General features: G+C 68.4%; 393 protein-coding genes and 32 pseudogenes (1 of these 425 only partly in view). 244 read left to right on the top strand and 181 right to left on the bottom strand.

Going from position 1 to position 461,373, the window contains the following annotated elements; translation table 11 throughout:
• From OHO83_RS02115 to OHO83_RS02095, 5 genes are all read left to right on the top strand, one after another.
• Positions 1-171 carry the 3' portion of a M15 family metallopeptidase gene (locus OHO83_RS02115; RefSeq protein ID WP_330278509.1) on the top strand. It extends 537 nt beyond the left edge of the window, so only the last 171 of its 708 coding nucleotides appear in the window; its start codon lies off the left edge, out of view; its stop codon occupies positions 169-171.
• Between the two features lie 23 nt (positions 172-194).
• On the top strand, positions 195-1,274 hold the full coding sequence (locus OHO83_RS02110; RefSeq protein ID WP_405603508.1) for an endonuclease/exonuclease/phosphatase family protein: 1,080 nt from the start codon (positions 195-197) through the stop codon (positions 1,272-1,274).
• A gap of 554 nt (positions 1,275-1,828) precedes the next feature.
• Positions 1,829-2,416, top strand: a complete 588-nt coding sequence (locus OHO83_RS02105; RefSeq protein WP_330278508.1) for a molybdopterin-dependent oxidoreductase — start codon at positions 1,829-1,831, stop codon at positions 2,414-2,416.
• Positions 2,417-2,597: 181 nt separating this feature from the next.
• A complete protein-coding gene (locus OHO83_RS02100; RefSeq protein ID WP_266679517.1) occupies positions 2,598-3,368 on the top strand; it encodes a class I SAM-dependent methyltransferase in 771 nt (256 codons plus the stop codon).
• Between the two features lie 37 nt (positions 3,369-3,405).
• The gene (locus OHO83_RS02095; protein WP_330278507.1) at positions 3,406-3,747 is read left to right on the top strand and encodes a hypothetical protein; all 342 of its coding nucleotides are present in this window, start codon (positions 3,406-3,408) and stop codon (positions 3,745-3,747) included.
• 460 nt (positions 3,748-4,207) lie between these two features.
• Here the strand turns inward: OHO83_RS02095 and OHO83_RS02090 are convergent, their stop codons facing one another.
• The gene (locus tag OHO83_RS02090) at positions 4,208-4,867 is read right to left on the bottom strand and encodes a YceI family protein (protein ID WP_330278506.1); all 660 of its coding nucleotides are present in this window, start codon (positions 4,865-4,867) and stop codon (positions 4,208-4,210) included.
• Positions 4,868-5,420: 553 nt separating this feature from the next.
• On the opposite strand from OHO83_RS02090, the gene OHO83_RS02085 reads away from it, so the two are divergent.
• The 4 genes and pseudogenes from OHO83_RS02085 to OHO83_RS02070 all read left to right on the top strand — a co-directional run bounded on the left by OHO83_RS02085 (position 5,421) and on the right by OHO83_RS02070 (position 9,786).
• Positions 5,421-5,759, top strand: coding sequence for a hypothetical protein (locus tag OHO83_RS02085; protein WP_330278505.1), 339 nt, complete (start codon positions 5,421-5,423; stop codon positions 5,757-5,759).
• Between the two features lie 24 nt (positions 5,760-5,783).
• Positions 5,784-7,886 (top strand): SpoIIE family protein phosphatase, encoded by a 2,103-nt coding sequence (locus tag OHO83_RS02080; RefSeq protein WP_266679525.1) that lies wholly within the window; start codon positions 5,784-5,786, stop codon positions 7,884-7,886.
• Positions 7,880-8,659 (top strand): annotated as a pseudogene (locus OHO83_RS02075) (GntR family transcriptional regulator). The gene OHO83_RS02080 and the pseudogene OHO83_RS02075 overlap by 7 nt, the downstream one beginning before the upstream one ends.
• Positions 8,660-8,664: 5 nt before the next feature.
• Positions 8,665-9,786, top strand: coding sequence for a DmpA family aminopeptidase (locus OHO83_RS02070; RefSeq protein ID WP_266679527.1), 1,122 nt, complete (start codon positions 8,665-8,667; stop codon positions 9,784-9,786).
• 313 nt (positions 9,787-10,099) lie between these two features.
• On the opposite strand, the gene OHO83_RS02065 is transcribed toward OHO83_RS02070, so the two are convergent.
• The gene (locus tag OHO83_RS02065; RefSeq protein ID WP_330278504.1) at positions 10,100-11,149 is read right to left on the bottom strand and encodes a YncE family protein; all 1,050 of its coding nucleotides are present in this window, start codon (positions 11,147-11,149) and stop codon (positions 10,100-10,102) included.
• Positions 11,150-12,241: 1,092 nt separating this feature from the next.
• Here OHO83_RS02065 and OHO83_RS02060 point away from each other — a divergent pair.
• Entirely contained in the window at positions 12,242-12,499 is a 258-nt protein-coding gene (locus tag OHO83_RS02060) for a hypothetical protein (protein WP_330278503.1), read from the top strand.
• Between the two features lie 225 nt (positions 12,500-12,724).
• Positions 12,725-13,327, top strand: coding sequence for a TetR/AcrR family transcriptional regulator (locus OHO83_RS02055; protein ID WP_266680278.1), 603 nt, complete (start codon positions 12,725-12,727; stop codon positions 13,325-13,327).
• Positions 13,328-13,330: 3 nt separating this feature from the next.
• Here the strand turns inward: OHO83_RS02055 and OHO83_RS02050 are convergent, their stop codons facing one another.
• Positions 13,331-14,371, bottom strand: a complete 1,041-nt coding sequence (locus OHO83_RS02050; protein WP_405633989.1) for an SMP-30/gluconolactonase/LRE family protein — start codon at positions 14,369-14,371, stop codon at positions 13,331-13,333.
• Between the two features lie 141 nt (positions 14,372-14,512).
• Positions 14,513-15,574 (bottom strand): SDR family NAD(P)-dependent oxidoreductase, encoded by a 1,062-nt coding sequence (locus OHO83_RS02045; protein WP_266679535.1) that lies wholly within the window; start codon positions 15,572-15,574, stop codon positions 14,513-14,515.
• Between the two features lie 184 nt (positions 15,575-15,758).
• Between OHO83_RS02045 and OHO83_RS02040 the strand changes: the two genes are divergently transcribed.
• The 3 genes from OHO83_RS02040 to OHO83_RS02030 all read left to right on the top strand — a co-directional run bounded on the left by OHO83_RS02040 (position 15,759) and on the right by OHO83_RS02030 (position 22,970).
• Complete coding sequence (locus OHO83_RS02040) at positions 15,759-17,597, top strand: flavin-containing monooxygenase (RefSeq protein ID WP_266679537.1); 1,839 nt, start codon at positions 15,759-15,761, stop codon at positions 17,595-17,597.
• Between the two features lie 217 nt (positions 17,598-17,814).
• Positions 17,815-20,688 carry a family 20 glycosylhydrolase gene (locus tag OHO83_RS02035; protein ID WP_266679538.1) on the top strand — a complete coding sequence of 958 codons (2,874 nt, stop codon included), beginning with the start codon at positions 17,815-17,817 and terminating at the stop codon, positions 20,686-20,688.
• Between the two features lie 47 nt (positions 20,689-20,735).
• Positions 20,736-22,970: a right-handed parallel beta-helix repeat-containing protein gene (locus tag OHO83_RS02030; protein WP_266679539.1), complete on the top strand. Its 2,235-nt coding sequence runs from the start codon at positions 20,736-20,738 to the stop codon at positions 22,968-22,970.
• Positions 22,971-24,163: 1,193 nt separating this feature from the next.
• On the opposite strand, the gene OHO83_RS02025 is transcribed toward OHO83_RS02030, so the two are convergent.
• Entirely contained in the window at positions 24,164-24,685 is a 522-nt protein-coding gene (locus OHO83_RS02025) for a GNAT family N-acetyltransferase (RefSeq protein ID WP_266679541.1), read from the bottom strand.
• Here OHO83_RS02025 and OHO83_RS02020 point away from each other — a divergent pair.
• The 5 genes from OHO83_RS02020 (at position 24,684) to OHO83_RS02000 (ending at position 32,477) form a co-directional block, all read left to right on the top strand.
• The gene (locus OHO83_RS02020; protein WP_266679542.1) at positions 24,684-25,253 is read left to right on the top strand and encodes a helix-turn-helix domain-containing protein; all 570 of its coding nucleotides are present in this window, start codon (positions 24,684-24,686) and stop codon (positions 25,251-25,253) included. The two genes, OHO83_RS02025 and OHO83_RS02020, sit on opposite strands and share 2 nt — an antisense overlap.
• Positions 25,250-26,473 carry an MFS transporter gene (locus OHO83_RS02015; RefSeq protein WP_266679543.1) on the top strand — a complete coding sequence of 408 codons (1,224 nt, stop codon included), beginning with the start codon at positions 25,250-25,252 and terminating at the stop codon, positions 26,471-26,473. The genes OHO83_RS02020 and OHO83_RS02015 overlap by 4 nt, the downstream gene beginning before the upstream one ends.
• Positions 26,474-27,229: 756 nt before the next feature.
• Entirely contained in the window at positions 27,230-28,813 is a 1,584-nt protein-coding gene (locus OHO83_RS02010; RefSeq protein WP_266679544.1) for an FMN-binding glutamate synthase family protein, read from the top strand.
• A gap of 149 nt (positions 28,814-28,962) precedes the next feature.
• Positions 28,963-30,693: a thiamine pyrophosphate-dependent enzyme gene (locus OHO83_RS02005; protein WP_330278502.1), complete on the top strand. Its 1,731-nt coding sequence runs from the start codon at positions 28,963-28,965 to the stop codon at positions 30,691-30,693.
• Positions 30,694-30,956: 263 nt separating this feature from the next.
• On the top strand, positions 30,957-32,477 hold the full coding sequence (locus OHO83_RS02000) for a catalase (protein WP_266679547.1): 1,521 nt from the start codon (positions 30,957-30,959) through the stop codon (positions 32,475-32,477).
• Between the two features lie 299 nt (positions 32,478-32,776).
• Here OHO83_RS02000 and OHO83_RS01995 read toward each other — a convergent pair whose 3' ends face one another.
• Positions 32,777-33,619, bottom strand: a complete 843-nt coding sequence (locus OHO83_RS01995) for a DUF1206 domain-containing protein (RefSeq protein ID WP_266679548.1) — start codon at positions 33,617-33,619, stop codon at positions 32,777-32,779.
• A gap of 305 nt (positions 33,620-33,924) precedes the next feature.
• Between OHO83_RS01995 and OHO83_RS01990 the strand changes: the two genes are divergently transcribed.
• From OHO83_RS01990 to OHO83_RS01975, 4 genes are all read left to right on the top strand, one after another.
• Positions 33,925-34,080 carry a hypothetical protein gene (locus tag OHO83_RS01990; protein ID WP_266679549.1) on the top strand — a complete coding sequence of 52 codons (156 nt, stop codon included), beginning with the start codon at positions 33,925-33,927 and terminating at the stop codon, positions 34,078-34,080.
• Between the two features lie 441 nt (positions 34,081-34,521).
• Positions 34,522-35,124 carry an SGNH/GDSL hydrolase family protein gene (locus OHO83_RS01985; RefSeq protein ID WP_266679550.1) on the top strand — a complete coding sequence of 201 codons (603 nt, stop codon included), beginning with the start codon at positions 34,522-34,524 and terminating at the stop codon, positions 35,122-35,124.
• A gap of 78 nt (positions 35,125-35,202) precedes the next feature.
• Complete coding sequence (locus OHO83_RS01980; protein WP_266679551.1) at positions 35,203-38,328, top strand: glycoside hydrolase family 2 TIM barrel-domain containing protein; 3,126 nt, start codon at positions 35,203-35,205, stop codon at positions 38,326-38,328.
• On the top strand, positions 38,325-40,292 hold the full coding sequence (locus OHO83_RS01975; RefSeq protein ID WP_266679552.1) for an alpha-glucuronidase: 1,968 nt from the start codon (positions 38,325-38,327) through the stop codon (positions 40,290-40,292). The genes OHO83_RS01980 and OHO83_RS01975 overlap by 4 nt, the downstream gene beginning before the upstream one ends.
• On the opposite strand, the gene OHO83_RS01970 is transcribed toward OHO83_RS01975, so the two are convergent.
• From OHO83_RS01970 to OHO83_RS01945, 6 genes are all read right to left on the bottom strand, one after another.
• Positions 40,289-42,337, bottom strand: coding sequence for a beta-galactosidase (locus tag OHO83_RS01970; RefSeq protein ID WP_266679553.1), 2,049 nt, complete (start codon positions 42,335-42,337; stop codon positions 40,289-40,291). The genes OHO83_RS01975 and OHO83_RS01970 overlap by 4 nt on opposite strands.
• Positions 42,334-43,053, bottom strand: a complete 720-nt coding sequence (locus tag OHO83_RS01965) for a hypothetical protein (RefSeq protein ID WP_266679554.1) — start codon at positions 43,051-43,053, stop codon at positions 42,334-42,336. Before OHO83_RS01965 ends, OHO83_RS01970 begins: the two co-directional genes overlap by 4 nt.
• On the bottom strand, positions 43,050-44,552 hold the full coding sequence (locus OHO83_RS01960; RefSeq protein ID WP_266679555.1) for a GH39 family glycosyl hydrolase: 1,503 nt from the start codon (positions 44,550-44,552) through the stop codon (positions 43,050-43,052). The genes OHO83_RS01965 and OHO83_RS01960 overlap by 4 nt, the downstream gene beginning before the upstream one ends.
• Positions 44,549-46,204, bottom strand: coding sequence for an ABC transporter substrate-binding protein (locus OHO83_RS01955; RefSeq protein ID WP_330278501.1), 1,656 nt, complete (start codon positions 46,202-46,204; stop codon positions 44,549-44,551). Before OHO83_RS01955 ends, OHO83_RS01960 begins: the two co-directional genes overlap by 4 nt.
• Positions 46,205-46,268: 64 nt before the next feature.
• Positions 46,269-47,177 carry a carbohydrate ABC transporter permease gene (locus tag OHO83_RS01950; protein WP_405633987.1) on the bottom strand — a complete coding sequence of 303 codons (909 nt, stop codon included), beginning with the start codon at positions 47,175-47,177 and terminating at the stop codon, positions 46,269-46,271.
• Positions 47,174-48,160 (bottom strand): ABC transporter permease, encoded by a 987-nt coding sequence (locus OHO83_RS01945; RefSeq protein ID WP_266679557.1) that lies wholly within the window; start codon positions 48,158-48,160, stop codon positions 47,174-47,176. Before OHO83_RS01945 ends, OHO83_RS01950 begins: the two co-directional genes overlap by 4 nt.
• Positions 48,161-48,334: 174 nt before the next feature.
• Between OHO83_RS01945 and OHO83_RS01940 the strand changes: the two genes are divergently transcribed.
• From OHO83_RS01940 to OHO83_RS01920, 5 genes are all read left to right on the top strand, one after another.
• Positions 48,335-49,333: an acetylxylan esterase gene (locus tag OHO83_RS01940; RefSeq protein WP_330278500.1), complete on the top strand. Its 999-nt coding sequence runs from the start codon at positions 48,335-48,337 to the stop codon at positions 49,331-49,333.
• Positions 49,334-49,466: 133 nt separating this feature from the next.
• Positions 49,467-50,525, top strand: a complete 1,059-nt coding sequence (locus tag OHO83_RS01935; protein ID WP_266679561.1) for a LacI family DNA-binding transcriptional regulator — start codon at positions 49,467-49,469, stop codon at positions 50,523-50,525.
• Between the two features lie 125 nt (positions 50,526-50,650).
• Positions 50,651-50,866 (top strand): hypothetical protein, encoded by a 216-nt coding sequence (locus OHO83_RS01930; RefSeq protein WP_266679563.1) that lies wholly within the window; start codon positions 50,651-50,653, stop codon positions 50,864-50,866.
• Between the two features lie 263 nt (positions 50,867-51,129).
• Positions 51,130-53,358 (top strand): glycoside hydrolase family 3 N-terminal domain-containing protein, encoded by a 2,229-nt coding sequence (locus tag OHO83_RS01925; protein ID WP_266679565.1) that lies wholly within the window; start codon positions 51,130-51,132, stop codon positions 53,356-53,358.
• Positions 53,359-53,420: 62 nt separating this feature from the next.
• Positions 53,421-54,506, top strand: coding sequence for an endo-1,4-beta-xylanase (locus OHO83_RS01920; RefSeq protein ID WP_266679567.1), 1,086 nt, complete (start codon positions 53,421-53,423; stop codon positions 54,504-54,506).
• Between the two features lie 148 nt (positions 54,507-54,654).
• Here the strand turns inward: OHO83_RS01920 and OHO83_RS01915 are convergent, their stop codons facing one another.
• A complete protein-coding gene (locus OHO83_RS01915) occupies positions 54,655-56,526 on the bottom strand; it encodes an alpha-L-fucosidase (protein ID WP_266679569.1) in 1,872 nt (623 codons plus the stop codon).
• Positions 56,527-56,613: 87 nt separating this feature from the next.
• Positions 56,614-58,374, bottom strand: a complete 1,761-nt coding sequence (locus OHO83_RS01910; RefSeq protein ID WP_330278499.1) for a glycoside hydrolase family 36 protein — start codon at positions 58,372-58,374, stop codon at positions 56,614-56,616.
• Between the two features lie 273 nt (positions 58,375-58,647).
• Here OHO83_RS01910 and OHO83_RS01905 point away from each other — a divergent pair, with 273 nt between their 5' ends.
• The 6 genes from OHO83_RS01905 to OHO83_RS01885 all read left to right on the top strand — a co-directional run bounded on the left by OHO83_RS01905 (position 58,648) and on the right by OHO83_RS01885 (position 63,562).
• On the top strand, positions 58,648-59,667 hold the full coding sequence (locus OHO83_RS01905) for a LacI family DNA-binding transcriptional regulator (RefSeq protein WP_266679573.1): 1,020 nt from the start codon (positions 58,648-58,650) through the stop codon (positions 59,665-59,667).
• 319 nt (positions 59,668-59,986) lie between these two features.
• Complete coding sequence (locus OHO83_RS01900) at positions 59,987-60,130, top strand: hypothetical protein (protein ID WP_266679575.1); 144 nt, start codon at positions 59,987-59,989, stop codon at positions 60,128-60,130.
• 29 nt (positions 60,131-60,159) lie between these two features.
• Positions 60,160-60,708: a shikimate kinase gene (locus tag OHO83_RS01895; protein WP_266679577.1), complete on the top strand. Its 549-nt coding sequence runs from the start codon at positions 60,160-60,162 to the stop codon at positions 60,706-60,708.
• A gap of 553 nt (positions 60,709-61,261) precedes the next feature.
• Entirely contained in the window at positions 61,262-62,440 is a 1,179-nt protein-coding gene (locus tag OHO83_RS01890; RefSeq protein WP_266679579.1) for a Cmx/CmrA family chloramphenicol efflux MFS transporter, read from the top strand.
• 3 nt (positions 62,441-62,443) lie between these two features.
• The gene (locus tag OHO83_RS46875; RefSeq protein WP_405633985.1) at positions 62,444-62,551 is read left to right on the top strand and encodes a multicopper oxidase domain-containing protein; all 108 of its coding nucleotides are present in this window, start codon (positions 62,444-62,446) and stop codon (positions 62,549-62,551) included.
• A gap of 246 nt (positions 62,552-62,797) precedes the next feature.
• Positions 62,798-63,562: an alpha/beta fold hydrolase gene (locus OHO83_RS01885; RefSeq protein ID WP_266679580.1), complete on the top strand. Its 765-nt coding sequence runs from the start codon at positions 62,798-62,800 to the stop codon at positions 63,560-63,562.
• 168 nt (positions 63,563-63,730) lie between these two features.
• Here the strand turns inward: OHO83_RS01885 and OHO83_RS01880 are convergent, their stop codons facing one another.
• Positions 63,731-64,327 carry a hypothetical protein gene (locus OHO83_RS01880; RefSeq protein WP_266679582.1) on the bottom strand — a complete coding sequence of 199 codons (597 nt, stop codon included), beginning with the start codon at positions 64,325-64,327 and terminating at the stop codon, positions 63,731-63,733.
• A 745-nt stretch (positions 64,328-65,072) separates the two neighbouring features.
• On the opposite strand from OHO83_RS01880, the gene OHO83_RS01875 reads away from it, so the two are divergent.
• Positions 65,073-65,744, top strand: a complete 672-nt coding sequence (locus tag OHO83_RS01875; protein WP_266680284.1) for a hypothetical protein — start codon at positions 65,073-65,075, stop codon at positions 65,742-65,744.
• Positions 65,745-65,848: 104 nt separating this feature from the next.
• Here the strand turns inward: OHO83_RS01875 and OHO83_RS01870 are convergent, their stop codons facing one another.
• The gene (locus OHO83_RS01870; protein ID WP_266679584.1) at positions 65,849-66,352 is read right to left on the bottom strand and encodes a GNAT family N-acetyltransferase; all 504 of its coding nucleotides are present in this window, start codon (positions 66,350-66,352) and stop codon (positions 65,849-65,851) included.
• A 158-nt stretch (positions 66,353-66,510) separates the two neighbouring features.
• Between OHO83_RS01870 and OHO83_RS01865 the strand changes: the two genes are divergently transcribed.
• The 9 genes from OHO83_RS01865 (at position 66,511) to OHO83_RS01820 (ending at position 80,605) form a co-directional block, all read left to right on the top strand.
• Positions 66,511-67,101 carry a GNAT family N-acetyltransferase gene (locus tag OHO83_RS01865; RefSeq protein WP_266679586.1) on the top strand — a complete coding sequence of 197 codons (591 nt, stop codon included), beginning with the start codon at positions 66,511-66,513 and terminating at the stop codon, positions 67,099-67,101.
• Between the two features lie 665 nt (positions 67,102-67,766).
• Entirely contained in the window at positions 67,767-68,468 is a 702-nt protein-coding gene (locus tag OHO83_RS01860; RefSeq protein WP_266679588.1) for a 2-phosphosulfolactate phosphatase, read from the top strand.
• Positions 68,469-69,550: 1,082 nt separating this feature from the next.
• On the top strand, positions 69,551-71,785 hold the full coding sequence (locus OHO83_RS01850) for a penicillin acylase family protein (protein ID WP_266679590.1): 2,235 nt from the start codon (positions 69,551-69,553) through the stop codon (positions 71,783-71,785).
• 719 nt (positions 71,786-72,504) lie between these two features.
• Positions 72,505-73,710 carry a cytochrome P450 gene (locus tag OHO83_RS01845; protein ID WP_266679592.1) on the top strand — a complete coding sequence of 402 codons (1,206 nt, stop codon included), beginning with the start codon at positions 72,505-72,507 and terminating at the stop codon, positions 73,708-73,710.
• 514 nt (positions 73,711-74,224) lie between these two features.
• Complete coding sequence (locus tag OHO83_RS01840) at positions 74,225-75,292, top strand: type III polyketide synthase (RefSeq protein WP_266679594.1); 1,068 nt, start codon at positions 74,225-74,227, stop codon at positions 75,290-75,292.
• 360 nt (positions 75,293-75,652) lie between these two features.
• On the top strand, positions 75,653-76,102 hold the full coding sequence (locus OHO83_RS01835; RefSeq protein WP_266679596.1) for a hypothetical protein: 450 nt from the start codon (positions 75,653-75,655) through the stop codon (positions 76,100-76,102).
• Between the two features lie 1,052 nt (positions 76,103-77,154).
• Positions 77,155-78,483: a uracil-xanthine permease family protein gene (locus OHO83_RS01830; protein WP_266679598.1), complete on the top strand. Its 1,329-nt coding sequence runs from the start codon at positions 77,155-77,157 to the stop codon at positions 78,481-78,483.
• Complete coding sequence (locus OHO83_RS01825; protein ID WP_266679600.1) at positions 78,480-79,898, top strand: amidohydrolase family protein; 1,419 nt, start codon at positions 78,480-78,482, stop codon at positions 79,896-79,898. The genes OHO83_RS01830 and OHO83_RS01825 overlap by 4 nt, the downstream gene beginning before the upstream one ends.
• A complete protein-coding gene (locus tag OHO83_RS01820; RefSeq protein WP_266679602.1) occupies positions 79,895-80,605 on the top strand; it encodes a sulfite exporter TauE/SafE family protein in 711 nt (236 codons plus the stop codon). Before OHO83_RS01825 ends, OHO83_RS01820 begins: the two co-directional genes overlap by 4 nt.
• 30 nt (positions 80,606-80,635) lie before the next feature.
• On the opposite strand, the gene OHO83_RS01815 is transcribed toward OHO83_RS01820, so the two are convergent.
• On the bottom strand, positions 80,636-81,676 hold the full coding sequence (locus OHO83_RS01815; RefSeq protein ID WP_266679604.1) for a LacI family DNA-binding transcriptional regulator: 1,041 nt from the start codon (positions 81,674-81,676) through the stop codon (positions 80,636-80,638).
• A gap of 307 nt (positions 81,677-81,983) precedes the next feature.
• On the opposite strand from OHO83_RS01815, the gene OHO83_RS01810 reads away from it, so the two are divergent.
• Positions 81,984-82,268: a hypothetical protein gene (locus OHO83_RS01810; RefSeq protein WP_266679605.1), complete on the top strand. Its 285-nt coding sequence runs from the start codon at positions 81,984-81,986 to the stop codon at positions 82,266-82,268.
• Between the two features lie 121 nt (positions 82,269-82,389).
• Here OHO83_RS01810 and OHO83_RS01805 read toward each other — a convergent pair whose 3' ends face one another.
• The gene (locus tag OHO83_RS01805; RefSeq protein ID WP_266679607.1) at positions 82,390-82,863 is read right to left on the bottom strand and encodes an ArsI/CadI family heavy metal resistance metalloenzyme; all 474 of its coding nucleotides are present in this window, start codon (positions 82,861-82,863) and stop codon (positions 82,390-82,392) included.
• Positions 82,864-82,942: 79 nt separating this feature from the next.
• Between OHO83_RS01805 and OHO83_RS01800 the strand changes: the two genes are divergently transcribed.
• The 5 genes from OHO83_RS01800 to OHO83_RS01780 all read left to right on the top strand — a co-directional run bounded on the left by OHO83_RS01800 (position 82,943) and on the right by OHO83_RS01780 (position 87,303).
• Positions 82,943-83,350: an ArsR/SmtB family transcription factor gene (locus OHO83_RS01800; RefSeq protein ID WP_266679609.1), complete on the top strand. Its 408-nt coding sequence runs from the start codon at positions 82,943-82,945 to the stop codon at positions 83,348-83,350.
• Positions 83,351-83,373: 23 nt separating this feature from the next.
• Complete coding sequence (gene arsB / locus OHO83_RS01795) at positions 83,374-84,444, top strand: ACR3 family arsenite efflux transporter (protein WP_266679611.1); 1,071 nt, start codon at positions 83,374-83,376, stop codon at positions 84,442-84,444.
• Positions 84,437-84,856: an arsenate reductase ArsC gene (locus OHO83_RS01790; protein WP_266679613.1), complete on the top strand. Its 420-nt coding sequence runs from the start codon at positions 84,437-84,439 to the stop codon at positions 84,854-84,856. The genes arsB and OHO83_RS01790 overlap by 8 nt, the downstream gene beginning before the upstream one ends.
• Positions 84,853-85,359: a GNAT family N-acetyltransferase gene (locus OHO83_RS01785; RefSeq protein ID WP_266679615.1), complete on the top strand. Its 507-nt coding sequence runs from the start codon at positions 84,853-84,855 to the stop codon at positions 85,357-85,359. Before OHO83_RS01790 ends, OHO83_RS01785 begins: the two co-directional genes overlap by 4 nt.
• Before the next feature lie 315 nt (positions 85,360-85,674).
• A complete protein-coding gene (locus OHO83_RS01780) occupies positions 85,675-87,303 on the top strand; it encodes an alpha/beta hydrolase (RefSeq protein ID WP_266679616.1) in 1,629 nt (542 codons plus the stop codon).
• A gap of 160 nt (positions 87,304-87,463) precedes the next feature.
• Here OHO83_RS01780 and OHO83_RS01775 read toward each other — a convergent pair whose 3' ends face one another.
• Positions 87,464-87,847 (bottom strand): nuclear transport factor 2 family protein, encoded by a 384-nt coding sequence (locus OHO83_RS01775; protein WP_329431709.1) that lies wholly within the window; start codon positions 87,845-87,847, stop codon positions 87,464-87,466.
• A 126-nt stretch (positions 87,848-87,973) separates the two neighbouring features.
• Between OHO83_RS01775 and OHO83_RS01770 the strand changes: the two genes are divergently transcribed.
• The 6 genes from OHO83_RS01770 to OHO83_RS01745 all read left to right on the top strand — a co-directional run bounded on the left by OHO83_RS01770 (position 87,974) and on the right by OHO83_RS01745 (position 96,457).
• Positions 87,974-88,540: a TetR/AcrR family transcriptional regulator gene (locus OHO83_RS01770; protein WP_266679620.1), complete on the top strand. Its 567-nt coding sequence runs from the start codon at positions 87,974-87,976 to the stop codon at positions 88,538-88,540.
• A 534-nt stretch (positions 88,541-89,074) separates the two neighbouring features.
• A complete protein-coding gene (locus tag OHO83_RS01765; protein ID WP_266679622.1) occupies positions 89,075-90,649 on the top strand; it encodes an SDR family oxidoreductase in 1,575 nt (524 codons plus the stop codon).
• Positions 90,650-90,698: 49 nt separating this feature from the next.
• Positions 90,699-92,072 (top strand): cryptochrome/photolyase family protein, encoded by a 1,374-nt coding sequence (locus OHO83_RS01760; protein WP_266679624.1) that lies wholly within the window; start codon positions 90,699-90,701, stop codon positions 92,070-92,072.
• Between the two features lie 9 nt (positions 92,073-92,081).
• On the top strand, positions 92,082-93,581 hold the full coding sequence (locus tag OHO83_RS01755; protein ID WP_330278498.1) for a cryptochrome/photolyase family protein: 1,500 nt from the start codon (positions 92,082-92,084) through the stop codon (positions 93,579-93,581).
• Between the two features lie 132 nt (positions 93,582-93,713).
• Positions 93,714-94,238 (top strand): MarR family winged helix-turn-helix transcriptional regulator, encoded by a 525-nt coding sequence (locus tag OHO83_RS01750; protein ID WP_382473675.1) that lies wholly within the window; start codon positions 93,714-93,716, stop codon positions 94,236-94,238.
• A 134-nt stretch (positions 94,239-94,372) separates the two neighbouring features.
• Positions 94,373-96,457, top strand: a complete 2,085-nt coding sequence (locus OHO83_RS01745; protein WP_330278497.1) for an MMPL family transporter — start codon at positions 94,373-94,375, stop codon at positions 96,455-96,457.
• A 136-nt stretch (positions 96,458-96,593) separates the two neighbouring features.
• Here the strand turns inward: OHO83_RS01745 and OHO83_RS01740 are convergent, their stop codons facing one another.
• The gene (locus OHO83_RS01740; protein WP_266679630.1) at positions 96,594-97,094 is read right to left on the bottom strand and encodes a TspO/MBR family protein; all 501 of its coding nucleotides are present in this window, start codon (positions 97,092-97,094) and stop codon (positions 96,594-96,596) included.
• A 215-nt stretch (positions 97,095-97,309) separates the two neighbouring features.
• Here OHO83_RS01740 and OHO83_RS01735 point away from each other — a divergent pair, with 215 nt between their 5' ends.
• Positions 97,310-97,873, top strand: coding sequence for a DUF4383 domain-containing protein (locus tag OHO83_RS01735; RefSeq protein WP_266679632.1), 564 nt, complete (start codon positions 97,310-97,312; stop codon positions 97,871-97,873).
• Positions 97,874-98,082: 209 nt separating this feature from the next.
• Positions 98,083-99,369 carry an NAD(P)/FAD-dependent oxidoreductase gene (locus OHO83_RS01730; protein ID WP_266679634.1) on the top strand — a complete coding sequence of 429 codons (1,287 nt, stop codon included), beginning with the start codon at positions 98,083-98,085 and terminating at the stop codon, positions 99,367-99,369.
• Here the strand turns inward: OHO83_RS01730 and OHO83_RS01725 are convergent.
• Positions 99,339-99,962, bottom strand: a complete 624-nt coding sequence (locus OHO83_RS01725) for a sigma-70 family RNA polymerase sigma factor (RefSeq protein WP_266679636.1) — start codon at positions 99,960-99,962, stop codon at positions 99,339-99,341. The two genes, OHO83_RS01730 and OHO83_RS01725, sit on opposite strands and share 31 nt — an antisense overlap.
• 504 nt (positions 99,963-100,466) lie before the next feature.
• Between OHO83_RS01725 and OHO83_RS01720 the strand changes: the two genes are divergently transcribed.
• Complete coding sequence (locus tag OHO83_RS01720; RefSeq protein WP_266679638.1) at positions 100,467-101,513, top strand: MerR family transcriptional regulator; 1,047 nt, start codon at positions 100,467-100,469, stop codon at positions 101,511-101,513.
• A gap of 173 nt (positions 101,514-101,686) precedes the next feature.
• Here OHO83_RS01720 and OHO83_RS01715 read toward each other — a convergent pair whose 3' ends face one another.
• From OHO83_RS01715 to OHO83_RS01700, 4 genes and pseudogenes are all read right to left on the bottom strand, one after another.
• Positions 101,687-101,866: a DUF6480 family protein gene (locus OHO83_RS01715; protein WP_266679640.1), complete on the bottom strand. Its 180-nt coding sequence runs from the start codon at positions 101,864-101,866 to the stop codon at positions 101,687-101,689.
• Positions 101,867-102,222: 356 nt separating this feature from the next.
• Positions 102,223-103,509, bottom strand: a complete 1,287-nt coding sequence (locus OHO83_RS01710; RefSeq protein ID WP_266679642.1) for an SAM-dependent methyltransferase — start codon at positions 103,507-103,509, stop codon at positions 102,223-102,225.
• 284 nt (positions 103,510-103,793) lie between these two features.
• Positions 103,794-104,465: a fasciclin domain-containing protein gene (locus tag OHO83_RS01705; protein WP_330278496.1), complete on the bottom strand. Its 672-nt coding sequence runs from the start codon at positions 104,463-104,465 to the stop codon at positions 103,794-103,796.
• Between the two features lie 68 nt (positions 104,466-104,533).
• Positions 104,534-106,190 (bottom strand): annotated as a pseudogene (locus OHO83_RS01700) (molybdopterin-dependent oxidoreductase).
• 194 nt (positions 106,191-106,384) lie between these two features.
• On the opposite strand from OHO83_RS01700, the gene OHO83_RS01695 reads away from it, so the two are divergent.
• Positions 106,385-106,534, top strand: coding sequence for a hypothetical protein (locus tag OHO83_RS01695; RefSeq protein WP_330278495.1), 150 nt, complete (start codon positions 106,385-106,387; stop codon positions 106,532-106,534).
• 383 nt (positions 106,535-106,917) lie between these two features.
• Here the strand turns inward: OHO83_RS01695 and OHO83_RS01690 are convergent, their stop codons facing one another.
• Positions 106,918-107,322: a DUF6303 family protein gene (locus OHO83_RS01690; RefSeq protein WP_330278494.1), complete on the bottom strand. Its 405-nt coding sequence runs from the start codon at positions 107,320-107,322 to the stop codon at positions 106,918-106,920.
• A gap of 228 nt (positions 107,323-107,550) precedes the next feature.
• Entirely contained in the window at positions 107,551-107,961 is a 411-nt protein-coding gene (locus tag OHO83_RS01685; RefSeq protein ID WP_266679652.1) for an ATP-binding protein, read from the bottom strand.
• A gap of 363 nt (positions 107,962-108,324) precedes the next feature.
• Between OHO83_RS01685 and OHO83_RS01680 the strand changes: the two genes are divergently transcribed.
• From OHO83_RS01680 to OHO83_RS01660, 5 genes are all read left to right on the top strand, one after another.
• Entirely contained in the window at positions 108,325-108,690 is a 366-nt protein-coding gene (locus tag OHO83_RS01680) for a PRC-barrel domain containing protein (protein WP_266679654.1), read from the top strand.
• Positions 108,691-109,086: 396 nt separating this feature from the next.
• The gene (locus tag OHO83_RS01675; RefSeq protein ID WP_266679656.1) at positions 109,087-109,884 is read left to right on the top strand and encodes a bestrophin-like domain; all 798 of its coding nucleotides are present in this window, start codon (positions 109,087-109,089) and stop codon (positions 109,882-109,884) included.
• Between the two features lie 149 nt (positions 109,885-110,033).
• On the top strand, positions 110,034-110,450 hold the full coding sequence (locus OHO83_RS01670; RefSeq protein WP_266679657.1) for an ATP-binding protein: 417 nt from the start codon (positions 110,034-110,036) through the stop codon (positions 110,448-110,450).
• A 47-nt stretch (positions 110,451-110,497) separates the two neighbouring features.
• Entirely contained in the window at positions 110,498-110,929 is a 432-nt protein-coding gene (locus OHO83_RS01665; protein WP_266679658.1) for a DUF3662 domain-containing protein, read from the top strand.
• A 125-nt stretch (positions 110,930-111,054) separates the two neighbouring features.
• Positions 111,055-111,966 (top strand): RNA polymerase sigma factor SigF, encoded by a 912-nt coding sequence (locus tag OHO83_RS01660; protein ID WP_266679659.1) that lies wholly within the window; start codon positions 111,055-111,057, stop codon positions 111,964-111,966.
• A gap of 133 nt (positions 111,967-112,099) precedes the next feature.
• Here OHO83_RS01660 and OHO83_RS01655 read toward each other — a convergent pair whose 3' ends face one another.
• On the bottom strand, positions 112,100-112,507 hold the full coding sequence (locus tag OHO83_RS01655; RefSeq protein WP_266679661.1) for a hypothetical protein: 408 nt from the start codon (positions 112,505-112,507) through the stop codon (positions 112,100-112,102).
• A 435-nt stretch (positions 112,508-112,942) separates the two neighbouring features.
• Here OHO83_RS01655 and OHO83_RS01650 point away from each other — a divergent pair, with 435 nt between their 5' ends.
• The 3 genes from OHO83_RS01650 to OHO83_RS01640 are packed head-to-tail and all read left to right on the top strand — an operon-like array spanning position 112,943 to position 115,359.
• Positions 112,943-113,752: an alpha/beta fold hydrolase gene (locus tag OHO83_RS01650; RefSeq protein ID WP_266679662.1), complete on the top strand. Its 810-nt coding sequence runs from the start codon at positions 112,943-112,945 to the stop codon at positions 113,750-113,752.
• Complete coding sequence (locus tag OHO83_RS01645; RefSeq protein WP_266679663.1) at positions 113,752-114,993, top strand: SpoIIE family protein phosphatase; 1,242 nt, start codon at positions 113,752-113,754, stop codon at positions 114,991-114,993. Before OHO83_RS01650 ends, OHO83_RS01645 begins: the two co-directional genes overlap by 1 nt.
• Positions 114,994-115,002: 9 nt before the next feature.
• Positions 115,003-115,359 (top strand): STAS domain-containing protein, encoded by a 357-nt coding sequence (locus tag OHO83_RS01640; RefSeq protein WP_266679665.1) that lies wholly within the window; start codon positions 115,003-115,005, stop codon positions 115,357-115,359.
• A gap of 44 nt (positions 115,360-115,403) precedes the next feature.
• On the opposite strand, the gene OHO83_RS01635 is transcribed toward OHO83_RS01640, so the two are convergent.
• Positions 115,404-117,497 (bottom strand): SpoIIE family protein phosphatase, encoded by a 2,094-nt coding sequence (locus tag OHO83_RS01635; RefSeq protein WP_266679667.1) that lies wholly within the window; start codon positions 117,495-117,497, stop codon positions 115,404-115,406.
• A gap of 477 nt (positions 117,498-117,974) precedes the next feature.
• On the opposite strand from OHO83_RS01635, the gene OHO83_RS01630 reads away from it, so the two are divergent.
• The 3 genes from OHO83_RS01630 (at position 117,975) to OHO83_RS01620 (ending at position 122,293) form a co-directional block, all read left to right on the top strand.
• The gene (locus tag OHO83_RS01630; protein ID WP_266679669.1) at positions 117,975-118,268 is read left to right on the top strand and encodes a hypothetical protein; all 294 of its coding nucleotides are present in this window, start codon (positions 117,975-117,977) and stop codon (positions 118,266-118,268) included.
• 747 nt (positions 118,269-119,015) lie between these two features.
• On the top strand, positions 119,016-121,796 hold the full coding sequence (locus OHO83_RS01625; protein WP_266679671.1) for a SpoIIE family protein phosphatase: 2,781 nt from the start codon (positions 119,016-119,018) through the stop codon (positions 121,794-121,796).
• 179 nt (positions 121,797-121,975) lie between these two features.
• On the top strand, positions 121,976-122,293 hold the full coding sequence (locus tag OHO83_RS01620) for a hypothetical protein (RefSeq protein WP_266679673.1): 318 nt from the start codon (positions 121,976-121,978) through the stop codon (positions 122,291-122,293).
• Positions 122,294-122,671: 378 nt separating this feature from the next.
• Here the strand turns inward: OHO83_RS01620 and OHO83_RS01615 are convergent, their stop codons facing one another.
• Both OHO83_RS01615 and OHO83_RS01610 read right to left on the bottom strand, forming a co-directional pair.
• Positions 122,672-124,396, bottom strand: coding sequence for an MFS transporter (locus tag OHO83_RS01615; RefSeq protein WP_266679675.1), 1,725 nt, complete (start codon positions 124,394-124,396; stop codon positions 122,672-122,674).
• A gap of 65 nt (positions 124,397-124,461) precedes the next feature.
• On the bottom strand, positions 124,462-124,911 hold the full coding sequence (locus OHO83_RS01610; protein WP_266679677.1) for a MarR family winged helix-turn-helix transcriptional regulator: 450 nt from the start codon (positions 124,909-124,911) through the stop codon (positions 124,462-124,464).
• A 191-nt stretch (positions 124,912-125,102) separates the two neighbouring features.
• On the opposite strand from OHO83_RS01610, the gene OHO83_RS01605 reads away from it, so the two are divergent.
• Positions 125,103-125,642 (top strand): YbhB/YbcL family Raf kinase inhibitor-like protein, encoded by a 540-nt coding sequence (locus OHO83_RS01605; protein ID WP_266679679.1) that lies wholly within the window; start codon positions 125,103-125,105, stop codon positions 125,640-125,642.
• Positions 125,643-125,813: 171 nt separating this feature from the next.
• Here the strand turns inward: OHO83_RS01605 and OHO83_RS01600 are convergent, their stop codons facing one another.
• From OHO83_RS01600 to OHO83_RS01575, 6 genes are all read right to left on the bottom strand, one after another.
• Positions 125,814-126,218 (bottom strand): FCD domain-containing protein, encoded by a 405-nt coding sequence (locus OHO83_RS01600; protein WP_266679681.1) that lies wholly within the window; start codon positions 126,216-126,218, stop codon positions 125,814-125,816.
• A 246-nt stretch (positions 126,219-126,464) separates the two neighbouring features.
• Positions 126,465-128,219 (bottom strand): acetyl/propionyl/methylcrotonyl-CoA carboxylase subunit alpha, encoded by a 1,755-nt coding sequence (locus OHO83_RS01595; protein ID WP_266680288.1) that lies wholly within the window; start codon positions 128,217-128,219, stop codon positions 126,465-126,467.
• Positions 128,216-128,707 (bottom strand): cobalamin B12-binding domain-containing protein, encoded by a 492-nt coding sequence (locus OHO83_RS01590; RefSeq protein ID WP_266679683.1) that lies wholly within the window; start codon positions 128,705-128,707, stop codon positions 128,216-128,218. Before OHO83_RS01590 ends, OHO83_RS01595 begins: the two co-directional genes overlap by 4 nt.
• A 23-nt stretch (positions 128,708-128,730) precedes the next feature.
• The gene (locus tag OHO83_RS01585; RefSeq protein ID WP_116501257.1) at positions 128,731-128,934 is read right to left on the bottom strand and encodes an acyl-CoA carboxylase epsilon subunit; all 204 of its coding nucleotides are present in this window, start codon (positions 128,932-128,934) and stop codon (positions 128,731-128,733) included.
• 29 nt (positions 128,935-128,963) lie between these two features.
• A complete protein-coding gene (locus OHO83_RS01580; RefSeq protein WP_323187087.1) occupies positions 128,964-130,544 on the bottom strand; it encodes an acyl-CoA carboxylase subunit beta in 1,581 nt (526 codons plus the stop codon).
• Between the two features lie 94 nt (positions 130,545-130,638).
• A complete protein-coding gene (locus OHO83_RS01575) occupies positions 130,639-132,225 on the bottom strand; it encodes an acyl-CoA mutase large subunit family protein (protein WP_266679687.1) in 1,587 nt (528 codons plus the stop codon).
• 121 nt (positions 132,226-132,346) lie between these two features.
• On the opposite strand from OHO83_RS01575, the gene OHO83_RS01570 reads away from it, so the two are divergent.
• The 3 genes from OHO83_RS01570 to OHO83_RS01560 all read left to right on the top strand — a co-directional run bounded on the left by OHO83_RS01570 (position 132,347) and on the right by OHO83_RS01560 (position 134,906).
• Positions 132,347-133,033 carry a TetR/AcrR family transcriptional regulator gene (locus tag OHO83_RS01570; RefSeq protein ID WP_266679689.1) on the top strand — a complete coding sequence of 229 codons (687 nt, stop codon included), beginning with the start codon at positions 132,347-132,349 and terminating at the stop codon, positions 133,031-133,033.
• Between the two features lie 89 nt (positions 133,034-133,122).
• Complete coding sequence (locus tag OHO83_RS01565) at positions 133,123-134,388, top strand: alpha/beta hydrolase family protein (protein WP_266679691.1); 1,266 nt, start codon at positions 133,123-133,125, stop codon at positions 134,386-134,388.
• Between the two features lie 170 nt (positions 134,389-134,558).
• Positions 134,559-134,906, top strand: coding sequence for a hypothetical protein (locus tag OHO83_RS01560; RefSeq protein WP_266679693.1), 348 nt, complete (start codon positions 134,559-134,561; stop codon positions 134,904-134,906).
• On the opposite strand, the gene OHO83_RS01555 is transcribed toward OHO83_RS01560, so the two are convergent.
• Positions 134,824-136,131, bottom strand: coding sequence for a sensor histidine kinase (locus tag OHO83_RS01555; RefSeq protein WP_266679695.1), 1,308 nt, complete (start codon positions 136,129-136,131; stop codon positions 134,824-134,826). The genes OHO83_RS01560 and OHO83_RS01555 overlap by 83 nt on opposite strands.
• A 160-nt stretch (positions 136,132-136,291) precedes the next feature.
• Between OHO83_RS01555 and OHO83_RS01550 the strand changes: the two are divergent.
• The 4 genes and pseudogenes from OHO83_RS01550 (at position 136,292) to OHO83_RS01535 (ending at position 141,516) form a co-directional block, all read left to right on the top strand.
• Positions 136,292-136,995, top strand: a pseudogene (locus tag OHO83_RS01550) (ABC transporter ATP-binding protein).
• Positions 136,992-139,340, top strand: a complete 2,349-nt coding sequence (locus OHO83_RS01545) for an ABC transporter permease (protein ID WP_266679697.1) — start codon at positions 136,992-136,994, stop codon at positions 139,338-139,340. The pseudogene OHO83_RS01550 and the gene OHO83_RS01545 overlap by 4 nt, the downstream one beginning before the upstream one ends.
• A gap of 143 nt (positions 139,341-139,483) precedes the next feature.
• Positions 139,484-140,146 (top strand): response regulator transcription factor, encoded by a 663-nt coding sequence (locus tag OHO83_RS01540; protein WP_266679699.1) that lies wholly within the window; start codon positions 139,484-139,486, stop codon positions 140,144-140,146.
• Positions 140,143-141,516: a sensor histidine kinase gene (locus tag OHO83_RS01535; RefSeq protein ID WP_266679701.1), complete on the top strand. Its 1,374-nt coding sequence runs from the start codon at positions 140,143-140,145 to the stop codon at positions 141,514-141,516. The genes OHO83_RS01540 and OHO83_RS01535 overlap by 4 nt, the downstream gene beginning before the upstream one ends.
• A gap of 6 nt (positions 141,517-141,522) precedes the next feature.
• Here the strand turns inward: OHO83_RS01535 and OHO83_RS01530 are convergent, their stop codons facing one another.
• Both OHO83_RS01530 and OHO83_RS01525 read right to left on the bottom strand, forming a co-directional pair.
• The gene (locus OHO83_RS01530) at positions 141,523-142,398 is read right to left on the bottom strand and encodes a COG4705 family protein (RefSeq protein WP_266679703.1); all 876 of its coding nucleotides are present in this window, start codon (positions 142,396-142,398) and stop codon (positions 141,523-141,525) included.
• A 156-nt stretch (positions 142,399-142,554) separates the two neighbouring features.
• Positions 142,555-143,394: a COG4705 family protein gene (locus tag OHO83_RS01525; protein ID WP_266679705.1), complete on the bottom strand. Its 840-nt coding sequence runs from the start codon at positions 143,392-143,394 to the stop codon at positions 142,555-142,557.
• Positions 143,395-143,568: 174 nt separating this feature from the next.
• Here OHO83_RS01525 and OHO83_RS01520 point away from each other — a divergent pair, with 174 nt between their 5' ends.
• Positions 143,569-144,360, top strand: a complete 792-nt coding sequence (locus tag OHO83_RS01520; protein ID WP_266679707.1) for a COG4705 family protein — start codon at positions 143,569-143,571, stop codon at positions 144,358-144,360.
• A 116-nt stretch (positions 144,361-144,476) separates the two neighbouring features.
• Positions 144,477-144,701 (top strand): hypothetical protein, encoded by a 225-nt coding sequence (locus tag OHO83_RS46870; RefSeq protein ID WP_353963515.1) that lies wholly within the window; start codon positions 144,477-144,479, stop codon positions 144,699-144,701.
• Between the two features lie 316 nt (positions 144,702-145,017).
• Here the strand turns inward: OHO83_RS46870 and OHO83_RS01515 are convergent, their stop codons facing one another.
• The 3 genes from OHO83_RS01515 to OHO83_RS01505 form a co-directional block, all read right to left on the bottom strand.
• Positions 145,018-145,410, bottom strand: a complete 393-nt coding sequence (locus tag OHO83_RS01515) for a DUF7144 family membrane protein (protein ID WP_266679709.1) — start codon at positions 145,408-145,410, stop codon at positions 145,018-145,020.
• 350 nt (positions 145,411-145,760) lie between these two features.
• Positions 145,761-146,012 (bottom strand): hypothetical protein, encoded by a 252-nt coding sequence (locus OHO83_RS01510; protein ID WP_266679711.1) that lies wholly within the window; start codon positions 146,010-146,012, stop codon positions 145,761-145,763.
• Positions 146,013-146,155: 143 nt separating this feature from the next.
• On the bottom strand, positions 146,156-147,343 hold the full coding sequence (locus tag OHO83_RS01505) for a PP2C family protein-serine/threonine phosphatase (RefSeq protein ID WP_266679713.1): 1,188 nt from the start codon (positions 147,341-147,343) through the stop codon (positions 146,156-146,158).
• Between the two features lie 397 nt (positions 147,344-147,740).
• Between OHO83_RS01505 and OHO83_RS01500 the strand changes: the two genes are divergently transcribed.
• The 5 genes and pseudogenes from OHO83_RS01500 to OHO83_RS01480 form a co-directional block, all read left to right on the top strand.
• Complete coding sequence (locus OHO83_RS01500) at positions 147,741-147,914, top strand: CsbD family protein (RefSeq protein WP_266679715.1); 174 nt, start codon at positions 147,741-147,743, stop codon at positions 147,912-147,914.
• 984 nt (positions 147,915-148,898) lie between these two features.
• Positions 148,899-149,297: a YidB family protein gene (locus OHO83_RS01495; RefSeq protein ID WP_266679717.1), complete on the top strand. Its 399-nt coding sequence runs from the start codon at positions 148,899-148,901 to the stop codon at positions 149,295-149,297.
• A gap of 513 nt (positions 149,298-149,810) precedes the next feature.
• A complete protein-coding gene (locus tag OHO83_RS01490; RefSeq protein ID WP_266679719.1) occupies positions 149,811-149,966 on the top strand; it encodes a DUF6131 family protein in 156 nt (51 codons plus the stop codon).
• 666 nt (positions 149,967-150,632) lie between these two features.
• Positions 150,633-150,959, top strand: coding sequence for a plasmid stabilization protein (locus tag OHO83_RS01485; RefSeq protein ID WP_266680290.1), 327 nt, complete (start codon positions 150,633-150,635; stop codon positions 150,957-150,959).
• Between the two features lie 352 nt (positions 150,960-151,311).
• A pseudogene (locus OHO83_RS01480) lies at positions 151,312-151,828 on the top strand (HAD family hydrolase); the annotation flags it as partial.
• A 31-nt stretch (positions 151,829-151,859) separates the two neighbouring features.
• On the opposite strand, the pseudogene OHO83_RS01475 reads toward OHO83_RS01480, so the two are convergent.
• Positions 151,860-153,002 (bottom strand): annotated as a pseudogene (locus OHO83_RS01475) (RNA-guided endonuclease InsQ/TnpB family protein).
• Positions 153,003-153,154: 152 nt separating this feature from the next.
• Here OHO83_RS01475 and OHO83_RS01470 point away from each other — a divergent pair.
• Positions 153,155-153,325: pseudogene (locus OHO83_RS01470) on the top strand (HAD family hydrolase); the annotation flags it as partial.
• A gap of 103 nt (positions 153,326-153,428) precedes the next feature.
• Here the strand turns inward: OHO83_RS01470 and OHO83_RS01465 are convergent.
• The 3 genes and pseudogenes from OHO83_RS01465 to OHO83_RS01460 form a co-directional block, all read right to left on the bottom strand.
• Positions 153,429-154,481, bottom strand: a complete 1,053-nt coding sequence (locus OHO83_RS01465) for an iron-containing redox enzyme family protein (protein WP_266679721.1) — start codon at positions 154,479-154,481, stop codon at positions 153,429-153,431.
• 126 nt (positions 154,482-154,607) lie between these two features.
• Positions 154,608-154,718: pseudogene (locus OHO83_RS46865) on the bottom strand (CDGSH iron-sulfur domain-containing protein); the annotation flags it as partial.
• A gap of 43 nt (positions 154,719-154,761) precedes the next feature.
• Positions 154,762-155,454, bottom strand: a complete 693-nt coding sequence (locus tag OHO83_RS01460) for a HemK2/MTQ2 family protein methyltransferase (RefSeq protein WP_266679723.1) — start codon at positions 155,452-155,454, stop codon at positions 154,762-154,764.
• Positions 155,455-155,774: 320 nt separating this feature from the next.
• On the opposite strand from OHO83_RS01460, the gene OHO83_RS01455 reads away from it, so the two are divergent.
• Positions 155,775-157,607 (top strand): glycoside hydrolase family 15 protein, encoded by a 1,833-nt coding sequence (locus OHO83_RS01455; RefSeq protein WP_266679725.1) that lies wholly within the window; start codon positions 155,775-155,777, stop codon positions 157,605-157,607.
• Positions 157,608-157,751: 144 nt separating this feature from the next.
• Here OHO83_RS01455 and OHO83_RS01450 read toward each other — a convergent pair whose 3' ends face one another.
• Together OHO83_RS01450 and OHO83_RS01445 are read right to left on the bottom strand one after the other, a co-directional pair.
• Positions 157,752-159,431, bottom strand: coding sequence for an FAD-dependent oxidoreductase (locus OHO83_RS01450; protein ID WP_266679727.1), 1,680 nt, complete (start codon positions 159,429-159,431; stop codon positions 157,752-157,754).
• Between the two features lie 184 nt (positions 159,432-159,615).
• Complete coding sequence (locus OHO83_RS01445) at positions 159,616-159,930, bottom strand: hypothetical protein (protein WP_330278493.1); 315 nt, start codon at positions 159,928-159,930, stop codon at positions 159,616-159,618.
• 477 nt (positions 159,931-160,407) lie between these two features.
• Between OHO83_RS01445 and OHO83_RS01440 the strand changes: the two genes are divergently transcribed.
• A complete protein-coding gene (locus OHO83_RS01440) occupies positions 160,408-161,541 on the top strand; it encodes a PP2C family protein-serine/threonine phosphatase (protein WP_266679731.1) in 1,134 nt (377 codons plus the stop codon).
• A gap of 38 nt (positions 161,542-161,579) precedes the next feature.
• Here OHO83_RS01440 and OHO83_RS01435 read toward each other — a convergent pair whose 3' ends face one another.
• A complete protein-coding gene (locus OHO83_RS01435) occupies positions 161,580-162,110 on the bottom strand; it encodes an SDR family oxidoreductase (protein ID WP_266680292.1) in 531 nt (176 codons plus the stop codon).
• Between the two features lie 329 nt (positions 162,111-162,439).
• On the opposite strand from OHO83_RS01435, the gene OHO83_RS01430 reads away from it, so the two are divergent.
• Both OHO83_RS01430 and OHO83_RS01425 read left to right on the top strand, forming a co-directional pair.
• Positions 162,440-162,745, top strand: a complete 306-nt coding sequence (locus tag OHO83_RS01430) for a 4a-hydroxytetrahydrobiopterin dehydratase (RefSeq protein ID WP_266679733.1) — start codon at positions 162,440-162,442, stop codon at positions 162,743-162,745.
• A 203-nt stretch (positions 162,746-162,948) separates the two neighbouring features.
• Positions 162,949-163,488 carry a hypothetical protein gene (locus tag OHO83_RS01425; protein WP_266679735.1) on the top strand — a complete coding sequence of 180 codons (540 nt, stop codon included), beginning with the start codon at positions 162,949-162,951 and terminating at the stop codon, positions 163,486-163,488.
• Positions 163,489-163,943: 455 nt separating this feature from the next.
• Here OHO83_RS01425 and OHO83_RS01420 read toward each other — a convergent pair whose 3' ends face one another.
• Together OHO83_RS01420 and OHO83_RS01415 are read right to left on the bottom strand one after the other, a co-directional pair.
• Positions 163,944-165,143 carry a globin domain-containing protein gene (locus tag OHO83_RS01420; protein ID WP_266679737.1) on the bottom strand — a complete coding sequence of 400 codons (1,200 nt, stop codon included), beginning with the start codon at positions 165,141-165,143 and terminating at the stop codon, positions 163,944-163,946.
• Positions 165,144-165,226: 83 nt separating this feature from the next.
• Entirely contained in the window at positions 165,227-165,670 is a 444-nt protein-coding gene (locus OHO83_RS01415) for an RrF2 family transcriptional regulator (RefSeq protein ID WP_266679739.1), read from the bottom strand.
• 292 nt (positions 165,671-165,962) lie between these two features.
• Here OHO83_RS01415 and OHO83_RS01410 point away from each other — a divergent pair, with 292 nt between their 5' ends.
• Positions 165,963-166,424, top strand: coding sequence for an ANTAR domain-containing protein (locus OHO83_RS01410; RefSeq protein WP_330280700.1), 462 nt, complete (start codon positions 165,963-165,965; stop codon positions 166,422-166,424).
• A 184-nt stretch (positions 166,425-166,608) separates the two neighbouring features.
• Here the strand turns inward: OHO83_RS01410 and OHO83_RS01405 are convergent, their stop codons facing one another.
• The 9 genes from OHO83_RS01405 to OHO83_RS01365 form a co-directional block, all read right to left on the bottom strand.
• The gene (locus OHO83_RS01405) at positions 166,609-167,166 is read right to left on the bottom strand and encodes a hemerythrin domain-containing protein (RefSeq protein WP_266679741.1); all 558 of its coding nucleotides are present in this window, start codon (positions 167,164-167,166) and stop codon (positions 166,609-166,611) included.
• 485 nt (positions 167,167-167,651) lie between these two features.
• The gene (locus OHO83_RS01400; protein ID WP_330278492.1) at positions 167,652-168,083 is read right to left on the bottom strand and encodes a gas vesicle protein K; all 432 of its coding nucleotides are present in this window, start codon (positions 168,081-168,083) and stop codon (positions 167,652-167,654) included.
• Positions 168,073-168,315 carry a gas vesicle protein gene (locus OHO83_RS01395; protein ID WP_330278491.1) on the bottom strand — a complete coding sequence of 81 codons (243 nt, stop codon included), beginning with the start codon at positions 168,313-168,315 and terminating at the stop codon, positions 168,073-168,075. The genes OHO83_RS01400 and OHO83_RS01395 overlap by 11 nt, the downstream gene beginning before the upstream one ends.
• On the bottom strand, positions 168,312-169,127 hold the full coding sequence (locus OHO83_RS01390; RefSeq protein ID WP_330278490.1) for a GvpL/GvpF family gas vesicle protein: 816 nt from the start codon (positions 169,125-169,127) through the stop codon (positions 168,312-168,314). Before OHO83_RS01390 ends, OHO83_RS01395 begins: the two co-directional genes overlap by 4 nt.
• Positions 169,120-169,599, bottom strand: a complete 480-nt coding sequence (gene gvpJ / locus OHO83_RS01385; RefSeq protein WP_330278489.1) for a gas vesicle protein — start codon at positions 169,597-169,599, stop codon at positions 169,120-169,122. The genes OHO83_RS01390 and gvpJ overlap by 8 nt, the downstream gene beginning before the upstream one ends.
• Before the next feature lie 33 nt (positions 169,600-169,632).
• Positions 169,633-169,884: a gas vesicle protein GvpG gene (locus tag OHO83_RS01380; protein ID WP_266679751.1), complete on the bottom strand. Its 252-nt coding sequence runs from the start codon at positions 169,882-169,884 to the stop codon at positions 169,633-169,635.
• Positions 169,885-169,893: 9 nt separating this feature from the next.
• A complete protein-coding gene (locus tag OHO83_RS01375) occupies positions 169,894-170,607 on the bottom strand; it encodes a GvpL/GvpF family gas vesicle protein (RefSeq protein ID WP_329431644.1) in 714 nt (237 codons plus the stop codon).
• A 27-nt stretch (positions 170,608-170,634) separates the two neighbouring features.
• Positions 170,635-171,117, bottom strand: coding sequence for a gas vesicle structural protein GvpA (locus OHO83_RS01370; protein WP_330278488.1), 483 nt, complete (start codon positions 171,115-171,117; stop codon positions 170,635-170,637).
• Positions 171,118-171,150: 33 nt separating this feature from the next.
• Entirely contained in the window at positions 171,151-171,501 is a 351-nt protein-coding gene (locus tag OHO83_RS01365) for a gas vesicle protein GvpO (protein ID WP_266679756.1), read from the bottom strand.
• Between the two features lie 252 nt (positions 171,502-171,753).
• Between OHO83_RS01365 and OHO83_RS01360 the strand changes: the two genes are divergently transcribed.
• The 4 genes and pseudogenes from OHO83_RS01360 (at position 171,754) to OHO83_RS46855 (ending at position 174,245) form a co-directional block, all read left to right on the top strand.
• Positions 171,754-172,440: a histone protein gene (locus OHO83_RS01360; protein WP_330278487.1), complete on the top strand. Its 687-nt coding sequence runs from the start codon at positions 171,754-171,756 to the stop codon at positions 172,438-172,440.
• A gap of 3 nt (positions 172,441-172,443) precedes the next feature.
• A pseudogene (locus OHO83_RS01355) lies at positions 172,444-173,417 on the top strand (SRPBCC family protein).
• Between the two features lie 194 nt (positions 173,418-173,611).
• Complete coding sequence (locus OHO83_RS46860; RefSeq protein ID WP_405638203.1) at positions 173,612-174,193, top strand: transposase family protein; 582 nt, start codon at positions 173,612-173,614, stop codon at positions 174,191-174,193.
• On the top strand, positions 174,171-174,245 hold the full coding sequence (locus tag OHO83_RS46855; protein ID WP_405638202.1) for a hypothetical protein: 75 nt from the start codon (positions 174,171-174,173) through the stop codon (positions 174,243-174,245). Before OHO83_RS46860 ends, OHO83_RS46855 begins: the two co-directional genes overlap by 23 nt.
• A 209-nt stretch (positions 174,246-174,454) precedes the next feature.
• Here OHO83_RS46855 and OHO83_RS01345 read toward each other — a convergent pair whose 3' ends face one another.
• Complete coding sequence (locus tag OHO83_RS01345; protein WP_266679758.1) at positions 174,455-174,931, bottom strand: Asp23/Gls24 family envelope stress response protein; 477 nt, start codon at positions 174,929-174,931, stop codon at positions 174,455-174,457.
• Positions 174,932-175,551: 620 nt separating this feature from the next.
• Between OHO83_RS01345 and OHO83_RS01340 the strand changes: the two genes are divergently transcribed.
• The 4 genes from OHO83_RS01340 to OHO83_RS01325 all read left to right on the top strand — a co-directional run bounded on the left by OHO83_RS01340 (position 175,552) and on the right by OHO83_RS01325 (position 177,657).
• Positions 175,552-175,797, top strand: a complete 246-nt coding sequence (locus OHO83_RS01340; protein WP_266679759.1) for a YlcI/YnfO family protein — start codon at positions 175,552-175,554, stop codon at positions 175,795-175,797.
• A 2-nt stretch (positions 175,798-175,799) separates the two neighbouring features.
• Positions 175,800-176,171 (top strand): toxin Doc, encoded by a 372-nt coding sequence (locus OHO83_RS01335; protein ID WP_389572512.1) that lies wholly within the window; start codon positions 175,800-175,802, stop codon positions 176,169-176,171.
• Between the two features lie 78 nt (positions 176,172-176,249).
• On the top strand, positions 176,250-176,777 hold the full coding sequence (locus OHO83_RS01330) for a hypothetical protein (RefSeq protein ID WP_330278486.1): 528 nt from the start codon (positions 176,250-176,252) through the stop codon (positions 176,775-176,777).
• Positions 176,778-176,835: 58 nt separating this feature from the next.
• Positions 176,836-177,657: a hypothetical protein gene (locus OHO83_RS01325; RefSeq protein WP_330278485.1), complete on the top strand. Its 822-nt coding sequence runs from the start codon at positions 176,836-176,838 to the stop codon at positions 177,655-177,657.
• Positions 177,658-177,668: 11 nt separating this feature from the next.
• Here OHO83_RS01325 and OHO83_RS01320 read toward each other — a convergent pair whose 3' ends face one another.
• Positions 177,669-178,157, bottom strand: a complete 489-nt coding sequence (locus OHO83_RS01320) for a GNAT family N-acetyltransferase (protein ID WP_330278484.1) — start codon at positions 178,155-178,157, stop codon at positions 177,669-177,671.
• Between the two features lie 568 nt (positions 178,158-178,725).
• Positions 178,726-179,457, bottom strand: a complete 732-nt coding sequence (locus tag OHO83_RS01315; protein WP_266679763.1) for an SDR family oxidoreductase — start codon at positions 179,455-179,457, stop codon at positions 178,726-178,728.
• A 101-nt stretch (positions 179,458-179,558) separates the two neighbouring features.
• On the opposite strand from OHO83_RS01315, the gene OHO83_RS01310 reads away from it, so the two are divergent.
• Positions 179,559-180,056, top strand: coding sequence for an RrF2 family transcriptional regulator (locus OHO83_RS01310; protein WP_330278483.1), 498 nt, complete (start codon positions 179,559-179,561; stop codon positions 180,054-180,056).
• On the opposite strand, the gene OHO83_RS01305 is transcribed toward OHO83_RS01310, so the two are convergent.
• The 3 genes from OHO83_RS01305 to OHO83_RS01295 all read right to left on the bottom strand — a co-directional run bounded on the left by OHO83_RS01305 (position 180,057) and on the right by OHO83_RS01295 (position 181,393).
• Positions 180,057-180,506: a transposase gene (locus OHO83_RS01305; RefSeq protein ID WP_330278482.1), complete on the bottom strand. Its 450-nt coding sequence runs from the start codon at positions 180,504-180,506 to the stop codon at positions 180,057-180,059.
• A 216-nt stretch (positions 180,507-180,722) separates the two neighbouring features.
• Positions 180,723-180,893, bottom strand: a complete 171-nt coding sequence (locus OHO83_RS01300) for a hypothetical protein (protein ID WP_330278481.1) — start codon at positions 180,891-180,893, stop codon at positions 180,723-180,725.
• 191 nt (positions 180,894-181,084) lie between these two features.
• Positions 181,085-181,393: a hypothetical protein gene (locus OHO83_RS01295; protein WP_330278480.1), complete on the bottom strand. Its 309-nt coding sequence runs from the start codon at positions 181,391-181,393 to the stop codon at positions 181,085-181,087.
• Between the two features lie 536 nt (positions 181,394-181,929).
• Here OHO83_RS01295 and OHO83_RS01290 point away from each other — a divergent pair.
• The 3 genes from OHO83_RS01290 to OHO83_RS01280 all read left to right on the top strand — a co-directional run bounded on the left by OHO83_RS01290 (position 181,930) and on the right by OHO83_RS01280 (position 187,574).
• Positions 181,930-182,901 (top strand): DUF1259 domain-containing protein, encoded by a 972-nt coding sequence (locus tag OHO83_RS01290; RefSeq protein ID WP_330278479.1) that lies wholly within the window; start codon positions 181,930-181,932, stop codon positions 182,899-182,901.
• Between the two features lie 990 nt (positions 182,902-183,891).
• Positions 183,892-185,436 (top strand): rifampin monooxygenase, encoded by a 1,545-nt coding sequence (rox, locus tag OHO83_RS01285; RefSeq protein WP_330278478.1) that lies wholly within the window; start codon positions 183,892-183,894, stop codon positions 185,434-185,436.
• Between the two features lie 464 nt (positions 185,437-185,900).
• Positions 185,901-187,574, top strand: coding sequence for an FAD-dependent monooxygenase (locus OHO83_RS01280; protein ID WP_266679775.1), 1,674 nt, complete (start codon positions 185,901-185,903; stop codon positions 187,572-187,574).
• 701 nt (positions 187,575-188,275) lie between these two features.
• On the opposite strand, the gene OHO83_RS01270 is transcribed toward OHO83_RS01280, so the two are convergent.
• From OHO83_RS01270 to OHO83_RS01245, 6 genes are all read right to left on the bottom strand, one after another.
• Complete coding sequence (locus tag OHO83_RS01270; RefSeq protein ID WP_330278477.1) at positions 188,276-188,656, bottom strand: hypothetical protein; 381 nt, start codon at positions 188,654-188,656, stop codon at positions 188,276-188,278.
• A gap of 202 nt (positions 188,657-188,858) precedes the next feature.
• Positions 188,859-189,353, bottom strand: coding sequence for a nucleotide exchange factor GrpE (gene grpE, locus OHO83_RS01265; protein ID WP_266679779.1), 495 nt, complete (start codon positions 189,351-189,353; stop codon positions 188,859-188,861).
• Positions 189,354-189,355: 2 nt separating this feature from the next.
• Positions 189,356-191,215, bottom strand: coding sequence for a molecular chaperone DnaK (dnaK, locus tag OHO83_RS01260; RefSeq protein WP_266679781.1), 1,860 nt, complete (start codon positions 191,213-191,215; stop codon positions 189,356-189,358).
• Positions 191,216-191,610: 395 nt separating this feature from the next.
• Positions 191,611-192,015, bottom strand: coding sequence for a cofilin family protein (locus OHO83_RS01255; RefSeq protein WP_266679783.1), 405 nt, complete (start codon positions 192,013-192,015; stop codon positions 191,611-191,613).
• 315 nt (positions 192,016-192,330) lie between these two features.
• Positions 192,331-192,747 (bottom strand): SseB family protein, encoded by a 417-nt coding sequence (locus OHO83_RS01250; RefSeq protein ID WP_266679785.1) that lies wholly within the window; start codon positions 192,745-192,747, stop codon positions 192,331-192,333.
• 290 nt (positions 192,748-193,037) lie between these two features.
• Entirely contained in the window at positions 193,038-193,715 is a 678-nt protein-coding gene (locus tag OHO83_RS01245) for a DNA polymerase ligase N-terminal domain-containing protein (protein WP_266679787.1), read from the bottom strand.
• A gap of 210 nt (positions 193,716-193,925) precedes the next feature.
• On the opposite strand from OHO83_RS01245, the gene OHO83_RS01240 reads away from it, so the two are divergent.
• On the top strand, positions 193,926-194,117 hold the full coding sequence (locus OHO83_RS01240) for a CsbD family protein (protein WP_266679789.1): 192 nt from the start codon (positions 193,926-193,928) through the stop codon (positions 194,115-194,117).
• 286 nt (positions 194,118-194,403) lie between these two features.
• On the opposite strand, the gene OHO83_RS01235 is transcribed toward OHO83_RS01240, so the two are convergent.
• Positions 194,404-194,940: an isochorismatase family cysteine hydrolase gene (locus OHO83_RS01235; RefSeq protein ID WP_330278476.1), complete on the bottom strand. Its 537-nt coding sequence runs from the start codon at positions 194,938-194,940 to the stop codon at positions 194,404-194,406.
• A 378-nt stretch (positions 194,941-195,318) separates the two neighbouring features.
• On the opposite strand from OHO83_RS01235, the gene OHO83_RS01230 reads away from it, so the two are divergent.
• From OHO83_RS01230 to OHO83_RS01215, 4 genes and pseudogenes are all read left to right on the top strand, one after another.
• Positions 195,319-195,591 (top strand): ANTAR domain-containing protein, encoded by a 273-nt coding sequence (locus OHO83_RS01230; protein ID WP_266679793.1) that lies wholly within the window; start codon positions 195,319-195,321, stop codon positions 195,589-195,591.
• Between the two features lie 193 nt (positions 195,592-195,784).
• Positions 195,785-196,825: an SDR family oxidoreductase gene (locus tag OHO83_RS01225; RefSeq protein WP_330278475.1), complete on the top strand. Its 1,041-nt coding sequence runs from the start codon at positions 195,785-195,787 to the stop codon at positions 196,823-196,825.
• 18 nt (positions 196,826-196,843) lie between these two features.
• Positions 196,844-198,700, top strand: a pseudogene (locus tag OHO83_RS01220) (transketolase); the annotation flags it as partial.
• Between the two features lie 349 nt (positions 198,701-199,049).
• Complete coding sequence (locus OHO83_RS01215) at positions 199,050-199,709, top strand: endonuclease (RefSeq protein ID WP_266679797.1); 660 nt, start codon at positions 199,050-199,052, stop codon at positions 199,707-199,709.
• A gap of 243 nt (positions 199,710-199,952) precedes the next feature.
• Here OHO83_RS01215 and OHO83_RS01210 read toward each other — a convergent pair.
• The 4 genes and pseudogenes from OHO83_RS01210 to OHO83_RS01195 all read right to left on the bottom strand — a co-directional run.
• A pseudogene (locus tag OHO83_RS01210) lies at positions 199,953-200,423 on the bottom strand (sigma-70 family RNA polymerase sigma factor); the annotation flags it as partial.
• Positions 200,424-200,564: 141 nt separating this feature from the next.
• The gene (locus tag OHO83_RS01205; RefSeq protein WP_330278474.1) at positions 200,565-200,720 is read right to left on the bottom strand and encodes a hypothetical protein; all 156 of its coding nucleotides are present in this window, start codon (positions 200,718-200,720) and stop codon (positions 200,565-200,567) included.
• Positions 200,721-200,934: 214 nt separating this feature from the next.
• Positions 200,935-201,507 (bottom strand): pep a2, encoded by a 573-nt coding sequence (locus OHO83_RS01200; RefSeq protein ID WP_329431626.1) that lies wholly within the window; start codon positions 201,505-201,507, stop codon positions 200,935-200,937.
• Positions 201,508-201,882: 375 nt separating this feature from the next.
• Positions 201,883-203,535, bottom strand: coding sequence for an MFS transporter (locus OHO83_RS01195; protein ID WP_389572749.1), 1,653 nt, complete (start codon positions 203,533-203,535; stop codon positions 201,883-201,885).
• Between the two features lie 448 nt (positions 203,536-203,983).
• Between OHO83_RS01195 and OHO83_RS01190 the strand changes: the two genes are divergently transcribed.
• Positions 203,984-204,430, top strand: coding sequence for an SsgA family sporulation/cell division regulator (locus tag OHO83_RS01190; protein WP_330278473.1), 447 nt, complete (start codon positions 203,984-203,986; stop codon positions 204,428-204,430).
• Between the two features lie 401 nt (positions 204,431-204,831).
• Here OHO83_RS01190 and OHO83_RS01185 read toward each other — a convergent pair whose 3' ends face one another.
• Both OHO83_RS01185 and OHO83_RS01180 read right to left on the bottom strand, forming a co-directional pair.
• A complete protein-coding gene (locus OHO83_RS01185; protein ID WP_266680296.1) occupies positions 204,832-205,053 on the bottom strand; it encodes a hypothetical protein in 222 nt (73 codons plus the stop codon).
• Positions 205,054-206,010: 957 nt separating this feature from the next.
• Positions 206,011-207,186, bottom strand: coding sequence for an AI-2E family transporter (locus tag OHO83_RS01180; RefSeq protein WP_389572753.1), 1,176 nt, complete (start codon positions 207,184-207,186; stop codon positions 206,011-206,013).
• 611 nt (positions 207,187-207,797) lie between these two features.
• Between OHO83_RS01180 and OHO83_RS01175 the strand changes: the two genes are divergently transcribed.
• On the top strand, positions 207,798-208,031 hold the full coding sequence (locus tag OHO83_RS01175) for a hypothetical protein (RefSeq protein ID WP_266679807.1): 234 nt from the start codon (positions 207,798-207,800) through the stop codon (positions 208,029-208,031).
• Between the two features lie 490 nt (positions 208,032-208,521).
• On the opposite strand, the gene dps is transcribed toward OHO83_RS01175, so the two are convergent.
• The 7 genes from dps to OHO83_RS01135 form a co-directional block, all read right to left on the bottom strand.
• The gene (gene dps, locus OHO83_RS01165; protein WP_266679809.1) at positions 208,522-209,082 is read right to left on the bottom strand and encodes a DNA starvation/stationary phase protection protein Dps; all 561 of its coding nucleotides are present in this window, start codon (positions 209,080-209,082) and stop codon (positions 208,522-208,524) included.
• Positions 209,083-209,286: 204 nt separating this feature from the next.
• Positions 209,287-210,066, bottom strand: coding sequence for a SigB/SigF/SigG family RNA polymerase sigma factor (locus tag OHO83_RS01160; RefSeq protein ID WP_266679811.1), 780 nt, complete (start codon positions 210,064-210,066; stop codon positions 209,287-209,289).
• A 772-nt stretch (positions 210,067-210,838) separates the two neighbouring features.
• Complete coding sequence (locus tag OHO83_RS01155) at positions 210,839-212,098, bottom strand: FAD-dependent oxidoreductase (RefSeq protein ID WP_432748736.1); 1,260 nt, start codon at positions 212,096-212,098, stop codon at positions 210,839-210,841.
• A gap of 26 nt (positions 212,099-212,124) precedes the next feature.
• Entirely contained in the window at positions 212,125-212,598 is a 474-nt protein-coding gene (locus OHO83_RS01150; protein WP_405633983.1) for a maleylpyruvate isomerase N-terminal domain-containing protein, read from the bottom strand.
• A 48-nt stretch (positions 212,599-212,646) separates the two neighbouring features.
• Entirely contained in the window at positions 212,647-213,555 is a 909-nt protein-coding gene (locus OHO83_RS01145) for a geranyl diphosphate 2-C-methyltransferase (RefSeq protein WP_330278471.1), read from the bottom strand.
• 5 nt (positions 213,556-213,560) lie between these two features.
• On the bottom strand, positions 213,561-214,985 hold the full coding sequence (locus tag OHO83_RS01140; RefSeq protein ID WP_330278470.1) for a family 2 encapsulin nanocompartment cargo protein terpene cyclase: 1,425 nt from the start codon (positions 214,983-214,985) through the stop codon (positions 213,561-213,563).
• A gap of 104 nt (positions 214,986-215,089) precedes the next feature.
• Positions 215,090-216,502 carry a family 2B encapsulin nanocompartment shell protein gene (locus OHO83_RS01135; protein WP_266679817.1) on the bottom strand — a complete coding sequence of 471 codons (1,413 nt, stop codon included), beginning with the start codon at positions 216,500-216,502 and terminating at the stop codon, positions 215,090-215,092.
• A 903-nt stretch (positions 216,503-217,405) separates the two neighbouring features.
• On the opposite strand from OHO83_RS01135, the pseudogene OHO83_RS46850 reads away from it, so the two are divergent.
• Positions 217,406-217,639 (top strand): annotated as a pseudogene (locus OHO83_RS46850) (hypothetical protein); the annotation flags it as partial.
• Between the two features lie 255 nt (positions 217,640-217,894).
• Here OHO83_RS46850 and OHO83_RS01130 read toward each other — a convergent pair.
• Positions 217,895-219,490 carry an FAD-dependent monooxygenase gene (locus OHO83_RS01130; RefSeq protein WP_330278469.1) on the bottom strand — a complete coding sequence of 532 codons (1,596 nt, stop codon included), beginning with the start codon at positions 219,488-219,490 and terminating at the stop codon, positions 217,895-217,897.
• Between the two features lie 62 nt (positions 219,491-219,552).
• On the opposite strand from OHO83_RS01130, the gene OHO83_RS01125 reads away from it, so the two are divergent.
• Together OHO83_RS01125 and tnpB are read left to right on the top strand one after the other, a co-directional pair.
• Positions 219,553-220,188 carry a TetR/AcrR family transcriptional regulator gene (locus OHO83_RS01125; protein WP_329431615.1) on the top strand — a complete coding sequence of 212 codons (636 nt, stop codon included), beginning with the start codon at positions 219,553-219,555 and terminating at the stop codon, positions 220,186-220,188.
• Positions 220,189-220,353: 165 nt separating this feature from the next.
• Positions 220,354-221,640: pseudogene (gene tnpB / locus OHO83_RS01120) on the top strand (IS607 family element RNA-guided endonuclease TnpB); the annotation flags it as partial.
• Between the two features lie 60 nt (positions 221,641-221,700).
• Here the strand turns inward: tnpB and OHO83_RS01115 are convergent.
• Entirely contained in the window at positions 221,701-223,329 is a 1,629-nt protein-coding gene (locus OHO83_RS01115; RefSeq protein WP_330278468.1) for an FAD-binding oxidoreductase, read from the bottom strand.
• Positions 223,330-223,395: 66 nt separating this feature from the next.
• Between OHO83_RS01115 and OHO83_RS01110 the strand changes: the two genes are divergently transcribed.
• Positions 223,396-224,070: a TetR/AcrR family transcriptional regulator gene (locus OHO83_RS01110; protein WP_330278467.1), complete on the top strand. Its 675-nt coding sequence runs from the start codon at positions 223,396-223,398 to the stop codon at positions 224,068-224,070.
• A gap of 173 nt (positions 224,071-224,243) precedes the next feature.
• Here OHO83_RS01110 and OHO83_RS01105 read toward each other — a convergent pair whose 3' ends face one another.
• Positions 224,244-226,352 carry an ATP-binding SpoIIE family protein phosphatase gene (locus OHO83_RS01105; RefSeq protein ID WP_330278466.1) on the bottom strand — a complete coding sequence of 703 codons (2,109 nt, stop codon included), beginning with the start codon at positions 226,350-226,352 and terminating at the stop codon, positions 224,244-224,246.
• A 329-nt stretch (positions 226,353-226,681) separates the two neighbouring features.
• On the opposite strand from OHO83_RS01105, the gene OHO83_RS46845 reads away from it, so the two are divergent.
• Positions 226,682-226,912 carry a hypothetical protein gene (locus tag OHO83_RS46845; RefSeq protein WP_389572779.1) on the top strand — a complete coding sequence of 77 codons (231 nt, stop codon included), beginning with the start codon at positions 226,682-226,684 and terminating at the stop codon, positions 226,910-226,912.
• 84 nt (positions 226,913-226,996) lie between these two features.
• Here the strand turns inward: OHO83_RS46845 and OHO83_RS01095 are convergent, their stop codons facing one another.
• Complete coding sequence (locus OHO83_RS01095; protein ID WP_330278465.1) at positions 226,997-227,617, bottom strand: TetR/AcrR family transcriptional regulator; 621 nt, start codon at positions 227,615-227,617, stop codon at positions 226,997-226,999.
• A gap of 100 nt (positions 227,618-227,717) precedes the next feature.
• Between OHO83_RS01095 and OHO83_RS01090 the strand changes: the two genes are divergently transcribed.
• The 3 genes from OHO83_RS01090 (at position 227,718) to OHO83_RS01080 (ending at position 230,106) form a co-directional block, all read left to right on the top strand.
• Positions 227,718-228,089 (top strand): DoxX family protein, encoded by a 372-nt coding sequence (locus OHO83_RS01090; protein WP_329431608.1) that lies wholly within the window; start codon positions 227,718-227,720, stop codon positions 228,087-228,089.
• A 47-nt stretch (positions 228,090-228,136) separates the two neighbouring features.
• Positions 228,137-229,165, top strand: a complete 1,029-nt coding sequence (locus tag OHO83_RS01085) for an LLM class flavin-dependent oxidoreductase (protein WP_330278464.1) — start codon at positions 228,137-228,139, stop codon at positions 229,163-229,165.
• Between the two features lie 191 nt (positions 229,166-229,356).
• Positions 229,357-230,106 carry a DUF1990 family protein gene (locus OHO83_RS01080; protein WP_330278463.1) on the top strand — a complete coding sequence of 250 codons (750 nt, stop codon included), beginning with the start codon at positions 229,357-229,359 and terminating at the stop codon, positions 230,104-230,106.
• 37 nt (positions 230,107-230,143) lie between these two features.
• Here OHO83_RS01080 and OHO83_RS01075 read toward each other — a convergent pair whose 3' ends face one another.
• Entirely contained in the window at positions 230,144-230,896 is a 753-nt protein-coding gene (locus tag OHO83_RS01075) for a DUF1990 family protein (RefSeq protein ID WP_330278462.1), read from the bottom strand.
• 196 nt (positions 230,897-231,092) lie between these two features.
• Here OHO83_RS01075 and OHO83_RS01070 point away from each other — a divergent pair, with 196 nt between their 5' ends.
• The 3 genes from OHO83_RS01070 (at position 231,093) to OHO83_RS01060 (ending at position 235,856) form a co-directional block, all read left to right on the top strand.
• Positions 231,093-232,256 carry an RNA-guided endonuclease InsQ/TnpB family protein gene (locus tag OHO83_RS01070; protein WP_330278461.1) on the top strand — a complete coding sequence of 388 codons (1,164 nt, stop codon included), beginning with the start codon at positions 231,093-231,095 and terminating at the stop codon, positions 232,254-232,256.
• A 1,347-nt stretch (positions 232,257-233,603) separates the two neighbouring features.
• Positions 233,604-234,272 (top strand): shikimate kinase, encoded by a 669-nt coding sequence (locus OHO83_RS01065; protein ID WP_330278460.1) that lies wholly within the window; start codon positions 233,604-233,606, stop codon positions 234,270-234,272.
• Positions 234,273-234,575: 303 nt separating this feature from the next.
• Positions 234,576-235,856: an ATP-binding protein gene (locus OHO83_RS01060; RefSeq protein WP_266680302.1), complete on the top strand. Its 1,281-nt coding sequence runs from the start codon at positions 234,576-234,578 to the stop codon at positions 235,854-235,856.
• 38 nt (positions 235,857-235,894) lie between these two features.
• Here OHO83_RS01060 and OHO83_RS01055 read toward each other — a convergent pair whose 3' ends face one another.
• Entirely contained in the window at positions 235,895-238,210 is a 2,316-nt protein-coding gene (locus OHO83_RS01055; RefSeq protein WP_330278459.1) for an arylsulfatase, read from the bottom strand.
• On the bottom strand, positions 238,207-238,632 hold the full coding sequence (locus OHO83_RS01050) for a hypothetical protein (RefSeq protein WP_330278458.1): 426 nt from the start codon (positions 238,630-238,632) through the stop codon (positions 238,207-238,209). The genes OHO83_RS01055 and OHO83_RS01050 overlap by 4 nt, the downstream gene beginning before the upstream one ends.
• Positions 238,633-239,000: 368 nt before the next feature.
• Between OHO83_RS01050 and OHO83_RS01045 the strand changes: the two genes are divergently transcribed.
• Positions 239,001-240,194, top strand: a complete 1,194-nt coding sequence (locus OHO83_RS01045; RefSeq protein ID WP_330278457.1) for an RNA-guided endonuclease InsQ/TnpB family protein — start codon at positions 239,001-239,003, stop codon at positions 240,192-240,194.
• Positions 240,195-240,222: 28 nt separating this feature from the next.
• On the opposite strand, the gene OHO83_RS01040 is transcribed toward OHO83_RS01045, so the two are convergent.
• The 6 genes from OHO83_RS01040 to OHO83_RS01015 all read right to left on the bottom strand — a co-directional run bounded on the left by OHO83_RS01040 (position 240,223) and on the right by OHO83_RS01015 (position 247,208).
• Complete coding sequence (locus tag OHO83_RS01040) at positions 240,223-242,079, bottom strand: ABC transporter ATP-binding protein (protein WP_330278456.1); 1,857 nt, start codon at positions 242,077-242,079, stop codon at positions 240,223-240,225.
• Entirely contained in the window at positions 242,076-242,963 is an 888-nt protein-coding gene (locus OHO83_RS01035; RefSeq protein ID WP_330278455.1) for an ABC transporter permease, read from the bottom strand. The genes OHO83_RS01040 and OHO83_RS01035 overlap by 4 nt, the downstream gene beginning before the upstream one ends.
• Before the next feature lie 5 nt (positions 242,964-242,968).
• The gene (locus OHO83_RS01030) at positions 242,969-243,913 is read right to left on the bottom strand and encodes an ABC transporter permease (RefSeq protein WP_330278454.1); all 945 of its coding nucleotides are present in this window, start codon (positions 243,911-243,913) and stop codon (positions 242,969-242,971) included.
• A gap of 1 nt (position 243,914) precedes the next feature.
• Positions 243,915-245,507 (bottom strand): ABC transporter substrate-binding protein, encoded by a 1,593-nt coding sequence (locus OHO83_RS01025; protein WP_330278453.1) that lies wholly within the window; start codon positions 245,505-245,507, stop codon positions 243,915-243,917.
• Positions 245,508-245,830: 323 nt separating this feature from the next.
• Complete coding sequence (locus OHO83_RS01020; RefSeq protein ID WP_382476492.1) at positions 245,831-245,914, bottom strand: putative leader peptide; 84 nt, start codon at positions 245,912-245,914, stop codon at positions 245,831-245,833.
• Positions 245,915-246,002: 88 nt separating this feature from the next.
• Positions 246,003-247,208, bottom strand: a complete 1,206-nt coding sequence (locus OHO83_RS01015) for an ROK family transcriptional regulator (RefSeq protein ID WP_266679863.1) — start codon at positions 247,206-247,208, stop codon at positions 246,003-246,005.
• A gap of 549 nt (positions 247,209-247,757) precedes the next feature.
• On the opposite strand from OHO83_RS01015, the gene OHO83_RS01010 reads away from it, so the two are divergent.
• A complete protein-coding gene (locus tag OHO83_RS01010) occupies positions 247,758-248,717 on the top strand; it encodes a TauD/TfdA dioxygenase family protein (protein WP_329431589.1) in 960 nt (319 codons plus the stop codon).
• 324 nt (positions 248,718-249,041) lie between these two features.
• Here the strand turns inward: OHO83_RS01010 and OHO83_RS01005 are convergent, their stop codons facing one another.
• Positions 249,042-249,437 (bottom strand): hypothetical protein, encoded by a 396-nt coding sequence (locus OHO83_RS01005; protein WP_330278452.1) that lies wholly within the window; start codon positions 249,435-249,437, stop codon positions 249,042-249,044.
• Between the two features lie 455 nt (positions 249,438-249,892).
• On the opposite strand from OHO83_RS01005, the gene OHO83_RS01000 reads away from it, so the two are divergent.
• Positions 249,893-250,480 (top strand): PP2C family protein-serine/threonine phosphatase, encoded by a 588-nt coding sequence (locus OHO83_RS01000; RefSeq protein WP_330280698.1) that lies wholly within the window; start codon positions 249,893-249,895, stop codon positions 250,478-250,480.
• An 11-nt stretch (positions 250,481-250,491) separates the two neighbouring features.
• Entirely contained in the window at positions 250,492-251,295 is an 804-nt protein-coding gene (locus tag OHO83_RS00995) for an ATP-binding SpoIIE family protein phosphatase (protein ID WP_330278451.1), read from the top strand.
• A 176-nt stretch (positions 251,296-251,471) separates the two neighbouring features.
• Here OHO83_RS00995 and OHO83_RS00990 read toward each other — a convergent pair whose 3' ends face one another.
• Positions 251,472-252,161 (bottom strand): type 1 glutamine amidotransferase domain-containing protein, encoded by a 690-nt coding sequence (locus OHO83_RS00990; protein ID WP_329431585.1) that lies wholly within the window; start codon positions 252,159-252,161, stop codon positions 251,472-251,474.
• A gap of 1,075 nt (positions 252,162-253,236) precedes the next feature.
• Here OHO83_RS00990 and OHO83_RS00985 point away from each other — a divergent pair.
• Complete coding sequence (locus tag OHO83_RS00985) at positions 253,237-253,839, top strand: muconolactone Delta-isomerase family protein (protein WP_329431584.1); 603 nt, start codon at positions 253,237-253,239, stop codon at positions 253,837-253,839.
• 122 nt (positions 253,840-253,961) lie between these two features.
• Here the strand turns inward: OHO83_RS00985 and OHO83_RS46840 are convergent.
• Positions 253,962-254,162, bottom strand: a pseudogene (locus OHO83_RS46840) (nuclear transport factor 2 family protein); the annotation flags it as partial.
• Positions 254,163-254,394: 232 nt separating this feature from the next.
• On the opposite strand from OHO83_RS46840, the gene OHO83_RS00980 reads away from it, so the two are divergent.
• Positions 254,395-256,179 (top strand): MOSC and FAD-binding oxidoreductase domain-containing protein, encoded by a 1,785-nt coding sequence (locus OHO83_RS00980; RefSeq protein WP_330278450.1) that lies wholly within the window; start codon positions 254,395-254,397, stop codon positions 256,177-256,179.
• 402 nt (positions 256,180-256,581) lie between these two features.
• On the opposite strand, the gene OHO83_RS00975 is transcribed toward OHO83_RS00980, so the two are convergent.
• Positions 256,582-257,601 carry a DUF4331 family protein gene (locus OHO83_RS00975; RefSeq protein ID WP_330278449.1) on the bottom strand — a complete coding sequence of 340 codons (1,020 nt, stop codon included), beginning with the start codon at positions 257,599-257,601 and terminating at the stop codon, positions 256,582-256,584.
• 1,688 nt (positions 257,602-259,289) lie between these two features.
• Here OHO83_RS00975 and OHO83_RS00970 point away from each other — a divergent pair.
• Both OHO83_RS00970 and OHO83_RS00965 read left to right on the top strand, forming a co-directional pair.
• Positions 259,290-260,047 (top strand): annotated as a pseudogene (locus OHO83_RS00970) (transposase family protein); the annotation flags it as partial.
• On the top strand, positions 259,981-260,364 hold the full coding sequence (locus tag OHO83_RS00965; RefSeq protein WP_330278448.1) for a DUF2283 domain-containing protein: 384 nt from the start codon (positions 259,981-259,983) through the stop codon (positions 260,362-260,364). The pseudogene OHO83_RS00970 and the gene OHO83_RS00965, both read left to right, overlap by 67 nt.
• 327 nt (positions 260,365-260,691) lie before the next feature.
• Here OHO83_RS00965 and gyrB read toward each other — a convergent pair whose 3' ends face one another.
• Positions 260,692-262,725, bottom strand: a complete 2,034-nt coding sequence (gene gyrB, locus OHO83_RS00960; protein ID WP_330278447.1) for a DNA topoisomerase (ATP-hydrolyzing) subunit B — start codon at positions 262,723-262,725, stop codon at positions 260,692-260,694.
• A gap of 401 nt (positions 262,726-263,126) precedes the next feature.
• Here gyrB and OHO83_RS00955 point away from each other — a divergent pair, with 401 nt between their 5' ends.
• On the top strand, positions 263,127-263,786 hold the full coding sequence (locus tag OHO83_RS00955) for an RNA-guided endonuclease TnpB family protein (RefSeq protein WP_330278446.1): 660 nt from the start codon (positions 263,127-263,129) through the stop codon (positions 263,784-263,786).
• Between the two features lie 69 nt (positions 263,787-263,855).
• Here OHO83_RS00955 and OHO83_RS00950 read toward each other — a convergent pair whose 3' ends face one another.
• Positions 263,856-264,377 carry a CGNR zinc finger domain-containing protein gene (locus OHO83_RS00950; RefSeq protein ID WP_266679890.1) on the bottom strand — a complete coding sequence of 174 codons (522 nt, stop codon included), beginning with the start codon at positions 264,375-264,377 and terminating at the stop codon, positions 263,856-263,858.
• A 458-nt stretch (positions 264,378-264,835) separates the two neighbouring features.
• Here OHO83_RS00950 and OHO83_RS00945 point away from each other — a divergent pair, with 458 nt between their 5' ends.
• Positions 264,836-265,705, top strand: coding sequence for an alpha/beta fold hydrolase (locus OHO83_RS00945; RefSeq protein WP_266679892.1), 870 nt, complete (start codon positions 264,836-264,838; stop codon positions 265,703-265,705).
• A 63-nt stretch (positions 265,706-265,768) separates the two neighbouring features.
• Positions 265,769-266,044, top strand: a complete 276-nt coding sequence (locus OHO83_RS00940; RefSeq protein WP_266679894.1) for a hypothetical protein — start codon at positions 265,769-265,771, stop codon at positions 266,042-266,044.
• A 141-nt stretch (positions 266,045-266,185) separates the two neighbouring features.
• Here the strand turns inward: OHO83_RS00940 and OHO83_RS00935 are convergent.
• Together OHO83_RS00935 and OHO83_RS00930 are read right to left on the bottom strand one after the other, a co-directional pair.
• A pseudogene (locus OHO83_RS00935) lies at positions 266,186-266,269 on the bottom strand (IS5/IS1182 family transposase); the annotation flags it as partial.
• A gap of 242 nt (positions 266,270-266,511) precedes the next feature.
• Entirely contained in the window at positions 266,512-266,784 is a 273-nt protein-coding gene (locus OHO83_RS00930; protein WP_266679896.1) for a hypothetical protein, read from the bottom strand.
• Positions 266,785-266,959: 175 nt separating this feature from the next.
• On the opposite strand from OHO83_RS00930, the gene OHO83_RS00925 reads away from it, so the two are divergent.
• On the top strand, positions 266,960-268,153 hold the full coding sequence (locus tag OHO83_RS00925; protein ID WP_330278445.1) for an RNA-guided endonuclease InsQ/TnpB family protein: 1,194 nt from the start codon (positions 266,960-266,962) through the stop codon (positions 268,151-268,153).
• A gap of 58 nt (positions 268,154-268,211) precedes the next feature.
• On the opposite strand, the gene OHO83_RS00920 is transcribed toward OHO83_RS00925, so the two are convergent.
• Both OHO83_RS00920 and OHO83_RS00915 read right to left on the bottom strand, forming a co-directional pair.
• The gene (locus OHO83_RS00920) at positions 268,212-268,478 is read right to left on the bottom strand and encodes a hypothetical protein (RefSeq protein ID WP_266679900.1); all 267 of its coding nucleotides are present in this window, start codon (positions 268,476-268,478) and stop codon (positions 268,212-268,214) included.
• 246 nt (positions 268,479-268,724) lie between these two features.
• Positions 268,725-269,303 (bottom strand): DUF5994 family protein, encoded by a 579-nt coding sequence (locus OHO83_RS00915; protein ID WP_266679902.1) that lies wholly within the window; start codon positions 269,301-269,303, stop codon positions 268,725-268,727.
• A 280-nt stretch (positions 269,304-269,583) separates the two neighbouring features.
• On the opposite strand from OHO83_RS00915, the gene OHO83_RS00910 reads away from it, so the two are divergent.
• The 11 genes and pseudogenes from OHO83_RS00910 (at position 269,584) to OHO83_RS00860 (ending at position 280,446) form a co-directional block, all read left to right on the top strand.
• Entirely contained in the window at positions 269,584-270,078 is a 495-nt protein-coding gene (locus OHO83_RS00910) for a DUF5994 family protein (RefSeq protein ID WP_266679904.1), read from the top strand.
• Between the two features lie 617 nt (positions 270,079-270,695).
• Positions 270,696-272,134, top strand: a pseudogene (locus tag OHO83_RS00905) (IS1380 family transposase).
• A 928-nt stretch (positions 272,135-273,062) separates the two neighbouring features.
• The gene (locus tag OHO83_RS00900; protein ID WP_330278444.1) at positions 273,063-273,491 is read left to right on the top strand and encodes a DoxX-like family protein; all 429 of its coding nucleotides are present in this window, start codon (positions 273,063-273,065) and stop codon (positions 273,489-273,491) included.
• Positions 273,488-274,420, top strand: coding sequence for a DUF3419 family protein (locus tag OHO83_RS00895; protein ID WP_330278443.1), 933 nt, complete (start codon positions 273,488-273,490; stop codon positions 274,418-274,420). The genes OHO83_RS00900 and OHO83_RS00895 overlap by 4 nt, the downstream gene beginning before the upstream one ends.
• Positions 274,417-275,208 carry a DUF2071 domain-containing protein gene (locus tag OHO83_RS00890; RefSeq protein ID WP_330278442.1) on the top strand — a complete coding sequence of 264 codons (792 nt, stop codon included), beginning with the start codon at positions 274,417-274,419 and terminating at the stop codon, positions 275,206-275,208. Before OHO83_RS00895 ends, OHO83_RS00890 begins: the two co-directional genes overlap by 4 nt.
• Positions 275,205-275,972: a class I SAM-dependent methyltransferase gene (locus tag OHO83_RS00885; protein ID WP_330278441.1), complete on the top strand. Its 768-nt coding sequence runs from the start codon at positions 275,205-275,207 to the stop codon at positions 275,970-275,972. Before OHO83_RS00890 ends, OHO83_RS00885 begins: the two co-directional genes overlap by 4 nt.
• A complete protein-coding gene (locus tag OHO83_RS00880) occupies positions 275,951-276,376 on the top strand; it encodes a hypothetical protein (protein WP_330278440.1) in 426 nt (141 codons plus the stop codon). The genes OHO83_RS00885 and OHO83_RS00880 overlap by 22 nt, the downstream gene beginning before the upstream one ends.
• A gap of 472 nt (positions 276,377-276,848) precedes the next feature.
• A complete protein-coding gene (locus OHO83_RS00875; protein WP_266679943.1) occupies positions 276,849-277,112 on the top strand; it encodes a hypothetical protein in 264 nt (87 codons plus the stop codon).
• 585 nt (positions 277,113-277,697) lie between these two features.
• Positions 277,698-278,531 (top strand): PIG-L family deacetylase, encoded by an 834-nt coding sequence (locus tag OHO83_RS00870; RefSeq protein ID WP_330278439.1) that lies wholly within the window; start codon positions 277,698-277,700, stop codon positions 278,529-278,531.
• A gap of 337 nt (positions 278,532-278,868) precedes the next feature.
• The gene (locus OHO83_RS00865; RefSeq protein WP_330278438.1) at positions 278,869-279,825 is read left to right on the top strand and encodes a sigma-70 family RNA polymerase sigma factor; all 957 of its coding nucleotides are present in this window, start codon (positions 278,869-278,871) and stop codon (positions 279,823-279,825) included.
• Positions 279,826-279,882: 57 nt separating this feature from the next.
• Complete coding sequence (locus OHO83_RS00860) at positions 279,883-280,446, top strand: dihydrofolate reductase family protein (RefSeq protein ID WP_330278437.1); 564 nt, start codon at positions 279,883-279,885, stop codon at positions 280,444-280,446.
• A gap of 632 nt (positions 280,447-281,078) precedes the next feature.
• On the opposite strand, the gene OHO83_RS00855 is transcribed toward OHO83_RS00860, so the two are convergent.
• From OHO83_RS00855 to OHO83_RS00845, 3 genes are all read right to left on the bottom strand, one after another.
• Complete coding sequence (locus OHO83_RS00855; protein ID WP_266679951.1) at positions 281,079-281,540, bottom strand: pyridoxamine 5'-phosphate oxidase family protein; 462 nt, start codon at positions 281,538-281,540, stop codon at positions 281,079-281,081.
• Positions 281,541-281,729: 189 nt separating this feature from the next.
• On the bottom strand, positions 281,730-282,029 hold the full coding sequence (locus OHO83_RS00850; protein ID WP_330278436.1) for a hypothetical protein: 300 nt from the start codon (positions 282,027-282,029) through the stop codon (positions 281,730-281,732).
• A gap of 247 nt (positions 282,030-282,276) precedes the next feature.
• Positions 282,277-282,717 carry a VOC family protein gene (locus tag OHO83_RS00845; protein ID WP_330278435.1) on the bottom strand — a complete coding sequence of 147 codons (441 nt, stop codon included), beginning with the start codon at positions 282,715-282,717 and terminating at the stop codon, positions 282,277-282,279.
• Between the two features lie 469 nt (positions 282,718-283,186).
• Between OHO83_RS00845 and OHO83_RS00840 the strand changes: the two genes are divergently transcribed.
• Positions 283,187-283,456: a zinc ribbon domain-containing protein gene (locus tag OHO83_RS00840; RefSeq protein WP_330278434.1), complete on the top strand. Its 270-nt coding sequence runs from the start codon at positions 283,187-283,189 to the stop codon at positions 283,454-283,456.
• 109 nt (positions 283,457-283,565) lie between these two features.
• Here OHO83_RS00840 and OHO83_RS00835 read toward each other — a convergent pair whose 3' ends face one another.
• Positions 283,566-283,739, bottom strand: a complete 174-nt coding sequence (locus tag OHO83_RS00835; RefSeq protein ID WP_266679957.1) for a hypothetical protein — start codon at positions 283,737-283,739, stop codon at positions 283,566-283,568.
• A 380-nt stretch (positions 283,740-284,119) separates the two neighbouring features.
• Positions 284,120-284,479, bottom strand: a complete 360-nt coding sequence (locus OHO83_RS00830; protein ID WP_266679959.1) for a hypothetical protein — start codon at positions 284,477-284,479, stop codon at positions 284,120-284,122.
• Positions 284,480-284,733: 254 nt separating this feature from the next.
• On the opposite strand from OHO83_RS00830, the gene OHO83_RS00825 reads away from it, so the two are divergent.
• Together OHO83_RS00825 and OHO83_RS00820 are read left to right on the top strand one after the other, a co-directional pair.
• On the top strand, positions 284,734-284,889 hold the full coding sequence (locus OHO83_RS00825) for a hypothetical protein (RefSeq protein WP_330278433.1): 156 nt from the start codon (positions 284,734-284,736) through the stop codon (positions 284,887-284,889).
• Positions 284,890-285,366: 477 nt separating this feature from the next.
• Entirely contained in the window at positions 285,367-286,458 is a 1,092-nt protein-coding gene (locus OHO83_RS00820) for a PP2C family protein-serine/threonine phosphatase (RefSeq protein ID WP_266679963.1), read from the top strand.
• A 259-nt stretch (positions 286,459-286,717) separates the two neighbouring features.
• On the opposite strand, the gene OHO83_RS00815 is transcribed toward OHO83_RS00820, so the two are convergent.
• Entirely contained in the window at positions 286,718-287,143 is a 426-nt protein-coding gene (locus tag OHO83_RS00815) for a VOC family protein (RefSeq protein WP_323187106.1), read from the bottom strand.
• A 421-nt stretch (positions 287,144-287,564) separates the two neighbouring features.
• On the opposite strand from OHO83_RS00815, the gene OHO83_RS00810 reads away from it, so the two are divergent.
• From OHO83_RS00810 to OHO83_RS00800, 4 genes and pseudogenes are all read left to right on the top strand, one after another.
• On the top strand, positions 287,565-289,913 hold the full coding sequence (locus OHO83_RS00810; RefSeq protein ID WP_330278432.1) for a SpoIIE family protein phosphatase: 2,349 nt from the start codon (positions 287,565-287,567) through the stop codon (positions 289,911-289,913).
• 225 nt (positions 289,914-290,138) lie between these two features.
• A pseudogene (locus OHO83_RS46835) lies at positions 290,139-290,459 on the top strand (PAS domain-containing protein); the annotation flags it as partial.
• A gap of 85 nt (positions 290,460-290,544) precedes the next feature.
• Positions 290,545-292,104, top strand: coding sequence for a PP2C family protein-serine/threonine phosphatase (locus OHO83_RS00805; RefSeq protein WP_330278431.1), 1,560 nt, complete (start codon positions 290,545-290,547; stop codon positions 292,102-292,104).
• Positions 292,105-292,959: 855 nt separating this feature from the next.
• Positions 292,960-293,196, top strand: a complete 237-nt coding sequence (locus OHO83_RS00800; protein WP_330278430.1) for a hypothetical protein — start codon at positions 292,960-292,962, stop codon at positions 293,194-293,196.
• 219 nt (positions 293,197-293,415) lie between these two features.
• Here the strand turns inward: OHO83_RS00800 and OHO83_RS00795 are convergent, their stop codons facing one another.
• Entirely contained in the window at positions 293,416-293,700 is a 285-nt protein-coding gene (locus OHO83_RS00795) for a hypothetical protein (RefSeq protein WP_330278429.1), read from the bottom strand.
• 213 nt (positions 293,701-293,913) lie between these two features.
• On the opposite strand from OHO83_RS00795, the gene sigJ reads away from it, so the two are divergent.
• From sigJ to OHO83_RS00780, 3 genes are all read left to right on the top strand, one after another.
• Entirely contained in the window at positions 293,914-294,846 is a 933-nt protein-coding gene (sigJ, locus tag OHO83_RS00790) for an RNA polymerase sigma factor SigJ (RefSeq protein ID WP_330278428.1), read from the top strand.
• Positions 294,847-294,921: 75 nt separating this feature from the next.
• Positions 294,922-295,416, top strand: a complete 495-nt coding sequence (locus OHO83_RS00785; RefSeq protein ID WP_330278427.1) for a VOC family protein — start codon at positions 294,922-294,924, stop codon at positions 295,414-295,416.
• Between the two features lie 366 nt (positions 295,417-295,782).
• A protein-coding gene (locus tag OHO83_RS00780; RefSeq protein ID WP_443066091.1) for an IS5 family transposase occupies positions 295,783-296,582 on the top strand; the annotation gives its coding sequence in 2 pieces (ribosomal slippage) (positions 295,783-296,416 and positions 296,416-296,582; 801 coding nt in all).
• Positions 296,583-296,658: 76 nt separating this feature from the next.
• Here OHO83_RS00780 and OHO83_RS00775 read toward each other — a convergent pair.
• Positions 296,659-297,405, bottom strand: a complete 747-nt coding sequence (locus OHO83_RS00775; protein WP_330278426.1) for a phosphotransferase family protein — start codon at positions 297,403-297,405, stop codon at positions 296,659-296,661.
• Positions 297,406-297,559: 154 nt separating this feature from the next.
• Here OHO83_RS00775 and OHO83_RS00770 point away from each other — a divergent pair, with 154 nt between their 5' ends.
• Positions 297,560-297,886, top strand: coding sequence for an immunity 53 family protein (locus OHO83_RS00770; protein ID WP_330278425.1), 327 nt, complete (start codon positions 297,560-297,562; stop codon positions 297,884-297,886).
• Here OHO83_RS00770 and OHO83_RS00765 read toward each other — a convergent pair.
• From OHO83_RS00765 to OHO83_RS00755, 3 genes are all read right to left on the bottom strand, one after another.
• Complete coding sequence (locus OHO83_RS00765) at positions 297,816-298,493, bottom strand: Fic family protein (protein WP_330280696.1); 678 nt, start codon at positions 298,491-298,493, stop codon at positions 297,816-297,818. The two genes, OHO83_RS00770 and OHO83_RS00765, sit on opposite strands and share 71 nt — an antisense overlap.
• Positions 298,494-298,578: 85 nt before the next feature.
• A complete protein-coding gene (locus OHO83_RS00760) occupies positions 298,579-299,373 on the bottom strand; it encodes a hypothetical protein (protein WP_330278424.1) in 795 nt (264 codons plus the stop codon).
• Between the two features lie 424 nt (positions 299,374-299,797).
• A complete protein-coding gene (locus OHO83_RS00755; protein ID WP_266679979.1) occupies positions 299,798-300,280 on the bottom strand; it encodes a MarR family winged helix-turn-helix transcriptional regulator in 483 nt (160 codons plus the stop codon).
• Between the two features lie 62 nt (positions 300,281-300,342).
• Here OHO83_RS00755 and OHO83_RS00750 point away from each other — a divergent pair, with 62 nt between their 5' ends.
• Complete coding sequence (locus tag OHO83_RS00750) at positions 300,343-301,254, top strand: alpha/beta fold hydrolase (RefSeq protein ID WP_330278423.1); 912 nt, start codon at positions 300,343-300,345, stop codon at positions 301,252-301,254.
• A 159-nt stretch (positions 301,255-301,413) separates the two neighbouring features.
• Here the strand turns inward: OHO83_RS00750 and OHO83_RS00745 are convergent, their stop codons facing one another.
• From OHO83_RS00745 to OHO83_RS00730, 4 genes are all read right to left on the bottom strand, one after another.
• Positions 301,414-301,998: a hypothetical protein gene (locus OHO83_RS00745; RefSeq protein ID WP_330280695.1), complete on the bottom strand. Its 585-nt coding sequence runs from the start codon at positions 301,996-301,998 to the stop codon at positions 301,414-301,416.
• Positions 301,999-302,255: 257 nt separating this feature from the next.
• A complete protein-coding gene (locus OHO83_RS00740) occupies positions 302,256-302,660 on the bottom strand; it encodes a hypothetical protein (protein ID WP_330278422.1) in 405 nt (134 codons plus the stop codon).
• A 290-nt stretch (positions 302,661-302,950) separates the two neighbouring features.
• Complete coding sequence (gene hchA / locus OHO83_RS00735; RefSeq protein WP_330278421.1) at positions 302,951-303,847, bottom strand: glyoxalase III HchA; 897 nt, start codon at positions 303,845-303,847, stop codon at positions 302,951-302,953.
• 346 nt (positions 303,848-304,193) lie between these two features.
• Positions 304,194-304,331: a hypothetical protein gene (locus tag OHO83_RS00730; RefSeq protein WP_329431541.1), complete on the bottom strand. Its 138-nt coding sequence runs from the start codon at positions 304,329-304,331 to the stop codon at positions 304,194-304,196.
• A gap of 350 nt (positions 304,332-304,681) precedes the next feature.
• Here OHO83_RS00730 and OHO83_RS00725 point away from each other — a divergent pair, with 350 nt between their 5' ends.
• Entirely contained in the window at positions 304,682-307,276 is a 2,595-nt protein-coding gene (locus OHO83_RS00725) for a SpoIIE family protein phosphatase (protein ID WP_330278420.1), read from the top strand.
• A 709-nt stretch (positions 307,277-307,985) separates the two neighbouring features.
• Positions 307,986-308,111, top strand: coding sequence for a hypothetical protein (locus OHO83_RS00720; protein WP_330278419.1), 126 nt, complete (start codon positions 307,986-307,988; stop codon positions 308,109-308,111).
• A gap of 806 nt (positions 308,112-308,917) precedes the next feature.
• Here the strand turns inward: OHO83_RS00720 and OHO83_RS00715 are convergent.
• Complete coding sequence (locus OHO83_RS00715) at positions 308,918-309,790, bottom strand: RNA polymerase sigma-70 factor (protein ID WP_330278418.1); 873 nt, start codon at positions 309,788-309,790, stop codon at positions 308,918-308,920.
• Positions 309,787-310,365, bottom strand: a complete 579-nt coding sequence (locus tag OHO83_RS00710) for a carboxymuconolactone decarboxylase family protein (RefSeq protein WP_330278417.1) — start codon at positions 310,363-310,365, stop codon at positions 309,787-309,789. Before OHO83_RS00710 ends, OHO83_RS00715 begins: the two co-directional genes overlap by 4 nt.
• Positions 310,366-310,935: 570 nt before the next feature.
• On the opposite strand from OHO83_RS00710, the gene OHO83_RS00705 reads away from it, so the two are divergent.
• A complete protein-coding gene (locus OHO83_RS00705) occupies positions 310,936-311,247 on the top strand; it encodes a hypothetical protein (RefSeq protein ID WP_330278416.1) in 312 nt (103 codons plus the stop codon).
• A gap of 329 nt (positions 311,248-311,576) precedes the next feature.
• Here the strand turns inward: OHO83_RS00705 and OHO83_RS00700 are convergent, their stop codons facing one another.
• Positions 311,577-312,209 carry a GNAT family N-acetyltransferase gene (locus tag OHO83_RS00700; protein WP_330278415.1) on the bottom strand — a complete coding sequence of 211 codons (633 nt, stop codon included), beginning with the start codon at positions 312,207-312,209 and terminating at the stop codon, positions 311,577-311,579.
• 583 nt (positions 312,210-312,792) lie between these two features.
• On the opposite strand from OHO83_RS00700, the gene OHO83_RS00695 reads away from it, so the two are divergent.
• The 3 genes and pseudogenes from OHO83_RS00695 to OHO83_RS00685 form a co-directional block, all read left to right on the top strand.
• On the top strand, positions 312,793-312,954 hold the full coding sequence (locus tag OHO83_RS00695) for a hypothetical protein (RefSeq protein ID WP_330278414.1): 162 nt from the start codon (positions 312,793-312,795) through the stop codon (positions 312,952-312,954).
• On the top strand, positions 312,951-313,370 hold the full coding sequence (locus tag OHO83_RS00690; protein ID WP_330278413.1) for a hypothetical protein: 420 nt from the start codon (positions 312,951-312,953) through the stop codon (positions 313,368-313,370). Before OHO83_RS00695 ends, OHO83_RS00690 begins: the two co-directional genes overlap by 4 nt.
• A gap of 439 nt (positions 313,371-313,809) precedes the next feature.
• Positions 313,810-314,174: pseudogene (locus OHO83_RS00685) on the top strand (NAD(P)-dependent oxidoreductase); the annotation flags it as partial.
• 52 nt (positions 314,175-314,226) lie between these two features.
• Here OHO83_RS00685 and OHO83_RS00680 read toward each other — a convergent pair.
• A pseudogene (locus OHO83_RS00680) lies at positions 314,227-314,607 on the bottom strand (M24 family metallopeptidase); the annotation flags it as partial.
• A 121-nt stretch (positions 314,608-314,728) separates the two neighbouring features.
• Between OHO83_RS00680 and OHO83_RS00675 the strand changes: the two are divergent.
• Complete coding sequence (locus tag OHO83_RS00675) at positions 314,729-314,917, top strand: hypothetical protein (RefSeq protein ID WP_330278412.1); 189 nt, start codon at positions 314,729-314,731, stop codon at positions 314,915-314,917.
• 117 nt (positions 314,918-315,034) lie between these two features.
• On the top strand, positions 315,035-315,610 hold the full coding sequence (locus tag OHO83_RS00670; protein WP_330278411.1) for a 2'-5' RNA ligase family protein: 576 nt from the start codon (positions 315,035-315,037) through the stop codon (positions 315,608-315,610).
• 162 nt (positions 315,611-315,772) lie between these two features.
• On the opposite strand, the gene OHO83_RS00665 is transcribed toward OHO83_RS00670, so the two are convergent.
• Both OHO83_RS00665 and OHO83_RS00660 read right to left on the bottom strand, forming a co-directional pair.
• Positions 315,773-316,060: a VOC family protein gene (locus OHO83_RS00665; protein WP_330280694.1), complete on the bottom strand. Its 288-nt coding sequence runs from the start codon at positions 316,058-316,060 to the stop codon at positions 315,773-315,775.
• Positions 316,061-316,322: 262 nt separating this feature from the next.
• The gene (locus OHO83_RS00660; RefSeq protein ID WP_330278410.1) at positions 316,323-317,588 is read right to left on the bottom strand and encodes a PAS domain-containing protein; all 1,266 of its coding nucleotides are present in this window, start codon (positions 317,586-317,588) and stop codon (positions 316,323-316,325) included.
• Positions 317,589-317,863: 275 nt separating this feature from the next.
• Here OHO83_RS00660 and OHO83_RS00655 point away from each other — a divergent pair.
• Positions 317,864-318,688 (top strand): annotated as a pseudogene (locus OHO83_RS00655) (adenosine kinase); the annotation flags it as partial.
• Positions 318,689-319,251: 563 nt separating this feature from the next.
• Here the strand turns inward: OHO83_RS00655 and OHO83_RS00650 are convergent.
• A complete protein-coding gene (locus OHO83_RS00650) occupies positions 319,252-319,977 on the bottom strand; it encodes a hypothetical protein (RefSeq protein WP_329431527.1) in 726 nt (241 codons plus the stop codon).
• 1,059 nt (positions 319,978-321,036) lie between these two features.
• On the opposite strand from OHO83_RS00650, the pseudogene OHO83_RS00645 reads away from it, so the two are divergent.
• Positions 321,037-322,262: pseudogene (locus tag OHO83_RS00645) on the top strand (RNA-guided endonuclease InsQ/TnpB family protein).
• A 534-nt stretch (positions 322,263-322,796) separates the two neighbouring features.
• Positions 322,797-323,614, top strand: a protein-coding gene (locus OHO83_RS00640; protein WP_329432751.1) for an IS5 family transposase whose coding sequence is annotated in 2 segments (ribosomal slippage) — positions 322,797-323,145 and positions 323,145-323,614 — 819 coding nt in all. Because the reading frame shifts where the segments join, the coding sequence is not laid out codon by codon here.
• Here the strand turns inward: OHO83_RS00640 and OHO83_RS00635 are convergent.
• The 3 genes from OHO83_RS00635 to OHO83_RS00625 all read right to left on the bottom strand — a co-directional run bounded on the left by OHO83_RS00635 (position 323,584) and on the right by OHO83_RS00625 (position 326,301).
• The gene (locus OHO83_RS00635; protein ID WP_330278409.1) at positions 323,584-323,712 is read right to left on the bottom strand and encodes a hypothetical protein; all 129 of its coding nucleotides are present in this window, start codon (positions 323,710-323,712) and stop codon (positions 323,584-323,586) included. The genes OHO83_RS00640 and OHO83_RS00635 overlap by 31 nt on opposite strands.
• A gap of 258 nt (positions 323,713-323,970) precedes the next feature.
• A complete protein-coding gene (locus tag OHO83_RS00630; protein WP_330278408.1) occupies positions 323,971-325,650 on the bottom strand; it encodes an InlB B-repeat-containing protein in 1,680 nt (559 codons plus the stop codon).
• 477 nt (positions 325,651-326,127) lie between these two features.
• Positions 326,128-326,301: a hypothetical protein gene (locus tag OHO83_RS00625; protein WP_266680035.1), complete on the bottom strand. Its 174-nt coding sequence runs from the start codon at positions 326,299-326,301 to the stop codon at positions 326,128-326,130.
• Positions 326,302-327,248: 947 nt separating this feature from the next.
• Here OHO83_RS00625 and ggt point away from each other — a divergent pair.
• Positions 327,249-329,060 carry a gamma-glutamyltransferase gene (gene ggt, locus OHO83_RS00620; RefSeq protein ID WP_330278407.1) on the top strand — a complete coding sequence of 604 codons (1,812 nt, stop codon included), beginning with the start codon at positions 327,249-327,251 and terminating at the stop codon, positions 329,058-329,060.
• Positions 329,061-329,205: 145 nt separating this feature from the next.
• Here ggt and OHO83_RS46830 read toward each other — a convergent pair.
• Positions 329,206-329,588: pseudogene (locus OHO83_RS46830) on the bottom strand (transposase); the annotation flags it as partial.
• A 619-nt stretch (positions 329,589-330,207) separates the two neighbouring features.
• On the opposite strand from OHO83_RS46830, the gene OHO83_RS00610 reads away from it, so the two are divergent.
• Positions 330,208-330,393: a hypothetical protein gene (locus OHO83_RS00610; RefSeq protein ID WP_330278406.1), complete on the top strand. Its 186-nt coding sequence runs from the start codon at positions 330,208-330,210 to the stop codon at positions 330,391-330,393.
• Here the strand turns inward: OHO83_RS00610 and OHO83_RS00605 are convergent.
• Positions 330,368-331,072, bottom strand: coding sequence for an HAD family hydrolase (locus OHO83_RS00605; RefSeq protein ID WP_330278405.1), 705 nt, complete (start codon positions 331,070-331,072; stop codon positions 330,368-330,370). The genes OHO83_RS00610 and OHO83_RS00605 overlap by 26 nt on opposite strands.
• On the opposite strand from OHO83_RS00605, the gene OHO83_RS00600 reads away from it, so the two are divergent.
• A protein-coding gene (locus OHO83_RS00600; RefSeq protein ID WP_330278404.1) for an IS5 family transposase occupies positions 330,962-331,770 on the top strand; the annotation gives its coding sequence in 2 pieces (ribosomal slippage) (positions 330,962-331,309 and positions 331,312-331,770; 807 coding nt in all). The two genes, OHO83_RS00605 and OHO83_RS00600, sit on opposite strands and share 111 nt — an antisense overlap.
• A gap of 866 nt (positions 331,771-332,636) precedes the next feature.
• Here OHO83_RS00600 and OHO83_RS00595 read toward each other — a convergent pair.
• Positions 332,637-333,620 (bottom strand): GlxA family transcriptional regulator, encoded by a 984-nt coding sequence (locus OHO83_RS00595; protein WP_330278403.1) that lies wholly within the window; start codon positions 333,618-333,620, stop codon positions 332,637-332,639.
• 138 nt (positions 333,621-333,758) lie between these two features.
• Between OHO83_RS00595 and OHO83_RS00590 the strand changes: the two genes are divergently transcribed.
• Positions 333,759-334,787 (top strand): saccharopine dehydrogenase family protein, encoded by a 1,029-nt coding sequence (locus tag OHO83_RS00590; RefSeq protein ID WP_330278402.1) that lies wholly within the window; start codon positions 333,759-333,761, stop codon positions 334,785-334,787.
• 200 nt (positions 334,788-334,987) lie between these two features.
• Here OHO83_RS00590 and OHO83_RS00585 read toward each other — a convergent pair whose 3' ends face one another.
• Together OHO83_RS00585 and OHO83_RS00580 are read right to left on the bottom strand one after the other, a co-directional pair.
• Positions 334,988-335,215 (bottom strand): hypothetical protein, encoded by a 228-nt coding sequence (locus OHO83_RS00585; RefSeq protein ID WP_330278401.1) that lies wholly within the window; start codon positions 335,213-335,215, stop codon positions 334,988-334,990.
• A gap of 267 nt (positions 335,216-335,482) precedes the next feature.
• Positions 335,483-335,839: pseudogene (locus tag OHO83_RS00580) on the bottom strand (transglycosylase SLT domain-containing protein); the annotation flags it as partial.
• Positions 335,840-338,002: 2,163 nt separating this feature from the next.
• Between OHO83_RS00580 and OHO83_RS00575 the strand changes: the two are divergent.
• Positions 338,003-340,552 (top strand): amino acid permease, encoded by a 2,550-nt coding sequence (locus tag OHO83_RS00575; RefSeq protein ID WP_266681853.1) that lies wholly within the window; start codon positions 338,003-338,005, stop codon positions 340,550-340,552.
• Between the two features lie 1,101 nt (positions 340,553-341,653).
• Here the strand turns inward: OHO83_RS00575 and OHO83_RS00570 are convergent.
• From OHO83_RS00570 to OHO83_RS00555, 4 genes are all read right to left on the bottom strand, one after another.
• Entirely contained in the window at positions 341,654-342,640 is a 987-nt protein-coding gene (locus OHO83_RS00570; RefSeq protein WP_266681855.1) for an L-threonylcarbamoyladenylate synthase, read from the bottom strand.
• A gap of 297 nt (positions 342,641-342,937) precedes the next feature.
• Entirely contained in the window at positions 342,938-343,141 is a 204-nt protein-coding gene (locus tag OHO83_RS00565) for a cold-shock protein (protein ID WP_266681857.1), read from the bottom strand.
• A 367-nt stretch (positions 343,142-343,508) separates the two neighbouring features.
• Positions 343,509-344,894, bottom strand: a complete 1,386-nt coding sequence (locus tag OHO83_RS00560) for an outer membrane protein assembly factor BamB family protein (RefSeq protein WP_266681859.1) — start codon at positions 344,892-344,894, stop codon at positions 343,509-343,511.
• A complete protein-coding gene (locus tag OHO83_RS00555) occupies positions 344,891-345,442 on the bottom strand; it encodes a SigE family RNA polymerase sigma factor (protein WP_266681861.1) in 552 nt (183 codons plus the stop codon). Before OHO83_RS00555 ends, OHO83_RS00560 begins: the two co-directional genes overlap by 4 nt.
• Before the next feature lie 278 nt (positions 345,443-345,720).
• Here OHO83_RS00555 and OHO83_RS00550 point away from each other — a divergent pair, with 278 nt between their 5' ends.
• Positions 345,721-346,176 carry an STAS domain-containing protein gene (locus OHO83_RS00550; protein WP_266681863.1) on the top strand — a complete coding sequence of 152 codons (456 nt, stop codon included), beginning with the start codon at positions 345,721-345,723 and terminating at the stop codon, positions 346,174-346,176.
• 535 nt (positions 346,177-346,711) lie between these two features.
• Here OHO83_RS00550 and OHO83_RS00545 read toward each other — a convergent pair.
• Positions 346,712-347,563 carry a LysR substrate-binding domain-containing protein gene (locus OHO83_RS00545; RefSeq protein WP_330278400.1) on the bottom strand — a complete coding sequence of 284 codons (852 nt, stop codon included), beginning with the start codon at positions 347,561-347,563 and terminating at the stop codon, positions 346,712-346,714.
• A gap of 81 nt (positions 347,564-347,644) precedes the next feature.
• On the opposite strand from OHO83_RS00545, the gene OHO83_RS00540 reads away from it, so the two are divergent.
• Positions 347,645-348,139, top strand: a complete 495-nt coding sequence (locus tag OHO83_RS00540) for a cupin domain-containing protein (protein ID WP_330278399.1) — start codon at positions 347,645-347,647, stop codon at positions 348,137-348,139.
• A gap of 184 nt (positions 348,140-348,323) precedes the next feature.
• Complete coding sequence (locus OHO83_RS00535) at positions 348,324-348,683, top strand: DoxX family protein (RefSeq protein ID WP_329431515.1); 360 nt, start codon at positions 348,324-348,326, stop codon at positions 348,681-348,683.
• Positions 348,684-349,585: 902 nt separating this feature from the next.
• Here the strand turns inward: OHO83_RS00535 and OHO83_RS00530 are convergent.
• The 4 genes from OHO83_RS00530 to OHO83_RS00515 form a co-directional block, all read right to left on the bottom strand.
• A complete protein-coding gene (locus OHO83_RS00530) occupies positions 349,586-350,176 on the bottom strand; it encodes a hypothetical protein (protein ID WP_266681871.1) in 591 nt (196 codons plus the stop codon).
• 205 nt (positions 350,177-350,381) lie between these two features.
• Positions 350,382-350,609: a hypothetical protein gene (locus OHO83_RS00525; RefSeq protein ID WP_330278398.1), complete on the bottom strand. Its 228-nt coding sequence runs from the start codon at positions 350,607-350,609 to the stop codon at positions 350,382-350,384.
• A 324-nt stretch (positions 350,610-350,933) separates the two neighbouring features.
• Positions 350,934-351,395: a hypothetical protein gene (locus OHO83_RS00520; protein ID WP_266681875.1), complete on the bottom strand. Its 462-nt coding sequence runs from the start codon at positions 351,393-351,395 to the stop codon at positions 350,934-350,936.
• A 47-nt stretch (positions 351,396-351,442) separates the two neighbouring features.
• Positions 351,443-356,122 (bottom strand): DUF6531 domain-containing protein, encoded by a 4,680-nt coding sequence (locus OHO83_RS00515; protein ID WP_266681877.1) that lies wholly within the window; start codon positions 356,120-356,122, stop codon positions 351,443-351,445.
• 802 nt (positions 356,123-356,924) lie between these two features.
• Here OHO83_RS00515 and OHO83_RS00510 point away from each other — a divergent pair.
• Entirely contained in the window at positions 356,925-357,476 is a 552-nt protein-coding gene (locus OHO83_RS00510; RefSeq protein WP_266681879.1) for a hypothetical protein, read from the top strand.
• Positions 357,477-357,774: 298 nt separating this feature from the next.
• Here OHO83_RS00510 and OHO83_RS00505 read toward each other — a convergent pair whose 3' ends face one another.
• Positions 357,775-358,461, bottom strand: coding sequence for a hypothetical protein (locus OHO83_RS00505; protein ID WP_266681881.1), 687 nt, complete (start codon positions 358,459-358,461; stop codon positions 357,775-357,777).
• A 1,460-nt stretch (positions 358,462-359,921) separates the two neighbouring features.
• Between OHO83_RS00505 and OHO83_RS00500 the strand changes: the two are divergent.
• A pseudogene (locus OHO83_RS00500) lies at positions 359,922-361,110 on the top strand (RNA-guided endonuclease InsQ/TnpB family protein); the annotation flags it as partial.
• A 4-nt stretch (positions 361,111-361,114) separates the two neighbouring features.
• Here the strand turns inward: OHO83_RS00500 and OHO83_RS00495 are convergent.
• Positions 361,115-361,684 (bottom strand): alanine:cation symporter family protein, encoded by a 570-nt coding sequence (locus tag OHO83_RS00495; RefSeq protein WP_330278397.1) that lies wholly within the window; start codon positions 361,682-361,684, stop codon positions 361,115-361,117.
• A gap of 748 nt (positions 361,685-362,432) precedes the next feature.
• On the opposite strand from OHO83_RS00495, the gene OHO83_RS00490 reads away from it, so the two are divergent.
• From OHO83_RS00490 to OHO83_RS46825, 6 genes and pseudogenes are all read left to right on the top strand, one after another.
• Positions 362,433-363,692 (top strand): glycosyltransferase family 87 protein, encoded by a 1,260-nt coding sequence (locus OHO83_RS00490; protein WP_266681885.1) that lies wholly within the window; start codon positions 362,433-362,435, stop codon positions 363,690-363,692.
• Positions 363,693-364,472: 780 nt separating this feature from the next.
• Positions 364,473-365,666, top strand: coding sequence for an RNA-guided endonuclease InsQ/TnpB family protein (locus OHO83_RS00485; RefSeq protein ID WP_266681887.1), 1,194 nt, complete (start codon positions 364,473-364,475; stop codon positions 365,664-365,666).
• 588 nt (positions 365,667-366,254) lie between these two features.
• Positions 366,255-366,446 (top strand): hypothetical protein, encoded by a 192-nt coding sequence (locus OHO83_RS00480; RefSeq protein ID WP_266681889.1) that lies wholly within the window; start codon positions 366,255-366,257, stop codon positions 366,444-366,446.
• A 176-nt stretch (positions 366,447-366,622) separates the two neighbouring features.
• Positions 366,623-366,823 carry a DUF6381 family protein gene (locus OHO83_RS00475; protein WP_266681891.1) on the top strand — a complete coding sequence of 67 codons (201 nt, stop codon included), beginning with the start codon at positions 366,623-366,625 and terminating at the stop codon, positions 366,821-366,823.
• Positions 366,824-367,071: 248 nt separating this feature from the next.
• Positions 367,072-367,890: an RNA repair domain-containing protein gene (locus OHO83_RS00470; RefSeq protein WP_405633947.1), complete on the top strand. Its 819-nt coding sequence runs from the start codon at positions 367,072-367,074 to the stop codon at positions 367,888-367,890.
• A 145-nt stretch (positions 367,891-368,035) separates the two neighbouring features.
• A pseudogene (locus tag OHO83_RS46825) lies at positions 368,036-368,125 on the top strand (IS5 family transposase); the annotation flags it as partial.
• A 21-nt stretch (positions 368,126-368,146) separates the two neighbouring features.
• On the opposite strand, the gene OHO83_RS00465 reads toward OHO83_RS46825, so the two are convergent.
• Positions 368,147-368,560: a winged helix-turn-helix transcriptional regulator gene (locus OHO83_RS00465; RefSeq protein ID WP_266681893.1), complete on the bottom strand. Its 414-nt coding sequence runs from the start codon at positions 368,558-368,560 to the stop codon at positions 368,147-368,149.
• A 103-nt stretch (positions 368,561-368,663) separates the two neighbouring features.
• Between OHO83_RS00465 and OHO83_RS00460 the strand changes: the two genes are divergently transcribed.
• The 7 genes from OHO83_RS00460 (at position 368,664) to OHO83_RS00430 (ending at position 374,991) form a co-directional block, all read left to right on the top strand.
• Positions 368,664-369,515: an alpha/beta fold hydrolase gene (locus tag OHO83_RS00460; RefSeq protein WP_266681895.1), complete on the top strand. Its 852-nt coding sequence runs from the start codon at positions 368,664-368,666 to the stop codon at positions 369,513-369,515.
• Positions 369,516-370,767: 1,252 nt separating this feature from the next.
• Positions 370,768-371,397, top strand: coding sequence for a DUF6461 domain-containing protein (locus OHO83_RS00455; RefSeq protein WP_266681897.1), 630 nt, complete (start codon positions 370,768-370,770; stop codon positions 371,395-371,397).
• A gap of 337 nt (positions 371,398-371,734) precedes the next feature.
• Positions 371,735-372,229, top strand: coding sequence for a hypothetical protein (locus OHO83_RS00450; protein WP_266681899.1), 495 nt, complete (start codon positions 371,735-371,737; stop codon positions 372,227-372,229).
• A 75-nt stretch (positions 372,230-372,304) separates the two neighbouring features.
• A complete protein-coding gene (locus tag OHO83_RS00445) occupies positions 372,305-372,706 on the top strand; it encodes a hypothetical protein (protein ID WP_405633946.1) in 402 nt (133 codons plus the stop codon).
• A 331-nt stretch (positions 372,707-373,037) separates the two neighbouring features.
• Positions 373,038-373,238, top strand: a complete 201-nt coding sequence (locus OHO83_RS00440; protein ID WP_266681901.1) for a hypothetical protein — start codon at positions 373,038-373,040, stop codon at positions 373,236-373,238.
• 80 nt (positions 373,239-373,318) lie between these two features.
• A complete protein-coding gene (locus OHO83_RS00435) occupies positions 373,319-373,669 on the top strand; it encodes a hypothetical protein (protein WP_266681903.1) in 351 nt (116 codons plus the stop codon).
• Positions 373,670-374,298: 629 nt separating this feature from the next.
• Positions 374,299-374,991 (top strand): restriction endonuclease, encoded by a 693-nt coding sequence (locus tag OHO83_RS00430; protein ID WP_266681904.1) that lies wholly within the window; start codon positions 374,299-374,301, stop codon positions 374,989-374,991.
• A gap of 79 nt (positions 374,992-375,070) precedes the next feature.
• Here the strand turns inward: OHO83_RS00430 and OHO83_RS00425 are convergent, their stop codons facing one another.
• Positions 375,071-375,661, bottom strand: a complete 591-nt coding sequence (locus OHO83_RS00425; protein WP_266681905.1) for a helix-turn-helix domain-containing protein — start codon at positions 375,659-375,661, stop codon at positions 375,071-375,073.
• A 178-nt stretch (positions 375,662-375,839) separates the two neighbouring features.
• Between OHO83_RS00425 and OHO83_RS00420 the strand changes: the two genes are divergently transcribed.
• The 7 genes and pseudogenes from OHO83_RS00420 to tpg all read left to right on the top strand — a co-directional run bounded on the left by OHO83_RS00420 (position 375,840) and on the right by tpg (position 387,121).
• Positions 375,840-377,018 (top strand): exonuclease SbcCD subunit D, encoded by a 1,179-nt coding sequence (locus OHO83_RS00420; RefSeq protein WP_266681907.1) that lies wholly within the window; start codon positions 375,840-375,842, stop codon positions 377,016-377,018.
• A 1-nt stretch (position 377,019) separates the two neighbouring features.
• Positions 377,020-380,031, top strand: coding sequence for an AAA family ATPase (locus OHO83_RS00415; RefSeq protein ID WP_266681909.1), 3,012 nt, complete (start codon positions 377,020-377,022; stop codon positions 380,029-380,031).
• 264 nt (positions 380,032-380,295) lie between these two features.
• A complete protein-coding gene (locus tag OHO83_RS00410; protein WP_266681911.1) occupies positions 380,296-380,991 on the top strand; it encodes a VWA domain-containing protein in 696 nt (231 codons plus the stop codon).
• Between the two features lie 789 nt (positions 380,992-381,780).
• Complete coding sequence (locus OHO83_RS00405) at positions 381,781-383,505, top strand: TerD family protein (protein WP_330278396.1); 1,725 nt, start codon at positions 381,781-381,783, stop codon at positions 383,503-383,505.
• Positions 383,506-383,922: 417 nt separating this feature from the next.
• Positions 383,923-384,309 (top strand): hypothetical protein, encoded by a 387-nt coding sequence (locus tag OHO83_RS00400; protein WP_266681915.1) that lies wholly within the window; start codon positions 383,923-383,925, stop codon positions 384,307-384,309.
• 17 nt (positions 384,310-384,326) lie between these two features.
• Positions 384,327-386,545: pseudogene (gene tap, locus OHO83_RS00395) on the top strand (telomere-associated protein Tap).
• A gap of 15 nt (positions 386,546-386,560) precedes the next feature.
• On the top strand, positions 386,561-387,121 hold the full coding sequence (gene tpg, locus OHO83_RS00390) for a telomere-protecting terminal protein Tpg (RefSeq protein WP_266681917.1): 561 nt from the start codon (positions 386,561-386,563) through the stop codon (positions 387,119-387,121).
• Positions 387,122-387,266: 145 nt separating this feature from the next.
• On the opposite strand, the gene OHO83_RS00385 is transcribed toward tpg, so the two are convergent.
• Positions 387,267-387,446 (bottom strand): hypothetical protein, encoded by a 180-nt coding sequence (locus OHO83_RS00385; protein ID WP_266681919.1) that lies wholly within the window; start codon positions 387,444-387,446, stop codon positions 387,267-387,269.
• Positions 387,447-387,835: 389 nt separating this feature from the next.
• Here OHO83_RS00385 and OHO83_RS00380 point away from each other — a divergent pair, with 389 nt between their 5' ends.
• Positions 387,836-389,329 carry an APC family permease gene (locus OHO83_RS00380; protein ID WP_266681921.1) on the top strand — a complete coding sequence of 498 codons (1,494 nt, stop codon included), beginning with the start codon at positions 387,836-387,838 and terminating at the stop codon, positions 389,327-389,329.
• A 14-nt stretch (positions 389,330-389,343) separates the two neighbouring features.
• Positions 389,344-390,912: a serine hydrolase domain-containing protein gene (locus OHO83_RS00375; RefSeq protein ID WP_266681923.1), complete on the top strand. Its 1,569-nt coding sequence runs from the start codon at positions 389,344-389,346 to the stop codon at positions 390,910-390,912.
• Here OHO83_RS00375 and OHO83_RS00370 read toward each other — a convergent pair.
• Positions 390,894-392,510, bottom strand: coding sequence for a helix-turn-helix domain-containing protein (locus tag OHO83_RS00370; protein ID WP_266681925.1), 1,617 nt, complete (start codon positions 392,508-392,510; stop codon positions 390,894-390,896). The genes OHO83_RS00375 and OHO83_RS00370 overlap by 19 nt on opposite strands.
• A 34-nt stretch (positions 392,511-392,544) precedes the next feature.
• Entirely contained in the window at positions 392,545-392,955 is a 411-nt protein-coding gene (locus tag OHO83_RS00365) for a hypothetical protein (RefSeq protein WP_266681927.1), read from the bottom strand.
• 256 nt (positions 392,956-393,211) lie between these two features.
• On the opposite strand from OHO83_RS00365, the gene OHO83_RS00360 reads away from it, so the two are divergent.
• From OHO83_RS00360 to OHO83_RS00350, 3 genes are all read left to right on the top strand, one after another.
• A complete protein-coding gene (locus OHO83_RS00360) occupies positions 393,212-393,463 on the top strand; it encodes a pentapeptide repeat-containing protein (protein ID WP_266681929.1) in 252 nt (83 codons plus the stop codon).
• A 155-nt stretch (positions 393,464-393,618) separates the two neighbouring features.
• Complete coding sequence (locus tag OHO83_RS00355) at positions 393,619-394,281, top strand: hypothetical protein (protein ID WP_266681931.1); 663 nt, start codon at positions 393,619-393,621, stop codon at positions 394,279-394,281.
• A gap of 101 nt (positions 394,282-394,382) precedes the next feature.
• Complete coding sequence (locus tag OHO83_RS00350; protein WP_266682100.1) at positions 394,383-395,909, top strand: flavin monoamine oxidase family protein; 1,527 nt, start codon at positions 394,383-394,385, stop codon at positions 395,907-395,909.
• A gap of 458 nt (positions 395,910-396,367) precedes the next feature.
• On the opposite strand, the gene OHO83_RS00345 is transcribed toward OHO83_RS00350, so the two are convergent.
• Positions 396,368-397,135: an SDR family NAD(P)-dependent oxidoreductase gene (locus tag OHO83_RS00345; protein ID WP_266681933.1), complete on the bottom strand. Its 768-nt coding sequence runs from the start codon at positions 397,133-397,135 to the stop codon at positions 396,368-396,370.
• 450 nt (positions 397,136-397,585) lie between these two features.
• Between OHO83_RS00345 and OHO83_RS00340 the strand changes: the two are divergent.
• Positions 397,586-397,975, top strand: a pseudogene (locus OHO83_RS00340) (transaldolase family protein); the annotation flags it as partial.
• Positions 397,976-398,523: 548 nt separating this feature from the next.
• On the opposite strand, the gene OHO83_RS00335 reads toward OHO83_RS00340, so the two are convergent.
• The 3 genes and pseudogenes from OHO83_RS00335 to OHO83_RS00325 all read right to left on the bottom strand — a co-directional run bounded on the left by OHO83_RS00335 (position 398,524) and on the right by OHO83_RS00325 (position 401,419).
• Positions 398,524-399,519 carry an alpha/beta fold hydrolase gene (locus OHO83_RS00335; protein ID WP_266681934.1) on the bottom strand — a complete coding sequence of 332 codons (996 nt, stop codon included), beginning with the start codon at positions 399,517-399,519 and terminating at the stop codon, positions 398,524-398,526.
• An 81-nt stretch (positions 399,520-399,600) separates the two neighbouring features.
• Positions 399,601-400,061 (bottom strand): annotated as a pseudogene (locus OHO83_RS00330) (transposase family protein); the annotation flags it as partial.
• A gap of 164 nt (positions 400,062-400,225) precedes the next feature.
• A complete protein-coding gene (locus tag OHO83_RS00325; RefSeq protein WP_266681935.1) occupies positions 400,226-401,419 on the bottom strand; it encodes an RNA-guided endonuclease InsQ/TnpB family protein in 1,194 nt (397 codons plus the stop codon).
• A 152-nt stretch (positions 401,420-401,571) separates the two neighbouring features.
• On the opposite strand from OHO83_RS00325, the gene OHO83_RS00320 reads away from it, so the two are divergent.
• The 3 genes from OHO83_RS00320 (at position 401,572) to OHO83_RS00300 (ending at position 406,161) form a co-directional block, all read left to right on the top strand.
• Positions 401,572-403,407 carry an NACHT domain-containing protein gene (locus OHO83_RS00320; protein WP_266681936.1) on the top strand — a complete coding sequence of 612 codons (1,836 nt, stop codon included), beginning with the start codon at positions 401,572-401,574 and terminating at the stop codon, positions 403,405-403,407.
• Positions 403,408-404,151: 744 nt separating this feature from the next.
• A complete protein-coding gene (locus OHO83_RS00310) occupies positions 404,152-404,784 on the top strand; it encodes a DUF2461 family protein (RefSeq protein ID WP_266681938.1) in 633 nt (210 codons plus the stop codon).
• 132 nt (positions 404,785-404,916) lie between these two features.
• Entirely contained in the window at positions 404,917-406,161 is a 1,245-nt protein-coding gene (locus OHO83_RS00300) for a DDE-type integrase/transposase/recombinase (RefSeq protein WP_406337015.1), read from the top strand.
• A 188-nt stretch (positions 406,162-406,349) separates the two neighbouring features.
• Here OHO83_RS00300 and OHO83_RS00295 read toward each other — a convergent pair.
• From OHO83_RS00295 to OHO83_RS00280, 4 genes and pseudogenes are all read right to left on the bottom strand, one after another.
• A pseudogene (locus OHO83_RS00295) lies at positions 406,350-406,513 on the bottom strand (transposase); the annotation flags it as partial.
• A 131-nt stretch (positions 406,514-406,644) separates the two neighbouring features.
• Complete coding sequence (locus OHO83_RS00290) at positions 406,645-407,436, bottom strand: ABC transporter permease (RefSeq protein ID WP_266681939.1); 792 nt, start codon at positions 407,434-407,436, stop codon at positions 406,645-406,647.
• Positions 407,433-408,401: an ATP-binding cassette domain-containing protein gene (locus OHO83_RS00285; protein WP_266681940.1), complete on the bottom strand. Its 969-nt coding sequence runs from the start codon at positions 408,399-408,401 to the stop codon at positions 407,433-407,435. Before OHO83_RS00285 ends, OHO83_RS00290 begins: the two co-directional genes overlap by 4 nt.
• A 29-nt stretch (positions 408,402-408,430) precedes the next feature.
• Entirely contained in the window at positions 408,431-409,102 is a 672-nt protein-coding gene (locus tag OHO83_RS00280) for a DUF4097 family beta strand repeat-containing protein (protein WP_266681942.1), read from the bottom strand.
• A gap of 287 nt (positions 409,103-409,389) precedes the next feature.
• On the opposite strand from OHO83_RS00280, the gene OHO83_RS00275 reads away from it, so the two are divergent.
• Both OHO83_RS00275 and OHO83_RS00270 read left to right on the top strand, forming a co-directional pair.
• Positions 409,390-410,124 carry a helix-turn-helix domain-containing protein gene (locus OHO83_RS00275; protein ID WP_266681944.1) on the top strand — a complete coding sequence of 245 codons (735 nt, stop codon included), beginning with the start codon at positions 409,390-409,392 and terminating at the stop codon, positions 410,122-410,124.
• 280 nt (positions 410,125-410,404) lie between these two features.
• Positions 410,405-412,375, top strand: coding sequence for a pentapeptide repeat-containing protein (locus OHO83_RS00270; protein WP_330278394.1), 1,971 nt, complete (start codon positions 410,405-410,407; stop codon positions 412,373-412,375).
• A 350-nt stretch (positions 412,376-412,725) separates the two neighbouring features.
• Here OHO83_RS00270 and OHO83_RS00265 read toward each other — a convergent pair whose 3' ends face one another.
• Positions 412,726-413,901, bottom strand: a complete 1,176-nt coding sequence (locus tag OHO83_RS00265; RefSeq protein WP_266682104.1) for a PP2C family protein-serine/threonine phosphatase — start codon at positions 413,899-413,901, stop codon at positions 412,726-412,728.
• Between the two features lie 663 nt (positions 413,902-414,564).
• A complete protein-coding gene (locus tag OHO83_RS00260) occupies positions 414,565-416,142 on the bottom strand; it encodes an AfsR/SARP family transcriptional regulator (RefSeq protein WP_266681948.1) in 1,578 nt (525 codons plus the stop codon).
• A 1,081-nt stretch (positions 416,143-417,223) separates the two neighbouring features.
• On the opposite strand from OHO83_RS00260, the gene OHO83_RS00255 reads away from it, so the two are divergent.
• Positions 417,224-417,760, top strand: a complete 537-nt coding sequence (locus OHO83_RS00255) for a hypothetical protein (RefSeq protein WP_266681950.1) — start codon at positions 417,224-417,226, stop codon at positions 417,758-417,760.
• Positions 417,761-418,038: 278 nt separating this feature from the next.
• Here OHO83_RS00255 and OHO83_RS00250 read toward each other — a convergent pair.
• From OHO83_RS00250 to OHO83_RS00240, 3 genes and pseudogenes are all read right to left on the bottom strand, one after another.
• Positions 418,039-419,496: pseudogene (locus OHO83_RS00250) on the bottom strand (NF041680 family putative transposase).
• A gap of 242 nt (positions 419,497-419,738) precedes the next feature.
• On the bottom strand, positions 419,739-420,293 hold the full coding sequence (locus OHO83_RS00245) for an SMI1/KNR4 family protein (RefSeq protein WP_266681952.1): 555 nt from the start codon (positions 420,291-420,293) through the stop codon (positions 419,739-419,741).
• A gap of 69 nt (positions 420,294-420,362) precedes the next feature.
• Positions 420,363-420,551 (bottom strand): hypothetical protein, encoded by a 189-nt coding sequence (locus OHO83_RS00240; RefSeq protein ID WP_266681954.1) that lies wholly within the window; start codon positions 420,549-420,551, stop codon positions 420,363-420,365.
• Positions 420,552-420,737: 186 nt separating this feature from the next.
• On the opposite strand from OHO83_RS00240, the gene OHO83_RS00235 reads away from it, so the two are divergent.
• The 9 genes from OHO83_RS00235 to OHO83_RS00195 all read left to right on the top strand — a co-directional run bounded on the left by OHO83_RS00235 (position 420,738) and on the right by OHO83_RS00195 (position 428,319).
• Positions 420,738-420,938 carry a hypothetical protein gene (locus OHO83_RS00235; protein ID WP_266681956.1) on the top strand — a complete coding sequence of 67 codons (201 nt, stop codon included), beginning with the start codon at positions 420,738-420,740 and terminating at the stop codon, positions 420,936-420,938.
• Complete coding sequence (locus OHO83_RS00230; protein WP_266681958.1) at positions 420,881-422,344, top strand: ISL3 family transposase; 1,464 nt, start codon at positions 420,881-420,883, stop codon at positions 422,342-422,344. The genes OHO83_RS00235 and OHO83_RS00230 overlap by 58 nt, the downstream gene beginning before the upstream one ends.
• Before the next feature lie 188 nt (positions 422,345-422,532).
• Positions 422,533-422,814 (top strand): hypothetical protein, encoded by a 282-nt coding sequence (locus OHO83_RS00225; protein ID WP_266681960.1) that lies wholly within the window; start codon positions 422,533-422,535, stop codon positions 422,812-422,814.
• 296 nt (positions 422,815-423,110) lie between these two features.
• Entirely contained in the window at positions 423,111-423,476 is a 366-nt protein-coding gene (locus OHO83_RS00220) for a hypothetical protein (RefSeq protein WP_266681962.1), read from the top strand.
• A gap of 267 nt (positions 423,477-423,743) precedes the next feature.
• On the top strand, positions 423,744-424,223 hold the full coding sequence (locus OHO83_RS00215; protein ID WP_266681964.1) for a hypothetical protein: 480 nt from the start codon (positions 423,744-423,746) through the stop codon (positions 424,221-424,223).
• Positions 424,224-424,850: 627 nt separating this feature from the next.
• Positions 424,851-425,600 (top strand): hypothetical protein, encoded by a 750-nt coding sequence (locus OHO83_RS00210; RefSeq protein WP_266681966.1) that lies wholly within the window; start codon positions 424,851-424,853, stop codon positions 425,598-425,600.
• Positions 425,597-425,974 (top strand): GntR family transcriptional regulator, encoded by a 378-nt coding sequence (locus OHO83_RS00205; RefSeq protein WP_266681968.1) that lies wholly within the window; start codon positions 425,597-425,599, stop codon positions 425,972-425,974. Before OHO83_RS00210 ends, OHO83_RS00205 begins: the two co-directional genes overlap by 4 nt.
• A 49-nt stretch (positions 425,975-426,023) precedes the next feature.
• Complete coding sequence (locus OHO83_RS00200; protein ID WP_266681970.1) at positions 426,024-426,980, top strand: protein NO VEIN domain-containing protein; 957 nt, start codon at positions 426,024-426,026, stop codon at positions 426,978-426,980.
• Positions 426,981-427,317: 337 nt separating this feature from the next.
• Entirely contained in the window at positions 427,318-428,319 is a 1,002-nt protein-coding gene (locus tag OHO83_RS00195; protein WP_266681972.1) for an NAD-dependent epimerase/dehydratase family protein, read from the top strand.
• Here OHO83_RS00195 and OHO83_RS00190 read toward each other — a convergent pair.
• The gene (locus OHO83_RS00190; RefSeq protein WP_330278393.1) at positions 428,316-429,638 is read right to left on the bottom strand and encodes a hypothetical protein; all 1,323 of its coding nucleotides are present in this window, start codon (positions 429,636-429,638) and stop codon (positions 428,316-428,318) included. The two genes, OHO83_RS00195 and OHO83_RS00190, sit on opposite strands and share 4 nt — an antisense overlap.
• Before the next feature lie 219 nt (positions 429,639-429,857).
• Between OHO83_RS00190 and OHO83_RS00185 the strand changes: the two genes are divergently transcribed.
• The 9 genes from OHO83_RS00185 (at position 429,858) to OHO83_RS00145 (ending at position 440,610) form a co-directional block, all read left to right on the top strand.
• Positions 429,858-430,232 carry a hypothetical protein gene (locus tag OHO83_RS00185; RefSeq protein WP_266681976.1) on the top strand — a complete coding sequence of 125 codons (375 nt, stop codon included), beginning with the start codon at positions 429,858-429,860 and terminating at the stop codon, positions 430,230-430,232.
• Between the two features lie 235 nt (positions 430,233-430,467).
• Positions 430,468-430,689 carry a hypothetical protein gene (locus tag OHO83_RS00180; RefSeq protein WP_266681978.1) on the top strand — a complete coding sequence of 74 codons (222 nt, stop codon included), beginning with the start codon at positions 430,468-430,470 and terminating at the stop codon, positions 430,687-430,689.
• On the top strand, positions 430,686-431,666 hold the full coding sequence (tgmB, locus tag OHO83_RS00175) for an ATP-grasp ribosomal peptide maturase (protein ID WP_266681980.1): 981 nt from the start codon (positions 430,686-430,688) through the stop codon (positions 431,664-431,666). Before OHO83_RS00180 ends, tgmB begins: the two co-directional genes overlap by 4 nt.
• On the top strand, positions 431,663-432,754 hold the full coding sequence (locus tag OHO83_RS00170; protein WP_266681982.1) for a methyltransferase domain-containing protein: 1,092 nt from the start codon (positions 431,663-431,665) through the stop codon (positions 432,752-432,754). The genes tgmB and OHO83_RS00170 overlap by 4 nt, the downstream gene beginning before the upstream one ends.
• Positions 432,755-434,335: 1,581 nt before the next feature.
• The gene (locus tag OHO83_RS00165) at positions 434,336-436,201 is read left to right on the top strand and encodes an ABC transporter ATP-binding protein (RefSeq protein WP_266682106.1); all 1,866 of its coding nucleotides are present in this window, start codon (positions 434,336-434,338) and stop codon (positions 436,199-436,201) included.
• Between the two features lie 86 nt (positions 436,202-436,287).
• Complete coding sequence (locus OHO83_RS00160) at positions 436,288-437,760, top strand: NUDIX domain-containing protein (protein WP_266681984.1); 1,473 nt, start codon at positions 436,288-436,290, stop codon at positions 437,758-437,760.
• A 90-nt stretch (positions 437,761-437,850) separates the two neighbouring features.
• A complete protein-coding gene (locus OHO83_RS00155; RefSeq protein WP_266681986.1) occupies positions 437,851-439,221 on the top strand; it encodes an MFS transporter in 1,371 nt (456 codons plus the stop codon).
• Between the two features lie 179 nt (positions 439,222-439,400).
• Entirely contained in the window at positions 439,401-439,589 is a 189-nt protein-coding gene (locus OHO83_RS00150; RefSeq protein ID WP_266681988.1) for a hypothetical protein, read from the top strand.
• Positions 439,590-440,082: 493 nt separating this feature from the next.
• Positions 440,083-440,610: a hypothetical protein gene (locus OHO83_RS00145; protein ID WP_266681990.1), complete on the top strand. Its 528-nt coding sequence runs from the start codon at positions 440,083-440,085 to the stop codon at positions 440,608-440,610.
• A gap of 257 nt (positions 440,611-440,867) precedes the next feature.
• On the opposite strand, the gene OHO83_RS00140 is transcribed toward OHO83_RS00145, so the two are convergent.
• Positions 440,868-442,106 carry an IS256 family transposase gene (locus OHO83_RS00140; RefSeq protein WP_266681992.1) on the bottom strand — a complete coding sequence of 413 codons (1,239 nt, stop codon included), beginning with the start codon at positions 442,104-442,106 and terminating at the stop codon, positions 440,868-440,870.
• A 330-nt stretch (positions 442,107-442,436) separates the two neighbouring features.
• On the opposite strand from OHO83_RS00140, the gene OHO83_RS00135 reads away from it, so the two are divergent.
• The 5 genes from OHO83_RS00135 (at position 442,437) to OHO83_RS00110 (ending at position 446,343) form a co-directional block, all read left to right on the top strand.
• Complete coding sequence (locus tag OHO83_RS00135; protein ID WP_266681994.1) at positions 442,437-444,197, top strand: acyltransferase; 1,761 nt, start codon at positions 442,437-442,439, stop codon at positions 444,195-444,197.
• Between the two features lie 62 nt (positions 444,198-444,259).
• On the top strand, positions 444,260-444,796 hold the full coding sequence (locus tag OHO83_RS00130; protein ID WP_266681996.1) for a hypothetical protein: 537 nt from the start codon (positions 444,260-444,262) through the stop codon (positions 444,794-444,796).
• Between the two features lie 236 nt (positions 444,797-445,032).
• A complete protein-coding gene (locus OHO83_RS00125) occupies positions 445,033-445,233 on the top strand; it encodes a DUF6381 family protein (RefSeq protein ID WP_266681998.1) in 201 nt (66 codons plus the stop codon).
• Between the two features lie 448 nt (positions 445,234-445,681).
• On the top strand, positions 445,682-445,960 hold the full coding sequence (locus OHO83_RS00115; protein WP_266682000.1) for a hypothetical protein: 279 nt from the start codon (positions 445,682-445,684) through the stop codon (positions 445,958-445,960).
• The gene (locus tag OHO83_RS00110) at positions 445,957-446,343 is read left to right on the top strand and encodes a hypothetical protein (protein WP_266682002.1); all 387 of its coding nucleotides are present in this window, start codon (positions 445,957-445,959) and stop codon (positions 446,341-446,343) included. Before OHO83_RS00115 ends, OHO83_RS00110 begins: the two co-directional genes overlap by 4 nt.
• Before the next feature lie 361 nt (positions 446,344-446,704).
• On the opposite strand, the gene OHO83_RS00105 is transcribed toward OHO83_RS00110, so the two are convergent.
• Positions 446,705-447,190: a DUF4265 domain-containing protein gene (locus OHO83_RS00105; protein WP_266682004.1), complete on the bottom strand. Its 486-nt coding sequence runs from the start codon at positions 447,188-447,190 to the stop codon at positions 446,705-446,707.
• Positions 447,191-447,521: 331 nt separating this feature from the next.
• Between OHO83_RS00105 and OHO83_RS00100 the strand changes: the two genes are divergently transcribed.
• On the top strand, positions 447,522-448,067 hold the full coding sequence (locus tag OHO83_RS00100; protein ID WP_266682006.1) for a GNAT family N-acetyltransferase: 546 nt from the start codon (positions 447,522-447,524) through the stop codon (positions 448,065-448,067).
• 140 nt (positions 448,068-448,207) lie between these two features.
• On the opposite strand, the gene OHO83_RS00095 is transcribed toward OHO83_RS00100, so the two are convergent.
• The 4 genes from OHO83_RS00095 to OHO83_RS00080 all read right to left on the bottom strand — a co-directional run bounded on the left by OHO83_RS00095 (position 448,208) and on the right by OHO83_RS00080 (position 449,980).
• Entirely contained in the window at positions 448,208-448,492 is a 285-nt protein-coding gene (locus OHO83_RS00095; RefSeq protein ID WP_266682008.1) for a hypothetical protein, read from the bottom strand.
• A gap of 34 nt (positions 448,493-448,526) precedes the next feature.
• Positions 448,527-448,880, bottom strand: coding sequence for a hypothetical protein (locus OHO83_RS00090; RefSeq protein ID WP_266682010.1), 354 nt, complete (start codon positions 448,878-448,880; stop codon positions 448,527-448,529).
• Positions 448,881-448,972: 92 nt separating this feature from the next.
• Entirely contained in the window at positions 448,973-449,116 is a 144-nt protein-coding gene (locus tag OHO83_RS00085) for a hypothetical protein (protein WP_266682012.1), read from the bottom strand.
• A 630-nt stretch (positions 449,117-449,746) separates the two neighbouring features.
• Positions 449,747-449,980 carry a MarR family transcriptional regulator gene (locus OHO83_RS00080; RefSeq protein ID WP_266682014.1) on the bottom strand — a complete coding sequence of 78 codons (234 nt, stop codon included), beginning with the start codon at positions 449,978-449,980 and terminating at the stop codon, positions 449,747-449,749.
• A gap of 379 nt (positions 449,981-450,359) precedes the next feature.
• Here OHO83_RS00080 and OHO83_RS00075 point away from each other — a divergent pair, with 379 nt between their 5' ends.
• From OHO83_RS00075 to OHO83_RS00065, 3 genes are all read left to right on the top strand, one after another.
• Complete coding sequence (locus tag OHO83_RS00075; RefSeq protein WP_266682016.1) at positions 450,360-451,568, top strand: PP2C family protein-serine/threonine phosphatase; 1,209 nt, start codon at positions 450,360-450,362, stop codon at positions 451,566-451,568.
• 975 nt (positions 451,569-452,543) lie between these two features.
• Positions 452,544-453,014, top strand: a complete 471-nt coding sequence (locus OHO83_RS00070; protein ID WP_266682018.1) for a hypothetical protein — start codon at positions 452,544-452,546, stop codon at positions 453,012-453,014.
• Positions 453,011-453,367, top strand: coding sequence for a hypothetical protein (locus OHO83_RS00065; protein ID WP_266682020.1), 357 nt, complete (start codon positions 453,011-453,013; stop codon positions 453,365-453,367). Before OHO83_RS00070 ends, OHO83_RS00065 begins: the two co-directional genes overlap by 4 nt.
• 33 nt (positions 453,368-453,400) lie before the next feature.
• Here the strand turns inward: OHO83_RS00065 and OHO83_RS00060 are convergent, their stop codons facing one another.
• From OHO83_RS00060 to OHO83_RS00045, 4 genes and pseudogenes are all read right to left on the bottom strand, one after another.
• Positions 453,401-453,598, bottom strand: coding sequence for a hypothetical protein (locus OHO83_RS00060; protein WP_266682022.1), 198 nt, complete (start codon positions 453,596-453,598; stop codon positions 453,401-453,403).
• 64 nt (positions 453,599-453,662) lie between these two features.
• A pseudogene (gene ku, locus OHO83_RS00055) lies at positions 453,663-454,429 on the bottom strand (non-homologous end joining protein Ku).
• Positions 454,430-454,661: 232 nt separating this feature from the next.
• Complete coding sequence (locus OHO83_RS00050) at positions 454,662-455,096, bottom strand: hypothetical protein (RefSeq protein ID WP_266682024.1); 435 nt, start codon at positions 455,094-455,096, stop codon at positions 454,662-454,664.
• Entirely contained in the window at positions 455,093-455,497 is a 405-nt protein-coding gene (locus tag OHO83_RS00045; RefSeq protein ID WP_266682108.1) for an STAS domain-containing protein, read from the bottom strand. Before OHO83_RS00045 ends, OHO83_RS00050 begins: the two co-directional genes overlap by 4 nt.
• Before the next feature lie 296 nt (positions 455,498-455,793).
• On the opposite strand from OHO83_RS00045, the gene OHO83_RS00040 reads away from it, so the two are divergent.
• The 3 genes from OHO83_RS00040 (at position 455,794) to OHO83_RS00030 (ending at position 458,315) form a co-directional block, all read left to right on the top strand.
• Positions 455,794-456,240 carry a hypothetical protein gene (locus OHO83_RS00040; RefSeq protein ID WP_266682026.1) on the top strand — a complete coding sequence of 149 codons (447 nt, stop codon included), beginning with the start codon at positions 455,794-455,796 and terminating at the stop codon, positions 456,238-456,240.
• Between the two features lie 801 nt (positions 456,241-457,041).
• Positions 457,042-457,257, top strand: coding sequence for a hypothetical protein (locus OHO83_RS00035; protein ID WP_266682028.1), 216 nt, complete (start codon positions 457,042-457,044; stop codon positions 457,255-457,257).
• Positions 457,258-457,463: 206 nt separating this feature from the next.
• Positions 457,464-458,315 (top strand): Swt1 family HEPN domain-containing protein, encoded by an 852-nt coding sequence (locus tag OHO83_RS00030; RefSeq protein ID WP_266682030.1) that lies wholly within the window; start codon positions 457,464-457,466, stop codon positions 458,313-458,315.
• Between the two features lie 85 nt (positions 458,316-458,400).
• Here the strand turns inward: OHO83_RS00030 and OHO83_RS00025 are convergent, their stop codons facing one another.
• Complete coding sequence (locus OHO83_RS00025) at positions 458,401-459,171, bottom strand: phosphotransferase (protein WP_266682032.1); 771 nt, start codon at positions 459,169-459,171, stop codon at positions 458,401-458,403.
• A gap of 210 nt (positions 459,172-459,381) precedes the next feature.
• On the opposite strand from OHO83_RS00025, the gene OHO83_RS00020 reads away from it, so the two are divergent.
• The 4 genes and pseudogenes from OHO83_RS00020 to OHO83_RS00005 all read left to right on the top strand — a co-directional run bounded on the left by OHO83_RS00020 (position 459,382) and on the right by OHO83_RS00005 (position 460,737).
• Positions 459,382-459,975 carry a hypothetical protein gene (locus OHO83_RS00020; protein WP_330278392.1) on the top strand — a complete coding sequence of 198 codons (594 nt, stop codon included), beginning with the start codon at positions 459,382-459,384 and terminating at the stop codon, positions 459,973-459,975.
• Positions 459,976-460,003: 28 nt separating this feature from the next.
• A pseudogene (locus tag OHO83_RS00015) lies at positions 460,004-460,159 on the top strand (IS5/IS1182 family transposase); the annotation flags it as partial.
• Between the two features lie 93 nt (positions 460,160-460,252).
• A complete protein-coding gene (locus OHO83_RS00010) occupies positions 460,253-460,399 on the top strand; it encodes a hypothetical protein (protein ID WP_330278391.1) in 147 nt (48 codons plus the stop codon).
• A complete protein-coding gene (locus tag OHO83_RS00005; protein ID WP_330278390.1) occupies positions 460,399-460,737 on the top strand; it encodes a hypothetical protein in 339 nt (112 codons plus the stop codon). Before OHO83_RS00010 ends, OHO83_RS00005 begins: the two co-directional genes overlap by 1 nt.
• Positions 460,738-461,373 lie beyond the last annotated feature (636 nt).

Below are 461,373 nucleotides of genomic sequence, written 5' to 3'. Positions count from 1 at the left end.
ATCGGGCACTCCGATGCGACGACGTGGCTCTCCGATCACGGTGCCGAGTACGGCCTGTGCCGGATCTACAAGAATGAACCTTGGCACTACGAACTACGCCCCGAAGCAATCGATGACGGTTGCCCGCGTATGTATGCCGATCCCACCCAGGACCCGAGGATGCAGCAGTGACCGGCAGCGAGCGAGGACAGACGATGGTGCAGGTGGACACGGCGGAGACCGGACAGGGCAGCACCGGCCGCCGGGAGACCGGCTCCGGTACTTGGCGCGCGCGCATCCGCGGGGCGATCCACATCGGCTCTAGCCCGGAGCCCTGGAAGCGCGGCCCGGTCCTCGCCGCGCTGGCGCTGCTGCTGGGCCTTGGCATGCTGCTGCACGCCAAGATCCCGAACCGGATCGGGAACCTCGGCAGCCTGGTGGAGACCTTCCTGCCGTGGTTCGGCCTGTTCATCCCGGTGCTGCTGGCTGGCGCGCTCTGGCGCCGCTCCACCTCCGCAGTGGTCGCACTGCTGCTGCCGGTCACGGTGTGGCTGAACCTCTTCGGCGGCCTGCTCAGCGACAAGTCCCACCCTGACAGCGACCTCACCGTGGTCAGCCACAACGTCGGCGCCGACAACCCCGACCCGGTCGGCACCGCCCGGGACCTGGCCGCCTCCGGTGCGGACGTGCTGGCGCTGGAGGAGCTGACCCCGCAGGCCCGGAGCACGTACGAGAAGGAGCTGGCCAAGGCGTATCCGCACCACACGGTGCAGGGCACGGTGGGGCTGTGGAGCAAGCTGCCGCTGTCGGACACCGAGCCGGTCGACGTCAAGATGGACGCAGGGCCGCTGGCGGCCACCAAGTCGGCCGACGTCAAGATGGCTTACAACCGCGGGCTGCGGACCACGGTGGCCACGGACCAGGGGCCGCTGGCGGTGTATGTGGCCCACCTCGGGTCCGCACGGGTAAATCCCAGGGCAGGCTTCTCGACCGGCCAGCGGGACGCGGGCGCGCAGGCGCTCGGCGAGGCCATCGCCGCCGAGCGCACTGACAGGGTGGTACTCCTCGGCGACCTGAACGGCACGATGGACGACCGCGCGTTCGACGGCGTCACCTCGCAGATGCGCTCGGCCCAGGACGCGGCGGGGGACGGCTTCGGCTTCAGCTGGCCGGCGAAGTTCCCGGTGGCGCGGATCGATCAGATCCTGGTCCGCGGCGTGGAGCCGCAGAGCTCCTGGGTACTGCCGGCCACCGGCAGCGACCACCGGCCGGTGGCAGCCGGAATCAGCTGGTGAACACCCCCAATCAGCTGGTGAACACCTCGCAGAACGTGCGAACGCGTCCCGCGCCTTCTCGTCCCGGGCCGGTGGCACTGACATCTCTTCCGTACGGGCCAGGATCACAGCTAAGCCGTCGCGAAGCCCGGCCCGGAGGTCGGCAGATGGGCCGTGCCCCCGTGAAGTTCCCCAGCCTGCACGTCGACCCGCCTCGGGCCCGCCGCCACTCACTCACTCATCCACTCAACCACCCACCCCACCTGGGTGATCAGCCAGGAAAGCGCTCAGTGACCGCGCGTCCTTCGGGTCACCGCCCGGTAGATCTTGTGACTGCTCACTGATGCACTGAGTGCCCTCCACGCCGACGGCCCGCAACGGCTCTCGCGGACCCGGCCGGTGCACGCGGAGAGGTGGTGCGTGGCGCTCGTGGAGTGCGCCACGCACCGCCGCCGACACCCATCCCTTCCCGAGCCGCACACGCGAGGCTCCAGTCGCATTTTGGATCTCTTGTCCGGCCCTGGATTAGGCTTTCACCTTGCGTCTGCGGACGACGAAAGCGATGGGGCTGTTTCATGGAGAAAGGCATGCTGCCGCCGGGGCAGCGCCTGGTCAAAGGCTGGCCCGTCTCGCACTACGGGCCGGTGCCCCGCTTCCGCCCGGAGCGATGGACCCTCCAGGTCTTCGGCGCCACCGCGAACAAGGCGGCCCACTCCTGGACCTTCGAGGAAGTTACCGCCCTGCCCAAAGCCACCGTGGTCGCGGACCTGCACTGCGCGTCCGGCACCAGCACCACAGGCCACACATTCTTCGGGATCCCGGCGCGCATCCTGCTGGACCTCGCCCCACCTGCCGAGGGCGTGTCCCACGTGATGGCTTGGGCCGAATACGGATACAGCGCGAACCTGCGCCTCGAGGACTTCATTGCCGACTCCACCGTCATGGCCACCCACCACGACGATGAGGTGCTCACCGCCGAACACGGCTTCCCCCTGCGCCTCGTGGTGCCGCATCTGTACGGATACAAAGGCCCGAAGTGGCTGCGCGGCATCGAGTACATGACGCAGGACCGACGGGGCTTCTGGGAGGAACGCGGCTTCCACAACATCGCCGACCCCTGGACAGGCCGGCGCCACTCCTACCAGGAGGACGAGGACCCGTGACGGCCCGACCTGCCGACACATCCTCCAAGTCCGATCGCGCATTTGCGGCACTTCTTGGCTGATCCGCCAGGCATAAGGCAGGGGACTTGGGGATTTAGGGCGGCAGATGCAAAATGGAGTCGTCGTTCGGGGCGGACCGCTCACCGTCCCGGCCCGGCCCACAGGCGAGGTCCCCTTGGTCATGCGCACCTACGACGGAAGTGCCGGTGATGTCGACTACAGCGCCATCGGCTCCCTCTACGCCTCCTACCGGCGCCCCGACGAGCGCATCGCCCACGTGATCGCCGAGGCTCTCGGCGATGCGCGCACCGTTCTCAACGTCGGCGCGGGCACCGGCTCCTACGAGAGTGCCGCGCACAGCATCACCGCCGTCGAGCCCTCCCTGGCCATGAGGGCCCAGCGCCCGGCCGAACTCGCCACTGCCATCGACGCCGTGGCGGAGGGCCTCCCCTTCGCGGAAGGGCAGTTCGACGCGGCGATGACTCTCTTCAGCGTTCACCAGTGGTCCGACGTCGAGGCCGGGCTGCGCGAGATGCGACGCGTCACCCGCGGCCCCGTCGCCGTCCTGACCTGCGACCCCGCGCGCGTACGCGACTTCTGGCTCTACGAGTACGCCCCCGATGTCCTGGACACCGAGGCGCGCCGATACCCGCCGCTGGACCGGCTCACGGCCGCGCTCGGCGGAACCACCACGATCCAGCCCGTCCCCATCCCGCTGGACTGCACCGACGGCTTCAACGAGGCGTACTACGGCCGCCCCGAAATGCTCCTCGACCCCGCGGCGCGTCAAGCCTGCTCGGCCTGGAGTTTCGTCGACGACCGGGCCCGGCAGGACTTCGACACCTCGCTGCGCCGCGCCCTGGGCTCGGGAACCTGGGACGAGGCCTTCGGTCACCTGCGCAGCCGCCCGAGCTACAGCGGGTCCCTTGTCCTGCTGCGCGCCACCCCATGACCGCGCCAGCGACACCTCCCGCAGAAAGGGGCGCAGGGTGGATCCGCTCGCACGCCGCCAGATGATCGCCCATGTGCAGGTCGAGCGACAGCGCCTGCTGCCGGAACACGAGCAAGCGACCCGGACCACCATCGAGATGCTCCGCGCCGGCACCGGCCACGCGAGCGAACCCCGACTGGTTCCGTATCTCAGCCTCGCCTACCTGCTGGGCGTCAAAGGTACGTACGGCGATGACCAGTTGATGGCCTTGGCGCTGTCGGTGGCGAACTGGGCCACCACCGCCATCAACGACCTCGCCCACCACACCAGCCGCACCCCACAACACATCATCGACCAGTACGAGACCGACATCATCGCCGACCAGGAAGACCTCACCTGACGGAAAGTCTGCTGGGCGTGCGTCCGGACACCACACCGATCGGGACCGGGCCAGGGTCCCGGTCCCCTCCGATCGCCTCACCACCAGCCGATAACACATCAAGAGGCCACGCAGGATCCGGGGGACGCTCCCGAGCCGGGCGGCGTCGCCGAGCGGCGTGGGGAAACCGGCAGGTGCCCAACCGAGTAGCGGGAAGGATTTCGGCGTTGGGCAGGCATCCACAGGGCGAAGGCATGGTTGCTGCGGCGTTCGTGCTCACCGGGGGATTGCCGGCCACGCGGCGCGCCGGATCAGGCGCTGTGCCGTGTCCGGCCGGCTTACCCAGGCGGACCGATGACTGCGGGATCGTCCAGGAAGGCGCGACCGCCCGGCAGTTGGTCGCGCCCCACGGTCCTCGGGCTTGTCGCCCTCCCACCTGTGGTGGTGGGGGAGCGGGGCCCTTTCGTGCAGCGTGGTGCAGCTATGCGAGGGGGGTGGCGCGGATCGCGGAGATGTCGAACTGCAGCCGGACCTTCTCACTCACCATGGTCCCGCCGGCCTCGAGGCGTTGGTTGTAGACGAGGCCCCATTGGGTGCGGTCGATGGTGGTGGTGGCGTCGAATCCGGCTCGTTCGTAGCCGAAGGGGTCGACTACCGAGCCGAGGTAGTCGAGTTGGAGTTCGACGGGGCGGGTGACTTGGCGGATGGTCAGGTCGCCCGTCATGCGGAAGCTCTCTCCGCCTTCATGGGTGGCGGAGGTGCTGCGGAAGGTCATCTCCGGGAAGCGGCGAGCGTCGAAGAAGTCGGTGCCGATGAGGTGGGCGTCGCGCTGTTCGACGCCGGTGTCGACGCTGGCGACCCGGATGGTGATTTCGGCCCGGGACTGGGAGGGGCAGGCTCCGTCGAAGTACAGGGTGCTGTCGTAGTCGGCGAAGGCGCCGCGCACAGTGGTGACCATGGCGTGTCGTACGGAGAAGCCGATGCGGCTGTGCGGGCGGTCGATGGTCCATTGCCCGGTCAGTGCGCGAAGGGCGGGATCGAGCGCGGCGCCGGTGGTCTCGGCGCCCGGGAAGGGCGTACGGGGGCCGGCAGCAGGCGTCGGCTCGATGGTCGCGCTCTGGCGACGGCTGAAGATACCCATGCGGTCGTAGCCTCCTCGAATGTGATTACTACGTGTTATCACGGGGTCAGGATGGGCTGGGCAGCGAGATGGGTGGCCTCGTCCGAAATCTCTGGCGCGGCCTGCAAAGATGCACAGGATCGACCCAGGATCGTCATGAGTGTGGATGCACTGTCGGGCGATATGTGTTCACACAGAGTCACTGTGTGATGCGGTCAGGTGGCGGAGTCGGCGTTCGTGAGGCACTCGGTGGTCGCCGTTCGTGGCCCGATCTCGTGAACAGGGGCGGTTTCCAGCACGGTTCGGGTGCAGGCTTCGGTTGCTCTGTGAGGCGGCGTCGGTCCGAGTGGAGGTGGAAGGCTCGCTCCGACCCGTTGTCGTGGTCGGTGTCAAGACGCGGCACGGTCCCTGCTCGTGTACCCCTCACGGCGCGGTCTCCCGGAACCGGGCCCGCCTCGGTGTCCCGCCGGATGCCCGTGCTCGACCGTGTCGAGAGGGGCCGGTCGCGGGTGGCGGGGCGAGGCCGGTGGGGTGAGGATGGCGCGGACGGGAGTCCGAGGAAGGCGGTGCGCGCATGGCCGAAGAAGTCAGGGGAGCGGCGGTCGAGCCGTTCCTGGACGGCTTCCCCCTCGGCCTCGACCTGGGGCAGGCCGCGTGGTCCACCTGCACAGGGACCTCAGCGCTTCCCGCGGCCCCGTTCAGCGTCTTGAGCCGCGCGGACGCGCCCGCCGGACCGCCGGACACTCTCGTCAGCGTCGACAACGACGCGAGCTGCTCCGTCCACCTCGGCCGCCGAATCACCGGAGCGGTCTCAGGCGCCTTCCTGCCTGTCCCGGGCATGTACCCATCGCCGCCCGAAGCCCTCGCCGGGCACGTACACGAGCCGCCGCGCACAGCCACTCAACCGGGCTGAAACAACCGGACAGAAGGGACGCACGTGGCGGACGCCGACCCCTACCTCGGCACGAGAGCATCGGACTCGGCCGTGCTGGAGGCCTTGTTCACGCAGGCACCGCTCGGCCTCTTCCTTCTCGACGAACACCTGCGCGTGCGTCGCTACAACACATCGTCCCGTGGGCTGCGCGGCATGGCCGCCGAGCGGGTACTCGGGCGGACGCTCGAAGAGGTGAGTTCGGGCTTCGACACCACGGAGCTCGGTGTCCTCGTTCGGGAGACGCTCCGCACCGGTCAGTCCGTGCTGCGGCACACCTTGAAGGGCACGCCGGCCACTCGACCGGACGAGGACCTGACGGTCTCGGTGTCCATGTTCCGCGTGGACGACGCGGCTGACGGGCAGCCCGGTGTGCTGATGGCGGTCGAGGACGTGACCGAACGTGAGGCGGCCCGGGCGCGGCTCGATCTCCTCTACGACACTCGCCGGACCGTCGGCACGACGCTGGACGCGACGACGACGGCCCGTGAACTGGCGGGCGTGCTGGTGCCGGCCCTCGCCGACGCGGTGACGGTGCACATCCTGGATGCGGTACTGCGTGGTGAGCCTCACCGTGGGGAACCGGCCGAGGCCGGAGAACCGCTGCGGCGGGCGGCCTATTTGAACGGGCCCGACGCACATGCCGCCGAACGAGACAGGATTCTTGAGACCCTGCCCCTCGCCACCCCCTTCACGCGGAGCCTCGAGGACACCACGCCCCGCCTGGTCTCGCGGCTGGACACCGAGGGGGTCTGGCCCCCCGAGCTGTCCGAGCACGCCCGCGCACTCCCCACCGCGGGCGTCCACTCGCTGATGGCGGTGCCCCTCGTCGTACCCGATGCCGTGCTCGGTGTCGTCACGCTCTACCGCTCGGAGCGGCCCCAGCCGTACACCCAGCAGGATCTCGATCTGGTGGTGCAGGTCGCCTCCCGGGCTGCCCTCGGCATCGACCACGCGTCGAGCTACGCACGGGAGCGGAACACGGCCACGGCCCTCCAGCGGCATTTGCTGCCGAGCCGTACGCCGGAACTGACCACCGTCGAGACGGCGCATCTGTACCTGCCCGTGAGAGCGGGCGGGGACTGGTTCGACGTGATCGAACTGTCCGGAGCCCGGGTCGGACTCGTCGTCGGCGAGGTCGTCGGACACGGGATCGAGGTCGCCGCCATGATGGGGCGCCTCCGTACCGCCTTGCGCACGCTCGCCGAACTCGACCTGGAGCCGGACGAGTTGCTGACCCATATCGACGAGATCGCTGCCCGGCTCGCCAGTGAGAACATCGCCGACGAGTTGGGCCACGATGGCGCCATCCCTGCCGGCGGACGGGTGGCCACCTGCGCGTACGCCGTTTACGACCCGGTGAAGCGCCGCCTGACCCTCGCCTCCGCCGGGCACCCCGCCCCGCTGCTCGTCTCGCCGGAAGGAGAAGTCGCCACCGTGGACGTCGACACGGGCCCCGCGCTCGGCACGGCCCACGGCACGTACGAGACAGCCACGCACAGCCTCGACGACGGCGCCGTCCTCTGCCTGTACACCGACGGACTGCTCGCGGGCAGCGAGGAGGCGGCCGACACGCTCCGACGGGTTCTCACCCACCAGGACCGCGCACTGTCCGAGACGGCCGATGCCGTCGCCCATGCCCTGGCCGACGATCAGGCCGACGACGACGCCGTGATGCTCCTGGCACGCGCCCGCGGCCTGTCGGATGACCAGGCGGCTCACTGGGACCTGCCGTCCGACCCCTCGGTGGTCGGCGCGGCGAGGTCTCTCGCCGGACGACAGCTGGCTGCCTGGGGGCTGGAGGACATGGCGTTCCAAACGGAACTGATCATCAGTGAGCTGGTGACGAATGCCATCCGATACGGCGAGGGCCCGGTGAGTCTCCGGCTCATCCGGGACCGGCATCTCACGTGCGAGGTCACCGACGGAAGCAACACCTCGCCACACATGCGCCGTGCCCACGACACCGACGAGGGCGGCCGAGGGCTGTATCTCGTGATGAGCATGAGCCACCGCTGGGGCACGCGCTACGCCGCACGCGGCAAGACGGTCTGGTCGCAGCAGTCCCTTCCCGGCCGGCCCGATGACGGGGCTGCATCGCCATGGTGAAGCAGCCCCGTCATCGGGCCGGCCGGCGCATGCCACCGGCCCTTCGCCGCTTGGAGGTTCCCGTGACCGGACTGGTCCACCGCGGTCTGGCGGGACAAGCCGGGGGGATGCTGCGCGAGCAGATCCTCACCGGCGCGCTACCGCCCGGCTCCCGCCTCGACGAGGTGGAGATCGCCCGCGATCCGGGCATCAGTCGCGGCCCGCTGCGCGAAGCCATCGGGCAGCTCGTGAGCGAGGGCCTCCTCGTCCACGTTCCCAACAAGGGCGCTGTGGTCTTCGCCGCCCGCTCCGAGGACGTGGCGTCGCACTTCGAACTGCGCTCGGCCCTCGAATGCGCGGCCGCACGCATGGCGGCGCTCCACCGCCGGCCGCAGGAGGTGACCCGCCTGCGCAAGGTGTGCGAGCGTTCCCGCAAGGCCCGCGAGACGGGGCGCAAACTGCCGTACGACCTGGACCTGGACTTCCACCGCTCGCTGATGGAAACGGCGCACAGCCCGCGCGACGCGGAGCAGGCGTGGCTGGTGCAGCAGTAGGTCATCGTCCCGCGCAGCGGCCTCACTTCACGAACCGCTCACACGAAGACCTCGCTGGCGGACCACGAAGCGATGACGGAGGCGGTCGCGGACGGCGACGCGGATCTCGCGGTGAGCCTGATGAAGGCTCATCTCGCCATGATGGAGATCCAGTTGCTGCAGAACATGCACGCAGCGCAGTCCGAGGATGTCCGCGGGCAGGCTCCTGGGCCGCGCAGCACGGAACGCACCGTACCGTGAAGCGTATGTCTCGACCTCGCGACCTGGGCATCGCCCCAGGGGTGCTGACTCCCGGGCAGTGGAACTCCCTCACCGATGTACCGGGCGTCCGCGTCGGACACCTGACGCTCGATCACGACGACGCGGAGCTCCCGGTGCGTACCGGGGTGACGGTCGTCGTCCCGGCGACCGGCTCCGCGTTCCGCGAGAAGCCGGCTGCCGGCCTGGAGGTCGTCAACGGATTCGGGAAGGCCGCGGGCCTGAGCCAGATCGCCGAACTCGGTGTCCTGGAGACACCATTGGCGCTCACGAACACACTCGGTGTCGGCGCCGCCTTCGAGGGGCTGGCCCGGCATTCGCTGGACGAGCACCCCGAGATCGGAGTCTCCACAGGCACCGTCAACCCGGCGGTCTTCGAGTGCAACGACGGCTGGCTCAACGACATCCGGGGCCTGCACGTGCGCCCGCAGCATGTTCTGGAGGCGCTGCGGGCGGCGTCCGACGGTCCTGTACCCGAAGGGGCGGTGGGCGCGGGCACCGGGATGGTGGCCTTCGGCTGGAAAGCCGGCATCGGCTCCAGTTCCCGTGTCGTGGAGGCGGGCGACGGCTCATGCTTCACCCTGGGCGCCCTGGTCCTCGCCAACTTCGGCGTGGCCGAGGACCTGACCGTGCTCGGCACGCCGGTGGGCCGGTCCCTCACCCCACAACAGGCGGAAGAACAGGCAGAGTTCGCACGCGGCGCCGGTTCGTGTGTCGTCCTGCTCGCCACGGACGCCCCGGCCGACGCCCGCCAACTGCGCCGCATCGCGAAGCGTGCCACGGTCGGACTGGCCCGTACCGGTGGCATCGTCCAGCACGGCAGCGGCGAATACGCGCTGGCCTGGTCGACGACACACCGCATCCCGCACCGGCCCTCGGATGCGATCCGCGCGTCCTCGGCACTGGCCGAGGACGGACCGCTCATGGACCTGTTCTTCCGGGCCGCTGCCGAGGCCACCGAAGAAGCCGTCCTCGGGGCCCTGTTCGCCGCACATCCGGTGACCGGGGTACGGGGCCACCACGCCCCCGCCCTTCCCGCGGACCGTGTCGCTCACCTCGCGAGCCCCGAACGTCGCCGTACGCCGGAGACCCCGACGCACACGCCGTAGCCGCACTACGCACCACACCTTCGCCACAACAGCGCGCCGTACGTCTTCCTCTTCTCCCTGGGGGCCGTGTTCGCGGTGATCTGTGGGTACACCGGGACCGGCCTCGCCCGGAGCAACTCGATGCAGGGCAGCGCCGCACCTTCGGCGCCTGTGACGTCCGGAGGCCGTTGTGGCGTTGCCCCATGCCGGACTGACCGTCTCGTTGTGATGACGGTTGATCCGACATGGGGCAAGTTCCAGTGTCCGGCTCGGAAAGCAGCTTCTTTGTCTTCCTGTTCATGCCCCGGACGCAGCCGTAACTGAAGTGCGCAGGCTACGTGGCGATTGCCGTCACCGTGTCATCGTTCTGGCTGGTGACGTAGACGCTCTTGCCGTCCGGGCTCACCGCCACCCCACCCGGGCTGTCGCCGACGGGGACGGTCCTGATCACCGCGTAGGTGTCCGAGTCGATCTCCGTCACCGTGCCCGAGCCCCCGTGGACCACGTAGAGGCGGTTCTTGGTGGGGCTTGCCGTCACCGCGCCCGGACCGTCAGCGGCCGGGACGGTCGTGACCACGGAGTTGGTGATCGTGTTGATCACCGACACCGAGTTCCCAAGAAGGTTCCCTGCGTAGAGACGAGTTCCGTCCCGGCTCACCGTCACGCCAAGTGGGTTGTGGCCCACCGGGACGGTCGCGATCACCGTGTTGGTGAGGGTGTTGATCACCGAGACCGTGTCCGAGCTCGCGTTGGTCACGTAGAGGCGGGTTCCGGCCCGGCCCATCGCCGCCCCCGCCGGGGTGTCGCCGACCGGGATGGTTGCGATCACCGTGTTGGTGAGGGTGTTGATCACCGACACCGTGTCCGAGTCCGCGTTGACCACGTAGAGGCGAGTACCGAGCCCGCCCACGGCGACTCCTCGCGGGGTGTCGCCGACCGTAATCGTCGTGACCACCCTGTTGGTGAGGGTGCTGATCACCGACACCGAGTCCGAACCCTGGTTGGTCACGTAGAGGAGGGTCCCGAGCCCGCCCACAGTCACCCCGGCCGGGGAGTCGCCGACCGGGATGGTCGCGAGCACTGTGTTGCTGGGCCTGCCGATCACCGACACCGAGTCGTCACCTGCGTTGGCCACGTACACGCGGTTCCCCAGCGGGCTCACCGTCACGCCAAGTGGGTTGTCGCCGACCGGGATCGTGTCGACCGCGGCACGGGCGGCCGCAGGGGTGGCCACCGCGGCCGGCGGAACTCCGCCGGCCGTCGCCACGACCAACGCGAGCATCCACATCCGCACGTGCGAAAGCAGCCGGGCCACCCCCTGGTGTGCCTTCTGTACTTCTGGCCGGTGCCGGCGAGGCAGCTCGACCAGCGATGTCCGCTCCATACGCAGTACTTCCCTTCATGCGCAGTGGGGAAAGGCTGTCGGCTGCAAAGAGAAACTCGCCCGCAGGCATTTCCCGTCCACCGGTGAGATCTGACCCAATCAAATGGAAATCAGTGGTGGCATGGTCTGGAACATTTATGGTGCCTTTGGAGATTAAGGCGGTTGAAGATTTCAACCCGAGAGCCTTTCCTGTGCCCCACTCGAACGAGTGAACGCTGCCCGATGGAAGTAGAAAGGGAAGTGGAAATGGAAAACGGGGACCGCCGTCTATGGCATTTGATACACCAAAAGGCTCAACTATTCTGCGCTGAAGTCGAGTTGGGGGCAGGCGAGGTGGTCAGCATTCCTCTATGCGGCAGCGCAGGGCCGCGCGATATTGATGTGCTTTCGGATTAATCGAGGGGTGGCGGGAGCTGATGAGAAAGGTTCGGACCGCTGTCGGCCGGCCTTGGTTTCCGCGGACGGATCCACGGACGGGTGAAGACGCGCGACCGTCCGGCCGAGCGGTACTCGGTACACCGGTCGCGGTCCGGTTCCGGCAGCCAGTCTGGGAGTGGACTTCAGCGCGCTTCGCGCCGACCGCGGCGCCGGCGATCCATCGAAGGAGGCGGGCGTGCCACCTCGCCAGCAGGATTCCGCACTCTCCCGGCGGAGGTTCCTCGTCGGCGGCGCCGTGTGCGCCGGCGCCCTGGCCGTGCCCGCCGCCGTCGGCACACCGCGTGCCGCCGCGGCGACGCAGTACACCCTGACAGCCACGAACAACTCGACGCAGTTCCAGGACATCTGCCTGTTCCAGAAAGCGGTCGGCCTCGGCGTCCCGACCGCGCAGTCGCTCGCCTGGCTGGTCGCGCCCGCCCTTCCGGGCCGCACGGTGACCTTTACGTGGTCCATGGACTGCAGCTTCGTATGGGGGGTGACCGGCCCGCTCATGAGCGGCATCCCGTTCATGGACTGGGAGCAGGCGGCGGCCGACCCCGACGACCAGCTCCGGAACCAGACCGGCTTCGACTTCGACAACGGGAACTACGGGTTCGTGCCCGCCTCCGGTGGTGGCACCCCCTGGGTGGCCTCGGCATCCAGGTCCTGGCCAGCGTGCCGGACGACACCGCCTCGGTCGGGATCGGCATGGACGGCGCTCCCGTCTTCGCGGCGCAGGCGGTCCCAGGAGCGAAGCTGGTCTTCACGCCGCATCCCCAGTACTGGATCGCAGCGGGCACCTTCACCAACGGCGAGGTGCTGGATGTCGAGGAGATCACCGACGAAGCCGAGATCCCCTACGACAACACGTTCGCGATGCAGGCCGTCCTCGGGAAGACCAACCTGTGGACGGTGTCCGCCGCACAGAGCTGACGCGGCGGCTTCCTTCGCCGCACGACGGCGGCGACCCGGTGGAGTGGGGCCAGGCCCGGCGCAGTTCGGGTGTCTTCCGACGCGGACGCCCTCTGATCTGCGAAAAGCCGGGTGGCGGCAGATGAGCTGTCGGGCCGGTGCGCCCTGCGCTCGTACTACGCTGCCGGTGTGACGAATCCCAGCGAGCCACAGGACCCGCAGCCGGCAACGCGGGGCTCGGCCGTGGTGCGCGGCGGCCGCGCGGGTTCCGACCGCGGCGGAGCTGCCGGCCAGGGCCGCCCGGCCAACCAGGGGCGGCGGGTCGCGGCCCGCAACCGGGCCGCTCTCATCGCCGCCGCCCGCGAGGTCTTCGCCGAGCAGGGCCTGAACGCCCCGTTGTCCGCCGTCGCTCGCCGCGCGGGGGTGGGGCAGGGCAGTCTCTACCGGCACTTCGCCGACCGTTTCGCATTGGCCTCCGCCGTTCTGGACGAGAACGTCCAGCAGATCGAGCGGGCCGGCGCCGAGCCGGGCGCGAGTCTCAAGGGTGTTCTGGGCGTGGTCACTTGGCACCTGACCCGCTCGACGGCGTTCGTCGACCTGTTGCGTGTGCGCGGCGACGGCGAGCAGGCCCGCGCGCTGTCCGAGCGCGTCCGCGGTGTCCTGGCCCGGTGTCTGCCTGCCAGGCATCGGCTGTCCGCCGACGACGTCATGCTCGCCGTCGCGATGGTCTCCGGCGCCGTCGCCGGCCCCACCCCGGCGGAACGGGAGCGCGTCGCCCTGGCTGCCTGGCAACTGCTCGGCGTCGAGGTGGGGCCGCTGCGACCCTGCGAGGAGGTCGTCGACGTGTGACCGTCATCCGCCGTTGGACTGGCGGATGCCCTTGGCCAGTGCGGTGAACCCGAAGACGTACCCGCCGGCGGGGCCGCTGACGGTCATGTAGGCCTTCGTGTCTCCCGGAGCGATCGCGACGTTGGTCGCCGACTTCAGACCCTCGGATTTCGCGGCGGGAACCTCGACAGTGGCCAGACGCGCTCCGTACTCGCTGTACACGGCGATGGCGGGCCGGCCGTGCAGCGCCTGGTAGAGGTTGCCGTCGGCGTCCACGGCGATGGAGTCGGTCTGGGCCAGGCCGCCGTCGACGTGGATGGCTTCGTGCTGGGAGGTCACCGCGGTCTTGTCGGCGTCGAGCAGCAGGTAGGAGACGGTGTCCTCGGAGAGCTCGCTGATCCAGAGGCCGCGCAGTTCGGGATCGAACATCACTCCGTTGGGCTGGGCGAGCCCGTCGGCGAGGACGGTGGTCTTCGTGCCGTCACGGTCGATGCGCACGATGCGGCCGTCGGTCTCGTCCGGCTCCGTGCCGTGCGCGTCGCTCACGTACACGTTGCCCTCGTCGTCGAAGGCGATGTCGTCCGGCGTCATTCTGGAGCCGTCGACGTCACCCGAGAAGAACGTGCGCGGCCGCGAGCCGTCCTGCGCGACGCTGACGATCGAACCGGTGGCGAAGTCGGTCAGGTACACGCGGTGGTCGTGCGGACTGATCTGCGCGGAGGTGTAGGCGCCGGTCTTGTCGGTGTAGACGCCTTCGTGCTTGCCGGTGACCACATCGACGGAGATGAGCTTGGGCTCGCCCGGAGGTGCCGTGACGTCGACGACGTACAGGCTGCCGTCCCCGATCAGGACCGGGCCCTCAAGCAGGGTCATGCCGGTGGCCTCGTGCACGTCGGTCACGTGCGCGAGCTGGGTGGCCCGGATGCTTCTGCCCTCGCCGGACGACGCGGGTTTCGAGGCCGGGGTGGCGGTGTGGCCGGCAGTCTGGGTGCCGCACCCGGTCAGGGCCAGGAGGCCGAGGACGGCCAGACCCGCCAAGGCACGGGGCGTACGGAACATGGTCATACGGTGATGTGCTCCTTCCTGTCGCCCGGATGTCCGGACGTCGTGACGTGCAGGAGACGTACTCCCGGCCGGGGCGGGGGAGTTCGGCAACTGGGTCTTCCCATCGGGATGTTCGGCACCGAGGCTCTGACCGGGCAGCTGTCAGGCGGCCGACCAGCCGCCGTCGGAGGGCAGGATCGCGCCGTTGAGGTTCACCGCGTCCTTGCTGAGCAGGAACGTGATCGACGCGGCCAGCTCCTCGGCCATGGCGAGGCCGGGGATCGCGACGCGCATCTTCGCGGTGCGGGCCGAGCCGTACGGGGCGGCGGCGGGGACGTGGATTCCGGTGGCCACCGCGCCCGGGGCGACGGCGTTGACCTGCACGCCGGTGCCCGCGTACTGGTAGGCCGACGATTTCGTCAGGCCCACCAAGGCGTGCTTGGAGGTGGTGTAGGCGGCGCCGGCGGCCGAGCCGCGCAGGGCGGCCTCGGAGACGATGTTGACGATGCGGCCTCCGCCGGCGGCGAGCATGCCCGGCACGACGGCGCGCATCAGGCGCATGGGGCCGTCGACGTTGATGCGCATGACGCGATCCCAGATGGTGTCGTCGACCTCGTGCACTGCGGCGTCGTCGTCCATGACGCCGGCGACGTTCGCCAGGGCATCCACGCGACCGCCGACGGCAGCCAGGACGGAGTCGGCGGACGCGGGCACGGTGATGTCGGCGGTGAGGGGCACGACCGCCTCGCCCAGGTCGGCGGCAAGGGCCGCGAGGCCGTCGGCGGAGACGTCGACGGCGATCACGCGGCCGCCCTCTCGCACGATGCGCGAGGCGACGGCCTTTCCGATGCCGGAGGCGGCCCCGGTGACGACGACGGTCTGGCCGCTGAAGCGACCGGGCGTGATCTGTTCGGTCCAGGGCTCGGGGGCGCCTATCTCGACGCCCAGGTCGGGCTCCGCGGCCGCTGCGGTGTCGGTCGGGGGAGCGGTGGGCAGGCCCTCGGGGACCCGGCCGGTCTCGGCGGCGGTGACCAGCACGTCCACGAGCTCCGACGGGAACTTCCCGCCGGACATCTTCACGAGCTGCTCCAACGGCAGGCCGAGGGCGGGGGCCAGGGCCTGCTCGCTCTGCCCCTGGGAGGCCACAAGACCGCGCAGGACCTGCCCGGCGGCAGGGTCCGACAGCCAGTCGCGCAGCGGGGAATTGGGGGTGAGGTTCGACATCGCGGGCCCTTCGTGTCGTGGCGCTCCGGCGGGGCCGTGTGAGGCAGGCCCCGCATCGCAACCGGACAGTGTTGTCCGGTTCTTGGGTTACGGTACCGGTGACCGCGCGGGACGCCCCGCGAGGGCCACCGCCCCAACCCCCGCGGCGACCAGCACACCTCCCCCCACGAGAGGAACCCGCCTCATGCCCCTGCCGCAGTGCGACACCCCGCCCACCCCGCAGGAGACCGCCGACCTGCGCGAGCGCTACCGCGTCGAACGTGAGCGCCGCGTGCGCCCCGAAGGCCCGGGCCAATACCGGGCCACGGCAGCGGAGTTCGGGTACTTCGCCGCCGATCCGTACGTCCATGGCGTGACGGAGCGCGAGCCGCTGCACGACGTGGTGGACGTCGCGATCGTCGGTGGCGGGTTCGGCGGGATCCTGGCCGGCGCACGCCTGCGCGGGCAGGGCGTGGCGAAGGTGCGGGTCATCGACAAGGGCGGTGACTTCGGGGGTACTTGGTACTGGAACCGCTACCCGGGCATCCACTGCGACATCGAGTCGCACGTCTACCTGCCGCTGCTCGACGAGACCGGCTACGTGCCCGAGTGGAAGTACGCGCCGGGAGAGGAGATCCGCCGTCACGCGGTGCGTATCGCCGAGCAGTTCGGCCTGTACGAGGACGCACTCTTCTCCACCGCCGTCACCTCCCTGGCCTGGGACGAGACCGCCCAGCAGTGGGTGGTCGCCACCGACCGCGGCGACACGTTCCGCGCCACCTACGTCATCACGGCCACCGGCACGCTGACGGAGCCCAAGCTGCCGGGCATCCCCGGCATCGAGGACTACCGGGGACACACCTTCCACACCTCCCGCTGGGACTACGGGTACACCGGCGGCAGTCCCGAGGGAGGCATGACGGGCCTGGCAGGCAAGAGGGTCGCCGTCGTCGGTACCGGTGCCACGGGCGTGCAGGTCATCCCCATGCTGGCCGAGGACGCCGGGCACCTGTACGTCTTCCAGCGCACCCCGTCCACCGTGGATGTGCGCGGCCAGCGGCGCATGACGCCTCAGGACGTCGGCGCGGACCGCCAGGGATGGGCGGCCGAGCGCCGGGACAACTTCCTGCGGATAGCCTCCGGTGAGGGTGCCGAGCAGGACCTGGTCGCCGACCGCTGGACGGCGTCGGCCGCTCTGCTCGAGAAGCTCCTGCCGAGCTTCCGCCGCGACGGCGAGCCGGACTTCGAGGCCGCCTACGAGTCCGCCGACCACGCCACGATGAACCAGGTTCGCGAGCGTGTGGCCGCCGAGGTCACCGACCCCGCCACGGCCTCGGCCCTCCAGCCCTGGTACCGGTACGCGTGCAAACGCCCCACGTTCTCCGACAAGTACCTCCTCGCGTTCAACCGGGACAACGTCACACTCGTGGACACCGCCGACACCCATGGCATCGAGCACATGACGAAGCGCGGCGTCGTCGTCGGAGGGGTGGAGTACGAGGTCGACTGCGTGGTGTTCGCGACCGGATTCTCCGTGGGCGTTTCCGGCATCACCTCAGGGGAGCTGCCCGTGACCGGCCGCGGCGGAGTGCAGCTCCTGCACGCGCGGGCGCAGCACGGCCCACGTACCTTGCACGGCTTCACCAGTAACGGGTTCCCGAACCTGATCCAGATGGGCTCGCTGCAGAACGCCAGCAGCGTGAACTTCACGCACATCCTCGACGAACAGGCCGTGCACGCCGCCGCCCTGGTCGCCGCCGCGGAGGAGAAGAACGCCGTCGTGGAGCCCACCTCCGACGCCGAGGCCGCCTGGATCGACGTCTGCACCAAGGGTGCCCCCGACCACGAATGGTTCCACGCCGAGTGCACCCCCGGCTACTACAACCGAGAGGGCAGAGGCCGCCCCAACGGTCCGACTGCCTACCCACACGGCGCCGTCGCCTTCCACGGCCTTCTGCGGCGCTGGCGCGAGGAGAACATCGCCGAGGTCCTACGGGCCAAGCCCAAGGTCAAGCCCAAGATTCAGGCCACGGGCTCGGTCTGAGGTATCGCTGCGGTAGGGGCGGCGGGCGCTCTCGCCGCAGCTCCGCCCCGACCGCCCGCTGAGGGCCCGGCGGTTCGGTCCGTCACTGTCGGTCAGTGTGATTGATCGGAGGTCTTGGCGAGGTTTCTCTGTCCTCGCTCTGGCGTCGCCCGGGCTGACTCAGTAACCTCCCACTCCAGTTCAGGTGGTCTACACCACGAGCTTCGGAGGTGGCCAAGTGCCGCGCAGGGCAGGTCGGTTGATAGGAGCGGCTGCGGCCGCGATCTCGGTCATCGGGGCGTTGTTGGCCCCCGGCAGCGCCTCCGCGGCGGCTCCTGCGCAGGTCACTGCCGCCCCTGCAGTGGTACCGCCTCTGCGGAACTGGTCAGCGGGAAGCGGCCAGTTCACGCTGACCCCGCTGTCGCGGATCGTCGTCGACGGCGCGCCCGGCTCCCGACTGGTCTCCGATGCGCGTACGTTCGCCGACGACCTGGCCGCACTGGGCGTCCGGCGACCGGCGGTCGTCGTCGGTGGCGGGGCGCGCAAGGGCGACATCGAGGTCACGGCGCGCGACGGCGACGGTGAGGGGTTCGGGATCGACGTGAGCCGGAACTCGGTCCGGCTCTCCGGTGACGGGCCGGCCGGGGTGTTCTACGCGGAGCAGTCGGTCGAGCAGATGCTGAAGACCTCCGATGACCATGCCTCGCTTCCGGTCGGTGCCACCCGCGACACCCCCGCGCAGCGGACTCGAGGACTGATGATCGACACCGCGCGCACCTACTGGTCCGTGGAGTCCATCCAGCAGACGATTCGTCAGCTGGCCTGGATGAAGTTCAACACCCTGCACTGGCACCTGACCGACTCGGAGTTCTTCCGGCTCGACCTGCCCGGCTACGAAGGGCTCGCGGCGGCGCAGTCGTACACCCCCGCCGATCTCCGCGCCGTGCAGGACTATGCGGCCCGCTATCACGTCACGGTGCTCCCGGAGTTCGACATCCCGGGGCACGCCACAGCGATGTCGAAGTACCGTCCGAGCCTGCGCTGGGACTGTGCGTCGATGAACGCGATCATCGACACCGCCCGGGTCGACCCCGGGTTCACCGTCGACATCACCAAGCCGCAGAACGTGGCCTGGCTCGACGGGCTCGCCGAGAAGATCGTGGACCTCTTCGACTCACCGGTCATCCACCTCGGCGGCGACGAGACACCGCGCGCCGCCACACAGGACAAGTGCCCCGAACTCGCCGCGTATGCAAAGGCACAGGGCTACTCCAGGACCCAAGACGTCTTCCTCGCGTACGAGAACCACCTGAACGCGCTGCTCGCCCGGCACGGCAAGAAGATGCAGATCTGGGGGTGGTGGCCGCAGGCCGGGGGAGCGGGCTCGGTCACCGTCGACAAGGACATCCGCATCCAGGCGTGGCTGGGTGACGAGCAGACCTTCATCGACCAGGGCTACGACGTCGTGGTGAGCAACGAGTTCTCGCGCCTGTACGTCGTCCCCAAGGCCATGCCGGGTACGGCCAACGGCCAGTACATCCCGGACGACGACGCGCTCTACCGCACGTATGCCGTGAGTACCTCGGACCGGGTTCAGGGCCTGGAGATGGCGCAGTGGGGCGACCGCCAGTACACGGCGCCGGAAGCGTACTCTCTGACGTACCTGCGGCGTCCGCTGCAGATCCTCGCCTCCACAGCGTGGGGCAGCGCGCGCCTCGCGAGCTACCTCGACTACGAGAGGACGGCCGACACCGTCGGGACCGCTCCCGGCGTCCCCGAGCAGACGGACCCCGACTCCCGGCCGGTGAGCGCCACGGCGTACGGCCCCGACGGTGCGGCTGACGCCGCGGACGGCGACCCGGCGACCGCGTTCGCCGCGGCCACCGCGGGGGCGGCTGTCGGACTCGATCTCGGAGAACACGGCGCGGTTCGCCCGGCCGCCGTGCGGCTGCTGCCCCGCAGCACGTCGACGGCCGACCTCTCCTCGCTGGTGGGAGCCAGGATCGAGGGCTGCTCCGCCGGGCCCGACAGTGGGTGCACGACGCTGACGAGCGTGGAGTGGACGCCGACCCGCGACTGGCAGACGCTGCCCGTGGACACCGCGCACGCCTACCGGTGGGTGCGCCTCGTCGGCGCCGCGAAGGCCAAGCCCGCCCTGGCCGAACTGGAGGTGCTCGCCGCTCCGCAGGACGTACGCGTCACGGTGAGCGCACCGCGCGACCTGTCGCGGGGGCACCGCACCGTCGTCGAGGCCGAGGTGACGAACACGACAGGCCGGGCCCTACCCCACGCCGAGGTACGCCTGACCGCCCGGCACACACGCGACAACACCGCCCTGACGCACGCGATTCCGACGCGGCACGTCACCGTCCCGCCGCGTCAGAGTCGCACCGTCAGGTTCACCGTCACGCCCGACGAGGCCGCGCACGCCGGCCCTTACCGTCTCGCGGCGACAGCCGACTTCGCCGTCGACGAGGGCGGCCGGAGAGTGCGCGGCTCAGCGCTGTCAGCCGTGCCGCTGCGGGACCTGACCGAGGCCTACGACAACATCGGCATCACGCAGGACGGCAATCCGCAGCCCGGCGACATCGACGGCGCGCAGTCGAGCCTGTCCGCCGACGGCCTCGCGGCGGCGGGCGTCGAGCGGGGCAGCACGGTCTCGGCGGACGGGTTCACCTTCCCCCTGCCGTCGCCCGCCGCCACCGACCGGGACAACGCCGTGGCCGACGGTCAGCGCATCCCGCTCACCGGCCATGCGGCCCGCGTCGGCCTCCTGGTCACCGGAACGTACGGGACGTCCGCGGGAATCACGGGCGACGTCACGCTCACCTACGCCGACGGCACCACCGCCACCAGCGAGGTCACCGTGCCCGACTGGAGCGCCGCGACGGTTGCGGCCACCGCCGTGATCGCCGCCGACGCGGGAAAGGTCAACGGCAGCGGCCGTGCCCAGACCATCCGTAGAGCGCAGTTGTACGCCGTCCACATCGACGCCGACCCGGCCAAGCGCCTTGTCTCCGTCACACTGCCCGCCGCGTCGGGGTACCTCGGCGCCAAGACCCCGCTGATCCACGTGTTCGCCCTCGCCACCGACCGACAGGGGACCTCCTGATGCGCCACCGCCGGCTCATGCCAAGTCTGAGACAAGGAAGGGCCGTTGTGCCCCTGGCCGTCGCCGCGGCCCTCGCGAGCGTCCTGCTTCCCGCAGGGGCCGCCACGGCCGGTGAACCGCCTGCCGTCGTGCTGCATGCCGCTCCCGACGGCGGCGGCAAGGCATGCTCGTCCGGGCATCCGTGTTCGGTGGAGGGCGCCAAGGACCGGGTGCGCCATCTGAACCCGTCGGGACGGGCACGCGACGTCGTGGTGGAACTGGCCGACGGGACATACCGCCTCGACAAGCCACTGGAGTTCGGACCCGAGGACTCCGGCCGCGGCGCCCACCGGGTCACGTGGACGGCGGCGCGCGGTGCGCATCCGGTGCTCAGCGGCGCGCTCAAGGTCACACACTGGACGCTGCACGACAAGGACAAGAACATCTGGGAGGCCCCGCTGCCCAAAGGCCTCGACACTCGTCAGGTCTACGTCGACGGCAAGCGCGCGCCCATTTCCCAGGCGACCCCGGGCGAACTGAATCTCTCCTTCGCGGCGTCGAGCGGCGGCTACACCACCACACCCGCCACCTGGGGACCGGACCTTCTCGCCGCCGTCGGTGCGGACGCACTGCGCAGGGTCGAGTTCGTCTACACCGGCGGCAACGGACCCTGGACCCAGTCACGCTGCCGCATCGAATCGGCCCAAAGCCCAACTCTGCTGATGCAGCAGCCCTGTTGGGGCAACGTCACGAAGCGGCCGACATTCACCCAGGCGTCGGGCTCCCTGCCCTCGATGAAGGCGGGAACGGCGCCGACCCGCATCGAGAACGCCTACCCGTTCCTGCATCCCGGTCAGTGGTACGTGGACCAGGAGCGCGGCGTCCTCGACTACATCCCCGCCACCGGTACCGACATCAAGTCCCTCGACGTGGAGGTGCCGCGCCTGAGCACCCTGGTGAAGGGCACGGGCACGCTCGACGCACCGGTACGCAACCTCACCTTCTCCGGCCTCGACTTCGCGTACGCGACCTGGCTGGAGCCGAGCAGCCCCGCCGGATTCGCCGACGTACAGGACAACTTGCGACTCACCGGCGACGACCCCGCCCGGCCGCAGGGCACCTGCACCTTCGGCACGCCACCGGGCACCTGCCCGTTCGGCGCGCTCACCCGCCAACCCGGCAATGTGCAGTTCACCGCCGCCCACAACATCGTCCTGCGCGGCAACACCTTCACCCATCTCGGCGCGGCCGGACTCGTCCTGGAACACGGCAGCCGTGACAACACCGTCGAAGGCAACACCTTCGCCGACATCTCGGGGAACGGCATCATCCTCGGCAGCACCACCGACCCCCACCCCTCCGACGCCGGCGCCGACGACCGCGAGATCAACTCGGGCAACACCCTGGCGAACAACCTCATCCATCATGCCGGTGCCGACTACCCGAGCGCGGCCGGCATCACGCTCTTCTTCACCCAGCACACCCTCGTCACCCACAACGAACTGCGCGACCTGCCCTACACAGGCATCTCCGCAGGAGTCATCCAGGGCCACGTCGACAACGCCGCGCACCCTGAGAACTCCACCAACATCAACAGCGACAACACCATCAGCCACAACCTGATCCACCGTTACATGCAGGTCCTCAAGGACGGCGGCGCGGTGTACGTCGAGGGGCATCAGGGCCAGACCATCGAGGCGGCCGGTGGTTCGGTCGACCGGGCCGCGAGCATCGCGCACGGCCTGACCGTGGCGGACAATGTCGCCTACGACCAGGGCAACGTCAACTTCACCTGGTACGACGACGCCGGGGCACAGTGGCTGAACTGGACCGGCAATCTGGAGTGGGGTGCCAAACAGGCGCAGGGCGGCTGCCAGACCACCGGCCATCTCGACTACGTCGGGAACGTGCAGTCCGGCCTGACCGGCGAGTTCCACTGCTCACCGCCCGTACCGGTGGACACCCGCATCGAAGGCAACCGGGCCATCCCCAGCACACCGGACGCCGCCGACCTGCCCGCCGACACCGTCGCGCAGGCCGGGCTGACGGGCGGCTGGCAGCGCCTGACGACATCGACGGCGCCCGGCGTCGGCTACGCGCACAAGGCGGCGGCCGGCGGGGGAGTCCTGGTGGCGGGCCATGGCTTCGGCCCTGACACGCGGGTCGACTTCGACGGCGTACCCGCCACCGGAATCACCATCCTGTCGAACGGCGTACTCCACGCCGTACCGCCGGCAGGCGCCGACCCGGTGCGGGTGACGGTGACCACGCATGCCGGTAGCGCCACGGCCGTGCTGTCCTGACAGCCACCCGGAACGTGGCCTGAGGGTGGGGGTGGGGCAGGGGCTCGGGGCGGGGCGGGCCACCAGGTGTCGCTCAGCCCCGAGTTCCACGTATCCCCGACTTGTCGTCCTCGTCGATCGCCTCGATCGCCGGGCGTGCGGGGCGGGACGGGTCGGCTGTGCGTCAGGACGAAGGACACGCAACGCCTGCGTGGGGACAACAACCCGAAGGGCTCTGCGCGTCGTTCTCGACACCCCGCTGTCTGGGCGGAAGCATGCTGACCATGAAATGCGTGACCGAAGTGGGGCGGCGCAGCGTGCTCGGGGGTATTGCGGTCCTGGGCCTCGGTGCGGCCGCCCCGGGTTGCACCACAGGGCAGGTCTCGACAAAACCCGGGGTAATGGAATCCGATTCTGGCAGTCAATACATTTTCGGATACGGGTCATTGATCCAAAAGGAGTCCAGAGAGGAGACCTGGCCGAAAGCGGGAAAGTCTTTTCCGGTCTCCGTTCAGGGTGTCACGCGTGGCTGGTACGACCGGGTCGACACAGTCAGCTGGGGACCTACGTACTTGGGAGCCCTTCCTGATCGGGGGTCGACCTGCAACGGTGTGATCTTCCAGGTGACGCACGGTGAGTTGAGGGCATTCGCCGAGCGGGAGAAGGGGTACAAGCTGATCCGCATCCCTCCCGGCGACATCACGATGCTGGATGGCAGATCGGCCCCGCCGCCCGGGGATTTCTGGTACTTCGGAAGCACATCGGCCAGGTATGCCAGTCAGGAATTCCCCATTGTTCAGTCGTATGTCGATGTGTGCGTGAGTGGATGCCTGGAGGTCGAGGAGCAATTTCCTGATCTCGCACAGCGAAGTTTGCGCAGAACTTCTTCACCGCCACGACTGACTGGAAGACTCCCTGGATCAATGACCGGATTTATCCATGGAGGCCCTTCGTGCATGTCCCGAGAGCCAACGAGATCGACACTCTGATCAGGGATCAGCTCGGCGAAAAGATGTTCCGCTCCATTTCCCTTCCCGGCGCCACGCTCTGAGTGCTGTTCGTCAAGAAGTCGGGGCCGGCTGCGAGCGGATGAGAACCCCTACCCGGAAAGTCAGGGCCATCGTCAGTGAACCGGGTTGTGGTGCGCCGCCCCTGTCGCCGCGGGAACGAGACCCTGGCTGGGGCGCACCCAGCTCCGGCGGTACGGGATGCGGTCAGTTCAGTTGCAGACGCATCAGCGTCAGATCGAGCCAGCGGCCGAACTTCGTGCCCACCTCGCGCACCGTGCCGGCGTGCTCGAAACCGTGGCGCTCGTGGAGGCGGACGGACGCCGTGTTCCCCGCCTCGATCCCCGCGATCATGACGTGCAGGCCCGCCGCCGTGGCGGAGGTGACCAGCGTGCCGAGGAGCGCGGAGCCGATGCCGTGGCCGTGGTGGCCCTCGGCGACGTACACCGAGTTCTCGACGGTGTGCCGGAAGCCGGAGTAGTCCTTCCAAGGGCCGTAGACGCCGAATCCCACGACGGCTCCGCCCCGCTCGGCCACGTACGCCGAACCGCGCTCCAGATGCGCGCCGAGCCAGGCCGCCCCCTCGTCGCGGGACTGCGGCGTGTCCGTCCACAGTGCCGTGCCGTGCTCGATGGCGTGGTTACGGATGGCCAGGACGGTGTCCAGGTCGCTGGGCAGTGCAGGGCGGACCGTCACCGCCCGCACGCTGTTCTCGTATAGTGGATGCATGTCCAATATCGTAGACCCTCTGGTGGAGCGCATCGGCGCACGCATCCGCGCGGAGCGTGACCGGCGCCGCTGGACGCTCGTCGAGCTGGCGCAGGAGTCGGGGGTCTCGCGGGCGATGATCAACCGGATCGAGCGAGGCGAGAGCAACCCGACCGCCGTGGTCCTGGGCAAGCTGTCGGCGGCGTTCCAGCTGAGCGTCGCCACCCTGCTCGACCCGGAGGCGGGATCGGGGAGGGTGCGGCGCGCCGACGAGGCGCCCCAATGGCTCGACCCGGGCACCGGCTACGCACGACGGCAGATCTCGGGTCCCGGATTTCCGGCCGAGATGGCGGAGATCCTGCTGCCCGCGGGGGCCGAAGTCCCGTACCCCGGAGCTGCCTTCGCGTTCCACCGGCAGCTCATCTGGGTGCTCGACGGCCATCTCACCTTCCGCGAGGGCGAGTCGGTGCACGAGCTGGACGCCGGCGACACCGTCGAACTCGGCCCGCCCGCACCCTGCGTCTTCATCAACTCCACCAGCGACAACTGCCGTTACGCGGTCGTCCTGGTGCGCGGGGACGCGCCGTGAGTGGCCCGCCCCGCGGCCCCGTCGGCCTGCTCGCCTGCACGGCGGGGATCGCGCTGGCCAACAACTACGCGATCCAGCCCGCGCTCGGTGACGTCGCCCGTGACACCGGCACCTCGGCGGCCGCCATCGGCCTCGTCACGACTGCCGCGCTCGTCGGATGCATCGTGGGCTTCGCGTTTCTGCTTCCGCTCGCCGACCGCGCGGCGCCTCGCCGCCTCGTCACGGGCCAGCTCGCCATGCTGGCGACCGGCCTGCTCCTGGCCGCTGCCGCGCGGGGGCTGTGGCTGCTGCTCGCCGCGTACGTGATCATCGGAGCGGGCGCGAGCGTCAGCGCACAGTCCTCGACCATCGCCGGGCGAGCGGTGCCGGGGGAGCGGCGCGGGACAGCCGTCGCGCTGGTCGCCGCAGGGATGTCCGCGGGGATCCTGCTGAGCCGCCTCGTCGGTGGCGCGCTCGCGCATGCGCTCGGCTGGCGCGGAATGCTGCTCGCCTTCGCCGGACTCGTGCTCGTGTGCGCCGCCGGCGCGTGGCTGCGCCTGCCGGACGCCCGGCCCGCGCCCACGCACAGCTATCTCGCCACTCTCACCGCGCTGCCCGGCCTCCTGCGCCGTTACCGTGCCCTGCGCCGCGCCGTGGCGGCCGGCAGCCTCTGGTACTTCGCCTTCAGCCTCGTCTGGGTCGCCCTCACCGTGCGGCTCGCCCAGCCGCCGTACGGTCTCGACGCCGCCGCCATCGGTCTCTACAGCCTGGCCGGCGCCCTGGGCTTCGCCGCGCTGCCGGTCGCCGGGCGCCTCGGCGACCGCTTCGGCCCTCGTGCCGTGATCTGCACCAGCATGGGCACGGCCGCCGCCGGCGCCGCCCTGCTCTGCACCGGCCTTGACCACCCCGCCGTCACCGCGGCGGGCCTGGCCCTCGTCGACGCGGGCTGCTTCACCGCACAGGCCGCCAACCAGGCCCGCATCCTGGCCATCGACCCACACCGCGGCGGCAGCCTCAGCGGCGTCTACCTGCTCCTCTACTTCCTCGCGGGTGTCGTCGGATCCGCGCTCGCCGCGCCCCTGATCACGGTGGGCGGCTGGCCCGCCGCCTCCGGCGCGGTGCTCGGAGCGCTGCTGTTGTCCGGACTTCTCGCGCTGCGCCGCGACAGGGGCGAGACACGTGGGTGGGACGAGGCACCATACGAAACGGCCGGGACACACACGTCCCGGTCCCTTCCATGACGTACGGCCCGGTCCCTTCCGCGCCGCTGCGCACCCGTTCACGGTAGGGCGGAGGCCGGGGCCGTCGAGGCCCGCGTTGGTCACCGGCACAAAGGACTCGTGCAACGCCTCGTGGCACTCCTGCCAGCGCGCCGGAACGGTCACACGCGCAGCGCCCACAGCGTTCCGCCGCCGTCGGGGACGACGACCGAGCCGCCGCTCGATGCAGGGTCGCTGACGGCGGTGCTGTCGAACCGGCCTGTCTTCGAAGCCCGGTCCGGTGGGAGACGTGACGGCCGAGACGGCCGTGTCGGGTTGGCGCTGTCAGCTCAGGAAGTCCATCAGCCGGTGTCCGGTCCTTGACCCACCGGTGGTAGTCACGGGTGATCCGGCGGCGCACCGGGCGCCGGCATGAGCGGGAGCACGATCGTGACCGCCGTGTAGAGGAAGAACATCTGGGCCAGGGTGTAGCAGGCTTCTACGGCTGCCACCGCGTGCCGGTCCACGTACTGCCCCCTCTCGATCTCCTCCAGGCTTCTGCCACAGCCACAGCCACAGCCCCAGCCACAGCCCCAGCCACCGTCACCCGGGTACGCCGACCACCCTCCGGTCGGATGTCACCCCTGTTTCCGCCTCCGTGATTCCAGCCATGTGCGAACGGGTTTGTTTAGCGGCGGGGAGCTCGGACAGCCGGAGGGTGTTGCCGGACAGGAGGCCCGGGCAGCGACGCGGACTCGCCAGAGCCGCGGACCAGTTGGACGAGGACGGCGAGGACCAATGACGCGTTTCGCAGCGGTGGGGCTGTTGACGGCCTGTGCGCTGGGCAGTTTGCTGCTCACTCTCTCGGCGTCCGAGTGGTGGTGGTTCGCTGCGGCCCCTCTCACGGCTGCGGCACTGACCGGTGTGTACGACCTGATCCAGCGTCGGCACTCCGTACTGCGGAACTACCCCGTGCTCGGCCATCTGCGCTTTTTCATGGAGACGCTGCGTCCGGAGCTGCAGCAGTACTTCGTGGAGCGCAACTACGATGGCAGGCCCTTCGACCGGGACACCCGTAGCATCGTCTACGAGCGGGCCAAGGGCGTCGATGCCGAGGAACCGTTCGGCAGCGAGCGCGACATGAACGAGCGCGGTTACGAGTTCCTCGTGCCGTCCATGGTCCCGGTGGACGTGCCCGACACGCCTCCCCGTGTCCGGATCGGCGGCGCCGACTGCACCGCGCCGTACGACATGGCCCTTCTCAATGTCTCGGCCATGAGCTTCGGCTCGCTCTCGGCGAACGCCGTCGTGGCGCTGAACACCGGTGCCGCACGCGGCGGGTTCGCTCACGACACCGGCGAGGGGGGCCTGTCCCTGTACCATCTGCGCCCCGGTGGCGACCTCGTCTGGGAGATCGGTACGGGTTACTTCGGCTGCCGCACCAGTGACGGGGACTTCGACGCGCGGCAGTTCGCCGAGAAGGCCGCCCATCCGTCCGTGCGCTGTGTGTCGCTCAAGCTGTCGCAGGGGGCCAAGCCCGGGATCGGAGGTGTCCTCCCGGGCAGCAAGGTGAACGCCGAGATCGCTTCGGTCCGAGGTGTCCCCGAAGGGGAGACCGTCGTGTCACCGCCGTACCACCGTGTCTTCTCCACCCCGCGTGAACTCGTCCGGTTTCTGGCCCGGATGCGGGAACTGGCGGGGGGCAAACCGGTGGGCTTCAAGTTGTGCCCAGGGTCCAGGACACAGTTCCTCGCCGTATGCAAAGCCATGAGGGAGGAAGGGATCACTCCGGACTTCATCGTGGTGGACGGTGCGGAGGGCGGCACCGGCGCGGCGCCGCTGGAATTCGCCGACCACCTCGGCATGCCGCTCACCGATGGCCTCTTCACCGTGCACAGCGCCCTGACCGGCGCGGGGCTGAGGGAACGGATCCGGATCGGTGCGAGCGGCAAGGTGGCGACGGGTTCCGACCTGGTCAAGCGCCTGGCCATGGGCGCCGACTACACCAACGCGGCCCGGGCAATGATGTTCGCTGTCGGATGCATACAGGCCCAGCGCTGTCACACCAACCGTTGCCCGACCGGCGTGACCACCCAGGATCCGCGTCGGGCCCGCGCCCTCGACGTCGTGGACAAAGCGGCGCGGGTCGCCCGCTACCAACAGGCCACCGTTCACAGCGCGCTGCAGATCATGGCCGCCATGGGCGTACGGGACGCCGCGGAACTGAGCCCCGGGCTGTTGCGGCGCCGCGAGGATCACGGTGGGTTCCGGTCCTACGCCGATCTGTACGAGTGGCTGTCGCCGGGCGAACTGCTCGCCGAGCCGCCCGAGAGCTGGGCCGCCGACTGGCGTGCGGCCGATCCGGACACCTTCGCCCCCTGACGGCGGGGCCTGAGGGCAGCGCTGACGGCACCGCGCACCGGTCAAACACCACCGGTCTTTCAAGTCTTTCAAGTCTTTCAAGTCTTTCAAGTCTTTCAAGTCTTTCAAGTCTTTCGAGTTATCGAGTCGTTCGAGAGGAGACACACGCGATGAGTCGAACCGTGGCCCGCGTCATGATCGACGCCTTGGAGGAACTCGGAGTACGCCATGTCTTCGGCGTGGTGGGGGATGCTCTCAATCCCCTCACCGATGCCATCCGCGCGTCCGGGTCCGTCGAATGGGTCGGATGCCGGCACGAGGAGGCCGCCGCGTTCGCCGCCGGGGCCCAGTCCCAGCTCACCGACACCCTAGGGGTCTGCATGGGCACGGTGGGGCCTGGCTCCGTGCACCTGCTGAACGGTCTGTACGACGCGGCGAAGAGCGGAACCCCGGTGCTTGCTGTCGCCGGCCAGGTGCCTCTCGCGGAGGTGGGCACGGACTACTTCCAGGAGGTCGACAACGACCTGCTCTTCCGCGACGTCGCCGTCTTCCGCGCCACCGTCACGTCGGCGGAGCAGATGCCGGGCCTGCTGGAGATCGCCGTGCGCACCGCGATCGGGCGACGTGGTGTCGCGGTGCTGACCGTCCCCGGCGACATCGGCGACCAGGAACTGCCTGCGGACCGGCCGGCGCGGCTCTCCGTGGCCGGTTCCGCCAACCGGCCCGACGATCCGGTCCTGGACGAGGCGGCCGAGGCCCTCCGCGACGGCGGGAAGGTCACGATGCTCGTCGGCCGCGGAGCGCGCGGCGACCGCGAGGACGTTCTGGCCCTCGCCGAGCGGCTGGCCGCACCCATGGTGCTCACGCTCAAGGCGAAGGAAGGCTTCGAGGGCGACAACCCCTTCCAGGTCGGCCAGACCGGGTTGATCGGCAACCCGGCCGCCGCGCACGCGATGGACGGAGCGGACACCCTGTTGCTGCTCGGCACCGACTTTCCGTACCGGGAGTGGTACCCGGAGGGCAAGAAGGTCGTCCAGGTCGACCGGGTCGCCGAACACATCGGCCGTCGTGTCCCGGTCGACGTGGCCCTCGCCGCCGACGTCGGTCCCACGGTGCGGGGGCTCCTGGAGAGGCTGGAGCGGCGCACGGACCGTGAACACCTGGACGACGCGCGCGAGAAGTTCAGCACGTGGCAGCAGGGGCAGCAGCGGCTGGCCGCGCCCGGCCACGACCGCGGGCTGATCGGCAAGGTGCGGTCCGCCTTCGACAACCGCGACCACCTGGTACGTCCGGAGGCGCTGGCCGCCGCCGTGGACGCACTGGCGGCCGACGACGCGGTCTTCACCTCGGACACCGGCATGGCCACCGTCTGGCTGTCACGTTTCGTCGAGATGCGCGGTTCCCGCCGCCTGCTCGGCTCGTACAACCTGGGCTCGATGGCGAACGCGATGCCACAGGCGATCGGCGCACAGCTCCTGGACCCCGACCGGCAGGTCGTCGCCTTCTGCGGCGACGGCGGACTCGGGATGCTCCTCGGCGATCTCATGACCGTCCGCAGCAGGCGACTGCCGGTGAAGCTCGTCGTCTTCGACAACCGGCGCCTCGGGATGGTGAAGCTGGAGCAGGAGCAGGCGGGCCTCCCGGAATTCGGCACGGAGCTCGACAATCCGGATTTCGCCGCGGTCGCCGAGGCCCTCGGCATCACCGGCATCCGGGTGACTCGGGCCGAGGATCTGGCCGAGGGCGTCAGCAGGGCCTTCGCCACGCCGGGACCGGTCCTCCTGGACGTCCTCACCAACCCGGAGGAGATCGCCGTGCCCGCCAAGCCGACCATCCAGCAGGGCTGGGGCTTCGCCATCGCCAAGATCCGCGAGAACCTCACGAGCCCCGACGGGCGCTGACCTCAGGCCCGGGAAGTCCGGGCCCGGCACCTGTCGGCGGCGCGATCGCGGGCACCCGGAGTGCGTCCCACGAAAGATCACCGGCAGCGGAGGGCGAGCAGGAAAAGGAGCCGAATGAGCGAAGAGGCCGCAGGCTGGACGTGAAGCGCTATGCCCATGTATCTGCCGATCAGCCACGAAGCTGCCTCGCCGTGCCCCTCCTCAGCAGGGGGCCCGACCTCGCGGCGCGACGAACCAGACCGATCGAAAGGCGCACGCAGCTCATGAACGACGTCACAGGCAAGGCGACCACCACGGATGCCGGAGTTCCGGTCGAGAGCGACGAACACTCGCTCACCGTCGGCGCCGGTGGCCCGGTCCTTCTGCAGGACTCCTATCTGATCGAGCAGATGGCACAGTTCAACCGGGAGCGCATTCCGGAGCGGCAGCCGCACGCCAAGGGCAGCGGCGCCTTCGGCCACTTCGAAGTCACCGGAGACGTCAGCGCCTACACGAAGGCCGCGGTCTTCCAGCCGGGCACGCGCACCGATCTGGTCATCCGGTTCTCGACCGTCGCCGGCGAGCGCGGGAGCCCGGACACGTGGCGTGACCCGCGTGGATTCGCGGTGAAGTTCTACACCACCGAAGGCAACTACGACATGGTGGGGAACAACACCCCGGTCTTCTTCATGAAGGACCCGATGAAGTTCCAGCACTTCATCCGCTCCCAGAAACGCCGTGCGGACAACAACCTCCGTGACCACGACATGCAGTGGGACTTCTGGACCCTCTCACCCGAGTCCGCGCACCAGGTCACGTGGCTCATGGGCGACCGCGGCATCCCGCGCTCCTGGCGCCACATGAACGGCTACACCTCCCACACGTACATGTGGATCAACGCGCAGGGCGAGCGGTTCTGGGTGAAGTACCACTTCAAGACCGACCAGGGCATCGAGTTCTTCACCCAGGACGAGGGTGACCAGATGTGCGCGGTCGACACCGACTACCACACCCGGGATCTCTTCGAGCACATCCGGGACGGCGACCACCCGAGCTGGACGCTGCACGTGCAGGTCATGCCGTACGACGACGCGGCCACCTACCGCTTCAACCCGTTCGACCTGACCAAGGTGTGGCCGCACGGCGACTACCCGCTGATCGAGGTCGGGAAGATGACCCTCGACCGCAACCCCACGGACAATCACGCCGAGATCGAACAGGCCGCGTTCCAGCCCAACAACCTCGTCCCCGGCATCGGCCCCAGTCCCGACCGCATGCTGCTGGCGCGACTCTTCTCCTACGCCGACGCACACCGTCACCGCATCGGCGGCAACTACCAGCAGCTTCCGGTCAACGCTCCCGTCGCGCCGCTGAACACCTACTCCAAAGACGGAGCCATGGCGTACCGCAAGACCGAGGATCCGGTCTACGCCCCCAACTCCAAGGGTGGCCCCGCAGCCGACACGAGCCGCTACACGGCGCCCAGCTGGCACGCGGACGGCGACATCACGCGCGCCGCGTATGTCGACCACGAAGAGGACGACGACTGGGGCCAGGCCGGCACGATGGTGCGCGAGGTCCTCGACGACGCCGCGCGCGATCGCCTCGTGGACAACGTCGTAGGGCACCTCCTCAACGGAGTGAGCGAACCCGTCCTCGTCCGGGCCTTCGAGTACTGGTCCAACATCGACAAGTCCCTCGGCGAGCGCATCCAGCAGGGTGTGCGAGCGAAGGCGGACGAGAAGGACCCCAAGGCGGCGGAGCAGTCCAACCCTGCCCGGAGCGACATGCAGAGGAAGGCCTGAGCGGTCCCTGGCGATCCTGTGACTGGCTCGTGTGAGCTGGAGGGACGCCGGCGCCCGCGGTGAACCACACCAGTTCGGCGGATCCCCGGTATCGGATACTGGGGATCCGCCGATGCAATGCTGCCTCGGTGCCGACGGGTTCATGTATCTCGCGGTCCTCGACCGGGAGTCGTCGCAGCGGACGTGTCAGCGGAACTCGGAATACCAAGGGCACGTACTTGAGTTGGAGCGGAATCCCGGTTGAGGAAGACCATCTGAGCGCTCTCTCCGTACGGTCCGCACCTTGCCCGTGCCACGGGTCAGAGCTTGCGCCAGCGGGCGCTGGCCCAGGAGAACACCCCGAAAGCCACGAGGCCGACCGCGATGAACACGAGGAGCCAGGGTCCGACAGGCGTATCCGTGAAAGAGCGCAGAGTGTCGTCCATGCCCTTGGCCTTGCCGGGCTTGTGCTGGACGGCCGCCGTGACGGCGAAGCCGCCCGCGGCGGCGAAGACGACGCCCCGGGCCGAACCGCCGAACACCCCGAGCACAGTGACCATTTGACGGGTCCTCGGTGACATCCCGGACATCTTCAGGTGTTCCTGGAACTTGCGCCGAAGGGCCCTCACCGCGATCCATACACCGGCCGCGGCCACCGCGGCGCCGGCGCCGGCCACGATCCACTGGCCTGCCGGCCAATCCAGAACCTTCGCCGTGACGTCACGGGAGTTCTCGTCCGAGTTACCGCTTCCGCTGCTCTTGTCACCAGCGGCGTAGGACAGCACGGAGTACGAGACGAATCCGTAGAAGACCGAACGGACCGCGGCCATCGCCCGCTTGGTGGCCTTCTTGCCATCGGGCCCTGCCTGGCCGAACGCAGCCCCGGACAGCCTCCACAGGGCCATACCCGCCAGGGCGATGCCGAGCAGCCAGAGCAGAGCGGCTCCGAAGGGCTTGCCCGCGATCTCGGCGATGGCTCCGCCCCGGTCCGCCTGCCTGCCACCCCCGTCCGAGAAGGAGATCCGCACGGAGAGAACGCCGATCAGGACGTAGATGATTCCGCGAGCGACGAAGCCCGCACGGGCTCCCGCCGCGACTGCCGTGCTCTTCGCGGCGCGTCGCGCCTGTCTCCGTCCGCGAGCTGTTGCCGATCCAGTAGTCATAGCCACCGTCTGCCCCCGCCGGGGGAGTCGACCCCTGGCACATTCCCGAGTCCTGTCTTCCACGCTGACGCAGAGTCCCCTCAACGGATCAGTGGCGAGACCTCGGCGAAGGCAAGGATGTGGACCGGCGGTGCATGAGCCGTGCAGAGACGGGCACACGGAGCAAGCACGGCAGAGACCCAGCGGCCGCGAGATGCACCGGCCGAAGGGTTTTGACCCGCTCCGGGCTACGCAGACGGCGGAAACAGACGCCGCAGGCCGGACGGAGCCGGCGCATACCGACGAGACTTGATGAGAGGAACCCCATGATTGTCCTCGGAGCCATTCTGCTCGTAATCGGCCTGTTGGTCGGGATCTCGTTGCTGACGACGGTCGGCGGCATCCTCGTCGTCATCGGTGCAGTCCTGTGGATCCTCGGCGCCAGCGGGCGCATGGTGGGGGGACGTAGGCACTACTTCTGAGGAAGCGTCTATTGGTGTGTCCACGTGCACACCGATACCGCGCAGCCCTTACAGGGCAGGCCGGGGCCCTGCGGACCTTCGCGTTCCGCAGGGCCCCGGCCTGCGTTCCCCATGCGTCCTGGCCCGCTGCCTCTCTCCGCCGGTTCGGGCGTGCATCAGGGTACTGCGCCAGGGCGTCGTGCTCCCGTGCTGGACACGGCCATAACCGTTGGAGGGGAAGTGGCCCCGTGGCCGCAATCGTGGACGAGGAGCAGTTACTGACACTGATCGAACTGTTGCGATCTCCGCGGTTGTAGCGAGCAGCGGGCAATGGGCTCCTGTACTTCCTCTCAGGGGCCGTCCCCGGAGTTTGAGAGGCCACCGTCAGGGCACCCGTCGTGTGATCGTTCCCGCCGGTTGAGCAGGCCCTGCAAGGGACTGGTCGGCGGCACGCTGGAACCCGTGGCCGCCGCGCCCCGCTGGCTCGTCCACGGCGACTCCGTCGTCGAGGGCTGGGCCGCGTCCCGGCCGCACCTCGCCTGGCCGGCGGTGGCCGGGCGGGCGCTCGATGTCGAGGACGTGAACCTGGGCTACGCGGGCGCGGCCCGTGGCGAACTCGCCTCCGCGCAGCAGCTCGCCTCCTTGGAAGCTGACATCATCACCATCGTGTTCGGGACGAACTGCTGGTCGCGCACACCGCACACGGCGGGCCTGCTGTACGAGACGACCCTGGCCTTCCTTGCCGCCGTCCGCACCGGGCATCCGCAGACGCCCCTGCTCGTCGTCTCGCCGGTCCGCCGTCCGGACGGCGAAGCGACTCCCAATGCGCTCGGCGCCACCCTCGCCCAGCTGCGTGACGCCGTCGAACGGGCCACGCGCGACACCCTCCGCGGCGGCGACGACCGGCTTGCGCTGCTGCCCGGTGCCGGCCTGCTCACCCCGTCGCACCTGGTCGACGGCGTCCACCCGGGCGACGAGGGGCACGCGCTCCTCGCCCGCGCCGTGGCGGGAAACCTCACAGGCAACAAGTTCCTCGGCACCATATTTGGTAAGGCCCTTGACTAATCAGGGCCCGAAGCCGAAAGAATCAGTCCGCTCAAGTTGCTTTCTGGTGAGTAGTGTTGGCTTCGAGGGGACTCGTTCATGCATGTCACCCGCAGAACCGTGCTGGCCGCGAGTGCGGCCGGCTCCATGGCCGGGACGTTCGCGCTGCCCGCACCCGGCGCGGCCGCCGCCGACCGCACCGGACCGGTCGGCCGCCGCACCATCGGCCTCGACGAAGGCTGGCGGTTCGCGCTCGTCAGCCCCGACGGCATCACCGATCCGACGGGAGCCTACGCGGACGCCGAGCAGCCCGGGTTCGACGACGCGGACTGGCGGATGGTCGCCGTCCCGCACGACTGGAGCATCGAGCAGACCCCCACGACGGAACACAACACGACCAGCGGCACCGGCTTTCTGCCCGGCGGACTCGGCTGGTACCGCAAGAAGTTCACCGTCCCCGCCGCCTGTGCAGGCAAGCGGATCTCCGTCGAGTTCGACGGTGTCTACATGGACGCGAATGTCTACGTCAACGGCGAACTCGTCGGCAACCACCCCTACGGCTACACCGGATTCGCCTACGACATCACCGACCTGCTGCACGCCGACGGCGCCACCGCCAACGTCCTCGCGGTCGAGGTCCGAAACCGGCTGCCCAGCAGCCGCTGGTACTCGGGCAGCGGCATCTACCGCCACGCCCGCCTCGTGATCACCGAACCGGTGCACGTCCAGCGCTGGGGCACCTTCGTGACGACGCCCGACCTCGCCGCCACCCTCGACAAGGGTTACGCGACGGTCGACGTGCGCACGAATGTCGTCAACGACTCCGGCGCGACCGCGTCGGCCGTGACCGTCGTCTCCACCGTCCGCGACGCCAAGGGCCGCCGCGTCGCCCGTACCGAATCCGTACTGAAGGACGTCGGGTCCGACCCCGCCACGGCGCAGGGTCAAATGACCCTCCATGAACCGCAGTTGTGGTCCATCGACACCCCGGAACACCGCTACACCCTCGTCACCGACCTGCGTGTGGACGGCCGCACCGTCGACACCTACCGCACCCGGTTCGGCGTGCGGCACGCGACCTTCGACCCGGACCACGGCTTCTCGCTCAACGGCACCCACGCCAAGCTCAAGGGCGTGGACCTCCACCACGACCTCGGCGCGCTCGGCGCCGCCGTCCAGCCCGACGCCGTGCGCCGCCAGCTGACGATCATGAAATCCATGGGTGTGAACGCGCTGCGCACGTCCCACAACCCGCCCGCCCCCGAGGTGATCGAGGCCTGCGAGGACCTCGGCATCGTGATGCTCGTGGAGGCCTTCGACTGCTGGCGCACCGGAAAGAACCGCTACGACTACGGCCGGTTCTTCGACGCCCACAGCGACGCCGACATCGCCGAAATGGTACGCGCCGCCCGCAACTCGCCCGCCGTCCTGATGTGGTCGATCGGCAACGAGATACCCGACTCGACCCGCGCGGAAGGAGTGGAGATGGCGCGGCGGCTCGTCGCCGACATCAAGGCCCTCGACACGACCCGGCCCGTCGTCATCGGCTCCGACAAGTACCGCTCCCTGCCGGCCGCCGGCTCACCCGCGGACCTGATCCTGGCCGAGCTGGACGGCCTCGGCCTCAACTACAACACCGCCGCGTCCGTCGACGCCCTGCACGCCCGCTACCCGCACCTGTTCCTCTTCGAGTCCGAGTCCTCGTCGGAGACGTCCACCCGTGGCGCGTACCAGGAGCCCGAGCACCTCAACACCGGGGAGAACCACACCCCGGGCCGGCGCGCCACCTCCTCGTACGACAACAACCTCGCCTCCTGGACGATGAGCGGCGAGTACGGCCTGAAGAAGGACCGCGACCGGCGCTTCTTCGCGGGCGAGTTCCTGTGGTCCGGCATCGACTACATCGGCGAACCGACCCCGTACGACGTGTTCCCGGTGAAGGCGTCGTTCTTCGGCGCCGTCGACACGGCCGGGTTCCCCAAGGACATGTACCACCTCTTCCGCAGCCAGTGGACCGATGAGCCGATGGTGCACCTGCTGCCCATGGACTGGACGACGCACAAGCCCGGCCAGGAGGTGGAGGTGTGGGCGTACGCGAACGTCGCCGAGGTCGAACTCACCCTCAACGGCCGGTCCCTTGGCATGCGTTCCTTCGACGCCAAGAAGACCGACGACGGCCGCGCCTACCTGGAGACCACGGAGGCGACGCATGACGACAAGACGGTCGCTTCCGGTCCCTACCCCGGCAGCTACACGTCGCCGAACGGCAGCGCCGGCAAGCTGCATCTGTCGTGGAAGGTTCCGTACGCGGCAGGCGAGCTGAAGGCCGTGGCCCGCGCGGGCGGGAAGGTCGTGGCGACGGACGTGCTGCGCACCGCCGGGACGCCGCACGGCGTGCGCCTGACCGCCGACCGCAGGTCCGTCGCAGCCGACGGGCGCTCGCTGGTCTTCGTCACGGCCGAGGTGGTCGACGCGCGCGGCGTGGTCGTCCCCGACGCCGAGCACCTCCTCGAATTCACCGTCAAGGGCGGTCGGCTGGCCGGTCTGGACAATGGCAGGCAGGAGAGCGCCGAGCGGTACCAGGCCAGTACGCGCACCGCCTTCCACGGCCTCGCACTCGCCATGGTGCGGGCGGGCACAGAGCCGGGCTCCCTGACCGTCACGGCCACCGCCGACGGGCTGCGCACCGGAAAGGTCTCCGTGCGGGTGGCGGGACCGGCAGGCGGGCCTGTCACACCGGCCGAACCCTTCACACCCGACCCGGGACCCGGAACACCCACCTACCCGCTCGCGGACGCGAGCTACTCCGGCGCGGCGAGCACTCTGCCCGCGGCGATGGTCGACGGGAACCCCGCGACCCAGTGGTCCAACGCCTTCGCGAAGTCGGCGACCGCACTGCTGCCCGCCTTCGACGGAGCCCGGCTCGCCGACTGGGTGTCGGTGGCATGGGCGCAAGAGCGCGAGATCGGGCGGGTCGAGGTGTCCTTCACGACCGACGCGAAACACTCCCTGCCCGCCTCGGTCGACGTGTCGGTCTGGGACGGCAAGCGCTATGTCCCCGTACACGACGCCGACATCGACTGGTCAGCGGCGTCCGGTGAGCCGACCGTCATCACCTTCGACGCTGTCCATGGCAGCCGCCTCCGCCTGGACCTGACCAGCCGCGGGCCCGGCGAACCCGCCGGCGCGTTCGGGATCGTCGCGCTCGATGTGGCCGCTACATGAGCGGCCTGAGCGGAATCGACCCCGCCTGGCTGCCCGATGACGCGCTGCGCGGCGTCGGATCACACCGCGTCCTGATCGAAGGCGACGGCCCGCTCGTCGACACACTGCGAGCCGAAGTCGCCTACGCACACGGCAGGTTCGGGCCACCGCAGAGCGACGGACACGTCGTGTTCCGACTCGACAGAGCTGCCGACACCGGCCCCGAGGGTTTCACTCTGGCGCGGTCCGGCGGGCACACCACCGTCACTGCCGTCGCCCCGGCCGGCCTCCTGTACGGCTTCTTCCATGTCGTGCGCCTCGGCGCCGCCGCATTCGCCGACGCCCCCGAGCAGACCCACCGGCCCGCCCTCTCCCGGCGCATGCTCAACCACTGGGACAACGTCGACGTGCATCCCGTGATGGGCCAGGTCGAACGCGGCTACGCGGGTGGCTCGCTGTTCTGGGAGGACGGACGGGCGCGCGGGGACCTCGACCGGGTCCGCGCGTACGCACGGCTCCTCGCGGCCTGCGGGATCAACGCCGTCTGCGTCAACAACGTCAACGTCCATGAGACCGAGGCGCGACTCCTCAGCGAGCGCATCGGTGAAGTGGCCGACATCGCAGGAGAGTTGCGGAAGTACGGCATCCGCACCCACCTCTCCGTCAGCTTCGCCGCACCCGTCGCCCTGGGCGGGCTCGACACCGCCGACCCGCTCGATGACGGTGTACGGGACTGGTGGCGGTCGGCCGCCGACCGTGTGTACGCGCGCATCCCCGACTTCGGTGGCTTCGTCGTCAAAGCCGACTCCGAAGGACAGCCGGGGCCGTTCGCCTACGGCCGCACCCACGCCGACGGCGCGAACCTGATCGCCGACGCCCTCGCCCCGCACGGCGGCACCGTCCACTGGCGGGCCTTCGTCTACAACCACAACCAGGACTGGCGCGACCGGACCACGGACCGGGCGTGCGCCGCGTACGTCCACTTCGCCCCGCTCGACGGGCAGTTCAGGGACAACGCGGTGCTCCAGGTCAAGCACGGACCGATGGACTTCCAGGTCCGCGAACCCGTCTCGCCGGTCATCGGCGCCCTGCCCCGCACCCGGGTCGCGGTCGAGCTGCAAGCCACCCAGGAGTACACCGGGCAGCAGCGGCACGTGTGCGCCCTCGCCCCGATGTGGTCCGAGGTGCTCGGCTTCCGGCCCGAGGGCGAGGACGGCGCCACCGTCGGCCGGCTCGCGGGCGGAGGCGGCCTGGTGGCCGTCTCGAACGCCGGAGCCGACCCCTATTGGACCGGGCACCCACTCGCCCAGTTCAACCTGTACGCGTTCGGCCGCCTGGCCTGGCAGCCGCACGCAGACCCGGAGGAACTGCTCGATGAATGGACGGAGGTGACGTTCACGCCGGAACACACCGCTGACCCCGACCGACTGCGCTCCGGCCTCCGTGCGGTACTGCGCGCCTCCTGGTCGACATACGAGAAGTACACCGCACCGCTGGGCGTCGGCTTCATGGTGCAGCCCGGACACCACTACGGGCCCGGCGTCGACGGGTACGAGTACAGCCCCTGGGGCACCTACCACTTCGCCGACCGCGACGGCATCGGCGTCGACCGCAGCCGTGCCACCGGCACCGGGTACGCGGCGCAGTACGCCAAGCCCTGGTCGCAGACGTACGAGACGCCGCAGGACTGCCCCGACGAGCTGCTGCTGTTCTTCCACCACGTGCCGTACGAGCATGTACTCCACAGCGGCAAGAGCGTGATCCAGCACATCTACGACACCCACTTCGAGGGCGTCGAAGAGGTCGAGGTGGCACAGGGAGTGTGGGCGTCGCTGGCCGATCTGGTGGCGCCCGCGCGGCACGCCCGGGTGGCCGAGCTGTACGAGGAGCAGCTGCGCAGCGCCCGCGAGTGGCGCGACCACGTCAACAGCTACTTCCTGCGCAAGTCCGGGATCCCGGACGCGGGCGGGCGCCGCATCCACTAGTGGGGACCGGCGGCGGTTTCCTCGAGGCGCAGTACGCACACACCCAGCGGGTCGAGCGTGAGGGGCTCGCCGGGCGTGTACACCTTGCCCGTCAGGACGTCCGTCGTCGACTCCTGGACCGTCAACGCCACCTCATCTGACATGTGGTTGAGCAGGAACAGCAGGCGCGTCCCGTCGACTGCGACACGGGTCGCCGTCTCCAGGCCGGCCACCTCTGCGTACGGACCGACGAGGCCGTGCCGGGAGAGAACCTGGCGCACCACCCGGTCCGTACCCGCGTCGTCGAGCTGCGTTGCCACGTACCAGCCTTCGCCGCCGCGCTCCCCGAAACGGTTGCGGGTGACCGCGGGCGTTCCGGCATAGAAGTCGGAGGTGTACGTGGCGACGGGCTCGGCACCCTGCGGCACGACGAGCTCGAAGACCAGCCGGGCCGGTGAGCGCAGGTCGCCGAAGTCGACCGGGTTCGTCACCTCCGCCGCCCGGGAGTCCCACTCGTCGACGCGAACGCCCGTCAGCGGCCCGAGCGGCCCCGGTACATCCGTGAGGAAGGCGCGGTCGTGCTCGTCGCCACGCCCGGACAGGAAGGTCGTCAGCACGGTGCCGCCCCGCTCGGCCACTGCCTCGAGGCGTGTCGCCAGATCCCCCTTCACCAGGTGCAGCAGGGGCGCGAGGACCACGTCGTACGCCGACAGGTCCGCCGTCACCGGGACGACGTCGACGTCCGCACCCGCCGTGCGCGCGGCCCGGTAGTAGGAGTGCACGACATCCTGGTAGCGCACCAGCCGCGACGGGCCGTCCGACATCTCCAGCGCCCACCAGCTGTCCCAGTCGAAGAGCAACGCGGTCCGGGCGGGAGTCCGGGCGCCGAGCGTCAACCCGCCCACCTCGCCCAACTCCCGTCCCAGATCCGAGACTTCCCCGAACACGCGGGTGTCGTCGCGGCCCGCGTGGCCGATGACCGCCCCGTGGTACTTCTCGCACGCCCCGCGCGAAGCCCGCATCTGGAAGTACAGGACCGCGTCCGCGCCGTGCGCCACCGCCTGCCAGCTCGCGAGGCGCAACTCGCCGGGCCTGCGCAGCGGATTGACGTCGCGGCAGGCCGTGGTGGACGGCGTCTGCTCCATCAGCCAGAACGGGGCGCCGTCCTTGAGCCCGCGCATCAGGTCGTGCGCGAGCGCCGGCCAGGTGGGCGGTGCGTCCAGCGGGGGATAGCTGTCCCAGGACGCGAAGTCGAGATGCGGGGCCCAACGGTGATAGTCCAACGGCCGGTACATCCCCATGAAGTTGGTGGTCACGGGTGTGTGCGGACTGTGGGCGCGTACGGCCTCCTTCTCGGCGACGAAGCAGCCGAGCAGCGCGTCCGTGGTGAACCGGTGGTAGTCGAGCGTGATCCCCTGGAACGCGGTGTGGTCCGGGCCGCGCCAATGCTCGGTGAGGGCGCTGGGCGGCTCGATCTCGGACCAGTCCGTGTAGCGGTGCGACCAGAAGGTCGTCCACCACGCCTCATTCAGGGCGCCCAGCGAGCCGTACTTCTCCCGCAGCCAGCCGCGGAACGCCTCCGCGCACAGATCGCAGTAACAGGCCCCGCCATACTCGTTGTTGATGTGCCAGGCGAGCAGCGCCGGATGGTCCGCGTACCGCTGGGCGATCCGTCCCGCCAGCGCCGTGGACAGGCGTCGGTACGCCGGTGAGCTCGGGCAGAAGTTGTGCCGCTGCCCGTAGCCGTGGCGGCGGCCCTCGAAGTCGGTGCGGTTCACCTCCGGGTGGGCCTTCGCGAGCCAGGGCGGCAGCGCGGCCGTGCCGGTGGCCAGGACGATGTGGCGCCCCTCGGCCGCCACCCGGTCCACGATCCGGTCGAGGGCCGTGAAGTCATAGGTGTCCGGGGAGGGCTGGAGCAGCGACCACGCGAACACGCCCACCGTCAGCGTGTCGATCCCGGCCTTGCCGAACAGCCGGTGGTCCGCATCCCAGACCTCCTCGGGCCACTGCTCCGGGTTGTAGTCACCGCCGTAAGGGATCGTGGGGGTGGCGGGTACGCCGTTCATACGGTGAAGTCCTCCTGGGTCTCGGCGATGATCGGACGGCTGGTGCGCAGCAGCGACAGGAGCAGCACCGGAGCGAGCAGCAGGGGCAGCGCCTCGGTCCACCACAAGGTGGCCGCGGTCGCGACGAGGAGCAGACTGGCCGCGCCGAGCGTCGCGCGGCCGTACCGCAGCAGGAAGTAACCGGCGAGCCGCGCCGTGTCGACGGCCCGGAACGTGAACAGGGCCGTCAGCACCAGCGCGTGCGCGCCCCAGAGCAGCGCGCCCACACCGATGACTCCGAGCAGTACGGCCCACCAGCCGGGCAGCCCGGTCGCGGCGAAGTGGGTGAGGCCGTACGCGATGACGGTCAGCCAGGCGAGCAGCGGGACCCATATCCGCAACGCCGCAACGGAGTTGAGGCACAGCCCGCGCAGATAGGCGCGGGCCGGACGCAGTTCCGTCAGGTCGCGGCTGCGGTGGTGCAAGGCGTACAGGGCGGCGGACAGGGACGGGCCGAGGGGCACGAGGCACAGCGCCGCGATCGGCAGGTTCGCCGGGTCCGCGCCGAGGAACAGCAGCCCGAGCAGGCTGGGGGCCAGCGTGAGCAGCAGCAGGCCCTCGACCGTCAGCAGCGTGTGGATGAGGGCGCAGGCCCGCGACAGGGGTCCGTCACCGAAGACGCGGGCGGCGCGCGGCAGGGCGGCCGCCCCGGGGGAGCCGGCCTGTGCTGCGCTCATCCGGCACCCCCGCCCCCGAGAATCCGATCCTCGTCCCACCAGTCGGGAGACTCCTCGATCACCGGGGTCAGCTCGACCAGCGTCACCTCGTGCCGCTCCAGCGTGAGGTCGACCTCCACCCTGAACGCCTCGACGGGCAGCCGGAGATGGGTTCGTCCAGGTTCCGCCGCCTCGTGCAGGACGTCGAGCTGCTGGGGGCGGGGCGAGCGCGGGCTGCCCATCCGGCGCCACGCGGTGTACGCGTTGCCGCGCTCCTCGTCGACGCTGGAGCGACGCAGGAAGACCGCGCCGCGCTCGGCGTCGCCGACCGGAACGGACAGCCGCAGCGTATGCCGGTCCGACCCGGGCGGGGCCCACGCCAGAACCGTGACCCGACCGTCGGGGTGCCGGGTGACGAGATGGTCGGCGCCGCGGACCAGCACATTACGGCCCATGCGGGCCATGAACGCGTACAGGTGATACGTGGGTTTCCTGACCTGGCGGTGCGTCAGGAGCCCGAAACCGCCGTGGAACAGTGCCGTCGGAACTCCCACTTCCTCGAACATGTCGCTGAACGTCCAGTACGAGAAGGAGTCCACCAGATCTCCACCGGCCGCCAGCACCGGAGCCAGGTACGCGGCGTGGAAGGCCGTGTCGTGGATCAGGTTGTCCGGGCGGTAAGAGGAGTTGAACTCAGTGATGTGGACCGGCAGTTCGGCGAGCGATGTGCCCTTCAGCTCGCGCCGCGGGGCCCCGAACTGCTCCAGTAGGCGCTCGGCCGGGGCCAGCGTCTGGTACGTCCCGAACGGCACCGGCTGCGCGGGCCCCGAGGTGTACGCGTGGCGCGACACGAAGTCGACCGGCAGATCACGCCGCTCCACGAACTCCGCGAACCGCCCGAGCCAACCGTCGTCCGCGCCGGGCGACACGGCGGGCCCGCCGACCTGGAGCGACGCGTCGACATCCTTCACGGCGTGCGCCGTCACCTCGTACAGACGGTGGTACGCCGCCTGGTCGGCGCCCTCCCAGAAGTCCGGCAGATCCGGCTCGTTCCACACCTCGACGGGCCAGCCGCGCACCTCCTCCAGGCCGTAGCGGTCCACGAAGTGGGTCAGTGTCGCGCGCACCAGGTCCGCCCATTCCCGGTGCGAGGAGGGTGGTGTCACATTTCCCTTCCACCAGAAGACGGTCTGCCCGCCGGACGCCAGCGTGCCGGGCATGAAGCCGAGTTCGAGGAAGGGGCGGATGCCGAGCGCGAGGCAGGCGTCGACGACCTGATCGACGTAGGTGAACGAGTGATGCACGCGCCGGGCGCCCTGCCACTCGTACGGCCGGTACACGCCCATCCCGTCGCTGAACAGCCCGTGCCCACGGATGTGCCGGAAACCGATCTCCTTCTGGAGCAGTGCGAGGGAGTCCTGGTAGTCACGGCGCAGGGCGAGTTCGAGGCGGCCCGTGCCGACGCATGCCCGCCACGCCTCGGAGAGGACGCCCTGCGACTCGGCCGGGACGCGGATCATCCGTTGTCCTTCTTGTACCGCTCGTAGGCCTTGTTGTGCAGATCCACGAACTGCTGCATGTTCTTGGCCTTCAGCTCGGCGACGTAGTCGTCCCATTCGGACAGTGGCCGCTTGCCGAGAGCGAACTTGAGGGTGTTCTGGTTCATGTGGTCCGTGAGCGGCGTCTCCCAGAGCGAGGCCTGCTCCTGCTCCGCGGACAGCAGCGGGTGCGCGGGGGCGATCGTCGTCTGCTTGCGCGTGGCCATCACGTCCTGGAACTTCTTCTCGTCCGGGCTGAACGAGGAGGACACCAGCTCCCAGCTGCCGCCGTAGGTGAAGACGCCGTTGAAGAAGCCGTAGTCCTTCTGCAGATCCTTCGGGGCCTTGGGGTCCGAGCCCATGAGGCTGATGCCGGGCTTGAGCTTGTACTGGTCGCCGGACTTCGTGTACGTGACGCCCTCGACGCCCCATTTGCAGAACGCCTGGCCCTCGTCCGAGTAGAAGAGCCAGTCGGTGAACTGCATCAGCGCGACGAAGTTGTCGCTCTTGAGCGCCTTGCTGGAGATCATCAGGCCGTTCTCCAGGCGGATGCCGCCGAGCACGACCTCACCGGCGGGTCCGAGTGGCACGGGAATCATCTCGATCTTCGAGCCCTTGACCTGTCGCTCCAGGTTGTAGCGGTACTTCTGCACCAGCTCCTGCGGGTTGGCGCTGATCGCGAAGGACTTCTCGGCGAGCAGCTTCTTCACCGCGTTGTCGTCGGTCTGGGTGAAGCTCTCCGGGTCCATCAGCTTCTCGGCGACCAGCTTGCGCAGATACTCGATGACCTGTCGGAACTCGTCCGTCGCCCCGGTGAAGACGAACTTCTGCGCCTTCGTGTCGAAGGTGATGTTCTCGTAGGTCCAGCCGGCCCGGACGCCGTACGCCTGCCCGAGGTAGCTGAGGAGGGCGGCCGCCGGGAAGACGGTGTTGGTGCTCCAGCGGTCGGAGAGCGGGTAGCTGTCGGGGTACTCCGCCTTGATCGCCTTGAGGACTTCGTACACCTCGTCCCACGTCGACGGCAGGCTCACGCCGATCTTGTCGAGGACGTCGGTGCGGAAGGACAGTGAGTATCCGGACCTGGGCTTCTCGTGGAGCCCGGGCAGCAGGTAGTACTTGCCGTCGGACTGGCGGATGGAGTCCAGCTCGGGCTCGAGCTTCCAGCGCTTGACCTTGTCCTGGAAGTTGGGCATCAGGTGCACGTACTCGCTCACCGGCAGGATCGCGCCCGACGACACGAAGGCGACCTCGGAGGGGTGGTACGTCTTCGGGATCAGGAAGGGGGCGTCTCCCGAGCCGATCAGCAGGCTGCGCTTCTTCTCGTAGTCGCTCAGCGGGACGTCGACGGGCTGCAGAGTGATGCCCGTGCGCTTGGTGACCTCCTTCCAGAACAGCCAGCTGTTCTTCCTCGGGTACGTCGGGTTGTTGTTGTGCAGGACGGAGAAGGAGAGCGCCTTGGTCGCCTTGAACTGCTCACCGGCGTTGTACTTCTCCATGGCGCCGTTGCGCTTCTTCGACAGGTCCTTGCTGTCGCCGCCGTTCTCACCGCTGCCGCAGCCGGTGAGTACGGCGAGTCCGGCGAACCCCGCCGCGGCGAGCAGCGACCTTCTCGACAGCTGGCCCGTGTTCGTCACGTGAACTCCTTTGTCATGCAAGTCTGTTGAGGCTTGATTACGTTCATGCGTGAAGTGGGTGTGGTCAGCCCTTGACCGCGCCGAGCATCACGCCCGAGACGAAGTACCGCTGTACGAAGGGGTAGACGGCCAGAATCGGCAGCGCCGTGAGCACGATGGTCACCGACTGGATGTTCGCGGCGGCCTGGGTGAGCTGGTCGGCCGCGGCCCCCGCGTTGCCGCCCTCGGTGGCGCCCGCGATGAGGTTGCGCAGATAGACGGTGACCGGCATCAGATCGGCTCTGTCCATGTACAGGAACGCCGAGAACCATGAGTTCCAGAACGACACCGAGTAGAAGAGCACCATGGTCGCGATGACGGCCTTCGACAGCGGCAGCACGATCCGCAGCAGAGTCCCGTAGGCGCTCAGGCCGTCGATCTGCGCGGCCTCCTCGAGCTCCGCCGGCATGTTCTCGAAGAACGCCTTCATCACCAGAAGGTTGAAGACGCTGATGGCGTTCGGCAGGGCGATCGCCCAGATCGAGTTCTTGAGGCCGAGGCTGGTGATGAGCACATAGTTCGGGATCAGACCGCCGGAGAAGAACATCGTGAAGACGGCGACACCGACGAGGAACGTACGCCCGCGCAGGTCCTTCTTGGACAGGACGTACGCGTAGACCGTGGTGAGGACCATGGCGACGGCGGTGGAGAGCACCGTATAGAGGACAGTGTTCCCGTAGCTGCGCCAGAACGTCCCGTCCTGGAAGACAATCTTGTACGTGGTGAGGTTGAAGCCCTTGGGCCACAGCGTCACCTCGCCCGCCCGGATCTGGCGCTCCCCGCTGAACGAGCGGGCGACGATATTGACGATCGGGTAGAGCGTGACCACCACGACCAGCGTCAGGATCACGGCGTTGACGCTTTGGAAGACACGGTAGCCGCGGGTCGCGCTGTTCACGGTCGTCGCGGCGCGGGGGCGGGTCTGGATGCTCACCACAGGCTCGTCCCCACGGTCTTGCGCGACAGCCGGTTCGCGGACGTGATCAGCACGAGGCCGATGATCGCCTCGAACAGGCCGATGGCGGCGGCATAGCTGAAGGAGTTCGACTCGACACCGGTGCGGTACAGGTAGGTGGAGACGACGTCCGCCGTCGGGTACGTCAGCGGGTTGTAGAGCAGCAGGATCTTCTCGAAGCCGACGACCATGAACGTGCCGATGTTGAGGATCAGCAGCGTGATCATGGTGGGGCGGATGCCCGGGAGCGTCACATGCCAGGTCTGCTGCCAGCGGTTCGCGCCGTCGATCCGGGCCGCCTCGTACAGGTCCTCGTCGATCGTGCTCAACGCGGCGAGATAGAGGATCGTGCCCCAGCCAGCCGTCTGCCAGACCTCGGAACCGACGTAGATCGTCCGGAACCAGCCGGGCTCCTGGATGAACCGGACCGGATCGTGGCCGAACGTCGTGAGCACGTGGTTGATCGGGCCGTCCGACGCCAGCATCTGCACCGTGATGCCCGCGACGATCACGATGGACAGGAAGTGCGGCAGGTACGAGATCGACTGCACGAAGCGTTTCAGTGCGGTGCGCCTGACCTCGTTGAGCAGCAGGGCCAGCACGATCGGCACCGGGAAGCAGAACAGCAGCGTCAGCAGGCCCATCCGGAGGGTGTTCCCGAAGACCTGCCAGAACGACGGATCGCTGAGGAACATCCGCACATAGCGCAGGCCCACCCACTCCTCGCCGAGGATCGAACCGCCCGGCTGGAAGCGGCGGAACGCAATCACGTTGCCGATCATCGGCAGATAGCGGAAGACGAGGAAGAACAGGATCGGCAGCACCGCGAGGGAGTACAGCTGCCAGTCGCGGCGCAGGGACCGGCGCCAGGAACGACGGCCGGACGGAAGCTTCCTGTCGGGCGGCGGGTCGGGCGGGGCGCCGGTGCGGGGCTGGCTGCCCGTCATGGTGGGGGAGCTCATGCAGGGCCTTTCGTCACTCGGGCAGGCAGAGGTCATCACAAGGGAGGGGAAAGATGTTCCGAGAACTTTCGGGAATCTTCCGGTAACGTCGCCGCAACCTAAAGCCGCTCTCGACCCCTGTCAATGGGGGCTGCGTCAACGGGAGTTGGCTCCGTGACCGGCTGTGAGGTGCCTGTGCCTGCCTTCGACCTGCCCCTGGACGAACTCCAGCGCCACCGACCCGAGCCCGACGAACCCGCCGACTTCGACGCGTTCTGGCAGGCCACGCTGAAGTCCTCCGCCCACCCCGAACCCCTGATCCGCGTCCGACCCGCCGACAGCGGGCTGCGGCTCGTCGAGAGCTGGGACGTCACCTTCCGCGGCTTCGCCGGCGACCCTGTCCGCGCCTGGTACACCCGGCCCGCGGGCGAGGGCGAACTCCTGCCCGCAGTCGTCGAGTTCGCGGGCTACGGCCGAGGTCGCGGCCTTCCGTACGAGCGTCTCACCTGGGCTAACGCCGGTTACGCCCATCTGCTCATGGACAACCGCGGTCAGGGCGACCAGTACGGCAGCGGGGGTGCGACCCCCGACCCGCACGCGGCCGCGCCGGGCGGCCCGGGACCCGCGGTGCGCGGGCTGCTCGATCCGCACGACTACCACTACCGCCGCCTCATCACCGACGCGGTGTGTGCCGTGGCCGCGCTGCGCGCCCTGCCCGGCGTCGACCGGGACCGGATCGTCGCGGTGGGCAACAGCCAGGGCGGGGGAGTAGCGCTCGCCGTCGCCGGACTCGTCCCCGATCTCGCCGCGGCCCTGGTCACGGCGCCGCTGCTGTGCGGTATCCGGCGCGCCCTCGACCTGACCGACGCAGGGCCCTACGGCGAGATTGCCGCCTACCTCGCCGTGCACCGGGGCGCGGAGGGCGCCGCGTACCGCACACTCGGCTACGTCGAGGGCATCTCCTTCGCCCGCCGCGCCCACGCCCCGGCCCACTTCGGAGTCGGCCTGCGCGACATGGTCTGTCCGCCCAGCGGCGCATACGCGGCATGTCACCGCTACGGCGAACTCACCGGCGCGAACCCCGGCCGGGAGATCCATGCTTACCCGTTCAACGGCCACGAGCACGGCGACGCCGTGCACGTACGTCGCCAAATGGCCTGGCTGCGCGGGGTGCTGGGGGCAGCGGGCGCGTAGATTCAGGGCCAGGCGTTCGGCGGGTCGGACAGAAATCTCGGCTTGACCGGCGCGCGGTCGACGGCATGTCCTACGGTTTCCGGAAGACATCCGGAGATCTTTCAGGATGCAGAGGTCGATGGAGGTGGGGAACGTGGCCCGGGTTGGCGGCAAAGGCAAGGCAGCCAGGCAGAGCCCGGACGGGCCGGCCAAGGTGACGATCACCGAGATCGCGCGGGAGGCGGGGGTGTCGGTCCCGACCGTCTCGAGGGTCGTCAACGGGCGCTCCGACGTGTCGCCCGCCACTCGGGCGCGGGTCGAGGACCTGCTGCAGCGGCATGGGTACCAGCGGCGCCCGCCTGCGCCCGGCGACCGGGCGGCCCTGCTCGACCTGGTCTTCAACGACCTGGACAGCCCCTGGGCGGTGGAGATCATCCGGGGCGTCGAGGAGGTCGCGCACGAGGCGGGGGTGGGCACGGTGGTCTCCGCGATTCACGACCGGGCGGGCGCGGCCCGGCAGTGGATGACGAATCTGCGGGCCCGCGCGTCGGACGGGGTGATCCTCGTGACCTCGGTCCTCGAACCGGGGCTGCACGACGAACTGCGACGCCTGGGCGTGCCGTTGGTGGTCGTCGACCCGGCCGGTTCACCGGCCACCGAGGCGCCGACCGTCGGCGCCACGAACTGGGTGGGCGGGATAGCCGCGACGGAGCATCTGCTGGGGCTCGGCCACCGTCGGATCGGGTTCATCGAAGGCCCGCCCAGGCTGCTGTGCTCGCGCGCCCGTCTCGACGGGTACCGGGCCGCGCTGGACGTGGCCGGTGTGCCCGTGGACGACGCGCTGATCGTGCCCGGCGACTTTTACCACGAGTCCGGATTCAACGGCTGCAACCAGCTGTTGGACCTGGCCGAGCCGCCCACCGCCGTCTTCGCCGCCAGTGACCAGATGGCGCTCGGCGCGATCGAGGCGCTGCGCCGGCGCGGGCTGCGGGTGCCGGAGGACATGAGCGTCCTCGGCTTCGACGACCTCCCGGAGGTGCGCTGGTCGGCGCCGCCGCTCACGACGGTGCGTCAACCGCTGGCGGAGATGGGCAAGCTGGCGGCGCGCTTCGTCCTCGACCTGGCCCGGTCCGTCGCGCCGGCCTCGTCCCGGGTGGAGCTCGCGACGGAACTGGTGGTCAGGGCCAGTACGGCGGAGCCCCGGCAGGTCTGACGCGCTCGGCACCCATCGGGGGTGTCAACGGCCTCTTTTGTCAGGGCCGTTGACACCCCCGTCGCGTGTCCGTAACTTCCGAGGCCATCCACCGATAGTTTCGGATCTCTTCCGGAAGGTGCGTCATGCCAGCCTCCGTATCCTTGTCCCGCCGCCGCGTCCTGGGTGCCGTCAGCGTGGCCGGCCCCGGCATCGCGGTGCTCACGTCCTGCGGCGACTCGGTCTCCGGCTCCAGGGGCGGATCGGGTGGGCCCGTCGTCGAGTGGTCGCACATCCAGGCCGCCCGGTCCGGTGGCAGACGCCTCGGCGGTGCCGCGTACTGCATGCCCAACTGCTGGTGACCAGCGTCATCCCGTGCTGCTTGTTCCGTGCCCCCCCCCGACGGACTGGCAGGGGTCGCTACGCCTCCCGCGGGAGCGCGCGTCTTCTCTCGCTCGGTCCTTGCCATGGTCCCCGCGCTCGCTTGTGCCCGGTGGCCGAACGGCAGGTGACCGGCGGCATCACGGCAGGTGCGACCAAGGGCCGACCCGTCTCCGACCCACTGCAGGTGTGACAGTGCCGGTCCCCCGAACCCTGCCTGCTCGTAACGGACTTGAGGAGTTCCATGGCGCACCCCTGGCAGGACACCACCCTGCCCGCCCTCGTCCGGGCGGCGGACCTGCTCGCCCGGATGACCCCTGAGGAGAAGACCGCCCAGCTGTCCAGCGTGTGGCTGGGCGCGGACATCGGCACCGACACCGCCGCGGTCGCACCGGGCCAGCACGCGTACGTGGCCCGCAGCGCTGCCCTTGACGCCCTGCTCCCGCATGGCCTCGGACACCTCACCCGCCCCTTCGGAACCGTCCCCGTGGAGCCGGCCGAGGGCGCCGCCCGGCTCGCCGAACTGCAGTCGCGGATCCGCGCGGGCAACCGGTTCGGTGTGCCCGCCATCGCCCACGAGGAGTGCCTGACCGGTTTCTCGGCCTGGCAGGCCACCGTCTTCCCGACCCCGCTGGCCTGGGGCGCCAGCTTCGACCCGGCCCTGGTGACCGAAATGGCGCAGGCCATCGGCGCGTCGATGCGCGCGGTCGGCATCCACCAGGGCCTCGCCCCGGTCCTCGACGTCGTACGGGACCCGCGCTGGGGCCGCACCGAAGAGGCCATCGGCGAGGACCCGTACCTCGTCGGCACCATCGGGACCGCGTACGCACGGGGCCTGGAGGCCGCCGGGATCGTCGCCACCCTCAAGCACTTCGCCGGGTACTCGGCCTCGCGCGGCGCCCGCAACCACGCCCCGGCTCCGCTCGGACCCCGCGAGCTCGCGGACGTCATCCTGCCCCCGTTCGAGATGGCGGTGCGCGACGGCGGCGCCCGCTCCGTCATGTCCGCCTACAACGACATCGACGGCCTGGCCGCCCACGCCCACCCCGGGCTGCTCACCCAAGTCCTCCGCGAGGAGTGGGGGTTCACCGGTACGACCGTCAGCGACTACTTCGGCCTCTCGTTCCTGGAGTCCGCCCACAAGATCGCCGGCTCGCCCGCGGAGGCCGCCGGGCTCGCCCTCTCGGCCGGGGTCGACATCGAACTGCCCTCCGCTCGCTGCCTCAGTGAGGCCGACCACCTCCCCGAGGACCTGCTCGACCGGGCGGCGCTGCGCGTTCTCACCCAGAAGTGTGAGCTGGGCCTCCTCGACCCCGATCACGAACCGGCCGCCGACGACCTTCCCATCGACCTGAACCCCCCGCACCTGCGCGACCTGGCCCGCAGGGCGGCGCAGGAATCCGTCGTGCTGCTCGCCAACGACTTCGGTGTCCTGCCGCTCGACGACAGCCTCCGCATCGCCGTCGTCGGACCACTCGCCGACGAACAGGCGGCCATGCTCGGCTGCTACACGTTCCCCCGGCACGTCGGCGTCAACCACCCCGAACTGCCCGCCGGCATCGACGTGCCGACGTTCAACGAGGCGCTGCGCGCGGAGCCGACCGGCGCCGTGTTCGTCGACGACCCGACGGCGGCCGACGTGTGCCTGGCCGTCGTCGGCGACCGCTCGGGCCTGTTCGGGCGCGGCTCGTCCGGCGAGGGCTGCGACGCCGAGGACTTGGAACTTCCCTACAGTCAAGGGGAGTTGCTCGACAAGGTGATCGGCTCAGGCACCCCCACCGTCATCGTCGTGCTCAGTGGGCGGCCGTACGCGCTGGGCCGCTGGGCGGATCGGGCCGCCGCCGTCGTGCAGGCCTTCTTCCCCGGACAGGAGGGCGGCGGCGCCGTCGCGGGCGTTCTGTCCGGGCGCGTCGAGCCGTCGGGCCGGCTGCCCCTCGGCATCCCGCGCACCCCGGGCGGCCAGCCCGCCCCCTATCTCGCACCACCGCTGGGCCTCCACGGTGACCCGAGCAACGTCGACCCAACCGCCCTCTACCCGTTCGGGCACGGCCTGTCGTACACCACGTTCGCCTGGGACACCCCGCAGTGCGACGCCTCCGAACTGCCCACCGACGGCGAGACCACCCTGCGCCTCACTGTCCGCAACACCGGCGACCGCCCCGGCACCGAGGTCGTCCAGCTCTACCTCCACGACCCGGTCGGCACGGTCGCACGGCCGGAGATCCGTCTCGTCGGCTACGCCCGGGTCCCGCTCGACGCCGGGGCGTCGGCGGAGGTCCACGCGACGTTCCCGGCCGACCTCGCCGCGTACACCGGCGCCGACGGCCGCCGCGTCGTCGAACCCGGAGCCCTCGAACTGCGCGTTGCCGCGTCCAGCGCCCACGTCCACCACGCCGTGCCGCTCACCCTCACGGGGCCGGTTCGGGAGGTCGGGCACGGGCGGCGGATGCGGTGCGAGCTGCGCGTGAAGTGACGCGCGCGGCGCCGCGCGAAGCAAGGCCACCCACCCCTGCCCTTCATCTGAGGAGCCTCACCATGCGCACACCCGCACGCGGCAGCCGAGCCGGAGCCGCCGCTTTCGCCGCGTCCACGGCCCTGCTGCTCGGTCTCGCCGCGGTCCCCGCCGCTCACGCGGACGGCGCCCGGCACCGTGCCGCCACGCTCGACGACCTGGCCCAGCGGACCGGCCGCTACTTCGGCTCGGCCGTCGACAACCCCGAGCTGGACGACACCGCGTACGCCGACCTGCTCGGCAGCGAGTTCGGCGCCACCACCCCCGGCAACGGCATGAAGTGGTATGCGACCGAACCCCAACGCGGCGTCTTCGACTTCACCGCCGGCGACGAGATCGTGGCGTACGCGAAGGCTCACCATCTGAAGGTGCGCGGCCACACCCTGCTGTGGCACAGCCAGCTGCCGAGCTGGCTGACGGACGGCACCTGGACCGCCGGCGAACTGCGCTCGATACTCAAGAACCACATCACGACCGAGGTGAAGCACTACAAGGGCAAGGTCTTCGCCTGGGACGTCGCCAACGAGATCATGAACGAGGACGGCACGTACCGGGAGAACATCTTCTACAAGACGCTCGGCCCCGGCTACATCGCCGACGCCCTGCGCTGGGCGCACGCCGCCGACCCCAAGGTCAAGCTGTACCTCAACGACTACAACGTCGAGGGGCTCGGCGCGAAGTCGGACGCCTACTACACGCTGATCAAGCAGCTCAAGGCGGACCACGTCCCGATCGACGGCTTCGGCATGCAGGGTCACCTCGCCCTGCAGTACGGCTTCCCGAACGACATGCGGGGGAACATCCAGCGCTTCGCCGACCTGGGCCTCGATGTCGCGATCACCGAACTCGACATCCGGATGATCCTGCCGGCCGACGCTGCCACGCTGGCCCAGCAGGCCGACTGGTACGGGCAGGTCACCGACGCGTGCCTGGCCGTGCGGCGCTGTGTGGGCATCACCCTGTGGGGCTACTCAGACCGGCACTCGTGGATCCCGTCGGTCTTTCCGGGCCAGGGCGCGGCGCTGCCCTGGGACGAGAACCTTCAGCGCAAGCCCGCGTACGACGCGATCGCCGGCGCGCTCGCGGCCGCCGAGAAGAAGAAGGGCTGACCGCGCGACGACGACCCGCACCCCGGGCAGCCTCGCCTGCGGCGGTGGCCTGCTCGGCGTGTCCGGCGGCGACCGGGCACTGACCGCCGGGTGACGGCCGGGACGCTTACCCCGAGAGCTCCATTCGCCCTTGGGGTAAGCGCGTTGGTCACCCGCGGCCGTGGCTCACGGGATACGAGTGGCCGACCGCGATCTCGTCGATCCTCAACTGGTGGTAGAAGGGGACGACGGTCGCCGCCGACCAGGTGCTGTCCACCTCCAGCCTGATGTAGCGGGCCGTGGTGTCCAGGTCGACATAGCGGGTGCTGCGGGCGCTCTCCATGACACCGGTCTTCACCGGATCGCCCCAGTGCTCGCCGTCGTCACTGACGAAGACCTTGTAGTCCTTGATCCGGGCCGAGTCCTCCTTCCTGCCGAACGACTCGCGGTTGTACGTGGGCGACCACTCGGTCTGGTTCACGGCCAGGTACCGGGCCTTCTTCACGCCCCCGAGATCCAGCGTGACCGAGACGGGCACCTGAGCGTTCGAGTCCCAGTACCGGGTGAGGTCGCCGTCGGTGAGGTTGGTGGCAGGGTGGCCGTCCTTCGACGAGGTGGCGGTGGCCCGCACCGAGTCGGAGGGGTACAGGCCCTGGCGGTGCCGTTCCGTCTCCACCTTGAAGACCGTGTCGTACGGGTCCCAGGTGGCGATGCTCTTGAGTGTCACGGTGCCGTCGTGCTGGTCGAAGGCGATCTTCCGGCCGGTACGCAGATCGCTGATCCGCTTCACCTTCGTGCCGTTGTCGCGGATGCGGAGCGTGCCGGAGCCGGTTCCCGTCGGCCGCGTCGTGACATGGATGTACTGGCGCGTCGAGTCCTCCTTGCTCACCGTGGTGTAGCCGTACGCCCCGTCGTTCCAGGCGCCCGGACGCAGCCCGCCGTACAGATAGCCGCCACCCTCCACGCCGTGCAGCGACTCCCAGATCGGATCGAGATACTTAGACATGTCGTCGGTGAACGCCTGCTGCTGGGGCGGGAACGTCCCGTCCACCTGGGCCTGGAGGTCCATCAGTGACTTGTACGACGTGCCCGCGTTGGCCACGTAGCGGCGGATGTTGAGCGCCGTGTCGACCGGACGGTCCTGGCCGTCGTACCACCAGGCGCCGCTCGACGGCACCTTGTAGCAGGACTCCGTCAGACGCGGCATGGACGTCCAGTACGCGGCCGGCATGTCGTAGTCCGGCGTCATGCCCGTCTTCTGCTCATTGCTGACGGTGTCCATGATCGGCGTGTCTTCGTTGTTGTTGCTCAGGAGCATGTCCGGGCGCTGCTCACGGATCTGCTCGTACAGGTGATGCTGCTCCCAGTACTCGTTGTCGTTGTCGATCCAGAAGCCCTTCAGGTCCCGGTAGTTGTGCATCACCTCGAAGAAGTTGTCGTAGCTGAACTCTCCGAAACCGGGCCGCGTCGTCAGATCGACGTCCTTGCCCTTGTACGCGGAGTAGGCGGCGGAGTCGAAGGACTCGGGGCCCATGACGTCGTGCCACTGCGGATCGTCGGTCATGTAGAGGATGACCTTGATGCCCTTGGCCTTGGCCGCCTTGATGAGCTCCCCGAGGATGTCGCGCTTCGTCGAACAACTGCCGGGGATCTTCGACGGCCAGGGGCGGGCGTAGCCCAGGCGGCTGTGGAACGTGGCCAGGACGATGTACGAGCCGTGGATCTTCTGCGTCTCCTTGACCCAGTAGTCCGGGTTCCAGCCGCTGTCGTTCACGGCCTTCTGCCAGGAGTCGCAGTCGTAGTGCTCGGGCTGTGTGTACATGCCCCAGTGCAGGAAAAGGCCCGCGGTGGAGTTGCGCAGCCAGGTCTGGCGCGGGTTGAACATGCCCGGCACGGGGTCCGCCTGCGTGGTGGCGGTCGTGTCGGTGGCCGTGGCCGCGGGGGCGGATGCGGGGGTGAGCAGGAGAGGGCTGAACAGGGCGAGCAGGGCCGCCCACAAGGCCCACAGGCGCCGTGGCCGGCGCGCTGGTCTGCTGGACATGGGGGTTGTTCCTCCTTCGGGTGCAGCACCGTGACGTTGGCTGGACAAGGGACGCGCTGTGCAGGGGAGTTGGTGACCTCCTCGGGATCAGTCGAGTGGCCGGACGTTCAGCAGGCCGGAGGGCGGAACGTCGAGGCGGACCGCGCCCGGGGCGAAGGTGTGCGGGCCCGAGCGGGTGACCCGGCCCCGTGCGTCGTACGTGGTGAGCGTGGCCCGCACCGGCGCGTGCGGGACGACGCAGACCAGGCCGTCCGCGGCGGTGGCGTTCACCAGATCGGCCCGGGGGTGGCGCATCAGGTCGAGCGGTACGGGGCGTTCGCCGTGCGCGACGACCACCTGGGCATCACCGGCGTGCGCCCGCACGAGGGGATACAGCTCGTCCGGGCGGCCCGGCTCCATCTCGCCGTCGAGCAGGACGGGCCGCAGCCGCCGCCACTGGCGCAGCCAGAACGTCACGACCTCGCGGTGCTCCTGACTCAACTCACCTATACGACAGGACAGTTGTGGCACTGCGTGCAACACGGACTGGATCTGCCGGGCCGCTGCCTCGGCCGATGCGCCCGGGTCCCACATCAGCATGTCCGAATGGACGGCGCCGCCCATCGCGCAGAGCGCAGCGTCGATCGTGCGGATCCGGTTCGCGGTGGCGTCGGCTGGACAGTCGGTGGCGCGCAGCAGATTCCCGTACGCGCTCATGCCGGGGCCGGCGTAGGGCTGGCGCAGTTCGACCAGCGGGCCGCGCGGGCACAGTGCGCAGAGGGCGGCGCGGAGGTCACCGAGGAGCAGGGCCATCGCGGGTCCGACGGGATCGCCGCCGTCGTCCGCGTACACGGTGGCGTCGTCGAGGAAGTCCAGCTTCAGGCCGTCGAGCCCGTGGTCGGCGACGAGCCGGGTGCACACCTCCAGGACGTGTGCGCGCACCCGTGGCTCCCGGGGGTCGAGGACATGTGCGCCCGGCGCGGTCGGGCTGGGGACGCGGGCGTACGGGGAGAGCCGCGGCCACTCGGGGGAGTCCGGCCCCAGGAGCAGCGGGGCGATCCATGCCATGTACGCCACGCCCAGACCCTGCACGCCGCGCACATGCCCGGCGAGATCGGGGAACTTGACCGCGTCGACCTGCCAGTCGCCGGCCCAGGCGTAGCCGCGCTCCCGGCCGCCGCGCTGCCAGCCGTCGTCGAGGATCAGCAGTCCGCAGCCGAGTGCGGCGGCGCGCCCGGCCTCCAGCGCGACGCTGTCGGCCGTGAGCTCCTGCCCGAAGGCGTACCAGGTGGAGTAGGCGGGGGTACGGCCCGCCTCGGGCAGCGTCAGCGGCGGCAGCTTCGCGGCGCCCACGAGCCGCCGGCGCAGCAGGCGCAGCGCCGCCGCGGGGGAGGGGCTGCGGACCGCGAACAGCACGGTGAACGGCTGCCGTCCGGCGGTGAGTTCAAGATGCACCGCGAACAGCTTGCGCTGCTCCGAGACGCCGAAGACCAGGTGCGTCTCGGCCGTCGCGTCCTCGGCGGCGAAGGTGAGCAGCGTCTGCCCCGACGTCTCGTACAGGCAGCCGATCGCGCAGCCGTGCACCAAGCCGGCGTTCAGTCGCCCGGCCCAGTCCGGCGGCAGGGACCGCTGCCAGCCGGCGTCCGGGTACCAGTAGCCGACGGCGTCCTGCAGGGGCGTCGCCAGGCGGATCTCCACGGCGGCGCCCTCGGGGGCTGATACCTCCAATGCCCTCACGCCGTCGGGGAGTTCACGCACTACGGGGGCTGTGGGGGCTCCGTCGACGAGCACGGCGACGCCGACCCGGTCGATGAGCGCGGTGGTGGGTGCGGGTGGGCGTTCTGCCGTGGTGACCGCGATCGACGGCACGTATGTCCTCCGGGCAGGCGACTGCAGAGACGAGTGGCCGATTCGTGAGCGTTCCCGTGAGCGTTCACGGAGTACCTTGGAGCCGCGACATGTCCCCGTCAAGACCAGTGCGAGGGATTCCTGAATTCAACCTTGATCGCCTCAACTGCCCCATGGTGGCGTCCCGTTGACAGCAACGAACGAGCTGCTCATCATGTCCGTGAGCGCTCACGTGAACCGTCCGGCAGCGACGACGGACGACGCTTGGGCAGGCAGAGAGGAACGTTCCCCGAGATGCCCACCCCCCGCACGTCCCGGCGCGGGCGTCACGGCGTCACCATCGACGACGTGGCCCGCTCCGCGGGTGTCTCCCGGCAGACCGTCTCCCGCGCCATCAACGACAAGCCGGAGATCGACCCGGACACCCGGGCCCGGATCCTGGAGGTCGCCCACACGCTCGGCTACCGGCCCAACCGGCATGCGCGCGGCATGGCGGGCCCCGCGACGACCACGCTCGGCCTGGTCGTCGCCGATGTGCTCAACCCGTTCTTCCCCGAGGTCGTCGCCGGAGTGATGGAGGCCGCCGACGAACGTGACTGGCAGGTCGCCGTCTACAGCACCGGGTCGGCCCTCGAACGCGAGCAGAGGGTGGCGGCCACTGTCGCCGACCATGTCGACGCGTGCGTCGGCTACTTCTTCGCCGAGAGCGCCATCGAACGGGTGCGGGGCACCGGTATCCCGCTGGTGCTCCTGGACCACGACACCCGGCCGCCTGCCGCCGGCGGCGTCCGCATCGACTTCGAGTCCGGGATGCGGCAGGCCCTCGAACACCTCATGGCGGCCGGACACCGGCGCGTGGTGATGCTCGATGACAGGGCCCGCGGGGATGGGGCGGACCCGCACTCCCGGCGCGCCCTGTTCCTCGCCCTGGCCGCCGAGCACGGCCTCGACACCGGCGGGGCTCCGGTCGTGCCCGTGGCCAACTGCGTGCAGGGCGGAGCCGACGGCATGGACCGCGTGCTCGCCGAACACCCCGGCACCACCGCAGTCCTCGGCTACAACGACCTGATCGCGGTCGGCGCCATGCGCCGCGCGCTGCGCCGCGGCCTGGACGTACCGGGCGACTGCGCCTTCGTCGGGTGCGACGGCCTGATGCTCGGCGAGCTGATGGACCCGCCGCTCACCACGCTGCACGTGGACAAGCACCAAGTGGGCCGGGCCGCAGTCGAGCAGGTCGCGGCGCTCGTACAGGGCCGAGGCCCTCTCGCCGAGCGAGTGATCGTGCCGCGCCTGGTGGTACGCGAGTCGGCCTGAGCGGAGCGCGCCCACTGGCCGGCCGTAGACGCAGCAAGCGGCACAACGCCCGTCGCCGGCGGCAGATCCGGCATCGGCGTGCGCGTGCGGATTCCGGTGGGGAGTCTGAGGCTTCCTGTTTCGCTGCGCGGTGCTGTGCTGCTGCCGGGCTCATGGTCGGCCCGGTAGCGGCAGGAACCGGGAGAACTTCCTCTGAGGTGCAAGGCTCATTGCCTATGGATCGGTGTCGCGTCGGCGCGTGGGGGCGTAGCGTTCCGAGTGATCGCTCGACCGGTATGAGCAGGCCGACGTCGCAACGTCGGTCGGGAGAGGCGCGCCCATGCTCCGCGTAGTCAACGCAGACGGCATCGTGCCCGACTGCTCCCTCATCGACGAGATCGTCGGCGAAGGTGCAAGCGGGATGCTGGCCGCTGTGCCGGAGGCCGAAGTCGGCACCTCCATAGCCGAGTTGGCCGCCGCATGAACCGGCCTGCACTCAAAGATGCACCCTGGATGGTCCTGATCGGCCCGGCCGGCACCGGGAAGACCACCCTTGGCCGGGAGATCGCGGGAAGGGCACAGAGGCCGTTCGTCGATCTGGACGCCGCTGCGGAGGAGTACTACGCGCAGGTGGGATGGAGCATCCCCAGACTCCGCGAGCGCATCGCGGCAGTCGGGCGCCTCGCGGCGGAGTCCGAGTGGGAAGGCGCTCGAGCGCACGCTGTGGCCCGTGTGGTGGCCGACCATCCCGCTGCCGTGATCGCACTGGGCGCAGGCCACACCAGCTACACCGACCCCGTACACCTGGCCGAGGTGCGCACCGTGTTGAGCCACTGCCGACACGTGGTCCGAGTGCTGCCCTCACCCGACCGCGAGTTCTCGCTCACCCTCCTACGGCAACGCTGCACAGCGACCAAGGGGCAGTCCTGGATCATCGACGGACACGACTTCCTGGGGCAGTGGCTCGACGACCCCGACGCGCGACAGATGGCGACGAGGACGATCTATACGAAGAACGAGACCCCCGCTGAGACCGCAGCGCGGCTGATCGAAAACGCCTGAGCAGACCACACTCAACAGATCCGCCACCTTCTGCTCGACCTATCCGCCCGGATCGGCGGCCCGCCGCCTTCATGGGCGGCGGGGACTTGGGTGGGGAGGGGGGAGGGGGAGCCGGTCCGCCCTCCGGACGGGGCTTGGCCATGACCGACGCGACCAGAGCAGTCCTCGATGGCGGCCACGAGGTCCTGGGTACCCGCCCCGCCGGTCCCTCCCTGTGGTTCTGCAGAAGCTATGACCGACACCCCACCGCTACCTCGAGTGATCCACAAGAAGTGCCCTGGTCATTCCGGCACAAGACGTTGGTGACACGCGCCGGCCGGTGCCGGTGAATCTCACGTGCCTCGACGGACATCGGTCGGGTAGCGTGCGAGCCATGTCGAGTCCTGAGTCAGACAAGGTGGGGGCTTTCGGTCACGCCGTCAGCCCCCTGAAGCACTGAACTCGTAGTCCTGTCGTTGCGCCACCTTGTGCGGCGGTGGGACGAGTGTGCCCGTGGGGCCGGCCGCGGTGACGAGATGACCCTCTCGTGCTTCTCCTCACCTCGGAGCCTTCGATGCCTCCCCCGCTGTACCTGCTTGCCATGGCGGTCTTCGCCATGGGCACCTCGGAGTTCATGCTCGCCGGGCTGTTGCCGGGCATCGCCTCAGATCTCGACGTCTCAGTCGGGACAGCAAGCGTGCTCACCTCAGCCTTCGCGATCGGCATGATGGTCGGCGCCCCTCTCGTGGCCGCGCTTGCGCGCAACTGGCCCAGGCGCTCCAGTCTTCTCGGATTCGTCCTTGCCTTCGCGGCAGCTCACGCTGTGGGCGCCATCACCACGAGCTTTCCGGTCCTGGTCGCTACCCGGGTCGTCGCCGCGCTCGCGAACGCAGGGTTCATCGCCGTAGCTCTGACGGCTGCCGCCACGCTGGTGCCGGCCGACAGGAAGGGACGTGCGCTGGCCGTCCTGCTGTCGGGCACGACGGTGGCGACTGTCGCCGGTGTCCCCGGCGGGTCTGTACTGGGCACAGTGTTCGGCTGGCGGGCCACATTCTGGGCTGTCGCCGCTCTCTGCCTCCCTGCAGCCCTCGGCATTCTGAAGGGCATCCCAGCGGGACGGGGGAAAGAGGACGCGACTGGCGGGCCGGCTCTGCGAGCAGAGCTCGCCTCGCTGGCGGGGCCGCGGTTGATCGTGGTGATGCTGCTCGGCGCGCTGGTGAACGCGGCAACATTCGGAAGCTTCACCTTCCTCGCCCCGGTCGTGACCGACACCGCCGGGCTGAGCGAACTGTGGATCTCTGTCGTACTGGTGCTCTTCGGCGCCGGTTCCTTCGTCGGCGTCACCGTCGCGGGCCGGCTGTCCGACCGGCGTCCAGGCCTGGTCGTCGCACTCGGTGGTCCGCTGCTGGTCGTCGGCTGGCCGGCCCTTGCGGAACTGGCCGACAAGCCGGTCGCTCTGTGCACCCTCGTGTTCGTACAAGGCGCGCTGTCGTTCGCACTGGGCAGCACGCTGATCACGCGGGTCCTCTACGAGGCGGCGCAAGCCCCCACCATGGCCGGCTCGTACGCGACCGCGGCACTCAACTTCGGTGCCGCCGCCGGCCCAGCCGTCGCCGCGACCACCCTCAGCACCGAGTTCGGCGACCTCGGACCGCTGTGGATGAGCGGGCTCCTGGTCGCTGTCGCGCTACTCATCGCGTTCCCCCTCCGCACTGTGGTCGCGGCGGGCCGAAGCGCCGAGGTGCTCCAATGACACATGCGAATGCTTTCCCTCCTTCAGGGAGGGAGTACAAGTCAACTGTTCCACTGCCACAACGCGGAACACGAGGACATGGGCATGATGGTCGACTTGGAAATAGCCTGATGCGTCGATGTCATCCGGGTGGAGGTCGACGACGAAGGGATCCGCTGGGCCGGTGAGACAGTCAGGGCTTCGGAGAACTGCACGATTTGGTTGATCGAAGCCGCTCGCCTGGCTACCGCAGCTGCAGCCGCCGACTGTACGAGCAGGGAGGGCAACTCATTGCCCTGTTCCGAGAAGGGCGGTTCCCTTGTCTGGCGGCTGTTGGTCAGTCATCGGGTGTCAGTGGTGCCGCATAGCATCCGCTTCATGCGTGAGTTCTTCGTGGTCGGTGGACGGAAACTGTCGTATCTGGATTTCGGAGGTCCGGGTACGCCGCTTCTGGCCCTGCATGGGCACTACAACGAGGCGTCGGCGTTCGCGCCTCTGGCCGAGGCGCTGGCGCCGCGGTGGAGGGTGATCGCGCTCGATCAACGTGGGCACGGTGAGTCCGATCGTGCTCAGCGTTACGAGCGGGACGATTACGTTGCTGACGTAGCCGCCTTCCATCGGCATCTGGGCATCGGGCCGGTGGCGGTGCTGGGCCACTCGCTGGGGGGAGTGAACGCGTACCAGTACGCTGCCCGGCAGCCGGATCAGGTCTCTGCGCTGATCATTGAGGACATCGGCGCGGTGGTGAACTGTGACTGGTCATTCACCGTGCGCCTGCCCCGCCATGCACCGTCGCGCCAGGATCTGGTGGCCGCCCTGGGCTCGGCTGCCGCCTATCTGGAGTGTTCCTTCCGTCGGTTGGAGGGCGGCTGGGGATTCTCGTTCGACATCGAGCACACGGTGGCGTCCCAGAAGGCACTCAATGGCGATCACTGGCAGGACTGGACGGCGGTGGCCTGCCCCACTCTTCTGATCCGGGGAACACGCAGCGATGAGCTGGCGGCCGCCCATGCCGGGGAAATGATCACCCGTCGTGCCGGCAAGGCCCGCCTCGCGGAGCTGCCTGCCGGGCATGTCGTGCACCACGATGCTCCGGCCCGTTTCGCCGCCGCTGTCGAGGACTTTCTGTCCGTTCCGGGCTGAAGCGCAGTTCAGTGCCGCAGTAGCAGTAGCAGTAGCAGCAGCAGCAACAGCCAGTGGCGGGCGGAGACGGCGAGGGCCGCGGTGGGCACGGCGACTGTCGACGAAGCCGTCCAGCGTCCAGGTGCTGCCGGACCTGACCGGCCGACAGCCGCAGCCGCGCCGTCCCTTCTACGGGGCGGTGTGCGCGGCCTTGACCCGCTCGCGCACCTGGTCCGGATAGCGCTCCGTGAAGCGGGCCGCCAGGACCAGCAGGACCACGGGGATGACCCAGTTGAGCCAGTCGGCACCGGAGGTGGTGTGCAGCGCGACCAGCCCGAGTACGGCCGTGGCGACGAAGACGCCGCCCCAGACCAGGGTGAGCACCCGGTTCACGTGCCGGAAGACGGGAGAGGCCCAGACCTCCGGGGGCGTGGACTCCCGCGCGTACTGTTCGGTGAACGGCACGAATGCCAGCGATCCCAGCGCCACCGCTGCGATGACCGCGCTGGACAGTACCTGGGCGTACGTCTCCAGCCAGAGCATGTCCTGGCGGTCGAGGAAGAGTGCGAGCAGAGCCATGACGCCGAAGAAGAGGATGCCGGTGACCTCCAGGACCTTGAAGGAACCCCGGCGGAGATCCGGCAGATTGAGCACCACTGCGGCGACGAGAGCCGCCAGCGCGGCGTACTCCCAGGTACTGGGAGACGCGACGACGTCGAAGATGATCCACGGGGCGAACGCGAAGAGCAGATTTCCGGTTCGCCCTCCGGAATTCGCTGACTCCACCGTGCACCTCCGGTGTCTGGCCCGAAGCGGCGAAGCGGCCAGGTGCCGCTTCTCCATGGTGATACCGCGCGGCACGGTGCCGCCTCTCCATGGTGGTCCCGAGCCACTGCGCCCGCACCATCTCACTCACGTTGCGACAGGTCGGCTCCGGCGATTGAATGGAAGGTCGGCACGTAAGCCGCTGAAGGGAAGGCCGGGGCGACACCCGAGCAGGTGCGCACACACCCCGTCGGGGAAGGGCTCCATGGCCACGCACACCCCCGCAGGTGTTCGACCAGATCCGTGTCCTCCACCTTTCCCGCCAGGTTCGTCCTGGTCACCGAGGAAGCGGACGAGTGTGGGCCGCAGGTAACGAGGGACGGGCGGCAACTGGTGGGGCGACCGGCACGACGTTGAAGGGGCCGTCAACGAGGTCGGCGGAGCCGACGCCGGATCTCCCGGACCTTCTGCCGTGTCGATGCTGTTCGGCCGGTCTCTTCGGTGCCGGCGCCGGCTGGTCTTTCCCGGGAGAGGTGGGCGCGGTGCCGTGATCGCGGAGCCATCGATCCTGCGATGGCGCGATTCTGGCGCCTGGTCTCGGACATGCCCCTTGAGCTGGGGTTGGCGCAATCCAACGCCGTTTCCTGGAACCGAAGTTGCTGAGACAGAACCCGGACATTCACAGGATCATTTCAGGATCGACTCGGCCCTAGTGTCATCGGTGTCAGCAGGAAACACCTGTGACCGACAGCCGCTGGAGATCATGATGCGTTCGCGTCTCGCCGCCCGTTCCGCCCGTCTCGTCCTGGCCGCCGCGGCCGTGACGGCCCTCGCCGCCACCACCACCGCCTGCAACAACGACGACACCGCGGACGCCGCCAGCTCCGCGACCCCATCCGCCGCCGCCTCCTCCGGCAGCCCGTCGGCAGGCTCCTCAGCCGGCGGCTCCAACTCCAGTGGCTCCACCGACAAGACCGGCTCCGGCGACGACGGCAAGAGCGGCTCCGGCGACGGCGGGAAGAGCGGCTACGGGCAGTCCTGCGGCACCAACGACCTTGACTTCACGGTCACCTCGGAGTCCCAGGCCGGCGGCTACTACCAAGTCACCGCCAAGGCCAAGTCCGGCATCACCTGCTACCTGGATGTCAACACGCCCAGCGTGTCCTTCGGCTCCGGCGCCGACGGCGTCGCGTCCCCCGTCGGACAGGGTGGCGAAGACCCCATCAAGCTCACCGGCTCCGCCGTCGCGTACACCGGTATCAGCCCCAAGACCACCAAGAGCAATGCCGGCAAGGAATTCGAGAACGTCATCATCGCCCTCACCGACAACGACCCCAACCCCGCCGAACTCAAGCTCCCCGACACCGCCAACGTCGACAAGCCCATCGTCACCAACTGGTCCACCAACCGCGCCGAGACGGTCCCCGTCATCGTCTGACGAACCCCGATCCCGAGCCGGCCACCACTGCCGTCGAGCCGCCCACCCTGCCTGAGCGCACTCGATCACGTGAGCATGAGGGCCTGGGGACTCGACGACCCGCGTCACCGCAACGAGCGTGTGAGCCATACGACTTCACCGCTGTCGTCCGTGGAAACGTGATCCCGCTCGAACCCGAGCTTCTCAAGGACACGCAACGACGGTGTGTTCCAGGGGCGGACGGTCGACCAGAGCCGTTTCCGCCCGGTCGCCATGGCGGCGTCGAGCACCGCACCGGCGGCCTCGGTGGCATAACCACGCCCATGCGCGCGCTGGAACAACTCATACGCGATTTCAGGCTCCTCTACGGTGGCGCGGCCGGTGATCAATCCGCAATAGCCGATGAAGTCGCCTTCTTCACGGCGCTGGATGGGCAGCAGGGCAATCCCCGTCGTCGCCGCTGCGGTGAGCTGATGCGCGATGATCGTCCGGGTGTGCTCAACCGTCGGCGTCCCGTTGCCGCGTTCGGAGTGGAGAGCGCGCAGCTCAGCGGCGTCCGACTCGGCCCACGGCCGCAGTATGAGCCGCTCGGTCCCCAGGTGGACCGACATCGTCTCGTACGTAGACATGCCCCTACTCTGCCTCCTGACGGGACAACGACCGCGGAAGGTCTCCCGTTTCTCCGCCCCGGCCGCCTGTGGCCTGAGAGCGGTCGGGACTGGAGCGTGGGTGCCACTGTCCAGGAGTCTGTGAGCGTAATTGCGCGACCGTCCGAGGGGGGCACCACATGGCGCAGCAGGGGATGATCGCGGTGGACCGCATGGGCGGCTCGACTGCAGCAGTGGCTGTGGACGCCTTCAGGCTGATCTACGCCGAAGCGTTCGCCGAGCCTCCGTACAACGAGACCGAGGACGACGTCGCTGCCGCCTTCCGCCGCTTCCCCGTCCAAGCGCGCAACCGCACCTTCCGCGCCACCTTGGCCCGTTGTGAGGGCGGCGAGCCGGTCGGCATGGCGTACGGTTTCCCGCTCGGTCCCGACACGGGCTGGTGGGACGAACTGACCGAGCCGGTGCCCGAGGACATGCGGCGCGAGGACGGGCTCCGCACTTTCGGGCTCATGGAACTCGCCGTGCGTGGACCGTGGCGTGGACAGGGCATCGCGCGTCGTCTGCACGGGATGCTGCTCGACGGCATCGGAGCCGAGCGGGTGCTGTTGAACGTGCACCCGGGAAGCAAGGCGGCGTCGGCCGCTTACCGGGCGTGGGGATACCGCAAGATCGGCGAGGCACGGCTGTGGGGGGAGAGCGCGGACCTGCATGACGTGATGCTGCTCGACCTGCGCCGAGAGCAGCCGATGTGTTCCCACGTCAATTGCTGATCGGCGCGCTCGTAGACGTTCACGGGAAGGGACGGCGCTGCGGTCAGCGGGTTTGCTCGGTCATCGGGCGACGAGGCCCTTGTGGCGGGAAGCGCGCGTCAATTCGGGCCATGTCCGAGACGTTGGCGGCACTTCTATGACGAGTTGGCTGACGTACCGCTGTTTGCGGCCCGCGTCGGCGAGTAGGTGACGCCACCGCCCGGCGTGGGACGGCAGATGTGAGCAGCCTCCGGCGGATTCCCCGGCCCGAGTGCGGCTGTTGGCGAGGCGGCAGGAGTCGGCCCCGGTCTCGCGGATCGTGCAGCTCAAGGCTGTGCGCCAGCGATGGCCTCACAGAGACGGAGACCGGCGAACGGCATCAGCGTCCGGGCACGTGCTCACGCCGAATCGCCCCATCCGACTTCGCCTTTGACATGCCGCGGCGCTCTTGCGCCGGGTAGATATGCGGCCCGGCGTAATCCACCTGAGCGGATCGCGTGGGCGGGAGTGCCCCGTACCCGCCGCAGGGACCGTGGGCGGGTGCCCCCGTGTGGCGATTGAGCAGGCGTGTCATTGCGCACTGCCTTCGCGACGGAGGCGGCCGGAGGCGCCGCGTTCCGAGACCGGTGACGTGATGCGCATCACTGCCGGGGTGCTTCGGGTCGGGCATACGCGATCATGACCGGATGAACGCTCGTTTCCTTGGCATCGCTGATCTGGTCGAGGCCCCGTCTGTGGCGGTCGTGGTAGACGTCATGCGTGCTTTCACTGTGGCTGCCTGGGCCTTTGCCCGGGGGGCGGAGAAGATCGTTCTTGCTGAGTCGCTGGACGAAGCCCTCGCGCTCAAAACTCGCCACCCGGATTGGGTGGCGCTCAAAGACGGTCCGTCCGCGCCCGGGTTCGACACTGTCAACTCGCCGGGGCTGATGCGGTCTTTCGACCTTGGCGGGCGGACCGTTGTGCAGAAGACCACGGCAGGGACGGTCGGCGCCCTGGCGGTCAAGGAGGCGTCGCTGGTGCTGTGTGCCAGCTTCGTGGTCGCGGAGGCAACTGCTCGGCTCTTGCGGACGAACAAGAGTGGCAGCGTCACGTTCGTGGTCACCGGCGAGGATGGGCAGGCCGATGAAGATCTGGCGTGTGCTCAATACATCGCTCGGAGAGCCACCGGCGCTGGGACGGATGCAGCTGAGTTCCTCCGCCGCGCCGGCGAGTCTCGCGCTGCCGCCGAGCTGGCGGAGGGAGTGCGTCAAGGAGTCCATCCCGATGACGTCGCACTCTGTCTTGAGCTCGACCGGTTCCCCTTTGCCATGGTGGCGACCTTGGAAGACTCGCTCATGGTCCTCCGTGCTTCAGCCGTGTCCTCGCTGACCGACGAGGCTTCGATCTGATCCCTCGTAAGGTCCACCTCTCGCCATGCGGGAGCCGGCAAATCCGGTCGAGTATGGGCATCAGTTACACGTTCCGATGACGGTGACTGCCGGTGATGACTGACGGCGTTCGTCGAGTGGGCCTCGGTGAGGAGCTCGTGCAGGGCGAGCTCGGCGCGGACGGGGGCATGGTCGCGGGCGGCGTCGAGTACGACCTGGTGGCTGGGTACGGGATCGGTGCCGTGATCGTGGGCGTGCACGGCGGGGTCGCATGTGCACAGGCCAGGCTCCAGCAGCATGTCCATGCGGGCCGGCGTTTCGTTGCGGGTGGCGTTGAGCAGGGTGCGGTGGAACGCGGCGTCCGCCTCGGGCGGCGGCTGCGGGGGAGCGGGCGTCGTGGGCCATTGCCTCCAGCGCTGTCGGGACGGCCTGCAGGTCGTCGTCGGTGTGGTGGAAAGCTGCCCGTTGGACGGCGCGGCGGGTTCCACGAGGGGGCGGACGTCGGCCAGTCCGCTCATGAGGGGCTGCCCGTCGCGAGGCCGCGGCACCTCCCGATGGTGGCGTCTTCGAGCAAGTTGCCCCCACGATGCGGGTGCCGAGGGTGTGCGTGTTCTGCCCCTGCACGCCTCTGCCGGTGCAGGACGCCAAGCGGTTCTCTGTGGAATCGGCCGAAGGACTGCCTGAGGAACTGCCCGAGTACGGATGTTGATCTCCCCCTGGTGACAGCCCGTCACGACGGAAGTCTGTCGGCAGTCGCGCAGGTGGGACAGTGGCCATTCACCGGACGAAGTACTTCCGATTGCGGTGGGGTGAGGCCTTGTCAGGGCGCTGCTTCCTGGATAGGACTGTCCGCGTAGGTGATCACCGGAACGTGCGTGTGCCGTCCGGGTGGTCATCTCGGTCGTGGTTGCCGGCTGCGCGGTGGGGGTGACGATCAGGGTGATGGCCGAGGGCGTCATCCCGTCGAGGTCTCATGGGCGAAGGGCGACGGGAGCGCCGTACCAGGTGGCCAGAGCGCCAACGGGCGGGCACGCGGACCACCGCTCACCACACCGGGTGAAGCCGAACGATCCCCTGATCCTCGAAGGAGAGTGGAGCAACTCATGAGCCATGCGCAGAACTCCGGGGTGAGCCGGCGCCGCGTTCTGGGTGGAGCGGCCGGGCTGGCCGTTGCCGCTGCCGGGCTGCGGACCGGTACCGCGTTCGCGCTGCCGACGCAGGCACTGCCCGACGAGGCCCGCCGGCACCGACATGCCGAACGGGTCACGATCACGCGGGACGACTGGGGTGTTCCCCACGTCGTGGGTGAGACCGATGCCGACGCGGTGTTCGGGATGATGTACGCCCAGGCTGAGGACGACTTCAACCGGATCGAGCAGAACTACCTCGTCGCGATGGGCCGTCTCGCCGAGGTCGAGGGCGAGAGCGCGATATGGCAGGACCTGCGCCAGCGGCTGTTCCTCGACCCGGAGGAGCTGAAGAAGGACTACGCCAAGTGCCCGGCGTGGCTGCGTTCGTTGATGCGGGCCTGGGCGGACGGGCTCAACCACTACCTCGCGACACACCCCGAGGTGCGCCCGCGGGTGCTCGACCGGTTCGAGCCGTGGATGCCGCTCAGCTTCTCCGAAGGCAGCATCGGCGGCGACATCGAATCGGTGCTGCTCACCCAGCTCGAAGCGTTCTACGACAAGCGCGACGTGCCGATGACCGACGAGGAGCGCGGTCTCGTGCAGCGCGAACCCACGGGGTCCAACGGCTTCGCGATCGCACCCAGCCACACGCGGGACGGCCACGCGCTGCTGCTGATCAACCCGCACACCAGCTTCTTCTTCCGCGCGGAACAGCATGTGACGAGCCGCCAGGGACTCAACGCCTACGGCGCCGCCACCTGGGGGCAGTTCTTCATCTACCAGGGCTTCAACTCGGACACGGGCTGGATGCACACGACCAGCGGTGTCGACAACATCGACGAGTTCGCCGAGACGATCGTGACGGGGGCCGACGGTGCCCGCTCCTACCGTTACGGCGACGAACTGCGCCCTGTCACGACGAAGAAGGTCACGCTCTCCTTCCGTACCGATGACGGCGGGGTGAAGGAGCGCACCTTCACGACGTACGCAACGCACCACGGCCCGATCGTGCGCGAGACGGACGGCAAGTGGGTCGCGTGTGCGCTGATGAACAAGCCGGTGGAGGCGCTCCAGCAGAGTTACCTGCGCACGACGACGCGGGACTATGCCGGCTATCTCAAGGTGGCGGGCCTGAAGGCGAACAGTTCGAACAACACGCTCTTCGCGGACTCGAAGGGCGAGATCGCCTTCCTGATGCCTCAGTTCATGCCGGTGAGGGACGACCGTTTCGACTATCTCAAGGCCGTCGACGGCAGTGACCCCGCGACCGACTGGCATGGCCTGCACACCTTGGACAGCATGCCGCAGGCCGTGAACCCGAAGAACGGCTGGGCGTTCAACACCAACAACTGGCCCTGGACCGCGGCCGGCGCGGACAGCCCTCACAAGGCCGACTATCCGCGCTACTTCGACCGGTTCGGTGAGAACCCGCGCGGGCCGCATGCCATCCGGGTACTGACCGCGCGCGACGACTTCACCCCGCAGACGCTGATCGAGGCCGCGTTCGACCCGTATCTCACTGCGTTCGCGCGGCTGTTGCCGGGTCTCGTGGCGGCATGGGACCAACTGCCCAAGGGGAATGGGCAGAAGGAGAAGCTGGCCGGTCCGGTCGGACTGCTGCGTGACTGGGACTTCCGGTGGTCCGCGGACTCGACCGCAACATCAGTGGCCGTGTTCTGGGGCGAGGACATGTGGGCACTCACGACCCAGGCGGCGGCGAACGCGGGATTGTCGGTGTGGGACTATATCGCCGACCGGGCCACGGACGTGCAGAAGCTCGGCGCACTTGAGACGGCGGTCCAGCGGCTGGAGCGGGACTTCGGCAGCCGGCAGGTGCCGTGGGGTGACATCAACCGCTACCAGCGCAACGACGGTGCGATCGTTCAGGAGTTCAGCGACGACAAGCCCAGCGTTCCGGTGCCCTTCACCTCCTCGCGATGGGGCTCGCTCGCCTCGTTCGGAGCGAAGGCCTACCCGGGAACCAAGCGCTACTACGGAACCAGTGGCAACAGTTTCGTGGCGGTCGTGGAGTTCGGGCCGCGGCTGCGGGCCTGGGCGGTGACGGCGGGCGGAGTGAGCGGACACCCCGACTCGCCACACTTCGGCGACCAGGCCGAACGCTATGCGCGGGGCGCCCTGCGGCCCGTCTACTTCTATCCCGAGGACCTCAAGGGGCACGTCGAGCGGAGGTACCGCCCCGGCATGTGACGGCCAGCCCGGGGCGTGGAGCACGGCAGGAAATTCCGGGCAGGCGAGCCGTACGGGTCACGAACTGACGGGTGTGAGGCGCCGGGCCGCGGGTCGGGCGCCCCACACCCGCGTCCGTCCGGCGCAGGTGAGCCCTCCTCGGGAGAGCCGCGACTCCATGGTCGGCTCGGCGTGCCCAGCATCACCTCCTCCTGGTCGTGGCGCAGGCAGCGACTTACGCGGCGGGCCCGGTCGTCGGGCGACTGTGCCCCAGCGTCGGTAGGGAGGAGTAGCAGCGTCGCGCTCGAAGTCCGCGGTCACGCTGTCGGCGCCGAATCAGGGATCACTGGACCTGGCAGCGGTCGGGCGGGACAGGAGCGCTGCGGCGCCCTCCCGGTCGGTGAGGCGCTCAGCGATGGGTGCCGTGGCCGGGAACGGGGATGGGGAGCGGAGAACCACCTCAGGCCCTCGTGTCCCCGACAAGACAGCAGTGTGTACTCCAGCCGGACCCGATGCCGGCTGGAGTACACACTGCTCGCGCGTCTGCGCCGCCCGTGCACAACGGGTGCGGAGCAACTCCGCGTCCGCGCCTCGTTGAATTGCAGATTGCCGCGAGCCGCCCTGACCGGCACGGATGAACCATTGGGCGCATGCGGGCGAATCGGGTATGGCCGGGCGGCAAGAGGGGAACGGCTGTCGGGTCCAGAGCAGCAGTAGGTGCCACTCACCTGGAGATCCGCATGACCACCGGCTCCGAAGCGCGTCAATGTCCATTCGACTTCGCCGAGGCCCTCGAGTTCGATCCGATGCTCAGACAGCTCATGAACGAGGGACCTGTCTCCCGGATCCGGCTGCCCTTCGGCGAGGGTACGGCGTGGCTCGTCACCCGCTATGACGACGTGCGGACGGTGACCACGGACCGGCGTTTCAGCCGTCATGCCGTCGCCGGCCGTGACTTCCCGCGCATGACACCCGAGCCGATCGTCCAGTCCGAGGCGATCAATCTGATGGACCCCCCGGCCGGCAGCCGCCTGCGCAGCCTTGTGTCGAAGGGCTTCGCCCCGGCGCACATCGAACGTATGAGGCTGCGTACTCAGAATGTCGTCGACGAACTGCTCGAACAGATGGCGGGACACGGTACGCCCGCCGACATCATGGAGCACCTTGCCGGGCCACTGCCTCTGATCACGATCTGTGAGGTTCTGGAGATCCCCGAGGCGGACCATGCGCAGCTGCGCGCCCACGCCCGGACGATGATGGATGTCGGGGTCGCGAACCGGGACGCCGCGGTACGGGCGAAGGCCGAGTTGCGCGCCTACTTTGCGACACTGACCGCTCAGCGTCGCAAGAATCCCGGTGACGACCTGATCAGCGTGCTGGCGACGGCCCGCGACGGCGACGAGATCCTCAATGACGAGGAGTTGGCCGTCATGGCCATGGTCCTGCTGATCACTGGGCAGGATACGACGACGTACGAGATCGGCAACCTGACCTACCTGTTGCTCACTCGCCCCGATCTGCTCGCGACCGTGCGCGAGCGCCCCGAGTTGCTGCCCGGGGCGATCAACGAACTCCTGCGCTTCATCCCCTTCCGCAAGGGGGTCGGTATCCCCCGAGTGGCCATGGAAGACGTGTCCATGAGCGGGGTGACCATCAAGGCGGGCGACATCGTGCATGTCTCGTACCTGACCGCAAACCGGGACGCGCGCAAGTTCGACCGCCCCGACGAGGTGGACCTGGAACGTTCCGGTCCGCCTCACATGACGTTCGGGTGGGGCGCCCACCACTGCCTGGGCGCTCCGCTGGCCGCCGCGGAAATCGAGATCGCCCTCGGAACGCTCCTCGAGCGCTTTCCTCGCCTCGCGCTGGCCAAGCCCGCGGAAGAGCTCCAGTGGAACGCGACATCGATCTGGCGCTATCCCCTCGCGCTGCCCGTCACCTGGTGACAGGCCGGCAGATGACCGCAGGGCCGGGCGGGGACACCGCGCGCGCGTAACACTGCGCGCCCCGCTCGACGCTGCGCGCCCGCTCGGCGCGATCGCGAGCCTGAGCGGCACGAGTCGGCTGAGGCCCCGCGCGGCCGTGAGCAGCCGACGAGGGCGGCGCCTCAAGGCCTCTCACAGCGACCGCGGGGGCGCAGTGGTCCGGCACGCGAGGGTGATCCGCCAGGCATACGCCCTGCTCGGGCCGACTGCGGGGAGTGGCGGTCCGACGTGCGACGGTGATCCATCTGGCGTACGTTGAAGTGCGCTGGCCAATCCCAGCGGCGGCGTCTCTGGCAGACCTTGCCGCCCGGCCGGGAAGCGTTGGCGACGGTCGCGTCGACCGTGTGCCCGTCAGGTATTCCACGTGCGCGCCGTCTCAGAGCGCCCAGGGCAGCAGGGGCTCCCTTCCAGGCGCTCGATCCTCAGGACCGGTCCCGGCCGCGCGTGGGGCCACCAACTGCAAGGAGTCACTCCCATGGCAGTGCTGTGCAAGCCGGCAATCGCGATACCCGAGCACATCATCACCAATGAGGAAACCCTCGAACTCGCGCGGAGGCTGCACCACGACCATCCACAACTCGACCTGGCACTGAGCCTGATCGAGAACACCGGGGTACAGAAGCGGCATCTGATCCAGCCCATCGATGTGGTCCTCACACATCCGGGACTGGATGCCCGCAGCGCCATCTACGAGACGGAGTCCAAGGCCCGCGTCCCGAAGGTGGTCCAGCGCGCACTGGACCAGGCTCAACTCGAGCCCCCGGACATCGACTTGATCATCTACGTGTCCTGCACGGGCTTCATGATGCCCTCGCTGACCGCGTGGCTCATCAACACGATGGGCTTCAAATCGCAGACACGACAGCTGCCCATCGCCCAACTCGGTTGCGCTGCAGGCGGAGCCGCCGTGAACCGGGCGCACGACTTCTGCACGGCGTACCCCGACGCCAATGTCCTGATCGTGGCCTGTGAGTTCTGTTCACTGTGCTACCAGCCGGGCGACATCGGTGTGGGATCGCTGCTCTCCAACGGGTTGTTCGGTGACGGTATCGCCGCCGTTGTCGTCCGGGGGAGCGGCGGCACCGGAATGCGACTTGAGCGCAACGGCTCGTACCTCATACCCCACACCGAGGACTGGATCTCCTACGCGGTCCGCTCCACCGGTTTCCACTTCCAGCTCGACAAGCGGGTACCGAAAACGATGGAGCCCCTGAGCCCCGCGCTGCGTGCCCTGGCGGAAGAGCACCAGTGGAACGTCGGCAAACTGGACTTCTACATCGTCCACGCCGGCGGGCCGCGCATCCTGGACGACCTGAGCCGCTGCCTCGACATACCGCCCGAGGCGTTCCGCTTCAGTCGGGCCACACTCACCGAGTACGGAAACATCGCCAGCGCGGTCGTCCTCGACGCCCTCGGCCGCATGTTTGACGAGCAGTCGGCACTAGAGGGCCACCAAGGCCTGATAGCCGGTTTCGGTCCCGGCATCACCGCCGAGATCGCCCTGGGTACCTGGGCGACGGACAGGGAGGGCTTTGCTGCCTGACCCCCAGCCGAGGGGGAACAGGCAGGAGCTGGACTCGCGGGGCACCCCGCCGGCCGCATGCCGGCGGGGTGCCCCGCGGTCGTACCCGGACACCGGGGTGCCCAGCAGCGCAACGCCGGGTGGCGCCAAGGTCGGTGACCCCGTCGTGTCGGCAGGACGCGGAGATCACGGCCGTGACGTACCACCTGGACCCGCTCTCGCAGACCGACGCGCAGAGCACACGGCCAGGTGGAACCTCGCCGCCTGAGATCGGTCTGCTTCCGTTGGAGTGAAGAACTCGATGAGCCGCTGCCCCTCCACGCCTCGACGCGAAATGGTTCTTCCGAGGCAATCATGATCGAAGGGAGCAGGATTGTGCATATGAGGCGTATCGGAACAATCCTTGGCGCCGCGGCGCTCACCATGCTGACCGTTCCGGCGAACGCCCACGCCGCAGCAGTCGCCTGCGGCGGCGGTGTGTCGACCGGCAGGGTGGCCGTCAACGGCTGCATCAGTGCCCAACGCGGCAAGGAAGGCAGGGTCTACACGCGGGAGATCACGGCGTACATCAAGGCGCGCAACACGGGGCCGAGGGCGGTGAACGTCACCTACGAGGCGTTCTTCCGTGTCGTCGACGGTGGTTACTGGGTGAAGTTGGGCAGCGGGCGCACCTACGTCCCGGCGCGTGCGACCGTCGAGCCCACGGAGGTGGGAAGTTCGACCCGGGTGTGCGCGCCCGGTGTGAAGGTCGAGATTCGCGTACACGCCCGGGCCGACGGGGGAGCCTGGAGCGGATGGTCTACCGCCGGCACGGCGCAGTGCCAGACCTGAGCGGCTGAACATGCGATGCCCGAAGGCCTGGGCCGACGGCGGCCGTTGGCGGTGCTGATCGCAGCCGGGCAACGAGGAGATCCGTCGGGCATGTCGAACTTCGGTGGCCGACCGCCTCGGTAGCTTGCCGTCCGCTACGGGGCGACAGTGCTGGTCGCAGCCCTCAACGAGTGGCTGTGGCCGGCGCTTTCCCGACAGACCTTGTGTTTGTCGTTCCGCGAGCCGCTAGGTTCGTTCGGTGGTAGCCCGCCACCAATAGCACCCGGCTCTCCAGGGGTAGGCGCCTCTGACGGCCTCTGCGGGCCACGCTTGACCTTTCTCGCCGCAGTTGTGTCACCGGCTTGCTGTAGCGGCGCGTACGGGACATCCCTCAAGTCGACCCCGGTCGCTGGGCGTTGGCGCGCAGGGCATCTTGCTCCTGCGCCTCCAAGACGATACGCATGGGTTCTTCGTCGGGCGCCACGGCGCGCCTTGGCGTCAGGGGCCTGAGGTGCTGGGCCTGTCCGGCGGCATGCGTGGAGTGTTGCGCCGCACCGGCTGCTTCGGTCCTGTTGCCGGCGTCGCTCCTGCCCGACGCGAAGGATTGGGGATCCAGGGCCGGTCTGCTCGGCGGCCTGGTTGCGGCCTCTCTTGACGGTGGCTCCGAGGGCTCCCATACTGGCGGCCAAATCGATTTGGCCAAATCGATTTGGCTCTCCGTCCAGGGCCGGATCGCGGCTGATATCCGAGCGTGCCGTACGCCCGAACGGAGCCCGAACATGCCCAGTTCCCGCCAGAGCCGGCCACCGGCCGGCGAACCGCCGACCTCCGGTCCAGCGGCCCAGTACCCGGCAGACGAGCCCACCGCCCTTCCATCCCAGAACGCCGACACCCGCGAGAGCGTCAACTCCCACCTCACGCAGACAGCCGACTCGCATGAGCGACCCCATCCCCAGAGCCATGGTCCCGAGGGGCACCGCCCCAACGGCGCTCGTCCAGATGGCGCGCGTCCCGAAGAAGCGCGTCCCGACATCACCGGGGCCGCGGCCGGCGGCGAAGGTGACCCACCCGGCGTGCACCCCGTGGACGAATCGCGTCCCCTGGGGCGGATCCTGCTCTTCGGGATCCAGCACGTCCTCGTGATGGCCGCCACCCCCATCTCGGCAATCTTCCTGATGAGCGCCACTCTCGGCCTCCGCGCCGCTCTCACCGTCGATCTGCTCTCGGCGGCCTTTGTGCTCTCCGGCGTGGGATCGCTGATCCAGTCGCTCGGGCCCTGGAAGTTCGGGCCGCGGCTGCCCTTCGTGATGCTGCCGGGCGGGGCTCCGCTCATCCTGTTCCTCGCGATCGCCGAGCAGCACGGCGTGCGCACAGCCACCGGTGCGGTGGTCCTGACGGCGGTGTTCACCTTCGTCGTACTGCCTGTCTTCTCCCGGCTGCTCGCGTACTTTCCCGCCCTGGTCATCGGCACCATGATCGTCATCGTCGGGGTCAACCTGGTGAAGGTCGGTGCGGTCCTCGTCACGGGACAGCCCGGCTCTCCCGGCTTCGCCGATCCCACCAACCTCGGTCTCGGCATGGCGACGATCGGGTTCACCATCGCCTTCTACCTGTTCTCCAGCGGCATCCTGCGTCAACTCTCCGTCATGCTCGGCCTGTTCGCCGGCACCGCGCTCGCCGCCGCGGTCGGTGCCGTCCACGGCGCAGGCGCCATGGGCGGCGGACTGGTGAACCTGCCGCACCTGATGCCCTTCGGCTCACCCGAGTTCAACCTCGTGGCCGCCCTGCCTCTGATGCTCTACAGCCTGGCCTCCATGGCCGAGGCCACCGGCCAGACCGTCATCAACGCCGAGGCCGTCGGCAAGAAGATCGACCAGCGGACCGACGTGCCGAAGACCGTCCGCGCCGACGCGCTCACCTCGCTCTTCGGTGGATTCTTCGGCCTGCCGCTCATGGTCACCAGCGGGGAGAACATCGGCATCGTCCGCGTCACCGGCGTCCGCAGCCGGTTCGTCACCGCCGCGGCCGGAGTCGTGCTCATCGTCATCGGATTCCTCGCCCCCGTCACCCGTGCCATCAGCGTGATCCCGACCGCTGTCGTCGGCGGCACCGCCATGGTCGTCTTTGCGGTCATCACCGTGCTCGGCATCCAGATGCTCGGCCGCTCCGACCTCGACAAGCACACCAGCACCTTCATATGCGCCGTCGCTCTCGCACTGGGGCTCCTGCCCATCCTCGTCCCCGGCGTGTACGGGGCGTTCCCGCCGAACGTCCGCATCCTCCTCGAAAGCGGCGTCGCCGTCGGCACGTTCGCCGCCGCTGTTCTCAACATCCTCTTCCACCATGTCAGGCCAGGCGTCGCCGCCCGTCTGACCACCGCACGCACGGAAAGCGACCGATGAACCAATCCGACCGCGATCTCCTCGCCGGCCCCGGCCCACTCCTTCTCGTACCGGGGGCGGTCCTGCTGCCCGAAGGCCCCGCCGACGGCTGGGCCGTCACGATCGACGACGGTCGCTTCGAGGCCGTCGGACCGGCGGACGAACTGCAGCGCGCACACCCGCAATGGCCGGCCGTACGGCTGCCCGGCCATCTGCTGATGCCCGGATTCGTCGACGCCCACCACCACCTCACCCAGAGCTTCGGCTCCGCGCTCGCCTTCGGGGAGCCCTCCGAGATCTTCCGCCGGGTCTGGGTACCGCTGGAAGGCGCGCTGGACGAGGAGTCGGCCTACACCGCAGCCAAGCTGGCCGCCCTCGAAGCGCTGCGCGGCGGATTCACCACCGTCACCGACGCCGGCACGCGCGCCGGTGTCGACGTCGACGTGGTCGCGTCCGCCGCGCGTGACGCCGGGATCCGCTGCGTCCTCGGCCTGGTCTGCAACGACGCGGACCAGGCGGACGCGCCGGACCACCCGGCCGTACTCGAGCAGGCCGAGAAGCACCTCGCCCGCTACGACGGTGAGCCGCTCATCCATCCGTCCCTGGCCGTCTCCATCCCCGAGGCGGCGACCGACCGCACCCTGCACGCCACCGCCCGCCTCGCCGCCGAGGCTGGGGCGGTCGTCCAGATTCATGTCAACGAGCACCTCGCCGGCGTGGAACGCTCCCTGGTACGACACGGGCTGCGGCCCCTCGAACACCTGCACAGCGTCGGCGCGCTCGGCCCCCAACTGCTCGCCGCGCACGCCACGATGCTCACGCCCCGCGAGCTGACCTTGCTCGCCGACACAGGCACCGCCGTCAGCTACAACCCCGTCGCCAGCGCGTGGAAGGGCAACGCGGTCGCGCCCGCGACCTCCATGGCCGAGCGTGGCATCCGCTTCGGGCTCGGTACCGACGGCACCCGCGGCGACGGCTTCCGGCTCGCGGAGGCCGCCGAGTTCGCGCAGCGCCTCGCGTACGGTCTGGCGACCGGTGACTCGTCGTGCGGTGCGGGCTGGACGTGGCTGGAGCGTGCCAACCGGGGTGGTGCGGACGCCGTCGGGCTCGGCGCCCGCACCGGCACCGTCGCCCAAGGCATGGCGGCCGACTTCCTTCTCGTCGATGTCGACACCCCGGAACTGGCGTTCTCCTGGGACCTGCCATGGGAACTCGTGCGACGCGGCAACCGGGACCAGATCACCGCCGTCTTCGTCGCCGGGCGACTGCGTATGTGGCACGGCCGGCCGACCGAATGGGACGGGCCCGAACTGGTGAGACGGGCGGCGGAACTGGCCCGGGCTACCGTCGCCAAGGCGAACGTCACCCGAGTGCACCCCACCTCCACGGCATCACGGGCACTGATCCGGTCACAGGAGCGGAGCGCGGCGCAGTGAGTACACAGATACTGGCGGTCCTTGCCGTGACGGTGGCCATCGCCGCCTTCGTCCAGGGCAGCAGTGGACTTGGTTTCGCATTGATCGTCGCGCCTGTGGCCGGGATCCTCGATCCGGGCCTGGTCCCGGTCTTCGTCCTCGCTTCGATGATCCCGCTCAACCTGTACGTCGCCTGGCGCGAACGGTCCTCGCTCGACCTGCGCGGCGCGGGCTGGATCACCGGGGCGCGGCTCGCCGCCACCCCGGCCGGTCTGGCCGTGCTGTGGTTGATCCCGGAACGCAGCCTCGGCCTGTTCGTGGGCGGCGCCACGGTGCTCGCGGCCGTCGCGAGCCTGACCGTGCCCGCGTTCACGCCCGGGCGGGCCGCATACGTCGGCGCGGGCGCGGTGACCGGGCTGACCGAGACCGCGACCGGTGTCGGCGGGCCTCCGCTCGCACTGGTCTACCAGCACCGGCCGCCCGCCGAACTGCGCTCCACGGTCGCCGCGTGCTTCCTCATCGGGGAAGTCGCCTCCCTGGCGCTGCTGTTCGCGACAGGGAAAGCGGAGGTCACCGAGCTCGGTCACGCAGTCGTGCTCCTGCCGGCGATCGCGGCCGGTGCGTGGCTCAGCCGCCTGGTGCATCACCGTCTGGACGCACGCAGGATGCGCCTGTTCGTGCTGGTCTTCGCCTTGGTCTCCGGGCTGGTCCTGATGCTCCGGGCCTGAACGACGTCGGGCCTGAACGAGTCCGGGGATTCAGTTCAGGCCGGCGCGTGTCGACGAGGCCCGGACGATCACCTGCGGGTTCGGGGACACCGCCACCGACGGCGTGGCGGTGTCCCCGCGCAGCCGGCCCAGCAACAACTCCACCGCGTCGGACGCCGCCTTGTCCAGGTGCAGATCGACCGCCGTCAGAGGCGGTTCACAGGTACGGGCACGCAGGCCGTCGTAGCGGGTGACGACCATGACGTCGCCCGGTACGGTCCGCCCGCTGTCCCGGATCGCCCGAACCGAGCCCACCGCGAAGGCATCGACCAGCGCGCAGACCGCGTCGACGTCCGGGTGCTCGGCGAGCAGTTCGGCGCACCGCTCGTACCCCGCCTGCTCACCGCCCGACTCCGGGACCCTCGCCACGATCGGCGTCCAGCCGTGCCGCTCGGCGGCGCGCTCGTACGCGGTGAGCGCATCGACGGATGAATGCCGCGAACCGGCGCCCACGATCAGCGCCGGCCTCACCGCGCCCTGCTCGTGCAGGTGCGCCAGCAGCAGCTCCATCACCAGATCACCGTGCAGGTCGACGTAGGGCGCGTCCTCCTCCGCAGACACCGGCCTGCCGAGCGTCACGTAGGGCAGGCCGCGCTCACGCAGCTGGGCGACCGCGGCATCATCCGCCTCCGGCTCGACCACGATGGCTCCGTCGATGTCGACGGAGTACAACGCGGAATCCGACTGCACGGGCGGTACGAGCACGAGTGCGTAGTCGTGAAGCAGCGCGCTCTCCGCCGCCGCCGCCGCGACCTCCATGTAGAAGCCGAGCCGTGACGGCCCGCCCGCCACCGCGAAGGGCATCGAGGAGGCCAGCGCAATGGCCTTCGCCTGTCCACGCCGTAGCCGCTGAGCCCGAAGGTTGGGGCGGTAGCCCAGCTCCGCCGCGACCTTCCTCACGCGCTCCCGCGTCCGCGGATCGACCTTGCCGAGCCCGTTCAGGGCGTGCGACACGGTCGTGCGCGAAACACCGGCGACGCGTGCCACATCGGCGATCGTCGGCGGCTTCGGGCCGGGGGCGGAAGTAGCCATCTGCGCGAAGACTCCTGGCTGGCGGGGACGGTGGACAGGTCCATCTTCGCCGACACGGCCCCGGCCGGGGACCGAGTCACGACACAGCCCGGCCGGGCCGGTCGAGTGCCGCGGGGATCTTTGAAATTCGACCCTGACCGGACGTCCGTGAAGTCGGGTTCGCCCAGTCCTGGCCAAAGCCGACGCCCGGGTTGGATCGCCGGTGCGCCTATCCGGGTCATGTCCGGGCGTCCCCCGAGCCAGAGACGCCCGGCAGGGGTAGGTCGTTTCGCGCAAGGTGACCTTGGGATCCATGAGGAGATCAGCTATGTACGCAGTAATCCGGCGTTACGAAGGAGTGACTGACTCCGCCGAGGCAGGACGCCGAGTGGACGAGGGTTTCGTCCCTCTGCTCCGCCAAGTCCCTGGTTTCGTGGCCTACTACTGGGTGGACGCCGGGGACGGGGTGATGGTCTCCACCAGCGTCTTTGAAGACCAGTCCGGGGCCGAGGAGTCGATCAACCGGGCGGCTGACTTCGTACGGGACAGCCTCGCGTCGCTCCTCCCCAACAGTCCTCAGGTCACGGCCGGCCCGGTTGTGGCTGCTGGTTGACTTGTACTCCCTCCTGAAGGAGGGAAATTCTGGCCGCCTGTGGGCCGGTTCCTAACCAGGGCCCGAGTGAATGTCCAGTGGGCATCGACGGGTCACTGTCCGCAGCCGCCGCATCGGTGGGTCATTGTCCGCAGGCGCATACCGCTGCGGTCGCTCCTTCGGCCGCGGGCCGGCTGGTGCAGCATTCGTCGCCGTTCACGTCGGGCTGGGCGCTCTTGCCGAGGGTGTCGGCGTCAGCCTTGACGACGTAGACCTCCCAGGGCTCCTGGCCGGGTCCGTGGACCCAGACCTTGTCCTGGACGGCGTAGCAGCAGGAGGTGTCGTTCTCCTCGAACGTCGCGAGGCCGGCGTCCTTCAGCCGCCCGGTTGTGGCGGTGACCTGCTCGGTGGTCTCGACCTCGACGCCGAGGTGGTCGAGGCGGGTTTCCTGGTCGGGCTCGCCCTCGATGAGGACGAGCTTCAACGGGGGCTCGGCGATGGCGAAGTTGGCGTAGCCCTCACGGCGCTTGGCCGGTTCGGTGCCGAACAGCTTCGAGTAGAAGGTGATCGATGCTTCCAGATCACTTACACGCAGAGCGAGCTGAGCGCGAGACATGGCAGTGCTCCCCTCAGGTTGCATTGATGTTCTTCGATGCAACATTGCGCCTTGTATCGAAGCCTGTCAACATAGACGCATGTCGAAGCAAAGACTTGTGGTGCTGGATCAGACCGGCGAGGGAGACGCCTGCTGCCCGGGGCTCCTGACCGCCCCGCTGGACGAGCCCCAGGCCGTTGAGCTGGCGAAAGTGTTCAAGGCGCTGGGCGATCCGGTCCGCCTGCGTCTGCTGTCGATGATCGCCTCACGGGCAGGCGGGGAAGTCTGCGTCTGCGACCTGACACCGGCCTTCGACCTGTCGCAGCCGACGATCTCGCATCACCTCAAGCTGCTGCGACAGGCCGGTCTCATCGACTGCGAGAGGCGCGGGACATGGGTCTACTACTGGCTGCTGCCTGAGATGACCGACCGACTTGCGGGGATCCTGAGCCGCCCGGCCGCCGAGCTGCTGCCCGCCCGCCCGGGGACTGCCGGGGCCGCTTCGTGAACACGAGCGCACCTGATCACGGCGTGGCAGGGCGCCTGTCGTTCCTGGACCGCTACCTTGCCGTGTGGATCCTCGCCGCGATGGCGGTCGGGCTCGGTCTGGGCCGTCTCGTACCGGGGCTCGGGGACACGTTGGCCACGGTGACCGTGAGCGGGGTGTCCCTGCCGATCGCGCTGGGTCTGCTCGTGATGATGTACCCGGTGTTGGCCAAGGTCCGCTATGACCGCCTCGACACCGTCACACGGGACCGGCGCCTGCTGCTGCCCTCGCTGCTGCTGAACTGGATCGTCGGCCCGGCGCTCATGTTCGCCCTGGCCTGGCTGCTCCTCCCGGACCTGCCCGAATATCGCACCGGCCTGATCATCGTCGGACTCGCCCGCTGCATCGCCATGGTCATCATCTGGAACGACCTGGCCTGCGGGCACCGGGAAGCCGCCGCGGTCCTGGTGGCGCTGAACTCCGTGTTCCAGGTGATCGCGTTCTCCGCGCTCGGCTGGTTCTACCTGACCGTTCTGCCCGGCCGGCTGGGCCTGGAGCAGACCGGCCTCGACGTGTCGGTGTGGGAGATCGCGCGCAGCGTGCTCGTCTTCCTCGGCATCCCGCTCGCGGCCGGATACCTCACCCGCCGCATCGGCGAGAAGGCCAAGGGCCGCACCTGGTACGAGGCGAAGCTGATCCCGCGCATCGGCCCCTTCGCCCTGTACGGGCTGCTGTTCACCATCGTCATCCTCTTCGCCCTCCAGGGCGACGCCATCACGTCCAAGCCTCTCGACGTGGTCCGCATCGCTCTGCCACTGTTCGCCTACTTCGCACTCATGTGGGCCGGATCGATGGCTCTGGGGCGTGCGGTCGGCCTGGACTACCCGCGCGCCACCACGCTGGCCTTCACGGCCGCAGGCAACAACTTCGAGTTGGCCATCGCCGTGGCCATCGCGACGTTCGGCGCCTCCTCCGGGCAGGCCCTGGCCGGTGTCGTCGGCCCGCTCATCGAGGTACCGGTGCTGATCGGGCTCGTGTACGTGGCGCTGTACGCCCGACGCTACTTCACCGCCCCCGCCTCGCCCGCACTCCAGGAAGATCCCGCCCGTGTCTGACACCGTCCTTCCCTCGGTCCTGTTCGTCTGCGTCCACAACGCCGGACGCTCCCAGATGGCCGCTGCCTTCCTGACCCACCTCGCCGGAGATCGCGTACAGGTGCGTTCGGCGGGCTCCGCGCCGGCCGACTCCGTCAACCCGGCCGTGGTCCAGGCGCTGACCGAGGTCGGCATCGACATCTCCGCGGAAGTCCCCAAGGTGCTCACCGCGGAAGCCGTCCAGGCATCCGATGTCGTCATCACCATGGGCTGCGGCGACACCTGCCCCGTCTTCCCGGGCAAGCGCTACCTCGACTGGCAACTCACCGACCCGGCAGGCCAGGGAGTCGACGCGGTCCGCCCGATCCGCGACGAGATCGAACGCCGCATCCGGGGCCTGATCGAGGAGATCGCACCCGAGCCCCGCTCATGACCGCACACCCTGACATCCGCATCACATCGATGCGCCCCGAGCACGCCGGTGCCGTCCTGAAGATCTACCAACTCGGCATCGACGAGGGGAACGCCACCTTCGAAACCACCGCACCCACTTGGCGGCACTTCGACGCCGCCAAACTCCCCGAGCACCGTCACGTGGCCCTCGATTCCGTCGGCTCCGTCATCGGCTGGATCGCCGCCTCCGCAGTCTCCGACCGCTGCGTCTACGCCGGCGTGGTCGAGCACTCCGTGTACGTCCACCCCGGAGTCCGCGGCCGGGGCATCGCCGGTGCTCTGCTCGGCGCCCTGATCACCTCGACCGAGGCGGCCGGGATCTGGACCGTCCAGTCCGGCATCTTCCTCGAGAACGCAGCCAGTCTCGCCGTCCACCGCAGACGCGGCTTCCGTGAGATCGGCACCCGCGAGCGCATCGGCCGGCACCACGGCGTGTGGCGTGACGTCGTCATGATCGAACGACGCAGCGAAGCCGTCACGTAGGCCGTGGGCACGATCACGCGCTTCCTCGCCCTGATGAAGCCGGATGCAGCCCTCATTGGAGCCGCTGTACCACCGGTCCGCTCGAAGTCATCCGGGAGGGGACACTTCAGCAGGCCACTCGAGTCGTCCCTGGGGCGGAGGGCCAGGAGCCGGCCGGGCGTCGCGGGCTTCGTCGCCGGCCCCACCGTGACGGTGATTCGCCCGATTGGCCGCAGTCCTCTCGCGTGCGTCGCCGGGCCGCGGTCCCGTGGACACAGATGCGTGACGACGTCCGACACAGCAGGGCGTCCGCCCCTCAGCCGTGGAGGACAGGGCATGCACATATCCGGACCGACGGCGGGCCGTCGGATCTGTGCCGCGGTCATCGCCGCGCTGGTGACCTACTCGACTGTTCTGACCGGGCAGAACCTCGCCGCGGCCGGAGGCATACCCACAGCTTCGGTACCGGCCCCGAAGCTGGACTGGAAACCCTGCGTCAAAGGCAGCCCGTACGACTGCGCGACCGCGAAGGTGCCGCTGGACTACAACAACCCAGGTCGTCGCACCATCAAACTGGCAGTCATCAAACGAAAGGCGACCGGCCCTGGTCGACGCATCGGCACCCTGCTCTTCAACCCCGGCGGACCCGGCGGGCCGGGAACGATCCAGATGCCACAGGACTACGAGTTCTTCCCGCGCGAAGTGCGCGAGCGGTTCGACATCGTCAGCTGGGACCCCCGCGGGATCGGCAGCAGCACCGCGGTCGACTGCTTCGCGACTCCCGAGGAGGCCGCCGCGTGGAACGCGAGCAAACCGGCCGGCATCCCGGTGGGCGCACAGCAGCGAGCGGCCGTGGCCGCCGCGTACCAGGACCTGTCCCGGCGCTGTGAGCGGCGTGACCCCGAGTTACTGCGTCATGTGTCGACCACTGACGCCGCTCGCGACCTCGAAGGGCTGCGCCAGGCGGTGGGCGACGCGCAACTCACCTACCTGGGAATCTCCTACGGCACAATCCTGGGCGCCACCTACGCCAACTTGTTCCCCGGCAGGGTCCGCGCCATGGTCCTCGACAGCGACATCGACCCGCAGGCATGGACGAACCACGCCTCCGACGCGGACCCCCGGCTGACCACCTTCTTGCGTATGGGCGTGGACCGCTCCGCGGCAGGGGTCCTGGACCGGTTCCTCACCCTGTGCGGATCCACGGACACCGCGGGCTGCGCCTTCTCCGCCGGCAGCCCGAAAGCGACCCGTACCAAGTTCGAACAGCTGATGCGGCGGCTGCGGGCACATCCCGTGGGTGAGTGGACCTACGGACGCACGATCGCCGACGTGGTGCCCAGCCTCTACATCGTTCACCCGCGCTGGACGGACCTCGCCGTCAGGCTGCAGGACCTCTGGCAGGGCCGCGTCGCCAAGGAGTCCTCGCTTCCGCCTCCGCCGCCGGTTCCGCATCCGGATCCGTACCTCGGCGAGGAACAGGCGGCTGCGGTGCTCTGCGGCGACAGCCCCAACCCGCGTGACGCCGCCGCCTACCCCGCCCTGGAAGAGGCCGCCGCCGCACGTGCCGGTGACGCCGGACGCTTCTGGACCTGGGCCACCATCGGGTGTGCCTCCTGGCCGGCCGTCGCGGCCGACCGCTACCGGGGTCCGTGGAACAGGCCGACGGCACACCCGGTCCTGCTGGTCGGCACCAAGTACGACCCCGCCACTCCCTACGCGGACGCGCAGGCGCTGGCCGGGGAACTGGCCGACGCCCGCCTGCTCACCCACGAGGGGTACGGTCACACCGCCCTGGTCAACCCCAGCAGCTGCGTGAAGACGTACGAGAGCCGGTACCTCATCGACGGCACGCTCCCGCCGGCCGGAACGACCTGCAGGCAGGACAAGCCTCCCTTCCCCGCGCCCAAACCGGTCGGCGGCGTCGCCACCGGCGGCGGTGGGACGGCCGGCACCGTCCACTGAGTCGGGCCACAGCCCCCGGCCTGGGCGCGTGACGACTCGATCGAGATCCAGAACGCTGATCGATCCACGAACCAAAAAGGGAACCGGTCCCGTCTGAAGGGGTCTGGTCCGATTCGACTTGGGTCCCAGGCGGACCGGTCCACCTCTGTCGGTCTGGGCCTCATCCTCTGGCGGCGGCGACGCTCGAGCTGTCCATGTAGTCGCGGGCCCGCGTGATCAGTCCGTTGCGGATGTGGAGTATCAGAAGACCGGGGACGGTGAAGCTGGTGTGTCTGGTCGGCAGCGTTCCCACCACGACGTGCTCGGCGATGATCATTTCGGGATCGGCGGTCTCGTAGGCCGCGATCTTCCTGACCTCCTGCACCTGGACGGGGCTTGTGCCCCAGGCCGCCCGGTATCCCGCGCGTACTGCCTCGCGTCCCTCGTAGAGAGGAGGGAAACCGGGAGAGGTGAAGGGGAACTCGTGCACCGCGTCCATGGCATAGAGATCGGCGAGATCATCCGGGGACTTGTCGAGCATGGCCTGGTAGTAGCGGTTCAGCACCTCGCGAGGGGTGCGAACCGCAGGTGTTTCCGCATGCGACACAGAGGCCTCCATTCGCTCAACACTTGTTGACCCCTTCACCGTAGGGTCGGGGGAAAGTTCGGTCAACGGCTGTAGAGTGAATCGGTGTCCACTCCTCGCCAGTCCCGCGCCGACCGTCGCCGAGCGACCGAGGCGCGCATCCTCGACAGCGCCCGGGAGCTGTTCGCCGAGAAGGGATTCGATCGCACCACCATCCGCGCCGTGGCGACTGCGGCGAGCGTCGACCCGGCTCTGGTCATGCAGTACTTCGGTTCGAAGCGCGAGCTTTTCGCCCAGTCCGTGCAGGCGTTTCCCGTACTGACAACAAGTGCTGACACCGACGCGCTGGTCGATCAGCTGCTGGCCACGCTCGGCCTCAAGCTCGGCGGCCTTCCCGAGGGCACGCTGGCGATGATCCGCTCCATGCTCACCGATCCGGCAGCAGCCGAACACGTCCGCGCCGCCCTCGATCGTCAGATCGACAGCGTGAGCGCCGCCCTGCCCGCGGCCGAGGATCCGGAGCTTCGCGCCGCACTGTTCGTCACCGCCTTGCTGGGCGTCACCATCGGCCACCAATTCCTCGGCCTTGCCGCTCTTCGCGGCGCCTCGCCCGACCGCATCGCCGCCCTGCTGCGCCCGGCGTTCCAGGCACTGGCAGGACCCCCCAGCTGAAACGGGCGGCGCTGCCGGTGCGTGGTGCCGCTGGGGCGCGTCAGTGGGCTGGTGCAGTACCAGGCGCTGACCGTGCTTCCGCAGTCCGCCGGACCGGCGAGCCCGACGGAGGGGCAAGGCCACCATGGGCTGCGCGCTGCCCACCCAGGTGAGCCGGCGGGCATGACGTCGGGTCCATCGGTAACGGGCGGATGGAGGGACTCGCACCACGAGCCGCTGCCATCCCCTCGACGACGACGTAGGAAGCGCTCCGGAGTGACCCCGGTGTGCTGGGGCCACCGTCGGCCATGTCACGGCGACTGCCACGCACGTTCGCGGTGCGGTCGGCCGATCCGCCGCCGGGGGGTGCAGTTCCTCAGGAGTGCCGTCGTCTGCCCGCTACGCCGTGTACCGGCGGATTCTTTGCGCGCGCCGCATCCATGACGGCGCTTTGCTGCGAAACATGTACGTCGGTGGGCGCCGATCGTGGCGGGCCACTTGGAGCGGGCGCGAAGCGCCGGAAAGGAACTTGGCCGAGCGCTGGGAGGACGAGCCATGGTGGAGAACCGACGACGGTCCGATGAGCCGCTGCACTGCCTTGTGACCGGGGCCTCCGGGTACATCGGAGGCAGGCTGGTCCCGGAACTGCTGGCGGCCGGTCACCGGGTGCGCTGCATGGCCCGCTCGCCCGGCAAGCTGCGTGATCATCCCTGGGCCGGTGACGTCGAAACGGTGCGCGGTGACGTTCAGGACGCGGAGTCGGTCGCTGCCGCTCTGCGCGGTATCCATGTCGCCTACTACCTGGTGCACTCGCTCGGCTCCGGTGCCGGTTTCGAGGCCGCCGACCGCCGCGCCGCCGAGATCTTCGCCGCGCAGGCGCACGCCTGTGGCGTCCAGAGGATCGTCTACCTGGGCGGACTCACTCCCCGGGGCGTCCCCGAAAGTTCCATCTCCCCACACCTGCGTTCCAGGGCCGAAGTCGGGCACGTCTTCCTCGACGGACCGGTCCCCGCGACCGTTCTGCGGGCCGCCGTCGTGATCGGCTCCGGCTCCGCCTCCTTCGAGATGCTGCGCTATCTGACCGAACGTCTGCCGGTCATGGTCACACCCAGTTGGGTCCACACCCGTACCCAGCCCATCGGGGTGCGCGACGTACTGCGCTACCTCGTCGGCTCGGCCACCATGCCCGCCGACGTCGACCGGGCGTTCGACATCGGCGGGCCCGAAGTGCTGACCTACCGCGAGATGATGTGCCGCTACGCCACCGTGGCCGGACTGCCGCGTCGGCTCATCGTGCCGGTTCCGGTGCTCACCCCGAGGCTGTCGAGTCACTGGGTGGGTCTGGTCACTCCGGTGCCGGCCGCGCTGGCCCGGCCGCTCACCGAGTCGCTTCGGTACGAGGTTGTCTGCGGCGAACACGACATTGCCACGTATGTGCCGGACCTTCCGGGTCGGCCACTGGCGTTCGACGAGGCGCTCTCGCTGGCACTGCGCCGGGTCCGGGAGGCCCAGGTCGTCACCCGCTGGTCCTCCGCCTCTGCTCCCGGCGCCCCCAGCGATCCGCTGCCCACGGACCCGGACTGGGCGGGAGGCAGCCTCTACCAGGACGAACGCCTGAGCGCGGTGGACGCCTCAGGAGAAGCCCTGTGGAGGGTGGTCGAGGGGATAGGCGGGGAGAACGGGTGGTATTCCTTCCCGCTCGCCTGGGCCGTGCGGGGCTGGCTGGATCGGTTCGTCGGCGGTGTCGGCCTGCGGCGCGGACGCCGCGACACCGAGCGTCTGCGGGTCGGCGACTCACTGGACTTCTGGCGGGTCGAGGAGATCGAACCCGGACGGCTGCTGCGTCTGCGGGCGGAGATGCGTCTGCCAGGTCTCGCCTGGCTGGAGATGCGGGTCGAGAGGGATCCACAGGGCGGCACTCGCTACCGGCAGCGCGCCCTGTTTCACCCGCGGGGTCTGCTGGGACACGTCTACTGGTGGCTCGTCCTCCCGTTCCACACCCTCGTGTTCGGCGGCATGACACGCAACATCACCCTCGCCGCGGTCAAGGGTGCGCAGGCGCGCGTCAACGGAACACGCACAGTCCGCATCCGTGGCGGCCACCGAACGAGAAGAACCTCGCAGCAATAGACACCGCTTTTCCCCACCGCAACAGCAGCACTGCACCAGGAGAGATCCCATGACCGTCGCGGTCGTCCTGTTCACCTCGGACCTGCGCACGCACGACCACCCACCCCTGCACGCCGCGGTCGCGGCGGCGGACGAGGTGGTGCCGTTGTTCGTGCGTGATCCCGGTATCCGCGAGGCCGGCTTCGCCGTGCCCAACAGGGACGCGTTCCTGGCCGACTGCCTCGCCGACCTCGACGCCTCGCTGCGCGGCCTGGGCGGTCGGCTCGTCCTGCGGTCGGGACCCGTTGCACCGGAAGTGTGCGCCGTCGCGGCGGAGTCCGGGGCCACACAGGTCTACATGGCGGCCGGTGTCACCGGCTACGCGCACTGCCGCGAACGACGACTGCGCGACGCACTCCGCCGCCAGGGCGTGACCCTGCGCGTCTACGAGGGAGTGGTCACCGCGGTCGCTCCCGGTGCGGTGACTCCGGCCGGCTCCGATCACTACGCGGTCTTCACGCCCTACTTCCGTCAGTGGTCGAAGGAACCCCTGCGCGCGCCCCTGCCCGCGCCGCGCGCCGTGCGCGTACCCGACGGGGTGCGCGGCGAGGCGCTGCCGTCCCGCACGCGAATGTCCGGCGTCTCGCCGGGGCTGTCGGCCGGAGGCGAAACGGCGGGACGCGAAAGGTTCGCACGCTGGTGCAGGGCCGACCTGGCACGTTACGAGGAACGGCACGACGACATGGCCGGTGACGCGACCTCCCGGCTTTCGCCCCACCTCCACTTCGGGAGCCTTTCACCGGTCGAACTGATCCACCGGGCACGGGGCCGCGGCGGCCCCGGCGCCGAGGCGTTCGTGCGGCAGGTGTGCTGGCGCGACTTCCACCACCAGGTGCTGGCCGCCCGCCCGGACACGGCCCGCCGCGACTACCGCCCGCGGCACGACTCCTGGCGGACCGAGAAGGACGCGGCGCAGGACATTGCCGCCTGGCGCGACGGCCGCACGGGCTACCCGGTGGTCGACGCGGCGATGCGCCAACTGCGCCACGAGGGCTGGATGCACAACCGGGCCCGGCTGCTGGCGGCGAGCTTCCTGACCAAGTCGCTGTACGTGGACTGGCGCATCGGAGCGAGGCACTTCCTGGATCTCCTCGTGGACGGAGACATCGTCAACAACCAGCTCAACTGGCAGTGGGTCGCCGGGACCGGCACCGACACACGCCCCCACCGAGTGCTCAACCCCGTACGTCAGGGCAAGCGCTACGACCCGGACGGCGATTACGTACACCGGTGGGTTCCGGAGCTGGAAGGGGTCGCGGCCGACCGCGTGCACGAGCCCTGGCGGTTGCTGCCGGACCAGCGCGCCGCCCTCGACTACCCGGCGCCACTGGTCGACCTCGCGGATGGGCTGGCGCGCTTCAAGCACGCCCGCGGCCGGGACTGAGGACCGCTCGTGCACTGGCTTTTCGGAGATCAGCTCGGGCCCCACTTCCTCACTCCTGGGGAGGACGGTCCCGGCCGGAACGACCCTCTCCTCATGATCGAAGCGCGCTCGGTGTTCCGGCGGCGTCGGTTCCACCGGGCCAAGGCACACCTCGTGCTGTCAGCGATGCGGCACCGGGCCGCTGAGCTGGGCGACCGCGTGACCTATGTGCGCGCCGCCACCTACCGGCACGGAGTGGAGCGCGCGGCGCGAGGACGTCCGGTGACCGTGCATCACCCCACTTCGTACGGCGCGCTGCGACTGGTGCGGTCGATGCCTCAGGTCAGCGTGGGACCGGCGCGGGGATTCCTGGTGCCGATGGCGGACTTCGCCGCCTGGGCGGACGGCCGGGGCGATCGGCCCTTGCGCCAGGAGGACTTCTACCGTTGGGTGCGGCGCGGACATGATCTGCTCATGGCGGACGGCGACCGGCCGACGGGCGGGCGGTGGAACCTCGACCACGACAACCGGCAGCCACCGCCACGCGATGCCGAGACTCTGCGGATCGACCGTCCCTACCGGCCGCGCGAGGACGCAATCGACGACGAGGTCCGCCACGACCTGGACCGCTGGGAGCAGGACGGCGACGTGTCCTTCGTCGGATGTGACGGCCCTCGCCTGTTCCCTGTCACACGGACCGAGGCACGTGCGGCGCTGGACCGCTTCGTCGACCGCCGGCTCGACACGTTCGGCCCCTACGAGGACGCGATGCTCGCCGCCGACCCGGTGATGAGTCACAGCCTGCTGTCGTCCTCCCTCAACCTCGGCCTGCTCGATCCCGCCGAGGTCGTGGAGAGGGCTGAGGCGGAATGGCGCGCCGGGCGTGCCCCGCTCAACAGCGTGGAGGGCTTCATCCGGCAGATCGCCGGGTGGCGCGAGTACGTGTGGCAGCTGTACTGGTACTTCGGCGAGGAATACCGGCACTCCAACGTCCTGCGCCACACCCATCCGCTGCCCGACTGGTGGAACGACCTGGACGCCGCTGCGGTCGAGGCGCGCTGTCTGCGGACCGTCCTTGCCCAAGTACGTGACACGGGCTGGACGCATCACATCCCCCGTTTGATGATCCTTGGGGGATACGCCCTCCAACGCGGCTGGGAACCCGCCCAGGTCACGGACTGGTTCTGCCGCTGCTTCGTGGACGGCTACGACTGGGTCATGGTGCCCAACGTCGTAGGGATGTCGCAGTACGCGGACGGAGGCCGGATGACCACCAAGCCCTACACGTCCGGCGGCGCCTACATCGACCGCATGAGTGATCTGTGCGGGGAGTGCGTCTACCGGCCACGTGAGCGCACGGGGGAGCACGCGTGCCCCTACACGGCGGGTTACTGGACTTTCGTCGACCGGCACCGGGCACGGCTCGCCGGCCTTCACCGGACCGCACGGGCCGTATGGCAGCTGGACCGGCTCGCGGATATCGCCGAGGTCCGCCGGAGCGTACGCGCACGTGGTGACGCACCCCCGTGAAGCCTCCGCCTCAGGACCTGTGACCTGCATTTCCGGCGACACTGGTTGGTGAGTCGCCGGCGGCGAGGGGGTGCCGCGGCAGGGGTGCCTCGGCCGGAACGGAAACCAGAGTGGTGTCGGTAGGGTGAGCAGGTGGACCACCGTGAACCCAAAGAGGCACCCGCATCCGGCAGTTCTGCCGCAGGCGCAGAGTACGGAGCGGCCACGTCGCACCCGGACTTGCTTGCCCTTGCCGTGGAGCTGCGCCGTCTCAACGGTGAACTCAACCGGCTCGTGCACGCGTTCGCGGTCGGCCAGAATCTGCACCCCACGGATGTGCAGGCACTCGCGGCCATCCTGGACTCCGAAACCCCGCTCACTCCGAGCCTGCTGCGTCAGCGGCTGGGACTCACGTCTGGCGCGATCAGCGCGTGTGTGGACCGGCTGGAGCGTGCGGGTCACGTCAAGCGGGTGCGCGAGAGTGCAGATCGAAGGGTGGTGCACCTGCATTACCTGCCCACTGCGCAGGTGAAGGCCAGAAGGCACTTCGCTCCTCTGGCTGAAGCGACTGACCGGGTCCGCCGGCGCTTCAGCGAACCTGACCTGGCCCTTGTCCTGACATTTCTGAATGCCCTCAACGAGGAACTCGCCGAGACCGGGAGCGGCCGTCAGATGTAGGCGCCGCTGTCCGCATCCGATCGGTGCCCCTGGGCCGAACAGCAGGCGACAACCTGGCCGAGCACGCATTACTCAATCATTAAGATACTTTGTCATTGAGTTTTATGCTCCGCCTCCTCTGCCCTGGGAGAACCATGTCCCGCACTCCACGAGCCACTCGCTGGCTGGTGCCCCTCGTCCTCCTGATCGTCTGGCTCGCCGTGGGAGGCACACTGGGCCCCTACGCCGGACGGCTCGGCGAGGTCGCCACCAATGACCAGGCGGCGTTCCTGCCCCGCAACGCCGAGTCGACCCGCGTGATCGAGGCGCGGCGCGCGTTCAAGGAAGACGAGACCCTGCCGGCGATCGTCGTCTGGACCGCAGACGGCAACGGAACTCTGAATGCCGCGCAGCAAAGCCAGGCCACCCGCGTGCTGGCCGCTCTGAAGGGCACGCCCGGAGTGGTCGGTCAGGTGTCGCCTGCGATTCCCTCACGCGATGAAAAGGCGTTGGAAGGTGTCGTCCAGCTACGCCCCGACCTCGGTGACGAGCTGACACCTACACTCGACCGCATCTCCGGGCAGGCATCCCGTGTCACCGGCGCCACCGCTGTCCTCGCCGGATCCGCCGCAAGCCAGGCGGACCTCTCCGACGCCTTCGCCGGGATCGACGGACTGCTCCTGGGAGTCGCCCTGATCACGGTCCTGGTGATTCTTTTGTTGGTCTACCGCAGCGTCCTGCTTCCCTTCGTGATCATTATCAGCGCGGTGTTCGCCCTGGGTGTCGCCTGCGCCGTCGTCTACGTCCTCGCAGACCACGACGTCGTCCGAGTCGACGGCCAGGTGCAGGGCATCCTGTCGATCCTGGTGATCGGCGCGGCCACCGACTACGCCCTGCTCCTCACCGCCCGCTATCGCGAAGAACTCGCCGGTGATCACGGCCGGTTCGCCGCGATGCGCTCCGCGCTGCGCCAGTCCACCGGCGCGATCGTCGCCAGCGCCGCCACGGTCGCCCTCGGCCTGCTCGCCCTGTTGCTGAGCGACCTCACCAACAACCGAGCCCTCGGCCCCGTCGGTGCCATCGGCATCGCCTGCGCCGTACTGAGCACCCTCACCTTCCTGCCGGCCGCCCTGGTGCTGCTCGGCAACGCCGCCTACTGGCCCGCCCGTCCGCGCCCGACGGAGGCCGCCGGCGGCGGACACGGAGTGTGGCGGCGCATCGCGCATGTCGTGGAAAAGGCGCCGCGCAGGATCTGGGCCATCGCGCTGGGCGGCCTCCTGGTGTGCGCCGCCTTTGCTCCCACCCTGAGTTCCAAGGGAGTTCCGCTCGACCAGATCTTCGTCAACGACGCGCCGTCGGTCCAGGCGCAGGCCACCCTCGCCGAGCATTTCCCCGGCGGCTCCGGAAACCCGGCCGTAGTGATCGCCGGCGCCCAGCACGAGAAGCAGATCATCGCGCGGGCCAAGGCGACCGACGGTGTTGCCGACGCAACTCCCCTGACCGGGCAGGGACGTCCGGGCAGCGGCCCGACCCGGGTCGTGGACGGAAGGATCCGCGTCGACGTCACGCTGAAGGACGCCGCCGACAGCGACGCCGCCAAGGCCACGGTTTCCCGGATGCGCTCCGCGCTGCACCAGGTCGACGGCGCTGACGCTCTGGTCGGCGGCTACACCGCCCAGCAGTACGACACCCAGAAGACCGCGGAACGCGATCGCACGCTGATCGTTCCCGTCGTCCTGGCCATCATCCTGGTCATTCTCGTCGCACTGCTGCGCTCCGTCCTGCTGCCCCTGATCCTGGTCGCCACGGTGGGCCTCAACTTTGCGGCCACACTGGGGATCTCCTCGCTCGTGTTCCGGCACGTCTTCGGGTTCTCGGGCACCGACGCCTCCGTGCCGTTGTACGGGTTTGTGTTCCTGGTCGCGCTGGGCGTGGACTACAACATCTTCCTGATGTCCCGAGCCCGGGAAGAGTCACTGGAACACGGCGTTCGTGAGGGCATTCTCAAGGCTCTGGTCGCCACCGGCGGAGTGATCACCTCGGCCGGAGTCGTGCTGGCCGCGACGTTCGCCGCACTTGGCGTCATCCCGCTGGCCTTCCTCGTGCAGATCGCCTTCATCGTCGCCCTTGGCGTGCTTCTCGACACGCTGGTGGTGAGGTCGCTGCTCGTTCCCGCACTGGTCCGGGACATCGGACCGAAGGCGTGGTGGCCCGGTCGCCTGAGCCGCCGGGCGGACTGACCCGACCGTGCCTGCCGACGGCCGCCTCCGCCGGCAGGCACGAAGCGTACCGCCGTGCACAAGCGCGAGTCGTTGAGGAAGAAGTGACACACGATCGTCGTCGTCGCGACCGCTGCACCAGGCTGCCTGAGACGACTCAGGAGGAATTACGCCTCGCGATCGCCGCATTGAGCGCCGTCGCGAAGGCGCACCACCCGGCGTAGGGGAGCAGGGCGCGAGCCCCCGCGGTGTCGACCCGCGCCGTGCGCCGGATGAGCTCGATGTTGCTCAGGTCGAGCAGCAGGGTCCCCACCAGGCCCGCCCGAGGGCTGCGACGGCCGAAGAACAGCCAGCTCCACGCTGCGTTGAGTATCAAGTTCGCGCCCAACGAGGCGGCCAGCGCGCCGCGACGCTCGCCTTCGGTACGTGTCAGGGCATGACCTCCGGCCCAGGCGATCGAGACATAGAGCGGTGTCCACACCGCACCGAACGCCCATGCCGGAGGCTGCCAGGACGGCTTGCTCAGGCGCCGGTACCAGTTGCTGTCCGGATCCACTGCCGCAGAGCCTGCCGCAGCGGCAGCCGTCACCGCGACAGCGCCGGCCAAGTAGGGCACCCGGCTGTGCTGGGGAGCCTGCCGTTCTCTCATCAGCCTCATGGTCGGCCCCTTGCCGGCCACGGGCCACCTGAGAGGAGTGATGGTGCGCCGCCTACGGGGCGCTGCTGCCGATGCTTGCGTGAACGCTTGCGCACCGGAGCCGGACCTGAGGCGGGTGTCTTTTTTGCGCTGAATGCAACCGTGGGGCGCTCTTCCTCAGAAGAGATGTCGGGGGGGCACAAGGCGGAACAAGCGAGCAGAGAGGTGCCCGCATCATGGAGCTCAAGGACGAACTTCCCCTCGACCACAAGCTGGCGCAGGTGTACCGCTGGGGTGCCGCGTTCTGCGGCGTGGTTCTGCTGGTCTTCGGCTGCCTCGGCCTCGCCGACCAGCTGAGCCCCTTCGACACGAGCGGCAGCCACATCGCGGGCATGAGCACGAACGGAGTCCTCAGCCTCATTTCCGTGGTCGTCGGACTCGCCCTCGTTGCGGGAAGCGTCATCGGGGGCAACGTCGCCTCGACGCTCAACATGGCCGTCGGCACCCTGTTCCTGATCAGTGGGTTCGTGCACCTGTTCATCCTGGACAAGGCCGCGAATGTGCTCGATTTCGGCCTGAGCAACGTCATCTTCAGTTTTGTGATGGGACTGGTCATCCTGACGTTCGGCATGTACGGGCGTGTATCCAGCCGTCTGCCGCACGACAACCCCTACTGGCGCAGGCGCCATCCCCGGGAAGCGGCGGCAGAGGCTGCCGCACATCGCGCCCTGCAAGCGGGCAGGCCCACGGCCATCGCCCAGAGCGTGGCCGCCGAGGCCCTCGGCACCGAGGCTCAGTAGAACCCCTTCCGCGTGGGCCGTCCCCGGCGGCCCACGCCCTGGGGTGATCCCTGTCGGCTCATGCCACGGCACGGCACGGCACGGCACGGCCCGCGCTCCGCAGCGCATGCCGCATCCGCGACGGGCACACGCCAGGAACGAGCCGACAGAGACAGCAGGGCGACCTGAGAGGGCGCCTCGTTTCGGGGGAGCATCCGTGGAGGTGGCTCATGGTCCGGACAGGCGGACAGAACGATGTGGTGGTCGTCGGAGCGGGGATTGCGGGGCTCGCATGCGCGGCTGATCTTCAGGCAGCCGGTCTCCGGGTCCAGGTGCTCGAGGCCTCGGATGGCGTGGGCGGCCGGATGCGGTCCGATCGGGTCGACGGATTCGTGATCGACCGCGGCTTTCAGGTCTTCAACACCGCCTATCCCCAGGTCCGGCGCCGACTGCGCCTGCGCGACCTGCGGTTGCGGCCCTTCACCCCCGGCATGCAGGTCCACACAGGCACCGGGAAGATCGCGCTCTACGATCCGATGCGCCGTCCCGATGTTCTGGGCGGACTGTGCCGCCCATCGGTGGTGTCTGCCCGCGACGTCGTAGCGCTCGGGTCGATGTCGGTCCGCGACATGCTGCTTCCCGCGTCGATGCTCAAGCGCAGAGGAGAGCGAACCACGCTTTCCGCTCTGCGCCGGGCCGGTTTCTCCGAGGCATTCATCGAGGATGTGCTCAGGCCGTTCGTGTCCGGCATTTTCCTCGAGGACGGGTTGGAGACGTCCAGCCGCGTCTTCCACCTGGTGTGGCGCAGCATGCTGCGTGGAACCTTGTGTCTGCCGACCGACGGCATCGAAGCGGTGCCACGCATGCTCGCGGACCGCCTGAGCGAGGCAACGGTGCGCCTCGAGACGCCCGTCGCGCAGCTGACGGACCGCGGTGTGCTGACGGCGGCGGGCACCTCCGTCTCCGCCAGGGCGGTGGTGGTTGCGGCGGGGCCGCAAACTGCGGCTGCACTGCTGCCGCACATGGATGTGCCCGATTATCGAAGCGTGACGACGTACTACCACTCCATGGCGCCGTCACCGCTGAACGAGCCCGTGTTGCTGGTGGATGCGCGGCGACGCTTCCTGAACACCTGTGTGATCAGCGAAGTCGTGCCTTCCTACGCGCCGGCACATCGCGCCCTGGTGGCCACTTCGGTGCTCGGCGCTGAAGCCCCCGGACGCGAAGCGACAGTGCGCCAGGCCCTGTCCGATGTGTACGGCACGGACACAAGTGCCTGGGAGCTGGTGGCCGTGCGCAGCATTACGCATGCCCTGCCGGTGATGGCGCCACCACACTCCTTGAGTCGCTCTTCACGCGTCGGCGGCGGCCGCTATGTGTGCGGCGATCACCGCACCACTGGATCGGTCCAGGGAGCGATGGCCTCGGGAGCGCGGGCGGCCCGTGAAGTGGTGCGGGACCTGGCCTCACCGGCCGCGGGTGCCGGTCAGCACGCGTCGGTGGCGACAAGGCGCTGACGCAAGCGGTTCAGACCGCGCCTGGAGTGGCTCTTGACGGTGCCCAGAGGCCAACCCGTGACCTCGGCGATCCGGGTGTGCGTGAGGTCGTCGTAGAAGGCCAGTTGCAGGACGCGCCGCTGCGGTGCGGGCAGCAGCGTCAGTTCGTGCTTGACCAGGACCTGGTCAAGGACCTGGCGTGCCATGTTGTCGCAAGTGGGGGCCGCCAGGCTCAGCGACGTCTTCGCCGCCGAGGCCAGGGCGGCCCTGCGGGTCCGCGCGGTCAGGGCGTCTGCAATCTTGCGACGCGTGATGCCCACGACCCATCCGGCGAAGGCGCCGCGCTGCGGGTTGTACCCCTCGCGCCCGCGCCACACCGCCAGGAAGACCTGCTGCGTGACGTCCTCGGCCTCACGGGAGTCGCCCAGCGAGCGGTAGGCCAGGGTGTGGACCAGGATGCTCCAGCGGCGGTAGGCAGCCTCGAGGAACGCTTCCTCCCCGCGCTGCAGCCCTGCCGCGACTTCCTCGTCGGCCAGCGATTCTTCGATGGGGGCCCACAGGTCTTGCTCGTGCAGGTCATGCTCGTGCGTCTGCGGGGTGCTCTGAGCGCGCATGGGGCGGGCCCTTCCGTCGCCGAACAAGTGATCTTCACTCTCGCGAGTTCGAGGACATCGAGCGAGTCGCATCGAAAGTGCATCGATTGAAGACGGTCGGCATGCGTCTACAGGTGCCTGCGGATCGCCTCCCAGACGTGGGCGGGTGGCTGCACCGACTCCGTCGCCGCTGCGCGGCCGGCCCGCAAGACGCGCAGGAACGAGTCCAGGGCTGAGCGGCATGCCGGGCAGTCCCGCAGGTGGCGTTCTGTCGGCGTGGGCGTCTCATCGCCCAGGGCGATGAGCGCAAGGTCTCTGGGGGAGGGGTGACGGATCTGAGACGCGGCTGACATCGGTCACCTCTGGAGGCAGGGGATTGCGGGGTGCGGTGGATCTGCGGGACGGAAAGGCGGTGTCACCGGGGGTTCAGGTTGCCGGGGCGTGTCAGATGCAGCCGCCGTCATCTGTCCTGTCAGGCCGCCTATCAACCACGACGCATCGATTACGCGTCGATATGCTGGAGTCATGGCTTCCGACGGCAGTAGTCCCAAACCGTCCCTCCGAGGCTCGGAGCCCCCTGGCGCCTCCATCACGTCAGGAGCGCTGGCCCGTCGGCTGGGTATTTCGCCAACGACCTTGCGGTCGTGGGACCAGCGCTACAGTCTCGGGCCCGCCCGGCGCCGGCGCGGCCACCACCGCCGCTGGTCTCCGCAGGACGTCGCCATGGTCGAGGACATGTGCAGCCTGACGGCCTCCGGGGTCTCGCCGGCCGAAGCAGCACGCAGCGCGAAAGAGCGGCGGGCTCATTCCGCGCCACAAGGACAGGGAGGAACGCGGCCCGTTCCGGCCGGTTCTGCCACGGCAGCAGGCACCTCTGGCAAAGCGGGCAGCCGCGGCTCATCCGGCCTGCCGTTCGGCGCGGTGCGCGCCGAGTGCCGTGGCCTTGCCCGGGCCGCCCTTCGCCTCGAATCCGTCGCGATTCAGGAGCAGTTGAACGCCTTCGTCCAGGAGCACGGAGTGGTCGCGGCATGGGAAGAACTCATGATGCCGACCCTGCATGCCGTCGGCCGTAAATGGGAGTCCTCCGGCGACCGCTACGTCGAGGTCGAGCACCTCTTGTCCTGGCACGTGTCCACCGCCCTGCGCAACGCACAGCTGCTTCTGGGGCCCGGCGAGACGCGCAAGGGCAGCTCCCCGGTGCTGTTGGCCTGTGTCCCCGGCGAACAGCACACCTTGCCGCTCGAAGCCGTCCACGCCGCCCTGCTGCAGCGCGGGCGGCCCGTGCGCATGCTCGGTGCCGCCGTCCCCGCCGAGGCACTGATTGCGGCGGTCCTGCGTACGGGGCCGGCAGCTGTCGTGCTCTGGTCGCAGACCCGTTCTCTGGCCAGCGCCCCGCTTGCTGTCCATCTCCTGGGAATGGGGTGGGGAGTCAATGGTGCACGGCAACAGGCTGCTCTCGTGCTGGCCGGACCCGGCTGGAGAGGGGCCAGGATCGAGGGAGCGGTTCAGCCCCAAGGGCTGCGCGAGGCCATCGCCCTCCTGGCGCCGGAGTCCTCGGTTTCATCCGAGTAGTTGCCTGCACGCACGCGTGCCGGCTGCCGCGGCAGCGCACTGTGTGCCAGCCGGGAAAGCGCCCCCAGCTCACACCCGTGCAGCTGCCAGTGCCCCGTCAGGGCGCCTTCGGGCGGCGGCCGTAAACGAGCAGGCCTGACCGCCTGCTGCCGGAGCAGTCTGACGAGCGTTGGTCACCAACCCCAGATGCGTGCCAGGAAGTAGCCGGCCACCAGCACTGATCCGAGCGCGATGAGGGACACCCACAAGTAGGGGTGTTCCCAGATGCCACCGTCGGCCCGTTCTTGATGTGCTTCAGCGATCGACCCTTCCGCCGGCGGCGTTTCTGTCGGCGGGACGAGTGGGTGAGTCATGCTTCAACGGTCCCTCGCACCCTGCCGGATCGCACCTCGAACGGGTTCGGGCTCGCAGTGGAACTGATCGAAGTCCCAAGGGAGGGCCGGTCACACGTGGTTCATGCCGCACAGGAGTCGTGCGGCTGCCGAGAGTCACGCCGGCAGCCGTGTGTCAGCAGCCGGCGTGTGGACCAGCACAGTCGATGCCTGTGAACAGGACGCCTGTGCCGCCCCGGCCCGGCACGCTGCCGAGCAGCCAGGCGCCGGAGCGGCGGCCTGGCTCGCCCAGCGCGGCGCAAAGGTACCGACCGTACTGGTCCATCACTCCATGCGCGGCCGCGCGCTGCGGCGCGGGATCGTGCTTTCGCGTCGGCTCAGACCTGCGGAGATGCCTCCGTCCCGTACCAATGGGCGAGGGTGCGCGGCATCCCGGTGCCGCCGCGGGCGTCGGGCCGGACCGCGAGGAGCTGGTCCACTCCCATGCGGCGCGCCTCGAAGGCGAGACCACCGCCCACGAGGTAGAGCCGCCAGACCCGTGCAGTCGGCTCCCCGACGAGGTCGACGAAGTCGTTCCAACGCTTTTCCAGGGTGTGGTGCCAGGCGGCGATGGTGCGCACGTAGTGCTCACGCATCGACTCCACAGAACACACCTCAAGCCCCGCACCCTCCAGCAGCTCGACGGTCTGACCGAGGGGGCGCATATGCATGTCGGGCGCGATGTACGTCTCGATGAAGGCTCCTCCACCCGGCGCCCGTACACCTCGGGACATCTGCTGGACCAGCAGCCGACCTTGCGGCCTGAGAACGCGGTGCAGCAGCGCCGCGAAGCCGGCGTACTCCTCGTCGCCGACGTGCTCTCCCATCTCGATGGAGGTGACCGCCTCGTACTGACCGCCTTCGATATCGCGGTAGTGACGCAACTGGACGTCGACCAGGTCGTCGAGGCCACGCTCGCGCACGCGGGCGAGGACGGCGTCGCGCTGTTCGCGGGCGAGGGTCACGGCCGTCACCTGGACCTTGTGGTGTTCGGCCGCGTACAGGGCGAGTGCACCCCAACCGCAGCCGATGTCGAGCAGCCGCGCTCCTGGCCGCAGCCGCAGCTTGCGGCAGATCAGTTCCAGCTTGTCGCGCTGCGCTTCGCCCAGGCCGTATTCGGAGTCCTCACGTGCCCAGTAGGCGCAGGAGTACGCCATCGACGGATCGAGCAGCAGCTCGTAGAACTCGTTGGACAAGTCGTAGTGGTGGCTGATGGCCGCGCGGTCGCGACTGGTGGTGTGGCGAGCACCCCGCAACCGCGCGCGCCCCGCGGGGGCGGGTGGCCGGGGGCCGAGGGCCCCGAGCCGGGCGGCTGTGAGAGCGGCAGCGGCAATCTGCGCCGCCCCCGGCCTGGGGGCGGCGGCCTGCGGGCTCTGCCACAGGGTGCGCAGTCCGTCACCGAGGTCCCCCTCGATGTCCAGATCGCCCGCGATGTAGGCCTCGGCCAAGCCGAGCTCTCCCGGTTGCCAGAGCAGCCGACGCAGCGCGCGGCGTGATCGGATGACGACGACGGGGGCTCCGTGCGGACCGCTCTCGGTGCCATCCCAGGCGCGCAGGCGTACGGGCATAGGGCCGCCTATGACGTCCTCCAGGAGCGTGGTGAGCCGCTGTGCTGTCGTGATCATTCGTGAGCTCCGTTCCCGGCTGTCCCAGCGGCGCTGGGCACCAGTACCGTCGGGGCGACAAAAGTGGACATGCGGACCAATCTCTTTCGGCGGCTGCTCCGTATCACCAGTGAGCCGGGTCCGCCGTCGTACTCGGGAGTGAGGGCCCGCGGCGCGGCGACCCGACTCCGCATGGGCACCGACGTGCGCAGACGCGGAGTCGGGGAGGTCACCTCAATTCCCGTCGGGCACAAGGCGGCGGCGGAGGGCGACCATCCGCGGTCGGCCCTTCGCCCCCACGCGCGCTACTTCTTCGGCATCAGAACCGTGTCGATGATGTTGACGTTCGCGTTGGCCGTCTTGACGTTGCCGCAGACCACACTGGCGGAGTCGTTGACCTTGTAGGACTCACCGGAGCCGGCGGTCGTCAGCTTGGACTTCTCCAGCGTCGTGTACGAGCCGTTCTCCAGGTCCTCGGGCGCGAGCTTCTGCCCCACGACGTGGTACGTGAGGATCTTGGTGAGCGTGGCCTTGTCGTTGAGGACCTTGTCCAGGTCGGCCTTCGGGATCTTCGCGAAGGCGTCGTTGGTCGGCGCGAACACGGTGATGTTCTGGGCGTTGTTCAGGGTGTCGACCAGTCCTGCCTTCTTGACCGCGGTCACGAGGGTGGACAGGGCGGGGTTGTGGGACGCGGCGGTCGCGACCGGGTCCTTGGCCATGCCGTCGAAGGAGCCCGCGCCGCTCTTGGGCACGGAGGCACAGGCCGGGCCGAACGGCTCGCCCTTGCTGCCCATGTCGCCCGAACCGCTGTCGCCGCCATTGTCGGTGGCCTTGTCGGACGCCGCGGACGACTTCGTGTCGGAGGCCGCCTTGTCCTTGCCGTCGTCGTTCGAGCAGGCGGTGAGCGCCAGCGGCAGCATGGCCGCCGCGGCGAGAACGAGGGCTCCACGACGGGTTCGGCGGGTGACGGTGCTCATTTTTACTCCTTGAAAATGGGGTGAGGATGCTGAGTTCAGGTCGTGAGGTCGAGGTAGTAGCGCGATGGTCAGTCCACGGTGACCACCACCGAATGCCAGCCGCTGGCCCCGTCAGGGATGGTGCGGGTCCGCTCCTGCGTCTGGGTCCGGCCCGTGTGGTCGGTGGCCCGGGCGGTCACGGTGTGACCGCCGGACGCGGCCTCCCACGGGAACGACCACTGACGCCAGGTGTCCGTGGTGTCCTCGGCGGCCAGGTCCGCCCGCCGCCAGGGCCCGTCGTCGACGCGGACCTCGACCTTGTCGATCCCGCGGTGCTGGGCCCAGGCCACTCCGGCGACCATGATCGTGCCGGCCTTTGGGCGTGCGAACGGCTTAGGGGTGTCGATCCGGGACTGTGTCTTGATCGGCGCCCTGCGCGCCCAGTGCCGCCTCACCCAGTACGGGTCGTAGTCGTCGAAGGTGGTGAGTTCGATGTCCTGGATCCACTTGCAGGCGGACACGAACCCGTACAGGCCGGGCACCACCATGCGCACCGGGAAACCGTGGGCGAAGGGCAGTGGCTCGCCGTTCATCCCGAGGGCGAGCATCGAGTCGCGGCCGTCCATGACGTCCTCGACCGGGCTGCCGATGGTCATCCCGTCGACGGAACGCGCGACCAGCTGATGGGCGGGCCCGCCCTTCGACGGCGGCCTGACCCCGCACTGGCGCAGGAGGTCGGCCAGGCGCACGCCGATCCACCGCGCGTTGCCGACATACGGGCCGCCGACCTCGTTCGAGACGCAGGCGAGCGTGATGTTCCGTTCGATCAGCGGCATGCGCAGCAGCTGCGAACGACACGTTCGCCTCGCGGGTGACACCCTTGCCGTGGATCCGCAGCCGCCATGAATTCGCGTCCACCTTGGGCACCACCAGCGCGGTGTCGACCCGGTAGAAGTCCTGACTGGGCGTCATGAACGGACTGACGTCCTTGATCCGCAGCGCGGCCCTCTTGGGTACAGGTGCGGCGGCCGAGACCGGGGCGGGCAGCGTGATCCGGCGGCGGGACGCGACGGCGTTCTGCCCTTGCGAACCGTTCAGGGAGCGGCCCACCAGGCCGATCCCCGTCGACGCGGCCGCAGCCGCCGTCGCCGCGACGACGAACCCCCGCCGGTCCCAGTCAGCTGCACCGGGGTGGTCCGCACCTCCGCCTTCAGGAGTCGTCACGCCCTCCTCGACGGCCGGCGCGTCGACGGAAGCCGACGGTCGGCCGGACTGCAGGCGCCCGACGAGGTGATGAAGGAGCAGAGCTCCCACCACGGCACCCGCCACCGACGGCAGGGCGTCGGCGACGCTCGTGGAGTCCGGTCGGCTCGTCGCGGCAAACCCCCCGACCAAGCCGAACATCAGGACTCCTGCAGCGCCGATACGCCGGTACCTGGCCGCCAGCGCCCCGAGAACGAGGGCGAGAAGGGTGAGGACGCCAAGGATGCCCAGCTGCAGGACGAGCTTGTCGTTGGTCCCGAAATGGCGGATCGCCCAGTCCTTCACCCCGGCGGGCGTGCGGTCGATCGCCGCCCCGCCCACCGCGACGACGGGACTCGACTCAGGACGTACCGCCGCAGACACGAGCTCGGCCGTCGCCAGCGCGGTGTAACCCGCCAGGAGGCCACTCAACGCGCCGAGCCCGACAAGTCGCCACACCCCGCGGCGCCTTGGTGTCTTCGCTTCTTTGCTCACACCGGCCATTCGAGGCGATGGCCCCGGCGGATTGGTCTCCCGCTCATTTGAGGGGAACTTTCTTTTCGACCAATCCAAGGGCCCCGCGGATCCGAATGTCTGGTCCACCCTCACCGAAGGAAGCAGCCCAAGAGGGGACAAGCAGACCAATCCGGATAGCCGGTGCGCTACGTATTACTAGTGCCACGGGAGGTGATGGCGAGATGACCGACGAAGAGTTCGACGAACTGATCGCTCAGGCCCGTCGGGAGATCCGGCGACAGCACATTGCCCCGCCCCCTCCACCGGACAAGCGGGACAACAGCTATGCCATGAGGGCGCGCCACGCCGAGTCCGGAGCCTGCGCCCACTGAACGCGGCACAGAGGCCGCGCGTCGTTGATCTCTACGGGAAGCAGTCGCCGGAACGGCCGATCAGCCGGGCCGATGCCACGGAGAACCGGACGAGGGACACACCAGCGCGCCCCTCACGGACGCAGGCTCTCCGTCTCCGTCCGCCAGTTCCCATCTGCGCGAGACAGATCCATGTCCCGCGTCTTTCAAGAACCCTTCGCTGCTCGTCGCGGCCGGTGCAGCCGTCCTCGGCGATGCCGGCACGGCGTCGGCCGACAGCGGCGCCGACCCCGTCGTCGCCCACTCGCCCGGCGATCGGCGGCCATGGGGTCACCTGCGGCACGGGTGCGCCGAGGCCGGTGCACATGGTCACACGCGAGGGCACGGCGCGAAGGCCACGGTGTTCATTGGATCTCCGGCATGCTGCTGGGCCGAACTTCGGTGTGTGCCATCAGTTGTACGGTCGTGTGGTCGCCGTCTTGGCACTCGGCCCACTCCCAGTAGTGGCAACCGGGTCCGGGGCCGGTCTGGACGTAGCCCAGGTCTGCGAGCACCTTTCCGCGTGCGCTCAGGGTGGGGGGTTCGGTGCCGGGCAGGTTCATCGAGGGCCACTCATCGGCCGGGACCCCGTACAGGACCACGGCGATCTCCCAGCTTGCGTCGTCCGGCGAACGGGTCAGCTGGGCGCGGGTGAAGTGGCCCTGGGCGGTCGGGTCCGTCTGGGGCCCCGGCAGTTTGGGCCGCGGGTCAAGGGCGTCTGCCGTGGCGTCGTCGGGATTGTCGAGCGGAGCAGGGAATTCGGAAGTCACGAGTTCTCCTCACAGCAGGTTCATGGTCGCGTGCCTGGAGTCTCCGCCGATGGGGCACGGTGGCGCGATGTGTGGATCGTCGACCAGCGGGAGCGGTCCCGTTCGCGGGCGAAGTCTCGAACGTGCGGGCGGGCCGGTTCTCAGGCGAACAGTTCGCCGCCCTGTGCCGCCTGGCCAAGTGCCGGACGGGGGCTCAGCAGGCAGGATCCGAGATCGTGGGATCGGTGCTCAGCGGGGGAGCGTGGCATGGATCGATTTACCGCCGCCGGGCTGGGGGTGGACGGTGAGCGTTCGGGCCAGGCGGCGGATCATGGGCCAGCCGATACCCCCCGCGCAACCCGACAGGTCGGGACTGCGGTCCTGGGGATGCGCGGGGCTGGGATCGTCGACGGCGACGTGGATGTGCCGCCGGTCGGCGCTCAGATGAAGTGCCGTCACGGTGCCTGCGTGGCGCCTGGCGTTGGTGACGAGTTCTGAGACCAGCAGGAGCAGGTCCTGGGCGGTCGGCGTCGGTGGGGCGGGGTGGAGGCAGGCGAGGAAACCGCTCGCCGCGTCACGGGCGTCGGCCGCTTTCTGCGGCCGGCTGAGGGCCTCGGCCGGGTAGGCCTGGGGTTCTTCGGCCGTTGGCGGGTGCTGCATGGGCTTCACCCCTCGGGAGGACTTCGGTGCGGCTGTCGTTACAGAGCGCATCTACCCCGCGGGAGCGCGATGAAAATGGCGCGTCTTCCGGTGGGTGGTTCCGAGCCGTCGTCGGCGGTCGTGTGTGGGGGTGAATGTGCAGGTAGGCGGTTTGTGAAGGCTTCTGGCGGCGTGTTCAGCCCGGGTCCAGGTAGAACTCGCGTGGCCTACAGGAGAGCGAAACTGTTGTATGACGGTCTGTTACCTGGGTACGGAGAAGGCTGAGCGGGGCCATTCCGCGGCGGGCAGTCGAGGACATCAACGTCGCAGTCGGCCTCGCGACCCTGCCAGTGGCGAGTATCGGCGAGAGAAGGGAACCACCTCATGCAGAGCGTCTGGGCCTACCCGGCAGGCATCGGCTATCAGGGACAGGGGCAGTCGGCGTTGACGGGTTTCACCCTCACGGCGCCCGACGGGATCGTCGGCCAGGTGGAACGTCAGGTGGATGAGCCCGGCATGCAGCACCTGGTCGTCGATACCGGTGTGTGGGTGTTCGGCAAAAGCGTCCTGATCCCGGCCGGCATCGTTGTCGCCATCGACATGGCTGCCCAGACCGTGACGGTCACTCACACCAGGGACGAGATCAAGGCGGCGCCCCGCTTCACGCTCGACAGCCAGACCACCGACGCGGCCTATCTCACCGAAGTGGGCAACTACTACGCCACGTTGGAGCGGTCAGCACTCCTGTGATGCACGCGGCGGCGCGAGCATGTGCCGGCGCCCCAATACGGCTCAAGCCTCTCCAGGCGCCCGGGTCACGGACGTCCTCGGAATTGAGGGCTGATCGCCTCAGCAAGAGGCTCCACCACTACGGGCGCGTCTCGCAACCTTTGGCGGAAACGAACGGCGGCAGGTGGGTGCATCGCACGGCGGCCGAACAGCCTGGTGGTCCTGGTCCTGGTCCTGGGCCGTATTCGGCTGTTTGGCCAACGAAGCGAGGTGCCGTGCCGGGCGTCGCGCGCATCGGAGGTCTTCGACCTGTGATGATGGAGCGTTCGGTGAAGGTGATTGACGAGGAGCTCCAGGTCGCGGGGCCGATGTTTCGCCGCCGTGTGACGCTCGTGGGAACACGCTGTAGGTGATGTGGTGAACTGGTTGACCTCGCTGCCGGCGGTGGTACTGGTTGTGGGCTGGCTCTTCCTAGCCTTATTGGTCGCGGTCGTGGCACGGGTCGGCGTCCGGGCCCTCGTGCCGGTCGGGGAACAGGACCGGGTGCCGCAGATCGCCACGCCCCTGATGCCTACACTCGGCGCTGCCTTCGCGATCTTTGCGGCACTCACACTGGCCAGCGAGGCCAGTTACCTGCGCGCAGCAGAGGGGTTGGTGAGCGACGAGGCGGCCGCAGCCTCCCGCCTGGGGTGGGCGGCGACAAGTCCGCGAGTCCAGTCGGAGCCGATCCATGCAGCACTGCTGGACTACCTGCAGACCGCGCGTGCCAGAGAATGGGAGGGTGCGGCAGCGGCGTCCGGTGACGACCCGGCCACCGCTCGCGCGATCGCACGACTGGAGCGGAGCGTGCGCGCCGAGGCGGCCCGGCCCGAGCTGGGAACCCCGGCGAGCACGGAGCTGCTGGTGTCCCTGGACAGCGTCACCAGTAGTCGTCGCGCCCGCATCGCGGCCGCCTCGCGCGACGTTCCCGCGCTCTACGTCGTCACGCTTGTGGTCAGCGGACTGGCCTTGATCGTGAACGCCGGCGCACTGATCTTCCGCAGCAGCCTGCGAACGTCACTGCTCGTCGTGGGCGTTGCGAGTGTGGTCGGGCTCAGCCTGGCATTGCTCTTCGCACTCAGCGCGCCCTGGAATGGACCGTTCATCGTGAGTGGGCACCCACTCGACGCCGTCATCGGTGACCTGAAGTCCGGCTTCTTCGGCCGCGGGCCGTAGCCGATGGGCGCGATCAATACGCCGAGCGGGTTCCCCGAACGGGCATGAGAGTAGGGCTCTTTGCCCGGAGTGCTGACGTTAGCGATCGCCAATTGGGGGCAGAAGGTCCGTTGCTGCTAGATCATCCCTTTCTCGACGGGGGTTCGGACATGAGCCAGGAGCCATGGGAGATGGGGGACTGCCGGTCTGACGAAGGCCATCGAGCGGTGCCCTCTCAGATCACGGCGACTCAAGCACGTCATGCCACGCGCGAATTCTTCTGCGGCCTTGTTCCCGCTCCCTCTCAGGAGAGGGTCGAGAGCGCCATTGTCGTGGTCTCTGAACTCGTCGCGAACGCGTTCCGGCATGCAGGAGGCGTCACCGGACTTCATCTGGTTGCGGACCGAGACGTCGTGGAGATCGCCGTGCGCGACCCCAGCCCGGCGTTCCCGCGTGAACGTCCCCCTGACCTCGACGGTTGCGCGGGCGGGTTCGGCTGGCCCCTGATTCGGATGCTCGCGCGCACCGTCACCGTCAGTCCGTCCCACAACGGCGGCAAGGTCATCAGCGCTGTCATCGATCGCTGACGTCCGGCCCGGCACCGCAGTCAGGCCCACTCCTCGACACCACCCCAATGGCCGCACATGATCCGGGTGAGGTCGGGCAGCCGTCGGCGATGGGAAAGATGGGCAACGTCGAAAGAGTGATGGAGAAGTGGGCCGCGGACCTGGTGGACCGGGTCTTCCGGCCCAAGCGGGAGAGCGTGGAGGTCGTGTCGACACTCCGGCGCGAATGCGACGACAACATCATGATTCTGGGACGGGGACGCACCCTCGTTCCCAACGCGTTCACAGTCGCCCTCCCTCAGGAGAGTCATCGTGAACTCGGCTCGCACGTACACCGGTTGGGGCCGGTGCTGGCCGCGAAGGTGCGAGATCACGCTGCCGCGCACAGCTACGTCTTCGCCGGACCGGTGACGGTCACACTGGAGCCCGACCCGACGGTGGACACAGGGGGATACCGCATCCAGAGCTCGATCGCTCCGGCCCGGACAGGCCCCCGCTGACCACCGGGATGAACACGGTCGGGGCACCTGCCGACCTGTGCGTGAGTCAAAACTCCTGCTGCAGGACGCATGGTGACGTCATGTCCGGGCAGGTGGTGGTCTCGAACCGATCCGGGAGTGTGGTCATGACAGTCGAGTCGCAGGCGAGGGACGCGGAGGGCACGCAGCACGCCCAGGCGTGGGCATCGGCACAGCCGGAAACACAGGCCGACGTTGGCGAGCTCCCCTGGATCGAGGATGCCGGAAAGGTCGCTCCGCAGGACGCGAGGAAACTGTCGAAGCTGTTCTTCGACCAGCTTCAACTCCTGGAAGAGGGCACCCGCGAGCATCAGTACGCCCGGAACACACTCATCGAGATGAACCTGTCGCTCGTACGGTTCGCCGGGCGCCGGTTCATGAACCGTGGCGACAGTGACATGGAGGACATCGTCCAGGTCGGAACCATCGGTCTGATCAAGGCGATCGACCGGTTCGACCTGTCCCGCGAGGTCGAGTTCTCCACCTTCGCCATTCCTTACGTCGTCGGTGAGATCAAGCGGTACTTCCGCGACACGACCTGGGCGGTCCACGTGCCCCGGCGGCTCCAGGAGCTGCGGGTCGACATCGCCAAGGCCAAGGAAGAACTCGCGGTCGTCCTAGACCGTGACCCCACGGTCAAGGAACTCGCCGAGCACATGGAACTGAGCGAGGACGAGGTCATCGAGGGCGTCGTCGCCGCGAACGGCTATACCGCCGGCTCTCTGGACATGCCCGCCGATGCCGGCGAGGCGGGACAGGCCCAGGTTCAGGGCCGTACGGTGGCCGACTTGATCGGAGAGCCCGACCCCGGCATGGAGACCGTCGAGGACCTGCACTGCCTGAATCCTCTTCTGGGCCGTCTCAGCGACCGAGAGCGCCGCATCATCGAGATGCGGTTCGGGCAGGAGATGACCCAGAGCCAGATCGGCGAGGTGCTCGGCGTCTCCCAGATGCAGGTCTCCCGCCTGCTGAGCCGCACACTCGCCAAACTGCGGACCGGCATGCTCGCCGACGAGTGATCCTCGCAACCCGGCCCGGTCGGTTCGCACGCGTCGCGCACTGTTCGAGGTTGCGCCGTCAGCGCCGAGCCGGCCGGCCTCGGCTGGTCCCGATGCCGGATGAGGCCCAGAACCGACAGGCCCCAGAAGGGCGTCAGCCGCCCGCGCCGGCGTTGAAGACCTCGCCCTCACGCAGCATCCGGAAGCGCAATGCGGACCAGGTTGCGCCCACAGCGATCTGGGCGATCGGACGCATCCCGTACTCGGCCAGGATCCGCCAGAGAGAGTCCCGGTTGATGTCCGCCTTGTTTCTCTTCGGATAGACGACCCAGAAGTTGACCGGGCCGGTCAGTCCGTCGCGGTGCTCGTCGAGCAGCCTGCGCAGCGCGGCCTCGTGCGCTGCGATCAACAGCCCGGTCGTCGCCGTGCTCAAGCCGTCCGCCACATCGACGTACGCCGGCAGCACCCCGATCAGTGGCAGATGATCTTCCGGGGCGGCCCAGACGCTGGTGCCGGGCTTGATGAGCAGTTTCTGGGCGACGGTCTTCGTCGGAGCAGCCATGTAGATTCCTTTCGGGACGGCAGACAGAGGGGCTCGGAGTCGTTGGCGCGAGTGGGCCAACTCCTGGGGCGAGCGTAGGTTCCTGGTGCGTGATGCGGAGGCTCAGCATCGCCGAGGCCCCACCGCTGTGCGTGCCACCGTGGAATGACAGATCTGGCTCGGCTCTAGCAGTTCCGCCGGGCGGAGGATGCGCTGGACCGGTACTGGGCGAGCCCTCTCGACCTGGACGCGATCCTGCACGACCAAGACCGGTTCCCCGGCTGGTGACTCCGTTGCGGTCATGGTCGAGGCAGACGCGGCCCGCCCGCTCGATGATCTCGCCGGGCAAGCGGCAGCCGGCAGCAGAGCCGCCGCACCAATGCGGACGGCCGGTTGCGCGCGCCAAGCAGCGCCGACTTGTTCCTGGCGTTCTACGACTCTGCGAGGATGGGCCGCATGGACGTGCGAAGCAGGCATCAGGTGCGGGTGTCCGGCCGCGAGGGCGGGCCGGTGGTCATGCTGGCGCACGGGTTCGGGTGTGACCAGAACATGTGGCGTCTGGTCGTGCCCGCGCTGGAGCGAGACTTCAGGGTGGTGCTCTTCGACCACGCCGGCGCGGGCCGCTCGGATCTTTCGGCCTGGAGCAGGGAACGGCACTCCAGCCTGGACGGGTACGTGGAGGACGTGCTGGAGATCTGTCGCGAGCTGGATCTGGGTCCGGTGACGTTCGTGGGGCACTCGGTGAGTGCGATGATGGGTGTGCTGGGCGCCGCCCGGCACCCCGAGTACTTCTCCGGCCTGGTGCTGCTCGCTCCCTCTCCCTGTTTCATTGACGACGCCGCGACCGGCTACCGTGGCGGCTTCAGCGCCGAGGACATCGAGGAACTCCTCGAATCCCTGGACGCGAACTACCTCGGCTGGTCGGGTGCCATGGCTCCGGTCATCATGGGCAACCCGGAACGCCCCGAGCTGGGCGAGGAGTTGACCAGTAGCTTCTGTGCCACCGACCCGGACATCCAGCGGGTCTTCGCACGCGTGACGTTCCTGTCCGACAACCGCGACGATCTGGCCGACGTGACGGTGCCCACCCTGGTCGTCCAGTGCTCCAGCGACGCCATCGCCCCGCCCGAGGTCGGTGCCTTCGTCCAGGACCGCATCAAGGGCAGCCGCCTCGTCACCCTGAACGCCACCGGGCACTGCCCCCAGCTCAGCGCCCCCGAGGAGACCGCCGAGGCGATCACCGCGTTCGCGGGGACCTTGCCGTGATGTGCCGAACCGACGGTGCCCCGGACCGTGACCCGGAGGAGCGCGTGGACGACGATCAGACGTTCTCCGCGCTACTGGAAGACAGCGCCGAGGACCTCTACGAGCATGCCCCGTGTGGATACCTCTCCACCCTGCTCGACGGACAGATCGCCAAGGTCAACACCACTCTGCTGAACTGGCTGGGATACGAGCGCGGCGACCTGGTGAGCCGCAGGACGTTCTCCGACCTCCTCACCGTCGGGGGACGGCTGTACCACGAAACGCACTTCGCCCCACTGCTGCGTATGCAGGGAGAGATCAGCGGCATCGCGCTGGAGATGAAGGCGGCCGACGGCAGCCGGCTGCCGGTGCTGGTGACCTCCAAGGTCAAGACCGGCAGCAACGGGCAGCCGCTGCTGATCCGCACCACCGTCTTCGACGCCCGCGACCGCCGCGCCTACGAGGAAGAACTCCTGCGCGCGCGCCAGGAGTCCGAGCGCGAACGTGAGCGTCTGAGGCGGCTCGCCACCACGCTCCAGCAGACGCTGCTGCCGCCGGTCCTGGCCGGCGTGCCGGGCCTGGACGTGGCCGCGCACTACCACGTGGCCTCCCTCGACGAGGTCGGCGGCGACTTCTACGACCTGTTCTCCCTCGGGGCGGGCACGTGGGGACTGTTCCTGGGCGACGTGTGCGGCAAGGGCGCCGCCGCCGCAGCGGTCACCTCACTGGCCCGCTACACCCTGCGTGCCGCCGCGGTCTACGACCCCGACCCGGCCGTCGTCCTGGGAAACCTCAACACCGTCCTCAACCACGAGTACAACGGCACCGACCCCCGTTTCTGCACCGTCCTCTTCGGCTTGCTCACCCCCGACGGCGATCACGGCGGGTTCCGCATCACCTTGGCCAGCGGCGGACACCCGCCCGCCCTGCTGATACGCGCCGACGGCACCGCCGACTACCTACCCACCCCTGGCGGACAGCTCATCGGCGTCCTGCCTGATGCCCGCATCACCGCCATCACAGTGCGCCTCCACCCGGGTGACACCCTGCTCCTGCACACCGACGGCCTCACCGAGGCCCATACCGCCAAGCGCGGCGACCGCTACGGTGACGAAGCCCTCCTCGACTTCGGCCGTGCCCTTGCCCCCACCACCGCCCAGGACACGATCACCGCCGTCCGCGAACTTCTCGACACCCTCGGCACCGGGGTGGACGACGACACGGCAGTCCTTGCCGTCAGCGTGCCCCCGCTCCAACCGTGAAGAGCAGCAGTGAGCCAGTTGAGAATCCGTACGCGGACCACCCTCTCCGGCCCCGTCATCGCGCTGGCCGGCGAACTCGACCACGACAGCGCGCCCGAGATCCGCGACCTCCTCCCCAGCCTGCCGATCAAGCACGGCCAGCAGCTCGTGGTCGACCTCGGTGGCCTCACGCTCTGCGACTCCAGCGGCATCACCGTCCTGATCGCTGCTCGCAACATTGCCGGCGCCGCGCACTCCACCGTCGTCCCGGCCGCTGTCCCCGACACCGGCAGCAGGACTTTGAGCATCGTCGGCCTGGACCAGGTCTTTCCCGCTCATCCCACCGCCCAGGCAGCCGAAGCCGCTTGGACACCTCCGACCGCCTGAGCGCAAGGGCGCGGCCTTCGTCCAGCCGGCCCGGGGCCGTCGGGTCACGTAGGGCGCGGGTGTCGTCGGGGGACATCGGGTGTGGCTTGTGCGATGAGGAGGGCGACGTCGTCGTGGTCGTCCGTGCCCCGCAGGGTGTCAACGAGCCATCGGCAGGTTTCGTCGAGCGGTCTGCGGGGTTCTTCCAGGGTGCGCAGGAGGGTGTTGAGGCGCTCGTCAATGGGTTGGTGGCGGGTTTCGACGAGGCCGTCGGTGTAGAAGACGAGACGGTCGCCGGGATGCAGGTCGAACGTGGTGGTGTGGAAGGAGACACCGCCGACGCCGAGAGGTGCGCCAGGGGTCAACTCGAGGAGTTGAGGGGGTCGTCCGGTTGACGCGAGGACGGGCGGGAGGTGTCCGGCGTTCGCGATGTGACACCGGTGGGTGTGAGGGTCGTAGATGGCGTAGATGCAGGTGGCGATGTAGTGCTCGAGTCCGAGCGTGATCTTGTCGAGGTGGCGAAGGACCTCGGCGGGAGCGAGGTCGAGGTCGGCGAAGGCAGACGTGGCGGTGCGCAGGCGGCCCATGGTGGCAGCGGCGTCGATGCCGTTGCCCATGACATCACCGATTACCAGCGCGGTCTTGTCGTGGGCAAGAGGGATGACGTCGTACCAGTCGCCGCCGACCTCGCTGGATGCTTGGGCGGGCTGGTAGTAGGAGGCGACGTCCAGGCCGGTGGGCTGTGGAAGCTCGACGGGCAGGAGACTGCGCTGGAGGGTTTCGGCGGTGTTGCGGACGCTCTGGTACAAGCGGGCGTTGTCGATGGCGACGCCCGCGCGGGCAGCGAGATCTACGGCCAGCAGCACATCGTCCTCGTCGAACGGGAGCTGGTTGCGTGCCCGCACCAGACCAAAGGCGCCGAGGACCTCGTTGCGGGCGATGAGCGGGACCGCGAGGTAGGAGTGCACGCCTGCCTGGGCGAAGGAGGCCGCGCTGTCGGCGCTGACGGCGATGCGTTCCAGATCCTCCTGTCCGGCATGGGCGACGACGGGCCGACCCGTGTGCACGCATTGGGTGATCAGCCGGTCCGTGTCGTACGGGGTGCCGTCGACGGCCTGCAGGGCTGCTGCGGCCGGAGTGGGATAGGCGGCGGCCACGGCGAGCGGCCGAAACAGTTCCGGTCCGTCCGGGGGAGAGGAGCGGCGCGAGTCGGGCGCGACGTCAAGGACATCGACCGTCGCGATGTCGGCCAGGTCCGGCACCGCCACCTTCACCAGTTCCTGGGCGGTGTGCTCAACCTCCAGGGTCGTGCCGACACGGGCGGACGCGTCGGCGATCAGGGTCAGGCGGCGCCGGGCCCGGTCCGCCTCAGCAGCGGCCCGATGGCGTTCGCTGACGTCGATGACCGAGTACGCCACACCGATCACCCGCCCGCCGGAGCCTTCGAGCCGGTAGTGCGACACCGACCAAGCGTGATCGTGGTCCGGATCGGCGCGGGTACGGCCGACGGTGTGCTGGTCGATCAGGGGGGTGCCGGCAAGGAGTACCCGGCGCATCGCGGACTCGATCGACTCGACGTCGAGGGACGTGAGGATGTCGTGCGGGTACCGGCCGAGGTGATCGGCCGCCGGGACGCCGTTGATGCGCTCCAGCTCCGGGTTGACCAGTACATAGCGCAGGTCCGTGTCCAGCAGGGCGATGCCGATGGGAGCCTGCGAGACCAGGCGCTGTGACAGGGCGAGGTCGGTCTCCACCCTCTGCAGTGTGCTCTGGTCGGCAGCGATGCCCAGGGCGTAGATGTCGCCGAGGTCGTCCACCAGACGCATGTTGCGGAACTCGACCAGGCGCGTGCTGCCGTCCTTGTGCCGGATCGGGAACGCGCCCGCCCAGCTCTCACCGGTCCCCATCACCTCGGCGAACAGCCCGACCACCACGTCCCGCTGCTCCTCGTGGACCAGCAGACGTGCCGCGTACTGGCCCAGAGCCTCTTCGGCCGTGTAGCCGAACACCTCATCGGCCTGGGGGCTCCAGAACACGATCCGCCCAGCGGCGTCCAGCACGACCGCGGCCACGCTGAGCAGATCGAGCAGCCCTCCCGGCGGCGCCGCCCCCGCCCCGCGGTCCCCCTCCCGCTCCGGGCGCGGCTCGTGTACATCCATCCTGGAGAGCTCCCTCCTCAGCGCAAGCCCGCTCAGAACGCGTGCCGGTTGAGGCCTTCTCTTCCATGCTGCTCCCCGAACCCTGTGTGCACGATCCGGCAGCACCCCGACGCTCGTGGGATCGGAGGCGTGTGGCGACCGCAGCGCCCCGAGCGCGCGCATCCGTGAGGCATCCTGGGCGCCGCTGCCCGGACTGCCACCGCGCCGGGCGGCAAGGGAAGGGCGGAATCCCGGTCCCCGTCGCGGGCTGCGCACGAAGGCTTACCCATAATCAGGAGGAAAAGCCTCTATTCATACGTAACGGGGCGGAACACAATGGACGTCGAGCACGCCAGGAGGTGGGCCGGATCGCGAGTCCCGGATTCGCGATCGTCTTCGTGGCCCACTCCGAGGGCGCGGACTCCAGAAGTCCGCGGCACAGCGGAGTGCGGCCGAGTCGTGAGCCGCGCACGGCACACAGGCGAGGAGGCTGACGTTATGGCCTGGGCATCATGGACCACCCCCGGGATTTACACCGGCCGGGGTGGCGTCCGTACCGACGAGGTGGGAGTCATCACGGGCAACGTGACCGTCCACACCACCTGGGACGGCCAAGAGGCCGATGTGTCGGTCCAGTACACCGGCACCTTGGAATGGTTCACCGTCGCCGGCAGTCCGGTGCCGTGCCGGACCGAGCGGCACAGCCGGAATCTGCACCAAGCGGTGATCGAAGGAATCAAGGCAGGCAGCGGCACCTCAATACCCCAGCTCCCCGAAGCCGCCCTGCCGTAATCGGCCGCTCCGGGGCCGTTCGGCCAGGACCCACCTGCTGTGTTGTGTGGTCCATGCGGCTGCGCGCTCCCAGCCACAGCCATTGCTCCCGGACCCGGGCGCTGTGCGCGTCGTGCTGCCGCTGTGCGAGCCGCACGGCGCGATGTCCGTGTGCGCTTTCCCGCGATCGGCGAGGACTGGCCGTTCGACCGGCCGTTCCGGCTGTACCGCATCACCGACGCGCGGAACCCGCCCGGCTCGTTCGAACCGCCCGCCCGCCCGCCCGCCGACCTGGACCTGACACGGCGCGTCCTGCCGGGGCCGGCGACGGCTCCGTACCGCCACGAGGTGGCCGTGCGCGTCCAGGGGATGGCCGCGCGTATCTGCTCGCGACTCCCCGTCGCGTCGCGACCGTGGCGGAGCTGCCCTCCTCGCACGGCGTGGAGGGGCCCGAGCCTCCCCGAGCCCTGGGTCCGCGTTTCGCTGCGGGGGAGCGGCTTGACTGGCCGTACGCCGTGCTCGCGTCCGCTCGAACGGCGGTACGTCATCGAGGGCCTGGAGACACTGCGGGGACTCGTCGAGGCGCTCGTCGCCCGGCGCCGGACGATACGGCCCGGCGGAGACCGCCTCACATGTGTGGGGTCGGGCCCCCGCGCGCGAGGCGGGCTGCGAGAGGCTGGGCACGTCCCGGCCGCGCGTCCCGCCATGCGGTTGCCCTGGGAGGTGCGGCCTGTGGCCGCTCTGGATGGCCAGTGCTACAAAGGTCACATGGCGAATCGTTTCGCCGACTTGAGAAGCCTTTCGTTCAAGTCCCTGGTCAGCAGAAGCCCGCGAAGCGTAGCCGGGCAGGTGTTCGTCCTCCAGGTGGCGCTTGTCGTGCTGCTCGTAGCCGGCGGCGTCCTAGCCCTGGTCCTTCAGTCGGACCGGGACACCTACGCCGAGGCCAAGCGCCGCTCCGTCGCCGTGGCGCAGACGTTCGCGCACTCTCCCGGTGTCGTGGCCGCGCTGGAGAGCCCCGACCCGAGCAAGATCCTCCAGCCGCTGACGGAGGCGGCACGCAAGGCCGCGGGCGTCGACTTCATCGTGGTTCTGGACACCAAGGGCATCCGCTACACCCACCCCCTGCCGAACCTCATCGGCAAACGGTTCGTGGGCAACATCGCGCCGTCGCTCGCGGGGAAGCTGTACACGGAGAGTGTGAATGGCCCCCTCGGTCGGGAGGTCCAGTCCACCGTCCCCATCGACAACGCCGACGGCAAGGTCGTGGGGCTCGTCTCCGCGGGGCTGAGGGTCAAGAACGTGGCCAGTCAGGTGACCCGGCAACTGCCGATCATCCTGGGTGCCGGTGCCGGGGCACTCGTGCTGGCCACCGCGGGCACGGCACTCGTGGGCCGGCGATTGCGCCGGCAGACCCACAGTCTGGCCCCGGACGAGATGACCCGCATGTACGACCACCACGACACGGTGCTGCACTCCGTGCGCGAAGGGGTGCTGATCGTCGGGAGCGACGGACGGCTGGTCTTGGTGAACGACGAGGCCAGACGGCTGCTGGAGCTGCCCCCTGATGCCGAGGGGCACCTCGTGTCGGAGTTGTCGAGCCTCGACCCGGAGACGGCGGCGCTGCTCGCCTCCGGGCGCGAGGTCACCGACGAGGTGCACTATGCCGGAGACCGGCTGCTGGCGATCAACCAGCGGCACACGGACAGCGGCGGCGGCCCCATGGGGACGGTGGTGACGCTGCGCGACTCCACCGAGCTGCGGACGGTGACCGGCAGGGCGGAGATCGCGCGGGAGCGGCTCAAGCTGCTGTACGACGCCGGACTGGGCATCGGCACCACCCTGGACGTCCTGCGCACCGCCGACGAGCTGGCGCAGGTCGCCGTCCCCCGTTTCGCCGACTTCGTCACCGTGGACCTGGCCGACGCCGTACTGCGCGGGGAGGAGCCGGCCCCCACAGCGACGGACATGCGGCGTACGGCCGTGTACGGCATCAGGGACGACCACCCGCTCTACGAGGCGGGCAGGCTGATCGACTTCCTGCCGTCCACCCCCCAGGCCCGCGGCTACGGGAGCGGTCACGCCGAGCTGGTGACCGAGTTGTCGACCGCAACGGGCTGGCACGCGCAGGACCCGGAGCGCACCAAGCAGATCATCGACTACGGCATTCACACCCTGATCGCCGCCCCGATCAAGGCCCGCGGCGTCGTGCTGGGCATGGCCAACTTCTGGCGCTCCCGGCAGCACGGGCCCTTCGACGAGGAGGATGTGTCGGTCGCTGAGGAACTCGTGGCCCGAGCAGCGGTCAGCATCGACAACGCCCGCCGCTACACCCGCGAGCACGCCCTCGCGGTGACTCTCCAGCGCAGCCTGCTGCCGCGAGCCCTGCCCGAACAGAGCGCCCTCGACGTCGGCTTCCGCTACCTCCCCGCCCAGTCCGGCGTGAGCGGCGACTGGTTCGACGTGATTCCGCTGTCGGGCAGCCGGGTCGCGCTGACCGTCGGCGACGTGGTCGGCCACGGTCTGCACGCCGCCGCCACCATGGGCCGGCTGCGGACGGCAGTGCACAACTTCTCCTCGCTCGATCTGCCGCCCGACGAGCTGCTGAGCCACGTGGACGACCTCGTCGGCCGTATCGACCAGGACGAGTCGGACACGGAGAGCGCCACGGGCATCGTGGGTGCCACCTGTCTGTACGCGATCTACGATCCGGTGACGCGCCGCTGTGTCGTGGCGCGCGCCGGGCACCTGGCGCCGGCGCTGGTTCTCCCCGACGGCACCGTCACCTTCCTGGAACTGCCGACCGGGCCGCCCCTCGGTCTGGGCGGGCTTCCCTTCCAGACCGCCGAGCTGGACCTCCCGGAGGGCGCCCAGCTCGTCCTGTACACCGATGGTCTCATCGAGGACCGCAGGCGCGATCTGGACGTGGGCATGGAACTGCTGCGCCAAGCGCTGTCGGGCCACCCCGACCGGTCGCCCGAGGAGAGCTGCCAGGCCGTGCTCGACGAGCTGCTGCCCGAGCGTCCCAAGGACGACGTCGCCCTGCTGATCGCGCGCACGCGGGGGCTGCCGCGCGACCGGATCGCCGACTGGGACGTGCCGCTCGACCCGGCCGCCGTCGCGGGGATGCGCGACGAGGTGGCCCGCAAGCTCGATGAGTGGGGACTGTCCGAGGTGGCCTTCAGTGTGGAGCTGGTCCTGAGCGAGCTGATCACCAACGCCATCCGTTACGGCTCCGAGCCGATCCACGCACGGCTGATCTACGACCGCACGCTGATCGTCGAGGTCGCCGACGGCAGCAACACCTCTCCGCATCTGCGGTATGCCGCGACGATGGACGAGGGCGGCCGTGGCCTGTTCCTGGTGTCGCAGATCGCCGATCGCTGGGGCACCCGGTACACGCCCCAGGGAAAGGTGATCTGGGCCGAACAGGCCCTTCCCGAGATTGCCGAGGTCTCCGAGGAGTCCGGCCCGGCGACGGCTCCCACGGAAGAAGTGGCGCCCGACCGGGACGGGGCCCAGGACGAGGGCGCTCAGGGCGGCGGGGCCTAGAGACTCGGCCGGCCTTCATCGCCACCGGCCTCATCGGGGGAACAGCCGTGCCTCGGCAGACCTGGCCGGCGTACGCTCCACGACCGGGGCACGGAAGTTCTACGAGGGCCGCTGGCCAGGCGGCGCGGGACCGGAAGGGTAGTCAGTTGGTCCCTGTGGAGGAACAGACACCTGCCGAGATGGCCTTGAGCCGCTCGTACGTCGCCGCTGACGGACTCCGGTTCGATGTCCTCGACTTGTCCGTGGAGCACCGTCCAGACCGCAGCGCGACGTTGACGTACTCGCTGGCGGTGAGCCATCAGGGTCACCCGGATGAGCGTTGGACGGTCTCTCTGCCCTGGGAGGACAAGTCCTGGGCGGATGTATTCACCTCGCCCGCGCCCTCTCCCGACCGACTGCGGCAGCTCGTGCACCTCGTCCATGCCCATTTGGAGGAGTGGTGGGACACCAAGGGGCGCAACCGGCAGTCGGCGAAGATGGGACGTCGAATCATCTGACCTTGCGCGCTTGAGGCCGGGTCAGGCATGCGGGCGTCACGGCTCCGAGCCACATGACACCCAGGCGTGATGTCCGGGGGGAACGGGGCGAAGAAGCCACCAAGGCGACGCCTACGGCGGCGTGGGTGCGTGATGACCATCTCGCTGCCTACGGCCAGGTGACCAAGCCCGCGAGAGCGACGTGGGTGGCGTTCAGTGTCCCCCTGCACCGACCGCATCGGATCGCCGACCGGGACGGCACACGTATCCGGCTCGACTGGCGTCAGGTACGTCTGGGCCCGCTGGTGCGGATACGGCCGCGGGTCGCGACGCGAGGAGCGCGCCGCGACCCGCGAGAGATGCCGGCCCGGAAACGGACAGATGTGGAGCGGCGATGGCTCAGACCCCGCTGTTGCGTATCTCCGCCAGGCTGGCCTTCGTCAGATGCCGGGGGGTGCTGTCGGGGTCGACGAGGACGACCGTGCAGGTGGCGGCGTGGGTGAGGGCCGTGGTGAGGCTGCCGTCGGCGAACTGGGCGACGGGGCCGCGCGGCGAGCGTCCGATGGCCACCGTTCGGGCGTGAACCTCCGCCGCGTGGTGGGCGAGAGCGCGGCCGGCGGCGGCGTGGTCGCCCACGCTCGTCAGGATCTGGCCGGTGGCGGCGACGCCGTCGGCACTGAGGCGGTCGAGGTGGGCGGTCACGGCGGCGCGGGCCTGCTCGTCCGTCTCGGTGTCGACGGCCTGTTCCTCGACCACCGCGGTCTGCTGGACGTGGACGACCTCCAGTGGACTGCCGGTGTCGCGGGCGAGCCGGGCCGCGGCGTCGACGATGGAAGCGGCCCTGCCGTGGGCGCCTACCGCGACGATGACGGGCGGTGCGTCGGTCGCAACGGCCGGGCTGCCGACGGGGGTGAGTGACGGGGTGACGGGCTCACTCTCGCCCAGTTTCGCCTCGGCCTTGCGCAGCAGACCGTGGCCGCTGGCCAGCACGGGGATGGCCAGGAGGAAGGTGGCGGCGCCCAGGTAGAAGGGGACGCTCAGGTCCGTGGCGTCGGCGAGCTTGCCCGCGACGAAGGGGGCCAGACCGCCGCCGATGAAGCGCAGGAACCCGTAGGCGGACGAGGCCACGGGGCGCTCGACGGGGGAGACGAGCATGACAGCCTGCGTGGTCAGGGTGTTGTTGATGCCGATGAAGGCTCCGCTGACGATGACGGCGACGATGACGACCGTGGGGGTGGCGACGCCGGCGGCGATGATCGCCATCACGATGCCGAGGCCGAGCAGGTTGGCGTACAGGACGGGAGCCGTGCCGTAGCGGGCCTGCAGGCGGGGGGCGAAGAAGACACTGAAGGCGGCCACCAGCAGGCCCCAGCCGGTGAAGACCAGGCCGAGCTCGTGGGCGTTCAGTTTCATCGGGTACGGGGCGTAGCCGAGCATCGTGAAGAAGCCCCAGTTGTACAGCAGGGCCATGATGCCCATCGTCAGCAGACCGCGGTGGCGCAGCGCCTTGAGCGGTGCGATCGGCGACGTGGGCCGCTTCGGCTTGGGCAGCGAGGGCACGAAGGCGAGGGTCGCGACCAGCGCGATGGCCATCAGGACGGCGACACCGAAGAACGGGCCGCGCCAGCTGATGCCGCCCAACTCCCCGCCCAGCAGCGGGCCGACGGCGATCCCGAGGCCGAGCGCGGTCTCGTACAGGATGATCGCGCCGCCGAAGCCGCCGCTCGCGGAGGCGACGATGACGGCGAGGGAGGTGGCGATGAACATCGCGTTGCCCAGGCCCCAGCCGGCCCGCATGCCGACGATGCCGTTGACGGAGCCGGCCATGCCGGCCAGGGCGGCGAACACGACGATGACGATCAGGCCCACGACCAGGGTGCGCTTGGCGCCGATGCGGCTGGATATCCAGCCGACGAAGAGCATGGCGACCGCGGTCACGATCAGGTAGCTGCTGAAGAGCAGGGAGACCTGGCTGGGCGAGGCGTGCAGGTTCTCGGCCAGGGCGGGGAGGATCGGGTCGACCAGGCCGATGCCCATGAACGAGATCACGCAGGCGAACGCCACGGCCCAGACGGCCTTGGGCTGCTTGAACGGGCTGGCGGCCTTTCCATGCGGTGCACTCATGTGCGGTTCTCTCCAAAGTGTCGAGAAGCGATGGTGAGGGAGAGCGGACAGGTAGTGGGGTCGGGTCAGGAGGGAGGCTGGAGGCTCTGGATGGCGCGGGCCAGGGCGGGCAGTGCGATGCGCACCGCTTGCTGCTCCGGCTCGGTCAGGCCCGCGACGAGCAGATGAAGGGCCTGGGCCCGCTCGGCGCGACGCTGCCGGAAGACGTCGAGGCCGCTGTCGGTGGCTTCCACGAGGACGGCCCGGCCGTCGTTGTCGTCAGCCACCCGGCGTACCAGGCCCGCACGTTCCATGCGGGTGACGAGCTGGGTCATGTTCGGCTGCGAGACGCCTTCGGCCCTGGCCAGCTCGCTCAGTCGGCACGGGCCCTCGCGGCCCAGCCGGCCGATCGCCGACGAGGCCGCCGTGCTCAGGCCACCCGCGACGGCGCTCTGCCGCACGTAACGGACCATCTGCTCCACGGCGATGATCAGGCCTTCGGCCGGGGCGTCCATGTCCATAACCCGCTTATGCATAACGGCATTATGCATCTGTGTGTAGCGTGAATCAATATCCCGTGAGGTGCTCGCCGGGAGCGAAGTCGCCCATTTGCGGCATGCGGCGTGTGCCGGTGTCGTGCGAGTGTCGGAGGTGTGACCGATCAGGGCGGGTCGGTCACCGACCACTCCGCGAGCACCTGACCGCCTGACCAGAGGAGAAGAAGCACATGGCCCACTCCTTCGATCCCTACAGCGTCCTGCCCTCTGTGCCCGCGTTCGGCTTGCACAGCACGGACATCGAGGACGGAAAGCCCCTCGATGTCGCGCAATGCAGCAGTCTCTTCGGCGGCCCGGGCGAGGACCGCTCCCCACAACTGTCCTGGGAGGGGTTCCCGGGCGACACACAGAGCTTCGCGGTGACCTGCTTCGACCCGGACGCGCCTACGGTGAGCGGCTTCTGGCACTGGGCGGTGTACGACATCCCCGCGTCGGTACACGAACTGGAGGCCGGTGCCGGGGCGCCGGGCGGGAAGCACCTTCCTGCCGGCGCGAAGATGCTGGCCAACGACGCGGGCGGGCACAGCTTCGTCGGAGCCGCGCCCCCGCCCGGGCACGGTCCTCACCGCTACATCTACGCCGTCCACGCGCTGGACACGGCCGAGCTGGATGTGCCGGCGGCGGCTTCCCCGGCGTGGCTGGGCTTCCAGCTCTCCACCCACGCCGTTGCGCGCGCCCTCATCACTCCGATCTTCGAGACCCCGGCCTGAGGGCACAGCTCGACAGCCCAGGGGATTGATCCTCCTGGGCTATCGGGTCTGGATCACTTGAGGTCCGGATCGAGGGATGGCCCCGTTGCTCCTCTCCGGAACAAGGGAAACCCTCGTGGTTCAGCGCGAAGTCGGCACGCCGGATCCTGCTCGCTCCACAGGCCGCGCTCCTCAAGGACCTCGATCAGGCGGTCGGCGCCCACGAGGATGTGTGCTCCATGAGCGACCTCGCCCTGCGCACCTGGTGGCTGCGCAGGGCGTCGAGCAGCAAAGGTGCTTGGTGCGGGTGGCGGAGACCCGGCCCTCGATCGTGGCGTAGAAGCGGTTCGGCAGATTCTTGACCACTGACTTGAGCAGGAGCGCGAGACGGTGGGAGTCCGCGGCCTGGTTGATCGCATGGTGGAACGCGTGACCGAGGTCGGCGACACGTTCCGAGTCGTCGGCCGCGATGGCGTTCTGGTGCTCGTCGAGGATCACCTCGAGCTGCGCGATCTCATCCGGCGCGACCTTCGCGGCCGCTCGCGCCGCGAGGGCGAACGGTCTGCACCACTCGGTGGCCGGGGTGTGGCAGGACATCGCTGCCCGAGATGGCTGAAGGGATCATCGAACTCGCCTAGGCGGTCGCCAGGAACTGACGGACCAAGGGCGGCGCGCACTTGCGTGCGTTCTCTGCTGGGCCGGTGCCTGTCCTGACCATGTCGCGGCGGGCACCGGCCCTTGTTTGCGGCCGGGTTCGACCTGTGAGGGGATACGCGAACGCCCGGTGGACCGTGTCGGGGTCGGCCGGGCGTTCGTGTCGGGCGCTCTGAGTGCGGGTCGGGGTCAGTCCTTGATCTCGCAGATGGTGGCGCCGGAGGTGATGGAGGCGCCGATGGCGGCGTTGAGGCCCTTGATGATGCCGGTGCGGTGGGCGTTGAGGGGCTGTTCCATCTTCATGGCTTCGAGGACGACGACGAGGTCGCCTTCCTTGACTTCCTGGCCTTCCTCGACGGCGACCTTGACGATGGTGCCCTGCATGGGGGAGGCGAGGGTGTCGCCGGAGGCGGCCGGTCCGGACTTCTTCGCGGCGCGTCGTTTGGGCTTGGCGCCGGCGGCGAGGCCGGTGCGGGCCAGGGACATGCCCAGTGAGACCGGGAGGGACACCTCGAGGCGCTTGCCGCCGACTTCGACGACGACGGTCTCGCGGCCGGCTTCTTCGTCGCTGTCCGTGTCGGGGGTGGCGGCGAAGGGCTTGATCTCGTTGACGAACTCGGTCTCGATCCAGCGGGTGTGGATGGTGAACGGGTCGCTGGTGAAGGCCGGGTCGACGACGACGGCGCGATGGAAGGGGATGGCGGTGGCCATGCCTTCGACCTCGAACTCGGCCAGGGCGCGGGCGGCGCGCTGCAGGGCCTGTTCGCGGGTGGCGCCGGTGACGATCAGCTTGGCGAGCAGGGAGTCCCAGGCGGGGCCGATGACGCTGCCGGTCTCGACGCCGGCGTCCAGGCGGACGCCGGGGCCGGTGGGCGGGGCGAAGCGGGTGACGGTGCCGGGGGCGGGCAGGAAGCCGCGGCCGGGGTCCTCGCCGTTGATGCGGAACTCGAAGGAGTGGCCGCGCAGGGCGGGGTCGTCGTAGCCGAGGGCCTCGCCGTCGGCGATGCGGAACATCTCGCGCACGAGGTCGATGCCGGCGACCTCTTCGGTGACGGGGTGTTCGACCTGGAGGCGGGTGTTGACCTCGAGGAAGGAGATGGTGCCGTCCAGGCCGACGAGGAACTCGACGGTGCCGGCGCCGACGTAGCCGGCTTCCTTGAGGATGGCCTTGGAGGCGGTGTAGAGCTGCTCGTTCTGGGCCGGCGTCAAAAACGGCGCGGGGGCTTCTTCGACGAGTTTTTGGTGGCGGCGCTGCAGGGAGCAGTCGCGGGTGGAGACGACGACCACGTTGCCGTGAGTGTCGGCCAGGCACTGGGTCTCCACGTGGCGGGGCTTGTCGAGGTAGCGCTCGACGAAGCATTCGCCGCGGCCGAACGCTGCGACGGCTTCGCGCACGGCGGAGTCGTAGAGCTCGGGGACCTCTTCGAGGGTGCGGGCGACCTTGAGGCCGCGGCCGCCGCCGCCGAAGGCGGCCTTGATGGCGATGGGCAGGCCGTGTTCGCGGGCGAACGCGACGACCTCCTCGGACCCGGATACGGGGTCCGGGGTGCCGGCGACGAGCGGCGCGCCGGCGCGCTGGGCGATGTGCCGGGCGGCGACCTTGTCGCCCAGGTCGCGGATGGCCTGCGGGGGCGGGCCGATCCAGATCAGACCGGCGTCCAGGACGGCCTGGGCGAACTCCGCGTTCTCCGACAGGAATCCGTAGCCGGGGTGGATGGCGTCCGCGCCCGAGTCCTTGGCGGCCTGCAGCACCTTCGCCATGTCGAGATAGCTGGTGGCCGGGGTGTCACCGCCCAACGCGAACGCCTCGTCCGCCGCCCGGACATGCGAAGCGTCCCGGTCCGGTTCCGCGTAAACGGCAACGCTCGCGATACCGGCATCCCGGCACGCCCGGGCCACGCGGACAGCGATTTCGCCACGGTTGGCGACGAGGACTTTCTTCAGCATGCCGGCTCCAGCGCGGGGTCCGTGGTCTCAGTGATGGCGGTCGTGTCAGTTGTGGTGAGCAGGCGGTCGACGGTCTCGACGATGCCGCCGATACCCGCGCCGGGAGTGAACACGGCGTGGACGCCCAGTCCTTCGAGCGCTGCGACGTCGGCGTCGGGAATGATCCCGCCGACCAGGATGCGGACGTCACCGGCATCCTCTTCGGCCAGCAACTGGAGCACCCTCTCGACGATCGTCAGGTGGGCACCCGACAGTACGGAGAGCCCGAGGAGCGGCGCGTCCTCGGCGATGACGGTCGCGACGATCTGCTCGGGGGTCTGATGCAGGCCGGTGTAGATCACCTCGTAGCCCGCGTCGCGCAGCGCCCGCGCGATGACCTTGGCGCCGCGGTCGTGGCCGTCGAGGCCGGGTTTGGCGATCACCACGCGAGCACGCGGGGCCGGTGCGTGACCGGCGCGATGCGCCCCCTGTTGCACGGTGTTCATGAACTCTCCGATCGGGTGGTTGTTCAGCGCGGCCAATAGGTGCGCGCCCAGGCCGCGGGCCCGTGCTGAGGCAGGGAGTTGATGCGTGAGGGGTCGGCCCATGCGTCGCGGGTGCCTGCCGCGCCGGGCGGGGTGGTGGCCACCGCCGCGGCGCGGGCCTGGACCACCGCCAGTGCGGCGGCCAGCTCCTCGGGGGTCGGGTTGCCCCGTACGACCTTGATCATCATGACGGCTCCGGTGGGCTCTGCAGCGGTCTTTACAGCGGGATGTTGCCGTGCTTCTTGGGCGGGAGGCTTTCGCGCTTGGTGCGGAGCTGGCGCAGGCCGCGGACGATGTGGGCGCGGGTGTCGGAGGGCATGATCACGGCGTCGATGTAGCCGCGTTCGGCCGCGGTGTAGGGGTTGAGGAGGGTGTCCTCGTATTCCTGGATGAGGCGGGTGCGGGTGGCTTCGCGCTCGGTGTCGGGGGCGGCGGCGATGGTGCGGCGGTGCAGGATGTTGACGGCTCCCTGGGCGCCCATGACCGCGATCTGGGAGGTGGGCCAGGCCAGGTTGAGGTCGGCGCCCAGGTGTTTGGAGCCCATCACGTCGTAGGCGCCGCCGAACGCCTTGCGGGTGATGACCGTGATCAGGGGGACGGTGGCTTCGGCGTAGGCGTAGATCAGTTTGGCGCCGCGGCGGATGATGCCGGTGTGTTCCTGGTCCACGCCGGGCAGGAAGCCGGGCACGTCGACGAAGGTCAGGACGGGGACGTTGAACGCGTCGCAGGTCCGCACGAAGCGGGCGGCCTTCTCGGAGGCGTCGATGTCGAGGCAGCCGGCGAACTGCATGGGCTGGTTGGCGACGATGCCGACGGGGCGGCCCTCGACGCGGCCGAAGCCGGTGAGGATGTTCGGCGCGAACAGTGGCTGGGTCTCGAAGAACTCCGTGTCGTCCAGGACGTGCTCGATCACGGTGTGCATGTCGTAGGGCTGGTTCGCGCTGTCCGGGACGAGGGTGTCGAGTTCGTCGTCCTGTGCGGTGCGGGCCAGGTCCGCTTCCTCGGGGAAGGCGGGGGGCTCGGACAGGTTGTTCGAGGGGAGGTAGGACAGCAGGGTTTTGACGTATTCGATGGCGTCTTTTTCGTCGCCGGCCATGTGGTGGGCGACGCCGGAGCTGGTGTTGTGGGTGCGGGCGCCGCCGAGTTCCTCGAAGCCGACGTCCTCGCCGGTGACGGTCTTGATGACGTCGGGGCCGGTGATGAACATGTGGGAGGTCTGGTCGACCATGATCGTGAAGTCGGTGATGGCGGGGGAGTAGACCGCGCCGCCCGCGCACGGGCCGACCACGAGGCTGATCTGGGGGATGACGCCGGAGGCGTGGGTGTTGCGGCGGAAGATCTCGCCGTACATGCCGAGCGCCATGACGCCTTCCTGGATGCGGGCGCCGCCGGAGTCGTTGATGCCGATGACGGGGCAGCCCGTCTTGAGGGCGAAGTCCATCACCTTGATGATTTTCTGGCCGTAGACCTCGCCGAGGGCTCCGCCGAAGACGGTGAAGTCCTGGGAGAAGACGGCTACCGGGCGTCCTTCGACGGTGCCGTAGCCGGTGACGACTCCGTCGCCGTAGGGCTTGTTGTCCTGCAGTCCGAACGCGGTGGAGCGGTGGCGGGCGAATTCGTCGAGTTCTACGAACGAGCTGTCGTCCAGGAGCAGTTCGATGCGCTCACGCGCCGTCAGTTTGCCCTTCGCGTGCTGCTTCTCCACCGCGCGCGCGGAGCCGGCGTGCGTGGCCTCGTCGATCCGGCGCTGCAGGTCCGCGAGCTTTCCCGCGGTCGTGTGGATGTCGATTTCGTTCACTGATTGCTCCACCGGGGCTGACTGGTCATCGGAATGATCGGACGGTTCGGAAGACGGATCGGAAAGATCGGACGGGTCCAAGGGGACAGCGGGATCAGAACGTGTCGTGGGGGACGTGGACGCCCCACACGTCGCGCAGGGCGTGGGAGACCTCGCCGACCGTGGCGCGCAGGCGCAGGGCCTCGCGCATCGGGGGCAGGACGTTGTCGGTGCCGCGCGCAGCGTCGCGCAGCGATTCGAGGGCTCGCTCGACGGCGTCGTTGTCGCGATCCTTGCGCAGGGCCGCGAGGCGTTCGCACTGGTCGATCTCGATCTGGGGGTCGACCCGCAGCGGCTCGTAGGGCTCCTCCTCGTCGAGGGCGTACTTGTTGACGCCGACCACGGTGCGTTCCTGGTGGTCGATCTCCAGCGCGATCCGGTACGCGGACTTCTCGATCTCGGACTTCTGGAAGCCCTGCTCGATCGCTGCCACCGCGCCGCCGCGGTCTTCGACGGCCTGGATCAGTTCGAGGGCCGCCGCCTCGACGTCGTCCGTCATCGACTCCATGAGGTAGGACCCTGCGAACGGGTCGACGGTCTTGGTCACGTCGGTCTCGTAGGCGATGACCTGCTGTGTCCGCAGGGCGAGCCGCGCCGCCTTCTGTGTGGGCAGGGCGATGGCCTCGTCGTAGGAGTTGGTGTGCAGGGACTGCGTCCCGCCGAGAACCGCGCCGAGGCCCTGAAGGGCGACCCGTACGAGGTTGACCTCGGGCTGCTGCGCGGTCAGCTGCACCCCGGCGGTCTGGGTGTGGAAGCGCAGCATCTGCGACTTGGGGTTCTTGGCCTTGAACTCGTCGCGCATGATGCGGGCCCAGATGCGGCGGGCGGCGCGGAACTTGGCGATTTCCTCGAGGAGCGTGGTCCGGGCGACGAAGAAGAACGACAGGCGCGGTGCGAAGTCGTCGACGTCGAGGCCGGCGGCGATCGCGGCGCGCACGTATTCCTTCGCGTTGGCGAGGGTGAAGGCGATCTCCTGCGCGGGCGTGGCACCAGCCTCGGCCATGTGGTAGCCCGAGATGGAGATCGTGTTCCAGCGGGGCAGCTCCTTGTGGCAGTACGCGAAGATGTCGCTGATCAGCCGGAGGGACTGCTTCGGCGGGAAGATGTACGTGCCGCGGGCGATGTACTCCTTGAGCACGTCGTTCTGGACGGTGCCGGTCAGCTGGTCACCGGAGATGCCCTGCTCGGCCGCGACGAGCTGGTAGAGCAGGAGCAGAGTCGAGGCGGGCGCGTTGATCGTCATCGACGTGGAGACCTTGTCCAGCGGCAGGCCCTGGAACAGCGTGCGCATGTCCTCGATCGAGTCGATGGCCACGCCCACCTTTCCCACCTCGCCGCGGGCGATCGACTCGTCGGAGTCGTAGCCCATCTGCGTCGGCAGGTCGAAGGCGACGCTCAGACCGCCGGTGCCGGCGCCCACCAGCTCGTGGTAGCGCTCGTTGGACTCCTTCGCCGTGCCGAAACCGGCGTACTGCCGCATCGTCCACGGCCGGCCGGTGTACATCGACGGATACACGCCACGCGTGTACGGAAATTTCCCCGGGGCGCCCAGCTTGGCGTCCGCGTCGAAATCCGTCAGCGACCGGCCGTCGTAGAGCGGCTGGACGGGCAGGCCGGACTCGCTCTGTGCCACGGAACCCACGCCGGGCCTCCTTCGGTACTCGATGTCATGACAACGGTACTCAGTACCGTTAGCTTGGGCAAGTGGCTTCCGGGCGCCGAGACAGGGAAGGATGGGCGGTCATGAGTGAGGATGGATGGTCATGAGTAAGCCAACCGCGCGGATCCGACTCGCGGACGCCGCCTTCGCGCTCTTCGACGAGCGCGGATACGAGCAGACCACCGTCGACGAGATCGCCGAGCGAGCCGCAGTGGGACGCACGACGTTCTTCCGGCACTACCGGTCGAAGGAAGACGTGATCTTCCCCGACCATGACCGGCTGCTCGCCCTGATCAAGGACAGACTGGCCACATCCAGCCACAGCACCGGCCTGATCGCCGTGTCCGACGCCGTGCGCCTGGTGCTGCTGCACTACATCGAAGAGGGTGACCTCGCGCGGCGGCGGTACAGGCTGACCAGCAAGGTCGCGGTCCTGCGGGACCGGGAGATCGCCAGCGTGGCCCGGTACCAGCGATTGTTCCGGGAGTTCATCGCGGAGTGGATGGGTGACCCCACCGAGTCGGCGTCGCTGCGCGCCGAACTGATGGCGGCGGCCGTGGTCGCCGCCCACAACCACGTACTGCGCCGGTGGCTCCGGGGGGAGACCTCCGACCCGGTGGCCGAAATGGACGAGGCGATGAGCGAGGTGCTCGCACTCTTCCCCGCGCCCTCCGGCACCGGTGATTCCGGCGACGGCGGCACCACCGTCGTGGCTTTCCGGACCGGACAGGACCTCGACGCGCTGCTCCCCTCGCTGAGGCGACTCGTCGAGGACGGCGCGGGGCGCTGAGCACTTGCGGGGCCTGGGGGATTTCCCCCAACGGGATGGTCCGGCCTGCCGGATGGTGACGTGGGCGGGCCACCGGTGAAGCTTGCGGCATGGACACCAACGGCGACACCAAGACCACCATGACGAGCAGGCGCCGCGTGCTGGCCGCGTCCGCGCTCGGCCTCACCTGGGCGGCGACAGGCGGACCCGGCGCGACAGCCAGTGCGATGGCAGCGGACAGTACACCCCGCACAGCACGTATGAAGCTGCCCGCGCCGACCGGGCCGTACGGCGTGGGGACGGTGTCACTGCGGCTGGTGGACCGACGGCGTGCAGATCCATGGGTGGCCGGTCGCAGGCGTGAGCTGATGGTGGACGTGCGCTACCCGGCCCGCTCGGTCGCCTCGCACCCGCGCGTGCCGCAGATGACGAAGGGGGAGGCCGCCGGCTTCGACCGTGTCAACAACTTCGGCGACCTGCCGAAGGGACGTGTCGACTGGAGCGGGACGCAGACCTTCGCGCACCTCGGAGCTCCGCCGGACCGGCGGGGCCCGCGACCGGTGGTGCTGTACTCACCGGGAGTCGGTGACCCGCGCACCCTGGGCACGACGCTGACGGACGAGCTGGCGTCGCACGGGTACGTAGTAGTGGCGATCGACCACACCTACGACGCGTCGGCGGTGGAGTTCCCCGGTGGGAGGGTGGAGACGACTCTGCTTCCGCAGGAGTTCGACCGGGCACAGCAGGCAGGGCCCGCAGCGGTTGTCGCCCTGATGCGGAAGACCTGCGCGGTACGGGTGGCCGACACACGGTTCGTACTGGACGAGGTGGAGCGGGCGTTCGCCACGGGCCGCCTGGAGCGCGCACCGATCGGCATGTTCGGGCAGTCGGCCGGCGGCTTCGCGGCGCTGCAGACGATGCATGACGACGGACGCATCGCGGCGGCGGCGGATCTGGACGGAGTTCTCGCCCATGTGTCGGACGACCATGACGAGGGGGAGCTGTCCTCGGTGGCCCGCGACGGAGTGGACGGGCCGTTCCTCCTGATGGGCATGGACGGCGACGACCGTACGAACGTGCCGTCCTGGCGCGCGTTGTGGGAGCACAGCGACGGCTGGCACCGGGATCTGGTGCTGCGGGGCGCCCAGCATGCGACGTACACCGACGCGACGTCGCTGATCCCGCAGATCGCCCGGCAGTTGGGGCTGCCGGGCGAGACGGTGACCGGCCTGGTGGGGACGGTGCCGGCGGCGCGGGCGATCGCCGCGCAGCGGGCGTATGTCACGGCGTTCTTCGACCGATGGCTTCGTGGGCGCACAGGCGGTCACTTCCTGGACGGTCCCTCGTCGAGGTATCCGGAGGTGCGGTTCGTGTAGAACGCGGGGACGCAAGGGTTGTGGGCGTTTTGTGATGTTCGTGGAAAGTGCCTGAGTGCGGACGTCCGACCGTGTTGCCATGGGGGAGTACCCGCGGTGGGTGTGAACGTCCCACTGCACAAAAGGAGTTACGGGGGATTCACATGCGTAGGAGGAGCAGAGTGGGTGCGGTGCTGATCGCTGCCACACTCGCCGTCACCGTGGCAGGAGCTGTTGCGCCGTCCGCGAGCGCGGCCGGCGGATGCTGGCAGAGCGGCGGACGCTGGTGGTGCAACAACGTGTCGGGGGCACCCGTCTACGGCACGATGGGAGCGAGCACGCAGTACCCCGATCCGAGCAGGATCGTCGGCTACATGAACTCCAATCCAAGCTGGTTCTTCTGCAAGATGGACGGCCAGAACTGGGTGGGCGGACCGCACCCGACCCGCTGGGAGTTCACGGTCGCCGACAACGGGGAGTACGGCTGGATGAAGGACACCGCGATCTCCAGCGAGACGAATCCGCTGCCCAACTGCTGAACCACGACACACACCACCCGCCCCGGGCTCTCGCGCGCAACCGACGGCCGCACAGCGACCGTCCTGAGCGCCGGGAGCGCGGGGCGGAGGTGTGTTCAGGTTGCCCCTTGGGCCGGACTGGGCGGCGCTGAGGAACCCGACGCCGATCTACGTCTGCCCGCTGGGGCGGGCCGGTCACGGTCAGATCGACGTGCAGTCCGGTGGCCCGGACCCGTCCGACCAGCATCTCCAGCTGGTCCAGGCCGGGTTGAGGGGACAGCTCCGCCGCCGGACCATCCAGGTCCGGGCCTCCGCCCCTCTCCTCGCCCTCGTCGGCCATGGTGAGCAGTCCCATGACATGGCGCAGCTCGGTCATGGCCGCTCGCCCGCCCGCCTCGACAGCGAGCAGCGCCTCGCCGGCCTGCTCGGGGGAGGTCTTCATGATCTTGCGGGCGGCGCCCGCCTGGATGATCACCACGCTGACGTTGTGCGTGACGACGTCGTGTAGTTCGCGGGCTATCCGCGCTCGCTCGTGGTCGACGGCCCGGCGCAGTGCCTCGGCCTGTTCGCGTTCCAGGGAGGCGAGCCGGGTCCTGCTCTCGTCGGTGCGGAGTTTCCAGGTACGCAGGCCGACGGCGGCCACGGCCATCGGGACGAGGATCAGCAGGGCGATGTATTCGTTGGGGACGATCGGTGTCACCGAGTTCCCCGCGGTGCTGACCAGGAGGACCGACACCGGTAGCGCCGCCAGGGCCGCCACCCGGTACGGGCTGTAGACGGCGGCGCTGTAGACGGCGATGACGAACGCGTAGAAGGTCAGCCGCAGGACGCTCTGCGGTGTCGCCAGTGTCGCGGCCGTCACGACGCACAGCACGGCGAGCGGGTAACGGCGGCGCAGTGCCACGCCACCCGAGGCGATGACGGCGAGGGTCACCATGAAGGCCATGCCGCCGGGCCCGTTCGGGCGCGGCAGGACACGCTCCACGCCGGGTGAGATCTCACGCACCACGACGTTGTCGGCGTTGTCGATGCCGTAGTAGACGGTGACGATTCCGAGTGCCAGTGCCATCAGCGCGTCGAACTGCCAGGCGCGCCGCGTGGGCCGCAGCGGTGGACCGCTCGGATGCCCGGCGTCGCGGAGGGTCTGGTGGGCGGCCACCCGCAGCCGCTCCAGCGTCGTACGTACGTCCGTCACCGGTCCATTGTCGCCGCCGCACAGACCCGCGGAGTCCGTCTCGGGGGCCATTCCCACCGCACCGGATACATCACCCGCCTACATCGCAGGGATGACGCGCTGTGGGCTCATCCCAGCGCGGTACCGCAATGGGTCCGGGCGGGCGACGCGTGCGGGCCGGGCCCGCTCCTAGCGTTCTCGCAGCCAACTGCCCGTACCCAAGGAGCCATTCATGGCCCTGCCGGTGATCGAACTGCGTGAGGTGAGCCGCCGGTACGACGACGGCCCGCCCGCCCTGCACGAGGTGTCGCTGAATGTGCAGCCCGGAGAGGCCGTGGCGATCCTTGGCCCTTCCGGCAGCGGCAAGTCCACACTGCTCAATCTGATCGCGGGCCTGGACCGGCCCGAAACGGGGACCGTCACCGTGGACGGGGTGCGGGTGGACCGGCTGGGCGAAGCCGGATCGGCGCTCTACCGGCGCTCGAAGATCGGCATGGTCTTCCAGTTCTTCAACCTGCTCGACGATCTGACCGTCACCGACAATGTCGCCCTGCCCGCGCGCCTCGCATGGCACGTGGCGAGGCGGACCGCCGGACGGCGGAACTCCTGGAACTCCTCGGCATCGACCGGCACGCCCGCGCCTACCCTGGGCGGCTGTCCGGCGGCGAGCGCCAGCGCGTCGCAGTGGCCCGGGCGTTGATGAACCGGCCGCCGCTGCTCCTGGCCGACGAGCCGACCGGAGCCCTGGACACGGCCGCCGGACAGGACGTCAGCAAGCTGCTCGCCGGCCTCAACGCCGAGGGCCAGACCATCGTCGTCGTCACGCACGACCTGGCCCTGGCCCGCTCCTGCACGCACCGTACGGTCCGGATCGCCGACGGCCGGATCACCGAAGACGTCCGGTCGCAGACCCTGGCCTCGCAGGCCGTCCGATGAGCGCGCTCGGCAGAGTGGTGCGCTCGGGGGTGGGACGACGCCGGGTGCAGACGCTGGTGATCGGGCTCGCCACCATGATGGCGGTGGCCGCCTCCGTCCTCGGCGGATCGCTGCTCGTGGTTTCCGGCGCGCCCTTCGACGACGCCTTCGCCCGGCAGCACGGCGCGCATCTGTCCGTCCAGTTCGATGCGGGCAAGGTGAGTGCCGGACGGCTTTCGAGGTCCAAGGACCTCGAAAGGGTGAGCGGTGCGTCCGGGCCGTTCCGTACGGCGACGCTCACCCCGCAGGCGGACGAGTCGGGCCCCGGCTGGCCGATGACTGTGGTCGGCCGGCGGGATCCCGGCCGGGACGTGGACGAGTTGGCGCTGCTCCACGGGCGATGGGCCACACGCTCCGGCGAGGTCGTGCTGTCCGCCGACTCCTGGCTCATCCCGACCCTGGGCCGGAAGGTCACCTTCCCTGACCTGCCCGGCGGCCCGACGCTGACGGTGGTCGGTGTGGCCCGCTCGGTCACGCAGACCGCAGACGCCTGGGTGGCGCCGTCCCAGATGCCGGCGCTCACCGCGCCCGGCAGCGGCGGCTACCAGATGCTCTACCGCTTCACCGACGCGGGCACCGCCGCGCAGATCGCCGCGGGCGACAAGGCCGTGACCGCATCCCTGCCGCCGGGAGCGGCCCTCGGCGAACAGTCCTGGCTCACCGTCAAGAAGTCCGCCGAGCGCGACACCGCCCTCTACGTCCCCTTCCTCGTCGCGTTCGGCGCCCTGGGCCTGGTGATGTCGGCGCTCATCGTCGGCAACGTCGTCGCCTCGGCCGTCGGCAAGGGAACGCGCCGCATCGGCGTCCTCAAGGCTGTCGGCTTCACTCCGGCCCAGGTCGTGCGGGCCTATGTGGGCCAGGCGCTGATCCCGGCAGCCGTCGGCGCGGCCCTCGGCGTCATCGCCGGCCACGTGCTCGCCGTGCCCGTACTGGCCGAGACCGAGGACGTCTACGGTGCCTCGTCCCTGGCCATCGCCCCCTGGGCCGACCTGGCCGTCATCGCTGGAGTGCTCGGTCTGGTGGCGGCCACCGCGTGGGCGAGCGCCTGGCGGGCAGGGCGACTGCGGACGGTCGACGCGCTCGCCGTCGGGCGTACCGCTTCGGCGGGGCGCGGCCGGTGGGCGGCCCGCCTGGCCGGACGGCTGCCGGTGCCGCAGCCGGTCGCCCTGGGCCTGGCCCGGCCCTTCGCGCGGCCCGCCCGAGCCCTGGCCATGGGCACCGCGATCCTGTTCGGCGCCATCGCCGTCACCTTCACCGTCGGGATGAGCGCCACGCTCGGCCAGGTGATGAAAGCCAAGGCCCATGACGCCGCCGATGTCGTCGTGCCCGCGCCTCTGCCGGACTTCGGACCCCGGCCCGCCGGGACCCAGAAGCGGCCCGAGGCGGATCCCGCCGCGATCGCTGCGGCCGTCGAGGCCGCCGCCGGAACCGGGAGGTACTACAGCGCCGCGACAGTACGGGCGGCCGTGTCCGGCCTGACCGGCACCATCGACCTGGTCGCCTTCACCGGCGACTCTTCCTGGGGCGGCTACACGATGGTCTCGGGCCGCTGGATCGACAGCCCCGGCGAAGCCGTGGTCCCCACCCCCTTCCTCGCCGCCACCGGCGCCCGCATCGGCGACACCGTCACCCTCACCGGCCTGACCGAGCCGGTCACGGTCCGGATCGTCGGCGAGGTCCTCGACCCCCGCAACGACGGCATGCAGGTCTTCACCGACGTCGCTACCCTCACGGCCGCACACCCCGACCTGACGGACACGAGCCATCACATCGCGGTCACCTCAGGCACCGACGTGAACGGCTATGTCACCGAGCTGAACAAGGACCTGGAACCACTGGGAGCCACCGCCCGGGCCGGCGGTCTCGACGCCGGCGGCGACATGGTCGTCACACTCAACGCGCTGTCGCTGATCCTCACGATGATGCTCGTAGCCGTAGCCGCGCTCGGCGTACTGAACGGCGTGCTGCTCGACACCCGCGAGCGCGTCCGCGAGATCGGAGTCCACAAAGCGCTTGGCATGACCCCCCGGCAGACCGTGACGATGGTCATCACCTCCGTCGTCGTGACCGGACTGACCGCGGGTGCCCTGGGCGTGCCGCTCGGCGTGGCCCTGCACGGCTGGGTCCTCCCCGCGATGGGCGACAGCGTGGGACTGCGCCTTCCCGATTCCGTCATCGCCGTCTACCACCGGGCCGAACTGCTCCCGCTCGCACTCGGCGGCCTGCTCATCGCCGCCCTGGGCGCGCTCCTGCCCGCCGGTTGGGCCGCCAGGGCCCGAACCTCGACGGCCCTGCGCACCGAATAGAGGCTCCTGCGCCCATCATCGCAACGGACCTCACCCCACCATCGTCTACAGTTCAGTAGACCGTCTACAGAACTGTAGTCGCTGGGTGGGCGCTGCTCCGGCGCGGCAGCACGACCCATCGCCGGAAGATCCGACGGAGGACCATGCACCACAAGATCCTGGTCGTCGAGGACGATCACGCCTTGCGTGATGTGCTGCGCCGCGGCCTGTTGGACGAGGATTTCGCGCCGGTGCTCGCCGCCGACGGTGCCACCGCCCTGCGGCTGGCCACCGACAGCATCGCCGCGGTCGTGCTGGACGTGGGGCTGCCCGACGCGGACGGGCGGGACGTGTGCCAGGCGCTGCGTGCCAACGGCTTTGCCGCCCCGGTGATCTTCCTGACGGCCCGCCACCACCTCACCGACCGGCTGTCCGGGTTCTCCGCCGGGGCTGACGACTATCTGCCCAAGCCGTTCCATTTCGCCGAACTCGTCGCCCGGCTGCGGGCCGCGCTCAAACGCGCCGGGCCGCCGGCCGTGGCCGCGGCCGGAGACATGGTCCTGGATGCGACCCGGCACAGTGCGAGGGTGGGCGACGTCCACGTCGACCTGTCGCCGACGGAGTTCCGGCTGCTGGGGACGCTCGTCGGCGCATACGGCAGCATCGTGAGCCGGCGCGACCTGGTGAGGGCCGCGTGGCCGGACGGCGCGCAGGTCAGCGACAACACCCTCGATCAGTACCTGAGCCGGCTGCGCCGCAAGCTGCGCGAAGTCGGCAGCGACCTGAGCCTTACGACGGCGCGCGGGATCGGACACCGTCTCTCGTGAACCGTTTCCTGCGCGTGCCGGCTCCCCGCACCTTGCGCGGCCGGCTCTCCCTCGTGGCGCTGACCACCGCCGCGCTTCTGATGGCCGTGCTCACCGTTGCGTTCAACACCGTGATGGACCGGCACCTGCAGCACCAGGCGGACGACGAACTGCGCAATCGCGCGGCCGCCGTCGCCACGACCATCGACACCAGCGGTCCCCGCGTGCGGGTCCTGGAGACCGTCAACGACCACCTCCTCGACGCCAACGCGTGGATCTACGCCGGGACACGTGTGCTGGAGCAGCCGCCTGCCACCACGGCGGACAGCGCGCTGGCCCGGGCCGCCGGCCGGCTCGCCGCACAAGGGGAACGAGCCTGCTCGACGGTCGACCCCGGGAGCACGCACGCCGTGCGCCTGTGCTCGGATCTCATGGGCAGCCATCGCGACGCCACTGTGGTCACGGCCCTGGACCTGGGGCCGTACCGGAGTTCGGCCGACACGTTGCTGCTGGGTTCCCTGATCCTGGACGCCGTCATGCTCGCGTGCACTTACGCGCTGACGCGCCTGGCCGTAGGGCGGGCGCTGCGCCCCGTACGGACCATGACCGAACAGGCCACCCAGTGGAGCGCGGTCGGTTCCGGCGAACGCTTCGGTGTCGAGGGCCATCCGGTCGAACTGGCCCGTCTGGGTGCCTCGTTGGACACGCTGCTGGACCGTATACGTACCGTGCTGCGGCACGAGCAGCAGCTGACCGGCGAGCTGTCCCACGAACTGCGCACGCCGCTCACCCGGATCATCATCGAGCTGGACTGGTGGAAGGCGCGCCCACGCACCGCCGCCGAAACCCGCGCCACCCAGGGGGTGATCGTCGAGGCCGCCCAGTCGATGCGCTCCATCTGCGACACGCTGCTCAGTGACGCCCGAGGCAGAGCTCAGAACTCCTCGGCGGCCCCCGGCACCACGACCGTCGTCCCCGTCCTGCACCGGCTGGTCGAGAGCTTCGACACAGGGGAGCACGTGAAGACCCTCGTCGACGTGGCGGATCCAGAGCTACAGGCGGGAGTCGGGCCCGCCCTCCTCGAACGCATCGTCAGCCCGCTGCTGACCAACGCGGTCCGGTTCGCCGTCTCCACGGTGATCGTGTCCGCGCGGCAGCTGCCCGGCAGCGTGCGTATCGACGTCACCGACGACGGCCCCGGCGTGCCCGCGATGTTCGTCGGTGACCTCTTCCAGCCCGGCCGCCGCGCCGACGTGGACGACGGGCACGACGGCGCTGGCCTCGGACTGCCGCTCGCGCGGCGCCTGGCCCGCGCCGTCGGCGGCGACGTGACGCACGATCCCGGTTACACCTCCGGAGCGCGCTTCCGGGTCGATCTGCCTGTCGGGTGACGGCGCTCAGTCGGCTTGCTGAGTGACCGGCTCCCGTTCCGTCGGCGGCGCTGCGGTGGTCCGGCGTTCCTGGACCTGCGCGTAGGCCACGAGGCCGAGCAGGACGGCCAGTAGTACGGCCGAGGAACCCACCGTGCCGAGGTTCAGACCGCCCTTGGCGACCGGCTTGGTCAGGAAGTCACCCGCGGTGGCGCCCAACGGGCGGGTGAGGACGAAGGCGATCCAGAAGAGCAACACGTTCGGCACCACCGGCACCTTCATCAGGGCGACGAGAACGGCGAGCGCCCCGGTCACGAGCAGTGCGCCTCCGGCGTATCCGAGCCCGGAGCTGTCGGACAGGAAGTCACCCATCGATGTGCCGAGGGTGTTGGAGACGAGGATCGCCGACCAGAACAGCGCCTCGCCGCGGAAGGTGACGATGTCACGGATCTGGAAGGTCATCCCGGTGGCCTTCCAGACCGCGAAGATGACCAGCAGGATCGAGATGAGGATCGCCGCCCCGGTGGGGTAGCCGAGCCCCAGGCCCTGCGGGCCCCAGCCGAGTGAGGTGGCATCGCCGGACAGGTACTTGGCTCCCGCGTCACGGTTCATGAAGTCGGACATCGTGGTGCCGGCCATGCTGGTCGACAGGATCACGGTCCAGTAGAAGAACGGGTTGTAGCGGCTGGACCTCAGCTGCACGACCAGGGTCACCGCGAAGATCAGGAACAGCCCGATCGTGGTGAGGAAGTAGCCGAGTTTGAGGGTCTGCGCGAAGAGGTCGCCGGCCGTCTCGCCGAGCGTGGTCGCGGCGATCTTCATGATCCAGAACGCCAGAGTGACCTCGGGAAGCTTCTTCATCACCGATTTGGTCGTGCTCGTGACGCCCAGATCAGTGAACATTTCAGGCTGCTGCAAGGTGGGGGGCTCCGATTCGGTCGTACGGCAGAACGCCCGCCCCGCAAGGGGGGCGGGCGCTCTGTGTCACGATGCGACCCCGAAGAGTGATCGCTTTACCGACGTTGCCAGTATCAGCCTGAACACATCCTGAACGCCTGCTCAGCCCGCGTGCCGGGCGGTGTGCTGCGGCTGCGTCACGTCCTTCCGGGTCACCGACAGATACACGACCAGGCCGAGGATGACCGCGAGGAACAGCACACTGGTCACCACCGTGCCCATGCCCAGGCCTCCGTCGCCGGTGGGCTGGGAGAGATAGTCACCGATGGACGCGCCGAGCGGGCGGGTGAGGATGTAGGCGATCCAGAAGCTCCAGACCGCGTCCAGGCCGAGCTTGAAGTGCGCAAGGGCGACCGCGGCGATGGCCAGACCGAACAGAACCGCGGCGAGCCAGTAGCCGAGGTCCATGCGCTCGGAGACCAGGTCGCCGGCAGCGGTGCCGAGGGCGAAGGTGAACAGGACGGCGAGCCAGTAGAAGGACTCCCGGCTGGTGCTGTCGATGCTGTGGATGGACAGCGTCCGCTCACGCCGGTACCAGACCACGAAGACGATCGCGAGGATGATCGCGAAGACGGTGGTACTGGTCTCCAGTGGCACGCCCATGTTGTCCGTGAGGTTGTCGCTGATCAGCGTGCCGACGACGCTGATGAGGGCGACCGCGAGCCAGTACACGCCCGCGCGGTAGGTGCTGGTGCGGAACTGTACGACCAGGACGACGGCCAGCAGAGCGCTCATCAGCACCGACACACCGGTCAGGCCGAGGCCGGCCTTCTCGTTGAGAAGGTCGGCAGCTGTCTCACCCACGGTGGTGCACAGCACCTTGATGATCCAGAAGTAGGCGGTGACTTCGGGCACCTTGTTCCAGCGCGGCCGAGGGCTGGAGGACACCGCCTGGGTGTCGGCCGCCGACGATGCAGAGGTCTTTGACGTCTCGTATGTCATGAGGCCCGACCGTGCCACGGGATACCTGAACGCATCCTGACTGCGGTGTGGCATCGCCTGCCGCATCCGCCTCACCCGAGCATTACGCGTCAGGTCGTACCGCGGTACTTCACACCGCCGCCGCACCCACGCCGTTCAGGATGCGTTCAGGCTCAAGGTGCCATCGTGCGGATCATGACCGCAGAGCACGCCCTCGACGACCGTACCCTCATCCCCGTACGCCAGTTGGCGAACAAGGTGCCGGAGGTGACCGTCTACTTCTGGATCATCAAGGTGCTGACCACGGGCATGGGCGAAACAGCGTCGGACCTCCTGGCCCGCACGCTCGGCCCGATACCGGCGGTCGCGCTCGGCGGCCTCGCGCTGGCTGCCTCCTTGGCCATCCAGTTCACGCGCCGACGGTACGTCGCCTGGGCCTACTGGACCGCCGTCGTCATGGTCAGTGTGTTCGGCACCATGGCCGCCGACGTCCTGCACGTCGGCCTGGGAGTGCCGTACGCGGTGTCGGCCCCGGCCTTCCTCGCCGTACTGGCCGCGGTCTTCGTCCTCTGGTACGTGAGCGAGCGGACCCTTTCGATCCACGCCATCCGAACGCGCCGCCGCGAAGCGTTCTACTGGGCGGCCGTACTCGCGACCTTCGCCCTCGGCACCGCCGCCGGCGACCTCACCGCCGCTGACGGCTTCGGCTACCTGGGCTCGGTCGTCCTCTTCGCGGCGGCCATCTGCGTGCCCGCCCTGGCCCACCGTTTCGGCGTCATGGGCGCAGTCACCGCGTTCTGGACCGCGTACGTCATCACTCGCCCCCTGGGCGCCTCCCTCGCCGACTGGATGGCACTCGGTCACACCCGCGGCGCCCTGGGCCTCGGACTGGCGCCGGTCACGCTGGCGTGGACGGCCGCGATCATCGGATTCGTCGGCTACCTCGCAGTGTCACAGCGCGACCGGCGCACCTCCACCGCAGCCTGAAAGTTCAGGACGCGCCGGGCGAGGTGTGAGAAGCCGAGCAACGCGCAGGAACTGTGGATCAGCTCCGGGAGGACGCATCTTCCTGTGCGATTGATCGGTAGGAACGAGCAACATCGGTGTCCACAGCACCGGCAGGAAGGCACTTCGTGCTCCACGTAGTGAGAGCACGACCGCACCGCCGCTGGCGGCTCCTCCCGGCACAGCTGAACGGCAGCCTGCTCGGCGGCTGGGCCTGCATGCGCCACGGCGGCCGGGCTCTCGCCTGGCCGCAGGGGTTCGGGCAGCTTTCGCCCGAACCAGACCCCCCTGCGGCTGGAAGTGATTCGACATCAGGCGGCTGACCCATTCCGGCTGCTTGATCTTCACCGCACGGAACTCCGCCTCGCCGGCTTCAGGTCGATGACCGGGTGCCTGAGACCGCTGACGGAGGTAACCGGCTTACCGGGAGCAAGCCATGGCCTCATCCACATCGAGCTGTTCGCAACCCTCGAATTGGTGGAGTCGGCGTCCGGCGGCCCCGACGAGGGCCTGGTGGAGTTCCCGTTCGACGGCTGGCAGGGGCCCTGTTGGCGACGTCGCCGGAGCACAAGTAGGTGCCGCGTACGAAGGCAGCGACGCTCTTCTGCTCGGTCGGCGGACGTACGACGTCTTTGCCGACTACACCCGGGTCCCGTGTACGTGCCGCGGCTCGGCCAGTAGGCCGTAGATGACCAGCAGGGACACGAGCATCGTGAACAGTGACCAGAACGGGTAGACCGGAAGGAAGATCATCTGCCCGACCAGACACAACGCCGCCAGGCAGACGCCCGTCAGCCGCGCCGCCCTGGAGCCCACGAACACGCCGATAGCTGCCAGGGCCATCACGATGCCGATGAAGACAAAGATCCAGCCCCAGAACGTGTAGTTCAGGATGAGCAGCCGGTTGCCTTGGGAGTACACCTTCGAGAAGTAGCCGTGGTTGAAGATCGCCACGAAGCCGGTGAGAAGGTTGAATAGACCGCTGACCATCAGGAGGATCCCGGCGAAGGCCACCCAATGCGAACGCTCCATCGGGGGCACGAGGTCGTCTGACCCAGAGGCTTGTTGCTGCATGGGAACCATGAGATCCAGCTACGCGGGAGACCGCAATCCGTGCTGACCCGTCGGTGTACGGACCGACGGCCGGCCGACTGTCGTCAAGTCCGTTCGCACCGGGCCGGGCATCCGGGCCGGACCGATGTGGACGACCGAGAGCTGTGTGCCGATGCGGTCGGTACCAAGCTCTTGGTGTGTCGGCTCAGGGTCCATTTGACCGTCAACCATCAGAGGCCCATGCGCCGCGACGAGAACGGGCCCGAAGCATGGCGATGGCACCCGGCCAGGGCCGGTGAACTGGCGGGGCTGCCATGTCGCGCGGAGCGTCAGCCGGACGGTTCGTCGGGAACGGGGTGCTCGGGCCTCGGGCTTCCCGAGTGCGGGGCGCCCCTCCGTCCCGTACCCGCTTCGTCTGTGTCGGGGATGTCCGGGTCGGGCTCGGACTCCTCCTTTTCGTTGGGCCGCGCCGCATCGTCGGCGGGCTCCCAGGGATCATCCGCGCCGCTGCCCGCCTGCTGGTCGGGCATGTCCCTCGGCGTGGGCTCCGGTCCCGGTGCTTCGGGTCGGGGGTCGCTCACAGCGCTCTCGCTTCCTAGGTGGGCTGGTACGGCACGCGGATACCCAGGCGGATGGAAACGATGCCCGGTATTCGTGGCCGTGTACTCCATACTGCGCGCTCCGTGCCACTCCGGACGTGCTGCCCGCGGGCCGTTTGGCGGGCCTAGACGGGCAAGGGTGGGTGCCGCCACTCGAACATGAGGATCGTCGCGTCGTCGCGGAGACGGTTTTCCTGGGCGTCCAGGATCGCCTGGATGAGGCGTCGCAGTGTCTCCGACGCCAGTTCGCCTGCCGCGGCGGCCCGGGCGACGTAGTCGGCGAACCGTTCGAGACCGATCTCGCCTCCGTCCATCGTTCGGGCTTCTGTGACGCCATCGGTGAACATCAGCACTCGGTCATCTGGTTCCAGGGCTATCTCGTGCACGCGCCGGGGCGTCGAGGTGAACGCGGCCGGCATCCCCATGGGCGGATCGGCGTCGCGGTCCATGGCTCCGGCGACCAGGCGATGGTCACGGATGAGGAGCGGTGCGGGGTGTCCGCAGTTGATCCAGCGCAGCTTGCCGGTGCTCAGGTTCAGTTGGGAGACGACCGCGGTGCAGAACTGGTCCGGCAGCCACTTGGACAGGGCCGCGTCGACGCACTCCACGAGTTCGGGGAGGTCCGCTCCAGTGCGGCGCGCGTTGCGGCAGGCGGCCAGCGACACCACCGACGTCAGCCCCGAAGCCAGATTGTGTCCCATGGCGTCCAGGATCGCCGTGTGGAGGACCGAGTCGGTGAGGGCGTGGTCGAAAGCGTCCCCGCCGACGTCGTACGCCGGTTCCAGGACGGCGGTCGACACGGCGCGCGTGCTGCCGATCGTGCGGGGCGGGAGGAAGGCGCGCAGCATCTCGGCGGCCAGCCGCATCGGTTCCGTACGGGTCTGGCGGGCGTAGAAGTCCTTGTACGCCCGCTTAGAAGTGATCATCATGGCGAACAGGGAAGCGAGCGTCTTGCCACGCCGCAGTGACAGCGGGTCCAGGGCCGGGGCCCGTACAGCGAGGACGCCGAGGCGTTCCGCCCCGTCCACGAGCGGCAACCAGGCCGTCATCCCTCCGAAGTCGGACTCCTCGGTGCGCAAGGACTGGGTGCGGTACGTCCAGCCGGCGAGCGAATCGTCGATGGGCAGTGTCCGTACCAGATCGTTGAGCGGTGTCAGCTGTCGTTGTTGCAGGTCGGCCAGGTATGCGACGGAGTGCTGCAGGCCCATGGCCTCGGTGCAACGCGCCATGGCGGTGGTGAGGTCGAGTGTCGAGTTGCCGATATCCGCGAGGAACTCGGCAAGGGCGACCTCAGGGATCTCGGGAACGGCCACCTCATCACCCCTCGTCCGGATCCTGGTCCAGGGCCGATACGTACGTACCTGTGCAGTCTCACACCGCGACGTACGGCTCGCCTGTGGGGACCGGGGGAGCCGTACATCGGGTGCAGCGGTCGCTCTCGGCGCGCTTCGGTGGCCGACGGTGTTCGACGGTGTTCGACGTTGCCCGGCAGTGCATCAATCCTCGCCCATGATCCCGGGCGATCGGCATAAGGCGACGCAATGGCCGGTCTACGTCGCACGGTCGATCGCCCAGCGTAGTGGTACGAGCCCCGTCATTGAATTTCCGTGCAAAAGCCGCCACGGTGGGCTTGACAATGGCCAGGAGGGGTACTTTGTGGTTACGCCCATAGAGACAACTGCCTCGACGGGGTTGGGACGGGAGCGAGCTGTGGCTGGAAGCGAGAAGGCCAAAGCCAAGAAGGAGCAATTGAAGGGAAAGACAAAGGAAACGGCCGGGCGCACGATAGGCAATGAGGAGATGACCGCTAAGGGTCGCGCGGAGAAGGCCAAGGGGGACGCGCGCCAGGCCAAGGAGAAGGGGAAGGACATTTTCCGCGGTTAATGGAAACTACCTGTGAGCCTGCCGCACGACAAAGCGCGGCAGGCGCAGGAGTGTGCGGACGAGCGGCACGACCGACAGGTCGATGACGTCCTTACCCGTGTCGCTGAACATGAGCGACCGTCGTCGCTATCTGCGTGCGGTGGCAGGTACCCTACTGCGGCTCTCCCCGCTGTGTCGTGCGGTCGTCGCTGAGGGCCCTCGGCCCCCTGAACACAGGCACGGAGCGGGGCCGCCCCGTCTGCGTTGACGAGCAACCAGCACCCGTCAGAGACGACCGTGCTTCGGAACGAGTGACTCGCACCGATCACACAGCACCAGGTGGACCCGTCGGCTCTCACGCAGTGAGCCATCCCCGCCACAGCGCTCGCAGATGTCCTCGCTGCGGTCAGCGAAAGCTTCAGTGACTGCATCGAGCCGCGCACGCTCCGCATATGTCCACTTGCCGCCAGGCTTCCATGGCCGCGGAAGCGCCTGGAAGGCCAGAGTTCCCCACTTCTGCTTGACGGCCAGGAGCTCGTAGTCCGGGAACTCCGCGACTACCGCCTGATGGCACTCGAGCACCAACTGCTGCCAGCCAGGGCCCACGTCGACGTCATACGAAGGGTCTCGCAGATGCTGCCTGATCGGCTCCCATGCATCGTCTGAAGCCGAGGAAGGCCCCACCATCCAGTCCCCTCACGCAGCAATGGACCCCGATCTTACGGGCCGTGGACCTTTCGGTCCGTGGCTTGCCGGCGTGATCCACAGGAGGAGCCCTGGGTTTCTTGTCATCGTCGGCGTTTCGCTCCGCTCTTCTCGCCCCTCGCCCCTCGCCGGCGAGGCACCGGTCCAAGCGCCTCAACATCTACTGCCTGGACGGCCTGCGTCCGCTGAATGAGTGGGTGCGTCTGCCTGTCCCAGTTCCTGGCAGTGGCTCCGTCGTTGGACGGGGCATGGCGGCCGACCGTTCCGGGCGGTGGCGTACTGCGAGGAAGGGAACACGTCGTGGCGGACAATGATCTGGGGAGTCTGCTGGGGAACCTGCTGGGCAGGGGCAGTTCCTCCGGGTCGGGGAAAATGCTCGGCGCGCTGTTCAACGGCGCCAGGAGCGAGGATGGCAACTCGCTGAAAGGGTTGCTCGGCCAGCTCAGGGATGGCGGGTTGGGAACTAAAGTCGCCTCCTGGACCGGCACGGGGGAGAACGAGGACATCAGCGGTGCGGAGATTGCCCAGGCACTTCCCCCCGGTCTGCTCGCCTCGGCTGCACGCACCTGTGGGCTCCGTGACGTGGACGCCGCAGACCAGATCGCTGAAACGTTGCCCGTGGCCGTCGACAAGCTCACCCCCGAGGGGCAGATCCCCGACGAAGCACTTGAGGAACTGATCGCCCAACAGCTGCAGTGACAGCAGACCGGCGGACAGGTACAACGACGAGGCCGGCCAATTGACGGCCGTTTGCAGTGATCGCAGGCCAACTTGGTTCTGGGGAAACAGAGTTAGGCGCCATGTTCGACCCGGCCGGACAGAGCTCCGCGACGGCTGCGTCGTGCTGTGGAGGCGAGCGTCCGGCGGCCGATCGTGAAGTCGTACGTCGCCTTACGCCGATGGCTCCGCTCACACTGCATCACTGTCGCGTCTCCCGCCGCGGCATCGACAACGCAGAGCAAGCCCGGACAGCTCCGGTGGCGGAACGCTCTGTTGCCCGGCTGCCGCAGACTGCGCGTCGCTGGGAAACGCAACGCAAGCACGAACCATTTCTTTCCTTCGTCGCTGTCGCCGCGACACGCATCCGCCGCCTCGAACTCCGCAAGGGAAATGTCTTCACAGCTGACGTGGTGGCTCCCCCGGATGACATCCAGCCCCGAATCGTGGGGAGAGGCGCATAATGAGAGGGTCCGTCTCGGATTGGAGAGCGTCATGGTCATCCTCGGTGTCATCCTGCTTGTCATCGGACTTGTGACTGGAATTTCCATACTGTGGACCATCGGGGTCATCCTGTTGGTGATCGGCGCCATCCTGTGGGTGCTCGGAGCTGTTGGTCACTCTGTGGGTGGCAGGCGGCACTACTGGTGATGGCCGCCTGAAGCGGCTCAAACGCGGGTGGACGACAGCGACTATGCGGAGGAGACACCGCAGAGCTGAATGGCGAAGATTGCGTTTGCCTTCTTTGACGCAAGGCAAGGAATTACCCAGAGCAGGTTCGAGGCGCTGTGGGGGAAGTTCGAAGGGGATGCAAAGCGCAACGTCACCGCAGTGTTGAGCTCCTTTGGCACGCGGAACGCCAGCGCTGGATTTCTGGCCACCGTCCGACGCGGTTGCGCTCGTCGACGCTCCGGGTGGATGCACTCGTCGGCCCTCAGAAGGCCTCCGGTGTGCCGAGCCCAAGCTCGCCGCTGGTCGATGTCTCGGCGTGGGCGACCATGGCGGGGTGGATCCGCATGTGGGCAGGTCACGGCTGTTTCTGCGGGGAGGGCTCCCCAGCCGACTGGCTCAGGGCGCGACGAAGCGTGGCAGGGCACGTCGTGCTCGCTCCTTCCGTCCATGGACGCTGATCTGGCGCTCGATCGTCACCTTGGGGGCGACGGGGGAGGTCGGTGGCTCTGTGTGAGAGCTCCGGCTGAAGCCCCTCAAAGACCCCGGGTGTGCTGTTGCGACGCAAGCTCGGTTGCCGTGTTCTTGATGCCGACGGGCCGGGGTACTCGATGCTCGGACGTCACTTGAGCGGCAAGGAGGCAGATGATGCCCAGAGGTTCAAGTCCCAAGCGGGAACGGCAGTATGAGCACATCAAGGAGAGCGTCGAAGAGCGTGGTGCCTCGAAGAGCCGGGCGAAGGAGATCGCCGCGCGTACCGTCAACAAGGAGCGCGCGCGGTCGGGCGAATCGAAGACGGCGAGCAAGACCTCCACCCAGGACCCGAAGTCGGCCTCGCAGCGCGGCGGGGAACGCTCGCACAGCGGCGCGCAGGGGCCGACGAAGGATCAGCTGTACGAAGAGGCGAAGAAGCGCAACATCGACGGGCGGTCGTCGATGAACAAGCAGGAGCTGCGCAAGGCTCTCGGCCGCTGACGACTCGGCTGTATGGAGTCCCCAGCATCGGCTCTCGACGGTCTCGTCGCGGGGCCTCGCCGCGCAACACCGTGACAGGTTCGCGTCGCGGCAGAGCCGAGCCGCAGCACCCACGCGGAACGCGGAGTGACTCAGGCTCGGCAAGGGCACCCCGTGTCCCGCGCCGGGCGCCATCCAGTCGCGTCGGCCGCCTAGCCACCTCTGCGTATCCGGCCGGCGGCGCCGGGCGGGAGTCGCGAGATGTCACGGGCCTCGGGCGGGGCACCGCGGCGGGAAGCGACGGGCCGACCACCGCCGCCGATCGGAAGGCGAGGACGAACCCGGACCAGACGCATCGAAGGACGTGGAACGCATGGCGCGCGTGGCTCTGTTCGACGTCGACGGCACGCTCGTCGACACCAGCCACCTGCATGTGGTGACGTGGTGGGAGGCGCTGCGACGGGTTGGACACGACGTGACGATGCATGACATCCACCGGGCGATCGGCCTCGGCTCCGACGACGTGCTCGCGCACCTCCTCGGCGAGGACCGTGACCAGGACCAGGACGCCCGGCTCAGCTCAGCGCACACCACGTTGTACGGAACCTACTTCGATCGACTGCCGCCGCTGGAAGGCGCCCAGGATCTGCTGCGGGAGCTGGCCGGCCGCGGCTGGCGCATCGTTCTTGCGACCTCGGCCGGGGGACCGGAACTGAAGGCGCTGCGCTGTGCCATCAACGCGGACGACGTGATCGTGGGGGGTGGCGAGCGCCGACGGCGTGGCTGAGGGCAAGCCGGCCCCCGATCCGGTCCACCGCGCGCTTGAGCTGGCGGAGACGGACGCTTCCGACGCGGTGTTCGTCGGAGTCGGAGACACGGTCTGGGACTTGACATGCTCCCCCTCCTGAAGGAGGGGGATTCCTACGGCTCGCGCCGTGGGGTTTTCTGCTTCGTCGCCGACTGCCCGCCCGGAGAACTCCGTTGAGGTCTTACACCAGCTCCACAGACTGTCACCGCCAGCCCGGCGGCCAGAAGGTTGCGTGCCGCGTTCACGTCCCGGTCATGGGTCGTGCCGCACTCACACGTCCAGATGCGGACGTTGAGCGGCATCGTGCCCTGCACGGTGCCGCAGTGGGAGCACAGCTTGGACGAGGGGAAGAAGCGGTCGACCGCGATCACTTCCCGCCCGTACCAGGCGGCCTTGTACTCCAGCATGCTCCGCAAGTCCGACCACGCCGCATCCGAGATGGCGCGGGCAAGTCTCCGGTTCTTGACCATGTTGCGCACGGTCAGGTCCTCGATCACGATCGTTTGGTTTTCACGAACGAGTCGAGTGGTCAGTTGGTGCAGGTGGTCGCGGCGACGGTCGGCGATGCGGGCGTGGATCTTGGCGACCTTGCGCCGGGCCCTGGCCCGGTTCGCACTGCCGGGCGCTTTCTTCGCCATGCGGCGCTGAGCCTGGGCGAGGGCGGCACGGTCCTGGCGTTCGTGCCGAGGGTTGGCGATCTTCTCCCCGGTGGACAGAGTCAGCAGATGCTCCAGACCGACGTCGATTCCCACTGCCGCATCAGCAGCGGCAAGTGGCGCGATGGCCGGGTCCTCGCACAGCAGGGAGACGAACCAGCGCCCCGCCGCATCCTGCGACACGGTCACCGTGGACGGGGACACGCCCTCGGGCAGCGGGCGCGACCACACGATGTCCAGCGGCCGGGCCATCTTCGCCAGAGTCAGCTCCCCGGCACGGAACCGGAAACCGCTGGTGGAGTACTCGGCAGATTTCCGCGACTTCTTCTTCGACTTGAAGCGCGGGTACTTGGCCCGCTTGGCGAAGAAGTTGGTGAACGCCGCCTGCAAGTGGCGCAGACACTGCTGGAGCGGCACCGACGACACGTCGTTGAGGAACGCCAGTTCCCCGGTCTTCTTCCAATGCGGTCAGCATGGCCGAGGTGGCGTTGTAGTTGACCCGCTCCTGCCGCGCCCGCACCGAAGCGTGGGCGCGGCAGCCTGCGCATCGGTCGGATAGAAGCGGTACTTGAACGCCCGCTTCACACAAGTCGTGGCCACGCTCACAAACTAGTGCGACCGATGTGTGAGACCAAACCTGCGGGCCAGAGCACGGCCTTTCGCCCTGGGGGCGAATGACCCCACCTTGCCCTGCTCCGCAGGAGTCCGTTTCCTCCCCTGCCTGAAGGCAGGGGTATCCACGGAGGAACCCGATGAAGACGGCCGCCAGGGCAGGTGTGCGCGCCGTCGGCGTACTGTGCGGGGGCATCCCGCGTACGGACCTCGAAGAGGCGGGGGCCGAGGCCGTGTACGAGGGTCCTGCGGACCTGCTCGGCCTACTGGACACGAGCGTCCTCTCCCAGATGAAGCCCACACAGTTCTGACGCACGCGCTGACCTGCTGGAAACAACTGCAACCGTGCACCCGACCGTACGAGCCATGAGCTCCCTCCCTCGCCGTCGGGCACTCGGCGGCGCTGGAGGGAACTCATGCCCTCGTGTCAGGTGGCTTCAGCCTCGCAGAAGCCGGATCAAGCGGTGTGCGCAGCGCGCTGCGGCTGTTCCGCCAGGCTCCCAGGAGGTGGCTGGCGAGGCGTTCTTCGAGGAAGACGGTGGCCTCGACACCGTGGGCGACATCGGGGGCGAGTGCCGGTTCGTCGGACAGCAGTCCGCCGACGACCTCGCGGCGCACGATCTGTTCGTGGACGGCGTCGGCCTCCACGTGCTCGTCGTAGAAGTGTGTCGCGGCCGCTCCGGCGCCGGTGCGCCGCAGGGCTGCGGCAAGTCGTCGCGAGCCGGGTGAGGAGGTCACTTCGACGGTGGCGAAGTGGCCCACGAGGGCTCCGCGCAGAGCGCGGTGCAGACCGAACAGGGACATGACGTTGACGGTGGCCAGCGCCTGCGCGGGAGCGGCGTCGGCGTAGTGGCCGTAGTCGGTGTTCAGGCCGAGATCGGTCATGAGGTCGGCGAAGAGCTGGGCGTGGATGTTCTCGGGACGCCCGGCGCCGAACTCGTCGAACTCGATGGCCACCATGCCGGCCTTGGCGCGTCCGCGCAGGCGCGGGATGACCCACGCGTGCGGATCGGCTTCTTTGAGGTGGTAGAGGGACCGCAGCGCGGCGTACTCCCTGAGCTGTTCCGCCGTGCCGTCCCTCTGCAGAAAGTGGGTCACGCTCGATTCGTCGTGGCCGGCAGGCTCCAGAAGGAGAGGTGCGAGTGCGGCCTCCGCGTCGGACTGCGACGGAAGGTCGGCTCGCAGCGCACTGTGGAAACGTTCTTCGAGCAGACCGCGCAGGGCCAGGAGACCCGCGTCCCATTCGAGTGCGTCCCCGACACCGGCGAACCCTTGGTAGTGCATTTCGTAGAGCACGTACAGGGCGAGTTGGAGGTCGTCCCCGTACGGCTCGGTGCTCCGCGGCAGCGACCCGACGCCAGGTGTGGTGCTCGCACCTCGAAGTGCGTCGATGACGTGGCGCGAGATGTCGCCGCGCGGCTGGGGGAGCGTCGGCCGGCGGCGGGGCTCCCGGCTGTCAGGATTCATGATCGGATCGCTCCCGGCCACATGAATCGGCCGCGGCTCCGTGGTGGCAGAAGCCCCTTTGGGGAGCGGGCCCTTGGCCCCCGCGTCCGCCGTAGTCCGTGACTTGGTGCGACTGCGATGGCTGGTGTCACACCACGGGAAGGTGCGGCTGCGCCGGCAGGTGCATATCGCGACGGTGAACCGGTGCGAGACGGACACCGTCCCATCGGCGGCTACGACCTCGACGGGGCCCTCCACGAGCAGTGGGCCGCCCGGGTCGACGGTGACACGGCGCGGTCGCTCAGATGCGTGTGGCACGGATGACCACCAGCTCTTCCCTGTGCTCCTCGCCCACGAGTCCGCGCCCGCGCAGCCAGGGCGTACGCGAACGGAGCACCGGTCCGAACGGGATGCGGGCCCTGTCGACGACCTCGGCGTACAGCCCCGCTCCGGTGAGCCGATCCAGGGTGACGTCGGTTCCGGACAGAGCCGACTGCACGAGCAGCAGAACACCGTCGGCTCTCAGGGAGCCAGGGGCGGTGTCGCAGATGAGGTCCAGCAAGGCCCGCCCGTCGGCCCCCGCGTCCCATGCACGGGCCCTGCCACGACGTGGCGGGCCGTCCGACGGAGACGGGACGTAGGGCGGATTGCTGATGACGAGGTCGTAGGTGTGTCCGCGCACCGCGGTGGTCAGGTCCCCGTGTCGTACGGTGACACGCTGCCGGGACAGCAGCGCGTTGAAACGGGTGGTCCACACAGCGGCCCAGGAGATGTCGACGGCGGTCACACGGGCGCCCCGCCTTGCGGCGTGCAGGGCCAGGGCCCCGGTCCCGCTCCCCATGTCCAGCACGTCGGTGCCGGGACCGATGGGCTCCCGGTACAGCGCGCCGGTGAGTATCCGGGTGTCGCACTGCGGTGCGTACACACCGGGCGGGCGGAGCAGGCGGGGCGTGGGTGTGGGCGCCTGGGCCAGTGCCGGTGCCTGTGGAGCCATCGGCTGTCTCCGATCCGTGGGACGCGCGACCGTGGCTGGCTAGCACATGGATCGCACGCGGTGGATGCGCCGTCTTTGACTGGTGTGACACCGAGTGCCCTACGAGACGGGATCCACACGTGAAGGGGTTCAACGGGGTTCAGGCGTTGCCTCTGGGCGGGCGTGAGCGGGCTGATCGCACGGAGCAGAAGACTGGTCGAGAATGGTTGATCGTTCAGCCCGTCCCGGCTCCGCCGTGCCGGAATCCGAGGGCGATCTAAGATGAAACAGAAGGTCTTGACCTCCGCACCTGCCAACAGCGAAACGGTAGGGAGGCTGGCATGGAGTTCGAGAACGGATCCGGGCGAGTGGACGGGTCGCGCTATCTGCCGATTTCCGAGCACGGTCTGATCGGTGACCTTCGTACCGCGGCGCTCGTCGGGACCAACGGCACCATCGACTGGTACTGCTGCCCGCGCTTCGACGCACCGAGTGTGTTCGCCTCCATTCTCGACGCTGACAAGGGCGGATCGTTCGAGCTGGCCGTGGACCTGCCGACGCGCACGAGGCAGTTCTACTTCCCCGACACCAACGTGCTGATCACACGGTTCTACGCCGCCGACGGGGTGGCGGAGATCCAGGACTTCATGCCGGTCGTCGACGAGTCGCGCGAGGCGTCCCGGCACCGGCTGATCCGGCGGGTGATAGGTGTCCGGGGAAGCCTTCCGTTCCGAGCGCGGGTAGCTCCTCGCTTCGGCTACGGGGCAGAAGCGCACACCGTGCGTACGCAAGGCCACGAGGCCATCTTCGAGTGCCGGTCGATCTCACTGGCACTGACCTCCACCGCGCCACTCGAGTGCGACGGCACGGACGTGTGGTCGCACTTCAAGCTTCTCGAAGGCGAGTCCGTGGTGTTCGCCCTCGACCAGATCGGCGATGAGGTCCGCCCGCGGGGATGTCCGCATGCCGAGGCGGAGGAGCAGTTCGAGGCGACGGTCCGGTTCTGGCGTCAATGGCTGGGCCGCTCGCGCTACCGCGGCCGGTGGCGGGAGATGGTGCACCGCTCCGCGCTCCTGCTGAAGCTGCTCACCTACGTGCCGACCGGTGCGATCGTGGCCGCACCGACGACCAGCCTGCCCGAACAGGCCGGTGGCGAGCGCAACTGGGATTACCGGTACGTGTGGATCCGGGACGCCGCCTTCTGCGTCTATGCCATGCTCCGCCTCGGATTCACCACGGAGGCCGAGGCCTTCATGGGCTTCCTGTCCGAACGGGGCATCATGCGGGGCACCGGCCCCACCGGTCCGCTGCAGATCATGTACGGCATCGACGGGCGCAGTGACCTGCCCGAGTCCGAGCTGCTCCACCTCGAGGGGCACCTGGGATCCGCTCCCGTGCGGGTGGGCAACGCCGCCACCAAGCAGCTCCAACTGGACATCTACGGGGCGCTGATCGATTCCATTTACCTGTACGACAAATGGGGGCGGCCCATCAGCAGCGCTCACTGGGACGAAGTCGGCGTTCTGGTGGACTGGCTCTGCGACAACTGGGATCAGCCCGACGAGGGCATCTGGGAGATCCGAGACGGCCGAAGGAACTTCGTCTACTCGCGGCTGATGTGCTGGGTGGCGATCGAGCGAGCCATCCGGATGGCCAATCGGCGAGGGCTGCCGGCCGATCTTCCCCGCTGGCAGAAGAGCCGGGACACCATCTATCGGCAGATCATGCGAGAGGGCTGGTCGGTGAATCGCGGGGCGTTCGTCCAGGGGCTGGGCGACGACGTGCTCGATGCTTCCCTGCTGATGATGCCGATGGCCAAATTCATCGCGCCCACCGATCCCAAGTGGCTCGCGACCCTGGATGCGCTCACGACGGACCTGGTCTCCGACTCGCTGGTCTTTCGCTACGACCCTGAAGCCAGCCCGGACGGTCTGCGAGGTTCCGAGGGCACGTTCTCGATCTGCTCCTTCTGGTACGTCGAGGCGCTCGCCCGCGCCGGACGCGTGGAGGAAGCCCGGTTGGCCTTCGAGAAGATGCTCACCTACGCCAACCACCTCGGTCTCTACGCCGAGGAGATCGGCCGGACCGGAGAACAACTCGGCAACTTCCCACAGGCGTTCACTCATCTCTCGCTGATCAGCGCGGCCTTCAACCTCGACCGCGTTCTCGGGTGAGCCGTACGGCCGACCTGGCCTCCGGGAAGGCAGGCCCGCCCGCGCGGGCCGGAGATGCACGAACTGTCACTGTCGGCGTTCGACACCTGCGAGCAGGAGATCGCCGCCGGGCTCCTTGGTGCCGATTCCGTCCGTGCTCGGCCCTCACAGGAACAGGTGACGATCTCCGTCCAGCCTTCGGCGTTCGAAGATGAGCCGGACGGCGGCGGACCCCTCACCGACGGCGGTGGCGACCCGCTTCACGCTGCCGCTGCGCGCGTCGCCGACGCAGAACACTCCCGGCTCACTCGTTTCGAAGGACAGTGGTGCCCGGTCGGCTTTCCAAGTGTCGGCGAGGTCGTGTCCGGTGAGGAGGAACCCGTCTCGATCCGTCGCCAGCCGGCCGCCGAGCCAGCCGGTGCAGGGTGTTGCACCGATGAAGACGAACACGGCGCCGACCTCCAGGCGCGAACGCCGGCCGGTCGGCCGGTCGACGACGTCGAGTGCGGTGACCGCCGAGCCCGCATCGAGGGAGACCGCCTCGGTCCGAAGCCACACTCGGATCTTCGGGTTGGCCACGACGGCGTCGAGTAGGTAGCGCGACATGGAATGTTCCAGATCTTGGCCCCGCACCAGCAGATGCACGGGATCGGACGTCCGGGACAGGAACATCGCGGCCTGGCCCGCCGAGTTCGCACCGCCGATGACAGCGACCGGATGGCCAAGGCAGGACTGCGCCTCCGCCACGGTGGCGGCGTAGTGAACGCCGCTTCCCTCCCAGGCCTCGGCTCCGGGAACAGCCAGGCGCCGGTACTCGGCGCCTGTCGCGATGATGACGTCCCGGCCGCTGAACACACGCCCGTCGTCGCATGTGACCTGGTGCCTGCCGGTGCGGGCGGCGAAGGCCACCGCGCGGGCGTTGCGGTGCAACCGGACGCCGAACTTGGCCGCCTGCACGGTCCCACGTGCGGCGAGCTCGGCGCCTGAGAGACCGGCCGGGAAACCGAGGTAGTTCTCGATCCGCGAGGACGTGCCGGCCTGGCCTCCGAAGGCCGCCGCGTCGAGCAGGGCCGTCTGCAGCCCCTCCGACGCGCCGTACACAGCCGCTGCCAGGCCGCCCGGTCCGCCTCCGACGACCAGCAGATCGCAGACGTCCCGGTCGTCATCGTCGACCTCGGTGGGTGGCTCCCCGAACTCCGCGGCGATGTCGGCCGGCTGCGGGTTGCGCAGCATCGGCCGCCCCGGGACGAGCACGATGGGGAGGTCCGTGACGGGCACCCGAAGTTCCTGCAGCAGCGCCTCGGCCTCGGGTTGCTCCTCCAGGTCCAGCCAATGGACAGCGGTCCGATTGCGCGAGAACGACTGCAGCAGCGCCCGGCAGCGTGGGTCGTACCGGGACCCGACCAGTGTGAGACCGGCGCCCTTGCGCAACAGGTTCGCCCGGCGCTCGAGGAAGGTCCGCAGAACGAAGTCGCTGAGGGCGGTGTCCTGTGCCATCAACATCTGGATCTGCCGCAGCGGTACGCGCAGTACCCGGCCCGCGCTCCGCATGACCCCGGCGAGTCTCGAGCGTTCGCCGGTGAGCATGCCGATCTCGCCCAGGAACTCACCCGGACCGTACGACGCGACCACCCGCTCGGTCACCTCACCGAGCCGTTCCACGATGTCCGCCGACCCGTCGAGAACGACGAAGAAGTCGTAGGACGCGTCGCCGGCCGCGAAGAGGACGTCCCCGGCGGCTGTGGCGTGCTTCGAACCGACCGCCCCGAGCCGCTCGAGCTGCTCGAGCGCGAGGAGCGCGACCGGCGTCCACGCCGGATTTCCGCCCAGTCCGTGGTCGTCCATTCGTCGCCCTCTCCATCTGATCCCGGGCCCATCCTCCGTGCCGCTGGTCCGCCCGGTCTGTCACCCATGCAGGTGAGGAAACGGCGGCGCTCAGCCTGAGCCCGGCGAATTCATGCGGTCACAGCACCGAGCCGAGTGGATTCCAGTTGAACCAGCCTCGGGAAGTGTCGTAGAGGTTTGTGGGTTAGTCGCAAGTCTGAGACGTCGAGATCTGCAGGGCGACGGCGTCCGCGCGCGCCGCATGGTCGTCGGCCAGAACCACCAGGATCAGGACCGAAGTCAGCATGAGCACGGGAAGAACTCTTCCGCGGCGTACGCGTGAGATGACAAGTGCGGCTACGGACAGCACGAGGCTGGTCAGGAGGAGCCACCGGTTCACGCTTGCTTCGTGGTCGAGTCGTTTGGACAGCTGTACAAGGTCATCGCAGAGTATGTACGTCTCCGGTCCACCGAACAGCGACAGACAGCGTTCCAGTAGTGCGGCCAGCACGATGGCCATTCCGAGTGCCGGCAGCAGACTCGGAGCTCTCTCCGACTGCGACTGCGACTGAGTCCTGACCTGCCGCGCAACCCCCATTGCCGCTACCCTTCGACCGCCCGGCGGAACATCCAGTCGAGCGCAGAGATTACCGTCCCATGTGCGGTGGGGTGCGGTTGCCCAAGTCGGTGAACGTATGTGGTCAGCGCCCTGGCTGCGACACCTTGGCCTGGGGGATGGATGTCACCCACCCCGCCGACAAAGCCACCCCCTTCCCACCCGCACTCGCCCGGCTCATGTTCCGCGAAGGCGGAGGGGTTCAACGGCTTCGACTGGTCTTCCCCCGGACGGCGAGCTGAACGCTCTGTGAGTGAGACCGCCGACCACGTCACGGCGCAGCTGCTGTGGCTCTCCCGGCGGATCCGTCGATGCCACGTGCCGCGCCGTGAGGTCAGGCGGCAACAGGACATGCCCCGTCACCTGAGGTATGCCTTTCACATGGGTCCCGGCCGCCGAGTCTTCGCTCCGCACCTGTCACGGCGCGGTGGAAGGCTGTTGCTCGTCGTGCCCTTCGCGTTGATCGCGGTGGTCACGGTCGTGGATGTCCTGGTGCCGCCCGACGTCCATATGGGGCCGTTCCTGATCGCGGCGCCCGCGGTGACGGCGTCGTTCGCGGGGCCGCGTATGACGGCCTTCGTGGGTGCGGTCGCGGTGATCGCCCAGTCGGCGGTGGCGGTCGCGCGCACGAGTCTCACGGACCTCAACCACATGTACCAGATCGTCGCGACGGTCCTGATCTCGATCATCGTGACCTTCTTCGCCTATCTGCGCGAGCGGGACGACCGCAGAGTGAAGCGGCTGCGCTCGATCGCCCACGCCGCCCAGAGCGTCGTGCTGCGTCCGCTCCCTCACCGGGCGGGCCCGTTGCGCATCGCTTCGATCTACCTGGCAGCCGAGGAGGAGGCGCAGATGGGCGGCGACCTGTATGCGGCCGCCCGTACGGCGTCCGGTACCCGACTGCTGTTCGGGGACGCCAGAGGTAAGGGGTTCGACGCGATCAGCGAAGCGTCGCTCGTCCTGGGCGCCTTCCGCGTCATGGCTCGGCGCGAGAAGGAGCTGCCGGCCCTGATCAAGCACCTGGAGGCGGGAGTCGGCTCGAGGGAGGAGCCCGAGGGCGTGACAGGGGCAGGATCCGATGCCGACGACAACACGGACGAGGCCTTCGTCACCGCGCTGGTGCTCGACATCCCCGATGGGGAGCCGCAGGTACGGTTCGTGAACTGTGGGCACCCGCCGCCGCTCCTCCTGAGAGCGGGGCAGGTGATCCCCCTCGACGCGGGCGACGCGAGCCCTCCGCTGGGACTGTCGGACGTCCTCTCCTCCGAGGCGACGGTGGATACGTTCCCCTTCGATGTCGGCGACGTGCTCCTGCTCTACACGGACGGAGTCGTCGAGGCCCGAGACGAGTCGCGCGCCTTCTATCCCCTGACGGAACGGCTCATGGCCTGGGTCGGGGACGACCCGTCGACGCTGCTCGGCCGGCTGCGGGCCGACCTGCAGGCGTACGTGGGTGGCCATCTCGGCGACGACGCGGCGCTGGTCGCGATCGAGCGGCTCGAGCCGACGCCGTAGGTCAGGCGGACGGCAGGTGGTGCGGCTCGCGGTGGCGGTCAGATCTGGGCCATGCGCCGTCGGCGAAGAGTTCGATGTTCGATGCCGGTGACGACGCTGAAGGCGTCACTGGAGAGGAAGACTGCGGCTGTGCCCATCTCGCGGGGCTCGGCGATCCGGCCGGTGGGGTCGCCCTCGCCCATCTTCTGGACGGGGGTGGCAATGGCGTCGGGGTCTTGTGCCATGGCCAGGGCGCTGCGGAGGGATTCTGTGTCGACCGTGCCGGGGCTGAGGACGTTGATGCGGATGTCGCGTGGCAGCGGTGCAACCGGTGCGGAAGCCGGGCACGCGCCGTCGACGACTGTTACACAGCGCAGCGGGGCGGTGTCCCGAGGCCACTGCGCATCGTGCGAACCGACGAGGCCCGGATATCCGAGAGCCGCGTAAGAGACCTGCCCGGGTGAATACGTTCGCCCGCGTGCGGATCCTCCCAGGGGGGTGTGTGACACGGGGGCTGAACAGAGGTGGGGCGCGTATTGAAGGCTCGTATGGGGAGCTCGCAGGTGCACGCCGACGGAACAGCAGAGCATTATGGAAGAAGTGGACCGTCGCATCCATAGCCACCCGAGCTGCGGCGCAGTGGAAAGGGCGCCGTCACTCCGCAGAAGAATGAAGACGTCAAGGAATCGCAGCCCCGACATCGCAGGGCACGGGCAGTCCGGCGCACGGAACAGAGTGCGGAGAATGGGGCGGCAGGAAGCCGCCGGATCAAGAACCCGACCACCCGCGAAGTCCTCACCTCCGGGGGCACCTCGGAGATCGCAGGCGGGTCGGTCCCGGATTCCGGCCGTGTCGTGGCGGCTCGGCACTCACGGGGGAGGGCACCGTATGCGGTGACCGCACCTTTAGGAGAGACATCGTGGCAAACCGACTCGACGACGCCGAGATCGACAAGAGAATGTCCAACGCTCACATGGTGTACTGGCTCCGCGAAGGCGACACATTGCGCCGCACCGTCGAGGTGTACGACTTCGCCACGGCTGTCAACGTCGTCGGAGATGTCGTCTACGACGTCAACACTCTTGCCCGCTGCCCCGACGTCGACATTCGTGGCAAGCAAGTAACTTTCGTGATTCGCGGCGACGACGGCCTCACCGATGTGGACGTCGAGCTGGCTCACCGCATCGAGACGGCGGCAGGCTCGCACGTGCGCGGGAACGCGTAAGTTCGGCGTCCGGGGGTCCGGCTCTCGCCGGGGACCGCTTGACTGTTTTGCCTGGACCGTGTGTCGCGTGGTGCTCACCGCGCGGCACACGGTCGGGTCGTGTGGCGTAGTCCACTTTCCTGTCGTGTTCTGGGTCATTTCGCCTCTGGATACCGAGGTCTAGCGTGTTGGTTCACGTTCCCCTCAGTAATTCGGACGGTCCGGTGTTCGCAGATCTCTCCCCGCTCATAGCGGCGACCGCTCAATGGTTGACGCGTTCCTACCCGTCGGGTGGCAGCGCGCTGGACTCTGCCTTGTGTGAGGTGCAGGCCAGGCAGGCCGTGACGGTCGCGGCATGGCTGCGCTACCCGACGCCCATGGACGCCGCGCTGGTGGGAGTGGCCGGCACCGGAGGTTCCGACCGGCTCGACCAGGTCGTGGGCGTGGACGGAAGCGCATACGGGATGGAGACCGACAGTTCGGACGAGGACGCATGGCGTACTTGGGTGGACGAGGTCGTCGTCAGCTGGGCCGCATGTCTGCTGGCTGATCCGGAACTGGCCGCCAAGGCGGTCGCCGCACTCGCCGACACCAGCCATACCGCTGGGGCAACTGTTGATTTCCGGCGTCTGACGGACCCGGATGACCGCGGCCGCAGGGCAGCTGCTCTGCTGCGGCACCCGGATCTCGTGGCGCCGATAACCGAGATGCACCGCGCCGGGCTGGTCCAGCGCCTCACCACAGGTCAGCGTCTGACCGCCTGAGATAGGCCACGGCCTTGTCCGTGTCGTCTCTGTGTCGTCGGATGGACCCTGCCCCGACCCGCAGAAGGCGGGGACGGAGGGTGGGCTCACTGCCGAACTCTCCAGGGAAGCGTTCGGTCTCCCGTTTCAGGCGGTTGGCCCGCAAGGACACACGTAGACGCGTCTGATCCTTGTGCCGCCGGAGCGGCAGCCGACGGACAGGAGCAAAGCTCGCAGGAGTCGACGTTCCGGCAGAAAAGCAGGGGGTGCCTGCGGGAGCCGAAGTTCAACGGCGCTTCGGGAAAGAGAGCGCCAGGACCATCCCGAGCCACGCGAAGGACACGGCACCGACTGTGGCCCCCTCGGTCATGTCCATTGCGTGCGTCGACCTTCGGCTTTGTACCCGCAGCCCAAGGATCGCGTGAACCCGAGCTTCTTCTTCCGCCGGCCCGGCTCCAGCTGACGTCGGCGTCGGCTCACTCCCCGCCCAGCCACAGGTCCGGGCCGAAGACCTCGTAGTGGATTGACGCCGCGGGCAGCCCCCGACGCAGCAAGTCACTGCGTACCGCGCGCATGAACGGCAGCGGGCCGCACAGATATGCCGTAGTTCCCTGGGGCAGGTCGAGCGTGGTCACGTCGGCCCGGCCGGTGGCCGCGTCGGGCCTCACCTCGGCGCCCGGCTCCTCGTACCAGAGGTGCAGCGTGGCGTTCAGGAGTGCCTGGACGAGTCGGTGCTGCTCCTCCCGGTGGGCGTGGTCGCCGGGGGTGCGGTCGGCGTGAACCACCGTCACAGTTCGGGGTGTTGCCTCGGCGGCGAGGTGGTTGAGCATGGCCAGCATCGGTGTGACACCCACGCCGGCGGACGCCAGCAGCAGCGGCCCGTCGTCTTCGGGCAGGACAAGGTCACCGAACGGGGCGGAGACGGTGAGACTGTGGCCCACCCGGGCGTGCTCGTGGAGCCAGGAGGAGACATCGCCCTCCGGCGCCGCCGCTCCACGGACGCGCTTGACGGTGATGCGCCACTGCGGGCCGCCCGGGGCGCACGAAAGGCTGTACTGGCGTATCTGCCGTGCACCGTCGGGCAGTTGGACCTGGACGCTGACGTACTGGCCCGGGCGGAAGGAGCCCGTCGGGCGGCCGTCGGCGCGGCGCAGGACGAGGGAGACGGTGTCGGGGGTCTCCTCCCGCCTCTCGGCGATCTCCATCTGATGCCAGATCTCGCCCTCGGCCGTACCGGAGCTTTGGTACAGGCGGGCCTCGATGGCGATCAGCGCGTTGGCCATCAGCCAGTAGACCTCGTCCCAGGCGGCTGCGACCTCCTCGGTGACGGCCTCGCCGAGGACATCACCGATGGCTGAGAAGAGGTGCTGGTGGACCAGCTTGTACTGGTCGGAGGTGATGCCGAGCGACGCGTGCTTGTTGGCGATCCGGGCGAGCATCGCGTCCGGCCGGGCCTCGGGGTGCTCCACCAGCATGCTCGCGAAGCCCGCGATGGAGCCGGCCAGGGCCTTCTGCTGTTCCCCGCTGTCCTGGTTTCCCCGGTTGAACAGATCCCGCAGAAGCTCGGGTCGGTCGTCGAAGAGCTTGGCGTAGAACAGCTCGGCGATATCACCGATGGCGGCGCCGACGACCGGCAGCGTGGTGCGGATGACCGGGGTTGACTGCTCGGAGAGCACAGTGACTCCTAATTGGTGAATGATCTTCGCATTTAGATGTGTGAGTGATCGGCGCCTGACAGGGCGCAGATCGGAGGGTCGGACTACTCGGCGCGGCGCCCGGTCAGTCCGATGAGGACCGGTCCCGTGGGTGAGGCCACCAGGTCGGCGACGGTCAGGGTGTCGAGCGAGGCGTAGAACGCCTCCTGCGCGTCGGCCAGGGCGCGACGGAGTCGGCAGGCCCCGCGCAGCGGGCACGGCGGATCGCCGTCGCATGCGACGACCTCGCCCTGGCCCTCCAGTTCTCTTACCAGCCAGCCCACCGACGCCTGACGGCCCAGGCCGGTCAGCCCGAGCCCGCCGCCGCGGCCCCGCCGGGCTTCCAGCACGCCGAGGTGCTGCAGCCGGGTGATTGCCTTGGCCATGTGCGCGTAGGGCACGTCCATGGCCTCCGCCACCTCGCGGGTGGTGAGGGGGCCTGCCTGCTCGGAGACCGCCAGGCGCATCACGGCACGCAGGGCCAGATCGGTGAACTTCGTCAGCCGCATGAGGTGACGCTAACAAATACGCTTACTAGATTCCTATTTAGCGGGGCCTGTGAGCGATGTGGATTACGCCACGTGACGCTCGGTGCGCGCCGGGGGAGGAGCAGTGCCGGTCGCGTAGTCACGAACCACACCGTGCAACACGATCTTCTTCGAACCGACCTGCACGCCCCCGCAACACCGCGAGCCATGAGGGCGACAGCAACACCGGCGGACGGGGTGTGCGGCGCCCCGCCCGGGAAGCGCACAGCGAGGCCACATGAGTCCACCGAGTCGCCTATGCAGGAGGCCTTTGATGACACCCGCACGTGACCGCGATGACATCGAACCGAGTGCCGGGGGTAAGGCGCAGCGACTGGAGGCGCTGGAGAGCGAGGTCGATCAGCTCCACCAGGCGGTGCGCTCGTACACGATTGTTGACCAGGCGATCGGCGTACTCGTCGCCGTCGGGCAGCTTTCACCGGCGGAGGGGTGGGACGTGTTGCGCGAGGTTTCGATGCGCACCAACATCAAGTTGTGTCACGTAGCCGAACTGCTGATCGAGTGGGGGCAGAGCGGAGCGCTGTGTTCGGACATCCGCCGCGAGCTGGACCGGCAGCTCGCCCAACGCGCAGGAGAAGCGGGCCGGCCCTCAACGCACACGCGCCCTCGAGAAGGGACGAGCCCCGTCCCTGACCCCGAGCGGACAGGGACGGAGAGTGAGTTCGCTGCCGAACCCTCCCAGGAAGACCGCGGGCCGTCGCACGCGCCGGGATAGCCGGAGCGGACAGAAGGGGGCCAGGCACTTCACGGATTACGTCGGCCCGATCCGCCTACCGTCAGAGCGAACGCCGGACGGGCCCCCAAGGCCATGGTGAGTGCGAGGCGCCGTCCGAACCGTTCGCCCGCTCGGAAACGCGGTGTGCGGCTGCGCGCCGAGCAGGCCACTCCCAGCAAGGACGTCAGTGGTTTCGGCCGGTGAGGAGGTCGCGTGCGCGGTCGACGAGTCCGGTGCCCGTGGCGACGATCTTGTTCGCGGGCGGGGTGGTCGGCGCGGCCGGGTGGGGCCGGGTGGGGGCTGTCTTCTTCGCCTTGCGGATCTTGTCTCCGAGGTCATCGAGCGCTTCGGGCGTGCAGGAGGCTTCGAGGAGGGGGAAGAGCCGGTTCTCCTCGTCGCGCACGTGGGCGCTGACCTCGAGCTTCAGCTTCGCGACGAGATGGTTGAACTGGTCGTCGTCGGCTTCGCGGCCCTCGAGGTCTTTCAGGAGGCGTTCGACGACGGCGTGATCCTCGAGTTCCTTGTCCGCCAGGTCGTCCCCGCCGTCGACGAACCTGCGGACGGCCGGGTAGAGGTACTCCTCCTCGGCGACGGAGTGACGGACCAGTTCAACGGTCAGATCGTCGGCCAGCTCCCGGCGCTGCTTGGCGCCCACGGGCTGGGCCTCGATCTGGGCGAACAGCGAGTCGACCTCTCGGTGGTCCGTCGTCAGTTCGACGATCACGTTTCCGCCGTGTCCCATAGCCGGTTCCTCCTCGGTGGATTGCGCTGCGAAGCAGCAGGGCCTTCGAACGTTCGCAGGCCGGTTACCCATAAGGGCGATCGACACGCACGTCCATCGCCCCGCTGAGCCAAGCGGCGCAGCCACATGGCCCTGCGGGGTTTCACGGGCCTGTGGGAGCTGATGCGCGGGCTGCTTTCGCGCGCGGTTCGCAGAGCGGGTCGGCCCGGCCGGGGGGAACTTGGGGCTCCCATGCCGGTTCCCCAGCCGCTCCTGGGTACCGTTCCACCCGTCTGCCTTCTCGATACCGCCCGCTCCATTGCGGATGGCGAACCCGTGGGGACTTGCATATCTGCTGCGGCTTTCACCGGCCGCACCACCCAGGCCCGCGTCGAACGACCGGGGACCGCCGCCGGCCCGGGCCCGATCAGCGGCGGCGGTCCCCGGTCCTTTGCCGGCCCCCGCAATGCCTGCTGTCGTGCCGCAGCGGCCGCGCACCTGCGTACTCAGTCGGAAGGTGGCAGCAATGTGCCCAGCGGACCGAGGTCGAGGTTGAGATCCTCCATGGTCAGCCCGTACTGGGCGCACAGATCGTTCATTCGCTCATGGAGGATCATGAGCGTCGCCCCCAGGCGCTCCTCCTGCTCGTCGGTGAGATCTCCCTGATCGACCCGGTGCAACGCCTGCCGCTCCATGAGCTGGCGCAGTAGCTCCACCAAGGTGAGGACCAGCCTGACGAGATCTCGCTCCACGGTGTCGGGGTCGGAGTTGATTCGACGTGCGGATGAGTGTGAACGCCTGCCCGACGGTGACAGGTCGCGAGGCGCTGCGGGCAGAAGTCGGAAGGCGCGCTCAGCGGCCTTCGCGACCTCTTCACGGCGACGGGCCGACCCACTGTGGTGCCCAGCCGGAGGCTCGCGCCCGTCCTCAGCCGCCATCGTCGCCTCCAGGCGGCATCGTCTCAGCCCAGGGCGAGGGGTTCTGCGCGCTGATGGACACGATCAACGCCCTGAGCGATATCCGCACCAGATCGATGTCGGCGATGGACAGTACGACATCACCGGTGAGGACGACGCCCCCGCTGAGCAGGCGGTCCAGCAGATCGATGAGCGCCACTTGCCGCTGCGCCAGTGGCTCGCCGGCGGACGACGGTACGTCGGGAGTGGTCATGGTCGCGGACCTGTCAAGGCGTCATCGGTCTCGGCGGGTGGCATGGCGAAGGAGTAGGGCGCCCAGGGACCGGTGACCTCTATACGAACGCCCTGCAGCCCGTCTGCGGCGTGCTCAACCCCGGCTCGGAACTCCTCACACTGAGCCAGAGGCACAAGGTATGCGTCATTGACGATGTTCTCGCCCGCTTTGTCGGCGAGAACGCCCTGCTGCACACGGTGGCGCGCCCTGTCGACGGCGTGCCTGCGCCCTATGCCCTCGACCGCATCGGCGGCCACCTGGGCAGCCTGATAGACGCTGTCCCGCACGGTCTGCTGTTGCCTGCGGTTGCGCAGGTACGCGCGTCCGGGGGACAGGTCTGCCCCTCGGCGAGGCTCCGCCGCTGCTGGCGCAGCGGACGGCTCGACATAGATCTTGACCCCCCATTCGACGTGCTCCGCCAGGCGCGCCAGACGATCCGAGAACACGGCCTGCCCACCATCCAGGACGTCCCGCGCCCTGGTGTCGTCGAGATACACCGTTGCCATACGCAGCGGAAGCACCGTCGTGCGGGTGGCCACGGCCTCGATGACGGCGTGGTGCGCGCGGGCGACCGCCTCGAGCCAGTCCAGGTCTTCCAGGCGTTGCTTGAGGGCATCCTCCTGAAAGTCCTGCGCGGGCACGTCACTTGCCACGAGTACCAGAGTGTCGTCGTGACTGCCGGGTACGAGGCGGACCGGGGCGTCGGCGACACCGTTGAGCGCCGTGATGAGTTCCTCGAGCCCGTCGGCGTTGCGTGCCACGGCATACACGTAGGTGACTACGTCATTCATTGCGGCCACGTCCTCGTCGACGCCTGCCGCGCGGTTCCTCTTCCTCCGCGTCCCCTTCTTCCTCTGCCTCCGCGTCTTCGTATTCCTCTGCGTCCTCGTCTTCGTCCGCGCGTTCGTGCCCGTGATCGGGAAGCGCCTCGCGCTCCCGGAGCGCATCTATCTCGGCACGGAGCCGCCGGTTCTCCTCGGTGAGTGACTGATGGTCCCTGCTCCGTGACGACAGCGAGGGGTCGTGCTCCCACCAGTCGATGCCCATCTCCTTTGCCTTGTCGACCGACGCGACGATGAGCCGGAGCTTGATGGTCAGCAGCTCGATGTCGAGGAGATTTATCTGAATGTCGCCCGCGATGACGATGCCCTTGTCGAGTACGCGCTCAAGGATGTCGGCGAGATTGGCGGAAGAGCCCTGCCCGTACGGCGGAGCCGCTCTGGAAGGATAGGAGCCAGGCCTGCTGGCCAGAGGTTCAGTCACGATGGTGGCCTCGTGTTCCCTCGTCGTGCCGGGTCAGGGCTGCCCTCCCCGCCAATGCGCCCGGATCTCTTCCAGCCGGTCCAGCAGTTCGTCCTCGCGCCGGTCGAACGTCTCCTCGTCGATCTCCCCCGCAAGCAACTGCCGCTCGAGTTCTGCGAGATCGGCTTGCACGGGGGCTGGGTCGTAGTACTCCTTCTCCGCCGCTTCCAGGACGCGGTCGACCGTCCAAACGACGCCGCGCACCGGTGCGAGGGGGAGGGTGACGAGCTGCGTGAAGAGACCCATGAGAACTCCTCAGACGAAACTGTAGGGAGGGAGAGGGGCGCTCAGCCGGAGCTCGAAGTCATCGCCCAACTGATTCGCCACGCTCAACTCTGTGGTCAGGAAGCCCTCTTCTTTGTCATCGGTCACAAGAAACGAGACGCTGAGGAAGTCCGATCCGGTCGGGGCGGAGGAGTCAAACTCTCGGGCGAAGGGGCGCAGGGCCTCGATCACACCTGCGGCCAGGGCATCCTGACGTGTCTGCACCTCGTGGGCCACCAGCTCACCGAGTTGGACGGGCGCATCCGGACCTGCTGTACCCGTGCGAATCGCCTCGTTGAGCTGCCGCGCCGTCGTCGATTCCTCAAGGACCTCACGCAACAGGGAGTCCTCGTTCTGTGACGCCTTGAGGTGGTACTCGGTGCAACCCTCAAGTACGCGGAGTCTGTCCGCATACTCCTCGGCACGATCCTCCAGGGCGGCCCGTACGGCTTCGTCGTCGGCAGCCATGAGCCCGAATCTCAGAGGAAGAACCGTGCCGTCCACCATCAGCCGCTCCTGCACCGCTTGGTGCGCGTTGATGTCGCGACGTTTGGGGCGAAGGTCCTCTGGGGCGTCGCTGACGACAGCACACAGCAATCCGGCCTTCACTACGCGCAGGTCGGCCGGAGTCTCGCCGACTCCGTGGAGATCGTCGAGGCGCAGAGGGTGCTGCTTGCCGGTGATGGAGTAGATGTAAACGGCCATGCCTTACTCCTTCTCGCGGGGCGAGCCCTAGCCCTTCTCCCGTCGGGAGGAACGCCGGGCAGGCCGCCGTCGCCTCTCCACGGGTTCCCTTTTCTTCTTCTCCTCTTCAGCCTCGTCCTCGTCCTCCTCTTCCTCGTCGGAGCTACCGTCGGTGACACCCTTGACGGAATCAGTAATGGCTTCCACGGCGCCTGAGAGGGCACCCTTGGACTTCCCCTTGGCTCCGCTCTCCATCGAATCGCCGACGATGTCGGTGAGCTGGCTCGGTGCTTTGCGTCCGGACTCGAGATCGAGACGGTTACACGCCTCTGCGAATCGCAAGTACGTGTCTACGCTGGCCACGACGATGCGAGCGTCGATCTTCAGGATTTCGATGCCAACCAGTGACACGCGGACGAAGACGTCGATCACAAGCCCGCGATCGAGAATAAGTTCCAGGACGTCGTAGAGGCTGCCGCTCCTGCCACCGCCCTGAGTGACGGTGCCTCCACCTTGCGGCACCACAGTCATGGTGCCTCCCTTCACCGGCAATTCGGCTGTATCTCAGCCTCGCCGATCGATTTGCCCTCGGGTGTAGCGGCGCGTCCTTTCGTAGGCCATGAGATCGCCCTCTTTGCTGAGAGTTACTCGGTAGCTGGCCATCACGCTGGTGGTTTCGGGGACGCGTTCCAATTCGAGTACCTCGACATCGGCTTCCCAGCCGTCATCGGTGGGTTTCAGTGCCGAAACCGACTCTGGCGCGCGCCCGAGCAGCTCCTGCAACTGCTCCGCCGCGGCCCGCATGGCCCATGCGGCACCGCCCTTGCCTGAGCGACGTCGAGTTTCACCGCTGGCGCCGCGGGAGGTACTGCGGTCACCGGTCGAGCGCCGCTTGGCGGGTTCTGCCGGGGCCATGGTCACTCCCGTCGTCGTCGGTGCGGGCGCCAGATCCCACGCGCGAACGTCCAAATTCATCATATACGGCCACATCTCGCAGTGGTGGTGGGCGGCTTCGAGGAAGCCTGCCGGACGAGGGCGTGAGGCTCTTCGGGGGCTGTGTGCCGTGCGGGACGGCGCATCCGACTTCTCTCCTCGATCCGGGCTGGGCCGGGGGTGTTGGCCCTGAATCGGCTCCGTGCCCCTGCCCTTTCCGAAGGGAACCGCTTCATGAACGACACGACCAAGATCGCTCTTGCCACCGCGGTAGCGGGCGGCTACGTGCTAGGGCGTACCAAGAAAGCGCGTCTCGCGTTTGCGGTGGCGACGTATCTCGCCGGACGCCGCTTCGGGCTCAACCCTCAGCAGCTCCTGACCGAAGGCCTGCAGAAACTCGGAGATGTTCCAGGCGTCGGCGAGCTGAACGAGCAGGTGCGTGGCCAGCTGCTGGACGCGGGACGTGGAGCACTGGTTGCTGCGGCCGATCGTAGCCTCGTCAACCTCGCCGATTCCCTCCATGAACGCACGCTGCGCATCGGCGAGAAGGACGAGGACAAAGCGGAGGAAGAGGAGGCAGAAGAGGAGCCGGAAGAGGCAGAAGAGGAAGAGCCCGAGGAGGAGGAAGAAGAGGAGCCGGAGGAAGAGGAAGAAGAGGAGTCGGAGGAAGGGGAAGAAGAGACCGAGGAGGAACCACCGCGGCGTCGCCGTTCAGCGGGGGCGAAGAGGACTGCTCCCGCCAAGAAGCAAGCGCCGGCGAAGAAGACGGCCGCGAAGAAGGCACCGGCCAAGAAGACGGCCGCGAAGCAGACGGCCGCCAAGAAGACGACTGCGAAGAGGGCTTCGGCCAAGAAGGCGCCGGCGAAGAAGTCGACTGCGAAGAAGTCGACTGCCAAGAAGACTGCTGCGCGGCGGAGGTAGGTCATGGCCACTACAGATCGCGGCGGCGACCGCGAAGGAGGATCGGGCCTGGAAATCCTGTGCGACGAGCTTGCCGCCTACCTTGGCGCGCAGGGGGAGCACCTGGTCGAGCGTGCCGGGGACAAGCTGGAGGATGTGACCGACCAACTCCTCGACGTAGCCGAGAACGGTGGGTCCCTCAGCGGACGCTGGGTCTCCCCGGCATCGGTGGACGCATTCTCCAGGGTGATTCCCCGCTGAAGGCGATCGTCGGCGTGGTGGGCAAGGTGCAGCAGGTCTTCGGAGGCGGAGGCGGAAAGAAGAAGTCCGGCGACACCAAGTCCGTGAACATCGTCGAAGTGCTGGACGTGGGTGTTCCGCTTCGCACCGCCTACAACCGCTGGACCCAGTGCGAGGAGTTCAGCAGGTTCACCAAGGGTGTACGTAGCGTCTCCAAGAGCGAGGAGATGAGCAGTGACTGGAAGCTGAAGGTCGGCCCGTCGAGCCGCAGTTGGAAGGCAACCGTCCAGGAACAGGTACCGGACGAGCGGATCGTCTGGACCTCGGAAGGCGCGAAGGGCACCACCCGCGGCTGTGTGAGTTTCCATGAACTGACGCCCACGCTGACGCGTCTCGTGCTCGTCGTCGAGTACTACCCCTCGGGGCTCTTCGAGAAGACCGGAAACCTCTGGCGCGCCCAAGGACGCCGTCTGCGCCTGGACTTCAAGCACTTCCCGCGTTACGTCACGTTCGCGGACGAGGACGTCGAGGGCTGGCGCGGAGACATCCGCGACGGCGAGGTGGTTCGGTCCCACGAGGAAGTTGTGGAAGAGGAGGAAGCAGCGGACGAAGACGAAGCGGACGAAGACGAAGAGGACGAGGCCGCGGGAGAGAACGGGGAAGAAGAGTACGAAGACGAAGAGGAGCCCGAGGAAGAGTACGAAGAGGTTCCTGGTGAGGAGGATGAAGAAGGGGAGTGCGAGGAAGACGAAGAGTGAGTCCTTCCGACCTCCCTGACCTGTAGGCGAGTTGGGCCGCCGCACAACGCGTAGAAGGTTCTGGTGGACGGGTTCACGACTGAGATCGCTCGTCCTGCCAGGAGCTTCGCCGTGCTTGTTCGTCCTTCGCCGGTCGATGTGTCCAGCAGCGCCTGACGGTAATCGGGGGAGTAACTTTGCGCTGACAGCAGGAGATCGGGACGCGACGACGGTGCCTTCCGACCAGCTGTCGGGCCCTGCACGCCCGGCCCACCTCAGATGCGACACTCAAAACTGACTGTGGGAAGCACAAGCACCATGGCATGAACGTCCAAGTGCTCACCGATCCGTTCGGCCGCTTGTTCTGGGCGTCACCCGCCATGCCGGGCTCCAGTCATGACCTGACTGCCGCACGGCAGTACGGGGACGTCGACGCGCTCGCCGGCGCCCACGCGCAGTGCTGGGCGGAATGGGCCTACGCGGGCGTGGGCCGCGGCGTCCGTGTACCGCTGCGCGGCCGTCGGCTCAAACGAAGGCTGCGCAAGCACAAAAACAGCCACGCCAAGTTCGGCGTTGCCTCGACGAACAGTCCGTGGCCGTTCTTGAAGGGCCGGTGCAGGCTGCGGAAGCCCCGCTGCGGCACCAACCGGATCGCCGACATCGTCAAGGCCGCCACTATGCCTCAACCACATTGGGAGAGGCTCAGTGACGGCGAGGTGAACCGGACCGCGGCCGCGCTTGGCCCAGCCGTCTCTCTCGCAGATCGTCAGGAACTTGGAGAAGAATCTACGCACTGAGCTGTTCTACCGCGGGCAGAGCCTGGTGCCGCCCCGCGCCGGTGAGCGGTGATGCTCCGTTTCGCCCGGCCCGGCAGCACCCTCGTGCGACGGACACCCTGGGACCGTCAGAGATTTCCATGGGTCCGATGTCGGAGGAGATGGTCAACCTCCGGCTCAAATACGCGAACGTGCCCGCGTGCTGACGAGCGTCACCACAGCTCGGAGGTCCTTGAGTCCACCTCTCAGAGGCAGTGGCACGAAGGCCGGGGCGCCATGGATCTACCGCGTGCGGGACCCACTGTCGGCGCTCTCATCATCGGCGCTGTCGTCGCCTGGGATGTGCACAGCGAAGACGTTGATGTTGATCTCGACCACGTCCAGGCCGGTCATCGTCTCTACTGCGTCGGAGACGTGGGTCCGCAGCTGACCGGCGAGTTCATGGATCGGTATCCCGTACTCGACTTCGATGTCCACGTCGATCGCGGTCTGCGTCTCACCCACCTCCACCTTGACCGCCCGGCTGAGGCTCGACGATGCGGACATCCGGCCGGTTACCGCGCCCAGAGCCTTGGAGGCACCCTTGCCGACAGAGTGGACGCCGTCCGTCTCGCGGATGGCGATCCCGGCGATCACGGCCACCACACTGTCAGCGATGGTCGTCGTGCCGCCCGCGTCTGCTGGCGCCGCGCCCCTTCTTGACGGGGTGCTCGCGGTGGTGGGGCCGGGGGCTGTTCTTGCATGCTCGATATCGGCCATGGTTGCCTCACAGAGAGTTGCCGGCACGAGCGGCTTACGCGCGCGCTCGGGCCCTTGTTCTCACTCTGCGCTCGGCAACCGCCCTCCGCCATTCGAGTGATCAATGCGATCAACTCGGCGATGCGTCGATGAAAGGCCCCGACTTTTTGGACGCGCTGTACCGAAGCGGCGCTTGACGGTTCACAGGGATATCCGAATGTCTCGTCACATCCTCCAGACGCCTGAACGTCGCCGCTCCGATGAACAAGCACAGGCGTGCCCGGCTTTCCGGGCTCCCGGCTCCGGTCAAATGATCTATGTCATGGCTTGGCGTTTGGCCCCCTGAATGCCTCCTGAATACTGTTCTCGCGGACGTGGGGAGGGCGTATCCCCAGCTAGAAGCGTTACTGGAATGAGCCCGGTGACTCGGCGATACGGCTGGGAGGGGGCCTCTCGCCCGCGATCACCAGTGGTGGCCACCCGCGCGGAGCGGACGGTGTGCGGGGCGCGGACCGGATGCGGCTGCTCAAGGACGCGCCGACGCAGCGGAGGTACGCAACTGCCGGTCGAAGGGCGGGCAGGGCGCGACGCCTTCTGTCGTTCCCATCCCCTTGCTGTACGCCCTGCTGTACGGTCGAGGTATGTCGAAGTCAGTGACGATCCGGGTGCCCGAAGAACTGCACACTCAGCTCCAGGAGCTCGCCGAAGCCGAGGGCACGTCGGTGACCGCGCTCATCACCGAAGCCGCCCGCAACGCGGTCCGCGACCCTCGCCTCGAAGGAGCCGCAGAGGTGTTCCGCTCCTACATCGCCGAGAACGCCGACGCCTTCGACGCGGCGTTCCCCGACGACGCGCCTGCCCGGCAGGACGCCTCCAGGGCCGCCTGACGATGGACCTCTCGATCGACATCCGCTGGCTGCTGGAGCGCCAGGCGGAGGTGCTGCCCAAGCAGCCGGACATCCATGACTTCTCCAACCTCGTCGCCGCGGTCGCCAAGCACCGCGTCAACACCCCGCAGATCGGCGCAGTCGTCGACAACGCCTGGCGCGCTGCCGCGTTGATGTACGCGATCATCCGCCTGCGCCCACTCCCGGTCCGCAACGCCCTGTACGGGGCGGGCATCGCCACCGCCTACATGAGTGCCGCGGGCGAGGCCATCGACCCGCCCTACGCCGCCCTGATCGACCTCGCGCGTGACATCGACGCCGGCCGTACGGACACGTACGGCACAGCAGACCGCATCCGCTCCTGGAGAATCTGAGACGGCCTTCGCGTCGGGGGCACGAGGGGGGACTATGCGGCACAACCGTTCTTTCGGTGGGTACTGACGCTCGGCGTTTTGCTGTTCGGCTGGTCGGCCTACCTGTACGCGTCGTATCCCGATACGCGGCAGATCGACCTCACCGTGATCAGCGAGAAGCATGACGGCCGGTGCACGGTTCGCTGGCAGGATCCGTACCACGACGGGGGTCGCCGGCGTGAGAGCGCGTACCGGTGCGATCCGGACCGCGATGCGGTACTCAAGGCACCGAACTATGACCCGGACACGGGGTACGGCTGGGACACCGGCTTCATGTTCACCGAGGGCCGGCACAGGGGTGACCTGGAGCCGTCGCTCGAGGAGGCAGAGCCCTACGCCCTGTCCGACGCGCTCGTGCTGATCGGGCTGGCCTTGATCGCCGTCGGTCTCATCGGGGGAACATCCGCGCCTCGATACGCCTGGCCGGCGTACGCCCCAAGACCGTGGCACGAGCACGGAAGTTGTACGAGGCCGCCGACCAGGCGGCGCGGGACCACGCGCAGGCTCGCGACGCCGTGCGCGTGGCGTGGAGCGCGCTGCGCCGCGAGCAGATCGACGCGAAGCTGAGCGCTGTCCCCGTCGCGCGGCTGATCAAGGGAGCGGCGGTCAGCCGACGGTACGGGACATGGAAGCGGCCGGAGTCCGCACGGCGCGCGATGTACTCGACGCCGGAGTGCTGGGTCTGGGACATGCCGGAGTGGACCGTCGTTCGGCCGAGCGCGTCCATACCGCCGCCCGCCGTCTCTCCGGCGACGTCGAGGCCAACCTGTCGGTGCGCGTCGATCCCGCCACCCCCGGACCGCACACCGTCGCCCTGCTTGTTGCGCTGCAAGTCCTGCTGGAGGCCGGCGCCGAGGGGCGCCAGACCGCACGCGCCGGCGAGGAACTCGCCACCGGGCTCGAACGGGCCCTCGCCGAGGCCGAACCCGCATCTGGATACCGGACCATGCTGCGCGGCGGCCGGGAACAGCGGGAGATCGCCCGCTCCGCCGTCACTGAACTGCGCTCTCTCATGGCCGTCGCCGAAAGGGAAGGGCTCCCCGCTCGCTTCGCCCAGACGTCCGTCGACCTGCTGCGCGTACCGGACGACGGGAACCTCGGCCTGTCCGCACGCGTGGACTTCGAGAGCCGCACCCGGTCAGTACTACGGATTGCTGGCACAGGTAGTGGCCTCATAGGGCGCTCCTGCACGTCCTTGCACCACCCTGCTGGCCCGGCCAGCAGGGTGGTGCAGCGGCTCGGCGAGGTGTGGCCGGCTACTTCACATCTACCCGGAGGGTCTCTGCCCGGGGCTGGAGCGCCTCTGATCGGTGGGTTCGCCGAACTCGCTGCCCGGCGCCGCTGCCCCGACCAGCGCCGGCGGTCAGCTATTCCTCTCCCGAGTGGTCCGCGTTGGTGCCGGCTGCGGTCAGGTGTCCACCGCTGTCGGGTATCTCGTGATCCCTGATGTGGCCGAACCTACGAGAGCTCCTTGCGCATCAACGTGCACATCGTTTCGTAGCGGCGCAACGAACCATCCTGGGCCTGCTCGTCCCAGGAGTCAGGCTGACGGTCGAAGGCGGCATAGCCCAGTCGTTCGTACAGCGCCCGAGCCCGGGGGTTGCTCTCCTCCACGCCGAGCTCAGCCTGCCGCAGACCGCGGTTCTGGATCCGACGTTCCGCGGCTTCGACAAGGAAGGTGCCGATCCCGCACGACTGCAATGCCGGATGGACTGCCAGCTGCCACAGAGTGCCGACACCTTCCTTGACCTGGTAGTCGATGCCGCCCTTCGCTACGGGAATATCTGTTGCAGGGCAGACCGCAAGGTAGTCGACCTCGCCGAGCCGGGCACGCTCCAATTGCGTCGCGACGCCGGCCAAGTGGTGTTCGGACCCTGACCACCCACACGACGCGAGGTCCGCATGCGCGAAGTCGCGTGCCGAAAGCTTCAACACAACATTGATCATCTTCACCGCCTCCGACCAGCCAGCATCCAATCCGGTCCCACGGTACGCAACGCCGTTTCCTCCCCGTGCTCCTGGCGGGTCACGACCCCGGCTCACGGGCATGCGTTCCGGCGACTGCGACAGGACACGCTTCGCGCATCCCAGAAAGCCCAACCAGGTGGGTCATGTCGAGTACGACGAGCGCTTGCAGGAGATGGCTGTGCCGGCGACCCAACTTGGGAACACCAACGCCCTGTAGCGTCGAGTGGACCGGGGCGGTGGGTTTATCGACGCGGGGCGGCTCGCGCAGCGCAAGCAGAAGGGGCACCCATACACCGGAGGCCTGTTGGGTTCACGCTCGGTGACCGGCCGACGCGACCGCCTCGCCTCACCACCGGGCCGCCCCGATGGGGTGTCCGTCGCTGCTCTGATGCAACTCGAGGCGGTTGCCGCACAGGGCAGCAGGTGTGCCGCCCTGTTTGCGGCACGCAGGGGCGAGGCTGTCGGGGGGCGACGTGGAGAGTGCTCGAGGGTGGGCGGTGCGGGCCGTGCGGGAGGAGTGCTTCCGGCCCGCACCGGAGATGGGAGCTCAGCCGTTGAGCCAGTCCCGGTAGTGCGTGGCCGCCAGGCGGGCGTCCGGGCCGGGGGTGAGGACGTCACCCTGGACGGCTGCGAACAGGCCCGCCTGATCGTCGACGACGACCGGTCGCTTGTCCCCGCGGGCGGCCAGCGTGATGCGGCCGAGCTCGTCGAGTGTGAACGCGTCGGGTCCGGCCACGTTGAGGATCCCGCCGAGCGGCGCTCCGGTGGCCACGTCCGCGAGGGCGTTGACCACGTCGGCGCTGGCGATCGGCTGAATGGGTGTGGCGGGCAGGCGTACGGCGGTCTCGTCCGAGGTCCACGACATGGTCGGCTCCATGAATTCGAAGAACTGCGTGGCGCGCACGATCGAGTAAGGCGTGGGGCCGCTGCGCAGCAACTCTTCCTGCAGCGCCTTGGCGCGGTAGTAGTCCAGCTCGGGCACCTGGTCCACGCCGACGATGGAGAGCGCGACCTGATGGCGTACGCCGGCTCGCTTGCCCGCGTCGAGCAGGTTACCCACCGTGGTCCGGAAGAAGTCGAGGGACTGCTCGTCGAAGGTGGGGGAGTTGGTCACGTTGACGACGGTGTGGGCGTCGGTGAGGGCCTGGTCGAGGCCGGCCCCGGTGAGCAGGTTGACGCCGGACGACAAAGACGCCGTCGTCACGTCGTGACCCTGACCGGTGAGCTTCGTGGCGAGCTGGGAGCCGATGAGACCGGTACCGATGACGGTGATCTTCATGGTGTGCCTTCTTCCGTGAGTCGAGCCTTCACTCAAACTCGGACAACTGATGTCCGGGATAATACTCGGATAGACTGTGTCCGAGTCAAATGGAGGTGAGCATGAAGTTGTCCGGTGGCGTGGAGTGGGCGCTGCACTGCTGTGTGGTGCTGACCGCGGCCGACGAGCCCGTGCCGGCGGCCCGGCTGGCCGAGCTCCACGACGTGTCGCCGAGCTACCTGGCCAAGCAGATGCAAGCGCTGGCCCGAGCTGGTCTGGTCCGCTCGGTCCAGGGAAAGACCGGCGGCTACGAACTCGTGAAGAGCGCCCATGACATCACCCTGCTGGACGTGGTCCAGGCTGTCGACGGGGCGAGCCCCGCATTCGTGTGCACCGAGATCCGCCAGCGCGGACCATATGCAACCCTTCCGGAACAGTGCACGAAGCAGTGCCCGATCGCCCGGGCCATGGGTGCCGCCGACGCGGCATGGCGGGCATCTCTGGCGGCCGTCACCGTCGCCGACCTCGTCACGTCAGTGGAGGGCGACAGCGGCCCCGAGGCGCTGCCGACGATCGGCGCCTGGCTGACCGAGGGGCCGGGCGCGCGCGGATCCGGCTGATCACACCAGAGCGCTCTCCGCGGAGCGGCGTGTTCGCGGGCGAAGTCGACGATGCCGGCTGCCATGGCCGCTGTCGGCCCACACGAGTGTGATCTTGCGCGGGAGTTGGCGGAGTTGTTCGAGCAGCGGGATGCCGGCGTTGCTGTCCTGGGCGTTCGCACCGGTCACCAGCACCACCAGCAGCGACATCCCGAGGCAGCCCACGGAGATTCGCCGATTGGGGCCGCCTACCTTCTTGCCGTTGTCCCCAGCCGCGAGTTGAGGCGCTGACGGTCTCGGCCACCCGCACGGACTGTGAGTCGAAGATCCCTGCTGTCGGCCCCAGCGAACGCCGCTCGGCCTGTCGCGCCCGTCCGTGGAGCTGGTGGTGGAACTCTGGGCCAGCCCCTGCTCGCGCCACCGGCTGACGAACGCATGGACCGTGCTCCAGGCCGGAGAACCGACGGGCATTCGCCCGTCACTTGATGCCCCAGTCCGTGGGACAGTGCAACACATTAAGCAACTTGAGATGGCAGTAGTCTTCGGATTGTCCCTCTCAGCCTTCCAGTTGGCATCCGTCGGATCACCCCGCCACGCGTCAGGCGCAACGATCCGACGAGCGCAACGGTGCATGATCGCGTGGACGGAACCCGCGGTGAATCGCACCAATGGTGCGGTGTAGTGGTGTCAGAAGTAGCTGGTGATCAGCCACGCCGCGACGCCGAGCACCGCAAGATAGCCGCCGACGGAGACCGTCTTGCCCACCGTCACATATCCGGCGTCCTCGATCCAGGTGCCGATGACGCCGACCAGCGGCGCCCCGACCATGATCAGCACGAGCCCTGTCAAGAAGCTCATCCACGCCCCCAGTTGACATTCCTGTCCCGTGATCCGGCGGCGAGCCTAGGGGCCGTGGGGCACCACTGGAAGGGCTCTTCCATAAACGAGGTCGAGTCGCCCGCCATGACGAGCGCCGCTACGTCTTCCTCGGCACCACCACAGCAGCAATCCTTGTCATTTGGCACCGAACGTGACCGCGCGAACAATGCTTACAGCGTGCCGCCGCGCTTGCGCTTACCGCCGGCGCACTGCCCCACCGCCATGACGATGAGTCCGGCCAGGAGAATCGCGCTGCCGATCAGTGTTCCCGACGCCCGAGTGTCCGAGGCGCTGAACCCGAAGGCGGTCTGCCAGCACAGCGCGAAGGCCACCATCAGCTGTCCCCAGCCGTAGATCCGCGGGACGCGAACATGGCGCCGGTTCATGGGGGGCACCCAGCCGCGGGCAATCGCCGCTGCGCCGGAGGCAGCGTAAAGCAACGCGAACAGCACAAGAGGCACAGCGATGTACAGCGTCACGGGTTCTCTCCTGTGTGCCTGGCGCCCCATGCCCAACAGCAGCGTGATGATGACACGTGGGGCATCCGCGGGGCCCCGAGGGCCATGTGATCCTATTCGTTCCTGTTGGGTACCAGACGATACCCAAGTCCTCCAATTGAACTGCGAGTTCAGTGAAATCGCCACACCACCCAATGCGGCGTCAAGTCGGTTCCGGTGCAGGGCGTCGGCCAGGTGGAGGCCGCAACGAGGCGGCCCTCGACCGAGTAGCGTGGTGCGTTGGCGTGTGACACGTGGTTGTTGAGTTCGTGCCATTCCGGCGGAGTTCCGGGCGGGTGACGAGAGCCGTACCCGCGCCGATCGGCGGCGCATCCCAAATGCTTTGCCGAGATGGTCCCGGGACGTACCGCGATGGCGAGCCTGGCCGAGCCAGGAGCGGGGATCGTCGTCGGCCTGGTGTTGAATCGCGGCCATGCGAGGCATTTGGCCCATATGGGCATAGTCGGCGGTTATAGCTACGATTTCCCATGGTTTCATCTCGCCATGGAGGAGATCAGATGATGACTGGAGACGAACAGGCGGCCACGTCTCGGCGACGCGTGCTGGCCGCTGCCGCACTGGCACCGGTGCTGGCCGGGGCGGGGCCGGCCAGCGCCGGCGGGATGCCCGACGGGGCGATGGTCAAGCCGGTGACCACCACCGTGTCGGACTGGGCGGCCGTAGCGAAAGTGCTGGGCCGTAGCGGCTCACTGCTGAGAGGGACGACCTACCACACCCCCTACCCGCGCGATGATCTTCGAGTCGTCGTCGAGGGCAACATCGTGATCACCCCGGAGCTCGCGCTGGGTGCGCACGTGGCCTTCGTCCGGTACGCCGACCGCAGCACGATGTGCATGGGCGACGTGGCGGTCACCGAAAGGGAACTGCAGCGGGTGGTCGACACCTGGCAGGCGCACGGAATCGCGCTGACCGCGCTGCACAAGCATCTGCCCGCCCAGAGCCCCGACGTCTGGTGGGTCCATGTCCACGGACACGGCCAGGACGAACTGGCCCTGGCGCGCGGCCTGCGCGCGGGATTCGACCGCACCGGCATCCCGCCGGCGACACCGTCCGGCCCGCCGAGCCCCGTCGCCCTGGACATTGCCGGAATCGAGGCTGCGCTGGGCGCCAAGGGTTCCAGTGACGGTGTGGTCTACAAGGTCGTCTTCGCCCGCCGCGAGACGATCTCCGACGGCCATCTGGTACTGCCTTCCGGTCTGGGCGCGACCAGCGCGTTCATTTTCCAGCCGTTGGGCAAAGGCAGGGCAGCGCTCAGCGGCGACTGCGTCATGCTCGCCGAGGAGGTCCAGAACGTACTGGGAGCCTTGCGGCGGGGCAGGATCCAGCTCGTCGAGCTGCACAACCACCACTTGACGGAGAGCCCTCGCCTGTTCTTCACCCATTTCTGGGCAGTGGGCGATGCCGTCGAGCTCGCCAAAGCGCTGCGCCCCGCAGTGGATGCCACCAACGTGGTGCCGACCACCTCCTAGCCTTCCTCGGCATCACGCCTGCACCCTCATCTCGTCCGCTACCGCGGACTCACCGAATGGGATGACACGACCTGCCGGTAGGCGACCGATCCGGTCGGCGGGATGCAGCGCCGGACCGGCCGTGCGAACCGATGAGCTTGCCGCCGGACCGGTGCACGGCCACGAGGTGCGCTGAAAGGCCGTTGAGGTCGCGGTGCGTGACCTGGCGTCCAGCGCCGGCGGCCACCGCGGCCCTGCGTGCCGTCGACCTGCCTGGCGCCCGGAGATGAGGGCGCCTTCGCGTTCGTCTGCTCCGCACGGGTGGGGCTGGCAAGTGCGCGTCACGTCGTCAAGTCGCCCCGGAAAAAGCCTGTTTGAGGCGTTGCCCAGCTGCCGGCTGCAGGCATCGGACGAGTCGTGTCACTGCGATCGTCGAGAGTTTCTTCCGTGCCTCAGAGCCCCGTGTAACTGGTCTCCGCACATTCGACATCCACGCGCCTGAGATCTGTCGCCGCCGCCACCGCTGTGGCTGTGGCCGCGTTCCTGCCCTCCACCGCGGTTCACGCAGCGGTTCCGTCCGCTTCGCCCGCCCATGGATCACCAGCGTCAAGCGGTGCGTCGGTCACCTCGGTCAGGGTGCCGCTGCCCACCGGCGACCCGGTGACCGTCGAACGTTTCGGAGGCACGGCCCGTTCGGCCGGCGTCACTCCCGCTTCCGGCCGGGAGAACGTCGCCTTCAGCACCAGTGGGGTCGGGTCCGGTGGCCTCAGCGTCGTACTCGCGGAGGCTGAGCCACTGCTCTCCGCGGGGCCGCTGGACCCTCGTCTGAAAGGATTGGACGGGGTGATGCTCGTGCTTGTAGCTTGCAGTTGACCGTGACACCGCCCGAGGAGGTGAGACCCATGAACGCTGTAGCGATGTGGGTGCTCCCCCTTACCGTCACGGCCGGCGATTGACGTTGGTGTCGCCGGGAGCGCCTCGACAACAAGGCACTCCCGAAAGGCAACACCTATGGACTCTGAGAAGTTCACTATCGAGCCGTCATCGAACGACACGGTCGAGCGCGACTTCACCGTGAGCGACGTCCCCGGCCTCCGGTCGTCGGCCTCCGACGCCGATCGCAAGTCCCTCATGTTCGACGTGATCATTGCCGGGTGCGGGCCGACCGGAGCGATGCTGGCCGCCGAACTGCGGCTGCACGGCGTGCGGGTACTCGTCCTGGAGAAGGAAACCGAGTCCAAGTCGTCCGTCCGTATCGTCGGTCTGCATGTGCGCAGTCTTGAGCTGATGGCGATGCGCGGACTGCTGGATCGCATGCTCGAACACGGAAGGCAGCGTCCGGCCGGCGGATTCTTCGCCGCCATCAACAAACCCGCGCCCAAGGGCCTGGATTCCGCGCACGCCTATCTGCTGGGCATCCCGCAACCAGTCATCGAGCGCCTGCTCGAAGAGCATGCGATCCGAAGGGGTGCGCAGGTCCGGCGCGGTTGTGCGGTGGCCGGCTTCGAGCAGGACGACCAGGGTGTGACCGTCGAGCTGGCCGACGGTGAACAAGTGCGTTCGCGCTATCTCGTCGGCTGTGACGGCGGGCGCAGCACGGTGCGCAAACTGCTCGGCGTCGGCTTCCCCGGCGAGCCCTCGCGGACCGAGACGCTGATGGGCGAGATGGAAGTGGGTGTGCCGCAGGAGGAGATTGCCGCCAAGGTGACCCAAATCGGCGAGACCAACAAGCGATTCTGGCTCAGGCCCGTCGGCGGAGGGGCATATAGCGTCGTAGCCCCCGCGGCGGGAGTCAGCGATCGCGCGGAACCACCTACCCTCGAGGATTTCAAACAGCAGCTGCGCGCCATCGCCGGAACCGATTTCGGCGTGCATTCCCCGCGCTGGTTGTCTCGCTTCGGGGACGCCACCCGGCTGGCCGAACGGTATCGGGTCGGGCGGGTGCTGCTGGCCGGCGATGCGGCACACATCCATCCACCCACCGGTGGACAGGGCCTCAACCTGGGCCTTCAGGACGCATTCAACCTCGGCTGGAAACTCGCCGCACAGATCCGCGGCTGGGCGCCGAGAACACTGCTGGACACCTACCAGTCCGAACGCCATCCGGTCGCCGAGGACGTGCTGGACAACACCCGCGCCCAGATGGAACTGCACTCCACCGAACCGGGCCCGCAGGCCGTACGCAGGCTGCTCACCGAACTGATGGACTTCGACGAGGTGAACCGCTATCTCATCGAGAAGATCATCGCGATCGGCATCCGCTACGACTTCGGCGAAGGCCCCGATCTGCTTGGACGCCGCATGCGCGACATCGACGTGAAACAGGGCCGCCTCTACGGTCTGCTGCATCGCGGCCGGGGACTGCTGCTGGACCGCACCGAACGTCTGGCCGTCGGCGGCTGGTCGGACCGGGTCGACTACGCCGCGGACCCCACCGCGGCACTGGATGTTCCCTGCGTCCTGCTACGCCCCGACGGCCACGTCGCCTGGATCGGCGACGATCAGCAGGACCTGGACGACCACCTTTCCCGCTGGTTCGGCAAGCCCGCCAACTGATTTCGCCCGAGCAATCGAAAGGTCCGTGAGGAGGGTCGTGGCCAGTAGCCACTGACCATCGGAAGGTTGGAGGCGGCATCAGCCGTGGTGCTCTGGCGTATGGGTCGGCCGGCGAGGAGGGGCAGCCTCCGAGTGACGACCGGCAGACGGTGTCAGAGCACCACGGAGTGGATGGGCGCAGGCGGCCGTGCGTTCGTCTGACGGCCGTGCGTCGAACATCTACGACGCCCTCTGGGCCTCTCAACTGCCCGTTTCGACTGTTCACCTTCCGCTAGGCGTTCGTTTTGCCCTGGCAGGGCGTTTTTACGAAATGTCATCTCATGCGGCTAGGTAATCAAATAGTAAAGAAAGGGTTTCGATTCCACCGGCTCCGCACTGTGGGGGAGCCTCAACCCTTTCGGGTCGGCGCAACCTGATCAAGCAACTGGCTCGGGAACCAATCCGGACGACGAGGGAGCCTGATCATGGCCGATGTCGACGTACTCGTGGTGGGCGCGGGCCCAGTGGGCCTGACGGTGGCGGCCGAACTGCGGCGGCACGGCGTGGACTGCCGCATCGTCGATCAGCTGCCCGACCCACAACCACATGCCAAGGCCATCGGCATCGTGCCCCGCACCCTGGAGGTGTGGGACGCCATGGGCCTGGTCCATAAAGTGCTGGACGAGGCGGTGCCCCACCGGGGCCAGCTGGTCTACATCGACGGCAAGCCACGCCCCCGCGTCGAGCTCAGTCTGCCGCCCGAGATCCCCTACCCCTTCGCCACTCTGCCTCAGTGCACGACCGAGCGGCTGCTCACCGAGCACCTTGCGCGCTTCGGCACGGAGGTGGAGCGGTCGACCGAGCTCCGCTCGGTGGAGACACGCCCGGACGAGGTGGAAGCCGTCCTCGCGCACGCCGACGGCCGGATCGAGAAACTGCACGCCCGCTACGTCGTGGGCTGCGACGGCGCGCACAGCCTGGTCCGCAAGTCGGCCGGCCTGGCCTTCGAGGGCGACGCCTTCCCCGAGCAGTACATGATCGGCGACGTCGAGGTCGACTGGGAACTGCCCGCCGGGTACAGCATGCGGTCTGTACACCTGGACGCGAACGGCGAGATGGACGACATGGTCGTCTGCATTCCGATGCCTGGAGTTCGGCGGTACTGGCTGTCGATGCTGTGCCCCCGCGCCCATGCCGCAGGCGAAGACGGCGCGAGCGCGCCGGACGAGGGCACCCTCGGGCTGGGGGAGGGCCAAGGACCGGACCTCGGCCAGATCCAGGCTGTGCTCGATCGGCTGTCCCCGGAGGTGACGACCGCCTCCACGCTGCGCTGGTCGTCCATCTTCCGGACCAGCCACCGCCTGGTGGACCGCTACCGGAGCGGCCGCCTCTTCGTCGCTGGGGACGCCGCGCACATCAATCCGCCGATCGGCGGGCAGGGCCTGAACACCGGCGTGCAAGACGCCCACAATCTCGCCTGGAAATTGGCCCTGGCCGTCCGCGGTCTGGCGGCGGGCGACCTGCTCGAGAGCTATCACGCCGAACGCCACCCGGTCGCGCAGGAGGTGGTCGACCGCACTGTCCGCCATGCAAGCACCGTTCGCCGTGCCGGCTCCGGCCTCATCAGCAACGGGGACGAAGCCGAGATGATGCTGCGGCGCCAGGCTCAGCTGCTGGTCGCCTACCCGGACAGCCCGTTGACCCAGCCGCAGGCGGCGGACCACACACCTGAGGCTGGTCCCGCCCCCGGCGACCGGGCACCGGACTGCCGCGGTCTGCTGAGCGACCTCGCCTCCTACCCGCGGCGGCTGTTCGACCTGCTGCGCACTCCGCGACATGTGCTGCTGCTGTTCGCGGACTCGGAGCACGCGTCGGGCGAGGGTGCCGCCCGGCTCGAGGCCTGCGCCGCCGAGGCGCACCGCGTCGCCCACGGCCTGCTCGACGCCTATCTGGTCACCGCCGCAGAGGTACCGGAGGACGCCCGCCCCGTCGGCCTGCGCCCGCCGCGGGTGCGGGACGCGGCGGGCGAGTTCCGCGACGCCTATGCGCCGCGTGCCGGCGAGGCCATCCTGATCCGCCCGGACGGCTACCTCTCCGGACGCTTCCACCCCGCCGTACCGGAATCCCTGACGGCGCATCTGGGCCGAACCTTCGCCTGACTTCCGATGTCGCGGGCGGAGCGCCGCCGGTGACGGAACTACGGGCGCGCCCTCGAAGAGCGAGGCACACCCGCCTACGGGCAGTCAGCCCCGGGGCGGGTGTTGTCACGTTGGAAGTCATCTCATGCGGGTGAGCCTGCGAGAGCGGATGAAGGTGCGGGCGATGCCGGTGAACGCCAGGAAGTGGTCGGCATTGCGTTCGTAGGGGCGGTGGGGGCGGGGCAGGCGACGAGCCAGGACATGGTGCGTTCGATGGTCCACCGGTGTCGTCCGAGTCGCTGCGAGATCTTGATGCCCTTGCGGGCGATGCGGTGCCGGATCCCTCGCTGGGATATCCACTGCCGCAGGTGGTTGTAGTCGTAGCCCTTGTCCGCGTGGGGATGCCGGCCGGCGTCGCCGGGGCCTCGCCAGGAGCGGATCGGCGGCATCCCTTCCCGAGCGAGACGAGGGCCTGGCTGCCGTGTCCGTCGGCGCCCGAGACCCCGACGGACAGTGACGGGTGGCCGCTCCGTGATCGGACGGATCTTCGAGTCGTCCCGGGAGGCCGACCGGTCCCACCGGCCCGCGCCTCCAGGTCGCCCGTCGCGGTCGGTCCGGGGCGGCGGCCCGGGCAGGTCCGGGGCGATGACGATGTTCCGCTCGTCGATGGTAGTGGTGAAGTGGAGCTTCCTGTACGGGAGTTCGCCCTTTGCGGCTCTTCGTCAGGCAGACGGCAGTGCTGTCTCGGATCTGGCTGTCGTCCCGGCAACGCGATGCAGGGGAAGCGTGGACGCGACGACGAACGCTCCGAACAGCGTGAGAGGTAGCAGCCGCAGCAGCTGCGAAGGATCGTCGCGAAGCCAGTGCCAGTTGCCCCACCAGTTGCCGCACAGGTCCAGCGCCATCACGGCGCCCGCCAGCCAGACCCCTTCTAGCCGCACGAGTCCCACCAGCACGACCACCAGCGGATCGAGCACGACGAGGCTCAGGAAGAACATCCGCAAGGACACTTGGGGGAACATCGCGTAGGCGTGGGTACCGTCACGGACCACATCGATGACGTGGGTGCGAGTCCCTACGAGAAACCCGGTCACGTACACCACTAGGGTCCACCTCGCCCACGCCGGCTGTGCACCCCATCGTTTCCGCAACTCGACCCCCACCAGGCCAGCCTAGACACGCCCCTGCAATGTCGAGGCAGAGATTTGCGCAAGAACTCGCGTGCCGCAACGACCGTTTCTGGGAGGAGGTTCCCGACTCTGAGGCCGGCAGCGTGATGCGCCGGCTCAGCCGGTCCGAATCGGCTCAGCTCCCTGTGCCGAGCCCAGGGCGGGGATTCCCATCGGGTCGAGGCGGTCCGGTGACCTCCACGTGGGCCGGACGCAGCAGGTGGTCACCGACTCGGTACCCGAGGCGGAGGACCTGCGAGCAGGTGAGCCGATCGGCGTCCGAGGAGACATGATGGGCCACTGCGTCGTGGAAGGCAGGGTCGAACGCGTCGCCCTTCTCGCCGAACGACTGGAGGCCCAGCGCGCCGAGTTGGGTACGCAGGGCGTCGGTGACGTCGTTCGGACCCGGCGTGATCGGTTCGTGCACACACATGCGGTCCACGGCATCGAGCACGGGAAGCAGCGCGCGAAGGACGTTGGCGACGGCGATCTCCCGCACGGCCATGCGATCCCGCCGTACTTGCTTGCGGTAGTTGTCGTACTCCGCCTTCACCCGCTGCAGGTCGGCCGTGCGCTCCTCGAGCAGGCGCCGCAGTGCCGGCTCTGTGATCTCCAGGCGCTCCTTGTTCATGGTCAGCCCGCCTCGGGTTTGTCGTCGTCGACGATCTCGGCGTCGACGACGTCGTCGTCAGCGGCCTTCTGCCCGTCGCCCGGGGTGCCGGCCTCGGGACCGCCGGCGGCCTGCGCGCCCTGGGCGTATATGGCCTGGCCCAGTTTCTGCGAGACGGCGGCGGCCTTCTCGGTGGCGGTGCGGATCTCGGCGGTGTCCTCGCCCTTGAGCTTCTCCTTCAGCTCGGTGAGCGACTCCTCGACCTCGGTCTTGACCTCGCCGGGGACCTTGTCCTCGTTGTCCTTGAGGAACTTCTCCGTCTGGTAGACGAGCTGCTCGCCCTGGTTGCGCGTCTCGGCGGCCTCGCGGCGTCGGTGGTCTTCCTCGGCGTGCTTTTCTGCTTCGTGGACCATGCGGTTGATGTCGTCCTTCGGCAGGGCGGAGCCGCCGGTGACGGTCATCTTCTGCTCCTTGCCCGTGCCCAGGTCCTTCGCGGTCACGTGCATGATGCCGTTGGCGTCGATGTCGAAGGCGACCTCGATCTGCGGGACACCACGCGGGGCCGGCGGCAGACCGGTGAGCTCGAACATCCCGAGCTTCTTGTTGTACGCCGCGATCTCGCGCTCGCCCTGGAAGACCTGGATCTGCACGGACGGCTGGTTGTCCTCGGCCGTCGTGAAGATCTCGGAACGCTTGGTCGGGATCGTGGTGTTGCGCTCGATGAGCTTCGTCATGATCCCTCCCTTGGTCTCGATACCGAGGGACAGCGGGGTCACGTCGAGGAGCAGGACGTCCTTGACCTCACCCTTGAGGACACCGGCCTGCAGAGTGGCACCGATGGCGACGACCTCGTCCGGGTTCACACCCTTGTTCGGGTCCTTTCCGGAGAGTTCGCGGACGAGCTCGCTCACGGCCGGCATACGCGTCGAGCCGCCCACGAGGATCACGTGGTTGATGTCCGACATCTTGATGCCGGCATCCTTGATCGCATTGTGGAACGGCGTCTTGCAGCGCTCCAGCAGATCGGACGTGAGCTGCTGGAACTGGGCGCGCGTGAGCTTCTCGTCCAGGTGCAGCGGGCCCTCGGCGGACGCCGTGATGTAGGGCAGGTTGATGGTCGCCTCGGAGGACGAGGACAGCTCGATCTTCGCCTTCTCGGCGGTCTCCCGCAGGCGCTGCACCGCCATCTTGTCCTTGGACAGATCGACGCCGTGGCCGTTCTTGAACTGCTGGACCAGGTGATCCACGATGCGCTGGTCCCAGTCGTCACCGCCGAGGTTGGTGTCGCCGTTGGTGGACTTCACCTCGATGACGCCCTCGCCCATCTCGAGGATCGAGACGTCGAAGGTGCCGCCACCCAGGTCGAAGACCAGCACCGTCTGGTCGTTCTCCTTGTCCAGTCCGTACGCCAGTGCCGCGGCTGTCGGCTCGTTGACGATGCGCAGGACGTTCAGACCGGCGATCTCGCCCGCTTCCTTGGTCGCCTGCCTCTGCGTGTCGTCGAAGTACGCCGGCACGGTGACGACGGCGTCGGTGACGTCCTCACCGAGGTAGGACTCGGCGTCTCGCTTGAGCTTCTGCAGCACGCGCGCGGAGATCTCCTGAGCGTTGTACCGCTTGCCGTCGATGTCTGCGTCTTCAGGGAACCGCCAGCCGTGGTCTCCCATGTGCCGTTTCACGGAGCGCGCGGTGCGTTCCACATTCGTCACGGCCTGTCGTTTGGCCACCTCGCCTACGAGCACCTCACCGCTCTTGGTGAAGGCCACGACCGACGGGGTGGTCCTGGCCCCTTCCGTGTTGGTGATCACGGTGGGCTCACCGCCCTCGAGGACCGAGACCACCGAGTTCGTCGTGCCGAGATCGATACCGACCGAGCGCGCCATCTGCCTCTCCCTCCTGCGTCGTGGTTGCCGGCGTCCCGTCACACTCCGTTCTCACCGGGCCTGCCCGTTCGCAGCAGGAACCCGAGTGTGTGCATACCGCCTGTTTTATGTCTTTAGTACCCATGGCTCGGTGAGCCACACGGCCTGAGCGGCTGAGACGGGCACAGGCCCCGACGTCGCCTTGCCGACCGACGTAGCACTGCTTGCGCCTCGGGAGGTCAGCCGTGACTGGGGTGCGAACCCGCGTCAGCGGCCCGGGGCACATCGGCGGGAACGGTGGGACTACCCGGGGCTATGGCTGGTTCACGTGCTGTCGGATGCTGGAGACGTCCGCCGCTCCTCGCACAGTGAGTAACCTGAGCCGTCGGGCACTATGCACGTGTACCGCACGCGGATCAGGTACGGGCGATGAGTACCAGCCGGTCGTACGCCAGGTCGGACCGGCTCGCGGCCTCGACGGAGATGTCGACGCCGTCAAGATGGTTTTTGAGAGCGCTGTAGCAGGCAGAGTATGCCGCTTCTTGCTCGGGGCTGGTGCCTTGGGGGGACCAGTGGATCAGCACGATCGCCTCTCTTCGGCTGCCGTCCTGGTCGGCGAAGCAGAGTTCATGGGCCACGAAGCGTGGATCGGACGGCAACGCTTTGAGGAGTTCGTCGTGGGTCAGGTTTCCCTCGAAATCAAGGGCGAGGGTGTTCAGACCGTCGTTGAGCCGGTACAGGACGGTGGTGACGTGCCGACTGATTTTGAGCTTGTTGAAGGCGTCTATACAGCTGTCTTCGACTGCGATGGTGCTGGTCACGACGACACCTTCCGATCTGGAGTGGGCGTTCGGCGAACGCAACGAACCCTTGACCGGGAGGTCGTGGATCAGGGGTTGTGCGGCAGTCCATAGGTCCAGGATAGGTGGCACTGTTACGCCTCCGAGAGCTGACGGGCGCATGCTGCGAGGGGCGACGAGTCTCCCCGCTTGGTCATGCAGCGGAGACATATTCATGTGCCCGGGCTCTGGGCAGCCGGGCGGGCAAACGGCTTCCCTGATGGTGGCCACGGGTGCGGTTTCCGTCTGCGGTTGCGCCGTGTTGACTGCCGTCATGAGCGCTTGGTGAGCGGTCGCTCAAGGCCGGGGCGGGGCAAGCAGGGCGCGTACGCCCTTACTGGTGAGGATCACGCCGTCGTGGTGGCCAGGGTCGATGAGCAGTGCCAGGTCTTCGTCGGCGGGCCAGTTGGCTGCCAGCAGCCCTAGTTGTATCTGGTGACTCACGAGAATGTCGGGCAGTGCCTGGCCCATCCGCTCTGCCGATGTGAAGACGGGGACGGCCCGGAGGCGTGGTGGATCGTCGATCACGGGAAGCGTCAGTCCGCCGTCTTCCGAGTGGTCGTGAGTGTCGAGTTCGGTAGGTTCAGGAACGAGAATGTCGCACGCGGCCAGTGTGTCCAGCGCGGCCACGTCGTCGGGTGCTCGGTGGAGGTCGCGTAGGGCGTCCTGGGCGGCGGCCGCGAACAGTTCCTCGGGGATGTTGTTGTCACACATCGTTTGTCCCCTCGTGGCTCCGAGTGGGCCGCCCGGCGTGGGTTCGCCGGGTGGGGGTCTGCCGTCTCCGCTCTCCGGTACCCAGGAGTGATCCAACTATGCGGCGGGGAGGTCGGGCTGTCGCGCCTGGGATGGGGGAGTGGGGTGTGCTCTTCGGCGCTGGTGAGGCAGTCGGCCTGCTGGACTGCAACGGGGGAAGTGCGCCGCCGGGGACAGGATCGTCCTGACCCGTCTTCGGAGTGACCGGATCCGGGGCTCGAGTTCGGGCGGCGGTGCATACAACGGGCCGGTCATTCCCGTTCACCGTCGTTCGCCTCCCATGTGGGCGCGTCCGGCGCCTCGGCGACCTGCCGCAGCGTTCGGCCGCTGCGAACCGACCGGGCCCGCCGTGGATCGGGGGTGCCGGCGCTGCTCCCGTGTCCGTGACCGGTATGAACGAGAAGCCATGTCGGCCTTTTGGCGACCGCGCCGCTCGCTTCCTCGCGGCCGTGGAACCGGGTGAGTGCGTACTGTCCATGCAGCTTCTTGCCGTGCAGCTCGAACGTCGCGTGGCCGTCCTCCAAGGCCTGCCCGAACGGCACCGGCCGGTTCCGCTTGTCATGGCTGGTCGGCCGGTACGTACCACGGTCCCAGACGATGACGGTTCCGCCGCCGTACTCGTCCGTTGGGATCACCCCCTCGAAATCCATGTAGTTCAAAGGGTGGTCCTCGGTGGGGATGGCGAGTCTCTTGTCCTGCGGGTCGGAGGAAGGCCCCTTCGGGACCGACCAGGACTTGAGTACTCCCTCGACCTCGAGGCGGAAGTCGAAGTGCATCGTGCTCGCTTCGTGGATCTGCACCACGAACGTGGGCTCCTCGCCCATGGCCGGTGACGCCTCGTCCTTCGTCGCGCGCTCGCCGCTCGGTTCGGGCGTCCGGTCGAAGTGCCGCTCCCCGCGATAGGTCCGCAGTTTGTCCTTCTCGCTCACGGCAGCTCCCTCCTTCGGGGCCGCGGGTCCGTTGCGGTCGAGTACCCGTGATCGTCTCGGACACGCGACGCTCGGGCCGTTACGGCCGCGCACCCCCGGCCACGAGGTCGGATCACACAGTGTGACTGTCCGGCGGGCGATCTTCCTTCGTCTCTCCTACGTTGGAGGAGCAGGCGTCACACAAGACGCCCCAGAGAACGAGGAGTTGTCATGGCAGGTAAGGCCGGCACGGACAAGACCAAGGGCAAGGCCAAGCAGATGACCGGCAAGGTCACCGGCGATCGCCGCAGTGAGGCCACGGGCAGGGCCGACCAGGCGAAGAGCAAGGCCAACGAGTCCCTGCACGAGGTCCACGACCGTGCCCGAGGCGCTGCTGAGCCCGTCAAGCACCGCCAGCACTGACCTTACGTGGATGGCCCCCACCATGCTGGTGGGGGCCATCCATGCGTGCGGCCGCGGCCGACTCCGCGCGTCACCGTCCGTGTCCGTCAGCCGTGAGGTGTGCCGGGAACTGAGGACTGGATCTCGGCGCCCCGCACGGAGGCGACGGCGAGGACGTCGAGGACGAAAGTGTCGAAGACGAGACCTGGACACCGCAGCTCTGGGTACTGGGTCGCCGAACGGCAGACCCGGCACGAGTTTCCGGGCCGATGGAGGAGAGGGTTTCGCCGGCGTAGCGACACCCGGGTCAGAACTTGATCTCATCGGCGACCACGATGTCGGCGCCCATGTTCCGCTCCATCATCCGCAGAGCGGCATCCGCCAGATCCTCATGGATGTGGGCGACCGCGTCACGGGGCACCGTCACCTCGAGGTGACGGATGTGGGCGTCCAGGGCCGAATAGAGGATGCACTGCTCCGTGACCTGGCCGCACAGCACGACACGCTCGATTTCTTGCTGTCGAAGGAGATAGCTGAGCGGTGTCTCGAAGAAGATGGAATGCCGTGCCTTGACGACGAAGAGGGAATCCTTGTCCGGGCTGAGGGGGCGGACGAGATCTGCGTGCGGGCCTGAGAGTGCGGTCTCCAGGAGCTCGCCGTGATGGGATCTCCACTGGCCGAAGTTGTCGTTCGCGTAGATGACCGGAACGCCGCTCTCGCGGGCACGTTCGAGCAGCCGCACGATGGCCGGGAGCGCGGCCTCCGCAGCGGGCAGCAACAGGTGGGCGTCATCGTGTTCGTATGTGTTGATCATGTCGATGACGACGACCGCGGTCTTTCCCATGCCTTTCCCCTTGCGTGCCGTGCTTCGGCGGCACCTCTCCCACAGTTCCCCCGAGACAGGTGACTCAGGTCCACAGCTGCGACAGCACCTTGGTGCGGTAGAAGCCGAAGAAATGCATCCGTGGGAAATGGTGCGGCACTGCTGTGGCCATGGCACGGGTGCCCACGGGGACAAGAACGACACGTCGGGCTCCTGAGGTGGCTGTGGTGGTGCCACGTCCAAGGGCAACTCGTACGCCTCTCGGCGGATTGTCGCATTACTCAGGGACAGGGAGAGTAGTGGTGTCATTTGTCGCCGATTGTCCTGGAGGCACCGTTGAGGCCACACCCCTATGAGCAGCGACGCGATGAGCCTGCGGCCGAAGGTCCTGAGGAACCCGTGCTGGACCCGGAGAGCGAAGCCTGTCGGCCGCAGCCGGGGGTCTTCGACGTGGTGATCGACCAAGCGGCCGGCGTGCTCATCGCCGTAGGGCGGATGACGTCGGCGGAAGCCTGGGACGTCCTGCGGGAGACGTCCATGCGCACAGACATCAAGCTCCGTAACGTTGCCGAGCTGCTGGTCGAGTGGGGCCGCTCGGGCGCATTGTGCGCCGACATCCGCACCGAACTGAATCGCCAGCTCGCCCAGCGCGGGCGAGCGCCGAGGATCTGATCAGGCGCAAAGGCAGCGCCGCTGCTCGGGGCCGAGTGGTCGGAGGCCCTCGGTTCTCCGGCTCCGGCACGAAAAGAACGGCGTTATGGGCCATGGCGGTCGGGTACTCGGCCGCCATGGACCGTTTGGAGCGGCTCACACACGACAATGCCCGGCCAGGCGAGCCATGATCCGGCTCCCGAGGGCCGTCGTCGTGACCGGAGCGAGCGTCGGCATGGGTCGGGCCACGGCCGTGGCCACCCTCGGAGACCGGGCCGCTGTGGCCCGGGGCAGTGCCGGACTGGCCGGCGCGGTGGACGAGGTGCGGCATGCGGGCGGCGAAGGGTTGATCCTCCCCGTCGACGTGACCGACCCCAAGGCCATCGATCGAGCTGACCAACCGGTGGTCGACGCGTTCGCCCGGATCGACGTCTGGGTCAACAACGCGTTTGCCGGAGTCGTCGCCCCCTTCCCGCAGGCCACGCCCGACGAATGCCGACGAGTCACCGAAGTGACCGGCCTTTGCTGCGTGTTCGGTACAAGAGCAGCATTGAGCCACATGCTCCTCAACAACCGTGGGACGAACGCGCAGGTCGGACCCGCGCTCGCATACCGCGGGATCCCTCTGCCGTCCGCGTACTGCGGGGCCAAGCACGCCATCCAGGGTCGCAACGCATTCCTGAGATGCGAGCTGTTGCACGAGGGCACCCGGGCGCGGACGACGATGATGCAAGTGTCTGTCGTCAACACACTCCAATTCGCCCGGGTGTTGAGTCATGTGCCGGGGCGGGCCCGCCCCGGCACCCCGGTCCATGAACCGGACCTGGCCGCCCGCGCCATGGATCACGCCGCTGCTCACCCCCGGAGGCTCGCGGTCTGGATCGGTGGGTCCACGGTGGCCCCGCCGGTCGGCAACGCACTGGTTCCCGGTCTGCTCAACCGTTACCTCGCCTATGGAGACGACGCCCAGCTCGATGAAAGTGAGCACGCCGGGACCGGCACCCTCTGGAGCCCCGCCGACACACCCCGGGGAGGGGACTTCTGGGCGCCCGGGCCCTTCGACGTGGAGTCCCGGCCGGGCGGTGCGCAGGGAATGGATGTCCCGCAACCGAGCATGGGCCGGCCAGGCCGCCTTCATCGTCTGTGGGGCAGTGCTCTTCGCACGCAAGATGTCCCACAGCGCGGGAGGTTTCAGCTCGGGCCGTCCCGCGGTGTTTGGCCGCTCCGGGCAGGGGGGCGCGGAAAGCCCGCATGAGCGACCACATCGGAGGTAAGGAGCGACATGAACACCCGTCAACTCACCGAACTCGCCCAGCAGCTGCGCGTCGACAGTGTTCGCGCGTCCGCCGCTGCCGGCTCCGGGCACCCCACCTCCTCGATGTCGGCCGCCGACCTGATGGCCGTTCTGTTGGCCCGTCACATGCGTTACGACTTCGACCGCCCCGCACATCCGGGCAATGACCGGTTCGTGCTCTCGAAGGGGCATGCCTCACCGCTGCTGTACGCCGCGTACAAGGCCGTCGGCGCGATCAACGACACCGAGCTGCTCACCTTCCGCAGGCTCGACAGCCGGCTAGAGGGCCATCCGACTCCCCGGCGGCTGCCGTGGGTCGAGACGGCCACCGGCTCCCTCGGCCAGGGGCTGCCCGTCGGCGTCGGCATCGCGCTGGCCGGCAAACGGCTCGACCACACGGAATACCGCGTCTGGGTGTTGTGCGGCGACAGCGAGCTCGCCGAGGGCTCCGTGTGGGAGGCCGCTGAGCACGCCGGGTACGAGCACCTGGACAATCTCACCGCGATCGTCGACGTCAACCGTCTGGGCCAGCGCGGCCCGACCCGGCACGGACACGACCTGGGGGCCTACGCACGCCGTTTCCAGGCCTTCGGCTGGCACACCGTCGAGGTCGACGGGCACGACGTCGACGCGGTCGACCGGGCATACGACGAGGCGCAGTCCACCTCCGGGCAGCCGACCGCGATCCTCGCCCGCACCCTCAAGGGCAAGGGCGTGGCCTCCGTCGAGGACCGCGAGGGTCTGCACGGCAAGCCGCTGCCGGACGCCGAGGAAGCGATCGCCGAACTCGGCGGTCTACGTGATGTGCGAGTCGAGGTGCCTCATCCGCCGGCCGCGCGGCGGCTGCATCCCGTGGGATCGGGGCATGCCGAGCTTCCCCGTTACGACATCGGCGACGATGTCGCCACCCGCGACGCCTACGGGCGGGCGCTCGCCGCTGTCGGAACCGCCCGTGGCGACGTCGTCGCCGTGGACGGCGAGGTGGGTGACTCGACGCGCTCCGAGTTCTTCGCCAAGGAGCACCCAGACCGCTTCTTCGAGTGCTACATCGCTGAGCAGCAGCTGGTGGCCACGTCCGTCGGGATGGCGACGCGCGGTTGGGTGCCGTACGCCTGCACGTTCGCCGCGTTCCTCACTCGCGCGTACGACTTCGTGCGCATGGCCACGATCAGCGGAGCCGGGATCAATCTCGTCGGGTCGCACGCGGGCGTCGCCATCGGCCAGGACGGGCCCTCACAGATGGGGCTCGAGGACCTGGCGATGTTCCGGGCGATGTACGGCTCAACGGTGCTCTACCCCTGCGATGCCAACCAGACGGCCAAACTCGTCGCGCAGATGGCCGACCTCGACGGCATCCGCTATCTGCGTACCACGCGGGGAGAGACCCCCGTCATCTACAGCCCTACCGAGGAATTCCCGATCGGCGGAAGCAAGGTGCTGCGCGCTTCCGGCCAGGACCGGCTCACCGTGGTCGCGGCCGGTGTCACCCTCCATGAGGCCCTGAAGGCGGCCGAGTTGCTCGACGGCGAGGGCGTCCAGGTCCGCGTGATTGACCTCTACTCGGTCAAGCCCGTCGATCGCCGCACCCTGCGCGAGGCGGCCGAAAGCACCGGCTGCCTCCTGACAGTGGAGGACCACCGCGAGGAGGGCGGCATCGGGGACGCGGTGCTCGACGCGTTTGCCGACGGCCGCCCCGTCCCGCGTCTGGTGCGACTGGCTGTCCGGACGATGCCCGGTTCGGCGAGCCCCGCGGAGCAACTGCACGCAGCCGGTATCGATGCCGAGTCGATCGCGGCGGCGGCGCGGCTGCTGGTCGAGACGGCCGTCGTGCGCTGACCGGAGGACACCGACATGACCAGCGCCGACACGGTCCGCGCGGGCCGCCGCACCCTCGGCATCCACCGCGGCTGTATCGGCAGGGAGACCAACCCGAAGGTCAGGGTGCCGCCCCACACTGCACGTGCCATGGCGTTCGCCACCTCCTCACTCCTTCCACGGCACCCCTCCATTCCGCCGTTCGCATGTCGGCGAACACGGGCCGGCGCAGTTGGCGTTCGAGGCGGCCGTCGGCGATGAAGGACGCGCCGTGCGCACGCGGTCCACACACCAGCCGTCGGCTCGCCGAGACACCCTAGCCAAGGCCCGCGCTATGGGCTGAGCCATCACGCTGAGGAGTAGCGGAGCTATGACCAGCAACGCGAGGAACAGGAAAGTGATGCGGGAACTGCTCCGACGGCACGGGCAGACCTATGCCGCGGAGGCCCACATCCGCTTGAAGGACACCCCTCAGCCGCTGTACCGGACACTCGTGCTCGCGCATCTGCTCAGCGCTCGGATCCGCGCCTCTGCTGCGGTCTCGACGTCACGGTCGCTGTACGAGGCGGGCTTGAGGGATCCGAAACGGATGACCGAGGCCACCTGGCAGCAGCGCGTCGATGCGCTCGGGCGCGGTGGGTATCGCCGTTATGACGAAAGCACGGCTACCCAGCTGGGTGATGGTGGCCAGATCCTGATCGATCGCTGGGGCGGAGATCTGCGCAGGATGCGCGCGCAGGCGGACGGCGATGCGGACGAACTGCGGACGCTGCTACGGGAGCTGCCCGGGATCGGGCGCGTCGGAACGGACATCTTCCTCCGTGAAGTCCAGGACGTATGGCCGGAGTTCGGCCCTTTCGTGGACTCCAAGGCGCGCCAGGGCGCCGAGCGTCTCGGGCTGCCGCAGGAGACCTCAGAGCTGGTCCGTATCGCCGATGACGCGGCGACGAACGCGGCAATGGCCTCGGCGCTGGTGCGGGCGGCCCTGGACAAGGACGTCGTGGCGGACTGCTTGGACGACGCCGCCTGAGAGAAGCCCGGAAGTCATGCCGTCGATCCATGCCGGCCTTTGCCTGCATCCATGCGTGTTCCCATCCCCTGTCTGAGGCGGCCCGCTGGGTCGTGAGGCCGCAGCCTGCGGCTCTCCCGCGGAGGCAGAGAGGGCGGGGTCACGGTCACGAAGAACTCGGGGCCCGATCGTCCGACGCTGAAACCCGACCAGATTCTCCGCGCGCCGATGTGCCGGACCGGTTGTGCTTTGTTTCAAGCTGCCTGGGTGTCCGCGTCCTGGTCTACGTGCTACGTCACGGGTGGCTTCCTCGCGTACGCGGCGGCAACTCGTCTGGATGAGACGAGAGACGTGCATCTGCGAGATCCCGAAGTGTTCCGCGATCCGGCCCTGCGTCATGTCCTCGAAGAACCGGAGGTAGAGGATGGTGCGTTCCCGTTCGGGGAGGTGTTCCAGGCCGGCCTTGGCGGCTTCGCGGTCGGTGATCACGTCGTACGACCCGTCGGGCGCGCCGAGCGCGTCCGCGAGGCTGAAGCCGTCGTCGCCTGAGGACAGGCGCCCCGCATCCAGGGACAGGGCGCTGAAGCCGTCGAGGGCCTGGAGACCGTCGCGGACCTCGTCCTCGGTCAGGCGCGTATGGGTGGCGATGGCGGCCACGCTGGGTTCCGCGCCGGCTCCGGGCTGCTGGACGAGGTCGCGGCGGGCGAGCCGGACCTTGTTACGTAGGTCCTGCACACTGAATGCGAGGATCACAGGCCGCCGGACCCGGGCCCGGTCGAACATTCCCCACCCTTCTTCGCCCGAGTCGACCTCGGCGTGCACGTGGCATCCGCCGGCGAGCTGTTCCTCGGCCGTCAGCCCGAAGCACCGCGCCATTCAGCGGCAGCGGCCACCCGTGCTGATCGTGGAGCACACAGGGACGGGCGACGTGGCGAGCGCCACCACCGCCGCGCCCATGTGTTCGGCATGGTGGGCGGCGTCCGCTGTGGCGTCCGCCTGGTGGTGGACGGTCGCATGGGTCACTTCGTCCATGCAGCTGTGGGCGAGGTCGCGAACTCCCTTTGTCCGCAACACAGTTCCGCCGGGAATTCTGGTGTCGCCCCGCAGCCGGGCGCGCCCAGGGCGCCCTTCAGGATCCACCAGCATCGACCTGCCCGGCCCGGTCGGCCACGAGAGCTGCGCGGCCGGCGGGAGGCCGATCGGGCCTACGCCTACGGTGCCGCGCCGCTCCTGAACCCGGCCGGTGTCACATCGCCGGTGTCGGGCGTACGAGCCTGCGTGGGACGGTCAGTTCGGGTCCGTGCGCACGGGCTGTTGGGGCGGCCACGAGGGGATCGGTGACCGCTGAGCCCGCGAACGCCGGGACCGGTACCTCGCGTGGCATCTCGAGTGCCTCGTTGAGGGTGGGCGCGGGGCCGACGGGGAGCAGCGGGGCGCGCTCGCCGAGACGGGCCCGGCGGGAGAACCAGATGATCTTTCCCGTGGGCGTGGGGCAGCCGCCCCAGCCGTCGCTCAGCGCGGCGATCTCCGCGAGGCAGCCTTCCGGGGCGTAGTGCGGGCCCGGCAGGTCGCGCTCGTGGTCGGACACCGCGGTGATCAGGTGCTGTCCGTTCCACCACATCTCGACGTCGGTGTTCTTGTCCGTGGCGTGCTCGTCGATCGTGTGGAGCAGCACCTCGACACCGCGGCAGACGGGGTCGACGAGAATGTCCAGCTTCCAGTACCGGAGGTGGGCGGCCAGGATGCGCCTGACCTGTGAGACACGTTCCGAGCTGACCTCGACGTCGAGGTGGTAGTAGCAGGGCACTGCGGTATTCATCTTCTTCGGCTCCTCACCGGCGAAGCTCCCGCTCGTCGCTCGCCCCCTGTGGGCCGTACCCCGAACACGTAGCGTGAGCGCTGATCGCTCCTGAGTCAGCCTCAGGATGAGAGTGCTACTCCATTCGTGCAACACGAGGAGCCGGTCACGGCATCTTTGACTGTCTACGGGACAGCGCGGAGAGGGAAATGCGCCAGGGGCGGAGGTCCGATCGGCGCAGGCAAGTTGGTCACAGCGCGTATCGCCATGCCTCAGTCCATCAGCGGCTCTGGGGCGGACACCGAGGATGCGGTCTCTCACCTTTCTCGGCCTGCCGGCACTTGAGAGACCAGCTTCCTCGGCCTACCGGCGCTTGAGAGACGGCGCGGCGGTCGCTCAGCCCGACGTGTCACCCACGGGGGCCGGTCCGCCGCCGCTGCCAGGAGTGTGTCCGTCGCTCTTCTCCGTCTGGGAGAGGGGCCTCGCGATGTCCTCCAAGGAACGCCGCTCGGCGTTGACCGCGAGGAAGGCCGCGACGATGCCTGCCGCGCACATGAGGCCGGCCCCGATGCTGAAGGCGAGGGCCGTATCGCCGGGGACGCCGGACTCGGTGAGGTCGGCGAAGATGAGCGGGCCGCTGATTCCGCCGACCGCCGTACCGATCGCATAGAAGAACGCGATGGCCATGGCCCTGGTCTCCATCGGGAAGACCTCGGAGACCGTGAGGTAGGCGCTGCTCGCTCCCGCCGAGGCGAAGAACAGCACGACGCACCAGCACGCCGTGAGGGTGTTGGCTGTGAGCGACCCCCGGTCGAAGAGCCAGGCCGTGATGAACAGCAGAATGCCTGGCACGATGTACGTGCCGGCGATCATGATGCGCCGCCCGACAGTGTCGAACAGCTTGCCGAGCACGAGCGGGCCGACGAAGTTTCCGGCCGCGATCACCGCGAAGTAGTAGCCGGTGTGGCCGCTCTCGACGTCGAAGAACTTGGTAAGGATGGCGCCGAAGCCGAAGGTGATCGCGTTGTAGAGGAAGGCCTGCCCGATGAAGAGGGACAGCCCGAGCACCGCGCGCTTGGGATAGCTGTGGAAGACGGTCTTCGCGATGAGCCCGAAGCCGATGCTCTTGCGCTCGTGGATCGTGATCTCGCCTGCTGGCGGCGCCAGTTCCTCGTGCTTGTCCTCCTCGATCTCCCGCTCGACGGAATCGACGAGCTTGTCGGCGTCCTCGCGGTGCCCATGGATGAGCTGCCAACGCGGGCTTTCGGGCACGTGCCGTCGTACGAGGAGGATCACCAGCCCCAGGACGACACCGAGAGCGAACGTGAGCCGCCAGCCGAGGTCTTTGGGGAAGTAGTCCGTGTTCAGCATGACGATCGACAGCAGCGCCCCGCCGATCGCGCCCAGCCAGTAACTGCCGTTGATGATGAGGTCGACCCGTCCCCGGTACTTCGAGGGGATCAGCTCGTCGATCGCCGAGTTGATGGCCGCGTACTCGCCGCCGATGCCGAAACCGGTGAGGAAGCGGAAGAGGAAGAACCACCACGCGCTGAAGGAGAGACCGGTCATCGCGGTCGCGCCGAGGTAGACCGCCAGCGTCACCATGAAGAGCTTCTTGCGGCCGAACCGGTCGGTGAGCCAGCCGAAGAACAGTGCACCCGAACAGGCACCTGCCACGTAGAGGGCCGCGGCAAGGCCCGTGACCTGCGTGGACGTGATGGCCAGCCCGGAGCCCTCCTCTGACAGCCGGCTCGCGATGTTGCCGACCGTCGTCACTTCGAGGCCGTCCAGAATCCACACGGTGCCCAGGCCGACGACGATCATCCAGTGCCAGCGCGACCACGGCAGGCGGTCCAGCCGGGCCGGGACGGCCGTGGTGATGACGCCGAAAGCGGAGGAACCCGGTGCCGCGGTCTTGTCGAGTGGAGCAGGGTGCCGGCCGCGGCCTTTGCCCGGGCCCCCGCCGCCGTCCGGTCCGATTCCACCACCTCCACCTCCCGAGCCCTGCTCCCTGGGTTCGGGCTCCTCCGACGCTGCGGGAGTCATCACGGCGGCTACCTCCTCGTCCGGGCGGGCGCACACTGCGGGCCGCAGGGAATCCAATATCCGCCAGGTGCCCGGGCGCTGCCGCGGCACACATGGCGACACTCATCCACACAAGCGTGCGCCGGAGCGCAAGAGGTGAGGGCGCGCCGTCACCCCTCCGGTTGGTTGGCGGAGCCACTCCAGGCGGCCGAGACCGCGCTCCTGTCGAACTGCTCCCTGGCGGGGGAGAGGCGGCCGGAGCGGATGCACCCATCCCGGCAAACGAACAGGCCCTCGGCAGTGCAGCTGTGAGATGGTGTGCGAATTTTCCGAACACGTTGCGAAGGGTTGACGCCCAACCCGGCCGGTGTCGGGTGGCATACCCGGCCAATTGGCTAGGTTCGATCTCGTAGACGTACGTGCGATGGCACGAGTCATCGGCGTGCGGCTGCAGGGGGGAAAGGGATAGTCAGTGAGCCCTGGCAGGGAGAACCAACTCGAAGGCATCGCACGGGGGTTCGTCACCTTGTCCGGCGGCGAACGCGACCGGTGCGACATCGTGCTCAGGTATTCCACCGATGACCCACTCGTCTGCCTGATCTCTGCCCGGCCTGGCCGTAGCAGCGCCTGCTGGGTCGTCTCGCGGGACCTGCTGTCTGCCGGCCTCACCGGCACAGCGGGCATGGGAGACATCACCGTGGAGCCCGTGGCCGAGCAGAACAAACCGCTCGGAGTCCTGCTGCGAGTTCGCAATGAGAGGGGCGAGGCCCGCATTCACATCGACCACCAGGCGCTGCTGCTCTACTTGGAGCGCAGCCACGCGATGATGCCGTTCGGTACCGAGGCTCAGTCGAGGGAGGTCGACGCGGAACTCGACCAGCTGCTCGACGAGGATCGGGATCCGCCTGCTGTCCCGTAACGGACAGGAGCGACACGGATGTAACACCAGATGAGATCCTCGACCACTGATCCCGTCGCGCGTCGCACATGTGCGCCTCCGGGCGAGTAAGGACACACGGCAGGTTCGTCAGCTTGCCGTGCGTGCAGCGACGTTGCCCTGACCTGCCCACGGAATGGGCCGCCCCCGAAGCGGCGCGGGTGAGCCGGAAAGGCATCCGGCGACCGCCTGGGCGACGGCTATGAGGAGATGGGAGCCGAGCGCCACCAGGACGGTCGGCCTGGGTTTGCGGTTCGCGGCTCTCGCATCACATGGTCGCTGCCTCAACTCGCGACGTGCACGGCCCCATTGGGCACCGGCAGGCCGAAGGTGCGGACAGTCGCACGCGGCCTGACGGTGCCCGGCTCACCTCCCGCCTCGTATCAGAGACGGCGATCTCGCTCTTCGTCGATGATCGGAGCGGACGATGGGACGACGACCCGCCTGCGTTTGGCGATGCTGGTGAAGGCCAGCACACCGATGACGCCGACGATCATCATGATCACGCCGATCACATCGAGATTGACGCTCTTCATGTGCCAGTCGGTGCCGAACGTGAGAATGGCGCCTGCCCCGATGAGCAGAATGCATCCGCCTAGGCCCATGAGATTCGCCTCCATTGTCGGATGGTGGTGGTCCAGTGCGTCTTCGGGTACCCGCGACATTCGCCGCCATGCCCGATTCGGGGGTCGCGTGATGACTCCTCGGAGAGAAGTCTCTTTGCTGCGGCCCGCGTTGGTATCTGCGGACGGGCGCCACACGTACACCATGCTGCGCGGCCTCACCTGGTCGACGGGCGGCATGGTCGTCGCAGCCACCACGAGCTTGCCGAATTGCGGCGGGCCCCGTCGCAACTACGGCCAGGGGTACGTCCGGATCCGTACCCCGTGCCCCGAGTGACGGTTGCCGCCGCCAGGGTTTGAGGGCTGTCCTGGTAGAGCCGGGCGGAACGGACCGCACGGGAGTGCCAGCAGCGGATTGTCATGGCCTCCCCCCAGACGCTCACCGGAGCGCACGCGGCCGAAAAGGGACACGCTCAACCTGCGCGGCTGTCCAGGCGCTACGACCAGATCGGCAACTGGGTCAACCGGCAGTTCCAGCGTGATGCCTTCGGTAAGGGGCTGCGGCTGTACACCGCCGCGTGCCGGCTCGGCCGACGCAGGGCGGACGACTGGCGTGCCGCCGTCACCGTGGTCGGCCGCCGCGGCCACGTGCTCGTCGGGCTGACGCGCTGCTATCGGCGCCTCGCCAGGAAGGTCGGTACCTCGGGCTGCGTGCCGGTCGTGTTCTTTCCGGCCCGGTCGCGAGGCGGCCCGACCGGCAGAGTGAACGCCTCACCGGTGCAATCCTGGACGCCGAAGCGCCCCCACTCGAGGGACACGAGGGTACGAAGCGAGGTGCTGCGTCCTCTACCGTGGAGCCCGGGGTTGCCTGGTTGCCTGGTTGCCTGTGACTCATCGGCACAGCGTGGCGCAACCTGGCAGCTTGACCCCTTCTGTGGGCGGGACGGCTGGGAAAGGAAGTGGCCCGTGGGCTTCTCAGGGCCTGGCGGCGTCAATGTGTCAGCCCGGTGAGCGCGCAGGATGATCCGGGTCCGGCACGGCACGCAGGGTGCGCAGTTCGCTGAGCACGGCCCAGGCGACCGACACCATCGGCACGGCCACGACGGCGCCGATCACCCCGGCCAGGATGCTTCCGGCGATAACAGAGAGCGCGACCACCACGGGGTGCAGCCGCACCGCCCAGCTCATTACCAGAGGATGCAGTACATGGCCTTCGATCTGGCCGACGACCACGATCAGGGCGAGCACCACGATCGCGATGACCGGTCCCCGCGTTGCCAGGGCGACGACCGTGGCCACGGCCAGCGCGATGGGCGAACCCACCAGCGGGATGAACGCGGCGAAGAACTCCAGCAGCGTCAGCGGCAGGGCCAGCGGCACGCGCAGCGTGAACAGGGCGATCCCGACCAGTACGGCGTTGGTGGCCGCCACGATGATGATGCCTCGCGTGTACCCGGCGAACGTCCGCCACGCAGTCCGTCCTGCGCGGCCCCACGGGTCTCGCGCGCCCTCCGGCAACAGCTGCTGGAACCAGTACCAGAACCTGCTCCCGGATTGAATGAAGAACACCGAACAGAACAGCGCAAGCACTGCTGTGGTGAGCACCTCCACCAGCCGCCCGGCGCCGCTGAGCGCGCTGCTGATCAGTTCGGAACGGTGCTGCGAGACGAACGTGGACACCTTGTGCTGCATATCCGACAGCACCGCGTGGTTCACGTGGAAGGGAGAGCCTTCCAGCCACCGTTGGATCCGCTCGATGCCTCCCGAGAATTCCTCCCCCAGCTGAGCCGATTCTCCCGCAACGAGTCTGCCGACCAGCGCCAGCAGACCCAACGTGGCCGCCAGGCTCCCCACCACGCTCACCGCGACTGCCGCGGACCTCGGCAGACGCCGTGCCAGCAGATCGGCCAGCGGACGCAGCACCGAGGTCACGACCAGTGCGAGGAACACAGCGACGGCGACGAGCTGCAACCGCCCCAGGATCATGAATCCCGCGTACAGGGCCACCCCGAGCACCAGCAGCCGCCATGCGTACGCGGCGGCCACGCGCAGCCCATGGTTCACGGCCACGCCGTGGCTCTCCCCGGCACGCCGCACCGCCGTTCCAGCCGTACGTGCCCGTGTCACTGCCCCGACTCCGCGGGCGGGCCGGCTACCCAGCACGATGTACCGCATCCGTCGCCCGCCGCGACCGGAGCCGGGACCCGCGCCAGGTCGGCCCGGCTCCCGCTGCGAACCACGCGAACCGTCGTTCACGTGTGTCCCCGCCTTCCGTCGTCGGAGTCGCGCAGCTATGTGTCCCTCAGGGGCACCTTGGAAACAATGCCGCCGGGATCACATGACCGGTCCGGGGCAGAACGAATGAAGGGGCGTCATGAACAGGGTGGGGTTATGTCAGGAGGTGCCGCAAGCCGGGACGCGAGGCGCCGAGCTACTGCCTGGGCGAGGGTAAGGCCGTCCGTTCACGTCGAGCTGGGTGTCCAGCGTCGTGCCTCGCTGCGGGGGGATCTGTTCTGCCGTGGGGTGGTCCGGCATCCGCCGCGTCGCGGAGGCACAAGGTCGGGAACTGACGAGCGCCACTCGGGCCCCGTTGTTCCGTGGGTCTACTCGGGTTACGGAGCATCGCTGCCTCACCGGCCGTCCGTCTGCGCGGCAAGCTCCCTCAATGGGGTGCATTGCCTGCGAGCTGAGGCTGTTCCATGCATCCCTCGGGCAGGACTTTCGGTACCGGCGCCCGGCGGCCGTCACCCAGTGCCTTCGGGGCGCGTTCACCGTAAGGAGATCCCATGACCGAAGTCCTCGGCCACGGCACGGACCCGGTCAGTGCCCTGATGCATCTGATCAGCGCGGACAACCAGCGATGGCTCAAGGACCAGCCGCTGTCGAAGCAGAAGGAGATCGCCGAGCGGTATTTCGACAGCACAGGCGTAGAAGTGGCCGACGTCATGGGTGGCCTGGCGGACCAACCGAGCTCGCAGCAGAAGGCCGACCAGCTCATCGAACAAGAGAGGAACCTCTAAGGGTTTGCAGATCATCAACACGTCGCCCTGATCATGCTGTTGAGGTTGCCGATCCGGGCTCGACCCCGGGCCTGGGAAACTGTGAGGGCGGCGGGGAGGGTGGACGCCGGGGTGATGACGATGCTCTGCGCCTTGAGTAGTCCCCTGGTCTTCAGCGGTGTGCGGTGCATGGCTGTCCGACTGCTGTCGAACCGTACGGGAGGGGTTCCGCAAGCGCGACCCGCAGGTGGAGCACCGTGGCCGGCGCCTGGTCGGAATAGGCGAGCCGGAGCGGGTGGCCGTGCTGGTTATCCCGTCCGGAGCCAAAGTCCGCGCGACAGCCGCCGGTTGCTGTGGAGACACCCCGGTCAGTGCGGGGTCGGAGCAGAGCCTGGTCCCATGTGGTGCGGCGCGGTCAGCCGTGAGGCCGTGGCCTTGCGACCACGGCCTCACTGCGAAGTCCGTCGGCTGCCGTCATCGGTGGCACAACCCGACGCCGGCGCTCATGAGGTCACCGGACAGAGGCCCTCTGCGCGGCCTCTGCCTCTGTGGCCACCCCGGCCGTGGCGAGCGAGCCGCCCGCAGTCTCCAGATGAGCACGAACGAACCACTGGAACTGCTCCAGGTCACGCAGCTGCTCGATCAGCAGGTCCTCGGTTGCCGGATCGATGTCACCCACCGTCTTGATGGCGGCGCGCAGAGCCTGGATGACACCGGTGTAGACGACGTCGAGAGCACCGAGGTGGGCTATGGCGTCGGCACGGCCCACGCTGTAGTCCTCCCATGAGCGCTCCTTGACCAGCGCGCCCGGTGTGCCGTGGGCCACGCCGCCGAGGGCAGCCACACGTTCGGCAACGTCGTCGGCCATGTCGCGCACGCGGTCGACCTGGGGATCGAGCATTTCGTGCACGGCGATGAAGTGCGGTCCGACGACGTTCCAGTGCACGTGCTTGAGCGTCAGATGCAGATCATTGAGCGCGTGCAGACGCTGCTGCAACAGCTCGATCACAGTGCCGGCATCCTGCACCGTGATGCCAGGGACGGTGTACTGAGGGTTGCTCCGGGAAGTCAACGTTCACTCTCCTGTCTCGCACGGCATGTAGTTCTCCTCTGCCCCCGTCAAAGGACGCATTCCCAGCTGACACGCCCACACACGTTCATCAGCGCTGTTGGATGTGCGCACGGTGCGGAACTGCGGGGTCTGTCGTGTCTCAGAGGTTCATTCCGGTCCTCGACGGCCGAGCGCAGGTTGGGTGTGGGCAGGGTCTGCCTGCGGTTACGCAGCAGCGCCGAGCGCGTGCCGGCGGACCTGCGCGCAGCTGCGGGTGATGAGGCGGGAGACGTGCATCTGGGAGATGCCGAGCTGATCGGCGATGCCGGTCTGGGTCATGTCCTCGAAGAAGCGGAGGTAGAGGATGGTGCGTTCGCGGTCGGACAGCGTCTTGAGCCCTGCCTTGGCCGCCTCGCGGTCGGCGACGAGGTCATATCCCGCCTCTGTACTGCCCAGGGTGTCGGCGAGGCTGAACCCGTCGCCGGATGCGGTGGTTTCAACGTCCAGGGACAGCGCGCTGTAAGTGTCGAGGGCTTCCATCCCCTCGCGCGTTTGCTCCGGGGTCAGGCCCGCCGTGGCGGCAATCTCCTCCGTGCTGGGCTCGCCCCCGTGACCGGGCTGGTCGATGACCTCGCGGCGCGCGATGCGGACCGCGCTGCGAAGCTCCTGCACACGCCGCGGAACACGCACATCCCATCCGTAGTCACGGAAATGCCGCCGGACCTCGCCGGTGATCGTGGGCACCGCGTACGGCTCGAAGGCGCCGCGCTCCGGGTCGTAGCGCTCAACTGCCTTGACCAGGCCCAGCGCCGCGACCTGCTTGAGATCTTCCAAGTTCTCGCCCCGGTCACGGAACTTCGCGGCGAGACGATGTGCCATGGGCAGCCAGGCCTGCACCAACTCCTCGCACAACACGTTGTGCTCGGGTGCCGAACCGGCGGCGGCAAGCCGGTGGAACGCTTCAGCGGTATCGGGAGCGTCATCATGCGTGTGACGTATGGGCATCAGGGGCCTCCTTTTGCTGCCGGCGGAAGTGGTCCGCGAGAAGCAGCAGCGACCTGACATCTGGGTGCACCGCTCCCCGAAGATGCGCCTGTGGTCCCAAGCACTGAATTTTCGCTTGCCCGGCACCGTGAGGAACAAACAGCCACCAAGGCGCCGCCGATGGTGCGGGAGCCGGCAATGTCTTTCATCGCCCGCGCACTATCCGGGCGATGGCGGACACGATGACCTCCACAGGCAGTACCAGATCGAACTGGCCTGTTGCTTGCGAGCAGGGGGCATGCCGCGGCCTTGGGCTGCGGAACGGACTTGCGCGATGACGGTGCCGCCTGTGCCTTCACGGATTTCACACCGAGGGCGTCTTCGCCGTCGGGTGTGCTTGCTACACCTGACACAGCTCATCGAGGTCAGGTCCTGGACCGCCTCGATGGCGCCGGCCGGCAGATGCAGAACCGCCCCGATCGCGGCGGTACGGGCCATCGGGAGTGCCGTCGGATCGGGGCGGTGCTCGGCCACCAGTGGCGGTTTCAGCTGAGCCGGCCCCCGCTGTAAGGCACCCGGACCGCACCTGGCGGATCACCGGGTAGGCGACCGACTCGACCACCAGAGCCCGGGCCGGGCCGGGATTGATGGCACGGGGACCATGTCGCCGATCGCGGTGCCGTCCAGCAGCCCGGTCAGCCCTGTTGCTGCGGGATCGTCAGGCGCGCCACAGCGAGGGACCCGTCGAAGCGGCCGAGCCGGGCACGGACGGTCGTGTACAGGCCGGCATCGCTCATGCCGCACTGCCTTCCACGACTGGCATCCGTGCCTCGGCATCCGGCGAGGACAGCGGGATCGGCGTGAACATGGGTGGCTCCTGTTCCGGCGTCAGCGCGGTCGGGTCGTACAGCCAGTCGACGAACGAGTAGTCGTAGGTGTCGCGGGCGCGCAGCAGTGCGTTGCGCTGCTCGCGGGGGACTCCGTCGAGATGCCACAGTTCACCCCACTTGCGGGAGGTGGTCAGCACGCGGCGGCAGTGCTCAGGGCGGACCGCCTGGTAGGCGGCGAGGGCGGTGTCCCAGTCGGTCGTGCCGTCGGCGGCTCGGCTGCGGGCGACATGCTCACCCAGCACCCAGCCGTCCTCGATCGCCATGATCGCTCCCTGCGCGATGTACTGGAGCGGCGGGTGGGCGGAGTCGCCGAGCAGCGATATCCGGCCGTGGACCCAGTTCATGATCGGGTCCCGGTCGAACATCCGCCACCACTTGTCCCGCCACATGAACGGCAGGCCGTCCCGGACGAAGCCGCAGGTCTTGGCGAAGGCGGCATCGAGTTCGTCGGGCGTGCCCCAGTCCTCCTGCCCGGCCAGTGCCTTGGGCGACTCGAAGACGGCGACCTGGTTGAGTAGTTCGCCGTCGCGCAGGCCGTAGCGCACGAAGTGGCAGGCGGGCCCGACGTACACCGCGACCTCGCCGAGGTCGACGGACTCCACCCGCGGCAGCGCGGCGGGCACGGTGCCGCGGTAGGCGACGTACGCCGAGGAGACGGGCTCGTCGTCGACGAGCAGTTTGCGAGCGATGGAGTGCAGTCCGTCGGCCGCGATCACGACGCCGGCTTCATGCGTCGCGCCGGAGGCGAGGGTCACGCGGGCGCCGCCGTCGGTGTTCTCGTACGAGGTGACCTGCGCGTCGGTGATCAGCTCGACGCCGACGCGCTCGCACGCGCGCAGGAGCAGACCGTGCAGGTCGCTGCGGTGGATGACCAGGTACGGGTAGCCGTAGCGCTTCTCCAGGTCCCGCAGGTCGAGCCGCGTCAGCTCGGCGCCGTCGACGGCATCGCGCATGACCATGGAGTCCCGGACGACGCCGAGCCTCCTGGCTTCCTCGAGCAGGCCGTAGTCGTCAAGGATGCGGGTGCAGTTGGGCGCCAGCTGGATGCCGGCCCCGACCTCGCCGAAGGCCGGCGCACTCTCCAGCACGCGGACGCTGTGGCCCTGGCGGGTGAGCGAGAAGGCGACGCCGAGGCCACCGAGGCCGCCACCGACGACGATCACATCAGGATGGGACATGACTCAACTCCTCAGAGCCACGGGCCGAGCTCGGGAGCGTCGGCGAGCGAGTGGGGGCGACCGGTCAGCCAGGCCGCGACTTCCGGCAGCGGGCCGTCGGGCAGGTCGACCAGTCCGCGCTTGTCGCGGATCTCGTCGACGAGTGCGGTCAGGAAGCCGTCCGGCAGGTCGTGGAACGTGGTGCCGGTACCGAGGTCGATCGCGTGGACGCACGCCTCCCGGGCGCGCACCCACGGGAGTTCGGTGGCAGGGACCGTGCGGCCCTGGGCGGTGACGACCTTGTGCTGCCACTGGTCGTCGGTGAGCCCGTCGAGTCCCGATGCCAGCCGGTCAGCGGAGGCCGTGAGCCAGGAACGCAGCTCGTCGGCCGCCAGGGCCTGGCCCTTGGCGATGCCGGCGGCGCGCTCCTCGGCGGAGGCGTACATCGGCGTCTCCTCCCCGGTGGCCGCCCAGTGCACACCTCGTTGATCGCTCGTGGTGATCATTAGTGAGGGCCCGTCCCGTCAGGGGCAGGCCCTCCCGTGCAGCAGAGGTCAGACTCGGTCGGCGGCGATGAGGAGGTACTGGAAGGAGCCGTCCTTGTAGGAGTTGATGAACGCGTCCTCAATTCCCGTGACCAGCGAAGATGTTGCCCGCAGCTCCCAGTAGGGCAGAGTGGCGGGGGTGAGGTCGACGACGGCCTGCGGCACCAGGCGATTGTCGGCCATGGCACGCAGGTACTCCCGGCGCGAGTGGATGTTGCACTCGAAGTGCGCGTTGATCTGCGAGACCCACTTCGAAGGCTGGCCGTACCGCGGGTTCCAGCAGCCGGTGATGGTCACGTAGCGACCGCCGACCTCAAGGATGCGGGAGTGCTCCGACATGAGGTCCTGCAGGTCGACGTACATGCTCGACTCGTTGTTCCACGAGGCCGCGGCCTGCCCTGTCTCGAAGGGTGTGGAGAGCATGTTGCAGACGCGGGCGCGCACGTGGTCCTGGATGCGGAGTTCCTGGGCACGCCGGTTGGCGAAGTCGGCTTGCTTGGCCGACAGCGTGACACCTTCGACCTTGCATCCGAAGCGTTGGTGCGCCATCACCATCGACCCGCCGCGCCCGCAGCCGGCGTCCACCAGCGTGTCGTCAGGCCCGATGTCGCCGAGGTGCCCCAGGAGGAAATCGGCCTGCGCCGACTCCAGCCGGTGGAGCTCGGCGATCAACCTCTTCTCGCTCTCGCTGTCCTCGGCGTCGCCGAGGGAGGAGTGGTCGACTTCCCCGATGCCGTAGTGGTGGTGGTAGAGCCCGTCGACGTCGCCGAGACGCAGGTTCACGGGCCTGGCCTCGCCGTCCCAGTAGCGGGCGATGTCTCCCTGGTAGGGAGTCGCCGGGCCCGGGATGAGCGGAGCGGTGTGGGCAGCGGTGGCGGTGAGTTCGGTGCTGGTCGTGCTGGTCACAGATGAGTCCATTCTTCCTACCAGAAGTCGGGCAGGCTGTAGCGGTACGTGTTGGTCTGGTGCCAGTGGTGGTTTCCGTCGACCCAGGCGGCCACGCCTCGCAGGAAGCGCTGCACGGTCGGGACGGGGTAGTCGGCGGCCAGGGCCGCGGCGTTGCTCTCGAAGTCGCGCATGAGGTCGTTGTGGACGTCGACCGACTTCAGATAGGCGTCCCGGTCGGAGAGGCCCTCACGTTCGGCGATCACGACGGGCAGGTTCAGGTGCCGGCCGGGAGCGTCGAGTTCCTTGGTGTACGAGTACAGGTCGTTCACGATGGTCGTCGCGTTTCCCGCGAGCGCGATGACCTTCTGCATGGCGCCCTGGGCGTGCAGGTCCGCCGGCAGTTCGTAGCCGCCGACGGTGTCGGTGATGGTCGGGCAGGGGCGGAAGTTGTTGAACTGGCGCATCGCCAGGTACTCCCACACCTCGGGCACGTGGTCCATCTGGGCCCATGCGGCTTCGGCAAGGTACCCAAGGTGAAGCCGGGCCATGTCGTGACGGTATCGATCGGTCTGGGAGGCGCTGGCGGCTTGGCCGAAGTAGCCCATGGCCGAGCTGTAGGCGCGCCGAGGCGCGTCCGCGTGGAGCGACTTCGCCCATGGCGCCTGGTACTCCTCCGTCGTGTACACGGGGTCGAGTGCGGTGTGTGCCAGCAGAAGGCGTTCGCCGAGGCCGACGGGCGAGCCCCCGTGGTCCTCGCAGTAGCAGTCGTCCACCGCGTTCTCGGCCACCATCAGGCGTGTGGCGATCATCAGGTGGTCGATGGTGGGTGCGTCCGGATGGCAGCCGACCATGTAGCGGCCCACGGAGAAGCCGTCGAACTGCTCCGCCCACTCCTCGGGGTACAGGGAGACCTCGTCCAACGCCCAGGACTTGATTCTTCGGCTCACCTCTTCGACCCGCACCGGGTCGGGCTCAGCCACCTGGTGGTGGTAAAGGCCCGGGATCGGTCTGCCCTCCGCCGTATCTGCCGACGGTTCGGAAGGCGTCGGCAGCTGCTCCCGCGGGATCAGGCGCAGGCTCGCCGTGCCCAGGCCGTTGGGGCGCAGGATCCGTTCCAGGTCGGCGATCGGTGTCGCCGCCAGGGTCGGGGTGTCTGGGGGAGGCGGTACCGGCACGGAGACCACAGGTGGTGCGAGTACGGAGACGGCAGGTGGTGCGGGCAAGGAGGCCGCAGGTGGTGGCGGCACGGAGACGGCAGGTGGTGCGGGCAAGGAGGCCGCAGGTGGTGGCGGCACGGAGACCGCAGGTGGTGCGGGCACGGACGGCACACAGGGTGGGCCGCCGACAGCAGCCTTGATATCGCAGGCACGGGCCGCGGCTTCAATGAGGACGTGCGCCCCGAAGTGGGCAGCGGTCGCCGGCAGGCTCGACTGCGGAGGTGTCGGCTCAGGCGCGGGCATCGATGGCTCCTTCGTGGGGTGAGCGGCTGTCCCGGGGCCTTTGAGGCCTGCGCGACGACCCGGACGGTCCGGGGTGTCGCATCCGGCCGTGCAGGCCGGGACTGTCACCTGGGCCAGCGGGCGATCTGCACGTTCTCCAGCACGCCGACCGCGTCCGGCACGAGGATGGCGGCGGAGTAGTAGGTGCTGACGAGGTAGGAGGTGATGGCCTGCTCGTTGACGCCCATGAACCGGACCGACAGACCCGGTTCGTATTCGTCCGGCAGACCCGTCTGATGCAGACCGATGACGCCCTGGTTGTCCTCGCCGGTACGCATGCAGAGGATCGAGCTGGTCTTCTCCTTCGTGATGGGGATCTTGTTGCAGGGAAGGATCGGAACCCCCCGCCAGGCCGGGACCTGCTGACCACCGAGGTCGACGTGGTCCGGATAGAGCCCGCGGGCGTTGAACTCACGCCCGATCGCCGCGATGGTCTTCGGGTGGGCGAGGAAGAACTTCGACCCGCGGCGGCGGCAGAGGAGCTCGTCCAGGTCGTCCGGGGTCGGCGGGCCGGCGTGCGGCTGGAGGCGCTGCTTGAAGTCGGCGTTGTTGAGCAGGCCGAACTCCTTGTTGTTGACCAGCTCGTGCTCCTGACGCTCGCGCAACGCCTCGATGGTCAGCCTGAGTTGCTCCTTGGTCTGGTTCATCGGCTCGTTGTAGAGGTCGGCGACCCTCGTGTGGATCCGCAGAATGGTCTGGGCGACCGAGAGTTCGTACTCGCGCGGATTCAGTTCGTAGTCGACGAACGCGCCGGGCAGCTCATGCTCGCCGGTGTGGCCGGCCGACATCGCGATCTCCGCCTCGCCGCGGTGGTTCTGCCGTTGGCGGGGGATTGATGTGAACTCTTCGATGTGGGCCCGCAGGCCCGGCGCCGTGGCCAGCACGGCCTCGAAGTCGGCGCGAGACAGGGTGAGCAGGGTGCCCGAGGTCGCCGCGGTGGCGGTGTGGTCCCAAGGGGCGTTCCCGTCCAGCAGGGCGTTGTCCCCGAACCGGTCGCCATCGGCCAGTACGTCCAGGGCGACCTCGTCGCCGTACTCGCCGACGGAGGTCCGGCTGATGCGGCCGTGGGCGATCAGGTGGAGATGATCCGCGGGAGCACCGCGTTCCACCAGGGTCTCGCCGGCCCGGAAGTCGCGCTGCACGCACCGATCGGCGAGGGCAGTAAGCACCTCGACGTCGTCGAAGCCGCGCAACAGGGCCAGTTCACCGAGCTCACGAGGGATCACCCGGACGTCGGAGCCGTCCTGGACGAACTCCACGCGCCCGTCACCCACGGTGTAGGTCAGGCGACGGTTCACCCGGTAGACCCCGCCTTTGGTCTCCACCCAGGGGAGCATGCGCAGCAGCCAGCGGGAGGTGATCTCCTGCATCTGCGGGGCGGACTTGGTGGTGGTGGCGAGGTTGCGGGCGGCCGCCGTGCCGAGGCTGGATTGCTGGGGCGAATCCGGTCGTGCTTCCTGGCTCGAGTCAACAGTCATCGGGCGAGCTCTCCTTGTTCAGGGCGGTGATGGCACGTATGTGGGGCGCCATCGGGCAACAGGAGGAAAGGGGTCATATGAAGGGGAATCCGTCTGGAACCAGGTGAACGCTAGTGGCCGATTTGCCCCGTGGGCCATGGGAAGTCGGCGACATTAACTCGATCCGATGATCACGATCGCGCGATGTTTGCCCGGGTACCAGTGGGTTTCAGCCCCACTTGGGCGACGTGTCCCGGCCAGCGGCGGGTCCGATTCCAGAGAGCGGGACCGGCGCGTCGGAGGGCCATGGAAGTGCCGTACGCCCAGGCTGTCTTGGGCGATCAGGCCAGTCGAGGCACCCGTTCGCAGTCGCCACCGTCCACAGGTGTGGCGGCCGACATCCAGCATCAGGGCATCACATGCGCGACAGGACTCAGCCGCGGCAATGGTGCGGCTGGGTCGAGGCTTCGGGTATGCGCTGCCGTGTGCTTCTGTCTGCATCCGTGGCGTTCTGGAGGACTCACTGAGGTGTTCGCCCTGAGGCGCGACCGGGTGCGGCTGGACACCGGGGTGCGCTCCCGCATCCGTGGTGCGCCGACGTCGCCGCCGGCTCTCGCGGCCGACGAGCGGGCGGAGCACCGCGAAGGCCGGACCGACCATGACGGCCCATGTGTGTTGGTGCATCGGGGGCCGGAGCGGTGCCGCTCACGCACACGTGAGCCAGGAACTCGCCGGCGCGTCCGCCGGTATAGGGCCGCGGACACCGAGTCGTACACCTTGATCACCCCGTCGATCAGGATCAGCCCTGGGTTCGAAGGGGTCTGACGGACGATCGGGTGTCATCTGAACTGGCCTGCCCTGCTGGGTGGGTGGCCGCTCTCCTGGACCAGATGGAACACGACGCAGGGGGGCCCAGGTATGGGAGTGGTGGACTCAACAGTGGTGAGGGTTCACCAGCATGCCGCCGGTGCGAGAGAAAACGCCGCCCGTCGGCCCGCTTCAAATGAGGGGCGGCCGGGGGACGAGCCAGGCGGATCCGAGACTCGGGCAACTGGTCGGTCGGCTGGCGGAGTTGGCCAGATCACCGAAGGTTTGGGACGTTCCCGAGGAGGGTCCACCACCCAAGTCCATCTTGCCGCCGACGGACGATGCCTGCCCTCGCTCTCGCCCTGACACCTGGAGACTGCGGTGACGGGCCCCAGCCCGACGCGTGTCCTGGAGCGGGATTGCGCGCCTCCGCCAGTGTCGGCAGGCCTCGCACCCGACCCGACCACGTGTTGGCGGACAAGAACTGCACACGGTCCGCGTGGTGTCGCAGACGGCCACGTGGTGAGCCATCCGATCCGCGTGACACCAGTGCAGACGCAGACGTCGAAACTGGGACAAGCGGATCGGTGTTCATGCCGCCGGTGCTCATGCCGCAGGCGCTCCGAACCATCGCTTCAGTGCGTCTTCGACCGTGTCCTTCAGTACCGGTTCCTCCGGCTTGTGAGCGACACCCGGCTGGTGGTGGTGGTCGGCGGCCCAGGCCGTGAACCCGTCCGGACGCACCAGCAGGCCGGACAACTGCGGGTGGCCGGGACAGACGGCGGTCCGGACGTCCACCCGGTCGCCGTAGCCCTCGGCGGCGGCTCGCAGCTTCGAGTCGTCGGCCAGGTCGAGGAGCAGGGCGCGGCCGCCGTGCAGATGGTCGGCGAGCCGGGCGCCGTCGGCGAGTTCCAGGTCGGGTGCGCTGCGGCCGACCAGTGGATGGTCGCCCGGCAGGTCGTACTGCTGCCAGACGCCGGAGATCTTCTTGACCAAGTACGTGGTGCCGTCGACAGTCCGGGTCAGGTCGGTGACCACTGCGCGCAGGGCGCGAGCGTGTGACTCCGGGCGCATGAGGGCGATCTGGGCGCGCGTCCAGTCGAGCACCCACGCGGCGATCGGATGCCGTTCGGCCGTGTACGTGTCGAGAAGGCCCTCCGGCGCCCGGTCGCGCACAACGGCGGCGAGCTTCCAGCCCAGGTTCATCGCGTCCCCGATGCCGAGGTTCAGCCCCTGCCCTCCGAATGGTGAGTGCACGTGGGCCGCGTCGCCCGCGAGCAGCACACGACCGGCTCGGTAGTCGGTGACTTGACGGCAGTTGTCGGTGAACCGCGTCGCCGTGCGCACCTCGGTCACGGTGACGTCCACGCCCGACACCCGGCGCAGACTGCCCTGCAGCTCCTCGGCGGTGACGGGCGTTGTCCGGTCGACGGGCGGTCCGTCGAACTCGACCGTGAGGACGCGTCCCGGCGTCGGGTCGTGGACGTACATCCCGGTGTCCGTGGCCGTCCAGCCGGCGCCGAGCCCCTCGGCGCCGGTCAGACCGATGACCGCCTGGTAGCCGGTGATCTCAGGCGGCGTCCCCGGGAAGTCGAATCCGGCGAGCTTGCGTACGGCGCTGCGGCCACCGTCGCAGCCGACCAGCCAGGCCGCGCGCACGGATTCGGGCGCCGAGCCGTCGGTGGGCGCCAGGTGCACACTCACCCCGTGGTCGTCCTGCTCGAAGCCCGTCAGTTCGACCTGTCGACGCAGTTCGACGCCGGCTTGGCGGGCACGGTCGGCGAGCAGCCGCTCCAGCGCGGCCTGTGGAACCAGGCCGACGTCTCCGGCCGGGCCGATGCCGGCGAAGGCCGGGTCCGCCGGGTCCATCATGTCCGCCCGCAGCATGATTCCGGCGAAGTGCCCGGCGAACTTCGGGGGCGGCGGGGTGCTCGCGTCCCCGCCACGCGCCCGCAGGAACTCCCGGAACTGGTCCAGCGCCTGCCGCTGCACCTCCGTTAGGGCGGGCAGCAGACCCCGCCGGTCGAGAGCCACGGCGGTGGGGGAGTTGACGGCCCCCGCCTTGATCGTCTCGTCCACCTCGGCCAGGCGCTCGACGACCAGCACACGGCCCACTCCGCCGAGTCGGAGTTCGCAGCCGAGCATCAGGCCGACGGGTCCGGCGCCGGCGACCACCACGTCGTAGTGCGTTGTGAGATCCATGCGATTGACTATAGTCACTAAAAAAATAGGTTCGCTATAGAATTTTCGCTACAGTTTCAGTCATGACCAAGGACCTCGAAGGCCAGGAACCGCAACTGTCCCTGCGGGAGCGCAAGAAGCGGGCGACGCGGCAGCGGATCTCGGACGTGGCGACGGGGCTCTTCGCCGCGCGCGGCTTCGAAGAGGTGACCATCGCGGAGGTCGCCCGGGCCGCCGAGGTCTCCGCCATGACGGTCTTCAACTACTTCCCGCGCAAGGAGGACCTCTTCCTCGACCGCATCCCCCAGGCGATCGAATTGTTCACTGAGGCCCTACGGCAACGGAGTTCGTGGGAGACCCCGCTGGGCGCCCTGCGCCGCCTGGTTCTCGAACTCCTCGACCAGCACCACCCCCTGTCCGCGGTGGACGACGACTTCCCCGCCTTTTGGCGGATCGTCATCGCCTCGCCCGCCCTGCGCGCCCGCGCCCGCGAGGGGGTCGAGGAACTGGAGGAGGCCCTGGCGGGGACCTTCGCCGAGACCGTCCCCGGATTCGCCGACCCCGACTTCGCGGCAGCCCTGACTGTCGCCGCCTACCGCTCGGTCTACGTCACCACCGCCCGCCGACTGATCGCGGGGGAGAGCGCGGCGACGCTGGTCGACAACCACAGGGCGCGGGTGCACAAGGCGTTCGACGCGCTGGAGGCGGCGCTGGGGTAGGGGGCGGCTACGGGAACGCCTGGACACCTTGCGATCAGCGCGCTCCGACCGCATCCCCACATTTGAGGGGTGGCCAGCCGTTGCGGCTTTCGTCAGTCGCCCTCAGTGATTGGGGCATTTCGGTTGACTGTCAGTGGTGGCTTGTAGGTTGATCGGGTGATTGTGATGCAGGCGTACCGCTTTGCGCTCGACCCGACTCCGCGTCAGGTCGGTGCGTTGCTGCGTCATGTCGGTGCCGCCCGGGTCGCGTTCAACTGGGGGCTTGCGGTGGTGAAGGCGAACCTGGGGCAGCGCGAGGTGGAGCGCTCTTACGGGGTTTCCGAGGGTGAGCTGACGCCGGCGTTGTCGTGGTCGATGTACTCGCTGCGAAAAGCCTGGAATCAGGCGAAGGGCGAGGTGGTGCCGTGGTGGGCCAAGTGCTCGAAGGAGGCTTATGCCACCGGCCTGGATCGCCTCGCCACCAGCCTGAAGAACTGGAGCGACTCCGCGTCGGGCAAGCGCAAGGGCCCACGCGTGGGCTTCCCGCGTTTCAAGTCCAAGCGCAGGTCCACCTTGTCGGTGCGGTTCACCACCGGCACGATCCGTCTGGACGGGCGGACATATGTGGTGCTGCCGGTCCTGGGCAGGATCAAGACGCACGAGTCGACGCGCAAGCTTGCCCGCCGTCTCGAGGCGGGGACGGCGCGGATCATGTCCGCGACGGTCCGCTGCGAGGCCGGGCGTTGGTTCGTGTCGTTCACGGTGGAGGTTGAACGGGAGGCGCGCACGCCTGCCCGGCCGGATGCGGTGATCGGTGTGGACCTGGGGGTGAAGACCCTCGCGGTGTTCTCCGACGGGCGCCCCGCGGCCAAGAACCCCCAGCACTACAAGACCGCCCGCCAAAAGTTGCGGCGCCTGTCGCGGACGGTGTCCCGCCGTCAGGGCCCCGACCGGCGCACCGGCCGACGGCCGTCGAACCGGTGGCGCCGCGCGGATGCCCAGCGCAACAAGGTCCACCACCAGGTCACCGCGCTGCGCCGGGACCAGATCCACAAGCTGACCACCGGCCTGGCCCGCGAGTGCGGGACGATCGTGGTCGAAGACCTGAACGTGGCGGGCATGGTCAAAAACCGCCGGCTCGCCCGCGCTGTCGCTGATGCCGGGTTCGGTGAGATCCGCCGCCAGCTCGCATACAGGACCGTGTGGAACGGCGGCCACCTTGAGGTCGCGGACCGCTGGTTCCCCTCCTCGAAGACGTGTAGTTCCTGCGGCACGGTGAAAACCAAGCTGCCGCTGCGGGTACGCACCTACGTCTGCGAGACGTGCGGGCTCGTCCTGGACCGGGACGAGAACGCCGCACTCAACCTCGCCGCGCTCGTGAAGCGGCACGTCGCCGGGAGTGGTCCGGAGACACGAAACGGACGTGGAGCCGACCGTAAGACACCGCCTCGCGGTGCAGGTGGCACAGAAACGTCTACCTCGCACGGGACCTCATCCCGGTTAGACAAGGACTTTCGTCCAGCAATGGGCGAATCACTGAGATTCGCTGAGACTCAGTGCAACGGGATCGATGACTGCACCGGGGTTGAGGATTCCGGACGGGTCGAGGACGGTCTTGCCGGCTTGGAGGGCTGCGGCGAAGAGGTCGGGGCGCTGGCGGTCGTACCAGGGGCGGTGGTCGCGGCCCACCGCGTGATGGTGGGTGATGGTGGCCCCGCTGCTGATCAGCGCCTCGGACACTGCCGCCTTGATCTCGTCCCACTGCTCCACGGTCGAGCCCCATGTTCCCGCGGCATAGATGCCGAAGTAGGGGGCCGGGCCGTCGGGGTAGACGTGGGTGAAGCGGCAGGTGACGACGCCTGGGGTGCCGAGCCGGCGCATGGCGTCCTGGGCTGCAGCGTTGACGGTGGCTCGCAGGGCGTCGAACCGGTCCCACGTGCAGGCCGTCTCGAACGTCTCCACGATCATGCCCTGGGAAGCGAGGGCGTCACGCTGGTAGGGCATGCGCACGAAGGAGTTGCGCCAGGTGTCGGCGGCCCCGGTCCGGGCGGCCTGGCCGGCGGTGTCGGTGTAGCGCGGCTCCTCGGTCAGTGTGCCGCCGTGGTCTCGGCACAGCTCCAGTGCCCGTTCCATCGACGCGTTCACGGGGTGGTCGGCGGACTCGAAGCCGAGCACCAGTACAGCCGTCGGAGCACCGGCGTTGATGAACGCCTCCGCGGGGTCCAGGAGACGGCAGTTCGCCGGGTTCAGCCCGGACTGGGACAGGGCGCGCACCGCGCCCACGCCGGCGTCGTAGTCGGCGAAGCCCACCGAGGCCCCCGCACGCCACCGCGGCCGGTCCTGAAGACGGACCCACGCTTGGGTGATGACACCGAGCGAACCCTCCGAGCCGAGGAACATCCGGTCGGGGGAGGGCCCGGCCCCCGAGCCCGGGAGCCGGCGGGACTCGATGACCCCGCTGGGAGCGATGACCCGCATCGATTCGGTGAGGTCGTCGATATGGGTGAGGTTCGTGGCGAAATGGCCTCCCGCCCGGGTGGCCAGCCAGCCGCCGAGGGTGGAGAACTCGAAGGACTGGGGAAAGAACCGCAAGCTGTACCCATGAGGCCGCAGCTGGTCCTCCAGATGGGGGCCGAAGACTCCGGCCTGCACGCGTGCGGCCCGGCTGGTGCGGTCGATCTCCAGGACCTGGTCCATCGAGCTCATGTCCAGGCTGACCACGCCGGCGTAGTCGGCGCCCACCCTCGGTTCGACGCCGCCCACGACAGAGGATCCGCCGCCGAAGGGGACGACCGCGATGCGGGCGTCACTGCACCAGTCCAGGACGTGGACGACCTGGTCCTCCGAGGTCGGGCGCATCACGAGGTCGGGCACGTGGGGCAGTTGACCCAGTAGCGCTCGCACGACGTCGCGGAACGCCTGCCCGTGACTGTGCGCGAGCCGGTCGCGTACATCGGCGGACGCGAGCGACGCCAGGCTCTGCGGTGCCTGGACGCGGCTCGGGCCCACCTCGAACGACTCGACCGGCGGGGCCTCGTGCACCGTCAGGTCGGCGCCCGGCAGCAGTTCGGCGGTGCGTCGGGTGATGTCCGCCCGCTCCGCACCCGTCACCGCGTCTTCGACGTTTCCCCATCCCCACCACGAACGCGTCTTGCTGCTCATTGCCGCCCCACCGATCTGAACGCCGGGTAAGTTACCTTGTGGTCACATTGGCATAGGGTGGGGACCATGAGCAAGCAGGAGAAAGCCGCCCGCGCGGTCGGGACGAAGGGGATGCCCCGCGCGGACAGGGAGAAGCTGATCCTGGACGCGGCGGCACGGGAGTTCGGCGCCAAGGGGTATGCGCGCGGGTCGACCGCGGTGGTGGCGGCGCAGGCAGGGATCAGCAAGCCCATGATCTACGAGTACTTCGGGTCCAAGGACGGCCTCTACCTGACCTGCCTGGAGCACGCCGGCTCCCGCCTCGTCGAGGCGGTGGCCGTGGCGCAGAAGGGCCCGTCCGATCTCACGCGTGCCGCTCGCACCCTGGAGGCCATCTTCCGGGCGCTGGAGTCACGCGTGCACGACTGGTCGCTGGTGTACGACACGACTCTGCCGACCGAGGGGCCCCTTCATGCGCAGGCTGCCGTCTACCGGCAGGAGCTCAACCGCCTCGGCACGGTCGGTGTGGCTGAGTTCTTCGACTCGTCGCAGGCGGGCGAGCCCCTTGACACTGACTTTGCCACGCACCTTTGGTACGGGACCGTGAGCGCGGCGGTCGCCTGGTGGCGGCACCACCCGGAACAGAGCGCCGACGAGATGACGTCCCGCTTCGAGCGGATCGTCGCGGTGCTGTATCCGCAGACGGCCGTGGCGAGCGGAATTGAGCTGGGCATCCGCCCACGTAAGCCAGGCCGGGGTTGAGCTGGCTGCCACCGACGGGCTTCTCCTGCAGTTCCGCGCCTGCCCCGCCGCCCGCGGCCCGGTGACCTCGGAGCCCTCATCCGCCAACTCGTCCGCTGGGCCGCGGCCCAGCCGCTCGCTGAAGTGCCGGACCGCCGGCCATGCCGACGCGCCAGGACTGCCGGCGCGATCCGTCAGGTGTGGTGCGTGCTCGTCCCGTCCGGCGGGGGCAGCTCCGGTCCAGAGGATGTATCGGTACGTTCGGAGTCGTCCAAGTGCTGCTCGGACCAGATGGTCTTGCCGCGGTCTCCGAAGCGTGTGCCCCAGCGGGTGGCGAGTTCGGCGATGATGGCCAGGCCGCGGCCGCCCTCGTCGGTGGCGCGAGCGTGACGTAGGTGGGGGGCGGTGCTGCTGCCGTCGGAGACCTCGCACACCAGGCTGCGGTCATGGATCATGCGCAGGCGGATGGGCCCGTTGCCGTAGCGGATGGCGTTGGTGACGAGTTCGCTGACGATCAGCTCAGTGGTGAAGGAGATTTCGTCCAGTCCCCAGGCGGCGAGTTGGCGGTCGGCCAGGCGGCGCGCGGTGGCGACGACGGCGGGGTCGTCCGGGAGCGTCCATTGGGCGACGCGGTCGTCGTCGAGCCCGCGGGTTCGCGCGAGCAGGAGGACGGCGTCGTCTTCGTGCCGGTCGGGCAGCAGCGTGTAGACGGCGGTGTCGGCCAGTTGTCGCAGGGTGCTGTCGGGCTGGGTCAGCAGGCGTCGCAGAGTCTCCCGGGCCGCGGCCGGTCCGATCTGTGAGGCCGAGACGAGGCCGTCTGTGTAGAGCGCGAGCAGACTGCCGTCAGGGACGGTTGAGCGCAGTGGTTCGTACGCCCCCGTGCCGGTGCCGAGCAAGGGGCCGACCGGGACGTCGAAGGCGACCGCATCGCCGGCGGGTGTGACGGCCAGTGGGGGCGCGTGGCCGGCGCTCGCGGCCGTGCAGCTGCGACTCACCGGGTCGAAGACCGCGTACAGACAGGAGGCTGTGAGGGGTTGGCCGGTCTCAGGGGCCAGGGTCGCTGTGATGTCGTGCAGGCAGGACAGCAGTTCCTCCGGTTCGATGTCCCGGATCGCGAGGGCGAGCAGCGCGGTGCGGATCTGCCCCATGGCGGCGGCGACCTCGATCCCGCTGCCCGTGACGTCGCCGACCGTCAGGGCGACGCGCGGGCCGGAGAGCGGGATCACGTCGTACCAGTCACCGCCGCCGCCCAGCGAGCCGGGGAGGTACAGGGCCTCCGACTCGACAGCGGTCAGGGCCGGGGGAGTTCGGGGGAGGAGGTGGCGCTGGAGGGTGGTGGCGATGGTGCGCTCGCGGGCGTAGCCGCGGGCGTTGTCGATGGTCAGTGCCGTTCGCTGGGCGAGCTGAGAGGCGAGGGCGAGGTCCTCCTCGTCGTACGGGCGCGCGTCGCGGTGCCGGTAGTAGCTGATGATGCCCAGTACGGCGCCGCGCACCACCAGTGGGGTGACGATCAGGGAGTGGACCCCCGCTTGGGACAGGCGGCGGGCGCGGTCGGGGTCGGCCGCCAGCCAGGGCTCGTCCGTTGCCAGGCGTGTGATCAGGCGCGGTCGGGAATCCAGGAGGCTCTGGGTGTAGGGCGTCGGGAAGGGGAAGGTGCTGAGGGTGCCGGTCTCGATCAGTCCGGAGCTGCCGGTGACCGACCGGAACGCAGCGCGCCGCAGCGGGATGTCCGCGTCGACCGGGCCCTCGTTCAACTGGAAGCCGCGGACGGCGTCGTCCAGGACGTCCACCGTGACCGCGTCCGCGAACCGGCCCACCACCACATCGGCCAGCGCGTCGGCCGTGAAGGCGACGTCCAGGCTCGTCCCGATCGTGCGGTGGGCTTCATGCAGGATGTCCAGCCGGTCTGCCGCACGCCGGCGTTCGGTGACGTCCTGGACGACGGCGACGCCCAGGACCGATCCGTCGTCGAGCCGTACGGGGAAAACCGAGACCGAGATCGTCATCTCCCGCCGGGTGTCGCCAGGCACATGTCCCCGGAGCAGGCGGTCCCGTACGGGCTCCCCGCCCGTTAGGACCTGCTTGGAGAGCCGGAGCAGGTCGGGATCGTCGAATCCCTCCGCGAACTCGTCGAGCCGGTGCCAGAGGACCGTACCTGGAGGCAGTCCGCGTACCCCTGGCGCGGCGGGGTTGTAGCGGACCACGCGCAGATCCTCATCAAAGAGGAACAGCCCCTGCGGTGCCTGGGTGAACAGCGCCTCCAGCACAGCGGTGGACAGCTCTTCCGGCTTTGGCGCGGACACTGTTGCCCCCTACCTCGGCCCGGCCGCGTCGAGCGGGCCCGTGCCTCCGTCGGCGAGGGGAGGGTGGCGGCGCATCGAGTGTTCCTTCCGCGTCTGTGGCGGCGATGGTCCTTCTGCCTAGCCTCCGCCGGGGGAACCGTCGCCGCTATCGGGCCGGAGCCGAAAGAGTGACGGCTGCGCGGGAGCGGCTTGGGGCAGGGGGCGGTGAGGGGGCGACAGCGGGCGTCGTGCGTTGGCTCTGGCCGGTCCTTCTTCTTGAAGATCACGTGCAGGCTTGTGCATGCGGTGGCCAACGAGACGACCGCGCAGAACCTGGGCGGTGTCTTCAAATGATCTTGAGTCTTCCCGAAGGTGCCGACCAGATCCGTAAACGGCTCCGGGGCGGCAGCCGTGGCGGGCGCCCGTCGACCACCGGCGAGCAGCTCTACGAGCGGCGCCAGGTGGTCGAACGCTGCTTCAACCGCTTGAAGCAATGGCGCGACATCGCCACCCGCTACGACAGGACCACCGAGTGCTGTCAGGCGGCCGTCACCCCCAAATCGCTCCTGATGTGGGCGTGATGCTTGAAGGAAATTCCTGGCCGAGGAGCCGGTGGAGTTCCGGTATGCGGTCGAAGTTCATGGCGTAGGCCGTGGCGACCGGGCTCAGGGCCGGCAGATGCGCTCGATCAGAGCCTGCCAGCTGTCACCGAGGCGGTCGGCCATCGCGGGGCCCGGGGTGGTGGCCGTCGGCTGCGGTGCCGACAGATACAGCAGCACCGGGCCCTCAAGTGCCGCGGTGAGCTGTATCGCCAGGCTGTCGAGATCGGCGATTCCGGGGCGAGTCAGGCCCAGGAGCATACGGATGTGCATCCGCGTCAGGGTTGCGGGCGATCCGACGGGGACGGGCTGCTTGTGGTCGAGGGAGGCCCGCACGATCGCCAGGTGGTCGGCGAGGTAGGCGGCGCGGGCGCGACCGTAGGCGATCAGGCGGTTCTCCGGGTCGGCGCCGGGGCCCAGCGGCGGCGGGCCGCTCAGCACCTGGTCCTGGAAGGCGTGCTCGTCCTCGTCGAGGAGGGCGTGGAAGATCCCCGCGCGGGTGCCGAAGCGGCGGTAGACGGTGCCCTTGCCCAGGCCCGCCCGCTCGGCCAGGCCGTCCATCGTGACCTTCTCCACGCCGAGTTCGGTGACCATTGCGCGGGCCGTGGCCAGCAGCTGCTCGCGGTTGCGGGCGGCGTCGGCGCGCTCGGTGCGGGGCCGCCCGAGCGGCACCAAGGGGCTGTTCATGGCTTCCAACCTACCTCCGGAAATATTAAGCGGGGTGAAGTCCGTTTATGCTTTCGTCCGTACCGCCCCTCCCCGTCCCCCTCGTCGACAGGACCGACCCGTGAACGTCTTTCTGTGGATCCTGCAGATCCTGCTGGCCCTCGTTCTCCTCGCCGCCGGTGGCGGCAAACTCGCCAAGCCCTACGAGAAGACCGCCGAATCCATGCCGTGGGCCCGTCGTTTCAGCGCGGGCCAGGTCAAGACCATCGCCGCGCTCGAAGTGATCGCCGGACTCGGGCTCGTCCTGCCGGCCGCGACCGGTGTCGCCGTCGTTCTCACCCCGCTCGCCGCCGTCGGCACGGCACTGATCATGGTCGGCGCCGTCGTCACCCACGCACGGGGCAAGGAGTGGTCCCAGATCGGCCCCGGCGCGGTGCTGCTGGTCATAGCCGTGGTGATCGCCTGGGGGCGTTTCGGCCCCTACGCCTGGTGATCCGAACCCTCTCCCTTCTTCACCCCAGCTCACGAAGGAGCCATGCCATGTCTGAACTCGCCTTCGGCCTGGACACATTCGGCGACGTCCCGGAGGACGACTCCGGCCGGCAGCTCTCGTACGCGCGGGCCATCCGGCAGGTCGTCGACGAAGCGGTCCTTGCCGATCAGACCGGCGTCGACGCACTCGCCCTGGGCGAGCACCACCGGCCCGAGTACGCGATTTCGACGCCGGAGACCGTGCTCGCGGGCATCGCCACCCGCACCGAGCGGATCCGGCTCGGGTCCGGTGTGACCGTGCTGAGCTCCGACGACCCGGTGCGGGTGTTCCAGCGGTTCGCGACGCTCGACGCCCTGTCGAACGGGCGAGCCGAAGCGATCCTGGGGCGCGGCTCGTTCACCGAGTCGTTTCCGCTGTTCGGCTACGACCTGGCCGACTACGACGTGCTCTTCGAGGAGAAGATCGAGCTCTTCGCGAAGCTCCTGGAGGAGAAGCCCGTCACTTGGAGCGGCACCAAACGGGCGTCCCTCACCGACGCCGACGTGTTCCCGAAGACCGAGAACGGGCTGACCACGTGGGTCGGCGTCGGCGGCTCGCCGCAGTCGGTCGTGCGCACGGCGCGGTACGGGTTCCCGCTGATGATCGCCATCATCGGCGGCAGCCCGACCCGGTTCGCCCCGTACATCGACCTCTACCGGCGGGCCACCGAACAGTTCGGCACCACCGCCCACCCGGTCGGCATGCACTCGCCGGGCTTCGTCGCCGACACCGACGAGGAGGCACGGGAACTGCACTGGCCCCGCTACAAGGTCATGCGCGACCGCATCGGAGCGCTGCGCGGCTGGCCGCCGGTGAGCAGGGCGGAGTACGAGCGCGAGATCGAGCAAGGCTCCCTCTACATCGGCTCGCCCGACACGGTCGCCCGCAAGATCGCGGGCGCCGTCTCGGGGCTCGGTGTCGGCCGGTTCGACATGATCTACAGCGCTGGCACCATGCCGGTCAGCGCCCGCCTGCGAGCCGTCGAGCTCTACGGCACGAAGGTCATCCCGATGGTCCGCGACATCCTCGCGGGCTGACCTCATGGCTGTCGTGAAGGGAGTCGAGATGAACGTCGAGGGTGTACGCACGCTCGGGATTCTGAGGGGCGGGCAAGGTGGGCACCGTCCTCGCCCGGCTCGCGCTGGGTGCCGGGTAGCGTGCTGAGGTTCTGCTCGTACCCGAGGTGTGGCTCGCTGCGCGGTCGGTCGGCCGGTGGGATCCTGGGCAGATGAGCGCACCGGGTACGGCCTGGCCGCGGCAGGTGTCTGCCAGACGCCGGGCCGGCACGCTGCTGCGGCTTCCCGCCGGCCTGCTTCTGGTTACCTGGCGCTATGTCTGGCGTGTCACCGCGCTGCACCGCTGCGAGGAGGACGGGGACAGTGGTGACGTGCCTCCACCACTGCCTGACGCCTTCATGGACGACAGGGCCATCCAGCGTCTGGAGGACGGTTCCGGCAGCATGTTCCACCGCACCTTCACCGTCCGTATCGAGGGCAGCCGGATGACGCCCGAGGCTCTCATGAACACGCTCTCGCGGGACTTCAACCGCGCCGCTCCCTTCGGCGCCGCTGTCTTCCACAAGACGGCCGGCAAGGCACCACAGGCCTGCGCCGGGGATGAGTACCGGGTACAGATGCCTGGCCCCTGGGATGGGCCTGTACGTGTCGTGCACTGCGACGCGGTCTCTGTTCGTCTCGCTACACTGCGCGGGCACCTGGAAGCCGGGCAGATCGAGTTCCGGGCCGCCGAGACCGACGGCCTGCTCTGCTTTCAGGTCGAGGCATGGGCGCGTGCGGGGGACCGGTTGGCCGACCTGCTGTACAGCAGACTGCGCATTGCCAAAGAGATCCAGCTCAACATGTGGGTCCACTTCTGTCTGCGCGCCGCGGCCATCGCCAAGGGGCGCCCTCGAGGAGGCGTCAGCATCGTCACCCGGTGCGTACCCCATGAGGTCTTTGCCGGGGTGCCGAACCGTTGACGTCCTACGTCGCGACTTGTCACTCGGCCGCCCACGGTCAGCCGCCCGCCTCTCCCGGCCTGCGCGGCCCGAGGTCCCTCGCACGGCTGGGAGCGAGAGCCAGGGCAGTATCTCCCGGCAGAGTCTCGACGCGGAGAGGCGCCGCACCCGCCAGCTCGGCCTGGACCAAATGACGCAGACGGTGAGCGCTTTTCCGGTAGAAACGCTGTTGCGTCATGCGCCCGAAGAGAATGAAGCCGAGTGCCACAACGGGATTGCCGATGCGGGCCCGACGGGAATGGCCCGTAATCACAAACTCCACATCCCCCGTGTGCAGATGCTTGATCACCTCGTAGACCAGTGCACCTTCCTCGAGGTGGCCCTGGAGTGTCTGGTAACCCCAGCCCCAAACACGCTGGGCTTCTTGCCCGGTGCCTCGTGTCTCGTCGACGACGGAGGTGACACGGACGGGCATGTCGAACCGGAGACCGCAGAAGCGACCTTCGAGCAGCATGTTCCGTCCGAGCAGTCGACCGTCGCGTGCGTACAGGGCACGCAGGATGCGAGGGTCGGCGAACTGGTAGTCATGCACCAGACGGCACGCGATGTCCCATGCTCCGCCGGGGTCTGGGCTCCCCGGATTCTCGCTGGGGAGGGGGCAGCGAACCGTGTCCAGATGCCAGTGGTCCTGTCGGCGAGGGTTCTCGTCACCGGCGGGCCCGGGCGCCAGACGGTAGTTGACGTCGTACAGCTCCATGGCGCGCAACCGCGCCGCCGCACGCGCCGTGTGCAGGCGCCGCTCACGCAGCACAGCCCCTCCCCACCCGCCCCAGGTCCCTGCGGCCGGGCCTTTTCACCACGCATCCTTCGAGGATGCCCCGTGCTTCAGGGCGGGGAGGAATCGAAGCTCCCGCGTCGCGGGGCCACGTGCGGGGTTTCGCCCTCTGGGCGAAAGACTGTGCCTGGGCGTCACGTTTGATCTCCTCAGTCGTACTACGTAGTTCTGCGTGAAGATTGTCGTGCAGGTGAAGCTGTTGCCTGCGTCCGCTCATGACGCGGACGCACTGGCAGCGACCCTGCGTGCCTGCAACCGGGCCGCGAACGTTGCGTCTCAGGTGGCGCTCCGTACGGGCAAAGACCGTCGGAACGTGCTGCAAGAGGCTGTGTATTACCGGCTCAAGGCAGACTTTGACCTTGGCGCGCAGCCTGCGGTCCGCGTGGTGAAGAAGGTCTGTGACGCCTACGCCACGCTCAGGGCGAACCTGAAGGCCGGGAACTATGGGAGGGAAGGTTCCAAGCGGCGGGTCAAGACCGAGTCCAAGCCGATCATGTTCCGCGAGGACGCCGCTCAACCGTACGACGACCGCATCCTGACGTGGAACCTCGACCGGTGGACCGTGTCCATCTGGACACTGGCCGGACGGCTCAAGGGCGTCCCGTTCGTCTGCTCGCCCGGGGCCATGAAGCTGCTCGGCTCCCGCAAGGGCGAATCCGACCTGGTGATGCGGGATGGCATGTTCTTCCTCATCGCCACCATCGACGTGTCCGATCCCGAGGTGTACGAGCCGGATGGCTTCCTCGGCGTGGATCTCGGGATCGTCAACATCGCCACCACGTCGGACGGGCAGATCATGTCCGGCCGTCAGGTGAACCGCTACCGGCAGCGGCAGCGGGACCTGCGCACCAAGTTGCAGAAGAAGCGCACCAAGTCCGCCAAGCGGCGACTGAAGAACGTCCGGCGCCGTGAGGCCCGGTACGCGACCCAGCGCAACCACATCATCGCCAAGAAACTCGTGCACACCGCTCAACGCACCTCGCGGGGTGTCGCCCTGGAAGACCTGGGCGGTATCCGGCAGAGGGTTACGGCCAGGAAAGACCAGCGGGCACGACTGCACGCCTGGGCATTCGCCCAACTCGGCGCCTTTGTCGAGTACAAGGCACGGCGAGCGGGGGTGCCCGTGGTCCACGTGGACCCCCGCAACACCTCCCGTCAGTGCTCGGTGTGCTGGCACACCCACCGCACCAATCGTGTGGATCAAGCACGGTTCGCCTGCCGGTCCTGCGGGACCGTCCTGCACGCGGACCACAACGGCTCCCGCGACATCGCCCACCGAGGCGAGGCTGTGTGGCAGCGGGGCGCAGTCAAACGCCCCCGAACTACCGCAACGTAGTTCCGGACGCAGGGGACCACGCGGCAGCCGGCCGCGCTCCACTTGCAATCTCAGCTCCATCGGATCGGGCGACAGGCTCGGTCCTTCAGGGCCGAGAATTTGACTGCTCTAGTTCCTGCACGGACTGCCCGATCAGCCACAACAACGGCGGCCACAGACCGACGAACAGAGCTCGGCGCTCTGCGTTTCCCCGCTCGTCCTGGTCGTAGCCCTTGGCCCGGGTCCAAAAGCTGATGCACAGCACGACCGATGCCATGGACGCCAGATGCAGGTGCGTACTGCGCAGCCCCGTCCTATGAATTGCCCGCGTAACCAGCAACTGGGGCCTCCTCCGAGAAGTTCTGCGTTGGTCCCACGTGTGCAGATGAGTCGGTCGTACCACTTGCGCCGCCGGGCACCGCGTAACGGCCAGGAGCCCGGTCGTCCGTGCAGAGGACAGGAGTTCGGGCATGGAGGGCCAGATACAGTTCCTCGCCCCAGGTGTCTGTCATGTCGACCTCGCTGGTGAAAGTCGTAGGGGTCCTCGCGTGTCCCTCAAGGCGTCCGCGACGGCTCTGAACAGTGGACCACGCGGCCCCGGCGAGGGCGGTCCCTCCCGCGGGGCGTGTCGGGCTTCCGGAGCAGCAGCCCGGACGAGTTCGTCCCAACGGTGTTTTGAAGATCGAACCGTCGTTGTCGATCCTGCAGCTACCCCTCCGGATATTGCACACGGAGAGGAGGCGCACCTGAGTACCTGTGCCCAGGTCGCATGAGCTAGGTGGTTCTGACACAGCAAATACGAGGTGCACATCATGCAACCCCCCCGGCGTTGGAAGAGGAACTTATGGGACGTGACCTTCAGTGCTGCTGGGTGAGGTCGTCCTCGAACTGCGGGTAATGGGCGGAGCCGGGGCGGCGCCCGGGCGGCGGGCGAGGTGGGGAGTGTGAGCCTTGAAGCAGCGGGTGCCGTAGATGGCCGCGCTCAGATTCTTCGCCGGGGCCACGGCCGCGTCCCAGATGCCGGCCCGGTCGAGCTCCGGTCCGAAGACAAGTGCGGGACGACGGCTCGTGGAGATGCGGTCGGCGAAGGTGTGCAGCCGTTCGGTGTCGGGGATCTGGTGGTCTCGATCGGCGTGGAGGTGTTCCGTAATCGTGGAGGTGTTCCGTAATTATGTCTTGGTGCCTGGCGACTACCTTGTCTGACCTGACCCACCGGGCCGTGACCCAGGGGTGAAGGCAGCCCACCGCTACCCACCAATGTGCTTACCCTGATGGCGAGTTCAAAGGTGTCTCGGTCCCAGGACACAGCCGCCGACAACGCCGGTCGCAACGAGTCTTTTCTTGGCCGTCTCAAGGGATAGGAGAGGGATGCAGCCCGGACAGTACGAAGAGGCGGCCGATGCCGCAGAGCTTCGGGCACGGCTGCGGCACGTCTACTGGATCGGCGGCGGGAGCGGGGCCGGCAAGTCGACGATCGCCCGCCGACTCGCCGACCACTACGGCTGGCGCCTCTACGCGACCGATGACGTGATGCGAGATCACGCTGGGCGGACAACACCCGAAGAGGCTCCCTTCCTGCACGAGTTCATCGCCATGAACATGGACGAGCGATGGGTGGACCGGTCCCCGGGAATCATGCTTGAGACATTTCATTGGTTTCGGGGCGAGGGCTTCGGTCTGATCATCGAAGACCTTCTTCGCCTGCCACAGGAGCCATGCGTCATCGTCGAGGGCTTCCGGCTGCTGCCGCGCCTCGTGAAGCCGCTGCTTGCTGCTCCTGAGCACGCGATCTGGCTCCTGCCCACACCTGATTTCCGTCAGTCCGCCATTCAGACTCGGTCGATTCCAGGGGAAGCGTTCGTATGGAAGACGAGCGATCCAGCAAAGGCGAGCCGCAATATCGCCGAACGTGACCGCATGTTCACAAGACGACTTCAAGGGGAAGCTGAGCATCTCCGACTGCGCACCATCCAGGTCGACACCACGATGACCGAAGATGATCTCGGAGAGCAGGTGATCACAGCGTTCGGACTCTGAGCATCGCCTGGCACAACCAAGGGTTCTCCCTTAGCTGCTGGTCACGGGTGGGACGATCTTGGAGTGGTTGGTGTGATCACGGCGCGGCGCCGTCTTGGCCAGCCTCGTGCACTTGGCTGAGCCCGCGCTGCTTCGGCGGGGATCGCACTGGACGGTCCATCGGTCGTCGGTCTCCCCATGCCCGATCGTTCGACGCGCGCGTGGGCGGCACGCGCGCGGAGAATGAGTCAAGGATCCGTTGCCAGGAGCACCACGCCGTCTGTTCTGCAGAGCGGCGGTGGCCCCTTAGCGGAGGTGGTGTCGATGCCGACGTGGCGATTGCGGGACTTCCACGATGACGACCTGGACCGCGCCATTCAGATCTGGGACCAGAACCAGCAGGCGGACGAGGCACCTGCCGTTTTCCCCGTGTCGGAGGTTGTGACCACAGCCAGGGCCGGTGGACCAGCTGTGGTGGCGGTGGTCGGCGACGAGCTGGTGGGCGTCGCCGTGGCCCAGACCTACGGCGAGCGGGGCTGGATCACCGTGGTGGCCCTGGCCTCGACGTGGCGTAACCGCGGCATCGGGAGCTCCTTGATCGCCGAGCTTGAGCGGCGCCTTAGATCACAAGGTGTCCGCAGGATCGGCGCGCTCCTCGCACAGGGGGCGACGGGAACCGCAGCCTTGGAGAAGGCCGGTTACCGCCCCCGGTCCGGGCTCGTCTTTTACCAGAAGGTCGAGCACCTCGGCGCGAGCGATGCCGGCCTCCTCGCGGAACTCGGGGGACGGATGCTTCCCGGGGGTCTGTGGGGCAGCCTCGCGGGAATGGAACGGGAGAAGGAAGCCATCGAGCGACGTATCGTGCTGCCACTGGCCCAGCCTGTGCTGGCCGAGCAGTACGGGGTCAGTCCGCCGAAGGCGGTCATCCTCTTCGGGCCGCCAGGCACGGGCAAGACCAGCTTCGCCCGAGCAGTCGCCTCGCGTCTGCAGTGGCCCTTCGTGGAACTCTTCCCCTCGCGGCTCGCATCGTTCCAGGAGGGAGGACTGGCGACCTCGCTGCGGGAGGCGTTCACCGAGCTGACCGAGCTGGAGACGGTAGTGCTCTTCATCGACGAGGTCGAGGAGATCGCCTCGGTCCGGTCCGGTACGGCGGTCGACCCCAGTCATGGAGTCACCAACGAACTGCTCAAGCTGATCCCTGGCTTCCGCGACCACGACGACCGCCTCCTGATCTGCGCCACGAACTCCGTCCGCTCCCTCGACCCTGCGTTCCTTCGGCCTGGCCGTTTCGACTACGTCATCCCCGTCGGCCCGCCGGATCCAAAGGCCCGTGCGGCGGTCTGGCGACGCTACCTCGGGCCGGCAGCCGCCCACGTCGACCTGCACCGTTTGGTGGAGGCAAGCGAAATGTTCACGCCGGCCGATATCGAGTTCGCCGCTCGCAAGGGTGCCCAGACCGCATTCGAACGCGAAGTCGCCCAGGGGAAAGGCATCCCCATCGGCACAGAGGACTACCTGCAGGCCATAGCTGAGACCCGTCCCACTCTCACCGACCAGGCACTGAACGACTTCGCTGAGGACACCGCGGAGTACGTGCGTATGTGACTGACGCCGCGGCGGCCGGCGTCACGGCCGCTGGGGTCTCACTCGAACGCTGCCGCCGCCTCCTTGAGTGCCGCGGCGACCGTCTCGGGGGAGTCGGGTCCCGGATCCCCTGGGCGGTAGGTCACCGAGCGCAGTCGGCCCTGGAAGGGGAAGGAGCGGTGGCGCTCGAACAGGGGCCAGGAGACGGGTGACTTACGGTCGATGCCGACGCTGATGCCTTGGAAGGGGGCCATTCCGATGAGCTGGTGGACGCTTCGCGGGTTGGCCCGCGGCTCGCCGTCGACGCTGACCGTGAAGCTCCAGCGCAGTCCTTGTTCGGCGGTGGCCGCGAGCACCACGAGGTGCTCGCCGGGAGCCAGTGGCCCGGCGTCGCTCTCATGGAGCACGCCGTACTCGTTGTAGGCGAGGCGGAGGCGCCCGTCCTCGACGTACAGGCTGTAGCCGCCGCCCTGGTCGCCGTGGGAGACGAGCACTCCCTCGCCGGTCTCGTCGATCGCGACGGCGATCTCGAAGGAACGCAGGGCCACCAGCCGTGAGGAGCGGTAGCGCTCCAGTTCCGGGGTGCCGGGCAGCAGGGTCAGCGGGCGGGACAGCCGCCGCTCGGCCGGGTTGCGCCGGGCGAGTGCCCCGCTGCCGTCGGGGAGCGGGAAGACGCCGTTGCGCCAAGCCGCCTTCTCCCAGGCCGCTGACAACTCCTTGACCAGGCCGGGGTGTTCGGCGGACAGGTCGTGGATCTCGGTCGGGTCGGCCCTGATGTCGTACAGCGCCCACTCGGAGTCGTCGTAGGGCGTGCCGGGCCGGTGGAGGGTGACGAGTTTGTGGCCGTCCCGGTAGTAGCTGCGGTTGCCGGTCATCTCGCAGTACTGCTCGGGGTGGGTGGAGGTGTGCTCCGGGTCGGCGAGCACCGGGGCGAGGCTGACGCCGTCCGGCTCCTGGAGTGTGACGCCGCGCCGCTGGGCGGGCCGCTGGAGACCGGCCAGTTCCAGCAGGGTGGGGGCGATGTCGGTGACGTACTGGTACTGGGTGCGCAGACCGGGGGAGACCTGTCCCTCGCGGGCGCCCTTCGGCCAGGACAGCACGAACGGAACGCGTACCCCGCCCGCGTAGGTGTGTCCCTTGTAGAGGCGGAAGGGGGTGTTGGAGGCCATGCCCCAGCCGCGCGGGTAGTGCACCAGGCTGCGGGGGCCTCCGATGAGCGCGGGGTCGCGGTCGACGTCCGGGGTCCAGTCGCCGGGCAGGGCGGGGTGGTGGACGAAGCGGCTGAAGTAGGAGCGGGTGCCCTCGGCGCCGCCCTCGCCGGTGCCTCCGTTGTCGGAGGTGAAGACCAGGATGGTGTTGTCGAGTTCCCCGAGGGCGTCGAGGGTCTCGGTGAGCCGGCCGAGGTTCTGGTCGATGTTGTCGACGAGCGCCGCGTACACCTCCATGTAGCGGGCGTACAGCCGCTGCTGTTCCTCGGTGAGGCTGTCCCAGGCGGGTACGTCCTGCCCGGCCTCGCTGTTGCGCTCGGGGAGTTCGGTGCCGGGCGGGAAGAGCCCGGCGGTGAGCTGGGCGGCGAAGCGGCGCTCACGCAGGACGTCCCAGCCCTCGTCGTAGCGTCCCCGGTGGCGGGCGATGTCCTCGTCCTTGGCCTGAAGGGGGCCGTGGACGGCGTTGTGCGCCAGGTAGAGGAAGAACGGCTTGTCCGGGTCGTGGGCGCGCAGCGACTTCACCATGGAGATGGCCTGGTCGGTGATGTCGTCGGTGTAGTAGTAGTCATCGGGGAACTCGTCGATGTCCAGCGGGCTGTTGTCGCGGACGAGCTGGTGCGGGTGGAAGAGGCTGGTGAGGCCTTCCAGGGCGCCGTAGTACTGGTCGAATCCCTTGCGCAGCGGCCAGTTTTCCCGATCGTCGGCGGCGTTGGACGCCGAGTCGCGGACCAGGTGCCATTTGCCGACGGCGTAGGTGGCGTAGCCGGAGTCGTGGAGGAGTTCGGCGAGGGTGGGGATGTCGGCGGCGATCTCCATGCCGTAGCCGGGGAACCCGGGGTCGGAGTTGGCGACCATGGCGTAGCCGACGCGGTGCGGATTGAGGCCGGTGAGGAGGGCGGCGCGGGCCGGGGAGCACAGCGGCATGGTGTGGTAGTTGCTCAGGCGGACGCCGTCCTGGGCCAGGGCGTCGAGGGCGGGGGTGGCGATCTCGGAGCCGAACGGGCCTATGTCGCTGTAGCCCATGTCATCGACGAGGACGACGACGATGTTCGGTGCCTTCTGTCCAGGTGTCCTGGCCGTGGGCCAGGCTGGTTCGGACTCGGCGAAGGTGCGGCCGATCCGTCCGGGGAAACCGTCGTAGGGGTCGCGGCGGGTGCTGGTGGTCATCGGCTGGTAGCTCCGTCGTTCGTCGGCAGGAGGGGGAAGAGGTGGGCCCGTTCGTCGGACGGTGCGGTGAGCTGCGTACGTCCCGGGTGGTCGGCGAACGCCGCGATCTGAAGGAGGGTGACCGCGCCCCGGACGGTGAGCAGCTCGGTGTCCAGGAGGCCGGGGACGATGCGGCGGATCTCCTTGGCGGTTGTCGGCTCTGCGAGCTGTTGTGCCAGCGGCGTACGGAGGTTGGGCGCGCCCTCGCCGAACTCGGCGGAGCGGGCCGCTTGTTCGCGGGCGGCCTCGGCGCGGTCGTGCTGGGTGGCGACCAGCGGATGGGCCTGGCCCACCTCGTCCGGGTTGCGCGGAAGGCCGAGCCGTTGGTACTGGTCGGCGGGTGCGTCGCTCGCGGCCAGGCTCTCGACCAGCAGCCGGGTCATGCGCAGTTCGCGAAGGGGATCACGGTCTCCTCGCGTACCGGGCCCTCCCGGGTGGTGGGGTAGCCCTCGTCGAAGGCGTCGTCCATCCGGCAAACCCCGCCGGGCAGTTCGGCCCTCGCCCGCTGGGTGACGGCGGGCGGCGGGGCCGTACGGTCGTACCGTCGGCAGAGGGCGTACGCCCGTACCGAGGTGGCCCGGCCTGCAGCAGGATTTCATCGGATACCTCCGTGGATACTCCGCCCTTCAGGGCGGAGAGGAATCGGACTCCTGCGGGGCAGGGCAGCGGGCTGGGATTCACCGTCAGGGCGGATCGCGGCGCTCTGACCCGCGGGTTTGAACGTCACATGCGGCGACGCTAGTTTGTGAGCGTGACCAGGAGCCAGGTGAAGCGGGCATTCAAGTACCGCTTCTATCCGACGGATGCGCAGGCGGCAGAGCTGTCGCGCACGTTCGGATGCGTGCGGAAGGTCTACAACATGGCGCTTGCCGCTCGGACTGAAGCGTGGGCGCGGCAGGAGCGGATCAACTACAACCAGAGTTCTGCGATGTTGACGGCGTGGAAGAAGACCGAGGAGCTGGCGTATCTGAACGAGGTGTCGTCGGTCCCGCTCCAGCAGGCGCTGCGGCACCTGCAAGGAGCGTTTACCCACTTCTTTGGCAAGGGGGCCAAATACCCGCGCTTCAAGAGCCGGAAGAAGTCGCGGAAGTCCGCCGAGTACACCACCTCGGCGTTCCGATTTAGCAACGGTGAGTTGAAACTCGCGAAGATGAGCGAGTCCCTGCGCATCGTGTGGTCGAGACCGCTGCCGGACGGTGCGAGCCCCTCCACGGTGACCGTGTCGCAGGACGCGGCCGGACGCTGGTTCGTCTCCCTGTTGTGCGACGACCCCAGCATCCAGCACCTGCCCACCACTGATGCCGCCCTCGGTATCGATGCCGGTCTCGACCACCTCCTGACCTTCTCGACGGGCGAGAAGATCACCAACCCGAGGCACGAGCGCCGCGACCGGGTCGCACTTGCGAAAGCTCAGCGCAGGCTGGCGAAGAAGACCAAGGACTCCGCGAACCGGGCCAGGGCCCGGCGTAAAGTCGCCAAGATCCACGCCCGGATCGCGGACCGCCGCCGCGATGCCCTGCACAAGATCACCACTCGGCTCGTGCGTGAGAACCAAACGCTCGTGATCGAGGACCTGACCGTGCGCAACATGGTCAGGAACCGGAAACTGGCCCGCGCCATCAGCGATGCCGCGTGGTCTCAGTTCCGGAGCATGCTGGAGTACAAGGCCGCCTGGTACGGCCGCGACGTGATCGCGGTCGACCGGTGGTTCCCCTCCTCGAAACTGTGCTCCACCTGCGGCACCTTGGCTGACAAGATGCCGCTCGGCGTCCGCACGTGGACGTGTGGGTGCGGCACGAGGCATGACCGGGACGTGAACGCAGCGAAGAACCTTCTGGCCGCCGGGCGGGCGGTTGCAGCCTGTGGAGCTGGTGTAAGACCTCAACGGAGTTCTCCGGGCGGGCAGTCGGCGATGAAACAGGAAGTCTCACGGCGCGAGCCGTAAGAATCCCCTCCCTTCAGGGAGGGGAGCGTCAAGCCAGTGCTCCCGTCTTCTCACCACGTACGCCCAGGGCCGCCGGGGGGACGGGTTCGGGCACCGCGGACAGCAGGGCGCGGGTGTATGGGTCGCGGGGGTGCTCGCAGACCTCGTCGGCGCTGCCGGTCTCCACGATCCGGCCCTGGTGCATCACCGCGATGCGGTGGCTGACCTGGCGGACGACCGCGAGGTCGTGGGCGATGAAGACCAGAGCGAGGCCCAGGTCGCGCTGGAGGTCGGTGAGCAGGCCGACGATCTGCGCCTGGACGGACACGTCGAGAGCCGAGACGGGTTCGTCGCATATGAGGACGGAGGGTTCGGGGGCGAGCGCGCGGGCGATGCCGATGCGCTGGCGCTGACCGCCGGAGAAGGAACGCGGATGGCGGCCCGCGACGGCGGGGTCCAGGCCCGCCCGCTCCAGGAGTTCCGCGACGCGCGCCTCGCGTGTGTTGCGGTCGCCGAGGCCGAACGCGATCAGGGGTTCGGCGACGATCTCGCCCACCGTCATGCGGGGGTTGAGCGAGGCGTACGGGTCCTGGAACACCATCTGGACCTGCCGCCGTACGGCGTGCATTGCTCGCCGCGAGGGCCGGGTGACGTCCTCTCCGCGCAGCCGGAGGGTGCCGCCGTCCGAGGTGTGGGCGTGCGCCAGCACCCGGGCGAGGGTGGACTTCCCGGAGCCGGACTCGCCGACGATGCCCAGGGTCTCGCCCTGCGCGAGGGTGAGCGACACCCCGTCGAGCGCGGCGGGGCCACGGCGCCGGGAGCCGCGTCCCCTGTACGTCTTGGACAGCCCGTCGGCCTCCAGGACGACCGGTCCGGGTGCGGGGCGGTCGATGCGGGTGGGCGGGGGAGGGGCGGGCAGGGGCTCGGTGCGTCCGACGGCGGGCAGGCAGGCCACACGTACTTGGGCCGCCACGTCCGTGAGCGGAGGTGTGGTGGTGCGGCAGCGGTCCTCGACGAGTGCGCAGCGGTCGGCGAAGGCGCAGCCATCACCGAGCAGCGTGAGGTCGGGCGGGCTGCCGGGGATGCCGGTGAGGCGGGTGCCGGACGGGGTGGAGAGGCGGGGGACGGCGGCGAGGAGTCCGGCGGTGTAGGGATGGCGGGGGCGGGTGAGCACTTCGGCGGTGGGGCCGTCCTCGACGACGGTGCCGCCGTACATGACCAGGACGCGTTCGCAGGAGCGGGCGACGACGCCCATGTTGTGCGTGATGAGGACCAGGGCCGTCCCGGTCTCGCGGTTGAGGTCGGCGAGCAGGGTGAGGATCTGGTCCTGGACGGTGGCGTCCAGCGCGGTCGTCGGTTCGTCCGCGAGCAGGATGTCGGGCTCGCCGGCGAGAGCCATGGCGATCAGGATGCGCTGGCGCTGGCCGCCGGAGAACTGGTGCGGGTGGTCGTCGGCGCGCCGATGCGGGTCCGGGATGCCGACCCGGTCCAGGAGTTCGACGGTACGGGCGCGGCGTGCGGCCTTGTCGCGGTTGCCGTGGGCGCGGAGCACCTCGTCGATGTGGCGTCCGGCCGTGAGCACGGGGTTGAGGGCGGTCATCGGGTCCTGGAAGATCATGCCGATGCGGGCGCCGCGTACCGTGCGCAGTTCTTCGTCGCCGGCGGCGGCCAGGTCCCGGCCCTCCAGGCGGACGGTGCCGCTGGTGATGCGGCCGGTGCCCGGCAGCATCCGCATGAGTGCCAGTGCGGTGGTGGACTTGCCGGAGCCGGACTCGCCGACGACGGCCAAGGTCTCCCCCCGGCGCAGGATGAAGGAGAGGTCGCGCACGGCGGGCAGGACCGATCCGTCGGGGGCTGTGAACTCGATGCCGAGGTCGCGGACCTCCAGCAGCTCCTGGGCGGTCATCGGCGTATCTCCCGGTTGAGCGCCTCGGCGATGAGCGAGAGTCCGAGGACGAGCGCGGTCACGGTGATCAGGGGGCCCGCTGCGAAGTGGGGCGCCTGGGTGAGGTAGGGCATGGACTGGCTCAGCACCGCTCCCAGGGTGGGTTCCGGTGGCCGGACGCCGACGCCGAGGAAGCTCATCGCGCCCTCGATGAAGACGGCGACGGTCAGCGAGACCGCGATCTGCACGACGAGCGGGTCGGCCGCGTTGGGCAGGATGTGCCGGACCAGCACGCGGCGGGCCGAACTGCCGCCGACCCGGGCGGCGGTGACGTACTCACGCTCGCGCTGGACGAGGACGCCACCGCGCAGCAGCCGGCCGAACACGGGGACCTCGGCCAGGGCGATGACGAGGATGACGGGGAACCGGCCGGGGCCGAGGATCGCGGTGACGGCGAGCGCCAGGATCAGGCCGGGGAAGGCGAGGAGGAGGTCGAAGACCCGTTGGACGGCGGTGTCGGCCACCGGGTGGGCAGCGGCGACGAGCGCGAACAGGCAGCCGAGCGCGGCGCCGGCGGGGACGGCGATCGCGATGATGCCGAGGTCGGCCCGGATGCCGTACAAGACTCGGCTGAGTAGGTCCCGGCCGAGGTCGTCGGTGCCCAGCGGGTGCCCCGGGGTGCCGAGGGCGGCGAGGCTTAGGCCGCTCTGGTCGGTGGGCCCGTGTCGGGCGAGGAGTGGCGCGAGCAGCCCGGCGAGGATCACCGCGCCGGCGAGTACGAGTCCCGTGCGGGCGCGAGCGGTGGACAGCGCGCTGCGGTAGGGGTGGCGGCTGCGGGTGGCTCCGCGCGTCTTGCGGGCGGCCGGGGGCGGGGCGGCCGTGAGCAGGTCGGTCGTCGAGGTCATCAGGGTTACTCCCACCTGATCCGGGGGTCGAGCCACGCGTACACGAGGTCGGTGAGCAGCTGGACGAGGACGAAGACGGCGACCAGGAGCAGCAGGAGGTCCTGGACGACCGGGTAGTCCCGGCGTTGGAGGCCCTGTTCGGCGAGCTGGCCGAGGCCCGGCCAGGCGAAGATCGCCTCGACGAGCACGGCGCCGCCGAGCAGGTTCCCGACCTGCATGCCGAGCAGGGTCACGACGGGCGGGAGGGCGTTGGGCAGGGTGTGGCGCCACAGCAGCCTGCGCGGTGCGACTCCGGCGGCGGTGGCGGTGCGGATGTAGTCCTCCGCGAGCCCGCGCTCGATGCCGTCCTTGAGGTAGCGGCCGAGGACGGCCGCGCTGGGCAGAGCCAGGCAGAGCGCCGGCAGCACCAGGTACTGCGCGGCGAGATCCGGGGCGGTCAGGAAGGCGACCCGGCCGCCCGGCGGCAGCATCCCGAGGATCACGGAGAAGAGCAGGACGAGCAGGACACCGCTGACGAAGGGTGGCAGGGCCAAAGCGGCGGTCGTGGTCACCCGCACTGCCGCTCTGATCCAGCGGCTGCGGGAGGTGGTCCCGAGCACACCGAAGGCCGTTCCGAGCACAATCACGAACAGGAGGGCCGCCACGGTGAGTTCGGTGGTGGCGCCGAGCCCGTCACCGATCAGATCGGCGGTCCGGCCGCCGATCGCGTACGACGGGCCGAGGTCGCCTGTCACCAAGGAGCCGATCCAGTGGGCGTATTGGGAGAGAAAGGGTGCGTCGAGGCCGAGCCGGTCCCGGATCGCGGCGACGGTCGCCGTGTCCGCGTCAGGTCCGGCGAGGGCGGTGGCCGGGTCACCGGGGACCAGACGCAGGATGGCGAAGATCAGGAATGAGGCGGCGATCAGGACCAGGAGCGCGGACGGCAGCCGCCGGAGCAGGTAGCTGCGCATGTCACACCAAGTAGGCGTGGTCGAGATTGAGGTAGGAGAACTTGTTGAGCGTGACGCCGTGCACCCGGTCGGCGGTGACCTGGACCCGTCCACGGACGACGAGGTCGATGAGGAAGGCCTCGTCGAGGAGGATGGAGGAGATCTTCTCGTGCAGTGCGTTGGCCGCCGCCGTGTCCGTCTCCGGCTCGGTCCAGGCCTCCTGCACGACCTTGGTGTACTCGGCGGAGCGGTACTTGGACGTGTTCTTCGCCTCGTTGAACGGGTAGGCGCTCACTGCCAGGGTGGAGGGCTGGACCTGCGCGAATCCGTGTCCCATGGTCCACAGTGCCGGCATGCCCTGCGAAATCAGCTTCTTCTGCGCGGTGGCCCCGTCGGTGGGCTGGAGCGTGACGTGGACACCGACCTGCTTGAGGTCGTACTGAATGGATTCGGCGATCGCCGTGTCACCGGGCAGTGCGAGGTGGAGCAGGGGGAGTTCGAGCTTGGTGTGCCCCGCGGACTTCAGCAGCTGCCGGGCCTTTCCGGGGTTGTGGGTGTAGTGGGTGCGGTTGGCCTCGGTGAAGGCGGGAGAGGACTTGGGCCAGGGGGCGGCCGAGGCGAGACCGTAGCCGCCGAGGGTCTGGTCGAGCAGCCGGTCACGGTCGACGGCCCAGGCGAGGGCCTGGCGGACGGTCCGGTCGTTCAGCGGGGCGACGGTGGTGTTGACGCCGAGGTAGACGGCGCCGGCGCCCGTGTCGTAGTTCGTGATGGCCAGCCGGGGGTCGTTCTTGACGACGCCGAGGCTCTTGCCGGGGACGTCGAAGGAGAGCTGGGACTGGCCGGAGCGCAGGGACGAGATCAGCGCGTCGGCCTGGGCTATCACCCGCAGCTCAACCCCGTCGAGGTAGGGGCGGCCGGCCTGCCAGTAGCGGTCGTTCCTGGTGAGGCTCAGTCCGGAGCCGGGGCTCCACTTCTTGAGCTTGAAGGGGCCGGTTCCAATGAGCTTCTTCCCGGTGACGGCGTCCTCGACCGTCTCCGAGTCGGTGATGATCATGAACTCGAACAGGTCGAAGAGGTTGTTCACCGGATGCGCCAGCTTGAGCACCAGCTCGTGGTCGCCGCGCTTCTCGAAGCCGGTGACTGTGGCGGCCGTGCTCCGCAACTGAGCGGCGCGTACCGGGTTCTGAAGGTTCTTCACGGCGAAGATCACATCGTCCGCGCTGAACTTGCGGCCGTTGTGGAAGGTGACGTCGTCACGCAGCCGCAGCGTGATGCTGCGTCCGTCCTTGGCGTACGTCCAGGAGGCGGCGAGTTCCGGCTTCGGCCTGAGCCGGTCGTCGTAGCGGGTCAGGGTGTTGTAGATCAGCCGGTGCTGGAGCGACTGCCCGCTCTGGGCGAACAGCAGGGCGGGAGTGAAGTCGGCGTTGACGGCGACATTGAGCACGCCGCCGCGCTGGGAGGCGGCGCTCGCGCCCTGCGGGGCGGACGAGGAGTCGGACACCGCCGATCGGCAGCCCGCCAGGCCCAGTCCGAGGAGCAGGGTGCCGCCGCCCGCGGCGCGCAGGGTGGAGCGTCGGGACGGTCCAGGGGGCGTGAGTGGGTACAGCTCGGTCATCGAAGCCTGCCTGTGACGGTGAGGAAGGGTGAAGGTGAGGTACGGCGGGGCGCGTTCACGCATTAGTGCCGCTGCGGAAGGAATTGATCGACAGCGTCGCGCAGCTCGCAGGAGGTGCCGCCCGTGACCGCTCTGCGGACGTACGAAGCCGGCACGGAAGGCCCGAAGGGCCGACTGCGGGAAAGGGGGAGGTCAGGCCGTCAGGCCATGACGTGGCGTGAGGTCTTGGGGCCTGGGCGCCGTCCGGAAGTTACACGCCACCGGTGGGGTGTCAGCGCAAGGCCAGAAGCACCGGGGCGGGACCGCGAAAGAGACGATCCGGCTCAGCTGCGGACGGCACAGACCGCGCTGGCCAGTCGACAGAGGTCGACGTGCCTGCGGGAAATAAGGCGCAAGTCCGGGTTCACGGGAGCAATATGACAGCGGCTTCGCCGGACGGTCAACCTGTCGTGTCCGGATCCTGGGACGAAACCGCCCTCCGTCCCTCACGCACGGCTAGCGCAGAGACGTCGCCAACGGGCTCCTGAACAGCGGGTTCAGCAGTACGGTGCCCGCCGCGACAGGAAGCACCGTCGTCCCGGCATGCGGACTGACGATGCGTTCGGGATCCCCGCAGACATGCGAGTGGTCCACCGCCGCACCCCGGATCTCCTCCAGGTACTCCGGGTTGACCAGGCTGGAGTGCTCGGTGACCACGACCAGATCCGGGTTGAGGACGTCCAGCAGCAGGGCGGTCGCCCGGCCGACCGCCCGGGCCCGCTCACGCAGCAGCCGGTCGGCACGTCGGTCCCCGGCCGCCGCCGCGTCCACCACCAGGAACACGTCGGGCTCGGGCACGATCCCACGCCGCACGGCGGTGTGCGCCACGGCGGTGTTGGAGGCCGTCGCCTCCAGGCAGCCGGACCGTCCACAACTGCAGACCGCCGTGGAGTCCGGCACGGGCAGATGCGCCACGTCCCCGGCACCGGAGCCCGGCCCCTGGTGGACCACCCCGGCGATGCCCAGCGCCGCATCGACCACGTTGCCGATGAAGAGGTGGACCAGGCTGCGCCGGGCGGCGGGCCGTCCGAAGAGGATCTCGGACTGGGCGACGGCGCGAGCGTGGTTGTCGACCCGCACGTCGAGTCCGCCCAGGCCACGGGAGATTTCGGCGGCCAGCGGCCGCTGCGCCCAGCCGAGCCTCTCGTGCCGCACGACCGTCCCCGCGGCCGGGTCCACCCAGCCGCCGAGGGCCGCGCCCACACCCAGCAGGCGCCGGCCTCGCACGGCCTCGCCGAGGAACGCGCGCAGCCCCTGCACGATACGGACCGGCAGGTCGGCGGGGGCGATGCCGTCGTGCGGAAGGCTCCGCCGGTCCAGCAGCCGGCCGCGCAGGTCCAGCAGGCCGAACGTCGAGCCGGGCACCCCGATGTGGACCCCGCCCACCAGCGGGCCGCCGCCCTCCCCGGTGTGCAGGTCGACCGGAATCTGTGGCCTGCCGACACCCTTGCTCGCCACGAGTTCCGGCAACTCCCGCACCAGGCCCAGGCGTACGAGGTCGGTGCACTGCCGCGAGACGGCGGCCGGACTGAGCCCGGAGCGCTCGGCGATCGCCCGGCGGGCGACGGGGCCGTGGTCGAGCACGGTCCGCAGCACCATGGCGGCGTTGGTCTCGCGCCTTCCGTCACCGGTCGCGCGGGAGAGGTGGGGAGCGGCTGTCATGGGAGCCTTCCTTCGGTCCGGCGAGGCCGGGGCGGTCGCAAACGTTACGGCGGCATGAAATCGCGCGGGGCCTGGCGCCCGGCGTGCCGACCAGGTCCCCGACCTGTTCAACACCACAGACGAAATGCCAGGTCAGCCAAGGTATTTCGGCACCACGCCGGAACGATGCGGGGCGTGCACAGAGGCCGATTGAACCACTGCCCAGCACCCCGCGGGACGCCGGCGGGCGCTTGACGTACGCCTCGGGGCGCTGGAAGTCTCCGGGGCATGTTCGCGACGGCAGTTCCCGATGCGCGGCCCGCCCGCGCCGGCCGCCCCGCCATGACGCCCGCATGTCCGGGCCTCTGTACCGCCGCCTGACCGGCAGTTCGCCCACCGAGTTCCGCTCGGCCCCGCTCCACTCGCACCTCCGCTCCCGGACACCGCTCCGTGTCCGCCTGCGGCCGTCTCACGCCTGAATTACTTCCTCTCCAAGATTAATCAACGCGCCATCGGCCGAACCTCTGCACTGACGAGGGGCGACGAGCGCGTCCACCGAAAGGAATTCCCATGTCCGCCACCACCACCGCCCCCGCCGTGACCGTCCAGAAGCTCGGGGGCCGCATCGGCGCGGTCATCTCCGGAGTCCGGCTCGGCGGCGACCTTGCCCCCGAGACCCTCGCGGCGGTCCGGGCAGCGCTGCTCGCCAACAAGGTCGTCTTCTTCCGCGGCCAGGACCACCTGGACGAGGACAGCCACGAAGCCTTCGGCCGCCTGCTCGGCACCCCGGTCGCCCACCCCACCGTCCCGTCGGCCGACGGCCGGTACTCACTCGGCATCGACTCGGACCACGGCGGCCGGGCCAACCAGTGGCACACCGACGTCACGTTCGTCCCCGCCTACCCGGCCTTCTCCATCCTCCGTGCCGTCGTGATCCCGCCGTACGGCGGCAACACCCTCTGGTCCAACACCGCTGCCGCGTACGCCGAACTGCCCGAGCAATTGCGCACCCTGGCGGACAACCTGCGGGCCGTCCACTCCAACGACTACGACTATGCCGCCCTGCGTCCCAACGCCGTGCCGGAGGCGCTCGCCCACTACAAGAAGGTCTTCACCTCGACGAAGTTCCTCACCGAGCACCCGGTCGTCCGCGTGCACCCCGAGACGGGTGAACGCGTCCTGCTGCTGGGGAACTTCGTCCAGCGGATCAGCGGCCTGACCGGCCGGGACTCCCGGGCCCTCGTCGATCTCTTCCAGTCCCACATCGAGCGCCCGGAGAACACCGTCCGCTGGGACTGGCAGGTGGGCGACGTCGCCATCTGGGACAACCGCGCCACCCAGCACTACGGCGTCGACGACTCCGACACCCACGAGCGCAAGCTGCGCCGCGTCACCATCGACGGCGACGTCCCGGTCGGTGTCGACGGCCGCTCCTCCACCCTGATCAGCCCGGAGGCGGTCCCCGACCCGTCCTTCGGTATCGCCTCAGGCGCCTCGACTGCCGAACCCGCGAAGACGACCGCCGCATAAGCGGGTCCATCCCGGTCCCGGCTGGTGGCGTCGCGTCACCCGCCGGGACGCCCCCGCAAGTGATCGCGCTCTTCACCGACCAGCAGCGCTGGGACACGGCGGGTGTGCACGGTAACCGGGGCGGGGGTGACGCAGGAGTTCGACCGGATCCTCCTTGAAGGCACCCTGCTCGAGCAGGCCATGACCCCCAACCCGGTCTGGGCGCCCGCCCGTTCGGCCCTGCTGACGCCCCCCGCGCGTCTGTCGTGCGAGGCCTCAGGCGGACAATGCCAACGGGCGGTCATCGCCCGGGCACTCGCCTTTCCGCACTGACCCCCCGACCGTTCAGGGGTGGCGGTGGCGGCCGTGGAAGAAGACGGCGCGAGCGGCGCGGATCCGGGCGGCCTGGCGGTCGGGGTCCAGGGCCCGGGCGAAGGCTGTGCGCAGTTGTTCGGCGTCGGCGAGGTCGCCGCTGCCGGTGGGGGCGGTCCGCCACAGGAAGGTGTGCTGCTGGACGCCGGTGATGCCGTCGGCGCGAGGTGAGGGCACCCGCAGTTCTTCGCCGTGGGTGAGCATGACTGCGTCCGGATGGAGTGGCCAGCTGTCGGCGGTTTTGGCTTGAGCGAGGATGTAGACCCAGGGGCGGGGGAGCGCGTGTTCCTCGAGGACGGGGACCGTGTCAGCGTGCTCGCCCAGCTCCCACAGCACGGTCAGGCCGAGCCTCTGGTGCAGGCGTAGCACGTCAAACCCACGTCCAGCCGGTAAGCGGGCAAGGTGCGGAGGCTTCTCCCACTGTGCGTACGCCTCCCCTGGTTGAGGGTGGCAGGAGGCCAACCAGGTTTCACCGTCCATGAGTTGACCGTACATCGGGGTGGGGCCCGTGTCAGTTGTTTCACCTGGTCGTTGCCAAGAGCATATGCCGATCAACTTTCGGGGCCAGATTTCCTGATGCGACGTGCCGCCGCCCCAGCATTGCCTTCGCCGACGTGGCGGTGGTGGAAGTCGTGGAGGCTGTCGTGCACGGCCAGATCCGCCGCCGGGGCCTCTCGGCCGAGACGTTCCGCTCCGTCGTGCCGCTTTCCGTCACAGCGGCGGTGAACAGCAGGTTCAAGCCCACCCGATCGGCGATGTGCGCAGCCTGCCGTACCCGACCCCGTACACGCAGGCGCTGACCTCTCAAGCCCCGCGTCGTCGCCCTGGACGACGAGACACCGTGGCCGGCGGCCGACCCCGCACGCGCCCGAGCGATCCGGGGATCGGGTGTCCGTGCGCTGCTTGCCGTTCCTCTGACCCTGCGAGGCACGGTGCTCGGGTTGCTGAGCCTGTATCGGACGAAGCGGGGCGACGCCTTCGAGGAGGAGGAAGTCGGTCTCGCGATGGAATTGGCGGCTCACACCGCCGTGTGCCTCGACCATGCCCGTCGGTTCGCCCGTGAATACACCATCGCCGCAACCATGCAGCGGCATGTGCTCGCTCCATGCAGGCCTTCACAAACAGGCGTCCAAACCGCCCATCTGCTCGTGCCTGGCGCCCGGGGAGCAGGCAGCTGCTTCGACGCCTTGCACCTGCCCGGCGGTCGCATCGCGCTGGTGATCGGCGAAGTCGCCGGACAGGGCATCCACGCCGCAGCCACCATGGGTCAAGTACGCACGGCCGTGCAAACCCTGGCCGCTCTCGACCTGGAGCCCGACAAGCTCTTGGCGCGCCTCAATGACACCGCGACATCCCTGGCTCGCGAGCGGGCCGCGCTGCCGCCGACGACCCGCTACGCCGACAGCCGCTGACCGCCACATGCGTGTACGCGATCTACGACCCACTCGACAGAACCTGCCGCCTCGCCCGGGCCGGCCATTCCCCACCTGTCCTCGTCCACCCCGACGGCACTACGGAGATCCTTGACCTCCCCAACGGGCCGCCACTGGGCAGCGCAGATGGGGCGCCGTTCGCCAAGACAACCCTCTCGCTCGCGCAGGGGAGCGTCCTCGCCCTGTACACCACCTCGCTGGTGTCCGCCCTTTCGTCCAACGGGCCAACCGACCTGGACTGCTTCCGACGGCTGTTGGTCCCCGGCGAGCGGCCCCTGCAGGACATCTGCGACGACATCGTCAAACGGTTGGACAGCGATGCCCCCACCGGCGATGCAGTCCTCCTTCTTGCCCGTACCGGCGACTTCCCCGCCGATCAGGTCGCCGCCTGGGACTTCGACAACAGGCCCGAAACCGTAGGACAGGCTCGGGCGCGCACGCGACGCCGGCTCGACACGTGGGGAGTCGACGACGAGACCGCGTTCACCACTGAATTGATCGTCAGCGAGTTGGTGACCAACGCGATCCGCCACGGCGCTCCACCCGTGCAACTGCGCCTGATCAAAGACCGCACCCTGACATGCGAAGTCCACGACAACAGCCCCTCCGCACCACACATGCGTCACGCCCGCACGGTCGACGAGGGTGGCCGTGGCCTGTTCATCTCCGCGCAACTCAGCGAGAACTGGGGCGTCCGCTACACCTCCGACACGGGCGGCAAGACCGTGTGGACCGAACAGATCCTCCCGGACCAGGCACCGGCGACCGACAATGCCTCGCGCGGTGCCCCCTGACCGCCTGCGGAACGTCCACTCACGTGGAGACGTGCGCCCCCGTCCCGCTCTCCTTACCAGCGATGGCGCTCACAGGAGTCCGAGATGCCCCGGCACCCCGGGGCAAGTTGATCCAGGTGCACCCGGACCGGACCACGGTGAGTCCGGACCACCATCCATGCACGTGGTCCTCTGCGTCAGAGCACCTTGAGCAGTCGTTCTGCCAAGACGGCTGCTGAGGCGGGGTTTTGACCTGTGAAGAGGGTTCGGTCGACCACCGTGTAGGGCTTCCACATCTCGCCCTTGGTGAAGTCGACGCCCAGGTCGACGAGTTCGTCCTCCAGCAGCCAGCGGGCCTTGGGGCCCAACCCGACCGCGTTCTCTTCCTCATTGGTGAACGCGGTGACCCGATAGCCGGCGAAAGGCGACACACCATGAATCCTGGTGGCCAGCATCGCGGCCGGTGCGTGGCAGACGATGGCGAGAGGCTTGCCGGAGGCGAGCGCCTCGGTCAGCAACCGGCCTGCGTCCGCGTCGACGCACAGGTCTTCCATGGGGCCGTGACCGCCCGGCAAGTAGACGGCGTCGTAGTCCTCCAGACGGGCGTCCGCCAAGTGGATCGGCCGCCGCATCACCTCTGCGGAGCGGATGATCTCCTCCAGATCGAGAGCGGTCCGTGCGCCGCCCGCCATCTCGGGGCGCAGGCTCATCATGTCCACTGTCGGGACAACTCCGTTGGGGGTGGCGACCACGACCTGGTGGCCGGCCTCGGTGAGCGCCTTGTACGGGGCCGCGAACTCCTCGGCCCAGTAACCCGTCGCATGCCTGGTGCCGTCTTTGAGCGTCCAGTACGGCGTTCCGGTCATCACGAAAAGTAGCTTCGCCATCGGGTGCCGCCTCCTTGTCTGCATCTGATGCGGTGGGCAAGGAAGGTCAGTGACGCACCCCGCCGTGTCTGGGGCCTTCTCAACTTCCGTCGCCCGTACGCCGCTTCGGGCGGAGGTTTCCAGAAGAGCCGGAGCCAGATCTCGGTTGCCGCCACACGGTTGGGCAGGACGTACGACATGGTGGCGAGAGCGTCAGTGTGGTCGACGACAGGTTAGGGCCGGTGCACTCTCACCGGTCTGCGTCACTCGAACCGACATCGAGTCTTTCCGGCCTGCTCCCGCCTGCTCGCTCTGGCCAGTTGTGCACTTCCCCGGGCCACCACAGGTCCGCGCTCCGGCACGGAGCGTGCGCCTCGGAAACGCCTGGTGAGAGTCGTTTGCGCACCGGCCGCGGCTTGTTGTGGAAGGACCGACATGGGGCGGGTGGACAACGGCTTGCGCGTTGGCGACCAGGACCGAGGAGGCTGCCCGCCAACAGAGGACAGCGAGTCAAAGAGACCCTTAACACGATACTGCTTCGCCATTGCAGCGTCACTCTGACCTGGAGGAAACGTAAGGCGCTCCCGACTAGGCGGTCCGCGGCAGACAACCGGTCAGAACGGCAGGCCATCATCAAAGCCTCCCGAAGGGACCACTGGCCCCAACGGGCGGGGAATCGAATCGTCTGTCGCGCGCCGCCCGCTCGTCAGGAACGACGACCAGGGCTTCCCACGGATGCGATCGACGGTCAGCCGCGGGACGGTGGATGCAGGTGGCGGTTCCGTGTGCCGAAACGGGCGCATGACAGCGGAAACGGTCAACATGGACACGAAACTCGAGGCCCTTGTGCTTCCAGCTGCGTGTGCCGACTGGGCCGACAGCCGATACGCGTCGTTGGAGTGGCTGGGATCGCATCGGGTTGTCTCCGACGCCGAGGCGGCACGGGCCAAGCATGACACCTTGGGACGGCCTTCGACCGGGGACCTGCCCCACCCCGCTCTCCACGCTGCCTGGGACGCCGGTGACCGCGCCGCTGTCCGTACCAGGCGTCGTCCGACTCGCACCGCAGCACCCCCGGCTCACAGGAGCATCTGCCGTGGAATACCTCGTCACCATGACCACCCATGTCCCGGAAGGAACCTCGCAGGCGGAAGTCGACGACATCCGCACCCGTGAGGCCGCGAATTCCTTCAAGCTTGCCGAACGGGGGCAGCTTCTGAGGCTGTGGCGCCCGCCTCTGCAACCGGGGGAGTGGCGAACGCTCGGACTGTTCGCCGCACCAGATGCGGCGCGCCTGGAGGATGTCCTGTCCTCGATGCCGTTGCGTGTGTGGCGGAGTGACGAGGTCACTCCCCTGACGCCGCACCCGAACGACCCGGGGCCGGCCTACGGCGCGTCGGGCGCCGCCAAGGAGTTCCTGGTGGCCTTCGCTCCCGCCGCTCTCCAGGACACCACCTCCCAGGCACTGAGGGACGCCAGTGCAGCGGAAGCGGTCAGCGCGAAGGCACTCGCCGGACAAGGACACCTGATGCGGCTGTGGAGGACGCCCGGCGAGGGCCACGCGCTCGGCCTCTGGCGCGCCCGGGACGCCGCCGAGATGCAGACCGTGCTGGACTCACTCCCCCTGGCACCATGGCTCTCCATGGAGACGACGCCGCTGAGTGAGCATCCCAGTGACCCGGGGCCGGTCAGGAGCTGACGGCTGCCTTGTCCGGGCGGCGCTTGGAGGCGGATTGCCACCGGGTTGGCATGTTGCCGGGTAAGGCGCCCACAGCGATTGCCCGCAACCGACGCCGCCCAAGCTGATCTCGATTGCGAGGCGTCCAGCCCGTCGATGTTCGCCGCGAGGGTCCGGAGGTAGTCGGCCACGTCACTGGCCTTGGAATGCTGCCCTGTCCAGGGCAGGGACGGCGAGCCGGGAACGTACCAGTCGATGTCGTCCGCGAACACCTTGACGACCGCATCTGGGTCTCCGGCGGCCAGCAGACCGACGAACTTCTCCACAACCTCACGTGTTGCCATCATCGAAAACCCTTCCTGGACAGACCTTCCAGGATGATGGGGGAGCGCGTGTCACTCCTGAGCCCGTACGGCTCGCCGTCGCACGCAGGTGGGAAGGCCGCGCCCACAGCCCCACGCCCCACAACCTTGGCCCGGGCAGCTCCGAGCTCATGTGCCCTGCACTTGCCATCGAAACTCGGCGTATTAGCGTGGCCTTGGCGGGGGTGGTCCGCTCGACCAGGGAGATGCACCGATGGCCACGCTCATCGCCGTGAATGTCGGGATGCCGCGGGATGTTCCCTGGAAGGGCCGAGTGACGCATACGGGGGTGTGGAAGCGGCCGGTCACGGGCCCGCGGATGGTCAGGAAGCTGAACATCGACGGAGACGGCCAAGGCGACCTTGCCGGTCACGGCGGTCCGTACCGGGCAGTGCTGGTGTACCAGGTGGACTCCTACCGGCACTGGCAGAAGCACCTGCACCGCGGCGATCTCACTCATGGCCAGTTCGGTGAGAACTTCACTGTGGACGGCCTGCCCGACGACGAAGTGTGCATCGGCGACCACTACCGCATCGGCGATGCGCTGTTCGAAGTAACGCAGCCTCGGGTGACGTGCTACCGCGTAGGCCTTCGCATGGACGAACCGCAGATGCCCGCCCTGCTGGTCGCTCATGGACGCCCAGGCTTCTACTTCAAAGTGCTGACCGAAGGATTCGTCCGAGCCGGAGACGAGATCGTCAAAGTCTCCGCCGGGCCGGAAGCCATGACCGTCGCCGAGATCGACGCCGTCCTCTACAAACCTGGGCGCTCGCGCTCCCAGGTCGAACGGGCGCTCCGCATTCCCGCGCTCAGCCCCGGCTGGAAGACGTCCATGCAGTCGCTTCTGGACGACTACGACCAGAAGGGCTCGTCAACAGGCAGTACGGGAGGCAACACAGGCCTGACGTCCGCCGCGACCAGCCCGCCGCCGGCCTGGCCTGGCTTCCGACCCCTGGTGGTCAAGCACATCGCCCCGGAGAGCAGGAGCATCTTCTCCCTCACCCTCGCTGCCACCGACGGCAGCCCGCTCCCCGCCGCGCTGCCCGGCCAGTTCATCACCGTCCGAATGCGCCCCGATCCGCACGGCACGCCCGTCATCCGCAGCTACTCCCTGTCCGCGCGCCCCGGAGACGCGCAATACCGGATCAGCGTCAAACAGGAACCCCACGGCGTGGCCAGCACCTACCTGGATCAACACGTCGCGGTCGACGACGTCCTGGATGTGGCTGCCCCGCGAGGCACATTCACCCTTGCCGAGGACGAGGCAGCCATCGTGCTGGTCTCCGCCGGCGTCGGAGCCACCCCGGTGCTCGCCATGCTCCATGCACTGGCCGACAGCCGCGACCCGCGCCCGGTGTGGTGGGTCCACGGAGCCCGGGACGGCACGGAGCATCCTTTCGCCCACGAAGCACGCGCTCTGCTGTCCCGCCTTCCGTCCGGCCGACGGCATGTCTCCTACAGCCGCCCGCGCGACGACGACCGTCTCGGCGACGACTACACCTCCACCGGCCGGCTCACCGCTCAGGTGCTCGAGGACCTTGACTTCCCACCGGACGCGAACGCCTACATCTGCGGTCCGGTGGCGTTCATGGACGACATGACAAAAGCACTCGTGGACTGCGGCCTGGACCCTGCACGGATCCACACAGAGACCTTCGGATCCGTGACCGCGATCACGCCCGGAGTGGTCCCGACCGATACGCCGCCCCCGCATCTGCCCGCTCATCCACCCGGACCAGGCACCGGCCCCTCCGTCTCCTTCGCCCGCAGCGGCCTGACCGTCCCCTGGGACCCCGGCTACGGCACACTTCTGGAACTCGCCGAAGCATGCGACGTCCCCGTTCAGTGGTCGTGCCGCACCGGTGTCTGTCACACCTGCGAGACCGCAGTCGTCTCCGGCCATGTCGACTACCTTCCCGACCCTATCGACCTACCGGCCGAGGGCAACGCCCTCATCTGCTGCTCACAGCCACCCACGGATCTGATCCTCGACCTGTGACTTCACCTATTGCCACCGAAGTTGCGCACGCTGGTGATCGACCGGGCTCAGGATCTCCTTGTCGGAGTGACCTTCGCAGGACAGGCACTGCAGATCTCGTCCTTTCGGCCACCACCGCCATCGTGGGTCGCGTAGTGGCCTGTGGTTCCCAGCTACCTGCCCCCAGCGAAGTCTGACTGCGGCTGCTGGAGCAATTGAGGGCGCAACGCGACACCGAACAGCGGATGTGAGAGACCTGACGAGGCATTCTGTGAAGGCTCTTACCGCGCGGCCCCAGCGAAAGGCATCGAATCGGGGCCACCACAGCCGGCCCTGCCCCTTGAGCGTCCCGGCGACACCCATTTCATCTCTCGGGACGCAGAAGGAGTGAGAACGGAGGATGGGGAGTTTCCTGCCGGGCCGTCAGGAGGCCGTTGCCGGGTGCGGGTCGCCGAGGTATGGAAACCGGTCCAGGGTGTCGGCGTGCGGCGTCAGACCGGTGGGCGGCGCCTCGTTCTTGGTGAGGAACGCGACGCGGATGTCGATGACGTCTTCCGTGAAAGTCCGGCCATTCGGGTACGCGGCAGGCTTGGACGGGTCGAAGTGCAGCACGTCCGGCAGCAGGCCGTGCTCGTCGAGCGCGGTGATCGCCTCCTCACGCGAGTAGCCGCCGGTGTGGCCCAGCAGGTGGACGAACTGGTCCGTCCACCTGGCGCGGTCGTTGACCGGCTCGCTGGCGTTGTACTCCTCCTTCGTGTCGTCGGTGTTGAAGAAGCTGCTCATTGACGGGTGTCCGGCCCGGTCCGCGTGGACGAGCTCACCGTCGCGCAGGACGCTGCACCGGCCCCAGATGTGCAGCTCGGACTGGGGGGCCAGCTCCGCCGTCGGCAGTTCGATGGCCATGGAGAAGACATTGGCCGTGCTGTTGGAGTCGACGCCGGTCCATGGGGACTTGCCGCCCAGATGCGGCGCGGTGAAGTTCCGCTTGCCGCTGGTGTCGAAAAGACTCTTGATTCCGTCGAAGTCGAAGAAGAAGGCGTCACTGCGGCTGCCTGCGGCCACCTTGTAGTCGCCGCTGCTGACCACGTTGGCCTGGGTGCCGAAGGAGACGGCGGCGTCCGACACGATCTTGGTGCCGACCGCCTCCGGCTTGCGGGACTCCGCACCGGTTGCCATGTAGACGCTGTAGGTCTGCGAGCCGTCGGATGCCGGGGGGTTGAAGACCCAGCTGATGGCGCTGTCGGTCAGGTAATCGCCGTCGTTGTCGATGTTCAGGCGGTATACGGCGTCGGGGTGCATGGCATCTGCGTTGGGATTGGCGTTGAGGATGAGAACGGTCCTGCTCGGATCGCCGGGTGCCCCGAAGGCGTACAGGTCGCACAGATCGAGGCGCTGGTCGCCGAGTGGTGGCCCAAGGCTGAGGCCGGTGAAGTGGTTGGACATGTCTGGCCCTTCCTCTGTTTGCTCGCTGGAATACCGCCAGAACACGGAACGGCCGATCCGCGGCTCGTGAGGTTTACCTGTGCCCGGCGGTAGAGCGACGCTAGCCCGCCACAGCAGTCCGACCCTTGACGGAGGAAGCGCTGCCTTCAAACAACGCTCGAATGGGTCACCGACCGGAGCAACGGTTGCCCGACGCACTGCAGCCAGCGGCAGGCTGGTGCCGCATCAGGCGTGGCGCTCTCGCCAAATGATGCAGCGGCGGATCGTGTTGCCCTGCAGCTGAGCGAGGCGCTCACCGGCGGTGGAGGACGGCTGTAGAACGCCTGCGAGCTGCCGATGGACCTGCTACGTGTGATCCCCGAACACGTCCGGCGAGACCAACTGCCCGACTGTCCGATGTGAATCGGGCCGCAAGACTTCCCGTACGTTGACTCTCCGCCCCGGGGCAAGGTGCCGCGTCAAGACGGCTCGGGAGTCCACAGTTGGCTGCACATCCGGGGCCAAACCCGCACTGATCTGGACACGATCTGCGAGACCGTGCCAGGGCGCTGGTCTCCGGGATACAGAACATCACTCAGCGCCGAGCCGCTGCCGTTCTGATCTGGTGCGGGCCTTCCTGAGCCGTATCCAGTCAATGAGGCTGCAGCCCAACGCAGGCAAGGTCCTGTGGAGTTCGACCCGGCCCTCCCAGCGCACGGCGAGTCGCTTGAACTGGTGGACTAAGGTGAAGTCCTGCTCGACGGTGTAGCGGAGCTTGCCCAGGCTGCCCCTGATGTTCGCAGCGCCTCACCGGGAGATCTCCGGCAAGATCCGGAGCCGACGGTGGGCCGGGGGCCTCGATGGCGTGGCCATGATTTTCGTCGTGCTCGGTGGGGCGCTGCGGATCCTCGGCGGGCCAACGCCAAGGACAGCCCGACTCCTGACACCACTGGCTGCCACCAACCCCCACCGCACCGTGCAAGCGGCGAACGTCAGCGGTCAACAGGCTCCAGCCAACTGCTTGTGGGCCTGAAGCCAGGCCTGGTAGAAGGAACGGCCAGCCTCACTGAAACCCCAGCCCTCGGCGACCGCCGACAGCAACCCGTCACAATCAGGGGAGTACAACCGTGAAAGACGGTGCACGAAACTGGCACTTCAGGCGACGAGTTGCCGTTCTGTACGGCCTTTCGGGCGTCATCGTCACCGGGACGGCAAGGCTCGCAGAGTCGGGGCTGGGGTTCAATTTGTCGGACCTTCTCCTGGTGCTCATAGGCGCGGCCACAGGCGCCCTTTTGGGACTGTTCCTTCCGCGCAGCTGGATTCCGTCCAGCAAGGAATGATCACGTGATTGGTCGGAGGTCTGACGCGATCACCACGTGGCGGACGCGGACGTGTGTTGCCAGGACGGGCAGCCGGCTTCGCGACGGAACTGCCGTCGGCGCGGTATGGGTAGCGCGGACCGGGAGGGCGTTGCTGTCGAAGACGCGGACCGGGCGGCCCGAGCTGTCCATGGGGCCGGTCGCGGGGCGGGTCGCACGTAGCGTTCTCGGCCCTGACGATCCCGTCCGCGCGAGGTCGTGGGCGAATACTGAGGCCTTTCCAACCTGGCTGCGCAGCAAGGCGGTTGGCCCAGGGCGGCGTTGAGGGAAAGGCGAAGTTCCTGTAGATGGGTTGTCGACCAAGATCAGCCTGTCCGCCCGGAGCTTCACGTGCTTGTCTACCCATCGGGGATCGATCTGTCCGGCTCGACTCTGCGCTACCTGTCCGAACTGCTGACAGCTCGGTGCCGTGAGCGCGGCACGCGCTGGCGCCGACTGACTGCTGACCGACAGGCCCTGCTCGCGCTGGCCCACGTGCGCTGCGGACGTGCGCCCAGCTCGCGGCTGGCTTCGGGATCGGGCTGGCCACCGTCTACCGATACATCGCCGAGGCGGTTGAGGTCCTGGCCGCCCTCGCCCCCACCCTTAAGCAGGCCATGACCGTCGCCGCCAACAAGGCGTTCGTGATCCTGGACGGCACCCTGCTGCACGTCGACCGCATTGCCGCCGACCGCCCCTACTACTCTGGCAAGCACAAGCGTTACGGCATGAACGTCCAGGTCATCGCCGATGCGTTCGGACGCCTGCTCTGGGTCTCACCTGCCCTGCCGGGTGCCGTCCATGACATCAAGGCCGCACGCACCCACGGCATCATCGAAGCACTCACCCAAGCCGGCATCCGGACGTGGGCAGACAAGGGATATCAGGGAACTCGGGGGACGATCCGGGTGCCTTACCGGGGCCGCTGGAGCACGCTCCCAGCCGGGAAGCGGGCGGTGAACTCCTCAAACGCCAAGATCCGAGCCGTCGGAGAGCAGGCCAACGCCACCCTGAAGAGTTGGCAGCTCCGGCGCAAACTCCGGTGCAGCACCGCCCGTATCACCGACATCGTCAAGGCCGTGCTGGTCTTGCACCTCGCCACGGCAGCCCGAGGTCGCTACGGCCGGAGGCAGGACAAGGACAGCGCCGCCATCAACGACAGCAAGGGAGCCCGCTCACCGTGGCAGACGTCAGAGTCACCTACGACAGGACCGTGGACGCAGCGTACATATACCTCACCGAACCGCAGGCCCGCGTGAAGTCGGCGCGCATGTATCCCTGCGATCCAGTGGACGTCGACGGCATGATCAACCTCGACTTTGACGAGCAGGGCCGCCTCATCGGCATCGAGGTGTTGGCTGCCAGTTCAAAACTGCCCGAGTACCTGCTCCAGTCCACGGAGCGACTGGATACCGAAGGTGCATGAAACAGCCGATCACCGCGCTCGCGACGACCGCGGTGCGCCTTACAGCAGGTTGGAAAAGGCTCACTGGCTCTGCCCTTGAGTCCCGGCTGAGTGTCCAAATGCGGGACAACGCCGACGCACACTAGGCTGCTTCGGGGCGAAGAGGGGTCGTGGTCTCAATGATGGTCCCTATCGCTCCAATGTCGTGCGGTGTTGTCGGAGCCCTCCTGCGGACGGCTCCGACGCCCGGGGCGGGGAGTGCGCTCACGCGGTGCTCTCCTGGGGCACCAGAGGTAGTGGCGGGATGTCGGGGCGGGCGTCCCGAGAGGGCTGGTGCAGTGCCCACGGTCAGATGTCGAGGAAGCGGACGTCCTTGGCGTTGCGCTGGATGAAGTGGCGGCGGGCTTCGACGTCCTCGCCCATCAGGACGGAGAAGAGGTCGTCGGCGACGGCTGCGTCATCGAGGGTGACCTGGCCCAGGACCCGATGGTCTGGGTCCATGGTGGTGACGCGCAGTTCCTCGGCGTTCATCTCGCCCAAGCCCTTGAAGCGCTGGATGGAATCATCCTTGATCCGGCGGCCGTGCTGCCGGCCCTGTTCCAGGAGCATGTTGCGTTCGCGGTCGGAGTAGGCGTATTCGACGTGGTCACGACTCCACTTGATCTTGTAGAGCGGGGGGCGGGACAGGTAGACGTGGCCATCTTCGATCAGTGGCCGCATGAAGCGGAAAAGGAAGGTGAGCAGCAGGGTGTTGATGTGCTGGCCGTCGACGTCGGCGTCCGCCATCAAGATGATTTTGTGGTAGCGGAGCCTGCCGATATCGAAGTCCTCGTGCACGCCCGTGCCGAACGCGGAGATGATCGCCTGGATCTCCTGGTTGTGCAGGATTTTGTCGATCCGGGCTTTCTCCACATTGAGGATCTTGCCGCGGATCGGGAGGATCGCCTGGTGCTGCGGGTTGCGGCCGGATTTGGCCGAGCCGCCGGCGGAGTCTCCTTCGACGATGAAGATCTCCGACATCGCCGGGTCGTTCGACTGGCAGTCGGACAGCTTGCCCGGCAGCGCCGCCGTTTCCAGCAGGCCCTTGCGACGGGTCAGGTCGCGCGCCTTGCGGGCCGCGACCCGGGCCGTGGCCGCCTGGACGGCCTTGCGCACGATGTCCGCGGCCTCGTTCGGGTTGCGGTCGAACCAGTCGCTCAGGTGCTCGTGGACAACCTTCTGCACGAAGGTGCGCGCCTCGGTGTTGCCGAGTTTGGTCTTGGTCTGACCCTCGAACTGCGGTTCGCCGAGCTTGACCGAGATGATTGCGGTCAGTCCCTCGCGGATGTCCTCGCCGGAGAGGTTGGCGTCCTTTTCGCGCAGCAGTTTCTTCTCCCGCGCGTAGCGGTTGACCACGGTGGTCAGTGCCGTGCGGAAGCCCTCCTCGTGGGTGCCGCCCTCATGGGTGTGGATGGCGTTGGCGTAGGAGTACACGCTGTCGGTGTACTGGCCGTTCCACTGCAGGGCTACCTCGGCCGACAGCACCCGTTCCACGTCCTCGGCGGCGATGGTGATGACCGAGGGATGGACCGGTTCGCCCTTGCGGGCATTGAGGTAGGCGACGAAGTCGGTGATGCCGCCGTCGTAGCGGTAGGAGACCGTCTTCGCTGCCGGGTCCGAGTCGGCTTCGTCGGCCGCGGCCGTCGCGCGCGCGGAGGGCCGTTCGTCGGTGAGGGCCAGGGTGAGCCCGCGGTTGAGGAAGGCCATCTCCCGGAAACGCCTGGACAGCGTCTCGAAGGAGTATTCGGTGGTCTCGAAGATGCCGCCGTCTGCCCAGAACGTCAAGGAGGTGCCCGTTCGGGAGGTGACCTCGTGGCGGGCCAGTTGGGCGGTGGGAGCGCCGTCTTTGTAGTCCTGTGTCCACCGGTAGCCGTCGGTCCAGATCTCCGCCGACAGCCGGGTCGACAGCGCGTTGACCACTGACAGGCCCACACCGTGCAGACCGCCGGAGACCGCGTAGCCGCCGCCCCCGAACTTCCCGCCCGCGTGCAGCACTGTCAGCACCAGCTCGACGGCCGGCCGCTTCTCCACTGGGTGCATCCCCACCGGGATGCCGCGGCCGTTGTCGACCACCCGTACCCCGCCGTCGGCGAGGATCGTCACGTCGATCCGGTCGGCCACTCCCGCGAGGGCCTCGTCCACGGAGTTGTCCACGAGCTCCTGCACCAGGTGGTGCAGCCCCAGCTCTCCCGTGGAGCCGATGTACATCCCTGGCCGCTTGCGCACCGCGTCCAGGCCGTCCAGAACAGTGATCGCGTTGGCGTCATACGACGCCATACCCGCATGGCCGGGCTGCTGGGAACCGGGGGTATCGGTGGCGGGGCGAGTGTCGTAAGTGGTCACAGATGCTCTCTTTCGGGCATGGCAGACCGCGCTCCCACACCACGGTGCGGGAGCGGTCGGACAGTTGGCGAAGACAGGGCACGGCAGCCCAAACAAGGCCCCGGGCCTCATGGGCCTCGGGACCCTCGACTACCGGGACGCTGTCCAGAATATCGGAGGTACCTCTTACCGATGGGGTGAGAACATCCCTATGTGCCTCTGTGCGGCCCCTGGACCGACAGAGGCGATCCCCCCTGCCTCAACCTCATGAAAATGCGACCGGGGGGCACCTGGTGGCCTTCCTGACGCCTTCTCGCGTAGCGCCCCAGAGGCTATTTCCAGCGTGACTCTCTGCGGTCGCCAGTCGCGCTGCGTAGGATTCCGCCAGCCCTCAGCCTCCGACGGAAGCCTGCCTCGATGGATTGAGCTGCTGGTGGCGACATCGGGCCGAAGGCGCCGCGTGGGACGACGTCCTGGCTGCCGTCGCGGAGAAGGCCAACGCCGCCCGCAATCGGCTGCACTACCGGGTGGCGAACCTCCGCGCCGATGCCCTGCACAAGCTCACCACCGCCGTGACGGCCGAGTACGGCACGATCGTGGTGGAAGACCTCAACGTTGCCGGGATGCTCCGCAATCGGCGCCTGGCCCGCAGGATCGCAGGCGCCGGTTTCGGAGAGATCCGCCGTCAGCTCACCTACAAAACCCGCCGGAACGACTGCCGCATCGTGGCCGCCGACCGCTGGTTCCCCTCCTCCAAGACCTGCTCCGGGTGTGGCGCGGTGAAAGCCAAACTGCCGCTGCACATGCGGACCTACGAATGCGACGCCTGCGGCCTGGTCCTCGACCGGGACGACAACGCGGCCCGCAACCTCGCCGCCCTGGCGGCAGCAGCAACTGGTACCGGAGTGGCCGGAGACCAGGACATCGTCAAGGTGTCGAAGCCTCGTGGAGCCGACCGGAAGACCCGCGCCACCCGCCCCAGTCGCAAGGCCGGGACGGGGCGGGCAGGTGGCGCAACCCTGCCGCACCAGCGGCAGACGGAAACGAGAGACCGTACTCAAGCCGAAGCCCACACGCTTTAGTGATGAGACGGACCTTCCAGGCAGAAATGCCCTGAATGCTGAGACTCGTCGAGGATCGAAGCAACGGGTCTATCCGGCTGCGCCGTCGCGGGTGCGCTGGTAGTGGCGCCTGGCCTTCATGCGGTTGCCGCAGACGGCCATCGAGCACCAGCGGGCCTTGTTGGTCTTGCTGCGGTCGATGAGGAACAGCTGGCACTCTGGGTTGGCGCAAGGGCGCAGTCGACCGGGTGCTGTCTCTTGCAGTTCACTCCATGCCAAGACGGCTTCGACCGCCATCCGGCGCTCCGCAGGGGTGTCCACCTCCCACGACACCCCCGCCGACGACAGGTGAGGGTGGGAGGTGACGTCCTTGAGGAGTGAGGCCAGTGACGTGGCGGGGCGACCGCCCCGAACCACGTCCTGCAGGGCATCACGCGCCTGGAAGAGGTGTCGGCGCTCTTCTGCGGTGCCGTTGCCGCCGTGGGTCTGCTGCCAGGATCTGGCCGCTTCCGGATCTGCCAGCTGGTCCTGGGTGACGCCGTTGACCACCGGTGTGCTGTTGAGGAGTTCCAGCAGTACGTCCTGCTGTTCGCGGCCGGACACCACCGTCATCACGCTCCTAACCGCATCGGCTCACTTGGCAGGTTACATGAGCGCGGTCGCTGTAACCGTAGAAACAATCTTTGATTGGTTAGCTCGGTTCCCCTTCGAGTAGGTGCATCGGCCGGGACGGGGCAGGCGGCGACAAAAGGGCGGAGTCGCGTGATCGCGTGCGAGAACACCGATGACGGCGTCCGGCGATCTCGGGCCGGTCTGTCGGGTCGGGCGGGTGCGCCCTGATGCGGCACGGGGTGGGCGGGTATCGACTGTCCTGAAGGTCAAGTGGGTGGCTGCGCTGGCTGGTGACCTCTGGTGGACGGAGTCTTAGGGGAGGCCGACGTGCCCCCTTGTGTGTGCCGGCAGTGTCCGACGAGGAGCGAGGTATAACCACATAAAGCACCTTGACGGGTTAGGTCAGGTGTGCTCGACTGGATGCATAACCACTAAAACGCATGAGAGGGGTTATGGAGATGATCTCCGCAGTCCACCACCGTGCGACCACCGTCAACGGTCTTGAGGTCTTCTACCGGGAGGCGGGCGACCCGACAGCACCAGCCGTCCTCCTCCTCCACGGCTTCCCGACCAGCTCACACATGTTCCGGCACCTGATCCCGGCACTCGCCGATCGCTACCACGTCATCGCCCCCGACCACATCGGGTTCGGACAGTCCGCGACGCCCACCCTGCAGGACTTCCCTTACACCTTCGACGCCCTCACCGACGTCACCTCCGGCCTGCTGCGGCAACTGGGCATCGACCGTTTCGCGATGTACGTGCAGGACTACGGCGCCCCCATCGGCTGGCGACTCGCCCTCCAGAACCCCGACCGCATCACAGCGATCATCACCCAGAATGGCAACGCCTACGTAGAGGGCTTCGTCAAGCCCTTCTGGGACGGCGTCTTCGCCTACGCCAAGGCCCCGGGACCGGACACCGAGGCACCCATGCGCGGCGCTCTCACCCCCGAGATCACCCGCTGGCAGTACGTGAACGGGGTCGCCGACCCCACCTTGGTCAGTCCCGACAACTGGGTCCACGACCAGGCACTGCTGGACCGCCCCGGAAACGACGACATCCAGCTCAAGCTCTTCCGTGACTATCCCACCAACGTGGACCTCTACCCCCAGGTCCACCAGTACTTCCGCAACTCCCAGGTGCCGCTGCTGGCGGTCTGGGGAGCGAACGACGAGATCTTCGGCCCCGACGGAGCCAGGGCTTTCGCCCAGGACCTGCCCGATGCCGAGATCCACCTGCTGGAGTCCGGGCACTTCGCCCTGGAAAGCCACCTCCAGATCATCACCGAGCACATCCGCGACTTCCTCGCCCGCGTCCTGACCTGACGTGCTCGGTGTCGTGGCGACCGCGGACCGATCCCTCCTTCCGCGGCCGGCAAGGGACGCGCTATGCGACACCTCACCCAACACGCTTTGAGCGCCACTCCGCACACCGTGCGCACAGCCCGCGACTTCGCGATGCAGACCCTCGATACCTGGGGCGGCTGCCGACGCCGCGAAGACATCCAGGCCTGCGTCTCGGAACTCGCCGGCAACGCCGTCCAGGACGGAAGCCCGGATGGCCGCGACTGCCTGCTGCGCCGCATCCGGAACCCGCACTGCCTGCAGGTCGAGGTGCACGACAGAGCCAGCCACTCCGCGTCCGCATCCCCGCGACCTCACTGAGCGGTGAGTCCGGGCGAGGCATGCGCATCATCCAAGAACTCTGCGACGACTGGGGAGTCCGGGCCGAACCCCAAGGGCAAGGCCGTGTGGACCTGATTCCGCCAGCCTGAGGCCCACACCTCCCGATACGGTGTCGTACCTGGTGAGTTTGAGGAGCCGTTTGTAGCAGCAGAGGGCTGCGGCGAGGCAGAGAAAGGCCAGGTAGTTGGCGGGTTGGCGCTCGTGCCCCACAGGTCCTTATGGCGGCGGTTCGTCGCAACGGCCCCAGCGCATTCACTCCGCCAGGGCCGCCCTTCCGGATCGTCGCACGTGAGAGTGCTCGATCCAGTTTCAATTGTACGACTGCCGACCGGAGAGGCCGGGAGCGGCGAGCGGGCCGGCCCCCTCGTTCTTGTGCGCAAGTGGGGCCGTGCATGCCGTAAGTGCGGGGCTGAGCGGTGGACGGGTCGGCCCTCAGGCACTCCGGCTCAGCCGCGTTCTTCTTCTTCGGCCTCCATGCGGCGGATTCCCTGGTGGGTGAGGGAGACCATCGCGGGTGTGTTGCCCGGTTCCCAGTCGACGGTGATCAGGCCCTCGCCGGCCAGGTAGGTGCAGGCGGCGGCCAGGTCATCCTCCGGGATGCGCAGGTCGTTCCGCAGCGTCCGCCCCGGGACTCCGAGGAGACGGTTGCCTTCGGTGGCTTCGTAGAGGGCGGTCAGGACCCGATCGCGGTAGACCTGCCGCTCGCGGAGGGTCGTCATGACCGAGTCCTTTCGTTCATCGGGTACCTCCGTGGATACCCCTGCCTTCAGGCAGGGGAGGAAACGGACTCCTGCGGAGCAGGGCAAGGTGTGGGCTTTCGCCGCCCCCAGGGCGAAAGGCCGTGCTCTGGCCCGCAGGTTTGGTCTCACACATCGGTCGCACTAGTTTGTGAGCGTGGCCACGACTTGTGTGAAGCGGGCGTTCAAGTACCGCTTCTATCCGACCGATGCGCAGGCTGCCGAGCTGTCGCGCACGTTCGGATGCGTGCGCAAGGTCTACAACCTCGCGCTTGCCGCCCGCACCGAAGCGTGGGCGCGGCAGGAGCGGGTCAACTACAACGCCACCTCGGCCATGCTGACCGCATGGAAGAAGACAGGGGAACTGGCGTTCCTCAACGAGGTTTCCTCCGTACCGTTGCAGCAGACGTTGCGGCACTTGCAGACGGCATTCACCAACTTCTTCGCCAAGCGGGCCAAGTATCCGCGCTTCAAGTCGAAGAAGAAGTCGCGGAAATCTGCCGAGTACACCACCAGCGGTTTCCGGTTCCGTGCCGGGGAGCTGACTCTGGCGAAGATGGCCCGGCCGCTGGACATCGTGTGGTCGCGCCCGCTGCCCGAGGGCGCGTCCCCGTCCACGGTGACCGTGTCGCAGGACGCGGCGGGGCGCTGGTTCGTCTCCCTGCTGTGCGAGGACCCGGCCATCGAGCCACTTGCCGCTGCTGATGCGGCAGTGGGAATCGACGTCGGTCTGGAGCATCTGCTGACTCTGTCCACCGGGGAGAAGATCGCCAACCCTCGGCACGAACGCAAGGACCGTGCCGCCCTCGCCCAGGCTCAGCGCCGCATGGCGAAGAAGGAGCAGGGCAGTGCGAACCGGGCCAAGGCCCGGCGCAAGGTCGCCAAGATCCACGCCCGCATCGCCGACCGTCGCCGCGACCACCTGCACCAACTGACCACTCGACTCGTTCGTGAAAACCAAACGCTCGTGATCGAGGACCTGACCGTGCGCAACATGGTCAAGAACCGGAAACTGGCCCGCGCCATCTCGGATGCGGCGTGGTCGGACTTGCGGAGCATGCTGGAGTACAAGGCCGCCTGGTACGGGCGGGAAGTGATCGCGGTCGACCGCTTCTTCCCCTCGTCCAAGCTGTGCTCCCACTGCGGCAGCGTGCAGGGCACGATGCCGCTCCACGTCCGTACCTGGACGTGTGAGTGCGGCACGACCCATGACCGGGACGTGAACGCGGCACGCAACCTTCTGGCCGCCGGGCTGGCGGTGACAGTCTGTGGAGCTGGTGTAAGACCTCAACGGAGTTCTCCGGGCGGGCAGTCGGCGACGAAGCAGAAAACCCCACGGCGCGAGCCGTAGGAATCCCCCTCCTTCAGGAGGGGGAGCATGTCAAGTGAAGGTCCGACGCTTTTCTTTCTCAGACTTCGTCGCCGTAGGCGCCGGTGCGCGTAGACGGTCTGCTGGTGGTGAGCCAGGCGAGGGCCGGTGCTGCGGCGGCTTCGGTGTCGACAGTGAGGTGGAGCCGGGTACCGCCCTCGGGGATGGGGTAACTGCGCTGTTCCGTACCGGCGAAGGCATGGCGGAGCAATTCGGCGACCGTACGGGCGACTTCGGGGGTGGCGGCAACGATGCGGATCTCGGCGTGTCCGGCCGAGGGCAGGGTCGCGGTGTCGGTGGGATGCATGGTGCCTGCTCCCTTCAGGGGCGAGCGAGGGGCCGGCGGGTGGGTCGTCCCGGGTATCGGGTCGGGTGCCCCACCCGCGGTCTTCGGTCGGAGAGCGGTCTGATGTCAGGGCCAAGTGGGGAAGGGGTTGCTGAAGTGGTGGGCCGCGATGCGTGCGTCGTGCTGGCGTTGAGTCGGTGGCTCAGGCTCAGGCCGAGCGCGATCAGGAAGGCGCCTGCCGCGAGCATGATCAAGGCCTCCATGTCGTCATCTCCGCATGTTCCCCGGCAGGGGGATCATCCGCGCGCCCACGACCGGGTGCCGGAGGGGCGGCAGGGCGGACCCGCCGTCATTCTCCCAGGTGTCCTCGCTGCTTCGGGTGTCCCGCATTCGGCGGCCGGTCGCGGCTTCGTCGGACATCAGCGCACCGGCGGTGAGGACGCTGCCGGGGATTGCGGCGGCGGTCAGGAGCCGGGCGGCTGCGGCGGGTTCGGTCCCGGGCGGGATCACCAGCAGGTCGAAGCGGCCGACGGTGTAGGAGAGAAGGATCATCTTGTCGGGATCCAGTTCGGTGAACCAGCCCACGTGCACCGTGTGCCCGGTGGCGGGAACCTTGTGCGGGACGACGGGCCAGCGAGTGGGGTTCACCATGGCGCGCGTAATGCGCCCCAAACGCCCTTCCAGTGCTTCGACCAGGGGCGGAAGCTCGGTGGAGAGGTCGCGCGAGTGGGGCCACCAAGCACCGTCCAACTGGCCGGCGAGGGTGGTCTTCGGCGTCAGGGAAAAGCGCGTCGGGAGGGCGGAATCAAGCGCCCGTGCCACGCCGCGTTCGATGGTCGTGGTCATGATGCGGACCCGTCTCCGGGCCGCCCTGCAGGGCGGCCCAGTGTCTTGATCGCCGGAAACGACGTCCGCGTGGGAGCGGGTGTTCGAGTTACTCCCGGTACCTTCAGCGTACTCCGCGCCGCGGTCCGACGAGCCGTTCTGACCAGGTGATTTCCCACCGGGGGTACCCTCCGGCTGATGCTCGCGGGCAAGATCGCAGGCACGCGGAGTACCGTGAGACAACGGCGGTATCTCGCCGGCCATAAGGTGTCGGCGGCCCCGCGCAGGCAGGCGGACCACCATGGCTGAATCTGACGCCCCCACCCCCCGGAAGCTCCTCCCCGACGAGATCCATCGGGCGGTGAAACCCGGCACTGCACTGCTCCGGCTGCAGACGACGCACTCCCGCGAAGGCGTCCTCGACGGCGCCTGGTGGCCCCGCTCCCGTGATGTCAGGGCAGAGCTGCCCGCCCTGATCCAGGCGCTCACCACGCACCTCGGACCCATCACGCGGGTCGGCCTGGACACCGCCGCCTGGGAGGAGGTCCCGACCCGATTGGTCGTCGACGACCGGGTCGTGCACTTCGACACCTTCCCTGTCGGCGACGACACCGTTCTCATCACCCGTGGCGACAACGATCACTTCGTTCTGCTCGTGGTCCCGTCGGCCACGACGGCCGATGCGGCCCGCGTGGCGATGGCCCGTGCGGTCGACGCCGACAACGTCACCCAGGCTGCCGACATCCTTGTTGCCACGCTTCCCGAAGCGGCCACCGAGCGCGCGGAGTCGGGATGATCGCGATGGCGGAAAGCCGTGAGTGGCGGACTCACGGCCTGGTGGACACAGGGGCGACAGGATCGGCGAGCTGGAGGCCTTCGGCTTTGAGGATTTCCCGGACGGTGGAGGGAGCGACCTTGACCCCGAGCACGGCCGGCTCCCCGTGGATGCGGCGATAGCCCTAACCGCTGTTCTCACGGGACTGGATCCCGAATCGAGCGGATGGCGGGCGGTCGTCCGGGCCGCTTGAGACGGCAGGGTGCCTGCGTGCCGCTGTTGCATCGGGCCGCGGCGTCACCACAGGACCGTGTCCGGCCGTACCAGCAGGCGAAGACGGTGCAGCACCTCGCGGGGCAGCGGTGCGAGTACTGCGGCAAGCAAGGTCCGCCCCTCCGGAGCGAACTTCACTTCCTCCCGACCGAGTTGCTGTTCCAGGACGGTGATCTGGTCGCACAAGGAAAGGAACTCGGCACCCTCGACGCAGTCACTCGTCGGGGGCAGCCGCAACTGCCCGGGCGCGCGATCAGGGAGGCAGCATGCCTGGCCTCGCCGTTTCGGTTGGGGTGCGGCTGAGGGTTGGGTAGAAACGCAAAAGTGCCTTCCTGAGCTGGGACGATGGACCTTGTCTAGGGGTTCTGTCGTCGCCAGAGGAAGGCACTTTCTGCGTGAAGGATATCGGTTCGCGGCCCCGGCTTGTGGTGTCCACTGACGGGTCGGGGGTGGTCGGGCATGCCGGAGCACGTTTGCTGGCGGACCTCGCCGAAGCGACCGGGCTGACGGCGGCGTATTCCACCGTGCTCCGGCCGCTTCGGCCGCGCGGCACCGGCTATGACTCAGGCCGGATCGCCACCGATCTCGCAGTGATGCTCGCTGACGGCGGCGAGGCGATCGCGGATCTGGCCGTTCTGCGGGACCAGCGCGAGGTGTTCGGTCCGGTGGCCTCCACGCCGACGGCTTGGCGGCTGCTGGCAAGCCGTCGACGAACGCATACTGGACCGCCTGCGGTCGGCCCGCGCCGCAGCCCGGGAGGTGGCCTGGCTGCAGGCCGCCGAGACCCGCGCCGCGATACCCGCAGTGAAGGCCGGCGGACGTGAACTGCCCGGCCTGGTCCTGGCCCTCGACGCCACGCTGGTCACCTGCCACTCCGAGAAAGACCAGGCCGCACCCACCTACAAAGGCGGCTTCGGGTTCCACCCGTTGCTGTGTTTCCTGGTCAACACCGGCGAGGCGATGTCCGGGCTGCTGCGGCCGGGCAACGCCGGAGACAACACCGCCGCCGATCACATCACCGTGCTCGACCAGGCCCTCGCGCAGATCCCCGACGCCCACCGGCACGGCACCGACATCCTGGTCCGCACCGACAGCGCAGGCAGCGCGAAGGCGTTCCTCACACATCTCCGCGCCTTGCGTGACAACGGCCTTCACCTGCGTTTCTCGGTCGGATACGCAGTCACCGCACCGGTCCGCCGCGCGATCCGCGCCCTGCCCGAACAGGTCTGGCACCCCGCCCTGGACGCGGACGGGACCCTGCGTGAGTCCGCCGAGGTCGCCGAGCTGACCGGCATGGTCGACCTGAACGGCTACCCGGCCGGCACCCGCATCATCGTGCGCCGCGAGCGCCCGCACCCCGGCGCCCAGCTCTCCTTGTTCGACAGTGACGAGGGCCTGCGGCACCAGGTCTTCCTCACCGACACCCCGTCCTCCGGCGGCGGCTCGGCCCAGTTCCGTGGAGGTCCGCCACCGTGGACACGCCACCGTCGAGGACCACATCCGGTGCGGCAAGACCACCGGCTTCGGACGCTTCCCATCCCGCCTGTTCTCCGTCAACGCCGCCTGGCTCGAACTCAGCCTCGCGGCTATCGACCTTCTGGCCTGGACCCGCGTCCTGCTGCTGGACGGCGAGCTGGCTACCGCCGAACCCAAGAAACTCCGCTACCGGATTCTGCACGTCGCTGCCCGTCTCACCCGCGGCGGACGCCGCCTCCATCTGCGGATCGCAGCAACCTGGCCTTGGCGACACCAACTCGCCGCCGCCTTCCACCGTCTGGCCGCCCTACCCCGCCCCGCCAACTGACCAGCCTGCCCCGGCCACCTACGACACGAAAGACCTTGGAGAACCCGACCAACGCGCCGGGTCCCCACCATGCCCACCGCCCGATACCGCCTCGATCGACCCCACAGCGGCACCTCGTCACCCAAAGCGAAACAGCGAGGCTAACCCCCCACGCGTCTGCCGCCATCTCCTTTCCTGGGTTCGAACAATCTAGCTGCGGGAGGTTGTGTCTCCGCGCCTCCGGGTGCCCGGCACTCGGCAGCGTCCTTCTGTGCCTCGCAGACCTCATAACTGACCACCGGCTGGCCGGCGCCGCTGACAACCGCACCCAAATCCTCGAGCCGCACACATCGGCATCCTCGTCCCCAACTGCAGGAGGGCGGACGGGCGGTCACCGGCCGCCATGAGGTGCGCCTGTCGTGCAGGTAGGCGCGAACTCACTCGCAGTTGCCCTTGCCGTAGTGAGGAGTCGCAGGACCAGGTCGACTTCCAGCCCTCGTCTGTGAGGTGGCGTCGACCCTGAACGGGCCCGTCGTGCTTCGCGACACTCGTGCCGTGAGCTTCATCGACGAGGCCGGTGTCCTCGTGCGGTATTCGATGAGGGGGTCGCCGGCGCCGGCCTCGTCGTTGAGCAACTTGCCTTTGCCGTCATTGTCACCTCTGGCCCAGGCGGCGAGGAAGTCCCGTGCGGTGGACCGGACTTCGGATGCCGAGGACAGGGGATGCGGCATGCGCCGCGTGCGCGGTCAGGGCGTCGCCACTGCCTGGGCTGCTCCCGGCCGGCCCTTCGTAGAGGTTGCACGCGCCGATCCCGGCGACCCTCGCCATATCGGCGAACACCCCGCCGATCGTCCTGGCTTTGATGGTCCGTCGCATGCGAGATCTCCCGCGTTCACGATCCGTATGGTTTATTTGAACGCGTTCAACTTATCGGATCGGTGGGGTGCGCATGAGCCTTCCGGCCAAACTTCAGGGCCGTCATGTGGTTCGGGAACAAACGGGATTGGGGGGTGCTGCGCGCGGGGCGGTCGCCCTGGTGTGGTTCTACGAAGGGTGGTGGTGCAAGGTCTGGCCAGGGCGGGCCGACCAGCGGGCCATTGTGGGGGATGTGCCGTTCCTGCCGGCATGGGCCGTGACGACGGCGCTGGTGGCCATCGGGCTTGCGGAAGTGGCGCTCGGTCTCTGGGTGCTGTCGGGGCGGCGAGCGCAGGCCGCCGCCCTCGTGCAGACGGTGCTCGTGGGGGGCTTCAACGCGGGTGGCCTGCTGTTCAGTCCGGGGCAGATCGATGAGCCCGGGCGTCTGCTCACGCAGAATCTGGCCTTCGTCGCGCTGGTCTGGATGGTCGCGGAATCCTCTGCGAAGGCGGCGGCCCGATGAGTGCCACCCCATGGACCCGTGGCCGGATCCTCGGTGGTTTCGGAGGCCCGCGTCTGCTGTTCGGGCGGATGTACGAGGACTACGGCATCGAGCTCGGCGTCCTGCCGGCATCGCGCTCGCGGGTGCTGTGCATCGCCTCCGCGGGCGACACTGCGGCCGCCCTGAGTCAGGCCGGCCATGACGTGACGGCCGTAGATGTCAACCCGGTGCAGCTCGCCTATGCCCGCGCCCGCCTTGCGGGCGGCGCGAGCGTGGAAGGCGCCGCGGAGACACTGATGCGACTGGGGCGCGGCGTGGCCGGGACACTGCTGCCTGCCTGGCGTGAGGCCGCGCTGCGCGGCTTCCTAGCTCTGGACGATCCCGTCCAGCAGGTCCGGTGCTGGCGCAGCGACCTGGACGGACCCGGGCTGCGCCGCCTGATGCGATGGTCCCTGCGGCCGGGCGGGGCGCTCGCGATGGCGCTGCTTCCCTCATTCGCGTCAGTGGTCCCCGCGCGCTTCGACGAAGTGCTCCGGCAGCGCCTGGAGCGGACGGTCGCCCGCCACCCCAATGTCCGCAATCCCTGGCTGTGGCGGCTGTTCGTGGGCGCCGAACAGCCCGACGCGGAGCCGGTGCACGCTCCGGATGTACGCCTCGTCCAGGGCGACGTGGTGGACGTCCTGGAGCGAGCGCCGCGCGGCGGATACGACGCCGCAACACTGTCGAACGTGCTCGACGGTCCAGGCCCGGCCTTCGCCGGACAACTGCGCGCAGCCGTACGCCACGCAGTACGCCCCGGCGGCATCGTCGTCCTGCGCAGCTTCCGCGAACCGGGACCGGCCGGAGCCGGCTGGGCCGCACAGGACCGCTCCGCGCTGTGGGGCGTCGTACGCGTAGTCCGTCTGGGCGCAAACCCGGACGGCACCAACGACAGAAGGATCGATCCGTGAGGAACCCGTCGTACCTGATACAACGTCACCCCATATCGATACGCAGCCACTTCGCGCATTCCCTCGTCCTGACTTACGCCCTGCCCGCCGAGGTGCTGCGCCCCCTCGTGCCGCCGTTCCTGGAACTCGACACCTACCGAGCCAGTGCACAGGATGTGGAGTACGGCTTCGTGGCCGCCGCCGTGGTCGATACCCGAGACCTGCGGCCGGCCGGGCTGCCCGCTCGCTTGGGCCGCGACTTCCTGCTGACCGGCTACCGCGTCTTCACCCGCTTCCCCACCCCTGGAGGCCGCACCATGCGTGGCCTGCGCATCCTGCGCAGCGACACCAACACCCGCTTCATGCAACTCGGCGGCAACCTGCTCACTCGCTACAACTACCGCCTGGCCCGCATACGCTCGCAGGTCACGGGCAACGCCTTGGAGTTCTGCGTCGACACCGCCGACGGGCACGCCGATCTGGATGTGCGCGCCGACCTGCGCAAAACCCCGGCGCCGCTACCGCCGAACAGCCCGTTCGCCGACGAGCGCGCCGCACGCCGCTTCGCCGGACCACTGCCGTACACCTTCGAGTACGAGCCACAGACCCGCTCCGTGATCGTCATCAAGGCATTCCGCACGCGATGGGACCCGCAACCCGTGACGGTTGACGTGCGCCGTCTGACCTTCTTCGATCACGGCCCGTTCGCCGGAACCCGACCTGTGCTCGCCAACGCATTCCACATCGACGGCGTCGACTACGGCTGGCACCGTGGGGTGCGTCGCAGCGAGAGCGGCGGCCGGCGATGAGCGGACGACACTCAGGCGCGCGCGACGTCATCGCCTACAACTGGCCTCAGTACGCGGCGGGCCTGGCCACCGCAGCGGGCGCGGCCGCCGTCGTAGGGCACCTGCCACGCCCTCTGCGCCGCCTTGCCCGTTCCGGATCCGCAGCGGCAATCACCCTTCTCGGCACGGCCACGGCGGCCAGTTGGTACGTCTACGACCGCTCGGACCTGTACGCCTACCACTGGCTGGCGTCACTGCTGCCCCGCACCCCGTCCGCGTACGTGGTGGTGAGCTGTGGACTCGACGAGGTGAGTGCCCCTCTCGCCGCACGCTGGCCCGCCGCACGGCGATCCGCCGTCGATCTGTACGACCCGGCACTGACCAGTGAGGGCTCCATACGCCGGGCACGGCGCCGCGTGCCGCCGCCCGCCCACGCCCTGCCGGGCCGCCCCGACACGCTGCCGCTTCCCACAGCCGGGACCGACGCGGTCCTGCTGGTCTTCGCCGCACACGAACTACGTCGGGCACGAGATCGGGAGGAACTGTTCACCGAATGCGGCCGGATACTGCGCCCCGGAGGCACACTCGTCCTCACCGAACACCTCAGGGACATCGCGAACACGGCCGCGTTCGGGCCCGGCGCCTGGCACTTCCTGCCCCGCGCGGAATGGCTGCGCCTCGCCGCCCACGCCGGACTGCGCCCCACGACCGAGCGCCGTCTCGCCCACCTGATCACGGCATTCGCCTTCACCAAGGATGAGACATGCCCCAACTCTTCTCCCTGACAGGCCAGTTGCGTCTGATCGGCCTGGCCCTCATCGTCATGGGGCTGGTGCACACCGTGCTGCCGCGCGTCCTGGGCTGGCCCGGCGATCTGCGCGCCAGCAGCCTGCTGACACGCCAGGTCTCCTACGCCCACCTCGTCTTCATCGCCCTGACCTGCGCGCTGCTCGGCACTCTCCCGCTGGCGTTCGCTCCGGACCTCCTCACTGGCGCGCCCCTGCCTACGTTTCTGCTGTGCGCCCAGACTCTTTTCTGGGGCCTGCGCTGGATCATGGAGTTCGCTTACTTCTCCCCGCGCCTGTGGCGTGGCCACCGCCTGCGCACCGGCGGACATGTCGCTCTCGCCGTGCTGTGGACCTGGGTGACAGCGGTGTTCGCGACGGCGAGTCTGCACGTTCTCCGGTGAGGGGCATGTCGTCGCCTGGATGCACGTGGTCGTGGGTCCCGCCGGTGGTCGGACCGTTGGGGCGTGTCTTCAAAGGATCTTGACTAGTGGATCTCGCTTGAGTGATAGGTCACCGTGAACGGCCCGATGACGAGCGGGAGTTCGTCCGGTCGTCGTTGCTGCCTGAGTCTTTGCGTGGGGGGAAGCGGTCGGACGACAACCTCAGCGCGGTCGTTGCTCGCGGTGGCGAGATATCAGCCGACGATCTACGAGAGACCGGCGGCTCCTGCCTGCGGGGCCTTGCCGGTCCGTTCCTTCACCCACGTCCTCAACGAGGGCACCACAGAAGGCTGGTGGGATAATGGCCTGGAGTCCCCGCTCATCGCTCTCGGCCCGGCTCCGGGAAGGTGCAGGGATGTCGGATCCGCGATACGAAGACGCCGGCTGCCATTCGGGCCGCATTCGAGCACACTGAGAAGTGAGGATACTGATCATGCTGGCAACACGAGGGCGGGTCACCGAGGGCCGGTCCGAGACCCTGGTGTGGCACAAGCCCGTCGGCGACACGGTGAATGAGTTTCAGGCCATCGCCTGCTCTGACACTGTCGGCATAGTGCTCCCGGCGCCGAAGCAGGACGTGCCGCTGGACCTGGACAAGCCGGGTGAACGCTGGTGCCCGGACTGCCTGGCTCTCATCACTGACCGCCTGGCCGCGCTGTCCCGCCGACTCGGCTCGCTCAACAACATCGAGAAGTGAGAGACGCTGGCCATGGCCATGGCCATGGCCATGGCCGTCGCCTGGACCTGGCATGGGACCCCGTCGACATCCTGATGTTCGTCAACCAGCTCGCCGTGCCTCGGGCGGGACACGCGGGGCTGATGCCCTCGGGCGAAGAGAAACGCACGCCCTTGCTGGCTCCCCGGGGCACGGCCATCGTGGCGGCACTGCAGTGCAATGCAGTGCGGTGCCTGTTCCGTGCCTGTTCCGTGCAGGTCTCGGGTGCCTGTGGTGGGTCCGGAGGGCGAGGCTGTATTCGGCGAGCTGCTCGAATTGGTTCCAGCCGCAGCGCACGGTAGGGGCGAGCCGGTAGGTTCCCGCTTTGCTGGCGGCGGGGTATGGCGTGCCGTCTGGATCGCGTGGAAACGCCGAGTCTGGAGGTCGAGCCGTCGTGTCGGGAACAGCTGGTCCGGTCGGCGCTGTTGCATCGGCTGAGGGAGCGGCGCCGCATGGGGCGAGGAGCACGGAGACCGCAAGGTCGGCCGCACCGACAGGTTCCGGCCCTGGGGGCGTGGTACACCGCCGCGCACTCGGACTGAGACGTATTGCTGCAGGAGGAATTTCATGACTGAACGGCCTTTGACGCTGATGGCTGTGCACGCTCACCCCGATGATGAGGCCACCGGAACCGGCGGGGTCCTTGCGCGGTATGCGGCGGAGGGTATCCGCACGGTTCTCGTGACGTGTACCGACGGCGGTTGCGGTGATGGACCGGGGGGTGTCAAGCCGGGCGATCCCGGACACGATCCGGCGGCTGTCGCCTTGATGCGCCGTCAAGAACTCGAGGCGAGCTGTGACGTCCTGAAGGTCAGCGATCTGGAGATGCTGGACTACGCCGACTCCGGGATGACGGGCTGGCCGAGCAACGACGCCCCCGGTTCCTTCTGGCAGACCCCCGTGGAGGAGGGCGCTGCCCGTCTCGCGGAACTCATGCGGCACTACCGGCCCGATGTGGTGGTCACCTATGACGAGAACGGCTTCTACGGCCACCCCGACCACATCCAGGCCCACCGCATCACGATGGCGGCGGTGGAGATGACCGAGCTGACACCGAAGGTGTACTGGACGACGATGCCCCGCTCGGGGATGCAGCGGTTCGGCGAGATCATGCGGGAGTTTCATGAGGACATGCCGGAGCCGGATCCCGCTGAGGCCGCCGCATTGGCCGAGATCGGCCTCCCCGACGATGAGATCACCACGTGGGTGGACACCACCGCGTTCAGCGGTCAGAAGTTCGACGCGCTGGCCGCGCACGCCAGTCAGGGCGAGAACATCTTCTTCCTCAAGATGGGCAAGGAGAGGTTCGGCGAATTGATGGGCATGGAGACCTTCGTACGGGTCAAGGACGCCACCGGCGCGGCCGTACCCGAGAACGATCTCTTCGCCGGCCTACGCTGACCCGCCCGCCCGAAGTGCCGGGCATGTGAAGCACCGGCCCGACGGGACCACTCGCGCCCGGCCCGGCGGGACCCTTCGCGCCGCGGCCCGGCTGGCCGTCGCGAACGGACGGCTGCCGATCGGCAGCGGGTGCGAGGTTGAGGCGTCGGCCCGTCGGCTCTTCCTCGTGCCGGCGGGCCGACGCGCGCCCGCTCTCCAGCCGTCTGCAGTCACGCGACCGGAGTCACAACCGCCGCATGTGGTCGCAGAGAGGGTCATTGTCGGGGAGGGGCGTCGAGTGGTGCCTGTGCAAAGCCCCGGCGAACCCTGCTGAGGCCCGCCTAGGCGTGAGGCCGCTGTGCGGCATGATAGGCCGATGGACTTCGAGCCGTACCGGGGCGAGTTGGTGGTGTTCTGCTACCGGATGCTGGGGTCGTTCCACGAGGCCGAGGATCTGGTGCAGGAGACGCTGCTGCGTGCCTGGAAGGCCCGCGACCGGTACGACCCGGCGCGCGCGTCGGTGCGAACCTGGCTGTACCGGATCGCGACCAATGCGTGCCTGACCGCACTGGAGGGGCGCGGTCGGCGTCCTTTGCCGTGCGGACTGGGCATGCCCAGCGACGATCCCGGTGCGCCGCTGGTACCGGCACCCGATGTGTCCTGGTTGGAGCCGTTCCCCGACGCGCGGTTCGATATTGAGGTCAGGGCCGATCTGCGGCTCGCGTGGGTGGCGGCGGTGCAGCTCCTGCCGGCGCGGCAGCGGGCGGTGCTGGTGCTGCGTGAGGTGCTTGCGTTCACCGCCGCCGAGGTCGCCGAGCAGTTGGGGACTACGGTCGCAGCGGTCAACAGCGCGCTGCAGCGCGCCCGCGCCGCCCTCGCCGAGGTGGGCGATATGGGTGCGGTCACCGAGCCGGATGATCCTGAGGTGCGCTCGGTCATCGAGCGGTACATGCAGGCGTTCGAGGCGGCGGATGTCCCCGCGCTGGTGCAGCTCCTGGCCGAGGACGCGGTGCTGGAGATGCCGCCAGTGCCGCTGTGGTACCGGGGGAGCCGGGACTACGGACGGTTCCTAGAGCGAGTGTTCGCGATGCGTGGCCCGGGATGGGGCATGCGGGCGCTGACCTCCAACGGGCAGCCTGCGCTCGCCGCGTACGCGCCGCAGCCCGGCGGCAAACGCCGTCTGCACACCCTGCAGGTCTTCACCGTCACCGGCGGCCGCATCACGCGCAACGTGGTGTTCGCCGATCCGCGCGTATTTGACGGCTTCGGGCTGCCGCGCGAAATTCCTGCCAATCATTTGCGCCGGGAGCGATGAGTCGGGGTGGTGAGCCCGGTAGGTACTGGTGAGCACCGAACCGAAGGGAACCTCATCGTGAGCGTCATCGTCATCGAGTTCATCACCCTGGACGGCATCGTGTCCGACCCGGACGGGTCCGCGGGCACGCCGGGGGGCGGCTGGGCATTCCGGAACGGCCCGGAGGCTGTCGCCGGGGACAAGTTCCGGCTCGGCCGCACGTTGGATGACGGGGTGCTGCTGCTCGGGCGCACTACCTGGCAGCTGTTCTCGCGGCTGTGGCCGGGCCGCGACGACCCGTTCGCCGCGCGGATGAACGCCGTGCCGAAGCTGGTCGCCTCCCGCACCCTGACCGATTCCGACACCTCGGCGTGGTCGAACTCCCAGCTCCTGGAGGGCGATCTGGTCGATGCCGTCAGACGAGAGCGCCGGAACATGGTCGTCACCGGAAGCCTCAGCGTCGTGGACCGGTTGATGGCCGCGGACCTGATCGACGAATACCGGCTGCTGACCTTTCCGACTGTCCTCGGCACCGGGCAGCGCCTTTTCCCGGTCGGTGGCCCCCACGCCGAGCTGGAGTGCCTGGCTGCTGAGCGGGTCGGGGCCGCCGTCCTCAGTCGCTACCGCAAGGCCGCCCGATGACCGCCACTGGCTGATACACCGCGAAGACCGTGTCGTCGAGCCTTTCGCCCTGGCCCGCCGCCGGAGCGGGCGCCGCGTCTCCGGCAACGACGTCCTGCGGTCGACGGTGACGTCATGCTGGAAGCCGGGTCAGCCAGTGCTTTGATTGTTGCGAGGCTCTGCGCGGCTGGGAGGCAGCCGCCCCGCCGCGCAGAGGCCATGGCCGAGCACTTCTGAGGGATGGTCACATCCGGGGCGATAGTGGGCGATGTCGCCGGTCACTTGCATCTGGACGTACAGGTATTGGACGTTCATGCCCATGTCCATCGTCCCGATCGCAAGACGGCCGAACGTGCTCGGACCGCCAAGACGGTTGTTCTGGACCCACTCCTGTATGAAGCTCGCTACCGAGCACCTTCGCCCGCATGAAGACCGGGATGATCCTCGGGGACTGCCGTCCCAAGGGAGACGGAGTCCATCGGCCGTGCCCGGCATCTCCTGGCTTCATCACCTCAACCTCGCCGCTCGAAAGGGAAGTTCACACCACAGCCACTCTCCCCCCCGCCGACTCAAAGACGATGGCGGGACAGCCCTGATGAGTACGACAGCTGTGGAGCGTGATCCGAGAGAGGCGCGTCGGCGAGGGACGGCCGCTACGCCAGCCACATCCCGTCACGCATGATGACCCTCCCGCGCAGTTCCGGCTCGCCGCGCCAAGCCCGCACAGTCTTCGGGACCACGCATACATACAGAAAGGAACCCTCCTCAACGCGTGGATCCCACCCGAACTTGTCGGCGAACGCCTCCGCTGCGCCTCCGGGGACCTCCTGATCCGGGTAGCACTCCGCCTCACCCTGGAGGAGCACCACGTCAAAGGTGTCCGGTAGCGACAGGCGCACGCGCGGCTCCTCGCGGACGTTTCGCGCAGACACGGAAGCGGTGCTGGTGCACATCCACACCGCTCGCCCATCCCACAAGAACCACAGCGGCACCTGGTGCGGCCCGTGATCAGGGTGAGCCGTCGACACCCATACATCTCGCTCGGTGGCGAGCCGCTCCAGAGCGTCGCGCATACGTTCCGCCGTCTGGCGACGAACGATTCCTGTGGTCTCCATGACGACCGACCCTAGCCAGCAGGCGCGAGCTGCGCGTGAGGCGCAGGACCTACTTCCAGCGACCGATGAACGCCTCAGCATTTGGCTCGGGGAGACCAATTCGCCGTGCTCAGGCTCGACAACGGAACCGACCAGCTCGACCTTCTCTGCACTATGACTCGTCCGGCTGGTTGTGCCAGCCGGGAGCGGTCAGTGCCGGAAGCGGGCCGCCTCTCCGTCGATCCGGATCGGAAAATCTGTGATGGGGTCGCCGCCTCCGTCGGGGACGAGGATGAGCCCCTCAGCATGCATCGACTCATCGGCTGCCAGGGCAGCCTCTTCGTCACTGCGAACCCTTGCATCCCGCGCGGCGGCGAAGAGAAGGCGGGGGTCGTCCCAAGCGGCAGCGGGCTCGAAGTGGCAGTCCGACCAGAACATGTCGATCTCTGCGAGGGTCAACGTCCCTACGAGGCGCTCTTCCTGCCTGTGCTGCCAGCGCTTCTCTGCCATGTCAATCCCTTCCTCGATCGCGAAGGGCACTCTAGTGCCCCGGCTGCAGAGGGAATCGTGGCTGCTCAGGTGGCCGATTCGGCCGAGGCCAGTGTGTGCGGCGACTCAGGCCATGCTTGTTGGGGGCACCTGGTGATGACCCTCGAAAATCTCACCACGCTGGCGACGTTCGCATAGGGGAATCCCCGTCCCTCAGGGCAGGAGGACGTCAAGTACGGCAGATGAGTACGGGCCGACTGGATGCCCCTCAGCTCAGTTGCTCCGCCAGTCCGACGATGATGCCCTCCGGGCCGCGGAGGTAGCAGAGCAGATAACTGTCCTCGAACCGGGCGATCTCGCCGACGAGTTCGGCGCCGTGAGGGCGCAGGCGGGCGACGGTGTCCGCGAGGTCGTCGACGGCGAACATGACGCGGTGCGTGCCCAGAATGTTGTGCGGGCGGTTGCGCGGCCCGGCGTTGATTGCCGCGGGGCTGCGGTACTTCGCCAGCTCGAGCCGGCTGTGACCGTCTGGGGTCCGGACCATCGCGATGTCACAGCGGACGCCGTCGAGTCCGGTGCACTGGTCGGCGAAGGGTCCCTCGACCTGCGCCTTGCCCTCCAGCTCCATACCGAGTTCCTCGAAGAACGCGATGGCGGCATCCATGTCCTCGACGACGATGCCGACGTTGTCCATCCGCTGAATCGCCATGCTGTCTTCTCCTTCTTCCTCGTGCGGCCGGTGGTGACCGCTGATGTCCCTGGGACGGAGCCGGTGGCACGTTCTCGACATCCGCAGACCGCCGGACTCCGAAAAATCTGGCTCGCGCCTCAGCCCTGCTGCAGCAGCCCCACGAGTCGTCTTCGTCCTCAGACCACTCGACGTCGACGTATGTGGCCTGGGCAGATGTCCCGGCCCACACCGGAAGTCCCACGTCGCGGGTGCGTACCGTGGTCACGCTACCGTCGAGGGGCTCGCTTTCGGGCGGCGCTCGACGCCGTCGCCCGCCTCGATCGCAGCGTCCACGGAGTTGATCCCTGAGGATCAAGGGTTCGCGGGGAGGCCTCGCGGCGTCCGGACTTGCACGTAGCGGGCTGGCCGGGAGCGTGCACGATGCGGGCTGGTCCCAGTTTGCGGCCTGGCCCTGCTCGGCTACAAAGCGCAGCGGCACGGGCGCACCTTGATCAAGGTCGGCCGATTGGCGCCAGTCACCCAGGTGTGCTCCGCCTGCGGGCACCTGGTCGGACCCAAGCCTCTTGACGTGCGGGAATGGGCCTGCCCCGCCTGCGGCATCCGGCATGACGGGGACCACAACGCTGCGAAGAACATGAGAGTGGCCGCTGGACCGGCGGCGTCAGCCTGCGGAGCGCCGATAAGACCAGTACCCGATCTGGTACAGCGCGATGAAACAGGAAGTCACGGATTCCCGCCTGAATGCTGCGCCGCGTAGCGGCGCAGCAACGACGGCGCAATCTCCCGCCTGCAGGAGGGAGTACAAGCAATGCCGTTATCAACGGTCCTGCGCCACGTGGCCACGGTGGCTCAGAGCCTTGGCGTTGTCAGCGTTTGAAGGTGTCCTTAGCACTCTCCTTCTTGTCCCGCATGTGGCCCCGTGCCTCGAGGGCGGCACCCTTTGCTGCGAGGGTGTCCTTGTGCACCGCCTGGGCCGCCTTTCGTACGGTCTTTCCGACAACCTGTTCGGCCTTTGCCTTGGCTTTCTCTGCGGCACTCATCTCAGTACCTCCGCGCTCACTGGCCGAGTGCCCTAGATGCACGGGTGAAACCCTGAGCACGTGGTTTCCCATGCGCCGGGCCCTACGGAGCGACCGCTTCGTCCCGAAGCTGCTGGGGACGCCCGCTCTCCTTGGGGGAGGCGCTCGCCGCCTGCGCCAATGGTCCCGGACGTCCATGGTTCGCTGCTGTGCGTCGCGGTTGTCACGCAGTTGGGCACGCCGCGCGCTTCCCCGCTGCAAGCCTGATCGGTCGGCTACTGATGGAATCCGTCGTACGAACTTGCGGGATCTGCTGGCGGCGTAAGGCGGAGGGCCCCAGCTGTCATGGCTGGTGCCCTCCGAGTGAACGGTTCTGTCCGAAGCCTTGCGCGATGGGTGTCCTACGGGGTGAAGACGGTTTTTGGTTCGCCGTCGCGTCCGTACGCCAGGGGGGTGGGCTCCTCGTTCTCATCGGAACGACGGGTGTGAACCCCGATCATGCCGAAGGCGGCGAGTGCTGCGGCGATGACCGCCGCTGTCCCGCACATCAGGAAGGCGGTGTTGAAGCCGCTGCCCAGGGCGTGCAGGGCGAGATCGTGCGCCGCGGATCCGGGGGTGCCGAGCGGCAGGCTGTTCACGGCGATGGGGCCTCCGGCCTCGGCGATCTGGTGAGCCGCTGCCGCCTGGCCGGGCGGCAGATCTGCGGTGGACAGGTCGGCCGAGAACGACCAATGAGGACGAATCCCGAGGTCAGAAGCCATGACGCGGCGACACGGTGCAGGAGCCGTGAGACGACGGGGATGAACAGGAAGGCAGGTCCCTGTAGGAGCAGGAAGGGGATCGCTACCCGGATCGGGTCCTGGTGCTGTACCGGACAGGACGGCCGGACCGTCGGACTCGACCGCGCAGGCCGCCCGGGCACCGGGCTATGCGAAAACACTCGCCGCCGCCTGCAGCGCCGTCTTCGTGGCCCAGGTTCCGGGGCGCCCGCCTTTCCCAGCCAGGGAGAACAGCAATGACGACCGACGCGCACCACGCGCTGCTGCCGCCGGACGCCTTCCACCTGCCGGTGGGCCCCGCCGTCACCCACAAGATCTTCCGTGACGCCGCACATCCCTCCCGACTGGTGCTGCCGTTCACGACGACCCCGGCTCCCGACACAGCGCGGTAGGCCGCTGTGCGCATCGACCGGCGCAGCGACTCCAAGTGAGGCCATGACTGGCCGGGGCCCGAGGACCCCGGCCAGTCGGCCTTTTCGGATCCCGGTCAGCCGATCCAGCCCAGGTGGGCTCGCCGCCGCGAGACCAGCAGGAGTCCCGCTCGGTCACCTCTGGGCTTGCCGACAGGACAGGACACCGTCAGAGCGAGGTCTGGGCGCTGCGTTCCAGCGCGACCCGGTTCCCGACCTTCGACCTGCCCGCGAAGCACGAGTTCCAGGAGGGACTACCGCAGCTACGGACAGCAGTGGAAAGGGCGCGGCTGTACCTGGGGGAGTAGGCGGCGACGGGCAGCACCGCGCGGTCGTCGCGCAGTACAGCGTCGAGCGGCGCGGCCCTCGGGGGCTCATCGCCCGTAGAGCGAGAGGGGCGCGCACCCGACTTGGTCCGCCAGAGCGCCATGCCCCCATTACGTAGATATTGTGGGAAACGTGATCGAGTCTGGACGGCCGCGGCTGCGTAGGCGCCCCGGCTCGGGAAGACTTGTACGGCTGTCGCCGGTCATCCTGACCATCGTCATCGCCGGCCTGGCCTACACCACTCCGCCGGAATTGGCCTTCAGCCGCCTCCTTCCCGCGGCGCCGGCCCTGGCCGCCGCCATGTGGCCGGTCCTGCCTACCGTCCTGCTCGGGACGGTCTGCCTGTTTCTGATGATCGGCCTCGGCCTCGTCTTTCCCGATCTGGGAACGTGGTGGACGGCCGCGGGGATCATCGCGGTCACCGTGGCCGCCGCGTACGGAAGCCATGTCCGCCTCCAGCGGGAGCGCACCCTCTTCCAGGTACGGCTCGTCGCCGATGCGGCGCAGCAGGTGGTGCTGAGCCCGATGCCACGCCGCTGCGGCAGCGTCGAGATCGAGTCGCTGTACCTCGCGGCCGCGGCGGAGGCCCGCATCGGCGGGGACTTCTACGAGGTGGTCGACACGCCTTACGGGGTCAGGCTGCTCATCGGTGACGTGCGGGGCAAGGGTCTGCCGGCAGTGGGGGCGGCCGCGGCGATCGTCAACGCTTTCCGGGAGGCGGCCTACAGCGAGCAAGACATGGTCGACGTCGCCCGCAGGCTGGACGCCAGCTGTATTCGTTACAACGCCGTCTTTCCGCCAGAGGGGGCGATGGAGCGCTTCGCCACCGCCCTTCTCGTCGAGATCCCGCACGATGACAGACGTATCGGCATCGTCAACTGCGGACACCCCCCGCCGCTGCTCCTGAGCCGGGGGAAACTCCGTTTCCTCGAGTCAGCCACGCCTTCGCCACTGCTCAACCTCGCGGAGCTGATCGGCGATCACTACAACGTCGACACCTTCGACTTCGCCCCCGGCGACCTGCTGCTTCTGTATACCGACGGGATAGCCGAGGCCCGCGCCCGCGACGGCGAGTTCTTCCCCCTGGCAGCTTGGATGCGCGGGCAGCCCCCGACACCGCCCCGCGAACTGCTCGCGGCTCTTCACCGCGATCTCCTGCGCTACAGCAGAGGACGCCTTGACGACGACGTCGCCGCCCTCGCCGTACGCCAGTGCGAGGCATGACGGCGCCGCCCTGGTGCCGCTCCCCGATGACGACGGGACGGCTGGTGCACCGAGCGCCGGACGCGGCAGGACCGTGGAGGTCATCGGCCTCAACCAGGACAGCGCCAGGAGGCACGGCAACCTCCCCGGAAACCACTGGTCCGTCCTCTCGACAACCGCCGCGCGGGCTTCGCGCGGCGGCCAGCTCGCTTCGGCGCGTTCGACGTCACGTGGCGGCCGTGCCATTCAGCACCCTTCATGGCGAAGCCTCCGTCATGCGTCATCGTCCGGGCAGTCGCACCCGAACCTCTTGTAGTAGCCACCCATTGCCGTCCGGGTCGCAGAACGAGGCGTACGAGGCGTAACTGCGACGCTCTGGATCGGGGCCGTTCACCGACTCCTGGACGCCGTTGTCGTAGACATTGTGGAAGACCTCGCTCACGTCGACGCCCCTGTCCACCAGGTCGGCGCGGGCGCGGTCGATGTCGGAGACCACGAGGTAAAGACCCTGGGCGGAGCCCGGCGTCACGGGGGTGACCCCGCGGCCGAAGATGACCGAGCCCACGGACCCCGGTGGCGTCACCTGTACGATCCGGAACTCCGGGCCGGCTTCGTAGTCCGCGTCGATCCGCCATCCCAGGCTCCTGTAGAAGCGCAGGGCACGGTCGACTTCAGCCACCGGGATGACGATGACCTCGAGGCTCATATTGATGGTCGGATCTTTTACGGCGTCCCCTGCACCGTCCTGATGTGCTTGTGGCGTACTCACATCGACCTCCCGTGACGGATGCCGGTTATCACCCGTGACAGGCCTCCAGCGGCGGGAATCCGATCAACGACCCTGGGTCATCCATGGACCAGACAGGACCTGATTGTCGCTTACTGGACAAAGTCGTGCGCGACGAGCTCATCGGCCCCGGCGTGAAAGTTGGAGGGGCAAGACCCAGGCTGGACATCGAGCGGTCGGCCGGCCTTCGCCGAATCATGGGCGGGGCGCGACCCGAGGTGTGGCCCGGACCTTGGCTACCCCTGCTGAGAAGCGGACTGCACCGATCGATGTAACTGTGGGGTGAGCGGGCCTGTCGTCAGCACGGGTGGGCAGGGGTGGAGGGCGGAGGTGTGTTCGAATGCCCAGCGGTGACGTGCTCGCCCTCGTCGATGAGAGTGGCCGGGTGGTCGAATGGGGACGTTCGGCTGAGGAACTCTTCGGGTGGTCTGCCGAGGAGGCCGTCGGCCAGCCTGTATCCACGCTCATGCGTGAGGCCGCCACTGACGGTGAAGGGCGGAGGGGCAAGTTCACGGATGCGGCCGCGGTACTGGTCAAGCCTGTACTGCGAGGTACATCCGTGGTGTGGCAGGTGCTCTCGGCGGGGGACACCATGTCGGGGCAGGACGTGGCGATCCTGAAGGCCGTGTTCACCCACTCCCCAGTGGGACTGCACGTCTTGGACGATCAACTGCGCGTGGTCCGCATGAGCACCACCACCGGTGGGCCGCGGGACGCGGAGGTGGAACGTCTGGTGGGCAAGCAGTTCACCGAGGCGTATGAACTCGCAAACCCTGAAGAAGAATCCGCCGTGGCGCAAAGGGTCCTGGACAGCGGAGTGCCGGTGGTGAACCGGCTCGTCCGGCGCATCACGTCACCCCGGCCCGCGCGCCGTATTCACTCCGTCTCCTACTTCCGCCTGGAGGACCCCAACGGCGATGCGGTCGGACTGGTGGCGTCCGCCGTCGACGTCACCGAGCGGGAGAAGGCACAGAACCGACTGGCCTTCTTGGACACGGTTCGCGCCCGGGTGGGCCACCGGCTGAACGTGATGGACGTCTGCCGGGAGCTGGTGGAGGCCGTGGTGCCCGCCTTCGCCGGCATCGCCGACATCGAGGTGATCGAAGACGTCGTCGGCGGAGAGGACCCTCCCTTGGTACCCGTCCCCCGGGACATTCCACTGCGCCGAGCAGCCTTCGAAGGCCGAATCGCGGATCACCCGGACGGAGTCTTTCGCCCCCTGCCGGTCGGAGTCTTCACCCCCCTGCCGGTCGGCACCCCCTTCTCAGACGTCCTGTCCGACCTGCGGCCACGCCTCGTATCGATCGAGGAGCACAGCTCGTGGCTTGCCGCCGACCCGGCCCGAGCCGAAGTCATCAGGAAATCCGGTTCGCACTCCCTGATCGTGGCTCCGCTGGCGTTGCGCGGCCATGCGCTCGGCGTGATCAGCTTCTACCGCCACCAGCAAGAAGACCCTTTTGAAGAGGGGGACGTAGCGGTGGCGACCGCCGTGTGTGCCCACGCTGCGCTCTGCATCGACAACGCCCGCCAGTTCATGCGCGAGTGGATCATCGCGCGAACCGTCCAGCGCAGACTTCTTCCCCAACCACCGGCCGCACACGCCACCGTGGAGATCTCCCAACTCCACCTTCCCGCTCCCGAAGGCGGCGGCGCGTGGTACGACGCCATCGCACTGCCCGGCGCACGCACCGCGCTGATCGTCGGCGACGTGGCGGGGCAAGGTATCGCAGCAGCCATCACGATGGGACTCCTGCGGACGGCCGTCCACACACTCGCCGCCCTGGACCTGCAGCCCGACGAGCTACTGGCCCGCCTCAGCGACACTGCAGCCAGTCTCGTGTCCGCGCGCGCAACTCTGCCTCTCATGGACCCCCTGAGCCGTGAGCCGCTCACTGCCGGCTGCGCCATCGCGATCTACGACCCGGTCGAACTCACCTGCACCATCGCCCGCGCCGGCCTCCCGGAGCCGGTCGCGGTCTTTCCCGACGACAGCTCGGCCGACTTGCGCGTCCCCCCGGGCCCCCCACTCGCAGAAACAGGCAACACCCCATTCCCCTCGACGACCGTCGACCTCTGCGAAGGAAGCACTCTGGTGATGGGCACGGCCGCGCTTGCGGACGAGGTCCTGGCGCCATCCGCTCCACTGCGCCCACTGCTGGACGGCGCCGGCGCAGCGCCCCTGCAGAACCTGTGCGACGACATTGCGCATGCCCTCGCAGACAGCCACCGGACGGGCGAGACACTGATGGTGCTCGCCCGCACCAAGGCGCTACCCCAAGATCGGGTACTGACCCTCTCGCTGCCTGAGGGACCCGAGGCCGCACCGATCGCCCGTGCAGCGGCCCGCCACCAACTGGAGGTGTGGCGGGTGGACGAGGAGACGGCGTTCACCACCGAACTCATCGTCAGCGAGCTCGTCGGCAACGCGGTCCGCTACGGCGCCCCGCCCCTGCAACTACGCCTGATCTTCGAGCGGATGCTGACCTGTGAGGTCAGCGACGCTGCAACCAGTGCTCCACAGGTGAAACATGCCCGCACCATCGACGAGACAGGTCGAGGACTGTTCATCATCGCGAGCCTCGCGGACCAGTGGGGCACCCGCTACCAGGCGCATGGAAAGACGGTCTGGGCAGAGCAGCCGACAGGGGTGTCAACGGAGCGCCAAATCGATGCCGGGCGTCCTACGTGAGCGACGCAGGCGGGGCCCGTCGTGCGGCGTCCCGGATCGCGAAATGCACCGCCAGAGGCACGCAGACTCGGCGGGGTCGCCCCATCCAACCCTGACCAGCCTTGCTGCGGCAGTCGGGGAAGGCCTGGAGCGCCTTCCCTTCCCGGGGCGCCGCACGGAATAGACCGGAATACGATAGATAGGGATCGTTTAGGTCATCGCCCTAGGATTGTCAGGGAGCGACCTATGGACACCTGGGACGAATTCCTTCGATGGGCCACTCCGTCGGCTCTACTGACGCTGGACGGCGCCGTCCGGTCTCTCAACGCCCCGATGGCCGCGACGCTGGGCAGGCCGGCGAAGCAATGCGTAGGGCATGACTTCATCAGCTTGCTGCCCGAAACGCAGCGTGCCGCAGCCGAGAGTCTGCTGATACACGGGGCCACAACGAAGACGGTCGCCATGCGTGTGCTGGAGTTCTCCGGACCGGGCGAGGCATCCGTGATCAGCCTCATCGAGGCCCGGCCAGTGCAGGATCCCGCAAGTCGCGAGAGGCTTGTGTGGGTGCACTCGGTGGACGCGCGAAACGACCCGGGCGGTCTGCTGATCCCGTTCCGGCTGGCTGCCACAGGCCGCGGACCTCGGCCTGTGGATGTACGCACCCTGGAAGCATCAGCTGGATTGGCTGGGTGGCGCTCCCGCCCTGGCCCTGCTGTTTCCGCATGCCTCGGTGTCCTTGCCCAGGGTGGTCCGGCGGGTTCACCCGGACGACCGGAAGGCCCTGAGACAGCTCGTACGTTCGACCGTAGCCCAGTCGCCCTGGATCAGCCTGCGGTTCCGTACCGAGAACGAGGAGTGGCACCATATCGCCTGCCAAACTCGCCGGATACAGCTCGGCTATGGAGGCCCCGAGCAGGTCTTCGGAGTGATCCGCGACGACACCCAGCTCGAGGCGCACCGACAGAAAGCGCTGGCCACGCTGGCTGCCGAGCGGCAGCGGGCCGACGAGATCGCTGACTTCTCCGCCGCGCTGATCACCGCCGCCAGCGAGCAGGAACTGCAGCAGGTCGTCCTGACACGGGTCGCCGCGACCTTCGGCGGCACGGGCGCCGTGCTTACACTCCTCGACGATGAGACGGGGCTGCTACGCGCCTCCTCCGATGCCGGGGTCGACCCGCGGCAGAGCGACTCCATGGCTGGCGTGTCTCTGGACGATCCGCAACCGCTGCCCTGTGCGATCCGAACCGGCACGCCGGAATTCATCGCCAACCACGAGGAACTCATACGCCGTTGGCCGCAGGCAGTCAGTACTCCGTACCTTGGCTCCTTCATCGCCATATCGATCATCCCCCTCAGTCCGGTCGGCGACCAGCCGCTCGGGGGCTGGGCGGTGACCTACGACAGCGAGCACCACTCGCCCCCGGACGAGCGCGCCCTCATGAGCACTCTGGCCGACCTGGCAGGCCAGGCACTCAAGCGCATCCGATTGCAACAGGCACGCGTCGAGCTGGCCACGGCGCTCCAGCAGCACATGCTCCCCACGCTGCCCGACCATCTCCCGGGCCTGGAGGTCGCCGCCCGCTACCAGCCCAGCCGAGACGGGCTCGACATCGGCGGGGACTGGTACGACGCCTTTGTGATGCCCAACGGAACAGTGGCCCTGGAGATCGGTGACAGCCAAGGGCACGACGTGGACGCGGCCGCCTACATGGGGCAGGTACGCACATCCATCCGCGCGATCGCCCCACACGAACCGGAACCTGCAACCGTGCTGACGCGCACCAACGAACTGCTCATAACGATGAACGCGGCACGATTCGCCAGCTGCACCATGCTCTACATCAATCCCCGCGACGGACAGGTCACCGGCGCCAGCGCAGGCCATGTGCCGTTGCTGTGCGCACGCGAGGACGGCAGCAGTGCCATCCGTGAACTGCCGGGCGGTCCGGTGCTTGGAGTCCTGACAGGCACCGACTACCTAGAGGAGACCTTCACGCTGGAAGAGGGCGCCGCGCTGGTCATGGTCACCGACGGCGTGGTCGAAGGGCCGACTCTAACGCTGGAAACCGGACTGAAGCGGGCCGGCACACTGGCCGGCCAAGCTCTCCACGACGGACTGAACGCCGAGGCGATCGCCGACCGAATTCTCGAAGCCGCGGTCGAGGTGGACCACCTCGACGACGTAGCCGTGCTGGTCATCAGGCGCATATGACGGATTGATGATGGCCGCTGCCTGCGGCCGGAACCAGAGGTGGTTGACTCGGGCTTCATTTGCCTGGCAGGAAGATCGCCCATCGCCAGGGTCATACGGTCGCTTCTTCGCGGAGCTGTTGCGAGGGTTGCCGGTGCGACGGCGCTCAACATTGCAGGCTATGCCGATATCGCACTGCGAGGCCGGCCGGTCAGCGCGGCACCCGAGATCACCGTACGTACGCTCATCGCAGCCGTCTCTCCTTCCAGTCGTATGACCCTGCACGGCTGCGACAACCGCAAACGCCTAAGACTCTGCCGCGCATCAGCCTTCGAGCCCTCACCGACCGCCTTCAGGGAGGACTCACAGTGAGGGCCATGCCCTCGGCATCGGCCCCGGAGCTGGCCTCGACGCCCTCCCCGCCCTCGGGGCGTCTCCCAGGTGCAGCGTCGTTCGACCCGTTATCAGGGACGGCCGCAGCTCTGGCCTGGTGACACGGGTGGTCGACGTGATGTAACGAAGGAGCATGAATGCCACTTGAGCGTCACAACCTGGTAGTCATCATCTGAATAAGCTCATATCGGTCACCGTGAAGACCGTTGGGTTAAGCATGAGCAAACGCCGTGAGCACGATGAATACGTCAGTGGTGTGCGGGCTGAACTCAGCGGGGCCTACTGGCTCGACAGCCCAGAGGGAGAAGGGCACGACCCCAAGCGCTGCCAATGGTGCGAGGCCCTGAGGAAGGCAGAGGCCGAAGCGAAACGCAAGAAGTCCTAGCCCTCGGCCGACTGAGCCTGAGCTCCGGCGGGCGGGCACCCGGGCCGCGCGCCCTTGCCCGCCCGCCGGCTCCGCAGTCGATGCCCCAGGAGCACGAGATGGGCGCTGCCTCGCGCACGAATGTGTCCGACGAGGTCGCCCTGGCCGACAACCTCGCCTTCCAGGTCGCCATCGACGAGGTCGCCGCCAACGAGAACCGGGGCTGCATACGCATCCGGCCCAGCGTGCGCGAACTGAAGGAATGCCAGCAAGTCCGCAAGCCGATGATCCAGTTGAGGGAGAACACCTGTCTCCTGCTCGACGACGAGGCCTGGATCCGCCGCAAGGGCGGGTAACCGGTGATCGGGAACTGGGCCGGCGCCGATACATGGACCGGCTAAATAGGGCCGTCGAACTGGGTCGTGGAAGGTGGCACGTTCGAGGGGAGCGCGCCGAGAGCCTCCGACGACCACAACCCCTCGGTGATGATGAACGTCTCCCACGGCGGCGGCAACATGCGCCAGGTCCGCCTCCTCAGCGCGAGCGACGACGCAGGGGGGACATCGTCCGCTAGGTCAACGCCGGCCGGTGACGAGCAGCGTGCCCAGCTCCTGATCCTGGGGGGCGGGCGCGACGCGGGCCGCGACGTCGGTGAACCCGAACCGCTCCAGCGTCTGAGCCCACGCGCCCGGCTCGTCCGCCCACCGCTGGATCCCTGCGGCTTCGCGTACGTGCCGCGCACGTGGGCGCCCCGTGCGTCGTAGCAGCCGGACCGCAAGCTGCCGGACGAGCCGGATGTTTTGTCGCGGAACACCCCACTCGCCGCCGCCCGGCGACTGGACCGCGAATGCGTAGGTCACAGGTACTGCCTTCGCCTGCCGCGCACGGTGTGGCGCCCCGTGGAGCACTCCGTCGCCGTTGCGTTCGACAGGTTCGCCGACAAGCCGAACCGACGGCGCAGCGCCCGAGGCGATGAGAAGACCGGCGAGCCGCGTCGACGGCTGACATCGATGGGTCCTGATTCGTCGTGTGAACGAGGAGACTCGTACGTGGAGACTGGGGGAACAGGACCGATGAAGATCACAGGCAGAGACGACGAGCCTCCGGTGCGGCCGGACGGCTACCTGTTCGATTCCGAACGTGGCGTCCTCGCGAATGTTGCCTATCGGCTCCTCGGCTCGCTGACCGAGGCGGAAGACGCCGTCCAGGAGGCCTACGCTCGCTGGTTCGCGCTTTCCGAGGCGCGCCGCGAAGGGATCGCCTCTCCAGGCGCCTGGCTGACCACCGTTGTGAGCCGGATCTGCCTCGACCAACTCCGTTCGGCACGTGTACGTCGCGAACGCTATGTCGGCGCATGGATCCCCGAGCCGCTGCCGGTTCGTGCGGAGTGGAGCGGGCTCTCGCTCGGGTCGACGGCGGATGATCCGGCCGACCACATCACGTTGGATGAGTCCGTCGAGATGGCGTTCCTGGTCGTCCTCGACGCGATGACACCGGCCGAACGCGTCGCCTTCATGTTGCACGATGTGTTCCGGGTGCCGTTTCGTGAAGTGGCCGAGATCGTCGGCCGAACACCGGGTGCCTGCCGGGAACTGGCCTCCGCAGGTCGTCGGAGGGTGGCCGCTGCCCGCAGCCGTGGTGCGGGGGCGCCGCGGCGTGCTGCGATCGTTCGTGACTTCCGGCGGGCATGGCAGGCCAAAGACGTGGATGCCCTGGTGAAGCTGCTGGACCCGTCAATAGTCGCGGTAGCCGACGGTGGCGGTCGCGCGATGGCGTCGCCGGTCCCGGTCCGAGGCCGTGAAGCCGTCGCGGAGTTCCTCGTGCGGCTGGTGGGTCTCGCCGGTCGACTCGACCTCGTCGAACGGACGGTCAACGGCCAACTGGGCCTCGTCGCGATGAAGGGCGGCAACGTATTGACCGTCTACGCGTTCGACATCGACGACGACCACATCCAACGGATCTGGGCGATCCGCAACCCGGACAAGCTGCGGCCATGGGCCAGTTGACCTCCTTGCCCCGATGGAGCTGACATCTCGCCCTGCTGTGCCGTCGAGTCATCGAGCCGGTTGCGCGTCGCATCGATGCGCCGCCTTGTCTGGCCAGGATCCAGATCTCAGAAAGGGCTGACCATGTCGTTCACTTCTCATACCTTGCACCTCACCGCTCGCGGCACGGACGAGGCGTCCAGCTGGTATCAGAAGGCGTTCGGAGCCGAGGAGCTCACCAGGCTGGTGGTGCCCGACGGCCGACTGATCCATGTCCAGATCCGCATCGGGACCCTCACCCTGATGCTGGCCGACGAGTTCCCTGAGCTGAAGTCCTTCGGACCAGAGCACTTCGGCGGTACCTGCGGTGCCATCTACCTGCATGTCGACGATGTGGACGCCGCCTGGCAGCGGGCCGTCCATGCCGGTGCCACCGTGATCCGCCCTTTGAACGACGCCTTCTGGGGCGAGCGAGAGGGGCAACTGCTGGACCCGTTCGGTCACCGTTGGGGGCTGACACAGCACCTCCGCGACATGCCGCTGGCTGAGCTGCAGGAGCTGACGAACGAAGCATTCGCAGGGCACAGTTGACAGTGAACCTTCGCCATCCTCGAGCGTGCAGGCCCGATGGCGATCTCAAGTTCTGGATCTGGCCGGAGTTCCGTGAATCCCAGGTAACCGAGTCGTGTGACGGAATGTTCCGGCAGGCCATGCCTCGCTGGTGGGTGACTGCTCGCTGGATGATGTGCCGTTCCCGGACGTCGATGTGCGGTCCGTCGCTCAGGTGCCCGGGGTGCCGTGCTGGCATGGACCTGCCCTCTCATGGGTCACTTAGGACTCCTAACAAAAGGAGGTTTCTGGACCTCCGGGAATGACGGCGTGTCAGTTCTCGTTGATGCTGGCCGAAGGGGGTGCAAGCCAGTCGAGACGAGGAAGACCGCTGCCAGGCCGTGGGAGATCGACGACGAGCTGTGGGCGCGCATTGAGCCGCTGCTGCCGGTCATCCTGCGTAAACCGCGACGTCCGGTTCGTAAGCGGCTCGATAGTCGCAAGGTGCTGTGCGGGATCCTGTTCGTTCTCTACACCGGGATCCGCTGGGAGTTTCTGCCCCAGGAGCTGGGCTTCGGCTCGGGGATGACCTGCTGGCGACGGCTGCGGGACCGGAACGAGGCCGGGGTCTGGCAGCGCCTGCACGAGCTGCTGCTCTCCGAACTGCAGGCCGCAGACCTGCTGGACTTCTCCCGCGCCGCAGTCGACTCCAGCCACATCCGCGCGATGAAGGGCGGGCCGGCCACCGGTCCGTCCCCGGTGGACCGGGGCAAGGTTGGCAGCAAGCACCACGTGATCGTCGAGGCGCACGGCATCCCGCTGGCCACGACGCTGACCGGCGGCAACCGCAACGATGTCACCCAACTGATTCCGCTGGTCCAGGCCGTCCCGCCGATCCGCGGCAAGGGCGGCCAGCCACTGCGCCGCCCCAAGCACCTGTACGCCGACCGCGGCTATGACCACGAGGTCTACCGGTACAAGGTCCGCCGGTTCCAGATCACCCCGCACATCGTCCGGCGCGGCCCGGGCACGGCTCCGGCCCAGGCGTTTACTGCTGGGTCGTGGAAGGAGCGATCGCGCTGCTGCAGTGGTTCCGCCGCCTGCGCACCCGTTGGGAGATCCGCGACGACATCCACCACGCGTTCGTCACCCTCGGCTGCGCCGTCATCTGCTGGCGACGACTCCGCACTGCACTTTGTCGGGAGTAAGGGTAGGTGTTGCGCCCCAGGAGATGGCCTGCTCGATGCGTCAGAACGCACTCGCAGCAGTCGGGCCCGCGCAGCCTCACATCTGAGATCTCAGCACGTCGACCTCACAGCCCGGCGCGAACGGGTCGAAGCCATGCTCGACCAGCCAGCGAACCACCAGCAGGCTTCGCAACGACCACCACGCGCGGATCACGTCGAGGTCGACGTCGGTGCCGTAGCCGACGATAACGTCGTCAAGGTGCTCCTCGTGTCCGAGCGTGAAGGTGGCGAGGTCGTACAAGGCATCACCCTGGCCCGCCTCGGACCAGTCGATGATGCCCGTGACCTCGTCGCCGTCGACGAAGACGTGCGCGATCTGCAGGTCGCCGTGCGTGAACGCCGGAGTCCACGGCCGGAGCGCGGCCTCGGCGACCTGGCGGTTGCGGGTGACCAGGTCCGCGGGCAGGACGCCGTTCGCCACGAGCAACTCGCACTCGTCGTCGAGTTCCGTCACCAACGCGACGATGCTCCGGCCGGCCTGGCCCGGCCGGGACGGCAGCGGCGCATCGTGCAACTTCCGGATGGTGGCCCCCGCCGCGGCCCACGCCGCCGGCGACCCGGTCGACGGCCCACCGAGGCGCCCAAGCGTCGTCCCCGGAAGTGCGGCGATCGCGAGCACGGGCGGCTTGCGCCACAGGACCTCCGGGGTTGGGACTGGCGCGAGGGACATCGCCTCGACCTCGACGTCGATGCGCGCCTGATCGGCGTCCACCTTCAGAAACACATCGCCGACGCGCAGGGTCGCGCGCTCGGAATGGGCGACGACGACTTTGACCTCATCCATGGGCGACCAGTATCCCGGGGATGATCGCCGACGTCGCCGGGTTTCTCACGTGCGATTACGCGGCTGACCGCGTCCCGCTACCCTGTGGCCTCGTGCACGACACCGACCTCTAACCAGTCAAGCCCACAACTTTTGTTAGGAGTCCTTAGGATCGGTGACCGTGACGGACACGGGTGACGAACTCAGCTGGCTGCAACGGTGGTACGCAGCCCAGTGCGACGGTGACTGGGAGCACGAGTGGGGCGTGCGCATTGCAACGCTCGACAACCCGGGCTGGACAGTGGACATCGATCTTGAAGAGACTTCACTGGCCGGCCGGGCCTACGCGCGGACAGACCTGCGACGCAGCGACTCCGACTGGGTGATGACGAAGGTGTCGGACGACGTCTTCCAAGCGGCATGCGGTCCGCTCAACCTCGGTGAAGTGCTGAGCCTGTTCCGGCAGTGGGCCACCTCGACGGGCCGGGGGGATGCCACGTAGAGCAGCCCGGCAGAACACGGTGAGCAGTATGCGCGCCGTCAGCTGCCGTCGGTCTTGAACCGGCTCCCTCCGGCCTGGCTCCGGCTGTCCGGCCGTGGGTCGAGCGGATGAGTACAGAGATCAGGACAGCCAGGTCAGCTGCGCCGGCGGCGTCGTCCGCGTAACGCGTGACCTGCAGGGGACCGACCTCATCCAGCCGTACTCCCTCCAGCTCCAGGACATAGGCGAGGGTGAGCATGGCGAGCCGGGCGTTACCGTCAGCGAAGGGATGGAAGAACGCCACGTCCAGGTAGGCCCTGGCCGCGCGCGACGGCAGGGGTACCCGCTGGTCGGCGCTGTCACGCAGACAACGCTCAAAGTCCCGCCGAGTGCGTGGGGTGAGTGCGTACCGCTCCCGGCCACCCTTGGCGAAGGCGTCGCCTTGTCGGAACGAAACCTCAGGCAGACCGAGGACAAGCTGCTGCCATTCAGTCAGCAGCTGGAGAGTGAGGGGGCGCCTCCGCGATGCGTCTGCGTGGGCCTGAGCCAGGGCCGCAAGCAATCGGTCGGCTCGGGCCGAATCGGTGGAACGCTCTCCCGCAACGCACCAGTTGCCGAAGCCGTCCACAGCTGCCTCGACCGGAGCCGGCGTCTCACCCGCCGCGGAAATCCAATTGACCTGGTTCCTGACATGGCACCACGCAGCCAAGGCATCAGCGGTCACGGTAGGCTCGCTCTCCGGTCAGGCCCACGGCGAGACCCTCGCTCACATTCTCGACCAGCATCGGCGACGGTTGCGTCCAGCTCTCGAACCGTCCACCGATCGCGGTCTCGACCGCGTCCCTCGCGGCTTCCGGCCTCATGCCCGTCGAAGAGAGAAACCAGGTCAGCACCGTGTGACAGAGGCCGTACCAACCGCATTCGGCACCTGTGCGGTCCACGACCACTGTCACCAATCGGGTGGCGGCCCGCTCCAGGTGCCAGCTGCGCTCCTCGGCGTCCGCTCCGGAAGGCGGCGCCAACTGGGCAAACCGCTCGGCCAGTTCTTCCAGCCAGTCGCGCCACTCCAGCAACGACGCGATCACCTTGTCGGCAGTCGCGGCGCGCTCACCGATGGAATGAGAGTCGCAGCACCAGCTGGTGACGACACCGCCCCCACCGCCCTCGCCGACCGCCCAGTGCCATCCGCAGGTCCACCGACCGTATCGGGCTGCCAAAAGCACCGTCACCTCGGTGGTGAAGCGATGCTTCTCTTCCCACCCGGCACCGGCCGCGGGCACCATCGAGGCGATCGTCGCGGCGACCTGGGAGTCCTCCTCATCGTTCCAGACGAAGGCAATTCGATCGGGATCGACGGCAGACCACGGCAACCAGGCCGGTGCGAGCTCGTCATTGATAGCCGTGGCGTTCCTCCAGAACGGGCGGGGCAGGACAACGGAGCGATCATGCCAAAGCCGCGCGCCTTTGGCCCGTAAGTTTCCGGCGCCCTTGATCTGCTTCGGTGACACGCAGGTCTGACACTGCCCGGAACCGACTCAGCTCCAAGAGGCGGTCGCAAGATGTCCGGTCAGGAACCTTCAGTACGGTGCGGCCATCTCGGTGAGAACGCCGTTCAGTTGGCCATGGTGCCAGAACGGAGGGTTACGAGGTGGAGCCGCGTAGCGCCCGAAAGGTACGGCGGTTGCTTCTGACCAGGTCCTGCCAGGGCAGCTGGCTGCGGCGGAATCGGTGCTTTCCCGGGCTTCGAGAGAAGTGGGACGACCGGTCCTGTGGCCCGAATAGCGCTGTCTGGTTCGGGCGCGGTGCACAGGGCACATGGACCGAGCTTTGGCCGCGTGGGTGTGGCGTGACGATCGAAGGAGTTGCAGATGCACCCATTCTGGAGCGTGGTACGTGGACGGCGGCGGGCCGACGTGTCATGGGCGGTCGTCCTTAGGTGGTCTCGCCGAGATCCTCATTGAGTCGTGCCGCGGCTTCGGCGCTCGACGGCCGGTTGGCGACGAGCTGGGTCAGGTGTGCTTCAAGGGCCTTGAGTTGGTCGGGCCCCATATGCGCCGCCCAGCGCTCGCGCACATCGTCGAAGAGGGAGGCGCCGAGCGTCATCATGTCGTGGCCGCGGTCGGTGACGCGCAGCCGCTTGAGGCGGGCGTCGCTCGGGTCCGGCTCCCGCTCGACGTATCCGAGCTTCTCCAGTGCGGTGATCGTCCGAGCCGCACCCTGTTTGGTGACCGAGAGTCGGCGGCCGAGCTCCGAGGCTGTGTCCGCTCCCTCGTCGATGGCACGCAGGGCGAACTCATGCGATGCGCGCACGCCCGGGTGTCCGCGGTGCGCCAGTTCGCTGTGGACGTCGTCGACCATCGACTGGAAGCCGCCGAGGAGCAGCAGTGCGAGTTCAGCGCCGGAGGAACGTGCCATGCGACGGAGTGTACGAGAAACGGAGGTCGACAACTATGTTGTCGATCTGTAGATTGACAACCATGTTGTCGATCGAATCCGGGAGAACGATGGACCCCATTACCGGCAGCTCCAGCATTGCGGGCGTCGAGCACCACCGTGTCAGCGTGAACGGGACCGAACTGCACTACGTATCGGCCGGAACCGCCGGCTCGCCCGTCGTCCTGGTCCACGGCTTCCCTGAGACCTGGTGGGTCTTTCGCAAGCTGATCCCCCTGCTCAGCGAGCGCCACCGCGTATTCGCCCCCGACCTTCGCGGCTTCGGCGACTCCGCCACCGCGACCACAGCGCACGACAGCGTGACCGCGGCCCAGGACCTGAGTGAACTGATCACGCGGCTCGACGTGGGCCCCGTCCACCTTATGGGCCAGGACATCAGTGGCCCCACCACGTTCCGTGTCGCCGCCACTCGCCCCGATCTCGTGCGAAGCTTTGCGGCGATCGAGACCGGGCTGCCCGGGTTCGGTGTCGAAAAGCTGGCGGACGTTGCCCATGGCGGCGCCTGGCACATCGGCGTGCTCGCTGCCCCGGGCATCCCCGAAATGCTGCTCGCCGGACGGGAACGGGCATTCCTCGCGCAATACGCGATCCCGTCCCTCTGCGTGACCCCCGATGCGTTCACCGACGAGGACATCGACGAACTCGCCCGCTCCTACGCACGACCTGACGCGTTCAACGGCGCGGCCGGACTGTATCGATCGATGCTGCGGGAAGGCGACGAAATCCGCCAACTGGCATCCCGGAAACTCCCCATGCCCGTGCTCGCCGCCAGCGGCAGATCGGGAGAGTTCACCCCGGCGACCCTGCGCCAGGTCGCCGGGGACGTCAGTGTCCTTTCCCTCGAAGGGATCGGCCACTATGCGGCGATGGAGGGCCCCGACTTGCTCGCAGAGGGCCTCTTGTCCTTCTACGAGAAGCTTGACGATATGGGGTGACACGGGCCGGTCCACAATCACTGACAGCTGACCGAGCCAGGCACCGGAAAACGGTCACGCAGTGCGCGGGAAGTACAAGCCGCGAAGACGTCTCCATCTCGCTCGGCTTGCCAGGGTGTCCAACCAGCCTCTGTACGCCGGGCGCCTTCCGGGGGCGTGTCAGACCTGCTGGAGGGCCTCGGGATTGACCTCGCAGTGGTCCACCTCGGCTGCCAAGTCATCACCGCCGACCGGCACCTTTGCGGTCACCTTGCCCTTTGCGGGCACCTTGACCTCGTAGAAGAGAGCTTCCACCGTGCCGTCGTTCATATCGAGGAACGCGACATGGACGTCGAACCGCATGGACTTGTTGTTGGGGTTGCTGACCTGGACGGTGGCGTACGGCGTCTTCGCGTCGGCGCACTTGATCAGGCGCACGGTTCCGTTCTCCAGCGACTTCCCGTTGCCGGTCGCGGAAGATGACGGCGTGGAGCGGTAGCGGGGCCGTCGCGTGGAGCCGCTGCCGCCGGATGACCCGGACGAGCTGCTGTACACATCGTCGTCATCGCCGTACGTGGATCCGGAGGTGCCGCCGCCGGACGTGGACGAGTTCGACGAACTGCCGTGGTTCTGTGAGGAGCTGCTGCATCCGCCCCCGCCGCTGCTGTGCCCCCGCGAGTGTCCGTGCCCCCGTCCGGTCGAGAACCCTGTGAGGGCCAGCACCAACATGCCCGCAACCGCCGTCAGTTTGATTCCCCGTTGCATCACGCCAGTACTCTACCCACCCCACTTCAGGCATGACGCAGGGGAGTTGACCGTCAAGCCGCAAGCTGATGGAGCCCCGGACGAGCCGCAGAGCTGTCGATGAGGACAGCCTCTGGATGCTTCCGCTCCGGAAGCGTTGGGAGCGGGGCCCGAGTGGATGCCCGTATCGAGGGCGGAGACACCCTGGGCCTGTGCCCAGGGGGTCGGGTGTGTCCGGACCGCGGTGGCGGATCCACCGCATTGGACGCTGTCGGTGGTCAGCCCTTGTCGATGCTCAGGGTGATGAGCGAGCGGATCGCCGTGTACGGCTGGGACGCCGAGTTGCCGACCAGGCCCGCGGTGCGGTCGGCGCCCAGGTCGTCGAAGGTGAGCAGGACGATCTCGTCCTTCCCGTCACTGTCGAGGTCGGCCACGAAGTGCTCGCGGGCGCCCAGCGCGCTGAACTCGGCAACGGACCGCACGTAGTTGTCGTCGGACTTCAGGACCGCCGGGTCGTAGGCGCCGACGAACTGGGTGCCGCTGGCCACCAGGACGCGGGCACCGCCGGGGCCGTTGGCGAAGGATGCACTGCGGATCTCGGCCAGCGAGATCACCTGGTGGTCCTGGCCGTTCGGACCGTAGGTGCGCATCGAGACGAGGCCGCCCTCGCTGAACGCCGACATGAATCCCTCGCCCCGCAAAACGGACGCACCCGTCCCAAGGACCCACACCGACTCGGACCGCAAATCGACGCCCAACAATCTCGGTGGGCAAAAGCGCTCTGTAAGACGTTGTTGCGATTGGTCGGTTGCCGTGCCATTACCTCAGCAGGATGCGAGGGCCTCGTTAACGGTTCTGGCCAATCCGAGCATGACCTCAGTCCCGGACCACCGGTGAGGCGCAGCAAAGTGAACTACGGCGGAGGATCGGTCTTCGAGCGCCATCCTTCACGCTCGGGGGACGCCGTACGAGGTCAGCCCTTGCTCTGCACCTCTTGGACCAAGGCGTCGGCCGCGAGGAGTCCGAGGCTGTTGGAGGCGAGCGGGCTGTCACCCGTGAGGAGCTTGCGGTCCCGGTGGGTCTTGCCGGTCATGTCGTCGTTGATGACATTCAGTCCTTGCTCTCTCAGCAGACCGGCAACGAGCCACTGCAGGCGGCCGGGGAGGTAGCCGATGTCGAGGTTCGGTCCCTCGTCGAGCGAGTCGGGGAAGACGCAGACCGAGTACTCCTTGAAGGGTGACTCCTTCTTGCCCAGCGAGGCGGCGAGCAATGCGGCCGGTCCGTGGCACAAGGTGATTCCGTGGCACAAGGTGATGACGAACTTGTCGTTCGACAGCGCCCAGTCAAGGGTCTCGGTCACCGCCTCACTGGTCGGCAGACCGACCACGGCACCGTGTCCGCCCGGGATGAAGACGGCAAGGTAGTCCGAGTCCCCGTCGAGATCATTGTCGACGACGTCGGCAAGGTTCTTGGGCGCCTTGAGCTTCGGCCTGAGGACCTCGTACGTCGCCTTGACGGCTTCGTCCTCGTTCGGCATCGCCCACAGTTCGAGCTTTGCCGGGTAGCCCCCCACCGTGGCGACGTCGATGTCGAAGCCCGCCTCCATCAAGTGGTGCGCCGGCAGAAGCATCTCCACCGGATGGTTTCCGGTGGAGAACATCTTGCCGTTCTCCAACAGAATGTAGCGTTCTGCCGCCGCGACCATGAGCACCTTCAACTTTCCCTTGTAGGCGCCCTTGTGCTTCACCCCATCGAAGTTGGTCTTCGGAGCGGTGTACTGACTCAGCGAATACGGCGACGGGAAATACGCATTGTCCTCGGCCGGATCCGGTGTGGGCTCCCTGCTCAAATCGTCTGCGACAGACGTCATGCTGACGACCTACTTTCGCGAGCGACTGGAAGTCTTGGAAGTGGCTGTTAGGGAGAGGCGCACTACCAGAGAAGGGCAGAATCGACCGCCTCGTCGAGATGATCCATGACGATGCTAGCGCGCCCTTTTCGGCCCGGCAGGTGGATCTTGCGGCGGTGGTGAGCGGCGTCGGCCGCCGTCACGGCCGACCGTGCTGCACCGTACCCGCGATGAATACCGATTACCGACGTGTGCGGCGACGTTTGGCCGAGCCAGTTGGCACCGCAGGTCAGTACCGCGCCGCCGTAGGCGCCTGACAGTGGGGCCGGTGTGATGTCCGCAGGGACTGATTTCAGGGATGCCGCTCTCAGCGGGTGAAGATCGTGCTGGTCAGGATCACGTGGGTGGTAGTGCCGCCGAGGATGCTCAGCAGTGCGTTACAGCGGCCGGTGAGGAGTTCGTAGTGGCGGTGGCTGTCGTCAGTCGTGCGCGCGATGGCGGGCATGCGCGCCTCGCGTTGGGCTTGCTGGTAGGCGAGTCCGACGGCTCAGCCAGACCGAGCCCGAGCTCGGTCCCCGTGCGGTGAGCACTGTGCCGACACCACCGTGATCTCCAGAGCGACGGTCCTTGTGCCAGTCGGGTTCTCCAGGCCACGCCGGTCTGTGCTCACCCGCATCCGAACAGGGACAAGGATAATGATTTAGCCGCATACGTCGTGTGTGGTGTATGGGCGCTGCGCGCGGTATCAGGTTGTCCACGCCGAGGCGGTGAACAGCATGTGCCTCTGGAGGTGGACTGATGAGGCGGAGAGCGCGGCACGGTCGTTGGCCGGGGCTGCGAACCGTCGCCGGGCAGGTGTTCATCCTGCAGTGGGTGATCGTCGTGCTCTTGGTGCTTGCCGCGATGGCGGTACTGGTGTGGCAGACGCACAGCGCGCAGATCAGCAGTGCACGTCAGCGCACCATGGCCGCCGCTGTGTCTCTGGCCGACTCGCCCAGCACGGCGGTGGCGCTGCGATCGGCCTCACCGAGCGCGGCACTTCAGCCTGTGGCCCAGCAGATCGGCCGAGCGGCAGGGGTCGACTTCGTTGCGGTGCTGAACACACGTGGCTTCCGCTACACCGATCCTCGCCCTGATCTCATCGGCAAGCGGGCCACCGGAGACTTCAGCCGCGCTCTGGCCGGGATCTCGTATACCGAGCTCTTCCACGGCGCGCCCACCGACGCCGTGCGAGCCGTCGTGCCCGTGAAAGACCGATCGCAGCGCGTGGTCGGGATCGTCACCACCGGCGTCGAGCTCTCCACCTTGCGGACCACGCTGTACCGGGCGCTGCCCTGGATGGTGGCGGGGGCGGTCGGAGCACTACTGCTGGCGACAGCAGCAGCGGCATGGGTGAGCCGACGGCTGAGCGCCCAGACCCACGGACTGGGGCCGAGCGAGGTAACGCGCATGTACGAGCATCACGACGCCGTGTTGCACGCAGTGCGTGAGGGAGTGATCGTGGTCGACAGCGAGCAGCGGCTGACACTCGCCAACGACGAGGCACGTCGGCTACTGAAACTGCCGGGCGATGCGGAAGGACGTCGTATCGCCGATCTGAACCTTCCGCCCCGCACCGAAGAGATGCTGCGGTCCGGCCGCTCCAGCAGCGACGAGATCCATGACGGCGGGGACCGGCTGCTCGCGGTCAACCATCGGCCCACCGGACGAGGCGGCGGGCCCGCCGGCAGCGTGACTACCTTGCGGGACACCACCGAGCTCAGGGACCTGACCGGCCGAGCGGAGGCAGCCGCCCGTCGGCTGCAGCTGGTATACGACGCTGGGATGCGGATCGGCACTTCGCTGGACGCCGAACGCACCGCCACGGAACTGGCCGAGGTCGCGGTACCCCGGTTCGCCGACGTAGCCACCGTGGACCTGCTCGATGCCGCCCTCACAGGGCAAGAACCGCCCCCAGGGGCTTCGCCGGCAATGCGCCGTGTGACGATCAAGGGTGTCCCGGAGAGCCAGGCCCTACAACCCATGGGGGCCCAGGTGACCGTGGAACCGGCCACTTCTCAGGCGCCAGGACTCGCCGGTCCCCGTGCCGTTCTCGTCTCGGACCTGGCCACTACGGCCGGCCGGCAAGCGATTGCTCCGGAACACGCCGATCGGCTTTTGCGGGCCGGCTTCCACTCGGTGATCCAAGTGCCCCTCCACGCGCGCGGAACCGTCCTGGGACTGGTCAACTTCTGGCGGCGCGGTCCACAGCGTTTCGAGCGGGATGATCTCAGCACGGCCGAAGAACTAGCCGCTCGTGCAGCAGTGAGTATCGACAACGCCCGGCGCTATGCCCGCGAGCACACCTTGGCCGTGTCGCTGCAACGCAGCCTGCTGCCCGGAGAGCTTCCCCAGCAGGACGCGGTCGACGCCGCCTTTCGATACCTACCAGCCCAGGCCGGGGTGGGGGGTGACTGGTTCGATGTCATCCCACTGCCGGGAGCGCGGGTCGCCCTCGTCGTCGGCGACGTGGTCGGCCACGGATTCCATGCCGCTGCCACCATGGGCCGCTTGCGGACGGCGATTCATAACTTCAGCGCGCTGGAGCTCGATCCGGATGAAATCCTTGCGTGCCTGGACCAGCTCGTCAGCCGACTGGACCAGGAACCGGCACCGGACAACGGAGCGGCAGCAGTCACAGGAGCCACCCTGCTGTACACCGTCTACGACTCCACGACGGGGCACTGCGAAATGGCCCGCGCCGGTCACGTTCCCCCCGTGCTGGTCCGTCCGGACGGCGGCGTGGAAATGCTCGACGTGCCGGCAAACCTGCCTCTGGGACTGGGCAGCGCACCCTATGAGACCCACACCATGACCCTGGAGCCGGGCAGCCGACTCGTGCTCTACACCGACGGACTGGTGGAGAACCGCGAACTAGACATCAACGACGGCCTGGACCGGCTGCAGCACGCACTCGGACACACAGGCCGCAGCAGTGACCAGACCTGCACCGATGTTCTCGAAGCGCTCCTGCCCGAACAGCCCCTGGACGACATCGCGCTGTTGGTGGCGACCACCCGCACCCTCGACCCAGACAGAATCGCCCAATGGGACGTGCCCGCCGACCCGGCCGCCGTTGCGCCTGTCCGCGCGGAATGTGTACGTCGCCTGCACCAGTGGGGCCTCGAGGAAATCGCCTTCACCGTCGAGCTGATCCTCAGCGAACTGATCACCAACGCCGTGCGCTACGGCACCCCGCCCATCACTGTCCGACTCCTGCACGACGAGATCTTTACCTGCGAGGTGTCCGACGCCAGCAGCACCGCCCCCCATGTGCGTCGGGCGGGCGCCTTCGAGGAAGGTGGCCGCGGCCTCTTCATGGTCGCCCAACTCGCCCAGCGCTGGGGCACCCGATACACACCACAGGGCAAGACCATCTGGACGGAACTGACCATCAACCACACGACCTGAGGTACACGGCAAGATCACCTACGCTGGCGTCCCCCACTGGATCCCAGTTCGGACCAGGGGTGCTGATCCGGCGTATGCCTTCAGTCCGCGGGCGTCGGAGAAGCGGTGTGCGATCGTCGGCGGTCTCGGTGAGAACACGCGCCGCGAGCTGGACACCCAGGCCCGGGAACCTCAGGAGTACCTCGGCATCGGGATGTTCGCGAAAGCTGGCATCACCTGCCTCGGCAAGTTCGTCACTGGCCTGGAAGGCTGCTTCGAACTGCTCCAGCAGAGGGAGAAGCTGCCTGCCGAAGGCGTTCTCGACAGCCGCGGGCTGGTGAGCGTACTCGGCTCGCAAGACACTACGCAGGCGGCCAACCTCCGCCTCAACACCGCGGACGCGACCGACGCGCTTGAGGGCGGAGCGCAACTGACTCAGAGACAGCCGCGAGCCCTCCGCCGGCGTCGGCGCCTTGGCCCGGATTAGGCGGGCCTCCCTGCGGGCCAGCCGCCCTGCTTGGCAAGGAAGGCGTCCATGACAGCGGGGTAGTACTCGCGCAGCAGGAGGCCCACCACCTTGATCGTAGACACCTCGACACTGGGACTTGAGTTTGGGGAGAGGAGTCCCAGGTGGGGACCTACAAGTACTCGGCGAAGTTCCGGGCCGACGCGATGGCGTTGGCCCGTTCGTCGAGCGCGGCCCGCCCCGGGTACCGCTGTCGAACTCGGCATGAACCACGAGAGGTTGCGGCAGTGGATCAAGACCGCGAAGAAGGCCGAGCGGCCCGAGGCGGACGCGAAGCCAGCGAAAGACGCGGACATCGCGGCCTTGCGCAAGCAGGTCTGCGAGCTGTAGACGGCAGGCGACATCCTGCGCCGGGGGCCAAGCATCTTGCTGGCGAGACGAGGACGAAGGTCTGCTCGACGACGTATCGGAGCCTTCCCAGGCTCTTGATGTTCGAGGCGCGCCCTTGCGGGAGATCACGGGCCGGATCCGGCGGCTCCGCCTGCGCCCCGGCCAGCTCTCACGACCCGGTGCGCAGCGACCGGTGCTGGTACCGGCCCTTGACTACGCAGCACCCTATGGAACCCGGACTCGGGGTGCAGTGCGCAGAGTTTCGGGCTCGCTGCGCAACGCGGTTCAGGGAGTTGCGCAGCACACCCGCCCGCCCGCCCGGCCCTGCCTGCGGCTGCGCACTGCCAACTGGGGCGGGTTGCGTACCGGGTACTGCGTAACCCGTACCGGTCGACTGTTAACCGTCGGAACCAGGCCGGCGCGTGCGTGCCCGGGGTTCAGAGCCGCAATCTGTCTTGTTGCGCGTCGTCCGGGAGCCTCGGGCTCGCGACGCGGTCAGACGGGCCGCGGCGGCGAACAGATGAACGGAGCGGGGTGCATCATGCGCTGCCTGGACGGAGATCCAGGCGGGGCGGCTGGCGGTCGGGGACCACTTCGACGGTGCCTCCAATGCGCTGACGGCTGCGGGACCATCCCCTGCAGGCGCGGGTCACGGCCGTTGGAGCGGTGTATTGACGGCCACTCGGTGATCTCCTTTTCCGTGGGTCAGTGATCCCCTGGCCGCCGTCGGGCTCTGGCCCAGCGCGGTGGTGAGTGGTCTAGGCGGTTTCGCCCGGACCACTCACGACACCAGAGCAGCAACCGACTTACCTGGCGAGTTCAGCCGGTTCGTCGAGTCTCGTCAGCTTCCGCGGGTTTCTCACCAAGTAGACCCGGGTGACCTGCCCGTTCTCCACCACGAGGCTCACCGCCGTGGCCAGCTCGCCGTCGATCTCGATCCGGCCCGCAGGTGCGCCGTTGAGCCACACGGCCGTCGTCGCGAACGCGACCATTTCCGCCCGGTCCGTGCGCGCGAGCACCTTCGCGACGGACTCGACTCCGTGGATCGGAGCCAGAGCGGCGGCCGCAAGCCCGCCACCATCGGCGATCAAGACCACGTCCGGCGCCATGACGTCCACCAGCTCCTGCAACTGCCCGGTGCGCAACGCGAGCAGGAACCGGTCCACCACGGCCTGCTGCTCCGACCGGCTCACCTGCACCCGCGGCCGCCGGGCCGCCACATGCTCGCGTGCTCGCCGCGCGATCTGCCGCACCGCGGCCGCGGACTTCCCGATGGCCTTGGCGATCTCGCCGTACGGCAGCTCGAAGACCTCGCGGAGCACGAACACTGCCCGCTCCGTCGGCCCGAGTGTTTCAAGGACGGTCAGCATCGCGATCGAGACGCTCTCCGCGAGCTCTACGTCCTCGGCGACATCAGGGCTGGTCAGCAACGGTTCCGGCAGCCACTCGCCGACATAGTCCTCGCGGCTGCGCGCCAACGTCCGCAGCCGGTTGAGCGCCTGCCGCGTAACGGTCCTGACGAGGTACGCCCGCGCGTCGATCACCCGCGACCGGTCGACCTCGGCCCACCGTAGCCAGGACTCCTGAAGCACGTCCTCCGCGTCGGCCGCGGAGCCGAGCATCTCGTAAGCGACCGTGAACAGCAGGCTGCGATGGGCGACGAACGGGTCCTCGGTCATGCCGTCGACGCTACGTCGGACGTCTGAGGACGCGCAGCCAGCGGGATCTCGCAGGCATCGGAGAAGCCCTGAGAGGTGATCCCATGCGCCGTGTTGCACCTGGCCGCCAGGTTGGCGAAGCCGATGAACACGGTGAGCTCGACCAGTGCCGCCGGGCCGAGCTGGCCGAGCAGACTCGCCGACAGCTCATCGGTGACGGTCGTCGGCGTGTTCGTCATGGCCTCGGCGTACTCCATCACCTCCCGCTCCAATGGCGTGAACACCTGCGACTCCCGCCAGCGCGGCACCTGGCTCGCCTTGGCCAGGTCCAGCTTCTGGTTCAGTGCCGCGAAGTAGTTGATGTCGAGGCACCAGCTACAGCCGACCTGTGCCGCGACAGCCATGTGCGCGAACGTCTTGAGGCTCGCGTCGGCCGCGTCCCAGGTGCCCACTTTGGCCGAGAACTCCTGGTTGGCCTCGGCGAGCTTGGGGTTGTTCCACAGCACCTCGTTGGGCTCGGGCACGGAGCCGAGCTGCTTGATCAGGTTTTCGCGGAGCTCGGCGGGGAGCTCGGCCTTCGGGATCCGTAGCGCCATGGTGTTCTCCTTAGACGTTTGCCTGTTCGGCATGAAGACACCGCCGGGCCCGCGAATGTGACAACCACCATCGCCACAGCGCAGGGATCGTCAGCACGCACAGCCCGACCCTCGGCCGCTCTCAGACGACAGTGACCAGAAGGTCATTCCTCCTCTCCGGCGCATTCGGGTCTACGGCCACGATCATGACGACCGCAACCCGGGCCGGCTCCCGCACCGGACTTACGCCACGCTCATCGGCGGGGCGCTGGACGGGCTGCTCCTGTTCTCGGTACCAGGCCGCCCCCTTCGGATGATCTGATCGTCGGTCTGGTGTGCCGTTGACTGACGCCCAGTGGGCACGCATCGAGCCGTTGCTGCCGGACCGGACGCCGAAGCGGGGTGGACGCCCGTCTGCCAGTGGAGGACCTCCAGGAAGGCGATCAGCTCGCCAACCGGCTCAAGGAAGAGCTGTTACGGCATCTCTGGCCCAGGTGACGGTGGCGTCTTCGTCCCGGAAGAGGCAATGCAGATGACTGGTGGGGATGTACTGCGCGGCGGTCGGCGCCCCAGTGGCTCTACGCTCCGCCCGTGGGACAGACCCCGGCACAGAAGGCCGCCAAGGCGGCACGCGGTCGGCATCCGAAGAAGCGGCCCGGCAGGGCGCAGCGCGAGGCGATCAAGCGGGCGCAGGCGGCGAAGGAGGCAGGCGGCGGGAAACCGGCGGCGAAGAAGGCGGCGGTGGCGAAGAAGCACATGCCGCGGCGGAGTCCCTCAGCCGATGTAAATACACTCGTCCAACGCTCGGGCGTCCTGGATGTCCTCGGCCCCGCATCCGTCTTCGTGGAAATCCCGCACCTCATGGAATCGCTCACCCACGCCTACAGAGAAGCGGAACGCTGATGCTCGTTGTGAACGGGTTGCCGCAGTCTTGCACTCGCCCCAGGCCAGTCAAGCGGGCGAGATTGTGCAGCCTCTGCGGTGGGGGAGAGGACCTGGTCGCCGATGTCGCCCAGACGGATGATCGGCTTCTGGGTGGATGCGATCGAGGCCACGATCTTGAATTCGACGAAGAATCAGGTGAGTTGCGTATCTGCGCCGGGGCTGGATGGGCGGATCTTGCCCGCTGTGCGTGGCGGCGCCCGCCGATGGAGCCGGAGCGGTTCGTACCTGCGCTGGTACTGAGCGGCGCGGCGGACTCGATCTTCTGTTGTGTTCTCCGGGCCGTCGTGTCAGGGGCTGGTGGTGGTCCGGCCGAGGTAGGTGACAGGCCCGGGGTCCGGGACGTCGATCTCGTGGAAGCCGACGCGGTTGTAGAAGGCGCGGGCCGGGGTGTTGCTGGTGACCATGGAGAGGTGGACCGCCGCGACACTCTTGGCGTGCAGGGCGGCGAGGAAGGCATCCATGAGTTGCCGCCCGTAGCCGTTCCGCTGGTGGGAGGGCAGCAGGTCGATGTGGAGATGGGCCGGGTAGGCCTCCAGTTCCGGGAGCACCATCCGTTCCGGGCGGTGCATCAAGTCGGTCATCACCTCGGCCGGGGTGGACGGGGGCTGTACAGGGGCGGGGTAGCGGTCCGTCAGGCCGGGGAGCCACTCGGAACGGTAGCGGGTGACGAAGGATGCAGTGTCGGCTGTACCGACGATGTAGCCGACGGCCCGTCCGCCGTCCTCCACGACGAAGGCCAGGTCCGGTTCGAGGACCACGTAGGGTGCGGCAAAGATGTTCGGCAGGAGCGCCAGGTCCGGGTAGAGATGGCGGGAGTCGCCGCCCTCGTGCCCGGTCCGTACACAGATGTCGAAGAGGGCGTCGCGGTCCTCGGGGCGGTAAGGGCGCAGGGTGGCCTGGGAAACCGGCGGGGGAGTCATGGCGCCGATCTTTGGGGGTGCGGGAGTGATTCCGCAACTGTGTTTCACGGGGCGACGGGCTTCTCACGCCGACGGCTGTCAGCTGGGGCCGGGTGGAGGCTGGATGACGGAGTGCCAGGACCCGAGCGCGGGCAGACCTATGAGGGCGTGGACGGGGTGAGGGCCCGCATCCGCGATCTCGACAGCAGGGCCGGCTGTGCCGAGCCGCGCGACCAGGGCGTCACCGGCCGTGCCATGAAGTCGTGGTTGGCCGGCAAGTCCCGCCGTCTAAGGGCAATTTGGAGCGTCTCGACAGCGCGTGCTGGGTCCGCCGCCGGGAGAACCTGATCCGCTCCGGCCTCCGAGTCCGTAGTGAACCGCCAGGCGGTCGACGTCCTCGAGAAGTGTGTCGCCGTGGCCAATGCAGGACCGTGGCCGAGGGCGCGGGGGTCCGGTCATGACGACCGGAAGGAGCAGGCACGTGTTGGCGCACCCGCCCCCGTGAAGCCGATCGCCCGCGCCCTTATGGCCAGGCATCGGCTTCACCTGCATCTGATCCCGCCCGTACCCTGCGGCTGGTGTCCATGAACAGAGAGAGTGCGGCATGACAGACAGCAGTTCTGTGATCAGTTCGGACGTCCGCCGGGCCGGCACCCCCGTTGTGGCCGAGGCCTTGCGGATCACCGGCCGCAATCGGCGCCCCGTGTTCGGCTCCGCCGTCCTGGCCGGCGCGGCGGCGCTGCTTGCCGGATCCTGCCCGTCGTGATCTGGGTGCTCGGGTTCGTCCTCCTGGCCCGCTTCTCACTGGCCACCACCATACGGGTGGCGGACAACTCCTCGGCGACGGCAGCGATGCGCCGTTCCTGGACGCTGACCCGTACGGCACGGCTGGGCACCACTGGGCTCTGCCTGCTGAGTGCGGTCGCGGTCGCCGTCGCCTTCGTGGTGCTGAAGTGGCTGGGGGCGTACGTGGCGCACTGGGCGGGGCTGCTCATGCTGGCCACCACCGGGGGCAACGTGTGGGTTACCGGCGTCCTCGTCATCATCACCCCGGTCGCGGTAGCGCTGGTGCTTCTGCCCTTGGCGTTGGCGCCGATGGGCGTCTTGCTCGCGTGCCTGCGCGAGCGGCTCGACGGCGGCACGGGAGAGGCCCGGGTGCCGTCCGGTGCCCCGATCGGGTAAAGCCTCGGAGAGGGGTGCGGGAACCGAGCCGGCCGCTTGCCTTTTCCCACGCATCCGCGCCCCCGGGGTTTCCGGAGGGGTGGGGAGCCGGCCCGGCCTGCCATTGGGCGGCACCGCTACAGGGCCGAGACACGATGGCGGGCCGGGTCGTAACGGCGCTTGGTGCACGAGTCAGCGGAGTCGTTCCCTGACCGCGCTGTTCTGACAGAGCGCGACGGCGCACACCTCAGGGCGCGGTGGCGTCCTGACACCCAAGCGGGCCGCACGGCGCCGGCGGTGTCCAGGTCGTACGTCCAGTGGGGCGCTCCACCTGGACACCGCCACCACCGCACGACCGGACGGGGCCCATCAGGACGCCACCCCGCCCGGAGGCCCCCATGAGTGCTTCCGCCCGTCAGAACGGTCTCCGCACCTACGCGCCGCCGCCGAGCGCGGACCCGAGCTACTGGCCACCATGAAGCGCGGCGTCTACCTCATCAACACCGCTCGCGCCCGCATCGTCGATCGCGACGCTGTCCAAAAGGCTCTGAGGGGCGGCCAGTTGGCTGGCTACGCCGGTGACGTCTGGTACCCGCAGCCCGCCCCGCCGACCACCCCTGGCGCACCATGCCGCACCACCGGATGACGCCGCACATCTCCGGCTCCTCTCTGTCCGCCCAGGCCCGTTACACCGCCGGCACCCGCGAGATCCTCGAATCCTGGCTCGACGGCAAGCCCATCCGTGACGAGTACCTCATCGTCTCCGGCGGCGCCCTCGCCGGTGCCGGCGCCCACTCCTACGCGGTCAACGAGACCGCTGACTGAGCTTCCCACCTCCGCAAGGCATGTCCGCCGCAGCGGGGATGGCTTGCGGTGCTCACGCCAGGTCGAGCAACTGCTCGTAGAAGCCGCCGAATCCGCGTTGTCGATCTACGAAGTGCAGCTCCAGGATCCAGTGGCAGGTCCGGCCGAGCCGGTCCGTACGGCGCAGCGGGGTGTCGTTGTCCGGCGTGATGTACGACTCCGCCTTCATCCCGTCGATGGTCTCGTGCGGGAACTCACCGACCAGGTGCCCCGTGTGCCAGATGCCGATCTCCCAGCCTGCCTGGGCCGCGAGCTCCTTCACGGCCGCGTACAACTGCCGTCCGGTGATATCCGGATCGGCAGCAAACACGGCCTGCCCCGCGTCGAAAACCGCCGGTAGGTCCGCCAGTAGACGCCTCTTGTCTGGGTCATCTCCGAAGACGTAGGTGCGGCCTAAGAGTCGACGCTCCGTCGGCTCAGAGGGCAACTACCCCTTCTGCACGCCGCCTTGAGCTGATTCGATCAACCCGCTGCACCCGTCCAATTCGGCTGACAGACGACGAAGATGGTCACGGATGCCGACGAAGAGGCCGATCGACGCCATCAAGGCGGCGCTGACCGTCGGCTCTGGGACCGGCAGTGCGGCCGTCCTGCTGCTGGCCCTTCTACCGCTGCTGGCCCGTGAATCCGGGCACAGCGAGCGGACCATCTCCACTGCGAACCCACTGCTCGCGCTGTCCATGGCCGACGGTCGTGCGGCATGATCGTTCGGCATGTACGCAACGAGGTTCGATGAGTTGTTTGAGCGGGGTCGGGATGCGGTTCTGGCTGGTGCGGTTCAGTGCCAGGTGCCGCCTGTGAATGGCGGGGACCGCTGGGTTATGTCCGTCGTGATGCGACCTGACGCCGCGACCGCCCGCAGCATCGGGGAGATCACCCGCGAGGCGATGAGTGTTGCTGGGGAAGGACACTGGCCGACGGGCACGGCTGACTCCTCGCACTTCACCCTTCGCGCGCTGGAGAAGCACCGTCTATCGGTCCCGGACGGCGACGCACGGGTATCCCGATACATAGCGGCGCTACGGACGGCGGCGAGAGTCATCGGCCCTGTTCGGCTGACCCTGTCGGGTCTGACCCTGACACCAGGCTGCATCATGCTGTGCGCCGAGCCGTCGGATGACGCCATCGAGCGCCTGTATGACGCTTACGAAGACGCATTGGGCGAAGAGGCCTGGCTGGAGGCCGACTTCGACCGCAATATCTGGTACTCGACGCTGGTGCATTTCACGCGTCCGTTGACCAAGCCGCAAGCCGTCGTGGATTGGGTGGGTGAGCGCCGGGAGCTCGCCCTTGGCCAGGTCGAATGCCGTCATGCCGAGCTCGTCGTCTATAGATTCAACGGAAGCCGCATCGTCATGGAGACGTTGGACGCTGTGTCGCTCAGTCATCGAGCGTGACCGGGTCCGCCGCTGGGAGCACGGGAGAAGCGACCCAGGCAGCGAATTACCGGATCGAGCGCTAGCACCACAGATGTCGTAGTGCATAGTCTAACCCCACCCCTCACCGTCACTCGTTCAGCTCAACGAGGCGCCAGCCCAGGGAAACGAGGGCTGTGGCGGTCACTCAGCTCTACACGCCACCTGACGGTAGCAATACGAGAACAGGGCCGCCTCGGCGAACGCCGAATCCAGATCGCCGACCCGGAAGTCGAAGTGCATCATCGGGCGCTGTTCGCCCTCGGCCGGAGGCCACACCGGAGCCCCATAGGCATCCGCCTGATGGAACACGAAGAACGGCCCCTGTGGGGAGGCAGCGACGATGGCCGTGCCCAGCTCCTCGTGCGCAATGTGCCAACCGAGGAGTTCGGCGCAAAACTTCGCCAGGCCGCTGGAGTCCGGCGCCTCGATCGCAGTTCCTCACCACATAACCACCGGTTCGAGAAAGGCAACTCACCCCACACCCCGGCCCTGCCGGCCGATTCGCCTGCACGCTGTGAGCTGGTCGCAGCGGCAGCGCAGGCACCAGGCCCTCGCCTGTCACCGCCGCTACGGGCGACGGCCCGCTCGTTGGCGGGGCGGTCCGCCAACGAGCGGGCTTGATACACCATCACCCAACTACACTCCCAACGATGCTTCTGACCAGGCCAGATAGCAAAACGCTGCTGGAGTTCTAGCCCGCCAATGCTGTGCTCTGCTGGGCCCAGACCGTCTTGCCCTGGGCGTGATACCGGATTCCCCAACCGTCGGCGACGCTCGCCACGATGAAAAGGCCGCGACCACCCTCGTCGATGGTGCGAGCGTGTTTCAGGTGTGGGACGCTGTCGCCCAAATCGCGGACTTCGCAGGTCAGACGCCCGTCGAAAATCAGGCGCAACCGATATGGCGGGGCGCCGTAGCGCAGCGCGTTGGCGACCAGCTCGCTGACGATGAGTTCCGCCGACAACCACGGGCTGTCCTTCGTCACAGTGACCAGCCTGGGCCGCAGGTCGTTCAAGACGCGGGAGAAGGGGGTGCCCTCCGGCAGTCGGCGCACGTCTCCCACCGCGTGAGCCGACACCAGCCCCTTGAAGGCGGCGCGCCGCAGCGGCACGTCATGGTCCACCGGAGCCAGCGGCGGCTCCTCGCCCCGGATGACGTCCTCGATGACTTCGACCACCACGATGCCCGTGAACTCCGGTACGACGGCGTCCACCAACTCCTGGCACACGGCCACCACTTCGAGCCGCTCGCCTACGGTGGTGCGGACTTTCTCCAGAAGCCCCAGCCGTTCCAGTGCCCGCTTGTGCTCGGTCACGTCAAGCGCCGAGGCCACGAGGCCCAGCACCTCGCCGTCCACTCCTTCAAGGCGTACGTACGACAGGGAGTAGGCCACGGGGCGGCCCGAGCTGTTGTGCGGCGCGGCCCGCACGATGCGCTGCAGCGCCGGCTCCCCGGTCATGAGGACCCGGCGCGCCACCGCGCGCTCCTTCTCGGGGTCCTCCAGGCCCAGGGCTTCAGGAAAGTCCTGCCCGGCCGGGGCCTCATCCGCCCTCGGCGGTGCTTCACGTGTGCCGCTCTGGGACCGCACAATGCGCAGGGACCCGTCCAGGACGTTCAGGTCGATCGGCGAGTGGACGAACAGCCTCCGCAGGATCTCCTGATCGCGGGCCGTGGTGTCGTCGTCCTGCTCGTCGCGTATCTCCCAAGCGAGTGAGGTGCCGGAGACCACCGGTTGCACGGACACCGCGCCGAGAGCGGTCAGCAAGGCCCCGCGTCCGATGGCGCCGTTGTCCCCGCCCGTCAACTCGGCCACAGTGCGGCCCTCAGCCTCCTCTCTGGACCGGCCGAGCAGATCCGCGGCCCGCGCGGACCACGCGACGATCCGCCCGTCGTCGGCGATTCGCGCGAGCACGACACCGCTCGACATCGCACCACACCTCCGGTCCGGTCCGCGCACGTGCGTCCCTTCCTCCAGTGTGCAGTGTGCATTGTGAAGTTGCAGGTCACAGGCCTGGTGTGCATGAAGTCCGGGGTGCTCGTGCTGGTCGTGAGCGGATCACTTCGGTGAAGATCGTCAGTCACTGGGAGACTTCGCGGTTCGTCAGGACCAGCAGAGCCCTCAGCAGGGCGGTCGCCCGCTATCAGATTGCAGAAAGTTCCTGCAAGTTCTTGCCGTATCTCTGGCGTGCTGTTTGACTCGGCGGCCGACAGCGGCTCGAGAGGAACCTCAGCATGCCCGACATCGATGTCTTGGTCCTGGGTGGTGCGGGAGTGGACATGATCGTCTACGTTCCCGAACTGCCGCTCCCGTTCGCCGACAGCTACATGATCCGTCCGGGAATCGAGACTTGCGCGGGGCAGAGCGGGGACTTCGTCGCGCTGGGGGTGCGGGAGCCGGGCTTGCGCACCCACCACCTCGACATGGTCGGCGACGACCGCGAGGGCGACCTGGTCCGCGCGCTTCACCGTGAGCGGGCCATTCCCTTCACAGAGATCCCGCTGTCTGGGGGCACCAAGCGCGCTGTCAACCTGGTCGGACCCGACGGGCGACGGCTGTCCCTGTATGACGACAGCCGCTCACGAGACACCGACCGGCTGCCCGAGGTGACAGTTCGCGCGCTCGCGGCCGCCAGCCGTCACGCGCACGTCGCCATCACCCACCCGTGCGCGTACGCGATGCCCCTACTGCGGGAAGCCGGTGTCACCATCTCGACCGACCTGCACGACTGGGACGGCATCAACCCCTACCACGAGCCCTTCGCGCTGGCCGCGGACATCGTCTTCGTGTCCGCCACCGCTCTGGCCGATCCGGAGCGCACGATGCGCGATATCGCCGCGCGCGGCCGGGCTCGGATCGTGGTTGCCATGGCCGGGGCCGGGGGAGCCCATGTGCTGGCCGACGGCGAGCTGACGCACGTTCCGGCGGTCACGCCCCCAGCCTCGGTGGTGGACTCCAATGGCGCGGGTGACGCTTTTGCCTCTGCCTTCCTGCTCGGCTGGTTGGACGGCGAGGACCCGCGGCGCTGCGCTCTGTACGGAGCGGTGGCATCTCGGCACCGTCGACCCCACCACCATGGCGCGCGTCGACCAGGCCCTACGCGCCGTCTGCGGCCTCTGACCGACAGCCGTGCTTGCGTACGCCCCGCGACGAACGACGTGCCTAGTCTCAAGTCCAGCCCACCCGTGCCTGCCCCCCTGGCAGCACGGGCAGTCGCCGCATCCAGGAACGGCTCGGCTGGCTCAGCCCGATCGAGTTCGAGGAGAAGCGCTGTGCCGAGCAGACCCGAACAACCGAACCTGAAACCCCGTCAACCCGCCCTGGCCAGCTAATCAGCACCTCCCGAACGACGGGGGAACCTCGACCGGACGGGGAAGTGATCAGCCCGACGGCAGATCACGCAGGACCCAGGCCAGGCGGGTGGCGAACGGGCTGTCAGACGGGCACATGTGGCCCCGTGCCGGTGCCGATCGATGCCTGAGCTGGGTCACGGAACGAATGGCGACACCCCGTACAAGACTTCCAGTACCTCGACGTACTCGGCCGGGATATACGCGCCGTCGATGTCCTGCGACGTCCACCTAGCCTCGTCCTTGCGCACCGCTCGCCCGGACTCACTCTCTCACGGCAGTTTCACCGTCACACATGCCGGAGCAGTCGGAGAACGGGTGGTGCAATGGCTCCTGCCCTTGTCTCCGCTGTTGGACACGTTGATGGTGACATGAGTGGTGTTCCTGGGCAGAGTGAGTGGAATGGTGACTTTCTGATCCACCTTGCCCATGTCGTCAGGCCTGAGAGATCCCGAATACAGCTCCGTATCCGCCTGGCCGCCTTCACGTGCGTTCAGCAACCGGACGAACGCAGCTACATGATCGTTGCGATCGACACCGGCAGCCTGGACGGTGAACGTCAGCGAAACCTGGGGCCGTTGACCCGTCAGGCTCACGCTTGTCACGGTCGGCCTGCCATTCCCGGCAGCGGCGAGGGTGGCGGCGACCAATGAGGCGACAAAAGCTGCGATATAGGCCGTACTTCCGACTAACAGAAGCAGTCTTTTATGGGTGAAGTACGCGTAAAGAGTGAAACCGACGGCGAAGATGGCCAGCGCGGGTGCAACCAGCGTCCACCCCGTTTGATTGTTGAGCGCGACGAACAGCCTGTCGCTGTTCATGCCCAGGGCGGTCAGCAAGCCCGCCAACGCGATGAGTGAGCCCCACAGCGTGGTCGTCACCCCGCCGAACGCATCCTCTCCCCCCTCGCCCGACGCGGGCACCGTGTCCTCGGCGGATATGCCGTCGCCCGGCACCGCGGAACGGCTTCCCGTCCCCTCACCCTCCCCAGCAGCCATGACCAACATCCTTACGTTGGCCTTCCTCAGGCACAAGGTTGCTCCGGCCTGCTCTTGTCGGGAACACCCACCTGTCAACAGCGACCGCCAGTTTTAGAGTGGCCACCCGGCTGGGCAAGGTCGTCTTCTTCTTCTGACGTCACCCTCTGGCTTGACAAGCAGGGCAAGGACTGGGGTGTCCTCGGGATCGACTACGAGACCGTCATCGACGAGCTCACCACGGCCCCGGTCCCGCAGCTCTAGATGACAGTCATGCACGAGGCCCACGCCATCCTGTGCGACGCCAGTCGCGAGGGCCTGCACCTGCACTACTCGAGCGGTGAAGTCGAGCACGTCACCCCGCAGGTCCGCGCCGACGTCCATGCAGGATCACGGCGAGCCTGGAGCGGGACTGGCTGGCCTACAAGAAGCTAGGCCGGTCTGCCTCCTCGCCCGGCACGGCTCCGGCGCCAGCGCGGTATCAGCGACGACAGCGCGGCCAGCCAGGACCGGTCCGCAGGCTCGTAGCGGACCGAAACGGCGACGAGGTGTACGCATCATGCCGTGCCGCCTATCGGCGCATCACGGCCATCGCGGGCCAGCCGGTGAGATTCCACACCGGGGGCATCGGTCAAGGCCGGTGCCCGTTTCTCGGGCACGCTGCTCGGTTTTCCAGCCAGGCAGGAGCGCCGACGGACGCGCGGTTCGGTGCAGATCGAGGTCATGGTGAGGACCTGGGGCGGTGACCGCCTCGGCGTCTTCCTTGCTGAGCTGCTTGAAGAGTTCCGTGGATGGAACGGACCCGGACCGGGCGCTGTCTCGAGGACGGGCTGACACTGGCTGCCGAGCACACTGGATCACACGTCCGAAGCGAACTGGCCATCGCAGTGGAGGAATTCACCGGATTCCTCCTAGGATGCCCCGGCCTTCAGGCTGGAGAGGAATCGGACTCCTGCGGAGCAGGGCAGGGGAAGGTGATTCGCCGGCTGGGCGGATCGGCGTGCTCCCGTCGTGGTGGTGGGGCAGCCCATATTGGTTCAGAGCTCTCAACTGTCAGTCCTCCCGGATAGGTTGCTGTTCATGACGAACGCGGCGCAGGAGAAGGCAGGTGTCGGGCATGCCCGCTACACCTTCCGTCTTCGCGTGTCGTCCACCGCAGTTGGCGCTCTCGCAGCGGAATGGGCGCGGTGCCGGTGGCTGTGGAATGAGTGCTGCGCCCGCTCGAAGAGGGCGCACGCCGAGAACGAGAAGTGTGGTCCGGCCCGGCTGGACAAGATGCTGACCGAGGCGCGTGCCTGCATGGGCTGGCTGCGCGAGGGCTCCAGCGTTCCTCAGCAGCAGGTGATACGCGATTTCGCGAAGTCGGGGGCGAAGGCGCTGAAGGACATCAGGGCCGCTGTGCCGGTGCGGCAGCGGGCCGGGATGCCCAAGTACAAGAAGAAGCACCAGGACGACTTGTCGCTGAACTACACCCGGCGGGGTTTTCGGCTCAAGGGCGGCCGCCTGCACCTGGCAGGCGGCATCGCCGTGACGGTCGTGTGGTCGCGTGCCCTTCCCGAGCCACCCTCCAGCGTCCGCGTCTACCGCGACAGCACCGGAGCTTGGTACGCGTCTTTCGTCGTGGCGAGCATGCCCGAGACACTGCCGGGAACCGGCCGGGTGATCGGGATCGACTGGGGTGTGAAGGAGACCGCGACCACCACCAGCGACGACCACGACCTTCCTCACCCGCAGCACGGGAAGAGGGCCGCCCAGCGCTGGGCGCACTATCAGCGGATGATGTCCCGGCGTAAGCCGAAGCGTGGATGCGCCGGATCGAAGGGCTACCGCGAGGCGAAGCGGCAGACGGCGAAGCTGCACAAGAAGGTGGCCCGGCAGCGTCAGGACACCGCCCGCAAGTGGGCCAAGAAGGTCGTCCGCGACCATGACGGCCTGGCCGTGGAGGACTTCCGGCCGAAGTTCCTCGCGAAGTCCACCATGGCCAAGAAGGCCGCTGACGCGGCGATCGGCGCGACGAAGACAGCCCTGGCCGAGATGGCCCGTAAGCACGGCCGGTCCGTGCACCTGGTGCACCCGGCGCACACCACGATGGACTGCGCAGCATGCGGAGCGAGAACCAAGCACGCGCTGCCTCTCAGAACGAACGTATACGTGCACCACGTGCGGGGTGTCCCGACCTCGGGACAAAAACTCAGCCCGTGTGATGCTCGTCCGGGCTGGTCTCTGTCCCGGCTAGTGCTGATCGTGTAAGACCTGCATCCCCGCCGGGGATCAGGCCACGTGAGCTAGGAATCCCCCTGCTTTAGCTGGGGGAGGTTTCAAATCATGAGCCACCACTACATCTCTCGCCGACACCTGGGATCAGCAGGACCTCACGTTGCTCCAGCATGCCCAGGCCATCGCCCGTTCCCTGCGCACGCGGTAGGGGAGGGGCGGGCGGGCTCCAGCCGGGATCTGCACGGTCGCCGGTGAGCACGTCGTGCGGCACGTCACCCGCCCGTGCAGGGTGTGGCTGGGCACGGTGCGAGCCAGGAGCGCCTCCAAACTGGCCTTGGACGCGGCATCGGAGTTCGCGTCGTTCTGAGTTCGGGTGATCATCACCAGGCTACGAGCCTGCGGATGCCCGTGTGACTGCGGGCTCAGTTCCGGTGGTTGTAGATGTGATCGACAGCGTCGCCGACGGTCGCGAACTCCTTGCTGTCCGAGCCGTCGATCTTGACGTCGCAGCGTTCCTCAATGCCTTTGACGATCTCATTCTTGGTCGGCTCGTCGATTCCCAGATCACTCGAGAAGGCCTTAGACGGTGTCCTATGTGGTGAGTCGGGGTATTGGTTCTCAACATGGGTCAGGGGACGTGGAGTTGGATTGTTCCGGACGGGTTGTGGGAGATTGCGAAGCCGTTGATCCCGCCGTCCAGAGTGCGGCCGCAGGGTGGCGGGACGCAGGACACGCCTGATGAGACGCTGTTCGCGGCGATCATCTATGTGCTGGTCAGTGGGTGTGCCTGGCGGGCGTTGCCGCCGTGCTTCGGGATATCCAAGTCGACGGCCCACCGCAGATTCCTGATCTGGTCACGAGCCGGTGTGTGGGGCCGGCTGCACGAGGAGATCCTGCACCGACTGGATGACGCTGGCTTGCTCGACCTCTCCCGCGCAGTCCTCGACTCCGCACATGTCAGGGCCAAAAAAGGGGCGAACTCACAGGCCCGAGCCCCGTGGATCGAGGCAAGCCGGGCTCCAAGATGCACGTCCTGTCGGACGCAAACGGACTGCCCCTCCTCGTCGGCCTCTCAGCCGCGAACACCCACGACAGCCTCGCGCTGAGGCCCATGATCATGGGTCACCAAACGAGACACGACCCTCACCGCGGCCGGTACTTCAAACCCCAGCGTCTCCACGCCGACAAAGCCTACGATGTGCCCCACCTGCGTAAATGGTTATGGGGCAAGCACATCGGCGTGCGTATCGCCCGCAAGGGGATCGAGTCCAGCGAACGACTCGGCCGCCGCAGATGGGTCATCGAGCGAACCATGTCGTGGCTGTCGGGCTACCGACGACTCAGCCCACGCTACGAACGCCACCCACGCAACTACCTGGCCTTCCTCGGCCTCGCCGCAGCCCTGTGCTGCTACAAGCGATACGCCCGACTCACCACATAGGACACCGTCTTATTCCGGTCGACATCCGCGGCAGGGATGCCCGTGAACTCCTCGATGATCTCAGCGATGACGTTCGTGATCTCGTCCAGAGCGGCCATCAGTAGTTCTCCTTCGGTGTCCGCCGGTCGTGGTGACCGGCGCTGGTGTGCCTCGATTCCCGTGCGGGATTACGGGCGTGAGTAGTTGCCAGACATCAGTGAGCCACTCAACCCCTACTCGACGGGGTGAGGTGTGGCCGGGCTGCCGGCCGACGGCGCCTGGGTCAACTAGTTGAGGCGCCGTCTGTCACCTCTAAGGCCGATGCGGTGGTCAGTTGTCTGCGCGCAGGCGTCTTGTGAACGGGTCTGGGGGCGAACTCAGATGCTGAAGTTCTGCGTGGCCGGAATTGGATCGGCCTGTCCTCGCGAGTCGATTGCCTCGACCTGGAAGGTATGGCTGCCTGTCGTCAGGTGCGTGTAGAGCTTGGGTGAGCGGCATGCCGTGAAGGGTGCCTTGTCGAGCCGGCACAAGAATCTGAGTGGGACGACGCCGCGGGAGCCGGTGAACGTGAAGACGGCCAGGTGGGCCCTCTTGATGACCAGAGCGTTCCGGATGGTGGTGTCGGGCGGGCCGACGGGCGGCGGACCGGCGTTGAAGGCCGCCGTCACGATCTTGTCGGCATCCATGGTCACCGTGCAGGTGCAGGTGCCGGTTCCGGAGCAGGCGCCGGACCAGCCGGCGAAGTTCGAACCGCTGTCGGGCGTGGCAGCGAGGGTCACGGCGGTTTCGTCGGTGAACGCGTGGCTGCACGTGGCGCCGCAGGTGATGCCGGCCGGGGTGCTGGTCACCGTTCCGGTGCCGCTGCCGGTCTTCGTCACGGTGAGGGTGTGGGCAGGTGGGGCGATCGTGAAGCACTCGGTGGTCGCGTTGGTGTGCGTGGCCGGCAGGTAGTGGTGGTCGTTGGCGCTCGGGGTGAACTCGGCGCGCCAGCAAGAGGTGCCGGCCGCGCCGCCTTCGCCGCCGACCGTCGCCGATGAAGCTTGGCCGTTGGCGTCTAGCGTGGTCGTGGAGATGAGCGTTCCGTCTGCGGAGCAGTCGCCGCCGTTGGCGGTCACGACGGGGGGCGGGCAGAGGTAGAACTTCGCCGTGCCGGCGCCCGGCGCGTCCTCGGTGCCGACCGTGGCGTCGTCGTGCTGGATGGTGTCCGGCGTGTTGGTCGAGCCGCCCGGCGTGGCGGTCGTGGTCATCGGCGGACTGACGCAGGTCGTGTTCGGCTGGATCGTGATCGGCTGCAAGTAGCCCTTCAGGTTGCCGTTGTGGCCCGATCCCGTGATCGCCCGCAGATACACGCTGGCCGCGGACGGGCCGGGGCAGCTCGGCACGATGCCGGTCAGTGCGGTGACGTCCAGCGCCACCTCGAAGAAGGACCCTGCGGGAAGTGCCTGACCACAGAAGACGTCGGTGACGCTGGCAGTGTTGATCGCCCCGGTGAAGCTGGAGGGCGAGCTCGTGCAGGTCGTCCCGTAGTTGCTCTGCGAGGTGAACGAGCACGCCGAGTCGAAGACGGGAGGTGCGGAGCCCTGCGAGGAAAGGTAGAACACCCCGCCACCGGTGGAACGGTTCGGCTGTGGCGTGCCGTCCGGGGCGTTGGCGGGCGCGTTGTTGATCTCGATTGCGTAGTTCTGGGTGCCGGATGTCGCCTCACGCTCCCAGGCCACGTCGACGTAATAGTGCCCATCGATCACCCGGGAGGCGGCGTACGCCCCGGTGAAGAGGCTCTTGTCGGGGGTGGACCCACTGGACGCCCAGGCCGCCGGGACGCTGTCGTCCTTGCTCACTGTCTGGTACGAGCCGCCGTCCGTGGTGCTTTCCACGTTCAGTCCTGGCGTGGTCCAGTCGTCGCCCGAGGGTGTGCAGGTACCGGCCTGCAGGTCGCCGTCGATCTCGAAGCCGCCCGGCAGCGGGCACGGCGCCGCTGCCGCCTGGACCGGCACAGCCGCTCCGGCCAACATCGTCAGCGCCGCCACTGCGACCGCAGCAAGCCGTCGTACACCCATGTTCCGTCCCCGCGAAGTCGTCGACATCTGGATCTAGACAGCTGAATGCACGGGAAAATATAGAAACGCACCGGATGTTGGAGTCATCGCCACGCCGGGAACTTCTCAGGCCCTGGGTGATCAAAGGCCGGGGTCGAAGGAGTTGTTCGTCAACCGCAACACCAATCGAGAAATGCGGTTCCAGAGGTGACGAAATGCCCGGAACGGGGTCAGCGGGCCGTGCAACCGCCGCGCGTGGCTTCGTTCGTCACCTCGCCGCCGCCCGTACCAGCCTGCGCCGGATGATCCGCGAAGAAGCCTCACCCCGTAGCTCTTCGCTTCACCAGCACACGGCCTGCGCGCGGAGAGTCGGCCGACATCGACTGTGCCTGACCCGGCGTACTGGGAACTGCCGGTGCATCCACTGTCGCAGGGCATCCAGCAGTCCGCCGTTGCACTTTGGTTCGGTGCAACGGCGGCTGCGTCGGCAGAGGCGTACTACAGCGCCCGCTCGATCTGGTTCTCGCTGACCTTGTCTTCGCTCATGGTCGCCTCGTTCTGGACGGCGTAGCGAGTCTGCGCCCCGCTGCCCTCGGCGCTTCGGATCTCGCCGCGCTGAAGCTCGTCCTGCTGGTCGCGGTACTCCACGTGCTGTCCCTTGCGGTACGGCATGGATATCTCCAAGTCTCGTGTGGGTGGGCGGAGGCTGGCCCTGCTCTTCGGCAGGGCGCCCGCCCTCTTGGCGCCCGCGAATGTCACCGGGCGCACTGACAGCCCACCTCCACTTTCGCCCTACGGCAATCACTGCGGGGCCGAATGGAGGACGCCTGGCCCGCACCAGGGGCCGGGCGAGCCGAGGCAGTCGGGATGCCTCCCGTTCTCGTGAACATCGGGCGCGGACGGATCCGGCCGCCTCCCGAGACGATGAACAAGTGCTGTCGAAGCTCGTGGACGGAGTCAGAGGCAGGTGCCCCCGCCGACCGTGCCGAAGCTTTGCTTCTGACCGCGGTGCTGGTCGCCCCGGGCCCCCGCGGGAATGGTCTGCGGTTGAGGACGTACAGCATCCATCCGTCGAGGTCGCCCCCGCGCCTGCGGGGATGGCCCGCAGCGCCGGAACTACGCCCGGGCGGATCGAGGGTCGCCCGGCCCGCGGGGATGCTCCGCGCGGTGAGCAGGAGGCTGTGAAGCGTCGAGGGTCGCCCCGCGCCTGCGGGGATGGTCCGCTGGAGACGGTCGTGGTTCCGGCTGGCCGGCGGGGAGTTGGTGGTGGCCCTGACGTCCAGGTTTGCGGGCGGGTCGGACAGAGGCCGGAAAGAAGCTCTGCAGCACCGCGAGGTGAGGCTGCATCAATACGGTTCGATGCCGCAGGGGGACAGTGCCGGGCATCGGAGCGGGGGCGAGCGCCTTGCCAGTGGGAGGATGCACGGCTTGCCGCAATCCAGGCATGGGCGCTTTTTTGCAAAGTATTTTGAGTTACTGATCGGGAACCTCAGATGTCACGCAAATCTTGCGGACTCTCGTTGGAGATCCATTCGGACGCTGGCAGGGTTTCGGTCACCCCCCCTCAGCCCCAAGTCACCGGAGATACCGTGGCCGTTCGCCGTGCCATCGTCGCTGCCGTGTCCGCAGCGGTGCTCACCGCCCCCCTTCTGATCAGCACCGGAACTCCTTCGCCCGCGTCGGCCGCCGACGATTCCGGGCTTCGACCGCCCCCGAAACAGGCCGTCGCCGTCGGCAGCGGAGGCGCGGTCTCCAGCGTGAACCCGTACGCCTCCCAGGCCGGTCTCGACGTGCTGCGGCATGGCGGCAACGCGGCCGATGCCGCGGTCGCCACAGCCGCCGCGCTCGGTGTGGTCGAACCGTACTCCGCGGGCGTCGGAGGCGGCGGGTACTTCGTCTACTACAACGCGAAGACCGGGAAGCTGGGCACCATCGACGGCCGGGAGACCTCCCCGGCCCGGATGCGCTCCGACTCCTTCCTCGACCCTGCCACGGGCAAGTCCATTCCCTTCGACGAGGCCGTCAACTCGGGCCTGTCCGTGGGCGTCCCGGGTACCCCGGCCACGTGGCAGAGGGCGCTGGACGAGTGGGGCACCGTCTCGCTGGCAAAGGCTCTGCGGCCGGCCACCCGGATCGCCGACGACGGCTTCGTCGTGGGCGACCAGTTCCGCGCCCAGACGCAGATGAACGAGGACCGCTTCCGCGACTTCACCCCTACTGCCAAGCTGTTCCTGCCGAATGGCGAACTTCCCCGGGTCGGCTCCCGCTTCCGCAACCCCGACCTCGCCCGCACCTACCGCGAGATCGCGCAGAAGGGCATTGGCACGCTGTACCACGGGGACATCGGCAGCGATGTCGTGAAGACCGTTCAGCAGCCGCCGTTGGCTCCCGGCTCCCGCCGCAACGTCCGCCCGGGGCTGATGGAACAGAGCGACCTCGCGCGCTACTCGGTCCTGGACCAGGCACCGACTCACGCGACCTATCACGGCCTTGACCTGTACTCGATGGCGCCGTCGTCCTCCGGCGGCACCACGGTCGGCGAGGCGCTCAACATGCTGGAGAACTTCCACCTGTCGTCCGCCGACAAGGTTCAAGCCCTGCACCACTACCTGGAGGCCAGCCGGATCGCATTCGCCGACCGCAACCGCTGGGTGGGCGACCCAGCTTTCTCGGACGTGCCCACGAAGGACTTGCTGTCCAAGGAGTTCGCCAAGGACCGCGCCTGTCTCATCCGCCCCGACGCCGTGCTGACCAGCCCGGTCGCACCTGCCGACCCGCGTCACCCCGACTCGGACTGTAAGCAGGGCGCCGGCAGTCCGGAGCCGTACGAGGGCACGTCGACCACTCACCTGGTGACCGCCGACCGCTGGGGCAACGTCGTCTCCTACACCCTGACGATCGAGCAGACGGGCGGCTCAGCCATCACCGTGCCGGGGCGGGGGTTCCTGCTCAACAACGAGCTGACGGACTTCGACTTCACCCCGATCACCCAAGGTGTGCCGGACCCGAACCTGCCTGGACCCGTCAAGCGCCCCCGCAGCAGCATGTCGCCGACCATCGTGCTCAAGGACGGCAAGCCGATGATCGCCATCGGCTCGCCCGGCGGCTCCACGATCATCACCACCGTGCTGCAGACCCTCTTCAACCGCCTCGACCTCGGCATGACCCTGCCGGAGGCGGTCGACGAGCCGCGGATCTCCCAGCGCAACGGGGTGGCGACCGAGGCCGAACCGGCCTTCCTCGACTCGCCTGAGCGGACGGCGCTGGAACGTCTGGGCCACAAGTTCGTCCTGGCCCCGAGTGCCTTCACTCCCTCGCCGGAGATCGGGGCGGTTGCAGCACTGGAATTCCTGCCAGGCGGCAAGATCGAAGCGGTCGCCGAGCCCGAGCGCCGTGGCGGTGGCTCGGCCATGGTTCTTCACGCCCGCTGAGCCTTACCTCCCCTCCCCGGGGCGGCGTCCACAAGCTGGGCGCCGCCACCATTGAGGGACAATCGCGGCAAGGACTACCACCTTGTGTGCGGTGCCGGTATCACCCCATGGCACAAGCGAAGTTGAATGTGTGATGGCGGCCTGATCACTGGCTGTCGTCTATGGCGAGGCCGGTGCCAGCAAGGCAGCCGTCGACCAGGTGTGGGCGGTACTGGATCTTCTTGAGGCTGCGCTTGCCTGCGGAGGCCACCTGGTCGAGGTTCACGGCGGCGAGGTGGCCCGATAGTCCGATTCGCCAGGGACCAGATGCCTTCCTGCGGGTTGAGGTCGGGCTCGTTGGAGGGGAAGTGGAAGACCGTCAGCCAGTGGTCATTCGCAGCGATGAAAGCCTTCATCTGTGGCATGAGGTGAGTGCGTAGGTTGTCCCAGACCAACACGATCGGGGCCGCCGAGCTGAATGTGTGCCCGCACGATGAGGTCGTGGTAGTCCTGCCAGGTGAAGCCCTTGAGCTCACCTTTGCGCCCGCGCCTGCGGGGATGGTCCGGTCGCCACGGCCGGGACCGGGATCGGCCTGCTGTCGCCCCCGCGCCCGCGGGGATGGTCCGCGTCGGGGCTCACGAGGTAGGCCCGGCGCTGGGTCGCCCCCGTGCTTGCGGAGGTGGTGTCCGCGCACGTCCTGCTCGCGCTTCGTGCAACGGGTACAGGTGCACGGGCCGTGGTAGGGCAGGCCAGCGACCACCTCGGCCAGTGGTTCACCCTTAGCACGCAGCAGCTCAGCGATCTCGGTAGCAAGTGCTGGGAACGCTTCCGCGAGTCGTGGGTACAGCCCATGTGTCACCACGGCACCATAGATGTGGCAGGCCTGAGAAGCACCAGAGGTATAGAACAAGCTCAACTCACCCCGGCCAGCGTCGACCAGCTCCAGCGTCGAATCGCTCTCCCTGAGCGGGAGATCGTTGACGGACAAGGAGAGCTGGAAGAGCCGACAGCGGAGTGGGAAGCCGCCCTAGCAGCGAACAGAAAGTTGACCCAGGCCCTGAACCAACGGCCTTGAACGCTCAGGTCACCGCCGGGCCTATACCACTGCGGCCGAATCTTCCGCTGGCTGCTGGACGCGTCGACGAGTGGCTTGCGTAAGATCCCGCGATGGTTCAGCCAACAGGAATGCACCGGCTGAAGGCGAACATCCAGCCGGACAACACATCGTCGCTGAACCTGGTCAAGCGTCTGGGTATCCAGCGTGAGGGTTACTCGGCCGCTGTCGAGTTCATCAACGACCAGTGGCGGGACCACGAGCGCTGGGCGATCACGGCAGCCTCATGGCGTGGCTGATCGCGGTGGCGACGTCTTGGGCGATGTGGGTTGGCTGGTAGGAGTTCTGGGGCCAGGGCGAGCCATCCGTCACCCACACGTTTCGAAGCCCGAGCGCTTCGGCGCCGGCGATGTCAGCATGGGGTGAATCGCCGATGACCCATGCACCAGGCAAAGGAAGCCGGACGGTTGCTGCTGCGGCATGGAAGATTTGCGGTTCGGGCTTCTTGTGACCGATGGACTCGGAGACCACCCAGCCCTGGACGAGTTGGTCGAGCCCGGTGTTGCGGATCTTCGCTTCCTGTTGAGCGGTGCGGCCATTGGTGACGATCACGCAGGTCCATGGTGCAGGCGATCGGTCCCGAAGGAGGGCAACGGCGGCGGCGGGCGCGTCATCGCGGATTTCTAACGGTTTGCTGTCTGTGTCTTGGTCGGTGGGGTCGGTGGGGTCGGTGGGGTCGGTGAGGTCGGTGTGTTGTGTCTGGTATTGTTGATCTTGGGCTGGTCGGCGGAATTCGCGTTGGCAGGCTGTGCGTTGGTGGTCTAAGAAGTCATTTCGTTTGGTGTGATCTTGCGGGATGCTGATGGCGTGACGACGAAGCTTGTTGAGCGGTTGGTGCCGGACGGCTTGTGGGAGTTGTTCCAGCGGGTGGTTCCTCCAGCGCCGACGCGTCCTCAGGGTGGCGGCCGGCGACGGCATGGGGACCGTGAAGTGCTGGCGGCCATCGTGTTCGTAGCCACGTCAGGATGCACATGGAACCAACTCCCACCTGGTATCGGACCGTCAGGTGTGACCGCCTTCCGGCGTTTCACCGAGTGGTCCCAGGCCAGAGTGTGGGCCAGGCTCCACCGCCTGGTGCTCGATGAACTCGGCGTCCAGGGCGAGCTGGACTGGTCGCGCTGCGCTATCGATTCGGTGAGTGTCCGCGCGCTCAAAGGGGGCAGTTGACGGGACCGAATCCGACCGACCGAGGTAAGAAGGGGTCCAAAATCCACCTCATAGTTGACCGCAACGGCCTTCCGATCTCGCTCGGAATCTCCGCGGCCAACACCCACGACAGTCAGGGCTTTGAGCCTCTCGCCCGTGGGATCCCACCGATCAGGTCCCGCCGCGGACCGCGCCGCCGCAGGCCGGACAAGCTCCATGGCGACAAAGGTTACGACTACCCTCACCTGCGTCGATGGCTCCGCTCACGCGGCATCACACCCCGCATCGCCCGCCGAGGCATCGAAAACTCCGACCGCCTCGGACGACACCGCTGGGTCGTAGAACGCTCCGTCGCCTGGCTCGCCGGCTGCCGCAGACTTCACCGCCGCTACGAACGCAAGCCCGAACACTTCCTTGCCTTCGTCGCCATCGCCGCGACACTCATCTGCCACCGCAGACTCCCCAAATGAAATCACTTCTAAGGAAAGACGTCCCGCTTCCTGTGGGGAGATGCAGGTGCAAGGCCTGCCCGGCGCTCTGTGAAGACCCCGTACCGAGTTGTGTGGTGCGGGGTCTTTTTTGTGTCTGCTGTCTGTCCTGGGCCGGTGTGGCCCGTTCCGGTTGCCGCGGGGTTCGGGTGACGCCCAGCCACTGGCTGCGCCGAGGTCGTCCTGCGCGGAGAGATCTTCTACGCCCCCACCGCCGCTCCTGCCGTGGTGACGGCCGGGCCCGATGTGAAGCAGAGGCCCGCACTCGAGGCGATGGCCGAATCAACCCGCGGCCCGGTCCCCGCTGCACAATGTCGTCGTATGGGGGCCGGCCCGGGGCCGCGGGCCGGGCCGCGTCTGGGCGGGAGGGTACGTGGCCGTCTCGTACGCCTGCTTCCAACTGCTGGCCGAGTCCGGCGTGCACCGTCTTGAACACCCGCATCGTGTGCCGTTGAGGTGTTCAGGGATCCATGGATTCCCCGGCGTGAGTGAGGCGCCTGTCCGTACAAGCTGTGGGGGAGGTGCATCAGGGTGGCAGGCCGTGACGAGAGACATGGGGCGCAGGCTGCTGATTGTCCACGGCACTCAACTCGCGTATCCACCTGTCTGATCGGCTGTTCGTGAGCTGCGACGAGTCGGCAGGGCCCGTGCGGGAATTCTCGGACGGGGCGCTGCGCATAGCCGGGCTGAGCAGGCTGCTTGGCGAGCGGCGCCAGTGATGGTGCTCGGTCACCGCACCTGTGACGGAGCTGCTCTCTATGGCAATTGAGTCGGCTGTCTGTTCTGGGCGTTGTGGCCAAGGGCGGTTGCGAGCCGCTGTCAGGCGGTGCCGGGAGCAGGCCTGGTGGTCACCGTGGTGGGGTCTGCTGCGGCTGGGTGGGGGAGGTGATGAGCGGCTGAGCGCGGAAGGTCCGGCGGTAGGTGTCCGGTGGGACGCCGACCGTGCGGGCGAAGTGGCGGCGCAGCGTGGTGGCGGTGCCCATTCCGGTGGTTGATGCGATGGTGTCGACGGTGTGGTCGGTGGTCTCCAGCAATTCCTGGGCGTGCCGGATGCGTTGGGTGTGGAGCCACTGCAGTGGGGTGGTGCCGGTCACCTGCTTGAAGTGGCGGCCCAGGTGACGTGAGCTCATCCGTGCCTGGCGGGCAAGGTCCTCGACGGTGAGCGGCTGGTCGAGGCGTGCCAGGACCCAGGGGAACAGGTCGGCGAGGGGATGGTTGCGCGGTTCGGGGACGGGCGTGGCGATGAACTGGGCCTGGCCGCCGTCCCGGTGAGGCGGTACGACCAGGCGTCGGGCGATCTTGTTGGCGATGGTCGAGCCGTGGTCGAGGCGTACCAGGTGCAGGCACAGGTCCATGGCGGCGGCCTTGCCGGCGGAGGTCAGTACGCTGCCGTTGTCGACGTAGAGGACGTCTGGGTCCACGGTGATGTTCGGGTGGCGCCTGGACAGTTCGCGGGTGTGCGCCCAGTGCGTGGTGGCGCGCTTGCCGTCAAGGAGGCCGGCCGCGGCCAGGACGAAGGCGCCGGTGCACAGGGAGGCCACGCGTGCGCCCGCCGCATGGGCCGCGCGGACGGCGTCGACGAGGTCGGCGGGGGGGTCCTGGTCGGTATCGGCCCAGCCTGGGACGATCACGGTGTCGGCGTGCGCGAGGTGGTCGAGCCCGTGGTCGGGTTCGATGGTGAAGCGGTCGACCTGTACGGCGCGCGGTCCGCAGAGCGAGAAGTCGTACCAGGGGTTGGCGATGTGGGTCAGGTCGGCACCGAAGACCTCGCAGGCCAGGGACAGTTCGAGGTGCAACATGCCATCGGTGATGGCCAACGCGACGGTGGGCATGTCCGAAAGTGTATGGGTCATGTCGTTGCAGACACTCGTGCGGGAGTGCCGCTTCGCGCCAGGCTCTTGGAGCCAGAGCGCGCCGGGTGACCAGGGACCGGCGCTGGAGCGGGCATACAAGGGCAGGGGAGCGGTCTGATGGGGTCGGGGCAGACGGTCGCGGTGTTCGGTGCGTACGGGCACACCGGGCGGTTCGTGGTGGCGGAGCTGGTGGAACGCGGGTTCGTCCCGGTGCTGTCCGGCCGTGATGCGGACCAGCTGAAGGCGCTGGCCCACGAGAGCGGTCTGGAGGCCCGCCCGGCGACGGTGCACGACCCGGAGGCACTGGAGCGTGCGCTGGCCGGCGCGGCCGCCGTCATCAATTGCGCCGGCCCCTTCGCCTCGACGGCTGCCCCCGTGATCGAGGCGGCGTTGCGGGCGAAGGTCCCGTATCTGGATGTGGCGGCTGAGATCGAGGCGAACATCGACACGTTCGCGCACTTCGCCGGCCGGGCACGGCGGGAGGGCGCGGTGATCGTCCCGGCGATGGCTTTCTTCGGCGGGCTGGGCGACCTGCTGATCACCGTAGCGATGGGCGACTGGACCGAGGCCGACGAGGCGCACATCGCCTACGGGCTGAGCAGTTGGCACCCCACCGCAGGGACGCGGCGTTCGGGCGCGGTCTCGCGAGAGCGCCGCGGCGAGCGGCGCATGCGCTACGTCGGAGGGCAGTGGGAGTACCGCACCGACGCGCCGCCCACCATGGAATGGGACTTCCCCGCCCCGATGGGCCCCCAGCCGGTGATCGGGGAGTTCACGATGGCCGACGTGGTCACCGTGCCCAGCCACCTGCCCATTTCGGACGTCACCACCTACATGACGGCTGCAGCCGTCCGTGACATCGCGGCCCCGGACACGCCGGCACCGACCGCGGCCGACGCGTACGGACGGTCCGGCCAGACCTTCCTCATCGACGCCCTCGTGCGCTCGGGCGGCGCCGAACGCCGCGCTGTGGCCCGCGGTCAAGACATCTATGCCGTCACGGCCCCTCTTGTCGTGGAGGCCCTCGAGCGCGTCCTGTCCGGGCGTACCCGCACTGTTGGCGTTGCGGCCGCCGGTGAGATCTTCGACGCCACCGAGTTCCTGCGCGCGCTGGCTCCGCACATCACCCTGAACCTGCAGTCGTAACGGGCCGACCTGGTTCAGCGTGCGCGAAGGGTGCGGGCGGGGCTGCGTGGCCCGGCGGCGGGGGAGGGCGGTGGGAGGTGTTGAGGGGAGGGTCTTCGTGTGCAGTGCCACAGGGCCCGATACGAAGATCTCGACCAGTCGGGCCCCTCGTCGTCTTCACCGTCCAAGCCTTCAGGCAGGGCCCCTTTTTCAGCTTCTCCCTACACGTACGCGGCGCCGTTCGCGTCGGGCGTGATGACGTTCGCGTCGGGTGTGATGACGGGCAGTGCGCTGCCGGCGTCCTTGAGGTACCCGTCGGTGCGGGGAGCACGGTAGTGCTGTGGGCGGGCGGAGCCCGGCGCCGGGACGGTCCCCGCGGGTGCGTGGGCGTGCGCGGGGGCAGGCGCTGTATGTGCGGTGTTGTTCGACGCCGTTGCGACCGCAGCCACGGCGTGGGGGCGCCCGGGGTCGGGGCATGCCGCGTGGGCGCGTGCGCTGTGTGCGTGGTGTTGTTCGATGCCGTCTCGACCGCTGCCGTGGCGTGGGGGTGCCCGGGGTGGGGGCGTGCCGTGTGGGTGGCAGGGGAGTGTTCGGCTGTCGTGGGCAGGCCGGCCGTGGGGGACGCGGCCTGCGGTGGTTCGTCTTCTTGGCGTGGTGCGGGCGGGGGTGTGGCGCCCGCTGTCGGCCGTGTGTGCGGGGTGGTGTGTCGGGTGGGATCAGTACGCGGAGTTGACGTTGTCGATCGAGCCGTAGCGGTCCGCGGCGTACTTGGCGGAGGCGGTGATGTTGGCGACCGGGTCGTAGATGTTCTGCGAGGTGCCGGCGACGTGGTAGGCCTTGAAGGTCGGGTCGATGACCTGCATCAGGCCCTTGGAGGGGATGCCCTTCACGGCGTTGGAGTCCCAGTTGTTGATGGCGTTGGGGTTGCCGGTGGACTCGCGCATCAGGTTGCGGTGGATGCCCTCGTAGGTGCCCGGGATGCCCTGGGCGTGCATGACCTTCAGCGACTCCTTGATCCAGGTGTCGACGTTGCCGGAGGGGGCGGCGGTGGCGGCCGAGGCGGCGGGGGCGCTGATGACGGTGCCGGCCATCACGGCGGCGCCGGCGGCGACCATGCCCAGCGACATCTTCTTGGTCTTGGTCATGCGGGCGAACTTCTTGGGCATCGCGGTGATCTGCATGCAGTAATTCCTGTTCCGTCGGGGGGTGATGCCAAGAATTGTTAATCAGGGAGGAAACCCAGGTCAATGACTCCCTTTTACGATGGGGATTAGTATGGGGTGGTCAAAAGTGATCCGGGGGCGCCGCAAAACCTGGGGAACACGCGGTCCCGGTCTACTATTCGTCTTCATAGTGACGCAGGCCATATGACCCACCCCACGCGGCAAATACCTCAAAGTCGGACAAGAGTGACGTAAATCATGTGACCTGCACCACATTGAAGGCGCTTAATTTGCTCACGGTAATAGCAGAAATGCATTCCGTATTCGCGGCGCGGCCGGGTGGGCCGGCGGATTACCGATGCTCGCCTGCAAAGGGGAGTCCGGCCTGGAGGTGAGGGCCTCCAGGACACGTTTTCCTCTCCTGCCGGCGAGCCGAGAACATGCCCCTGGGCTGCTTGGCCGGCCGGGGGATCCGGCCGGTGATGGGCTCCGGGTGTGTCGGTGCCGCGCACAGGGCCAACCCGCCGGCCGGCTCCAAGACCCGGCCGGACGGCGATCGAAAGCGGGCCACGATCTGATGCGCGTACGGATCCTCCGGACCAAGTCCTGAACGATCACGGGGGAGGCGGGCCGTCACCCACGGGCGCACGCATGCCGATCGGCCGGGTCCGGGCATCTCTACGCTTCGCCGCAGGTGGCACCTGCGCTTGTGACAGCACCGGTGCGGGCGTCCCGGCGCCCGCCAACACCTGCGGATGAGACATGAGGGGACCTCCCCCTGGGGGTGCCCAGTGGCTCTCGGCCATCTCATAGCCGAGCACCACAGGTGGCGCATGCCTGCCGGTGCGCGCTGGCTGTGGTGCATTGGGTGCTGTGGCGCCGGTGCGCGTCGTGCAGAGCGTGAAGCGGGCCTTGGTTGTCGATCAGGCCGAGGACCGAGGGCCGAGGGCCGAGGGTGGGGGGTGGGGGTCCGGCGGAGTGGTGGAGCCGGTTGGCGATGGCGAGTCCCGATTCCTCCTCCGTCTTGGCCGGTAAGGACGCGACGATGATGGATCCTGCGTCGGCCGAAGACCCTCACCAGGAGGGAGGACCTTCGGCTCGAGGCCGCTGTGGTCCACTGCCCTGAACCGGATGCCCTGACAGTCCACGTCCGTTGTCGGCCGCGTCCTGACAGTCCGCGTCTGCTGCCGGTCGCAGCCGTCATGGGTATGTTCCGCAGTGTGCTGAGCGCAGCCTTCGGGCCCGTCCCGGGCCCGGCCCGGGCCCTGGAGGTCTTTGGCCGGTACGCCCGCTTTATCGACGGCGTGAGGGCCGCAACCGTGGTGGAGGTGTTCATCGGCCCCCGCAGCAGGTTGATCGTCTACAGGCCTCGCCGGGCACCCGCTCGTCCTGCTCCCTTCTCGACGGGGCCTGCGAGCCGGCTGGACCAGGCCACGGGTCCCCCCCGCTCGGCGCCCCGCCCATACCGTCCCGCGCCCATACCGTCCCGCGCCCGTACCACGCCTGCGCCCGTGCCCCGGGCCGCTCTGCCCTGCACGCCGGGCGGCACCCTCGTGCTCTGCACCGGTGGGCTCGTCGAACGTGCTCTGCACCGACGGGCTCGTCGAATGCCGTGACGAGGGCATCGATGCCGGCGAGGCCCGCGTGATCTCCGCTCTCGCCCAGGGCACCGCCCTTGCCTCGACGAGTGGGTGGACGCATGGCCGGCCCGGCCGCCAGTCATCGGCGTGGCCCGCGACGACGTCGCCTTGGTCGTCATCCGCCGATGACGCTGCGCGACCCGGTGCGACGACATCGCCCCGTTCGTCATCCGCTTGTGACGCTGCGCGATTCGAGGTGCGATGCCGGTGCAGTTCAGAGCTATCGGCGGTTTTCTCTGTGAGCGGCACACAACGGCCGTATTCCCGTCGTGCACGGTGGCAGCCACTGCCGGGGGGTCCGCGCGCTGTTGCGAAGGGAAGCGGCCCTGCGTTGGAATCAAGTGTGAGGCTCTTCGGCGGTGCCGAGTCGGCTGGTCTTCCCGCTCCGGGCACAGGGTCCGGCCGGAAGGGGCTCAAGAACAATGCCCTGGGCATGTTCTCCTCGGTCGTCATGGGCCTGGCCTCCACCGGCCCGGCGTACAGCCTCGCCGCCACGCTGGGCATCATCGTGGCCGGAGTCGGTTTGCAGGCTCCGATCGTCACCATGCTGGCTTTCGTCCCGATGCTGCTGGTCGCGTACGCCTTCAGGGAGCTCAACGCGAGCAACGCCGACTGCGGGACCACCTTCACCTGGGCCACCCGCGCCTTCGGACCGCGCACGGGCTGGATGGGCGGCTGGGGTCTCATCGTCGCCAACATGATCGTCATGGCGAGCCTTGCGCAGATCGCCGCTGCCTACGGCTTTAGGCTGATCGGCCTGGACGCACTGGCGGAGAACCGGCTGTGGACCACCGCGGCAGGCGTCATCTGGATCGCCGTGCTGACAGTGATCTGCTACGTCGGCATCTCGTTCTCGGCGGCTGTACAGCGCTGGCTGCTGTGCATGGAAGTGGCGATGCTGATCCTGCTCGCCGTCGCCGCGCTGGTCAGGGTGTACACCAGCCCTCCGCCGACGGCGATCCATGTGTCCGCGTCCTGGTTCAACCCCTTCGCGGTGCCCTCGGTGACGGCCATGACCTCGGGCATCCTCGCGGGGGTCTTCATCTACTGGGGCTGGGACACCGCGTTCTCCGTCAACGAGGAAACCGTCGACAGCACGCGCATCCCGGGCCGTGCCGCGGTCTTGTCCACCGTGCTGCTCCTGGTCATGTACGGGCTGGTGTCCACGTCGGCGCAGGCGTTCGCGGGAGTCGGCACCTCGGGCATCGGACTCGGCAACGCGGACAACGCGGACAATGTGTTCTCCGGGCTGGGGGAGGCCGTGTTCGGGAGCCAGGGCACGGGGCTGTTCCTGTCGAGACTGCTGATCCTGATGGTGCTGACCTCCGCGTTGGCGTCCGCCCAGACCACCATCCTGCCGCTGGCCAGGACGGTGTTCTCCATGGCGGTCCACAAGGCTGTCCCCTCTCGGTTCGCCCGGGTCCACCGCAGGTTTCTCACCCCCACCTGGGGGACCATCGGTATGGGAGCGGTCTCGGTCGCCCTGTTCGTCCTGCTGGCCTCGCTCAGCCGGAATGTCCTGGCCGACTCGATCGATTCGGTCGGTCTCGCGATCGCGTTCCAGTACGGACTGGCCGGTTTCGCCTGCGTCTGGTACCACCGCAAGATCCTCACCCGCAGTGTCAGGGACCTGGTCTTCAAGGGGGTGCTGCCGGGGCTCGGCGCGCTGTTCATGCTCTTGCTGTTCCTCTACGCCACCTTCGTCGTCTACGCGGATCCCCGGTACGGCACGACCGCCGTCGACCTGCCGCTGATCGGCCCGACGGGCGGGGTCACGGTCCTGGGCCTGGGCGCCCTGCTGATCGGTTTCCTGCTGATGCCGGTGGTCACCCGTGGCCACAGCGTGGCCCTCAAGCTCCAGCGGAGCCTGCTTCCACGCCGCCTGCCGCCGCACGCCGCCGTCGACTCGGCGAGCCGCTACCTGCCCGCCGACAGCGGGTCCGGGGTGGGCGGCGACTGGTACGACGTCATCCCTTTGTCCGGTACCCGCATCGGCCTGGTCGTCGGGGATGTCCTTGGTCACGGCATGCAGGCCGCGGCCACCATGGGACGCCTGCGCACGGGGGTGCGTGTCCTGGCCCGGCTGGACCTGAGCCCGGACGAGCTGCTGTCCCGCCTGGCCGACCTGGTCGAGCAGACCGCGCACGAGGACCAGGCCGGCCGCCCAGCGGGCCACCGCACAGCGCACGCCGACGCGGCGGTGGGCGTGAGCTGCCTGTACGCGGTGTATGACCCCGTCTCGGGGGAGTGCAGCATGGCGCGGGCCGGGGAGCCGGTGCTGGCGCTCGTCGAGGCGCACACGGGCGTCGTCGACTATCCCAAGCTGCCGCCTGGACCGCCGCTGGGAATCGGCGGCCTGCCCTACCAGAGCACGGAAGTGGACCTCGCGCCGGGCACGCTCGTTGCCCTCTTCACGGGCGGCCTCCTCCAGGCGGCCGATGACCGCGAAGCCGGGCTCGCGCAGCTCTCACAGGTCCTCGGTGAGAGCCGGGGATCTCTGGAAGAGCTGTGCGACCGGGCGGTGGCCACCATGCTGCCCGGGGCGGTGGACGTGGACGCGACGATGCTCCTGGTCCGCACGCGCCTGCTCGCCCCAAATCGGTTCGCCCAGTGGGCACTGGCCCCGGACCCGGCGGCCGTGGCCGCCATCCGCTCCGCCGTCGGCAAGCAGCTCGGCGACTGGGGACTGGACGACGTGGTGTTCACCACGGAGCTCATCGTCAGCGAACTGGTCACCAACGCCATCCGCTACGCAGGTGGCGACCCGATCCAGGTGCGCCTGATCCGCGAGGGGACCCTGACCTGCGAGGTGTCCGACACCGGCCACACCGCGCCCAATCTGCGGCACGCCGCGAGCGACGACGAGGGAGGCCGGGGCCTGTTCATCATCGCCCAGATGACCCACCACTGGGGCACGCGCTACACGTCCACCGGCAAGACCATCTGGACCGAGCAGGACCTGCCGCAGCCGGAGGGCCCGTAGCACCGAGGGGGCACATCGGACGGCCGCCTCGCCGGCCGCAGCGCCTGCCGTCGCGGGCCAGGCGCTGCGGCCGGCGAGTGTGAGTGTCTTCGCTCCCGTGGCCGGCGCAGCCGTGGAGCGCACGAAAGTCCCTGTTCTCGACGATGCGTCGGCGATGCTTTTCGGGCAGTGTGCCGTCGTCGAGGAACGTCTCGGCGCACTCCAGTGACCTCCGGTACTCACCCCACCCACCACGCCGAGACCGCCGGCTCGTCCAGCGCTTGCCAGCCGTACCGGCCCTTCTCGACGAAGCAGGATGCCGTCCGGCTGCAAGATCTCCCCTGCGTGCCGCGCGAACAGGCAGGCGAGGGGCCGGCGCTGCCCGTTCATCCGGCCCACGCGTGCCGGCCCACGCGTGCCGGCTCACGAGAGCTTCGGCCCGTGTGGGCCGGTACGCGTGCGCCTCCACAAACCGTGCGCACCGTGCCGTCCGCACATCGGGCAGCGCACGACATGCGCGGGTTCCTCCCTCGCCCCTGGGGCGGGCAAGGCCGATGGCGAAGGCGTCCGCCCGGTGGCGGTGCCATTTTCGCTTTGCCGCTCTGCACGTGCGGTCGCACAACCGCCTGGCGGCGCGGGAGGCGGCCGGCAGTGGCTCGGAGCAGCTGATGTATGCGCACCGGCGCACCCGTCCGGGAGGCACCAGCTGGCCTTCCGCGCTGCTGCTTTACGCCCTATTGCTCATCTGGGCCGACCCCTGACCTGCCGCTTTGCCGAAGTGCGACTCCCAGGGCTTTGGCCCCAAAGGGCAGTCGCACGATGCTGCTCGGACGGGTCACGCCGACGTCGCAGCCGCAGGTGGCACCGCCCCGCTGACGGCACCGGTGCGGGCGTCCCGGTGCCCGTCAAGGCCGGCGGATGAGGCATGAGGGGCCCGCCCCCTGGGGTGCCCAGTGGTGCTCGGTCATCTCGTGGCCGAGCACCACAGGCGGCCGAGCGCCTGCCGGTGCGCGCCACCTGTGGCGCATCGGGTGCTGTGGCGCCGGTGCGCGCGAGCTGTGATGCATCGGGTGCTGTGGCGCCGCGCGTCGTGCAGAACGTGCAGCGGGCCTTGGTTGTTGTTCAGGCGGTGGGCCGGGGTCCGGCCGCGCGGCGCAGCCGGTTGGCGATGGCGAGTCCCAGTTCCTCCTCCACCGGCAAGGACGCGACGATGAGGTCGCACCCCTGCTGGTCGAGTTCGCGCAGGAACCCGTACAGCCCGCGCGCGTAGGCGGCCATCGAGGCGGGGACCGCCACCACGGCGTGCGCCTTCACCGGGGTGTCGGCGAAGGCAGGGGGGAGGAAGACGCCCACCTGGTGCCCGGCGTCTTGCGCGAGTGCCGCTTCGGCTGCGATGTTCTCGGGCTCGACGAGGACGACCCGCGCCCGCGGCGCATAGTGGGACGGATGCTGGCCCGGCACCCGGACGTCGCTGGTCGCGTCGAGCGAGATCGGGCGGCCCAGCACCGCTTCGAGGTCCTCGCGCGTCACCCCGCCGGGCCGAAGAAGGCTCGGGGTCTCGCCCGTGACGTCGACGATGGTCGACTCGACGCCGACCTCGCAGGAGCCGCCGTCCAGCACGAAGTCGACCGCGTCACCCAGCTCCGCACGGACGTGGTCGGCCGTGGTGGGGCTGACCGAGCCGAAACGGTTCGCGGACGGGGCCGTGACACCGCCGCCGAACGCCGAGAGCAGCGCGAGTGCGACGGGGTGCTCGGGCACGCGCACGGCGACCGTCTCAAGGCCCCCGGTCGCTTCGAGGGGCACCCGCTGACTGCGCCGCAGGACCAGCGTCAGCGGCCCCGGCCAGAAGTGTTGTGCCAACAGGCGCGCCGTCGCGGGCACCTCCTGGACCCAGTCGTCCAGAAGCTGCGCGCCGCCGATGTGGACGATCAGCGGGTGGGAGGGCGGGCGGCCCTTGGCCTGGAAGATGCGCGCTACGGCGGCGGGGTCCTCGGCGTTGGCGCCCAGTCCGTAGACCGTTTCGGTCGGGAAGGCCACCAGGCCTCCGCCGCGCAGCACACCGGCTGCCTTGTCGATGTCACTGGTTCGTGCCGTCACCCTCGCCATCCTCTCACCGCTGCGCTCTGCCGCGTTCCGCGGCCGGCGGCACGTGACGGCAAGATCACTGCGCTCGAGGCCGCCGCACGAGCCCGGACGCACGGGTGCGAACTTAGGGAAAAGTCCCCGCGCCTGCGGGGGAAGGTCCGTCGTCCGACACCGGTGACGGCGCGTCCATCACGTCGCCTGAGCGCCCGGGAGGGGTGGGGTCCGCGCGCATGTTCTGTTCGTGGTTCGTGCAACGCGTGTGGGGGTGCCCGCCGTTGCCGGCGAGCACCCCCACACGATTTATGACCGTGAGTGTGGTCAGCCGCGGACGATGTTCTCCGCCTGGGGGCCCTTTTGGCCCTGGGTGATGTCGAAGGTGACCTTCTCGCCCTCGACGAGTTCGCGGTAGCCGTTGCCGCTGATGTTGGAGTAGTGAGCGAAGACGTCGGGGCCTCCGCCGTCCTGCTCGATGAAGCCGAAGCCCTTTTCGCTGTTGAACCACTTCACGGTGCCGCTGGCCATACGTGTGTCCTTCACATCACCCGAGCTCGTCCACGCGGAACAGCTCGGCCTCCATGCGCTCTCGGGAAAGAGCGCTACAACGCCGCTTATCCTGCCTCACATCGTCGCCCCTGCGCCTGTGGGGATGCCCCTGTTTTGCGCAGCGGCAGGGCGAGATGGCCGACATTGCCCCTGCGCCTGCGGGGATGGTCCGAGCGAGGGCCTGGTCCCGTTTCGCGGAGCACGGTCGCCTTCATGTGTGGGGACGGTTCGTGGGGCGGGCCACCGGCCGGGCCCTCGAGCAGGGTCTTGGACGCTGCCCCGAACAGCACCACTGCGAGACCCCACTCGGCGGCGATGCCCGAGCGGCCTCGCTGCATCTGGATCGTCAACCTCGTTGAGGCAGCTGGGGCTTGATCCTGAAGAGCTCGCCGCCGACCTGGCCGATGAGGTCGTGGCCGTGACTCATGAGCTCGGGCGCGATCCCGCCCTGTATCGGGCTCTTCGGCAGCGGGACCCGGCCGCGCCAGAGCACCGCACCAGTGTCCAGATCAAGGCCCACCAGGTGCCCGGAGGGGGCGAGGTAGTACGCCATGCGGCTGGTGAGGTCCACCGTGGCGGCGGAGGGCAACTCGTGCAGCGTGGGGTTGCGCGGCTCTTTGTGCAACGTCAGCCCGAGGTTGCGCGACCACAGCCGCTTGCCGCTGTCGGCGGAGTACGCGACGGCGCTGCCGTTGCTGCCGGCTGCCAGGATGAGGCCGTCTGCGACCACACCGGTTGGCAGGCCCTCGACGCGGTGATGGGACACCGAGCCGGAGCGGGTGTCGACGCGGGTCAGGGTGGCGGGACCGGGGTCGCTGAAGTTCTTCTGTCCGCCGGCCATACCGCCCAGCAGCACGGCGTCCCCGTCCGTACCGATGTACGTGGTCGGGCCCTCAACGGTCGCGACTGTCCGCGCTGTGCCCGTCGCCGGGTCAAGACGGACGACGGTGCTCTGTTGCGGCGCCTTCTTGCTGTCCGGTGAGCACGTCAGGTACGGGACGCCGCCGATCACAGCCCGGTCGCAATCGGCCTTCTTCCATTTGTACGTCCACAGCGTCCGGCCCGTCGCTCCGTCCAGAGCGACCACGCTCTTGAAGGTCGGGGCGTTGGCGAGGATCCCGCCGTCGAACAGCACGGCGGAGGTCCGGCCTCGGCTGTCGTCGGCCAGCTCGTGCTTCCACAGCACTCGCCGACTGTTGATGTCGAGGGCGACGAGGTCGGTGCCGGCCCGGGGCGCCCCTGGGGCGTGATCAGCGTAGGTGTACAACACCCCGTCACGGCCACCGGGCATCGATCCCGCCGGGGCGCTGTTGCCGTTGGCGTCCTTGGCCTTTTGCTGCCATTCGACCTTGCCGGTACGGGCGTCCACACCGACAAAGTCGTACTCCGTCCCCCGGCAGTACACGTCACCGGTATCGGCACCGGTGGTGCAGGCGTCCCAGGACTTACCGGGCAACGTGGTCTGCCACAGCAGCTTGCTCTGCTTGCTCACCCGCGCGGCCGGTGACGGCGTCCCGTTGTCGCCGCCCGCACCGGTGGCGAGAGCGGTGCCCAGGGTGATGCCGGCCAGGCCGAGAGCGGCGCCGGTGACGCGCACGAGGTTGCGGAGCCGACGGCGACGCACGATGCGATCGGCGATGTCCTTGGGAGCGCCGGGGCCGTCGGGGGTCCAAGCGTGCAGGACATCGCGGACCACGCGGTCCAGCTGGTCGGCGCTCTGGTCGGCGCTCATGGGCGAGCTCCCTTCAGGGACATGTTGTGCGGGGTGGTCGATGCGGTCTGCGCGGGGGAACTCAGCTCCGGCGCGAGTGTGCGCAGCCGGGCCAGCGACCGGTAGGTGGTGCTGCGTATGGTGCCCACCGAGCAGCCCAGCGCGCCCGCGGCCTCCGTCTCGGACAGGTCCTCGAAGTAGCGCAGCACCAGTACGGTGCGTTGTCGCGGCGTCAGTCGGGCCAATGCCTGCCTCACGGTGATCCGCAGGTCAGCGGCGGATGTGCCGTCAGTGACACCGAAACTCTCGGGCGGTGCGGCGAACGTCGCCTCGCGGTGCGGCCGGCGCAGCCGCCAGCGGCTGATCTGGTGCCGGTACATCACCTTGCGCACGTAGCCTTCCGGGTCCTCGATGTGCTGCCAGCGGCCCAGCGCCTTCATCAGAGCGGTTTGCACGAGGTCTTCGGCCTCGTGGCGGTCACCGCCGGTGAGCAGGTTCGCCAGGCGCAGCAAGGCGCCCCACCGGGCGTCGACGAAGTCCCGGAATCTTTCGTGGTCCTGCGGGTCCATGGGCCCTCCCGTTTCTTAACGCCCACAAGGACGCGTGGACCGCAGGCAATCTATGTCTGCCGTGGCGGGATTCTTCCGCCAGACTTGCGCACGCCTCGCGCTACCAGCGCGCTCGTCCACCACGCCGACGCCGACGCCGTAGCCCACGGCCGGCCGGGCCCTGTGCCACGTCGCGCCGGGCGACCGTTGGGAGCCACGAGACGCTGACTTGAGCAATCACCCGCCCGCTCGCGGTGACGTCAGAGGTTGGCCTGTCGTGCGTTCGCGGTGACGAAGCCATGGACATGCGCCATCTGACGGGTGAGGTCATGGCCAGCCGTTCGTGCATATGCGGAACGGACGTGCGGCAGGCACGACCCAAAACTTCTCCCCAGGGCATCGCCGTTAGGCAACCCATGCACCCGGAATTTCACATCAGCCACCATCACGAGACGGGCTGGACCGTCGTCGAGATCCACGGCGAGGTCGACGTCTCCAGCGTGCCTCAGATCAGGGAACACGTGCTCACCTGTATCGAAGCGGGCCGTCATCACCTCATCGTGGACCTGAGAGAGGTCCCCTTCATCGACTCGACGGGCCTTGGGATTTTCGTCAGCATCGCCAAGCGGATTCGTACGCACGTCGGTGACCTGAAGCTGGTGATTACGAACCCGGACATTCTCCAGATCTTCCACATCACCAGCCTGCACCGGGCCTTGCAGATCTATGACTCGGTGGAAGCCGCGATGGAGTGACATGCGAGGCGACGACGACAGACGCCCGGCGCCCCACGCGCAACTGAGGGGCAGCTATTGGCTGAGTAGTTCTGACAGCGACTGCTCATGGTGCCGACAGCTCCTTCTGCCACGCACTGGGCGCCCCGAACCGCAGGGGGATGCGCCACCACCGGGAAGGATCGATCCCGCTGGCCGGCGGTGCCGGACAGCCCGCCTGACCGAGCGAATGCGGGCCGTCATGGTGATCCTCGCGGCGAGCACCACGGTTGTCGCCGCGGTGGTCACCGCGTGGCGGAACTGACTGAGTACGCAATACAAACGGGCCTTGCGGGTCCGTAACGTGCCGCCGCGGTGGTCGACTTGAGGAGCGAGACAGCGCCAGGCCGTATCCGCGTGCCCCCTTCGACCCGGTGATGGGTACACTGCCGCAGCTTCAGGTCCGCAGCGCCGCCACCAGCAAAGTCAAGCGCTGCCCCCGGGCGCGGCCCGCCGAGGGCTGCGGCGTTCGAATTGTTCACGAGCTGCGGCAGCGTCGGCTGTCGGCTGTCGGTGCTCAGTGGCGGTACGCGGCTGTCGCGATCTCGATGAACGACCGGGTCAACGGGTTGGTGTCTTTCTCGTTGCACACCGCCACCACTCGGCTCGGCGTCATGTCGATCAGCGGCACCACGGTGAACTCCGCGGGCAGGTCGTGTCCGAGCGGGGCCAGGCCGACCGTGCCGTTCCACAGCACCGCCTGCAGGCATTCCTGCACGGCGCGCACCACTGGTCCCTCGCGCGGCCTGCCACCGTTCCAGTACGACTGCCAGATGGGGTCGGTGCCCTGCGGGAACTGAAACCAGCGGCGCTCGCACAGCTCGGCCAGCCGCAACTCATCACGGCCCGCCAGCGGATCATCGGCGCGCAGGACCACGCCGACCGGATCGGTCCGCAGCGCATACACCGTCAGGGCAGTCTCGTCGAACGGCGCCCGGGTCAGGGCGACATCGACCAGCCCGGCGCGCAGCCCGCACGTCGGGTCGGTCAGATCGGTGTCGCGGATACGGATGTCGACTCCGGGGTGGCTGCGGCGGTAGGCCGCGGCCAGCCTGGCCACTGTCGGGTCGGTGCCGTCGCCCAGGATGCCGACGGTGATCGTCGCGGCACCGGCTGCCGTGCTCACGCGTACCCGGACGCGGTCGGCGTGCTCGAGCAGAGCCCGCGCCTCCTCGAGCAGCACTGCGCCCACCGCGGTGAGCGTGACGCCGGTGGCCGAGCGGGCGAAGAGCAGCGCCCCGACCTCGGCTTCCAACTGCTTGATCGCCCGGCTCAGCGGCGGCTGACTCATATGCAGTCGGGTGGCGGCCCGGCCGAAGTGGAGTTCCTCGGCGACCGCCACGAAGTAGCGCAAGGTCCGTAGCTCCACGCTGCAACGATACCCATGAGGTATCGGCTGTGCCGAAGGGGTCTTGGACACGGGCGAGGCCCCGGGCGTGCACTGGTGAACATGACCGAACAAGACAAGACCAGCCGGCCGCAGGCCGATGCCGCCGTATCGGTGGTGGGTCCCCGCGACGGCGAGACGATCGTCCTGGGCACCACACGCATGCGCGTTCTGGAGGACGGCAGCCACACCGCGCACCGCCTCGCGATCGCCGAGTCCGTCCTCGCCCCCCACACCCAGGGTCCGCCGCAGCACCGCCATCGCCGACACGACGAGGGCTTCTACATCCTGTCCGGCACCGTGCGGTTCACCGTCGGGGACAAGGACTACGACGCCACCGCGGGGACACTCGTCATGGTTGCGCCCGGCACCCCGCACACCTTCGCCAACCTGACCGGCCAACCCGCCGTCATGCTCAGCACCTTCACACCCGACCTGTACGTGCAGTACTTCCGAGACCTCTCGGAGGTGCTCGCATCCGGCCGGCCGCTGACACCACAGGCCAACATCGACGCAATGAGCCGCTATGCGACACAGCCCGCCACCGACCTCACCTGAAGCCGACAGAACAACACGACCCGGCCCCCCTCCTTTCGGCCCTCTGGGGCCGTGGCGCTCCCGCCCCTTTCGCACCCGAACCCCTTCGGACGACGATTGGGCCGTCTCCCAGGGGCTTGCCCGGCAATCGACGCAATCGACAGACCTCCCCCCCCGCGAACCGGGGCCAGCGTGAACGGGAACCATGAACATCGCCTATTGGATCGTCGCGGGACTCCTCGCCCTCTTCTACCTCTACGCAGGCACGCTGAAGGTGATCCGCAGCCGCGATCAACTCCGGCCGATGATGGCGTGGGTCGACCGCATACCCTTGCCCGCCGTCAGGGCGCTGGGGGCGGTCGAAATACTCGGCGCGGCGGGTCTGGTCCTGCCACCGCTGACCGGCACCGCTTGCCGGCTGGCGCCGGCCGCGGCCGTCGGCTTCGTTCTTCTGCAGACCGGTGCGATCGCCGTTCACCTGACCGGCGAAGACCGCCGGATCACACTCAATGCCGCACTCACCGCCACCGCGGCCCTGACTATCTGGTTGGCCATCAGGCCGTGACCGTGGATCAGCCCCCGACCGGCAAAGGCAACTGCTGGACCGGCCGCCTCACGGCCGCTGTCACTTGTCATGACCATCGAACACGCCGCCCTCCGACAGTCGCAAACGTGTCGGCCCTCAAGCTGAACGACGTCCACCGGCCCGTGCAGAAGGTGCGGCCTTCCTCGGCAGGGCGCCGGCCGGGCGACACTGTTCAACTCGCCGACGCGGAGCGGCCCAGTGCCCTGAGAGCGCCATGTCGCGCCGCCGTTACCGCCCAAGACGCGGAGCCGGACGCCCGGCGGGACGAGGAAAACGCAACTCCTGTGGCCCGCTCGAGTGCAGGGGATCGGCTTGTCGAGTCAACCCTCATACGCAGCTCGGGTGATCCCTCGACCTCGCCTTGAACCGCAGAGCCCGCACCGGGCACCGTGGCGGGATCTGCCTGCGCGTTTCGGCAAGCGGCAGACTGTGCACGAGCGGCACGATGGTCTGAGGACGGCACGGGGGACAAGGTCTTCGTGGTCGTCCTGGCCGACGCACCGACCACCAGCTGCCGGGGGCTCACCAGCACGCCGCTGGAGCCTGCACGAGACTTCCGCGGTGCTGGGAGAAGAAGACGCCCCAGCAGCATGAATCCTATGAGGGACGCGGACGCTTTCGGGGCGGCCTGACCTCCAAGATCCATGTAGCTGGGGAAGACGTGCGCCGTCCCTTGGCCGTGCTGATTCCTCTGGCCCAGTGGGACAACGTCCCGCAGCTCAGTCTCGTGATGGAACGTCACGCCCCGAGGATATGAAGGCCCTTCAAAAGACGTCCGGTACAACGGCGTACGGAACTGATCGCGACGCTCGCCCTGACTGTCTCCGACCGGATGAACAGGGCGGGCGTCGCGGTGTGTCCGGCTCAGGCTCGGCCGCTGGTCAGAACCCCATCGGGCGGGGGTGGGGCTGGGCGTTGGGGTCGGCCGACCACACGAGGCGGAGTTCGACGTTGTCCGGGCCGGCGAGGGACTGGATCAGGCGGGCCGCCCAGCCGTTCCAGTAGACGAACGTCTTGGCGTCGGTCAGACGGAAGCACGGGGCGTCGGTGGGGATCCGGTCCGGGGCGAGTACGGCGCGCCAGATCTCACCGGTCTCGGTCGGCGCGGACGACGCTTCGTGGTCGAGGCAGTCGGCCACGACATCGGGGATGTAGGCACAGAAGTCGTCCGGTCCGCCGCCCGGCACGTGCACGGGGATGTAGGTACCGAACGGCTGGAAGGCGGCGCGGGTCTCGTCGGCCAGCTTCCGGCTGAGCACTGGCGCGGCGGTGTGCCCGGTGGTGTAGTCGGACACCGTGGTGCTGGGATTTCCGTGCCACTCGGCGACGAGCGCGTCGGGCCGTGGGTGGGTGCTGCTGTCGAGCTCCCACCGCATGAGGGGGAGCGCGTCGACCAGGAGTCCCTTGTAGCGGTCGCCGAATTCCGGCATGACGCGGAAGACGTCGAGTGTGCCGTCGGTAGGGAGGTTCATGGTGCCGTCCATGTTGCAGTGGGGCCGGGGGACCCGGTCTTCAGAATCGCGCCGCCGATGTTGCCGAGCTCGGTTTTGAGTGAAGCCGTGATCTCGGTCTTCCTTTTTCCGTTGGCGAGCAATCGTTGCACGTGGTTCTGGAGGTGGGTGTCGAGGCGATTCAGGAACTTGCCTCGGTGTGTGTAGTCGTGCGGCGTCGGGTGGTTCAGCGGGTAATGCCGTTGTTGTGGTCGACGGACTGCGCTCGGACCATGCCGCCCTGCAGATCCATCACCTGCGCTCCCGACACCAGGTGGTCGCAGGCCGCGGCGATGTCGTGCTCGCTGGAAGCCCCGTCGCGGACGTCGTCGACGGTCAACAAGCCCGCGTACAGGCTCAACCCGATCCCGCCCACGGCCATCGTCTGCCACAGCCTGCGCCAACCCGCACTCATCGTGTTCCCTCGTCGATCCCCTTCGCAGCGGCAGCCACGTCGGTCACCGAGCGTAGAGGGGGGCGTCTGAGCACTGCAGTTGGCCCGACAGATTGCCGAGGACTGAGGTGCAACACCTACAGAAGCCGGCGCCGCAGGTCGTCGAGCGGAATCGCACGATCGCCTCTCTGCTGCGCCGCCGCTACCGGCTTCATTCGCAGTGCTCCGGCGTTTGGTGGAGTTCTTCTGCAGCACCCGCCGCAGGAGACCACCGGCGCACGGACATCGTGCTCGGGGCTCGCGGAGTCTGCGCCGAGCGGGGCCCTGCCGTGGGTCTACCGTGCGTCAGATCTGGTCCGCGAGGCGCACGTAGTCGTAGTAGAGAGGGTCCCCGTCCTCGTCCACCGGGTACTCGTAGCTGCTCTGGTTGGCGAGGACGATCTTCAGCTCCGGCAGCTCGTCGAAACCGAGGTCGTTCTCGGTGATCTCGTGGCCCCGCTCCGCGAACAGCTCGAAGAGGTCCACACTCGGGGTGCGGAAGACGTCGAGACCGTCGAGGAGCACGCGTACGTCGGCGTCCTCGTCGAGGAACCGGAACAGCTCCACGCCGCTCAGCGCGCCCTTGGTGAAGCCGAGCATCACGTTCAGGCCGGAGGTGTCGTGCTTGAGCAGGATCTGCCCGGGCTCCGGATCACTGGAGGCGACCCGCAGCAGCCCCCACGCCTGGACCGCGTCGCGCGCCTCCTGCGCCGACATGCCGAGCCGCAGCGGCCCGACACCGGCCAGCGGCAGTAGTTCCAGTTCCATGTTCCGTCCTTCGCCTTTGTCGATGCCCTAGTGACGTGCCGCGGACCTCATGCGAGAAGAGCGGCCTTGTCGATTTTCCATCCTCGCGTCTTGAGCATGTCCTGGAGGGGCTTGTTGTCATCCAGGCTGGCGACCATGTCCTTGATGTGCTGATCGTAGGTGCCGGGGAAGCGCCGCTTGATGTCGTCGATGTCCATGCGCATGGCGTCGGTGATCCGCCCCGAGTTGATCAGCTCGCGCTGGTACTGCTGCCATGCCTGCGACTGCAGTGAGTACCCGGTGCTGTACAGCTGCTCGTGGTGGTCGCGCTGCATGCGGATGGCCGGGCCGTTGTTGACCTTCTGCTTCTTGTGCGGCTTGTTCGCGATGTAGAAACCGGGCTCGATGACGTCCTTGTACGCCGACTTGGCCGGGATGTGGTTGACCTCCATCGGCTGCGGGTACTTCGACCCGTCTTTCTTCGTGTTGGCCGGCAGCAGGCCGCCGTACCAGCCGCTCTCCTGCGTGCAGCCCTTCGCGACCAGGCCCTCGGGGTCCATGAACGTAAAGGGATTGACGACGTACGCGGCCGGGTTGGGCGCGGGCACCAGGCCGAGCGGGTCGGCCGACACGTAGCGGGCCGTCTCGGGGTCGTAGTGCCGGTTCAGGTTGTAGTGCAGGCCCGTCTCCGGGTCCGCGTACTGGCCGGGGAAACGCAACGGTGTGTGTGCCTGGGCGTCACGGTTGCGCGTGGTGATGCCCCAGACCGTGGACCGCTTGTACCAGGCGATGTCGCCCTGCTCGCCGACGAGTTCCGTCGGGGTACCGATGACATCGGTGACGATGGCGAAGAACCGGCTGTCCACCTCGTGCTGTGCGGCGTCGGCGGGAATCCGCCGCTCCAGCTGCGACATCGGCTGCAGGCCCTCGTACTCCCAGGTCAGGGTCACTTTGGTGGTCGAGTCGGTCTCCTCGGCCAGCTGGGTGCCCTCCCAGGCGAAGCGGACCGTGGCCACCACGCCGCTTTTGTCCGCCGCCATGCGGTGCTTGGCCGTGCGGCGGCCCACGGCGTCGTAGGTGTAGCGCCACTCGGTGCCGTCCGGCGTCGTGCACGAGACGAGACGGTCCTCCGCGTCCCAGGCGTAACGCCAGGTGTCGGGCTTGCGCGACAGCCGTCGCTTCTGGCGCAGGACGACCCGTCCGGCGTCGTCGTACTCGTAGCGCAGCCCGTTTGCACCCGTCAGCCGGGTGCCCTCGTAGGTGCGCTCACCGCAGCTCCCGGTGGACCGGGCGGGCCAGTGGGCGTCGGTCTGGTTCCCGGCGTCGTCGTAGGCGTAGCGCTCCGCCCAGTCGCCCGCGGTGACGCCGACCGGACGCCCCACCGGGTCGAGCTCGAACAGCTGATCTGTTCCCTCGTGCCGCTCCGTGACCCGCGTCAGGAATCCGTCGGCGCGGTAGCCGTAGGAGCGGTCGCGCAGGGGGCCGCGGGCCGTGGTCAGCGACCGGGCCGCCAGCCGGCCGAGCGCGTCCCACCGGGAGGCGAGCGTGACCGGCGCGTGCGCGGGGCCCAGCGTGCGGGCGGTCTCGCGGCCCAGGACGTCGTGGGTGAAGTCCAGCGGGTGACCGGCGAGATCCACCCGGGTCCGGTTGCCCGCGGTGTCGTAGCAATACGACGTGAGGGCACCGGTGGGGGTGGTGCGCGAGACCAGTTCGCCGTGCGCGTCGTAGCCGAAGCGCATGCTGTGCCCGTCGACCGTCTCGGTGAGCAGCCGGCCCATGGCGTCGCGCTCCAGGGACAGCGACGAGGTCGGCGACACGGCTCCGATCAGCTGGTCGGCGCCGTCGTAGGTGTAGCGGGTGAGCACACCGGCGGCGTCCTTCTCCAGCACGTTGCCCACCGCGTCGAACGTGAAGGCGATGCGCTGCCCGAGCGGGGTCGTCCGGGCGACGAGGCGGCTCGCCGCGTCGTACTCGTACGTCGTCGTGCGGCCGTCGAAGTCGGTCTGGGACTCGGTCAGACCCGACGGCCCGTACCGGTAACTCCACGTCCTGCCCTGCTGGTCACTCACCCCGGTGAGCCGGAGCTCGGTGTCGTACGCGAACTCGTACCGCGCCCCGTCCCGGCCCGTGCGGGCGGCCAGGAGGTCGAACCACGTGTACTCGAAGCGGGTCACGCCACCGGTGGGACCGGTGTGGGTGAGGCAGTTGCCCTCCTCGTCGTACGTCCACCGCTCGCTCGCCCCGTCGGCCGCGGTGCGCCGGGTGAGCCAGCCGTCGGCGGTCCACTCCATGCGAGTGACGGAACCCGCCGGGTCGATGCTCTCCAGCGGTCGCCCGAAGGGGTCGCGCCGCACGGCGTAGGTAGCGCCGTGCCCGTCGCAGACCGACAGGACCAGGCCTGCCTGGTCGTTGGTGCGGGTCTCCGTCGCGCCGTTCGGGAACGTGGCGGTGGCGAGCGCGCCCGACGCGTCGTACGTGAACGTCGTCGAGGTGCCGTCGGGCGCGATCATCGCGGTGCGGTTCCCGCGGTCGTCGAAGCGCTGCCGCCACACCGAGCCGTCCGGCCCGGTGATCGTCTCCGGCAGGTGCAGGGCGTTGTACGTGGTCGAAGCGTGGCGCCCGTCCGGGTACGCGATCGTGCGCAGGTTGCCGGACTCGTCGTACGTGAAGCGGGAGGTGTGCCCCAGCTCGTCCGTGCGGGCCAGCAGGTTGTCGTACCGGTCCCACTCGAAGTGCACCGTGCTGCCCAGCGGGTCGGTCTCGCTGACCGTCTGGCCGAGCGGGTTGAGACGGGTGACGGTGACCGCGCCGGCCGAGTCCGTGAAACGGGTCTCGCGGGCCGCGGTGTCGTACGCGAAGCGCGAGGACAGCGCGCCGTCGGGACCTACCGTCTCCACGACGCGGCCCGCGGCGTCGTACACATAGCCGTAGGTGTGGCCGCTGCGGTCGGTCCAGGACGTCACACGGTTCTCGTCGTCGTACGTGAACCGCAGGGGCACGTCGCGCGCCCCCGACACCCCGGCCAGCCGGTGGTGCTCGTCGTAGCCGAACGAGGCGACGCGGACCCGGCCCTGGGGCGTCTCGACGTCGAGGGCCGTGACCCGGCCGAGCTCCGGGTCACAGGTGACGCGCACCCGGTAGCCGCCCTCGTGCAGCACCGTCGAGGGCAGGCCCTGCGCGTCGCGCAGGAACTGGACGCCGTTGCCGTTGCGGTCCTCGATGTCGCTCAGCCAGTACAGGCTGCCCGAGGAGTAGGGGTTGCCGACGAAGCGCCGGGTGAGGCCCGAGCGGACGTCGGCCGTGACGTAGGTGATGTCGCCGAGGGCCGACTGTCCGGCGTACGTGAGAGGGATCCGCTCGCCCTCCAGCGGCAGCACCTCCTCGCCCTCCTCGCGCGGCAGCCGGGGGTAGGCGAGGAGCGAGCCGTCGGGCCGGGCCCAGACCGCGCCGCTGCCGGACAGCTCGAGCCGCTCGTCCAGCGTCGAGGCCCAGCTCGGCCCGAAGGCGTGGCCGTAGTGGTAGCCGGATATGTGGGTGCGCTCCAGCACCAGGGGCAGGACGCCCGGCAGCGTCAGGTCCGTCTGGTTCAGCACCATCTCACCGCTGGCGACGTCCACCGGGTCGGTCTTGCAGCGGCGCTGCCCGAGGGCGATGGCCTTGTCGCGGGCCCTGTCCCAGGCGTCCTTCGTGGAGTCGGGCAGACGCTTGACGAAGTCGTTGACCCGGGTGCGTACACCGCCCTTGCCGTCGCCGTCCTTTTTGCCTCCCGTGATGGCATCGACCTTGGTGCGGACGTCGTGGTCCTTGCCCTTGTGGGTGCGGGAGGCGCCCTTGACCCGCTCCGGAACGGTCTCGGTGATGTGCTTGCTGATCTTCTTCAGGGCCTTCTCGGAGCCCTTGATCGCGCCGTGCAGCACGCTGTCGAAGGCCTTCGTGAAAGGGTCGCGGCCCTTACTGCGGCCGAACGCGCCCTTGACCCGGCCCAGCGGGTCGGAGGCAGCCGTATGCATGTCGCTGCCGTGCCGGGAAACCTTGCCCGCGCCGTCCTCGAACTCGACATGATCGATACGGGTGACCTTGCCCGGACCAGTGCCCGCACCGTCGGCCGAGTTGAGATGCATGGCGCCCTTGCCGCCGTGCCCGCCACCGGCGCCGCCGTTGGCCGGCGGCATGTGGAACGCGCCGTCGGCCAGGTCCAGGACCATGTCCTCGACCATCGCCTCCAGCTTCGCATTGACCGGCTCGGTGAGCTTCGCGATCACCTCGTCGACGATCCGGTCGACCGCTTCGTCGATGATCCGCTTGACCACCTGCCGCATCGCCTGGATCTCGGCCGCACCAAGAACCGCCGACAGACCGCCAGTCACCCAGGCGAGGCCGATGGACAGGCCCACCGCGCCTGCCATGATGGCGAGTTCGGCCTCCGCCTTGTGCTTCATCCACTCGATGATCTCGGCGAGGACGTCACAGGCGTCCGCGAACAGCCGGGCCAGCTCGGGGAGTTTCTCCAGATGACTGGTCTTGATCTGGTTCCAGTGCTTCTCCATGGAGTCGACGGCCCAGCCCTCGGAAGAGGACAGGATCCGGGAGAACGCCTTGTGCGCGTCCCCGCCATGACCCTCGAACTTCTCCGCGAACTCCCGCATGGCGGTGGCCATCTCGCGGTAGTCGTCCTCGTCGACGTTCGGGAAATTGATCCCGATGAAGTCCAGGATCTCGTCCAGCCAGCCCGGAATCGTATAACCCATCCCCGTACCTCTCCCCGTGCCTCACGCCTGCCCGCTGGCATAAAAGTTGCTGCGCATGCGATCAAGAACCCTAGTGGACGGCAGTGACGCAGGTGAAAGCGGTAAGCCAGCCGTTCTTGCCACACACCAGGCCGCCGGAGCCTCGCGGTCAGGGCAGCGGGGGACCGACGCGGAGCGGCCCAGTGTCCTGAGAGCGCCATGTCGCGCCGCCGTTACCGCCCAAGACGCGGAGCCGGACGCCCGGCGGGACGAGGAAAACGCAACTCCTGTGGCCCGCTCGAGTGCAGGGGATCCGCTCGTCGAGTCAACCCTCATACGCGGCTCGGGTGATACCTCGACCTCGCCTTGAACCGCAGAGCCCGGTGGGCGCCGGGCGAGCTCGGTGGCGGCCCTGAGCGGTGCCTCGCACTTCGGGATCACCGCTGCGGCACGACACCAACCGCACCGGCACTCCAAGCTGGGTGACCGAACCTGGCACCCGAACCTGTAGCAGACCCAAATTCTGAGAGCTGCTCTACGCATGCTCTGGGAAATGAAGGCGTGAGTGCGGGTCGGCGTCTTGGTTTTGAAGGTGAAGAAGTGCAACGTTCCGGGATGTGTTGGTTCTTGGGGGAGCGGAGGGCGGATGGACGGCCAGGCGCCGAGGAGTGGTCATGGACGCGCTCGACGACGACCGGCGCGGCACGTGCCGCTCTGCTGCCGCTGTCCCGCCGGGCGGGAACCGCGGCGGGAGGTGTCCGCATTCGGGTGTCGGGCACGGCGCGCTTCGTGTCCTGCCGACTGATCAGACGTTGGGGCAGGCATGAGCAGCACCGAGCCCGAAGACCCTGTGGCAGTCGACTGGACTGCGCTGCGCGGCCGCCGGGTTGTCCTTGACGATGGCTGGACAGGCGACGAACACCCGATCCGGCATCAGGGCGTGGTCAGCGGCGTTGACGTCGAAGCCGGCAGGGCCGACGGGATCGAGCTGACCTTGATCCGCTATGACGGCAGCACCCGGCTGCTGCGGCCGGTCGGCCGGTTCACGGTGACCGGCGGCGACACCGGCGAGGTGCTGTACACGCCCGCCGTGCGCGTCCCGCGGAAGATTCCCATGGACTTTGTCGAGGCGGTCCGCAAGATTGCGCCGGACCGATGGCAGGACCTGGAGCGGGCGATGAGGACGACGCCGGCCGACCCGTTCCCCGGGCACAAAGCCAAGGAGCTGGTCGACCTGGCTGCTCAGGTCGAGTGGGAGTGCACCCGCGAGCGCGATGTCCTGGAGGATCCCTCCTCCCCGTCGGCGGCCTACGCCGAAGCCGCGCGGCGCGTTGTCGAGATGTGGGAGGAGACCGCCGGCCCCGCGACCGTGTGACGGCCGCCGATCGACAGCGGCACCAGCCGCAACCCCTTCACGCCGAACCCGCTCCTCAGCCGTCAGCCCTCCGCCAACGGGATACCTCATCGCTTCCGGCATAGCGCAGCCCACGACATCCGTCACCAACCCCAGGCAACCCACACCCTTAAAGATCTCCAGCTCTACCTACGCGACGCGGTGGCCGCCCGGCTGAACGCCCCCACACCGGGCTGGCGCACCGACACAGGCCGCGGCCGCATGGCCGGATATTTCGTTTGGCTGCTCGCCGAAAGATTTCTTCGGATGTCCTCGACGGCTACGAACTGACCGCACCGGCCTTCTCGCGCTTGCCGCTGTCCTGCTCGGTTTGGCGCGGCACGGGAGCCGTAGCCTTCTCCGTCGCGGACTGCACGGCAACTGACGTGTAGAGGACCGAGGCGCCCTGCTTCGCCCGGTGAGCCTGGCTCTTGGCGACAAGATTCTCGAGCGTGGTGCGCACGACGGTCGACTTGATGGTGCGCTGAGGGTGGGCCTTGGCCAGCGCCGAGGTGACCTCCGCCGCGGAACGGGGTTCTTTCTGCTGGTCGAGGTGGGTGCGGATGAGCGCGATCAGCGTGGGCTGCGCCGATGCCGTAGCCGCCTTCGGCTCCGCGTGCTGGGTCTTGTCCTTCTTGGCCTGGGAAGTGGTCTTCTTCGCGCTGGGGGCCTTGGCTGCAGTCTTGGACGGGGCACGCCGGGTGGTGGTCTTCTTGCCGGATGCCTGCTGCGGGAGGGACGCCGCAGGCTCCGGGGTGCTCGGCGCAGATGCCGGTCGGCTGCCGAGCGTCTTCTGGATGCTGTGCAGTACGTTTTGGTCGTCTTGCAGGATGCGCAACTGCGCCTGCAGGGCGGAGAGTTCCGCGCCGATACGTTCCTGCTCTTTGGAATTGAGCTCAAGGTCCTGTGCGACCTGAGTGGCGTACTGAGATGTCACGCTGGTGATGGTGACGGGGTTGTCAGTCATGGTGTTGGCCTCTCTTCAATTCGGCAGCAATAGCGCACCACCGTGAGTGCAACCGAAGTAGGTGCGCCCGCCCGTTTGTTTATTCCCGCGGCGAGCGGTGGTGTGTCGGCGTAGCGATAGTACGCATGGGTGAGGGCTTATGTTCCCATCGAGTGATGGTTGCACCCTGCATTCAGGGTTGAATCTCTGTGTAGGGCGGCGTCCCTTTGAGGGCTGGGGCCGATGCGGGTGGACCTGGCAGGTTGCACCTGGCCGTTCCGGAGCGAGCAGGCCGTGCGCCGACGATGGCATGCGCCGAGGGGTGGAAGCAGCGGCGTACGTGTCCTGGCCTTTTGTGCCGGGACTGCGACCTCAGCGACGAATCACGGCACGCGTAAGGGTCTGCTGCACGATCGGGTGGCATCTGAACTGGCTTGCTGTGAGTACGTGTACTCAGGCGCGTTGTGGTGGTGCCTCATACCGTTGCGGGATGGCCATGCAATCGATGCGGCAGGCCGCAGGCTCCAACGTAAAGCGCTGCGGCTATCTGGTGGGCAGCGCGTTGTTCCGCGTCTGGTTGGTTCTCACGCACGGCTTGCCGCAGTGGGCTCGCTGGTTCCCACTCTGGCTTGGGGCAGTGATGTGGAATGGGAGGAGCGGCAGAGGCGGAGTCAGCCGCCTACTTCGCCGACGCGGACCGTCGAGGCACTCCCGGACGGCTATGACGCCAGTTGCGACTTCCAGTTCGTCTCCTGTTCCGGAGCCACAACATGGCAGAAACGGGCGGGCACACCGGTAGGCAGCAGCACGGGAAGTGGTGTGGGCGCCTGGGGGTGTGTCCAGCGCCGCACAGCCCCGCGCCCGTGCGACGCAGCGCGGGGCCATGCAAGGAACGCCGTTCCTGTCAGGAGCGCTCATGGCGACCGTATGGCCAACACCCCGCCGATGCCCGCCGAATTAGGCCGCAAGCCACCGGTTCACGTCCACGGGGCGCTGAACAGGGCGTATTCGAGCAGGTCGGGCTTGGCGTCGGACGGCCAGGTACCTGTTGCCGCCAGTTGGCCGCAGGCCGCCTGCATGCCGGGCGAGCGATGGGCTGAGCCACCCCGGGTTCGACACAGCGCGTAGGGTGCCGGTGAATGAGCAGACGGTGGTGGGCTTTCGGTACGGCGGGGGTGACCGTCGCGGCAGGTCTCGGCGTGCGGTCGTGGACCGGCGGAGACCCGCGAGGAGGTCTTCGGCCCCCTCGTCACCATCGAGAGGTCGCCGCGTCGTACTCGTACGTCGTCGTGCGGCCTTCACCGGATTACTCCGAGGATGCCCCGGCCTTCAGGCCGGGGAGGAGTCGGACTCCTGTGGAGCAGGGCAGGGGAAGCTGATTCGCCGGCTGGGCGGATCGGCGTGCTCCCGCTGTGGTGGTGAGGCAGCCCCCGTTGGATCAGAGCTCTCAACTGTCAGTCCTCCCGGATAGGTTGCTGTTCATGACGAACGCGGCGCAGGAGAAGGCAGGTGTCGGGCATGCCCGCTACACCTTCCGTCTTCGCGTGTCGTCCACCGCTACTGGCGCTCTCCAAGCGGAATGGGCGCGGTGCCGGTGGTTGTGGAATGAGTGCTGCGCCCGCTCGAAGAGGGCGCACGCCGAGAACGAGAAGTGCGGTCCGGCCCGGCTGGACAAGATGCTGACCCAGGCGCGTGCCTGCATGGGCTGGCTGCGCGAGGGCTCCAGCGTTCCTCAGCAGCAGGTGATACGCGATTTCGCGAAGTCGCGGGCGAAGGCGCTGAAGGACATCAAGGCCGCTGTGCCGGTGCGGCAGCGGGCCGGGATGCCCAAGTACAAGAAGAAGCACCAGGACGACTTGTCGCTGAACTACACCCGGCTGGGTTTTCGGCTCAAGGACGGCCGCCTGCACCTGGCAGGCGGCATCGCCGTGACGGTCGTGTGGTCGCGTGCCCTTTCCAAGCCACCCTCCAGCGTCCGCGTCTTGCGCGACAGCACCGGAGCTTGGTACGCGTCTTTCGTCGTGGCGAGCATGCCCGAGACACTGCCGAAAACCGGCCGGGTGATCGGGATCGACTGGGGTGTGAAGGAGACCGCGACCACCACCAGCGACGACCACGACCTTCCTCACCCGCAGCACGGGAAGAGGGCCGCCCAGCGCTGGGCGCACTATCAGCGGATGATGTCCCGGCGTAAGCCGAAGCGTGGATGCGCCGGATCGAAGGGCTACCGCGAGGCGAAGCGGCAGACGGCGAAGCTGCACAAGAAGGTGGCCCGGCAGCGTCAGGACACCGCCCGCAAGTGGGCCAAGAAGGTCGTCCGCGACCATGACGGCCTGGCCGTGGAGGACTTCCGGCCGAAGTTCCTCGCGAAGTCCACCATGGCCAAGAAGGCCGCTGACGCGGCGATCGGCGCGACCAAGACAGCCCTGGCCGAGATGGGCCGTAAGCACGGCCGGTCCGTGCACCTGGTGCACCCGGCGCACACCACGATGGACTGCGCAGACTGCGGAGCGAGAACCAACCACGCGCTGCCTCTCTCAGAACGAACGTATACGTGCACCACATGCGGGGTGTCCCGACCCCGGGACAAAAACTCAGCCCGTGTGATGCTCGTCCGGGCTGGTCTCCGTCCCGGCTAGTGCTGATCGTGTAAGACCTGCATCCCCGCCGGGGATCAGGCGACGTGAGCTAGGAATCCCCCTGATCTACCTGGGGGAGGTTTCAAGATTCTGCGGGTGCCGCCCACGACGACCAGGCCGAGGACGGCGGCCAGCGCGAGGCCCACCTGCCAGCCGTCCACGCCGAAGGCCAACCGGGCACTGGAGGCAACGTTGTTGGCCTGCACACCGGGCAGGATGAAGCCGTAGGCGACCATCGTCGTCAGGGCCACGGCCGAGGCGAGCCACGGGGCCTTGAGTCCGTACTTGATGTAGTACGGCATGCCGCCGAGGTCCTCGCCGTGGCCGCGGCGCTTGTAGACCTGCGCGAGGACAGCCTCGCCGTACGCGGCCGTGGCCCCGAGCAGTGCGGCGACCACCATCCACAGCAGGGCGCCGGGACCGCCGGAGGCGACGGCCGTGGCCACACCCGCGATGGAGCCGACTCCGATGCGGCTGGACAGGGACAGTGCGAGCGTCTGCAGCGAGGACATGCCGCCCTCACTCGCCTCGCCGGTCCGCAGCTGCCGGATCATGTCCGAGACGCGGCGGAACGGGACGCCCTTGGTGAGCAGCGTGAACAGCACACAATTGTTCCCGTCGACCGGGGCCGCCGGGCCGCTGTCGAGCCCTCACCACCGACACCCGTTGACACCCGTCCCTGACGGGCTCACGCGGACGACTCCCGGCCAAGACACCCCACGAAATCCCAGAAACCCCACGCAGCCCAACCGGCCGGTGCACAACCGCACTTCACCTTCGACCACCACGCCGAGCCCCGGACAACCCACGGAAAGAGAACGCGAAGAGCGCCACGGGACAGCGCGCCCCGGAGCGAGGGCGGGGGCCGGCTCCGCCGGAGCCGGGGCGCTGTGCGTGCTCGCGGCCTCGCTGCGGCGGGGCACGACAGGCACCTTTGCGACGTTCGCCCCGGCCCTCGGCCCGCTCGCGATCGGCGCGCTCACCATGGGCCTGGGCGCACCGCTCCAGGCACTGATCGCCGCGCCTCGCATCGCCACCGCAGCGCTGGGGCTGCGGGCGCAGCGCGGCGTGGTGACGCAGAGATCGCCTTGCAGAGTTGCATCTCGCATGCGACGGATGGGGAAGACCAACTGGCCTTCCCCATCCGTCGCATGTACCGGCAATCCGGTGCTAAGCCCGCTGAACGGGCGAAAAGTGCCGCAGCCGCGCCATGCGCCCATGCCCCGAAGCGGAGGCTCCCCTAGGGTTCCCATGCTCTTTCATCATCCTTTGGTCTGAAACATCCGACGCCATCCGTCCGGAATTAGGGGCCTTCACGTGCATGCGATGCGCGGCACGAAGGAAAGGAATCTCATGATCGGCCACCAACGGGACCGGGGACGACAAGCGGGACCGCTCTTCGAGTGGGGGATCAGCAGACTGCTGCTGATGATGTTGGTGTTCGGCCTGGTCTCCCTGCCGGCCACGGACGGGAACGACGGGGAACTCGCCATCTACCAGCAGTGGCTGTCCGTCTTCCAGTCCGGGAGCTTCCCGGTAAGTGACGAGACCTGGCAATACCCCCCGGGCATGTCTCTGGCAGTCCTGGTGCCCGCGCTGCTGCCAGTGCTCACCTACAAGCACGCTTTCCTCCTGGCCGCCTTCCTGGTCGACGCCGCCGTGTTCACCGCGCTGGTGCGCACCGGCCGTAAAGAAGGGCGCAGCATGATGGGCGCCTGGGTCTGGACGATCGGCATCCCGTTGCTCGGGGCGATGCCTTACGCACGCTTGGACATGACGGTCACAGGCATCTGCGTAGCCGCTCTGCTCTGGCTGCCCACCCGTGCCCGAGTCGGGGGAGCCCTGGCCGGCGTCGGAGCAACCATGAAGCTCTGGCCGGTGCTTGTGCTGCTGGGGGTCGGGTCGGGAGGGGCCATGCGTGAGGCGTGGAAACGTGCCCTGGGAGCCGCGACCGTTCTCTGCCTGGCGCTCGGCACCGTACTGCCAGGGGCGTGGTCCTTCCTCTCCGGGCAGCGAGATCGTGGTCTCCAGATCGAGTCGTTCGGCGCGCTGCCCTTCCATGTGGCCCGCCACTTCGGCTGGTCGGGGCAGGCGGAGATGGCCTATGGCGCGATGCAGTTCACGGGACCGTACGTAGACCTTGTGGCACACGCACTCCTGGTACTGAATGTCCTGGGACTGGCCGGGCTGGTGTGGCTGAGGTTGCGCCTTCCGGCAAGCTTCTTCACAGGCGCCACGCCCTCCTTCCTGGGACTCGCCGCTGTGTTGCTCTGCATCTTCACCAGCCGGGTCTTCAGTCCTCAGTTCATGATCTGGGCCGTGGGAATCACCGCCGTCGGCACCAGCTGGCGCACATCAGGGCTGCAGATTCCGGCCCGCATGGTCCTCGCGGCATGCGGTTTCACCTCAGTCCTCTACCCGTGGACCTACTGGAGCGTCATCAACAGCACTTGGTCCGCTGTCGTCACGCTGGCCGTCCGCGACGGGCTGCTGCTAGCCGCCGCGGTGTTCCTCCTGCGCCCGCTCTGCACCGCAGCCAAGACCAGGCCGGTTCAGGCAGGTGGGCTGGTACCACGGCCACATGCGGCGGACGAGCCGGTGGCCACCGGCTGAAGTCCACTGCCGACGTCGTCCCGCCTCCCGGGCCTGGCCGACGCCTACCCGAAGAGTGCGCTACGCGCGGCCGACGCTGCCATGCGCTGCACCCTGCAGGCCAGCCACGGCGGCGAGCACCGGCACTTCTACAGCGGCGAGTGACCGGCGGCGGACAAGGGCGGCCGCCCCCACAGCGAAGAGGGCCAGAGCGCGGTCACGTGCCCTGGCCCTCTTCGATGTGGCTGTCTGCGCGCCGTTCTCGATCGAGCGGTGCGGGGCGACCTGCCGGCCGGCAGGCCATCCCGTGGTCTGCGCCCTGTCCCTAGGGGCGTGCAGGATGCGCTCGGCTTCGGGGCGGTGCACGGTCGGTGTCGGGCTCGAGCGGCAGGGCGCCGTGTCGGCGGATGCTGTCAGGCCATGCCGGGGCGGGTGTCCGTGCCCGCGGCGGGCCGCAGCACGGCTGGTGTCGCGGCCGTGGGGTACCTGCCGGAGTGTCTGGTGGCTGCCGGCTCCCGGAGAAGACTGGGCGGGGGCCGGGCAGCCGTGGAAAACGTACGGCAGAGGGTCGGGCAGGACGCTGTGAACCCTTAAGACACGCCGACCGTTGCTGTTGCCGCGGCGCTGCTTGTCCGGCACAAGGCTTCATCGGGTTCCTCCGTGGATACCCCTGCCTTCAGGCAGGGGAGGAAACGGACTCCTGCGGAGCAGGGCAAGGTGGGGTCATTCGCCCCCAGGGCGAAAGGCCGTGCTCTGGCCCGCAGGTTTGGTCTCACACATCGGTCGCACTAGTTTGTGGGCGTGGCCACGACTTGTGTGAAGCGGGCGTTCAAGTACCGCTTCTATCCGACCGATGCGCAGGCGGCCGAGCTGTCGCGCACGTTCGGATGCGTGCGCAAGGTCTACAACCTCGCGCTTGCCGCCCGCACCGAAGCGTGGGCGCGGCAGGAGCGGGTCAACTACAACGCCACCTCGGCCATGCTGACCGCATGGAAGAAGACAGGGGAACTGGCGTTCCTCAACGAGGTTTCCTCCGTACCGTTGCAGCAGACGTTGCGGCACTTGCAGACGGCGTTCACCAACTTCTTCGCCAAGCGGGCAAAGTATCCGCGCTTCAAGTCGAAGAAGAAGTCGCGGAAATCTGCCGAGTACACCACCAGCGGTTTCCGGTTCCGTGCCGGGGAGCTGACTCTGGCGAAGATGGCCCGGCCGCTGGACATCGTGTGGTCGCGCCCGCTGCCCGAGGGCGTGTCCCCGTCCACGGTGACCGTGTCGCAGGATGCGGCGGGGCGCTGGTTCGTCTCCCTGCTGTGCGAGGACCCGGCCATCGCGCCACTTGCCGCTGCTGATGCGGCAGTGGGAATCGACGTCGGTCTGGATCACCTGCTGACTCTGTCCACCGGGGAGAAGATCGCCAACCCTCGGCACGAACGCAAGGACCGTGCCGCCCTCGCCCAGGCTCAGCGCCGCATGGCGAAGAAGGAGCAGGGCAGTGCGAACCGGGCCAGGGCCCGGCGCAAGGTCGCCAAGATCCACGCCCGCATCGCCGACCGTCGCCGCGACCACCTGCACCAACTGACCACTCGACTCGTTCGTGAAAACCAAACGCTCGTGATCGAGGACCTGACGGTGCGCAACATGGTCAAGAACCGGAAACTGGCCCGCGCCATCTCGGATGCGGCGTGGTCGGACTTGCGGAGCATGCTGGAGTACAAGGCCGCCTGGTACGGGCGGGAAGTGATCGCGGTCGACCGCTTCTTTCCCTCGTCCAAGCTGTGCTCCCACTGCGGCAGCGTGCAGGGCACGATGCCGCTCCACGTCCGCATCTGGACGTGTGAGTGCGGCACGACCCATGACCGGGACGTGAACGCGGCACGCAATCTTCTGGCCGCCGGGCTGGCGGTGACAGTCTGTGGAGCTGGTGTAAGACCTCAACGGAGTTCTCCGGGCGGGCAGTCGGCGACGAAGCAGAAAACCCCACGGCGCGAGCCGTAGGAATCCCCCTCCTTCAGGAGGCGGAGCATGTCAAGGGTGAGCAAGAAGGGGTGTATCAGCGCGACACGCCGCGTCAGATGCGGGGTGCGCTGGTGGGGGCGGGCACATTGGCTGGGTCAACTCCGAGCGCTCCCGTTGGAGTGGCTGGCAGATGCCCCCGTGGTGCCCTCAATCCCCGGACCGGGGGCATCTGTTGGTTTTCCGGCAATCGGAATCCTGACGCCGTGGGCCCGCGGCCCCGCCCTCGCCCGGTCGCGGGCCTACGGCCCCCTTTCCACTCCGTCAAAAGCGGCACACGTCCTTGGCAGTGCTCGCCTCGTGGTTCGAATGAACCGTTGCCGTGGCTGGTCACGGCTTCTTGGACAGACCGTCATCGATGCCGATGAAGGTGCACCATCGTTTCGCGGGTGCCCCGCATGAGCGTTGCCGGCGCCTGGGCGCGCCTGGAGGTTGCCTCCGTGCCCGCAACGTGCGCTCCGGCGGTGCCCGAGGACGTTCAACAGGCGCTTGAGAGGCCCGAGTCGGAGCCCGCCACCACCGCGGCCGCCGCCGTGGTCTTCGCCTGTGTCACGGCCGGGGAAGTCGACCGTGACTCCCGCCGACACCGAGGTCTCCGCCTCAGCCCTGGCGTCGGCTGCGGCGGACCAGGCGCCGGCCGCGAGCCGGGTGCCCGGCTACGCCTCGGAAACCCTCGTCGACCAGATTTATGCCCGGGTGCGTGACGTGCTGGCCTGGCCTCAGGGCGGCATCGAGGCCGCGCAGACCGCGCTCATCTCGTAGGACCGGGGCCACTGGGGGAGAGCGCCCCGCCATGTGAGCGGGGTCCGGCACGCAAGCCGTTCCGAGCACCCCTCCCAACTGCGCGAATAACAGTGGGTGATTGATCGATGTGCAGGGAGTGGCGGGGCCTGTTTCTCTGAAATGGCCCGCTCTTCCCCATCACCCAAGGAGTGATCATGAGCGCTGCAGGTGAGTCCGGTCGTGCCCAGCAGAACCGTGCCCGGGCCCGGGACCTCGAACAGGCCGCGGAACGCGCCACTGACCCGCAGGAGCGTCAGCGCCTGATGGACCAGGCCCGCCGGCTCAAGGAGCAGAGCGAGCACACGGGCGGCACCCGCATGCCGGACACCGACCCGACGGTCTCGTCCCGCCGGTAGTTCCGCGCACAGACACCGGCCGGTGGCCGGCCTCCGTGGCCTTTGTGTCACGCGAGAGGCCCCCGGCCGGTCACTGCTGTCTGCGCCCAGGGAACAACGCCCCTGCGCCGCCAACGACACCGGCAAACCACCACTGCACTCCCGGCACAGACACCGGCCGGCGGCCGCTCAGCGGTGGGCGGGCCGGGCGTGGATTTGCAGGGCCGACCGGGCGCGCGTCACCCTGATAGACGAGGGCAGGTGCTGACGTGCACACCAGCGACGAGATCTACCACCGGGTGCTCTGGGACCCGCGCTTCGACCCCGAGCGGTTCGTGATGGGGATCGCCGAGCGCGGAGCCCCGCCGAAGCGGATCCTGCTCGACGACTTCGTGCCGGGCGGAGAGATCCCCTGGCACCGGGTGGTGTTCTTCGAGGAGGACGGCCAGGTCGTCTGGGACCGCGCCTGCGCCCTCGATCGGCTCGACGAGACCCTCGTCGAGCCGGTCGGTCCCGTGCCGGCCCCAGCCCCCGGCGACGTCCTCGCCGTCCCGTCGACGAACCGCACCGCCGTCGCCTGGCTGCCGCCGGCACAGTTGTGGCCGCCGATCCAGCACATCCGCCGCGAACACGACCGGCAGATCCGCCGCTGGCCACCGCACGTCAACGTGCTCTTCGGGTTCGTCCCCGAGGCCGAGTTCGCCCGGGCCCTGCCACTGGTCGCCGCGGCGCTCGCCGAGACGCCGCCGTTCACCGCCCGCCTGGCGGGCGTCCACTGGTTCGAACACCGCGAGGATGCCACCGTCTGGCTCGACCCGGCCGCCGCCGACCACGAGCCCTGGGCGCGGCTGCGGGAGTCGCTGGAACTCCGCTTCCCGCTATGCGCATCGCACTCGCACGGCTTCACCCCGCACCTGTCCCTCGGCCGTACCCCGGACCCGCACCTCCTCGCCCGCAAGGCAAAGGCCCTCCTCGGCCCCATGACGGCCCGGGTCGACGAACTGGTCCTGCTCTCCCGCCGCGGCGACGAGCCGATGCGGGTCCGGGCCCGCATCCTGCTCGGCAGCGACGACGTACCTCACCCTTGAAGTGTTCTCCCTCGTTCACGAGGGAGAACACTTCAACAGTTCGGTGGGAGTGCCGATGAGGTCCGTGACGATGGCGAAGCGGGTGTCGAACTCGTCCTGCGTGCGGGGCCGGCGTTCGTCCTAGGTCAGGGGGCGGGATCCGTGAAGACACCGGTCAGTAGCTACGCGGTATGACAAGTTAGCGGTCCGCTACGAGGCGACCGTCCTCGTCGCGGCCATCAACGAGTGGCTGTGACCAGCACATTCGATCCACGCCCTAGTTGGGGGGCGGCGCGTCGGCGAGCTGATTGCTGCGGTCGATCTCCGGCATGTGCGTCTCGGCCCAGGCGCGCAGGGCGGAGAGCGGTCCTTCGAGGGACAGGCCGAGCAGGGTGAGCTGATAGTGGACGGCGGGCGGCACAGTGGGTTCCACGCGGCGCGCGACCAGGCCATCGCGGACCAGGCTCTGCAGGGTGACGGACAGCATCTTCTGTGAGATGCCCGGGATACGGCGCCGAAGTTCCGCGAAACGGAGCTCGCCCGGAGCCTCCTCGGCCAGCACCTTCACCGCCATCGACGTCCACTTGGTGCCGATACGGTCGAGCAACTGGCGGGTCGGGCACCGCGGATCCAGCAGATCACCGCGCTCACCGGGCCGCCGGCTGGGTTCGCCGGGAGTCGATGTGGTCACCCGGGGCTCACCACCTGAAGGGAAAGTGCCGTCTTGGGGAGACCAGGGTAGTTCCCTAACGTGACCTAGTCACCATCATTCACCACACACCTGGAGCCCCTCCATGCCCGAGCTGCGACGCGTCCTCGCCAACGGTGTCGAACTGAATGTCGCCCTCGCCGGATCGGGCCCGGCCGTCCTGCTGCTGCACGGCTTCCCGCACACCTGGGAGCTGTGGACGGACGTCATGGCCGATCTGTCCGGCCGCTACCGCGTCATCGCGCCTGACCTGCGCGGGTTCGGCGCGAGCAGCCGGGCCGCCTCCGGATACGACGCAGGCACCCTGGCCGAGGACGCCGCGGCGCTTCTCACCACGCTCGGCGTGTCCTCGGCCGCGGTGGTGGGCATCGACGCGGGCACCGCGCCGGCCTTCCTCCTCGCCCTGCGCCGCCCCGGTCTCGTCCGGCGCCTAGCCGTCATGGAGTCCGTTCTGGGCAGGCTGCCCGGCGCCGAGGAATTCCTCGCCGACGGGCCGCCGTGGTGGTTCGGCTTCCATTCCGCCGCGCCCGGCCTCGCCGAGACCGTGCTGGAGGGCCACGAGGCCGCATACGTCGACTGGTTTCTGAGCGCCGGCACACTCGGCGACGGGGTGCGCCCCGCCCTCCGGGACGCCTTCATCCGCGCATACACCGGCCGCCAGGCATTGAGCTGCGCGTTCTCGTACTACCGGGCCCTGCCCGAGAGCGCGGTACAGATCGAGCAGGCGGTAGCCACTGCCCGCCTGACGGTACCAACGATGGCGCTTGGCGCCCGGCCCGTCGGTGCCGCGCTGGAACGCCAACTCCGCCCGGTCACCGACGATCTCACCGGACACGTCATCGAAGACTGCGGCCACATCATCCCGCTGCACCGGCCGCGCGCCCTGCTCACGCTGCTGCATCCGTTCCTGGCCGGTGAGGACGCGAAAGCAGCGTGACCGGGGCAGGGACTGACATTCGAAACCGGCGAGGGGTCGGATCAGTGGGCAGGAGCGGGTGGCGTGCTCGCAGAGCCGGCGCCCCTCACGGCTGACCGCTCTTGAGGCGAGCGCGCTTCTCCGCCGGGATGCCGCTGGGCGGCGCCAGAAGGACTCGCTCGAACGGCTTCTCCTGTCGCGCCTCGCGCACCGCTCCGGCCTAGTCTCGGCGCCAGGCTTCCGCGGTCCCCGCTCATTGCCCGCATCCTGCGCCCGGTCCCGCTGAAGTGGCCCCCGCGCCCGCGGGGATGGTCCCCTGAACACCTCGAACATCAGGTGGGCCGTCACGTCGCCTCCGCGCCTGCGGGGATGGTCCGGGGTTTATCAAGGGCCTGTCCTCGCCGCGGAGGTCGCCCCGCGTCTGTGGGGATGGTCGGTTCCTCAACATCGAGGAGATCGCGGCGATCATGTCGCCCTCGCGCCCGCGGGGTGGTGTCTGCACTCGTGCTGCTTGTGATTCGTCAACGCGTGTGGGGGTGCCTGCCGTTGCCGGCGAGCGCCGGCCTCCGCCGTCATGCTCGATGAAGCCGAAGCCCTTTTCGCTGCCCAGTTCGTTCCCGTCACTTCGCCGATCACGATTTGAAGGGCTGTGAGAAGAGCTCATAGATGCCAACTGAGTGCATATGGGCGGTATTTGATGATCTTCGTGAGGCGCGCATACTGGCGATCCGAAATCTTCATAGAGTTGCCTACGACCCTGTGCAAACCATGTGAATCGACACGTCTCGATTGACCTGACTGCCCGATTGGCGCGGTTGGTTCGGTGGGCCGAGCGGTCTAGACCGCATAGGAATGTCTGCGACGACGCATGCATGCGTCGCTGTTCGCAATGGCCGACCATGCCTCGCGCGGAAAGCGCAGGGGAGAGGACCGCAACAACGTGTCCAGATCAGCAAGACGAAGAGGGATCCTGTCCCGCATCGCTCTTGGTGCCGCCGCCATCTTGATAGCGGGACTGCCAGGGGTGGCGAACGCCTCCGTCGGAGGATCCTTAGTCAGTCGGGTTGGGTGAACTCCACATCGATGAGCCGCTTCCCAACCTTCGCCAAGCAACTGCGGCTGCTGGATGAGGATCTGTACTTTGTGACCACCCCGGGCTTTGAGAACTGCGACGCCTCCGCGGCTGTCGTGAAGTGCGACATCAGGTAGCAGCCCGGTAGCACCTGGGGGCGTCGCCACACGCGCCGCCCCCAGCATCTATTGGAGGAAGAGGATGAACGAGGACGGCATCGCCTGGATCACCCGCGCTGACCTGTCCTGGCTCGGCCACTGCGTCACCCTCGCGCGCGGTCTCTCGCCGGAGCAACTCGTTGCTCGCCTCGCCAGGGGCCATGAGCCTGTTTCTCTGGGGGAGCACACCGCTGCGTCGGCGGAGACACACCTGACGCGGCGGGACCAGGAGCGGGGCGTGGGAGACAGCATCGCGGTGCGGTACGGGGACGCTGGCGGGCTAGCCTTTGCCGTGGCGCACGGTGACAACTGGCCTGGTCGGATGGGCCCCGGATACATCGACGGCCTCTCCAATGATGGGGCGGACGTGTTCCAGCTGTACTGGGAGAAGGAGAACCCGAAACTCCCCCCACCTGTCTTTGCCTATTTCCGCGACGGGCGGTACATGTGCGGCTTCGACATGTGCATGAGCTGGTCGCAGGAGATTACCGGACCCCGCCCGGATCTGGTGCGCGGTGATCTCGAGGCCGCCGGCATCTTCTCCGAGACGGACGGGGACCTGGCACACAGCAAGTCCCTCAGCGTCGTTGAGCAACGGTTTCGTCTCACCTTGCCCAAGGAGTTGGTGCTGCAAGGGAAGCTTCACACAGCGCTGATCGCAGGGCAGGCGTAGCTGGATTCTCCCAAATTCCTCCAATAGCCAGGAGATGGATCTCACCAAGTTGACGCGCCTGCGAAGCTGTTTTCTGCTGATCCCGGCCGAGTATCTGCTCCAGGAGTCGCCCCGCGCCAGCGGGGTTGGTCGGAAGGAACTGCACACCTACGGCTGGCTGATGGCGTCGACCCGCGCCCGCGGAGATGGTCCTGCGTCATACGGGCGTTGGCGCCATGCGAGTCGTTGCCCCGCGCCTGCGGGGATGGTCCCCGCGTCCGACTCGGGTGATGTCGGGGTGGGAGCGTGGTGGCACCCTGAGCCACTCCACCTCTGGCTGGATCAGCATGATGAGCGTATGACCGAGAGCGAAGCGGATCTGCTGGCGTTGCTGGGTGAGCTTGATGATCCTGAGTGGCTGGAGTGGCCGCAGCACTACGACCTTGGCGAGACCGCAGCCCGCTTCGGTGGTCTGCTGGCCCGACTCGAAGGCGACTTCGCAGCTCGCTGCACGGATGAGCAGGACACCCAGGACTCCAGCGAGTACGGACGCCTCGTCGTGCCGGCCGACGCGACTGTGTGCGGAACCCGGATCGTCGTCTGCGTGAGCAAGTTCGGCTCCCTGGCGTTGGTCTGCGCCGACAATCCTGGCGCCTTCCTCGGAACCGGGGAGGCACAAGCAGAGGGCGAGTTGGACGCTGCGGATCTGGAAAAAGTCTGCGGGACTTTGGCCGGCCTCGGGTACGCGATCGTGCCCGAGGAGCTACTGGAGTGCGATTACGCCGGTCCGAGCCAACTGCCTTGGCATGTTCAGCGACCTACCTGGTGGCACCGCTTCTTCGGAAGCTTCTGACGATCGCGCGGCGGGGGACAGGCCGGTGCCGCACAGGCAATCCTCCGCACGCTGCCGGCCCCGGTGCTCTGCTGCATGATGACTGCCGTGAACATCGAGATTCTGATAAACGTCTGGCAGCGGCTTCTCACCGACCCTCGCAAGTCGTGGGTGCTGTTCGAGCATGGCACCTGTGTCGTGCTGACAGCTCCGGTGGGAGAGCTGGCTGAACAGGCCACCGAGATCGTGAAGAAGTTCGGCCCGGCGCAAGCCGGATCTTCGGCAGGGGACTTTGGGGTGATCGACCTCAAGGATACCGAGGGGTGGGTCGTCACTGGGTATCACAACGACGTCCTTACCTATGTCGGCCCTGATGAGCCTATGGACGAGTCTGAGATCACTGTCGGGCTGTTCGGACGTTCCAAGCGCCACCGAGACGGCACCGAACTTCACGTCGTTCACGTTGAGGACAACCGAGGCTCAGCGGACCCAGCGTGAGTGCCGCGCTTCACCGCTGGTAGTCCCCGGGGGCGTATTGGCGGGCGGGCTGCCAGCACTTTAGATCGGGCATTCGAGTGCACTGGCTGGCTCCCGCCGGAATCGGCGGGTGGTCTTCCTCTGGTCCGCAAATTCCGTGGTCTGCTCGAGTGGGGGGTGCCTGCGCTGGAAGGAACCCTCATGCGCGACACGAGTGATCGCTCGAGGTGACGTCGACCTTCTGCTGATCTGAGGCATCCGCGCATCTCCGTGCCAGTGGTGGAGCGGGTCCTTCGGCGGACCGCGAACGCGGCGCGGAAGTACAGCTGTAGCCCACCGCATCGACGAGGCCATGACGCACCTGCCGCTCGTCCCCGCCCGTCAGGACAGGTTCCTGGCCCGCCTGGACGATCCGGTCGAGGGCGACAGAGCGCCGTTCCTGGACCCGTGGGACCGGCTGTGCGCGCAGCACGGCTACGACGTCGCCGAGAAGCCCTGGAACAACGCAACGATCTACTCGGATTTCCTCAACTCCGAAGAAGCGGACGCCTGAAGCGGCCATTGGCTGCATCCTTCACAAGGCACTCGGGTACGCCGCCGGGTGACCCTTCACCACAGTCAAGGAGGTCTCTCATGGGGTTGAACTCTCGTACGGCCCAGATCGTCTGGGCAATCGTTCCGGTCGCGCTCGCCGGGTTCATCCTGGAGCTGCCGTTCGTCTGGCGGGCATTGAAGACGAAGAAGCGCAGCGACATCATCGCGGCGGCGGTGTTCGGCGTCGTGCAGATCGTGGTGTGGCTGCTCTTCGTGGTCTTCAGCGAGGGTTCCGGGACTCTGCGCGAAGACCTTCCCGCCGCCGTGATCTGGATCGGCGCCCTATCGGCAGCGGTCGCCGCCGCCTACCTGTACCGGCCGCTGAGCAAGGAAGAGTCGATGGACCGGGCGCAGGGTGAACAGCGTCCAGGCTCGTCGTACCTCGGCTGACACTGAAGCCCGGGGGTAACGTCGGCAACCGTCCCTGATGTCGGCCCTGTGCGAGCCCCTTCCTCCGCAGGCCAAGATCAATCTCACCGCCAACCGCTGTACTGATGTTCCCCGACGCCGGCTCAGGCGGCCACAGCCGAGAGGCTTCCTCGTTTTCCCGTATCCCGAACTGTTCCTGTATCGGCGGCCGCACGGGTGTGGGGCGGAGCCCCGCGTGTACTGACCTGGCCTGATCTCCGCTTACGTGATCACCGTGGGTGCGGGTTTGCTGACCCGTTGTCAGTGGTGTCTGTCAGCATGGGCAGTTCGGCGGGGAGCCGTGGTGGAGGGGGAGGCTGCATGCCTTGGGTGAGGCCGTATGTGCGGAAGGACGGGACGGCGGTTCGGGGATACTCGCGGTGGGCGTCCGGTGCTCGACGCGAGATGGCGATACTCGCGACCGTGGCCGTAGTGGTCGTTGGTGGGGGTAACGCCATGGACGGCTCGGGGAAGGCCTCGGGGTCGGAGCATCGGCCGCGCCCTAACCCCACGGCGGTGTACCCGGTGCGATTCCCGGGCTGGCATCAGAAGCCGTTGCCGAAGCCGACGGTGACGTACCCGATCCGCTTCTCACCTCGGGGTGGTCAGTGATGACGCGGCGACCGCCGGCGCGAAGGCGTAGGCGAAGCAAGCGCCGACAGCGCGAGCAGGACCAGCTCGTGGCTCTCCTCGTGGGCGCGGTCATCGGGCTGGCGATCTTCATCGCGGCGGTCAACTGGTTGTTGGCGCACTGGTGGGTCTTCGTCCTGCTCGCCGTGGTGGCCGTACTGGCGGGTGTGGGTGCGCTGTACCAACGTCAGCAGCGCGCCCTGTGGGCGCGCACCCAGTGGCAGGGTCTGCGCTACGGGCTGCCTCAGCTGGACGGGCTGCACCACCGCGACTTCGAGTACGCAATACGAGACTTGATGCGGCGGGACGGCTGCACGGACGCGAAGCAGATCGGCGGCGCGGGCGACAACGGGGCGGATGTGCTCGCCACTGACCCACTGGGCCGCAAGTGGGTCATCCAGTGCAAGCACCGCAGGAACGGCGCCCAGGGCTCGGCGGTGGGCACGCCAGACCTTCAGCGGGTCAACGGGACCGCTCGCCAGCTATATGGCGCGGACGTGGTGTTGGTCGTCACGAACGGACGCTTCTCGACGAAGTGCCCTGAACTGGCCCGGCAGCTGCGCATGCACTTAGCCGACCGCACGATGCTTGCCTCCTGGGCGGCCGGCTCACGGCCGCTGTGGGAGCTGCTGCCGAAAGTGCCGCCCCCACGCCGTTCGACGCCTTTGCGCTGAGAGAAGCCGCAGGTCAGCGCAGGGCAAAATTCCTGAGGCCCGTGGTTGAGCGGAAGGGGGCAAGTTTGCCTCCTTCCGCTCAACCACGGGCTTCGTCGTCCTCTACGACCTCCGCGTCGATGACGTCGTCGGCCGCAACGGTGACCTTTGCGAGGATCCGGCCGACCTTCCGGAGGCGCTTTTGCAGGTGCTCGGCGTCGACAGCTGCGCGGCGGAGCGTCGCTCCTTCGGGGATACGCCGAGTTCGCGCACGACGTCGTCGGCGCGCAGCCCGCATCCGCGCCGCGTCGGCTATCGCCCAGTTGCCGCGCTTCTCGGGGTTCATCAGGAGCCGCGGATGGATATGGAGGGCGCGCGCAAGTGCCTTGATGCGTGGCGGATCCGGCACTCGGTGCCCGTTCTCGTACGCGAGGATCTGCGCCTTCGTCGTCCCTGCCGCGCCCGCGAGCTCCTCAGCGGTCATGGCCTTCATGTGCGACCCGTCAACGTTCATGCGGTGTGCCCGCAGCTCCGACGGGCTTCGGGCCCCGGACGAACCGAGCCGGCCAATAGGCTGGTGGTGGTGGGGGAGGGGCGGGGCTCGGCACGGGCTGCAGGCAGGCCCCACCAGAGGCCGGTGCTCCTGAACGACGTCGGGCTCCCAGCCGCCGCTGCAACGCGCCGCGGTCATTTGACTTTCGGCATTGGGAAGTTGCTTCCTGCTCGATCGGGCACGGCAGAGGGCACGGCCCGGCGGCCAGTCACTCACCTCAGCCTTGTCTCCCGCCTGTCACGATGTCACCCCAAACAAGACTGTTTATCGGGAAAGCTGCCCGTGTTTGTTGTCCCTGGGGTTACGGTCTGTGCGCATGAGGTTCCTGCACACCTCGGACTGGCATCTGGGCCGCCGGTTCCACGGGGAAGATCTGACCGATGTTCAGCGCAAGGTCATCGACCACATTTGCGCCACAGCCCGATCCGAACACGTCGATGCGCTGTTGGTAGCGGGCGACGTCTACGACCGGGCCATTCCGAGCCTGGACGCGGTGCGGCTGTTCAGTCACGCACTGGAGCAGTTCGCCGACCTCGGCATACCCACGATCATGATCAGTGGGAATCACGACTCCGCGCACCGCCTCGGCGTCGGCTCCGGCCTGTTGTCCAAGGCCGGAGTGCACCTGCGCACCGACCTTGCGCAGGCTGCCGTCCCTGTCGTACTCGAGGACGCTCACGGCCCCATCGCCGTCTACGGCGTGCCCTATCTCGAGCCCGCCCTGGCCCGCGACCAGCTGGATGCCGAGACGGCCTCCCACCAGGCGGTGCTGACCTGCGCCCTGGACCGCATCCGCGCCGACCTCGCCGCCCGCCCTGCCGGCACCCGCTCCGTCGTCCTCGCCCACGCCTTCGTCACCGGCGCATCCGGCTGCGACAGCGAACGCGACATCAGCGTCGGCGGCGTCGCCCACGCCGGCGCCGGTGTCTTCGGCGGCATCGACTACGTCGCGCTGGGGCACCTGCACGGCGCCCAGCAAGTCAACAGCCGCATCCACTACAGCGGCTCCCCGCTGGCCTACTCCTTCTCCGAGACCGGCCATATCAAGTCCCTGACCCTCATCGACCTGCCCCAGCACGCAGTTCCCGCGATCACCCGCACCGACCTGCCTCAGGAGCTCAGGCTGCCGCTGGCCCAGCTCACGGGCCGCCTCGAGGACCTGCTGGACGACCCCGCCCATGACAGCCTGGCCGAGGCGTGGCTGCACGTCACCCTCACCAACACGGCCCGCCCGTATGAGCCCATGGCCCGCCTGCGGGAACGCTTCCCCCACACCTTGCACCTGGAGCACATCCCCACCGCCATCCCCGGGCAGAGCACCGACACCCCCACCTACCGTGAACGCCTCCATGGCCGGGGCGACCTCGAGATCACCCACGACTTCGTCACCGCTGTCCGCGGCACCCAGCCCACCGAGGAAGAAGCGGGCCTGCTGCAGGAAGCCGTCGACGACCTGCGCGCCCGCGCCCATGTCCAGGAGAAGGAAACGGTCTGACATGCGCCTGCACACCCTGCACCTGCAGGCCTTCGGCCCGTTCGCCGACCGGCACACCGTCGACTTCGACTCCCTGTCCGTCGACGGACTCTTCCTCCTGCACGGCGACACCGGCGCCGGGAAGAGCACCGTGTTCGCCGCGATCTGCTTCGCCCTCTACGGCAAGCCGCCCGGCGACCGCAACCAGCGGCTACGCAGCGACCACGCCCCAGCCGACCTGCTGACCGAGGTGACCTTGGAGGCCACCCTCGCCGGCAAACGCCTGCGCATCCGCCGCGTCCCCGCCCAGCACAGGCCCAAGAAGTACGGGGAAGGCACCACCCTGCAGAAGGCCGAGACACACCTGAGCGAATGGGCCCAGGAAACCGGGACGCCGGGCCGCTGGGAGCCGGTCAGCAAGTCCCACCAGGAAGCCGCAGACGAGATCGAACTCCTGCTGGGCATGAGCCGCCAGCAGTTCTGCCAGGTCGTCCTGCTGCCCCAGAACGAGTTCACGAAGTTCCTGCGCGCCGACGCCTTGGACCGCAAGGACCTGCTCGGCAGGCTGTTCGGCACCGGCCGCTTCGCCTCCATCGAGGAGTGGCTGGCCAGCCGCAAAACGACCGTCGCCAAGACCCGCGACGAGGCCCGCGCCGACGTCCTACGGCTGGCCGAACGCATCCAGCAGGCCGCCGGCGACAGCCTCGACCCCGCCCAGGGCGCCCCGCAGGCCGACAACCCCACCACACTGACCGAACCAGCCCGCACCTGGGCCACCGCCCTGCACACCGCGGCAGCCCAGCACGAACACACCACAGCCGCCGCCGCCGAAAACGCCCACAGGGAACTGACCGCCTTCCGCGACCAGGAACGCGCCGTACGCGAACTCGCCGACCGCCAGGACACCCAGCGCACAGCCCGCCAAGGGCTCGACCTGCTCGACGAACAAGCCGACCAGCACAACAAGCAGACCCAACGGCGCCAACACGCCCTGACCGCACAGAAGCTGGCCCCCCTGCTGCACGCAGCAGCCACCGCCGCAACCCAGCACATTCGTGCCCAGGACGACGAGAACGCAGCCCGCACCCTCCTGCTCCCCGAATACCGGGCCCTCGACGCCCAGCAGCTCACCGACACCGGGCAGCGCCTGCGCGCGGACATCGGAGCGCTGCGCGCGCTGCTGCCCGATGAGACCACCTTCCAGCAGCAGGTAGCCGATCTGCAGAAGCTGGACACAGAACGCCGGCAACTCCAGGACGACCTGAACGACGCCGAAGCCTGGCTGCAGGACGCCCCCGCACGTCGCAGCGATCTCCTCACCCGCCTGGAGACAGCCCGCATCGCGCAGGAGGAGGCGCGCGGACTCTCCACCGACCTCAACGCGCTCACGGCCCGACTTCAGGCGGCCAGCCACCGTGACTCCTGCGAGATGGAGGTCCGCCGTACCGAAGCGACCCTGGACAAGGCACGATCGGACACCGACGAAGCCGGCCGGACCTTCCTCGACATCCGGCGCCGCCGCACCGACGGCATGGCCGCCGAACTCGCCGGCCAGCTCACCGACGGCGAACCCTGCCCGGTCTGCGGCTCACCCACCCATCCCGCCCCCGCAGCCCCCCACTCCGACCAGCCCACGGCCGCCGACGAACAGGCTGCCGAAGACCACTACACCCGCGCCCAGGAACACCAAAAGACCATCACGGCGACGCTGCGCCAGCTCGCTGAAAAAGCAGCCACCGCCCGCGGCCAGGCCGGCGGGGACACGCCCGTGGCCGACCTGGCAGCTGACCACGAGGATCTGAAGAACCGTCTCAACGACGCCCTCGCCCGCGCGGCCGACACCAGAGTGGCCGACGAACAACTCCAGGCCCTGGAACGCGAGTCCACCCAAAGAGACCGCGCCCGCACCGACGCCGCCACTCGGCTGGCTGCCGCCAACACCGCCTACGACAGCCTCGACACCCAGCGCCACGACCTCGACCAGCGGCTGGCCACGGCCCGCGCCGACGCCCCCACCCTCACCGACCGCATCACCCAGCTCACCCAGGCCGCCGACGCCCTCGAGACCGCCGCTGCCGGCGCCACGGCCACCACCCGCACCGGTAAAGACCACCACCAAGCCCACGACCGAGCGACCGAAGCCGCCCACGCAGCCGGCTTCGCCTCCCTCGACGCAGCCGCACAAGCCCTGCTGCCCGACGACGAACTCCACGCCCTCGAGGACGAGATCACCCGGTGGCAGCAGGAGCGCGCCGTCCTGACCGTCCGCCTCGAAGAGCCCGACCTCCAAGCAGCAGCAGCCCAGCCGCCTGCCGACATCGAGGAAGCCTCCGCGCAACTCGACGCCGCCACCTCCCGCCACACCCGCGCCGCAGCCCTGGCCGGACAAGCCGCCGACCGCACCCGCGCCCTCGCCGACCTGGACACGCAACTCGACACCCACATCCGGCGCCTACAACCCCTCGAGCACGCCTACCGCACCGTCGACCACCTCCACAGCTTGCTCAACGGCACCTCACCCAGCAACCAACTGCGCATGCAGCTGGAGGCCTACGTCCTGGCCGCCCGCCTCGAAGATGTCGTGGCCGCCGCCAACACCCGCCTGCTCCACATGTCCGACCACCGCTACACCCTCGCCCACTCCGACGCCAGGGCCGCCCGAGGAGCCCGCTCCGGCCTGGGCCTGAAGATCCTCGACGCCTGGACCGGCCAGGAACGCGACACCGACACCCTCTCCGGCGGCGAATCCTTCTTCGCTTCCCTGGCCCTCGCCCTGGGCCTGGCCGACATCGTCACCGCAGAATCCGGCGGCCGCGCCCTGGACACCCTCTTCATCGACGAAGGCTTTGGCACCCTGGACGAAGACACTCTCCACCAGGTCCTCGACGTCTTGGACTCCCTGCGCGCCCACGACCGCACTGTGGGGGTCATCAGCCACGTCCCTGAACTGCGCCGCCGTATCACCCACCGTCTCCACGTCCGCAAAGACCGCACCGGATCGACTTTCGCCCACCTGACGGCAGCAGCCGAATGACAGCGAAGAAGCTCGGACCGGCAGCGGCAGCGCCTGCGAGTGGCCGCCGGGGGCGCCGGACCGACCGGGAAGACGACGCGGACGTTCGCCACCGCCGACGGCCCCCTCGGGCCGTTACACCGAGGCGCACCGATCGGGGGCCAGTGTTGGAGAACTCACCCTCGTGATAGCGCCTGGACCGAGAGGATGACAGTGGTACGCGATACAGGAGCGGGGACCATGGACAGGGTTCAAAACGAGGTCCCGGCGATCAGTCTGTCCAAGATGCAGGCGCAGGCCCCGGATTTGTTGAGCCTTTACAAGGCGGCGGGGTCCCGCGTGCGCGCGCACGGTCTCGAGGGGGTGCGTGCTGCCGTGTATCTCGTGCTGGACCGCTCGGGGTCGATGCGGCCCTATTACAAGGACGGCACCATGCAGCATTTCGGTGAGCAGGTCCTCTCCTTGTCCGCTCACCTCGATGACGACGGCACGGTGCCGGTGGTGTTCTTCTCCACCGATGTCGACGGATCCACCGACCTCACGCTCGGAGGCCATCGTGGCCGTATCAACAAGCTGCACGAGAACCTCGGTCACATGGGCCGAACGAACTACCACTGGGCCATGGACGCTGTCATCGACCACTACCTGGCTTCCGGCAGTCAGGCCCCGGCCCTGGTGATCTTCCAGACCGACGGCGGGCCCACCAGCAAGTTCGCCGCCGAACGGTACCTGTGCAAAGCGGCCCGCCTGCCGCTGTTCTGGCAGTTCATCGGGTTCGGCGACCCCGACGACAACGAGTTCACTTTTCTTCGCCGTCTCGACGACCTGGCCGTGCCCCGACACCGCATCGTCGACAACGCAGGCTACTTCCCTGCAGGCCGTGATCCGCGCACCGTAGGCGACGATCTCCTCTACGACCGGCTCCTCCAAGAGTTCCCCAGCTGGCTCGCATCGGCCCGCACCGCTCAGGTCCTGCAGTGAGCGCCGGCGGACCCAACCGGATAGACAGAACCCAACCGGATAGACAGAACCCAACGCGCAGCGCCCGCAGAGCAGTTGCGGTCCACTTCGGCTGACCCCTCGGATCATCGCGGCCGGGGGATTCTGAGCCGTGGCCCAGGCCACCCTGGACGCCGCGACCACCGAACGAACGCTGCTGCTCGCCGAGGTCTACCGGCGTGGCCGGGTCGGCGCGTACGCGCCCGTCAGCCAGGGATTCGACCGTCTGCTGGCCACCACCCTGGACGCAGCGCCGGCTGACAGAGCGAGCCCCGAAGACAGTCTGCCGCTGGACCGCCAGGGTTTCGATGCCGGAGCGCAGTGCGCGGGCGGCGCGCTCCTTGGCGGCGGTGAGCTCTGCGCACCAGCTGCGCGAAATGGGGGTGCAGCACGTCGAGTTCGCCACGACGCTGCTTCATGGAGCAAGCTGGTGCCAAGTAACGCCGGAGATGGGATACGCCTCATCAGAGGTGATGAGGCTGCCCAGTCGGTGGGTAGGCCGACGACTCAACGCCGCAGCCAGGCCCCCTGAGATGACTGCAGTTTCTACTCCCCACCTGGATGACGAACTTTCCAGGGGCGGATGAGCCTCGCACGCACTCCCGAGGTCTTTGCTAGTGCCACACTGTCCTTCCGGGAAAGGGGTGGGCCATGGGATTCGGGTTCCGTGTCGGTGTGCCTGGGCTGAGTGTGCGCGTCTCGACACGCGGTGTGCGAACGTCCGTCGGTCCACGTGCGGCGCGGCTCAGTGTGGGCAGCGGCGGCGCGCGGGTGTCGACGGGACTCGGCCCCTTCTACGCGTCGAGTTCCCTCAGCGGCAGTCGCCGTCGTACCAGCACACGTCGTACCACGCAGACTCGGTCGGTCGCCCCTTCGGCCAGCCAGCTTGAGCGAGCGCGCCGTCAAGCGGAACGAGCACAGCAGGAGGCGGAACGCGACGCCGCCATCGCTCAACTGCAAGAACTCAAGCGGCAGATGACCAGCGTCCACCTGCAGACCTTCACTGCTGCGCAACCGCCCCTACTTCCAGCAGCTCCGCAACTTGGCCTGCCATGGGCACTCGCCGAAGCTCAAAGCTTTCACCTGCAAGGAGTGGGCCGACTCGCACGAGCCGAGCGAGCCGGCGCCAAACAGCGCGCACAACAGGACGCGCCCGCATACCTGGCAGCAGAGACAGCACGTCTGCACGCCGTTCGTGAACAGATGGTCACCGAGGCCGGACAGTGGTGGCACGCGCTGCTCGCCAACGACGAGGCCACCGTCTGCGAGGCAGTGAACACCGCATTCTCCGACAACCCGGCCGCCGGCTGCGCAGTCGGCGTGGACGGCTCGGTCCTGTCCGTCGTTATGCGGCAACAGGATCTCGACACGCTGCCCACCCAGACCGCGGGCCTGACCCCCAGCGGCCGCCCCACCCTGAAGAACCTCACCAAACGCGACCGAACTCTGTGGTGGTTGACAGCCATGGGCTCCAACATCGTCGCCACTCTCAAGGAGGGCTTCGCAACCGCACCCGGCATCGAAGCCATCGACCTGGCCGTCATGACTCGCCTTCCCGACACCCAGCGACTCGGCTTCGTCGCCTATGGCCGCTGGACACGGCGCGCGATCGAGTCCACACCCTGGCGGGAACCTGAGGACGCCCTGCGGTTCCTGGACATCGGGCAGGACACCGCCTGTTCCGTCACCACCACCGCCTCCGGCAATCTGTCCAGCACGCTCAAGCCGCTGGACACCACCCGCGTAGGCGGTCTGCAAGCTCTGCTGGACGGCGCCCAAGACGACTCCGCCTCCGGCGAACCCTCCCTCGCCGACCTGGACATCGCCCTTGGTGCCAACCCGCCTCCCGACCCCGGAGCCGCGCTGGGCGATCCGTACCGGATCAGAGCGTTCGCCGAGTGGAAGCAACAGACCCTCTCACCGCCACACCCCGCACCCATTGCCCCTCCGCCCACGTCTGCGGCACTCATCCCGGGCCAGACCATCGTCCTACCCGAGGAAGCCTGGCAGGGACTTCGCGTCTCCTTCACCTTCGCCGGCGCAGACGCAGACCTCACCCTGTTCTTGCTCGGAACCGACGGCCGTGTCTGCGGTGACGAAGACTTCGTCTTCTACAACCAACCCTCCGCCGCCGACGGAGGCGCGCGCCTCCTCGGAAAACAACAGGAGGGACCACGCACAGTGGAACGCGCCACCGTCCACCTTTCCGCCCTGCCCGACCGGGTGCACCGGGTCGCCGTCGCCATCAACATGGATGTCGACACCGGACTGACCTGCGGCTCCCTCACTCACGCAAGGTTGGACCTGGACTGCGTGAACAGCAGCGCCTGGACATTCACGCCTCCCGCCGACCCTTCCATCCGGGCCATGGTCATCACCGAGCTCTATCGGCACAGTGTCGACGGCAACCCCGTGTGGAAACTTCGGGCCCTGGGCCAGGGCTGGGCGGATGGCCTCGACGGCCTCGCTCGCGCCTGCGGAGTCGCCATCGAATAGTCAGGCAGCGAACACGAGGGCCGATGCTAGAAACCTCTCTCCGAAGCACCTGCGCAGTGGCCAGATCAGCATGATCCGGAGTGTCGGCGAGGTCCGGCCAGGCGGCCGCGCCGGTGTAGTCGAGTAGGCCGGCGAGCGCGTCCTCGGCCCATGCGCGCAGACTGTGCCGGAAGCTCTTGGTATCGCAGACGTGATTGCCGCCTCGGGGCTCGCCCTGGCCGGTCGAGTGGCCGTTCCCAGCCGCTATGGGGCAGTAAGAGTGGGCGTTACGGCTGAGGAGCGCGCGGACATCGAGGGCCTGAGGTTCAACCCCGGCATACGCGAGGGATTTGGGCGTCGTTGAGAGGCTCCCTGCCGCACGTCAACAATGAAACAACAATCTGTTGTTTCGTTGCATAGCTGCGGTAGGGTGACCGTATGGCACGTGACGCTCAGGACAAGGCCCGTCGGCGGCTGTCCGCCTTCACGGAGGACTCCACCACTCATGGGGCCCCGGCGCGCCAGTTGGAGCAGGACGCCGCCTGCCTGGGGCGGCTGCTGGCGGCTGCCGCCGACCATCAGCAAAGCGACGGACAGCAACCGGATGTGGCGCCAGGGGACATTGCTGCGGCGCTCGGTCTGTTCGAGGACATGCGTCTGTCGCTGGACCGGCTGGAGACTCAGGTGGTCATCGAGGCCAGGCGTCGGGGCATGGAATGGCGGGAGATCGCCGGGCACCAGGGCCTGAACTCCTCGCAGGCCGCCTCGCAGCGCTATCAGCGGCTGATGACCCGGCTCGAAGAGATCCGTCAGGGTGTCAGGTAGGAGAAGAGGACATACAGATGACGGATCAGCCCGCTGAACTCCTCGCCGCCGTCGACTCGCTGCTTGCTGCCGTCGATGACGGCACCGTGCTGCCCGCGCCCGCCGAACGGGTTCGGTTGCGCGAGGCCGCTGGGCTGACCGAGGCTGCTGTTGCCCAGGCACTCGGGGTCCGCGTGCCGAGCATTCAGGCCTGGGAGGCGGGCCGTGCCGAGCCGAAGGGGGAGCGCCTTCAGGCCTACCGCAGGCTGCTCGAGGGCCTCGCCACCGCTATCCCGCGCCACGGCTCGAGAGCCCTGTTGCCACGGTGGACGAGCCGGCCCCGCCACCAGCAGGCCCGGCACCCGCGGCTGAGGCCCTGACTGCGTCCGAGACCACCCCGGCCGCCCCGGCTCTCGTCACTGCTGCTGCGGTGGCCTCCTCGCGTCCGGCGCGCACCGCCAGGCCGTCGTCGCCGTCGCGCCGCCCGGGCGCGAGGAAGGCCGCTGCGGCCGGCACCCCGGCGGGCGTCGATCCGCGGTTCGAGAACGGTCCGCTCGCGGTCGTAGATGTCGAGGACGGCCAGGTGCTGGCGTACTGCGTCGGCGGCCTGGTCCTGGACGTGCCCGCGAAGTCCCTTGCGGCCTTGGTCGAGTGGACGCTGAAGGAGGCGAGGCTCGGTCAGCCGAAGCTCGCCGGGCCGGGTAAGGACGCCGACCCGCTGATCGTGCTCACCGAAGCTGCGCTCGAGCGCTACGGGCTGCCGGCCCGACTTGCCGATGAGGAGCGCCTGGCCGGGCGCCTGCCCGAGGGGCACAAGGTCGCCAAGCAACTGGCCCGTCAAGAATGGAAGTTGACCAAGCGCGGCTTCGGGCCGTGGGCGCGGATCTACCGCCCCGCTCAGGGTTCGGAGCGGGCCTGCGTGCAGCTGTGCATCCCGTCGTAGGATGCGCTCGACACCCGGCACTGGGCCCATGCCGCCCAGCTTCCGCCGGCGGAGCTCGCGCGGCTCCTGGGCGTGTACGCATCCCGGGTGATGACGCCGCGCGGCTCAACCGCCGTGACCGGCCTGGAGCTGATGACCGCGCTGCATCCGGCGACCCGGGCCTCCGAGCCGGACGCCGACGGCAAGCGGCACTCGCAGTACAACCCCGGCTCCCTCGGCAAAGACCCGGTGGACTGCGCACCGTGCGAGGCCCCCGATGGCCACCCGCTGCTCAAGGACCTGCCGCGCTTCCACATGCGCGGCCCCGGCGAGAAGCTGTTCGAGGAGGCGTACGACTGGGCGCGGCCGATGACCGATGCCGAGTGCACCCTGCGCCACCTGGTCGGCGTCGACGTGAACATGGCCTTCGCGGCGGGCGCCAACGGGCTCCCCGTCGGCCTGGGAGCCCCGACGCACGTCACGAACCCGGTCTTCGACCCGAAACTGCCCGGCAGTTGGCTGGTGGACCTCAGCCACGTCGACCTGTCAAAGGTGAAGGCCGGCAAGGAGTGGGTGGAGCTGGACGGCAGCCTGCTGCCCTCCCCGTTCACTCCGCAGGGCGAACGACCTGAGGGCCCGGCCTGGTACGCGACGCCGACTGTCGCCTACGCCCAGGAGCTGGGCTACGAGGTGCAGCCGACCGAGGCGTGGGTGCGCCGTGAGAACGGCCGCTACCTGGACGGCTGGTACAACCGGCTGCGCGACGCCTACCTCGCCACGATGGCCGACCTCGGCGTCGACGCCGACCTATCGCCGGCCGACTTCCTGGCGGCGATGGACGGCTACAAGGACCGTGACCCGGAGCTCGCGATCGTCGTCTCAGCGGTCAAGGCCACAGTGAAGGGCGGCCTCGGAAAACTGCGTGAACGCCCGAGAGGCGAGGGATGGCGGCCCGGCGAGCCATGGCGCGCCCTGTCCCGCCCAACATGGCGGCCGGACATCCGCGCGGCGGTCATCTCCCGCACCCGGATCAACCTCCACCGCAAGATCATCAAGCACGCCGCGTTTACCGGGCAGTACCCGGTCGCGATCCTGTCCGACTGCGTCGTCTACGCGGCCAGCGGGCCCTCGCCGCTGGACTTCCTGCCCTACCGGGACGGCAAGTCGCTGCCCGGCGGCTTCAAACTCGGCATCAACCCCGGCCTGGTCAAGCACGAGGGCACCCAGTCCGTCCTGTGGGGCGAGGAAGTCCGCGATCGGTTCCACGCCCCGGAGCTCAACTTGGCCCGGTACATCAAGGACGGCACCGTCACCGACGTCGACAACGGCGAGTAGGGGAGAGAGCAGGCGATGGCCAAGGAGTTCGGGGACGGCCTGGACAAGGCAGTCCAGAAGGCGTTCACCCGGCCGGCGCCCAAGGCCGCGGGCCCGCAGATGCGGTACATGGTCAAGCAGTTGGGCGGCACGAAGGCGGTCGCCGAACTGCTCAGCATGTCCCAGCGGCAGGTGGAGCGATACGTGGCGGGCACAGCCAAGAAGCCGCGCACCAATCTCGCCGCCCGCCTGGAGCGCGAGGTGAAGAGGCGCTGGCAGCCGCAGATCCGGGCCAAGGCTAAGGCCAAGGCGGCGACCACCGGCGGCATCGTCATCGACACCCGCGCCCGCATGGGCTACACCGCGCCGATCGGGTCCACGGACCAGGACCGCATCCGACACCTGACCGTCGCCCTGCCGCCCGTCTACGCCGCCCGCCTCTTCGACGCCCAAGAGCAGGGCGCCAGCGACGCCCGGCTCCAGGAGATCGCGGCCGAAGCCCTCAAGGACGTCTACTTCCAGGACGGCGGCCGCCGCGCCGGCAGCCTGGAAGAGGTCCGCTTCACGGACATCGAGCACCTCGAGTTCGACCTGTAGATCTCCCAGCAGCAAGGGCCCGAACCGCCTTCTTGTGACTGAGCACTTCACATGGCGGATGAGCGTGCGAGTCGGCGGACTGAGCGCCCGAGCGTGGGACACCTGGCGAGCCGAAGCGCGGTCACACCGTTGTCGAGCAGGGTTCCTACTTTCCAAACCCTCGGCGGATCTCCTCGGCGAGGACGCCGTCCTCTTCGCTCAGACCGAGGTAGGCCCACGAGATCCCGCCGTCGGCGAGCGTCTCAGCGATGGTGGCCCTCCCGGGGTACCGGGCTTCGACAGCGTCCAGTTCCGCCTCAAGCCGCCAACTCAAATACTCAGTCACAGTTCTGGGTGAGCCAAAGCACGATAGGTGTCACAAAGAAAGCCTTGTTGGCCCCAAGATCGTCGGTGAACCCACCAGGGTCGGCCGAACCACGGTGGCCCAACGCGAGCGTCAGTTGCCGTCATGGCCATCGCCTCGGATATCACGGTGGACATCCGAGGCGAGATTCAAGCCGCTGCACGCGGCCTGACCCGGCCCCGAACCTCAGTCATGTCAGAAGCTCCGGGTGACCTCGTTGCCCGGAGCTTCGTCGTGTTCCGGGTGGGTCAGCCCGGCGTTGGTGGCAGCGACAACCGACGGGCCGCGGCTTTGATGCGCACGACAGGGCGGCCCCGGTGACGCCCCCGTACGTTGTGCCGACCAGGCGCGAACGGAGAGTGGAGCCCAGGATGACCGAACTGATCCCATCGGAAAACACACGGCCGGCGCCCGGGGCGGGCAGACGCACGCTCGGCGTGCTGCCCCTGGTCGGAATCTTCTTCTTCACAGTGTCCGGAGGCCCCTTCGGGCTCGAAGCCTCACTCTCCAGCGCCGGTCCGGGCATGACCCTGCTGATGATCGTCCTGGTGCCGGTGGTCTTCGGCGTACCGAACGCGCTGGTGGCAGCGGAGTTGAGTGCCGCGATACCGGTCAACGGCGGCTACTACTACTGGGCGAAGATCGCGCTCGGCAGAGGTGCGGCATTCGTGTTCGGCGCCTGGAATTCGATCGGGTCGGTGCTGAACCTCACCCTCTACCCGATCCTACTGGTCGACTACCTGGCCACCTGGGTCCCGGACATCGCCCGCGGGAAGGGGCTGGTGATCGTGGACCTGTTCCACGGCGGTTTCGTCGTGGACCTGCACTGGATCGTCACCGTCGCCCTCATCGTCCCGATGGCGTACCTGAACTACCGCGGCTCCAAGGCGGTGAGCGAGTACTCGGTCGGGATGATGCTTCTGATCCTCGCACCGTTCGCGGTGCTGGCGGTCCTGGGCATCTGGCATGCGGTCGGCAACGGGATCAACGTGCTCTCGCCCTTCATGGTGCCGGGGCAGAGCGCCCACTCGTCGGTGGCCGGCGCGCTCAGCGTGATCGTGTGGCTGTACCTCGGCTTCGACGGCCCGAGCACCGTGCTGGGCGAGGTCGCCGACGCGCACCGGACCTACACCCGGGCCCTGGTCATCTCGGTTCCGCTGATCATCACCGCCTACCTGCTGCCCACCATCGCCGCCATCGGCAGCGGGCTGCACCGGGGCTCGCCCGCCGACTGGGCCCAGGGCGACTTCATCGTGGTCGGCGACGCCCTGGGCGGAATCTGGCTGAAGGTGCTGATCTCCCTGGGATCGGCGCTCTCCCTGGTGGGGCTGTTCATGGCGATCCTGCTGACGAGCACCCGGGTCCCGCGGGCGCTCGCCGCGGACGCGTACCTGCCGCGCTGGATGGCCCGGGACAGCAGACGGTTCAACACGCCGGTGGGTGCGCTGCTGGCGAGCACCACCGTCGTCGTCGTGCTCGCCGCCGTCGACTTCAGCTCGATCCTGCGGGCCACGGTGCTGCTCACCCTGGCCTCGATCCTGCTGGAATTCGTGGCCTTCCTGGTCCTGCGCTGGAGATATCCGCAGATGCTCCGGCCGGTTCGGGTCCCCGGCGGCTGGCCCGGCGCAGTCCTGGTCGTCGTGCTGCCCACAGCGATGATCGTGTACCTGGCGTGGAGTACGGCGGTCGACGAGGCCGCGACGTTCGGCACGAGTCTCGCGTTGGCGCTGCTGGCCGTGCTGCTGTACCCGCTGTGCCGACGGTTCGTCAAAGGCGACCGGCCGGACGCGGCTATCGACTCCTCCCAGGTCGAGCTGGGTCCGGACCGGTTCGCGGGATTCGGTTCGCGGCAGGCGGGCGTGTGATGGATGTGCAACGGGTGCTCTCTGGGCTTGCACAGCAGTTGCGGACCTGGTGGCCGGTGCCGGGAATCGCGATCAGCGTCGTCGATGGGACCGGCGAGTTGGCGTTCGTCACCGCAGGATTCGCGAACGCGGAGTCCGGGGCGCCGCTCTCCCGTCGCACGCGGTTCGAGATCGGTTCCATCAGCAAGACCTTCACCGCCTTCCTGCTCGGCATACTGGCGGACGAGGGGAAGGTGGACCTCGACGCGGCGGTCGCCGACCACCTGCCCTGGTTCGCCCCGAACGGCGGCTCCCGCGCGATCACCGTCAGGCACCTCGCGCAGCACACCTCCGGCCTGGTGGCCGGGGCCGACGCGCTGCCCGATGCCGCCGCACGCGGCTACGCGCTACGCGATGCGAGGACCTGGGCCGAACCAGGTGAGCTGTTCCACTACTCCAACGAGGGCTACAACCTGCTGGGGTTGATCGTCGAGCAGGTGACGGGGCAATCGCTGGCGGACGCCATGGCCGGACGGCTGCTGCGGCCCCTGGGCATGCGCGACTCGGCGGCGCGGATCACTCACGAGGACATCGCCGAACTCGCCACCGGGTACCGGTTCCTGCGCGACGACCGCCCGCCGCTGCCGTCGGCCCCGCTCGCGCCGGCCGGCTTCTTCGAGTATTCGGCGGCCGATGGGAACGTGCTGGCAACCGCTTGTGACCTGGGCCTGTTCGCCCGCATGATGCTGTGCCGGGGCACCCTGGACGGCACCAGGATCATCGGGCCGGAGCGTTTCCGACAGATCGTCACGGCGCCTGCCGGCGCGGTCAGTTCCGGCTACGCGCTCGGCGTGGACGTGGAAGTGATCGACGGCCGCACCTGGCTGACGCACGCCGGCGGGATGGTCGGATACCGCTCGTACCTCGCCGTCGACACCGACGGCGGGCACGGTGTCGCCGTGCTGACCAACGCACCCGGCGAGTGCCAGATCATCGACCGCTTCGCCCGCCATGTGCTCGCCGTCGTCCAGGGAGCCCCGGCGGACCCGGCGCTGTTCGACCCGGAGCGGATCCCCGACGCCCAGCGCTACGTCGGAATCCACGGAACGACGCCGCGTCAGATCCGCGTCGAGGCCACGGGCGACGACCACCTCTCGCTCACCTCGGACGGGGCGACCGGCAGGCTGTACGACGCGGGGGACGGGCGGCTGGTGTGCGATCACCCAGGATGGTCCGCCTACCACCACTCTCTGGACGGACGCTGGCTCTACGGACCCGAGTCACTGGGCCCCAGCCCCTGCGCGCCGACCGCTTCCCCGCATGCACTCGCAGGCCACTACCGGAGCTACACCCCCTGGCATCCCAGCTTCAGCATCGTGCAGCGGGCAGGACGACTGCACATGATCGCCGCAACCGGCGTGGAAGCGCCCCGCGACGAACCGGAACTCGTCCCGCTCGACGACGGGACGTTCCGCATCGGAGCCGACCCCCGGCTGCCGGAGCGCCTGACGTCCGGCCCCGCCCTGGACGGCGCGGTGCTCTGGGTCGACCTGGACGGCTGCCGCTACACGCGCTCGTTCCGGGATCAGCCAGAGCCTCGGTAAGCGCCCGTCCGCAGCTCGCGCACCCGGAGCTGGAGGTGCGCGAGCAGCATGGCGTCGGCATCGGCGAAGTCCAGCCCGCAGACCTCGCGGATACGGCGCAGCCGGTAGCGCATGGTGTTGGGGTGGATGTGCAGGGCTTTTGCCGCGGTGTCGGTGGCTCCCGCGGCGGCGAGATAGGCGGCCAGGGTCGCCGCCAGCGGACCGTCCTGGCCCTCTTCCTGGCGCAGCCGGTGCAGCGCGCCGCCGGCGTCCGGCAGGCCAAGCGCCTCGGTCGCGTCGGCGAGGTGCAGCAGCAGCACCGCCAGCGCCATCTCCTCCACGGTGCGCACGGCCGGGCCGCGGACGGCCGGGTGCCGCAGCGCCCGCAGCGCGGCGTCCGCCTGCGCCCGCACGTCGGCGATCCGGCCCATCGATTCAGCCGGGCCGCCGACGGCGACCACATAGTCACCGGCCAGTGGGGTCCGCGCGAGGAAGTCGCGAGCCAGGGCGACGGCCGACTCCAGGGCCGTGGCATGTTCCGGAGGCCAGGCAGCCAGTACGTACACCGCTCCGGTGCCCGCCACCAGGGCTGAACGGGGGTGCACGGCCGCCAGGAAGTACTCCAGCGTGTCCGCGAACCGGCGCAGCCCGGCGGCGTCCAGCGCGTCGGAGCCCGTGCTCCCGGCCAGCCGCGGGGCCGCGGCCAGGACGCAGACCGGGCCGGAGCCCAGCTGCAGCCGGCTCGCCTCCACCGGGTCGGCCGCCCCGCCGAGTACCGCGGCGGCCAGCTCGCCGCGCTGGCGGCGGGCGTAGCTGGTCTCCGTGCGCAGGCCGACCAACTGCAGCGCGACCACGGGCGCGAATTCGCGCAGCCGGGCTGTGGCCGCCTCGTGGAGCGGCCCGGTGACGGCGGCCCAGATGTAGCCGACGACGTCCGAACCGGCCCGGACCGCGATCGCCAGCCTTGCCAGCTGATCCGCCCCGGTCGCCTCCATGTACACCGGTTCGGTGCTGGCATGGAGCCGCTCGAACTCCTGACGCTCGCGCTGTTCGGCGAGCGTCCGCTGGTGCACGGCCCGCCCCAGGATGGTCTCGATCCGCTCGGAGTCGGTCCGGTCCTGCCCCTCCGACCAGGCGACCAGCGCGGAGAAGCGGTCCTCGATGGTGACCGGGGCGCCGACGCTCTCGTAGACCGCGTTCGCCAGGGCGAACAGCTCTGCGCCGCTGCCGGCCGAGCGCACGCGCGTCCTCGCGTACTCGAGCAGCTGCTCACGGACGGTCGTCGCCACGTGCATCCAGGACGCGTCTCGGTTGACCTCGATGATCGCCAGCTTGTCGTGGGCCGACGGCGGCACCGGGGCCTTCACCGCCAGCACCTCCGCGCCGGCCTGCCGCATGGCCGCCGTCAGCTCGCGCAGCTCGGCCTCCGTGGTCACGCCGACCCCCAGCACCACGCACCCGGGTCCGAGCTGTGTCGGCGCACCCGGGGCATGGATGGCGATGTCGGTGAGCGGCCCGCCGCTGCCGGTCCCCTCCTGGACCAGGCGCAGCAGCGCCGGGCCGATGTTGTCCACGAGCTGACGGACGGACAGGTGCCCCCGGGCACCGGACTCCCGCATGGTGCACCCCCAACTCGAAGGACTGTTGTGGGCGTCAAGTTTGGGAGACCCGTATTGACGATGTCAACGATGATCCGGAGTGACCGTAGTGGGAGCATGGCAGGAGAGGCGCCAGCGCGTCGACGAGGACGGCGCCCTGCGTGAGGCCACCCGCCTGCACACCGAACGCTTCACCACGGCAGTCAGCCAGCTCGGCCACGACTCCGTAGCGGTCCGGCTCGGCGGTGTGCATGCTCTGGCCGGCCTCGCCGACGACGCCCCCACCCGCGATCTGCGTCAGACCTGCATCGACGTGCTGTGCGCCTACCTGCGCCTGCCCTACACCAGCGAATCCGACCTTCCGGCGGACGACGCGGATGCTCGGCACGCCTACTTGTCCCTGCGGGAGGTCCGGCACACCGTTATCCGTCTCATCCGCGACCACCTCCGTCGGCCCCTCGACCATCCACACTCATGGCACGGCCACGACTTCGACTTCACCGCTGCGACCTTCGACGGGGGGAGAGCTTCTCCGAAGCGGAGTTCTCCGGCGGCGTGGTCTCCTTCCGTGGCGCAGGGTTCTCCGGCGGCGAGGTCTCCTTCCGTGGCGCAGGGTTCTCCGGCGGCGAGGTCTCCTTCCGTGGCGCAGGGTTCTCCGGCGGCGAGGTCTCCTTCCTCGACGCTAAGTTCACCAGCAGCGAGGGCTCCTTCTCCGACGCGGAGTGGTCGACTTCTCCAAGGCGAAGTTCTCCGGCGGCGAGGTCTCCTTCTCCGACGCTAAGTTCACCGTCGACACGGGCTCCTTCCTCGACACGGAGTTCACCAGCAGTGAGGTCTCCTTCCGTGGCGCGGAGTTCTCCGGCGGCAGGGTCGACTTCTCTCGCTCGACCGGCGAAGCACCATCCGGTCTGGTGCCGCTAAACGGATCCGCCCTGCCAACCGGCCTGTGCCTACCTGCGGCCTGGTCCACCTGACACTGTTATCGGAGAACCCAGGACGGCATGAAGACGCGTTTATTCGGCATGAGACGCGAAGGAGCGTCGGTATCGTCCCACCATGACCATCGCACCACGCCCCCGCTTCTCCGTCCGTGTCGGCCGGGCCCGACTTCACCGGACCGTACGAGGGTGTGCCGGAGCATCTCGCCGACGCGTTGAAGTCGTGGCTGCTGAACGGGCTTAGCTCTCGATTCGGGGGGCGCCTTATCTATGACGAGGATGCCGGACGCGTCATCTGCCTGCGGCTGCGCATCACTCCGGAGGCCTCGTACAGCGTCAGCAACAAGTACATCGCTCCCCTGGTGAACTCTGTCGGCGATGCTCTGCTCGATGTGATCGACCAGTTCCTGGCCTTGAGGCGCCAGACAGGTAAGACGGACGAGTACGAAGTCGCCGAACTTGAAACGCTCCTGGGCCAGGGTGGATCGGCCTATCGAGTCGCCGACGATTTTGACGGGCTGGAAGAGAGGGTCATATCAGCCGTACGCGATGCCGCACGGCAGTCCATCGCCGACGCTGCGGCAGAGCCGTCCGCGGGCTCTGCGGCCGATCACCTGGCCAGCGCGTGGCAGGCCGCCTACGGGCGGGCCCCCGATCGGCCACCTGACTCGTCAACCCGGTTTGGGGCTGGTGACACGCTCGTCAACGGCACCCCGCCTTCGCCGAAGTCACAGAAGACCGGGCCCGGGTACTCGGCAGGGGGAGTGGAAACGTGGCCGATACAACAGTTGCTGCCGTGCCGTAACACGGCATTGCCACCATCCCCGGATCAGTCAAGATCGCGCACGATCTGAGGGGAGCCGGACACATGGCAGCACAGCAGCAGACGGCAGGTACGGGGACCAGTCGGCGGGGCTTCCTTCGCAATGTGGGGCTCACCGGTGGCGCGGGCGCCATGTTCGCCACCATGGGCGCCCTCGGACTCGCCCCCACGGCGCAGGCCGCGCAGCGCGAACTCCCCTACCGCGCACCGCGGCCGGGGGACTTCACGCTGAGCGGGCGGGGCGCCGCGAAGGTGGTGATCGTGGGCGGTGGCATCGCCGGGCTCGCCACCGCGTACGAGCTGGGCAAGGCGGGCTACGACTGTACGGTCCTTGAGGCCAGAGACCGCTCCGGTGGGCGCAACTTCACGGTGCGGGGCGGGGATTCGACCGTCGACCTGTACGGCAACGCGCAGACCGCGCGCTTCAGCGACGGCCAGTACATGAACGCGGGCCCGGCCCGGCTTCCGCAGTGGATGGTGACGCTCGATTACTGCCGTGAACTCGGCGTCCCCATCGAGGTGTTCACCAACACGAACGCCGACGCCTACCTCTTCAACGAGTCGGCCGGCATGACGAAGCCGATGCGGTACCGCACCGCCAAGGCCGATGTGTACGGGTATGTGTCCGAGCTGCTCGCCAAGGCCTCCGGCAAGGGGGCGCTGGACAAGGAGTTGACCGCCGCCGACCAGGACCGGCTGGTCGAGTTCCTGAAGGACTTCGGTGACCTGGGCGACAAGCTGACGTACGCAGGTGGGGAGCGACGCGGGTACACCACCGTGCCGGCCGCCACCGGCACCCCGGGTGTGCTGCTCGGTGACCTGCCCTCCGCGTCCGAGGTGTTCGCCAGCGGCGTCGGGCGCTACTTCTCCTTCGAATTCGGCTTCGACCAGGCCATGTTGATGTTCCAGCCGGTCGGCGGCATGGATCAGATACCGAAGGCGCTGACCAAGGCGATAGGGGAGCGCCGCGTACAGACGGGCGCCGTCGTCAGCAAGATCACGGACAAGGGTGACGGGGTCGTCGTCACCTACCGGCAGGGTGGGCGTACCAAGGTCGTCGAGGCGGACTTCTGCGTCGGCGCGCTGCCGCCCAACATCCTCGCCAAGATCCCGCACAACCTCGGCTCCGGTGTGCAGGGCGCATTGGAGGCCATCACCCCGCAGTCCGCGGGGAAGATCGGTCTGGAGTACAAGTCCCGCTGGTGGGAGCTGGATCACCGGATCTATGGCGGCATCACCGAGACCGACATGGACCTCAGCCACATCTGGCACCCGTCGCACGGATTCCACGGCGAGCGCGGCGTCATGATCGGCTACTACAACTACGACGGTGACGCCGACGCCTACGCGAAGCTCGGCCCCGCCGCGCGCGAAGCACGGGCGGTCTCCCAGGGCGTGAAGATCTATGGCGAGAAGTACCGCACGGAGCTGGCGTCGTCGTTCTCGCACCACTGGCGCCAGACCCCGCACCTGGAAGCCGCCTGGCACGACACCCCGGGCGGCCCCGACGACCCGCGCTACAAGTCCCTCAACGAGCCCGGCGGGCGCGTCTACTTCGCCGGTGACTGGCTCAGCTACACGGATGCGTGGCAGCACGGCGCGTTCACGTCCGCGCGGCGGGCAGTGAGCAAGCTGCACACGCGCGTGATGGCCGCCTGAGCGCCGTCGGCTATGTAGGAGACTGCTGAGAACGGGCGCGGGCAGCAATGCCCGCGCCCTCTTCGGTATGCCCGGCATGGACGATTGCTGCGGGGGTGGAGGTCCGCTGAATGAGCCTCAGGGACGCATTGCGGCGTAGCCCACGAGAGTGTCGAGGGCGGTTTTCGCCCGCCGTCCGCGGTCAGGCGCGCCGCCTCGGCGGCCTCCTGCTCCGTGTAGCCCGGGGTCGGCGGGCGCTCGATGTCGTGGGGGCCGTGGCCGGTCGCGGCAATGCCGTTCTCGTCCGGCTGCACCGACCAGGGCAGCGTCCGGGACAGTGCCGCGAGGGCGGTGTACGCGGTGTCGAGGTCGCGGCGGGCAGCAAGAAGGTCGCTGGGTGGTCGCGATGAGAACCGGAACATCCCGTTGGGCGGGCAGCGCGCCGCCGAGGCCCGACACGGCCTGCGCCGACCTGCGATTCACGTGCTCGGGAACAGGGGCCCGCCCGCCATGAGGCCGCCGTCGACCACGAGAATGTGCCCGGTGACGTAGCTCGCCTTGTCCGAACCCAGGTACTGGACAGCCTCGGCGATCTCCTCCGGGGTGCCTGCCCGGTGCATAGGCAGCACCGAATCGACCGCGTCACGCGCCGTGTCGTCGCCGGTGAACCGCTCGTACATAGCGGTCCGGGTGTAGCCAGGCGCGACCGCATTGACCCGGATACCGTGGGCGGCGCCTTCGAGTGCGGCCGCCTTGGTGATGCCGACGACGGCGTGCTTGCTGCCGACGTACAAGGTCACCCCGGGGTAACCCATCATGCCCAAGGTGGAGCTGACGTTGATGATGCTGCCGCCGCCCCGTTCCCTCATGACCCGGAACTCGTGCTTCAAGCACAGCAGCGTTCCCTTGACATTGGTATCGAAGGTGGCCTGGTAAGCCTCGTCGGTCACCTCGGTGACAGGGCCGGGTGTTCCCTCCGTGCCAGCGTTGTTGACAGCGACATCGATCCGCCCGAACCGCGCGACCGCACGGTCGACGAGGTCCTTCGCATCGGCGTCGAAACGGACGTCGGCACGCACGAACTCCGCCGGGGCGCCGAGGCCGGCCAGCTCCCCGGCAAACTGCTCACCCACCTCCTCGTGGCGGCCGGAGACCACAAGGTTCGCGCCTTGACGTGCGTAAGCCAAGGCGGTGGCGCGGCCGATACCGGTGAGCGCGCCCGTGATGAGTACGACGGGATCAGACACGTCGAGGGTCCTTCCTGCAACCACCCAGGTGAACGACGGGCAAGCGGTTCGGAACCCGCACGACACTGGGTTCCTCTTCGGGCCGGGGCATATCCACCGGTACGCCCGCACGGAAGGTGTCCCAGGCGGACGACAGCCGCATCGGACCCGAGCGCCGTATCCATCGAACGGCGGCACTCGATGGCCCGTATGGCCTAGCTGTATTGAGCACGAGCGTTGTTGACGTCCCCGGATCTTGCTGAACAGCGAAGGCCTCCGCTGTGGTGGAGCGTGGAGCTGCCCAGGGAGCGGAAGGCCGAAGCGATGGCGTACCTGCCCGCACCGTCCCCCGTCCCTGAGCCGGCCCCTGAGGTGCTGCTGGACGCGATCGACGACGAACTCGAAAGCATCGCTCACGACGGGGCCGGCCGTAGAGATGCTGGGAGTCGAGGACGTCTGACCGATGGGCATGTCTTCGCCTCCGAGCGCGCCACGAAGCTGGAGACCGCCGGCGCCAACAAGCAGCGCCCGCTGTGGGCCTCCACCGGCGTCAAGGACCCCGCGTACAAGGACACCCCGTACGTCGACGAGCTCGTCGCGCCCGGCACGGTCAACACGATGCCGGAGGGCACCCTGAAGGCCACCGCCGACCACGGCGAGATCACCGGCGACACCATCACGGGCGGCTACGAGCAGGCCCGCGCCGACCTCAAGGCCGCCGACGCGCTCGGCATCTCCTACGACGAGGTCACCCAGCAGCTCGAGGACGAGGCCGTCGCCAAGTTCGAGATCGCCTGGAACGACCTGCTCACGTCGACTGAAGAGGCGATGGGGCACGTTGGAGGAGCTGCGAGGCACTGATCCCCGAAGGCCGCGCTTGTGCCTCGTGAGACATGCCTCAATCTGAAGAACGCGGGCTGGTGTGTCCGAAACGGCGCGGGGCTGGCGCCAGCGGGTGCGGAGGCGGTGGTGGGTCCTGTCCGAAGAAGTCGAGTGCGGCCTGCGGGCCGTGATCGCGGCGCGCATGGCGCACTCGTCCAGGTCCCAGACCTTCTCGCGCGCCGTGTTCGTTGCGGGATGAGCAATGGACGATCAATGACGCCAGGCCGCACACCTGGGCCCAGGCGCGAGCTGGCGCCCGGCAAGTGCCACCTATTCATCAGCCCTCGGCCTTCAAGGCAGTCGGTGGCAGAGCCAGGCCCACAGGGCGTTGACCGTCGCGCCGTGGTCACCAGCTCGAAACGCAGTCGGGCATCCAGGCAGATCTTGTCGAAGAGGTCGGCGTCAGGCCGGGTCCCGCAGGGTGTACCAGGTGAGGAGCACGACGACATCTCGAAGACGAGGAGATCGTCGCTGCCCTGAAGGGCGGGGCCGAGGCCGGAGCCTGACCGCGCGGCGGGCGGCCGGGTTCAGTCGGGCAAGCCGCCCAGGAAGTCGAGCAGTGCCGCGTTCACTTCGGCCGGGCGTTCCTGTTGGGTCCAGTGGCCGCAGCCGGGGAGGGTGACGGTGGGGTGGAGTGTCGGGTTCAGCTGCTGGAGTGCGGGCAGAAGCTGGTCCATGCCGGGGAAGACGCCCACCAGGTCGCGGTCGCCTACGACGTAGAGTGCGGGAACCTGGATCGGGAGGGCGTCCCAGGCCGCACCCAGCTCCCAGTTGCGGTCGATGTTGCGGTACAGGTTCAGACCGCCGGTGAAGCCGTTGCGCCGGTACTCCTCGGCGAACACCGCGATGTCGTCCTCCGTCAGCCAGGCCGGCAGTTCCTTCGGCTCGGCGAGGGTCTCCAGGAAGGTGCTGCCCAGGGGCACGAGGGGCTGCGGGGGCGGGTCGGTCTGGGGGTTGTCGCCGCTTGCTCCGTAGAGAAAGCGGCGGAAGGTGTTCTCCGGGGCCTCGGCGAACTCGGCGTCGGCCACGCCCGGTTGGCAGAAGTAGTTCTGGTAGAAGCGGCCGTCGAACATCTCCGCCAGCGCGGTGAGCGGCGGGGTGTGACCGGGGTCGGGCACCGGCGGCGGCACGCTCAGGCCTACGACGCCGCGCACCAGGTCCGGGCGCAGCTGCGCGGTGAGCCAGGCGACGGGGGCGCCCCAGTCGTGGCCGACCACGGCGAAGCGCTCGCGGTCCAACTGCCGTACCAGTGAGACGACATCGCCGACGAGGTTCGCCAGCGTGTACGCCTCGACGAGCGCCGGCGCGTCGCTGCGGGCGAAGCCGCGCTGGTCCGGGGCGACGGCGCGGTAGCCGGCCGCGGCGAGCGCGGTGAGCTGGTGGCGCCAGGAGTACCAGCACTCCGGGAAGCCATGCAGCAGCACCACCAGCGGAGCGTCCTCGTCGCCCGCAGCCGCGTAGTGCAGGGTCAGGCCCTTGACCTTGATGCTGTGATGCTCCACGCCCTCGATGTGCGCCGCCACGGCCCCTCCTTGGATCGTGCTCCGTCAACTTCCGTCAGACTAGGCCCATGTGTCGCGCGGAACACTGAGCGTTTTCCATCCTCATGTTGAGGCGTCGTGGAGGACGAGGACAGCCTTCACGATGTCGGTGATGCGGTTGGTGCTGCAGCGGAGTCGAAGTAGGCGCCAGCCCTTCATTCCGTGCTGTCGGGCGGCGGCCAGATCGTGGGTCGAGCCGGGCAGGGCCGGTGAGGCCCAGAGCAGGCGGCCGAACGGATCGGTGAGGACCTGGACGTTCATGCCGTGGCGTTTATGTTTCCCGAGTAGTACGGGGTGCCGGCGGCGATGCGGTCGATCGACAGCAGGATGCCGTCAAGAATGACGAACGCCTTGGTCCGGATCGTCCTCATCGCCTCGGCCAGGGACGGGGCGATGACGGCCAGCACCTCGACGGCCTCGCGGATGGAGCCGAACACGGTCGCGATCCCGATACCGAACCCGGCGGCGAGCTGGGTATAGGTGTCGCCGCACCGCAGGTGGGCCAGCGCTGATGGCGCTCGTTGAAAATCCCCACCCCCTGCTCATGGGCTCCCCAGGCCTGCTCACTTTCTCTCCCCACCCATCTGCCTAGACTCCAAGCAGTTCCTGTCAGGTTCATGGTGCAAGGTGTGCCACGGTTGCCATGATCTGTACTTGACATGCTCCCCCTCCTGAAGGAGGGGGATTCCTACGGCTCGCGCCGTGGGGCTTTCTGCTTCGTCGCCGACTGCCCGCCCGGAGAACTCCGTTGAGGTCTTACACCAGCTCCACAGACTGTCACCGCCAGCCCGGCGGCCAGAAGGTTGCGTGCTGCGTTCACGTCCCGGTCATGGGTCGTTCCGCACTCACACGTCCAGGTACGGACGTGGAGCGGCATCGTGCCCTGCACGCTGCCGCAGTGGGAGCACAGCTTGGACGAGGGGAAGAAGCGGTCGACCGCGATCACTTCCCGCCCGTACCAGGCGGCCTTGTACTCCAGCATGCTCCGCAAGTCCGACCACGCCGCATCCGAGATGGCGCGGGCCAGTTTCCGGTTCTTGACCATGTTGCGCACGGTCAGGTCCTCGATCACGATCGTTTGGTTTTCACGAACGAGTCGAGTGGTCAGTTGGTGCAGGTGGTCGCGGCGACGGTCGGCGATGCGGGCGTGGATCTTGGCGACCTTGCGCCGGGCCCTGGCCCGGTTCGCACTGCCCTGCTCCTTCTTCGCCATGCGGCGCTGAGCCTGGGCGAGGGCGGCACGGTCCTTGCGTTCGTGCCGAGGGTTGGCGATCTTCTCCCCGGTGGACAGGGTCAGCAGGTGATCCAGACCGACGTCGATTCCCACTGCCGCATCGGCAGCGGCAAGTGGCTCGATGGCCGGGTCCTCGCACAGCAGGGAGACGAACCAGCGCCCCGCCGCGTCCTGCGACACGGTCACCGTGGACGGGGACGCGCCCTCGGGCAGCGGGCGCGACCACACGATGTCCAGCGGCCGGGCCATCTTCGCCAGAGTCAGCTCCCCGGCACGGAACCGGAAACCGCTGGTGGTGTACTCGGCAGATTTCCGCGACTTCTTCTTCGACTTGAAGCGCGGATACTTAGCCCGCTTGGCGAAGAAGTTACTGAACGCCGCCTGCAAGTGCCGCAGACACTGCTGCAACGGTACGGAGGAAACCTCGTTGAGGAACGCCAGTTCCCCGGTCTTCTTCCATGCGGTCAGCATGGCCGAGGTGGCGTTGTAGTTGACCCGCTCCTGCCGCGCCCACGCTTCGGTGCGGGCGGCAAGCGCGAGGTTGTAGACCTTGCGCACGCATCCGAACGTGCGCGACAGCTCGGCAGCCTGCGCATCGGTCGGATAGAAGCGGTACTTGAACGCCCGCTTCACACAAGTCGTGGCCACGCTCACAAACTAGTGCGACCGATGTGTGAGACCAAACCTGCGGGCCAGAGCACGGCCTTTCGCCCTGGGGGCGAAAGCCCACACCTTGCCCTGCTCCGCAGGAGTCCGTTTCCTCCCCTGCCTGAAGGCAGGGGTATCCACGGAGGAACCCGATGAACAGGCGTAAGGCAGGGTGGTTGTGGGCGTTCGTGTGCGTGGTAGCAGTGGCGACAGTGGCGGCGTGGGGTTTACAGGGGCTTAAGCGGGGTGATGTCGACCCGGTCGGCGCGGCGTTCGCCTTTGCCGGGCTTGTGGTGGCGGGCTGGTCGGGATGGCTGTCTTGGCAAGGACTGCGCCACCAGGAGAGCGACGCGGTGGCCATGGCGGGCCGATTGGCGCAAGCAGTGCTGCGAGCGGAGACCGACGCGCGGGCACAGTTACTTGGCGGGGACGGTACGACGATCGATGTGCGGTTCAGGTTCCGCCCGGCTGCGGCCAGGGACGCCGCAGGTGCCGCCCTGGAGGGGCGATTGAGCGAGGTGGTGAGCTACTACCGGCAGCTGCGACCAGGGCGTCTGGTGATCACCGGGGCACCAGGGTCAGGCAAGACCGTGCTCGCCCTCGAACTCCTCCTTGCCCTGCTGGAGGAGCGCAAGCCGGAGGACCCGGTCCCGGTACGGCTACCTCTGGCCTCTTGGGACACGCTGCCTGTCGCCCACCCCGGCACCGGGCCGAGCATGAGTGCGGGGACCGCCCTCGACCCGGGCGAGGCAGTGCAGGTCATACGGGCGTGGGTGTGCCGGCATCTGAGCCGCTATCGGATCTCCCCGACTACCGCCGAGGCGCTGATGGACGCAGGGCTCATCCTGCCGGTGCTGGACGGGCTGGACGAGATGGACGCTGGGGACACGCCCGGGTACGGCTCCCGGGCCCGGCAGGCGTTGGACGTGCTCAACGCCTTCCAACGCGGCCGGGCGAAAGCAGGCTTGGTGCTGACTTGCCGCAGCGGGCAGTACCGGGCGCTGGAGGCATTGGAGGTGTGGGCCAAAGACGCCGTGCGCGTGGAGATCAGCCAGATCAGTCCCGATCAGGCGCGCCTGTTCATCCAGAGGCGGGTGGGGAGCACACCGCGGTGGCAGGGCGTGCTGGAAACCCTCGGCCGGGCCCCGTCCTCGCCGCTGGCGCGGGCGTTGTCCACCCCGTGGCGGCTGACCGTGGCCGTGACCGTCCACGAGCAGCGCGATCTCACTGGCGCCTACCTGCACTCACCCCAAGACCTACTCGGCCCCGTACTGGGCACCGACCGGGCGATCCGCGACTACCTGCTTGAGCTGTTCCTCCGGGACGCCACCGCCCGGCACCGCACCCAGCGGGGCGGCACCTACACCCCCGCCCAGGTCCGGGCCTGGCTGGGAGTGCTGGCCGCCTACCTGAACACCAATGCCGTCACCGGCCGCACCGTGGCCGGCCGGACCCTGTCCGGCACCGATCTGGTCCTGCACGAACTGTGGCCTTTGGCAGGCAGTCGTCCCCGCATCGTCCACGCCGCCCTCCTGGCGGTGATGCCCCTGGGGATTACCGCCCTGTATCTGTGGACGGACGGCCCTACCCTCTTGACGGGCCTGTTCATCGCGCTGGCCCTTTTGATATTTGGGCTCACATGGTCCGTTGCGTGGCCAGAGCCTTCGTGGGCTGCCGAGGTGTGGCTGCGTACCCCTCAGGATCGGCGCACAACGGGCTACAGGATCCAGCTCTGGCTTGTGAACGGGTTCGCGTCCGGGTTCTGGGGGCTTGGGTCGGTGTGGGTGGGGTTCGGGAGTGCGGGGGACATGCGTTATATCGCCTTGCTTCTGTGTACCCGCCGCGGGTCCCAGGCTCTGCCCTGGCGTCTGGGCAGGTTCCTGCGTTGGGCCACCGATGCCAGTCTGCTCCGCGGTGCTGGCATCGCCTACCAGTTCCGCCATCGCGAACTCCAGGACTGGCTCGCTAACGCACCAACCACCCCTTAGGGCCGTTGTGCTCCGGCTTGATACACCGTCTGGATGTGCGGCTCGGGCAAAAGCAGGAACCCTGGACACAAAGGGTCGCCAGCCGCAGCGGGCCGCTGTTCGTCCGGATTCATCCGGCGCAGCCCGCGCTTGGGCCGGTGCGAGCCTTGCAAGGTGATGGACGCAGCCCATCCCGGAGCGATGCTGCAAGCGGCGTTCACGGCGAGGAGCGGGCCCGAATTCTCGATTGACAGCCAAGTCCCCCCACTTCATTGACTACTCAATCAAGTGGGTAGGAAGAGCCGGGGCGGTGATTTTCACAGATCCTCATCAGCGCGAGGAGAGCCTGTCGTCCCGCCGTCAGGCGCCGGCACCGCGTGCCGATCTCTCGCCGTCGGATCACGAGTTGGCAGGTCAGGTACGGCAGGGTTCGGGTGGACAGATCGATCGATGACGGGTAGACAAGCTCACCCCGCAGGAGGAGATCGTTGCGCTGCGCGTCCTACGGCGCCTACGAGCACGTCATGAACATCGGCTTCGCTGCCTAAGCGTGCTGTGGGATCTCAAGTTCGGCTGCACAATCTCACCGCCCGCTTCATACCGACTGCACTCTCCGCGCTTCTCGACGAACTCGCCCACCGCGCACGGCACATCGAACTGGCCGGCGAGAGCCGGGCCGCAGCACCTCCTACCTTTGTCTGGGGCTCCGCCTCCCTGCCCGTCTCACTCTCCGCGCGCGGATCATGGGTGAGCTATCCTCCGCGCATGCGCGGACAGTTCACCGGCTGGCCGGAGCAGGCCATGGACGTGTTGTGGCAGCTCCAGGGCGAACCCGCCCACGCGACCCGCGAGCGCTACCGCGCGGACCGCGAACGCCTGGTCCGGCAGCCGATGATCGCCCTGCTCAACGAGATCGCGGACACCGACCCCCGGTATGAGGACTTCTCCGTCTGGCACTATCGCACCGACTCCTGGTGGTGGCAGCACCAGGGCGCGGTGATCCGACTCGGCCGCAAGATCGAGATCAGTCTCCGATTCGCCCTGGACGGCCTTCTCATCCAGGGCGCCTGGTGGTACCCCGATCCCGGCCAGGTGGACATGTTCCGCAAAGCCGTCGCCTCCGAGGGGAGCGGACGCGAACTGTCCGCCATTGTCGAGGACGTGCGGAAGAAGGGCTACGACATCTCCGGGGACGTGATGAAACGCCCCCCGCGCGGCTATCCGACGGACCACTCCCGTACCAACCTGCTGCGCCACCGTTCGCTGATCGCCGCCCGTCCCCTCGGCTGCGAGGAGTGGCTGCACACCCACGAAGCGGTCGACCGGGTCCGCTCGGCCGCCGCCGACCTGGACGCCCTGCTGATGTGGCTGGTCCGCCACGTGAAGCGCGCCGCCTGACATCACGAGGGCGCCGCGCGGCACGGGAAGGCCACACCCATGCCGCCGGCCCCCGCGCTCAGAAGGTGATGCGCGCACCTTCAGCGCCGACCGTGCCCTTGCCGAAATCCTCGTCCGGGCAGGTCATGCGGCATGTTCGTACTCGTGGAGGATGCCGCCGAGGCGATCGCGTCGTCGTACCTCGAGGCAGGCGATCCGGTCCGGATCGGTGATCGGCGCGGGCAAGGGATTCAGGGGGCGGGCGTTCGCGATGCCCTGATGGGGCCGGTGGCGACGATGTATCGGGTCCTGCGCCGGCACGGCGAGGTCCGCGAGCGCCGCCGCCAGGCCGTCCATCCGCCCCGCAAGAAGCCTGAGTTGATCGCGACCGCGCCGAACCGGGTGTGGTCGTGGGACATCACAAAGCTCAAGGGCCCGTATCGGGGCAGCTACTTCTGCCTCTACACGATCATTGATATCTACAGCCGCTACACCGTCGGCTGGATGATTTCCGCATCCGAGAATAAGGAGCTCGCCGAGCAGTTCCTGTCCTCCACGATCACCAAGTACCCCGTTGGGCGGGGGCAGTTGACGATCCACTCCGACCGGGGATCGGCGATGATCGCCCACAATGCCGCGCAGATGCTCAGCAATATGGGCGTCACCAAGTCCCACTCGCGACCGAAGACATCGAATGACAATCCGTACTCGGAAAGTCAGTACAAAACCCTCAAATGCCGGCACGATACCGGCTCTCGGTGGTCTCGAGCTGCAACACGAGGCCGTGGGGTCCCTGCTCGGCTTGTCGTTGGAGTCAGCAGGAACCAGGTCAGGAACCCCGCCCTTCTCGGTGCAAGCCAGTGCGCGGATCGTGGCAGCGAGACAGACATCGCGGTACAGGCCCGACCACTCCTGATGCCGCTCATCGAGGTTGCCGAGGACGGTCGATGGATTGCTGTGACGAGTAAAGTCCCCTGTGCCCGAGACTGCTTTCAGGGGGTGGGGACGATGCTCGACGGGCTGCACTCGTATGCGATCGGCGTTCTGATCACGGCGGTCCCCGTGCTGGTGGGCGCGCTGCTCTTCATCTGGCGGGACGTGAACCTGCGGCGCAGGGGAGTGGTTGTCCGGGCCAAATGCGTGGAATCGAAGCGCACCGACAAGGGGACGGTCAGGCTCCGCCTGCTCTATGAGGTGGAGGGCGTGCAGTACTACTGCGACAGCCTGCCCTTCCCGTCTGCACCGGTCGGCGTCGGACAGCGACTGGACGTGATCTACGATGCCAAAACCCCTGGCTACTCAGAGGTTGTGCACCAGAGAACCAGTGGTTGGGTGCCAAAAATCGTGGGCACAGTCGCTGTCGTGCTGCTTGTGCTGACCGGGATTTCCTACCTCTGACCCGTGCACTTCGACTCCGGCCTCACCGTGCGAAGAACCGCCGGACTTCTCGGGGCGCCCCTATGACCGTGGTCTGAGCCGGGTTGTGGGGACCAAGGCCGGACCGACGAAGGCAGGAGTCAGGCAACTTCGGCAAGGGCGTTGCTGCCTCTGGAACATGGTGGATCTCGTTGAGGATGGCCAGAGTGGACGCGGCTGCGTCCAGAAACCGGTTCTGTTCGGGGCGGCGCCTGCTGCAGGTTCTGCTTGTTGCCGTCCGGCAGTCGCTCTGCCATCGGTTGGATCGGCTCGCCGCCCGTCCAGCATCAGTCCCCGCAGATAGGCAGTCACCCTTCGCCCGCTGATCCTTGCGCGTACGGGTGTGGCGGCGTACTCCGACGTGGTGTCGGGGTGCGCCGCCACGAGGTGGTGCGGTAGGGGTTGTGTGGCCGTCACGGGGTGGTGCGTGCGGGTTTTGCGTGGTGGTCCGCCTGGTCATCCGGGCTACTTCGGGTCGTCGTTGAACTTCGCCTTGGACCAGTAGTAGCCGAGGATGGTGAGGCCGAGGCTCCAGGCGATGGTGAGCCAGCCGTTGTTGCCGATCTCGCTGCCGAGGAGGAGGCCGCGGAGGGTTTCGATGGCGGGGGTGAAGGGCTGGTATTCGGCGATGGGCTGGAACCAGCCGGGCATGGTGTCGGTGGGGATGAAGGCGCTGGACAGGAGGGGCAGCAGGATCAGGGGCATGGCGTTGTTGCTGGCAGCCTCGGCGTTCGGGCTGATCAACCCCATACCGACCGCGATCCAGGTGAGCGCCGTCGCGAACAGCACGAGAAGCCCGAACGCGGCCAGCCATTCGAGGGCGGTCGCGTCGGTGGAGCGGAAGCCGATGGCGACGGCGACGGCCCCGACGAGGATGACGCTGGCGATGCACTGCAGGACGCTGCCGATGACGTGTCCGATGAGGACGGAGCCGCGGTGGATGGCCATGGTGCGGAAGCGGGCGATGATGCCTTCGGTCATGTCGTTGGAGACGGAGACGGCGGTGCCGATGGTGGTGGAGCCGATGGTCATCAGGAGCAGGCCGGGGACGATGTAGGCGATGTAGACGGAGCGGTCGGCGTCGTGGCCGCCGATGCCGGTGCTCATGACGTCGCCGAAGATGTAGACGAAGAGCAGGAGCAGCATGATCGGTGTGAGCAGCAGGTTGAGGGTGAGCGACGGGTAGCGGCGGGCGTGCAGGAGGTTGCGGCGCAGCATGGTGGTCGAGTCGCGCACGGCGAGGGACAGGGAGCTCATCGGGCTTCCTCCTTGGGCTGGTTGGGCTGGGCCGGCACGTTGGTGGTGGTGAGGGCGAAGAACACGTCGTCGAGGTCGGGGGTGTGCACGGTCAGCTCGTCCGCCTCGATGCCGGTCGAGTCCAGCCGGTCGAGGATGGAGCGCAGGTCGCGCTGGCTGCCGTCACTGGGAATCTGCAGCGCGAGCGCCTCGTCGTCCCGCTGGACCTCACGCAGGGAGAGGGCGGCGGACTGGTAGGCGTCGGGGTCGGTGAAGCGGAGCCGGATGTGTCCGCCGGGGATGAGTCGCTTGAGTTCGTCGGCGCTGCCTTCGGCGGCGATCTTGCCGTTGTTGAGGACGGCGATACGGTCGGCGAGTTCGTCGGCCTCGTCCAGGTACTGGGTGGTGAGGAAGACGGTGACCCCGTCGGTGACGAGTTCGCGGATGATGCCCCACATGTTGTGGCGGGCGCGGGGGTCGAGGCCGGTGGTCGGCTCGTCGAGGAAGATGATCCGGGGGTTGCCGACCAGGGTCATGGCGATGTCGAGGCGGCGCTTCATGCCGCCCGAGTAGGTGGAGGCGGGCTTCGATGCGGCGTCGGTGAGGTCAAACCGCTCGAGGAGTTCGGCGGCGACGCGCCGCCCCTCACGCTTGGGCAGGTGGTGCAGGTCGGCCATGAGGAGCATGTTCTCCTCGCCGGTGATCAGGCCGTCGACGGCGGAGAACTGCCCGGTGACACCGATCGCGCCGCGTACCGCCTGCGCCTTGGTCGCGAGGTCGTGCCCGCCGACGCGGATCTCGCCGGAGGCGGGGTCGGGGGAGAGGAGGGTGGAGAGGATCTTGACGGCGGTGGTCTTGCCGGCGCCGTTCGGCCCGAGCAGGGAGAAGACCGTTCCCTCAGGGACGGCGAGGTCGATGCCGTCGAGGACGGTCTTGTCGCCGTACGACTTGCGCAGCCCGTTCGCCGCGATGGCCAGGTTGGTCATGGTGACTGCTCCTCAGAGACTGCGGGTGGTCAGAGGCTGCGGGCGGTGATGTCGCCGTAGGCGGTGGTCGCCTGGATGTTGAGGTCGGCGGTGGCGCCTGCGGTGTTCTGGAGGGTGTTGTGGATGCGGCCGTAGGCGGTGCCGGCGTCGAGGGTGGCGGAGGTGCCGGAGGCGGCGGCGATGGTGATGTCGCCGTACTCGGTGCGCAGTTCGACGGTGCCGCCCTGGGCTTCGGCGATGTCCAGGGCGCCCTTTTGGGTGCTGATGCGTGCGGGGCCGGTCAGGCGGCCGACGAGCACGTCGCCGGCCTGGAGGGTGAGGCGGGCGCTCGCACTCTCGTCGAGCTTGACCACGGCCTGCGCGCTTTCGAAGGTGACGTCGCCGAGGCGTCCGACGCCGCGGAGTTCGGCGCTGGCGGCCTTCGCCTCGACGTGGGAGCCGGCGGGCAGCTGGACGGTCACTTCGAGGGAGCCGGAGTTGCCGAGGATCCGGTTCTTCGCCGCGTGCGCCTCGATGCGCAGAACGCCGTCGGTGTAGGTGACGGTGGCCTGTTCGGCGGCCTTGAGGTCGCGGGTCTTGGACTTGTCGGCGGGCAGGATCTCGACGCATGTGTCGGCGCGGTCGGCGGCGATGAACTGGATGCGTGCGGCGGGGATGTCCAGGACGGCGGTGATGGGGGAGGGGGTGTCGAACTTCTGCATGGTGTGCTCCTTGAACCCGTGGTTTCTGATGGGCGAAACGCTACGTTGCATTCAAGGATCGAGCAACACCCTTGTTGCGCAAGAACCCTATAAACGCAGGTAGTTGCAGGGATTTCATTGCAATGGTCTGGGCTCTAATGCAACAGGCCCCACCGCCCGTCGTTGCAATGAAATGAGAGTGAACGCTATAGTCGGCCGGGCGGACCTCAGTTGCGGACGTCGGACACTGGGCGCGAGACAGGTATGCCAGCAACTGGCGCATGGTTGCGAAGAAGAGGGAGACAGCAATGCCGGGAGGCAGACTCACCCAACAGGAACGCCAGCAGATCACCCTGGGGCTGGCCGACGGCCTCGCCTATGCCGAGATCGCCAGAAACCTGGAGCGTCCGACGTCGACGATCACGCGCGAGGTGATGCGCAACGGCGGCCCGACCGCCTACCGTGCGGACCTCGCGCACCGGGCCACGGAACAGCGTGCCCGCCGCAAGCAGCCGGCGGCGCCCCGTGATCGGGGCACGCCTGCCCAGCCGCATGGGCGTGATGCGGAGGCGGTGCGTGCGTACGAGGAGATGTTCACGACCGTTCTCATACAGTCGGGCACGCCGAAGATGATGGCGCGGGTGATGTCCTGCCTGACCCTCACCGATACGGGCAGTCTGACCGCGGCCGAACTCGTCCAGCGTCTGCAGGTCAGCCCCGCGTCCGTCTCGAAGGCGGTCGCGTTCTTGGAGAGTCAGGGCATGGTCCGGCGGGAGCGTGATGAGCGTCGCCGTGAGCGATATGTCGTGGACAACGACATCATGTACCAGTCGATGATGGCGTCCGCCCGCTCCACGGCCCACATGGTCGACATCGCACGGCAGGGTGTCGGCGTCCTCGGGTCGGGTACTCCGGCGGCGACCCGTCTGGAGAATATCGCCCGTTTCCTCGACTTCGTCTCCGAAAGCATCGTGCGCGCGGCCGAGCAGGCCCGCGACATCCTTCATACCCAGCCCGAACCGCCGAAGGACAGCACCACCTGACCGTCCCTCAGGGCCCATGCCGCCCGGATATGGGGAGGGGAGGTTATCCGGGATCCAGACGTGAAGCGGGGTGCGTTCGCCGGGCCTCAGCCCCGCCGGCCGTGGTGGCCTGTCGTCTCCAGGGGCTCCGTGTTGCGGGGAGGGCGCCGCGGACGGCAACTGCCGGCCGTGCTTGATCGTCCCTTGCTGTATGACCACACCATCCCCAGAGCCGCTTCCCTGGCCTCACTGCGGTCACGGAGCTGCCCCGGACGATCCGGTGGGCTGTAACGGCATTCGCGTGCTCGGCTACACCGCCTGTCTGGCTCACCTTGCTGACCCCGAGCGGGCTGTTTACCTGGCCGGCCTGGAGCCCGGAGACGATGTCGATCACCGCGGCACGTCCTTCACTGCCCCACTCCTCAGCGAGCTACTCGGCGCTCTTCGTGACCCTGGCACCGGACAACCTCACCTTGGCGTCGCCGGGTTCGGGGCGGCAACCTTCGAGGGCGACGCCGGGTTCGGGGCGGCGACCTTCGAGGGCGAAGCCTCGTTCGAGTCGGCGACTTTCAAGGACATGGCCTGGTTCGGGTCGGCGAAGTTCAAGGACATGGCCTGGTTCGATTCGGCGACCTTCGAGGACACGGCCGGGTTCGGGACGGCGACCTTCGAGGGCGAAGCTGGGTTCGAGTCGGCGACCTTCGAGGGCGACGCTGGGTTCCGGTCGGCGACCTTCAAGGGCGACGCCGGGTTCGAGTCGGCAACCTTCAAGGACAGGGCCTGGTTCGATTTGGCGACCTTCGAGGACGACGCCTGGTTCGAGTCGACGACCTTCGAGGGCGAAGCCGCGTTCGATTCGGCGACCTTCAAGGGCAGGGCCTGGTTCGGGGCGGCAACCTTCAAGGACAGGGCCGGGTTCGGGGCGGCGGCCTTCGAGGACCTCGCCGGGTTCGAGTCGGCGAGCTTCAAGCGGAGAGCGGGGTTCGAGTCAGCGAGCTTCAAGCGGAGGGCTGAGTTCGAGTCAGCGAGCTTCGAGTGCGGCGCATGGTTTCGATCGGCGACCTTCGAGGGCAGGGCCGGGTTCGGGACAGCGACCTTCGAAGGCAGCGCCAGGTTCGAGTCGGCGACCTTCGAGGGCGACGCCTGGTTCGGGGCGGCGACCTTCAAGAGTCCGGTTGATCTTGGGCCGTTTGTGTGTGCCGGAAGGGTGTCGTTGGTTGGTGCGGTGTTCGGCGGTCCGATGACCTTGCCGTGCGTGGCACGTCGGGTGGAGTGCCGGCGAACCCGTTGGATGTCGACAGCCGAACTACGGCTGCGCTACACAACGGTGGACTTCTCCCATGCCGTCTTCGAGTACCCCCTCACGATCGCCGCGGAGGCCGCGCCCTTCGTGCTCTCCGACGGGCGGCCGGTGACAGAACAGGCTCTTGCCGGCGCGCCCGACGCCACGGTGCGAATAGTTTCGCTGCGTGGGGTGGACGCGGCCCATCTGGTCCTCGCCGACGTCGATCTGTCGGGATGCCTGTTCACCGGGACCGTGCACCTGGACCAGATTCGGCTGGAGGGCGCATGCACCTTCGACACGGTCCCGCCCGCAATGCATTGGCGGGGCTGGCGTCCGATCCGGTTCACCCAACGCCGCACCCTCGCCGAAGAGCACCACTGGCGCGCGAGCCAAGCAGGGGCCGTTCCTGGCTGGAACGTGGCCGTGTTCGGCGCCGGGCGCGTCGGGCCGTTGCAACTGGCACCGGTGTACCGCGCGCTTCGCAAAGCGCTCGAGGATGGCAAGCACGAGCCTGGGGCCGCCGACTTCTATTACGGGGAAATGGAGATGCGCCGCCACGCCGACGACATACCCCGAAGCGAGCGGGGTCTTCTGACTGCCTACTGGGCGCTGTCTGGCTACGGCATGCGCGCTTCCCGGGCGCTGGCGTGGCTCGGCGCCGCCATGCTCGTCACCATCGTGCTGCTGATGGGCCTCGGTCTCCCGAAGGACACCCCGAAGCAGGCAGCGACCGGCACCGTCCCGGCCGGCGGCGGCAAAGTCACTTTCGAGATCGACGAGGCAGATCCCCAGAACCCCACCGGGGAAAGGCTCACCGGCGAGCGTTTCGACAAGGCCCTGAACGTCACGCTGAACTCGGTGGTGTTCCGCTCCGCCGACCAAGACCTGACCACGTCCGGCACCTACATCGAGATGGCGTCCCGTGTGACCGAGCCCATCCTTCTGGGCCTTGCGGTCCTGGCCGTCCGTAACCGCGTCAAGCGCTGACCCAGCGCTCCCGTGGCCCGGGCTTGTGGCCCGCTACCGCCACCCGCACCGGGCCAAAACCCGCAGCGCAGCGTAGGCCAGCGCGCACCCCTGGCTCGACCGTCGCAGGCTGGCCCTGTGGAGTACCCCGTCGCTGTCGCCCTCGCCGAGGCCGTGCCGACGCTGCCCCGCGGCAAGGGCTGGTGGTACGAGATCAAGCTCGACGGTTCTCCAGACACCTCGCGATGTCTCATTCGGGTAGGTCCCGGGGCCGCCCGTAGCTGGGGAAGGGCGGGAATTTAGGCTTCCAGGAGGACGCGGCGCGAGAGCTGCTCAGCGGCAGCCCGGCACCGTCCAGGAGAGCACTCTGGTCACGGCTGCTGCTTCGTGCGGGTGGCTGAGGCTTGTTGGGCGTCCGCGCCGGAGCTGACGTGTCGTTGGGTCTCCTGCGGGCCGTGCCAGTCCAGGCACATCACGGTGGCGTCGTCTTCGAGCCGCCCGCCGGCAGCGTCCCGGACTGCGGACGTCAGCATCAATGCGGTCTCCCGCGGGTGCAGGCCCCGGGTGCGCTCCAGCAGGGCAGGCAGGTCGACCTTCTCCCCGTGCCGTTCGACCATGCCGTCGGTGAACATGAGCAGACGGTCACCATGGCGCAGATCGAGGTCCTGAACACGGTAGGGCAGCGTCGTGAACTCCGACAGCCCGAAAGGATGGTCCACCTCGCAGGTGATCACCTCCACAGCGCCCTCGCGCATGCGCAGTGGCCAGGGGTGTCCCGCGTTGACGAGCTGGGCCCGCCCGGTGCGGAGATTGATGCGCAGCAGCTGCCCGGTGGCGTGCCCGTGGCCGTGGTCGACGAGTGCCCGGTCGGCCCGATGGGCCTGTTCGGCCAGGCCGGCTCCTGCGCGGCGGGCCCCACGCAAGGCGCTCACCAGGACCGTGGCAGCCAGGGCCGAATCGAGGTCGTGGCCCATGGGATCGGTCACCGACACGTGCAGTTCGTCCCGGTCCAGGGTGTAGTCGAAGGTGTCGCCGCTGAGGTCTTCGGAAGGCTCCAGGCTCCCGCACAGCGTGAACTGCGCGGCCTCGCACGACAGAGACGAGGGAAGCAGCTGGTACTGGATTTCCGCTGCCAGGGTGGGCGGTCTGGAGCGTTTGCCCCAGGTGTAGAAGTCGGTGAAACGTCCGTTGGCGATCACGATGTAGGCCAGGACATGGGCGGCTTCCCCGACCTCATCAAGGACGTCCTCGCCGGGATCGGCCGGCAGGAGCAGTTCCAGCAATCCGATCGCATCCCCCCGGTTAGTGACCGGCACGATCACCCGCTGCCCCTGACCGGTCACCTCCTGATAAAGCCGTTGAGTGCGCACCACCTGCTCGTAGACACTGCCGAACAAAGGGATCCGCTCCACCCCCCGCCCATCCTCCGCAGGGGCGGTCGACAGCCGCGCCACCGCCTTCCCTGTCAGGTCCACGATGAGGAAAGAGACCTTCGTTGCCTCGAAACGCCGCCGCAGGTCCTCCGCGATCACGTCGACGGCATCCACGGGCGCCGCCGTCTCGGCTGCCGTCAGCAACCGGGGAAGTCCACTCTGCCCACCACTCACGACCGCAGTCCCTTCCACCAGCCCCGCCTACCAGCCTGAGAATCACCACAGCGAGCGTCAACACACAAAAGCCACAATAAGTGCAGATCGCTGTGTTCTGTGTTCACGGAAATGAGTTTGCTTCCCGACGTCCGACCGCCGCGGACTCAGCCGTCACGACTACTCCAGCCACGACCCGACAACGGGCTGGCCGTCTCCGCCCCGCTGCTGAGCAGCAAAGCCGAGACACACAGGCGCCCCAGCCCGTATCGAGGGGCCCATGTCTCATGAGACACGGCAAAGTCTGGAGAACGACGGACACAGAACCATCCTGTGGCGCGACGCCGAGACCGTACGGCTACAGGCCCGGTCCGGTCGGACGGTCATCTCAGCGTGGATGGATCTGGCCGTGGCGGGCATGAACTCGCTACGCCCCGGCACGGTCCTCGACGGGGAGGCTGATCTACAACGAAGGGCGGGTCGACTTCGCGGGCGCGCAGTTCCGCGCGGCCTCAGGCCCGGTCCGCGCCCGCGAACTCGCCGCGGTGCTCCCCGCCTCTTACGCAACCGGAGTGCGAACAGGAAGTTGTGGATCTTCCAACCGCGCTCAGGACGCGGTCCGGCTCATGATGGTGTCGAAGACTTTCTCCGTCTCGCCTTCCATTCCGATGTCGAGGCGTTGGTTGACGCCGCGGAGGGTTTCGTATGCGGCGCTGACTCCGGCGCGGTTGCCTGCCTGGTCCTCGATGAGCATCTAGTCCTGGTAGAGGATTTCGGCGCTGTCGTCGATGTCGAGTCCGCGTGTGACGGCGTGGCGGGCGGCTGTGAGGTCGGGGCGCGGCGCGGTGCGGTGCGGTGCCAGGTCGCGAGTGTGTGGGCGACGTCGGTGATGCGGACGAGCATTTCCTGGATGCGGGCGGCGGCCCAGGCCAGGTCGGCGCCGCCGAAGGGCCGGCCGCGCACGAGGTCGAGTGCCGCCTCCAGGTCGGCGATGCCGGCGCCGGCTTCTGGGCCCTTGGCGAGTCCGCGTTCGGCGAGTTGGGTGAACCGCGTCCAGTCGCAGCGGGCTGTGGGGGAGAGGCGGTAGGTGCCGGTGCGGTCCCGGGGCAGGAAGGGGTTTCCGTCCAAGTCGGTGCCCAGGCGGTTGCGCAGTTCGGAGATGCGGGACTGGAGGGTTGCTTTGGTCCAGGGCTTGCGTGGGTCCATGGCCTCGCGTGCGGTGTCGCTGCTGATGCCGGGCTTGAAGTACAGCAGCGCGGCGAGCAAGGCGAGTTTGAAGCCGTGTCCGGAGGCCTCGATGCCCGCAACGGTGACGGGGCCGAGGACCTGAATGTCGGGGGCGTGCAGGTCGAAGGCCCCTGACGCTTCGCTTTCCCCTTCCTCGGCTTCCGCGGGCACCTGTTCGGCGAGTGGGGGCACAGCTTCCGGACTGGGCGTGGTGGCGGTGCCTTGGGCCAAGTTGTCTTCGGTGGCCTGTTGTGGGGGCGGCATGATGCGCAGGGATGTGGTGGCGGTCAGTGCGGTGAAGGGTGTGTCCGGGACGGCGGTGGGCGAGGCGGGCGAGGTGGGGGAGTGGCCGGGCTGGTCGGGGGCGGGGACCTGCTGCCAGGGGCCTTCGGCGGGGCGGGCGGGTTCTTCCGCAATGTTCAACACGCCGACGAGGTCCTGGTATTCGCCGTCGGTCATCGACTGTACGAGGACGTCGGTGTCGAGCAGGTCGAGGCGCTGGGGTGTCGCCGATCCGACGGTCAGACGTTCGGCGTGGGGGAAGGCGTGGCGGGTGCCGCGGGCGGGGAGCACCAAGGCGAGGGGCAGGGTGCGGGCCGCGGCGAGGGCGTCCGCGAGGTGCTGGGCGTCGTCTGCGGCGGCATCGGCGGCGCAGATCAGCAGCCACGGAAGAGGAGTCGTTTCGTCTTCGTCGGCGGGGTTTTGGTGGTGTTCCAGGAGGAGTTCGCCGAGGTCTCTTTGCGCGGCGCGTAGGTGCGGTACGGCGCGCAGGCGGCCCTGGGGGAGTCGGGTGGGCAGTTCGGTGCCGAGGCCGATGGTGAGGATGTCGGCGCGGTCGCTCCAGCTGCTGGTGGCGGTTTCCAGTGCGATGGCGCGGGCAGCGTCGGGGTCGCCGTCCAGGAGGAGCACGCGGGCGGCGGGGAGGTTGAGGAGGAGCGCTCCTGGGCTCGCCCCACAGCGGCTGCCCGGCGGCAAATTGGATCAGCATGATGAGCGTATGACCGAGAGCGAAGCGGATCTGCTGGCGTTGCTGCGTGAGCTTGATGATCCTGAGTGGCTGGAGTGGCCGCAGCACTACGACCGTGCCGAGACCGCAGCCCCGCTTCGGTGGTCTGCTGACCCGACTCGAAGGCGACTTCGGAGCTCGCTGCACGGATGAGCAGGACACCCAGGACTCCAGCGAGTACGGACGCCTCGTCGTGCCGGCTGACGCGACCGTATGCGGAACCCGGATCGTCGTCTGCGTGAGCAAGTTCGGCTCACTGGCGCTGGTATGCGCGGACAACCCAGGCGCCTTCCTCGGAACGGGGGAAGCTCAGGCCGAGGGGGAGCTGGACGGCGCTGACCTAGACATTCAACCGTCCCCCACAGCACACCTGCCAGCGACTATTTATGCCGCCAGTCACCAATTGAGATGACGTCTAAATGTCAGTGATGTCAGACCGTTTGGTACTCGTCTGGCAGAGGGGCAAGGATACGGGCCCATCCTCCCGTCGAGTCGCCTGATTGCAGCGAGGACGCCCGCTGCGAAGGTGCCAGCCCGAAGGTAAAATGAAATTATCGGGGTTACGGCCCGCCACGGGAAGTGGCTGCGCCATAGACCGGATGAGCGATCCCTACAGCCCGTTCAAATCTCTGAGCTGCAAGGCGTATGGGGAGCCTTGAGCCGCTGGATCTCGCTGGAATGGACAACGCGCCGATCCACTCTTTTTGGACTTTCGTGTTTGTTGTGCCCCAGTCGGGCGACGATTCTTTTTAGGAAACATGCCGTCCGCCGACTGTGGAATTTTGGCTAAGGGATTTCATGTAATCCCCGGCAGGCGTGCGAGGACAGCTACGGCACCTCGCTGCGTTATCGACCGTACAAACACGTCCAAGATGAGTAATGATCCTCAGTCTCGCGATGTACCGCATCTGACGCCGCGCCACCGGTGATCAGGGGCAGCTCTTAGGCAAGAGAGTAGATGAGAGGCGTCTCATGGTTTCTACTAAGAAGTGCACTCCGCGCATCGTAGGTGTGTCGGCCGTCGTCGCTCTGCTCTTGGGAGCAGGCGGCGTGGCCAACGCCACGGCTCTGCCGTTGGCACGCGGTGGCCCAACGGCGGTATACGCGGTGGACAGGTCGGTGCCGCCGCCATCACCCAACACGCCGAACACGCCGAACACGCAGAAGGGGACGGATCCGTGTGATGTCCAGGTGTGCACGGACTATCAGCGGTTCCCGAGCCTGCCGCCGCAGAAGTCGGTGCCGAACACGCCGAACACGCAGAAGGGGACGGATCCGTGTGATGTCCAGGTGTGCACGGACTATCAGCGGTTCCCGAGCCTGCCGCCGCAGAAGTCGGTGCCGAACACGCCGAACACGCAGAAGGGGACGGATCCGTGCGATGTCCAGGTGTGCACGGACTATCAGCGGTTCCCGAGCCTGCCGCCGCAGAAGTCGGTGCCGAACACGCCGAACACGCAGAAGGGGACGGATCCGTGTGATGTCCAGGTGTGCACGGACTATCAGCGGTTCCCGAGCCTGCCGCCGCAGAAGTCGGTGCCCAACACAACGAACATGCCGAACACACCGAACACGCCAAACATGTAATGAGGCTCGCGGCGTAGGCGCAGGTAAGAATCACCGTGGGCTCAACCTCCACACCCACCGCGCACATTGAAGGACCCCTGACGAGCAAAATCGGTCGGGGGCCTTCGCCATGCCCGTTGACTGCTGGTGACCGCGATTCTCCGTGAGTCCCCGGTCTATCGGGCACGGATGGGGCACGAGCCTCAGCTGCCCTGAAATCACAGATAGCTGCCCGGAGTGCCGGCGCACTGTTCCAGCAACATCTCTCGAGTCTTGAGGCGCCTGCTCTAACTTGATCTTTAACCTGTGCGGCGTGGTCGTGGGGTCGTTGACTTCTTTGTTCGCTGTTTCGCAGGTTGCGTTTTGCGGGGTGTGTGCACGTCGTGGCGGGGTGTGGGCCGGGTGTTCTTTCTGCGTGGGGGTCGTCCGGGGCCGGGGCTGGAGGGTTTCGGTGCTTGGGCTGGGCAGCTGGCTTTGGGGCGGATGTGCCGGAAGTCGCGGCGGACTCGGGCGGGGGTGAGCCTGTTCGGCGGGGTTGGTCTCTCCCAGGGGCGACGCAGGTCGGCCGCCAGCGGTCGTGCGAGGCGTAGTTGGGTGTAGGCGGCGAGGATGAGCCAGGTCCATCGGTCGGCTGCCTCGGGGGTGCGGATCTTTGGGGAGGTCCAGCCGAGGGTCTGTTTGAACAGGCGGAAGGTGTGTTCGATGTCGAAGCGTCGCAGGTATGCCTGCCAGAGACGGTCGGCGTCTGCCGCAGTGGCGTCGATGCCCGACCATCACAGCCAGACCGGCTTCGGTGTTGCTCCGCTGGGCAGGTGGCCGATGTCAAGGCGGATCACTGTCCCTTCGACGATGGGAAGGGTGCCGTCGTCGGCTGCCCAGGAAGAGCGGTGGGTCAGCTTGGGGTGCAGCCGGTCCCAGGAGCGGGCCCTGGTGGTGCCGTAGAGACGTGTGTCGGTAATCGTTTCGGTGTCCGGGGTGCCCCAGGTGTCGGGCTGACCGAAGACGAACTCGCCGCCGTGCCGGGGCGGTCGGCCCTGAGTGTGGGGCAGCCGGGGCGGGACAGGCCTGCGCAGAACGCGGTCGGATCGCATCCTGGCCAGCACCTGGACCGGCAGGTCACCCAGGAGGAAGCCGAGGCGGGGTGCGTCGTATCCGGCGTCCGCGACGATGAGGATGTCCGGGTCGCCTGTCTGCCACTGTCCCGCTGCGATCAGCCGTTGCAGCAGATCGCGCAGTTGCCGGGCGGTGACGGTGGCGGTGTCGTCTCCGGGCGTCAGACGCAGTGCGTCCAGCGGTGCGGTCCATGAGCTGCGGCCCGGCTCGAGCGCGCAGATGATCGAGTAGGGCCAGCCGGGGACCGGGATGTGCTGGTCCTTGCCCCGGCCGTATGTGTGGCACAGGATCCGCTGGGGTGAGGTGTGGGCGTCGGGCCGCAGCCAGCAGGTGACATCGATGGCCAGGACCAGCCGGCCGTCAGCAGCCCGTGGCAGTGGCACTTCGGCCAGTGCCCGCCGCAGTCGGCCGGCATCGATGCGTCCACGGGCCACCGCCGCGTAGAGCCCTCCATGTCCGCGGCGGTGTTCGCCCACCAGCGACAGCTCGGCCAGTGACCTCACCGGCCCGTCGCCGCACAGAACGGCATCAGCCAGCTCGAACAACGCGTCCGAACGGGCGGTCAGGCAGGAGTAGAACTCGCCCCGGAAGCATGACAGTTGGGCCAATGCCTCCGACCGGGCGTCGTGATGCAGCAGACTCATTCTCACGGCCTTCGTGCTGGACGTGTGTGTTCCTTGGTCGGAGCACATGTTCAGCCGAAGGCCGCTTCCGCGTACGCCAGTTACCGAACCGAGTGATCAAGTTCGACCCGTCATTCGACGACGGACGTTAAAGATCAAGCTAGGGCGTGTATCGGAAATGGATCTCGAACGGTGCGGCGAAGGTTCAAATCACGGTGGGAGATGTCGGTCGGCACCGTGGGCCTATGTGCGTACGCCGATCGTCAGTCCCAGATGAGCCTGCCGTCTTGAACACGTCCAGCAGCGCGCTGCTCCCCCGCGGAAATCTGCGCCATGAGGGCGACCATCTGGCTGAACAGAGCGGTCAGTGACTCGTGAACTCCGAAAGATGGCTCATCCCCATCGCCGAATGAACCGATCTGACCGCTACGCGCATCCAGGAACTTGCCGTAACAACTTTCATCGTCCGAGATGATCGGAATCCACTGCTCATGCCAGAAGGGAAACTCCGGATCGGGGGACGGGTCGTCGCGCTCGATCTCCATCTTGAAGTGGTACGTCCGCTCCATGGCCGCGAGTCCCAGCAAATCGCGGTTGTTGCCGGGCACGACCCCCTCCGTGACACCAACAGGGCCGTTGTCGGCCCCGGAGGCCAGGAGCCACGTCCGAAGGTCGGCCGGGAAAACGACGCCCATGCGCTTCTCTGCCGCAGTGATCGCTGCCGGCGGAGCGGGAGCGAGAACCGACGATGCAGTCGTCGGTGCATTCGTCTCCAGCCAGTCCACCAGTCGCTGCCACGCCAGCTGCACGTCCCCCATGGCCATTCCTCTCTGAACGTCTACCTCACGGCGCACCCTACGGTCCGGCAGCGAATCGTCCCCCATCCGTCACTCAAGATCCACTTTCGATACACGGCCTAGGACGAGCAGGGTGACCACGGCGAACTGGCCACCGGCAGACTTCAGGAAGCGATGCCAGTTCACGCGCCGAGCGTTCATGCCCCACCATTCTCCGCTGGCTTCATTCACGAGTAGTGCTGTCGGTTGTTCACGGGTTTGGGAGGCACCCAGATCCACGGTCGGGTGATGTTCACGAGTTTCGGGTTCTGGCACAGATCTTGGGGAGTCGTCGCGGAGCGTTACCTCGACGTTCGATTGCGAGGAGACGGGCTCGTGTGAGACGGCGTACGCCTTGTCATCCCACGGACGGAATTGACGCTCCCTCAGGTGTCTGCCGATTGCTGCTGCGGTCGGTTGCGGACGGTGATGGTGCTGGTCAAGCAGACCGATGCACCGTTCTGGGGCTCGCTGGTGTTCGAGGGGATCGATGATGTGGATGTCGAGGCGGTTACGGCCGCGTTCGGCACGGTCGAGGTGGTGGCGATAGGCCGCGCGGCCGGGGCTGCGTGTCCGGACTGTGGCCGGTCTCGGGACGGGTCCACGACCGATACCAGCGCAGGCTGAGGGACCTTCCACTCGCTGAGCAGGGCTTCGTGATCCGGCTGACGGTCCGGCGCTTCATCTGCGGGTCGGCGGACTGCCCGCGCCGGACGTTCGCCGAGCCGTTCTCCCGGCTGGCCGCCCCGCACGCACGGTTCACCATGCGGCTCAACCGTGCCCTGGAACGGGTGGGGCTCGCGCTGGCCGCGCGGACCGGCGCCCGGCTGGCTGCCCAGCTGGGCTTCGGAGCTGGCCGGATGACCTTGTTGCGCAGGGTCATTGCATTGCCTGATCCCGCGTTCAGCACGCCGCGTGTGCTGGGCATGGACGACTTCGCGATCCGTCGCGGCCAGACGTACTCCACGGTCTTGACCAGCGTCGAAGACCATCGCGTGGTCGATGTGCTCCCGACGCGTGAAGCCGGACCGCTGGCCGCGTGGCTTGTCCGTCACCCCGGCGTGGAGATCATCTGCCGGGACCGGGCGGGCGCCTATGCCGAGGGTGCCCGCCGCGGTGCCCCTGATGCTCTGCAGGTCGCTGACCGGTTCCATCTATGGCAGGGCCTCGGCCGCGCCGTGGAGACCTGCGTCGCCGCCCATCGCGACTGCCTGAGCAATCCTTCGCCCAGTGGCACCCTGCCGGAGGCCACCCGGCTGGCTTCCAGTCTGCCGCAGGACGACTCGGTGCCCGTCGGACGGCGGGCCGAGCGGAAGAAGGCAGCACATGCCCTGGTCCACGAGCTTCTTGCTCAAGGTCACTCACGCCGGGCGATTGCACGGCACCTGGGCTGGGGTCTCAACACCGTGCTCAGATACGCGAACGCCGCGAACTGGCAGGACACCATCCGCGAAAACCGGCCCCGCCCCCGCAGACTGGACCCCTACAAGCTCTACCTGGAGCGACGCTTCGCCGCGGGATGCACCAGCGTCACCCAGCTCCACAGCGAACTCGTCGCCGACAACGCGCCCGTCACCTACCAGATGGTCCGCGCCCACATCGCCACCCTCCGCAGGACTCCCGCCGGCACGCCACCCCGAACTCCGACGGTGCGTCAGTTGACCGGCTGGCTCACCCGACACCCCACTGCGCTGAGCGAGGAAGACCGGGCCGGCCTGAAGGATGTCCTTGCACGCTGCCCTGAACTGGACACAGCCGCCGGACACGTCCGCGACTTCGGCGAGATACTCACCGACCGCCTCGGCTCCACACTCCCCACCTGGATCGACGCAGTCGATGACAGCCAGCTCCCCGGTCTCACCGGCTTCGCGCTCCACCTTCTGCGGGACCTTGACGCCGTGATAGCTGGGCTCACTCTCGACTGGAGCTCCGGCAGCATCGAGGGCGCCGTTAACCGCATCAAGAAGATCAAGCGCCAGCTCTACGGCCGGGCCGGATTCGAACTCCTCCGCAAGATGATCCTGCTCCAGTAACACTGCGCGAGCAGCCGCCCACCCGTGGCAGGATGGGCTCATGTTGATCCGAAAGGGCGATGCCGCGTAGGCGTCCCAAGGCCGTCCGCGCAGAGCGGTGGCGGCCACGATGGCAGTGTTCGGTCCTAAGAGTCCGCGGTGTCTCCGCGCGGACTCGTACAGCGATCCGCCGGGTCGAAGACCAGGAGATGTGGCCCAACGCGGTCGCCAATGCGCTCTCGCGTTTCGAGCGAGCTTTTAACCAGCCGGGACGCTATCTGGACGCCTCCGAGTTCGAATCGCCCGGGGTGGGAGATGCCCGTGATGACCTCGAGTGGGCGATGCGGCACCTTCCTCCCGGAGCACAACGGGACTTGGGCCGACTGATCACACGCATCGATGAGGAATTCGAGCGCCGCACCCTGCCCGACCCCAACAATATTGAGTTGGCGGTGTTCGGCTGGTGGTGGACCAGAATGCAAGAACGCTGACGGGCCCCGGACCCGCGCCCTCAATCGAACGACACCGTCACCCTCCGCGACGACTCCCCAAGATCTGTGCCAGAACCGAGTTTTGACAGCGCTGGGGCATGGGCGGCTACATCTCATCTGTGCGCGGGCGACGACATGGTAGAGGACGGCCTGCCATCGCGTTTCGTACGGGCGCTGCGCCGCTCAGTCAGCGACCGCTGCGGCGGCCAAGATATCCGACGCGGGTATTCTGCTGCGGGAGTTGCAGGTGGCAGGGGCGAGCGGACGCAGTTTCAGCAGGGGGCAATGTGGTGCGTGTGCTTAAGGCGGTAGTCCCGGTCCTCGCCCTGGTGGCGGTGGTGGCGGGGTGTTCCTCGTCCGAGGGCAGGGACGAGGAACGGCTGACCACGCAGCGGGAGAACTACTGCACGCAGCTGGGGGCGTGGCAGGAGGCGCGGAACGCGGCGGGCACGGACACTCCGGAGCCGTCCGGGTACGACGAGGTCGGGGCGGTCGCTCAGGACGCCTTCCTCGCGATGCGACCGCTCCGGGATGAGCCCGTTGACGGAGGCCGCACCTTAGCGGAGGCGACGGTGGCAGCGATGAACAACCGTGACTCCGAGGCGGAGGGGCGCGTCGTGCAGTACTGCGACGATGTCGGCTTCGAGATGCTGACCCGCTAGTTACCTGAGTCAGATTCTCTGGTGTGGTCTCCGAACGCGTTGCCCCATAGATCGTGTTGAGCATCGGTTTGAGTGAGCGGCCACGGTCGGGTGAACGTCAGCTGAGATCGGCATGCGCGATCTTCCGCGGGCTGGTGGGAGAACCGCTTCGGTGCGGTGAACGGCGGCCCGGAATATAAAAAGGAGGAGCCTATGCGTGGGCTGTGGTGGGCGGCCGGGAGCGGGTGCGTCCTGGCGGCGTTGGGCGTGGGCCTTTGGCTGGGATTCATGGACGAGGGGCATCCGTTCGGTGACGCGCGGGCCTGCCAAGGGAGCGATGTTCCGCTGCAGCAGGAGCTTGATGTCGTACGCCTTGCTCTGCCCGCTGGTGCCGAAAATGTCCACTACGTCACGCACTCTACGGCGGCGGCCGGAGGTGTTCGGCTGGCCGTGGCGTTCCGCAGCACCTCGCAGGCGATGCAGGCGTATCTGCGGGAGAACAAGATCGTGACAGAGGGGCAGCGCAACCTCAACGACGGACGGTTCGAGCTTGGTGACGTCGGTGCCGCCCCGTCGAGTCTCGGGCTGTGTGGGAATGTGGCTCAAATCCAGGCGCCTGCCGTACTCATCGACAAGCAGCGTGAGGCGCTGGACGGCCAGGAAGAGATCGTCGACATCGCCCTCCAGCTGAACCCTGCCGATAGGGCGGGCAGCATCCGACCCACGGCGAGCGTCCTCCTCACGGTCATGGAAAGCTCGCGGCCGTGAGGAGAGCCGGCGTCAGAGGCATCGGCAAGTATGCCGACGCCCGACCAGCCCGGTTCGTGCCCATCGGATTGGCCTGGTCGCAGGGCCGCTGCGGGGGCCGCATTCTCCGGTCGGCTGGATCGGCAAGTGCGCCCTGATTGGGGGCCGCGCCGGTCACGGCGCAGGGAAGCGGGCATCGACGGCTCCTCCAGAGTGGGATTGAGGCTGTGCCGTCACTCTTGGCCCGCCCTCTCACCGTCCCGCTTCCCAGCACTGGCCTGACGCCGTCACGGGGCCATAACTCCTGCAGTGGTGAGCGGCCGTGGGCCTGGTGGTAAGCGTGGTGGTAAGTGGGCCAGGCCGTGGTGAGTTCGGACCGCGCACACTCACCAACCCCAGGTGGGGGAGTCGACCTTGGCCTTGACGTCGGGGAACTGTTCGAACAGGTCGGCGATCCCTTCCGTTCTCACGGCACTCTGGTCGTGCATCCGGCCGGGACACGGGTCGGGCTCGGAGAGGTGACCGGCCGGGTGGTGCCGGACATGCGAGTTGTACCAACCGTTTGACACAAACCCCTACTGGGCCGCATCTTGTACTCACCGCTTGATACAAGCGGTGAGTACAAGTGCGAGCACACGGGGGTTTCTCATGCGCGAACTCGGCACCGTCCCACGCCCGACCGCCACCGACCGCTATGCGCGCTGGGCCGGGCTACTCGTCGGACTCGTCGCCGCCCGCCTGGTCGGCTCGAACGACGGCCTCGGCGTCGGCATCCTGTACGCCATCCCGGTGTTCGGGCTCTGCGCGGTCGCCGGCGTCCTGGTGGGCGACGCGCTGACACCGCCGCCGCGGGGAACCGTCCGCACGGCCGGTCTCGCGCCGCGCCGCATTCGCGACTACGTGCCACCGCGCATGACCCTGCTGCTCCTCGCCGAGGCCGCCGTCCTCGTCGTCCTGCTGGCGGTGGCCGCCGTGGTCGCCTCGCCCGACGACATGGGCCGCGCCGGGCGCTCCCTGACCGTGACCTGCCCGGACGGAAGCACGGCGAGCACGAGCCCCTGGCCGGGCCTCTTCTACGGCCTGCCCATCCTCGCCGCCCTCGCCGTATCCACCACCGCGTGCGTCTGGTCCCTGACCCGGATCGCCCGCCGCCCCGGCGACGAGCAGACCCGCCGCGACCGGTCGCTGGCGATCGTCGCCGCATGGGGGCTGCTGGTCTCCGCGCCCCTTCTCGGCGCCGCCTCGACGGCATCGGGCGCGCTGATGGACATCGGCTGCGACGGCACGGTGGGGCGCCTCGCGAACTGGGCACTGTGGCCCACGGCCCTGGTCGCCCTCGTCACCGTGCCGTGGTGTCTGTTCACGGTGATCGCGCCCAAGGCAGGGGTGCGCCGGTGAACGGTCCCGCCGTCCACGTCGACACCGCGAGCCCCGTCCCGCCCTACGAACAGATCCGCGCCCAGCTGGCCGCACTCATCACCACGGGCCGTATGCCGGAGGGGGAACGCCTGCCGACGGTGCGCCAGCTGGCGGCCGACCTGGGCCTGGCGGCGGGCACGGTGGCGAGGGCCTACCGCGAACTGGAGGCGGCGTCCCTGATCTGCACCCGTCGTGGGGCGGGGACACGGGTGGCCCCGCTTCCGGCACCGACCCGGACACCAGACCCGGCCAAACTGGCGGAACTGGCCCTCCGCTTCGTGACCGAGGCCCGGGGCCTGGGCGCGGACGGGGAGACGGTGCAGCGGGCGGTACGGGACGCGCTGGACGAGTAGCGGCTGTACGGGGGGCGGGCCCTGCAACCGCCGGCGCGGAGGGGCGACGGTGCCGCCGCGGCCCTCGTCCCGCTTACGACGCACCGAAGCCCAGCGCAACCTCATCCACGGCATCGAGACACTGTCCTGGGGCTTCCCCGAGGAAAAACCCGAATACAGGGACGCCCACCCTCAGTTCGCGCTCCTGGCCACCGGAGCCTCGCCGCGAGTCCAGCTCGAGAACTGGCTTCACGACACCGCAACGCTCTACCTCTTCCAGGTCCGCGGTGGCTTCTACGAGGGCCGGTCCTGGCACTGGCCCGACGAAGAGGCCGAGCGACGACTGAAGTACCCCCAGCGCTTCGGCATCGAACCCCTCGCCCGGCTCGAGAACATCCCCCTGGGCCCCAAGGGACCGCTCACCGAAGCCGGCAGCGACGCCATCCGCCGCTCAGGCACCGACCGGGGCATGGGCAAGCTCGTCCAGATGCCCGCCCAGCGCCTCCTGGAGCTCGCCGGGATCCCCTTCGACCCCGACGAGCCCGAAGACGTTCCCCTGGACAAGTCGCCGGGCTTCACGGCGGAACAGGTTGAGGGCAAGAAGAAGCCTCAGCGGCGCCGCCGCGGCGCCGGCTACATCTCCGACCCCAAGAAACGCAGAGCCATCGAACTGCACGCCGAGGACCACGCGATAGCCCACTACGAGAAGGACGGCTGGACGGTCGAGAGGCTGGGCAAGCCCTACGACCTGCGCTGCACCCGCGGCGCGGAGGAACGTCATGTCGAGGTCAAGGGCACCACGGGGGCCGCGACGAGCGTAGAGCTGACGATCAACGAGGTCCTGCACGCCAGGGACAAGGACAACACCGTCGACCTCTACGTCGTCAGCGACATCAAGGTCGACACCCGCACCGACCCGTACACCGCCAGCGGCAACAAAGTCACCCTCTTCACCAACTGGGAGCCGGCCGAAGAGGACCTGAGGCCCCGCAAGTACGAATACCGGCTCCCCGACACCACCAACTGAGCGCCCACGGCACCGGGCACTGTCAGAGCCGCCTGCGACCTTGTACCGTGCGCGAGGACATCGGGCGGCCTGATGACGGCTTCGAAGTCCGCCTCGCCCTCACTGACAGTCCAATACCCAGCAAGGTACGCACCGCGCGGATTGCCTCGGCCAGATCTGCAGTCGTGAGGATGGCAACTGTAGACCCGGACAGGATCCGGTTCACGCTGCACCAGCACACGGGCATCACGGGTGCGACCGCCGCTTGGAAAGCTCGAGCGAGAGTCGCCCCGGACGCCGCCTAGGGCGAGGGGCGAGCCCTGGCGGTCACTGGGGGAGAGGCGCAATGATCAGGCCTATGCGGATTCTTCTCCTTGGCGGCACCTGGTTCCTGGGGCGCGCCGTCGCCGAGAACGCCTTGGCGCGTGGTTGGAGGGTCACGACCTTCAACCGCGGCCGCAGCGCCCCTGACCTGCCAGGGACCGAGCCGGTGCACGGCGACCGCACCAGTGCGGACGACCTCAAGCGGCTTGCCGGTCACGGCCCGTGGGACCTCGTCGTCGATACCTCGGCCTCCGAGATGGCCCCCTGCCAGGTCCTCGACGGCACGCGCGTGCTGGCGGCAGAGGCGGAGCGGTACGTGTACGTCTCCACGGTCAATGCCTACCGGGGATGGCCGCACGAGCCCCTCACGGAGGACAGTCCCGTCTATGCGGCGCCGCCGGACGCGTCCCGTGAGTACGGCGCCGGCGGCGGTGTGACCGTGCACTACGGCATGCAGAAGGCTGGATGCGAGGCGGCTGTGTTGTCTCAGTTCGGGGACCGGGCGACGGTGCTGCGTCCGGGCGTGATCCTGGGTCCTGGCGAGTACGTGGGGCGCTTGCCGTGGTGGCTGAACCGGGCCAGGCGGGGAGGCGCGATCCTCGCCCCGGGCGAGCCGGGCACGCACGTTCAGCCGGTCGATGTCCGGGACGTCGCCGAGTTCGCGCTCACGGCAGCGCCCGGCGCCTACAACGTGGCCGCGCCGCGTGACCGGGACACCATGCGTGACCTGCTGATGGCCTGTCTGGCCGTCACCGGCAGCCGCGGGCGCCTGGCGTGGGCGCCGGACGAGCTGCTCACCGCGCACGGTGTTCGGGAGTGGACCGAGCTCCCGCTGTGGCGTACGGCAAAGGGCACGTGGGCCGTCGACAGCACGCGCGCGCAAGCTGCTGGGCTCGTGTGCCGTCCGCTCGCGCAGACCGTCGCCGACACCTGGGAGTGGCTCACGTCGGGGTCGGTGCCGGTGGAGCATCCGCGCTGGGATGACCACGGCATCGACCCCGACAAGGAGATGCGCATCGTCGCCGAGCTTCGTTAGCCCTCTATGGCCAGGCGGCTGCCGGGCAAGGGCCGGGCGGCCGCGCGGGCGACGAAGTCCTCGATCTGCTCAGCCAGCGTCCGTGCTGCGGGCGCCTGTTCGAGCTGGGGCCGGGCGAGCTCGCCGCGCAGCTGGGTGACCCGGTCGACCAGGCCGATGGTGCGCCATTCCACGGGGGTGGCCAGCACCGGTTCCAGGGCTTCGTCGGCGCCGTCGAGTTCGCCGCGCAGCAGGCGGGCCCGTGCGAGGTCGACGGTTACCTGCATCTGCACCGGCCGGTCCGCGTTGGGATCGTCGTCGAGCAGCTGCAAGGCGTGGAGTGCGGATCGCTCGGCGCGATGTGAGTCTTTGAGGACGAGGTACGTGGTGGCGTGGCTCATCGCGGCCCGGGCGGGCCCGAAGGCGAACTCGCCGCCCACGTCGTCGTGCAGCTCGTCGCGCACCTCGGGGCCGGGGTCGAGTGCCTGCTGCACGGCGCGTTCGGCGTCGCGGGGGCGTCCCAGGTGCGCGTAGGCGCGGGCCTCGATCGCGGACAGCCGCATGTGTCCCGTGGCGCCGACGCCGCCGAACGATTTCGCGATGTGGATGTTGCGCATGGCGGCCGTCGGGCGGCCGTCCCAGTAGGCCAGGTACGCCAGTACGCCGTGCGCGTAGGCCTGGAGCGGCCCGTGCTCGATGGTCTGCCCGTACATGGCGGCGGTGCGGGCGAACTGGGTTGCTGGACCGAGCACGCCGAGGTCGAACGCGGCCACCGACAACAGGGACCCGGCCTGCCCGGCCGCCAGGTACAGGCGTTCTTGTTGCCGGGGCCGCTGTGTGCGCTCCAGCTTGTCCTGCACGTCCAGCAGGAGTTCTTCGGCGCGGCGGAACGCGGCGACGGGGTTCGTCGTCTCGTAGTCCTTTGCCAGCGTCTGCACGTCGTCGTCGATCTGGTCCAGCGTCATGTCCGGTAGATGGGCCGAGGCGGCGTTCCCGGCATGGGCGGCGGCGTCACGAGCAGTCATGGCGATATCGCTTTCGTTGAGCGCTGGTTGCAAGGTGACCGCTGCCTGCTGGATGGGCGCGAATAACTCCAGCACCGGCGCTCCGAATATCCTGTGCAGGATGAGCGGCGCCGGCGGGTTCGGCGCCCGACGCTGCTGGCCGCTTGTCCACCGTCTCCACGTCGGCTCGGAGACATCCGCCGACCGGTAGCGGGCGTCATCGCGTTCGTCGCCGATGAGCCGACCGATTCTGCGGTACTCCTTCGCGGCCTCCGCGTACGTCCACGAACGCGCCAGGACCAGTGAATGAAGCAGATTGCGTGGCTGCTGCGACATGAGGTCCTCCTGACGGACGCGCCCCGGTGGTGACAGCCGGTCAGCATCGTGAATATCGCCCGACCAGACTGCCCGGGAACCGTTCACGATGTAGGTGATACCCACCTGATAGCCCGTCTGGATTCGTGAGACCCAGGTGAGACCCCGGGTGGATGGTGCCGTTCCTGTCGCGCCGGGAGGCTTGTGGGCCAAGCAAGCCAGTCCAGACGAGGGGGCGCCGTGAGCATCGTGGACTCACACCACGCCAGATCGCGTGAGGGCACTGAGCCCGGCGACGGGCAGGAGCCGATCGACTTCCGGGCGGTGCGGGCCGCTGTCGCGGGGGTCAACGACACGCCGCTGGCCGCGCTCGAACGCGCCGGGATCGACGAGCGGACCCGGTGCATGGCCGCCCATGTGCGGCGCATGATCCGCGAGGACGGCCCGGGCCGCCCTGCGTACGCGACGTCGATCTTCCGTGCCGCCTACCTGGTCCTGGACTCGCCGACCAGGCCCACCACGCTCGACTCGGACTGGGCTGCCTGGAAGTACCTGCAAAGCCTCGCCTACAGCGCCGCCGCACTCGCCGAGCTGCTCGATGCGGACACGGCGTGAGGGCCCGCATCCGGATCATCGAGGCACTGATCACTACCGTCCTCGCGGTCGCCGCCATCGGCGCGATCGGTATCGCCTTCTGGCACAGCCTCCCCTGAGCCTCCGTCGCGCCTTGGTACAGGAAGGCCGAGACGCGGCGGGCCGCAAGATCCCGCTCCCCGGGCATTGCGCAAGGCATTCGGCACCCGGGGAGCGGGCCCCTGGCACCATCCACTCAACCCCCACGGAGGATCCGATGACCACTGCCACCATTCCGTTCGCCGCGCGGGCCGCGGCCCCGCCCTGCCTCGTTGCGACCTCGATCAAGGGCGTGAGGTGGAACGAGGAGCTCCAGATCAACCAGCAGGAGGACGGCAGCCCTTGGCACACCGGGGACATGGCCGCCTCGACGACGGACACCAACCTCGACGGGCAGGGCGACGACGTCCAGGACCCGTACTTCGCGTCCGCGTCATGACCGCCGCCGCCCGCCCGGTGCTCGTGGTCGCCGAGCAGCTGGACGCGTCCGCCGACATGGTCGTCGACCAGCTCAACCAGCGCGACGTCCCGGTCATCCGCTTCGACGCCGCCGCCTTCCCGCAGCAGCTCACCCTCACCGCCGCGCATGCAGACCGTGAGGCGGGCTGGAGCGGGATCCTCGACGACGGGCGCCGGACGGCGCGGCTTGAGGACGTTAGGGCCATCTACTGGCGGCGGCCCGGGCGCCCCCTCATCGCGGACTCCGTTCCCGAGCCCTACCGCACGTGGGCCCAAAACCAGGCCGATGCCGCCCTGCTGAACGTCCTGGCGGCCCTGCCGGGCGTCCCGTGGATCAACAACCCGCACGCCGACCGCCTCGCCGCCCACAAGCCCCAGCAGCTCGTCGCCGCGACCCGTTGCGGGCTCACCGTGCCGCGCAGTCTGGTCACCAACGCCCCCGCCGCTGCACGCGACTTCGCCAAGCAGATCGACGCTCCGCTGATCTGCAAGCCGGTCCTGGGCGGCCGCCTGCCCATCGAGGAGGGCCGCGCCCTGATGGTGGCGACCCACCACGTCGACCCGCTCGACTTCGACGACAGCATCCGCCTGTCGGCCCACTACCTCCAGGAGGCCATCGCGAAGGCCTTCGAGGTACGCCTCGTCGCCGTCGGCGACCGCGTCTTCGGCGGGACGCTGCACACCACGTCCGCCAAGGCCGCCACGGACTGGCGCACCGACTACGAGCACATCGAGTACGGCACGATCACCGTCCCCGACGACATCGCGACCGCGGTACGCCGCTTCCTGGCGTACTACGGCATCGTCTTCGGCAGTTTCGATTTCGCCGTCACGCCGGCGGGACAGTGGGTGTTCTTCGAGAACAATCCCGCCGGAACCTGGGCCTGGGTGGAGAACCGCACCGCCCTGCCGATCGCCGCCGCGCACGCCGACTACCTGCAAGGAGTCATCGAATGAATTCCTGGCCGGACACCGGTACCTCGGCCGCCCTGCGGCAGAAGTACGCCACGGATCTTGCCCTGGAGCGCGACGGCGAGTGGCTCCAGGCGTTCGCCGACGTCCCGCGGCACGTGTTCGTGCCGCGCTTCTTCACGCAGGGCACCGACGCGGCATGGCAGCCCGTGTCCTGGGGCGACGTCGGGTATCTGGAGGCCGTCTACGCCGACGTCGCGCTGACGACCCAGCTCGACGAACAGGGCATCCCCACCAGCTCGTCGAGCCAGCCGTCGGTGATGCTCGCCATGCTGGAGGCCCTCGACGTCCACGACGGCCACCGTGTCTTCGAGCTCGGCACCGGAACCGGCTACAACACCGCGCTCCTGTCACACCGCCTCGGCGAGGCACGCGTCACGAGCGTCGACGTCGACCCCGGGCTGGTGGCCGCAGCGATCGGCCGCCTGAAGCAGGCAGGCCACAGCCCCACCCTCGCGGCCGGCGACGGTGCACTGGGCTACCCGCGCCGGGCCCCCTACGACCGCATCATCGCCACCGCAGGCCTGCACGCCATCCCGCCCGCACTGCTGGAGCAGGCCGCCGAGGGCGCGGTCATTGTCGCCCCGCTCGGCTACGGCATCATCCGCGCGCAGGTGACCGCCCCGGGGCACGCCACCGGCCGCTTCCTGCCCACCCCCGCCCACTTCATGGCCCTCCGCGCGGCCTCCACGGCGCCCGATCTCGACGCGGTCCGGGGCGAGAATCCCGGCAGGACTTCCGTGGCGCCCCGCGACGTCCTGGAGCGTCTGAAGTTCCCTCTGTCGCTCGCCCTGCCCGGCTACACCTCGTGTACGTGGAAGGACGACCACGGACAGGTCACGGCCGTCGGCCTGTGGACCGAGGACGGCTCCGTCGCCACCGTCGACACCACCGGCACGGTGCGCCAGAGCGGTCCCCGACGCTTGTGGGACCGCGTCGAGGAACTCGCCGCGACCTTCACCGACAACATCGCCCGTGATGACTTCCTGCTGACCATCACCCCGACCCGGCAGACCGTCACGTACCGAGAGACAGGCGGCCCGGGCTGGCACCTACCCACGCTCAGCCGCTGAGCCATCCCTGAACCCCGCCGGTCCGCGCCCCCCGTAGCGGACCGGCGGACGGAGACCGGGCCCCTGCACCCGTCGGAGGTGCAGGGGCCCGGGCATACCCAGAGGGCCGCGAGCCGTGGCGGGTGGTGGGCGTACGGTCGAGACGTGTGCGTTGACGACCTTCCGGAGGAACCCGAGCAGGCACCGCCGTGGCGGCCCGAGGACGGACCTGCCCCGACGGCCCACGCCTGGCCATACGACGGTAGGACCGCCCTGTTCGTGCACGTCGGCGGGAATGGCGGTACGCGTCCGTCACACAGCGGGACACATGGCGCGACGGACGCATCGCCTATCACGTGGCGATCGACGGGGACGGCTCGCTGAGCGTCGTGCACCGGGCGTGCTGGTGGGGCCAGCCCGGCATGCAGGTCGCCCACGGACCAGAGGAGAGGGCTGGGGAGGCGCCGTTTCCTAGGCCCCCTCGACGACGTGGGCCGCGCCGCCGGCGCCTTCGCCGCGCTGATGAGGCCCACGCGCGCCTCGACCAGCTCCGGACCGGAAAGACTGCCCCAGAACTGGTGAGCGGTCACGGCCGTGGCGCGGCGCATGGCCCCTGCCATCAGTCGCGCGACCTAGGCAGTCTCCTGCCCCGTGTAGCCCTGGGTCGGGGGCCGCTCGATGTCGTGGGGACCATGGCCGGTCCGGAGCCACTCCGCGCGCCGGTTGCCACACAGCTTGCATCCCGGACGGTTCTTGCCGGTCATGGAGCCCAGCCGCGGGGAAACGATGGCGCCGCACCCGGTACAGCGCCTCTTCCACGGGAACGCAGACCCCGGATACGGCTCCAGAGGCTCTAGGCCCGCCGCCCGCATCACTGCGGCGGCCTCCACAGGGTCATGACGCATCGTCTCGTTGGCCTTGCGCCGGCCGCAGGGCCCGCAGCCGCCCTGACCCCTGCGGATGGAGCCCAGCGTGGGGGGTGCCGGGAGCGCCGCAAGCCAGGCAGCGAACGGCCCACGGGGTGTCCACGCCCGGGGGAGCGCGCGGATCTGATCGAGGGGACTGGCTGTGGAGGGCGGCGGGCACCTGACAGCGAACCTCATACGTCACATGCGTATCAGCTGCGGCGTTTCGGCCAATCCCTCTCGTGATGCCACCCGCACAAACACAAGGGCTCAGGTGTTCGGAACGGGCGCATCCCGCACGCCCTCGGCGAACCCGCTTCGTCCAAAACACGCGTGTTCGATCCACCCCGCCCCGTCGTTGACCAAGACACCATCACAAAGCACCAACCCATCTGCATTTAGGCGCAGTTGGGCACCTTGCGGCACCAGCTGTGCTGCACCACTTGAGGAGAAATATCGCCATGAATTGCACCCCTGCCCCCATGCATCAGCCTGCCGAAAACGGACAGCGCCCTGCCGCCGAGCTGCCCAGCACCGGTCAGCTGCGCGCCGCATCAATTCCGGATACGGGGTGGGCGGCATGAGTGAGCCCACCCATGTCTCAGCCGACAGCGTTCCAGGACCGCGCACCACCGCGGGGCCGTCCGCCCCCTCTGCCGCTGCAGCGCCAGGCGACGCCGTTCCACCCGGGCAGCAGATGCGCTTCGTCGACGTGACCGGCAGCCGCGAAGCGGCCGGACGCTCGATCCGGATGCGCGACATGGCCCGCCGCCTGCCCCAGTTGGTGCGCCGCTCGCTGGCCCTGGCCTGGCGCGTCGACCGACGGGCGACCGTCGGCCTTCTCCTGTGCCAGCTGATCACCGGCGTGATGCAGGCCCTGGGCCTGGTCGCTATCGCCGGTACCCTCACCGCCTTGCTGCGTGACGGTGACGTCTACCACCGGCTCCTTCAGGCGTGGCCCTCCGTCGCTCTGCTCGCCGGGGCCGCCGGTGTGCGCGCGCTCCTCGGCATCACCGTGAACTGGCTGTCTTCCCGCCTGAGTCCGCTGATGACCCGCGAGGCCGAGCAGATGCTGCTCACAGGCTGCGCCGAGGTCGAGCTGTGCGCCTACGACGACCCGGAATTCAACCGCGACCGCGAAGCCGCCGACCGCGGCGCCCAGGTCACCGGCGACCTGATCAATGAGGGCCAGGACCTGATCGCCTCGGCCGCCGCCTTCCTCGCCGGGGCTATCGTCCTGGCCGGGGTGCACTGGGTCCTCCTCCCCCTCCTCGTCGCCGCCAGCCTGCCGCAAGCCGTGGCCCAGGTCAGTGCCGCACGCGTCCGCTACCTGGCCAACCTGCGCAGCAACGGGGACGCCCGGATGCTGTCGGTACTGCGCTGGCACATCTACACCAAGGACGCCGCCGACCAGATCCGCGCCGGCACCATGGCCCCCTTCCTCTCCGGCCGCTACCGCAGCACCGTCGCCCGGATCAACCGCGAGGACCGGTCCGCAGCCGACCAAGGCGCCCGCATGTCTCTGATCGGCGCACTGTGCGGAGGGCTGGGGTCAGCAGTGGTGTGGGCAGCGGTCGTATGGCTGCTCGCCACCGGCCGGATCACCGTCGGACACGCCGGAACGGCTGTCTTCGCCCTGCAGACTGCCGGCATGTCGGTCCGCGGCCTGGTGTCCGTCGGCGCGCGCGCCGTACGGACCGGGCTCTACATGGACGACTGGACCCGCTTCCTGGACAGAGCCGGCGGCTTCCGCATGCGCCGCGGCCCGCACCGGCCCCCGGCGCCGGAGACGATCGAGGTCAAGTCGCTCACCCATCGCTACGCGGGCAAGGACCGCGACGCCCTGTCCGATGTCTCTCTTACTCTGCGCCGGGGCGAAGTCACTGCACTGGTGGGCTTCAACGGCTCGGGCAAGTCGACGCTGTCGAAGCTGATCAGCGGCCTCTACCTGCCATCCGGCGGCGGACAGGTGCTCTGGGACGGAGTTCCCACCGACACCATCGACCCGCAGGCGCTGTGGCAGCAAGTCGCCCTCGTGCCGCAGGACTACGCCCACTGGCCGCTGACCGTGCGCGAGAACGTGAATCAGGGGCAGCCCACCGAGCGGGGCGACGAGGCGGTCCGCGAGGCGTGCCAGGCCGCCGACGCCGACGAGGTCGTCGACAAGCTCCGCGGGGGTCTGGACACTCTCCTGGCCCGCGAGTGGCTCAACGGCGAAGAGCTGAGCGGCGGTCAGTGGCAGCGCATCGCCCTGGCCAGAGCATTCTTCCGGCAGGCCGGACTGCTGGTCCTCGACGAGCCGACAGCCAACCTCGACCCCCGCGCCGAGTACCGCATCTTCCAGCGGCTGCGAACCCTGGCCCGCAACCGAGCCGTCCTGCTGGTGACTCACCGCATGACCAGTGTCGCCATCGCCGATCGCATCGTGGTCCTCGACGACGGCAAGATCGTCCAAGAGGGGACGTACGCCCAGCTTTGCGACCAGGAGGGCCCCTTCGCGAAGTTGCTGTCCTACCAGATCGCCTCCGAGGCCGACGGCGACATGCAAGAGGCTTCCGCGTGAGGGGGCACGGCGCCACCCCCACGCGCCCCGCCGCAGAAGCCCTCCCTACCGCCGCACCCACCCTCGCAACATCTCAAGGTGACGACATGCCGCTCACACGCTCCGACATCCGCAGGACTGCCGAAAAGTACCTGGCCCGCCACCCAGCCGAGCGCGACGCCCTCGCCGGGCTGATCACGCTCCTGAACGGGGCCGGCGACCCGACCGACCGTGCGACGCTGCCCGGACACGTGACGTGCAGCGCGGTGGTCATCGACCGGGAACAGCGCGTCCTGCACATCGGTCACCGGAACACGGGTTTGCTTCTGACCCCTGGAGGCCACATCGAGGGAGACCGGACGCTCCTGGCTGCGGCGCTGCGCGAGGTCTGTGAGGAGACCGGGCTGCAGGCGAGGGATCTTTGCTTGATCCCGCAGTTCCTCGGCTCTCCCATCGACGTCGACACCCACGACATCGACGCCAACCCCTCCAAAGGCGAACGCCCGCATCAGCACTTCGACTTCCGCTATGCCTTCTACCTCAGCTCCGACGAGCATCCTGAGCTCGCGCTGCAGGACGAGGAGGTCGACGGTGCCCAATGGCTCGAGTTGGCCAAGGTGCGCTCGTCGACCCTGCGCAACAAGCTCCTGGCCGCGCGCGCCCAGGGCATGGACGGGAAGCCGGAACCCGTGAACGCCTGCGCGCTGATCCACGACGGGGCCGGTCGCTACTTGCTCCATCTGCGCGACCACAAACCCGGCCTCATCTGCCAGTCGGGGGCGTTCGCTCTTCTCGGAGGCGGCCGCACGCACGACGACCAGAGCCTTGAGGACACGCTGCTGCGGGAGTTGTCCGAGGAGGTGCCCGAGCTCCGCCTTGAGGACGTGAGGCCCTACGCCGTGGAGGCCGACACCAGCATCGACGGCCTCAGCGTCCCCGTCCAGGTCTTCGCCGCCCGGTGGCGCGGCAACGCCGAGCGTCTCGCGCTGCACGAGGGTGTGCTGCTGCGCTGGTTCGCCCCCGATGAACTGGACCGGCTGCGTCTGAGCCCCGCCACCCGGGACCTGATTCACCGGCACGCGGCCGAGAACCCCCCAGACACCAACCAGGCCGCGGCTCCCGCCGTGTGGGACGGGGGCAGCCAGACGGTGCTGAATGGCATCGGAGTCCACCTCCACCTCGAAGACGCCGAAGGCCGGGTACTTCTCGGCCTGCGCCACCCCGAATCAAAGTACGCGGGCGACACATGGCACTACCTCGCCGGCCGATGCGAGCAGGAGTCCGCCCTCGCCTGCCTGGTCCGCGAGGCGAGAGAGGAGGCCGGCCTGGTCATCGACCCCGCGGACGTGGAGCTCGCGCACGTCGTCCACGTCGTCGACACCCCGGGCTCGCTGCCGTTGATGCAACTGTTCTTCAAGGCCAGCCGGTGGGAGGGGGAACCGAAAGTCCTTGAGCCCGACAAGTGCCTGACGTGGAAATGGTGGCCGCGACACGAGCTGCCGGACCGGATCGTCTCCTACACCCGAACGGCCATCGCCGCGATCGCCGAAGGCCGCCCCTACTCCCAACTCAGTTGGTGAGCAGGGTGAGCACACCCATCGTGGAGAGGGCCCGGCCCGAGCCCAGGCGCGCGGCGCGGAAGGGCCTGGAGGAGCCGGGGGTGCACTGTGATGCCCCGTGCTGAGACTCCATCCGCCTCCGGCACCTCGCTGTGGCGGCACGGGGACTTCCGCCGGTACCTGACCGGCCAGGCCGCGAGCGTGACCGGCAGCTCGATCACGCAGATGGCGCTGCCGGTCCTGGCCGTGCTCCATCTGGACGCCACCACCGCCCAGGTCGCCTGGCTGGCGTTCTTCGGACAGCTCCCGCCCGCGCTGCTTGCCCTGCACGCCGGCGCCCTCGCCGACCGGCACTCCAAGCGCCGGCAGATGATCACCGGTGACCTGGTCAGCGCCACGGTGCTCGCCACCGTGCCGCTCTCGGCCGCGCTGGGCACCCTGACCCTGTCCCAGCTCATGATCGTGGCCGTGGTTCAGGGAGCGGCGAGCGTGCTCCATGACGCGGCGGCCATCAGCCTGCTGCCCAGCCTCGTCGAACGGTCCTTGATCCAGCGGAGCAACAGTCGCGTGGGCGCACTGTTCGCCGTCGCTGCGACCGCCGGAAGCCACTTCGGCGCCGCGCTGACCGCGCTCCTCGGCCCCGCTCGGGCCCTGCTCGGCGACGTCGTCTCCTACCTGATCAGCGTCGTATGCACCGCCCGCATCCAGACCGCCGAACCCGCCCGCGCACGCGCGGAGACCCGCCGGCTAAGCCGCGAGATCGCAGAGGGCCTGCGGTACGTACGCGGCGACGAGCGGCTATGGACCCTGACCCTGGTCAACGCCACGACCTCGCTCGCCCTCGGGCTCCTCAACACCCTGTGGGCCCTGTATCTGCTGCGGACGTTGCAGATCAGCGCGACAGCGTTCGGCGTCGTCCTGGGAGCCGGCGCCCTCGGCGCGGCCACGGGAGCCCTGACCGCGCCTGGCCTCACCCGCCGCTACGGGCCGGGACCGATGATGCTCACCGCCCTCGCTATGACCCCGGCAACTCAACTGCCCCTGCTGCTCGCCTCTCCCGGCCTCGCCTGGCAGACCGTGATCGGAGGTGCGCTGTTCGTGCAGCTGGCGTGCGCCGGAGCGGCCGGCACCACGCAGCGTTCGATCCGGCAGATCGTCACGGAAGCTTGCATGCAGGCCCGCATGCAAGCAGTCAGCACCTGTCTGACCTCGGCTGCCCGCCCACTAGCGGCACTCCTCGCCGGAGGTCTGGGCGTGTGGGTGGGTGTCCGTCCCGCGCTGATCACCGGCGCGGCTCTCCTCACCGTGCCGTTCGCCGTCCTGACGTGCTCGCCCCTTCGAGGTCTGCGTCACATGCCCGGCCACCCGTCCTCGCCTTCTGACGCCGGGGACTCCGCCATGTCCGAACAGTGCACCCCACCAGTGCTACCGGGGCCGTCGCGCCCCGGAGCAGCCTGTACGGGCGAAGGAGAGGCCCTGTGACCCCGGGCACAACCCCCAGACGACGGTCACCGCCAATCCTCAGGCGGTCCAGGCCACGTCAGGCTGTGGACGCGACCCTCGGGACGGCTGCGGCTCCCCAGGACGAATCGGACATCGCAGCCATGCGGGCGGCGATGGTCACGCGAGTCCGCGACGCGGGCGATGTACGACCAGGCCCTGTGAGTGAAGCGCTGCTGGCGCTGCCCCGCGAAGTGCTGATGCCGCAGGCGTACGTGCGGCGCACTGCGGACGACGAGGAACCGCGGCGTTGGGACGTCTTGGACTGGGCCATACCAGCCGACCGCGGTGAACTCGCCCAGGTGCCCCGGCCCCCGTCCTATCTCCGAGGCCAGGCCGCACGCGTGTAACTCGTCGTCACCCACCCCGACCTCCGGCGTCGCGGGTACGCCCGAGCCGTCGTCGCCGCGCTCCTGTACCAGCTCACCGCCGAGGACACCACGCTCTTCGAGCTGCACACCAGCCCACAGGCCTCTCTGCTGGCTCCCGGGGATCCTTCCATGGGCGTCCGGTGCGCGCCATCGCTCAACTCCACCGCTCCGCGCGGGGGCCGCGCCCTCGCTGTGGGCGCGGCCTGAGAGTCGCCACTGACAACCGGGCTGGGCCAGGCCCTCACGAGCCAACTGCCCGCCGATGCGGCCAGTCAGCCAGCGCGTCACCAGACGGTCGTCCAGACACGCGCAACTTGAGCGCTGGACAGAGCCATAGGTACAGGGCCGAACGGCCCGATGGCGTGAGGGTGCGTATTGAGGAAACCCAGGTCGACAGCGGGGGCGCTCCATCACAAGTCGCGGCGTCAGGCGGTCCGTTGCCACATCTGGAGGGGCGGCTGCGCGGCCTGAGATGGATGGCCATGACCTCGTAGGATCGAACGGTGACTCAGACCCGGATGCAACGATCGACGCGACGGCCTTCCCACTGTTCGTGGAACTGGGACCGAGCATGATGCTGCTACAACCCGTGCCGCGTGACGCCGTATCGGGACTGGACGAGGCCTATACCGAGGCCTCGCTCGACGGGACAACAGGCATCCAGAGCACGGGAACGACGATCGACGCACACTGGCGGGTCGCACCGGACCACGCCCAGGTGCTCCTCGTCCTCAAAGGGCGGCAACCGAGCACGTTCGACCTCTCGGTGCGTTTCGGCGCGCAGGAGCCGGAAGAGAAGGAGTTCTTCCTCGGGCTGGCCCACCATGAGGAGACGAAGGGCCCGGTGAGCCTGTCGATCTACCCGGACAAGGAAGGCGTCGTCCGCGCAGCTGCCGCGCTGCAGGCCGGGGACGCAGACCTCTTCTCCAGCCTGGGGGCCGGTGTCGAGAGCGCGATGCCGTGCCGAACGCTCAAGCGGTTGGCTCGCCAGCCGAGGTGACCTCGCTCTGATCCGTATCTGCTCACCGGCGGCTTGTGACCTCGATCGTCTACGCAGCCGTTGACCTCCGTGATAGACCCTGGGTCGTTACGAGGTGGAGCACGATGGTTAGTGAGGTCAAGTGCCAGAGCGACGACCGCGGTTGAGGGTCCGGCAAGTCACTCCGCGCCCCCCTATGGCCGCCACCAACCGGATACGCGGGGGTCACGTCCGCTGGAGTGGTGTATTGACGGCCACTCGGTGATCTCGTTTTGAGGCTATGCGGTGAGTTCGGTGGGCAGGGCGGTGTCGTCGGTTTCTGACTCGATCGGGTGGAGGCGGGTTTTGGCGAGGAGGTCGAGTCCCATGTAGCGGCGGGCTTCGGTCCACTCGTCGTTCTGCTCGGCCAGGACCGCCCCGACGAGCCGGATCACGGCGGTGCGGTCGGGGAAGATCCCGACCACGTCGGTGCGACGGCGGATCTCTTTGTTCAACCTCTCCTGAGGATTGTTCGACCAGATCTGCCGCCAGATCTCCCGCGGGAACGCGGTGAACGCCAGCAGATCGTGCTGGGCGGTGTCCAAGTGGGCTGCTGCCTTGGGGAACTTGGCCTCCAGCGCGTCCAGAACGTGCCGCATCTGGGCCTGGACCGCCTCGCTGTCGGGCTGTTCGAAGACGGTCCGCAGCAAGGTGGCCACCCAGGGCTGGGCCGATTTCGGAACCTGGCTGAGTAGGTTGCGGGCGTAGTGGGTGCGGCACCTTTGCCACGAAGCTCCGGGCAGCACTGCACCGATCGCGTCGACGAGGCCTGCGTGGGCGTCGGAGATGACGAGCTGGACGCCGGACAGGCCGCGGGCGATCAGTGAGCGCAGGAAGGCGAGCCAGCCGGCGCCGTCCTCGCTGGAGGCGACGTCGATGCCGAGGATCTCGCGGTGTCCGTCGGCGTTCACGCCGACCGCGATCAGTGCGTGGACGCCTGTGATGCGGCCGCCCTCGCGGACCTTCTGGGTCAGTGCGTCGACCCAGACGAACGTGTAGGGGCCGGCGTCGAGCGGCCGGTTGCGGAAGGCTGTGACCTGTTCGTCCAGGTGTTTGGCCATCGCGCTGACCTGGGACTTCGACAGTTGGGTGACGCCGAGGGAGGCGGCGAGCTTCTCGACTCTGCGCGTGCTCACGCCGAGGAGGTAGGCGGTGGCGACCACCGAGATGAGGGCCTGTTCGGCCCGGCGGCGTCGCTCGAGGAGCCAGTGGGGGAAGTAACTGCCCTGGCGCAGCTTGGGAACGGCCAGTTCGACGGTGCCGGTCCTCGTGTCCCACTCGCGTGGGCGGTAGCCGTTGCGGTGGTTGACGCGGTCGTCGCTGACCTGCCCGTATTCGGCGTTGCAGAGGGCATCCGCCTCCGCGGACATGAGTGCGTCGGCGAACGTTTTGACCATCGCGCGCAGCAGATCCGGACTCGCCGTGGCGAGGTTGTCTTCCGCGAGGGCGTGCAGGGGCAGACTGTCAGGTGCGGTCATCGTGCTGATCTCCTTCGAGGCTTCGTCACTTCGAAGATCAGCCGGTGGCCGTTCATCTATGCGGGCACCATCCCGATGCCGGGGCAAACCCCCGGATCAGGTCGAACCCGTACACCACTTCCCTGGACGCAACCTTTGCTGCGCGTCGTGCGACGGCATCTTGGTGCACCTGACCACCCGTGCCGCCGGAGATGTCCAGTTGCCACAGCTTGCCCCCACCAGGGCCATTCACTGGGCTCTTATGAACTAACCCGCGTCTGAGGCGAATCAAGGAGCGAGAAGCAGCATCTTCTATACGGTTTCAGTATCGAACTTGCTAGTGTGTCATACATGTCGCTTGGTACTGAAGAACTGTTGAGGCTTACGGTGTCGGCGCTGATGAGTCGGGTGGGTGAGCGGCAGGGGGATCTTGCGGTTGCGTTGGGGCAGGCTCAGGCGCAGGTGTCGCGTAAGCAGTCGGGTAAGCAGCACTGGACTCTGGATGATGTGGACCGGCTGGCGGCGCATTACGGGCTGGGGGTGCTGGATCTGCTGGCCGGCCCGACGCACGCAGTGACAGCCCTCGCCGCGGACCGCGACGGTGGTGCCGCGCAGGCCTCGCTCCTGCTTGCTGCGTCCCCCGCAGCGCTCACGCGAAGTCCTGCGCCGGTGCCGCGCAATGAGGCTTTGGGCGGGCCGTGCGTGCTGTGCGGGGAGCCTGCCACGGAGGCGGTGGAGGGCATGTGGCAGCACCTGACGAGCGAGGAGTGCACCGAGGCCCTGGACGCGGCTGCGCCGCTCGCGCCGTTGGCCGATTACACCGAAGGCGAAGACCAGGAGGAGGAGTTCGCGCCTACCGGCCCGGGGGAGCCTGCGGCGCCGTACCCCGGCGATCCGCAGCCTGAGCCTGAGCCTGAGCCTGAGGCCGAGGCTGCGGATGTCGGCTCGGACGTCGTCGCGGTCTCGGCTGCACCTGCGGCGTGTGAGTCCGTTCGGCAGGTGCCCGCGCCGGAGCCTGACTCGGCCGTGGCGCCCGTGGAGCCTGCCGTGCCGGCGCCCGTACCCGTGCCGGAGGGGGAGCCCGCTCCGGCCGTCGTCGGGGAACTGGCTCCGGTTGCTGCGGAGGCTTCGCGGCCGACGGTGAGTCGGGCACCCGGCTACGCCTCGGGGACGCTGGTCGACCAGATCCACGCCCGTGTGCGGGATGTCCTGAGTGAGCATCAGGGAGACGTCGAGACGGCGCAGGCGGCTCTCATCAAGCGTGCGATCCCGGACGTGATGGCGTTGTTCGAGCGCTCCCGGGTCGGCGGACGCTACGCGCACTCCAAGTTCCCGCCGACCGATGACGTTCTGCGGAAGAAGTCGCAGAAGGGTGCGGATGAAATCTGGGAGGGCCGCCCGAAGTGGCGCAATAAGACGGCTTTCGATCTGGCCAGGAAGGGCCAGGACATCGAGGTGACTGCCCTGGACATGAATGCGGCCTACCTGTCCGCGTTCAAGTGCTGGCTCCCGGTCGGAAAGCTGGTGGAAGACACGACGGGCGTGCACGAGCCGAGAAAGTCCGGTGTCTACCAGATCACCCCGGCCGAGTGGACACACGCCAACCTGCCCAACCCGCTGGGGAACCGGCAGGAGCCCGGGCCGCTGTGGGTTCCTGACTCCCTGTTGCGGCTGCTGCTCGACTGCGCGCGGTGGGGTCTGTGTGAGGCGCCCGTCATCCACCGGGCCCTGTTGTCCGGCGGTACGGAAAGTCTGCTCGAAAAGCTGCGCCGTGCTCTGGCGGAATCACGGAAAACGGCTGTTGCGGAAGGCGACGAAGTCGCCGTGGAGTACGTGAAATCCATGTATTCTAAGTTCGTGTCCACGATCGGTGAATCCAGCACCAATACGGATATTCGCCGTCCGGACTGGATGCACATCATCCGCGCCAAGGCATTCACGAACCTGTGGCGCAAAGCCTATAAGGCGAACACGGCGGGGTTGACGGTGGTGGAAATTTCCGGAACGGACGAACTTCACGTTGCGGGGGACTGGCGTCCGGTGTTCCCTCAGGGGCGCGACCTGAACCAGGTCAAGGAAAAGAAGCTCTACACGCTCGGGGGTAAGCGATAGTGGCCGGGTCGCCAGAATTGTGGGCACGCTGGGGCGACTGGAAGAAATTCGATACGCGCGGGATGAAGGGCGGCGAGGCCCTGATCCTGGAACTCAACCGCATCGTCTACGAGTCCGGCTTTTCCTCACCCATCACCTCGACTCGCGGCCAGAACGCCCGGCTGCGCTACCTCGACAGCAAGGCCGGCCGCGCCGAGCTGAGCGCCCAGGGCGTCACCGACCGCGCCATGCGCTCATGGTTTAAGGGCAAGTCCCGCCCCTCCAAAGCGAACTTGGAACGCCTCGACAGCGCGTACTGGGTCCGCCGCCGCGAGAACCTGATCCGCTCCGGCTCACTCAAGCGCCACCTCGACAACGACGGCCAAGGCCGCCGCATGGAGATCTACCCCGTCGACCAGAGCGCCGTCACCCCCAGCCGCGCCCGGACGAACATCACCGAACGCTCGATCACGGTCCGATACGTGTGGGCCGACATGGTCGATGCCTGGGCCGCCCAGGACGCCGGCCTGATGGACGAAATCTGGGACGACGTCATCACCGACCTCGACAGCGACTACGCCGCCTACGCCTACGTGTCCTCCGTCGGCATCGGCGCCTGACGCCAGATGTAAGGTCTCAGATTTCGCTGCACCGTCTCACGCTCCGCTTCATATCGGCTGCACTAGGGCCACTGAGCGAGGCACCCCACGACGTGAGCAGGGTCCGGCACACAAGTCGTTCCGCGTGAGCTTCTCCAACTGCGCATATAACAGTGGGTGATTGATCGAGATGCCAGGGGTGGCGAGGCCTGTTTCGCTGATGTGGCCCGCTCTTCCTCATCACCCAAGGAGTGATCATGAGCGTTGCAGGCGAGTCCGGTCGTGCCCAGCAGATGCGTGCCCGGGCTAAGGACCTCGAACAGGCCGCGGAACGCGCCACTGACCCGCAGGAGCGCCAGCGCCTGAAGGACCAGGCCCGCCACCTCAAGGCGCAGAGCGAGCACACAGGCGGTACGCGCACGCCGGACACCGACCCGACGGTGTCGTCCCACCGGTAGCCGAGCACAGACCACCGGCCGGGGGCCGACCCCCGTGGCTCTCCGGGCACGCGAGAGGCCCCCGGCCGGTCACCACTGTCTCCGCTCAAGAACAACCCCTCCGCCGCCAACAACACCTGCAAGACCACCGCACCCCACCGGCAGTACCGCCGAACGTTCCGCGAACTCGACCGGCTCGCCCGGCAGCTGACAGGGATGACCGGCACCTGGTCCAGGCCCTTGGCGATGCCGATTGACGGTGTCGACACCCAGGTCTGAGGCCGTGAGGCGCCTCCGGGCGACGCGCCCCCAGGGTCCGGCTCTGACCTGCGACAACGAGACTGCGCCCTCGGCGACGTCGGGGTTGCGGAACCGCGACTGCGGGGGCGCCAAAGCCGTCGCGGGTGACCGTTGAGACGGGGCACGTGTTCTCCTGACACCCGACTCTACCAGCGGTAGAGTCGGGTGTATGAGCGAGACGAAAGCGACGACCAGCATCAAGACCACACAAGCCGTCCGCGACCGGCTCAAGGTCCTGGCAGACGAGCGTCACATGACCCTGACCGCGCTGCTGGCGGAGCTCGCCGAGCGGGAGCCGACCGAGGCCGAGCGCGAGCAGCGGGCCCAGGACGCGGCCCGCGAGCTGGGCATCGAGTACACCCCGAAGATGAAGGCGACCGGGGCCTCGGCCTGGGAGAAGATCCGCACCCACCGGGCGGCCGGCCACAGCAGCGGCCGCGCCGCGTGAGCGACCACAGCGAGACCGCCGTCCTGGACCACACAGCGCTCGTCGCCCTGTACGACGCGGACGAGTTCTTCACCGGCCTCTACATCGAGGCCAGCCACCAGCGCGGACACATCGTGGTGCCGGCCGCGTGCGTGTGGGCCGCAGAGGTAGCCCGCCCGGGAGCCGGTGTCCACGCCTCCCAGCTCCGCCATGTCGAGCATCTGCCACTGACCACCGAGCACGCACTGCAGGCCGCAACCTGGCCGCGCACTCACCTCGCCGCCACGCACCCGGCGGCGATTGCCTGGGAAGCCGGACTCGCCGGGACCCCCGTCACCGTGCTGTCCCTCCAGCCAGAGCTCTACGCGGACACCGGCATCACGCCCCTCGACCCCAGCGAATAGCGCAGGAGCCCCACTCCATGACTTTGTCCAGAACTCGTGGACAAAGCCATGGCGCTCAAGGCCCGGCACACGATCGTGTGCCGGGCCCTTTGCGTTTTGCGCATGTAGGTGGTTTTCCGCACGGTCCGGATCGGGTGCCGCGCAACGCCGCAGGCATCGCGGCGGTGTTGGCCGGCGCCGGACTTCCGACGGGGGTGAGTGGCGGATGGGTCAGGGTGGTTCTATTCACGGATCCCGGCTCTGGCTCACTTTCCGTGGAGCGTGCACGCTGAGTGACAGTTACCGATCCAACCGTCGCTCGGAGCGGTGCCTGAATGGCCAGGCTCGGCTCTCCGCTGTGCACGAGGTTCAACCACAGCAGTCAGCTTGTGGCTGTCTCCCATGCGTCCCCTACGCAGCCTTCCTCGTAATCCCACCGCCCATCGGTCGATCCCTGGGTCAGCAACTCCCGGATCGCCATAAAGTCGGCGTTCGCGGGCACATTGAGTGCCACCATCCCGAACTGGTCCACGCCCTCGCCGGAAACACCCAGCGGTGCGAACAGGTCGAGCACGGCTTGCCGTTCCAGTCGCGACGGCCCGTCTGAGAACGGAATCACGCGCACGGTGCAGTTACCCGACCACTGCACCCGCTCCTGGAAGTAGCGGCGTCCGTCTCCTTCCACGCGAGTCCGGACAATGTCGCCGCACGCCAGATCACGAACGAAGAACGGCACGTTGTCGATGCGGACCAACTCGTCGCCGACATCAACCGCCCAGAGGCTCTCGCCACCTACCGGCGGCCAGCCCTCTTCGTCCTGGTCAAGGGCGAACCGCACCTTCACCAGCGCACCCGCAGCATCGTTCATCACGCCAGCATGGCGGATGGAGAACCCTCGGTCCCATCCAGGCAGAACTGCATCTACAGCGAGAAGCAGGCTCGACGGCACACACGCAGTCGTTACTTGGCGTGCATCTCCACAGAATGTGAGCCAGAACCCGGATCCCGGCAGCAGATGTACGGCACTTCGGGAGGCGGCCGGCCGCTGCCGAAGCCGATCACGAGAACGGGAGGCATCTCGTCCCTGGCAGGCCCGGCTTGTAGGGCCCAGCCCCGTTGGTGAGGGTAGGTCCCTGGGCCGGTGAGTATCGGTCGGCGAGTCTTGATCACTTCTGAGCCTGCTGGCTAGGTTGGCCGGCATGACTGACCCCAGAGCCCTCGCTTGGCCACCTGCTCCGATCAAGACCGAGCGGCTCGTACTCCGCGGGTCCGAAGCCCGGGATCGTCCGGCGGTCATCGAGCTCAACGCCTCGCCAGAGGTGGGCACCTACCTCGGTGGCCCTCAACCGCGTGCCGAGCTCGAACGCACGGTGCCCGAGGTACCCGGGCAGCGCCCCGGCTATTTTGTGATCGATCTTGACGGGGCGATGATCGGCACGATCATGCTCGGTCCGCACGCAGAGGGTCCGGGGCACGTCCGTCCGGACATCGGGAAGACCGAGCTCGGCTACCTGCTCCTGCCGCAGGCGTGGGGACACGGGTACGCCACCGAGGCGTGCGCAGCGGCACTCGACTGGTTCGCCGACGCGCTTCCCGGCGAGGCGGTGGTGCTGCGCACTCAGACCGCCAACGAGCGCTCGATGCGCCTGGCGGCAAAGCTGGGGTTCACCGAGGTGGAGCGGTACGAGGACTACGGCGCCGAGCAGTGGTTCGGCGTGTGGAGGTCGGTCACGCCGTCCGATTGAGCTCGTGCTCGACCACGCGGATCCGCAACTCGACAGCACCGCTGAGACGGAGCCCAGCGCTGTTGAACTCGTGAACATTCACCAGGCGGAGACGGCCGAACGCCTCCCGAAACGCTGTCCGTTCTCGTGGACGAAGCCAGTCAGAGCAGCCCGCAGGCGCGTTGGGCCTGGGAGGCGGTCATGACGCGCTTCGCGTCGGCATCCTGGAGTGCCTGCAGTTCGGACTTGTCCGGGTGACCGTCGTCGGCGATGCGGCGCTCCAGGTCCTTCTTGATGGCGTTGTAGTCGTTCTCGGCGCTGTCGGCGGCGGCCATCGCCGTGGTGCACACGTCGCGCGTAGCGATGGGAGCGGCATGGGCCATCGGGGAGAGCGCGAGCACCACCAGGGCGCCGGCCGCGATCGACGGCAGTCGCAGGGACATCATGGGGGAGGGCCTTTCGGTGGCGGAGCCGGTCGGGTCAGGACGACAGCGTGACCAGCCGGGTGTGGTCCTGTGCGTCGACGCACGCCTGGTAGGGGTTGGGGTCGCCCGGCCGCTCCTGGCACTGCCACGTGGTGCCCGCCCTGCGGACCTGGACGGGTTTGGCCGCCGTGCCGTGCCAGGCCTTGGTGTAGGCGGCCGCCGCCTGCAGCGCGGCGCCGCAGGACACGTTCCCGGTCGCCGACACCGCGAGCCCGGTGGCCCCATCCGTCCCGCAGTAGGCGGCCTTGGGGGCCGTGCCGGAATCGGCGAACGACTGGGCCGGAGCGGCGAGGCAGAAGACGGCGGCGCCCAAGAGGACCGCAATCCTTCCCATCCTGATCGAGTGCACGTCGATACCTCCTCATTCCGAGTTCTCTGGGTTGCCTGGGCTGTGCGCTGTCTGGAACCGAGTACCTGGTCGCGCTCCGCGCAACCGTCTCACTACGTACCGGCACCCTGGGTGACCGCGGTGACCGCGTCGCCCGTGGGGGCGGGGATCGGGTCGATGGCGGGCTGGTCGCCCGGGGTCGGATTCAAAATCGGGTTGACCGTGGGCTGGGCGTCGCCGGGGTCGGGTTCGATCATCTGCGCTACCTGCGCCAACCTGGAGCGCCTCGACAGTGCGTACTGGGTCCGCCGCCGGGAGAACTTGATCCGCGATCTGGGACGACATCATCACCGACCTCGACAGCGACTACGCCGCCTACGCCTACGTGTCCTCCGTCGGCATCAGCGCATGATGCCGACGTCCGAGCTGTCCGGGCATCAGCAACTGCCGGGGTTGCCTGCTCGCAAGTCTCAAGTTCGAACTCAGTAAGGTTTGGCAGCCAGGTTCGCTGGGGGCGGTCCCAACAGAGGGGGATTATGGGTTTCTTGTGCATTCTGGCGATATCTGCCGTTTTCCCGATCGTTCACAGGGGCGGGGTCAAAGTGCAGCTCACGGGGCACCCGCTTGGTGGCGCGGTGATTCGGGTGCTGGCGTTCCTGATGCTCGGGGGAACCGTGGCCTGGCTCATCCTGGGCAATGTCTCCTTCGCCGGATTGTGATCTTCAATTATGTGGTGAGGGATGAGTCACGTGGGCCAGATTGGTCCTGGCGAGGCGGCCGTCGATGAGCTCGCTCGGGAGTCGGACACTCTGCCCTTCTCCCGTTAGAGGGCCCGCTCAGGCGGAACATTGCGACCTCGCCGCGAGGCCAGGCGCTGTCGGCACGGGTCACTGCCCGCAGTGCGGGCACCGGCCGCTGGGCCGGCCTCGGGTCTCGACCACCAGGCCCCGCTCCCGCAGCCGCCGCAGGTGATAGGCGACGCTGGACGTGCTGGTCAGTCCCACGGCCGCGCCGAGCTCGCGCACGGACGGCGCCTCGCCGTGCTCGGCGATCCACTCGCGCGCGCACGCGACGATGCGGCGCTGCCGGTCGGTAAGGGCGTACGGGGCGGTAGTGCTCATGCATTTCAGTAGAGCATGTGTTCGATTTTCTGGGCGAGTCCCCGGCAGGGGACTCGCCCACCGCCGCCTCGCCGGTTGTCCCGTGCCATTGAAGATTGATCGTTGCCAGCGAAGGTTGACGATCAGTCAGTTCGCGCCATGGAACATTGATCGGCACGCTGCCTCGGCGGACCCTGATGCTCATCCAGCAGTGCGTCCGGACGGCCGCTGGTAGCGCGTCCAACCGCCCATAACCGCAGGTAGAGCTATGCTGCGGGCGAGTGGTCTGGTACCCGCGGTGACACGGAACAGCCCCCGCCGCGGCCGTACCCGGCGCGATCGTGCCTCACGTGAGAGAGGTCGGGATCGGTGTGAGACTGGGCCCGGAAGGGTGATCCCCATGTCGGACCCATCGCACGCGTCCGCCAGTGCCGACCCCGTCGTCGATGAGAATCGGCTGGAAGGCCTGATCATCGAGGCGCAGACGGCCCTGCCCGTCGAACTGCCCGCCCTGGCGAACCGGTGCGCCTCGGCCCTCGGTCTGGACACCGTGCTGATCTACCTCGTCGACCTGCAACAACGGCTGCTCATCCCACTCGACGAGACCTTGGAGTCGCTACCGGTGGCCGACTCGTTGGCCGGCTGGGCGTACCGCACCGTCTCCCCGCGGGTGGCCGACGCCGACGACGGCGTGATCGTCTGGATGCCTCTGGTCGACGGTGCGGAGCGGCTGGGCGTGCTGGCGGTTCGGACCGCCTCGCTCGACGGGGCGCGGATACGCCGCAGCCTGATACTGGCGCATCTGCTCGCCATGCTGATCACCTCCAAGCGCGCCTACAGCGACTGGCTCGTCGCCCGCACCCGCACCGAGACCATGCGGTTGCCCACCGAGATGCTGCGGGCCTTCCTGCCACCACGAACCATCGGCAGCAGCAGGTGCGTCTCCACCGCGGTCCTGGAACCGGCGTACGACGTCGCCGGCGACGCCTTCGACCACTCGGTGGTCAAGGACGTGCTGCACACCCTGATCCTCGACTCCATGGGGCACGATCTGACCTCCGGCCTGACCGCGTCGGTCGCCATGGCAGCGGCGCGGAACGCCCGCCGCGGCGGTTGCGACTTGGCCGACGTCGTCGGGTTCGTCGACCAAGCGCTCGCCCGGTGGCTGCCCGACCAGTTCTGCACCGGCGTGCTATGCCGGCTCGACGCGCAGACCGGGGTGCTGCGCTGGGTCAATTGCGGTCACCCACCGCCGCTGCTGATCCGTGCCGAGCGGGTGCTCGATGGGGCACTGGACAGCCCCCCGCAGCCGCCGATCGGCCTGGCCGGCCAACTCGCCCCGGCAGCCCGACAGGTCCACGAGACGACACTGGAACCGGGCGACTGCGTGCTGCTCTACACCGACGGCGTTATAGAAGCACGCGACACGGACGGCGCGGAGTTCGGCCTCCACCGGTTCACCGACTTCATCATCCGCTCCTCCGCCGCCGGCCAGCGCCCGGCCGAGGTGCTGCGGCTGCTCATCCACGCCATCCTCGACCACCAGCGCAACCAACTGCGGGACGACGCGACCATCCTGCTCTTCGAATGGCACCCGCAGCACCGATGACGGGCATTGCGCCGAGCCTCGCTGCTTGTACGCCGTCCTCAGCGCACCTTGAGCGCGTGCCAACGGAGTCTGAGCGGCTCTGGCGGCGCCTGCGCGCCGGCTCTCTCCAGTTGCCGCTGGGGCGTGCTCAGCGCTTTCTGGAAGAGCGGGTGGAACGGCCCGCTCTTCCAGGAGGAGCGCACCATGGCGCAACCGGTAAGCCGGCCAACAATCAGTGCCGAGCAGTTCAGTCGAGTGCGCGACGAGATTAGGAGCACGGCGGCCCCCGAGAAGGACGCTCAGTCCATCCGGGACTGCGCTCTGCGCATCGTGCAGATCCTGGGTCTGGCGCTATCCACGGATGACCTGGGCAGGCTCCTCACCGAGCTCATGGCCCCGAGGGTGGCCCCACCCCCAGGGAGCCCTCAGTTCCTCACCCGAGAGGACATCCTGGACATGCCCGATGAACAGCCAGGAGAGGATGAAGGTCCGGTCAGGTAGGCCGGGCCGTCACGTGCCTAGCCCCACCGCTCAATCTTCGATGGCAAGTGGTTCGCTGGCGCAGGACAGCCGGTCCGCGCCCTGACGTGTTGTCAGTGGCAGCTGGTTCCCTGGTGGGTCCGGCACGCCAAGGGGCATGCCGGTGCTGGAGGGGGAGGAGCAGCCCATGGTGCACGTGGAGGCATACGAGCGCGCGGACGGTACGAAGGTCAGGTCCCACTCCCGGTGGGCGGCGGGCGCGCGGGGACAGATGACGGTCCTGGCCCTCGTCGCCTTGGTGATCGTCGGATTCAGCGGGACCGGGGCGAGCGGCGAAGGCGGGAGAGGGCAAGGGAAACCGGCGCCCCGGCCGCAGTCGACGTCGGTGTACCCGGTCAAGTTCCGGGGTTGGAAGAATCCGGCGCCCCGGCCGACGCCGACTGTGTCGTACCCGATCCGCTGGGACCGGTCCCGGTGACCGCGCAGATCCCGGACTTGTCAACTAAGCTTCAACTCATGAGCGCACTGGAGCTGACTCTCTCGGAGCTGCTGAACAAGCCCAAGGCCACGCTGGCGAACCTGCGCGGCACACGGCGGATAGTGCTCCGACGCCGCGATGACGAGGACCTGGTGCTGACCACCGCCGCGCGGGCCGACCAGGACCACGAGGTGATGGACGCCACCAGCCGGATGTTCGTGGAAATGATGCGCACCCCCAAGGGCCGCACCCTGGTCCTGGACGTGCTGCCGGCGACCTTCCCGTGGGTGCGCTACCTCCCCGCGCACGACGTGCGCGCCTTCTCTGTCGAGCTGGTCGATGCGCTCGGCGCCGCAACGTTGCTGGACAACACCGCGGGCGTCGCCCAGCTGCTCACCGAGTGGCGGCACACCGCCGAGGTGCACGCCGACCCTGAGCTCTACGCCGCGCTGACCACCGACTCGGGCGAGGACTACGGACCGGTGCCCGAACCCGGAACTGCCGCGTGAGCCCAAAGCGCGGAGACCGCGCCGCCCCGCCGCCGGGCCCCGACGAGTGGGACATCCGCTTCGCAGGCGGCGAAGCCGCCAAAGGATGGGAGCAGCTGAGTACCCAGGCCGCGGGCAACACCCGCGCCGCCTGGCACCTGATGCGCACCGACCCGGCCCCGGCCGCCCGCACCGAGCGCCATCACCGGCTCAAGGGCGAGCTGGCCCACGGCGAGCACCGCGGCGAGACGATGGACCGCTGGCAGATCGAGGTCACCGCCGGCGGCCGCGTCTGGTACCTGCTCGACGTCGAGCGCCGCACGGTCTGGATCGACCGCGCCTCCACCGGCCACCCCAAGGCCACCGACCGCTGACCGCGCCGGCGGGACCGTCCAGGCGTTGCGTGCTCAGCCGGCGGGCTTGACGCGCCCGGCCTCGACCTTCGCCAGGCAGACGTTGCACAGCGGGCTGGCCGGGCGGCCGTACGCGGCGGGCCCGTATTTCTGGGTCGTGTTCTCGCACCGCGGGCCCGCGCAGGGGCCGGTGAAGGAGGCCGGGCACGTGGGCGGCTCGTACGTGACCTCTTCGAGGGCCGGGGCAGCCATCGCGGTCGTCCTTCGACTAGTTGAACGAAGAAATGATACGGCGCCCAGGCTGAGACGGTGCGGCTCAGTCGTCCTGGTGGGCGCGTGCGGCTCGCACCGACTCTTCCAGCGCGGCCATCAAGTCCATCGCCGGCGCGGGCTCGGGCGGTGCGGCCAGCTCGCCGCCGGACACCTTCGCCTCGACCAGCTGCTCGAGTGCGTGACGGTACTCATCTTGGAGCTGGTCGACCTCGACACCCGTGAGTTCGCGCATGAGCGCCTCGGCGAGTTCCAGCTCCCGGTCGGTGACCGGTGCGGCCGGGGCGAGGCCCGCCGGATCGCGGAGTTCGTCTTGCCACAGCAATGTCTGGAGGACGAGCACGCCGTGGCGTGGCCGCAGCAGTGCGATCCGTTCCCGGGAGCGCACGGCGACCTTGCACACGCCAACCTGCCCCGTGCGGGCGAGCGCCGCGACGAGCAGCGCGTACGGCCGGTCGCCGGCGGGCCGTCGGGGCCGACGTAGTACGGCCTGCTGAACGAGATCGGGTCGATGTCCTGCCCGGGCACGAAGCCGAGCACGTCCACGACGTGCCGGGTCGCCAGCGGCAGACGCTCCAGGTCCTCATCGGTCAACGGCACCAGCTGCCCATCCGGCAGCTCCCAGCCGCGCCCGACCTCCTCGTACGGGATTTCACGGTCCTCGGCTTCACAGAACCGCCGGTGCTGCACCCTGCCGCTGTCCGCGGCATGGATCTCCCGAAGCCGGACTTTGTGTTCCTCGGTCGCCGAGAACAGCTTCACGGGCAGCACGACCAGCCCGAACTGGATCACGCCGGACCACAGGGCCCTCATGCCTTAAGCGTCCATCGCCACCGCTCCGGATGCCACCTCGGCCAACATCGCGACGACGGGCCCTTTTGCGTTTTGTGTATGTGGGTGGTGTTGAGGATTCCGCATCGGGCGCGCGCCCTCGGTAATCCCCTTTCGCGCGTCACGCTTCCGCCTGGACCCCAGAGGCAACCGACCGCTGACCGCGCCGCGAGGCCGACGGCCTCGCCGCCGCCGGGTAGGGCCGGGGATCAGCTCAGGGGCCAGCTGTCGGGCAGGGCGCGGGCGAGCTTCCGGGAAGCCAGGCGGGCTTGGGGGCCGACGCGGTGGGGGCGTTCAACTGGCCGGAGTCGCTGGGGAGCCGGTCCAGGATGCTGCGCATCATGGCCCCTGTCGCCTGGGGGACCCGGTCCGAAATGACGATACGGGCGAACGGCGAGGCCGCTGAGTGGAAATCGATACGGGTCACCGGGAGTTTGCGGGGGCGGATCGCGACGAAATCCTGCGTCCCCGCGTGCTCCCGCACACCGAGGCAGAGTGCGCCTGGGATCCACACGCCCCGACCGGGTGTGCCGCGCAGGACGCGGCGCCAGGAAGGCTCAACGGTCGCCTTTGTCACCGCGCACAGCGGCACGTTGACATCGCCCCGGCGTGCGACGACCTTCTCCCACCAGGCCAGCCTGACAATCAACTCGTCACCTCGGACTGTAAGCCGGGCCATGGCTGGAGCACCTCGCCTTCGCGATCCTTCACCGTCGCGGTTGCCTGGGCAACTGTGTCGAAGACGGGCATCACGTCGGTCAACTCCGTGATGTGCAGGAGGCGCCGGATGCGCCACTGCGGGCATACCAGGCGAAGCTGGCCCTGACGGCCCTTGGCCGCGTGATGCGCGGCGACCAGCACGCTCAGGCCGCTCGCATCGCAGAAGTCCAGCCCGGACATGTCCAGAACGACCCGTGCCGGGGTGCGCTCGGCAATGACCTCTTCGAGGTGGTCGCCCAACTGGTTCCCGGTAGCGACGTCAAGCTCACCACTCACCTCGACGACCGTCCATCCCTCGTGGCGACGGGACGACACCCTCAGCCAGTCCATCAACTTCACCCCCTCAGCCTGTGTCGGGAACGCCCACCGATGCGGGCGGCTGAGGGCCCGCGGGCGACGTCGCAGGATGGCCTCCGCTCACACGGCGGCCATCCTGCACGCGGCTTGCAACAGCACCAACGGGAGCACCCCTCTCTCACCGAGCTGCTACGCCCTATAAATCCCATATAGCTTGGTTTGTAATCAAAAGCAATACCCCCTGAGCAGGAGGTTTGGTGCCGGAAGCCAGCCGGTGGAGCCAGCCCCCACACACCCTTGCCACTGCGTGCAGGTGCACGTCGTGGCCCTTGGGCGGGCGGCCCACCCCGTCACTCAAGCCCGCCTACGACGGCGGAGCCTCGATGGACCTCCTCGCCGAGCGCACCGGGCTGATCGACCCGATCTACACCGCGCTGGCAGCCTGGTGGGCGACGGCGGGGCGTGTCGGGCGGTCCGGCAGCCCGGGTAGCCAGGCAGGCTTCCGGGGCTTCTCACGTCGCGGGGCCTGGCTCAGATTCCGATTCTCCGCGTCGGCCGCGAAGGTGCTCGACACTCTGCCCGAGCACGCCGAAGAGGTTGTGTGGGATGTCCTGGACGCCGCCGCGGCCGACCCGTGGGGCTTTCGCCAGTGGAATGCTGACGACCCCGAAGGCGAGGACGTGCGCCTCGCGTCCGTCGGTCAGCTGTCCCTCTTCTACTGGATCAACAGGCCCCGGCACCGCCTGGCCGTCCTGAACATCGCCTGGTTCGGGTAGCCGGCCTTTCGTGGCGGCTATGGGACAAGGATTCCGCCAACGTGAACAGAGGGCGATGGACGGTCTACACCTCGGGGCGAGCAGTTGGCACAATGCGCAAATGGATCTAGGGGGAACGGCATCAATCGCCGCTGCAGCGGCGGTAGTTGGCGCGGGTCTTGGTGCGTTCGGGGCCGTCCGTGCTGCCAGGCATGCAGGTAGTTCACAGCGGCGCTCGCAGCATGAGCACTGGCGTCGGCAGACTCGGGCCGATGCTTACACCCAGTTCGTCAGCGCGGCAGAGGATCTTGCACCAGCGCTCTCTGCGATCACCCGCGCCTCGGATCCAGCACCACCGGAGCTCCAGGAAAGGGTCTTAGAAGCGCGACGGCTCATGTCAGCGCTCTCGAAGGCAGAGAACGCGGTGGGGCTGGCAGGGCCTGGCCGCGTAGCCACGGAAGCCAAGTCGGTGACGCGGGGATACGGGTTCATCCTGCGTAGCACTCTCGTGAGGCTGGGGTTCGAACCAGCCAGACGACGCGACCCGCCATCGTTCACGCCTGCGCACTGGCCGAGCCTGACTCATTTCCGGGAGCTGGCCCGATCCGCCCTCGACGATCCGGACGGCGCCCTCGAACATCAGTGACGGGTGTTCCCTCGAGCACCAACGCCAGCGGGGTCCTTGACAACGCGCACCGGTCTCTCATTCGTCGCATGCCGCGGCGGGCGCGGGGCTCTGACCCGCACTTGCTGAGGCGCAGGGGCGGGGCACTTCGGGCTGCTCAGGCCGGATCATCGGGAGACCGCCCGTACGATGATCATGTGACAGTTCGTCGTGTTCTTGGCTCCGGTCCTCAGGCCGCGCGCACCATCCGCGCCTCGCAGGCCGATCTGATCGACGCTCTGCCAGGCATCCGGCTCCCGGACGTTGCCGAGCTGCGCGCCCGGGGCGTGGTCGGAGGCCCCACGGAGACAGGGCCGGCCCCGCGGCGGACCCTCGGAGCCGGCCGCCGTGTCGACGAGGAGTCCTCCGCCTGAGGTGACGGTCGTCGTGCTGCTCGTCGTCGGCACAGCCACCCGCTTTTGCCCGGGCACCGGTCGCTGAGGTGAGTACCTGATCCGAGTGGAACGCACAGAGGCCCCGGACGTGCCGCCCGGGGCCTCTGCCGGGGATAACCCAGTGACGTGAGGCCTGCGCCTTCGGGATGATGCTGGTCCTGCGGCCACACGGGGTGGAGGAACCGATGCCACAGATGCAACCGGCGGAGGCGCTGGCGACGTGTGAGCAGGCGTTGCGGAGCCTGATCGCCACGGTGTTGGCCAAAAAGCTGGGCAAGGACTGGGTCTCCCAGGTGTTCCCCGAGGAACGGGTGATCAAGATCCGGGGGATCCGGGATGAAGAGGCCGGCCGCCGCACACGCCGCGGGGTCGCTTCGGTACCAAGTAGCGAGCTGGCGTACGCCCAGTTCTTCGACATCCTCGCCCTGCTGAAGAAGTACTGGGCAGACTTCAAGCCCGCCCTGGGCAATCAGAGCGAGACGTTGGGGCTGCTCAGCCGCTTCGAAGCACTGCGCAACTCCGTGGCACACAGCCGGGACCTGCTTCCCTTCGAAGAGGAACTCCTGAGCGGCATCGCCGGCGAGATCCGGAACAGGGTGACCATCTACATGAGCAGCCAGGACCTGACGGGGGACTACTTCGCGCGCATCGACAGCGTCACGGACAGCCTCGGGAACTGCATCGACAGCTTCCCGCCAGACCCGATGGAGCCCGGGGTCGCGCTTCGGACCCGAGCGGTGCTGCACCCAGGCGACACGATCACCTTCCGGTGCCGCGGCACCGACCCCCAGAGCCGTGACCTCACGTGGTGGGTCCTTCCGACCCGCGACACAGACAACCCCCGCTACACGGGCCGAGATCTCGACATCGTCTGGCGCGTCAGCAGTGCCGACATCGCCGCGCGCCGGGATGTCCACATCTACATGAAAAGCAGCGGCCCCTACCACCGGGTCAACGCCGGGGAGGGCTTCGACTACTGCGCCACGTTCATCTACACCGTCCTCCCCGGCGAAGACTCCACGCGCACGACGTCCTGAGGCGCCAAACCGGAAGACAGGAACGAACGACGACGGACGTGCACCCCTCCGTGCTCGCGGCGCTGGACGCTGCGTCGTCGGCCTCCTACTCGCGGCCGAGGAGAACCGTGCGTTGCGATCGGAGCCAAGATCGCTCGGCTAGCATCTCGGATGCATCGCCGCGGGCGAGGAAGGTTACCCATGGCTCGTGGCCCTGGCGGCCGAGTTTTTCGATGCGCTCTGCCTCGCGGGACTGGACGGCCTCCAGGGCATCGAGTACGTCTGCCGGCCGTGCCCCGTAGGCGGCGCAAAGGGCGTCGAGGCGGCCCCGAAGGGTGTGCTCACCGGCGATTGCTGCTCGCTGCTGCTCGACGGGGCGCAGTGGCACGGCGTACCAGGCCAGTTGTGCAAGGTCGTCGAGGGCGTGGCCGGGTGCTGCGAAGTCCCAGTCGATGAACCCGGCCAGGTGGTCGCCGTTCCAGATGGAGTTCCATGGACCGAGGTCTCCATGCCTGATGATCATGCCGGGCTTCCAGGCGTCCTCCTGGCCCTGCCATCGTGCGTCGGCCGGCGGCTGGAAGTCCCGGACAGCGTCGTGGTATTCGCGCAGCCAGCACCCCAGTTCGCTGATTCCGAGGGTCGATCGCAGAGCCGACGGCCAAGGGGAGAACGCGGGTTCGCCGTGCACCAGCGACAGCACCTCATGGGTGCCGTCAGTGCCAAGGACCCGCGGAGCCCGAGCGAAACCCACCGTTTCTAGGTGGGTCAACAAGGCGTGTACCGCGGACGTCCACTCGCCGATGGGCCGGCGGATCGTCTCTCCGATCCGCCGCACCGTGGTCACGCTGCCCTTGTCCGTAGCGCCATCCGCGATCATTGGGTCAGGGTAGTCCTGCCGCCCACGTCGTCGTCATGGATATCGGCGCGCACAACAGTCAGCGCGTTACGCCCAAAGGGCTGTCCCGTAAGCGGTGCGCCTTCTGAGTAGCGGCCTGACCTGACCGAGTGCAGGCTGTTGACCAGGGAGAGTGAGGGCTCAGTAGGAAAGCGCTGGCCAAGGAGTTCACGTCCCGTCTAGGTTCGGGTGATGGCCGAAGGATCTTCTCTCACTGCTCCGACGCTCTTGTACATCGTCGGGCCGCCTGCTGTTGGCAAGGCGACCGTCGGTCACGAGATCGCCACGCGCACCGGGCTTCGCCTGTTCCACAACCACATGGCGATCGAGCCGGTCCTTCGTTTCTTCGACTTCGGCAGCCCGGCGTTCGTGCGCCTCGTTGACGGGTTCCGGCAGAGCTTGATCGAGGAAGTCGCCGCGAGCGACCTGCCTGGCCTGATCTTCACCTACGTGTGGGCATTCGACCAGCCAGACGGTCAGCGGGCGTTGGAGCAGTACGCCCTTCCGTTTCGTGAGCGAGGCGGCCGAGTTCTCTACCTCGAGTTGAAGGCGAGCCAAGAAGCCAGGCTGCAGCGGAACATGGGCGCGTCCCGGCTCGCGGAGAAGCCATCCAAGCGTGACCTCGATGCGTCGCGGGGTCGGCTCCTGGATATGGACGAGAGGCACCGGCTCAACTCCACTACGGAGTTCCAGGACCGTACGGACTACCTGCGGATCGACAACACCCACCTCTCGCCAGAAGACGTTGCGAAGCAGGTCATCGAGCAATTCAGTCTCGATGGCTGAGTGATCACGATGTGCGATGATCGCGGCCGTGGCTGGTGTGATCACGGCGTCTGAACCGTCCTGGATAGCCCCGTTCACCGGGCTGAGCCCGCGCTGCTTCGGGAAGTTGGTGACGGCGCTGCGAAGCGAGGGCGCGGACGAGCCCGGGCGGGGCCGGCCGTGGAAGCTGTCGCGACGGCCCCGCACGCATCGTCTCCGACGCGATCCTCCCGGTACGCCCGGCCGACGGCCTGGCCCTGGAAGCGGTCTGCACCGGCACGGACAGCGGTGAACGGCCGTGCCGCTGCCGCGTCCGGCCTTCGCGGTCACCACGCCCGCGAGGGCGCAGGCGCTCGCCTGTGAGTGGCCCATCCCCGACCTGCTCCACGCCACGATGGGTCTGGAGCGCGTCAGTGTCACGGTCACGGTGTACGAGGGGGCCTGATGCGCGCGATCGTCTGCGGTACCTGCGTCACCGGCACCGGGATGCTCCGCGTCCTGCCTGACCGGACCTTTGAGTGCCCGAGCGGCCACCAACTCACCTTGCAGGACGTGGACTTGGACGGCGGGCACGTGTGGGCGGTCGACGCCTCCGGCGCTCTCGGGTACGTGGTCCACCCGGCCCTTTCGCTCGAAGTGATCGCCGAAGCGATCGACGATCTGGCCGCCTCTGGCGGCTGCCCTGACCCTGCGTATGCGGCTCGCGCGGCGCTGGACAAAGCGTTGGGCGCTGCCTCGATTTCGTGGCAGCCTGCCGCGCCGGAGTCGTCGCCTGACGGGTAAAGGATCGCAGTAATCCAGGTATGCGGAAGGTGCATTTTCTTGAAGGGTCTGGGGGAATGCACTTTCCGCATAGGGTTGTGTTTTGCGGTTTTGGTATGGGGTTTGGTGGGCTTCTTTCTGTGATTCTCGGGCCCTCTCGCGTGCGGCCTTTCTTGTTGGTGCGTCTTTTGTTTTTGGGGATGGGGCGGGTTGGGCGTGGAGCGGATTTCGGCTCGATATGGAATCGGCGCCCTTTCTATGGTGGTGTAGACCTATTTCCAATGGGTGATGGTGTGTCATGTTGCTGTGGGTGATGGTCTGTCAGGGGTGTGGTTTGGCTTGACACAGCCTCACTTGTGGGAGCATTCTGTAGTTGCAAGGGAGCGCGGGAGCGCGGGAGCGCGACCCGGTGACCGGAGGCCCGCAGGGCCGAGGGAATCACCACCGGGGGTTCAGCGGCCGAATCAGCCCCTTGAGCAGGGATTATGACTCTCCTTCAGGGGAGTCTGGGCAGGGGCCGGCTCTTCAGACGGCCCGCAGACCCGGTACAAGCCGGGCAGCCCCGCAGTCACCGCAGGTGACTGCCAGCCGAGATCACTTCCCCCGGCGCCGCGCAGCGCGCGGTCCCCTGGGAGTGACGCAGTCACTCCGCGTCAT

Source organism: Streptomyces sp. NBC_00569, assembly GCF_036345255.1.
Classification (GTDB): domain Bacteria; phylum Actinomycetota; class Actinomycetes; order Streptomycetales; family Streptomycetaceae; genus Streptomyces.
The sequence above is the reverse complement of the archived record's forward strand: the minus strand, read 5'-3'. Positions and strand labels throughout refer to the sequence as shown.

Coding starts and splice junctions, on each gene's coding strand:
- OHO83_RS02110 (WP_405603508.1), top strand. CDS start 195: ATGGTGCAGGTGGACACGGCGGAGACCGGACAGGGCAGCACCGGCCGC.
- OHO83_RS02105 (WP_330278508.1), top strand. CDS start 1,829: ATGGAGAAAGGCATGCTGCCGCCGGGGCAGCGCCTGGTCAAAGGCTGG.
- OHO83_RS02100 (WP_266679517.1), top strand. CDS start 2,598: ATGCGCACCTACGACGGAAGTGCCGGTGATGTCGACTACAGCGCCATC.
- OHO83_RS02090 (WP_330278506.1), bottom strand. CDS start 4,867: ATGGGTATCTTCAGCCGTCGCCAGAGCGCGACCATCGAGCCGACGCCT.
- OHO83_RS02085 (WP_330278505.1), top strand. CDS start 5,421: ATGGCCGAAGAAGTCAGGGGAGCGGCGGTCGAGCCGTTCCTGGACGGC.
- OHO83_RS02070 (WP_266679527.1), top strand. CDS start 8,665: ATGTCTCGACCTCGCGACCTGGGCATCGCCCCAGGGGTGCTGACTCCC.
- OHO83_RS02065 (WP_330278504.1), bottom strand. CDS start 11,149: ATGGAGCGGACATCGCTGGTCGAGCTGCCTCGCCGGCACCGGCCAGAA.
- OHO83_RS02050 (WP_405633989.1), bottom strand. CDS start 14,371: ATGACCATGTTCCGTACGCCCCGTGCCTTGGCGGGTCTGGCCGTCCTC.
- OHO83_RS02045 (WP_266679535.1), bottom strand. CDS start 15,574: ATGTCGAACCTCACCCCCAATTCCCCGCTGCGCGACTGGCTGTCGGAC.
- OHO83_RS02040 (WP_266679537.1), top strand. CDS start 15,759: ATGCCCCTGCCGCAGTGCGACACCCCGCCCACCCCGCAGGAGACCGCC.
- OHO83_RS02020 (WP_266679542.1), top strand. CDS start 24,684: ATGTCCAATATCGTAGACCCTCTGGTGGAGCGCATCGGCGCACGCATC.
- OHO83_RS02025 (WP_266679541.1), bottom strand. CDS start 24,685: ATGCATCCACTATACGAGAACAGCGTGCGGGCGGTGACGGTCCGCCCT.
- OHO83_RS02010 (WP_266679544.1), top strand. CDS start 27,230: ATGACGCGTTTCGCAGCGGTGGGGCTGTTGACGGCCTGTGCGCTGGGC.
- OHO83_RS02005 (WP_330278502.1), top strand. CDS start 28,963: ATGAGTCGAACCGTGGCCCGCGTCATGATCGACGCCTTGGAGGAACTC.
- OHO83_RS02000 (WP_266679547.1), top strand. CDS start 30,957: ATGAACGACGTCACAGGCAAGGCGACCACCACGGATGCCGGAGTTCCG.
- OHO83_RS01995 (WP_266679548.1), bottom strand. CDS start 33,619: ATGACTACTGGATCGGCAACAGCTCGCGGACGGAGACAGGCGCGACGC.
- OHO83_RS01990 (WP_266679549.1), top strand. CDS start 33,925: ATGATTGTCCTCGGAGCCATTCTGCTCGTAATCGGCCTGTTGGTCGGG.
- OHO83_RS01980 (WP_266679551.1), top strand. CDS start 35,203: ATGCATGTCACCCGCAGAACCGTGCTGGCCGCGAGTGCGGCCGGCTCC.
- OHO83_RS01975 (WP_266679552.1), top strand. CDS start 38,325: ATGAGCGGCCTGAGCGGAATCGACCCCGCCTGGCTGCCCGATGACGCG.
- OHO83_RS01970 (WP_266679553.1), bottom strand. CDS start 42,337: ATGAACGGCGTACCCGCCACCCCCACGATCCCTTACGGCGGTGACTAC.
- OHO83_RS01965 (WP_266679554.1), bottom strand. CDS start 43,053: ATGAGCGCAGCACAGGCCGGCTCCCCCGGGGCGGCCGCCCTGCCGCGC.
- OHO83_RS01960 (WP_266679555.1), bottom strand. CDS start 44,552: ATGATCCGCGTCCCGGCCGAGTCGCAGGGCGTCCTCTCCGAGGCGTGG.
- OHO83_RS01945 (WP_266679557.1), bottom strand. CDS start 48,160: ATGAGCTCCCCCACCATGACGGGCAGCCAGCCCCGCACCGGCGCCCCG.
- OHO83_RS01930 (WP_266679563.1), top strand. CDS start 50,651: ATGCCAGCCTCCGTATCCTTGTCCCGCCGCCGCGTCCTGGGTGCCGTC.
- OHO83_RS01925 (WP_266679565.1), top strand. CDS start 51,130: ATGGCGCACCCCTGGCAGGACACCACCCTGCCCGCCCTCGTCCGGGCG.
- OHO83_RS01920 (WP_266679567.1), top strand. CDS start 53,421: ATGCGCACACCCGCACGCGGCAGCCGAGCCGGAGCCGCCGCTTTCGCC.
- OHO83_RS01915 (WP_266679569.1), bottom strand. CDS start 56,526: ATGTCCAGCAGACCAGCGCGCCGGCCACGGCGCCTGTGGGCCTTGTGG.
- OHO83_RS01905 (WP_266679573.1), top strand. CDS start 58,648: ATGCCCACCCCCCGCACGTCCCGGCGCGGGCGTCACGGCGTCACCATC.
- OHO83_RS01900 (WP_266679575.1), top strand. CDS start 59,987: ATGCTCCGCGTAGTCAACGCAGACGGCATCGTGCCCGACTGCTCCCTC.
- OHO83_RS01895 (WP_266679577.1), top strand. CDS start 60,160: ATGGTCCTGATCGGCCCGGCCGGCACCGGGAAGACCACCCTTGGCCGG.
- OHO83_RS01890 (WP_266679579.1), top strand. CDS start 61,262: ATGCCTCCCCCGCTGTACCTGCTTGCCATGGCGGTCTTCGCCATGGGC.
- OHO83_RS46875 (WP_405633985.1), top strand. CDS start 62,444: ATGCGAATGCTTTCCCTCCTTCAGGGAGGGAGTACAAGTCAACTGTTC.
- OHO83_RS01885 (WP_266679580.1), top strand. CDS start 62,798: ATGCGTGAGTTCTTCGTGGTCGGTGGACGGAAACTGTCGTATCTGGAT.
- OHO83_RS01875 (WP_266680284.1), top strand. CDS start 65,073: ATGCGTTCGCGTCTCGCCGCCCGTTCCGCCCGTCTCGTCCTGGCCGCC.
- OHO83_RS01870 (WP_266679584.1), bottom strand. CDS start 66,352: ATGTCTACGTACGAGACGATGTCGGTCCACCTGGGGACCGAGCGGCTC.
- OHO83_RS01865 (WP_266679586.1), top strand. CDS start 66,511: ATGGCGCAGCAGGGGATGATCGCGGTGGACCGCATGGGCGGCTCGACT.
- OHO83_RS01860 (WP_266679588.1), top strand. CDS start 67,767: ATGAACGCTCGTTTCCTTGGCATCGCTGATCTGGTCGAGGCCCCGTCT.
- OHO83_RS01850 (WP_266679590.1), top strand. CDS start 69,551: ATGAGCCATGCGCAGAACTCCGGGGTGAGCCGGCGCCGCGTTCTGGGT.
- OHO83_RS01845 (WP_266679592.1), top strand. CDS start 72,505: ATGACCACCGGCTCCGAAGCGCGTCAATGTCCATTCGACTTCGCCGAG.
- OHO83_RS01840 (WP_266679594.1), top strand. CDS start 74,225: ATGGCAGTGCTGTGCAAGCCGGCAATCGCGATACCCGAGCACATCATC.
- OHO83_RS01835 (WP_266679596.1), top strand. CDS start 75,653: ATGAGGCGTATCGGAACAATCCTTGGCGCCGCGGCGCTCACCATGCTG.
- OHO83_RS01825 (WP_266679600.1), top strand. CDS start 78,480: ATGAACCAATCCGACCGCGATCTCCTCGCCGGCCCCGGCCCACTCCTT.
- OHO83_RS01815 (WP_266679604.1), bottom strand. CDS start 81,676: ATGGCTACTTCCGCCCCCGGCCCGAAGCCGCCGACGATCGCCGATGTG.
- OHO83_RS01810 (WP_266679605.1), top strand. CDS start 81,984: ATGTACGCAGTAATCCGGCGTTACGAAGGAGTGACTGACTCCGCCGAG.
- OHO83_RS01805 (WP_266679607.1), bottom strand. CDS start 82,863: ATGTCTCGCGCTCAGCTCGCTCTGCGTGTAAGTGATCTGGAAGCATCG.
- OHO83_RS01800 (WP_266679609.1), top strand. CDS start 82,943: ATGTCGAAGCAAAGACTTGTGGTGCTGGATCAGACCGGCGAGGGAGAC.
- OHO83_RS01785 (WP_266679615.1), top strand. CDS start 84,853: ATGACCGCACACCCTGACATCCGCATCACATCGATGCGCCCCGAGCAC.
- OHO83_RS01780 (WP_266679616.1), top strand. CDS start 85,675: ATGCACATATCCGGACCGACGGCGGGCCGTCGGATCTGTGCCGCGGTC.
- OHO83_RS01765 (WP_266679622.1), top strand. CDS start 89,075: ATGGTGGAGAACCGACGACGGTCCGATGAGCCGCTGCACTGCCTTGTG.
- OHO83_RS01760 (WP_266679624.1), top strand. CDS start 90,699: ATGACCGTCGCGGTCGTCCTGTTCACCTCGGACCTGCGCACGCACGAC.
- OHO83_RS01745 (WP_330278497.1), top strand. CDS start 94,373: ATGTCCCGCACTCCACGAGCCACTCGCTGGCTGGTGCCCCTCGTCCTC.
- OHO83_RS01740 (WP_266679630.1), bottom strand. CDS start 97,094: ATGAGGCTGATGAGAGAACGGCAGGCTCCCCAGCACAGCCGGGTGCCC.
- OHO83_RS01735 (WP_266679632.1), top strand. CDS start 97,310: ATGGAGCTCAAGGACGAACTTCCCCTCGACCACAAGCTGGCGCAGGTG.
- OHO83_RS01730 (WP_266679634.1), top strand. CDS start 98,083: ATGGTCCGGACAGGCGGACAGAACGATGTGGTGGTCGTCGGAGCGGGG.
- OHO83_RS01725 (WP_266679636.1), bottom strand. CDS start 99,962: ATGCGCGCTCAGAGCACCCCGCAGACGCACGAGCATGACCTGCACGAG.
- OHO83_RS01720 (WP_266679638.1), top strand. CDS start 100,467: ATGGCTTCCGACGGCAGTAGTCCCAAACCGTCCCTCCGAGGCTCGGAG.
- OHO83_RS01715 (WP_266679640.1), bottom strand. CDS start 101,866: ATGACTCACCCACTCGTCCCGCCGACAGAAACGCCGCCGGCGGAAGGG.
- OHO83_RS01710 (WP_266679642.1), bottom strand. CDS start 103,509: ATGATCACGACAGCACAGCGGCTCACCACGCTCCTGGAGGACGTCATA.
- OHO83_RS01705 (WP_330278496.1), bottom strand. CDS start 104,465: ATGAGCACCGTCACCCGCCGAACCCGTCGTGGAGCCCTCGTTCTCGCC.
- OHO83_RS01695 (WP_330278495.1), top strand. CDS start 106,385: ATGACCGACGAAGAGTTCGACGAACTGATCGCTCAGGCCCGTCGGGAG.
- OHO83_RS01685 (WP_266679652.1), bottom strand. CDS start 107,961: ATGCAGCACCCGCCAACGGCCGAAGAACCCCAGGCCTACCCGGCCGAG.
- OHO83_RS01680 (WP_266679654.1), top strand. CDS start 108,325: ATGCAGAGCGTCTGGGCCTACCCGGCAGGCATCGGCTATCAGGGACAG.
- OHO83_RS01670 (WP_266679657.1), top strand. CDS start 110,034: ATGAGCCAGGAGCCATGGGAGATGGGGGACTGCCGGTCTGACGAAGGC.
- OHO83_RS01665 (WP_266679658.1), top strand. CDS start 110,498: ATGGCCGCACATGATCCGGGTGAGGTCGGGCAGCCGTCGGCGATGGGA.
- OHO83_RS01660 (WP_266679659.1), top strand. CDS start 111,055: ATGACAGTCGAGTCGCAGGCGAGGGACGCGGAGGGCACGCAGCACGCC.
- OHO83_RS01655 (WP_266679661.1), bottom strand. CDS start 112,507: ATGGCTGCTCCGACGAAGACCGTCGCCCAGAAACTGCTCATCAAGCCC.
- OHO83_RS01650 (WP_266679662.1), top strand. CDS start 112,943: ATGGACGTGCGAAGCAGGCATCAGGTGCGGGTGTCCGGCCGCGAGGGC.
- OHO83_RS01645 (WP_266679663.1), top strand. CDS start 113,752: ATGTGCCGAACCGACGGTGCCCCGGACCGTGACCCGGAGGAGCGCGTG.
- OHO83_RS01635 (WP_266679667.1), bottom strand. CDS start 117,497: ATGGATGTACACGAGCCGCGCCCGGAGCGGGAGGGGGACCGCGGGGCG.
- OHO83_RS01630 (WP_266679669.1), top strand. CDS start 117,975: ATGGCCTGGGCATCATGGACCACCCCCGGGATTTACACCGGCCGGGGT.
- OHO83_RS01625 (WP_266679671.1), top strand. CDS start 119,016: ATGGCGAATCGTTTCGCCGACTTGAGAAGCCTTTCGTTCAAGTCCCTG.
- OHO83_RS01620 (WP_266679673.1), top strand. CDS start 121,976: ATGGCCTTGAGCCGCTCGTACGTCGCCGCTGACGGACTCCGGTTCGAT.
- OHO83_RS01615 (WP_266679675.1), bottom strand. CDS start 124,396: ATGAGTGCACCGCATGGAAAGGCCGCCAGCCCGTTCAAGCAGCCCAAG.
- OHO83_RS01610 (WP_266679677.1), bottom strand. CDS start 124,911: ATGCATAAGCGGGTTATGGACATGGACGCCCCGGCCGAAGGCCTGATC.
- OHO83_RS01605 (WP_266679679.1), top strand. CDS start 125,103: ATGGCCCACTCCTTCGATCCCTACAGCGTCCTGCCCTCTGTGCCCGCG.
- OHO83_RS01600 (WP_266679681.1), bottom strand. CDS start 126,218: ATGTCCTGCCACACCCCGGCCACCGAGTGGTGCAGACCGTTCGCCCTC.
- OHO83_RS01590 (WP_266679683.1), bottom strand. CDS start 128,707: ATGAACACCGTGCAACAGGGGGCGCATCGCGCCGGTCACGCACCGGCC.
- OHO83_RS01585 (WP_116501257.1), bottom strand. CDS start 128,934: ATGATGATCAAGGTCGTACGGGGCAACCCGACCCCCGAGGAGCTGGCC.
- OHO83_RS01570 (WP_266679689.1), top strand. CDS start 132,347: ATGAGTAAGCCAACCGCGCGGATCCGACTCGCGGACGCCGCCTTCGCG.
- OHO83_RS01565 (WP_266679691.1), top strand. CDS start 133,123: ATGGACACCAACGGCGACACCAAGACCACCATGACGAGCAGGCGCCGC.
- OHO83_RS01555 (WP_266679695.1), bottom strand. CDS start 136,131: ATGGCCCCCGAGACGGACTCCGCGGGTCTGTGCGGCGGCGACAATGGA.
- OHO83_RS01545 (WP_266679697.1), top strand. CDS start 136,992: ATGAGCGCGCTCGGCAGAGTGGTGCGCTCGGGGGTGGGACGACGCCGG.
- OHO83_RS01540 (WP_266679699.1), top strand. CDS start 139,484: ATGCACCACAAGATCCTGGTCGTCGAGGACGATCACGCCTTGCGTGAT.
- OHO83_RS01530 (WP_266679703.1), bottom strand. CDS start 142,398: ATGTTCACTGATCTGGGCGTCACGAGCACGACCAAATCGGTGATGAAG.
- OHO83_RS01525 (WP_266679705.1), bottom strand. CDS start 143,394: ATGACATACGAGACGTCAAAGACCTCTGCATCGTCGGCGGCCGACACC.
- OHO83_RS01520 (WP_266679707.1), top strand. CDS start 143,569: ATGACCGCAGAGCACGCCCTCGACGACCGTACCCTCATCCCCGTACGC.
- OHO83_RS01515 (WP_266679709.1), bottom strand. CDS start 145,410: ATGGAGCGTTCGCATTGGGTGGCCTTCGCCGGGATCCTCCTGATGGTC.
- OHO83_RS01490 (WP_266679719.1), top strand. CDS start 149,811: ATGGTCATCCTCGGTGTCATCCTGCTTGTCATCGGACTTGTGACTGGA.
- OHO83_RS01485 (WP_266680290.1), top strand. CDS start 150,633: ATGCCCAGAGGTTCAAGTCCCAAGCGGGAACGGCAGTATGAGCACATC.
- OHO83_RS01465 (WP_266679721.1), bottom strand. CDS start 154,481: ATGAATCCTGACAGCCGGGAGCCCCGCCGCCGGCCGACGCTCCCCCAG.
- OHO83_RS01460 (WP_266679723.1), bottom strand. CDS start 155,454: ATGGCTCCACAGGCACCGGCACTGGCCCAGGCGCCCACACCCACGCCC.
- OHO83_RS01455 (WP_266679725.1), top strand. CDS start 155,775: ATGGAGTTCGAGAACGGATCCGGGCGAGTGGACGGGTCGCGCTATCTG.
- OHO83_RS01450 (WP_266679727.1), bottom strand. CDS start 159,431: ATGGACGACCACGGACTGGGCGGAAATCCGGCGTGGACGCCGGTCGCG.
- OHO83_RS01445 (WP_330278493.1), bottom strand. CDS start 159,930: ATGGCCATCGTGCTGGCCGCACTACTGGAACGCTGTCTGTCGCTGTTC.
- OHO83_RS01440 (WP_266679731.1), top strand. CDS start 160,408: ATGGGTCCCGGCCGCCGAGTCTTCGCTCCGCACCTGTCACGGCGCGGT.
- OHO83_RS01435 (WP_266680292.1), bottom strand. CDS start 162,110: ATGCTCTGCTGTTCCGTCGGCGTGCACCTGCGAGCTCCCCATACGAGC.
- OHO83_RS01415 (WP_266679739.1), bottom strand. CDS start 165,670: ATGCGGCTGACGAAGTTCACCGATCTGGCCCTGCGTGCCGTGATGCGC.
- OHO83_RS01410 (WP_330280700.1), top strand. CDS start 165,963: ATGACACCCGCACGTGACCGCGATGACATCGAACCGAGTGCCGGGGGT.
- OHO83_RS01405 (WP_266679741.1), bottom strand. CDS start 167,166: ATGGGACACGGCGGAAACGTGATCGTCGAACTGACGACGGACCACCGA.
- OHO83_RS01400 (WP_330278492.1), bottom strand. CDS start 168,083: ATGGCGGCTGAGGACGGGCGCGAGCCTCCGGCTGGGCACCACAGTGGG.
- OHO83_RS01395 (WP_330278491.1), bottom strand. CDS start 168,315: ATGACCACTCCCGACGTACCGTCGTCCGCCGGCGAGCCACTGGCGCAG.
- OHO83_RS01390 (WP_330278490.1), bottom strand. CDS start 169,127: ATGAATGACGTAGTCACCTACGTGTATGCCGTGGCACGCAACGCCGAC.
- OHO83_RS01380 (WP_266679751.1), bottom strand. CDS start 169,884: ATGGGTCTCTTCACGCAGCTCGTCACCCTCCCCCTCGCACCGGTGCGC.
- OHO83_RS01375 (WP_329431644.1), bottom strand. CDS start 170,607: ATGGCCGTTTACATCTACTCCATCACCGGCAAGCAGCACCCTCTGCGC.
- OHO83_RS01370 (WP_330278488.1), bottom strand. CDS start 171,117: ATGACTGTGGTGCCGCAAGGTGGAGGCACCGTCACTCAGGGCGGTGGC.
- OHO83_RS01365 (WP_266679756.1), bottom strand. CDS start 171,501: ATGGCCCCGGCAGAACCCGCCAAGCGGCGCTCGACCGGTGACCGCAGT.
- OHO83_RS01360 (WP_330278487.1), top strand. CDS start 171,754: ATGAACGACACGACCAAGATCGCTCTTGCCACCGCGGTAGCGGGCGGC.
- OHO83_RS01345 (WP_266679758.1), bottom strand. CDS start 174,931: ATGGCCGATATCGAGCATGCAAGAACAGCCCCCGGCCCCACCACCGCG.
- OHO83_RS01340 (WP_266679759.1), top strand. CDS start 175,552: ATGTCGAAGTCAGTGACGATCCGGGTGCCCGAAGAACTGCACACTCAG.
- OHO83_RS01335 (WP_389572512.1), top strand. CDS start 175,800: ATGGACCTCTCGATCGACATCCGCTGGCTGCTGGAGCGCCAGGCGGAG.
- OHO83_RS01325 (WP_330278485.1), top strand. CDS start 176,836: ATGGAAGCGGCCGGAGTCCGCACGGCGCGCGATGTACTCGACGCCGGA.
- OHO83_RS01320 (WP_330278484.1), bottom strand. CDS start 178,157: ATGATCAATGTTGTGTTGAAGCTTTCGGCACGCGACTTCGCGCATGCG.
- OHO83_RS01315 (WP_266679763.1), bottom strand. CDS start 179,457: ATGAAGATCACCGTCATCGGTACCGGTCTCATCGGCTCCCAGCTCGCC.
- OHO83_RS01310 (WP_330278483.1), top strand. CDS start 179,559: ATGAAGTTGTCCGGTGGCGTGGAGTGGGCGCTGCACTGCTGTGTGGTG.
- OHO83_RS01305 (WP_330278482.1), bottom strand. CDS start 180,506: ATGCCCGTCGGTTCTCCGGCCTGGAGCACGGTCCATGCGTTCGTCAGC.
- OHO83_RS01300 (WP_330278481.1), bottom strand. CDS start 180,893: ATGAGCTTCTTGACAGGGCTCGTGCTGATCATGGTCGGGGCGCCGCTG.
- OHO83_RS01290 (WP_330278479.1), top strand. CDS start 181,930: ATGATGACTGGAGACGAACAGGCGGCCACGTCTCGGCGACGCGTGCTG.
- rox (WP_330278478.1), top strand. CDS start 183,892: ATGGACTCTGAGAAGTTCACTATCGAGCCGTCATCGAACGACACGGTC.
- OHO83_RS01280 (WP_266679775.1), top strand. CDS start 185,901: ATGGCCGATGTCGACGTACTCGTGGTGGGCGCGGGCCCAGTGGGCCTG.
- grpE (WP_266679779.1), bottom strand. CDS start 189,353: ATGAACAAGGAGCGCCTGGAGATCACAGAGCCGGCACTGCGGCGCCTG.
- dnaK (WP_266679781.1), bottom strand. CDS start 191,215: ATGGCGCGCTCGGTCGGTATCGATCTCGGCACGACGAACTCGGTGGTC.
- OHO83_RS01250 (WP_266679785.1), bottom strand. CDS start 192,747: ATGTGTGACAACAACATCCCCGAGGAACTGTTCGCGGCCGCCGCCCAG.
- OHO83_RS01240 (WP_266679789.1), top strand. CDS start 193,926: ATGGCAGGTAAGGCCGGCACGGACAAGACCAAGGGCAAGGCCAAGCAG.
- OHO83_RS01235 (WP_330278476.1), bottom strand. CDS start 194,940: ATGGGAAAGACCGCGGTCGTCGTCATCGACATGATCAACACATACGAA.
- OHO83_RS01215 (WP_266679797.1), top strand. CDS start 199,050: ATGACCAGCAACGCGAGGAACAGGAAAGTGATGCGGGAACTGCTCCGA.
- OHO83_RS01205 (WP_330278474.1), bottom strand. CDS start 200,720: ATGGACGAAGTGACCCATGCGACCGTCCACCACCAGGCGGACGCCACA.
- OHO83_RS01200 (WP_329431626.1), bottom strand. CDS start 201,507: ATGAATACCGCAGTGCCCTGCTACTACCACCTCGACGTCGAGGTCAGC.
- OHO83_RS01185 (WP_266680296.1), bottom strand. CDS start 205,053: ATGGGCCTAGGCGGATGCATTCTGCTCATCGGGGCAGGCGCCATTCTC.
- OHO83_RS01180 (WP_389572753.1), bottom strand. CDS start 207,186: ATGCGGTACATCGTGCTGGGTAGCCGGCCCGCCCGCGGAGTCGGGGCA.
- OHO83_RS01175 (WP_266679807.1), top strand. CDS start 207,798: ATGACCGAAGTCCTCGGCCACGGCACGGACCCGGTCAGTGCCCTGATG.
- OHO83_RS01160 (WP_266679811.1), bottom strand. CDS start 210,066: ATGCCCATACGTCACACGCATGATGACGCTCCCGATACCGCTGAAGCG.
- OHO83_RS01150 (WP_405633983.1), bottom strand. CDS start 212,598: ATGATCACCACGAGCGATCAACGAGGTGTGCACTGGGCGGCCACCGGG.
- OHO83_RS01145 (WP_330278471.1), bottom strand. CDS start 213,555: ATGGACTCATCTGTGACCAGCACGACCAGCACCGAACTCACCGCCACC.
- OHO83_RS01140 (WP_330278470.1), bottom strand. CDS start 214,985: ATGCCCGCGCCTGAGCCGACACCTCCGCAGTCGAGCCTGCCGGCGACC.
- OHO83_RS01135 (WP_266679817.1), bottom strand. CDS start 216,502: ATGACTGTTGACTCGAGCCAGGAAGCACGACCGGATTCGCCCCAGCAA.
- OHO83_RS01130 (WP_330278469.1), bottom strand. CDS start 219,490: ATGGATCTCACAACGCACTACGACGTGGTGGTCGCCGGCGCCGGACCC.
- OHO83_RS01125 (WP_329431615.1), top strand. CDS start 219,553: ATGACCAAGGACCTCGAAGGCCAGGAACCGCAACTGTCCCTGCGGGAG.
- OHO83_RS01115 (WP_330278468.1), bottom strand. CDS start 223,329: ATGAGCAGCAAGACGCGTTCGTGGTGGGGATGGGGAAACGTCGAAGAC.
- OHO83_RS01110 (WP_330278467.1), top strand. CDS start 223,396: ATGAGCAAGCAGGAGAAAGCCGCCCGCGCGGTCGGGACGAAGGGGATG.
- OHO83_RS46845 (WP_389572779.1), top strand. CDS start 226,682: ATGATCTTGAGTCTTCCCGAAGGTGCCGACCAGATCCGTAAACGGCTC.
- OHO83_RS01095 (WP_330278465.1), bottom strand. CDS start 227,617: ATGAACAGCCCCTTGGTGCCGCTCGGGCGGCCCCGCACCGAGCGCGCC.
- OHO83_RS01085 (WP_330278464.1), top strand. CDS start 228,137: ATGTCTGAACTCGCCTTCGGCCTGGACACATTCGGCGACGTCCCGGAG.
- OHO83_RS01080 (WP_330278463.1), top strand. CDS start 229,357: ATGAGCGCACCGGGTACGGCCTGGCCGCGGCAGGTGTCTGCCAGACGC.
- OHO83_RS01065 (WP_330278460.1), top strand. CDS start 233,604: ATGCAGCCCGGACAGTACGAAGAGGCGGCCGATGCCGCAGAGCTTCGG.
- OHO83_RS01060 (WP_266680302.1), top strand. CDS start 234,576: ATGCCGACGTGGCGATTGCGGGACTTCCACGATGACGACCTGGACCGC.
- OHO83_RS01055 (WP_330278459.1), bottom strand. CDS start 238,210: ATGACCACCAGCACCCGCCGCGACCCCTACGACGGTTTCCCCGGACGG.
- OHO83_RS01050 (WP_330278458.1), bottom strand. CDS start 238,632: ATGACCCGGCTGCTGGTCGAGAGCCTGGCCGCGAGCGACGCACCCGCC.
- OHO83_RS01040 (WP_330278456.1), bottom strand. CDS start 242,079: ATGACCGCCCAGGAGCTGCTGGAGGTCCGCGACCTCGGCATCGAGTTC.
- OHO83_RS01035 (WP_330278455.1), bottom strand. CDS start 242,963: ATGACCTCGACGACCGACCTGCTCACGGCCGCCCCGCCCCCGGCCGCC.
- OHO83_RS01030 (WP_330278454.1), bottom strand. CDS start 243,913: ATGCGCAGCTACCTGCTCCGGCGGCTGCCGTCCGCGCTCCTGGTCCTG.
- OHO83_RS01025 (WP_330278453.1), bottom strand. CDS start 245,507: ATGACCGAGCTGTACCCACTCACGCCCCCTGGACCGTCCCGACGCTCC.
- OHO83_RS01015 (WP_266679863.1), bottom strand. CDS start 247,208: ATGACAGCCGCTCCCCACCTCTCCCGCGCGACCGGTGACGGAAGGCGC.
- OHO83_RS01010 (WP_329431589.1), top strand. CDS start 247,758: ATGTCCGCCACCACCACCGCCCCCGCCGTGACCGTCCAGAAGCTCGGG.
- OHO83_RS00990 (WP_329431585.1), bottom strand. CDS start 252,161: ATGGCGAAGCTACTTTTCGTGATGACCGGAACGCCGTACTGGACGCTC.
- OHO83_RS00980 (WP_330278450.1), top strand. CDS start 254,395: ATGGCCACGCTCATCGCCGTGAATGTCGGGATGCCGCGGGATGTTCCC.
- OHO83_RS00975 (WP_330278449.1), bottom strand. CDS start 257,601: ATGTCCAACCACTTCACCGGCCTCAGCCTTGGGCCACCACTCGGCGAC.
- OHO83_RS00950 (WP_266679890.1), bottom strand. CDS start 264,377: ATGACGGTGGTGTCCGGCCGCGAACAGCAGGACGTACTGCTGGAACTC.
- OHO83_RS00945 (WP_266679892.1), top strand. CDS start 264,836: ATGATCTCCGCAGTCCACCACCGTGCGACCACCGTCAACGGTCTTGAG.
- OHO83_RS00940 (WP_266679894.1), top strand. CDS start 265,769: ATGCGACACCTCACCCAACACGCTTTGAGCGCCACTCCGCACACCGTG.
- OHO83_RS00930 (WP_266679896.1), bottom strand. CDS start 266,784: ATGACGACCCTCCGCGAGCGGCAGGTCTACCGCGATCGGGTCCTGACC.
- OHO83_RS00920 (WP_266679900.1), bottom strand. CDS start 268,478: ATGCATCCCACCGACACCGCGACCCTGCCCTCGGCCGGACACGCCGAG.
- OHO83_RS00915 (WP_266679902.1), bottom strand. CDS start 269,303: ATGACCACGACCATCGAACGCGGCGTGGCACGGGCGCTTGATTCCGCC.
- OHO83_RS00910 (WP_266679904.1), top strand. CDS start 269,584: ATGGCTGAATCTGACGCCCCCACCCCCCGGAAGCTCCTCCCCGACGAG.
- OHO83_RS00900 (WP_330278444.1), top strand. CDS start 273,063: ATGAGCCTTCCGGCCAAACTTCAGGGCCGTCATGTGGTTCGGGAACAA.
- OHO83_RS00895 (WP_330278443.1), top strand. CDS start 273,488: ATGAGTGCCACCCCATGGACCCGTGGCCGGATCCTCGGTGGTTTCGGA.
- OHO83_RS00885 (WP_330278441.1), top strand. CDS start 275,205: ATGAGCGGACGACACTCAGGCGCGCGCGACGTCATCGCCTACAACTGG.
- OHO83_RS00880 (WP_330278440.1), top strand. CDS start 275,951: ATGCCCCAACTCTTCTCCCTGACAGGCCAGTTGCGTCTGATCGGCCTG.
- OHO83_RS00875 (WP_266679943.1), top strand. CDS start 276,849: ATGCTGGCAACACGAGGGCGGGTCACCGAGGGCCGGTCCGAGACCCTG.
- OHO83_RS00870 (WP_330278439.1), top strand. CDS start 277,698: ATGACTGAACGGCCTTTGACGCTGATGGCTGTGCACGCTCACCCCGAT.
- OHO83_RS00855 (WP_266679951.1), bottom strand. CDS start 281,540: ATGGAGACCACAGGAATCGTTCGTCGCCAGACGGCGGAACGTATGCGC.
- OHO83_RS00850 (WP_330278436.1), bottom strand. CDS start 282,029: ATGGCAGAGAAGCGCTGGCAGCACAGGCAGGAAGAGCGCCTCGTAGGG.
- OHO83_RS00845 (WP_330278435.1), bottom strand. CDS start 282,717: ATGGCGATTCAGCGGATGGACAACGTCGGCATCGTCGTCGAGGACATG.
- OHO83_RS00835 (WP_266679957.1), bottom strand. CDS start 283,739: ATGAGTGCCGCAGAGAAAGCCAAGGCAAAGGCCGAACAGGTTGTCGGA.
- OHO83_RS00830 (WP_266679959.1), bottom strand. CDS start 284,479: ATGGCTTCTGACCTCGGGATTCGTCCTCATTGGTCGTTCTCGGCCGAC.
- OHO83_RS00825 (WP_330278433.1), top strand. CDS start 284,734: ATGACGACCGACGCGCACCACGCGCTGCTGCCGCCGGACGCCTTCCAC.
- OHO83_RS00815 (WP_323187106.1), bottom strand. CDS start 287,143: ATGAGCCTCGAGGTCATCGTCATCCCGGTGGCTGAAGTCGACCGTGCC.
- OHO83_RS00810 (WP_330278432.1), top strand. CDS start 287,565: ATGCCCAGCGGTGACGTGCTCGCCCTCGTCGATGAGAGTGGCCGGGTG.
- OHO83_RS00805 (WP_330278431.1), top strand. CDS start 290,545: ATGTACGCACCCTGGAAGCATCAGCTGGATTGGCTGGGTGGCGCTCCC.
- OHO83_RS00800 (WP_330278430.1), top strand. CDS start 292,960: ATGGGCGCTGCCTCGCGCACGAATGTGTCCGACGAGGTCGCCCTGGCC.
- sigJ (WP_330278428.1), top strand. CDS start 293,914: ATGAAGATCACAGGCAGAGACGACGAGCCTCCGGTGCGGCCGGACGGC.
- OHO83_RS00785 (WP_330278427.1), top strand. CDS start 294,922: ATGCGCCGCCTTGTCTGGCCAGGATCCAGATCTCAGAAAGGGCTGACC.
- OHO83_RS00775 (WP_330278426.1), bottom strand. CDS start 297,405: ATGGATGAGGTCAAAGTCGTCGTCGCCCATTCCGAGCGCGCGACCCTG.
- OHO83_RS00755 (WP_266679979.1), bottom strand. CDS start 300,280: ATGGCACGTTCCTCCGGCGCTGAACTCGCACTGCTGCTCCTCGGCGGC.
- OHO83_RS00750 (WP_330278423.1), top strand. CDS start 300,343: ATGTTGTCGATCGAATCCGGGAGAACGATGGACCCCATTACCGGCAGC.
- OHO83_RS00745 (WP_330280695.1), bottom strand. CDS start 301,998: ATGCAACGGGGAATCAAACTGACGGCGGTTGCGGGCATGTTGGTGCTG.
- OHO83_RS00740 (WP_330278422.1), bottom strand. CDS start 302,660: ATGTCGGCGTTCAGCGAGGGCGGCCTCGTCTCGATGCGCACCTACGGT.
- hchA (WP_330278421.1), bottom strand. CDS start 303,847: ATGACGTCTGTCGCAGACGATTTGAGCAGGGAGCCCACACCGGATCCG.
- OHO83_RS00730 (WP_329431541.1), bottom strand. CDS start 304,331: ATGCCCGCCATCGCGCGCACGACTGACGACAGCCACCGCCACTACGAA.
- OHO83_RS00720 (WP_330278419.1), top strand. CDS start 307,986: ATGAACCACGAGAGGTTGCGGCAGTGGATCAAGACCGCGAAGAAGGCC.
- OHO83_RS00715 (WP_330278418.1), bottom strand. CDS start 309,790: ATGACCGAGGACCCGTTCGTCGCCCATCGCAGCCTGCTGTTCACGGTC.
- OHO83_RS00710 (WP_330278417.1), bottom strand. CDS start 310,365: ATGGCGCTACGGATCCCGAAGGCCGAGCTCCCCGCCGAGCTCCGCGAA.
- OHO83_RS00700 (WP_330278415.1), bottom strand. CDS start 312,209: ATGACTCCCCCGCCGGTTTCCCAGGCCACCCTGCGCCCTTACCGCCCC.
- OHO83_RS00695 (WP_330278414.1), top strand. CDS start 312,793: ATGACAGACAGCAGTTCTGTGATCAGTTCGGACGTCCGCCGGGCCGGC.
- OHO83_RS00675 (WP_330278412.1), top strand. CDS start 314,729: ATGCCGACGAAGAGGCCGATCGACGCCATCAAGGCGGCGCTGACCGTC.
- OHO83_RS00670 (WP_330278411.1), top strand. CDS start 315,035: ATGTCCGTCGTGATGCGACCTGACGCCGCGACCGCCCGCAGCATCGGG.
- OHO83_RS00650 (WP_329431527.1), bottom strand. CDS start 319,977: ATGGCTGCTGGGGAGGGTGAGGGGACGGGAAGCCGTTCCGCGGTGCCG.
- OHO83_RS00635 (WP_330278409.1), bottom strand. CDS start 323,712: ATGGCCGCTCTGGACGAGATCACGAACGTCATCGCTGAGATCATCGAG.
- OHO83_RS00630 (WP_330278408.1), bottom strand. CDS start 325,650: ATGGGTGTACGACGGCTTGCTGCGGTCGCAGTGGCGGCGCTGACGATG.
- OHO83_RS00625 (WP_266680035.1), bottom strand. CDS start 326,301: ATGCCGTACCGCAAGGGACAGCACGTGGAGTACCGCGACCAGCAGGAC.
- OHO83_RS00610 (WP_330278406.1), top strand. CDS start 330,208: ATGGTTCAGCCAACAGGAATGCACCGGCTGAAGGCGAACATCCAGCCG.
- OHO83_RS00605 (WP_330278405.1), bottom strand. CDS start 331,072: ATGCCGTCGCCGGCCGCCACCCTGAGGACGCGTCGGCGCTGGAGGAAC.
- OHO83_RS00595 (WP_330278403.1), bottom strand. CDS start 333,620: ATGCCCACCGTCGCGTTGGCCATCACCGATGGCATGTTGCACCTCGAA.
- OHO83_RS00590 (WP_330278402.1), top strand. CDS start 333,759: ATGGGGTCGGGGCAGACGGTCGCGGTGTTCGGTGCGTACGGGCACACC.
- OHO83_RS00575 (WP_266681853.1), top strand. CDS start 338,003: ATGTTCTCCTCGGTCGTCATGGGCCTGGCCTCCACCGGCCCGGCGTAC.
- OHO83_RS00570 (WP_266681855.1), bottom strand. CDS start 342,640: ATGGCGAGGGTGACGGCACGAACCAGTGACATCGACAAGGCAGCCGGT.
- OHO83_RS00565 (WP_266681857.1), bottom strand. CDS start 343,141: ATGGCCAGCGGCACCGTGAAGTGGTTCAACAGCGAAAAGGGCTTCGGC.
- OHO83_RS00560 (WP_266681859.1), bottom strand. CDS start 344,894: ATGAGCGCCGACCAGAGCGCCGACCAGCTGGACCGCGTGGTCCGCGAT.
- OHO83_RS00555 (WP_266681861.1), bottom strand. CDS start 345,442: ATGGACCCGCAGGACCACGAAAGATTCCGGGACTTCGTCGACGCCCGG.
- OHO83_RS00550 (WP_266681863.1), top strand. CDS start 345,721: ATGGACATGCGCCATCTGACGGGTGAGGTCATGGCCAGCCGTTCGTGC.
- OHO83_RS00540 (WP_330278399.1), top strand. CDS start 347,645: ATGACCGAACAAGACAAGACCAGCCGGCCGCAGGCCGATGCCGCCGTA.
- OHO83_RS00535 (WP_329431515.1), top strand. CDS start 348,324: ATGAACATCGCCTATTGGATCGTCGCGGGACTCCTCGCCCTCTTCTAC.
- OHO83_RS00530 (WP_266681871.1), bottom strand. CDS start 350,176: ATGAACCTCCCTACCGACGGCACACTCGACGTCTTCCGCGTCATGCCG.
- OHO83_RS00525 (WP_330278398.1), bottom strand. CDS start 350,609: ATGAGTGCGGGTTGGCGCAGGCTGTGGCAGACGATGGCCGTGGGCGGG.
- OHO83_RS00520 (WP_266681875.1), bottom strand. CDS start 351,395: ATGGAACTGGAACTACTGCCGCTGGCCGGTGTCGGGCCGCTGCGGCTC.
- OHO83_RS00515 (WP_266681877.1), bottom strand. CDS start 356,122: ATGGGTTATACGATTCCGGGCTGGCTGGACGAGATCCTGGACTTCATC.
- OHO83_RS00510 (WP_266681879.1), top strand. CDS start 356,925: ATGAGCAGCACCGAGCCCGAAGACCCTGTGGCAGTCGACTGGACTGCG.
- OHO83_RS00505 (WP_266681881.1), bottom strand. CDS start 358,461: ATGACTGACAACCCCGTCACCATCACCAGCGTGACATCTCAGTACGCC.
- OHO83_RS00490 (WP_266681885.1), top strand. CDS start 362,433: ATGATCGGCCACCAACGGGACCGGGGACGACAAGCGGGACCGCTCTTC.
- OHO83_RS00475 (WP_266681891.1), top strand. CDS start 366,623: ATGAGCGCTGCAGGTGAGTCCGGTCGTGCCCAGCAGAACCGTGCCCGG.
- OHO83_RS00460 (WP_266681895.1), top strand. CDS start 368,664: ATGCCCGAGCTGCGACGCGTCCTCGCCAACGGTGTCGAACTGAATGTC.
- OHO83_RS00455 (WP_266681897.1), top strand. CDS start 370,768: ATGAACGAGGACGGCATCGCCTGGATCACCCGCGCTGACCTGTCCTGG.
- OHO83_RS00450 (WP_266681899.1), top strand. CDS start 371,735: ATGACCGAGAGCGAAGCGGATCTGCTGGCGTTGCTGGGTGAGCTTGAT.
- OHO83_RS00445 (WP_405633946.1), top strand. CDS start 372,305: ATGATGACTGCCGTGAACATCGAGATTCTGATAAACGTCTGGCAGCGG.
- OHO83_RS00440 (WP_266681901.1), top strand. CDS start 373,038: ATGACGCACCTGCCGCTCGTCCCCGCCCGTCAGGACAGGTTCCTGGCC.
- OHO83_RS00435 (WP_266681903.1), top strand. CDS start 373,319: ATGGGGTTGAACTCTCGTACGGCCCAGATCGTCTGGGCAATCGTTCCG.
- OHO83_RS00430 (WP_266681904.1), top strand. CDS start 374,299: ATGACGCGGCGACCGCCGGCGCGAAGGCGTAGGCGAAGCAAGCGCCGA.
- OHO83_RS00425 (WP_266681905.1), bottom strand. CDS start 375,661: ATGACCGCGGCGCGTTGCAGCGGCGGCTGGGAGCCCGACGTCGTTCAG.
- OHO83_RS00420 (WP_266681907.1), top strand. CDS start 375,840: ATGAGGTTCCTGCACACCTCGGACTGGCATCTGGGCCGCCGGTTCCAC.
- OHO83_RS00415 (WP_266681909.1), top strand. CDS start 377,020: ATGCGCCTGCACACCCTGCACCTGCAGGCCTTCGGCCCGTTCGCCGAC.
- OHO83_RS00410 (WP_266681911.1), top strand. CDS start 380,296: ATGCAGGCGCAGGCCCCGGATTTGTTGAGCCTTTACAAGGCGGCGGGG.
- OHO83_RS00400 (WP_266681915.1), top strand. CDS start 383,923: ATGGCACGTGACGCTCAGGACAAGGCCCGTCGGCGGCTGTCCGCCTTC.
- tpg (WP_266681917.1), top strand. CDS start 386,561: ATGGCCAAGGAGTTCGGGGACGGCCTGGACAAGGCAGTCCAGAAGGCG.
- OHO83_RS00380 (WP_266681921.1), top strand. CDS start 387,836: ATGACCGAACTGATCCCATCGGAAAACACACGGCCGGCGCCCGGGGCG.
- OHO83_RS00370 (WP_266681925.1), bottom strand. CDS start 392,510: ATGCGGGAGTCCGGTGCCCGGGGGCACCTGTCCGTCCGTCAGCTCGTG.
- OHO83_RS00365 (WP_266681927.1), bottom strand. CDS start 392,955: ATGGTCGAGGGGCCGACGGAGGTGGTCGCGGATGAGACGGATAACGGT.
- OHO83_RS00350 (WP_266682100.1), top strand. CDS start 394,383: ATGTTCGCCACCATGGGCGCCCTCGGACTCGCCCCCACGGCGCAGGCC.
- OHO83_RS00320 (WP_266681936.1), top strand. CDS start 401,572: ATGAACAGGCGTAAGGCAGGGTGGTTGTGGGCGTTCGTGTGCGTGGTA.
- OHO83_RS00310 (WP_266681938.1), top strand. CDS start 404,152: ATGCGCGGACAGTTCACCGGCTGGCCGGAGCAGGCCATGGACGTGTTG.
- OHO83_RS00300 (WP_406337015.1), top strand. CDS start 404,917: ATGTTCGTACTCGTGGAGGATGCCGCCGAGGCGATCGCGTCGTCGTAC.
- OHO83_RS00290 (WP_266681939.1), bottom strand. CDS start 407,436: ATGAGCTCCCTGTCCCTCGCCGTGCGCGACTCGACCACCATGCTGCGC.
- OHO83_RS00285 (WP_266681940.1), bottom strand. CDS start 408,401: ATGACCAACCTGGCCATCGCGGCGAACGGGCTGCGCAAGTCGTACGGC.
- OHO83_RS00280 (WP_266681942.1), bottom strand. CDS start 409,102: ATGCAGAAGTTCGACACCCCCTCCCCCATCACCGCCGTCCTGGACATC.
- OHO83_RS00275 (WP_266681944.1), top strand. CDS start 409,390: ATGCCGGGAGGCAGACTCACCCAACAGGAACGCCAGCAGATCACCCTG.
- OHO83_RS00245 (WP_266681952.1), bottom strand. CDS start 420,293: ATGGGGGACGTGCAGCTGGCGTGGCAGCGACTGGTGGACTGGCTGGAG.
- OHO83_RS00225 (WP_266681960.1), top strand. CDS start 422,533: ATGTGGCCCAACGCGGTCGCCAATGCGCTCTCGCGTTTCGAGCGAGCT.
- OHO83_RS00215 (WP_266681964.1), top strand. CDS start 423,744: ATGGACGAGGGGCATCCGTTCGGTGACGCGCGGGCCTGCCAAGGGAGC.
- OHO83_RS00210 (WP_266681966.1), top strand. CDS start 424,851: ATGCGCGAACTCGGCACCGTCCCACGCCCGACCGCCACCGACCGCTAT.
- OHO83_RS00195 (WP_266681972.1), top strand. CDS start 427,318: ATGCGGATTCTTCTCCTTGGCGGCACCTGGTTCCTGGGGCGCGCCGTC.
- OHO83_RS00190 (WP_330278393.1), bottom strand. CDS start 429,638: ATGTCGCAGCAGCCACGCAATCTGCTTCATTCACTGGTCCTGGCGCGT.
- OHO83_RS00180 (WP_266681978.1), top strand. CDS start 430,468: ATGACCACTGCCACCATTCCGTTCGCCGCGCGGGCCGCGGCCCCGCCC.
- tgmB (WP_266681980.1), top strand. CDS start 430,686: ATGACCGCCGCCGCCCGCCCGGTGCTCGTGGTCGCCGAGCAGCTGGAC.
- OHO83_RS00170 (WP_266681982.1), top strand. CDS start 431,663: ATGAATTCCTGGCCGGACACCGGTACCTCGGCCGCCCTGCGGCAGAAG.
- OHO83_RS00165 (WP_266682106.1), top strand. CDS start 434,336: ATGCGCTTCGTCGACGTGACCGGCAGCCGCGAAGCGGCCGGACGCTCG.
- OHO83_RS00160 (WP_266681984.1), top strand. CDS start 436,288: ATGCCGCTCACACGCTCCGACATCCGCAGGACTGCCGAAAAGTACCTG.
- OHO83_RS00155 (WP_266681986.1), top strand. CDS start 437,851: ATGCCCCGTGCTGAGACTCCATCCGCCTCCGGCACCTCGCTGTGGCGG.
- OHO83_RS00145 (WP_266681990.1), top strand. CDS start 440,083: ATGGATGGCCATGACCTCGTAGGATCGAACGGTGACTCAGACCCGGAT.
- OHO83_RS00140 (WP_266681992.1), bottom strand. CDS start 442,106: ATGACCGCACCTGACAGTCTGCCCCTGCACGCCCTCGCGGAAGACAAC.
- OHO83_RS00135 (WP_266681994.1), top strand. CDS start 442,437: ATGTCGCTTGGTACTGAAGAACTGTTGAGGCTTACGGTGTCGGCGCTG.
- OHO83_RS00130 (WP_266681996.1), top strand. CDS start 444,260: ATGAAGGGCGGCGAGGCCCTGATCCTGGAACTCAACCGCATCGTCTAC.
- OHO83_RS00125 (WP_266681998.1), top strand. CDS start 445,033: ATGAGCGTTGCAGGCGAGTCCGGTCGTGCCCAGCAGATGCGTGCCCGG.
- OHO83_RS00115 (WP_266682000.1), top strand. CDS start 445,682: ATGAGCGAGACGAAAGCGACGACCAGCATCAAGACCACACAAGCCGTC.
- OHO83_RS00105 (WP_266682004.1), bottom strand. CDS start 447,190: ATGAACGATGCTGCGGGTGCGCTGGTGAAGGTGCGGTTCGCCCTTGAC.
- OHO83_RS00100 (WP_266682006.1), top strand. CDS start 447,522: ATGACTGACCCCAGAGCCCTCGCTTGGCCACCTGCTCCGATCAAGACC.
- OHO83_RS00095 (WP_266682008.1), bottom strand. CDS start 448,492: ATGATGTCCCTGCGACTGCCGTCGATCGCGGCCGGCGCCCTGGTGGTG.
- OHO83_RS00085 (WP_266682012.1), bottom strand. CDS start 449,116: ATGATCGAACCCGACCCCGGCGACGCCCAGCCCACGGTCAACCCGATT.
- OHO83_RS00080 (WP_266682014.1), bottom strand. CDS start 449,980: ATGAGCACTACCGCCCCGTACGCCCTTACCGACCGGCAGCGCCGCATC.
- OHO83_RS00075 (WP_266682016.1), top strand. CDS start 450,360: ATGTCGGACCCATCGCACGCGTCCGCCAGTGCCGACCCCGTCGTCGAT.
- OHO83_RS00070 (WP_266682018.1), top strand. CDS start 452,544: ATGAGCGCACTGGAGCTGACTCTCTCGGAGCTGCTGAACAAGCCCAAG.
- OHO83_RS00060 (WP_266682022.1), bottom strand. CDS start 453,598: ATGGCTGCCCCGGCCCTCGAAGAGGTCACGTACGAGCCGCCCACGTGC.
- OHO83_RS00045 (WP_266682108.1), bottom strand. CDS start 455,497: ATGGACTGGCTGAGGGTGTCGTCCCGTCGCCACGAGGGATGGACGGTC.
- OHO83_RS00030 (WP_266682030.1), top strand. CDS start 457,464: ATGCCACAGATGCAACCGGCGGAGGCGCTGGCGACGTGTGAGCAGGCG.
- OHO83_RS00025 (WP_266682032.1), bottom strand. CDS start 459,171: ATGATCGCGGATGGCGCTACGGACAAGGGCAGCGTGACCACGGTGCGG.
- OHO83_RS00020 (WP_330278392.1), top strand. CDS start 459,382: ATGGCCGAAGGATCTTCTCTCACTGCTCCGACGCTCTTGTACATCGTC.
- OHO83_RS00005 (WP_330278390.1), top strand. CDS start 460,399: ATGCGCGCGATCGTCTGCGGTACCTGCGTCACCGGCACCGGGATGCTC.